We start from the raw sequence: 457,929 nt of genomic DNA, 5'->3' as shown, positions 1-457,929 counted from the left end.
CTCGGCAGACAGCGGACTCGTGCGGAAGAATGGTGCAAGCAGGACGGCCGCCGTATCGGCCAGCGAACCGTGCGGATCGAAAGCGGAAGCATCAACCTGAGGCAGCACTTCGGGTACATACAGGCCACCATCGGGAGCGAGCCCGGCAGCGATGACTTCGTGGATCAGTGCGGCATGGCGTGCGCCGCGCGTGCTGCGGTAATGCAACGGCTCGCTCATGCCGCATCCTCTTCCATCAGCTCGGCGGCTGGCCCGTTGACAGGGGAAACCAGCGGGTCGCTGGCGATGCCGGCTTCGGCAAATGCAGCGACCATGGCGGCAGCGGCATGTTCGGCATCCTCGCGCCGTTCGTACCAGCCGAATACGCTGGGGCCACCGCCTGAAATGCTCGCGCCCAGCGCGTTGTAATCCAGCGCGGCCTGCTTCACGCGCGCAAAGCCCGGCACCAACGGCGCGCGACGCGGTTCCACCAGTACGTCTTTCAGGCCCTCACGTACCAAGGTGGCATCGCCGCGATGGCAGCCGGTGAGCATCAACGCAAGATTGCCGTGCTGGGCCACCACGTCGTGCAGCGAAAAGCCGCCCGCGAGCGCCGCGCGCGACTGGCGCGTTTCCAGCACCACATGCGGGTGCACCAGCGCGCAATGCCAGCTTTCAGGCACCGGCAGGCGCAGCAGGCGATCTTTTGTGGATAACACCAATCCACCCAACAGCATCGGCCCGACGTTGTCGCCGTGGCGGCTGCCGCTGGCGATGGTCTCGCCGTCGAGTGCGAAACCGTACAGCGCTTCGCGCGGCAACGGGCGCTCCAGCAACGCGTTGGCGGCGACGAGGGCCGCCACGCAGGAGGCGGCCGAACCGCCCATGCCGGAGCCGAGCGGGATGCCTTTGTAGAGTTCCACCTCGAAGCCGTGACGCAAGCCAAGCGCGCGGCGTAGCGAGAGCAACGCCGCGCCGGCGGTATTTTGGCCCGCTTCCAGCGGAAGGTCGGTGACGCAGCCGTGGATGGCGGCGATGCGCACAGTGGGCTCGTCGATACGCCGCACCAGAGCGCGATCGCCGGCACCGGCTACGGTGTGGCCCAGGATATCGAAGCCAACGGCGACGTTGCCGACGCTGGCGTAGGCGGTGGCCTGTGCGCTCAACGCGCGTTGTGGGGCAGTCATGGGATCAACCAGTTGCGCATTCATCAGCGCACCTCAAGCGATTCGGCGATGCGTAGAAGATCTCCGAAAATGCCTGCCGCTGTCACCTCCGGCCCCGCACCCGGCCCCTGCACCAGCATCGGGTTCTCGCGATAGCGGCGGGTGGTGAACTGCACGATGTTGTCGGTCAGCCGGGTGTGCGCGAATGGATGCGCGGCGGGCAGCATGGCCAGGCGCACGCTGGCGCGGCCATGGGCGTCGAGGCTGGCGACATGGCGCAGCACGCTGCCTTGCGTCTGGGCACGAGCCAGCTGCGCGCCCATGGGCGTATCGAGACATTCGAGGTGAGCCATAGCTTCTTCAGCAGGCAGCTTTGCCAATTCACGAGGTACCAGACTTTGCACCTCCACGTCTTCCAGCGACAGTGACCAGCCCGCCTCGCGCGCCAGGATCACCAGCTTGCGTGCGACGTCCATGCCCGAGAGATCGTCCCGCGGATCGGGCTCGGTGTAGCCAAGTGCGTGTGCCTCGCGCACCAGCGCCGAGAACGGGCGGCTGCCATCGTGGCGATGGCACAGCCACGCCAGCGTGCCGGAGAACATGCCTTCAACCGCGAGCAATTCGTCGCCGGTATCGAGCAGGTCGCGCAGCGTTTGCACCACGGGAAGCCCGGCGCACACCGTCGCCTCGTAGCGGAAGCGTGATCCGCTGACACAGGCGGCGCGAATGGCCTGCAGGCGCCACAACGGCCCACTGCCGGCGAGCTTGTTGGGCGTCACCACGTGCAAGCCGAGAGTCAGCCATTCGGCGTAGCGCGACGCCACCGCATCGCTGGCGCTGCAGTCGATCAGCAGCGCGTGGCGACCATCGTCGCCAAGCACATGCGCGGCGAACTCGTCGAGGTTGCTGGGGCGCCAGGTCTGCGCGCTGCCATGGCGATCGTTGAGTTCGGGATCGTCCGCGTCCAGCCACATGCGTCGGCTGGCGGCGACGCCGCAGAGTTTGAGTTCGAGGCCTGCACGCGCCAGTCGTGGCTGCGCGGCGCGCAGCTGGTCGAGCAGGGCGCTGCCGACACGGCCGGGACCGATAAGGCCCACGGCGAGCACGCGCTGGCGTGCGGTGACCGTCGGCAGCGCTACAACATGCGGTGGCGGCGACGGCTGTTCGAGCGAGGGAGATGCAGCAAGGTTCACGGTGGCCTCCAGTGGGGGCCCGTGCTCGCTGGCGGAAGTCGGAGTGTGCACCGGCCCGCCTCTTCGAGGGCGGGGCCGTTTGCGTTGGAAAACTTATTCGCGCACGGAAACCCACCCCGACCTGGTAATAGTGGTCGTGGTGGTGGTCATGGCAGCGATGGTGGTGACGCCTGCGTACAGCGACATGCGCCCGGTGGTTACCGGGTTGGAAGGCATGCGTGCTGGCGCGATTCGCGGCGACATGCACCAACCTTAGGCCGATTGCTGCAGTGCGGTCAACAGATACGTTTGAAACCTTTCCCGGATGGACGTCCAAACCCGACGCATGCCGAACATGTAGGAGCGCACCCTGTGCGCGGCTGCAGAGGTCGGGCGTGCTGCGATTTACGGTCCCCGGGGAAATCGGAGTTGCGGCGTCATCGCTGTGCTGGGGCCCCTTGGGGATAGGCCTGTCGCGCACAGGGTGCGCTCCTACATGGTGTTGTTAGTCGCGGCCGCCCGAGCGCCAGCGAGGCGGCTCGCCCTTCAACCAGCAGATGCCGATGAACAGCGCGAAGAGGATGGCGCCATAGGGAAGAGCAAAGCCATTCTGTTTCAGAATGGGAACACCCACGCCCATCATTGCCACAAAGGCGATCAACACCACCCAGCCTTGCCAGGTGACCGGTAAACCCCAACCCCAGCCATAGCGCTTGGCGGGAAACCAGTACTTGCGCTCGTCCTGCATGAGTGACCCTCGTGAATCGGCGCGGCGGAGTCTACGCCGCCGCGCCAGTTACACCAATGTCCTCAGTGCGAAAGATCGATGGCGTAGGTCGCTGTGCCGTCGCCGTGATCCTTGGTCTGTCGAAGGTTCTTGAGGCCAGCTTCGCGAGCGATGTCCTGTTTGCCAGACGCACCCTTGAACACCACCGCGCCACGTGTCTTCAGCGGGGCAAAGTGCCACGAGGTCGCCGGAAGATCTTTCGCCTCGATGGTCTTTCGACGCTGCAGCCACTTGGCCAGAATCTCGCGGGCGCCGTCCGGCGCGGCCAGCACGATGTTGTTGCCGTCCAGGCCGGGGAAATTGCCGCCGCCGCTCGCGCGGTAGTTGTTGGTGGCCACGATGAACTGCTGTTGCGATGTCACCGGCTTGCCCTTGTAGCGCAGCCCGACAATGCGTTGGCCTTCCGGCTTGGATACATCGATCGCATAACTCAGGTCACCCTGGATCTGGTCGAAGTTGAAGCCGGGGTAGCGGTCGTTGATCAGCGGCTGTTCGCCGTCCTTCGCCGGATCGATGCGGTTGAAGCGCTCCGCCGATTTCTCCAGCCATGCCTTGAGGCCGGCGCCGTCCACCTTCACCGCGGCGAGCGTGTTCGGATAGAAGTAAAGGTCCGCGGCACTGCGCAGGGTGAGCGGACCGGCCGCGACGTCGGTGTAGTCATCCGGGCCGCCAAAGCCGGTGCGAAATGCCGCCGCTGCGGAGAGCACCGGCAGCTTCGCCAGTTCCGGGTGCAGCCTGGGCAGCTCGCTTTGCACGTAGTCGCGCATCGCCGCATTGATGGGCGCGAGCGCCGTCATGTTGCCTTCGTCGGCGAAGTAGCTGCTCATGTGCACGCGGGTTTCGCCGATCGGCGTGTTCACGTAGGTAATGGCGGCTTCGTGGGCCTGCTTCACCAGCGGCGAGATCGTGGGGTCGGCGGGCACGCATTCGTTCTTCTTCGGACAGATCGGGCGCACCTCGCTGTGCGTCTGGCTGTTGTCGATCACCCAGCGGCCGTCCTTGCGCTGCAGGGCAAGGTCGATCACGCCCAGGTCCTTGCCGAAGAAACCACCCATGACCGCCGGCTTGCCGCGTACGAAGCCGCGTTCGGCGTCGACGTCCTGCATGCCCTTGTAGTGCGGGCCGGGGAATTCCGTGTGCGAATGGCCGAGCAGCAGCACGTCGATGCCAGGTATGCCGGCCAGGTACCAGCCGCCGTTCTCCATGTCGGGCGTGTATGGCGCGGTGTTCAGGCCACCGTGCAGCACGGCAACGATCAGGTCGGGATGCTGCGCCTGCAGCTCCGGCAGGTACTTTTGCGCCGCCTCGACTACGCCGGTAACGGTGACCTTGCCGGCCAGGTTCTGCTTGTCCCATTCCAGGATCGGCGGCGGGGCAAAGCCGATGATGCCCACCTTCAACGGCACGCTGCGCTTGCTGCCGTCTGGTTCGGTGACCGTGATGTCCTTCTGCACCACCCTCCACGGCTTGAAGATCGGTGCGCCGTCGCGCGCGCTGAACACGTTGGATAGCACCAGCGGGAAATGCGGCCCGGCGCAGCGGTCGCTGTGGCCGCCTTCCACGTTCATCGGCGTGCCGGTGACCTGCGAGAGGAAGCCCAGCCCGTAGTTGAACTCGTGATTGCCGGCGGTGCCGCCGTCGTAGCCCAGCGCGTCCATGGCGCGGTAGATACCCAGCTCTTCGCCGCAGCCGACCGGCTTCACCTGAGCCTGGTAGTCGGCCAGCACGCTGCCCTGGATGGTGTCGCCGCTATCGAACAGGAAGCTGTCGGGAAACTGCTCGCGGACGCGGCGGATCAGCGTGGCGGTGCGCTCATAGCCTACCGAGGCATCCTCACGCTGCTTGTAATAGTCGTAACTGAGCACGTTGGAATGGACGTCGGTGGTTTCCAGGACGGCTACCTGGGCGCGGCTGCCGTCCGGCAGGGCAACGGGCCTGTGTGCCTGGCTGGCGCAGCCGGCCAACAGGGCGGCGGCAACAAGGGAGGAGAGCGGGCGCAAACAAAGGGGCATGGGGGAAAAGTCCGTTCCTGGCGGGCGAGGGCGCAACCTATCAGATCGACATGTCCCCGGCGCGGCGAAACAGTGGCTGAACCGCTTGGCGGCGCCATTTGTCCGTTGCCGGCCGTTGTGCATGTGACGCCAACAAGTCCGTAGAATTGCCACACGATGACAACGAGGCCGACAGGGGGCCTTTTCCGACCATGACGCGACAACCGTTTCGGTTTCTGCGGAAAAGTGGGCCATGGCTATGCGCGGCCGGGTTCTTCCTGTTCTGCGTGAGCATGACCGCCTTGCGTGAGCCAGACCTGCTGCAGCAGGCCTTCGTGATTGCGCTGATGGTGTGCGCGTTCGGCATGCTGCTGTTCGCCTTCGCGCGTCCGGCGACCGCGCTGGTGGTGAGCGGCGGCCTGTTCCTCGGACTCAACTTCCTGTCCGTGCTCAAGCTGCGCTATCTCGATTCGCCGCTGATGCCCGCGGATTTCATCTACTACGCTCGCAGCAGCCTGCTGGAAACGCTGGGGCATTACCCGCACCTGTGGGGCCTGTGCCTGCTGGTGGGCGTGGTGACGCCGCTGTTGCTATGGGCTGTGTGGCGCTGGGATCGTCGCGTGCTCGCGCACCTGAGCCGTAGCCGCGCGCTGATGACGCGCGTGGGCGGCGTGGCGTTGTGGGCGCTGGCGTTCTGGGTTTGCCTGCTGCCGAACGGGCCATTCGCCGAAGTGCATGCGAGAAATGTGTGGGAGAAACTCTCCGACGACGCACAGATCACCAACTTCTTCGTCAACTTCAGCGACTCGGACGTCCGTATGCCCGACATGGGCGACGAGAGCGTGGCCGAGCAGGAGTGGGGCGCCACCGCGGCGGGCGAGCCAGCAGCTACGCCGCGTGCGCCGGAAAGTTATCCGGACATCGTGCAGGTGCTGGAAGAGAGCACCTTCAACCCGTCCAACTTCACCCAGTGCAACATTCCTGAGTGCCGCGTAGGCATGTTCAAGGTCGACGCGCGTACCCGCGCCACCGGCCCGATGCGCGTACACACCTTTGGCGGTGGCACGTGGGTGAGCGAATTTGCCACGCTTACCGGCATGCCGCAGGACATCTTCGGCCCTGGCGGCATGTATGCGCCCTACGTGCTGGCGCCGCATGTACAGGACAGCCTGCCGCGTCAGCTGCAACGGTTGGGCTATCTCACGGTGGCGATCTATCCGACCAACGGCAGCTTCCTCAATGGCCGCAATGCATATACGGCCTACGGCTTCGACCAGTTCTACGACGCCGGCCAGCTGGGCCTGGAAGAATGGGAAGAGACCGACGCGCAGATGTTTGCAGCGGCCAAGCGCGTCTACGACAAGGTGAGGAAGCCGGGCCAGCCGGTGTTCGTGATGATCCTGACGCTGGCCCAGCATGGGCCGCACGACACCGATCCTCTATCCGTGCTGCCGCCGCCATTCAACAAGGGTGTGCTCAAGGGCTTGCCGTCACGCGAGTCGATCAACTTCAACACTTACCTGTCGAACCTGCACAACTCCGACGTGGCGATGCGCGGGCTGGAGCACGACTTCCTCGATCGCACGCAGCCGACCGTGATCGTGCACTTCGGCGATCACCAGCCGTCCTTCAGCGGACTGATCCGCGACATGCCGCGCACCTGGTCGCCCGAGCTGGCGCAGTACAAGGATTACCTCACGTATTACATGATCAAGAGCAACTTCAAGGGTGCGCCGCTGCCGCGCTATCCGTTGCTCGACATCGCACTGCTACCCAGCATGGTGCTGCAGGCGGCGGACCTGCCGACCGATCCGTACTTCTCGGCGGCGATTGCGCTGCGTACGCGCTGCAATGGCCTGTACACCGATTGCGCGCAGCCGGAGCTGGTGAAGTCGTATCACGCGTGGATCTTCGATCGGCTGCACGTGTATCAGTGACTCTGTACGAGGCGACGTCGCCATCTGGTGGCGTTGCTTTGACCTCCTCTCCCCGTGGTAGAGAGGATTGAGGTGAGGGGTGTGTGCTTGCGGTGAAGTTGCTACGAAGCAGGCTCTGACGAATCGTCGTCGCAAGATTGACCCCTCACCCCAGCCCTCTCCCCAAAGGGGAGAGGGAGAAGTGTCACGCCTGGTAGCGCACACCGCTGACCCACGTCTCCTGCGTGACCAGCGCATCGTCCAGCACGGCGAAATCTGCATGCTGGCCCGCCACAAGCCGGCCATGCGTGCGATCCAGCCCAAGCCACGCGGCGGGATACGCACTGGCCATGCGTGAGGCTTCGGCCAGCGGCAGGCCGACCATGTTCACGAGATTGCGCACACCGGTGGCCATGTCCAGCGCCGAGCCGGCGAGTACTCCGGCATCGCTCTGGCAGATGCCGTCGCGGACGACAATGGTCTGGCCGTTGAGCACGTATTCGGGGTTGTCCGCGCCCACGGGCGGCATCGCGTCGGTCACCAGCACGCTTTTGCCGCGCGCCTTGGCGGCAATCGCCACGCGCAGCGCTACCGGATGCACATGGTGGCCGTCGACGATCAGGCCGCACCAGCTGTGTGGATCATCCAGCGCGGCGCCGACCACGCCGGGCTCGCGACTGCCCAGTGGCGTCATCGCGTTGTAGAGATGGGTGAAGCCGCACACGCCGGCATCGAGTGCGGCGCGCGTGGTGGCGTAGTTGGCGGCGGTGTGGCCGGCCACCACCAGCACGCCTGCTTCACTGAGCTGGCGAATGGTGTCCAGCTGCACTTCTTCCACTGCCAGCGTGAGCATCACCACGCCGCGACGGTTGCGCGTGATGGCGGTGATGTCGTCTGCATTTGGCAGGCGGAACAGGCTGGCATCGTGGATGCCCTTGCGCGCGGCGGCGAGGAAAGGGCCTTCCAGATGAATGCCGAGCACGCCCGGCACGCCATGTTCGATGGCGGCATCGACGGCATCGAGTGCCTTGCGCATCACTTCGGCGGTGTCGGTGATCAGCGTGGGCAGGAAGCCGGTGGTGCCGAACTTGCGATGCGCGGCGCTGATCGTGGCTAGCGCTTCCACCGTCGGTTCCGCATTGAACAGCACGCCACCACCGCCGTTGACCTGCACATCGATGAAGCCCGGCAGCAGCAGGCGACCCTTGAGATCGTGCGTTTGTGCGCCGGCCACACGCGGATCGCCGGCGTGCGTGATTGCCTCGATGCGTTCACCGCGCACCAGCACCACCAGCCCTTGCTGCGGGCCGTGGTCGGTAAGCACGCGACCGTTGATGAGCGCGGTGAGTGGTGCGGTCATCACATCGTCTCCGTCACTTTGCGCAGATGCGGCGGCACGTCCGGGTCGTAACCCCGCGCCAGCGCCAGCGCGCTGGCCGCACGATAGAAACTCTGTACCGTCAGTAGCGGCGTCACGATGGGCGCGATATCGGCCGGCAGCGGCAGCATGTCGGGCTCGCCGTTACCGGGCGCGGCCACGAATACGCGCGCGCCACGGGCGCGGAACTCGTGCGCCACGGCCAGCGTGTTGTCCAGCGTGCCGTCGTCCTGCGCGAAGAACAGCACCGGGAAGCCGTCTCCCACCAGGGCCATCGGGCCGTGCTTCACTTCCGCCGCGCTGAACGCCTCGGCGTGCAGTCCGCAGGTTTCCTTGAGCTTGAGCGCCGCTTCCAGCGCCGCGCCGAAGCCGAAGCCGCGTCCCACCACGAACAGGTTGCGCGCATCGCGCAGGCCGTCGACAAGTGCGCTCCAGTCGCTGTCCCAGCCACGACGAAGGTCGTCGGGCAGACGCGCTATCGCTGCGTGCAGCGCGTCGTCGTTACTCCAGTGTGCGGTGAGCTGAAGGATCGCCGCCAGCGTAGCGAGGTAACTCTTGGTGGCGGCCACGCTTAGTTCGGGGCCAGCGCGCAGCGGCACGAAGGTGTCGGCCATCTTCGCCAGCGGCGAGTCTTCCACGTTCACCAGCGCGAGCACGTGGGCGCCAGCATCCTTCGCGGCCTGCGCGCTGCGCAGCAGGTCCGGGCTCTTGCCAGACTGCGAGATGGCCACGAACAAGGCGCCGTCCAGATGCAGGTCGGCGTCGTAGATGGAGGAGATTGACGGCGAGGCCGACGCGGTGATCAGGCCCAGCCGGGTTTCGAACACATACTTGGCATAGGCCGCGGCATGATCGGAACTGCCGCGCGCGCAGGTGACGATGAAGCGGGGTGGCGTGGCCCGCAGCCGCTCGCCGAGCGTCTTCAGGATCTGCGCGTTCTCGCGCAGCTGGCGCTCGACCACGGCGGCCGTTTCATGGGCCTCGCGGTACATCAGGGTGGAGCTGGCTTCTTTCATCGTCATCTCAGTGGCGTACAGAGGCGCACGCCGCGGAGCCAAGGTGCGCGACCTCAGCCCTTGCGGGGCGCCGGGGTTTGCGGTGGTGCGGTGGAGCCGCGCACGACCAGTTCAGGGACAAAACATTCGCTATGCGGCATATCGACCGACACACCGGCCTTGCGCTGCAATTCGGCCATCAGCTGCAGCGCGGCATGGCGGGCAATGTCGCTGGTGGACTGGCGCGCGGTGGTGAGCGCCGGCCACGCCTGCTTGGAGAACGGGCTGTCCTCGAAGCCGGCAATGGAAAGATTCCACGGCACATCCAGACCACTGGAACGGGCGGCGGCCAGCACGCCGGCGGCGATCTCGTCGTTGCTGCCGAAGATGGCGGTCGGTGGATCCTTCAGCGCGAGCAGCTTGCGCGCGCCACGGAAACCGTCGTCGAACGCATAGCGGCCAGGCAATACCAGTTTCTTGTCGAGCGGCAGGCCGTAGTCCTTCAGCGCATCGGCATAACCCTGGTAACGCTCCGGGCTGGAGCGGTGATGCGGTTCGCCCCACAGGAAGCCGATGCGCTTGTGGCCCATCTGAATCAGGTGTTCGGTGATCGCATACGCCGCACTACGGTCGTCGATGTAGACGCAAGGCGCGCCATCGTGCGGATCTTCGCGCGAGGAGATGATGCGCACGAAGCAGACGTTGTTTTCCGTCAGCGTGGCGATGAGGTCTGTCTGCTCGGACATCGGCGGCGCCAGCACCAGGCCGGCGAGGCGGTTGCGCTCGACCAGCGAACACAGTTCCGTTGCCAGGTCGGGAGAGGACGAATCGCAGGGATGGATCAGCAGGCCGAAGCCACGCTCGCGGCAGGCCGACAACACGCCGTCCTGCAAGCTGATGACGTAGTGAGCGTTGGGGTTGTCGTAGACCAGGCCGATCGCATACGCGTGCGCGCTGCGCAGGCCGCGTGCCGATGGGTTGGGCTGGTAGCCCAGTGCCTCGATCGCACGTTCGACCTTTTCACGCGTGTCGGCGCGCACCGAGGCTTCGTGGTTGATCACGCGCGACACGGTCTTGAGCGAAACGCCCGAACGCTTGGCGACGTCCTTGATGGTGGGGTTGCGCAACGTGGGAACTCCAGCAGAACTGAAAGGGGCATCGTAGCCCAGCGGCGTGCGACTCGGCGGTCAGCGCGGTATACGCGCCGTGTGGCTCAAGGCGCGTGCTGGCCTACGCGATGGCCCCTCACGCCGTAATAAAGGATGTACAGATAGCAGGGAATCATCAGCGCCATGAATACCAGCTGGAAGTTGAAGTGCTGTTTCAGCTCGGCAAACAGTTGTGGTACCAGGCCGCCGCCGACAATAGCCATGATCAACAGTGCCGAGCCGCGCTCAGTGAGGCGACCCAGGCCGTGAATGGCCAGCGGGAAGATGGCTGGCCACATCATCGCGTTGGCAAAGCCCAGCGCGGCTACGAAAGCCACCGAGGCATAGCCGTGCGTGAAGTAGGCGCCAAGGGTGAACAGCACGCCTAGCACAGCCGAGACAGCCAGATAGCTCTGCTGCGAGATGAAACGCGGAATCAGCACTAGCCCGGCCAGATAGCCAACGAGCATGGCGACAAGAGTGAATGACGTGAAGTGCGTGGTTTCAGCAAGCGGCAGGCCAAAACCCCGGCCATATGTGCCGATGGCATCGCCCGCCATCACTTCCACGCCCACATAGAGGAACAGGCACAGCACGCCCAACCACAGGTGAGGGAAGCTGAAGATGCCGCCCTTGTCGTGGCCGATCTCCGCCTCGCTGTTGGCACCCGACGCCTTGATCTCCGGCAGCGGCGAACGCACCACCCAGATCGCTAGTAGCACCAGCAGTCCGGCCATGATCATGTATGGCATATGGATCTTGGCGGCGAACGCATTGAGCAGCGCCTCGCTCGCTTCCGGCGTGGGCGCGGCCTTAACTTGCTGATCGAAGGTATCGATGCCCGACAGGACCAGTGCGCCAAACACCAAGGGCGCCAGCGCGCCCGCTACCTTGTTGCAGATGCCCATGAACGCGATGCGAGTTGCCGCGCTCTCGATGGGGCCCAGAATACTGATATACGGGTTGGAGGCCGTCTGCAGCAGGGCCAAGCCCGCGCCGATCACGAAGAGTCCGGCCAACGCTGGATAGAACACGCGCATGCTGACGAACTGGCCGAACAACGCCGCGCCGATGGCCATCACGAAAAGGCCGAGGCCCATGCCCTTTTTCATCCCGGTGCGACGAAGCACGAACGATGACGGAATGGCCAACACGAAGTAGGAAAAGTAGAACACACGAGGCACCAGGAAGGCGTCTACGTCATCTAGGTTGAAAGCCAGCTTCACGAACGTGATCAGCGGACCGTTGAGCCAGGTCACGAAGCCGAAGATGAAGAACAGTACGCCGATGATGAGCATCGGTACGACGCTGGAATGGCGCGTTTCGCCGGCGGCAAGCGTTGTGGACGACATGGTGTTGAGGACTCCCCGCGGATTGCCTTTGACTGGTGGGCCGCAACGGCCCGATTCCCCCGAATAAGTCTTTATCGAGCTAACTAGCAACGTTGTCAATTGTTGGCTTGTACGAGCCACGGATGGACTCCCATGGCAACCGCACGATGAAGTGGACAACGGCGGTGGCGCGGCCTCTTTTCCATCCCGAGGGGAGCGTGCAGGTAACGCTCAAAAAGCCAACCATAACAATGTGTTGCACTGCATCAACCGGCGCCATCACAAGGGTGCTTGAACGGGCCGGCAAGCTGTTGTTTCACATCACGAAAATGACGATGACAACGTTATCATAAAAGTCCACATCCGGACCGAGAACGGGTCAGCGTCAGCCCTCGGGTGAGTCATTCAGAGGCTGGCTGGCGAGCAGCATGCGCGCCAATGGGTGCCGAGGGAAGCGCGCCGCCCGGCGCCAGGCACCGTATGGCTGGTCAGTCCAGGGTGCCCGCGCCCAGCCTGTCATCGACCAGCTGCGTGGCGGCAACGGTCAAGGCCAGGGTCAGGCCGCGCACCACGTCCTCTCCGGCCATGCTTGGCATGTTGGGAAAGCGCGCCGCCTGTGATGGCAGATACGGGATATGGATGAAGCCCGCGCGTGCGCCGGATTGCTTCGCGGCCAGATGCAGCATGAGGTAGGCGATGTGATTGCAGACATAGGTGCCCGCGGTGTTGGAGATTTCGGCGGGGATGCCTTTGGCCTGCAGGGCGGCGAGCATGGCCTTGATCGGCAGCGTGCTGAAGTACGCCGCCGGGCCGCCCGCAAGCACCGCTTCGTCGATGGGCTGCGCGCCAGCGTTGTCTGGAAGGCGCGCATCCTGCACGTTGACCGCCACCCGCTCGATCGACAGCCGGCTGCGCCCGCCGGCCTGGCCGACACCGAGCAGGATGGACGGCTGGATCTCGCGAACCACCCGTTCCAACTCGCGGCGCGATTCGTCGAATGCGGTCGGCAGCAGGTGCGCCACCACGCGATGGCCGCCAATGCACTGGTCGTGCAGTACGCGCACGGCTTCCCACGAGGGATTGATGTCCTCGTCGCCGAAAGGGGTGAAGCCGGTCAGCAGGATGCGCGGGGTCTTGCTCATAGCAGTTCTCTAGGGATGCTCAGCGAAACACCAGCAGCCACATCATCACGAAGGTGGAGACGAAAATGGCGACCGCGCTCCAGAATTGCGCGCGGATGACTGCGTACGGATTGCGCAGTTCCAGTAGTGCCGCCGGGACCAGGTTGTAGTCGGCCGCCATCGGTGTGAGCAAGGTGCCGCAGTAGCCGCACAGCATGCCCATGGAGCCGAGGATCGCCGGGTTGGCGCCGTACTGGTGCACCAGCAGCGGCAGACCGATGCCGGCCATCATTACCGGGAACGCCGCGAATGCGTTGCCCATGATCACGGTGAACAGCACCATCCCAAGCGCGAATACCAGCAGGCAGGCGAACGCGCTGCCCTCGGGCAGGATGGCGCTGGCCAGCGCGGAGATGGCGGCGCCCACGCCGCTCTGCGTGAACACCTCGCCAAGCGCGGCCAACAGCAGTGGCAGCAAGGCCGCCCAGCCGATCGCGTCGAGCAGTCGCCGGCCTTCGGCCAGCCCCTGGTGCAGCGGCGCGCGTGCCACCGATGCTGCAGCGATCAACGCCACGACGCAGGCCAGCGCCAGCCCGGTCAGGGTCATCTGCGGTGCGGCGAACACGGCATGGCCGGCGATGTAGAGATGAGCGCCGAACAGCGCGACCAGCAAGGTCACCAGCGGGATAAGCAGGGCAGGCACGAACAGCTTGTGGCCGAGCCGGACCGCCGACGCGAACCGCTGCTCGGCGCTCGCGCTTTCGCGATGCGCGTGCCGCCGCAGTGTTGGCGCGAGCAAGGCCAGCGCAATCACCATGGCGCCCGCGATCTGCGCCGGCAAGCGCTGGCCGGCCGCCTGTTGCGCCAACACATAGTCGCCGCCGGCAAACAGCAGGCCCAGCAGCAGCCAGAACGCGGCACGCCAGCCCTGTCCTTCGCGCAGGTTGCGCCACGATGTGTAAATCAGAAAGGCGGCGATCAGCCAGTAGGCGTACTCGATGCGCAGCATGCTTAGCCGGTCCTTCCATCAAGCAGGCGCTGCGCGCGACGTTGCAGTCGCCGCTGATACAGCCAGATTCGCACCGACTGGATAACGAACGCGGCGATGGCCGTGGGTAGCGCCCACAGCGCGATCGACAGTGGCGTCAGTTCGATGCCGTGTTGCGCATAGAAACCCTGGATAAGCAGCACGGCGCCCAGCGCAATAAATACGTCTTCGCCGAAGAAGCGCCCGACGTTGTCGGTGGCGGCGGCGACGGCGCGCAGTTCATCGCGATCAGCGTCGTCCAGCGGGAGGATCTTCTCCGCGGCCGCTTCACTCATCGGCGCCAGCAACGGGCGTACGGTCTGCGCGTGTCCGGCGACACCCATGAGACCGACCATCGCCAGCAGCTCGCGTACAAACAGGTAGCCGATCAGCAGCCGCGCGAGCGTCATGCCACGCAGTCGCGCCATCCAACGTTGCGCGTGTTCGCGCAGGCCGGCATGTTCGAGCAAGCCGATGGCCGGCAGGGTAAGTACGAACATCAACAGCATGCGCGAGGAGACAAAACTCTTGCCAAGCAGGGCCAATAGTTCCGGAACGTGCAGCCCAGCCAGCAAGCCGCTGACCATCGCGGCGCACACCACCACCGGTACCGCGTTGAAGCGCAGAGCGAAGCCGATCACGATCACTGCCACGCCAAGCAACGGCCAATAGTTCATGCGTGCCCACCGCGTGCGTGCGGGGCGCAGACGCTGATATTGGCCGCTTCGAGCGCCGCGCGGAGCTGGCGGGCGAAGGCGACGGCATGTGCGCCATCGCCATGCACGCACAGCGTATCGGCCTTCAGTTCGACGATATCTCCGTCCACGGCGCGCACTCTTCCCTCGCGCACCATCGCCATGGCTTGCGCGATGGCTTCGTCGCTTTCGCTGATCACCGCGTCCGCTTCGCGGCGTGGTTGCAGCGAGCCATCGGAACGATAACGGCGGTCGGCGAACGCCTCGGCGACAACGGCCAGTCCGGCGGCGCGACCTGCGTCGATGAGTGCGGAGCCCGCAAGGCCGAACAGCCGCAAGCCTGGATCGAAATCACGTGCAGCCCGAGCGATGGCATCGGCCAGCCGGATATCACGAGCAGCCATGTTGTAGAGCGCGCCGTGTGCCTTCACGTGGCGCAGGCGAGTGCCCGCGGCCTGCGCGAAACCGTGCAAGGCGCCCATCTGATACAGCGTCATGGCGTAGACCTCGTTGGGCGTCACTGCCATCTCGCGGCGGCCAAAGCCCTGCAGGTCGGGCAGCGAGACGTGCGCGCCGATCGCCACTTCGTGCTGCACGGCCAAGGCTACGGTGCCCCGCATGATGTCCGGGTCCCCGCCATGAAAGCCGCAGGCGATGTTCGCCGAGCTGACCAGGGCAAGCAGCGCGGCGTCGTCGCCCATGCGCCATGCGCCGAAGGATTCGCCCAGATCGCTGTTGATGTCTATGGTCTTGATGGTGGCTTCAGTCATGCGGAATCCAGACGTTGTTCGATGCGTTGAAGCAAGCGCTGCAGTCGTTGCTGGCGGTTGGTCAGTCGTTGCATGGCCTCGTCCAGCGAGGTTTCCCGGAAGCATACGGTATCGCCCGGGCGGCGCTGGGCGAGCCTGGGCAGATCCACCGCCGCAAGCTGGCCAATGCGGGGATATCCGCCGGTGACCGGCGCTTCCGCCTGCAACACGATGGGTTGCCCCGAAGGCGGCAACTGCACCGTGCCCGGCAGGGTCGCCTCCGAGATCAGTTCCATCGGCTGCTGCAACGCAAGGCGATGGCCATCCAGACGGCTGGCGGTGCGGTTGCTGTCCTTGCTCACAAGGAACCGCGCGGCGAACAGGTCGCGCTGCGACGCTTGGTCAAGCTGCTCAAAGTGATGACCACGCAGCATGGCCAGCGGCGGGGCCGCATCGTCCGACCAAGGCTGCGGATCGAGACCCCAGCGCAACGCCAGCGGCTCTTGCACGGGTCGCTGCCATGGCCATGGGTCACGATGGCCGATGATGAGCTCATCATTGGCCTGCAATGAGCGGCCCTCAAATGGACCGATGCGTGCATGCAGATCGCTGCTGCGGCTGCCAAGTACCGGCGATACCGCAAACCCGCCGCGCACGGCCAGGTAGCCGCGACAACCTCGTTGCATGCCGCCCAGCTGCAGCACGCTGCCCGCGGGCAGGACGCAACAGGTCCAGCCGGGCAGGGACCGCTGGCCAACGCGGGCGTCAACATTCGCGCCGGTCAGGGCGACCACCGCCGCCTGCTCGAAACGCAGGGTGGGACCGAGCAGGGTGAATTCGAGCGCGGCCTCGTCGTGGGTGTTGCCCACCAGCGCGTTGCCCAGGCGCCATGCGGGCCAGTCCATGGCGCCGGCGCGCCCCACACCCAGCGCGGCATGACCGGGACGCCCGTTGTCTTGCAGGCTGGTCAGCAGTCCGGGCTTCAGCACGATCACACGCATCGTCAGTTCGCCGTCGCCATGAGTCGGTCGTATTCGCGCTGGTCGATGGCGCGAAAGCGTACGCGGTCACCCGGTCGCAGCAGCGACGGTTCGGCGGCGCGCAGATCGAACAACGCCAGCGGTGTGCGGCCGATCAACTGCCAGCCCCCTGGCAGCGCCTGCGGATAGATGCCGGTCTGGTTGCCACCGATGGCCACGCTGCCGGCAGGTACGCTCATGCGTGGATCGGCCCGGCGCGGCATCGCCAGCGTTGGATCCAGTCCAAGCAGATAAGGAAAGCCGGGCGCGAATCCGAGCATGGCAACGCGATATAACGCGGCGCTGTGACGGTCGATGACCTCATCCGCTGACAGGCCGACATGCGCGGCGACGGTTGCCAGGTCCGGCCCTGAAGCGTCGCCATAGCGCACAGGTATCACTACTTCGCGCGTGTCGTCCGTGGTCTCTGGCGGGTCCCGGAGGATGCGCATCGCCGCGTCGCGCAAGCGCTCATGCGGCGATGAATCATTCTGGCCGCGCCATTGCGTTGGATCGAAACGCAGCAGCAGGCTGGCATACGCGGGTACGCATTCGATGCCAGGGAGATGCGCCTGCAATTGCAGCGCTGCCGCATGCACACGAGCGTTGAGCGAGGGTTCGATCGTTTCGCCAAAGCGCAGCAGCAGCGCGTCTTCGGACAGCGCTTCCGTTTGCAGGTTATGGCTCAGGGGCATGAGGTGCTGCACGGCGTTGCGGCGCGATCGGATGTTTCCATGGGAAATGGCGAGGGCTCTGGTGGGGCGTGCGTCCAAAGGGAGGACCACTGTAGGAGTGTGCCCCGCGCGCGAACAGCCCACCCCGGTGAAAGCGTGGCCGAGAGGTGACGTCGCCATGGCGCGTCCGCGCGTGGGGCGCGCTCACGCAATAACAGGTCATTCGCACGCCTTTGACCGCGGGACAGAACGGCCTAGCAACGTTGTCAATTAGTCTCGGCCTGAGACCGGCAACAGGCCGCCAGAAGGCCCGCTGGCCACCCGGTGTGAACCGCTAATTGGCCATTCCGACAGGCCGTGGGTCACCGGCGTGTGGCGCGATGCGGTAGGTTTGCGGTCGCTTGAATTTGAAATTCAATTCATTGAATTATAAGAATATATTGACCACCGTCGACTGCTCTCATAACCCAGCGGTTATAGCGACTGCTGCCCTGCAGCAGCGGATGTCCTACGGACATTGAGGCAAGTTATTGACAACGTTGTCAGTCATTACCAGACTCCGGCCAAAATGGGGTCGCGTTTCACAAGAACGTGACGAAGGGATGACGAGGGGATCGCAGTGGGCGAAGGGGTTAGCCGCAGCATGCGTGGGCTTTCGGCGCAAGAAGCCGTGTTCCTGGCGGCTGACGTCGGCGGGACGCATGCGCGCATTGGTCTGGTGAGCCAGCAGCCTGACGGCATTCGGCCGGTGACAGTGCTGCAGTACCACCGCTATGCCTGCGCCGATTGGCCCAGCCTCACCGCGGTGTTGAAGGACTTTGTCAGCCAGCTCGACCGCACGGTTCACGTGAATGGTTGCGCGGTGGCCAGCGCGGGCTACGTGTTGGGCGACGCCATCGTCAACGACAACTTGCCCTGGCCGGTGTCCATCCGTGACATCCGCGACAGCCTGGGAATCGACCAGCTCGCCGTCATCAACGATTTCGAAGCCGTGGCTTATGCCACGCAGTTCCTGAGCCAGGCAGACACCACGCCGGTGATCGAAACCGAGGTGCCGCTGGCGAAAGGCCCGGTGCTGGTGATGGGCCCGGGCACCGGCCTGGGTTCGGCCGTGCTGTTGCCGGGCAAGCCACACGCGACGGTGCTGCCGACCGAGGCTGGTCAGATCGCACTGGCGCCGGGCAACGAGCTCGAGATCGAGATCCTCCGCTATCTGGCGCGCGACCGCGCCTACGTTTCGTTCGAGCACGCGCTGTCGGGCCCTGGCCTGCTCAATCTCTATCGGGCGCTGTGCGCACTGCGCGACCAGGCGCCGCTGTTGAACCTGCCCAGTCAGGTGACGCAGGCGGCGCTGGACCGCAGCGATGCTGCGGCAGTGGAGGCGCTGGAAGTGTTTTGCAGTCTGCTGGGCAGCTTCGTGGGTGACCTGGCGCTGTTGTACGGCGCGCGCGGCGGCGTGTTTCTGGCTGGCGGCATCCTGCCGCAGATCCGCGACGTGTTGCTGGCAAGCAATTTCCGCCAGCGCTTCTTCAACAAGGGCGTGATGCGCGCCTTCCTGCAGCAAGTTCCCGTACGACTGATGGAACACGGCCAACTAGGTGTGATCGGCGCGGCCGGCATGTACCTGGATGGTCAGCAAGCAAGGCCGGGGGAGAACGCAACACCGCAGTAGCACACGTAGCACCGTTCATTGAACCGGGCGCAAGCCCAGACAGCCACGTCGCAGCCGGACGACCCACATACATCCGCTGCAGAAACGCCTTCGAGGGGAGGAAACCATGTCACATCGCAAAACTCTGCTATCAGCAAGCATCATCGCCGGCCTGTGTCTGTCCGGCTCCGTCTACGCCGCCGACGACGCCCAGGCCCCGCAGTCGGGTCCTGCCGCCACCGGCCAGAACACTGCCCAGACCGCGTCCGAAAAGAACGCCAAAGAGCTCGGCACCGTCACCGTCGTCGGCATCCGCGATTCGGAAGCCGAGTCGCTGAACCTCAAGAAGGCTGCCGATTCGCACGTTGAAATCATCACCGCAGAAGACATCGGCAAGCTGCCGGCCAAGAACGTGGCCGACACGCTGCAGCGTCTGCCGGGCGTCAACATCAGCTCGTCGAGCGCCAGCGAAGGCGGCTTCGACGAGAACGATCGCGTCAGCCTGCGTGGCACCAACCCGAGCATGACCCAGACCCTGGTCAACGGTCACACCGTTGGTACCGGCGACTGGTTCGTGCTGAGCCAGGTGCAGACGGTCGGTCGTAGCGTGAGCTACAGCCTGCTGCCGGCAGAAGTGGTCAGCGAAGTGGTCGTGCACAAGTCTTCCGAGGCCAAGCTGCAGGAAGGCGGCAGTGCCGGTACGGTCGACATCATCACCCGCAAGCCGCTGGAGTTCTCCCAGCAGCTCACCGCGCAGGGCTCCATCGGTGGCGTCTATGCCGACCTGCCGGGCGACACCAAGCCGCAGTTCAACGGCCTGGTCAACTGGAAGACCGACGACAATACCTTCGGCGTGATGGCGCAGGGCTTCTACGAGAAGCGCAGCCTGCAGCGCGATGGCCAGGAAATCGTGGGTGGTTACAACAAGATCGGCGCCGCCGATCCCATCGCAGTAGCTCATCCCGATCTGGCGGGCGTTTATTACCCGAACCTGATCGGCCAGACCCTGTTCACCCAGACGCGCACGCGCAAGGGCGGTACGGTCGACATCGAGTGGAAGCCGCTCGACAACCTGACGCTGAACCTCAACAGCTTCTATTCCAAGCTCGAAGCCGACAACTACAACCGCAACTACATGCTGTGGACCAGTCAGTTCGTGCCGGGCGGCGCTGGCCTGCAGCCGGGCTACGTCGTGAAGGGCAACGTGCTCTCCAATGCGTCCTTTGCGCCGCAGCCGGGCAGCACCACCCCGTATGGCGTCTACGACCAGATCTCCCGTCCGGGTGCTTCGTCGTCCTCTGCGTACACCACCCTTGATGCCGAGTGGCGCGCCACCGACCACCTGACCTTCACCGGCCAGGTTGGCACCACGCAGGGCAAGGGCAACAGCGATCGTCAGGACGTGAGCGAAGTGGGCTTTGGTGCGGGCGCCGGTGCAAGCTGGGGCATGCGTGGCACGGGTCAGCCGACCAACTGGACCGTCGGCGGCGACAACACCACGCCGTCGGGCATCATTCCCTCGGCCGGCTGGATCTTTGGCGACCAGAACATCCACGTCAAGGACAAGGAAGACTTCTACCAGGCCGACGGCGAGTGGGCTCTGGACAATTCGCCGTTCTTCCTCAACACGCTCGATTTCGGTGTGCGTTATTCCGACCACACGCGTGAGAACAAGACCGACATCGGTCAGGGCCCGACGGGCGACTGGACCAATCCGGCCAATTACCCGACCACCTGGTCCAACTACCCGAGCGGCTTCAACGGCGACCTCGGCGTGAATGGCCCGGGCCCGGCCTGGTATTACAGCCCGGGTTCGCTGGCTGCGTTCGATGCCCAGTTCGCCAACCGCGATCCGGTGGCGCGCTTCAACTGGCAGAACATCTACAAGGTCAACGAAAAGGACACGGCGGCGTACCTGCAGGCTAACTTCGGCGGCGACCGCTGGAGCGCCAACGCAGGCTTCCGCTACGTCTATACCAAGGAAGACATCAACTACAACTCCAGCGCGGTGTCGCAGTACACCTCGGCCGGCCCGATCACCGGTTCGGCATTCGGTGACTACTACGTCAACACGTACAACCACAGCTACGACAAAATCCTGCCGAGCGTGAACTTCAAGTTCAACATCACGGACGATGTGCTGGCTCGCTTCGCCGCCTCAGAGACGATGACCCGCCCGGACTACTCGGCGCTGGCCGGTTCGTATTCGCTGGACGACCTGACCCACACCGGTAGCGGCGGCAACCCGCAGCTGAAGCCGCTCATCTCGACCAACTTCGATGCCGGCCTGGAGTGGTACTTCGCTCCACGCGGTCTCGTGTCGGCCGGCGTGTACAACATGCAGCTGAGCGACTACATCAACTTCGGTAACGAGAACATCCAGTTCAAGGACCAGCAGGCCAGCAACACGGCCGGTCACGACGTCTTCTCGACGTACCAGGTCAGCGTACCGACCAACGTCGACGGTCACGTGAAGGGCGTCGAGCTGAACTACATCCAGCCGATCGGCGAGTACTTCGGTGTGCAGACCAACTACACCTACGCCAGCGGTTCGGCGGAGGACGGCAAGCCGCTGCAGGGCACCTCGAAGAACACGTACAACCTCTCCGGTTACTTCGAAAACGAGATGTTCAACGCCCGCATCAGCTACACCTACCGCTCGTCGTTCTACGCGGGTGTAAGCCGTACCGACACCTTCTATCAGGCTGGCATCGCCAACCTGGCGGCGTCGTTCGGTTACAACATCACCTCGTGGATGTCGCTCACGCTGGATGCGATGAACCTCAACAACCCGACGCTCAAGTACTACACGGTCAATCCGGGCTACGGCAAGCAGCCGTATGCGTTCTACGTGAACGGCCGCCAGTACTACCTGAGCCTTCGTTTCAAGTTCTAACTTAAGGCTACCTCCCCGCCAACGGGCCCGGCACCTTTGCCGGGCCCGATTTTTCATCGGCGGTTTGCAACAGATCCGCGCATGAGGTCGATGGCATGAAGCGATGTCGCCATCTTGCGGTCGCACTGCTCGTGTTCATGGCGAACACGGACAGCGCATCCGAATCGAAGGTGTTGATCGATCAAGTGGGTTACGACACGCAGGCTCCCAAGCAGGCGGTCGTCAAGAGTCAGCCGGGGGCGTCACCGCGCGAATTTCGCGTGGTGAATGCCGATACCGGCAAGCTTGTGTGGCAAGGCGAGCTCTCGCCAGCCACCAAAATCGCGCGATGGGGTGATGACAGCTATGCCGTCGCCGATTTCAGCGGCCTGAAGACATCGGGCCGCTACTACGTCGAACTGGGCGAAGGCGACCGCGACACGCGGTCAACGACCTTCGACGTGCAGGACAACGTGCTGGAGCGCCACACGCTCTCCAACGTCATCTACTACTTCAAGGGACAGCGCTCCAGCGGACTGCTGGACAAGGCGGACCGCCGTCTCGCGCGGCCCGATGGCCAGCCCGGCAGGCTCGATATCCACGGTGGCTGGTACGACGCCACTGGCGACTACGGCATCCATTTGTCGCACCAGAACCTCACCCGTTATTTCAACACGCAGCAGTTGCCGCTGGCGGCGTGGAGTCTGCTGCGCAGCTGGCAGCAGCTGGACGCGCGGCACGATCCCAACTTTGGCGAATACCAACGCCGCCTGCTCGACGAGGGGCTGTTCGGCGCCGATTTCCTGGTGCGCGACAAGCGTCCGGATGGTTCGTTCTATCAATCCATCGATGCATCCGGCGCGGGCAAGCTGCCGCAGGATCGCCATATCGGTGATCCCAACTGGCGCACCCAGATCAAGCTCAAGCCAGGTGACCACACCGAGCGGGTCGACCAGCCGGCTCGTGGGCCACATGCCTACGAGGCGAGTTTCCGTGCGGGTGGCGGCATGGCGATCGCCGCGCTGGCGCTGGCGGGCAGCACGGGTGTCGAAGGTGACTACACCTCGCAGGATTATTTGCGCGTCGCTGAAGAGGCGTACCGCTTCCTCGATGCACACAACCGTGAGCTGACCAACGACGGCAAGGAAAACATCGTCGATGACTACTGCGCGCTGCTCGCGGCAGTCGAGCTGTATCGCGCCACGAAAGACGAAGCATGGCGCAAGGCAGCGGATGTTCGTGCTGCACACCTGATGGCACGACTCATCAGCCACGACGGTCATCGTGATTACTGGCGCGCCGACGATGGCGTGCGTCCATTCTTCCATCCATCCGATGCTGGCCTGCCGGTGATTGCGCTGGTCGAATACGCCTCGATCGCCGACGCCAGCCGTCAGGCAGACGTACGCCAAGTGCTGCGACGCTCGCTGGAAGCCGAACTGGCGATGACCGGCGAAGTAGCCAACCCTTTCGGTTACGCGCGACAGCTGGTGCGCGGTGGCGATGGCCGCGTGCGCGTGGCGTTCTTCTTCCCGCATGACACCGAGGCCGCGCCCTGGTGGCAGGGCGAGAATGCGCGGATCGCTTCGCTGGCCGCTGCCGCGAGGCTGGCCACGCCGCTGTACGCCGATGACGCTGCATTTCGTAACAGACTGCAAGCCTATGCGTGGAACCAGCTGCACTGGATCCTTGGCCGCAATCCGTATGACAGCAGCATGCTGATGGGGAGCGGACACGGCAATGCGCCGTACATGTTCTTCGACTCCTATGCGTACACCAACGCGCCCGGAGCGATCATCAACGGCATCACCGCCGGCCTGTCCGATGAAGAGGGCATCGCCTTCGACCTCGGTTACGCTCAGACCGGCAAGGACGACGACTGGCGCTGGACAGAACAGTGGTTGCCGCACGACGCGTGGTACCTGTTCGCCATCAGCCTTCCCCACGATTGACGCTGGAGTCGCGAGACAACCGATGAGAAAGACACGCCACGTTTTAAGCCTCGCCTTGTGCGGCCTTGCCACGCTCGCCCATGGCGCCGGTGCCAGCCAGGTGGACATCATTCCGTTGCCAGCGCAGGTCACCTACGCAGGCGAAGGCTTTGCCGTAACGGCGCAGACCCCCATCGTGGTGGACGCGGACGACGTGCAGGCGCAGCACACCGCCGACTATCTGGCGGCACTCTTGGGACGTACCCGCCAGCTGAAGCTGCAGGTAAAGCATGCGCCGGTGCAGGGTGCGGCCATTGTGCTCAAGCGTGACGCGCAGGCATCGGTGGCAAATGCCGAGGGCTATACGCTTGATGTCACGCCGCAGGGCATCCGCGTCGTGGCGCGTGAAGAGGCTGGTTTGTTCTATGGCGCCATCACGGCGTGGCAGTTGATGACGCCTGCGCGCGGCAGCGGCGATGTCCGCGTGGAAGCGGTGCATATACGCGACGAGCCTCGTTTTGCATGGCGCGGCCTGATGCTCGATTCGGCACGGCATTTCCAGACACCGGACGAAGTACGCACCATCATCGACCAGATGGCGCAGCACAAACTCAACGTACTGCACTGGCATCTCACGGACGACCAGGGCTGGCGCATCGAGATCAAGCGCTATCCCGAGCTGACCCGCATCGGCGCGTGGCGCACGCCGCCCGATGCCGGGCGCGACGGCGAGTCCGCACGCTACGGCGGCTTCTATACGCAAGACCAGGTTCGCGCCCTCGTGGCCTATGCCAGCGAGCGCCAGATCATCGTGGTGCCCGAGATCGACATGCCGGGCCACGCACAGGCCGCAGTGGCGTCGTATCCGGCGCTGGGCGTTACCGGCAAGCGCCCACCGGTGTCGCCGGACTGGGGCGTAAATCCGTACCTCTACAACGTCGACGATGACACCGTGCACTTCCTGCAGAATGTGCTGGACGAAGTGATGGCGCTATTTCCGTCCGCCTATATCCATCTGGGCGGCGACGAAGCGGTGAAGGATCAGTGGCAGGCCTCGCCCGCTGTGCAGGCGCGCATGCGCGCGCTGAAGATCAAGGACGAAAACGCATTGCAGAGCTGGTTCATCGGACAGATGGGCCAGTACCTCGCCGCGCACGGTCGACGCCTGATTGGTTGGGACGAGATCCTCGAAGGAGGCCTTCCGGCCAGCGCCACCGTGATGTCGTGGCGCGGCACGCAAGGCGCCGTCGATGCAGCGAAGCAGGGGCACGACGTGGTGCTGGCGCCCGCGCCGCAGTTGTATCTGGACCAGATGCAGAGCGATCGCGCCGACGAAACCACCGGCCGCCTGCCGTCGATGTCGCTGGAAAGCGTCTACGCGTTCGAGGCGGTGCCGAAGGAACTGGATGCCACGCAGGCGAAGCACGTGCTGGGCATGCAGGCCAACATGTGGACCGAGCATATGCCGACCCTTCGCCACATCGAGCATGCGGTGTTCCCGCGCATGGATGCACTAGCCGAGGCAGCTTGGACGCCGGTGGCGTCGCGCGACTGGCACGGCTTCCTCGACCGCCTGCCCACGCAACTGGCCCGTTACCGCGCGCAGGACATCGCCTATGCGGACAGTGCTTTCGCCACGTCCATCGAGGTTGACCGCAACGCGGCGATCAGCAGCGGACAGGCCACCGTATCGCTCTCCAATCAGGCTCGTTACGGCAACCTGCACTACACCACCGACGGCAGCACGCCGACGGCCAGTTCGCCGCTGTACGTCGATCCCTTGATGGTGAAACTGCCGGTGACGGTGAAGGCCGTGACATTGGCTGCCGACGGCACACCACTGGCGGCGCCACGCAAACGTGTGCTCGATATAGCTTCATTGCGCAGTCGCAGCAGCGGCGAGCTGGAGAATTGCCCGGGCAGCGATTTCCGCCTGCGCGTGCAGCCCACGCCGGACGCCACCAGCATGACGCCGAGCTATCTCATCAACGTGTTCGACAATTGCCGCATGTATCGGGCGGCGAAGCTGGACGGCATCAATGCCATCCGCGTGGAGACCGCACGCCTGCCGCGCAACTACCAGCTTGCGCACGACGCAAAACTGGTTGTCGCGCACAAGGCGACCACGCCGCAAGGCGAACTGGTGGTTCGCATGGATAGCTGCAAAGGCAAGACGATCGCCACGTTGCCGCTGCCCACCGGTGGGCAGGACACGTTCGCGCTGCAGGGCGCACTCGCGAAGCAGGCCGGCGTACATGACCTCTGCCTGGTGTTCACCTCGCCCATCACGGGTCCGCTGTACGGTGTCGGCGAAGCGTCGCTGTTACCCGCCGCCGGAGCCGCTCGGTGAACGCCACGTTGCGCCGACTGGCCTCTGTCGATGCATTGCGCGGTTGTACCGTGGCGTTGATGCTGCTGGTGAATGATCCGGGCGACTGGGATCACGTCTACTGGCCGCTGGAACATGCGCAGTGGAACGGCTGCACGCCCACCGATCTGGTGTTTCCGTTCTTTCTGTTCGTGGTGGGCGTATCGATTGCGCTGGCCATTGGCCCGCGCGTGGAGCAGGGCGCCGACAAGGGCGCGCTCACCCGCGCTGCGTTGAAGCGCGCACTACGTATCCTTCTGCTCGGCGTGGCCATCAACGTGCTGGCATGGCTGATCATGCCGGGCGCGCATCTGCGCTTCCCCGGTGTCTTGCAGCGCATCGGCGTGTGCTTCGCCGGTGCAGCGCTGTTTGCCATCCATACGAAGCCGCGCACCCAGTGGGCAGCCATCGTGGCGATCCTGCTTGGCTACTGGGGATTGCTGCTGCTTGGCGGCACGCTGGAGCCGTTCGCCAATATCGTCAGTCGCGCCGACTTCGCGGTGTTCGGGCGCTTCGTCTATCTGATCGACCCCGCCACCGGCCGCGGCCATGACCCGGAAGGTCTGCTGGGTTGCCTCCCCTCGCTGGCTACCAGCTTGCTTGGATTGCGCGCCGGTCAATGGTTGCGCGAAGAGAAGATGAAGCCGCTGCTGATAGCTGGCGTGCTGTCGCTGGCGCTTGGCTATGCGTGGTCGCTGGCGTTGCCGCTCAACAAGAACCTGTGGACGTCCTCGTTCGTGCTATGGACCGCGGGCTGGGCCATGTTGGCGCTGGTGCTGTTCCATGTGCTGATCGACCAGCGCGGCTGGCCTGCGATCGGCCGACGCTTCGGCGTCAATGCCGTGGCCGCGTATGCAGGTTCCGAGCTGATGCAGATCCTGTTGCCTGGCCTGGGCATCCAGGATCCGCTTTACCAGCACGCCTTCGCCAGCTGGATCACGCCGCTCGCAGGGGCCTATATGGCCTCTGTCGCCTTCGCCGTTGCGTTCGTCGCCGTGTGGTGGCTGATTGTGTACGCGATGGATCGACGAAAGCTGTACATCAAGCTTTAGTTACATCTTTCGCCCACGTCGAGCGCACGCGATGTCGGTGGGCATCGTGTGCGCGGGTTGTTCTGGCTACTCCGAAATCACCAGATGCCATGGCCCGCAACGGCGAAAGCTGGCGCCGGCCTGATGAAGGCTGCAGACGTTAGCTTGTGCTGCCCTGGCCAGGATGGGTGACATCCTGCGCTTCGACATCCGATTGCCTGGACATGCGTACGCGGTTTCCATCCTGTTTCTTGACTTCATACATGGCGTAGTCGGCGGCGCGCGTCAGTTGTTTTGGATCTTCGCCATGACGCGGATAGGTCGCCACGCCAACGCTGGTGGCAATGCATACCTCATGGCCCGCCAGCTGGAATGGCGAATGCAGCGCCACGCGGATCTTCTCGGCCACCTGAAGGCTGTCACCCGGCGACTGCAAGTCGTTCAGCAGCACCACGAACTCGTCGCCTCCCACGCGACCAACCACGTCCGCCTCTCGCAGGCTCTCGCTGATGCGTTGCGCGACCTCGCACAGCAAAAGGTCGCCAACGTGATGACCGAAGCGATCATTCACTTGCTTGAATTCGTCGAGGTCGATGTAGAGCAGCGCGAGGTAGCCGCGAATACTTCGGGCGTGTTCGATAGCAGCATCGAAGCGCTGATAGAACAGTTCGCGGTTGGCCAGGTCGGTCAACGGATCGTGGCGCGCGATGTGATGCAACCTTGCTTCGGCTTGCTTGCGCTCGATCGCTGAGGCCACCTGGGTGGACACGAATTGCAGGAGTTCCTTGTCCGCGTCGGTATAGCGCGTGGCATCGGAATAACTCTGCACCACCAGTGCGCCGATGGTGACGCCGCGCGAGCTTAGCGGCACACCGAGCCAATGCAGCGCGTCCGTGCCGTGGATGGAAAGCGCAGAATCCGGCCGCGCACCCGGTGTCACCAGCAGTGCCCGCCCGGTGCGGATCAGTTCGGCCGTGAGCGTGCCCGAATCCAACCTTTGTGGCGCGGGTGCCTCGTCGCGCTCGTCGACGAAATAGGGAAAGCTCAGTTCTTCACGTTGCGGGTCGTGCAGCGCCACAAAGAAATTGGTGGCTGGCAGCAGGCCGCCGATGATTCGGTGGATTTGCTCACACAGCGACGGCAGGTTGTCGCTGGCATGCGCGGCCTCGGAGATGCCGTGCAGCGCCGCGGTCATCGACTCGGCGCGTTTGAGCGCGGTGATGTCACGGGCCACGGCGATGCGCACGCGGTCGGCCTCGGACCAGCGTGCCGACCACATGATGTGGACGACCGAGCCATCCTTGCGGATGTAGCGGTTCTGGAAATGCGATTGCGGCTGCCCGGCCATGATCGCCGCGGCTGTCTGCAGCGTTACCTCGCGATCCTCTGGATGCACCAGGTCGATCATTCGCTGGCCAATCACTTCCTCCGGCGCGTAGCCGAAGATGCGCTCATAGGCCGCGCTGACAAAGATATATCGACCTTCCACATCGACCACGCAAATGGCGTCCCAAAGAAGGTCAAAAATCTTGTTGAGCGGGGTGGTCGCCTGGAATTCCATCGTGCGTCATCTATCCGGGGCGCCCTGCAGAGCGCGGGCACGGTCTTACAACCGCAGGCAAGATGCGTGCCGCCTCGCCGCACCCACTCGTCGGGGATACGGATCGATACCTCGCGCACAAGCAGTGGGCAGTCATGGGCTGATTTAACAACAGCTGGGGCAGGCGACGGCCGTTCCAATATAGGCGCTCTGCTGCCACGTAGCATCAGGTGTTGCCCCCTGACGTCAGGCGCGGCCCCTGAGCATGGAGGCTACGTACCCTCGGCCGGTTCGCCAGGGGCAGCCGCCATGGCAACCGCGGCATGTCCATGCGGTGGGTACGCCACGAATCGTCCGGTGACGGGTGAAACCAGCAGTTACGTGCCGAGGTCCTTGGCCAGCGACATGATCCGTGGTCCTGCCAGTCCGCCGTACTGGGCATCCACCGATTCCAAAAGCCGACGGGCCTCATCCTTCTTGCCGCTGTCGATAAGCGCCTTGACCTTGTCGAGCTGCTCATTGATCTCATGGTCGATGCGTGCACGGCACGCGGCCAGTTCGCCCATGTCGCCGGGCGAATGCGTGTCGAGCGACATGAGGGCACGTCCCAGCGAGGCGGCGTCGGCCAGTTCGTGACCTGTCCACGGCATGGTCCGGGTATCGACGTCAGTGATGCACCAGGAATTCAGGGAATGGCGACTCTGCCGGTCAGCGTCCTGTCGAGAGGCATCACGCCCGCCGGTGAGATAGACCACGCGGCTGGATGTCTGGAATTCGTACAGCAGTTCGCGTGGCGGCGGCGGAATCTCCTTGCCGACGATATCGCTGCCGGCCTCGAGCAGCGCGCCGTGAAAAAGATCCGGATAGCCGAGCGCCAGACGAAGCGCCACACGCGAGCCGCCGGAGAATCCGCCTATATAAACCTTACGTGCATCGACGCGATAACGCGCCATCGCGTTGGTTGCCGCCAACAGTGCCAGCGGTTCGCGTCGGTCGAGCACGTTGGTGTCGTTGCCCGATTTGCCGGCGGTGACGAGCAACACGCCATGTCGTTCGAGCACGGGAATCCAAGCCGGCGGCACCGTGGCTTCATTCCATGGCGGCACGAATACCAGCAGCGCGTAACCATCCGGCGGTGCGTGGTCTGGCACATAGAGGGCGAATCGCTCCTGCGCCAGATCGACGGGCTGCTCGCGTATCGCCGCGCCTGTGGCTGAGGCGCGTTGCTGCACGCGACGTGCGTTGAGCGGACTCACCAGTCGGCGCATCAGTTCCGCGCTGCTCGAGATATCGGCGTACTGGGTGAAGGCAACGTCGTTCTGCAGACCGGTCTGTGCGCCCGCCGCGCTATCGGCCGCTGCCACGCTGGGCAACAGGCCGATGCATGCGAGGAACAGGGCGCGCCATGTCATGGAGGAAGGCTAGCATCGAAAATTCCGTCGTGAAGGTGTCACGGCAATTTCTTGCGACGCGGCTATCATGCGGGGTCCGTCCACCCATTTTCATCGCAAGGGGCTGCTGATGTTTCGCTCTTCGCCGCTGGCACACCGTGCGTGGCTGCTGGCTACGTTTTCGTTGCTTGGCGCTTGCGCCGGGCAGACGGTGTCGCCTTCCGCCACGTCTGCTTCCTCCATCGACGTTGCGAAGATCCAGCGACCGGACGGCGAGACGCCGCAGTGGTGGTTCCGCAGCGGTGCGGCTGCGGCGGCGCAGCTTGCCTCGCAGGCGCGCACCGGCGGCCAGCACGCGAAGAACGTGATCGTGTTTCTCGGCGATGGCATGAGCATTCCCACCATCGCGGCGGCGCATGTGCGTGCCGGGCAACTCAAGGGTGTGGATGGCGAAAGCTACCGGCTGAGTTTCGAGCAGTTTCCCTTCAGCGCCTTGAGTCGCACCTACGAGACCGATCAGCAGACGCCGGATTCGGCCGGCACCATGACCGCCATCATGAGCGGCGTGAAGACGCGCGCCGGCTTCATCGGCGTATCGCAAGTACCGCGTCGGCAAGACTGCGATGCCGCGCGCGGGCAGGAGCTGGTCAGCACGCTGGAACTTGCGGCAACAGCCGGCATGAGCACCGGTGCGATCACCACCACGCGCATCACGCACGCGACGCCCGCTGCTACGTACGGCCATCTGCCGGAACGCAATTGGGAAGTCGATGCCGACTTGCCTGCGAACGCGAAGGCACAGGGATGCAAGGATTTCGCGGCTCAGCTGGTGGACTTCCCGGCAGCCGGCGGGCTTACCGTGGCCATGGGTGGTGGCCGCACCGAGTTCATGCGCGCGGGCGAGGATGATCCGGTCGAACGCGGCAAGATCGGCCAGCGCCTGGATGGCCAGGACCTGATCGCCGAATGGAAGAAGAAGCACTCGGATGGCACCTACGTCTGGAACGCAACGCAACTGAAATCACTGGATCTAGCCCATACGCCGCGCCTGCTTGGCTTGTTCAACGCCTCACATCTCAGCTACGAGCACGAGCGCACGACCGACAGGCTGGACGAGCCGAGTCTCGCCGAGATGACCACCAGCGCCATCGACGTACTCAAACAGAATCCCAACGGCTTCTTCCTGATGGTGGAAGGCGGTCGCATCGACCATGTGCTGCACGCTGGCAATGCCTATCGCGCGCTGGATGAAACCATCGCCTTTGCCGATGCGGTGCAGGCTGCGCTGCAACACACCGATCCGAACGACACGCTCATCGTGGTGACGGCCGACCATAGCCACACCATGACCTTCGCTGGCTATCCGAAGCGCGGCAACGACATTCTCGGACTGGTGCAGGGTCATACCGATAGCTATGACGAGGAAGGCGGCGCCGGGCTTGCACGCGATGCGGCGGGCAAGCCGTACACCACGCTAGGCTTTGCCAACGGTCCGGGTTACACCGGCGCCAGCGATGGTCAGCCCGAAGGCAGCAAGCAGTTTCCCCACAATCCACACGACTACGTGCACATCAAAAAAGGTCGCCCCGACCTTAGTGGTGCGAAGACCAACGATCCGGACTACATGCAGGAATCCATCGTTCCGATGAAATCCGAAACGCATGGCGGCGAGGACGTGGCCATCTTTGCCAATGGTCCCGGCGCGGCGGCGTTTCACGGCGAGATGGAACAGAACACCATCTTCCACGTGATCGTGCAGCACGCACCGCGCATTCGTGACGAGCTATGCAAGCTGGGTAGCTGCAATGCGGACGGCGTGCCGGTAGACCGGCCGACCTACCAGGCATGGCTGCAGCAGGCGAGTCGCCAGGACGCCCGCTAGGGGCGTCAATGAACCGTTTCGCAAGGCAGGTCGCGCACCGGGTGCGCGACCGCAGGCTCACGGTGTTACCGCGACCTTTGTATCTCTGGGGAACGCCATGCGGCTCGCCCCGTACGGCGCATGCAGCGTGCCTCGTGCATAGTCGATGGTGAGGCGCATGTAACCCTCCGAATAGTGCGTGGAGACACGCGATCCGTCGGGCGCCAGCTCGAACTGGGTCATGCCGTGCTCGGCATGCGGAAACAGTGCGGTGGTGATCGGCATGCCGCTGGCCTGGAGCGAGGAAAGGCGGCGCAACGTTTCCGCGCTCGGTGCATCGATGTCGTCTTCGCCAAGCATCCACAGCTGGGGCGTGTGCAGGTTTTTCAGCACCGCCATCGAGTCGTAATGCCAGGGCGTGCCAAACATATAGGCCTTGCCCTTCTCGCGGATCTCGTCGCTGCTGTAGGGCAGCACGAGGTAGCTGAAGTCGCCGCGCACGTCCTTGTACCAGGGTTCCTTGCTGTATTTCGCGCGGGCGGCGTCGAGCTGGTCGTAGCCCTGCGTGAGATGGCTCGACAGGATCAGCCCGATCGCATCGGTGATCTCCCAGGCCTTGTCGATCACCGACTGGTCGTAGCCTTTCAGCTGCAGCTGGAAGGCCACCGCCTCGCGGTCTTCCTCCAGCGGTGAAATGGCCAGGCCATAGCCGACCATCACGAAATCCACCTTGGTGCGCGATGCGGCCAGCGGTGCTACCCAGCCGCCCTGGCTGCCGCCGCGATAGCCGACACGACCGGCGCGCGCGCCTGCGAGCTTGCGCGCCTCATTCACCGCCGCGACGGCGTCGTTGGCAAGCACGCTGTAATCCTGCGTGTACTTGCCGTCCGATTCACCGGTGCCGCGCTTGTCGTACACGAACGCACCCACGCCTTCGGCGGGCAGCTGTCGTTGCATGGCGTCCCATACGCGCGCCGAGTCGGTTTCCGAGCCGTGCACCAGCACCACGATGGGTACTTTTGCCTTGCCCTCGGGAAGAATCAGCCGACCCACCAGGCGAGTGCCGCCTTCGCCTGTGAATGACGCATCATGGACTTCCAGAGGAATGCGCTTGCCGGCCATGCCTCCGAAGGCGATCTCGCCTTTGGCGCAGTCGGCGAAGGTCACGTCTTTGCCGTCGGGGCGATCGGTCCAGCCCAGCGTGCTCTTCCACACGTTGTCTTTACCGTGCTGGAGCTTGCCGGTGCTGCCATCGATCTTTCGCCAGCGCAGCGCGTCATCCTGGCTTGGGGCGATGTCCAGAGAGCTGCCATCGGCAAGCCGATAAGCGCCGACGCGACAGTCGACGACAGGTTGGCTGCTGGCGAGAAGCGTGGCGAGGAGGATGGAGAACATGGCTTCCCTGCGTGTTGGGTGACATCCCTACACTATCACCCGTGCCCTGCACCGCCATTGGCCGCAAGTCATGCCGTGCCGCCAGTCATGGCAGGCCTTGCAGGCGGCTTGCGTATCCCCGCGAAAAAGACTTCGCTATGTTGCTGTCAGGGAACGGACACGCGCCCCATTCACCATGGTGGAATGGCTTGCGTCGGCCCGGCGCATCGGAAAGCAGCAGGGGAATGTGCGATGGGTCGTTTAAGCTGGGCTCTCTTCACGGCGGGCGTGCTGGTTATGAGCGGTGGTGTGCAGGCGAAAGAGGCGCCGCTGGCGTCGCGGGTACTGGTGATCGGTCACCGTGGCGCGAGCGCGTTGCGTCCGGAACACACGCTGGCGTCCTACGGCAAAGCTATCGCCGATGGCGCGGATTTCATTGAGCCCGACCTCGTCATGACGCGCGATGGCGTGCTGGTGGCGCGGCACGAAAACGAGATAAGCGGTACGACGGATGTCGCCGAGCATCCGGAGTTCGCCTCGCGCAAAACCATCAAGACCATCGACGGTCACGAAGTCACCGGCTGGTTCACCGAGGATTTCACGCTCAATGAACTGAAAACGTTGCGTGCGCGCGAGCGCCTGCCGCTAATTCGCGGCACGGCGTATGACGGGCGCTTCCAGATTCCCACGCTGGACGAAATCATCGACTTCGTGGCGGCCGAATCGGCGACGAACAACCGCGTGATCGGCATCATTCCCGAGATCAAGCACGGCACCTATTTCCAGAAGATCGGCCTGCCGATGGAAGATCGCGTGCTGGAGACGCTTGCCGCGCACGTCTACACGCGCACGGCGCCGATCGAGATCCAGTCGTTCGAGGTCGCCAACCTGCGTTATCTGCGAAGCAAGATCGGCCGCAACCAGCGGCACATCCGCCTGTTGCAGTTGATTGATGATGCCGACGAGCAGCCCTACGACGTGGTCGCTGCCGGAGGCCAGCTGCGCTATGGCGAGATGCTGACGCCTGCAGGCCTGCACGAGATTGCCACCTACGCCGATGCGATCGGTCCCAACATCCGCGCCATCATTCCGCTCGCCGCAGACGGCACACTGGGCAAGCCCACGTCGCTGGTGCACGACGCACATGCCGTGAAGCTTGAGCTGCATCCCTATACATTCCGCCCGGAAAACCAGTTCCAGGCGAAGAATTTCTGGAAGGGTAATGATCCGGCGACGTTGAATGTCGCTGGATCCCTGGCAGAGATTCGCGCCTATCTCGATGCGGGCATCGATGCGTTCTTTACCGACGATCCCGCGGTGGGTCGCCGGGCTGTCGACAATCGCTGAGTTCCGTCAGGAAGGTCTGAACCAAACGTCGCGCCTTCGCCGGGCATTTCCGCAAGCACCCACGCGGCGGTCAACTGCCGCCCACTTCCGAGACGCACCGCGTGTTTTAAATACGCGTGTCATCGCGCATACACACGCCGGCTGCACGATCTCGGGCTGCCGTGCGAGTGATTCGGACGGCTAGTCCCCATGGTTTCCCCATCACTTGATCGTGCGGATTCATGGCGAATCCGCGCGTGAGGATTCGTCATGCCCAAGCATTCCCTTCGCAGGACCGCGATCGCGCTGGCAACACTGGCTTCCCTCTACAGCGGCGTCCTGCTCGCCGACGATGTGACTGCAGCCGCGCCTGTGCCTGCTGCCGATGCGTCGGCCAATCGCGAGAAGGCCAAGAACATGGAGGCCGTTTCGGTGGTGGCCACTGGCGAAACGCGCCAGATTCAAAAGGTAACCAGCGAAGACATCCAGGCGCTGGCGCCCGGTACCAGTCCGCTCAAGGCCATCAACAAATTGCCCGGCGTGAACTTCCAGTCGTCCGATCCGTGGGGCGCGTATGAGTGGTCCACGCAGATCACCTTGCACGGCTTCGACCAGAGCCGCCTTGGTTTCACGCTCGATGGCATTCCGCTGGGCAACATGAGCTATGGCACCACCAACGGCCTGCAGGTGACGCGCGCGATCAGCAGCGACAACATCAGCACAGTGGAACTGGCGCAGGGCGCTGGCGCGCTGGGCACGGCGGCGAACACCAATCTCGGCGGCACCATCCAGTTCTTCTCGGCCGATCCGGATGCGGTGGCCGGCGCGCGCATCAACCAGGTGCTTGGTTCGGATTCCACCACACGCACATTTGTGCGCCTGGACTCGGGCAACTACCACGGATTTTCGATGTACGTGTCGTACGACCACGCGTCCACCGACAAGTGGAAAGGCTACGGCGACCAGCGCTCGGACCAGATCAACCTGAAGTCGGTTTATCAGTGGAGCAGCGGCAGCATCAGCCTGTTCTACGACGAGTCGCGCCGCAAGGAATACGACTACATGGACCTGTCCCTGGCCAGCCAGCGCGCGCTGGGCTGGAACTGGGATTATCTGCAGCCGGACTGGAATACGGCCGTGCAGATCGCCAATGCCTATAACGGCAAGGGCAATTATCCAGCGGTGCTTTCCCCGTTGCCTGCCGGCTATGACCTGGTCGACTCCACCTATTACGCGGGTGGCGGCATCCGCCACGATAGCCTCACCGGCTTGAGCGGTACGTTCAATCTCAGTGAGCACACGGTGCTTAATCTCGGCACCTACTATCACGACAACCGCGGCGAAGGGCAGTGGGCCACGCCGTACCTCGCGTCGTCGCCCGCGGTGCCGCTGTCGATGCGCACCACCGACTATGGCCTGGACCGCTACGGTGGCACGGGTTCGCTGCAGTTCAACGTGGGCAACAACGACATCGAAGTGGGCTTCTGGGCCGAAAACGCCAAGACCAACCAGGAGCGCAACTACTTCTACCTGACCGGCGCATATAACTACCTCAGCAATTTCTACGAGAACGAGGAGCCGTTCCTGCGCGGCTTCTTCCAGCACTACAACACGCAGACGCGCATGGCCTATGCGTCCGACACGATTCACCTGATGGATGACCGCCTCACGTTGAACTTCGGTGCGAAGGCACTGGGCGTGACCAACACGGCCGACTCGCTGGTGGCCAGCAGCGCGCTGGCGGCTGGTCGTATCCGTGCGAGTGATGGTTTCCTGCCGCAGGTGGGTGCAAATTACAAAATCGACGCCAATCAGGAGGTGTATGCCTCCTACAGCAAGAACCTTTCAGCTTACGGTTTCCTGCCTTTCAGCCAGTCGCAAACGGCATTCGACGCCAGCAAGGGGTCGCTGAAGCCGGAACAGTCGCAGACACTCCAGCTGGGCTATCGCGTGCACGGCGATACGTTCGAAGCCTCGGCCGATGCGTACTACACGCGCTTCACCAACCGTCTGCTTGCAGTGTCGCCGTGCAGCGCGGTGCAGACATGTTCGGCCATCCTCAACAACGTGGGCTCGGTGAAAAGCACTGGCGTGGACCTGGCGGTGATCTGGCGCCCGATGGAACACATGCGCTGGCTCAACTCGCTGTCGTACAACAACTCCAAGTACCAGAACGACTATCTCAACAACGGCGTGGTGGCGACCAAGGGCAAATACGTGGTGGGCATTCCCACATGGATGTTCGCCAGCGACCTCAGCTACAGCTACGGCAGCTGGACGGCGAGCGTCGACGGCAAGTACACCGGCCGCCGCTACATCACCTACATCAACGACTCGCAGGTGCCGTCGTATTGGCTGTTCGAGGCAGGCGTGAACTATGACATCGGCACCGTATCCGTCCTGAAGGACCTGAGCCTGGGCCTCAATGTCACCAACCTGTTCGACAAGCACTACTACTCGACCACCGGCACCAACGGCTACGTTGCCTCCGATCCGATGGGCTGGAACCAGACGCTGATGGCGGGTGCGCCGCGCCAGGTGTTCTTCAACATCAACGCGAAGTTCTAAGCACGGCGCGCAAGGCTAACGGCCTTGCACTTCGCCCCTCTCCGATGGGAGAGGGGCGAGCGTCCAGGATTTGTGCGATTCATCTTTCGCCGCGCATCTGCGATCATCCACCTACCGGCAGCATCTCCCTCGGGATGAGAATTCCGATGTTCCACGCCTTGGCAACAGGCGGCCTCCGTCGCTGGCCGGAAAGCTCGGATTAGGCTCTAAGATGGGAGCCGCCTCATGGGGCAGGGGAGTCAACGAATGTCCGTTTCAAACGCCATCGCCGGGCGAGGGTTGCTACACCTTGGGGATTTCGCGATCGCGCTGGCCGCGGTCGCGGCGATCATCGGTGCCACGTTTGGCGCGCCCGGAGTGACGGATGGCTGGCATTGGTTGCACTGGACCTTCAAGCCGCTGACCACGGTATTGATCCTGTGTATGGCCTGGCGTACGGAGCCGCCGGTGTCTTCGCGCTATCGCCTATGGATCGGCGGCGGCATGCTGTTCTCGCTGATCGGCGATATCTTCCTGATGTTGCCGCAGGACGCCTTCGTACCGGGCTTGGTGGCCTTTCTCCTCGCCCACGCCTGCTTCATCCGCGCACTGCTGGACGATACGCGCTTTGCGGCGCATCCCTTGGCCCTGCTGGGTTGCCTGGCCTACGCCGCGCTCAACCTGTGGGCGTTGTGGCCCACGCTTCCGGCGGCACTTCATTTGCCGGTGATGGTCTATGTGGTGGTGCTGGCGACCATGGGCGGGCAGGCGGTGGCGCGAGCCTTGTCGCACGCCAGCGATGCACTGGCTGGGCCGGCGCAGTGGGCGGCGGCAGGCGCGCTGCTGTTCATGCTCAGCGATACACTGCTGGCCTGGAACCGGTTTCGCCTCGCCATCCCGCTGTCGGCGCTGTGGATCCTGGCTACCTACTATGCGGCGCTGTGGTGTCTGGCGCGTTCTGTCCGGCGGATGAGTAACTACTCGTGAATTTGCAGGCAACCATCATTACCTGGGCAACGCCGGTGTTCTTCGCGCTGATTGCGCTGGAACTGCTGGTAGCGAAGCTGCGCGGCCGCACCGTGTATCACAGCACCGATGCCATCAACAGCCTCGGGCTGGGCGTGATCTCGCAGATCGTGGCGGTATTCAGCAAGCTGCTCACGCTGGGTATCTACGCATGGTGCTTGCAGCGCGTCGCGGTCTTCGCATTGCCGGCTGACAGCATATGGGTCTGGGTCAGCGCGTTGCTGTTCTACGACTTCTGCTACTACTGGCTGCATCGTGCTGGCCACGAGGTGAACATCCTGTGGGCTGCCCATGTGGTGCATCACCAGAGTGAGGATTACAACCTTTCCACGGCGCTGCGGCAGACCGGCAGCGGCGTGGTGCTGGGCTGGCTGTTCTACCTGCCCATGGCCATCGTCGGCTATCCGCTGGAAGTGTTTGCGGTGGTGGCACTGATCGATCTGCTCTACCAGTTCTGGGTGCATACCGAGCTGGTGGATCGGCTGGGCTGGTTCGACCGCGTGTTCTGTTCGCCGTCCAATCATCGCGCGCACCATGCGGTGAATGACAAATACCTGGACAGGAATTACGGCGGCATGCTGATCGTGTGGGATCGCATGTTCGGCAGCTTTGTCGAAGAAGACGACAACGATCCACCGATCTATGGCACACGTTCGCCACTGCGCAGCTGGAATCCGTTGTGGGCGAACGTCGAGGTGTATTGGGTCACGTTCAAGGATGCGTGGCACGCGCGGCGCTGGCGCGACAAGTTGCTGGTGTGGATCAAGCCGCCGGGCTGGCGGCCGGCCGATGTGGCTGAGAGATTCCCGAAGCCTGCGTTCGAGATCGATCGCGAGCGTTACCAGCCGGCGTTGTCACGAGGACTCACGCTCTACAGCCTGGTGCAGTTCGCGCTGCTGCTGGGCATGGCCGTTCAGTTCCTTGACCTGGCCAAACAATTGCCGGCGTCTTCATTGGTCGCTTACGCGGCATTTTTGGTGCTGAGCCTCACCGCGCTGGGTGCACTTACCGAAGGGCGGCGCGCCGGCATCGGACTGGAACTGGCACGCCTGCTGGTCACCGCGGCCATTCCGTTGCTCACCGGCAGCTGGTTCGGCATCCCGCAATTGCCCGCTGGCGTGGTCGGCGCAATGGTCGCCATTCCCGCCGCGAGTGTCCTGGCGCTGGGCTGGCTGGCGCTGGCAGCGCCGGGTAGGGCAGGTACGGGGAAGCCGATCCCGGGCTAGTTTGGTTGCTGCGCCGTCGTCCGATTGGCGGCGACGTCCCCCTCTTGCCCGTCATCCCTGCGAAAGCAGGGATCCAGCGACTTTGCTCTGACCTCCAATCCGGGCGTTGCCGCCAGGCTGACGCCAGCGCCACGGGAGCGCCCAAGCAAGTGGCAAGAAGCACTGGATGACCAGCCCTTCGGCTGTTGTATAGCGCTTCCTGCCTTCTCAGGGATGACAAGCCGGTGTCAGATCCCTACGGCGCCCCCAACGCACCCGCAGCGTGGCACTGGCGGGGGCATTCGCTATGATCGCGGCTCATTTCTCGGGGATGGGCCGATGGGCTTCTTGAACAAGTTGGTGCGCCACAAGTCTGTGGAGCTGCTGCAGGCCGAGGCCGGCAAGCGAGGGGATTTCCGGCGCGTGCTGGGGCTGTGGCAGCTCACGGCGATCGGCATCGGCGGCATCATCGGCGTGGGTGTGTTCGTGCTGGCGGGTCAGCAGGCCGCCATGAACGCCGGCCCCGCGGTGGCTCTCTCGTTTCTCATCGCCGGTATCGCCAGTGCGGCAGCGGCGCTGTGCTACGCCGAGTTCGCGGGACTGATTCCCGTCACCGGCAGCGCCTACACCTACGGTTATGCGGTGCTTGGCGAGCTGCCCGCGTGGTTGATCGGCTGGGATCTACTGCTCGAATACGCGTTGATCGTGGCGGTGGTGGCCATCGGCTGGTCCGGTTATGTGCAATCGGCACTGGCCAGTATGGGATTCATGTTGCCGCTATGGGCGCGAGGTGCCATGGGCACCGGCGACGGCCATGTGTTCAACCTGGTTGCCGCGTTGGTGACGCTGGGTGTGTCGGCGCTACTGATCTTTCGCACCGAATGGGGTGCGCGTTTCAACACGCTGGTAGTGGCGATCAAAGTGGCAGCGGTCGCGCTGGTGATCGGCGTGGGTGCGTTCTACATCAACCCGGCCAACTGGGTGCCGTTTATTCCCGCGCGCGTGATCGGCCCCGACGGCGTGGGCCATTTCGGCTTCCAGGGCGTGGCATCTGCTGCTGCGGTGGTGTTCTTCGCGGTATTTGGTTACGACACGCTTACCACCGCCGCTGAGGAATCGAAGAATCCCCAGCGTGATCTGCCGCGCGCGGTGCTCCTGTCGCTGGGCATCTCCATGACGATGTACCTGGCGGTGTCGATGGTGCTTACGGGTATCGCCCACTACACCACGCTCAAGACCGATGCGCCGGTGGCCGATGCCTTCAAGGGCCTGGGTCTGCACTGGGTGGCGTTGACCGTGTCGGTGTCGGCGGTGTTTGGCCTGATCAGCGTGCTGTTCGCCTTCATGCTCGGCGCGACGCGCATCTGGTTTGCGCTTGCGCGCGATGGCCTGCTGCCGGGTTGGTTTGCCAAGGTGCATCCCCGCTATGGCACGCCGCATCGTCCGACCGTTGCGTTGGGTGTGTTCACCGCGTTCGTGGCTGGGCTTCTGCCGATCGAAGAAGTGGCGAAGCTGGTGAATATCGGTGTGTTGTCGGCCTTCATCGTGATCTGCAGCTCGGTGATCCTGCTGCGCAAGCGCAAGCCTGATCTGCCGCGCACGTTCCGCACGCCACTGGTGCCGTTGATTCCGTTGATCGGTATCGGTTTCTCGATCTGGCTGTTGTCGGAGCTGCCGGCCATCACCTGGGCGGTGTTCCTGATCTGGGTGATCTTGGGGCTGGTGATCTACTTCAGCTATGGCATGTGGCACAGCAAGCTGGCGCAGCAGAAGTAACAGTTCCTTGCGAAGGGATAAAAAACGGCCGCTTTTGCGGCCGTTTTTTGTTGCGACTACCGCAATACCTAGAAGCGGTATTCCACCGAAGCGGAGTAGGCAGCCACGTTGGTGTTGACCTGCGACTCGCTGGCGCCAGCGCGACCGTACTTCACATGGTAGTTGTCGTAGTTCAGCGCCAGGCTGACGTTCCTGGTGACGTCGTAGCCCACGCCTGCACCGGCGTACCAGCCGTTGTTCCAGCTCTTCTGCGAGGCGGACACGTCGCCCACGGTGACACCGGCGGTGGTGCGCGAACGCAGGTAGCCGCCGTGACCGGTGACGTACCAGTTGTTGTAGAAGTTGTACTTGGCGGTCACGCCAATCTGGGCGACGCGCGGCTTGGCCCAGGTGCTGACGAAGTCGGCGTTGTCCTTGGCCTTGCCGAGGTCGGCGTAGCCGACTTCTGCGCCGACGATACCGTTCCAGCGCCAGCCGAAGCGCACGTTGTAGAACGCATCGGTCTTGTCGGAAATGCCGCCGACACGGTAGTTGCTCTGGCCGAGGTTACCGGCCACGAAGAAGTTGTCGAGCTGGTTGTTTTCGTCGGCCTTGGCCGCAAACGGGGCAACAGCAACGACGGCCAAAGCGGCCGCAATCAGAGTCTTGTTCATGGAATGCTCCAACTTTTTTTGTGATTCCATCGCGACGACTAGGGGGATGTCGCGACGGCCCGCGTGGGGATCGCGGTGAAAAAAGGATACGGGTTTTTAACGCACTGAAAACCCGTGCAACGCTTCGCGGGACGGGCGAGGTTCAGACACGCCATGACCTATGGCAGGGGGTGAGACGCGCACTCGCACACTAGCATCAGAGGTTCATTTTCCATGCAGCTCCAGGTTGTGCTGCGTGGATTTTCCACAGGAGAGCCTCTTGAAAGTCACGCGTCTCGCATCCGCCATCCTCGCTTCTGCCTTTGGCTTGAGCAGTTTCACCGTACTGGCCGATGTGCCTGCACCGCAGGACACGCCGTTCGATGGCACGTTGAAAATCAACGTCGATGCCACCGATATCGCGCATCGCGTGTTTCGCGTGCACGAGGTGGTGCCGGCGCAGCCCGGTCCGCTGACGCTGCTGTATCCGCAGTGGCTGCCGGGCAACCATTCGCCGACGGGTTCGATCGACAAGCTCGCGGGCCTGGTGGTAAAGGCGAACGGTCAGACGCTGGCGTGGAAGCGTGATCCGCTCAATGTGTTCGCGTTCCATGTGGATGTGCCGCAGGGAGCCAGCCATGTGGAAGTGGAGTTCCAGTTCCTCTCCGCGCAGGACACGCGCCAAGGCCGCGTGGTAATGACGCCGGAGATGCTCAACCTGCAGTGGAACTCGGTGTCGCTGTATCCGGCCGGTTACTTCGCCAGCCGCATCAAGGCCGAAACCAGCGTGACCTTCCCGGCCGGCTGGCAGTACGGCAGCGCGCTGGAACTGGCCTCGCGCGACGGCGATACCGTGCACTTCAAGCCGATCGACTATGACGACCTCGTCGATTCGCCGATCTATGCCGGCAAGTACTTCAAGCGCGTGGACCTGGACCCGGGTGCGAAGACGCCGGTGTTTATCAACATCGTTGCTGATGACGCGAAGTACCTGGAGATCAAGCCCGAGCAGCTGAAGGTGCACCTGAATCTGGTGCAGCAGATGTACAAGCTGTATGGCGCGCATCACTACGACCACTACGACTTCCTGTTTTCGCTCAGCGACAAGATGTCGGGCAATGGCCTGGAGCATCATCGTTCCAGCGAGAACGGCGTGGGCAGCGGTTATTTCACCGAGTGGGACAAGAACGTGATCATGCGCGACCTGCTGCCGCATGAGTTCAATCACTCCTGGGACGGCAAGTACCGTCGCGGCGCAGACCTGTCCACGCCCAACTTCAACGTGCCCATGCAGAACAGCCTGCTGTGGGTCTATGAAGGCCAGACCCAGTTCTGGGGCTACGTGATGGCCGCGCGCTCGGGCCTGTGGAAGCAGGACGAGGCGCTGGACATGCTGGCCAATGTCGCCGCCACCTACGACAAGGGCCGCCCGGGCCTGCAGCAGTGGCGCAACATCCAGGACACCACCAACGATCCGATCATCGCGATGCGCCGCCCGCTGGCGTATCGCAACTTCCAGATGAGCGAGGATTACTACTCCGGCGGGCAGATGATCTGGCTGGACGTCGACGGCAAGTTGCGTGACCTCACCGGCAACAAGCATTCCATCGACGATTTCGCCAAGGCGTTCTTCGGCATGAAGAACGGCGAATGGGACGTCAACACCTACACTTTCGATGAGGTGGTGAAGACGCTCAACACCATCGCGCCGTTCGATTGGGCTCCGTATCTGCGCGAGCGTTTGGACGGCCATGGTCCGTTGCTCGGCGGCTTCGAGGCGAATGGCTGGAAGCTGGTCTACAACGACAAGCCCTCGGCCGTGACCAAGGCCGTGGAGGCGCGCCTGGGCGGCGCCAATCTCACGTACTCGCTCGGCGTGTCGCTGGGCAAGGGTGGTGACGTCACCGATGTGCTGTGGGACGGCCCCGCCTTCAAGTCTGGTTTGTCACCAGGCATGAAGATCATCGCGGTGAACGGCAAGGAATATTCCAGCGATGCCGTCAAGGACGCCGTCACCGCAGCTGCGAAGGACAAGGGCCAGTCGGTCGAACTGCTGGTGAAGAACTTCGACGAGTACAAGACGCTGCGCATCGACTATCACGATGGCCTGAAGTACCCGCACCTGGAGCGCGTTGCTGGCAAGCCGGATCGTTTGTCGGATCTGCTTAAGGCACGTTGATACGCGTCTACTCTTTACCCTCTCCCCTCCGGGGAGAGGGTAGGGTGAGGGGTCAATCTTGCGATAGCGCCAGATTGAAACCGGCTCTGTAGAAGCCCTCCCGCAAGCCCCCACCCTTTACCACCTTTAGGTGGCTCATCCCGCCCTTCTCTCCCACAGGGACTACCTTCGGGTCGCCCGGAGGGGAGAAGGAGAAGTGCTGGGGCCCGCGTGGGCTCGTGCCCCCAACTCCGCTATACTGCGCGTCCGCCGTGCGTCGCTGGTTTTGCCTCGACACACGTGCCGACGCTCATGCGCCCGTAGCTCAGCCGGATAGAGTAGTGGCTTCCGAAGCCATTGGTCGGGGGTTCGAATCCCTCCGGGCGCGCCAGTTGTGACCGAACCCTTCCCGGCATCGCCGGGAAGGGTTCTTCATTTGCAGCGTCAGAACTTCACGCGAAACTCCGCGCCGTACATGCGCGGCGGAGTGATGTACGCATACGGCGTACCCAGCACCGACTGCGAGATGGTGCCCAGGCCCGACACGTACTGCTTGTCGAACAGATTGTTGACGTACAACGCCACGCCCCAGCGATCGCCCGGCGCAGACCAGTCGAGGCGAAGGTCGGTGCGCTCTTGTGCCTTGTTGAGGCTGAAGTTGGTCGGCAGCGAGCACTTGCCCTGGTACACCGAAGCGTCGTTGCAGCGCAAGGGACCACGGAAGCCGTAGTTCGCGTTGAAGGTCAGGTTGCCGTTGGCCACGTCGTGCCAGGTGTAGCCGCCGCTTACCGAGTAGGACACCTTCGGTTCGCTCACTGGCTGGCCGGAGACGTCGGTGTAGACGATCTGGTTGGTGTTGCTCAGGCCGGTCGGCACCTTCGCCGAGGTGTACGTCGAATCGATGTAGCCGCCGTTGAAAGCCAGGCGCAGGTCGTCGATCGGCACCCACTCCACCTGCAGGTCCAGACCCTTCGCTTCCTGGTTGGTGTTGCTGACCTGGTACTCCGGCACGTTGAAGCCAGCCGTCGTTGGAATCACCGTCAGCGTCTGCACGTTGTCGTAGCGGTAGTAATAGATCGAACCGTTCACCATCAGGTTCCGCTCGGGGAACGTGGCCTTGAAGCCGGTCTCCAGGTTCCACACGCGCTCGGGCGCGAATTCCGCACCGGGTTCGGTGCCGTCGTAGCCGCCGGCCTTGTAGCCCTTGGCCAGCGAGGCGTAGCCCATCACGTCCGGCGAGAACTTGTACGACAGCACCAGGCGCGGGCTGGTGTCGTTCCAGCTGGCGTTTTTCTGCACGCGCTCATTCACCGAGGTCGCAAAGATCTGGTTCTGCTGCAGCAAGGTCACCAGCTGCGCACCGGTGACCTTGCCGCCGGTGAGGACCGACACGAGATCGAGCAGGCCCGCCTGCTGCATCTGCGCCAGCGTGTTGTCGAGCTCGGGCGCCGAGCGTGTCGGCGTGTACCAGCTGAACTCCTTCTTGTCGCGCGTAAAGCGCAGGCCAGTGGTGAGGTCCCACTTGTCGTTGAGATGCCAGATCACGTCGCCGTATGCAGCGCCGGCGCTGAAGCGACCGTTGTTGGTGACTGTCTCGGTCCACGGATCGCCCAGCAGACGGTAAGGCAGGCCGAACGACTGCAACACCGAGTCGAAGTAACCGAAGATGGTGCCGGTGGGTGTGTACTGCATGCCCACGCCGGTGTTGAGCGCGAGCGTGTCGTAGGTGTCGGTGTTCACACGGGCCAGGTTGGTCTGGTTGGCGTGTTCCTGGTAGTAGCTTGCGCCGGCCACCCAGTCCATCAGGTCGGTGTTGCCGGTGAACTTGAACTCCTGGTACCAGGTGTGGCCGTCGCCGATCACGCCGGTGTTGAGGTACTCGGGAATTTGCTGCAGGCCGGTGCCGTTCTCGACATGGGACATGTCGTAGCCGGTCCAGTTGGTGGTCGAGGTGAAGCTGCCCCAGCGGAAGTTGTGGTCGACGGTGAGCGTCCAGTCGTTGTAGTTGCGCTCCTCGCGGCCATCCGTGGCGCTGTTGTAGAACGGCGCGTGGATCGGGTCGTAGAAGGTCGACGGGTTGGCCGGGAACGGCGCTCGCGCATACAGGTCGCTGGCGGGCAGCGGCACCAGGCCCACGTCCATGCGCGAGGGCTGCTTCACGCGGTCGTGGTCATAGGCCAGCTTCACCTGCGTGTCGTCGGTGATGTTCCAGCGGTACACCACGCGCGCGCCCCACTCGTCGTCCTTGCCGTAGTGCTGGCCGGTGGCCGCGTCCTGCTTCCAGCCGTCGCTCTGGTTGTCCACCACGCTCACGCGAAGGGCCATGTCCTTGTTGAGGGGTATGTTCACCAGGGCGTCGCCGTAGCGCTTGCCGTAGTTGCCCACGCGCACGCGCGCGTTGCCCTCGAAGCGGTCGACGGGATCGTTGGTGATGATGGAGATCGCGCCCGCCGCGGTGTTGCGGCCAAACAACGTGCCCTGCGGCCCCTTCAGCACTTCCACGCGCGCGATGTCGTTGAACGCCATCAGCGAGCCGCCGCTGCGTGTCTGATAGATGCCGTTGATGTACACGCCCACGGCGGAGTCGGTGCCAATGCCGAAGTCGTTGGTCTCGATGCCGCGCAGCCGGTAGGTAGGCTGCGTCGCATCGGTGTTGTCCACCACCAGGCCGGGCACGAACAGGTTCATGTGGCTGAGGTCAGTGGCGGCAACCGCATCGAGCTGCTTGGCCGTGACGATGTTCATCGCGATCGGCACATCCTGCATTTCCTGCGTGCGGCTTTGCGCCGTCACCGTGATCTGTTCGAGCTTGGTGGCGGTGGCCGAAGAGGGTTTCTGCCCCGATGACTTCGTGTCGGGGTTGGCCGGCTTCGTACTGGAAGCGGGCGCATCCTGTGCGGTTGCCGTGCTGGCGGTGGCGCCCAGCGCGCCGACAAAAAGCGCGCAGGCAATGCCCGAGGCAAGCCCTCTCTTGCGGATAAGCATAGGTTTGAAGTTCCCCAATGGTTGATGCGAGCAGGACGCGTCGCCATCGCAATGCCGGGTTCCCCTCCGCCGGCGATGTCGATACGCTCCCGCATGTTCACTTGCTTGCCTCTCGCATGTATAGATGCGGCGCAGCATGGCGCTTTCCACTCGCAAGGCGTTGCTTGCGGCTCCGGCACGAACGCGTTGAATTCGGCGTGGTCCGGGCATATATTAGAAATATCGAATATATGCATATAGGGCAGCGAAACGATGCATCCCTGGATTCTTTCAACCATCGGCGGCGTCTTGATCGGTCTCTCGGCAGTGCTGCTGATGGGTGCGCTGGGCCGTATCGCCGGGATCAGCGGCATCGCCAGCGGTCTGCTCACTGGTGCGAGCGATCGCCTTTGGCGCGTGGTGTTTGTGGCTGGGTTGATAGCGGCGCCGTTGTTGCTGCTGGTATGGCGCGGTGACAGCGGCATCGGCGTGCCGCAGGTGTCGTGGCCGTGGATGGCGGCGGCCGGTCTGTTGGTGGGGTTTGGCACACGCTTGGGCGGTGGTTGCACCAGCGGGCATGGTGTTTGCGGCGTCGCTCGCCTGTCGCCGCGCTCGCTGCTGGCGACGATGGTGTTCGTGGTCGTGGGCATGGCCACTGTGTTCGTGATTCGTCATCTGTTGGGAGGACCCGCCGCATGAAGCTCTTGACGGCGTTGCTGGCTGGCCTGCTGTTCGGGCTTGGCCTGAGTCTCGGCGGCACGACGCAGCCTGCGGTCGTGCTCGGATTCCTCGACCTGTTTGGCGCCTGGAATCCGCGCCTGATATTTGTGATGGCCGCTGCCGTGCTGACCACGGCCATCGGCTATCGCCTGGTATGGCGTGACAGCCGGCCATGGTTCGAATCGGGCTTCAGCCTGCCGGCCAGGCAGCGCATCGACGTTCGACTGATCGTCGGCGCGACCTTGTTCGGCGCGGGTTGGGGCATGGCTGGTTACTGCCCAGGGCCGGCGCTGGCGTCGCTGGGTGGTGGCCTGGCGTCGGTGTGGCTGCTGGTGGCGACGATGGCGCTAGGCTGGTGGCTTGCAGCGAAGCTGCCGGTGCGTTCCAACGACTCGAAGTGAGATGGCACACATGAGTCGACCTGATGTGAAGGCATTCTTCGACGAGTCGACCAACACCTTCAGCTATGTCGTGTGGGATCCGGCCACGCAAAAGGCCGCGGTGATCGATAGCGTGCTCGACTACGATGCCGCTTCAGGCAGGACGCGTCACGACTCGGCGGATGCGATCGTCGATTTCGTGAAGGCGCAGGCGCTGACGGTGGATTGGATCATCGACACCCACGTGCACGCCGACCATCTCTCCGCCGCGCCGTATGTGAAGTCACGCCTGGGCGGCAAGCTCGCCATTGGCGAGCACATCTGCGAGGTGCAGGAAACCTTTGGAAAGCTGTTCAATGCCGACACCGGTTTCCAGCGCGATGGCAGCCAGTTTGATCACCTGTTCAAGGATGGCGAGCGCTATCGTCTTGGCGAGATCGAGGCCGTGGCGATGCACACGCCCGGCCACACGCCAGCTTGCATGACGCACGTGATCGGCGATGCCGCATTCGTGGGCGACACGCTTTTCATGCCCGACTACGGCACGGCACGTTGCGATTTTCCCGGTGGCGATGCACGTGTGCTCTATCGTTCGATCCAGCGCATCTTCGCGCTGCCCGAAACGACGCGCGTGTTCCTCTGTCATGACTACAAGGCGCCGGGTCGCGATACGTACGCATATGAAACCACGGTGGGCGCCGAGCGTGGCGCCAATATCCACGTGCACGACGGCGTCGATGAGCAGGCTTTCGTGGACATGCGCACCACGCGTGACGCGACCCTGGCCGTGCCGCGCCTGTTGTTGCCTGCGGTGCAGGTGAATATCCGCGCCGGCCAGCTACCACTGGTTGAGGACAACGGGATCAGCTACCTGAAGATTCCGCTCAACGCGCTATGACTTTCACCTTGTCATGAACCGCCCCATGAAATCTCTCGCACCGCGCAGTCGCAAGCCCGTCTTTTCCGCCGACGCGATGCTCCGCCATGCGGACGAAGCGGTGGCCGTGCTCAAGGCCATGGGCAGTCAGAATCGGCTGATGCTCTTGTGCCAGCTGCTGGATGGCGAGCGCTCGGTCAGCGATCTGGCCGACGCGCTGGGGCTCGCGCAAAGCGTCGTGTCACAGCACTTGTCGCTGCTGCGACGCGACGGACTGGTGGCGGGCCGCCGCGAAGGGCAGTCGATCTACTACGCCATCAGCGACGAGCGCGTGCACGCGTTGATGGCCAGATTATTCGAGTTGTTCTGCGTCGACGACTGACAGGGCACACATCACCACGACCCTCTCCCCCGAAGGGGAGAGGGAAGGCGAAACGTGTTGTTGCGTCTAGTGAAGGCGCATTTCTTTCTCGAAGGCCTTGACTTGTTTGTCGGCCTCATCGCGTGCCATGCCATAGCGCTCTTGCAGCTTGCCGGAAAGGTATTCCGAGTTGCCTTCGGCTACTTTCAGGTCGTCATCGGTGAGCTTGCCCCAATGCTGTTTGATCTGGCCGCTGAGTTGTTTCCACTGACCCTGGATGGTGTCTTGATTCATCTCGATTCCTCGCTGGGAGTGTGGGGATGCAATGCGCATTGCGGGGAAGATTCGAACAGCGACGCAGTTAAGTGCACGTGCCCTGCATGTTGCGAGTGGTCGTCGCGGTTCATCGGCGTATGAGGTTTCCCCGATACGACGTTCGCGTCGCGTCGACATCAATGATGCGTCGATGCGTCTCGGCTCGGCGGGCGATGCCTGGAACCGCGTAGCGCGCCGCTCAAGCCGAAGGGTTCACTGGCAGCGGGCCAGTTCGGTCCGCCTCTCAACGGCATGGAGGGTCACGTTATGGGTACAGTTCTGCGGCACGGGGTTGCTCGCACGGGTTGGCTGCTGGTGATCTACGGCATCATCTCGGTGCTGTTTGGCATCAGCGCACTGCTATGGCCTGGCAGCACGGTCGTGGCATTGGCGTGGGCGTTCGGCATCATGGCGCTGGCCGAAGGCATCGCGAGCGCGTTTGCATTGTTCAACCGCGACGTAGCGATTTCGCGCGGCTGGCTGGGTCTGTATGCGTTGGCATCGATCATCTTTGGCCTGCTGGCCATCTGGCATCCGTTGGCGGTAGCCAATGTGCTGTTGCTGTTCCTTGCCGCGTGGCTGATCGTGGCAGGCGTCTATCGCATCGTGTTTGCTGTTCGTGTGCGCAAGGAGATCGAGGGTGAATGGATGATCGCGTTGAGCGGCGTTTTGGCCATCGTGCTTGGCGTACTGTTCATGGCGTATCCAGTAGCCGGCCTGCTGACAGTGGCGATCTGGATCGGCGCGGCCGCATTGATCTATGGCGTGCTTCAGCTCATTGCCGGCGTGCGGCTGCATCGCCGGAGGTCGTCGTTCTGACACACGGGTTCATCGATGTCATGCAAGGAAAAGGCGCCCTAGGGCGCCTTTTCCATTGATGCTGTAGCTGTGAACGTACGCGTCAGCTGCGTACCTCGAAGTTCTCGCTGGCGACGGCTTGGCCATTCAACGAGATCACCACTTTGTATTTGCCTTGCGGCCATGCGTTCGGATTTTGCACCTGGAACGTGGTGGTGGCGGGACCTTCAGTGGAGATGGATTCGGTCGTGCTGCTGAAGGGCTGCTCCTTGCCGTCCACATAACTCCACTTCGCGTTGAGCTCGGCACTGTCGCTGTTGCCCACAGTGGCGACGCTGGCGTAGATGGCCTTCTCCTGTGGCCCAAAGCTGCGCTGTTCCTTGCTGATGGCATGAGAGGCGTCGACCGCGCTGCCGATGGTCACCGTGGCGACCTTGATGTCATTGGCTGGCTTGAGGCTGGCCGACTTGCCGGAGGTGCTTGCCGGCGCCGGCGCGGTGCTGGCAGGGGCTGGCGTGCTCGCAGGCGGCGCCATCTTCGTGCCGGATGGCGCCGGCGCGACAGGGGCTGGCGCGCTGGTGGCCGGCGTGGCCGCCGGTGTGTTGGATTCCTGCTCGTTCTTGCCGCACGCGCTGAGCATCAGCAGGCCGGCAAGGGTCGCGCAGTACAGAGCGGTGTTGCGTGCCTGAATCTTCATGACTGACCCCGTGGCTGGTGGCGGAACACACACCCGGCCGGCCATGCCGTTATGCCGGGCGCCTGGACGGAAACAGGCTAGTCCCACGGGACTGAAGCGCCGATTACCAAGCGTCTCAATCTCGACATAACTTTAACGGCCAGTACGCGATTCAACGCTTTACTGCCGGGCTCCACGCGGATTTTCCGGCATTTCCGTGCCCGTGCTGCGGTACGGGTTGATATCCAGGCCGCCGCGCCGCGTATAGCGCGCGTACACGCTCAGGCGCTCGGGCCGGCAGCGCTGCATCACGTCCACGAAGATGCGCTCCACGCACTGCTCGTGAAATTCGTTGTGATTACGGAACGACACCAGGTAGCGCAGCAGGCCGGCGCGGTCGATCCGCTCACCGCGATAGCGGATCTGCACGGTGCCCCAGTCCGGCTGCCCGGTGACGGGGCAGTTGGAGCGCAGCAGGTTCGACACCAGCGCTTCCTCGACCACAGGCTGGGCGGCATCGGCGTGCAGATAGTCCGCGCGCGGCGGGCCATAGTCGTCGATGTCCAGCAGCTGGTTGTCGATCAGTTCGCCTTCCAGATCAGTGAAGGCGTGCCCGCGGGCGCTCGCGTTGCTCAGCACTACGTCGACCGGCGCACCGGCGGCGGCGGAAAGATCGCGCACCAGTATCGCCATCAGCGCGTCGGCATCGGCCATGCGCTCCTGCGAGAAGCCGTTGAGATAGAGCTTGAACGACTTCGACTCGATGATGTTGGGCGAATCAACGGGCACGCGGAACTCGGCCAGTGCCACCACGGGCTTGCCGCGAATGTCGAGCCACGACAGCTCATAGGCGTTCCAGACATCCACGCCGTGGAACGGTAGCGGCTGGGACACGCCAATTTCTTCGCGCTTGCCGCTGCGCGGAATGGGAAACAGCAGGCTGGGGTCGTAACGATCGGCGTAGACCGTGGTCTTGCCGAGCGGGGAATGTTCGGGGGTACTCATCTTCGTATTGTACCGCCCGTCGCCCAGAGGCTTCGCATGAAGCTGCGATGGCAGTCCTGCCGACCATGACGATTGACCCGGTTCAGGCGCCCCGGCCCCTCCCTATAGTGTCCGGTGGTGGCCCTGGGGACCTAAAGGAAAATACCTGCATGAAGAATCTCGTCCTGGCCCGCTGCGTCGCGGTGGGCCTGCTCGTGACCGGTGCGCTGAGCGCGCCCGCTTTCGCCGACGGCACGGACGCCGGATTCGACCCACAGGCACTGTTCGCGCCGCTCTCGCTGCCCGATGCACCCAACGCCTTCCGCGACGGCGCCGGCAAGCCCGGTCCGCAGTTCTGGCAGAACCGCGTGGATTACGCCATCCAGGCTGAGATCGACCCGGCCACGCATTCGCTGCGTGGCGACGAGACCATCACCTATACCAACCGCAGCCCCGACGCGCTCGACGTGCTGTGGGTGCAGCTGGACCAGAATGCCTACCGGCGCGATTCGCGCGGCTCGCTCACTTCACCACGCATCCGTAAGGACTTCACCGACGGCTATCGGCTCGACGGAGTGGAGGTCGACGGCAAGCCGGTGCATTTCCTGGTGGATGACACGCGCTTGCGCGTGGACCTGCCGCAGGCGCTGGCTGGCGGCGGCAAGCAGCTGAAGCTGCGCATTCGCTATCACTACACCGTGCCCGGCCCGTGGGGCGGCCGCACCGCGGTGACGCCGACGAAGAACGGCGACATCTACGAGATCGCCCAGTGGTTCCCGCGCATGGCGGTGTATGACGACCTGCGCGGGTGGGACACGTTGCCCTATCTTGGCTCGGAGTTCTATCTCGAATACGGCGACATCGATTATGCGGTGACGGTGCCGTGGAACTACCTGGTGGCAGGCTCGGGCGAGTTGACCAACCCCAATGACGTGCTCACCGCCACGCAGCGCCAGCGACTGGCACAGGCCGCGCAGAGTGACAGCACCGTGCTGATCCGCACGCCGCAGGAGGTCAACGATCCGTCCAGCCGTCCAAAACAAAGCGGCACACAGACCTGGCGTTTCCACATGGATCACACGCGCGACGTGGCCTTCGCCGCGTCACCCGCGTTCGTGTGGGACGCCGCGCGCATCAACCTGCCCGACGGCAAGCATTCGCTGGCGATGTCGGTGTATCCGGTGGAAGCGGTAGGCAAAAACAAGTGGGATCGCTCCACCGAATACCTGAAGGGCGCCGTCGAGCACTTCTCGTCCAAGTGGTATCCGTACCCCTGGCCTGTGGCAGTGAACCTCGCGGGCCACGGCGCCGGCATGGAGTATCCGGGCATTGTGTTCGACGGCATCGAGGACAGCGGCCCGATGCTGTTCTGGATCAGCGCGCACGAGATCGGCCACACCTGGTTCCCGATGATCGTGGGCTCCAACGAACGCCGAAACGCATTCATGGACGAAGGCTTCAACACCTTCATCGACGTGTACGCCTCCGACGCCTTCAACAAGGGCGAATACGCGCCCAAGCGCGACAGCGAGTACGCGCCCAAGGGCGGCAACCCGGTGGACGAGATTCTGCCGGTATTGGCGGATGCGAACGCGCCGACGCTGATGGCGCCGTCCGATTCGGTCTCCGAGACGTACCGCCATTCGGTGAGCTACTTCAAAGGCGCGCTGGGACTGGTGCTGCTGCGCGAGCAGATTCTCGGTCCCGACCGGTTTGATCCTGCCTTCCGCAAGTACATCGCTACCTGGGCCTATCACCATCCGACGCCCTCGGATTTCTTCCGCTTCATGAGCAGTGAAGCGGGCGAGGATCTGTCGTGGTGGTGGCGCGGCTGGTACCTCAACAACTGGCAGCTGGACATGGCCATCACCGGCGCCACGTATGTGGACAACGACCCGGCCAAGGGTGTGCTGGTGACGCTCGCCAGCAAGCAGAAGCTGGTGATGCCCGCGACGCTGCGCATCGACTTCGCCGATGGCAGCCACCAGGACGTGCGCGTGCCGGTGGAAGCATGGCGCCAGAGTGCGACGCCAAAGCTTGCGGTGCATACAACGCAGCGCATTGCAAAGATCACGCTCGATCCGGAACACAAGCTGCCGGATGCGGATCGCGGCAACGACAGTCTGAAGATGCCGTGATGTTGTCAGGACCGCATCGAACTCCATGTCCGTCATCCCAGCGAAAGCTGGGATCCAGTGTCTTCAGCACTCCGCAAAGGCACTGGATCCCGGCTTTCGCCGGGATGACGCCTTCTTTGGCGGGGTAAGACGGACCTCGCCGCCAAACTTAATGCCAAACCAAGACAGAACGACGTGATGATCAAGACCTTCCATGCTCGTCCACGCACCCGCGCGCTGTCGCTGGCCATGCTGCTCGCCTTGGGGCTGGTGTCCACGGCGCAGGCCAGCACGTCCGACGAAACTCGCTGGCAGCAAGAAGCCAGGGCCGTGACCATCACACGGGACGACTGGGGCATTGCCCATGTGCACGGCAAGACCGATGCCGATGCGGTGTTTGGCATGGCCTACACGCAGGCCGAGGACGACTTCAATCGCGTCGAAACCAACTACCTCAATTCACTGGGGCGCCTGGCCGAAGCCGAAGGCGAGTCGGCGATCTGGTCTGACTTGAGGCAGAAGTTGATCGTCGATCCGGTGGAGCTGAAGCGGCTCTACGCGAAAAGCCCCAGCTGGCTGCAGGCGCTGATGAACGCCTGGGCCGACGGCCTCAACTACTACCTCGCCACGCATCCGGGCGTGCATCCTCGTGTCATCACGCATTTCGAGCCATGGATGGCGCTGAGCTTCAGCGAAGGCAGCATTGGTGGCGACATCGAGCGTATCTCGCTGAAGGACCTGCAAGCGTTCTACGGCAAGGTTGGCGAGACGGTCGCCTTTGTCGACACACCGTCGAGCTGGGTGGAGCCCACCGGTTCCAATGGCATTGCCATCGCGCCGAAGCTGAGCGCGGACGGCCATGCGTTGCTGCTGATCAATCCGCACACCTCGTTCTTCTTCCGCTCCGAGCTGCAGATGAGCAGTGATGCGGGTCTCGATGCCTACGGTGCGGTGACCTGGGGCCAGTTCTTCATCTATCAGGGTTTCAACCACCACATCGGCTGGATGCACACCTCGACCACCGCCGATGTCGTCGACGAATTCGCCGAGACCATCGAGCACAAGGACGGCAAGCCGTTCTATCGCTACGGCAAGGAGCTGCGCCCGGTGACGACGCGACAGCTCAGCGTGCCGTATCGCGGCAAGGACGGCGCCATGGTCGAGCGTACGTTCACTGTCTACGACACGCATCACGGCCCGGTCGTGCGCGAAAAGGCCGGCAAGTGGATCACCACTGCGCTGATGAACAAGCCAATGGAAGCGCTGGAGCAGAGTTGGCTGCGTACCAAGGCAAGTGACTTCGCCAGCTTCATGAAGGTCGCCGAGCTCAAGGCCAACTCATCGAACAACACCATTTTTGCGGATGACAAGGGCGAGATCGCGTATCTGCACCCGCAGTTCATTCCCAAGCGCGACAACCGCTTCGACTACACCAAACCCGTTGATGGTAGTGACCCGTCCACCGATTGGCAGGGGCTGCTGCCACTCACCGATGCGCCGCACCTGCTCAATCCGGCCAATGGCTGGATCATGAACACCAACAACTGGCCGTACTCCGCCGCGGGCGCGTACAGCCCAAAGCGTGAGGACTATCCACGCTACATGGATAGCGTGGGCGAGAATCCACGTGGCATTCACGCAACCATGGTGTTGAGCGACAAGAACGACTTCACCATGGCGTCGTTGATCACCGCCGCATTCGACTCGTATCTGCCGGCCTTCGCGCGACAGATTCCCATCCTCGTCGCCGACTACGACGCGCTGCCTGCCAACGATCCGCTCAGGAAGAAACTGGCGGGCCAGATCGCCTTGCTGCGCCACTGGGATTACCGCTGGGGTATCGCCTCGATGCCGACCTCACTTGCGGTGTTCTGGGGCGACATCCTGTGGGACAAGGTCGATAAGTCCGATGCAGCCGAAGGTCTTTCGGTCTACGACATCATGGCCGAAAAGGCCGGACCCAAAGCGCGTCTCGGTGCCCTGGTCGAAGCCTCCGATCGACTGCAGAAAGACTTCGGTAGCTGGGGTGTGCCGTGGGGTGAGGTGAACCGGTATCAGCGCATCAACGGCGATATCGAGCAGCCGTTCAACGACAGCAAACCCAGCATCCCGGTGCCGTTTACCTCGTCACGCTGGGGTTCGCTCGCCTCATTCGGCGCGCATCGTTGGCCGGGCACCAGCCGCTACTACGGCACGGGCGGCAACAGCTTCGTTGCGGTGGTGGAGTTCGGCGACAAGGTGCGCGCACGCGCCATCACCGCGGGCGGCGAAAGCGGCCACCCGGATTCACCGCACTTCAACGACGAAGCCGAGCGCTACACCACGGGCAATCTGCGCAAGGTGTATTTCTGGCCGGAAGATCTGAAGGGGCATACGGAGCGCGTTTACCATCCGGGAACCTGATTCGCTGCGGATGGCCGTCTCGCCTCCCCACACCAGGAGAGCGGGACGACCTGCACCGACGGGCGCCCTGGCGGCTGTGCCTCGAATCGTCTTCGTATGAAACGCCTCAGTAGTCGGACAGGCGTTCGGCGTCGACTTCCAGGAGTTGATCCAGGCGCAAGGTTTCGCCGGTGCCCATCGCGAGGTAGTCGGCACCGCGTCGGGCATACACATCCGTAATGACCGTAGCGCGGTGCTGTACGAGTCCCTCGGTGTCACGGAAGCTGATCTGCGCCCGCTTGTGCGTTGTTGCGAGCGTCTCGAGCAGGTCGTGAAATTCGCAGCTGATCGGAACGTAAGGGGATGGAGGGGTAGCCATGGTGTTACCTGTTGCCGTGGGGGCGTGGCTTATTGCAGTGGCCAGGGAGTTACCACGGACGTGGACCGAACCACGTCATGCGCCTCGCCTGGGCAGCTTCCAGTCCGGTCGGATGAAGTGGCACGTATATCCATGGGGATAGCGTTCCAGATAATCCTGATGTTCCGACTCGGCCTCCCAGAACGGACCCGCGGGGGCGATTTCGGTAACGACTTTCCCGGGCCAGAGGCCTGACGCGTCGGCGTCGGCTACGGCGTCCTCGGCGGCATGTTTCTGCTGATCGTCGAGATGAAAGATGGCCGAGCGGTAGCTCATGCCTACATCGTTCCCCTGACGGTTTTTAGTCGTCGGGTCGTGGATCTGGAAGAAAAACTCGAGGATCTGGCGATAGCTGAGCTGACTCGGATCGAACACGATCTCGATCGCTTCCGCATGGGTGCCGTGGTTGTGATAAGTGGCCTTGGCCACATCACCACCCGTGTAACCCACGCGCGTGGACAGCACACCCGGATAACGCCGCAGCAGATCCTGCATACCCCAGAAGCAGCCGCCAGCCAGGATGGCTGTTTCGGTTTTTGTCGTCATGTGTTTGTCCTTCGCATAGATGAAAGTAGAGCCCAGTCAGGCAGGCCAACGATCGGTGGCGTCGCGATGAAGAAGCCCAGACCGATTCGACGCATATTGCTATGGTCGAAACGGCCTGGTGGTGCTTCACGCCGTGATGACGTTCATGGCAACTTCGATGTTGCCATGCGTCGCCTTCGAGTATGGGCAGATCTGATGGCCCGAGTGCGCGATCGCCTCGGCAACATCCTGTGGCAGGCCCGGCAGCCGGACGGTGAACTGGGCGCCGAGGAACCAGCCAGGACCGGTCTGGCCGACATCTACCTGGATATCCACGGAAAAGTCGACCGGCAGCGTAACCTTCTTCAGGGAGGCGGCGATCCCCAGCGCGGTGATGTAACAGGCCGACCAGGCGCCCGCAAACAACTGCTCAGCGGTCGGATGCGGCTCGGCAGCAATAAAATCATGATTTTCACCGCCAGGCGCCGACGTCTTGATGTCCACGACGCCGTGGTCGCCACGCTGGGCCTTGGGGTCGTGGTTGACCATGGTGTGGGCCTTGCCCGTGAAGATGACTTTTTCAATCTTGGTCATAACAAATTCCTCATCGTCTGATGGGTTTCATGTACATCGCTATCGATTAAATCGTATGCGCTGTATTTAAGCCGAATTGACGTGAAGAAGGCGTCAAGGGGATCGGTATTTTTGGTTCTTGCTTCATTGCCGCGTGCGCTTAAATCGCATGCGATCTATTAATCATCCGCCGGATCGGGATCGATGTCAAGCGGCGTACTTCAGGGTGCTTCGATACTGTGCCGGCAGACGCAAGCTGGACGCCTATCGCTCCAGGACGCCATGGCGCCACGACGCCGCGCGCGCTTGAATCGGCAAGCCGGGTAGCAGAGCCACCATGCCACGCACCTGCAAGACTTTGCGTCAAGATGTTGTGGCGCTACCGATTAGCTCGCATGCGATGTATAATCGCGAGGTCAACGGACACGGGTCCGACTCCATTTGAGAGAAACACATGAAAACGAACCTGAAGCTGACCGAATTCCTGTGTTTTGCGGTCTACTCGACGAATCTGGCGTTCGGCAAGGTGTACCGGCCCATTCTCGAGGAGCTCGGGCTCACCTATACCCAGTACGTCACCATCGTCGCGCTGTGGGAAGAAGACGATCAGACGGTGAGTGGCCTCGGCGAGAAACTCTTTCTCGAATCGAACACGCTCACGCCCATCCTCAAAAAGCTTGAAGCGATGGGCTACGTTGAGCGCACGCGCGACCCGGCTGATGAGCGCCAGGTGAGGGTTCGCCTGACAAAGAGCGGCAAGCGCCTGCGCGAGAAGGCTATGAGCATTAATCTCGATGGGGCCTGTGCGCTCACACCCAAAGACTTCTCAAGGTTGCAAAAAGAAGTCGTCACACTGCGCAACAATCTCCTCAAGGCTCTCGATAGCGGGGAATGACTGCATGTGTGCTCGATCGATGATCCAGAGAAACTTATGATCGCGCAGATCCCTTAAAGAGATCGCAGTCACGCCCGCTTTCGACACGGCACGGTTATTTCGTTTCAACGGATTCGAGAGGCGACACCCTAAGGCGTAATCTCAGCCCCGATCGCCCAGAAAGCTTCATACGTACATTCCAGGAGACTATCCACCGTGTCGCATTATTCAGGCGCCCTGCTCACGCGCCCCATTGCCAATGCGCTGCTGGCTGCACGCGATGCCGGTGAGAGCGAATGGATCGGTTCGCTGGATCTGGGCCATTCAAGCGGCAACGTGCTGTTGCAGCCGGATGCTTGGGAATGGAAGGGGCAGCGTTACCCGTATCCGCACAAGCTCAAAGACCGCACGATCTATTACTGGGATGGCGACGAGTTCGCGCCGGTGTCACGCTTTTCCGGCTCGTTGATCAAGCTGGTGCCCACCGAGTGGGGCGCACCCACCTTCGAGATCGACGGCATCAAGATGCTGCCCACCGCGAAAGAATCGCCGTTCGAGGATGCGCGCCGCAAAGTGGCGCTGGTTGAGCCACGCGGCAAGGTACTGCTCGATACCTGCGGTGGTTTGGGTTACTTCGCTGCCTGCTGTCTGGAGGCTGGCGTGGCCCGCATCCACTCGTTCGAAAAGAACGCCGATGTGTTGTGGTTGCGCACGCTCAACCCATGGTCTCCGGACCCGGACGAGCCCGCCAATGGTGGTCGCCTGCAACTCACCCATGCCGATGTGTCACAGGCAATGGCGCAAATTGCCGACGCCTCGATGGACGCGCTGCTGCACGATCCGCCACGCTTCGGCATTGCTGGCGAGCTCTATTCACAGGCGTTCTACGATCAACTCGCGCGCGTGCTCCGCCGTGGCGGGCGGTTGTTCCACTACACCGGCAGTCCCAACAAGCTCACCAGCGATCGCGATGTTCCGCGTGAAGTGGCAAAGCGTCTGGAAAAGGCGGGCTTCAAGGCGCAGCTGGCGCTGGACGGAGTGTTGGCGACACGGCGCTAATCGCCACTATGAAAACGACGCATCGTGTTGTGCACCATGCGTCGGCCTTCCGGAATGTCTGCCTTTGACCGAGGTCGGGCATATGGCTCTCTCTGCCATCCCAGCATGGAAGTGAGCGCCGATGGCGGAGCACGGAATCAAGGCAACTGAAAATCGCGACGGGTCGGCAGGCGGTGTAAGGTAACGAAGCAGGGTGACGAAAACCTTGGCATCTTCTCTCGGGGCGCCGCCGGCGGTATATGTCGAAGAGGCGCTATCCGGGCGACTGAGCTGCCATCCTCGTTGTGGATCCTTGCAACGAATCGGGTCGTAGAGGAAATTGCAGCATCCGTGGCGAGCAGGAACGCCATCGGGGAAATGATCTGGTTCACCCGCACGGTCGCCTTCGGCGAAAGTTTCATCGGCATTTGCACGCGCACGATTACCCGCGCCACTCGGTCCGGCACGGGCATGGGAGATGTTCGGCTTTTCTACCCAAAGAAGGAGCAGGTCATGAGTAACGGTCTCGCAGTGCTCACCGCGTTCCACACCATCCTGAGTTTCCTGGCGCTTCTGTCGGGTGCCGTCGTGATCTACGGTTCGATCACCGCCAGATCGAGCGAAAAATGGATTTTGTTCTTTCTCATCACCGCTGTCGCAACCAGCGCCACGGGGTTCCTCTTTCCCTTCAATGGCGTGACGCCGGCCATCATCGTTGGGGTCGTCGCCCTATTGGTACTCATCGCGGCGTTTCTGACCCTGTCCTCGCGACACCGCTCCGGCATGGGCTCTGCCATCTTCTTCGTTAGCGTGGTCGTCAGCGAATACCTTCTGGCGTTCGTGGCGGTGGCTCAGGCGTTTGGAAAAATTCCGGTCTTGCATGAGGCGGCGCCCACCTTGAAGGAACCCCCCTTTGGGGTCGCGCAGGCCGTCGTATTCGTCGCGTTCGTGTTGCTGGCCGTTGCTGTCCTGCGGCGGCGAAATCAGACCTGAGTACCCTGGGTATGGCTTCGCCCATCCAGGTACGCTGATGTCGGTGGTTAGTTCGAAAGAAGCCGGGCCATGAATTTCGGAGTGTCCGCTTTTCACCGCGAAAGCGGACTTTCCACAAGACGATAAGGGGATCTGGTGCCGTCAGGGTCTTGTCGAAAACGCGGACCGGGCTTCGCTGATAGACAATGCCGCCCAGACTGTCTCTAGGGGCACAGTAACGGTATCGACACTCGCACCCGCAGGCCTCGACCAAAGGGCGAGTCGAGCAGTTCGATGGACGCGCGATGCAGGCCTGCGGCACGCGCCACGATGGAGAGGCCCAGGCCGTAGCCTTCGCCACGGCTCGCAGCCTCACGATGAAAGCGTTCGAACACAGCGTTCCGCCGCTCCGGTGGAATGCCCGGACCATTATCGATCACTTCCAGCGTTGCTTCCTGGGCATTCTGCACAATGGCAAGTTGAATCTGGCCGCCGGCAGGTACGTAGCGCAGCGAGTTCTCCAGCAGGTTGCGCAGGAGCGCCGCAAGCGCCGGCTGGTAGCCCTGCACGAGCACGGGTTCACGCCGCTGGCTGAAACCCAGGTCCACGCCACGACCACTGATGATCGGTGCCAGCTCCTCCACCACGCCGCCGGCCAGTTCGACCAGATCGACCGTCACGGGCCGGCTCGACGCTGCACCGGCCTCCAGCTTGGCCAATGAAAGCAGCTGTTCGATACGTCGCGCGAGCGTGGCAACGCTGTGCTGTGCGCCGGAGAGACTGTCATGGATCTCGTCCGGTTCCAGGGTCGCCATGGCGCTTTCAAGATTGAGCATGATCGACGCCAATGGCGTGCGCAGCTCATGCGCGACATCTGCGCTGAATCGTCGCTCGCGTTCCAGTGCGTCTTCCTGGCGGGCCAGCTGCTCGTTGAGCGCGGCCAGCACAGGGCGCAGTTCGCGTGGCGCATCAGGCAGCGCAATGCGCTCGCGGCTGCCCGGCTCGCGTGAGGACAAGGCAGTTGTCAGTGCCGCCAGCGGACGCAAGCCGCGCGCCACCGCCCAACCGACCAGCAACGCCAACACCGGCAGTCCAAGCAGGAAGGGCAGGCCGTGATCCAGCCATAGCGCATGCACGATTTCCTCGCGGCTGTCGTAACGGTCAGCCACGCGGATGATGAAGTTGCTGGCCGGGTCGACGTAGTTGAAGGTACGCCACACGTGATGCTGCTTCTTCAGGTCGTGATACGCGGATCGATCATCTGGTGTGGCCGGCAGCGTCATCAGGTTCACCGTGCCAAGCACCAGCTTGCCTTGCCGATCGAATACCTGGAAACCCACCTCCGATTCGTTGGTGGCGATCTCGCCGGCCAGGCGTAGCTCGCTCTTCTTGCGCACCGGCACCAGCATGCCTTCGCGGCCGACGAACGTGTCGATACCGGCCTGTCGAATGATGGTCGCGATGGTGTGGGCGGCCTCTGCGAGACGCGCATCCGACAGCTGGCCCATCTCCTCGGTAGTTCGCCGGAAACTGAAGAGCGCCAACGGCAGAAGGAACAGCACCAGCATGGCTATGATCATCCAGCGCAGCCGGCCACGCAGGCTGTTGGGCTTCACCGCGGCTCCCGCGGAACCATGTAGCCGAATGCGCGCACGTTCTGGATCGTCTCAAAGCTCAGCTTGCGGCGCAGCGAATGCACCAGCACGTCCAGCGCGCCGTCGGTAACTACCTTCTCGCTGCCATAAAGCGAACTTTCCAACGTGTCGCGCCTCACCAGCCGGCCAGCGCGTTCCATCAGGGTTTGCAGCAGTGTAAGTTCGCGCCGGGTGAGGTCCACCTTGTTGCCGCGAAACGTGACCTCCAGCGTCGCCAGGTCAAGGCATAGCGCGCCTGCTTCGATGCGATTGCCAGCCAGGCCCTGCATGCGTCGCGTGAGCGAACGGATGCGTGCGCCGAGTTCATCGAGATGAAACGGCTTGGTGAGATAGTCGTCCGCACCGGCGTCCAGCCCGTGCACGCGAGCCTGCACCGCATCGCGCGCGGTGAGGATCAGCACTGGCGTGCGGATGTTGTTGCGGCGCGCCTCAAGCAGCACGTCGAGGCCATCCTTGCCGGGCAGGCCCAGGTCCAGCAGCACCAGGTCGGCGTTTTGCTCCTGCATCGCCGCCACTGCCTCGGCGCCGTCGGTAAGCCAGGTCACCGTGTACGACAGGCGGTCAAGCGCTCGCTGGATCGCCGCGCCCAACTGCAGATCGTCTTCCACCAGGATGATGTGCACCGTGCCTCTCCTCGAAAACGATGGCGGGCAGCACCATCGCAGTCCGCCGCATCGATTGTCTTGCCGTTTTGTTACGGTCCGGGGTGCGAGGGGGCGCTTCCAGTTGATGTGTTTCCGTGCCGGCGGGGAGTTGAGCTTTGTGTGGGCATGCAGGTTGATCGCGGTGCTCGGGGTAGGGTCGCCAGCTTGTTGCCAGCGCGACGGGCGTTTCGACCGCCTGCCGGCGGCCGAGTCACTTTTCTTTGCTGGCCCAAAGCAATGGCCTTCAAGAGCTGGCAGTGGAGCGATGAATAAAGGCTCTGGGGTCGGAGGCAAGCCGAGAGCGACGGCACGCCGCCTACAGCCAGTGGCTACGCCGCGGAGCGTTGAAACGCCGAGGAGTTAAAGCGTTGGCGTGGCGTGCATGCTTTAAGCCCTCGCGGCTACGACGCCCCGCGGTGTGGCCGCGGTGTATCGCCATGGGCAGCTAGCAACTCGTTTGCAAGCGGCCAGTTGGTTTGCGAACCGGGGACATTCGGTCTGCGTAGTGCGGATTCCGGTCAGCTTGAACGCCATTTCCGGAAAGGGCTGACCAAGGCGCTGGTGTTGACCAGTTTCCCGTGAGGGATTCTGGCTTGCGATCAAACGGCCATCACCGGCATTCTAGAAATGTCCGCTTAGGTCCGCTTTCGACTGCGGATTCAACCGGTCATCGCAACAGTTTGCTGAAATCGCTCGGCCGGTGTTTCGAAGTTTAAGGTCTTTCTTGGACGTCCGTTCAACTCCCGCGCCACGGCGTTGAGCTTGGCCTGCGAGTGCGCGGACAAGTCGGTGCCCTTAGGGAAATACTGCCTCAGTAGGCCGTTGGTATTCTCGTTCGAACCGCGCTGCCATGGATGCTGAGGGTCGCAGAAGTACACCTGAATATCGGTCGCCAGGGTAAAGCGTCGATGGTCGGCCATTTCGCTGCCGCGGTCCCACGTCAGCGATCGATAGAGTTCCTTGGGCAACCTGCGCGCGTGCTTGATCAACGCATCGGTGACTGTTTCGGTGTCCTTGCGGGCAACTTGGATCAGCATGACGAAGCGTGTTTGGCGCTCAACGAGGGTCACCATCTGGCTGTTTCCGCTGCCGCAGAGCAGATCGCCCTCCCAATGGCCGGGCACTGCGCGGTCCTCGACGCTGGCCGGGCGCTCGCTGATGGACACCATGTCGCGGAGCTGGCCGTGGCTGTCAGTCTTCTGCGTGTGGTGGCCCGAACGGCGCATCGTTCGGGTGCGCCGCAAGTGGGCCAAGAGCTCTTTCTTTAGGGCACCACGGGCCTGGACATAGAGGCTGCGATAGATGGTTTCGTGTGACACCTGGTGCTGCTCGCTGTCCGGGTAGGTGTACTTGAGCCAGCCGGCAATCTGCTCCGGCGCCCATCGCCCTTGCAGCTTCTGCGCCACCCGGGTCGCAAGCTTCCGGTACCTGGCCAGCTTGCAGACCTTGGGACGACGCGCGCGATCCCAGGCTTGCTGGTCGGCCTGATTGGCGCGGTAACCGTCCCGACCACCGCTACGCTGGATCTCGCGGCTGATGGTCGACGGTGCGCGCTGCAGTTGCAAGGCGACGGCCCGGATCGACCGGCCCGCCACCATGGCTCGCGAGATCTCTTCGCGCTCAGCGAGTGTCAACGTGCGCTCGGCACGACGGCGGGCCAACGGTCGTATGCCGCCGGTCTCGGCCAATATCCGACGCACTGCTGAGTGGTGCCGATCAAACAGCTTGGCGATCTCGTGCAACGACTCGCCACGCTGCCAGCGGTCCCACATCAGGGCCTTCTGGGTCTCTGTGTAATGGACCGGGGTCGTTGGGCCATTGGCAACACACCTCCTGCTGTCGCAGTCTATGGGTGTTGCAACGACCGGTTGAATCCGCAACCCAAAGCGGACCCTTTCAAATACGACTAAATCGAGATGAAGACCATGGATGAAGCCGAGAAGAAGTGTCTGGACGACATCGAAAAACACGGCTGCCATGTCATCCATGTGTTCGCTGAGGATGACCTACCTCCCTTCAGCTACTCAGTCGGTATTGAACGCTCAATTGGGTGCCCGGAGATCATCATCATTGGCCTTCGGCAGGAGTTGGCGCATTTCATGATCAATGAGTACTGCGCCAGGACGCGCGCTGGAGAGGGATTTCATGCGGGGCAGCGTGCTCAGGGCTTCCTGGACGACTTCGACTGCGAGTTTCGTTCCGTTAGCCCTACCCACTATGAGGAATACGTGGGTTGGGATATCTGGCTATACATGGGTGCCAAGTTCCGACTCCTCCAACTCGTATACCCGTCCACCAAGGGTATTTGGCCGTGGGATGAGGGAAGCGATGCGGCGTTTCAGGCTTGGCAACCGGTGCTCGAAAGCTAGCGCGATCTCAAAGTCCGCTCCCGACCCGGAGCGGACGTAACAGCCAAGCTCAACACAGGCCTGGTCCGGGCCGAATCCATGGGGGAGATATGGTCAGGATTTGTCTTCTGCTTTTGCTAATCGCAGCGCCCGCTGCCCTTGCTGCCGGTGTGACATTTAGGGCATTAGAAAAATGGCACTAGTAGAAGTTAAAAGCATCCGCGATCTAGCCGGTCGTATCGTCTGGGTAGGCACGAACACCAGCACGTATTCCTACCCGCGTTTTGGCAAAACGTTGGAAGAGGCATGGGAGGAATTGCGATTCAATATTGAGTGCATGCGTACAAAAATGGGGGATGCACGCACAGATCAAGTTTTGGACATGTGTGATCAGGCTCAGCAGCATTTTAAAGATGCCTATGAGAAGAGTCCGGCGTATAGCGCGAACCCCGGAGAGCCAGGGTTTGAAGACCTCAAACTCGGGTCACGTTTGATGCAAGACGTCGAATCGGTTGCTCGCGGGCGCGAGCCTTTTGCCTATCCGAAGGAGATGTACCGCTGGCCCCCGATCCTTGGTTCTCGTGCGGCGGGCGATCCTGATCTGGAACAGGACTGTTGAGTTCCAAGCACGCTAGGTACTGGGTTGACTCGGCTGATGGTGCGGCGTTTCAAGACGCCGTAGAAACCATTACGTAGCGTCACCCGAAACAAGTTTTGTACATTGAGCGAAGCTAACTCTTAGGTCCGCTTCCGACCCGATATAGGTATTCCGTTCCGTTCTCGGTGACCATGTCACGGCTGCCAGGTAGCTGGCAGCGAGGGCGGGACTTGCACCGGCCGGCTACGAATATTCCGACCCAAACATCCGATGTTCGCCGCTTTGGTTTCGAGCCGGCCGGTGCGCTTGAGTTCCCTAACGAATACTCAGGGCTCGCCGAGTGATCGGCTCTCTATATTGGCTTCGCCGAGCTTAAGCACGCAGGTCTCGTATCGTGATCACGCCACGAGGTGACGTATGCGCACACATCGGGATGACGATTTTACGGCGTTCATCGGTTTGGATTGGGCGGATGCGAAGCACGACGTCTGCCTGCAACCGGCTGGCAGCGACGCGTATGAGTTCGGCACATTCGCCCATCAGCCCGATGCCATCGATGCGTGGGCGCGTGGATTGCATCAGCGCTTCGGTGGGCGCATTGCCATCGCGTTGGAGCTGGCCAAAGGGCCCGTGGTGTATGCACTGCAGAAGTACGATTTCATCGTTCTGTTTTCGATCGATGCCAGCCTGCTGGCCATGTATCGCAGGGCGTTCAAACCCAGCCGGGCGAAGGACGATCCGACCGATGCACAGCTGGCATTGGAGCTGATGCAACGCTATCCCGACCGAGTTACGCCGCTCAAACCCCAAAGTGTGGAGATGCGCACCTTGAGTTTCCTCGTCGAGCAGCGACGATTGCTGGTCGACGACAAGAAGCGCTTGGTCAATCGCTTGGGCAACACACTCAAGCAGTATTACCCCCAGCTACTGGACTGGTTTAAGCAGCACGATACCGTGGTGTTCTTCGATTTCTTGCGACGTTGGCCCACGCTCAAGCAGGCCAAGCGGGCGCGCAAGGCCACGCTTGAAGCGTTCTTCCGTGCCCACAACGTACGCTTTGCCACGGTCATTGCCGACCGCGTGGAGGCGATCCGCACAGCCATGCCGTTGACCGAGGATCCGGCCGTGATCACCACGCATCAGCTGCTGGCTGAGGCCCTGGTCGAGCAGTTGCAGGTGGCACTGCGTGCGATCGAACGATTCGACGAAGAGATTGCCGTGCTCGCTCCCACGCTTCCGGACTACGCGCTCTTCGAAGCCTTGCCGGGTAGTGGGCCGATCCTGACGCCACGGCTGTTGGCTGCCTTCGGCGAGCAACGCGAACGCTTCGCCAGCGCCGAGCAACTGCAGCGCTATTCCGGTGTGGCGCCGGTGACGGAGCGAAGCGGCAAGAAAAGCTGGGTGCACTGGCGTTGGCAATGCCCTACGTTCGTCCGCCAGACCTTCATCGAGTGGGCTGCCCAAACGATCAACAAGTCCTTCTGGGCCGGAGCCTTCTATCGCCAACAGCGCGCCAAGGGCAGCCCGCACCAAGTGGCCGTGCGTGCGCTAGCCTTCAAGTGGATCCGCATCCTGCATCGCTGTTGGCAGTCCCACACACCCTACGACGAGTCGCGCTACCTTATGGCCCTGCAGCGCCGTGGCTCGCCCTTGCTCGCTGGCCTGGCTTCGTCAGATAGTTGACGGAACGGCTCAGGGCATGAAGCGGACATTTTCCGTAAGCAGCTGACAAGTCACTACAACGCAAAGGACAACCGTGATTAAGCGTCTGCGTCACCTGGTCATCGGATTGATACTTCTTCTGGCGTCTACCGCTGCTTCCGCAGGAGACGAGCTTTCTGCGGCAGGCAAGTCAGCGCACGAGGTGTTCCAGGATTCGGGTGTGGTCGCGCTCTTACACGCAGTTCGAGACGGTGATGGCACTAAGGCTCGACATCTGATCGCCGAAGGGGCAAACGTAAATGCCTCTGGATTCGAAGGCGCGACGCCACTGATCTGGATGATGTATCAGCATGATGACAGGGCGATTAGGCTGCTGCTCGACCTTGGCGCCGACCCGAATCAGCGGATGGGGGAGGATGGAGAAAGTCCAGTGTGGCTGGCGGCAGGAGCGGGCAACGCAAAGCTTCTTGGGCTCCTTCTTGATCATGGTGGCGACCCGAACTCTCCTGTTCGTAGTCAGAGCGCCATGATGATTGCGATTACAGGGCGGCATCTTGATTGCGCCGAGCTGCTATTGAATCGGCGGGCCGATATCAATTTTCACGAAGGCTTTGACTCCACGATCAATGCGCCGCTCGTCGTCGGTCGTTTTGACTGGGTGATCTGGTTATTGGAGCACGGCTACTCCTATGATCTCCCCAGAGCGCGTCGTGGCGTTGCCAATAGAGTTGCTGTTCCTGATCAAGAGCCGTGGAAAGCGAAGGCATTGGAAATGATAGATCAGCGCATCGCCGCTCAGCATGCAGCAGCAAACCAAGGCACCAACTAGCAAGCGCCGGCGGCGTCCTTGATTCGGTATAGGAAGTGTCCGCTTCCGACCCGGAGCGGACCTTTTTCTCAAACACTATCTGAGTGGCCATGCGTACTAATCCAACGATTCTCGGCGCTGTCTTCCTCAGCTTAGTCTCGGTGGGCGTCGCTGCTCAAAACCTGACGTGCAATGTCGATGGCAACGAGAACCAGGCCCTTCAGATGGCTCCAGAAGGGGCCAAACGCATCGCGGGCGATCATGTCCTTGCAGTCAATTACAGGTCTGGCACCAGGCGGTTCATCGATATGCCACCTTACGATGAGCCGCTAAGCGGGCTCCATTGGCGTTACTGCGGCTATATCCCTTCTATCAATGCCCACCTCGTTGGAATGAGCCAAGACGGCCTCTTCTCTGGGAAGTTGCTCATCAACGCTGGCGGGCAGCTATTGGATGCAGGCCATACGGTGTATCCATCGCCAGATGGAAAGCTCTTCCTCGCTATCAGGCAGGAAGATGGCATGGATGGGGAGCTATGGCTGGTCTCAGACTTGTCAGGCAAGAAGGTCTGGTCGGGTTACGCGGGCACAACGAAGATGGTGGCTCCGGTCGGGAAAGAGGCCAAGCCCTATGAGGCCGTGAAGTCCACCTTTGAAGACCCGCAATGGATGGCCGGTGGCTTGCTTCAGGCGCGTGTCGTCTGTAGTGACTCGTCTGGAACCACGGGGAAGGCAACCTTGATGCATGCCGCCAACTCTTGGCGCTGGCAAAGCGACGTTGAGTGCAAGAACTGATGAATAGTAATGTCCGCTCTCGACCCGGAGCAGACGTCACCGAGTATTGCTTTTGACGTGAGCGCGGGGAAGGATCGCGCGGGAACTTAAGATCGGATGACACCTATGGTCGACGCGATGGACTCGACGCTACTGAAAACTGCAGGAATACACTGGCGCGCCTTCGCGCTGGCGTGGGCCTTTCCAGTCGTATTTTTGTTTGGCGGCCTTGCGTCTGATCGCTTGGCCTATCCGAACCTCTTTTTCCTTGCCGTGCTTCCGCTGTTTTTTTGGAGCTTCGGGCGGGCCAGCGGTCCTTGGAGGAAGGGTGAAATCAGCTACTGGCACGGCATTTTTTGGTGCATCGCCGTTCCATTTATCGTTTGGGTTCTCGCGGTGTTTTTGCACTTGGCCGTGGCAAGCCATTGAGACCATGGCTGTCGAAATCGGCTCGCAAATAGGTCCGCTTCCGACCCCAGGCGGGCGGTTCTTGGACGCGAAAATTACAGAGCAGGGACTGGCATGAAGCTGTTTGGATATGAAGAAGGTAGCTATGGCAGCGGCGCGCCGCTGACACTGTCCGAGGCGAGCATCTTGGCCAGCCCTGCGGAGCTGAGAGCCATTGCGAAAGTTCTTGGAGATCTCGCGGTCGAGATGGAGGCCGATGGTTTTGACCATGTACACCTGACCGATAGGCTCCCCGGCTTGTGCGAGGGTCCAGAGCTGATCGTGGCTAAGGCAAGATAGTTATGTCTGCTTCCGACCCGTAGCGGACTCTTTAGGGGAGGGTAATGACGACCTATAGGAAGAACGTGTTGACATGGACTTGGACGATGAGCGTTGGCTTCGTCCTGGGAGCGGCAGGGCTCTACATTTCCAGTTGGTTCTTTATTCTCTTCTTCGCTTGGCTGTTTTGCGCTTCGCTGCTCCTCAAAAGGGTCACATGTTCGGCCTGTGGGGAAGCGATCAATATGCAGAGAACGAGCCTGTTAGGCCTACCGTTTAACGCTGGACCATGGCGGCGGAACTGCGTGCATTGCGGGTCAAGTCTTAGGGAGCAGGTTGGCCAGTGATCGGTCATCACCTGGCTCGCGCGAAGATGGTGCGGGCATCATGTGGAAGTGTCCGCTTCCGACCCAATATAGGTATTCCGTTCCGTTCTCGGTGACCATGTCACGGCTGCCAGGTAGCTGGCAGCGAGGGCGGGACTTGCACCGGCCGGCTACGAATATTCCGACCCAAACATCCGATGTTCGCCGCTTTGGTTTCGAGCCGGCCGGTGCGCTTGAGTTCCCTAACGAATACTCAGGGCTCGCCGAGTGATCGGCTCTCTATATTGGCTTCGCCGAGCTTAAGCACGCAGGTCTCGTATCGTGATCACGCCACGAGGTGACGTATGCGCACACATCGGGATGACGATTTTACGGCGTTCATCGGTTTGGATTGGGCGGATGCGAAGCACGACGTCTGCCTGCAACCGGCTGGCAGCGACGCGTATGAGTTCGGCACATTCGCCCATCAGCCCGATGCCATCGATGCGTGGGCGCGTGGATTGCATCAGCGCTTCGGTGGGCGCATTGCCATCGCGTTGGAGCTGGCCAAAGGGCCCGTGGTGTATGCACTGCAGAAGTACGATTTCATCGTTCTGTTTTCGATCGATGCCAGCCTGCTGGCCATGTATCGCAGGGCGTTCAAACCCAGCCGGGCGAAGGACGATCCGACCGATGCACAGCTGGCATTGGAGCTGATGCAACGCTATCCCGACCGAGTTACGCCGCTCAAACCCCAAAGTGTGGAGATGCGCACCTTGAGTTTCCTCGTCGAGCAGCGACGATTGCTGGTCGACGACAAGAAGCGCTTGGTCAATCGCTTGGGCAACACACTCAAGCAGTATTACCCCCAGCTACTGGACTGGTTTAAGCAGCACGATACCGTGGTGTTCTTCGATTTCTTGCGACGTTGGCCCACGCTCAAGCAGGCCAAGCGGGCGCGCAAGGCCACGCTTGAAGCGTTCTTCCGTGCCCACAACGTACGCTTTGCCACGGTCATTGCCGACCGCGTGGAGGCGATCCGCACAGCCATGCCGTTGACCGAGGATCCGGCCGTGATCACCACGCATCAGCTGCTGGCTGAGGCCCTGGTCGAGCAGTTGCAGGTGGCACTGCGTGCGATCGAACGATTCGACGAAGAGATTGCCGTGCTCGCTCCCACGCTTCCGGACTACGCGCTCTTCGAAGCCTTGCCGGGTAGTGGGCCGATCCTGACGCCACGGCTGTTGGCTGCCTTCGGCGAGCAACGCGAACGCTTCGCCAGCGCCGAGCAACTGCAGCGCTATTCCGGTGTGGCGCCGGTGACGGAGCGAAGCGGCAAGAAAAGCTGGGTGCACTGGCGTTGGCAATGCCCTACGTTCGTCCGCCAGACCTTCATCGAGTGGGCTGCCCAAACGATCAACAAGTCCTTCTGGGCCGGAGCCTTCTATCGCCAACAGCGCGCCAAGGGCAGCCCGCACCAAGTGGCCGTGCGTGCGCTAGCCTTCAAGTGGATCCGCATCCTGCATCGCTGTTGGCAGTCCCACACACCCTACGACGAGTCGCGCTACCTTATGGCCCTGCAGCGCCGTGGCTCGCCCTTGCTCGCTGGCCTGGCTTCGTCAGATAGTTGACGGAACGGCTCAGGGCATGAAGCGGACATGGTTGATACTGGGCCGCGGGCGGCGTTTATGACCGGGGGATTCATGCACGAAGTCCTGTTTATCAAAGACGCTGACAGGTCAAGGGCGTTGGCAGAAGTCGCGAAAGACGTCTTCCTTCGTCTCGGTCTCGTATCGGCTGAAGAGCGCGAAAGCAGTAACTACCTCGAAGGGCACTACTTCGTGGGCTATGCCGCGAACGCTGCCATCAAAGTCTGCCTCTCGGATGGCGATCTGCCCGAGTTTCCGTACTGGGTTGTTCTGGCTAGCCCGACGCCTGGGCTCGGCACAGGCGTTTCGCTCGATACCAAGCCCTCACAGGTTGCGAAGGCTCTGGCGGAGAGTGGATTCGGTGTTCTCGTGCCTTCGAAGGGCTGGGCACGAAAAGGCTGGAACGGCGAAGGTGTGCGATACGGGTAATTGCGTTGGGTAGGGTCCGCTTTCGACCCGGAGCGGACCTGGGCATGATTGGCGGGACGATTGGTTTGGGGGGGCAGATGGTTAGATCATGGATGTTAGTGGGCTGTCTTTCCTTGCTGCTCGCATGCCCGCATTCCGTTGCGTGTGCGGCGCAGTCGGAGACGAATGCTGCTGTTTTGGAAGCAACACTGTCGAAGCTCAATCTTCACGACCCCGCCGCGGACGCAAAGTCTCATTTGGCATCCGGGGACGCTCGCCCCATCGGACTCAATGGTTATACCTGTAGCGTCCCCGGGCCTGAGGGGAATAAGCCGCCGCCACGTTCAGGCATAAGGTGCCTGGAGGGGACCAGTGACGTCATCGATAGTGCCGATTACGGGCGGCTATTAGAGGTCGCAAGAGCCTATGCGGTGGCCTACAACCTCGCGCTAAAGACAGAGCTACAGCGACAGTGAAGCCGTCCGCTACCGACCCGATATAGGTATTCCGTTCCGTTCTCGGTGACCATGTCACGGCTGCCAGGTAGCTGGCAGCGAGGGCGGGACTTGCACCGGCCGGCTACGAATATTCCGACCCAAACATCCGATGTTCGCCGCTTTGGTTTCGAGCCGGCCGGTGCGCTTGAGTTCCCTAACGAATACTCAGGGCTCGCCGAGTGATCGGCTCTCTATATTGGCTTCGCCGAGCTTAAGCACGCAGGTCTCGTATCGTGATCACGCCACGAGGTGACGTATGCGCACACATCGGGATGACGATTTTACGGCGTTCATCGGTTTGGATTGGGCGGATGCGAAGCACGACGTCTGCCTGCAACCGGCTGGCAGCGACGCGTATGAGTTCGGCACATTCGCCCATCAGCCCGATGCCATCGATGCGTGGGCGCGTGGATTGCATCAGCGCTTCGGTGGGCGCATTGCCATCGCGTTGGAGCTGGCCAAAGGGCCCGTGGTGTATGCACTGCAGAAGTACGATTTCATCGTTCTGTTTTCGATCGATGCCAGCCTGCTGGCCATGTATCGCAGGGCGTTCAAACCCAGCCGGGCGAAGGACGATCCGACCGATGCACAGCTGGCATTGGAGCTGATGCAACGCTATCCCGACCGAGTTACGCCGCTCAAACCCCAAAGTGTGGAGATGCGCACCTTGAGTTTCCTCGTCGAGCAGCGACGATTGCTGGTCGACGACAAGAAGCGCTTGGTCAATCGCTTGGGCAACACACTCAAGCAGTATTACCCCCAGCTACTGGACTGGTTTAAGCAGCACGATACCGTGGTGTTCTTCGATTTCTTGCGACGTTGGCCCACGCTCAAGCAGGCCAAGCGGGCGCGCAAGGCCACGCTTGAAGCGTTCTTCCGTGCCCACAACGTACGCTTTGCCACGGTCATTGCCGACCGCGTGGAGGCGATCCGCACAGCCATGCCGTTGACCGAGGATCCGGCCGTGATCACCACGCATCAGCTGCTGGCTGAGGCCCTGGTCGAGCAGTTGCAGGTGGCACTGCGTGCGATCGAACGATTCGACGAAGAGATTGCCGTGCTCGCTCCCACGCTTCCGGACTACGCGCTCTTCGAAGCCTTGCCGGGTAGTGGGCCGATCCTGACGCCACGGCTGTTGGCTGCCTTCGGCGAGCAACGCGAACGCTTCGCCAGCGCCGAGCAACTGCAGCGCTATTCCGGTGTGGCGCCGGTGACGGAGCGAAGCGGCAAGAAAAGCTGGGTGCACTGGCGTTGGCAATGCCCTACGTTCGTCCGCCAGACCTTCATCGAGTGGGCTGCCCAAACGATCAACAAGTCCTTCTGGGCCGGAGCCTTCTATCGCCAACAGCGCGCCAAGGGCAGCCCGCACCAAGTGGCCGTGCGTGCGCTAGCCTTCAAGTGGATCCGCATCCTGCATCGCTGTTGGCAGTCCCACACACCCTACGACGAGTCGCGCTACCTTATGGCCCTGCAGCGCCGTGGCTCGCCCTTGCTCGCTGGCCTGGCTTCGTCAGATAGTTGACGGAACGGCTCAGGGCATGAAGCGGACCTAACCAAGGAGGGAGCATGCGTCGAACGATTCTTCTTGCCGGCCTGATGTGCTGGTGCGGCGCTGTGATGGCCGCAACGCCGCCACATGGTGCACCGTGGACGGAGATGAGCTGGAAGGCAGTGTCTCGCGAGGCGCCGAGCGAAGGATTCGCTCTCGGGTCTTCGACAGCCAGATTCGAGAAGACCACCTTGGGAGAAATCGCAGCCGCCGTCGGCGAAGGAGTGGTGGATCATCGAGGCGATGCGGGCGAAAGCGAGTACTGGCTTTGCTACAGCCGGCCCCACGAAGGTGAGCGGATTTGGATTGTTTCAAGCGGGGAGATGGGTGGCACAGATCATCTCATCACTGGACTTGTCGCCGAACGACTGCCGGCTGTAACTGGAACCACGGATTGCCCAGCGCTACCGGCAATGACGACCGTTGCACTGTCAGGCAATAAGGGATGGCTCGGCATGTCGACGACGGATGTCCGCAAGCGCTTCGGAATGCCCTCTCACAAATCGGGTGCGTGGCAGGCCTTCAACTTCGAGCAGAAGCTCAGGGGCGTTTGCGGTGGTGCTGGTGACAGGATGAACTGGCTTTGGATCAAGCAAGCAGACGACCGCGTGCAGGCCATTGTTGCCGGTCAGGTCACGTCGTGCTGAAGTGTTGGGCGATGTGTGAAAGGTCCGTATATGGACTCCTCCCCGTTGCAAAGCCCCCGTCTCTAGCGTCCGTGTCGACTGCACACGTATATCCGGCCTCTAACTGCGGCACCGCTTTGCGGTGCTGGGCCATGATGGGCTAGTCGCGCGCCGGCTCCCAATCGCTTTCTCGTGCTTTCTAAGCACCAGGACCTTTCAGGGTTTTGCCGGCGCCGGTTCGACCGGTTCGCCATCGTGCGGTGGGCTTAGCAATCGTGGTTGGATGATATATGGACGTCTCTTTCAGGCAGCCGCGAGGGCTGGTTGGTAATCGCATTGGTGATGTAGCAGCGCCCACGCCAACCGGGCGGTTTTATTGGCCAACGCCACCGAAGCGACATTGGGATGAGCTCGTCGGGCAAGCCGCACGACCCATTGGCTAAGTCGATCTTCCTTGGCGGGTGCTGTTCGCAAGGCGGAGCGTGCACCGTGCACGAGCAAGCTGCGGACATAAGCATCGCTGCGTTTGCTTATACCGAGAAGCCGCTCCTTGCTGCCCGAGCTGTGCTGTCGTGGCGTCAGCCCGAGCGATGCCGCCATCTGGCGGCCGTTGGAAAATTGCTTGGCATCTCCCACGGCGGCGATCAACGCCGTGGCAACCATGGGGCCGACGCCGCGCAGCTCCTGGAGACGACGCGCATCGGGATCGGCTTGCGCCAGGTCGGCGATCGCGTGATCGAGTTCGGTGATGCGCTCATCCACGGCGCGAAGGTCACGCCATAGGCCCTCGAGCACTTGCCGGAAGCACGCGCTCAAGCCGTTGTCGGCGTCTCCCAACCAACAGGGCATCGCACGGCGCAGCGATGACAGCTCCTTGGGCGCTACCAATCCATACTCAGCAACCAGACCACGGATCTGATTGCCTTTAGCCGTCCGTTGCTCCATCAGGCCGGCACGTACGCGGTGCACGGCTTGGATATCTTGTTGCCGTGTGGTCTTCACCGTGACAAAGCGCATGCTGGGGCGACTCATCGCTTCGCAGATCGCCTCGGCATCGTTGGCGTCGTTCTTGTTGCTCTTCACATAGGGCTTCACGAACTGCGGCGCGATCAACTTCACGCGATAGCCTAGCGCCTGCAGTTGGCGCGCCCAATGATGGGCGCCACCGCAGGCTTCCATGCCGATCTCGCAGCCCGGCTCGGCGACATCGCCAATGGCCTGCACCCAGCGATCCCGAGGTAGGCGGCGACGCCATACCATTCGCTCGCATCGATCCGTGCCATGCAGCTGGAACACCTGTTTGGCGATGTCGATCCCAATGCGCGTAAGCTTCATGGCGGACTCCTCCTCGCTGTGACTGGTTGTGTCGCAACTCCAGTCTGGCACTCTTAGATGCCGTGGGTGGGGAGGAGTCCATCCCATTGCTTCCGACCCAAAACAGACGTTTCCCAGAGGGGCAGTAGATGAAAGGACGCAGCCGAAAATTCATGCTTTGTGGGCTTTGGCTCCTTTGCGCGATCCCACCCTTGGCCATCGCGAATGAAAAGCTCGAAGTTATGAAATCCGCGCTGATCCTCAGCTATACGGAACGGCCACCTTCTGGCAGCGGCTATATACATTTCCTGCGAGCTGTCACCGTCACCTCGCCCAACGGTGGGAAAGTCACTTTGTACGCCACGTATTTCGGCGGAGAACAGTTCTTCCCTGCCGTGGGAACACATTGCTCAATCGTCTATGAGGACCGGAAGGTTCATGGTGTCGTTGGAGGCGCTGTTGGTCATGAAGCGACGGTATCGCCATATGTCAGAAGCTTTGACTGCCCTAGTAGCCCGGGCGACCCTCTAACGCCACTCTCCAACTGATACTGCCTCGGGCGATGTCCGTCGGTAGACTGGTAAGGTCGGCTTGCGACCCAGAGCGGACTTGGTGGCGCAGATATGAGAGGCATGCATTGTCAGGATTTCTACAAATTCGGATGGATTGTGAGGAGCTCGGTCAATGAGGTTTCTGGCGTTTCTACTGTTCGCGCTCATATCCTGTGCTGCCGTGAGCAGCCCCTCCAGGTTCTTTCCAGTCGATCTCAAACCCGCAGCGAATGAATACGCGCGTGCCGGCGGCCTTGCACCGTTGATGTCGACAGCAGACTTTGAGCTCCGCGTCTGGACCCGCGACTACATGTCCGGGGCGGTCACTGGGTTTGTCGTGTCTGACGGCACGCAGCGTCCATTTGCAAGCGGATCAACTTATGATCAAGGAAAGTTGCTCGTTAAAGCAGCGAACCTAGGACCCAGGAAACCGGCGCCCGATCTGGTTCGCCTGAAAGAGCTTGTTGAGGCCTTGAAGGCTTACAACGGAAAAGCTGTGTCGTGCGGTGTTTTGGATGGCGCATCGGTTCTAGTGGACGCGGTTGTGCAAGGCCAGGTAGTTACCGTCAAAGTCGACAATCCAAGATCTTGTTCTGACAAGGCATCTAAGACCGTGGTAGCTCTTCTCGATACACTTCGGCACTGAAACAGGTAAACGTCAGCCTGCTTTGGCAGTCCCTGAGGTATCCGCCGCACGGGCTGCCTATCGGCTCCCTTTTGAGGTTCAAGTTGCATCGACCGGTTGAGGCCGCCACCCGGAGCGGACCTAAAGACATGGGGGGTGGTATGCAATTGGCCGATGACCAAACCGACAAGAGGGCTCTGTCCACGCTCGGCGCAGAGGCGGTTGGGCCCCCGGCGGGACCCGTCGTCTCCGCGGTCAGCAAATTGCCAGAACTGTGCAAGCCGCACGCCCCGGCGGCCGCGCACGCTGCATCGTCCGCGGCGGCGTATGACGCCTCGCGTCCCATCCACGACACACGGACCGAAACGTGGAGGCGATATGTTCAAGCATTCGTGGATAGGCCTGATGGTCGCGCTGTGGCTCTGCGCGGGCACGGCGTTGGCGACCACCGGCACCACAAACCTGTTTGACCGGCAGATGTGGCCCTGGCAACCGGCGCCGCCGGCCGAACAGATGCCGCTCTGGCCCGACGGTCTGAAGATCGCGCCACCTTCCATGCCGGGCGAAGAGGACTTCGGCACCAGCACGCAACCACTCGCCGGTCTGCCGGTCACCATGGTCGAGCACGTGTCGCGCCCGACCATGACCATCTATCCGGCCAAAGGGGAGAACACCGGCGCGGCCGTGGTGGTGTTTCCGGGCGGCGGCTATCGCGTTCTCGCGATCAATCTGGAAGGCACCGAGATCTGCGACTGGCTCACCTCGCGCGGCATCACCTGCGTGCTGCTGAAATACCGCGTGCCTGGCTCCGGCCCGTATTACAACGACGAGTGCAATTGCGCGAAGCGGCCCGCCGTGCCCATGGCTCTACAGGATGCGCAGCGCGCCATCGCCTTGCTGCGCCAGCGCGCGGCAAGCCTTGGTGTCGACCCGCACAAGGTCGGCGTCATCGGCTTCTCCGCAGGCGGACGCATGGTTGCCGACGTAAGCAATCACGCGGCGCTCAGCTACAAACCGGTGGATGACGCGGACAAGCAGAGCGTCCGCCCCGATTTCGCCATGGCGCTCTATCCGGGCCATCTGTGGAACGGCAAGAGCATCACGCTGAGGTCAGACGTGAAGATCGACGCTCGTTGTCCCCCGACGTTCATCGTGCAGGCCGGCAATGATCCCGTCGACGATGTGCGTGAATCGGTGACCTATTACGTCGCGCTACAGCAGGCGGGTATTCCCGCGGAGATCCACTTGTACGCCGAAGGCGGTCATGCCTTTGGCGTGCGGCCCACACCGAAACCGATCACCCGCTGGATCACGCTGGCGGAGGCATGGATGGCCAACCTCGGTGTCATTCCGGCCAGGCCGTAGTACTCCGGCCAACGCTGTCACCGCACTAAGGGCAGGAATAGCTTCGCTTTCAACCTGAGCATTGGTGGTCGGGCTCGGGGTGTTGGCGGGGCAATCACGCTATAAGCGGAATGTCTGCTTCCGGCCCGCAGCGGACCTCATGGACTGATCTTGTCACTTCGGAGCCATTATGGATGTTCGAACACTCGGTACAAATGACCTCGACCTGATTTGTCGGCACCGCGAAGAGATGTTTCGGGATGCGGGTAGAAGCGATGACGTGTTGAGGCTTATGACCGAGCATTTCCGCGAATGGGCTAGACCACGTTTGTTGGATGGATCCTATTTTGGCTATCTCATGCTGGACGATGGTGCGCCTGTCGCTGGAATCGGCCTGATGCTCATCGACTGGCCGCCTCATCCCGAGCATCCGACGCATGAAAAACGCGGATACGTCCTTAACGTCTTTGTTGAGCCAGACCACAGGAGGCGTGGATTGGCCGGTGAGCTGATGAAGCTGGCCGAAGCGGAGTTCGTCAGGCGCGAGGTTCGCTATGCCGTCCTGCATGCAACGGAGAAGGGCAAGCCGCTATATGAGAGGTTGGGTTGGAACGGCACTACGGAAATGGCAAAAGCGTTGCCTTTATAACGTCCGCCACCCAAAGCGGACATGCCGGGAAGCATCACATAGGACAGGCAATGCCGGACTAAAAGTCGATGGACGAAACTCGGAAATGGAATGCAGAGGTTGATGTTGCGCTCCCATCCGGAGGCGTTGTCGATCAATCGCTCTATCTGCGGCTCTTGGAGGCCTACCGGTATGACGCTGCCTCGACTGTTGGCTGGGTCGAAGCCAAGATGAGAGTGTTACTGAACCGAGTGAAACAAGGAAAAGGGCTTAGCTTGTTTGCTCCATCACTACAGGAGCAAAAGCCAGTTCGGAGCGAGCTAGAGCTCCGATCCTGGATTGGCGAGAATTTCCCCGGGCTGAGCGTGTAGCAAGATCCGCTTCCGGCCCGAACCAGACGGTCGAGATTTTCCGATCGATTGACCGGTGTACCTTGCAAGCTGACGCACCATAGCGAGGGTGAAGGCGGGCTCGCTAGCGCTCAACGCTGTCAGCCAAACGCTGTGCAAAGCCCTTGATCGCTTCGATGATCGGTGCCGTCTCGCCTAGCCACCACCAATGCGCGGTACCGGGCAATTCAAGCCACTGGGCGCCGGAAATGGCGGTCGCGACGTGGCGGCCGGCGTCGACGCGCACGGCGCGGTCGCCCGTTCGATGCATGACAAGCGTCGGCACGCGCACCTGCGGCAGCAGGGCGCGTACATCGCTCAGCGCAAGCGTGCGTAGGACAGCGTGCATGCAGCGCGGGCTGGAGCCGAGGCGGAGCATGCGCGCCCACCAGCGCTGCACCAGCGGATCGTTCGCGTGGTCTGGCGCGAAGGTGCCGATTGCTGCGGGCCGCCCCCATTGCGCGACGAGCGCATCGAGCCAACGCTCATAGCGCTCGGCGGTCAGTGCCCACGGATAGTCGTGCGTCGCAGTACCACGCGCAAGCGTGGCCCAGAGGGCCAGCCCCGCGACGCGCTCTGGATGCTCGACCGCGAGCCGAATCGCGATCGACCCGCCTTCGGACACCGCGAACACGAGCGCGCGTCGGCTGCCCGCCGCATCGAGTACCGCCAGCGCGTCCGCGCTGCTCACCGACGTATCGGCGGGATCGACGGTGCGATCGGAGAGCCCGACACCGCGCCGGTCGTAGAGGATGAGCCGAAAGTCGCGTGCAAGTTCGCGGAAGAAGGCCGCGGGCCCGCCAGGCTCCCAAGCCTGCTCCAGGTTCGAGACGAAGCCGCTGATAAGGAGCACATCGAGCGGACCGGCGCCATGCACTTGATAAGCGAGATGAACGTCACCGCTGCGCGTGAACCGCACCGTCGCCGGCGCGGGCGGGTTGTCGGCAAGCGTCATTGTGGCCGCGTCGCGCACGCCTATCTCATCGGCGACCTGGAGCGTTTCGGCTTCCGGTTCGACACCGAGCTCGTCGTGCAGGACCTGCCGGCATCGCTGGAACTGCTGCAACGCTGCGCGGGGTTGGCCGACGGCGGCATACAGCCGGATGAGTCGGCGCTGCGCAGCTTCATTGAGCGAATCGATCGCTACAAGGTCTTGCGCATGGTGGAGCGCACGCTCGTGCTGCTGTGCGCCTTCGAGCCGCGTGATGAGTTGCGCCAGCGCTTGCTCGCGCGCCTGGCGAAGAGATTCGCGCTGTCGTTGCAGCCACGCGGACAGCTCGTCGCATTCGTCGAGCTCCAACCCCTCCGCGAACTCGGCGGCGGCCAAACGCGCCGCGTGCTCAAGAGCGGCGAGGCTCTCCTCGGTCGCGTCCTCGGTCGAGCGATACAATCCTTGCGCCAAGGAGCTGCGCAGTGAAGCCAGATCGGTGGTGGCACACACATCGTTCGCGAGCGCGACGGTTTGACGATCAGTGACAAGCGCGCTGTGCCCCACGTGGCTCGACAACTCGTGCAACAACCGGCGCATGCGCCCGCGCGCATCAACGTCGCCGGCATCTGGCCAGAGCATTGCAGCGAGGCGGGCGCGACTCATCGGGCGCGCCTCGGCGGCGAGCAAAGCGAGAAGCGCCTGCTCGCGCCGTGCGCCCGGTTCGAACGCTCCCGATTCGCGCTCGAGCCGCACCGGCCCGAGGACGCGAAGCGCGAGATTTGCCGCCACCTCAAAGCTCATACAACGACCTACTCGAGACATTCGACTTTGGCTCGGTGCAATTGCGCGCGCACCCAAGCGGTGATTTCAGCGACCACCTCGTCCGGACTCCGCGCCCAGGAAAAGTGACGCCGCCACGGCGCATCGGCCACAACGCCGTCGATCTGCCGACGCTCGATCGCGCAGGATGCGAGCTTCGCAAGCAGCTCGGTCGCCGCGCCCGTCGGCGCCACGGGATCGGCACGAATTTCGACCGACAGCACGGGCAACGCGATGCCATTCAGCGCCTCCTCGTAGTCAATTCTACTGCCTGCACAGCGATACCGGCCGGTGCAGGCGTTGTAACTCCAATCGGCCATCAATCGACGCGGCTGATCGCCGCCGAAGCCCAGCAGCCTGCCCGGGTACCAGGGCAGCAACGCAGCCAGGACGCGGACGGTCTGCACCACGATGCCCGCGCGCCATCGCGATGCCTTTGGCCACACGCGATAGTGGGCGGTGCCGCTCGCCACCAGGATCAAACCCGCCAGGCAGGGCGCCGAGTGCGCTGCCGCGAGGCTGCCGAGCTGACCGCCCAGACTATGGCCGACGAGATAAATGGGTTGACCGGGAAACTGCCCGGCGATTGCGGCGATCAACGACGGAATGTCTTGGGTGACGATTTCCTGATAGCCGAATCGAGCGCCACGTCGTGCGAGCGCCGCGCTTTCGCCCTGTCCGCGCAGATCGGTCAGCACCGCCGCGCCCGCGGCAGCTTGCGCAAGCGCTTCCGCGAACGGCGTATAGAAGCTCGCGGCGACACCCATCGCCGGTAGGCAGACGAACACCGGCGCGTGCGCGCGCGGCCGAGAATGATTGAAGATGACTACAAGCGTCGTCTCATCGTCATCAGCGAACAATGTTCCGCTGGGATCGAAGATCGTCATGACCGGCTCCAGGTTCTACAAGGAGCCGTGAGCGTAGCGAGGGAGCGTCCGCTGAACGTCCGCTAGCAGCTCTGGGGGGCGTGGAGCCGGTCGAATCGGCCCAGGGGATCGGGCTGCTTGGTGCAGCGTGTCGTGGAAGTGGCCTTTGGTGATTCGGCACTACGACGCAAACCTATATCGGGCGGCGCTTCGGACCAGTCATTCTCGACGTGGCTTTCTGAGCCGTCGATGGCAACTCGTGGCCGATAGCGGTCATAGGTGCGCGCGCGGGACGGCAGAGCTGGTGCTGGTGTCAGCTTCCGACCCATAGCGACCCATAGTGGACCTTACCGATGTTCGCAGGTAGGCAAAGCCAGCGCCGAGTTCAGACGTCGCCGGAATAGTGGTCATCCGTGGCCGGAATCCGCAGCGTAGCGCCCCAGCTAGGGCTTAAGGGCATCCCAACCCCCCCGTTAAAGGCCCCTCGAACTGCCCTCAATCAGGCGGCCAGACGGTGCTCGTAGTAGGGCCGGTCCGGTCGTCCAGAATGGCGTGCAGGGCGGCCAGATTGTTCGGGTCATCGTCTCGGCGCCTCGCGGTATAGCCGCGGTGCCTAACCTTGGGCCGCCAGCCAATAGACCGGCAATGCCTTCCAAGCTTGTATCCAACACACTGCTGCGAGCTCGTCAGGCGCTTTCTTTGGGCCACGTTTCTTTGAGCTAGCAAAGAAAGGTGGCTCGGCTGCCGGCAGGCGGTCGAAACGCCCGCGGCGTCCCACGGGGACTTCCTTCGGTCGTAAGCGGCAAGCTAGCCGCAACACCGCCATCCTGGCGATCACCCCGAAGCCCAATGCCGCAATCAACACGCATACGGACCAGAACTCCAAAAGGACTCCAAACAAGCTCTAAGGAGATCGCGGAGAAGCCATTGCACCATCGACAAGGCCAGCTACCTTCAGCTCTTCTCGGGCAGACGCCAGGTCGTGCTGCATCGTCGGCGAGGCCAGCATGTCGGCGGCCAGGGCCTGTCCGAATTCACGCCCCGCGTAAATGTCCTGCAACGTATGCACGCCCTTCACAACACGCCGCCAGCCAATATCGCGTGCGTGTTGCATCAGTGCATCGGCATTCTGCGGAAACAGCTGGGCCAGCAACAGCGCATCCACCGTGGCGCGGCTGGAGTGCCCGCTGGGATAACCGAAGCTCTTCTTGCTGGCTTCGGCCGGGTTCATGGCACAGGCCGAGGCGGGCGGACAAGGGCGCAGGCGTTTCCAGTGCTTCTTAGACAGGTCGACCGCTTCCTTCGTTTCATGCTCGGCCTCCTTGAACAGCGCGACGACGTGCGGAAGTTTGTCCGCGCGGAACGCTGGGCCGATCACGGTGGAGAACGCAAAAGCGTCGAACTTCTCTTCCTGTTCAGCCTGGGAGAAATCCTGCGGCGAGCGGTCGGCAAAGGCGCGGTCGGCGGTGGCGCGGTCGGCAAGGTCTTCCGCGCTGCCGGGCAGGCTCGGAGGCGGAAGCGCGGCCATGGCGCTATTGACCTGCGCGGGGCTCAGATAGATGTCGGCATTGTGTGCGCTGGCGGCGCACGCGACGGCCGGTGCGAGCAGCAGGGCGGCCACGCGTGCGGCAATGAGATTGGGCTTCATGATCATGCGTTCCTTCACTCGATCACAGGCCCAGCGACACGGAGGCAAACCAGCTGCGGCCCGGCAGCACGTAGTACGAACCCACGTTGCCGCTCACCGAGTTGATGACGAGGTTGTGGGCGTCGAACAGGTTGTCCAGCTGCAGGCGCACCTTGTAACTCTTGATCACCGAGCCAGTGAGGTTCTGGCCGTAGCCCACGCTCATCGCCGCCTGCCAGTAGCCGCCAGTGCCCATGGTCGAAGTCACCGACGAGGCCACATCAGGATTGAAGCTGGAGTTGTAGGCTTTTTGGCTGCCCACGTACTTGTCGTACAGCGAGGAGAAGAAGCCGTTCTGCTCATACAGCACGCCGACCGCCGCCGTGCGATTGGGCACGTTGGGCAGGTCGAGCTGCGAACCCTTGAAGGTCGCGTCCTGCAGGGAGCCGTTGGCGAACACGCTGGTACCGCCGCCCACGTAGTAGGTCAGCTCACCTTCGATGCCCTTGATGTACGCGCCCCTGGCGAGGTAGTACACCGGATCGGTAGTGCCAGGCACGGTGGTGGAGAAAGCGTAGTTCTTGAAGTTGATGAAATAGACGTCCGCGTCGGCATTGAAGCGATCGGTCTTGTAGACCGTGCCGAACTGGTAGTTCATGGTCTGCTCGGGCTGCGCCTTGTTGAGCGTCGGATCCGGCACGTAGAACTCGTTGAGGTTCGGCGTGAGGAAACCCTGTGCGGCCGTGGCGTAAATGCTCCAGTCGTCGCGCAGCAGATAGTTGGCGGAAAGATAGCCGAGCGTCTTGTTCCAGCTCTGGCTGTAGTACAGCGGCGTCTTGGTGGTCTGGTTGATTGGCGCCTCGATGTCACGGGTGACGTCGAAGTACTTCACGCCAGGCGTGATGCTCAGACCGTCGGTGGGATACCACTCGTATTCGGCGTAGAGCTGGCTGGTGTGCAGCTGATCCTTCATGGTGTACTTGTACGGACCGCTGTAGACACCCTTGCTGTTGAAGCTGCCATACAGGGGCTGGCCGGCCTTGACGTCAATGGCACCGTCGCGGGCGTAGTCGATGGCGATGCTGCTGCGCTGGTTGTTGATGTACTCATACCAGCCGCCGGTGCGGAACTGGCCGTTGTCATCGGCGTGCACGAGCTGGAACGTGTCGCCCCACGCACGATAGTTGTTGATCTTGACGTAGCCACCCATGCTGGTCTTCGACGTCTTGGTGCCGACGTACGGACTCTCGTGGCTGGTGTTGTCATAGGCGTAGGTGTAGACCTTGTTGTCCAGCGACCACGTTTCCGACAGCGCGCTGTGCACGCCGAGGTATTCCAGGTCGGTCTGCTTGGTCTGGAAGTTGTAGCAGGCGCAGTTGGTGCTGGTGCGGTCTTGGTTGAGGCCAAAGTTGCTTCCCAGCTGCGCGATCTGCTGCAGGGTCAGCGAGCTCAGGTTCGGATTGTTGAACCGAATGTAGTTGTAGTTGCTGAGGAAGGTGATCTCGGTGCTGGTGCCGATGGGCTGCACATATTTGATGTAGCCCGTCTTGCGCGAGCTGTCGCCATCGGTCTTGGCGGTGTTCGTGCTGATGTATTGCGCGCTGGCGATGAACTTGCCGCCGCCGAGATCATCGAGCTTGCCGGAGTTCACCTCCAGATGGGTAAGCGAGGTGTCGTAGCTGCCAAAGCTCTGCGTCGGGATGAACGCGAACGTATCCGTCGGGTCCTTCGAACTCAAGGCCACGGTGCCGCCGAAGGTGGCCTGGCCGATGGTGCTGGCGTTGCCGGGGCCGCGATCGACCAACACCTGGCCGATCATCTTGGCCGGGAAGTAGCTGCTGGTGTGATGGCTGAAATCGTTGGTGTCGCCAAACGGGATGCCGTCATAGGTGACGTTGTATTGGTTGTCGTTGAAACCGCGCAGCGTCATCTGCTTGGACTCGCCAAGGCCGGGGCCTGCGGGGCTCACGTTGGTCACGTTCGGCGCGATGGCGGCGATGGTCGCGTAGTCGGCCGTGGGAGCGACGTGGTTGCTGATCCAGTCCAGGCCGATCACCGACTGTGGCTGGGTGATGTTTAGATCGGCCTGGGTCGGTGCCTGCGTCAGCGCCGAGTTGGCGACCGTGCCTTGAACTTCCACTTCCTCAAGCTGCTTGGGCGGCTTGAGCGCATTGGGATTGGGCTTGCCGGGCGACGCTTCCGCGGGTGTCGCGCTGGTATCGGCATCGGTGGCGTGCAGCGGAACGCTCAGGCACAGGCCGGCAAGCATCACCAGGCCAAGCGGCGCACGCCACTGACGGATACCGAGGGAAATCGGGCGCAAGGCGAGGAACGGCGCGGGCGCGCGCCGGCTGGATGAGGTAGACATGGCGGCCTGTGTAGTGGCTGGAATCAGCGCACTAGCGTGGGATCGCCGTTTGACAGTTCTGTTGCACGAGGGTGATGCACGCAGGCCGTTTGCTTAGGCCTGTCTTAGCGCGAGCTTGGCGTTGTCGAGGTGGGAGCGACCAGGCGCGCGGCCGGGGGCGCTATTTCACCGGCTCGGCCAGCGGCTTGCCCTTGTCGACAATCCAGGTGGAAAGCGCTGTGCCGCCGTCGCTGCCAGGCGCGGCGGCGAGGCTGTGCACGGCGCCGCGGACGTTGAAGAAATGATCGCCGGCCTTGAGCACCTGATCCGGCTGCCCGCGGGTCTTCAGCACGAGGTTGCCCTTGAGGACATAGCCCGATTCGTCGCCATCGTGCGTATGCCAGCCGATGACGGTACCGGCCGGCAGCTCGGCCGTGCCGATGACGATCTCTTTGCCGGGCACGCCGCTCTGGTCATGCTTGTCGAGGATGGTGCGCTTGGGTTGCGCATCCTGGGCGTAAGTACCCGCACACAGCGCCATGGCAGCGAACATGGCAGTAATCACGACCCATCGATTGCGCATGACGGCTTCCTCGATGCAGACCAACGATTGCGGCGCATCTTGCACGCGGCTTCGTTACAGCGACGCGAAACCGCAAATGTTGCCGGGCGCTTCGAAAATCATGACTTACCATGTCCGTCTTCATTGCCAGTCGCATGGAGCCTCATGAAAGACACTTCCTCGCCGATACGCGTGGCATTGATCGGCTACGGTTACGCCGGCAAGACCTTCCACGCACCGTTGATCCGGAGCGTGCCCGGACTCGAACTTGCCGTGGTGGTATCGCGCGATGCAAGCAAGGTGCATGCGGATCTACCTGACGTCGACGTGGTGGCCAACGCGGACGCGGTCATGGCCGACCCGCGCGTGGAACTGGTAGTGATCGCATCACCCAACGACACCCACGCGCCGCTGGCGCGCGCTGCGCTTGAGGCCAGCAAGCATGTGGTGGTGGACAAACCCTTTGCGCTCGACGTGGCTCAGGCGCGCGAACTGGCGGCCGTTGCTACGCGGCAAGGGCGCGCGCTTTCGGTGTTCCAGAACCGTCGCTGGGACAGTGATTTTCTCGGCGTGCGACACGCACTCGCACAGGGCCTGCTGGGCGAGGTGATGCACTTCGAATCGCATATCGACCGCTTCCGTCCGCAGGTGCGTGCGCGCTGGCGGGAGCAGCAAGGTCCGGGCAGCGGGCTGTGGTACGACCTGGGGCCGCATCTGGTGGATCAGGCCTTGCTGCTGTTCGGTTTGCCCGGGCACGTGATGGCCAGCATGGCGATCCAGCGCGAGGGCGGCGAGTCGACGGACTGGGCGCACGTGGTGCTGGAATACGGTGCGCGCCGCGTGATTCTGCACGCCAGCATGTTGGTGGCGGGCGGCAGCCCGCGCTTCACCCTGCACGGTACGCGCGGAAGCCTGATCAAGCCGCAGGCCGACCGTCAGGAGGCGCAGTTGTTGGCCGGCATGCGACCGGGCGAGGTGGGCTGGGGCGAAGACCTCGATGCCATGTTGTTCCACGATGGCAGCGGAACGGTGTTGCACGTGCCGGTGCCCGCAGGCGACCAGCGCCAGTACTACATGGCATTGCGAGACGCGGTGTGGGGGCGTGGCATCAATCCCGTATCGCAGTGGCAGGCGGTGACGGTCATGGCGGTGCTGGAGGCGGCCATGGAGTCGGCATCGAGTGGGCGCGCTGTCACCCTTGCGCTGTCCGATGACGAACGCGGCGCCTGGCAGGCCGGCGCATAAGAAGAAAAGGCCCCCTTTCGGGGGCCTGCGGGCCGGAGCTAGGGGGGCGATCGGCCCAGAATGTCGGACATCCGTGGGAATGCCCGACGGACATAGGCTGCCGGAGCGTAGATGTGTTCGCTGTAAGCCTAGACCTACCCGCCAGGTAGGTTCGCGGAGCGTTCCATGTCGGCCCGGCGAGGATCGTCTGCGATTTCACCTATTGACCACGCAAACTGCCGTCGCCGATGCCCAGACAAAGGCGGACAGGCCACGGAAGGAAGCTCCTGCGCGGCGAAGGTTCGCGCGAGCGGGTTTCGCGTTCGGGCCGGGGCGGCAAGTTCTTCAGCCGCTGCACCAGTTTCAGGTCGGCGATGTGGCCGTGCAGGAACAGCAGGTCAGTCCATAGCGAGCTCATGGAACCTCCAGTACGCAAGGGAAGAATCAGTCGACGGTGTCGCCGGTCAGTGGCGTGTCCCGCATCGAGCGCCGCTGAATGAACGTGCGGTACCAGGCGGACAATTGCGGACGGCCGTGCTCAAAGTCAGGCAGCTCGCGGAAGGCTAGCCAGTCAAGCGCCGTGGCCAATGCGATCTGGCCGATGTCGAGGCGTTCCATGTCGACCGAATCAGCCCATTCGCGCTCGAGGAAGTCATAGGAAGCCACCAGCTTGTCGATCTGTCCGTCGCGCATGGTGGCATAGCGATAGGGCTCCGGTCGCCTCACGGTTTCGTGGCGCACGGCAATGCCGGCCTCGCACAAACCTTGCGCCAGCGCTTGCAGGCGCAGGGCAAGCCACCGCGCACGCGGTTCGTCCGGGATGAAGCGGGGGCCGTTGTGCAGGCCGTCGAGGTATTCGCAGATCACGTTGGAATCGAACAAGGCAGCGCCGTCGTCGAGCAGCAGCACCGGCACCTTGCCCAGCGGATTGACGCGGAATACGTCCTCGTTGCGCCAGGTCGGGCTGGTTTCGTGGTGCACCACCTCCAGCCGATCGGCGATGCCGGCCTCGTGGGCCATCACCAGTACCTTGCGGGCGTAGGGCGAGTGGGTCTGGTAGAGGAGTTTCATGCGTGATCGCTGCGGGAGGATGCACGCATTCTGACGGCAACATGTGCGGCTGAGCTGCGTAATGGCAGCTCTTTTCGTTGCCATGCCGCATATTTTGGCCTATCAATGCGGCATGGCTACCGACTATGAACTGGACGATTTCGACCGTGAGATTTTGCGTCGCGTACAGCGCGATGCGCGCACCACCGGTGAAGATATCGGCGCGCAGATCGGCCTTTCCGCGGCAGCCGTGCAACGTCGGCTAAAGCAGTTGCGCAAGTTGGGCGTGATCACCGCTGAAGTGGCCGTGGTGAATCCGGCGTCGGTGGGACAGATGATGGCCTTTATCGTGGGCGTGGAGATGGAGCGCGAGCGGGCGGACATGCTCGACACCTTCCGTCATGCCGCCCGCAACGATCCCAATGTGCAGCAGTGCTACTACGTGACGGGCGAGTCCGACTTCGTACTGATCGTCACCGCCAAGGACATGGACGACTTCGAGGCATTCACGCGGCGGCTGTTGTTCGACAACGCCAACATCCGCCGCTTCACCACCAACGTGGTGATGGCGCGCGACAAGGTGGGAAGCGTGGTGCCTATCTAAAAAAGCCGCGCGGCTTCACGAGAAACCGCGCGGCCAGGGACCGGACAAAACCGGTCAGACGTTGACCATGTGCATCATGGCTTCGGCGTATCGGGGGCCGGCCGCAGCATCAGGCGGGAACACCGCGTCGATCGCCCTCAGCTCGTCCGCGCTGAGCGCCACATCAAGACCGCCAAGGTTTTCGTCCAGACGATCGCGACGTTTGGTGCCCGGAATGGCCACCGCGTTCTTGTCCTGTGCCAGCACCCAGGCGAGCGCAAGTTGAGCCGGCGTGCAGCCCTTGTCGGCGGCGAGCGCCCTCACCTTGTCGACCAGTTCCAGGTTGCGGAAGAAGTTCTCGCCCTGGAAGCGCGGGTTGTTGCGGCGATAGTCGTCGGCATCGAAATCCTCCGGACTGGCGAATGCGCCGGTGAGGAAGCCGCGACCCAGCGGCGAATAGGCCACCACGCTGGTACCCAGCTTGCGGCAGGCCTCGAGCATGCCGTTCTCCTGCGGGTCGCGTGTCCACAGCGAGAACTCCACCTGCAGCGCGGCGATGGGGTGCACCTTGAAAGCACGTTCGAGCGTGGCGCCGGAGGCTTCGGAAAGACCCAGGTAGCGCACCTTGCCGGCTTTCACCAAATCGGCCATGGCGCCCACGGTTTCCTCGATCGGCACGTTGGTGTCCACGCGGTGCTGGTAGTACAGGTCGATGTGGTCGAGCCCCAGGCGCTTGAGGCTGGCGTCGCAGGAGGCGCGCACGTACTCGGGGCTGCCGTTTACGCCACGTTTGGACGGATTGTTGGGGTCGCGCACGATGCCGAACTTGGTCGCCACGAAGGCCTGATCGCGACGGTTATGGATGGCCTTGCCCACCAGTTCCTCGTTGATGTACGGGCCGTACATGTCAGCGGTGTCGAGCAGGTTGATGCCGCGTTCCAGCGCGTGGTGGATGGTGGCGATGGACTCGGCATCGTTGCGCGTGCCGTAGAAGTCGCTCATGCCCATGCAGCCGAGGCCGAGGGCGGAGACGGAGGGACCATTCTTGCCGAGCTGACGCATTTGCATGGGGGTGTCCTGGGCGGAGTGGGAAAGGCAGAACCGCATTCTTCGCGCTTACGGCCTGGCGATAAATACTCAATAATGACCATGTCTGTTGTCGAAATGGCCAACAATCATGGATCGTCTGCAAGCCATGCGAGTGTTTACGCGCATTGTCGAGCTGGGTAGTTTCACCCGCGCCGCCGACGACCTGAGCCTGCCGCGCGCCACGCTCACCCACACCATCAAGCGACTGGAGGAACGAGTCGGCGCGCACCTGTTGCAGCGGACCACGCGCCGCGTGCGACCGACCCGCGACGGCGAGGTTTATTACAACCACTGCGTGCGCCTGCTAGCCGACCTCGACGCGGTGGAGGCGGATTTTCGTGAAGCCGCCGTGGTGCCCAAGGGCAAGCTGCGTATCGACCTGGCCTCCTCGCTCGCGCGCAAGGTGTTGATACCGGCGCTGCCGAAATTTTTTGCCCGCTATCCGCAGATCGAACTGGATATCGGCACCAGCGACCGTTTCGTCGACCTGGTGCAGGAAGGCGTCGATTGCGTGCTGCGTGCTGGCGAACTGGCGGATTCGACGATGGTTGGCCGTCGCGTCGCCACGCTGTCCCAGGTCACCGTGGCCAGCAAGGACTATGTACGCCGACATGGCCACCCGCAGACACTGGCCGATCTGCAAAACGGCCACATCGCGGTGAATTGGGCGTCGCCAACCACGCGACGACTGACACCGCTCGAATTCATGGCGGGCAGGAAGATGCACGAGGTCAGCTTGCCGTCTCACGTGACCGTCAGTGGTGTCGAGGCTTACCTCAGTTGTTGCGAAGCGGGGTTGGGCATCGCGCAGTTTCCGCGTTATGGCATCGCCGAAGAGCTTGCGCGCGGAAGGCTGGTGGAGCTCCTGCCATCGTTGCCAGCGCCAGCGCTGCCCGTCACCGTGCTCTATCAGTCGCAGCGACAGTTGCCGCTGCGATTGCGCGTATTCATCGACTGGGTCGCGGAAGTGGTCGGTACGATTCCTTGAGGGTCACCCGGCCGTGCTAGCGGTTGAGCTGGGATAGCGCTTCGCGCAAGGGTGCCACGGAGACCCTGACTATGCCGCTCAGCGGCGTGTCCAGTTCCAGGATCACGAAGATGGCACCGGCTGCCGACAACGCGCAGAGCAAGAAGAACACCACCACGGTGCCGTTGTGCGGCGCGAACAGCCCGAACGCACAGAAGATGACGCATAGCCACGCCACCAGCGCGATCAACAATGGCCCGGGAATCGTGCCCTGGTTCTGCATCAGTGCCAGCCAGTGCGCGGCGAAGGCCTCATCGACAATGTCCAGCGCACGGTCGCGCAGCTGTCGATGTTCCGCATCGATGGGTGTGAGCTGCGCGAGTTGCTGCTGGAACCCTTTGACGACGTGGCCAAGTAACTGCGTGTTGTCCCGCGTCGCCAGCTTGGAGGAGTCGCCCGACGCGACAATATCGACCCACTGGCCGTAGCTGCGTTTGAGCAGTGCACGCAGCGGCTGTGCCTCCGGCCCGTACTGCGCCAAAGTGCGGTCGAGCCGGAGGATGTTGATTGCATTGCGTGCCAGGTCGCCGTTCGCCGCATCGAACGAGGCTTTGGCCGTCGAGATCAGGAGACCCAGCACCAGCGCCGTGATGGTGGCGATGAGGCCGGTGGCCAGCTTGATCGAACTGGCCGATTCCTCGACGAGATGATGCGAGGGCAGGCGCGTGCTCGCGAACATCCCGAGCAACGCGCAGCCGGACAAGCTGCCAAAGGCCACCAGGAAGATCAGCAGATGCGTCATGGCTTGCCTCCCGCCGACACATGGCCGGCGCGATGATCACTCGAACCACGCCGGCCGCTTGCTGATGCCACCCTCGGTGCGCAGCGCACTCGCATCCATCAGCTTGCCGTCCATCATCACCACTTCGGTATGGCGAAGGTCGCCGATGTTCACCGCCGGGTTGCCTTCGACCAGCACCAGGTCGGCCGCCTTGCCCACCTGGATGCTACCGGTGCGCTGGTCCGCGCCCACCAGATGAGCCGTGGCGATGGTGGCGCTGGCCAGTGCTTCGGCATTGGTGAAGCCGGCCTGCACGTACAGTTCCAGTTCGCGCACCAGTTCCAGTCCACTGCCATCGGTACCGGCCACGATCGGCACGCCCGCTTTGTGCATGGCGCCGACCAGCGCCTGCAGCTTGGCGAAGCTGGCGCGGTAGTCAGCGCGGGTGAGGTCCTTGGGCACGGTGAAGCCGCCTTGGCGGAAACCGCGTTCCACGGCCGGCGGCAAAGTACCCACGAACGGCGCATAGGCCGGCGAGAGGTCGCCGTTCTCCGGCACGTACAGGCTCTCGGCTATGACCAGTGTCGGGTCGGAAGTGATCTTGCGCTGGGCCATGGTGGCGATCAGCGATTTCATCGGGTCCTTGTCGAGATCCACATCCTTGGCGTAACGGCCCGGTCCCTCGAAGCGCCCCATGCCGTTGGACGCGTTCACCACGGCATCGGGCATGGCCTGCATCATCACGAAATAGATATGCGTGATTTCGTCGTAGCCATCGGCAATGGCCTCGCTGGCTCGCATGCCGGCGGGCAGGTGGCCGTGCACGTGCAGGCCCAGCTTGTGCGCCTCTGCGGCAGTCGCTTTCACCCAGGCCGGGTTGAACGTGCCGTAGAGCTTGATGGCGCCGAAGCCTTCGGCCTTGGCCTTGTGCACCAGCGCGATGGCTTCTTCCTGCGACGTGGCCACGCTGGCCACCTGCGCCGTGTTGGGGCCCTTACCGTCGATCAGCATCGAGGGATAGACCTTCGGCCCCAACAGCTCGCCCTTGGCACGGCGCGCGGCGCGCGACATGGTCTGCTCATCGATGTTGCCCGGATCGCGCACCGAAGTGATGCCCAGCGACAGCAGCATCGGGCCGCTGGCGTCGTCGGACACGTGCTGGTGCGAATCCCACAGGCCTGGCACCAGTGTCTTGCCATTGCCGTCGATCACTTGTGCCTGCTTCGGTACCTTCACGGATGCGACGGGACCAACCTGGGTGATCACGCCCTTGTCGACCAACACGGTTTGGCCGTCCACAAAGCGTGTGCCATCCACGAAGGCACGCACGTTGGTAAAGGCCACCGGACCGGCCGGTGTCTTTAGCAGCTTGGGCACGATGGCCTTCGCATGCTGTGCCAGCGCTTCGGCTTGTGTCTTCTCCAAAAGCGGCTGGGCCGACTCGTAGCCCACGGGCAGCCAGGACAGGCCGTTGACGAAGGCGAAGAACTTGCCCGCGGCGTCGGCCCAGATGGGCACCGGCGTATTGCTGAGGCCAGTGATCGCATAAGCCGTCACCTGCTTCTTCGCTGCGCCCTCGCCGACTGTGGCGGTGGTCAGCGGCTCGGCATGGGCCTGGCCGCCAGGTAGCAGTGCAAGCGAATGGTCGGGCGAGGCCAGCAGCTTTTCGACCAGGTCGGCATTGAGATCCATCGGGCCGCCGAAGGCCACGTACTCGGCTGGCGCGCGATACGGCGCCGAGCCCGCATCCACCGGGCTCTTCCAGTTGGCTGTGCCACTTTTCACCGCGAAGGTTTCCGCCGCATCGCCGTTGGGCGTGTGGCCGCGAATCACCACGTGTTCGAGCATGCCGTCACGGCCGAGCGTGGCGCTGCTGTCCACTTCGGTGACCATGCCGCGCAGCAGCAGGCTGTCGCGTCCCATGCGCATACCATCGGCGGTGATCCAGCGCGCCGAGGTGCCGTGCTTGCCGGCAGTCGACATGATGGTGAAACGTTGCGCGTTGGCGGGCACCGTGGCCAGCTGTTCGGTGGGCTTGGGGGCGGGAGTGTCGGCGAGACAGGGCAGCGCGAGGCACAGGACGAACGCGGCGAGCGGGGCACGCATGGGAAAGCCTCCGTTGGGTTGTCTGCGCGCAGTATCGCTGGCCTGGGGCTCCCCGCCATAGTGCTTGGACGGGGTGCCAAATGGGCTAGATCAGGCCTCCGTTGCCGCCACCATGCATCGCGTTGACGCAGGCGCGACGCCCGCAAGAGGCAGACTGTCGGCATTCGGACTCCGGAGCGATGGCCATGACGTTGGCTCATCCCGCCGTGCTGATCGTCGGCGCCGGTCCCACGGGATTGGCAGCGGCGCTGTTTCTCACGCGACGTGGCGTACCCGTGCGTATCGTCGACTCGGCGCCGCAACCATCCGTGTACTCGAAGGCACTCGCGGTCAACAGCCGAACGCTGGCGTTGTTGCATGACACCGGCGTCGCCGAACGCATCGTGGCCGAAGGCTGGGTGGCGAAGGGCGCCAGCCTGCACGAGCATGATCGCGAGGTGCTGACGCTCGACCTTCAAGCCACACTTGGCGTGCCCAACGCCATGACCGTGCTGCCGCAGGCCCGTACCGAAGCACTGTTGGCGGAGGCGTTGCAGGCGCAGGGCATCATGGTGGAGCGTGGCGTCATCTTCAGGATGCTGTCGCAAGACGCGAACCAGGTGACGTCGATCCTTTCCCACGGCGATGGTCGTCACGAGCAAGTGCATAGCGCGCTGCTGTTTGGCGCGGACGGTGCGCGTAGCGCCACGCGTGCGGCGCTTGGCCTGGAGTTCCGCGGTAGCAGCCTGGACGAGCCATGGTTGCTGTGGGATATCGGGATGCAAACGCTGCTCGATCCCTGGCGCGCCCACGTATGGTTCGAACCGGATGGATTCGTCTTTGCTTTGCGGCTAGCCGGTAATGTGTGGCGCGTGATCGGCAGCGGTACCGACCCACTGGCTGCGTTACGCCGATACAGCACGCTGGGAAGCACGAACTGGCAGTCACAGTTCCACATCAGCCATCGAGTTACCGCGCACGCCGGTGTGGGGCGCGTTGCGTTGGGTGGCGACGCGGCGCATATCCATTCGCCGATCGGTGCGCGCGGCATGAACCTGGGCATCGAGGACGCTTACGTCTATGCCGAATGCGCCACCGATGCGCTGGCGGGAAACATGGCGCGCCTGGATGACTACGACGCACTGCGTCATGCCGTGCACCAGGCGGTGGTGCGGCGCATCGGCGCCATCACGCGCATGGTCCACGGGCGTTCACCGTGGTTGCGCTGGTTGCGCGACCACGCCGTGCCAGCGGTCGGGCATCTGGCATTCGCGCGGCAGTTGATGATGCGTACCGTCGGCGGGCTCGACTATCCGGTGAAAACACGTCGGTAGGTGCGTGTTTCCCTCTCCATTTCCCCCTCAAGTCCCTCTGTCGCCTGCCGATAACAGGGAAAGCACGCCATCCGGTTCGGCAGATCCGTGCCGGTTTTGGGTGAGCGCGCTGGCATGGTTTGTTTCCATGCCACCGAAGTAACCGCCCGATGGGATGTCTTACCTGCATGACCGCTCAAAAGCCTCAATCCAAGGGACAGCGCGTGGACTGGAGCGATCCGCGCCTGCAAGCACTCCTGCGCAAATCCGAGCAATGGAAGCTCGACAACCGCGGCGCCTACGCTCCCAAGGATGTGCAGATCCACCTGGGCTGGGGCGCAACCACCGGGCAGCCGGCGGTACTGGTGTGGGAACGCGACCAGGTGATGATGCTGGAGACGCACTTCGCCATTCCGCTGGGCGAGCATGTGCGCGTGGACGAGGCACAGGGCCAAAGCATTCGAAGCATCTGGGGCATCGTGGCCGAGGGGCGCGAAGGCTTCCGCGCCGAAGACCGAGATAACGGTGTGCATCTGCACTGGCTGCATTTGCGCTGATGCTCTACCCCTCTCCCTTTCGGGGAGATGGCAGGGTGAGGGGTCGGGGCTTACGAAAGACCTCTACCTTCCGCTGCAGTGCTTTTCTGTAGGAACGCACCCTGTGCGCGACCGGTGTTACCCCAGCCTTCTCTATCCGTCATCCCTGCGAGAGCGGGGATCCAATAACTCTCGCTCTTGCTTGGCGCTACTGCCAGCTTGCCGCCTACGCGGCGGGCGTTTCGATCGCCTGCCGGCGACGCGGAGCTAGTCCCCGTGGGACGCTCGAGTCACTTTTCTTTTGCTGGCCCAAAAAGAAAAGTAACCCAAAGAAAATGGCCTAAAGGGCGCGTAGCGATGCGCAGGATACAAGCCTGACGGCTGGTGCAAGCCAGATGAGGGACGTGCTACCTCACAGACAGCGGCTACACCGCAATGCGTCAATGCACTGAGGACTTAAAGCAGCGCAGCTTCGCTTCTAGCTCCCTCTCCCCTTAGGGGAGAGGGTTGGGGTGAGGGGTCAATCTTGCGAAAGCACTTCATCGGAGCGGGCTTTGTGGAGGCTCATCCGCAAGCACCCGGAGGCGAAAACGCCGGTCCCGGCGCTAGGATGTAGCGCACAAGCCAAGGAGAACCCCATGCGCCACTGGCTGTTCATGGTCGTGGCCATCGTGACCGAAGTGCTCGGCACGCTGGTGATGAAGTACGGCTTGCATCACGGATCAAAAATCATGGGCCTGACCGTGATGTACGTGATGCTGGTGTTTTCATATACGGCCCTCGCGCTGGCGGTGAAACGCATACCGTTGGCGGTGGCCTATGGCGCCTGGGAGAGCCTCGGCATGGTGCTGATCACGCTATGCAGCGCGTGGCTGTTCGCCGAGAACCTCAATCCGGTCAAGCTGGTCGCCATTGCCTTGATCATCGCGGGCATCGTGTTGCTCGAACGCGGTACCGACGAAGCACCCTCGGGAGATCACCATGCTTCCTGAGTTCCAGCCGATCCATCTGCTTTATCTCGCCATCGCCATCGTGCTGGAAATTGCCGCCAACGTGCTGATGAAGCACTCCCACGGCTTCACCTACAAGCGCCACGCCGTGGCGGCTATCGCCTGCGCCCTGGCGGCATTCACCGCGCTGGCCTACGCCATCGAAGGCATCCAGCTCTCCATCGCCTATGGCGTGTGGGGTGGCGTGGGCCTGATCGCCACCACGGTGCTGGGCATCACCATGTTCGGCGAGCACCTGCGCCGCGATGGCTGGCTGGGGCTGGTGCTGATTACGCTGGGCGTGTGCCTGATGAAGTTTGCTTAGCGTGAGGTCTTATTTTGTTCGTCATCCCAGCGAGGAGCTTTTCAACAGCCGAAGGGCTGGTCAAGCTGGGATCCAGCGTCTTCATCGCCTTGCGGGGACAGTGGATCCCAGCTTTCCGCGGGATGACGACTCTTCAGGCCGTTCTTGGGCCGCCATCGGGACCTCTGGCAGGGGTGCATGCCCCCGCCCGCAACATTAGGATGAACGGTTGAACGGGGCGCCCAACGTGGCGTTTGCAATCGGCTGTTGATCTGGGGAGAACGCATGGTATCGACGACACGCATGTCGCGCCTGATGGGCGCGCTGGTGGTGAGTGCACTTTCGACGGGCGTGGCCGCGCAGGGCAAAACCCTGACCGCCGACGACTATGCCAAGGCCGAACGCTTCGTGGGCTACAACACGACGCCGCTGGTCGATCACGCCGTACAGAGCGTGACCTGGCTGGACAACGACCACTTCTGGTATCTCGACCACGACGCCACGGGCGACCACTACCTGCGCTTCGACACTGCCACCGGCAAGGCAACGTCGGCGTTCGACCACGCGCGCCTCGCTAGCGCGCTAAGCAAGGTGCTGGGCAAGCCGGTGAACGCCAGCAAGCTTGGTCTCGCCAGCTACAGCGTCGCGACCGATGGCCGCCTCGACATCAACCTCAAGGGCAAGCATTACCTCTGCGAGCAGAGGGCTGGCGGGGTTTGCGCTGCCGGCAAGGACGATAACGCCGAAAGCGCAGGCAGCGAGCCCGGCGTGCTCTCGCCGGACAAGCGCAGCGAAGCCTTCGTGCGCGGCTGGAACCTGTGGGTGCGTGACGTTGCCACCAGCAAGGAAACCCAGCTCACCATCGACGGCGTGGAAAACTACGGTTACGCCACCGACAACGCAGGCTGGAAACACTCCAACCACGCCATTGTGGTGTGGTCGCCCGATTCGAAGCAGATCGCCACCTTCCAGCAGGACCAGCGCAAGACCGGTGACATGGTGATCGTCGGCACCAACGTCGGTCATCCCAAAGTGGAGAAGTGGAAGTATCCGCTGGTGGGCGACAAGGACGTGACGATGATCGAGCGTGTCATCGTCGACTTGGGTGGCCGCAAGGTGCTTCGCCTGAAAATGGAGCCTGACCAGCATCGCTCCACCCTGTGCGACGACATCAGCTGCGGTCGCGATGGTGGCTGGGATGACGTGCAGTGGGCGCCGGACGCCAGCTCGCTGGCCTTTGTGTCCTCATCGCGCGATCACAAGCAGGCGTGGTTCCGCGTCGCCGACATTCACACCGGTGAAGTACGCACGGTATTCGACGAGCGCGTGCCCACCTATTACGAGAGCGGCAGCGGCAAGGTCAACTGGCAATATCTGCCGGCTAGCCACGAAGTCGTGTGGTTCAGCGAGCGAAACAACTGGGGCAACCTGTACCTGTACGACCTCGATAGCGGCAAGCTCAAGCACGCCATCACGACCGGCGAGGGCAATGTCACCGAGGTGCTGAAGCTCGATGCGAAGTCGCGCACGCTGTGGTTCCGCGGCGTGGGTCGCGAGCAGGGCGTGGATCCGTACTACCAGCAGTTCTACAAGGTGAGCCTGGATGGTGGCACACCGACGTTGTTGGCCCCCGAGCCAGCCAATCACACCGTCACGCTGTCACCGGATGGACGTCTGTTTGCCGACGCGTACTCCACGCCGACCATGCCCACGGTGACCGTGCTGCGCAGCGCTGATGACGGTCACGTTGTTGGCAGCATCGCGAAGACAGATATCTCGCGCCTGCTTGCGAGCGGCTGGCAAGCGCCGGAGCCGTTCACGGTGAAGGCACGCGACGGCAAGACCGATCTGTACGGCCTGATGTTCAAGCCCACGCATTTCGATCCGAACAAGAAGTATCCGATCATCGACTACGTCTATCCGGGCCCGCAGACTGGCTCGGTGGGTTTGCGCAGCTTCAACGTCGCGCGCGTCGATCACCAGGCGCTGGCTGAGCTGGGCTTCATCGTGGTGGCCATCGACGGCATGGGCACGCCCTGGCGTTCCAAGGCCTTCCACGATGCCTACTTCGGCAACATCGGCGACAACACGCTGCCCGACCAGGTGGCTGGCCTGAAGGAACTTGGCAAGCGCTACACCTGGATCGACATGGATCACGTGGGTATCTGGGGCCACTCGGGCGGCGGCAACGCCACGGCCACGGCGATGTTCCGTTATGCGGACCTGTTCAAGGTGGGCATCGCCGAAAGCGGCAACCACGACAACCGAAACTACGAAGACGACTGGGCAGAGAAGTGGCAGGGCTTGTTGACCACTGACAAGGACGGCAAGGGCAACTACGACGACCAGGCCAACCAGAGCCATGCCGCAGGCCTCAAGGGGCATCTGCTGCTGGCGCACGGCACCATGGACGACAACGTGCCGCCCTACGAAACGCTGCTGGTGGTCGATGCGCTGATCAAGGCCAACAAGGACTTCGACCTGCTGATGATCCCCAATGTGCATCACGGCTATGGTGCTGCCAGCAACTACATGATGCGCAAGCGCTGGGACTACTTCGTGCGTAACCTCGCCGACGACACGCCGCCGAAGGAGTACACCATGAAGCCGCCCAAGGATTGAGCGTGGGGCGTCCTCTCCCTTGATGGTGGGAAGAGGACGTGACGTTTCCGTCCGCTGCCGGGACGCACCCGGTGTGTGAACGCAGCATCACGCCATCGCCGCGCTGCCGATGTATCGCGCACTGGGTGCGCTTCCAAAAAAGAAAGCCGGGGCATGGCTGCTCCGGCTTTCCTTTTTTCATCAGTGCAGGCTGGTTGGCTTGGCGACACCTTTGGCGATGGCTTCGTCGAGCAACTTGTCCATCTGGCCGTCGGCCTGTGTGTTTGCGGAGCGCTGGCGCAGCTCCACGGCGCGCTGCTGGCGTTCAAGCTCGGCTTGCTGGCGTTCGATATCCGCCTGCTGGCGCTCGAAGTCACGATCCTCGTCGGCGTCCCGCTGACGCTCGGCCATGGATTTGATCTGGTTGTCCAGGATGCGCATCTGGTCGTCCAGCTGCCGCACGTCGGCGGCCGATACTCCCGGCTTCGTCTCCAGCACCGCGCGCTGGGATTCGAGCGCGGTACGTTGCGACTCCAGCTGCCCTTGGCGCGCAGCCAGCTCACCCATGCGCGCGGCCACGACACCCTGCCGGCTGGCGAGCCGGCTCTGCGAGCCGGCCAGCCGGGACTGCGCACCGGCGATGCGGGTTTCCATCGCGGCGAGCTCGTGCATGGGTGCATAGGCGGCGCGGGCACGTTCGATGGTGGCGCCATCGCGAATCACATAGGCCTGCTGGCCGCGGCGGAACCACAACAGCGATTCGTTGTTCTTACGCTCCCGCTTGGCTGCGTCGATATCGCGATCGGTGCCGTTCACCAGGATGGTCCCGGCGCCGTTGTCGAACAGCGCAAAGCCATTCTTCGCTTCGCTGTCGATATCGATGTCGACGTGGCGCGCATGCAGGTCGCTGGCGCTCGGCGGGAGCGGCGGCGGCGCCGATGGCAGCGGAGCCCGGGGAGCGGGCGGTGCGGGTGGCGGTGGCGGCGCTGGCGGCGAAGGAGGAAGCGTCATCTCGTTCGGTATGGGCTGAGCTGCCGGCATCGGGCGCGGCGTGGCCACCACCTTGGTCGCCGGCGTGGGCTTGGCCGCTGGAACGGCGGCGGCTGGCTGCACCGGCGTCGCGGGCAGAGCCGCTGACGTCGCCGCGGCAGGTGCGGCAGTGTCGGTGGGGCTGGCGTGATCGGCAGCGGCTTCGGTCACGCGATAGGGCATCAAGCCCGCGGCGGCGACAAGTATCACCAACAGCCAGCCCCTCACGCGCGACATGGGAGCTACATCGTGTTGCAGCATGGTCAGTCGCCTTTTGAGATTGTTGAAGGTGGGCGATGCACCGGCCAGGCCGGCAACGAGCGGATGCGCCACGCCCAGGCGCAGCAGCAGCCGGCCATATGCCTGCGGCGCGGCGTGGTGTTCCCGCACCACCTGTGCATCGCATGCCGCTTCGCGGTTCAGCGCGTACTCGCGCATGGCCCAGCCCACCAGCGGATGAAAGAAGAACAAGCGCTGCGCAATGGCAGGCACCCAGCCCATCCACAGGTCGCCGCGACACAGATGCGTCAACTCGTGCGCCAACGCCAGCGCGGATTCTTCTGCAGACAAGCTCTGTCGTGCGGGAAGCAGCACGATGGAGCGCCACAGGCCGCTCACCTGGGGAGAGCTGATGTCGTGCGATACGCGCAGCGCCGGGCAGCGACGCAAGCCCATGGCGCGTGCCTGTGCGGCGCAGGCCGCCTGCAACGCGTCATCGTCGAGCGGTTGCGAGTGACGCACCACCGCACGGGCCTCACGCCACTGTCGCGCGGCCCGCACAACCTGCACGAGCACGCCGGCCAGCCACAGCGCAAGCAGCACGGACGGCCAGCGCAGTGAACCGGTGGCGTCACCGGTTACTTTCGCTTCGCGGGATGTATCGGCGAGCGCGGTGGGAGCGGCCACGCCGGGCTGTCCAAAGCCGCTGATGCGGTGCTCGCTCGGCGCGGCGAAGGTGGCGGTGGTCGGCGTGTTCGCGAGCGCGATCACAGCCGGAGCGGGAGCGGGCGACAGCAACGGCAACGACACTGGCGTCGACACGACAAGACCCAGCAGCAGCTGCACACTGAGCAACCACCAAAGCATTGAACGTGTTGCTGCGCCAAGCTGCGGTAGCTTTCTGCAGACCAACCACACGAGGCCGATCAGCAGTGTGGCTTGTACGGACGTCCATGCCAGCCGGCTGATGACTTCTTCGGCAAAGGTAGCGAGGGAACTCATCTCAGGTCTCCTTGCGTCGCGACTGTAGTTGCGCCACCAGCGCTTCCAGTTCGGCCAGCTCCGAGTCGCTTACTTGCGCGCTCTCGGACATCCACGCGACGAACGGGGACACCGAGCCGCTCAGCGTCTTCTCCACAAACTGGCCCACCGCGCTGCGCATGACTTCGCCTGGCCCCGTCGCTGGGCTATAGCGATACATGCCAGCCACCTGCCGGCGACGCAGATATGACTTGCTGCGCAGCCGCCCCATCATGGTCAGCACCGTGGAACGGGCCAGCCCGCGAGGTTCGCCGAAACCGGCGGCAACCTCGCCGACCGATGCATTGTTGTGTTCGGCGACATACTGCAGGAGCGCCAGCTCCTGGTCGCCAATGGATGGCTTGCCCATGTCCACGTTCCCTTGTGACTACATCTGTAGTCAAGCTACGCCGTGACTACAGATGTAGTCAATAGGTCGCAGGAATATTTCTGAAGTGCCTTCAACACATGTTGCGTCGCACAAAAAGCGGAGTAGACTGCGCCCCGTCCTCATCCAGCAGCGCGCATTGGAGTGCGCTTATATGAAGGCCGACTCCGCTCGAATCGCGAACCCGCCCAGCCGTTACCGGCAATCGCTTCCCTTGGCGGGCTAGCGCTCCACACGCCCCATTCATGCGACGCCATGGCCCGACGCGCGCTGCGCGTCGGCTAGCGGGGCTCGCGTGATGGACGTCCAAACCGGCATTCGCCACTGACTTAGAGAACTACGGGGAAAACCATGAAGACGCTTGTCGACTGGCTGGCGCATCGGCTGTGGCCGTTCGTTATCTGCCTGCTGTTCTACGTCGGTTTTATCGGACCGGAATTGATCTCGGCCGCCAGCACGCTCGCCGTGCTCGCCGGCCTGGCACTTCTGGTTTTGCTCGCAGCGTGGGGCATCGTGCTCTTGCGCCGCGGTTTCTCTCACAAGGAATGATCGAGCCATGAAACGCGTACTGACCATGTCGCTGTCGCTTTCCGTCTTGCTGCTGGCCGCCTGTTCCAAGGTGCCGGCGGGCAACGTCGGCGTGAAGTTCCAGATGTATGGCGATGGCAAGGGTTCGCTGCAGGAACTGCCGCCGGGCCGCTACTGGGTGGGTTGGGGCTACGAGATGTATACGTTCCCCACGTTCACCCAGACCTACACGTTCACCCATTCCACGAACGAAGGGCGTCCGGTGGACGAGTCCATCAGCTTTCAGACGGCGCAGGGTCTTACCGTGAATGCTGACGTGGGCATCACCTATCACATCAACCCCAACAAGGTGACGCTGATCTTCCAGAAATACCGCAAGGGCATCGACGAAATCACCGACGTCTATCTGCGCAACATGATCCGCGATGCGCTGGTAAAGGAAGCTTCAAGCGTCGACATTGAATCTGTCTATGGCAAGGGCAAGGCCAACCTGATCGAGGCCGTACAACGCGACGTGGCCGACGAAGTCGCGGCCGTTGGTATCGAGGTCGAGAAGATTTATTGGGTCGGCGAACTGCGCCTGCCCGAGAACGTCGTGCAGTCGATCAATGCCAAGATCCAGGCCACGCAAATGGCGGAGCAGCGCCAGAACGAAGTGGCTCAGGCGCAGGCCGAGGCGCAAAAGGTGGAGGCCGAAGCGCAAGGCCAGGCGCAAGCGCGCCTCACCATCGCCGAAGCGGAAGCCAAGGCCATTTCGCTCAAGGGTGAGGCGTTGCGCCAGAATCCCAACGTGGTGCAGATGTCGGCCATCGAGAAATGGGACGGCCACTTGCCCACCTACAACGGCGGCGGCGCGCTACCGTTCGTGAATCTGGCAGCGCAAACGACGAACAAATAAGCATCATCGACATCGCGGGCGGGTGATATCCGCCCGCGATGGACATGGTTGCGGTGTAGTGTCGCGATACGGATTCCGCGCGCCTGTTCTTGACCCACATCATCCTGATGAAGGCCCGCATACCCGCCAATAGCCAGACCAACGCACAAGGGAGGGTGCGATATGCCCTATATGGTCTGGCAGGACGACCTGAACACCGGTATCAAGGTCATCGACAATCAGCACAAGCGCATCGTCGAGATGATCAATCATCTGCACGACGCCATGGATCATCGCGATCGCCAGGAACTCAGCGACATCCTCGACGAGCTGGTGGACTACACGCTGTCCCACTTCACTTTCGAAGAGTCGCTGATGGAAGACGCCGGCTACGAATTCACCCGTGCCCACAAGCGTGTACATGAGGTGTTTGTCAAACGGGTTTCCGAATACCGCCAGCGCTTTCGCTCTGGCGAGGACATTGGCGCCGAGCTGCTGCACACGCTATCGCATTGGCTTTTCAACCATATTCGCAACGACGATAAGGCCATTGTCGATTCGGTGCGTCGCCACATGCGCATGGTCAACGATGACCCGCATCAGGGCGGCTGGCTTTCCCGTTCGCTGAAACGTTTCTTCGGCAGCGCGCAGTACTGATACTGCGCGCTGCACGCATCAGAACGCCATGTCGAACGCAACCTCGCCCTGCACGCCGACCTGATAGGCCGAGACGCGGCGTTCGAAGAAGTTGGTCACTTCCTGCACGTCCTGCAGATCCATGAAGTCGAACGGATTCTTCGCGCCGTACCTCTTCGGCAGGTCCAGCTGAGCCAGGCGCTGGTCCGCGCAGTACTCCAGATACTGACGCATGTCCTTCACCGAAAGGCCGGCCACGCCACCGGAGAGCACGTCTTCGGCGAACTGCGTCTCGCAGGCGATGGCTTCTTCAAGCATCTGCTCGATCTGCGCGCGCATTTCCTCGTCGAACAGATCCGGCTCCTCGGAACGGACCGTGCGCACCACGTCGAAGGCAAAGGCCATATGGCCCGACTCGTCCCGGAACACCCAGTTGGTTCCCGAGGCCAGGCCATGCAGCAGGCCGCGTGAACGCAGAAAGTAGACATAGGCGAAGGCCGCGTAGAAGAACAGGCCCTCGATGCACGCCGCAAAGCAGATCATATTGAGCAGAAATTGGCGGCGATGCTCACGCGTTTCCAACCGCTGCAGGCCCTGGATGGAATCGATCCACTTGAAGCAGAACTCACCCTTCTGGCGGATCGACGGAATGGTCTCGATGGCGTCGAAGGCCTTGTTGCGCTCGTTGGAATCGGGAATATAGGTGTCGAGCAATGTCAGGTAGAACTGCACGTGCAGCGCTTCCTCGTAAAGCTGGCGCGAGAGATACATGCGCGCTTCGGGCGCATTGATGTGCTGGTATAGATTCAGCACCAAGTTGTTCGACACGATGGTGTCGCCGGTGGCGAAGAATGCCACCAGGCGATGAATCAGGTGACGATCCGCATCCGACATCTTCGACTTGAGATCGGTGACGTCCAGCGAGAAGTCCACTTCCTCCACCGTCCAGGTGTTCTTGATCGCGTTGCGATACATCTCGTAGAACTCGGGGTAGCGCATGGGGCGCAAGGTGAGTTCGAAGCCGGGGTCGAGAATGCGTTGGGTGGACATGGGTGCCTCTTTTGAATACAAACGCTCGTCTGTCTAGACGAGCTGCAAAGATGTCGTCATTCCAGCGAAAGCCGGAATCCAGTGACTTTCCTTACTCCGCCGAAACGTGTCAGGAAAAGGCGCTGGATCCCCGCGTTCGCGGGGATGACGATCGATTCTTGTTGTTGACGGCGGCAAGCGCGGGCCGTGGCCACATGGATGCTTCCTAATGCGAGAGCTTCAGCCGTGCGTATATCTTCTCTCCAGTCGTCGAAATGGCACCCTGTACACAGGCGTCACCTCCAACCTCCCAGCCCGTATCTGGCAGCACCGAAACAATATTGTGGAAGGCTTCACTGATTGCCATCACGTCCATCGATTGGTCTGGTATGAACTGCACGAATCCATGGAATCGGCTATCTGTCGGGAAAAGGCCATCAAGAAATGGAAGCGTTCCTGGAAACTCGAGCTGATCGAGAAGGCAAATCCGTATTGGCGCGACCTCTATTTCGACATCTCATAACCGTCATTCCTGCGAAAGCAGGAATCCAGCGCCTTTTCACTCTTGCGAAGAAGCCACTGGATCACCGCTTGATCAACCCTTCGGCTGTTGAAGATCACGTCGCCGGAATGTCGATTACTGACAAGCCTCGCAATACTCCGGATTCTCCAGCGAGCAGAACACCGCCGCCGTTGCCTGCTCCTGCTCGACCACCGGCGCCACCTTGGCTGCCGGAGCCGCCGACACCGTCGTTTTGGCAATCTTCGTCGCCGGACGCGAGCGCAGGTAGTAGGTGGTCTTGATGCCGGACTTCCATGCGTACATGTACATGGAGCTCAGCTGGCCGATGTTCGGATTCTCCATGAACAGGTTCAGCGACTGGCTCTGGTCGATGTACGCACCGCGCGCGGCACCCAGGTCGATCAATGCTTTCTGCGGTAGCTCCCACACGGTGCGGTAGATGCTGCGCAGCCGTTCCGGAATGGCCGTGATGGCCTGGATCGAACCATCGGCCAACTTGATGGCGTCACGCACTTCGGACGTCCAAAGTCCAAGCGTCTTGAGTTCCTCGACCAGATAGCGGTTCACCACAAGGAAGTCGCCGGACAGCGTCTCGCGTTTGAACAGGTTGCTCACCTGCGGCTCGATGCACTCGTAGCAGCCGGCAATGGAGGCAATGGTGGCGGTCGGCGCGATGGCGATCAGCAGCGAGTTGCGCAGGCCCTTGGCCTTGATGGCTTCGCGCAGCCCGTCCCAGCGTGCAGTGTCATGCGGCTGGGCGTTCGTCCAATAGTCGAACTGCAGTTCACCGTTCGCGGCGCGACTCTCGGCAAAACCGGGATGAGCGCCGAACTGCGCGGCCAATTCGTTCGACTGCGACAGCGCGTTGAAGTAGATCTCCTCGGCGATGCGCGTGGACAACGCCAATGCCTCAGCCGAATCGAACGGCAAGCGCAGCTTGAACAGCACATCCTGCAGGCCCATCACCCCCAGACCCACCGGCCGCCACTTGCTGTTGGCGGTCTTGGCGGTGTCGATCGGATAGAAGTTAAGGTCGATCACACGGTCGAGCTGCCGCACGGCGGTGCGCACCGTCGACGCGAGCTTGTCGAAATCGAACACGCCGTCCACCACGTGGCGCGACAGGTTCACCGAGCCGAGGTTGCACACTGCCGTCTCGTCCGCATTGGTCACCTCGAGAATCTCGGTGCACAGGTTGGACAGGTGGATGACGTTCGCAGGCAAAGCCGTCTGATTGCTGGTGGCGTTGCTGCGGTCCTTGAAGGTCATCCAGCCGTTGCCGGTCTGCGCCAGCGTGCGCAGCATGCGCGCATAAAGCTCGCGCGCCTTCACCTTCTTCACCGCCAGACCGTTCGCTTCGGCTTCGCGATAGGCGCGCTCGAACGTCTCGCCCCAGCTGTCCACGAAGTGCGGCACTACCTTTGGATCGAATAGCGACCAGTCAGCGTCGCTCTCCACGCGGCGCATGAATTCGTCGGGAATCCAGTTGGCGAGGTTGAGATTGTGCGTACGGCGCGCCTCGTCGCCGGTGTTGTCGCGCAGCTCGAGGAATTCCTCGATGTCGGCGTGCCACGGCTCCAGGTATACGCAGGCGGCACCCTTGCGCTTGCCGCCCTGATTCACAGCGGCGACGGACGCGTCCAGCGTTTTCAGCCACGGCACCAGACCGTTGGAATGGCCGTTGGTGCCCTTGATCAGCGAGCCGCGCGAACGCACGCGCGAGTACGCCAGGCCGATGCCGCCAGCGAACTTGCTGAGCTTGGCAACGTCGCCGTACTTCTCGTAGATCGACTCCAGTGAATCCAATGGCGAGTCGAGCAAAAAGCACGAGCTCAATTGTTCGTGCGCTGTGCCGGCGTTGAACAGGGTGGGCGAGCTGGCGATGTATTCCAGCGAAGAGAGCAGGCGATACAGTTCCAGCGTCTCGCCGATCTCGTTGCCGCCCAGCGCGCACGCAATGCGCATGAAGAAGTGCTGCGGCGTTTCGATCACCTTGCGCAGCTGCGGATGACGCAGCAGGTAACGGTCATACACCGTGCGCAAGCCGAAGTACTCGAAGCGTCGTGGGGCAAGCGGATCGATCGCGTCGTTGAGCTTGCGCGCATTGGTGGCCACGAAGTCGCGCAGGCGATCGTTGAGGATGCCCAGTTCCGCGCCGCGTGCGACGGATTGCGAGAAGCTCTGGATTTCCTGGCCGCTCACTTCCTTATCGATGTACGCACTCAGCAGGCGCGCGGCGAGCTGGCCGTATTCGGGTTCTTCAGCGGTGAGCGCGGCGGAGGTGCGGATGGACAGTTCGTCCAGCTCCTGCGTGGTGGCGCCGTCGTACAGGCCGCCGATGGTCTTCAGCGCCACGCGCAGCGGGTCCACGCCGTGCAGACCTTCGCTGCTGCGCGTTACGGCGCGAACGATCTTGTTGACGTCCACCACTTCCTGGCGGCCGTTGCGCTTGGTCACGCGCATCTGGCCCGGGTTGTGCGGCGGGGTGAGCGCGAACGGCGTGTCCGTGCGGGGCGCCTCGGCAACGGCGGCGTCGGCAGGATAGGCGGCGGCGTCCGCGCGGTCGTTTTCGCGTTCGCGCGAGGTGGTATCAATAGGTTGCATGCGGCATCGCTCCAAGCGTGGTCATCAACCGCCTGCTCCCGCGCGCAGGGCTGAAATGGTGCGATGTCCACGGACGGTCGAGCGGCAGGGCTGGCTGCCCCGCGCCTCGACGCGCCTCCCCGCGGAAGCCGTCACCACTCATCGCAGCGTTCACGCTGCAATGTGTCGGCAGGTCTTCGGACTCGCGGACAAAAGGGTCTTGCGACCCGGCCTACTCGCTCCCGCTTCCCAGCCGCTGAGGGCCAGTGCGTTGATGGCTTTCGTTTCCGCTTACCGCTGCGGGGCAGCTCCGGATTTTCACCGGATTCCCTATTAAGCCAGTCCGACCGTTGGTCTGAGATTGGCACCGACGGGGCACAACATATCGGGCCGGTTCGGGCCGGTCAACCCAATACCTTGTGGATAGAGCGTGGATAAGCGGGAAAAAGCCAAGCCCTTGCGAGGCTTAGCTGGGCCCAGGAATTTTTCCCAGGCAGACCAGCCCGAGGTCGCTCAAGGGCCGGCGAGCAGGCCGGCAAATTCGCGGGCGAAGCGGTGCACGTCGCCGGGCCAGCGTGCCGAGAGATAGTTGCCGTCTCGCACCACGAAGGCAGGGGAGTCGTCGGTGTCGCTGTCGCGCGCAAGTCCGGAGGTCTTGCGCCAGTGATGCTCGATGTCTCGCGGCACCTCGACGAAGTCATCGGGCGTGGCGAGCGTTCGGGTGACTTCCTGCTGCACCGACATATAGCCCACCGGTTGCCCGGGGCCATCGGGATAGGTCCGGTAGTAATCCGGATCCCAGAAGCGGGTGATGCGCGTGAGCGACCACGCCGACCGCTCCAGCGCCCAGGTCAGCGCGGTAGTGCGGCGGCCATGCAACACCGACCGGCCATCCATGCCACGGCTGCGTGCGGCCAGCAGCACGCCGTGACAGATCGCCGCCACAGGTTTGTCCGCGGCAAAGAACGCTGCGACAGCGGCCTGCAGTAGTGGGCTTTCGAGATACTCATGCATGCCTCGTGCGCAGTGACCACCGGGCAGAAGCAATCCATCAAAGTTTGACGAGTTGATGGCGCTCCAGCGCAGCGGTGCGTTAAAGGCAGCGTCCTTCACCATCGAGGCGTAATCGCGGCGCGCATCGGCGTTCGCGCGCAATAGACGGCCAAACAGCGTCAGCTTGCGAAGGCCGGGAACGAACCCCCAAAGGTCGAGCCCTTCGCCATTGAGCATGATCGGATCGGCGCTCGCGGGCAGGCCATCGGGTGTGGCGAATACCACGCGATGACCCGCCGACTTCAGCACCCGCCATGGCACGGCGGCTTCGCTTGGGTCGAAGTCTTGGTGGGGCAGGGGGATCAGTACGTTGGCCATGGCGCTGGAGATCAAGAGCCGTTTAATGATGTGGCGAGCCGCGGGCTGATGCCAAGTTGGTGGAGCGCCCCATCTGGGACGGCATCAGGTGCTTCGGAAAGCAGTGACGGGTTCTCGACCCAAGGCACCTGTTGTCGGGGGCTCGGAATATAGACGTCCCATTTGCCGTATGCCTCCTTTGTGGGTGGCGCTCCAGCCTCTGCCGCGTAGAAGGTCACGGGGACACGTGCCAGCCAATAGGGTGCATTGATGGATGGCCCCGTTGTGGGTGGGTCGAACGTCCACTTGCGGGCTGCGCTGAGAGCCGCATCCGCAAGGTTCTTTTGATATAGCCGCATGTCGGTCTGGCTTATATAGCTGCGAAGGTTGACCTGTTCGGCGACTGCATCTTGTACCAGGCCATCCCTGCCGATCCGCAACAATAAGTACACCGTACCGGCGACGCCGGCATCAAACGACATCCGCGGATAGCGAGGTGGATTTCTGGTTTTGTAGCGAACGTTCTGAGAGCTGTTGTCTTCATCAGCGCCAAAGGTGGCGGCGACGATGCTGATGGAGTCATGAGTTTCGTCCGCGGCTTTCGCTACCAGGCGCAAGCTCATCTTTTCAACCACCGGCGCGATTGGCATGGTGTCCAGCGTGAACATCCAGTGGGGGACATTCTTATCGATGACTTCGATCACGACGGGGGCAAGCTTCTCTGGATGATCCAAGGTGTATCGCATGAGTTTGCCGTCGGGATTTATCTGTACGGTGCCCGTTACCAGCATGCTTGCTTCCGCGAACTTGCGAACATCTTCTGCTCGAGCACATAGCGATAGAAGTGAGAGACTCGCAACGAGCACATGCATGGCTAACGAACGCATACGGAATCTCCCCTTGGTCTGGCAGTCAGTCTAGCGGCCGTTCCGGCACTTCGGTACGGGTAGAGGCTAAGGGCGCGCCGCATCTGGGGGTCGAGATCGAAGGCGGCTGTTGCGACGAAAGGCAATGGTGGGCAAGCTCATTGGGTCTCTTCGTGATCGATCATTTACCCAGGATCTTCGCCCATGGGCCACCCACTGCTGCTCGTCCAATTGCTGGTCATCCTCCTGGCCTCGCGCCTGCTTGCATGGGCGCTACGCTGGCTGGGACAACCCGCCGTGGTGGGTGAGATGTTGGCGGGTCTGGCGCTTGGGCCGTTGCTGTTCGGCGCCCTTGCTCCTGCGTGGCAGGCGCGACTGTTTCCCGCGGATAGCCTCGGTGCGCTGCAGAGCCTGAGCACGCTGGGGCTGGTGCTGTTCATGATGGTGGTGGGCGCAGAGCTGCGTGTGCCGCATGGTGCGGGAAAACTGCTGCGTTCGGCAGGCTGGATCGGTGGGCTGGCGTTCGCGCTGCCCGTGTTGCTGGCGCTCGGTATCGCGCCGCTGTTGTTTGCGGGCTATGCGCCGCAGGGTGTCGGGTATTGGCCGTTTGCCATGTTCATGGCCACGGCTTGCGCGATCACGGCGCTGCCGGTGATGGCACGTATCGTCAAGGAACGCGGGTTGACCGACAGCCTGCCCGGTCGTCTGGGCATCGCCGCTGCCGCAGTTGCCGACGTGCTTGCATGGGTGGCACTCGCATTCGTGGTGGCACTGATTGGTGCGCACGGCGACTGGACGTCGTTCTGGCGCACCATGCTCGGTCTGCTTGCCATGGTGGTGGTGACCTTCCTGCTGTTGCGCCCACTGTGCGCGTGGCTGTTGGCACGCCATGCGCCTCAAGGAAATACCAGTGGCGCCGTGCTGGGTTTCCTGCTCATGGGCGCATTGGGCTGCGCCGCGATCACAGAATGGCTCAATCTGCATGCCGTGTTCGGCGCCTTCCTGTTCGGGCTGTGCCTGCCGCGGGATGACCGATTGCTGCATGGGCTGATCGAGCGCGTCGAACACGTCACCATCGTCGCGCTGTTACCGGTGTTCTTCGTGCTCGCCGGACTCAGCACCACCGCCGAACTGCTGACTGCCGATGCGGGCATGGCGCTGGCGCTCGTGTTGCTGGTGGCAGTTGCTGGCAAGGTGCTCGGCGGCATGGCCGGTGCACGCGTATCTGGTCAAAGCTGGCGCGACAGTCTCGCCATCGGCTCGCTGATGAATGCGCGGGGCATGATGGAGCTCATCGTGATCAAGGTCGGCCTGGATGCCGGGGTGATCACACCGGCGATGTTCACCATCCTGCTGGTCATGGCGATCGTCACGACGATGATGACGACGCCGATGGTCACCTGGTTCAGGACACCCGCACCGAACACGTCGCCGCCGCCTGAAGGGCGTCACGACGTGCACCACTAGCTGACCTGCCGCTTCCCTCCCATGAGCGGGAAGGAAGCGGCAGGCGGCTTACCAGATCCGCACCCGATCCTTCGGATCGAGATACAGCTTCTCGCCAGACTGCACGCCAAACGCCTGATACCACGCATCGATATTGCGCACCGGTCCATTCACGCGGAACGCGCGCGGCGAGTGCGGGTCGCTGGTGACCTGGCGGCGGATGGCGTCGTCGGTGAGCTTGCCTCGCCATGCCTGAGCCCAGCCGAGTAACACGCGCTGGTCGCCGGTCAGTCCGTCGATCACCGGTGCCGGCTTGCCATGCAGCGACGTGTGGTAGGCATCGAGCGCCAGCGTGAGGCCGCCGAGGTCCGCAATGTTCTCGCCCATCGTCAAATCGCCATTGATGTGCACGCCGGGCAGCGGTTCGAATGCCGAGTACTGTGCGCCAAGCTGCTTCGCGCGTTGCTCGAAGGCCTTTGCATCGGCTTCGGTCCACCAGTCGCGCAGCGCGCCGTCGGCGTCGATCTTGCGTCCTTCATCATCGAAACCGTGCGTGAGCTCGTGGCCGATGACGCCACCAATCGCACCGTAGTTGATGGCGGCGTCCGCGTTGGGATCGAAGATCGGCGGCTGCAGGATCGCGGCAGGAAACACGATGTCGCGCAGCGAGCCGTTGTAGGCATCGTTGGTCTGCGGAGTCATCGACCAGTCGCTGCGATCTACGGCTCCGCTCAGTCGATTCACGTAAAACGACCAGTCCGCTGTCGCAGCGCGCAATACGTTGCCGACAAGATCGTCTTGGCGGATCACTGCGTCCGAGTAATCGCGAGGATGATCGGGATAACCCACTTTGATCGTGTACGTTTCGAGCTTGCGCAGCGCTTCCTGCCGGGTCTGCGGCCCCATCCAGTCGAGCTTCTCGATGCGCACGCGGTACGCGGCCTTCAGGTTGGTTACCAGCTCTTCGATCTTGGTCTTGGAACTCGGCGGGAAGTACTTCGCCGTGTATAGCTCGCCCACGCCCCAGCCCAGGTTGCCGAAACAGTCGAGTCGCTCGCCCACGCCGCAGTCACCACCGGAAACGGCATGCACGCCACGCTTCCAACGCACCGACTGCTGCTGCTGGCCGGACAGCGTCTTGTTGTGCATCTCGAAGTACGCGTCCTGAAACGGCTTGGACAGATAGAACGCGGCGTTATCGGCAATGCGCGCCGCCTGCCAGGCCTGGATGGTGGCCACGGGAGTGTGCGCATACAGCGCCGTGAGCTTCGGGAATGCGGTCTTCTCCGCTACCGCGATGCGCTTGAGGTCGCCCAGCTGTGCCGACTGCAGGTATTCCTGCCATGCAAACCCTGGCGTCAGCTTCTGCAACTCGGCCACGCTCATCGGGTTGTACATGGCCACGGGGTCACGCTGCTCTACCTTGCTCCAGCTGGCTTGCGCAATCGCTGTTTCGAATGCCACCACGTCCTTTGCGGACGCCTCAGGTTGAGGCCAGCCGGCGAGGGTCAGCAACTGCGTGACATAAGCCTGATACGCCGCTTTCTGCTTCGCGAATTCAGGCTTGAGATAATAGTCACGGTCGGGCAGCCCCAGCCCAGCCTGGGTGACATAGACCGCGTAGTGCTTCGTATCCTTCAAGTCCACATCAAGCGCGAGATTGAACAGCGCGCCCTCGAAATCGACGTTGGTGCGGCCCATGAGTGCAGCCTGTGCGTCGCGCGTCGTGGCCTTTCGCACCGCGTCGAGTTGCGATGCGATGGGTCTGGCGCCGAGCGCATCGATGTGTGCCTCATCCATGAACGACTGGTAGAACGCACCCACCTTGCCGTCCAGCGTTGTCGCTTGCCCGCTGTGCGCCGACGCCTCCATCAGATCGTGCAGTCGTTGCTCGGTGAGGTCGCTCATGGCCAGCCGCAGGCTCACGGCGGGTTTGTCGGCGGGGATCGGCGTGTGGTCCAGCCACGTGCCGTTGGCGTAGCGGAAGAAGTTGTCGCCAGGCTTCGTCGCCATGTCAGCGCCAGCCCGGTCAAAACCCCATTGGCCATACTGCGGCTTGGTCGCCGCTGGGTCGGCGGCATGCGCCGCACCCGTTATCAATGCAACCAGGCAAGCACACGCAAGTATCCGATACCGCATAACCCCTCCGCCGTGACGTGATGTCGGCGGATAGTCGCATTTCGCGGTTGGAACACCAGTGCTGGAAGTTGCAGAGCTGGACGCCCATACGCGAACGGCCCGGACGAGGTCCGAGCCGCCGCGCGAAAGTGCCGATCAGCCATACGGTGACGCTGCCACGTCACCGCTGCTGGCGGCGAGCTTTCAAGTCGTGCGCTGCTTATGGATGCGCTTGCTATCGTGGTTGAGCGACTTGTTCAGGTTCTTCTGCTCAGCCTTGGTGAGATGACCGCCATGCTCCGCCTCGTCGCGGCTTTCGCGCTGCGCGATGTTGGCGTCCTGCTTCTCGTCGCGGGCAGCCTGTTTGGCATTGATCTGACCGTCGGCGACGCCGGCCTGGGTACGGTCCTGCTGGTTATCCAGCCGCTGGTTCACTTCGTTCACGCGGGGGTGACCGGGCACATCGTTTTGCGGCGCTGCCTGGGCCATGACGCCGGCGCTTGCGAGCGCAGTGGCCATGGTGAAACCGATCAGGCTGAAACGCGACGTCAACTTGGTCTGCATGGCATGGAATCCTTCTCTTCGGGTTGGCTGAGGTGAAGCGAGTGTTCCCTGGGGTGCACCACCCCGCGCGTCGGAACATGTAGCCCCTTTGGCCATCAGAGATGAAATGGCACAGGCCCGAAAACGGCGCTGCCCGCGCCCGGTTTACTTCGTTGACGCGTAAATTCGATTTCATTCAGCGAAAAGCAGGGTTGCCGGAAAACAGCGGGTTCGCTGTCAGCACGGTGACAGGTTCGCCTGAAGATGAAGCGATTTTGCCCGGTGCATGTGACCCGGGCACTGCCGTGCGCTGGCCGTTGCGAAAACCGGTAAGGTCTGCTGCCGAAACTCATGAAAACCATCTGGAGGCGTGACCCATGTCTTCCCGAACGGCCTCTTGCTCCTGTGGACAGCTGCGCATTGAAGTCGACGGTGAACCTCTAGGGGTGGGCCTTTGCCACTGCCTAGCCTGCCAGCAGCGAACCGGCAGTGTCTTCGCTGCACTGGCCAGCTTCTCCGCTCCGTTCAAAGTCTTTGGCACCGCTACCGAGTACGTCCGCGTCGGCGATCAGGGCGCCAAGTTTCTATTCCAGTTCTGCCCCGTTTGCGGAACGACCGTCTTCCATACCGAAGTAGGTGACGACGATTCGGTGAGTGTTGCCGTTGGTGCGTTTGCCGACTCCAGCTTTCAGGCACCCAATGTTTCCGTCTACGACTGCCGCAGACACCCTTGGGTGCAATTGCCGCCTGGCATCACAACTTTCGGCAAAGATCCGCATTGATGGGATCGGGTTGCGCTATGAACACCAGCGGTCTTTTTCCGTAACGGCCACGGAGGCGATAAGTGCATTCCTGAGTCGCATACGCAGCGACCCGAGCGCAGCCTTCGCTCCGCTCAAGCGCGCGCTCTTCGCGGCGTAGCTGCGGAGCAATAAAGGGCGATGTGCGCCCTACATGCCTTCGATAATGCGGACATCGCGCTCGGCAGCGCCGACAAGGTGTTGCACCGCAGCCTGATAGTCAGGGCTGCGGTACGCAGCGTCGGCTGCGTCAAGGCTGCTGAACTCGACGATGGCGGCGCGCTGTGGCCGGCCGGCTTCGTAGGTGAAGGTTGGTGGGCCCGCCGCCAATACACGGCCGCCGTGGGCTTTGATCACCGGTCCCGCAACGGCGGCGTACCTGTCGACGCCGGCCTGATCGGAGATTGATAGGAATGTCATGATCCAGTATCCGTTCGCCATGGCTCGCTCCGATGCGTCTATCCAGATTGTGGGCAGGGCAGGTCTGCTGCCAGGCAGCAGATCCCGTGCATCTATGCTGCCACGTTGGAGACCCGGAATTGCGCCCTGATTTACACAAGCGAACCGCGCATTTTATCGTCATGTGCCTCGTGGCGTGGTCGCTCTGGATCCCCATGGCACGGGCCATGTCGCCACTTGAACGTCGGGCCGTCGCGATCACGGACGTGACAGTCGTCGACGTCGAGCGCGGACGCTCGATCGGGCCGCGCACGGTTCTGGTCGAGGATGGTCGCATTACTTCCATAACGTCGCCGCGCGACTCTCATCTTCCAGGATCAGCTCAGCGCATCGATGGACGCGGACGGTTTCTGATTCCCGGCCTGGTGGATATGCATGTCCACTTGTTCAATCTCTCCTCGCATCGCCCGCCAAATGATTGGTCGTTTCCGTTGTATGTCGCCAATGGCGTCACCTCGGTGCGCGAGATGCGCGCAGATGCTGCGTCCATCATGGTCGTCAATCAATGGCGAAAGGGTCTTGACGATGGTGAGCTCCTCGCGCCACGCTTCCTCGCAGCCGGTATCGCCGTCAATGGGGCCACACCAGACGATGCCGCACGCCAGGTAGACGCCGCCGCCCATGCCGGCGCTGATTTCATCAAGGTTTTCTCGGAGGTTCCGGTTTCGCACTGGCGCGCGATCATGGCAGCTGCAAAGGCGCAACCGCTTCCGGTGGTCGGCCATGTGCCCGCGGGCGTGCCGCTGCTGGTCGCCGCTGCAGCAGGCCAGCGCAGCGACGAACATTTGATGCAGGCATACGAGGCATGCTCGTCCATCGAAGCGCCTTTGCTCGAAGCACGCCGTGACCTCGCTGGTGATGCGCTGACTGCGCGACGCGACGCGCAGGAGATCGACGCCCTCAACGCTTTCGATCCCGGTATCTGCAGAAGCGTCGCAAAGACACTTGCCGCCACCGGGCAGGTACAAGTCCCGACGCTCGTACTTGCCGACGAAGATTCGCTGTGGAAAAACGGGGCGCCAAGCGTCGATCCACGCTGGTCGTACTTGCGCCCGGACGAACGCACACGTTGGCAACGGTTTCTTGAGGGTTACACGCCGCATGACGCCGTGCTGGCGCAACAGCGCTGGCCGATCGCCCGCCGGATCGTTTCCCTGATGCACCAGGCCGGCGTGACGATCATGGGAGGTACCGACTCCCCCATGCCCGGGGTCTATCCTGGCTCCGCCCTGCATGAAGAGCTGGCGCTGCTGGTCCAGTCCGGACTCACGCCACGCGAGGCGCTGCGCTCGGCCACCCTGGAGCCCGCCACATTTCTCAAGATCGCGGACCAAAGCGGCTCGGTGTCCGTCGGCAAACGTGCGGACTTGGTGTTGCTCGATGCGGATCCCACCAAGGATATTCGCAACACGCGTCGTATCCGTGCAGTACTACTCGATGGCCGACTGCTGCAGCGCGCCGACCTCGACGCGCTGCTCAAGGACGCCGCCAGCGCACAAGCACCATGACGCCAGGGCGATCGTCGAGGACGTGAATCAAGCAGCACGCGATTACAAGAACGAGAGCACGACGCTTCATGACGCTCTCCTTGGATGAGTCCAGTCAGAGGGCCAGAAGAACACTCCGGCGAACGCCGTGTCCAGCGACAAACTACGGTGCCAGGTGAGGTAAAGACACGGTAATTGTTCGCGTCGGCTGGTGACCGCTTTGGGTCGGAAGCGACATTTCGATCGCTTCCTTTTACCAGGCCTCGTAGAGTAAAAATCCCGCAAGTGGGACGTAACAGGCCAACATCACACGTGCGGCATAGAGGCCGATGCGCACAAATCGTCCGAAGTCGCTACCCGGAAGATCGCCGTCAAACAACATCTCCCAGATCGCCATGGACGTGTCCATGCCTACTGGCAGATTACCGTTCTCATCGCCAACGTCGAAATATCGGGGTATTTGCTGACTAATATTGGCCAGCACAGCTCTGGCAAGAAGGTAATAAGTGAACACGTAGAGCACCATGATCGCAATGGCACCTGTCATGCTAAATGGCCAAGAGAAATCGGACATCAATCACCTACCGATCGGTGGCACAGCAAAGGTTTGCTTCGGGTTGTAAGCGGACATTTCTTGTGCTGATTGACACGGTCGCCTGGGTACGTGTTGCCTGGAACGAGTGGGCAATCGACGTCGTGGATTAGTGAGAGGTTGCTGGAGTCGTGACGTAGCCGATGCACTCCACTTCCAGTGCGGCCCCTAGAGCCAAGCCCGTCACGCCAAATGCGCTTCGCGCAGGGAACTGACCGGCCTGGAAATGGGCGCGATAGATCTTGTTAAAGGCGTCCCAGTTCTTCATGTCGGCCAGCATGACGGTGCATTTGGCAATGTTCTCAGGCCCCATCCCCGCGAGCTTGGCGGCAGACATGATGTTGTCCATTGCGAGGCGCGCCTGGGCTTCGAAGTCTTTGCCAAGGCCCGAGGCATCGGCACCGATTTGCCCAGAGAGATAGACGGTGTTGCCGGCACGTACGGCCGGCGAGAAGGGATATTTGCTCTCGCCGGTAACGTAGTGCGTGACGCCCTCTTGCGCAGGAGCGGCCTGCGCACCAAACGCACTCGCCACGGCTACGGTTGCAACAGCCAGCATTCGAACTACGGTACGGGTCATGGGAACAGTCTCCTGGTGAAGGGGTGCCGCATCGAACATTGTGTCAACGGAAGACCCACTTTGGGTCGTGGCTTCAACCTGTCGTGGGCGGTAATTGCCGCGTGCCTTCGCATAAAGCTTTGCTTGTTCCGCCAGGAGCGGACGAGTAACCAGTGGCGAGCGCAGATCCGCGCAGAGTCCACATAAAGATTCCTGTGAACAAACCTCCGAGGGCAGGGAAGACCCAGGTTAGAACAACCTGGCCAGACCTTCTGGCGCCACGTAAGCCCTCTGTTTAGACAAATGGCGAGGGAAACGGCCACATTCAAAGTTACTGTGGCGATCACAGCCACCTCGAAGACTTCAAGCCAGCTGTCTGACACTCCTCAGAACTTCTGGACGGCGCGATCACACGTGCCCACCATGAGTTCGGGTTGGGCGCTTGGTCCGAACGTAAATTTGCCGGTGTAGCGGTTGATAGCAAAGATCATATTCCCGGCTGTCCACGCATATAGCGAGTCATCGATTTTTACGGATGACGGCGGCGTGGTATCGACTGTCTTGCGGACAGCATTAATGGACAGAGTGAGCTCTTTTGGCCCCTCGGGCGAATCAAAGTGACACGTCATCCTTACTACGGTTGCGTCCTGAGCCTGCGCGCCAAAGGCGAGCAGTGTAAGCAAACCACACCACGGTTTCAGAATCATCGCTATCCCCGTTTACTCAATGACCACCGTCGAAAGCGGACATACCTAGCTTAGCTATGGACGAGATGGCGCCGAACCGAGCGCTGGTTAGGTGACGCCCCGCCCGATCCTTTTAAACAGCAGCCCGCCCACGACTGCAAAGAGGAATCCAGCGTAGAACAACCCATCTTCGATGGCCTCTTCCTGTCTGGAGTAGTAGACGATCGCACCGTGGTTATTTCGGGGATAGACATGGCCACTCTCTGCGGTCACAGCCCGTGGCAATGCTTGTTGGTAGTAACGGGCCATCGAGAAGAAGCCACACTCACAGCAAATTGCTAGGAAGCCAAACATGACCGCGATGCATACAGTAGTGGCGGATCTCATGTCCAAGGGCCGTAGAACGCAAAAAAACAACTGATGGCCCCTATCAAGAACGCTGCAAGAAGTCTTTTGGCATAGGGTCGGGCTGGATCATCGCGGTTGCCGAGAATCTCCGGGAGCGAAGGCAATGATTGCCCAAATGGGCGTTTGATGCGGACCGCGAGAGCGATGTTCCACAGTGCGACGATCCAACATAGAGCGAAGACACCCATGGAAATTGCCGCTATGGCGTCAGCTGGTCGATACATTCTCTTCTCATAGGAGTTTCGCCAAATCCGCTCAGCCTCGAAGGCCCGCTTCGGGTCGCAAGCGGAAACTACAGGGCCTGCGCACCATTACCCGATACCGGGAGATCCAAGCAAAACTTGGCCCCATCTTATGACCTACCTCCCCTAGCGAGTCGTTCTCGACGCTCTGCGGATACTCGCCCTGTCATGTCGCTCCATCAGCATGGCAGAGGCACGTGTGCACGCGGGGGAATTCCGCGCCCTTCGCTGCTCAGGCGGCTTTGTCTTCCCGCAGGAAATCCAGCACCGTGCGCACGTACATGTCTGGGAGCTCGACGTTGGGCAAGTGGACGGCGGAAAGCATCACCAGGCGCGCATCTGGCACGGTCGATGCGATGAACTCCCCGTGGCTGGCAAGCGTGACAGTGTCATCTTTGCCTGCGATCACCAGCGTGGGACGGTTAATCAGCGCGATCGCGCGCCGCATGTCGGTGTCGCGCACCGCTGCGTAGGACCCCGCCAGCCCTTGTGGATCCATGGAAAGCAGCATGCCCCGGAACGGTTCAACCGCAGCGTGCTCTGCTTCGAGCATATGAGCCGGGAACCAGTTGGCCAGGAAAGCCTCGGCCACAGCGGCCATGTCCGGTGACGTCTTCAACGCAGCGATGCGTCTATCGAACTCGTTAGCTGGCCCCAGATAGGCGGATGTATTGCTCAGGATAAGTTGCCCGATACGTTCGGGCGCATGGATACCCAGCCACTGCCCCACCAGGCCGCCGAGCGACAAGCCAAGGAAGTGCACACGCTCGATGCCGAGAGCATCGAGCAACTCGACCACATCGCGTCCCAGCCGATCCATCGAATAAGCTCCCGCAGGGGCATCCGATGCGCCGTGACCACGGGCGTCGTAGCGCAGCACGTGAAAGTGCTCGGTCAGGGCGGGCATCTGGCCATCCCACATGTGCAAGGTCGTTCCGATGGAGTTGGACAGGACGAGCACGGGCTTATCGTCAGGGCCGTCCAGGCGATAGGCCAGGCGGTATCCGTCGCCGGTGGTGATGAAAGTGGTGGTGTTCATGGCGCAACGCTCCGCGAGGATCGGGGGCCGAGCCGAGAGCTCGGGTCGAGCGTGGATGCTAGAAGTCGCTTCTTCCTGTAGAAATTACAAAGTTCGGAATAACTTTGTAGGAATCTCAAACATGAGCGCTTTCACCCTGCACGACCTCCAATGCTTCGATGCGGTGGTGCGAGAGGGCGGCTTTCAAGCCGCGGCCCAGGCCATGAGCCGATCACACCCGGCGGTGTTCGCCGCCGTCACCAAGCTCGAGCGACAGCTGGGGATCTTGCTGCTGGAGCGCGGCGGCTACCGTGTGCAGCTTACGGCGGAGGGCCGGTCCTTCTATCGCCGTGCGCAGGCGCTGCTACGCGAACTGGAAGGCCTGCACGCGCACGCAGCGCAGCTGGCCATGGGTGCGGAAAGCGAACTGCGCGTGGTGATCGGCGACATGTGCCCGATGTCCCAGACGCTGAGTCTGCTCAGCAAGTTTTTTGCACAACACCCCAGCACTCGACTACATCTCCATTTCGAAGCGGTCACGGGGCCCTGGGAGCGACTCTTCAATGGCGATGCTGACCTGATCTTCCATCACGTGGACAAGCACGATGCCCGCATTGAATGGGTGGACCTGTGCGCGGTGCCCTTCGTTCCAGTTGCGGCCCCGGGATTCCTGCCGTTTCGCGCCAATCGCTCCATCCGGCCCGAGCAACTGCGCGAGCTCACGCAATGCATCATGCGCGACACTGCGCAACGCCCTGAACCACGCGACTACTTCGTCGTGGAAGGTGCGCCGCAATGCACCGTCGCCGATCAACTCATGAAGAAAGAAGTGATTCTGCAAGGCATGGCTTGGGGACACCTGCCGCGTTTCCTGATCGAGCAGGAGCTGCGCGACGGCAACCTAATATCCCTTGCTGGTCGATATCTGCCTGGCAGTGCGGAAGAGCTAGTAGCTGCGCGTCGCCATGACCGGCCACACGGGCCGGTGGCGAACCAGCTGTGGCATCACATTCACGAGCATGCGAAGCAGTGGCGAACAACTTCGGCGCGCTAGCAGCTAAGTCTGCGATCTGAACTAAGCCGTACCTTTGTGGCGCGAGCAGGACGGATATAGGAGGCGTGTACTCTTGAATTCCTCGGGGAATTTGATGACCGCTTGGGGCGAAAGCGGACATACCGAAAAGGTTACCAACTCTTGCGAGACGACCCCGCAGATCAGAGGTGCCCCGCTTCGGAGCCAGGAGACCAGCCCTAAGGGAATTGCCATCCGGCAAATTTTACTAAGGTGCTTCTGCAGTGCCACATCAACGCTTAACTGCTTCATTTCCTTCAGCAGGATGCGACCCAACTCAAACTGCGCAGGAGTGAGTAACGCCTCGATCCTATGCTGCCTCGTAACCCTATTCCCGAAACATGGCTGCGACCCCGCCCCGCGTTTTGACGCGGGATTTATATCCGCTTTCCGCAACGTTCGAAGTGCCGCCGGGACCTTAACTTAGGTAGTTTTTGCCAACGTATGCTCGATATCGTCCTTTACAGCGGTATCGACCTCGAGAACGGGAACTCCCTGAAGTTCGTTGATGCGCCCGTGCCGCATACCAAACAAGACGCCGCTTCGCCTGTACGTTGCAGTCCACGTGACGCGACCCGAGTTTGCATGCTGGTAGTCGCCTTCGTACGTAAAGCCATTGGCGGTCTTGCCGGAAACGGTTGTCATGATCGATACCTTCTGGTTGGTTCTCGACTCAGCATAGCCCTTCGCAGGCACCGCGACGGCGTCGCCCTCACTTCACCGCGTTACCCTTAGCTAACAATTGCAAGCGCATGCTGCGGTGGCGCCGGGAAAGAAAGTCTTCTCCTTGGCAGGCGTCTCAGCCACGCGGTCCTCTCCCTAACGCCATCTGAGTACTTCTTCGATTCACATCGGAGTTGCGGTTTCGGCCGCCCAAAATCCGCCATGCGGATCATCACTCAAGGCAACCCATGTCCAATCATGCTTCCAACACTACTCACGGTTCCTCCAAGAACCTCGTCGACACTGCAGCGGCTAACGGCTCTTTCAACACTCTCGGCAAAGCTCTCGAAGCGGCCGAACTAACCAATGTCCTGAAAGGAACAGGTCCGTACACCGTATTCGCGCCGACTGACGCAGCCTTCGCCAAACTTCCCGCGGGCACGCTGGACAACTGGCTGAAGCCAGAGAACAAGGCGGAATTGATCTCCGTGTTGAAGTACCACGTGCTACCAGGCCGGACTTCGGCCGTGGACGTCGAGAAACTGTCCGCACCGAAAATGATGCAGGGTCAATCTGCTGCTGTCAGGAAGGACGGTGACAAGCTGAGCATCGGTGGTGCGAACATAACGCAGCGGGATATCGCATCGAGCAATGGCATCATCCATGCGATCGATACGGTTATTGTGCCTACCAAGCAGTAGTCGGCCATAGTCTTGTGGTGAGGGCGACCTCACCACAACACCTCGATCCAACCATCGCGGTCCCAGCCCAGTCGCTAATGCCGAGATTACGCCCCCGAGGCTCACTACCCCGAGTGGCGCGGATGACTCGCGCTACATCCACCTAAGATGTTGGTGTCGTGGTTCGCCCGTATGAGGAACTTCTCTGGGGGCGCCTTCATATTCCGAAGTGAGAAAAACCATCAGCGTTGCGGGCAATCCGAATCACTAACGGACGGAGCCGTATGACGGGGCTCCAACAGGGGTCGTCAAATGATAATGATGTCAAATCCCAGCCCTACCGCCGAAGGTCACCTTCGCTACCCTGCGACGAGCGGCTATTTCGATATCGCTGACTTCTTCGTGATGCGTAAAGGAAAATCACGGCTCGAGCCGTGCCGGTGCGGGGCCGGTTGCGCTAGGCCCTGCTTGGGCGGATGCGGTTGCCAGGCCTGTGCTTGGCGCTCCGCAGCTGAAGGCCCGGCGATGTTCAGAGACTGGGAGCAGCGTTGACGGACTCCGAGGCCTCTCGGCCGTTGATTCCCAGGTGCGGGAATGTCCGCTATGTGTTGCGGATTCAACCGGTCATCTATGCAACTACGAACCGGTCGCCAAGAAATTGCATGGCTTGCCGACCTGTGCTCCGCTTACGCGTCACACCTAGATTGCCACTTTGATTGACTGACTTGATCGTTCTGGCTATTCGGATGTGACGGCGTCCAAGAATTTGCCGCCTGAAAAGTAAAAGACCGCAACAGCGGCTTCCAACGTCTCATAGGCTACGGCATCGTACTTAGCCACCGCCTTCTGCCCATCCACTGATTTAAGGGTTCCAGGAGGCAGTCGCCGAATAATCGCCAATCGAACCACAGGCGTAGGATCATCGAGCACGCGTAGTTGCGGCGCCCTTTTCGAGCTCTCTGGTCCTATAACTACGAGCATCTGTCTCAGCTCTGGACTCTTGGAGAACAGAGTTACGGCGTAGGACAGTCCTGTACCATCGAAATTGCCATGAGCAACGCCTGGGCATTCCGCTAGGTGCGCGTCCTTCATTATCTGTTGATCGTCCGCTAGCAGATCCTGAAGCTCGACGATCTTCATATCCGTATAACTTTCATGCAACCTCGCGCCGAGCTGCGGCGGAAGGCATCCTGCATATGCAGGAGCGCTGCACAGGCTGACTAGCGTCAGGAAGCACAAGAAGCTATTCCGCCTCATTCGCATGACTTCGTTCCTCAGTGGTGTTCGTCCGGCAATCTTCTGTTCCCGTGCGACGTCCGCTCAGGGTCGAAAGCAGACACTTTGTAACTCTCACTTTATATCGATTGGCGGCGCTGGCCGTCGGAGCCACTCCACTTCACATGATGCGGCACGGCATCAGTGGCACCACTGCCATGCCTGACACGGCCCTCGATCAGCACTTCGAGAATCATGAGGTCGTTCACTCTGTTGCCGATAAACATCAAAGGATAGTGAGCCGATCGGCCAGGTAAGCCAGCAGCGCATCTACCTTGGGCAGCAGTTGCCTGCTGCGCAGCCAGATCAGGTGCAATGGCAGACCTTCTGTCGCCATGTGAGGTAACAGTTCGATCAATTCACCTCGCTGCAGATGCTCAGCCACCAGCCAGGTGGCCAATTGCGCGATGCCGAAGCCCGCGACAACGGCGGCAACCTGAGCCTCGCCGCTGCCAACGACGATGCGTCCCTCCACGCTGTATGGCTGAGGCGGCTCCGAACTTTGCTTGATCAGCCAAGGTGAAGCGCTGCCGTCGGCCCTGCCATAAAGCACTGCTGCATGGCTGGTGAGTTCGTCGAATGACACCGGTGTTCCGTGTTGCGCGAGATACGTTGGCGCTGCGCAGAAGATCAGCCGCTCGCATCCCAGTTGACGATGCCCCAGCGAGGCCGGCCACTGGTTGGAGCCGCCGATGCGCACAGCGACGTCGATGCTTTCCTCGGCGAGATCGACGAAACGATCGGTAAACGAAACCTTCGGACGCAATCCGGGATGACGCTCGGCAAACGCCAGCAGCAGTGGCATCACTTTCTGTCGACCGAAACTGTCCGGCAGATCTACACGCAGGCGTCCGGTGGGTTCCATGCGCCCGGCGGCCAGAACTTGTTCGGCTTCTTCCAGTTCTCCGAGTACCTGCGTGCAGGTGCGATAAAACGCAGCCCCTTCGTCAGTGAGCGCCAACCGTCGCGTGCTGCGCTCAAACAGCCTCGTTCCCAGGCGGGCCTCCAAACGTGCCACGGCCTTGCCGACCGCAGAGCTCGTTAGGTGAAGCCGTTCGGCCGCGGCCGTGAAACTGCCGGCATCCGCCGTGCTGACGAAGGCTTCAATACCTTTGAGGCGTTCCGAAGGGAGCATAAAAGGTCGGGAATAGAGAATGTATTTCCATAATAGGATGAAAAAACTTCCGAGATAAGAAATGAGTTCCCCAATAAGCTGAAGAGCGTCCTTCTCAGCACGGGAACTCGCTATCTCATGTCTACCTCTGCGCCCACTCGGGTTGCCCAGTCACCCGCAACGGGGAAGGGACTGCCGATCGCCATCCTCGCCGTCGCCGCGTTCATCATTGTCACTACCGAATTCCTGATCGTGGGACTGTTGCCCGCGCTGGCACGGGATCTGGATATTTCGATCTCGGTCGCAGGGCAACTGATAACGCTGTTCGCTTTCACCGTGATGCTGTTCGGACCGGTACTGACCGCATGGCTCTCGCACGTCGAACGAAAGCGGCTCTTCGTTGCCATTCTGTTGATCTTCGCTGCCGCCAATGCGCTGGCAGCCATGGCATCGAACCTCTGGATTCTCGCCTTGGCCCGGTTCATTCCCGCCTTGGTGCTGCCGGTGTTCTGGGGTACGGCCAGCGAAACGGCCGGCCGACTGGCGGGCCCGATGCATGCGGGACGGGCCGTGTCCCAAGTCTATCTGGGCATTTCCGCAGCGTTACTGTTCGGCATCCCGCTCGGCACGCTTGCTTCTCACGCCATCGGTTGGCGTGGCGCCTTCTGGGTCCTGGCTACCATTTCGCTAGCGATCGCCGTGCTGATGATGGTGTTCATGCCCGCGCTGGAGCGTCCGCAGCGTGTGCACATGGCCGAGCAGGCGAAAATTCTCCGCTCGCCGTATTTCATCGCCAACGTGGCTTTGTCCGTCACGGTCTTCACTGCCATGTTTGCTGCCTATACCTATCTGGCCGACACGCTGGAACGCCTTACCGGTATCGCCTCTGCACAGGTGGGATGGTGGCTGATGGGTTTTGGCGCGGTGGGTCTGGTTGGCAATTGGCTGGGCGGTAAATTTGTCGATCGCAATCCCCTGGCCGTTACGGCGCTCTTCTCGCTTCTATTGGCGGTGGGCATGGCCACTGTGGTTCCAGCATCAGGGGAATCCCGGCTGTGGCTCTGCGTGGCACTGTCTGTATGGGGCATTGCCTATACGGCACTGTTCCCGATCTGCCAGGTGCGCGTAATGAAATCGGCTTCGCACGCCCAGGCTCTAGCCGGCACGCTCAACGTCTCCGCCGCCAATGCGGGCATCGGCTTGGGCGCCATCGCCGGGGGCTTGGCGATTCCTGCGTGGGGCCTGGCCAGCATCGACTACCTGGCCACGGCCATCGCCCTACTGGCAGTTGTGATGGTGCCTTTTGTTGGCAGGCTGAAAAGCCTGCGCGAAACCGGAAGTCGTTATCCGACCTGATCCCCGGACATTTGGAAAAAGGCCGAAGCCCGTTTCGTCGCAGCCAGCTGCATAGCGCCATATAGCCAATGGCTTCGGAGTCCGCGGGAAGTCATCGAAGGTGTTTGCATCAAAAAATCACTGAGAAACACATGAGCATTCCTGGCATCAAAAGAATTGACCACATCGGGTTTACCGTACCCAACCTCGACGAAGCGGTGTCTTTTTTCCGAGATCATTTCGGATTTGAGGTCGCCTATGAGTTCGGCCCTTTCTCATCGAACGATGACTGGATGGCCGTGCACCTCAACGTTGCTACAGACGCTGTCATTGAAAAGATTGTGCTGATGACAGCCGGCAATACGAATCTGGAGCTCTTCGGTTATGCACCAACCGAAACCCAGAAAAAGACTCCGCCCAGCAACTCGGATATGGGTGGCCACCATTTAGCGTTCTATGTGGAGGACATGGATGCCGCGGTGGCCTATCTGCGCCAAATTGGCCTTACTGTCCTTGGCGAGCCTACTGTGATGACCGAAGGGCCGTCCGCAGGCGAAACCTGGGTGTATTTCCTTAGCCCTTGGGGCATGCAACTTGAGCTGGTCTCCTACCCGAATGGCAAGGCCTACCTGCGGGCGACGGCCGCATCATCTTAGCAATGTGTTGCATTGACCGGCTGAAGTCGCAGTCGGAAGCGGACATCGTGGACGAACAATCACGGCCCTTATCGCGCCTGCCGCCTGGCTCGTGTTGCGGCCAAGCGCAAGCAACAGCCAGCAGCAGCGCACCATCGGCAATCGACAAGTAGCAAGCCCGGTCACCATTCGCGTGTAAAATGGTCGTTTTTTAGCCAGCAAAATGGTGCAATCTCCTCAACGGACGATGGTCCGCGGCCCAACGTTCATTCGCTTACTTGCGCGTCTCACAGACGTTGACGCCCCACAATCCAACCAATCGCTGTCGGACCGGCTGAGCCACTGGCTCGACTGGACGCACGCCATTGCGCTGTCCACCGCGCTTGACGGCAAGCCGTCTGCGGTGGCCTATGACGTGCCGACCTCTGTGGATGTTGAGGAGAGCGAGTGCACCCGCGTGCGCACTGCCTTGGCCAGTGCCATCACCGGCGATCGCGAGTTGGCGATCTCAAGGCTCTCTGGGACTGAGCAGGCGTCCGCCGAGGGGGATGGCGTGAACGCGGCGGCCGAGTACACGGTCCTTCGTCAGCGCTATCTCGCCCACCAAAGGGCGATGCAGGCGGCCACCGGCAACCTGCGGGGACGTTTGCGGGACACGCTCGCGCAGACATCGGCTGACATGACTCGGCTCGCGGAAGTGGATGCCGTCATGGAGCTCGCGCTGAGTCCACGCGAGCAAACGCTATTGGCCGCCGTGCCCGTTTTGCTCGGGGAACACTTCGAGCGCTCGCGTCAGGCCGCGCACGCGACGCCGACCGACGCGCGAGCATCGGAAGACACCGCAGCAGCAGCGCCTGGCGCATGGCTGGACGTGTTTCGAAGGGATATGCAGAGCGTGTTGCTCGCCGAACTGGATGTTCGTTTTCAACCGGTCGAAGGCTTGCTTGCAGCCCTTCGCACCCGCTAACTGGGTAGTCATGTTCAGAAATCTTCTTAATCTCGCGGTGTTCTTCGTAGGCCTTGTTGCCGTGTGCTGGATCGGCATGGGCTACGTCGGTTCCAATCCGCTCGGCGCGGCCGTCGCGATGTTGATCGGCGCTTGCTACCTCGCGGGCGCGCTTGAGTTGCATCGCTATCGTCAAGCCACGTCCACGCTGCAACACGCCGTGTCGGATTTGTCCGCAGCACCAACCAGCCTGGGTCACTGGCTCGACCGCTTGCATCCAGGCCTGCGCAACGCGGTGCGTCTGCGCATCGAAGGTGAGCGCGTGGCGTTGCCGGCGCCGTCGCTGACGCCGTATCTGGTCGGCATGCTGGTGTTGCTCGGCATGCTGGGCACGCTCCTGGGCATGATGGCAACCCTCAGGGGCACCGGTCTGGCGCTGGAAAGCGCGACGGATCTGCAGGCGATCCGCGGTTCGCTCGCCGCACCGGTCAAGGGACTGGGGTTTGCGTTCGGCACGTCGATCGCCGGCGTGGCCAGCTCGGCCATGCTCGGGCTGCTCTCAGCCTTATGCCGGCGCGAAAGGCTGCAGGCGGTGCAGCTGCTGGACGTGAAAATCGCGACGACGCTACGCATCTACTCGCAGCACCATCAGCGCGAGGAAGCATTCAAGCTCCTGCAGCAGCAGACCGAGTTGATGCCCACCCTGGTCGATCGGCTGCAGACGATGATGGCGACCATCGAGCAACACAACCTCACCGCGAGCGAGCGGCAGCTCGCCAGCCATGAGGCTTTCCACGCCAGGACCGAGACCGTCTACACGCGCCTCGCTTCTTCCGTGGAGCAATCGCTGAAGGACAGTGTTACCGAAAGCGCTCGCGCTGCCGGCGCGGCCATCCAGCCTGTCGTGGAGTCCACCATGGCCGGCCTCGCACGCGAAACGGCCTCGCTGCACGACACCATTGCGCACGCCGTGCAGCGGCAACTGGAAGGACTGTCGACCGGTTTCGAGACGACCACCACGACGGTGGCGGATATCTGGAATCAGGCATTGGCAGAGCACCGCCGATCGAACGAGACGCTTACGCAGGATCTGCGCATTTCGCTGGATCGCCTCACCGAAACCTTCGAGCAACGCTCGGCCGGTCTGGTGGAAAGCGTTTCTGCGCGTCTCGACACCACCGCGGAAAACGCGGCGAGCGCGTGGAACAACACGCTGTCGCGACAGGAAGCCGTCAACGACAACCTGGCAGCCCGCAACCAGCAGGCATTGACCGCGGCAGCAGCGACCTTCGAGGAACATGCGACGTCACTGGTCCGCGTGGTGCACCAGTCGCATACGGACTTGCAGACAGCGCTGGCATCGCATGACCAGGAACGACTGACGACCTGGACAGAGACATTCGGCTCCATGACGGCGGCATTGAGCAAAAACTGGGAGCAGGCAGGCGAGCACGCCGCGAGCCGGCAGCAGGAGATCTGCGACACGCTGGCGCTGACCTCGCGCGACATCTCGGCACAGACGCAAGCACACGCCAGCGAGACGATCGCGGAGATTTCCCGCCTCGTGCAGGCCGCATCGGAAGCGCCCAAGGTCGCGGCCGAAGTCGTCGCCGAGCTGCGCCAGAAACTCTCCGACAGCATGGTCCGCGACACCGCCATGCTGGAAGAGCGCAGCCGTCTGCTGGCCACGCTGGAAACCCTGCTCAATGCCGTGAACCATGCATCCACCGAGCAGCGGACTGCCGTGGACGCGCTGGTCACCACGTCGGCCGATCTGCTGGATCGCGTCAGCACCCGATTCACAGACCATATCGAGGCCGAAACCGGCAAGCTTGGTGCGGTCGCCGCCCAAGTCACCAGCAGCGCGGTCGAGGTGGCGAGCCTGGGTGAGGCACTCGGCGTGGCGGTGAAGTTGTTCGGCGATTCGAACGAAGCGCTGATGGACCGTCTGCAGCACGTCGCCACCGCGTTGGATAAATCGCTAGTTCGCAGCGACGAACAGCTGGCGTATTACGTGGCGCAAGCCAGGGAAGTGGTCGACCTCAGCATGCTGTCGCAGAGGCAGATCATCGAGGACCTGCAACAGATCGCCAACCAGCGCTCGTCCGTCGAAGTCGAATCGGCATGAACGACGAAGTGGAGCTCGAAGCGGAGTCGACGGCACCCATCTGGGCTGCCTTCGGCGACCTGATGTCGGTATTGCTGGGCGCATTCGTGCTGATTCTGGTCGGCGTGATCGGCGTGCAACTGCAACTGTCGAGCCGGCTGGATGAAGAGGTCAAACAGCGACAGGCCGAAGCGCAACGTCGCATGAGTTTGGAGCAAGCGCTGGCGGCTCCGCTGGCAGCGGGCCGTGTGACGCTCGTCAATGGGCGCATCGGCATTCGCGGCAGCGTGTTGTTCGCCCTGAACTCCGATCAGCTTCAGCCGGAAGGGCGTGAGGTATTGAAGAGTCTGGCGGGCCCACTTTCCAATTACCTCAAGTCCCGCGACGAAATCCTGATGGTGAGCGGCTTCACTGACGACCAGCAAGTGCGCGACGGCAACCGCCATTTTGCTGATAACTGGGAGTTGTCGGCCGACCGCGCGCTGACCGTGACCCGTGCATTGATCACGGAAGGTGTACCCGCTTCCTCGGTATTTGCTGCGGCGTTCGGTTCAGAGCAGCCCGTCAGTTCGAACGCCAATGACGAGGGACGGGCCCGGAACCGCCGGGTGGAGATCGCCCCCATCCCGAAGCCGTCGAACGCGACGGCGGCCCATGAGTAACAGCGCAACACGCGCTCGGTCGATACTCGATGCGTGGCGTGAGCAGCACGCCGATCGCATGGATCCCATTCGCTTTCACTTCCTCGATGCATTGGAACGTCGGGCAGCGCGCCATGACGGCGAAGTGCGACGCTTGCTGGACGACCGACTGTCCACGTTGCTTGACGCCTATGCAGGCGATCTCGCCGAGGCAGCCACCAGCGCCCGGGATGCCGACAGCGCGACAACGCCGGGTACCTTCGCGCGCGGAACACTTGGGGGATTGGTCGATCACATAGCCAGCTACGTTGCGATGCGAGGTGATGACCTCACCACTCGAGACAAGTCGCGCCGATCCACCTCGTTCCCTGAATTGGTGGCACTCGATGAATTCCAAAAAATCTGGTCCAAGGTGCGCGCCGAGAGCCAGTTGCGACAGTCGATGGAGCAGGTGCCCACGAATGCCGGCCCGCTCAATTCGGGTGCCCTGGTGCATCGATCGATCGCACTCATGCGCGAGCTGTCGCCAGGGTATCTCCAGCAGTTCTTGTCATATGTCGATGACTTGACGTGGATGGAGCAGATCAACAACGCCACCTCGGCGACCAAAGATGCACCTAAAGTCGCGAGCACCAGGAAGCGCGTCCGCAACAAGCCGCGAGTGCATCGCGAGTAACGTTGATCTTGCAGCGTTTCACTCGAATCGGGAACACGATGCCGTTGTGCATTGCCACCGGCGGCAATGCGCGGCAAGAGATCAAGCAGTCACTCCATTCTTGATCTTCGCGAATTACAACGGTGCGATCCGCGGGCTTCGCACCGATTTATTTTCTGGACCAACTTGAAGCCGATCCCGTCCGCTTCTCACTCTGCGTTGGAAACTTCTCGCCACTCATGCGCCGGTCGCAGCAGCTTGAATAAACCCATCCGCAATGCGGTTGGCCTAGCTGTCCAACATGCCTGCATGCCGGCGCCCATGACCGGCGCTACCAGAACCCACGATTCACACGTGAAAAACGGGGGCGACCGCAACCAATCGATGTCTCCCTCACAGTTAAAGCTGCGCCAGGTTCGCTATGCTGTAAGAATGGCGCCGGGTTCATCCCCGTGTTTGAAGGAAATGAACCTGACCCTGTTGCGAAAGTCGACCTCGCCCCATGTTTTGATGCGCAAGCCCGGGAGCTTCGTGATCCAAGTGAACTGCAACGTGAGCGATGGGCTTTGTGCGCGCCATGGATGAGCGCGGATCGGGTTCCAGTCGGGCTGCCGCCGCCTTCATCGCTTTGATCACTTTGATCACCCTGGCTGCCCTTTATGCACCACGCTTCAAGCATCCCACGGTAGGGGTCAAAGTTACCCCTCCCTCGCGGCCGATCATGCCTACTGTTGAGCTGTGGCTGAGCACGGCAGATCGTCGACTGAAGCTAATGCAGCAGCCCGAAATTGCGATGAGCGCCCGCGGCTCGTTGCCCGCCGATGTGGTCATCGACGTCCATAGGAAATATCAATCCATGGTCGGCTTCGGGGCAGCGATGACGGACTCGTCGGCGTGGCTGCTCCAGAACAAACTCAATGAGCGGCAGCGCAGTGCCTTGTTGCACGAGCTGTATGGCCCGCCACCCAACCTCAACTTCAACATGATGCGTCTGACCATCGGCGCCTCGGATTTCTCGTTGAAGCCTTACACCCTGGACGATGTTCCCTTTGGCCAGGTCGACCCGCAGTTGCAGCATTTCAACGTCACGTCCAATGTGGATGACGTGATACCGGCAGTGCGCGAGGTCCTTTCCATCGATCCGGGGCTGCGCATCATTGCGTCGCCATGGAGCGCGCCGGCGTGGATGAAGACCAGCGAAAACCTGATTGGCGGGGAGTTGCTTGAGCAATACGAAAGTACGTACGCGGACTATCTCGTCAAGTACCTCGACGTTTACCGCGGCTATGGCATCCCCATCTTCGCATTGACCTTGCAGAACGAACCCGGCTTCGTACCGATCACCTACCCGGGCATGGAAATGAGTGCGACCACGCGGGCACGCATCGTCGCGCAACACCTCGGCCCGAAGCTGGCAAGCCGCAAGCCAAAAACACGCATTCTGGAATGGGACCACAACTGGAACCAGCCCGAGCAGCCGTTGGGTGTGTTGGCCGATCCCGATGCTGCGCCCTATATCGATGGCGTTGCCTGGCATTGCTACCAAGGTAGTCCCTATGCGCAGGGCCGCGTACATCGTGCGTATCCCCAAAAGGACGCCTACATCACCGAGTGTTCCGGGGGCGATTGGGCGTCGAGCATCAACGGCGAGCTGCTCTGGTTTTCAAGAGACCTGCTGATTGCCGGGATCAGGCAGTGGGCTCGCGGCGTCGTGTACTGGAACCTCGCGCTTGACGAGAACCACGGTCCGCATTTTGGCGGCTGCGACGCCTGCAAGGGCGTGATCACGATCGACTCGCAGACGGGGGAGGTGAGTCGCAACGACGAATACTACGCGTTGGCGCACTTCAGTCGATTCGTCTTGCCCGACGCTGTCCGGGTGGAGTCCACCGCCACCGACAAGGGCATCGACAATGTGGCATTCCAAAACGCTTCCGACGGATCGATTGCACTGGTGATAGTGAACAGCAATACGGATGCGCAGCTCGTCTCGGTGGCCCAGGGCCAGACCCGTTTCGAATACACGATGCCGCCGCAAAGCGTGGCGACCTTCGTATGGAACCCGGACCAGGCAGGCGCCTGGATGCGACGTGTCCTTTCGTGGCTAAAAAAGCCTCGGTAGCGGGACCCGTCTGTAGACGCATAACCATGACGCCCGCGAGCGCTTCGGATTTCCAGTAAGTCACTGGATCCTTACCTCTATCCGTGAACACTCAGCGCTGGCTGAACTACCTGATCGCTTGGTTCGATAGATTGATCGACTGGTGATCGCGCAGTGACCCGGATAATCGGTGGTTTGCTGGCGAGCTGGAGAGACTTCGCGAAGCATCTCGCCAAGGATTGGCGCTCATCAGGAAAGAGCTTGGTGGCCGGGACTTTGTCATCATTGAGTGGCAGCGCGAGAGTGTCCGCTCTGGTTCGGAAGCGGGCCGCCGAAATCATAGGCTATCGTTGGAGGTGAGCGATATTGATCACGACCTCGGCCAGCAGCGGCACTGCGAGCGCTGCACAGATTGCTACCCAAAGTCGTGTTCGCCTGGGAATCAGCGCCAAAGTCATGAGCGCCGCCGAGCATGTATAGACGCCTAGGGAACTTGAGGCAGCGACTTGACTCCATGGCCTCGCAAAAATCAGGTAGCCAATAGCGCAGCAGGCGATTGCCAGTCGCAACCGCAGGTTGAGGTTCCATTCTCTCGCGATGGCCATACGGTCTCCCCTCAGACGTCCCAAGCAAATACCACATTAGTCCGCCTTGGGTCGCGGCGGGCATGCGCAATACGGCTGTTCCTAGGTTGAACCTCGAGCCCAACCAGCCGCCAGTTTCACCAGGAACAAATTGGATCAATCTCTGGATCGTACGGATCGACTTCTGCCCTGGCCTCAGCGTTGTCTTGCAACCGCGATCCAGGCGGACAGGCAGGCGAGCTTTTGTTCTTTCCGCCAGGGTTTCCCTATGGGGGCGCCCAAGGCCTTCAGTCGGGCGGTGATCTCCGTTGACGGCATGTCTAGCGTCCTGGTCGCGAGATCGGAAAGCGATTTCTCGTCCAGCTCGGCAACTTCGACGCCGCATTGAGAGGATGCAAACCGGAGGGCGTCGCGAACGGCCAAGGCCTCGGCGACGGGCACATGTTCTGCCCAGGCAAGGCTGTACTCGAGGAGGTTGGTGATCCAGCCGGCACGATTGACGAGCAAAGCCGCGACGACCGGCTTGCACCTCGCTGCTTCCAGTTGACGGACAATCCCTCGCAGGCCGTTTGTTGCCAGCTGATCCTGACGCCTGCGCCCCTCCGCCACGACCGCCGCCGTTTCGGCTGTGATCTCGCCTTGCGGGCCGCGCGCCATTTCGGCCGCGACGCGATACGGCTCAAAGGAAAGTCGATCGTCATCGGAGCTGGTTTCGAGAAACGTAGAGAGGATGACGCGAGGCTCTCCCTCCGCAAGGGTGACGCCGACCACGACGGCGCCTCCTTTGCGCGCACGCAGTCCAAGGCCGGCGATGAGCTGTGAGCGATTTTCCGGTCGTGACATCAGCGCCTCCCGGGGCCAAGTCGGATAGGAGATCCGCAACTCCGCAGAGTTGCAGATATCCAAGGTCCGCTTCGGTTCGAACGCGGACATTCCAAGCTTGCACGGCAACTGCTCCTATCGCAACGCGTGCCCTTCGCCAAAAGAGGGCGTTCTCCCCGAGTCTGGATGAATCCGGATCAAAGATTGCGCTTTATCGGACGACGCCATCTCAAATCGAGTTGGCCGCATGGCCTTCCTCGGGCGACGTTTGCAACGGACCTTCAACCTGCTGGCGCAGATTGTCGAGGCCTTCTTCGAAGTCCTTGCCGACCATCTTGTCCATATTGAACACCAGGCCCATCACCTTGCTCATGAAATTGGAGCGGCCGTACATGGCCCAGGTGACGTGCGTGCCATTGCCGCGCGGCTGCAGCAGGAAGTCGGCGGTGTGGCTGGCCTTGAAGGGTGCGAAGAAGTCGAGCTTGATGACGATGTGTGACGAGGGCGTGGACTCGCTAATTTCCATGCGACCACGACCGATGTTCTTGTTGCCGTCCCAGCCGTAACTTCCGCCCTGGCCGCTGGCAGGGCCTTCGAAGCTGCGTTGCATGTTTGGATCTTTCTTCTCGTACGGTGACCACGTCTGCCAGCGACGCAGGTCATTGATAAGCGGAAACACGCGTTCCGGCGACGCCTGGATAGTGGCAGTGCGTTCGATGCGGAACTGGTCGGGACGGCTGGCCGCAAAAACCAGTACGGCGGCGATTACCAGCAAGACAATGACGAGGATGGCGAACATGGACTTCTCCAGAAGTGATGTAACGAGGGCCGTGCAGCGTCAGGCGTCGATGGCTTCCCTGGGTACGAGATGCATATACGGCTGCGCGTCTTGCAGCACGCGTGCGAACGACGGTCGTTGCATCAGGCGCAGCAGGTACGCGGCGGTATGAGGATGTGCCCGCTCCAGCGGAATCACCAGGTTGGCGTAAAACAGTGCCGGCGACGCCGCGCAATCGGCCATGCTGTATGTGTCGCCGACGGCCCAGGTGCGGGTTTTCATGTCGCGCTCCAGCAGGTCGTAGGCCGTGCGTAACCGATCGCGCGCCTCGGCCACGCCGTAGTGGTCGTGCTGGCCCGAAGGCCGCAGACGATCGGTGATGACCTTCTGCATCGGCTCATTCACGTATAGATCGAAGAAGCGGTCGCGCAGGCGAACTTCGCGGGCCAGATCAGCATCGGCGGGTATCAGCGGCGCGGGGCCGGGATAGTGCTGATCGAGGTACTCGATGATGATGGTGGATTCGGGCACCAGACAATCGCGCACGTCGTCGTGCAGCACAGGGAAGCGACCGATGGGCCACAGCTTGTAGAACGCAGCGCGTGCTTCCGCATCAGCCAGGTCGACAAGATGGGAATGAAATGGCGTGCCGTTTTCATAGAGCGCCACCAACGCCTTGTGGCAGAAGGAAGCGAGCGGATGCATATAGAGGGTGAGTGACATGGAAGATCCCGTCGAGTCGTGAAATCAGCGCTGTGGTGTAGCCAAGGCGACCTTGCCCGTGCCGTTGGCCTCGTCGATCAATGCCTCGACCTGGATGCGCAGCACCACGTCCATGCCGAAACCATACGACTTGCCGCTATCCATGCCGAAGTTGTCGCGCTTGAAACTGGCCGAGGCGTCGGCGCCGCACAGTTCTCGCTTATACATAGGGTGCTGCATGCACTTGAACGAACGGATGGTCAGGTCGACCGGCCGCGTCACACCGTGCAACGTCAGCTCGCCGGTCACCTTGGTCGGTGAGCCGTTGACGAAATCGGTGAGCTTGCCCTTGTAGGTGGCCTTCGGATATTTCGCCGCGTCGAACAGCTCCGGTCCGCGTGCGGCCTCGTTCATCTTGTCCAGGCCGAAATCCACACTGCTGGCATCGACGGTGATATCCACGCTGCCCGTGCTTGCAGCCTTGTCCAGTGCGACCTTGCCGCTGGTGTGATCGAACTTGCCGCGCCACGTGGAGAGACCGCCGAAATGGTCCGCTTCGAAACTTGGATACGTATGGTTGGGATCGATGGTGTACGTGGCGGCCCCCGCATGCGTCGTGCTGCTGGTGGCCAGCGCCATCGTGAAAGCCAGTCCGGTGGACCAGGCACTATGCTTGACTGCGAACATCGTCGACTCCTTGATGATGGGTATGGGTCTTGGGAAGTGGAATGGAAGCAAGTGTCAGGGCGTGAGATTGGTCAGCGCCTGTGTGCCTTGCGGATCGAACGGATCGGACGGGGTTCACGCGTGAAGCCACATCCCGCTTCCGAGGCTGGCGACGTGCCTGCAGCCGAACCATTGGGGAAATGTCATTGTCTGTCTCCATGTTGCGCTGCGGTTTCAGGTCAGGCTTATCCCTATGACGAACGGCCGGCCCCAATTTCGACACGGTGCACGATGCCTTGGTCTGGGCCGGGCGCGCCGTGTGCCACCGACCGGCGGCGGCCTGGGTTAATCTGCGGGAAGTGACTGCCAGCTTTCGGAGGCACCCGACATGCGCGCGCCAGCAGGTTCCGTCGTTGGATTGTGTTCCGCCTCCGCCACGCTATGCGCGATGGGCATGGCGTTCCTCGGCTATTGGGGCGTGCACGAGCCCACGCCATGGCATGCCGCCGATGTGGTGGTGACCACGCTTGCCCTCACGGGGTTTGCCGTGCTGGCTTCGGTACCGTGGATCGTCACCACACCGGTAACCGAGGAGAGCGCCGAGCGCATCGTGCCGGCGAGGCGTGCGTTTGCGCTCGGTGTCATGTTGATCTGGCTGGCGACCATGGTGGCCGTGGTCGCATGAGCGGCGCGACGCCGGCGTTGTCAGTCGACGATGAACAGCCTTGCGCCCGTCGGGGTGGATGAGCGGTGCGCGGCATCGCCGAAATCGGCAACCTGGTAACTCATGCCCTCGGTAAGGACGAAGTGGCGGCCATCTGCCAGTTCGGTATGCAGCTCGCCTTCGAGCACGTAGAGCACATGCCCGCGATCGCACCAGTGATCGGCCAGATACCCTGCGCTGTATTCGACCACGCGTACACGTAGATCGCCGATCGTGAAGGAGTGCCACAGGGCTTCACCGGTTTCGCCGGGATGCCGGGTGGGAGGAATCTCGCTCCAGTCGGTGACAGTAAACGGCAACGCAGGGATCTTCATCGGCAAATTTCCTATGGCGAATGGACGGCTATTCGACGGGATACGGTCCGTCGGCAAACGTTTCGGCGTGATAGCCCTTGGAGCCGACCAGCTGTGCCAGTGGACTGCGAATGTCGCCGCCCGCCTGCAGCTTCCCCATGAGAGACGCGAAGTCGTAGCGTGGCAGCCAGCCGAGGTCATGCCGCGCGCGTTCGTTGACGTAAACACGATCGATGCTGGGCGCCATCGTCCAGCCGCGCTGAGCAAATACGGCTTCGTACGCGGGGACGCGGCGAAGCACGGCCAGCGGCGCACGAGCACGCAGGTCGGCCATGTCCTCGGGACGGAACGGCGTGGTCGCGCTGATGATGTAGCGGCGAAAGCCAAGTGCCGACGCACGCCTTGCGGCCAGTAGATGGGCGCTCACCACGTCCTCGATGTCGACGCGGCGGTGCAGGTACTCGTTAACCTTCAGGTTGTCGTCGCTGTAGCTGGTGCGAGCCGAGTGGTTGTCGTCCTCTTCGGGAAAGAAGCGCGACGTTCGCAGCACCATGCAGGGCAAACCATGATTGCGATGAAACAGCTGGCACAGATCCTCGGCGGCGGACTTGGTGACGCCGTAGATGTTCTTGGGGATGGGCGTGACGTCCTCGGTGATCCACGCTGCCGGTTCACTGGCGGGCGGCACCAGCGCATCGCCAAACACGCTGGTGGTGCTGGTGTAGACAAACGACTCCACGCCGGTGGCCAGCGCCTCTTCCAGCAGGTTCAGCGTGCCTGTGAGGTTGACGTCGATGAACTCCTGCCGGCTGTGCGTGGCCACATGCGGTTTGTGCAGCGTGGCCGGATGAAACACGGTGTGCACGCCGCTCATGCAGCGACGCACGCAGGCGCGGTCGACGATCGAACCGACCTGTGTCGTATACGGACCCTCGACGATATCCAGCCCGATCACCTCGTGGCCGAGATCGCATAGAGTGCGCGCCAGCGCCTCGCCAAGATGTCCGGAACTTCCCGTGACCAGGATGCGCATGCGTGCAAGGGTCCGCACCAAATGGGAAGGCCGATGCTAGCACTCGGCCGCCAGGGCATGACAATGGGAGGTTCGACCTACACCTCGGCCTTGAACGTCTTGCCCAAGGCCCGGTGTGGGCATCGGCGGCGAGCGAAGTTTCGCCGCATGGCGAAGTATCCGTTGGTAGCGCAGCGCTAGACTGTTGCCATGAACGATAACGTCTCCGCCAGCCGTTACCAGTTGGCCGAAATCGGCGCATTGCTTGCCGAACCGGCACGCGCGGCCATGCTGCTGGCGCTGATCGACGGCACGGCGCGTCCCGCGGGTGAGCTGGCGCATGCAGCGGGCGTTGGAGCGGCCACAGCGAGTGCGCATCTGAAGCGTCTGCTGGAAGGGGGCTTGCTGGCGGTGCATGCGCAGGGCCGCCATCGCTACTACCGTCTGGCTGGCGATGAGGTATCGGCACTGCTGGAAGCGCTGGCGATGCCACGCAAGCCACTTGTATTGCCATCGCCCACCGGAACCGATCGTGCCTTGCGCCACGCGCGCACGTGTTATCGCCATCTGGCGGGGCAGCTCGGCGTCGGCTTCTGCGATGCGCTGCTGGCGCGAGACTACCTGCACGCCACCGGCGATGGTTTGCGCCTGTTGCCGGAAGGCGTGGAGGCATTGGTCGCCGCAGGCCTCGAGGCTCCACCGACACCAGCGTGGTTGACGCTTTCCGGGCGTAGCTGCCTCGACTGGACGGAGCGACGCATGCATGTCGGCGGTCCGCTGGGCGTGGCGCTTACCGGCGCCATGCTCGATGCCGGTTGGTTGCGACGAAGCAACAGTGGGCGTGCGTTGTTGCCGAGTCCGGATGGACTGAGGCGACTCGCCGGTTTGGGCGTACAACTGCCGTGCGACGGTTGACGTCCCTCAGGGACTGAACAGGAACGCCTCGCGTCCCTCCCTGTCGGCGGTACCCAGGAACATGAAACGCAACGCCATCGCATCGCCACTGGTGTGCTTTTCCGTGAGGCGCTCGAGCAGAGTCGTCTCGCGTTCGCACGCCGTATCGTAGGGATTGGCGCCCCTCTGTCGCGGCACCACGGTGGCCACTTCCTTGCGCACCTGCTCAAGCCGCGCCGCGCCTGCAACCGGATCAAAGGGTGCCGGATGCCCTGGATTGCTCTCGCCAATCAAGGCGGTCATCCGGTTAACGCCTCTGAGGAATATGCCGAACTGCGATGCACCAAAGTCGACAGGCTCACCACCCAGATACTTTCCACAGTCACCAGGCGAGGCCACCTGACCGATCAGGATCAGATCCTCGTGGTGCGCCACTGCCATGTGCTCGATCCCGGCATCCGACGCATTGATCAGGGATTCGTGACCGGCCGCACTCAGCGCGTGAAGAAAGGCGCGCTCGAATTTTTGCTCTCGCACATCGAGATTTGATTCGTAACGGGCGGCCAGGTTGCTCTTCAGCCAGTCGTCGAAAATTTTCGGATAGCGCACGCGAATCAGTTCGATCGCCTTCGCCGCGCTGCGCATCTTGGGATTCTCACGCAGCGGATAGAGGAACTGCTCGATGCGCCACGCGTCGGCATTCATGACGCCGCTTTCCAGATCGATGCCGGTAATGACGCCATTGCTGAACAACGTCGTGGCATCGGGTTGATAGGGCACGCCCGGCGTCGCAAACGCATCATGCATGAAGAAGGTCGATGCACCCAGTTGCATCAACCGTTGAGAAAGCCTTTGCTGTGCTCTCTCGATGGCGTGGTTGGCAACGCCAAGATCGGCGATGCGCTGCAGTGGCGCGAAGATCAGCTCGGCCTTGGCTCCGATAATGCGCTGACTGGCGGCAGTGAACGCGACGAGGCAGGCACCCGCACAATGCTTGTCGATTTCTACCGCGATATCCGGGCGCCTCGCGAGAAAATCCCCCAGCTTCACCGCGGCAGGTACGTCACCACTACGGCTGTCCATCTCAAGGCGGGTGATCTGCGGATGTTCCGCAAAGGCGCTCTCGACAGCGCCTGCATAGCCAAGGCCAAGCGGGCCTTTGGCGACGATGGCCTGGCCATCGTCCGACACTGACACCGTGTAGCCATAGGTCAGCAGCTGGCTGAGCGCGTCATCGGATAACGCCTCGATTTCCCAGCCAAAGGCCACCGTCTGACCCAGAACGGCCAGGATGATAATCACCATCACCACGTTGACCAGCCCGGACCAGCGATTCTCCAGCAACGCCGCCGCGCGTAGCGTGCCAACGATCTGCCAGGTCGCCACGAGCAGTCGGAATGCTCCGTACATCAGCAGGAACAAAATAACGAAAGCCCATGCCGGCGGGCGCCAGATCATCAAGGCCAGCACGCCCGCCTCGAACAACAACAGCATCACGCTAAGCGCGATCGTGTTGACCCAGAACGACTGGCCCAGCGGCAGTTCTCCTCGCCAGTGAGCGCGAATGTAGCCCTGCAGATGCCGGCGTCGCTCCGGTGTGCCGACATGCGCCGCAGGCCGCGCATCAGTAACCAGGTCTGCACTACGCAAGTCCAGTTCGCTCATCGGCCACGCTCCTGGTACAGGAAATTTCGCCGCGCCCGAATGGAACGCGGCATATGGTGATTGTCAGTTCACGCCTGTTTACGCTTGAACAGCTTGACGAAGATGCCACCCACGGCGGCAATGCCCAGCACGACGAACTTCTTGAGCGCGAGCAGCATGAGCCCCAGCTTCGCGAACAGGCCGGCCTTGGCGGCAATACCGCCGGCTACCAGTGCGGCGATGCCATAGGCGGCGACCTTGTCGGTGCCTGCTTTGTAGTCGGCATAGCCTTGGCCGGGATCGAACTCTGTCATATCGACCACTTGCGGCATATCCGCGCGTACCTGGGCGAGCTGGTCGATCGGCGCCACCGCATTGAGCGAGAGATAACCCTTCCTGCCAAGCACGCGGATGGCGTAGTTCAGCGTACGGCCGTCGTCGGAGCCGTCGGCCTTCTTGAACTGAAGGTCGCGCGCCCAGTACAGCTTGTGGGCAGCGGCGTCGTAGTGCGGCGGTTCGGCCCAACCCATCAATTCGATGGCCGGATAGCCTTCCTTGATCCGATCGGCGTTCTCGTCCTTTGCAGCCTTTTGCATGTCCTTGAGCATGTCGTTGTAGTCGATCTTGGCGGCGTCCTCGTCGGACACATAACCCTCGTCGACGAAGGTCACCACCACCGCCCAGCTGTTTTCGTCGAGCACCGTGTGTGCGTCAGTGCCGGGGAGGATGATGCCCAGCACTTCGTTGTCGGGCGGATTGCCCCACAGCTGGGTGAGTACGCGTTGCGCGTCGTGCGCCGGCAGGAAGCTGTAGCCGTCCGCCAGTTTCAGCGTGGCCTCTGCGCCGGGGATGGCCACGTTGCCGGTCACCGGATGCAGCGAGGCGATGAACTCCTCCGCCTTGGTGGAGTGGCCAGCGGTTTCGGCCGAAGCGGGTGTGGTCAATGCAAAGGCGGCCAGCAGTCCGAGCGCCGGCAGGAGCGAGTTGCGTAACATGAATTGTCCCCTGGATATCGTCCGTTGATACGCATCCCCCCGGATGCGGCCGCTACTCCCCCTTTGGCGCAGCGGCGGGTCGATCTTATCGCTTACGGACGGCCAAAAGCACAACGCCCTCCGGGTGAGCGGAGGGCGTCGTGGCTAAGAGCGGGTAGGGCGGGTGATCAGGGAGACTTAGTTGCGGGCGAGCGCTCGAAGCTGCCGGCATCGCCGGGGAATACAACTGGGCTTTCGTAGCCGTCGGCCGACACCGCCGACACGCCGAAGAACCAGTCGTCGATCACCACGTCCTTGATCACGGCCTGGTCGACGTCACCCACGGTGCGGCTGTACTGCCACTGCGGCGCAGTGGTGTCGCGCCAATGCACGACGTAGCCAGCGGCGCCGGGCACTTTCTTCCAGTGCACGGTGGTGTCGGTGGCGAGCGCGCCTTCGATGCTTACGCCGCTGGGTGGCGCGGGTGCGCGGCTGAGCGCGGCCATGGTCACGGTGTTGAGCGCGGTCACGCGGGCGAGATAGCGGAAGTCCACGCCATCGATGGTGTCGCCGTAGTGGATGCCTTTCTCCGTGCGCAGATCCTGGTGCTGGCGGGTGTAATCCTCGTGGCCTTCGCTCACGCGCACCGCCGGATAGCCGGCTTCGAGGAACGGCACCTGATCGCCGCCGCGGCTGTAGCGGTCGGTGCGATAGACCATGTGCACGCGGAAATCGGGCAGGTAGGTCGTGGCGACCTGTTCCATATAGCGCGCGATGTTGCGCGAGGGCGAATCCACTTCGCCGCCGTGATAGGCGCGGTACTTGCTTTGTTCGGCCGTCTCGTTGGATTTGGTGCCTTCGGAGAACACGCGCACCGTGGTGTTGTCGAGCACGCCGTTCTGGCCGTGGCTGTTGCCCACGATGTCGTTGTTTAGATCGGCCTGCACCTGCCAGCCTTGTGCGGTGGCGTAGTCGGCCAGCACCTTGCCGCCGTACAGGCCCTGCTCTTCACCCGAGAGCGCAGCGAAGACGAGGGTGGCGTCGTTGTCCTGTTTGGAAAGGACGCGTGCCGCTTCCATCAGCGCAGCGACACCGGAGGCGTCGTCGTTGGCACCGGGTGCGTCACTGGTCGCGTTCATCACGTCGGTGACGCGTGAATCGAGGTGGCCGGTCATCACGATCACGCGGTTGGGATCGCCCTTGCCGCGCTTGATCGCCACCACGTCCATCACTTCCGTCGGCTGCGGTACGCGCTTGCCGGTGAACATCTGCGAAGGCGTCACTACTTCCAGGCAGCCGCCGCAATCCTTCGACATCTGTTCGAAACGCGACTTCACCCATCGACGTGCGGCGCCGATGCCGCGCTTGTCCGACTTGGTATCGGACAGCGTGTGACGGGTGCCGAAACTCACCAGCTTCTGGATGGTGGCATGCAGCTCCGCTTCGCTGGGCGCGGTGGACAGTGCCTGCAGTGAGGGTTGCTCACGTGGCACCACGGGCGCGTCGGCCGCGAAGGCGTTGGAGACGACCAGGCTGAGTGCCAGCGGAAGCAGCAGGGGAACGGGGCGCATCGGGATCTCCGGTAAGGCAACGCCCCACTTTAGCGCCGCCCGACCGAGGCGCCCCCTGCCGGATGGCAGGGGCGCAGGGCCTAGTGGTTGCGCGGAGGTACGAGCGTGATCTCGAACAGTTTCGGCCAGCGCTTGCCGGTGACGAACAGGCGGTCGTGCTGGGCATCGTAGGCAATGCCGTTGAGCACGTCGTTGGAGGGATCAGGCAAGGTGCTGGTGTCAAACAGGCCGGCGAGGTTGATCCAACCGGTGACGTGGCCAGTGGCCGGGTCGATGCGGGCGATGCGATTGGTCATCCACACGTTGGCATAGATCTCGCCCTTCACCCATTCCAGCTCGTTGAGGTTGACCACCGGCCGGTCACCGTCAGTGACCATGATGCTGCCCACCGTGGCCAATGTATTGGGGTCGAGGATGCGCAGCACCGGCGATCCGTCGCTCATGTAGATGTGCTTGTCGTCGCGCGTCATCGCCCAGCCCTCGCCGGGATAGTTGAAGGTGCGCAGGGTCTTGAAGCTGGCCATGTCGTAGACGAAGCCCAGCTGATCTTTCCAGGTGAGCTGCACGATGTGCGGACCCCAGTCGACGATGCCCTCGCCGAAATACTGCGCCGGCACGTCGTGGCGCTGTATCACTTTGCCGCTCTCGAGCTCCACCTTGCGCACGGTCGATTCGCCGGCTTCGCCGGTGCTCTCGTAGAGATAGCCGTCCTTGTAGAACAGGCCCTCGGTATAGGCCGAGGTGTCGTGCGGATAGACGTGGACCACGTGGTAGCCATAGACCGGCACGGCAGCCTGGGCGGAGGCGATAGCAGTGAGCGCGCCGAGTGCTGTCGCGCAGGTGAGCCAGCGGATCATGCGGTTTCCCTGTGGGGCGCGTGGATGTTTGGAGAGCTTAATGCAGGGAACGCACCCGGAAATTGCGCCCCTTGATCTTCCCTGCCCGCAGCCGCTCCAGCGCCTTGTTCGCAAGATCTCGCCGGATGGCCACATACGCGCGCGTGGCAAACACGTCGATCTTGCCGATGTCCTTGGCATCAAGCCCGGCATCGCCGGTGAGCGCACCCAGGATGTCACCGGGGCGCAGCTTGTCCTGGCGGCCGGCGTCGATCACCACGGTTTTCATCGGCGCAAGGTTGAGTTGCTTGCCGCGCGGTGCGGCCAGCTTGAGCGGCTGCCACGGCAGCGGCTTGCCGATCTGTTCCTCGATGTTGAGCGCCTTGGGGCGCTCGCGTGGCGTCACAAGTGTGACGGCATGACCGGCTTCGCCCGCGCGACCCGTGCGGCCGATGCGATGCGTATGGGTGTCGGGGTCGTGTGCAATGTCGTAGCTCACCACCAACGGCAGCGCGGCGATATCGAGGCCGCGCGCGGCCACGTCGGTCGCTACCAGAATGGAGCAGCTACGGTTGGCGAACTGCACCAATACTTCGTCGCGGTCGCGCTGCTCCATGTCACCGTGCAGCGCAAGGGCAGAGAAACCACGCTTGTCCAGTTCGTCGGCAACGCTGTCCACGTCCTTGCGCATGTTGCAGAACACCAGCGCATGCTGCGCATGTTCCTTGCCGAGCAATTGCGCGAGCGCGTCCATCTTCTGCGCCGGCTCCACTTCGTGGAAGCGCTGCTCGATGGTGACTTCATCGTGTGGCGTCTCCACCGTCACTTCGACCGGATTGCGCTGCAGGCGCTTGCTCACCTGGCGGATTTCATCGGCGTACGTGGCGGAAAACAGCAATGTCTGATGGTGCTTGGCGATGCGGCCGACGATGTCGTCAATGGCATCGCTGAAACCCATGTCGAGCATGCGGTCCGCCTCGTCCAGCACCAGCACCTTGATGCCGCCGCCGTGCAGGCTTTCACGCTTGAGATGCTCCTGCACGCGGCCCGGCGTACCGACCACGATGTGCGGATCATGCGTGAGCGAGGCCAACTGAGGACCCAGTGGCATGCCACCACAAAGCGTCAGCAGTTTCACGTTGGGAATATTGGCAGCCAGCTTGCGGATGGCCTTGCTCACCTGGTCGGCCAGTTCGCGCGTCGGACACAGCACCAGCGCCTGCAGGCGGATGGTGTCCACGTCGATGCTCTGCAACAGGCTCAGGCCGAACGCTGCGGTCTTGCCGCTACCGGTGCGCGCCTGCGCGATGACGTCGCGCCCTTCCAGCATGGGCGGCAGGCTCTGGGCCTGCACGGGCGTCATCTCGGTGTAGCCGAGGGTCTCCACGCTGGCGAGCAGCGCGGGCTTGAGGGAGAGCGTGCGGAAATCGGTCATGCGCCATGATCGCATCTATGCGACCACGGCGCAGAATCGATCACCCGTGCATGTCTTCCAGCTCCATGCCCTTGGTCTCGCGCACCGACATCACCACGAAGATCAGCGACAGCAGCGCGAATGCGGCATACAGGCCATAGGCGAAGCTCAGACCTACTTCGGCCAGCGCCGGAAAGCTGCTGGTGATGGCGAAATTGGCCAGCCACTGCGCGGAGGCCGCCACGGCCAATGCGATGGCGCGGATGCGATTGGGGAACATCTCGCCCAGCAGCACCCATACCATCGGGCCCCAGCTCATGCCGAAAAACACCACATAGGCATTGGCGGCAACCAGGGCCACCATATTCCACGGTGCAGGCAGGCTCAGGCTTGCGCCGCTGCCGGTGGCCTGCGAAAAACACCAGGCCATCGCGCCCAGCGTGATGGTCATGCCGGCCGAGCCGATCACCAGCAGCGGCTTGCGGCCGATGCGGTCCACCAGCGCGATGGCGATGAGTGTCACCAGCACGTTCACCACTGAAGTGACCACGGTGATGGAGAACGAGTCGGCTTCGCTGAAGCCCACCGAATGCCACAGCGTGGACGAGTAATAGAAGATGACGTTGATGCCGACGAACTGCTGGAACACCGACAGCATGATGCCGACCCACACCACCGGCAGCAGGCCAAAATGAGATCCGCGCAGGTCGCGCAGCCGAGGGCGGTATTCGGACTGCAGGCTTTCCTGGATGTCCTTGACCTTGGCGTTCAGCGCTGCCTCGTTATGCATGTCCAGCACCTGGCGCAGCACATCGTGTGCTTCGGACAGCCGGCCCTTGGCCACCAGATGACGCGGTGATTCGGGCACGCCCAGCACCAGCGAGCCGTAAATCAGCGCTGGCACCACCGCGACCAGAAACATCCAGCGCCATGCGGCGAGGCCGAACCACAGCGGGTGCGAGGCACCACCGGCCGTACCGGCCAGCCATGCATCGCTCAACAGCGCTGCGAAGATGCCCAGCACGATGGCCAACTGCTGCAGTGAACCCAGTCGGCCACGCACCTGTGCAGGCGAAATTTCCGCGATATAGGTGGGTGCGATTACCGAGGCTATGCCGACGCCGATGCCACCGATGACGCGCCAGAAGACCAGGCTTCCCACGCCGGTGACGAGGCCCGCGCCCAATGCGCTGAGCGCAAGAAACAGCGCTGCGACCTGCATGCTGCGCACGCGGCCGAAGCGATCGGCCAGCGGGCCTGCGTACCACGCACCCACAGCCGAACCGAGCAGCGCGCATGACACGGCAATGCCGATTTGCCCTGCGCCTAGTCCGAAGTTGCCGCGTACTGCATCGACGGCGCCGTTGATCACCGCCGTGTCGAAACCAAACAGAAAACCACCGAGCGCGGCCGCGGCCGCGATCAGCACGACGCGCGCTGTGGCTCGCTGGCCCAGGTCGTCGACTGCAGTATTAGAAGTGGTGCTCATTGCCTCTCCCCGTTTCGAAGTCCGGCGATTCTGCGCTGGCAGCCCCGGTTCATTGAAGTGAATACGTATGCATGAGAGGGGACGCAATGTCGAGCTTTGGATGGCTGACACGCGAATGGTGCAGGTGCGTTGTGGTTGGGATACTTGCCGTCCCCTCGCGGGCATCATTTGCTAGCCGGGACATGGATCAAAGTGCTGCGTCGCAGCATGTTTACGCATGCTTGGCGTATAGATCTTTACTCAGTCGCTGGTAGCGGACTGCTGGCGCGTCCTCGGCCGCAAGCCGAGGTACAGCGGCATCGGTCCTCCGGTTGTAGCGCGATCGCCAGGGTGCCGCCTACGCGGCGGGCGTTTCAATCGCCTGCCGGCGCTCGAGTCACTTTTCTTTTGCTGGCCCAAAAGAAAAGTAACCCAAAGAAAATGGCCTCAAGGGCTCACTGCGATATTCGGAATACAAGCGTTGGCTGCGGAGGGATTCGGCCGCGCAGCGTGCTACCTCAGGGACTGCGGCTACACCGCAACGCGTCGAGGTACTGAGGACTTAAAACGAAGCCTGCTCTCTGCTCCCTCTTCTCTCCGGGGAGAGGGTTGGGGTGAGGGGCGGGTGCTTGCGAAAGCGTCATTGCGAAGCACGCTTATGAAGACAACCTGCCGAGCACACTCACCACTGCGTGCGAGCAGGCAGCAAACCCTTAAGTTCCGCCTCGGTGAGATTGCGCCACTGGCCCACCTTCAGGTGGCCGAGCTTCACATTGATGATGCGCACGCGCCGCAGCTGGGTCACGCGATAACCGAACTCCGCTGCCATCAGGCGGATCTGCCGGTTCAGGCCCTGGGTGAGGATGATGGCGAAGCCGAACTTGGCGATCTTGCGCACTTTGCACGGCTTGGTCATCTGACCGTGAATGCGCACGCCGCGTGCCATGCTCTTCAAAAATTCATCGGTGACCTGCTTGTTCACGCCCACAAGATATTCCTTCTCATGGTCGTTTTCCGAGCGCAGGATTTCGTTGACGATGTCGCCATTGCTGGTGAGAAGGATCAGCCCTTCCGAATCCTTGTCCAGACGGCCAATCGGAAAGACGCGTTCCTTGTGGTCGACGAAATCGACGATGTTGTCCTTCACCGTCTGGTCCGTGGTGCAGGTGACGCCCACCGGCTTGTTCAATGCGATGTAGACACCGCGCTTGGCCGATGGCGTGGCGGCAAGCACGCGCGCCCTGACGATTTCGCCGTCCACGCGCACTTCATCGCCATCCAGCGCCTTGGCGCCGGTGGTGACAACTTCTCCATTGATGGTGACGCGGCCGGCAAGCAGCAACTCGTCCGCCTCGCGGCGGGAGCAGATGCCGGCTTCGCTGATGTATTTGTTGACGCGCATGATGGTTGAACCGGAATTTCCTAGGGCGTCATTCCGGCGAACGCCGGAATCCAGTGCCTTTCGTGAGAGAAAGTCGCTGGATCCCAGCATTCGCTGGGATGACGAGCAAAATCAGGAACGCAGGCCCACGCCGCGCTTGAGTAGCTGCAGCGCCACGATGGTCAGGCCAATCACGAAGGCCAGCATCACTGCGAACGCCACGCCGATCTGCACGTCGCTCACGCCCAGCACGCCGAAGCGGAACGCGTTCACCATGTACAGGATCGGATTGACCATCGAGATGCTGCGCCACGGCTCACCCAGCAGATCCACCGAATAGAACACGCCGCCAAGATAGGTGAGCGGCGTGAGCACGAAGGTGGGCACCAGCGCGATGTCGTCGAATTTCTTGGCGAACACCGCATTGACGAAGCCGGCCAGCGAAAACACGATGGCACCCAGCAGCACTGACAGGAACGTAAGCACCGGATGCACCACGTGCAGATCGGTGAAGAACAGCGCAATCAGTAGCACCAATGCGCCCACGACCAGGCCGCGCGTCACGGCGCCAGTGACATAGCCGAGAAGGATCACCCAATTGGGCATCGGCGACACCAGCATTTCTTCCACGGCGCGGCTGAACTTGGCGCCGAAGAACGAGCTGGAGATGTTGCCGTAGCAGTTGGTGATGATGCTCATCATCACCAGGCCAGGCACGATGTACTGCATATAGGTGAAGCCGTGCATCTGGCCGATACGGCTGCCGATCAGCTTGCCGAAAATCACGAAGTACAACGTCATCGTGATGGCGGGCGGAATCAGCGTCTGCGTCCAGATGCGCATGATGCGCGCGATCTCGCGCCGGACAATGGTGTTGAGTGCGATGAGATTGGCGGTACTGTTCATGCCACCTTCTCCGCGTTGTCCTTGGTTCGGCCCTGCTCCAATCGACCATTTTCTACCAGGCGCACGAACAGTTCTTCCAGGCGGTTGGTCTTGTTGCGCATCGATGTCACGGTCATACCTTGCGCGGACAGCGCGCCAAACAGCGAGTTGAGGTCATGCGAGCGTGCCATCTCCGCTTCCAGCGTGTGCTCGTCGACACGACGCAACGTAATGCCGGGAATGGTCGGCAGGTCGGTCGGCACGTGGGTGATGTCGAGCACGAAGGTTTCCACGTCCAGCGTGGCCAGCAGGCGCTTCATCGAGGTGTTTTCCACGATGGTGCCGTGGTCGATGATGGCGATGTTGCGGCAAAGCTGTTCGGCTTCTTCCAGGTAATGCGTAGTGAGGATCACCGTGGTACCCGCCGCGTTGATGCCGCTGACGAACTGCCACATCGAACGACGGATCTCGATATCCACACCGGCGGTGGGTTCGTCGAGGATCAGCAGCTTGGGCTCGTTCATCATCGCGCGGGCGATCATCAGGCGGCGCTTCATGCCGCCGGAGAGCATGCGCGCCTGATGCTGCGCCTTGTCCCACAGGCGCAGCTCCTTCAGGTACTTTTCCGCGCGTTCGGCGGCAATCTTGCGTGGAATACCGTAGAAACCGGCCTCATTCACGCAGATGTCGAACGGCTTCTCGAACTGGTTGAAGTTGATTTCCTGCGGTACCAGGCCGATCAGCTGCATGGCCTTGCCGCGCTGCTTGTTCACCGACACGCCGAAGATCTGCGCATCGCCGCTGGTGGCATTCACCAGCGAGGAAAGAATGCCGATCAGGGTGGATTTGCCGGCGCCATTGGGGCCGAGCAGGGCGAAGAAATCGCCTGGTTGTACTGTGAGACTGATGCCCTTGAGGGCTTCGACACCGTTACCGTAGGTCTTGCGCAGGTTGTCAACGACCAGCGCGGGAGGATTTGTGGGGGACATGGGCTGCACCGGGGGGGCTAGCCTTCTATTATACGTGGCTTGCCCGGGCCGTCCGGCACGGCTCGCGACCACACAGTTTCCCGGAAAAACCGCAATGGCAGACCATTTCCAGCTCCGTCTCGTCGACAGCACCATGCTGGCGCCCACCGTGCGTCACATGGCGTTTGAGCGCGCAGACGGTCAGCCGTTGGCCTTTGTGCCCGGGCAGTTCCTGCAGATCCACTTCCACTATGAGGATGGCACCGCCACCAAGCGCAGCTATTCCGTGGGTACGGTGGGCGATGGTTCCTCGCCCGTGCAGCGCATCGAAATTGCGGTGAGCTATGTGGACGGCGGCGCGGCCACCAAATTGCTCGGAGAGCTGCCGCACGGTGGCGTCATCGACGCCAGTGGCCCTTATGGCCGCTTCTGCCTGCAGGCCGGCGACGCCAATGCGCGTTATCTGCTGCTGGCGACCGGCACCGGTGTCACGCCGTATCGCGCCATGCTTCCGCAGATCGGCGAACTGGTGAAGCAGGGCCGCGAAGTGGTGCTGCTGTACGGCGCCCGCAACGAGACCGAGCTCCTGTACGGCGAGGAATTCGAAGCGTTCGCGCAGGCCAACCCGGGCTTCACCTTCCATGGCTGCCTGAGCCGCCAGCCGCGCGACGTGCCGCGCCCGAGCGACCGGTCCGGCCACGTGCAGAACGCGCTGGCCGAGCTGACGCCCAGCGTCGATCGCGACATCGCTTATCTGTGCGGCAACCCCAACATGGTCGACGCCGCCTTTGCGGGTCTGAAGGAGTTCGGCCTCCCGGTGGCCCATATCCGGCGAGAGAAGTACATCTCCTCGCGCTGATCGCGTCAGCGTCACGCTTCTTAAACGCCACGGTAATGAACCGCTCAAGAAGCGTCAGGGTTGGCCGCTAAACGGTCAGCCCAGCACGGTCCTTCACACTCCAATTTGATCCGCTCCCCGCCCATGGCGGTCGAAAATGTGACTTGGTTCACATTGCGGAGACGCGCCCAGGTTTTGGATATCAAGTCCCGGCAGGCCACGCCGATAGATCCCGAAGGTATCCCTCTTTCCGTGCGGGGTACGGGAAGGGGCCGTTATGAAGGGCTGGATTCGCAGGACCTGGGTAGGTTGCGTAGTCGCCTTTGCGCTGGGCGCGCCGTTGGCGCATGCGGATGGGGGAACGATCACGTTTGCCGGAGCGATCGTCGCTCCCACGTGCGGCGGCGCATCGGAACGACTGCCTGATGTCACGCGTGGCGGATGTGGCGCTGCGATGGCCAATGTTGCATCACGCTCTTCGATGTATCGGCAGTCCACGGTTTCGCTTGAGGACGCCATGCAAGAGCGTGATCGCCTACTGACGTATTTCGCGACGTACGCCGACGCGAGCGACGCGCACCTGGTGATGCGTACCTACGAATGAAGCGCGTGGCGCGAGCGCCACGCCACACGTCACTTGTAGGTCATCGTAAACGTCGCGGTCGCGCAGACAGGGCCCGGGGTCACCGTCGTGCCCGTCTGGTAGTACCGCGCGAAGTAGGGAATTGTCAGCGTGCCATCGGGCGAGTTGCCTAGCGACTGCCCCGCGTTGGTGAGTGGCATCGGCGTCGTAAGCGACTGCAGTACCTGCACGCCGACGTTGCCGGCCGATGTCGTACCGCTGCAGGAGCTGCTGGACGAAATCACGCCCAGGTTGCTGCTCCATGTCGTGGAAGAGGTCATGGTCATGGTCAGCTTGGCGCCTGAGGAGCACTGGTAGCTGATGTTGAAAGGCGTCATCCCCGCCGTCGTGCCGGCACCGCGCAAGGCGCTCGCCGAAATGGTCGGCAGGATCACCGTAAGAGCGTTGTCGTCGCCGCCATTGAGTGCGCAACTGGCGTTCGAGAGCGTCGCCGAGTTGGTGGACAGCGTTGAAATGGCCGATGAGCTCGAGGTGAGGCCGAAGATGTAATAGTAAAACTGCATCACCTGGCTGATGGCGGGCACGTTGCCCGAGGTGACGGTGCCAGTCTTGATGAGCTGTCCCGTTATCGTAAAAGTGGTGCTGGTAGCCGGATAGGTGATGGTCGCCGGCTCCCAGCCCGGCGTCTGGCCGGGGCCGCAGCGCAGGCACGAATTGTCCGAAGCCTGGATCGGGCTGGCGGTGACCTTCAGCGAAACGCCGGTCTTGGTCGTCTTGAACATGATGCCGCCGCCAGCGGGAGGATCGTTGGCGGTATCGCGCGCACTGAGGTTGCCGGCCTGGACGGTGACCGTCTGCCCAAACGTGCTGTTGTCGTACGGCAGCCCAGTGCACGTCACCGTGACGGTGGCCTGCACCGGCGGCCCCAGCGGCGCGCCCACCGGTGTGTTGGTGGAGATGGTGGCGTCGGGCAGGTCCAGTACCGCGTTCGACGAAGTACATTTCACCGCGGCCAGTGCGCCCGGCGCCCAACCCACGCACAGCACCAGCAGCGCTAGGAGGGCCAGTCGCTGCGCGACGCGTTTCATTCCGAAACTGAGCTTCACGGGTGGTTCCTCGTGGTCTGCGCCATCGTGCTCGGCATGGCGCACACGGCTTCGATGGTTTCGTATTTCGTGACCTTGCCCTTGACGTTAGTGCCAAGCTGGTACGTGAACGAACATGTCTGGCTCGCGCCGCTGTCGTTCTGCCAGCGCGCGGTCAGCTCGCCCGTATCGGCGACACCGCGGGCCAGCGCCTGGCCGCCCTGGCCGACGATGCCAAGTGCCGTGCCCTTTTCATCGACCAGCTCGGTACCGAACGGCAACACATCGCCATTTGGCTGGCGGATGCGCAGCACCACCGTACGGCCGCTCTGCGTCTTGAACTTCAGCATCACCACGGAGCCCGCATGCGGTGCGACCTGTGTGCTGGTCGCGTCCATCTGCACGTCGAGCGGCAGGCCTTTGGGATCGATAGCGACCGAGTTGAGCTGGTACGGCGTGAGGTAAGGCACGATGGCATAGCCCGACGAATTGATGTGTGCGCCCACGGCATTGATCAGGCGCGCGCCGCCAGCGCCCGGTGCGTATACGATGCCCACCGTATCGCCCAGCGGCTGGCCGAACGTCACACCACCCGAATGGATGACGACACCGCCGCTCATGCCCGCCGACTGCTGCGAATAGCCGTTGCCGCCACCGGCGCTGGCGTTGAAGATCGCGAACGGACTGCGGTAGCTACCGCTCACGCTACCCGCCGTGCCGCCGGTTTCCGCGTGCGACGCTGTGGCGCTGTAGTTGAACTGGTTATCGCTGCCGGCCGAACCATTGAGCATGGCCTGCTCCTGGCTACCACCGGTTGCATCGTGGTTGAACATCAGGTTCAACGAAGGCGAGTGCCTGCCCGATCCCAGGGGGATATTGAGCGAGAGGTTGTATTCGTTGTCGTAGCGGCCCAGCGGGTCGCGAGTGCGCGTGGCCGACACACTGAAGCCGACAATTTTGATCGTGTTGCTGTAGCCGATCTGGAATTGCGTATCCGAGCCACCGCGGTTCCAGTAGTCGCTGATCGAGCCGTTTGCGTACAGCTGGCCACCGCGGTCGCCGAGCTGCTGGTTCAGCGTGAGGCTAAAGCGGTTGCGCTGGCGATCCAGGCCGGTGACGTGGAGCAACGGGTTGTATTTGGTGCCGGCCAATGCCGCCTGTTGGGCGGGCGTCAGCAGCGTCTGCAACGGAACGCCGTTGACCAGCGTGGCGTTGGACGGCGTGTAGTCCTTGAAGGCATCAAGCCCGCGCAGCGCGTAGTCGCGCACGATGGCAGCGTCGCTCAGGCTCAGAAAGCCGCTCGTGGAGTAGCGATAGGCCGCCACGGACAGTGACGTGCCCGTCTGCGGCAGGATCTTGCTGTAGCTCAGGCGCACGCTCTGGCCCGACTGCGCGTCGTAGCCCGGAATTTCGGTGCGCGCATGCGTCACGTCGGCAGCGAACGCGCCGTACTTGGTGTTGATCGCGGCACCAACGAGCACGGACGCGTAATCCTGCGCGCCCTGGACGCCGGCATAACTGGTGACGACGTTGTTGAAGCCGTACTGCAAGGTGCCCTGTACAACATTCGGATTGTGCTCGAGAACCAGGTTGCGCATCTGGCCCGCAGCCACGTCAAAGCGCAGCGTGCCCGGACGCAGCAACTGCGGCACCGAGGCGTACGGCACGCTGAAGGTGCGGATGCGGCCATCGGCTTCGGTAACCGTCACGTCCAGGTTGCCGCCGTAGCCGGTCGGGTAGAGATCGTTGATGGTGAACGGACCAGGCGACACCGTGGCTTGGTAGATCTGCAGGCCGTTCTGGCGAATGGTCACCAATGCATTGGTGTCGGCCACACCGCGGATCACCGGCGCATAGCCGCGTACCGAGTCGGGCAGCATGCGATCGTCTGTGGCCATCTGCACGCCGCGCAGGCCATAACTGTCGTACACCGAGCCGTCGGTGAAGCTGTCGCCGATCGTCAACTGCGCATGCAGCGAGGGGATATCGCGCTGGACGTACGTGTCGATGTTCTGCCAGCGGCGGCGCGCGGACGTGTTCGCCGTGCCCGACTGCCAGTTGAGCGTGGAGTCGTGGCGGAAATGCCAGGCGCCGATGTTCACGCCCGCATTGAGGCCAAGGTAAGAAGAGGTCTGGCTCTGGCCCTGCGCGCTGCTGTGGTAGCTGTTGAAGTTGTAGTTCAGGATGCCGGCCGGCACGCCCTCATCCCAGTATTCCGGGCTCACATAACCGCGTGGCGCGCGGCCGAGATAGGCCTGTGGCACGCTGACGTCCAGGCGCAGTTCCGTCATGTCGAACGTGGCGGTGGAGCCCGGGATCAGGTCGCCGATGCTCACGCAAGCCGACGGATCCTTCAGGTTGGCTGAAGCGTTGGCCGACTGATCAGATGCGCGAAGCCCCATCTGGCGGAATAGATCCTCCGTGATGCAGGGCACTGCATTGGCGTCCGGCGACGGAGCCACGAAGCGGAGGTCGGCGCGGGCCGCCCACGTGCCATTGAGGAATACGTCGGCGTTGTAGTTGCCCGGCATGACCGGATTGCCGTGCTCGAAGCGCGACAGATCGTTGGTCGTGTTCTGGCCTGCGCCCGAGAGCAGGTTGCGATCGAAGTCGGCATAGCTGCTGGCCGACGCGTCCGCGCCACCGGACGGCGATGCGCCGCTGGCCGCTGCGGCTGCGTTGGCGGCCGGCGCCCACTGGGCGAGCGTAGCGGCGATGACCGCGCACAAAATGACACGACGGTGCGCCACCTGCCACATAGGGCAATTCGCGGTGGCGCGCGCCGTCCTCACGGCGTGAGCGTGCTCTTGAACGGTGCTGCTGCGCCGTAGTCATTGATGCATTCAAACTGCACGGCGCTGCCCGCTGCGGGTGCGCGAGTAAGGCCGGGCACCGCAAGGCGCAGGTCGGACATCGGCGCCACCATGTCGCCGTCGGTCTTGAGCGACTGTCCTTCGCTGCTCAGGATGAGCTGGCCGATGGTGACGTAGTACGGCGTCGGGTTATGCACGATGAGCGCATAACCCTTGTCGGCAGCTGTGGCCTTGAATGTCAGCTCGCCGCCCGCCTTGTTCGCGTCGCCAGCCAGGCCGGCTGGGCGATAGAACAGCTTGAGGCGAGAGCGGACAGCCAGTTGCAGATAATTCTTGCCGGCAAATTCCTGGCCGTTGGGCTTGGGCGGAATTTCCAGCACGTTGAGCCAGAACAGCGACTCGTGATCCGTCGGGAGCGGCTGCTTGCCGGCGGAAAAAATGATGCGCAGGCTCTGATCCTTGTGCGGCTCCATGCGGAACAGCGGAGGAGTGATCAGGAACGGCGTATTCACCTTGTCAGGTGTGGAATGCTCGTCGCCGGCGTCGACCCATGCTTCGATCAGCGCGGGCGCCGTGTTCTCGTTCGTGAGGCGCAACGTCACCTCGCCTTCATTGGCTGGGAAGACCACACGGGTGCCAGCAATGATCACGTTGGCGTGGGCGTTGGCGAACGCCAGGCAATAGGGCAACAGCCCCATGCCTACGGCTCGTAGGAAGCGATTCATCGTGGGGGTCCGGGTCGAACGAAGGTTGGATGTCCCGTGGCCGGAGACCGGCCACGGGCGGGTGACGCTTACTGGTACTGGATCGTGTAGTTGACCGTGCTGGCGACGTTACCGCCGGTCACCGCAGCAGCGGTGTTGTTGTAGTACTGCACGTAGTAGTTCAGCGTGGCGGTGCCGGTCGCAATCGTGGCCGTGGTGGTACCGGCCTGGGTGTTCAGGTTGATCGCGGTACGGCTGTCGTTGAGCACCTGCAGGTCGACGCCGGACGCCGGGGTGGTGGCGGCGTTGTTGCTCAGACGGCCATTCGCGTTGATGGTCGAGCCGGGCTCGAAGTAGGCCTTCACGGCGCCGGTGGCCGAGCAAGCGGTGAGAGCGATGCTGAACGGGGTGGCGCCAGCCACGGTGCCAGCGGTGGTGCCCAGTGCGGCGGCGCCCACGGTCGGCAGCGTCACGGTGAAGTTGGCGCCGTTGGCGGCATTGACCGTGCACGTGCTGGAAGCAACCTTGCCGGAGAAGGTGATAGTGCCGTCCACGGCCTTGGCCGACTGCGGAGCCAGCGCGGCGGTACCGAAGACGGCAACCAGAGCAGCAGAGAGGAGAATCTTCTTCATACCGATGTCCTTTAACGTTTTTGTTGGATGTTGTGGATGTGTTTTCTTGCGCTTCCGGACAGATGGGCTGGTGCCCCCCGATTGCGCTGTACGGCCCCTGGTTCCGCGCCCCCTTCGGCCGGTTTCCAGATCGCTCACTGGGCCATCAGCAATCCCCGTGCCAACGTGCACGATCTCTCTCCCGTGGCCATGAGACGGGCTTTTTAACGAGGGGATTGCCGGGCGGTGTGACGATTTTTTTGAGTCGAACCGGGTCACATCGGGCCCGAAGAACGGCTCAATGTGCAAATTGTGTCACATTTTCGGATATTTCTTATTGCGGAATCGCTTAAGTTCCATGGCAGTCGGCCGATAAATTATTATTAGTGTCAAGCATACTTGACATGTCTTCTGGCGGACCTTAGCCTCTGTCAAGTCGACTTGACATGCGCTTGGGGAGAAGGCCATGCGAGATGGAAGGATGGGGAGTCGGGGACCATGAACTCTTCTGAGCAGGCGCCCCCGTCGCGTCGCGCGGCGCCCATGCACGACTGGCCCCGCTGGGCGCGCTGGCTGGCGTTGATCGCGATCTATGCGCTGCTGATTGGCAGCATCTGGTTGATGGTGAAAGGCAATCTGGTGCTACGCCTCGTTGGCGTGCTCGCCTTCGCGGTGTCGATGCCACTGACGCTCCATGTTGGCCGTGCCATGCGGAAAGAGCGTAGCCGCATCATCGATCGGCGTTATTTGCGCGAGTTCATGCTGGCCATGGTCGCGTACACGCTGATCATGCTGTACGTGTGGCCGCTGCAGAAATCCATGGACGCGGGTTGGCTGAAATTGGCTACGGCCCTGCTGCCGGTGTTGCCGATCGTATGGAGCATCGTCGCCTCGACCCGCTACGTGCTGGGCAGCGACGAGTTGGAGCGCCGCCAGCACCTGGAGGCGCTGGCCATTGGCGTGGCGATCGTCAGCGTGATCAGCATGGCGCTGGGTTTTCTGGCGGCGGCGAACGTTTTCGCGGTGGATGGCGCGCTCGCGCTGCTGCTGGTGTATCCGGCGTTGTGCGTCACCTATGGTGTGGCGCACTGCTGGGTGATCTGGTGCAGCCGCGCCGAATGAACAACCACGTTCGCGAGCTGCGCAACGATCACGGCTGGTCGCAGGCTGATCTGGCCGAACGGCTGGATGTCTCGCGCCAGACCATCAATGCCATCGAGACGGGCAAGTACGATCCGAGTTTGCCGCTGGCCTTCAAGATCGCGCGGCTGTTCGGCCTTTCCATCGAATCGATCTTCGAACCCGAACCGTAGGCGACATTGCGGCCGGGCGAACGCAACCCGAATGGAGTGAGGGGTAAAGAACACATGGCAATCAATGGACGTACCGTCCTGCGCATCGGCATCGTGGCCATTGGCCTTGCCGCGCTGGGCTGGAATCATTTCCACCAGCGCGCAGCATCGACGCCGGACAGCGACGAGGCAATCGTCGCCACGGCGGCGCAGCCAAGCAAGCCAGCGCCACCGGCCAAGCCACAGACATGGCATCTGGGTTCGCTCACGCTCACGCCATGCGAGCTGGGCCAGCCCAACAGCGGGCTTTCCACTGCCGCGTGGTGCGCGCCTTTTGACGTACCGGAGAACCGCGAGGATCCACACAGCCGCAAGATCGGCCTGAAGCTCGCGGTAATCCGCAGCAGCGCGCAGATCGCCAGCAAGGACATGCTGGTGATGCTGGCGGGCGGCCCCGGCCAGGCGGCCACCGAATCGTGGCCTGGCGTGTCGGCCGCACTGCAACCGCTGACGGCGCATCGTCATGTGCTGCTGCTCGACCAGCGCGGCACCGGTGGCTCCAACCCGCTCACCTGCAAGCAAGAAAGTGAGGGCACCGAGGGTGGCACCGACGACCTCGATGCGCATCCGGACAAGCTGCGCGAGGAAACCGAGCGCTGCCTGAAACAGCTCGAAGGCAAGGCCGACCCGCGCTACTACACGACCACCATCGCCGCGCAGGATCTGGAAGACGTGCGCAAGGCACTCGGCTCGCCGACCTTCGATCTGGTCGGTGTTTCCTATGGCACGCGCATGGCACAGCAGTACGCCATGCGCTATCCCGACGCCGTGCGCAGTCTGGTGCTCGACGGTGTGGTGCCAAACGAACTGGTGCTGGGCGAAGATTTCGCACTGAACCTGGACGAGGCGTTGAAGGCGCAGTTCGCGCGTTGCGTCGGCGACGAAGCTTGTCACCGACGCTTCAATGACCCGTACCAGACGCTGTATCAGTTACGTGATGCGCTCCGCGCCAATCCGCACAAGGTGAGCTTCCGCGATCCGCAGAACTATCAGAGCGTGCAGCGCGTGCTCAGCGAGTCCTCGCTGGCCAGCGTGGTGCGCATGTTCGCCTATTCGCCGCTCACGGCGGCGTTGCTGCCGCTGTCGATAGACGCTGCCGCGCACGGTGACGTGGGCCCGCTGCTGGGTCAGGCCAAGCTGTTGTCAGGCGATCTGTCGGACACCATGAATGGCGGCATGCAGCTATCGGTGATCTGCAGCGAGGACGCCGACCTGCTCACGCCGCGACCGCAGGACGTGCACACCATTCTCGGCACGAAGATGATCGACAGCCTGCAGGCTACCTGTGCGGTCTGGCCCAAGGGCACGCGTCCCGCCGACTTCCACCAGCCGCTGAAGACCGACCGGCCCGTGCTGTTGTTGTCGGGTCAATACGACCCGGTGACGCCACCGCGCTACGGCGACCAGGTGGCGAAAAATCTGCCGCAGTCTCGCCACCTCGTATTCACCGGCCAGGGCCACAACGTCATCAACGCCGGCTGCGCGCCGCAGATCGTCAAGCACTTCATCGAAGATCTAAAACCTGCTGCGCTGGACGTGAAATGTCTGGATCGCCTGCGTGCCACGCCGATGTTCATCGACTTCAACGGAGCCGCGCCATGATCGAAGTAAGGGACCTGCACAAGGCCTTCGGCACGGTAAAGGCCGTGGATGGCGTCAGCTTCACCGCGCGCGACGGCGAGATCACCGGCCTGCTCGGCCCCAACGGCGCCGGCAAGACCACCACGCTGCGCATGCTCTACACCTTGATGAAGCCCGACCACGGCCAGGTGCTGGTAGATGGCATCGATGCCGCTGCGGACGCGCTTGCCGTGCGTCGCCAGCTCGGCGTGCTGCCGGACGCGCGCGGCCTGTACAAGCGCCTCACCGCGCGCGAGAACATCGACTATTTCGCGCGCCTGCACGGCTTGCCGGAAGATCTTCTCGCCAGCCGCCGCGAAGCGTTGGTGCAGGCGCTGGAAATGGAAGACATCGGCGACCGTCGCACCGAAGGTTTTTCGCAGGGCCAGCGTGTGAAGACGGCGATTGCGCGTGCGCTCATTCACGATCCGCGCAACGTCATCCTCGACGAACCGACCAACGGCCTCGATGTGATGGCAACGCGCGCACTGCGCCAGTTCATGCAGAAACTAAAGGCTGAAGGGCGCTGTGTGCTGTTTTCCAGCCACATCATGCAGGAGGTGGCCGCGCTGTGTGACCGCATCGTGGTCATCGCCAATGGCCGCGTGGTGGCCGATGAATCGCCCGCGGCGCTGCGCGCGCAAACCGGTGAAGCCAATCTGGAGGATGCTTTCGTGAAGATCATCGGCAGCGAAGAGGGCCTTGCCGCATGAACATGAAAACCATGGCGCCGATCGGACGCACGCGCGCGTTCCTCACCGTGTTCCTCAAGGAAGTGAAGGAAAACCTGCGCGACCGCCGCACGCTCATCAGTGCTTTTCTCACCGGCCCGTTGCTGGGGCCGATCATTCTGGTGATGTTGCTCAACATCACTCTCAACCGCGAACTCAGCAAGGCAGAGAAGCCACTGCCAGTGCCGGTGATCGGTGTGCAGTACGCGCCAAACCTCATCAGCGCATTGAAGGCCAATGGCATCGTGCCGACGACTGCCATTGCCAACCCTGAACTGGCCGTGCGCAAACAGGACGCCGATGTGGTGCTGCGCATTTCTCCCGACTACGCCTCCGCGTGGCGCAAGGGCGAGCCGGTGCAGGTGGAGGTGATCTACGACTCCTCGCAACGCGACGCCAATGTGGCAGTGGAGCGCGTGTCGCAACTGGTGGAAGGCTACGCGCGCCAGCAGGGTGCGATGCGGCTGGTGTCGCGCGGCCTGTCGCCGGGCACGGCATGGCCCGTGATCGCTGCGCGTCGCGACCAGGCGACGGCGCAGGCGCGCGCCGCTTTGATGTTCTCCATCCTGCCGTACTTCTTTGTGCTCTCCATTTTCATGGGTGGCATGTATCTGGCCATCGACCTCACGGCCGGCGAGCGCGAGCGCCAGTCGCTGGAGCCGTTGTTCGCCAACCCGGTGCCGCGCTGGAAAATTCTTGCCGGCAAGCTGGCGGCGATTTGCACATTCTCGGCGGCCAGCCTGCTGATCAGTCTCTTGGCGTTCGGCGTGGTGGGACGCTTCATTCCCACTGAGAAACTCGGCATGGAACTCGACCTCGGCCTGCACTTCGGCGCCCGCGTGCTGCTGTTGATGGTGCCGCTGATCGTGTTGCTGTCGGCGCTGCAGTCGATGGTGGCGGCATTCGCCAAGAGCTATCGCGAGGCGCAGACCTATGTGTCGCTGCTGATGTTCGTACCGGTGATCCCGAGCATTCTGCTGTCGACCATGCCGATCAAATCGCAGGACTGGATGTTCGCGGTGCCACTGCTCGGCCAGCACCTGGGGATCATGCAGCTGTTGCGCGGTGACGGTATCGGCTCGCAGCAGCTTGGTTTATGCCTGGCCGGCAGCCTCGTGGCGGCAGCGCTCGGCGTGCTGGTGACGGCGCGGTTGTACCAGTCGGAAAGGCTGGCGATTTCGAGCTGACGTTCTTCTTCCTCTCCCCTCCGGGGAGAGGACCGAGGTGAGGGGCGGGTGCTCGCGGGAGGCTTGCAAAGAAGCCCGCTTCTATCAGCCTCATCGCAAGATTGCTCCCTCTCCCCGCAGGGGAGAGGGAGCCATGCGCTCGCGCTACCATGACGCTTTCCCTCTGCCGAGAAAGCCCATGCGCCGCCATCTCCTCGCCCTGAGTCTCGTTGCCGCCCTCGCCGGCTGCAGCTCGTCCCATGACAACGCGCCGGCGGCGCAGTCCGGCGCGTCCGCTCCGGCCAGCACGGCGCCAGCAACACCGCCCCCGCCGTCGACCGACGCGGACAACGCCCAGCAGCGCATGGCCAGCTACGCCACGGTCAAGCTCACCGCCGACCTCTCCACCTTCGACGACAAGCAGAAGCAGATGATCGCGCTGCTGATCCAGGCCGCCGACGTCACCAACGACATCTACTGGCAGCAATCCTGGGGCGACAAGGCCGCGCTGATGGCACGCATTCCTGATGACGTCACCCGCCGTTTCGCCGAGATCAACTACGGCCCGTGGGATCGCATGGACAACGACCAGCCGTTCGTCGCCGGCATTGGTCCGCGTCCACTGGGAGCTCAGTTCTATCCCGCCGACATGACCAAGGACGAGTTCGACAAGGCTGACCTCAAGGACAAGGCTGGTCTCTACACACTGCTGCGCCGCGACGCGCAGGGCAAACTGGCCACCGTGCCCTTTCACGAGGCATACAAGGTCGACCTGGAGCGCGCTGCTGGCCTGTTGCGCCAGGCGGCGGCGCTTTCCGCCGACAAGGATTTTGCTGGCTACCTCAAGCAGCGTGCCGATGCACTGATGAGCGACGACTACCGCACCAGTGACTTCGCCTGGATGTCGATGAAGAACAACCCGATCGACATCGTGATCGGTCCGATCGAAACGTATGAAGATCAGCTCTACGGCTACAAGGCTAGCTACGAAAGCTACGTGCTGGTGAAGGACCAGGCATGGAGCGCCAAGCTCGCGCGCTTCGCCAAGTACCTGCCGGAGCTTCAGCGCGAGTTGCCGGTGCAGGACAAATACAAGGCGGAGAAGCCCGGCTCCGATGCCGACCTCAACGCCTACTTCGCCGTGTACTACGCGGGCGATGCCAACGTCGGCGCCAAGACCATCGCCATCAACCTGCCCAACGACGAGGAAGTGCAGCTGAAGAAAGGCACGCGCCGCCTGCAGCTTGAGAACGTGATGCAGGCGAAGTTCGACAAGATCATGCTGCCGATTGCCAAGGCGCTGATTGCCGACGACCAGCAGTCGCACCTCACGTTCGATGCGTTCTTCGAGAACACCATGTTCCATGAAGTGGCGCATGGCCTCGGCATCAAGCAGACCCTTACCGATAAGGGCATGGTGCGCACCGCGCTGAAGGATCAGGCATCGAGCTTCGAGGAAGGCAAGGCCGACATCCTTGGCCTGTACATGGTCACCAAGCTGGCCGACAAGGGCGAGCTGGACAAGACGAAGCTGATGGACAACTACGTCACCTTCCTCGCCGGCATTCTGCGCTCGGTGCGTTTTGGCGCGAGCGACGCGCACGCCAAGGCCAACATGGTGCGCTTCAACTTCTTCCAGCAGCACGGTGCGTTCACCCGCGACGCGACCACCGGACGCTATCGCGTCGACTTCGACAAGATGACCGCGGCGATGAATGCGCTCTCGGCCAAGCTGCTCACCATCCAGGGCGACGGCGACTACGACGCGGCGAAGAAGCTCACCGACAGCATGGGCAATGTCGATGCCACACTCGCCGGTGACCTCAAGCGCCTGGACCAGGCCAGGATTCCGGTGGACATCACCTTCGAACAGGGCCTGGACGTGCTCGGTCTCGCCAAGCCGTAACCTCATCTTACCTGTAGGAGCGCGCCCAGTGCGCGACAAGCCGACCACCCAAGGTGGCCTCGCGGAGCGGTGAAACCGTATCTCCGTGATCGCGCACTGGGTGCACTCCTACAGTGGGTTGCTGGCAACCCTGATGCCTCAGTTTGCCGAACGATGCGACGTTCGGCAGATGAACCTACGCTCTGGACATCGCGCTCTTCGTAAAGGCCGGGTTTCATTGCCCGGCCACGTCTATCTGCTCACCGCCACGACGGCCTTCCGGCGCCCGCTATTCAAAAACGTGGAGGCCGCAAGGACGTTCTCCCGGAGCGTGACTGACGCACGATGCTGGGGCGATGCAAAATTATTGTGCTGGGTGTTGATGCCGGATCATTGGCACGGACTGGTTCAACTGGGTTCGCAGGACAGTCTTTCCACGGTGATGAATCGCTTCAAGGCATTCACGGCCAGACATCTGCATTGCACGCAGCCCGGGCTGGTGTGGGATCGCGGTTTTCATGACAGGGCGCTGCGTCAGGATGACGATGCCAAAGTTTCTGCCAGATACATCGTCGCCAATCCCGTGCGCGCTGGGCTGGTGAGCAACGTGCTGGACTACCCCTACTGGAACTGCGTCTGGCTGTAGGAGCGCACCCAGTGCGCGACAAGCTTACGGAGCGGTGACGCTGCACTCCGTGGTCGCGCACTGGGTGCGCTCCTACAGAGGTGAGCCTACTTCGGGGCGAGATCGCGCATCGTCACTTCCAGCACACGCCCATCGGCCAGCTTGAGCGTCAACGATGTGCCTTCGGGCATATGGCTGCTGATGTCGCGCAGTTGCCCGAAACTCAGTGCCGAGGCCGACTTGCCGTTCGCCGCGACGATCGCGTCGCCCTGCTTCAATCCAGCCTGTTCGGCCGGGCTGCCGGGCATGACGTTGATCACCTGGAACTGGTCCGGCTTTTCCTGCTTCTTCTCGGCGCGGAAGCCGGCCATGGCGTAGTGCCAGTCAGGTGATTTCGCACGCGGCATCAGCACCATCTGCTGGCGGCGGTAGTCGAAATGCACGTTGGAGCGCGACAGCAAGTCCTGTCCGATGTTGCCCGCTTCAGTGGGATTGCCGGTGGCGCCGGCGTCAGCACGCGTGAGCATGGCCACCACGTTGTCCATGTGCTGTTGACCCAGCGCGAACTCGCGCGCGTGCGCGATATGCGCCATGAACAGACCGCCCACGCCGCCAGTGGGAATCGGAACGCCAGCCGCGTAGCGCGCCGCCACACCGTTGCGCTCGGCCCATTGTGGGAAGGTCAGCACGTAGCCGGCGTTGCCGGTATCGATGCCGAACATCCCGCTGTGACCATCCTGCTGCGCCTGCACCAGCGGCATATCGTCGGTGAAACGCAGTGCAACCACGTTGCCCTTCTCGGCCGCGGGTGCCTCGCCATGGTCATAGGGAGCAAGGCGCAGCTGGTCGTGGTCGTAATCGAAGGTGATCGCGAAGCGCTCGAACATCTCCAGGCCAAGGATGCCTGCGATGGGTTCGCCATTGCCGCGCTCGTAGAAGGAAAAGGGATAGGGCAGCACGGAATAGGTGAGATCGCGCACGTGGGCCTCGCCCAGTGCGGTGTCGTGTACTTTCGTGTACGACGTGCTCATCGTGCCGGACCCGGAGCCGCCGCTGACACCCTTGCCCTGCGTCTGAAAGCCCAGGCGCTTCGCCGCATCGCTGGTGAGAATCGCGTGCCCTCCGGTATCGAGGATGAAAGGCATCGGCGCACGGCCATCGATACTGACGTCGACCAGCAAGATGCCACCTTCCAGATGCATGGCGGTGGTAGCCAGTCGCGCGCCGTTTGCCATCGTCACGTCGTGGACCTTGCCGTCGGGACGACGCAATTCAGACGTAGGCGCCGAGTCGAGCACGCGATAGTGATCGACCATATCCAGGCTCTCGCCATCGGCGTTGCCAGCCAGGTTGGCACGCGACGTGTTGATGCGGAACGGAAGCTGCAGGCCGTTTACGTCGCGATAGTCGCCGTAACGCTGGGTGATGATGAGGAACGAGTTGGGCCAGGTCGCGCGATCCAGGCGATGCGTGGCCGGATCGATCCAGAGGGTTACCGCGCGACCGCCGGTTGGCGTGGCCTCAAGGCGCAGATAGCTATGGCCGTTGTCCTGCGCGTCAGGCAGCGCGCGATAGGCCACGGACGAATGCGGGTCGAGAAAGCCGAAGCGGCGCAGCCAGCTCTCGCTGATGGCGACGGTGCTCGCCTCATCGGAATCGAGCGGATGCAGCATGCCGGACATGTCCTCGCGCCAATGCCCTTGCGCGTCGGAACCTTCCGCGCCGGAGAGCACGTCGTTGCGCATGCGCGTCACGTATTGGCCGCTGCGCAGGTCCACCGACATTTGCCACGGCCCGGTAAGGTCATCGCTGGTTTCCTTGCCATCGGCCTGCAGTGCGGCCACGCCGCTCCAGTGCGGGCCGCCATAGGCCTGGCGCATGTCGCGCAGCAATGCATCGGGACCGACGGCGGGCGCCGCCAGCGCCTGGGACAACGCACCGGCCAGCAGCAGGCCAAGCACCGGACGAACGTAACGCGACATGGGTAAAGCTCCTTGCACGGGGTGGTCTCATCGTCCGCGCGGACGCGCCCTAGGTCTAGGACGCGAATGACGTATCAGGACGCACGTTGCAGTTTGTGCCGATAGTCACGCGGCGTTTCGCCCGTCATGCGCTTGAACACACGCGAAAAGTGGCTCTGGTCGCTGAAGCCGGCCGCAGCGGCCACCTCAGCGATGGAGCGGTGGTCGTCCACCAGGGCCTTGCGCGCCAGCTCGATGCGCAGCCCGCGCTGGTACTCGCCCACCGAAGTGCCCTGGGCCCGCTGGAAGCTGCGCGCCAGATGCGAGGGATGCACACCGGCGAGCATTGCCAGCTCATGCAGCGAAGGCGTGGCCAGTGGGTCGTCGTGCAGGCGTTGCAGCACATGCTGCAGCCACGTCGGACGTCGTTCGCCGTCCGCGCGACAGGCCACCGCTACCAGCTCAAGCACCGCTGACTGCAACGCCAGCGCTGCCGCGTCGTCGGTGGCGCGCAATTCGCGTTCGATGCGAGCGCGCAGTCGGGCGCCATCCGGCAGGCGCAGCTGGCGATGCTCGCCAAGCAAACGCGCCGCGCTGTCGCCCGTTTCATCGGTGAGAAAGATGCTGATGCAGCGGGCACCGTCGGGACCAAAGCGATTCGCATGCCGATGGCCCTGCGGGTGCGTCAGCAGCAGACCTGGCTGACATTCGAGATCGCCCCTGCTGGACTGCTGCAGGTAGTTGCCCGTGGCAACCAGGCAGAAATAGGCCTCGTCATGCTCGTGCCAGGGCAGGGCACTGCCGCCGCCATAGGGCGTAGCCGATACCTGCATGTCACCCAGGCGGTGCACATGCTCGGGACATCCGTAATTGGCGCGCTGAAGATGCTGCATGCCGCCAGTCTAGGCGGCTGCGGCGCAATGGCATGTGCCGTCGGTCAGGCTGCGTCTCACGGGTTGGTGGGCCAGGGCGGCCTGCGGGGGACAAGCCTGGTTGCGCCGGCGTAGTGGCTGCCGCACATTAAAGGAACAAGCGCCGGACCGCGGTCCGGCCCTTCCGCTGATCGATGGCTATTCCTTCTGGCTGCTCAACCCAGGGAGAGTGCTGTGCACGATAGCAGGGGAGTCGTGAAGTGGTTTCGGAGTGGCCTCACGTGGGCCGGTGCGCTGCTGGTACTGAGTCTGGTTGGGGTCGCCTCGGCCGAATCGCCGGACAAGGTGTCGCCGTATCTGTCGGCTTTTGAATCGGCGGCGGGCGGCAAGACCACCAGCATGAGTATCAGCGGCAAGTTGGGCGGTTTCGTGCTTGGCCCGAACAAGTTGGTCTTCGTCGACGAAGGCAATCAGAAGCTCTGGTTGATCACCACCAAGGGCGGTTGCAGCCAGCCGGCGATCAACGACCAGGGCAGCGTGGTGTCGCAGGACGAGCAGGGCAACACCGTCTCCTGCCATTTCGACACCATCCAGCCGATCAATCGCGAAAAGCTGTCGCGCATTCTCACCGCACGCAAGGGCGATGCCGACATCTTCGGCAGCCTGCCCATGCTGGGTCGGCCGCAGGTCGACAACAGCATCAATCACATGAGCAACAGCTCGGCCAAATCGAGTTAGACGTCCACCAGCGGTCGCGCCTGGCGCGACCGCTCACGGGTTCGGTATGTCATCCAGGTGATGACTCGCCCATGCCGCCACTTCACCGGGATGTTCGAGATGCAAGTGGTGCCCGCCATCCAGGTGGCTCACTTCGATGCGATGCACGCAGGCCGCGCGCGCCTGCATCATCGCGCCGGGCAGATAGGACGTGTCCGGCCGCGCCAACAGCAACGCGGTGGGCGCTTCGATGCCACGCAGCAAGGCGTGGATCTGTTCTTCGGGCAAGCGCAACGGTGATGGCCGGTTGAGACGCGGGTCGCTGCGCCAACGCCAGCCGTCGTCGGTCTTGCGCAGGCCGCGCTCCACGATGGGTCGAGCCTGCTCGGCTGGCAGGCCGCTGGCCATGGTGCGTGCGCTGATGGCGAGTTCGATGGATGGGAACGAACGCAGCGAACGTCCCGTGGCCGAACTGGTCATGGCATCGCGGAACCGGCGCAGCGTGTGATGGCCATCGTCGCCGATCGGTCCAAGGCCCTCGATCAGCACCAGCCGTTCGATGCGTTGGGGTGCGGCGGCGGCCACCAGTGCGGCGATGCCGGCGCCCAGCGAGTGGCCGAGCAGCGAGCAGCGCTGCAGGCCCAACGCATCGGCGGTCGCCAACACGGCGCGCACGTAGTCGATGAAGTGGTAATGCATGCCCGGCGGCAGATGGTCCGAGTGGCCGTGCCCGGGTAGTTCCAGCGCGATCACCTGCCAGCGCTGGGCGAGCAGCGGCGCCAGGCGGGCAAAGCTGCCGGCGTTGTCGAGCCAGCCATGCAGTGCAAGCAAAGGTGGCGCATCGGCGTCGCCCCAAACCTGCGCACGCAGATGCATGTGCGGCAGAACGACGTCGCGTTCGATGGGTGCGCTCAGGCTCACGCGTCGTTGCCGGTGACGACGAACTCCTGCCAGCCGCCGGCATGCCGCAGCACCAGTTGGGCGAGGCTTTCGACCTGTGCGGGCGTGTCGTTGAGCGCGGGGATATAGCGCAGCTCGCCGCCGCCGGCCTCGCGGAAGAAGTCGTGGTTCTGCATGGCGATCTCTTCCAGCGTTTCCAGGCAGTCCACCGCAAAACCCGGGCAGGCGACATCGAGTGTCTTCACGCCACTGGCGGCCAGCTCACGCACGGTTGCGTCGGTGTACGGCTGCAGCCACTGCTCGCGGCCCACGCGCGACTGGAAGCTCACCAGCAGCTGCGAGTCGTCCAGCTTCAGACGATCGCGCAGCGCGCGAGCGGTGGCCTGGCACTGCGCAAGGTACGGATCGCCCAAACGCACGTAGCGCTCAGGAATGCCGTGGAACGACAGCAGCAACTTGTCGCCACGACCGTGGGTGGCCCTCCACTGTTCGATGCTGCTGGCCAGCGCGTCGATATGTGCGACGTCATCGTGATAGTCGTTGACGATGCGTAACTCTGGTGGCCAGCGCAGCGACTTCAGCGTATCGGCGACGGCATCGATGACCGAGCCGGTGGAGGTGGCCGAGTATTGCGGATACAGCGGCAGTACCAGCAACCGTCGCACACCTTCGCGTTGCAGCTGTTCGATCTGCTGCGATACCGAGGGTTGCCCATAACGCATGGCCAGCGCCACGCGGACCGGTTTCGCGCACAGCCGGGAGAGTTCGTCCTGCAGCCGCGCCGCCAGTGCTTCGCTGCCCACGCGCAGCGGCGAACCCTGCGGCGTCCATATGCGTTGATAGGCGTGAGCCGATCGCGCGGGTCGCACGCGCAGGATCACTCCGTGGAGAATCAGCCACCAGAGCCATCGCGGGTAGTCGATGACGCGCGAGTCGCCAAGAAATTCAGCCAGGTACGGACGCACGGCCTTGGCGGTCGGTGCTTCTGGTGTGCCGAGGTTCACCAATAGCACTGCAGCCTGAACAGGCTGGTCATGGGAATCGCCGGCAGGGCCGGTATAGTCGTGGCTGCGTGGCATTGTGGCGCTGGCGGGAAAACCGTCGCTGAGTCTGCCACAAGCCGTTGGTCGCGCCGCGGTAATCCTCGCCGCAGGCCGCCTTTCCGAATCACCGTTCCAGGAGTCGCCCATGTTCAAGGCATCGTTGCATCGTGTGTTGCTCGCGCTGTTGGTCCTGCTGCTGCCAGCGATGGCTGTGCATGCAGAAGATCCGCCGCTGGTGCGCGCCCAGAATTCGGTGCGGGTGCTGAAGGAGATCATGGAGGCGCCGGACAAGTCGATTCCGACGGACCTGCTGAAGGACGCCAAGGCCATCGCCGTGATTCCCGACCTGCTCAAGGTGGGCTTCGTGTTCGGCGGGCGTCGTGGCGAGGGCCTGATCTCGGTGAAGAGTCCGGACGGCACCTGGTCCAACCCCAGCTTCATCACCATGACCGGTGGCAGCGTGGGCTTCCAGGCGGGTGCTTCCTCCACCGACGTGATCCTGGTGTTCCGCACCCAGCGTGGCGTGGACAGCATCGTCAACGGCAAATTCACCCTCGGCGCCGATGCCGCCGCCGCGGCCGGTCCGGTGGGTCGCACTGCAGCGGCGTCGACCGACAGCGACTTCAAGGCCGAGATCTATTCCTACTCACGCTCGCGCGGCCTGTTTGCCGGCGTGGCTTTGGACGGCTCGGCCCTGCGTATCGACTACGACGCCAACGAGGCCATCTACGGCAAGGGCATCACCCCGCGTCGTATCTTCGAGGGCGGTGTCACCAACGTGCCGGGGCCGGTGGTGGACTTCAGGGATCGCCTGGAGGAGTACACTCAGCGCTGATGTGGAGCGGCGGCGCGGCAGCGTGACGGCTTCGTTCCCCCGCTTTGACGCCTCTGAGACCTCATAAATGAGCATCACCCATCTACTCATCCTGCTCGTTGTCGTCGTGCTGATCTTCGGCACCAAGAAACTGCGCAACATCGGTTCCGATCTCGGTGGTGCCATGCGCGACTTCAAGAAGGGCCTGGACGGCGGCGAAGACACCAAGCCGACCGACTCGGACGAGCGCCTGCGCGCCGATCCGCCGCCGGCTGGTCCCACGCAGAACCAGGGCCAGCACGACAACACCGAGCAGAAGTAACTCGGACGCAGGTCATGATCGAGATCAGCTTCGGTAAGCTGATATTGCTCGCGCTGGTCGCGCTGATTGTGCTCGGCCCTGAAAAGCTGCCACACGCTGCGCGCACCGCCGGCGCGCTGCTGCGTCGCGTGCGCACCGGCTGGGACAGCGTGCGCGCCGAAGTGGAGCGCGAGCTGCAGGTGGAAGAAATCCGTCGCCAGGCTCGCGAGGCCGCCGCACGTGCCGAGGCTGCCCAGGCCGAGCTGGACGAAACCTTGCGCAAAATGCGCCCCACCGGCGGCGCGCCGGCGGACGCACCAGCGCCGCCCGCCGCCGAGCCGGCCATGACTGCCACCACCGCCGACAGCGCGTCGGCCAAGGAAGCTCCGCATGGCGGCGCCTGAGCTGGAAGGTCCCGAGGCCGACGGCCTGGAACAGGGCCTGTTCTCGCATCTGATCGAGCTGCGCTCGCGGCTGATGCGGGCCATCATCGCGGTGGTGGTTGTGCTGCTGGCGTTGATTCCGTTCGCCAACCGTCTGTACACCGAGCTGGCCGCGCCACTGGTGTCACGCTTGCCCGAGGGCGCGCACCTGATCGCCACCGAAGTGGCCAGCCCGTTCGTGACGCCGCTGAAGCTGGCGTTCTATGCGGCGCTGTTCATCAGCATGCCGGTGATCGTCTATCAGCTGTGGGCCTTCGTCCGCCCCGGCCTGTATCGCAACGAGAAGCGACTCGCCCGCCCGCTGCTGGTGGCGGCGCTGCTGCTGTTCTACATGGGCTGCGCGTTCGCTTATTTCCTGGTGCTTCCGGCTGCGTTCCGCTTCCTTACGGCGGTGACGCCGCAGGGCGTGGAGATGATGACCGACATCACGCACTATCTCGATTTCGTGATGCTGATGTTCTTTGCTTTCGGCCTGTGCTTTGAAGTGCCGGTGGCGGTGGTGATCCTGGCGGCGATCGGTGTGGTCAGCCTCGATCAGCTGCGCAATGGGCGCCGTTATGCCATTGTCGGCGCGTTTGCCATTGCCGCATTCATTACGCCGCCGGATATCACCTCGATGATCATGCTGGCCATCCCGATGTGCCTGCTCTACGAACTGGGGGTGCTGGCCGTGCGCTGGCTAGTGAAGCCCGCTCACGCGGAGGCGGCATGAGCGACGCCGCTGCCCGCGTCGAGGAACTGAAGGGCTTGCTGCAGTTGCAGCCGCACGTCGAGGGCGGCCATTACCGCCGCTTTCATCCGCACAAGGGCGATGGTGCCGGGGCGCGCCACCCGATGAGTGCCATTCATTACCTGCTAGAAGCTGGCCAGTTCAGCAGCTGGCATCGCGTCGACGCGGAAGAAGCCTGGCATTTCGCCGAGGGCGAGCCGCTGGAGCTGCTCATCTATAACTCGGTGTCCAACAGCCTTGAGCGTTGCTTCCTCGGCCCGCTGGCACCCGGCGTGAAGTCGATGGCGGTGGTGCCGGCCGGCGCCTGGCAAGCGGCACGGCCGCTGGGTCGCTATGCGTTGATGACCTGCATGGTCGCGCCGGCCTTCGAATACGACGGCTTCGAGCTGTTGCCGGAAGGTGATCCGCTGGCTGGGCACCTGGCCGGGCTTGCACCGGAGATTGGCTTTTAGCTTCCTCTCCCCTCTGGGGAGAGGATTGAGGTGAGGGGCGGGTGCTCGCGGAAGCGCATCAATAGAGCCAGCTTCAACCTACCCTCATCGCAAGGTTGACCCCTCACCCCAGCCCTCTCTCCCACGGGGACTATCTATGGGTCGCTCTGCGGGAAGAGGGAGCAAAGGCATCAATGCTTCGTCGTGGGTCTCGGCGCCACGCGGTTCAAAGCCAACCCCTTCAGCACATTCAGCGCCTGCGACAACGCATAGTCCTGCGTGGCGAGCTTGGCGTTTTCAGCGCTGCCGTCGTTGTCGATGTCGCGACCGGCCTTGCTGTTCTCATTGGCTAGATGGTTGGGCAGGTCGGCTTCCGAGCTGATGAGTACCGCCGCGCTATCGGACTTATTTACCGCCAGGTCGGCCAGGGCGATGTCGGGCTTGATGCCTTCGGCCTGGATCGAGGTGCCGCTGGGCGTGTAGTAGCGGGCGGTGGTGATCTTCACCGCGTGGTCGGTATCGAGCGGCAGCACGGTCTGCACCACGCCCTTGCCGAAGGTGCGGCGGCCGATGATCAAAGCGCGGTGGTTGTCTTTGAGCGCGCCGGAGACGATCTCGGCGGCGGAGGCGGTGCCGTTGTCCACCAGCACCACCATCGGTGCGCCCTTGAGCAGGTCGCCACCATGTGCCTCGAAGCTGAGGTTGGCGTCCTGCAGGCGGCCGCGCGTGGTGACGATGGTGCCCGAGTCGAGGAAATCGTCGCTGACGCCGACGGCTGCCGTGAGCAAGCCGCCGGGGTTGGAGCGCAGGTCGAGGATGGCACCCTTCTGCGGACCGTTTTTGCGGATCAATTCGGCCAGCTTCTTTTCCAGGTCCGCCGTGGTGTCGTCCTGAAACTGGCTGATGCGCACATAGGCGTAGCCGGGTTCGATCTCGCGCATCCTGACGCTGGTAACCGAGATGCGCTCGCGCACCAGCGGCATGTCGATCGGCTTGTCGCTCTTTTCATGAAGAATGGTGAGCGTGATCTTGCTGCCCGGTTCGCCGCGCAGTTCCTTGAACATCTCATCGATGTCCTCGGCATCCACCGGCTTGCCGTTCACCTTCACGATGGTGTCGCCCGGCTTGATACCAGCGCGTGCAGCGGGGGTGTCGTCGATGGGGGCGATGATGCGCAGCGTGCCGTCCACCTGCAGCACTTCGATGCCGAGACCGCCGTACTGGCCGGTGGTGTCCTCGCTCAGTTCGGCCAGGCCGTCCTTGTCGAGGTATTCGCTGTGCGGGTCCAGCCCGCTGAGCATGCCGCTGATGGCGGCCTTCATCAGAGTCTTGTTGTCCACCGGCTCCACGTAGGCCTGGCGCACGATCTCGTACACGCGGCTGAAGTTGCGGATGTCGTCCAGATCCACGCGATCGGGCGCGGACGAGGCTTTGGCCGGTGCGGCAGTGGTGGTTGCCGGATGCTTGGTGCCGCCGGTTGGCGCCGGCGCGGTCTGCGCCTGCGCCAGTGGCGTCGCCAGCAGCAGGACGGCCAGGCTCAAGGTGGAAAACCGCATGGTGTGGGGGACTCCGGGAAAACAGTGGGGGCGCGGTTGGCGGCGGGCAGCGGATGGCTGCTTGGACCGCCCGATCCTGCTGAAATTCAATGTCATGGCGTGAAGACTAGCCTGCGACGCTGCGTGTCCGGCGTCAACGCCGCTGGCTGAGCCATGTGCGCGGATCGACGGGTTTGTTGTCCTGGCGCAGCTCGAAGTAGACGCCCGTATTGACCCCCGTGGGGGCGCTGGCGGTGCCGACCACCTCGCCGGCCGCCACCTGGTCGCCTACGCCGTGAAGCAGCGTCTCGTTGTTGCCGTACATGCTCATCCAGCCGTTGCCATGGCTGACGATCACCAGCATGCCGTACCCGCGCAAGAAGGCGGCATACACCACCTTGCCGCTGGACACCGCCCGCACTTCGCTGCCCCCGTTGGCCTTGATCAGAACGCCATTGCCGTAGGTATTGACCACACCAGTGGCCGGCCATGGCAGGTTGCCCCGGATATTGGCCAGGCCTTTGCCTACCGGCACCGACGGGGCGCTGGGGTTGGCACGCGCGGCCCGTTCTGCCTCGCGGACCGCCTCGTCGATGGCTTTCTGCAGCTTGTCCACCAGCTGGTTGAGGGACTGCTCGTTCTGCTTGAGCGCGGCCAGCCTGGCGCCTTGGTCCTTATATTGGGCGTCCGTGTCAGCCACCAGTTTGGCCTGGCTGGCGCGTTGCCCTTCCAGCGCCTTGGCCTGGGTCTCGCGCTCGGCGCGACTGGCCTGCAGGGCCTGCTGCTCGGCGGTGATCTGGGTTTCGAGGTCCTGCAGTTTCGCCAGGTCGCCCATCAGTTTCTGCACCCGCTGGACACGGTCTTCCTGGAAATACTTGGAATAGGCCAGCGCCTGGGCGATGCGGGTCACATCGTCGTCGCCCATCAGCAGGCGAAGGTCCGAGCCGCGACCCAGCGCATAGGTGGCGCGCAGCAGGTCGGCGATGGCGGCACGCTGCCCGTCGAGATTCTTCTGCAACTCGGCGCGCTGCTTCTGCAGCTGCTCCAGATCCTTCTGCTTGGCAGCCAGTTGCGCGTCGGTTTCGCGAACGGCGCTGGCGGCGCTGGCCACGGCATTGGCCTGCTTGGCCAGCTGGGCGGTGGCGCTGTCGCGTTTGGCGGCGGTCTCGGCCTGCTCCTTGGCGAGTGCTTCCATCTTGCTGCGTATATCCGACAGCTTCTTCTGCGCCTCGGCCTGCTCGGCCTTGGTCTTGCTGTCCTGCAGCGCCCACGCGGGCATGGCGAAAAGGGCAAGTGCGAGGGCGCCGGTCACGGCGCGAACGAGGGGGCTGGCACGACGGACTGGTATTGGCATTGGCCGATTATCACAGAGCGCGATGACAGCGTGCGAGCCGGTGCGGGTGGCGCGCTGCCCCGGGTCACGTCGTCTTCAGCGCGACATCTGTGGCCTGACTGGTATGGCTGCGTGTGATGGGTCGTCATCGTCAGCGATGTTTCACCTCGATGCGTTCGCATCGATGAGTCGATGCAAACGTGGCCAGCACATCGCAGCGAATGCGATACGTGTCCTGTCCTGCGGACAAAAAATGCTTCCACCTGAAACTTTCATTTAGCCGTATAGATTGCTTTGACGCGACGCACCAATTGTGCTTTAGTCGAGTCCACACGTGGACATGTGGCGGCGGTGCCTTCGGCACCGTTGGGACTATGTGTCTCCATTCCATCGGCCGGGGAGGCAAGATGGCGCGAGCAGTTCCAGCGACGCTTTACGACGCTGCGTTTGAGCACGACAGCTGCGGTTTCGGTCTCGTCGCACAGATCGATGGACGCTCAAGCGCGTGGGTAGTGGACACTGCCTTTACGGCATTGGCCAAACTTTCCCACCGCGGTGGCGTGAATGCCGACGGCGTCAGCGGCGATGGCTGTGGCGTGCTGTTCCATCGTCCGCTGGAGTGGTTGAAATCGCTCGCTGCCGAGTCGGGCATCGCGCTGGGCGAGCGGTTCGCTGCGGGCGTGGTGTTTCTCGATCCCGCTGGCGGCGATGCCGCGGCCACTGCGCTGGAAGAGCACCTGCGCGCGGAAGGTTTGCGCGTGGCGGGTTGGCGTGATGTGGCGGTCAATGCAGATGCCTGCGGCCCACTCGCGGCAGCTGCGAAGCCGCGCGTGCGTCAGGTATTTGTCGAACCGGGCGCGGCGATGGACGATGGCGCGTTCGAGCGCGCATTGTTCCGTGCACGCCGCCGTGCGGAAACTGCGCTGACGCACGACGAGCACTTCTACGTGGTGACGCTGTCGGCGCAGGTGGTCGGCTACAAGGCGATGGCGGCGCCCGGCCGCCTGCGCGAAGTATTTGCCGATCTCACGCATCCGGCGCTCAGCGCTGACGCCGTGGTGTTCCACCAGCGTTATTCCACCAACACCACGCCGCAGTGGCGCTTGGCGCAGCCGTTCCGCCTGCTGGCGCACAACGGCGAGATCAACACCATTCGCGCCAACCGCCGCTGGATGCAGTCGCGCGAATCAATCCTGCATTCGCCGTTGGTCGATTTCTCCGATATCGGTCCGCTGGTACGCCAGACCGGCTCCGACTCCGAAAGCCTCGACAACGCACTGGAAGTCCTTCTCGCCGGTGGGCTCGACCTGCTTGCGGCGATGCGCGTGCTGGTGCCGCCGGCATTCGCGGCGCGCGAAGGCATCGACGAGGATCTTGCCGCGTTCTACGAGTACTACGCGCTGCACAGCGAACCGTGGGACGGCCCGGCGGGTTTGGTGATGTGCGATGGCCACTACGCCGCGTGCACGCTGGACCGCAACGGCTTGCGCCCCGCGCGCTGGGCGTTGTCGGCGGACAATCACCTCATCGTCGCCTCCGAAGCGGGCCTGTGGGGCGTGCCCTCGTCGCAGGTCGTGGCCAAGGGCCGCCTCGCGCCGGGCGAGATGATCGCGGTGGATCTGCAGCAGCATCGCTTGCTGCGCGACGCCGACATCGACGACATCAACCGCAAGCGCGCGCCATTCCGCGACTGGTTGCGCGCGGGCGTGAGCTATCTGGAATCGGATCTGATCGATCCATCGCTGGCCGCCGAGCCGTTGCCACAAGACGAGCTGCGTCGCTATCAGAAGCTCTACGGCCTTTCACGCGAAGAGCGCGAAACAGTGCTCAAGGCGATGGTCGAGCTGGAGCAGGAGGCCACCGGTTCGATGGGCGACGACACGCCTATCGCTGCGATGTCGCGCCAGGTGCGTCCGCTGTTCGATCGTTTCCGCCAGGGCTTTGCGCAGGTTACCAATCCGCCGATCGATCCGCTGCGCGAGAAGCTGGTGATGTCGCTGGTGACGCAGATCGGGCCCGAGAGCAACGTATTCGATCTCACGCCGGAGAATGCGAAGCAGATCCTGATCAATTCGCCCGTGCTCTCGCAGCGCAAGCTGCGCCAATTGCTGGCGCTGCCGCAGTTCGCCAGCACGCCACGCTTCGACCTGATGTATGCGCCCGAAGAAGGGCTGGAAGCCGCGCTGCGTCGGTTGTGTAGCGACGTGGAGAAAGCGGTGCGCGAGGGTTGTTCGCTGGTATTCCTCAGCGACCGTTACCCGCATCAGGATCTGTTGCCGATCCATTCGCTGCTGGCGGTGGGTGCCGTGCATGCGCACCTGATTGATCAGGCATTGCGCTGTCAATGCAACATCGTCGTGGAGACGGCGACGCCGCGTGACCCGCACCAGTTCGCCTGCCTGCTGGGTTTTGGCGCCACGGCGATCTATCCGTGGCTTGCCTATCAGAGCTTGTTCGAGCTGGGTCGCGAAGGGCATATCGCCAGCGATCGTTTCGAAGTGGGTCGCAGCTACCGCCGCGGCATCCGCAAGGGCCTGCTGAAAATTCTCTCCAAGATGGGCATCTCCACCGTGGCGGGTTATCGCGGTGCGCAGTTGTTCGAGATCGTGGGGCTCGCGCCTGAAGTGGTGGAGCTGTGTTTCCCGGGGACGCCTTCGCGTGTCGGCGGGGCCGGTTTTGTGGAACTGGAACAAGACCAGCGCTTGCTGGCAGCCGAGGCGTGGACCGAAGCGCTGCCGCTGCGCGCCGGTGGCCTGTACAAGTTCGTGTACGGCGGCGAATACCACATGTACAACCCGGACGTGATCGGCAGCCTGCAGAAGGCGGTTCGCACCGGCAGTGCTGCCGACTATCGCGCCTACGCCAACTTTGTCGACCATCGGCCGCCGTCCGCACTGCGCGACCTGTTGTCGCCACGTCCGCTGGGCGAGCCGATTCCCATCGAAGAAGTGGAGTCGGTGCAGAGCATCCTGCGTCGCTTCGACTCGGCAGGCATGTCGCTGGGCGCGCTGTCGCCGGAAGCGCACGAGGCGCTCGCGATAGCGATGAATCGTCTCGGTGCGCGCAGCAATTCCGGTGAGGGTGGTGAGGACCCGGCGCGTTACGGCACCGAGAAGACGTCGAAGATCAAGCAGGTCGCATCGGGGCGCTTCGGTGTCACGCCGGCTTACCTGGTCAATGCCGAGGTATTACAGATCAAGATCGCGCAGGGCGCCAAGCCCGGCGAGGGCGGCCAGCTGCCCGGCCACAAGGTGGACGCCACCATCGCACGTTTGCGTTACGCCAAGCCCGGCATCGGCCTGATCTCGCCACCGCCACATCACGACATCTATTCCATTGAGGATCTCGCCGAGCTGATCCACGACCTCAAAGAGGTCAATCCGGAAGCGCTGGTCTCGGTGAAGCTGGTGAGCCATGCCGGCGTGGGCACGGTGGCGGCCGGTGTGGTGAAGGCCGGTGCAGATCTCATCACCGTGAGTGGCCATGACGGCGGCACAGGTGCCAGCCCGCTCACATCAATCAAGTACGCCGGTACACCGTGGGAGCTTGGTCTGGCCGAGACGCAGCAGACGCTGCGCCGCAACGACCTCCGCGGCCGCGTACGCCTGCAGACCGACGGCGGCCTCAAGACCGGCCTCGACGTGATCAAGGCCGCGCTGCTCGGTGCGGAAAGCTTTGGTTTCGGCACCGGGCCGATGGTGGCGCTGGGTTGCAAATACCTGCGCATTTGCCACCTCAACAACTGCGCCACCGGCGTGGCGACGCAACACCCCGTGCTGCGCAAGGAACACTTCGTCGGCCTGCCCGAGATGGTGATGAACTACTTCGGCTTCGTCGCCGAGGACGTGCGCGCGCATCTGGCGAAACTCGGTGCACGCAGCATGGACGAGATCATTGGCCGCGCCGACCTGCTGGAACAGGTGGACGGCACCACGCCGGTACAGCACAAGCTCAACTTGCAGCCGTTACTTGGCAGCGGTGCACTGGGTGCGAACGTCGACTTCGCCTGCACGCTGCCGCGTAACCCTATGCGCGACGAGGCCGCACTGGCCGGGCGCATCGACGAAGCCACACGCGACGCGGTAGCGCACAAGCGCGGTGGCGAATTTTTGTTCGAGATCGCCAACACCGATCGTGCGATCGGCGCGCGTCTATCCGGTGATGTGGCACGTCGCTACGGCGATCACGGCATGGACGATCACCCGCTGGTGCTCAAGCTTACCGGCGCAGCTGGCCAGAGCCTGGGTGCGTGGAACGCGGGAGGCGTGCACATTGACCTTACAGGCGAGGCGAACGATGGCGTCGGCAAGGGCATGGCGGGCGGCCGCATCGTGGTGCGCCCGCCAGCGGATTCGCCGTTCGCCAGTCAGGACGCCGCGATCATCGGCAACACCTGCCTGTATGGCGCCACCGATGGTGAGCTGTATGCGGCCGGACGCGCGGGCGAACGCTTCGCTGTACGCAATTCCGGTGCACTGGCCGTGGTGGAAGGTGCGGGCGATCACTGCTGTGAATACATGACAGGCGGCGTGGTTGCGGTGCTGGGCAAGGTGGGTCTCAACTTCGGCGCTGGCATGACGGGCGGCTTCGCCTACGTGCTCGATGTCGAGCGTACGTTCGTCGATTGCTACAACCACGAACTGGTGGACATTCTGCGCATTTCCCCCGAGGGCATGGAGCATTACATGCAGCATTTGCGTGGCCTGATTTCGCGCCACGTCGAACTCACCGGAAGCGATTGGGGACGCCGCGTCCTGCGCGACTTCCGTGGCCTTCAGTACAAGTTCTGGCTGGTGAAACCGAAGGCGGCAAGCCTTGCGGCATTGGCCGAGGAACTGAGGAGCGCGGCATGAGCGGCAAGGATTTTCAGTTCCTCAATGTTTCGCGCCAGACGCCACGCACCGTGCCCGTATCGATCCGCGTGCTCGGCTACGGCGAGATCTCCGGCGACTTCGGCGGGCCGCAGGCTGCCACGCAGGCGGAGCGCTGCATCGACTGCGGCAATCCGTATTGCGAGCACGCCTGCCCAGTGCACAACTACATTCCCAACTGGCTCAAACTGGTGGAAGAAGGCCGCCTGATGGAAGCGGCCACGCTGATGCACGAGACCAACCCGCTGCCGGAAATCTGCGGCCGTGTGTGTCCTCAGGATCGCTTATGTGAAGGTGCATGCACGCTGGAACAGACCGCGTTCGGCGCGGTGACCATCGGCAGCATCGAACGATGGGTTACGGATGAAGCCTTACGCCAGGGATGGCGACCTGATCTTTCCGCCGTGTGTGAGACGGGCAAGCGGGTTGCCATCATCGGCGCCGGCCCCGCGGGCCTTGCCTGCGCCGATCGTTTGCGCCGCGCCGGCATCGCCGCGGATGTGTATGACCGCCTGAACGAGATCGGCGGCCTGCTCACCTTCGGCATTCCGCCGTTCAAGCTGGACAAGAGCATAGTGCGCACGCGCCGCGAACTGCTCGAAGGCATGGGCGTGCGTTTCCTGCTGGGCCGTGATGTGGGTCGCGACATCGAGTTCGGCCAGTTGCTGGACGATTACGACGCCGTCTTCGTGGGCACCGGCGCTTACACGTACGTCGATGCGCAGCTGCCTGGTCGCGAGCTGCGTGGCGTGCACGATGCACTGCCATTTCTGATCGACAATACCGAGCGTCTGTTGCGCGATGAAGCGCCACCGCCGGCATTCGATTTCCGCGGCAAGCACGTGGTCGTGCTGGGCGGTGGCGACACCGGCATGGACTGCAACCGCACGGCCATTCGTCTTGGCGCGGCCAGCGTCACCTGCGTGTATCGCCGCGACGAAGCCAATATGCCGGGCTCCGCGCGCGAGGTGAACTACAGTCGAGAGGAAGGCGTCACCTTCCTGTTCCAGCGACAGCCGTTGGAGATACTGGGCGGTGCACGAGGCAACGTGCGTGGCGTGCGCGTCGTGGAAACGGCGTTGGTCGATGACGGCACTGGCCGGTTGAGCCCACAGAACGTGCCGGGCACGGAGTACGTCATCGACGCCGACGTGGTGATCCAGTCATTCGGCTTCCTGCCCAGTCCGCCCGACTGGTTGCATACGCACGGCGTGGCGCTGGATCGCACAGGACGCATCGTCACTGGCGCCAACGGTACGCTGCCGCACCAGACCAGCCATTCGCGCATCTTCGCTGGCGGCGACAACGTGCGCGGCGCGGATCTGGTGGTACGTGCGGTGTATGACGGTCGCGAGGCGGCGGCGTCGATCGTGCAGGTGCTGCAGGAAGTCGATGCGCTCGCGTTGGCGCATGCGTGAGCCTTTTCCCTCTCCCCTCCGGGGAGAGGGTAGGGTGAGGGGCCAATCTTGCGATAAGACTGGAACGAAGCGCGCTTCGAAATAACGTTCCCGCAAGCACCCACCCCTCACCTCAATCCTCTCTCCCACGGGGACTACCTACGGGTCGCCCGAAGGGGAGAGGAGGTAGAAGCCTTCTTCGGGTACGCTGACGCGCCTTGAGCACAGGGAAAGCAAAACACCATGCGTCTAGGCCTCGCCGCCAACCAACTTCACCACGCCCATGCCGATGCGGCCCTGTTCCGCTGGTTGCGTGCGTGCGAAGCCGGCATCCGCGAACTGGGCCTGGGGCTGCATGCGGTGGGGCGCACCTATGACGCGATCGAGCGGACCGGTCACCTGGAAGGTTATGCACCGCTGCGCCGCTATCCCTATGGACGCGAAGGCGGCCTTATGAAACTGGTGGCCGAAGTCGTCGGGTTGGGTGGTGAGCGCGTGCTGGACGGTGCGATCTACCTGATCGATCCCGTTGACCCGTCCTCGATCTTTCCCGAGGCCATCGCGCTCAAGCGGCAGTGTGTCATCCACGGCAAGCCTTTCATCTCCACCGTGGCGTCAGCGCGTGACTGGATCGAAATGGAGCGCATCCATGCGGGTCTTGCACCTGACCCCGGCGCCGACGTGTTCCATGCCCTGGAAGCGCAGACCGTGGCACTGATCGCACACGATGCGATGAAGCCGCAAATGCTCGCCTACGCTGCCGATCATTTCGATGTGCTGTCGCGCTTTGGGCAACGCGTGGGCACTGGCACCACTGGTCAGCGCCTCAACGAACTGGCTTGGAGTCGTGGCTGGCCCAAGGACGTGCCGTGGGTGGAGCGCTACCAGAGCGGCCCGATGGGTGGTGACGCGCAGATTGCCGACCTGGTGCTGGAGCGTCGTTGCCAGCGCGCGATCTTCTTCGAGGATCCGCATGTCGCGCGTCAGCACGAGGCCGATATCCAGTTGCTGGAGCGCGCCGTCACCACGCGCACAGACGAGGCGGTGTGCGTCACCTCACCCAAGGTCGCCGCACGCTGGGCCGAGGCCGTGCGAGTTCGTGCGGTGGCCTGACGGGCGCAAGTTCAAGCCGGCCGCGCCGCGAGAACCGCGCGCAGTTTGTTGCGTGTGGTGTTCGTAAATAGCGTTCGTTGCGCTGCAGCAGCAAAAAATAATTGCCGCGAAATACTCGCCGCTTGTTCGCCGACAACCGGTTTGGACGTCCATAGCGCACCTTTCCTTGTGTCGATCGTGGGCGAATGGCGACGATTTACGTCGTACTGAAGGCAACTTCGCAGATGCCGTATGGGTACGCCCGGTCATCGCAAAAAATTGCGTAAAGCTATCGTGTCGTGCCTATTACGTTATGTACTTGTGAGGCGATCACGCTGGTGGAATAGTTCCCTTGCGCCCCACCGGCAAACTGCTGGTTCTGCTCGTCATTTCTGTCCCGATGCACTGCCGGGACGGGCGTCCAAGGGTCAATCCCCAGACCCCACAAAGAAGGAGATCGCCATGAAGCGCAACGCGCTTGCCGTGTCATTGGCTGGACTCTTTTTGACATCGACGTCCAGCATAGCTTTCGCCCAGGACAATACACCGGCCCCCCAGGAGCAACAGGCCAAGCAACTGCAAACCATCACCGTTACCGGTTCGGCAGTGCCACGCATTGACGTGGAGACGCCGTCACCTGTCACCGTGATCACTGCCGCACAGATTGAGCGCAGCGGCCTCAAGACCGTCAGCGATGTTATCCGCGCCATTTCCGCCGACAACAGCGGTTCCATTCCCTCGGCATTCACCGCAGGCTTTGCGGCAGGATCAGCTGGCGTGGCGTTGCGCGGTCTCACCGTCAACTCCACGCTGGTGCTTATCGACGGCAGACGTAGCGCGAACTATGGACTGGCAGACGACGGCCAGCGCACGTTCGTTGATCTCAACACCATTCCCGTCAATGCGATCGACCGCATCGATGTGCTGAAGGACGGCGCATCGTCGCTCTACGGTGCCGATGCGATCGCCGGCGTGGTGAACATCATCCTCAAGCCGAGCTACAAAGGTGGCGAGGCCACCGCCGAAATCGGCACCTCACAGCACGGCGGAGGCACCACCAAGCGCTTCACCGGACTGCTGGGCGGAGGTGATCTGCAGAAGGACGGTCACAACGCATACATCAGCGTTGAATATCAGAAGGACGATCCGATCAAGACGAAGGATCGTGATTTTCCGTTCAATACGCCCGACCTATCTTCGATCGGCGGCAATAACCTGATCCAGGGTCAGCCCAGCCTTAATCTGGGTTCCACCTACGGCACCGTGACGCCTGCGATGCTGAGCCGGCCTGGTGATATCAAGTCGGGTGTTCCGCTTCCGGGCGCAGTCGCGCAACCGCTGCGTCCATGCGGCTCCGATTCCACGCTGGTGACGGACGACCCCAACAACCCGGGGAGTTACTGCGCGCAAAACCAGTCCGGGGAATTCACCCAGATCGCACCTGAGCAGGAGCGGCTTGGTTTGTATGGGCGCTTCACCATCAAGTTGAGTGACGAGGTCACCACCTATCTGGCTGCGAGTTACTTTCAGAACGAAGTGCAGACCACGGCGTTTCCGCCGCAGATCCAGACAAGCACGCCCAACAACACCAACAGCATCACCCTGCCGCCCACGCTGACTGACGGATCGCTCAATCCGAACAACCCATTTGCGGCACAGGGGCAATACGCGCTGATCAACTATGCCTTTCCCGGGCTGCAGTTTGGCGCGATCGACAACACCAACCACAACTTGCGTGTTGCCGCGGGCGTGCACGGCCGTGCATGGGATTGGGACTACGACTCGGCCCTGGTGATCAACCACACATGGTTGGACATCAACAACTTCGGCTTCCTCAACTACAACCAGCTGCTCAGCGACATCAACAACGGTACGTACAACTTCGTCAATCCATCGGCGAATTCCAAGGCCACGCTCAGCGCGCTGGCACCCCCGTTGAGCAAGACCTCGACCACGGACATGGATTCGATCGACTTCCGTGCGTCTCACGAGCTGTGGGAACTTCCGGGCGGTCCGATGGGGCTTGGCGTGGGTGCGGATTTTCGCCATGAGAAGCAGCACGATCCCGATCTGAATCCGGATCTGGCCGCGCAGGGTCTGGGCATTGCGCACACCATCGGCAAGCGCAACGTCTACGGCGCGTACATGGAAGTGGACATGCCGCTGCTGCAGTCGCTGGAGCTGGACCTCTCAGCGCGTTTTGACCACTACTCCGACTTCGGCAACAACACCTCGCCTAAGGCAGGCTTCAAGTGGAAACCGTTCGATATGCTGGCGATTCGCGGCACGTATTCGAAAGGTTTCCGCGCGCCGAGTTTTGCGGAGAACGGTTCGAGCGCATCCGAGGGCTTTGCCACTTTGACGTTGCCTGAAGACTTCCAGGCCGCGCACGGCAACAACGGCTATGTTCAGCCCTACCCGGTGGGTTTCCTCACTTCCGCCAACCCGAACATCAAGCCGGAAAAATCGGAGAGCTACACCTTCGGCATCGTGCTGCAACCGTGGCAGTCCATCAGCCTTTCGCTGGATTACTACGACATCAAAAAGCGGGGCGTGATCGCAGCAGCCGATTCCAGCGCCGTGCTGGACGCGTATTTCGCGGGCCAACCGTTGCCGCCGAATACGAACATCATCGTGGACAACCCCGATCCGCAGTTCCCCAACGCATTGCCGAGGCCGGCCGTGGTTGAGGCGTTCTATGTCAACGAGAACAGCCTCGAAACTTCCGGTTTGGATGCTGACTTGCGGGCCGACTTCAAGTTCAACGACAACTGGCACTGGATCAGCGACCTTAACGCCACGCAGATCTTCGAGTGGAACCTGTTCCTGCAGGACGGATCGGAGCAGCGCTTCGTGGGCACGCATGGACCGTATGCGTTGTCATCGGGTGCGGGCACGCCGCGTACGCGCGCCTCCTGGGCCAATTCGGTGATCTGGGGCCCGCTGACAGTAACCGGCACGGCGTACTACACCAGCGGCATGTCGTTCGAGGTGCCTGACATCGCGCCCGGTTGCTTCTCCACCAACACGATTACCGGGGTGGATTTCCCGGCGAACTGCCACATGTCGTCGATCACCACGTTCGACTTGACCGGAAGCTACGACATTACCGAGCACATCTCGATCTTCGGCTCGATATTGAATGCGTTTGATCGCAAGCCGCCGCTTGATCCCATCAACTACGCGGCACTCAACTACAACCCGACCTATGGCTATTCCGGCATCGTCGGGCGGTTCTTCAATATTGGCGTGAAGGTGAAGATGTAATCGTTCCGGTCATGGCGATGTAACGCGAAATGGGAGGCGGCGCGCCGTTCGTTCGACGCGCCGCCATGAAGGCAACCGATCTCACGCTGGCGCCAGCGGGCGCAGTTGCCCACAATGCGGCCATGTGCCTGATCGCATTCGCCTGGAATCACCACCCACGCTGGCGCCTGTTGCTGGCCGGCAATCGCGACGAGTTCCATGCACGGCCCAGTGCACCGCTGGCGCGCTGGGAGTCACCACGCATCATCGCGGGCAAGGATCTTGAGGCCGGCGGAACCTGGCTGGGTGTCACCGATGACGGACGCTGCAGCGTGGTCACCAATGTGCGCGACCCGCGCGATCCGCAACAGGGACGGTCACGAGGGCTGCTGGCGCTCGACTATCTCGGCGGCCGCGTCGACGCTGCCGCGCACGCCGGTGCATTGCTGGCAACGGCGGCCGAATACCGACCGTTCAACCTGCTGACCTTCGATACGCACGCTGCGTTCTATCTCGGCAACCGTCCCGAGGCACGTGCGCAGGCCATCACGCCGGGCGTGCATGGCCTGTCCAATGCCGACTTCAACACGCCCTGGCCCAAGACGCGTGCATTGATGCAACGCCTGCAGGCGTGGCTGGATGCCGGCAACGACGACGAGTTCGCGCCGCTGTTCGCCGCGCTGGCCGATCCGCATGGCTATCCGGACGATGAGCTGCCAGACACCGGTGTTGGCCTCGAGCGCGAGCGTTGGCTGTCATCGGCGTTTATCCGTGGCGAGCATTACGGCACGCGAGCAAGCACGGTGGTGGCCATCGGCCACGACGGACGCGGTGTGGTGGTCGAGCGACGCTTCGGCCCGTTCGGTCGCGAAGAGGGTGAGACGGCCATGCCGTTCGCCGCTGTCTCGCCCTTGTAGGAGCGCACCCTGTGCGCGACCGCAGAGTCGCGTCGGCACCGCTACGCTGGGTCCCCTTGGGGGATGGGTTTGTTCACTCGGGCCATCCTTGGCCCTCGCCCTGCGGGCACCTGCGCTGCGCAAACCAGTATTCCTGCCGGCTTGTCGCGCACAGGGGGCGCTCCTACAGGGGATGCGTTACTCGCCGGATTTGGCCGGAAACTCGCCGTCGACGTAGAACCAGCGGCCGCCTTCGCGCACGAAGCGGCTGATCTCGTGCATGCGCTGGGCCCTGCCGCCGCCGTAGCGCAACCGTGCCACGAACTCCACGATGGCCTGGTCGCCCTCGCTCTCATGGCGTTTGACGATCAGCCCAAGCCAGGTTGGCGCCGGTTGCTGCGTGCCCAGTTTCAGATGGGCCGGGCGCGTACTGTCATGCCAGGTGGCGAGCAGGTAATCCTCGCGCTTGAGCACGTAGGCGCTGTAACGCGAACGCATCAGTTGCTCGGCGGTGGTGGCCACGCCGCCCTCGTGCAGCAGGCCGCAGCAGTGCGCGTAACCCGCGTTGTTGCCGCAGGGGCAGGGAGTAAGCGTGTCGATGGCTTGCACGTAGGGTCGCATGGCCTGGGTCGGACGCAACGTTGGGCGCCCCTGGCGTGCATCGTGCCGCCTTCGTGCCCAAATGCCAATGGGAAACCGTTCAGCGGCTCCGCTGCCACACCCGGGTGCGGTTGTTGGCCGGCATGGCGATGTCGTCAATAAGATCGAAACCGGCCAGTTCCGCGAGCGTATCCACGGCTTCGGCGTCGCGGATGCGCATATGCGCGCCGCGAGCCTGCAGCCACTGGTCGAACGACGCGTTGCTTTCGCTGGTGTAGCGGCCGCCGTAGTTGAAGGGGCCGTAGATGACGAGCCTGGCGTCGTCGGTGGTCGCGCTGGCGAGATGGTCGAACAACTGTTCCACCTCTTCCCACGCCATGATGTGCAGCGTGTTGGCGCTGAACACTGCGTCATAGTGATGGGCGTGCCACAGGCCGCCCACGTCCAGCTCGATCGGTGGCGGTGTGTTGGGCAATCCGGCTTCGTCCAGCCACAGACGGATGCCCGGGAGGTTCTCGGCGCGATCGGAGCATTGCCAGCGCAGTTGCGGCATCGCCTCTGCGAAATACACCGCGTGCTGGCCGGTGCCGCTGCCTATCTCCAGCACCTGTCGGCGATCAGCGAATTGCACGCGCAACACATCGAGGATCGGGTCGCGGTTGCGCTCACAAGACGGTGCGCTGGGTTTTTCCACTCAGGCCGGTCGTCCGCGCAACACCCGCGCCGGCAGCATCAGCAGCGCACCAAGGAAAGCGAACACCGCGCCGACCGTGATACCCACCAGCCGCAGCGGCAGGGTCAGCAGCCACACGATGGGATAGAGCACGAGAGCCAGCAGCGCGAGCGGCCAGCAAAACACCAGCAGCAACAGCCAAAGCAGGAAGGCAACCATGGCCCGATCCTCATGCGGAAAACGAAGCCACTCTAGCCCAGAGCGGCTCCGTCGCGTAGATGACTACTTTCACCCCATGGGTTTCACGCCAATCAGCCATCCATGCAGCCAGAAGGCGAACACGGCCCAGCCGATGACGCCGGCCACGACCGCGATGATGTCGCCCTTCAGCGTACCGGCGGGGTACGTGACGCCCGCCGCGCGGTCGCGTCGCCGGGCGCTGATGAAATCAATCACCGCCCACAGCAGGAAAGCGCCGAACAGCAGTACGTCATGCAACATGCCGGTGGCCAGCAGATGGCCAAACGCCCAGGCCTTCACACCAGCGAGCATGGGATGACCGAGCTTTGCCTTGAGATGGTTGCCCGGCACGTAGGCTGCTGCGACCAGGATGAAGGCGAGCAGCGTGAACAAGGCGTTGAGATGGCGCAGCCACATCGGTGGCACGTACAGCAGTACCGGTTGCTGCCGGGCTAGGCCGAATCCCCAAACGACCAGCACGAAGCCGACGATGGAAAGCAGCGCGTAGAGGCCCTTCCAGCCTTTTTCGCCCAGCCGTGCGAGCTGTTGGCTACGCCAGTCGTTGGCGAAGATGCGCACGGAGTGCACGCCGAGGAAGATCACCAGACCGAGGATCAGCAATGCCATGGACTCACCTTGGGGTTGGCCGAACACAGTGGTGATAAGTGACACAGGTTCTCGGTGCGTGACAGTGCCTACGGGCGTGGAGTGCAGGGCCGCGTCCCCTCCGTAGGAGCGCACCCAGTGCGCGAAAAGCCTACGGAGTGACAACGTCGAAGCTCCGCGGTCGCGCACAGGGTGCGCTCCTACAGGGAGTTACAGTGCTTTCAAAGAGGCTGAGCCATTGCCTGCAGTACCACGCTGCCCTCGCCAAGTTCGAACGGGCTGCGGTCCGGCCGCCAGGCATCGCCGGCCTCTAGCTCGCCATCCCATGTAGTCACCATGCCGCGCGCTACATAAACGAGGACGCAGGAGGGATCCGGCACATGGCTGCCCGGCTGCGTGACAGCGCGAACATCACCGCGCCCCCAGGTACGCCGCACCATCAGGTTGAAGTCCCGGGTGGCGCCACCGGCCATGGCGACATCGACACGCGCTTCGCCAGGAAACCCGAATGGCTCGAAAGGTGTGGTCAGCGCGTGCGCGCGTTCACTGTCCAGCGTCATGGTGAAGCCATCGCCATCAAGCAGCACGATCTGGCGGTCGATGCCCGGAAACAGGGAAAACGGCGCAGCGCTGTTCACTTCGGCCACGCTCACTCGCCACAGAAAATCGTCATTGCCCGCATCGGTGGGGAAGCGTGCGATCTCGCGCGTCGTACCCATGCCGTTCTTCCACGGCTGTGGTCGTATGTCGGCAGCGCGGATGATGTGGAAGCTCATGCCACTTTCTCGATGACCCGGGTGAACGGAGGCAATGCCTTCAACATGCGCTCGCCGTAGCGCTTGAGCACCACGCGGCGATCCAGCAGCACGATGCGGCCATGGTCGGTTTCGGTGCGGATCAGGCGTCCGCAATACTGCGTGAGCAATCGCGTCGCTTCAGGCACGGTCACTTCGATGAAGGGATTGCGGCCGCGCGACTCAAGCCATTCGGCGTACGTGGCGCCCACGGGGTCGGTAGGCACGGCAAATGGCAGCTGCGTGATGACAACGGTCTCGCAGAGTTTGCCGGGCAGATCCAGGCCCTCGCCAAACGACGCCAGACCGAACAACGTGCTGCCCTTGCCGGCCTCGATATCGGCGATATGCTCCGCCACCAACTGCGCCTTGCCGAGTGAACCCTGTGCTCGCACCTTGCGCACATACTGGATCGGCAGCTTCTGCAACACGCGATCGAGCTTGACGCGCGACGTAAACAACACCAGGTTGCCGGCATCCCAGTCGAGGTGATCAGCCAGCCAGTCGCAGATTTCCTGCACATGTTCTTCCCGGGCATCGGGCAGGGCACGCATGGCGGGTACTTCCAGTCGTGCCTGCGCGGCGAGATCGAACGGCGAGGGCAGGCTGAGCGTGACCGAGTCATCGGGCAGGCCGACTGCATCGGCGAAACCACGGAAATTGCCGCCCGCGCTCAGCGTGGCCGAGGTCATTACCACGGCGCTCGCATTACCCCACAGCACGCTGCGCAGCAACCCGCCTGCAGACACCGCCGAAGCGTGGCAGATGAGCTGCTGATCGACGCCAAGTGTCACCCAGCGCGCCAGTGGCGGCGTATTTTCACCATCCGTGGCCGACCAGGCTCGCCACGTGCGCACCTGTCGGTCGATGCGTTCCAGCGCCATGCCCAGCTCACGCGACAGTGCTTCATGCGTCGGCCCGCTCTCGGTCATCTCGAGCACGACGCGTCGCACGGCACCCACCCAGCGCTCGATCTCGCCAGTGAATACATACAGCGCGCGTGCATGCTCCACCCACGCATCGGGCAGCTGACCGAGCGAGCCGCGGTACATCGGCTCCTCGTCGTCGGGCGATGGCAGCCAGCCGAGGCGGATCTCCTTCTCCAGTTCCTCCAGCGCATCGCTGAGGTCCTGCAGCTTCTGATCGCCTGCATCGAGCGCGAGCTTGCCGATCACTTCCTTGTCGGTCAGCGAATACGCAGCGTGGATCTGCCGGCCAAGGCGACTCAGCTGTCGCACGGCCACGTTCATATAGACCTCGGCGGCGCCGCGGTCGATGGCCTTCGCCGGCACGTGGTGGCCTTCGTCGAAGATGTAGAGCGTTTCGTCAGGCTTGGGCAGGATGACGCCACCAAAGCCGTCTTCCTCGCGCGGCATGGTGAGATCAGCCAGCACCAGGTCCTGGTTGGCCACGATGATGTCCGCATCGCCCACGGCGCGGCGCGCGGCAAAGAACGGGCAGTTCATGAACAACGCACACTTGCGACTGGTGCAGCCGCCCGCGCTGGTGGTGATCATCGGGCGCAGCACGTCGCTGATCGGTTCGGGCGCGGCGTCGATGTCGCCATCCCACTCGCGTCGATCGAACAGGCCCGCGAGCTTCGACAGCGTCTTCTTGTCGCGTTCTTGTGGCGGCTTGGTCCACAGGGCGAGATCGGCGTCGAAGCCAAGGCCTATCTGCGCCGTCTCGTTGAGGCTGTTGCTCGCCATGGCGAGATTGCGCGGACACAGGTAGCGACCGCGCCCCTTGGCCAATGCAACCTTGGCCTCGGTGCCAGTGAGCTTGAGATACAGCGGGATATCGCGCTGCACCAGCTGCTCCTGCAACGCGACGGTGGCGGTGGCGATCAGCAGCTTCTTTTTCTGTGCGCGCGCCACTTCGACACCCGCGATGAGGTATGCCATCGACTTGCCGGTGCCGGTGGGAGCCTCAATGAAGGCAGCGCCGCCTTCCTGCGCCAGCGCCTTGGCCACCTCGGCGATCATCTTTCCTTGCGACGCACGGACTCGAAAGCCGGGCAGGCCGTCTTTGAGGCGCGTATACGCGGCGCGAATCGCGTCTTTGGTGGTGTCGGTGAGCATGGGGTGGTTCAGGCGAGCGTTGTCGCGGCAGACCGCATTCTCGCATGGCCGGCTTCGTCCCGCCGGCGGGACGAAGCTGGGCAAAAAAGAAAGGGCCGGCTAGACCAGCCCTTTCACCCCAAGTTCCTGGGTCGCCCGCCCAATTACATCTACTACAGGTCGTAGGTCATCGTCTGCATGTAACAGAGATACGAGTTCTGTCTCAGGGAAGTTCTGCTTACAGAAAAAAGCCCGCCGAGGCGGGCCTTTTTTAGGCGGCTTGCTTCATTGATCTTGGTACCCGCAACTCTTCAGAAAAGAACATAACTTCGGTGCCTTCGTACCTCTGCTGGGCCGTGTAATGCAGTCCGTAGGCCCTAACTTTCGAGCCTCGATACATCGAACGGATGGCAGGAACGTCATCGTAAGACACCATCCATTTTCGCGGAAAGGAGCGCTTCATTAAGAGCTCAGAGATGGCAATGTGGTCATCGTGGTTGTAGAAATTGCGATACAGCCCCTGACCCTTAACGTAGTACGGTGGATCCAAGTAAATGAGTGATTGAGACGGCAAAAACTCCTTGCAGCGCTTCAGAAGTGTTAACGCGTCTTCTCCGTACACGTGAATCCGATTGGCATACTGTCCGATCCGGCGCAATCGATCACCTAGCTGGCCGCGCAGAAATCTGGCATCGAGCTTGTAGTCACCCGACTGATTCTTCCCACCGATCACTCCACCTTTCAGGATTCCGGAACGGTTTGTGCGATTAAGAAATAGGGTCGCGAATCCACGCTCCGGAAGCGAGGCGGCGACTTGACCATTCATAATGGCGCGCCACTTGTGCCACGCTTCAATGTCGACCGGTTCCGTGGCCACGCGGTCAAGCATCTCGTCAGTATGGCGAGTTGCTGCCTTCCAAAAGTCATAAACCGCCGGATCCGCATCATTGATGTGAACTTCGTTCACGGTGCCATCGAACAGAAGCTCCAACGCGACACCGGCGCCGCCCGCATAAGGCTCGAAGTAGTGCCCGCCGTTTAGATCGTTGCTGCACATGAGCTTAGCAATGAACGGAGCGAACCGAGCCTTGCCGCCCGGGTAGCGCAGTGGCGTATAGAGTTTGTTTGAATACATGGTGTCAGTCTACGCAGCTGCTCGGCGCTTGGCCAGCGTCCTGAGCCGCTTTGCAACAAGGCGAACCGCGGTGCCCAAATCTTCTTGAAACTTGGCCACCTCGACAGGGTGTTCTTTTGCCCACAGCTCAAAAAGCTTCCACTGACGTATGTACTTTTCGCGCTCAGTCCACCATTTTTTGGCCGCATTCCGGTCCGATACGTCCCCTTGCCAATTCATCATTTGCGCATTTAGCCGATCGCCGTTGGCACCGTTCGACCGAATCGCTTCCAGGCGCTCGTCAAACTTATCAGGATCGTTGATCGCCTCGGCTAGGAAGCCAAAAAGCGTTTGCTCGGGATTTTTGTTGCCATCGCTCGGTAGATAGACGATGTTTTCCTCGTGCTTTTTCCGCTTTCCAGACGCATCTGCATCTAGAACAATAACGGTGTGGTTGAAGTCGGCGTCTCTTTTGCTCAGCCCAGCTAGGCTGTCGCAGCCAACACCAAGAGCGATCTGTTTGATCGACACGCCGCAGTCATTTGAAAGCTTGCGTCTCAGGCCTGCAGGCGCAGCAACATTAAACACAAACAATGCCTCTTCGTCCTCAAGATAGACTTTTAGAACGGGTTTCTTGGACTTACTGGAGCTCTGTGGCTTGAGATCCATGTCTTCCAAAATGTTGTCGAGCGTTGGATCCCCTAAGAGCGCGGGTCGAAGGGTATCAGTGAGATATATCACGCCGTCGAGTGGGTTCCTTTTCCCTTGCGGGTGTACGGCCTCAATGAGCTTCGTGGAGTGAGTCGTGGCGACGACTTGTAAATCGAGCCGATCGCAAATCTCCTGCAGCTTCGCAACCATTCTTTGAATCGCATTCGGATGGAAGCCAGAGTCCAGCTCATCAATGATGAGAAGCCCTCCAGGGTAATCGGGCCAGTCCCTCTTCAGGTTTTGGAAGGAGGCTAGAGCCATTGCGATGCTGCCAAGGCTGTCTTGCCCCAGGGAGACGCACCGCGGGTCGTATTGGTATTTCGGATGGCTAGAAGCCTTACTAGTACCCTTGACACGATTTGTAGTGATTGATGAAGGATCGCTGTGATTGCCGAGAATAACCGCGTTCATGAAGTCGGCAATTAGTTGGCGATCCGCCTCATCCATAGTCCGCGTTGCGCTCGATACGGTCCCTTCCTCTGCCTCTCCCAAGGGGAGAACCCGGGTCATGCCAAGGTAGATGGTGGGGAGCGGGACTTTCATCGCAACACCAACTTGGATGGCGCCGTCGAGACTCTCAAACGCTGTGCTTGGCGATGAATTTCGGGAGACGATACGTGCTGCTGACTTATCGCTTCTATCGGCTAGCGCGCAACGCTTCGTGAGCGTCTCGACCCCGTTAATTTCATAATCAATATATGGGGTCGGTAGCCGCCCGCTCTCCTTCGCCTCTTTGAACTCGTTGTCGTAGTCGATAACGATGATTTCGTTAAGATTTGCTTGGAAAGTGCGGTCAAAATATGAGCGGTGCGTGGCCTTTGTGAGGCCGGACGTGTTGGCGATGAGGCCAAGAATGGTCGATTTGCCAATGCCGTTGTGTCCGGAGATCAGCGTGATTCGCGGGGCAAGGTCTAAAGTGAGCCGCTTGAGTTTGCGGAAAGGCGTTTTGCCGACTCGCAACTGCTTAAGAATGATTCGCTGCTTAATCTTCGGTTGAGACTTCCTTGGCACCACGCCCATCCCCTTATTTTGGGTCGTTCCATAGATTGTGTCGGTGCACGGCGGTTCTCCAGCCATGTCACCTAATCCGTCAAGCAGTCAAAGACCTGCCCGAGTTAATAGTAGCGATCCTCCCGATTGAAAGGGAAAGGGTGTGGACCCTGGGCGGGGTGCTGGGTTGGCTCAAAAGGCGCCAGAGCGGTGCCCATGACTGGGAGGCGAAGGCCTCCTGGCGCTTGGCCAGGTCACCCCCGCGCAGGCTCAGGGTGCTGGCATGTTGGTTCACGCATCCATTAGGAGAATGAGAGGCTCCTGAAAACCTTGGGGGGTGTAACAGGATCGAGTCGCAGCGGCCTGGATCGAAATGCTGTTTTCGATCCAATAGACGTTACCGGTACCAGCAGGTGAGCAACAGCAGTGCCGAGTTCAGGAGCCGAAATAGTGGCCGGCCATGACCGAAATCCGCAGCCGAGCAGCGAGCAGGGCTGCGACGACGGGGATGGCCATTGTTAACACGAAGCGCTGATGGATAACGCCACCGCTTCCGCGACGCGTACGCCATCAACGGCTGCGGAGAGAATGCCGCCTGCGTAGCCTGCGCCTTCGCCGGCCGGATACAGGCCGCGGGTGTTGAGGCTCTGATAATCATCGCCACGGCGGATGCGCACGGGCGAGGAGGTACGCGTTTCGACACCGGTGAGCACCGCGTCATGCATGGCAAAGCCCTTGATCTGGCGATCGAACGCCGGCAGCGCTTCGCGAATGGCTTCGATCGCGTAGTCGGGCAAGACGGAGGCGAGATCGGTGAGATGCACGCCGGGTTTGTATGAAGGCTGCACGCTGCCGAATTCGCTCGACGGCTTGCCGGCGATGAAGTCGCCCACCAGCTGACCGGGTGCGCTGTAGTCGCGGCCACCTAGTTCATAGGCACGCGATTCCAGTGCGCGCTGCAACGCGATGCCGGCCAGCGGGCTGCCACTGTCGTCGAACGGGGCAAAGTCCTTGGGGTCGATGCCGACCACGATGGCCGCGTTTGCGTTGCGCTCGTTGCGCGAGTACTGGCTCATGCCATTGGTGACCACGCGTTCCGGCTCGGACGCCGCGGCTACCACGGTGCCGCCCGGGCACATGCAGAAGCTGTAGACCGAGCGTCCATTCTTGCAGTGGTGCACCAGCTTGTAGTCGGCCGCGCCAAGGATCGGATGACCCGCCTGCGGACCGAAACGCGCGTGGTCGATGATCGACTGCGGGTGTTCCACGCGGAAACCGATGGAGAACGGCTTGGCTTCGAGATACACGCCACGTTCGTGCAGCATGGCGAACGTGTCGCGTGCACTGTGGCCCACCGCGAGCACCACGTGGTCGCTGCGAATCTGCTCGCCGCTGGCCAACGTCACGCCCCGCACCTGGCGCGTACCGTCGGCATCGATCTCGACCAGCAGGTCATCCACGCGCTGCGAGAAGCGGATCTCGCCGCCCAGCGACTCGATGGTCGTGCGCATGTTCTCCACCATCGTCACCAGACGAAAGGTGCCGATGTGCGGCTTGCTGACGTAGAGGATCTCCTCCGGCGCGCCCGCCTTCACGAACTCGGTGAGTACCTTGCGACCGTGGTGGTGCGGGTCAGAAATCTGGCTGTGCAGCTTGCCGTCGGAGAAGGTGCCGGCGCCGCCCTCGCCGTACTGCACGTTCGATTCCGGTTCGAGCTTGCGCTTGCGCCACAGGCCCCAGGTATCCACGGTGCGCTCGCGCACGGCCTTGCCGCGGTCAAGAACGATGGGCCGATAACCCATCTGCGCCAGCAACAGGCCGGCGAACAGACCGCACGGACCCGTGCCGATGACGATGGGTCGATGCTCGAGCTGTGCAGGCGCCTGTGCCACGTAGCGGTAGCTGGTGTCGGGCGAGGGCTGCACGTGCTTGTCGGTGACATGGCGATTGAGCACGCCGGCCTCGTCAGCCACATCGACATCCAGCGTGTAGATCAGCTGGATGGCACCACGCTTGCGCGCGTCGTAGCCGCGGCGAAACACCGTGACGCTTCGCAGCGCGTCCTTGCCCAGGCCCAGCTTGGCGCGCGCAGCGGCTTCGATGGCGCTCTCGGGATGGTCCAACGGGAGCTTGATGTCGGTGAGTCGGAGCATGCGGGACGGGACTTCGGACGGTGAGTCCCGTATTTTCGCACGTCCGGGTTCTCGGGGCCCGGGAGGGGCCGATCGCGCACCGGCGCGCGGATCAGCCCTCGGCTGCGATGCGGCGCAGGGTGTCCTCGAAAACCTCCACCGGTTGGCCGCCCTGGATCAGATAACGATCGTTGACGATGACCGACGGCACCGCGCGAATGCCCTGCGACTGATAGAACTGCTCCTGCGCCCGCACATCCTGAGCGTAGCGGTCTTCGTCCAGCACGCGGCGCGCTTCGGTCGGGTCCAGCCCGGCCTGGGCTGCGATATCCACCAGCACGTCACGTGAGCTCACGTCGCGACCGTCGGTGAAATAGCCCGCGAGCAGCGCCTGCTTCAATTCGGGCTGACGACCTTCCAGCGAGGCCCAATGCAGCAAGCGGTGAGCATCGAAAGTGTTCACGATGCGGTCGCGCTTGTCCATGTTGAAGGTGAAGCCCAGGTCGGCACCGCGCTGGCGGATCGCTTCGCGGTTTTGCGCCATCTGCTCGGGCGTGCTGCCATATTTGCGAGCCACGTGTTCGATCACGTCCTCACCTTCAGGCGCCATCTGCGGATTTAGCTCGAACGGCTGGAAATGCAGTTGCACGGCCACGTCGTCGCCGAGATTCGCCAGCGCTTTCTCCAGCGATTTCAGGCCGACCGCGCACCATGGGCATACCACGTCGGAGACGAAGTCGATCTTGAGGGGAGTGGGAGCAGTCATGGGGAATCCTTGGCGAGGCGTTGATCCAGCCAAGATGGGGGCAGTGTGGTTTCGATCAACATTTGGGCGAGCACCCGCCCCTCACCCCGACCCTCTCCCCAAGGGGAGAGGGGTTTCAAGCATCAGGGCTTGCCGATGAAATCCGACTTGCCCAGCTCCGCACCTGCCTGGCGCAGGATCGCGTAGGCAGTGGTGCAGTGGAAGAACAGGTTGGGGATCACGAAGTGCAGCAGGTAGCCCGGGCCTTCGAACTGCTGCTCACCGGTGCGCGTCTTGATGGTGACCGTGCGCGTTTCGCTGCCATCGATCTGGTCGACCTTGAAGCCCTTGATGTACTCAATGGCGCGCTCGACACGTGCGTGCAATTCGGCAAAGGTGGTCTCGGTGTCCTCGAACTTCAGCGGATCCACGCCGGCCAGGCGTGCGCAGCCGTTCTTGGCCATGTCGGTGGCGATCTGCACCTGGCGCGTGAGCGGCAGCATGTCAGCGGTCAGGCGTGCCTGCAGCAGCAGGGACGGTTCGTACTTGCGAGCCTCGGCATGCGCCTCGCCCTTGCGCAGCACATGTTGCAGGTTTTGCAGCGCGCGCAGGAAAACAGGGACGGAGGCCTGGTACATCGACAATGTCATGGGGAATGCTCCGGTGGTTCAGTGGGTGTGACGGTGTTCGGAAGGGTGACGACCGATGAAAGCTCGACGGGCATGGCCGCGTCGGCCGGCTGGTCAGCCGATGCGAGGTCGCGCGTGTGCCGCGTCACCTGCAGCGCGATCAGCGCGCCGATCGCCAGCAGCACGGCCGACAACACAAAGGCCAGACCGGGCACGTGGATCGGCGAGCTCGGCGAAATGGAGAACGAGAAGACCTGGGCGAACAAGAACGGGCCAAAAATGCCGGCGAAGCTCGCCAGGCTGCTGATGGCGCCTTGCAGGCGGCCCTGCTCGGTGGGATCGACCTGATGCGTCATCAGCGACTGGATCGGCGGCTGCGAGAGTCCCCACAACGCCATCAGCGGAATGCCCATCAGGAACGCAGCACCACTGCCGGCCAGGCCCATCACCAGGAAGGCGCCGATGCCGCACAACATGCCGCCCAGCATCAGTCGTCGCTCGCCGAATTTCGGCGCCAGTCGGCGAGTGAGCACGGCTTGTACGAAGCCATCGCACGCACCCACCAGCATCAGCACGTAGCCCACGGCCTGCGGCCCCCAGCCATAGCGGTAATCCGCGTACAGCACGAAGGTGGTCTGCAGCACGTAGTGCGCCAGGTACACCAGGAACATCACCACCGCCAGCTCAAGCACCAGTGGATAGCGCCGCAGCAGCTTCAGCGAGCCTAGCGGGTGCGCACTGTGCATTTCGAAGCGCGGCGTGCGGCGCTCCTTCGGCAGCGATTCGGGCAGCACAAACAAGCCGTACAGGAAATTGCAGGCGGCCAGCACCGCTGCTACCCAGAACGGCAGACGCAGGTCGTAGTGGCCCAGGAGGCCGCCGACGCCAGGGCCGATGATGAAGCCCAGCCCGAAAGCGCTGCCGAGGATGCCGTAGGCAGCGGAGCGCTTCTCCTTGGGAGTGATGTCGGCGATGTAGGCATTGGCCGTGGTGAAACTGGCCGCCGTCATGCCCAACAGCACGCGCGCCACGAACAGCATCCACAGTGTCGGCGCCAGTGCCAGCAGCACGAAATTGAGCGACAGCCCCGCATTGGAAATCAGGATGACGGGCCGACGACCGAAACGGTCCGACAGCGCTCCCTGCACGGGCGAGAAAGCGAACTGCACGGCCGCAAACACCGTGCTGAACACGCCTACCCACCACGCAGCGTTGGAGATGCCGCCGCCGGCCAGCTGTTCGATCAGATGCGGCAACACCGGGATGACGATGCCGAAGGCCAGCATGTCCAGCACGACGGTGATGTAGATCAGCGCCAGCGCAGCACGGCGGCGGGGATGAATCTCGGTGGGGGCTGGCTGGTCCATGGACGTGGCTGGCGGTGAAGCGTGCACGATAGCCGATTGTGTGTGACCGGGTATGTGCAGTGCAGTAGAGCGTGGGGCTGCGAGCCCTTCTTCCTCTCCCCTTTGAGGAGAGGACCGAGGTGAGCCACCTAAAGGTGGTAAAGGGCGGGTGCTTGCGAAAACGTGACAAAAGAGAGCCGCATCAACGACACATGAGGCTAGATTGACCCTCACCCCAACCCACTCTCCCACAGGGACTACCTACGGGTCGCCCGCAGGGGAGAGGGAGTCATTCAGCCCTGCGGCGGTTGCGTCAACTCACGCGCATCAAGATAACCATCGTGATTGCGGTCCAGCTTGTTGAACTGCCGTCGCAGGTTGTCCTGGAACGTCTTGAGCGTGATGGGCTTGCCATGTCCGCCGGGCAATTCGTCCACTTCCAGCACGCCGTCGCCGTTCTGGTCCAGGCGGTAGAAGCCTGCGCTCAGGTGCGCAACATATTCCGATTCGCTCACACGGCCATCGTGGTCGGTGTCGAACTCACGCAGGTACTCGGCGGGCGTGCTCTGCGCGTGCACAGCAAGCGGCCACAGGAGCAGGTTGGCCAGCATCGCCCCGCGCAGCGCGGATCGCGACGATGGCCGGCGCCCCATCATGCGGCCTCGGTACGCCGGCGAAGCACTGCGAGCGGCTGCGCCCAAGTGGCGCCGGGGCGGCGCTTGCTGGTCACCAGGGTGAGGTCGCTGGGTTGGAACACGTTGATGTTGTGCGTGGCTGGGGTGGTAAGAATGTACTGGGCGCGGGTCGACTTGAGGAAGGCGCCGACCTTGTCGATGTTGAAGATATCCAGGTGCGCGAACGGCTCGTCGATGAATACGAAGCCGCCGGGGCGATCCTCGTCGCGCATCAGCGCCACCAGCAACAGCAGCGACTTCATCACCTGCTGGCCGCCGGAAGCTTCGCCGTCGTCCATGCCGATCCAGCCCTTCTTGTCGAATTCGAAGCGCACCTGCAGGCCGGCCTGCGCGAGCGCCAGGTCTTCGTTCGACAGTTCGGGCAGATCCACTTCCACGCCAATGCCGGCCAGCTCGGCCAGGAGCTTCAAGTTGCGCGCGTAACGCTTGACGGTGTTGCGCAAGACATTGAGGTAGGCCGCACGCGCCTCGGAGGTGATGCGCCCGGCGCGCTCCAGATGCACGCGGCGACGCTGCAGGTCGCCCCTCAGGCCGTCGTGGTCGTTGGCGTATTTGTCGCGCAGCGGCAGGCAGCCGTCGTCGGTTTCCCAGTGGCCTTCGTTGAGGCGGCGTTCGATGCGATCGATCTCACGACGAACCGCTGCGGGCGATTCGTAGCGCTCGCGCAGCTCGGACATGGCGCGGCGACTGCGATGCGCGGGACGCACATGACCGCGCTTGTGACGGAATGCCTTGAGACGATCGACCTGCTCGTTGCGGAACTGGCTGAACTGGCGCGCGCTGTCGGCCAACTGCTGCTGCACCTGCTTGTGATCACGCGCCTCGTTGTCGCGCAGGCGCGAGTTTTGCTGGCGTTTTTCGCGCACGGATTCGTAATGCGACTCGGCGGCGGCGTAGCTATCCGCGCAGCGCTGCACGTCGTCCTGCAACGCTGACTGCGCTTCATGCGCGGCAGCAAACTCATCGGCACGGTCCGCCAGCTGGCCGCTGGCATTGGCGCCGCGCAAAAGGCTCTCTGCATCGGCGGCCTGCTGTTGCCATTGCTTGCGCTGCTCGGTGAACGTGCGCAGCTGTTGCTCGATCGACTGCAGCCGCGCCTCGCCCTCGCGCAGCTGGCGCTCGCGGGCGGCGCTGCCGAAATAGACGTCGTCCACGCCCAGGTGACGACCGCCGCGACGTTCGCGGAAGTAACCCTGCGGCGTGATCCAGTCCTGCTCCTTGCCAAGCTTGGCACCGTCGGCCACATCCTCTACGCGACGGATACGGTCGAGCTGACGCAGCAGCCACTCCGGCGCGGGCGCGGTGAAATCCACCACTTCCAGCAACGAACCCCGCGTCGGTGACGTGGTGGGCGCACGCTCGGCGACTACGAAATGCTTGTAACGATGTTGCTCACCCAGGCGCCATGCGGCTTCGCGGTCGCGCGGATGATCGAGCAGCACCACGTGACGATAGCCGGCCAGCACGGCTTCGACGGCGGCCTGCCAGCGCGGCTCGGCAATCTCCACGATCTCGCTGAGCATGCTGTGACCGATGCCCGCGTCGTCCAGTGCGCGTCGGAATGACTGCTCGAACTCAGGCGTATAACGCTGCCCACGACGCCACGCACCAAGCTGCGCGGTAAGCGTGGTCAACTGGTCACGCAGGCGTGCTTCCTCGTTCTGCAAACGGCCAAGCTGGCTGCGCGCATCGACAAGCAGCTTGCCTTGCTTCTCGTGATCGGCGCCGTCCTGCTCGGCTACCAGTTTGCGCAGGTGTTGTTCCTGCTTGAGCAGCGTGGCGTTCTCGGTCTCGGCGCGGCGCGCATCATCCAATTGTTGTTTGGCTTGTTGACGCGACTGGTCCGCCGCTTGCTGTTCGCCACGCAGCTGCTCTTCGTTGACGTCGAGCGATTGCAGGCGAAGCTGCAGTTCCACGTCGCGCTGCGAAAGATCACGACACTTGCGCTTCAACCCCAGCAGCTGCGGGCGTGCGCCGCGGATGGCCGCATGCAGTTCCGCCAGCTCGGTGCGTGGCAGCGTCTCGGCAACCAGGTCGGTGTGCTCGTGCTTGAGCGCGTCCCACTCCTGCCATGAGCGCACACGCCCTTCGGCTTCCTGCAAGCTCACGCCGATCAGCGAGAGCTGGTGTTCCAGCCCGTGCAGCTCGCGGTCGGCCTCGCCCTGTTCGTTGCGAGCGCGCTGGTAGTCTTCCAGCACGGTCTTGTCGCCGAACACGTCGAACACCAGGTCCAACAGTGCCTTGGGCGGCAGCTGGCACAGTTTGTCGGTGGCACCCTGTTCCAGCGTGAGCACGCGGCGAATTGCCTGGGACAGGCCTGCGCCTTCAAGGCGAACACGGTATTCGCGCAGGCCCAGCCAGTCGCCGCGCGCCTCGATCTCGTCCACGCTGACGTCGCCGCCAAGTACGGCGTACTGGCGCTGCCATTCGCCGCCCTTCTTCTGGATGCGCAAGGCCAGCGTCACTTCGCTGTCCATGATCGGGAAGAACGGACGCTCGCCGCGCGGCCCCGGGATATTGCCGACGCGTGCGCGCAGCCAGGCGAACGGCTTGCCGTTGTGGCGCAGATAACTCTTGTAGTCGCGGTTGCCGGCGCAGTCGATGGTGAGCAACGTGCGCAGCGCATCGAGCAGGGTGGTCTTGCCCGATCCATTGGGGCCCACCACGGTGACGATGTTGGTATCCAACGGCAGGCTGAAGCGCTGCCAGTAGTCCCAATGGATGACTTCGAGGCTGCGGAAATCAAACATCGTGGGTCACTTCGCTTTCTTCGAGTTCGTCGGTGTCGTCGTAGAGCGGCTCGTCGTCACGCTCGTTGTCTTCGTCGCGTGGCGTGAGGCCGGCGAGCAGGTCGCCCAGCGCGCCATCGAGAATGCGCCGCGCCGTGCGCTCGTAATCGAACACCAGGTCCAGCAGCGGACCCTCCGCCAACTCGCCCTTGCGGCGCGCGATGAAGCCGTGGCGGCTGAGCACACCGAGGTTGAAGTTCACGCGCGTCTTGCCGCCCAGCTTGTCGCCGAAGTCAGCTAGCAGCGTACGTTCGGCGACCACGGGCGACATCGCCGGATCGCGCGAGATCGGCTTGGCTTCGGCAAACATCTGCTTCTGCGAGGCATCCGCCTCGGCCTGCTGACGGTCCAGTTGGCGCTGGCGCTTGGGCAGCACGATCAGCGCCCACAGCACCACCAGCAGGGCGACCGCATCGCGGTCGAGCTGCAGCGTGTTGGAGATCCAGCTATCGCTGCCGCCGAACACGTGGCGCTCGTTGCTGCGCGCCACCGCCACGCCGATATAGGCGGAGTACGGATGTTCCCTCAGCTCCAGCCCGACAGCGGCGAGCCGACGGTCGAGTTCCTCGCGAAAGACTTCGTCGAGCAATGCCTTGCGCGCCTGTGTGTCGTCGCGCGGCAGCCATCGCTGCGAGAGCAGGCGAGCGACCAGCGCTGCAGTTTCGTCATGCATGGGGTATTTCCTTGGGATGCAGGCGGCCCACGCTGACCAGCGCGATCGCCGCCAGGCCCGGATCGACCAGGCGCGGTTCGATTTCCAGCTTCAGCGGCAGTCGCGCCAGGTCGGCGGTCGGGCCCTGCAGTGCGGAGGATTCGGGATCGCCAAGCAGACCCAGCAGCGACAGGCGATAGGCGCTCAGCGCGTAGTCGTCGCCGCGCAGCGCATCGCTCAGTTCCAGCGGCCCGCTGAGCGATGCCAGCTCGCTTTGCCAGTCCAGCAGTGGCGACAGGTCTTCTTCGTCCATCGGCAGGTCGTGTGTGGTCGGCGTGCTTTCCGTCGCCGGCAGCTCAGTGCTTTCCGCCGCCGCGCGTTCGCGTTCGAGCAGTTCGTATTCGGCCACGTCCAGCGCGATCTGGTCCTGCAGGAAGGGCGGCTGCAGCGGCAACAAGTGTGCTTCGTCGGCGTGCTTCGCGAGCGCGTCGGGCGTCAGCGAGCGCAACCACGCGACGAGGTCGGACGAAGACAGGCCCGTGCGTCCCAGATGCACACGATGCTGGTCGATCTTGTTGAGCTCGCGCTGGAACACGCCGGCCTGCCGCAGCAGCGCACTCTGCGCGCGGCCCACGGCTTGCGCGAGGCGATGCGTTGCCGAGTCCAGCTCTTCGCTGTCGGCGATGGTGCGCACTACCTCGGTGCCTTTCTCCACCCACGTCCACACCGATTCCAGTCTGGTGGCGGCGCGGCGGATGCGGTGTTCCGAGCCGGACAGCACCGCGCGGTCGAAGTCTTCCTTCAGTTCCGACAGGCGCGACAGCAGATGGCCAAGCTCGTCGGCGGAGATGCGGCCCACGGCCTGGCCCGCCGCTAGCTGCGCGGTGATGTAACCCAGACCGTCTTCGTCGTCACGTTCAAATTCCAGCAGCGTGGCGACGGCAGCGAGCGCCTTGCGGCCCAACGGGCTGACCCGGTAGCGCAGCGTTTCGCTGTCCCAGGTGAGCAGCTCGTGTTCTTTCAGACGCTGCACCACGGTTTCCAGCTTTACCGGCTCGACGAAAGCGAGCTGCTCGCGAATCTCGGCGGGCGTCCATTCGGGTGCGTGGGCGCGTGCCCCCAGCGTGCGCAACACCAACAGGCGCAGCAACACCTGTGCTTCGCTGCCATGGAACAGGGCGTTGAACGCGCGCAGCAGAGTGCGGCCGCGCAGCAACGGGAACACCGCCGGGAGATCTTCGGCGGTGATGCCTTCGCGCAGTACATCTTGCAGACGTTCGTCGGCGCCCGCGCTATCGACCGGCAACATCAAACCCGTGCGCTCAGCGACCGGCGCCGTGGATGCCGATGAACTGCAGGAACTCCGAGCGGGTGCGTGCGTCGTCGCGGAACGCGCCCAGCATCTGGCTGGTGATCATCGATACACCGCGCTTGTGTACGCCGCGCGTGGTCATGCATTCGTGGCTGGCATCGATCACCACCGCCACACCGGCCGGCTGCAGGTTTTCCTGGATGCACTGGGCGATCTGCGCAGTGAGCTTTTCCTGCACCTGGAAGCGGCGCGCATAGGCGTCCACCACCCGGGCCAGCTTGCTGATGCCCACCACGCGGTTGGTCGGCAGGTAGCCCACGTGGGCGCGGCCGATGATCGGCGCCATGTGGTGTTCGCAATGGCTTTCGAACTCGATATCGCGTAGCACCACCATCTCGTCGTAGCCGGCCACTTCCTCGAAGGTGCGGCGCAGGTACTCGCCCGGGTCCACCTGGTAACCGGAGAACCAGTCACGGTAGGCCTTGACCACGCGCTTGGGGGTGTCCAGCAGGCCTTCGCGGCCCGGATCCTCGCCCGACCAGCGCAACAGCACACGTACGGCTTCTTCGGCCTGTTCGCGGGTGACTTCGGTCGGATCGTGACGCTCGCTCATGCGGGTTCCTTCGGGTACTACGGCACAGACTCGCCAGTGTAACGCCCTCGTCAAGCCCTGGGCCGCTTGACGGGCCTGTCCGGGCTGCAGGCCCGGCAGCTGTCCCCGCTTACCCGTGACATCGGGTCTCGGTAGACTCTGCCCCAGGTCAACGGGGGGCGACTATGAAGCTTGGGATCGCAGTCTGGCTTTGCGTGCTGTTGGGTGGTGCCATCGGATCGGCGAACGCCGAGGATGTACGAAAGACTGCCGAGGCCAGCATGCTGGTAACCGGTGTCGTGGACATAAACCCCGATGGCAGCCTGCATGGCTTTAGCCTTGACCAGCCGGAGAAGCTTCCCGCGCCGGTAGTCGATGTGATCAACAAGAACATGTCGCGCTGGACCTTCAAGCTCTCGTCGCCATCGAATGACGTGGTCAAGAGCAAGATGAGTCTGCGCATCCTGGCCAAGCCGGCTGGGGATGGTAAGTACAGCGTCAATGTCGCCGGTGCATCCTTCGGCGAAGACGACAGTCAGACCGGTGAAGCCGTGACCTTCAAATCGCGTACACCGCAGCCGCGCTATCCGGAGCTGGCGGTGAAATCTCGCGTGAGCGGCACCGTTTACCTGCTGATGCGGATTGGTCGTGACGGCACGGTGCAAGAAGCGATCGCCGAGCAGGTCAACCTGGAGCAGTACGCCACAAAATCCGACATGAACCGGTTCCGCAAGGTATTGGCTGATGCTTCACTCGCCGCTGCCAAGCAGTGGATCTATAACTTGCCCACCCACGGGCGAGCGATCAATGACCCGTACTGGGTGGTTCGTGTGCCGGTGAATTTCAACCTCCTTGAGGCAGGTAAGCCGATCAAGGACCGCCACTATGGAGCGTGGGACGGCTACATACCCGGCCCGCGTCAGAACGCGCCGTGGGTGAGCCCGATCCTGCTGAGCGAGGCTCCCGATGCCGTGCCTGATGGCGCCCTGCACACCGGGAATTCGGCGGTACAACTCACCACCGCGCTCGGCGGCAGCTGAGTGCGTCAGGCACTCGCCTTCATGCCGGCATCGACTGGAACAAGGTAATTCGATCGGTCTCTTGTGGGCCGATCAGCGTCAGCCAAGGCTCCTTGGCAACGAGAGCCGTGCATGGACCGAGCGTGGCGATCCGGATAGGTCGCCGGTTAGCTTCGTGTCTCAGCATTTGCAGCACAGTGTGCAGGATGCCGCCGCTGAATGGCGTATAGAGATAGAACAGCGTGCCGCGGGAGAAATCGGCATCGCGAACGTCCTGTGCGATGAACTCCACGTTGTCCAGCCGCAATGCCTGGGCGCATTGGCATGCACTTTCGGCGTAGACGGTCTCGCGCTCGATGCCGATGCAGCGGGCGCCGCTGAGAATTGATACCAGTAGCGGCACATGGCCCATGCCTGAGCCGAGATCGACGAGTACGTCCGTACTGTCGATGGCGGCTCGCTCGATCATGTCGAACACATGGCGTGCCGGCGTGGGTTGGTAGAACACCATTTCCGCATCCAGTTCGGCGATGGCTGTGGTGGGTTCTTCGAACGACAGCACGTCGCCGACCAGGGCATCGAGATGGTCGTAACCGTGCGGGTGAGCGAGATCGCTTCGACGCGCCCATCCGCGCAGCGCGTGTGTACCCGCACCCTGCATGATCGCCTGGCGGATGGCCTGGCACAGCTGACGCTGGATATCGGCGAGCGTCGCGTGACGTGAGTGCGCACGCTGACGCAGCAGTGCATCGCCAGCGGTTTCATCGGTTGGTGGCGGACACGGCAGCTCCAACAACAGATCCTCGAGTCGATCCATCGCGTGGACGCGCTCGCGCAGCCTTTCGGGCTGTTCCAGCGAGTCGTCCTGTTCGATATCGCAGATCAGGGCCTGCAAGGCATCCAACATGGCGGGGCGATTCCGTTGAGGTATACGACGCATGCTGCCATGCGCCGTCCTGCCGGGTCTTGAACGTACTGCGCACAAGTCAGCGGGGATCGGGAACAAAATGGCTGGGGAACGGGTCGGGTCGGGTCGTTGGCAAGCGCTCGGCTTCGGGAATCACTCCCTGTGCGATCAGCCGTTCGCGGGTGTCGTAATACAGCGTGATCACTTCGTCCGGCGCGGATGAGGCGCGTTCGAAGTCGGTGTAACTCACCACGGAGGTTTCCCGCGGACCATGCCCGGTACCCAGCGGGCCGCTCTCCTGCGCACTTGCCTTGGCTGCCGGCGCCGCTGCGGCCAGCGACGAGGGCGCAGGAACCATGCGATCGACCGCGCCTTCGGCGGTGGGTGCGGGAGCGATCGGCATCACCGGCCGGGGCCGTGGACGCGGCCGGAATATGGCCATGCCGATGACGCCGACATTGTCCGGCCGCCCCGTGCGCGCCGCATAACTGCGCGATGCGTCGGCGAACACGAAGTCCGCAACCTCGGAGAGGCTCTTGCGCCAGCCGCGTATATCGCTTGAGGTATACGCGGAAAGTACGTAGCCGGTTTGCGACCAGTCGGCCGTATCGCCCGAGAGCACATTCACGCCATCGACCGACAGCACGCTGAGTACGCGGCCACCCTCCTGGCTGCGCAGCCCGATCTGGTAACGATGACCCGGTTGCCCGGCGACGTAGTAACGGCCTTCGTAGCGATAGACCGGCAGTTCCTGCCGCGTCGTGCGGTCATAGACGCTCAGATCCACCAGGCGGCCAACAGCACCAGCCTGCATGCTGGCTGCCAGTCCGGCCAGGCCCAGGAGTACGGTGAGAGAGAGTTTCATGCGACGGCTCCGACACGCATCGCCAACCGATGCATGAGATGGAACGTCGCTCGTCACCGAATGGGGTTACTCGCGCCCGGTGCTACGTGGCCGCCAGAGCTCAAGCTTTTTGCCGGTCGGCCGAGTTGGAAGAGAGAGCCAGGAGCCATTGGCGTGAATGTGGGAAGCGCAACCCTCAGTTCTGCCGTACCGGTGCCTACCGCCGGATCGGCTACGTCGTCGCAGGCCAGCGACAGCAACAGCACTACCGGGACCACTCACGTGTCGGTGGCGGTGGCGGGCGCCGGAAAAAATCAGGGCAGCGGCGGCAGCTCCGATACAAGTGCGAGCGGCGCAGATGTCGCCGTGCAGGCGCTCGTTCGCCTTATCGCCCAGTTGCAGAAGCAGCTCGCACAGCAACAGCAGGTCCTGCACGCCGCAATGGCCCAGAGCAAGAGCAACGACACGGGGAGCATGGCGGTGGTTCAAGGCTTGCAGTCGGCGGTTGCCACGACTTCGGGGCAGTTGGAAGCGGCGGTTACCGAACTCGCCGTGGCGATGACAGCAAACGGCGGCACCGGCAGCGGGGCTCTGGTTAGCGCCTCAGCGTAAGGCGGTGTTTGTGGCGCAAGCCTGCGCTATCAGACTTCGAGGTCTTCCTCGCCACTATCCTCATTCGCCGGCAGCGTATCGCCCAACAGGCGAGTGGCATCGTCGGTGGACAGGGACTCCACGCCGCGCAGTCGGCGCTCGATGGTGCGCGTTTTCTTGCCGGCATCGCCAATGCTCTTGCTCACGGTGTTGAGCTGGCGCTCGGCCTTCTCCAGGATGCTGGCGAATTTGCCGAACTCGCTCTTCACCGCGCCCAGCAACTGCCATACCTCGCTGGAGCGCTGCTGGATCGCCAGCGTGCGGAAACCCATCTGCAGGCTGTTGAGCAGCGCGCTGAGCGTGGTTGGGCCCGCCACCGTTACGCGGAAATCGTGCTGCAGCGCTTCGAACAGGCCCGGGCGACGCAGCACTTCGGCGTACAGGCCCTCGGTGGGCAGGAACAGGATGGCGAAGTCGGTGGTGTGCGGCGGTGCCACGTATTTGCTGCGGATGGTTTTTGCTTCTTCGCGCACGCGGCGCTCCAGCGCGACCGCGGCAAGGTTGGCGGCATCGGCATCGGCGCGCTCCTGCGCATCGAGCAGGCGTTCGTAATCCTCGCGCGGAAACTTCGCATCCACCGGCAGCCACACCGGATGGTCACGATCGGCACCCGGCAGGCGGATGGCGAACTCCACGCGGTCACCGGAACCGGGCACGGTTGCCACGTTGGATTCGTACTGGTCCGGCGTGAGCATCTGCTCCAGCAACGCACCCAGCTGCACCTCGCCAAGGATGCCGCGCGTCTTCACATTGGAGAGCACGCGCTTGAGGTCGCCTACGCCAGCGGCAAGGCTCTGCATTTCGCCCAGGCCGCGCTGCACCGCTTCAAGGCGCTCTGAGACCAGCTTGAACGATTGGCCCAGGCGCGTTTCCAGTGTGGTTTGCAGCTTTTCCTCGACCGTGGCGCGCATCTGTTCCAGCTTGGCCGCGTTGTCCTGCTGGATCGCGCCGAGCTTGGTTTCCAGCGTGGCTCGCACTTCGTTGAGGCGCTTCTCGTTGTCTGCAGTAAGCGCGGCCAGGCCCTGTTGCTGCTGTTCGCCGAAGCGGTTGAGCGTGAGCGTGAGTTCCTCGCGGCTGCGGCGTGCGTCTTCTGTAAGACGCTGGGCGAGCGATTGCAGGCCGGTATCGGTGCGCTCGGTGAGCACATCCAGGCGTTGTCCGAACTGGCCGATACGTTCTTGTTGCTGCGCACTCATGCCGCCGAGCTGTTCCTGCACCAGCGAGCGGAACTGTCCAAGCGTCTGCACCATCTCGCCGCGACCGGCGCGCTGCTCTTGCGCCAGCTCCTCGCGCAGATGACGGTTGTCGTCCTTCAGTGAGTCCAGTCGCGCCGTGAGGCCGCCGTCGTCGCGCTGACGTAGCAGGTTCATCACTTGCAGTGCGATCACCACCAGTACGGCGACGACGAGCACGATCAACAGGATTTCAGTCACGGACATGGCGGTTCCCGGCGGCACTGGCCGGCAAGTGTACGCGCCCTCGTCTCAGAAGCCGGGATTCCCACGTAATGCCGCGAGCGTGCATCACTCCCGGAACGCGCCCTGGTCGTAGCCCTTGCAGTAGGTCTTCCAGTCGCGTCGCACCTGCTTGGTACAGTCCTTGGCCAGCTCCTGCAGTTGTGCCGGCCAACGGCGTTTTTCGCCGAATTCGATCAACTGGTCCGTGGTGGCGGAACCTTGTCGGCCACTGCTGCGCAGCTGGGCCCAGGCCACCAGTTTGCCCATGGTTTCCAGCACGCCTTCCAGGCGCTCCAGCTTGCCGTCCCAGTCGGTCAGTGCGAGACGATCCTCGGTGGGCTGCAGGCCGCGCAGTACATAGGACTTGCGCCCCATGGTCACGGCACGGAAGAAGGCCGGGCAGATCGCCTGCATGTGCTGTTGCACCGTCACCACGCGCTCGGCCTCGTTTTGCCAATCGGGCTGACGGATGCCTGCGTGGGCTACCAGCGAAGAGGGCAGTGCCTGCTTGAGGTCGAGCAGGTAATTGCCATCGGGCGAACCCTTGCCCTCGACCAGTACGGCGTAACGGTCGACACCGAGGCTGCCGGTGCCGGCAATGCGCCGCGCCACGTCGATAACTTGGTAGAAGTCCTGTTTGAACTCTTCCTTCGCACCAATCTCCTTGACCAGCGTGGTGACCCTGTCGCGCTGCCTGTCGGTGACCGGCAGCGCGCGCCGTCCATCTATACGCAAGGTGCGATGCTTGCCCTTCCGCTCGGTGCGGCTGTCCAGAAAATGCGGGCGCAAGCGGCCGCGCAGACCCCCCAGCAGGTCGCCAACCATACCGGTGGCCATGTCGCGCTCGATCCAGCGCGCCTTGCCGGCTCGCAGCGCGGTTGCATAGATGTCCAGGAAGTGCTGACAGAGGTGGTCCGCCTGTGCGGCGCTCAGCTGCAGGCTGGCCGCGGCCATGTGCACGCTGGTGAGCAGGCGCACCAGTTCCCAGGTGCACGGCGCGAGCGCCCCTTCGTCGAAGTCGTTGAGATCGAAATAGACGAGGCGGTTGTCGCCCTTGTAGCTCCCCATGTTCTCCAGGTGCAGGTCGCCGCACACCCAGACCGACGGTGCCTTGGCCAGTGCCTTGGTGGCCGGCAATTGCGCGTAGAACAAGTGGCACGTGCCGCGCAGGAACGTGAACGGGTCGTGGCGCATGGCCGTGAACTTGCGTTGCAGGCGCTCGGGATCGCGCTTGGTGTTGTAGCTGCGGATGGAATCGACGACATCGATCATGTCACGCCCTCCACAAGGCAAAAGAAGCGGTTACATCACGCGGCAGAACACCGCCTTCAGATAACGACCTTCCGGCACATCGCTGCGGAACGGATGGTCGGCGCCGGCGCCGGCCGTGTGCAGCACCTGAATTTCGCGCCCGGCATTGAGCGCCACGCGACGCAGCATTTCCAGAAAATCTTCTTCGCTGACCAGACCGGTGCATGAGCAGGTCAACAACAGGCCACCCGGCGGAATCACGTCGAGCGCGAGGCGGTTCATGGCGAAGTACTTCTTCAGCGCGTCCATCACCTTGTTGCGGTCGCGAGTGAGCTTGGCCGGGTCCAGGATCACCGCATCGTACTGCTCGCCGCGCGCAACAGCGTTACGCAGCCAGTCGAAGATGTCGCCCTGCTCGAACACTGCCGGCACGTCGTTGGCGGCAGCGTTGGCGCGGGCGATCTCCAGGATGCCCGGGTCCATGTCCACGCCCACGGCCTCGCGCGCGCCGGCGGCCAGCGCGTGCACGGCGAAACCACCGGCGTTGCAGCACAGGTCCAGCACGCGGCGGCCCTTGGCCAGCCTCGCGAAGTGGTGGCGGTTCTCGCGCTGGTCGGCGAAAAAGCCGGTCTTGTGGCCGTAGCCCGGCGCGGCGTGGAAGCGCAGGCCATGCTCGTGCACTTCCACCGGCGCTGGTGCGTCGGCGGCGCGGCAATCGAACGATTCCTGCTTCTGCACATGGGTCTCGGCGAACCAGTACAGCCGTGAGCCGGGAAAATGGCGCAGCAATGCCGCATGGATGGCTTCACGGAAACGCCACATGCCGGCGGCGAAGTATTCGATCACCAGGATGTCCGCGTAGCGGTCCACCACCAGACCGGAGAGTCCGTCACCCTCGCTGTTCACCACACGCCAGGCGTCGCTCACGCGATCGAGCTGCAGCAGCTCCTGGCGCAGCGCAATGGCGCGGTCGATGCGGGCGGCGATCCAGTCTGCGTCGATGGCTTCGGTCGGGTCCGCGGTGAGCAGGCGCAGCGCGATGCGCGCATGGCCGTTCCAGAACCCGCGACCGACGAAGCGGCCCTTGGCGTCCTCCACATCCACCACGCTGCCGGGTGGCAGGCGGTTTTCCGGCTTCTGCACCTGCGCGGACCACACCCAGGGGTGGCCAGGGGCGCGGTCGGACTTGAGGCGGATGACGGGGAGGGAGGATTCGAGGGTATTCATCCGCCCAATGATAGCTGCTGCGCGGCATGGGCCGGTTTTTTTGCAGGGGCGCACCCTGTCCGCGACAAACCGGCAGGAATGCCTGTTTGCGCAGCGCAGCTGCCCGCAGGGCGAGGTCCAAGAATGGCCCGAGTGACAAACCCATCGCCCAAGGGGACCCAGCGGAGCGGTGCCGACGCGACTCCGCGGTCGCGCGCAGGGTGCGCTCCTACAGGGGGTCTGGTGCGTTAGCGCAAGCGCAATGCCAGCCAGGACAGCAACGCCAGAAGATTGATGCCCACCCGCGAAAGCCCCGGCCCGGCCACCGCCAGCAGGAAGCCTTCACTGCCAAAGTGCCAGTCCAGGCCCAGCCGCACTGGCAGGTTCAAGGTCGCATAGACGTTCACGAAGCCACCGCAATGCAGCGCATAGCTGAAAATGGGCGTGGCGATCAGCGGCAGCTGCATCAGCTGGGCCCAGCCCGAAAGCGAGACGCCGCGTTCGCTGCCTTCAAGCAGCAGCACGCCCGCCACCAGCACGAAGATGTAAATCACCAGGCCGATCACGGCCACCAGCGAGTCGTGCGAGCCGAACGGAAGTAGCCGGTGCAGCATGTTGACCATGCCGAAGAAGCCGCCCGCCACTTCGAGGATGCCGATCAGTCGAAAAAGGAAATTGCGCACGTGCCAAGCCCCGGGTCGAAAGTCGCGAGCTTAGCGGATCACTGGGGCGGTTTAGCCATGAGTGGTTGGCACTTCGTTGGGCCCGATACAGCGATGCCCGTGTGCTTCTACAGATCGTCGGCCAGCTCGTGCAGGTCGGTGATGTGCTGTTCCCACCAGCGGGCATCGGCCACGAAAGGAAAAGCCGCGGGGAATGCGGGATCGCCCCACCGCGCAGCGATCCAGCCGGCGTAGTGCAGCTGGCGCATCGCGCGCAGGGCGGGTACCAGGGCCAGTTCGGAGAAGTCGAAGTCGCGCATCTGCTGGTAACCATCGAGCAGCGCGTTCATGGCCGTCTCGTCGTTGGCCAGCATCCACAGATCCTGCACGGCCGGACCCGTGCGTGCATCGTCGAGATCGACGAAGTGCGGGCCGTGATCTGTCCACAGCACATTGCCCGGATGACAGTCGCCATGCAGGCGTAGCTGGCGTACGACGCCAACTGCTTCCATGCGCATCGCGACGGCGTCGTTCACACGTTCGGCGGCAACGCGGTAAGCATCATGCAGTGACGACGGCAACAGCGAGGAGTCCAGCACTGCGCGCATCGGTTGCTCGATCAGCGTGGCGCGATCGAGGCGACCGCGATGCTGGAACGGTTGGCGCGCACCCACGTTGTGGATGCGTGCGATCAGACGTCCAAGCCACTCAAGCTGCTCGGTCGATTCCAGCGATGGCGCACGCCCACCTCGGCGCGGCGTGAGCGCGTAGCGAAATCCCTCGTGATGAAGCAACGTGCGTCCGCCGAATGTCAGCGGCGCCACCATCGGAATTTCATCATCGGCCAACTCGCGCGCAAACGCGTGTTCTTCCAGGATCGCTGCGTCACTCCAGCGATACGGGCGATAGAACTTGGCGATCATGGGCGCGGCATCCTCGATGCCTACCTGCCACACGCGGTTTTCGTAGCTGTTGAGCGCGAGCAGCCGCCCGTCAGGCCACAGGCCGCAGGCCGTCACCGCATCGAGCACGCAGTCAGGGTTGAGTGAAGCGTAAGGCTCCGAGTTCAACGCGGCGCCACCACACGTGCAGGAATCACCGCCATGGTGATGCGCGAGATGCACACGAGTTCACTCGTTTCGGTCTCGATGCGGATTTCCCACACCTGCGTGGTCCGGCCGATATGCACCGCGCGCGCCGTGCCGATGACGATGCCACTACGTACACCGCGCAGGTGGTTGGCGTTGATATCCAGGCCCACAGCCAGTTCCTGCGAAGGGTCCAGCGTAAGCATGGCGGCCGAGCTGCCCAGCGTCTCGGCCAGCACCACCGATGCGCCGCCGTGCAGCAGGCCGTAGGGCTGGTGGGTGCGATGGTCCACCGGCATGGTGCCGCGCAGCCAGTCGTCGCCGATCTCCGTGATGCGGATGCCCAGCGTCTCCATCATGGTGTTGACGCTCCATCCGTTGAGGCGCTCGAGTGAGGTGTCCTGCTTCCAGATGGCCATGGGTTGATTCTCCGGGGGAAGAGACACATTGTCGTTCGACTGCCGTCGCCGCGACAATGCGCCCTGTGTATACAGTCACCATCCAATCCACAGGCAGGCATTTTCCGGTGGCGCCCGGCGAAACCGTGCTGGAGGCCGCACAGCGGGCCGGCATCGCGTTGCCATACTCCTGCCGCGCTGGCGTCTGCGGCAGTTGCAAGGCCACGCTGATCGAAGGGCACTGCGACTATCCACGCAATCCGCCGCTGGCGCTGAGTGGCACGGCACCTTCGCAGCACGCGATCCTGCTGTGCCAGGCGGTGCCGCGCGGCAACCTGCTGATCGAGGCGCGCGAAGTGACTTCGGTGGAAGACATCGCGCGCCGACAGGTCGACGTGGTGGTATCGCGCAAATGGACACTGGCACCCGACGTGATCGGCGTGCACCTGCAGCCGGCGGCAGGACAGGCGCGCCTCAACTGGCTGCCAGGGCAATATCTGGATGTGCTGCTGGACGAAGGGCGGCGACGTCCGTTTTCCATCGCCAATCATCCACAGGCTGACGGCACCATCGAACTGCACGTACGTCATGTGGCTGGTGGCGGCTTCACCTCATGGGTGGCCGATACGCTCAAGGTGGGCGATGTGCTGCGCATCGAGGGTCCGCTGGGCACCTTCGTGCCGCGCGAGGATTCCGAGCGGCCGATGATCTTCATGGCCGGCGGCACGGGTTTCGCGCCGGTGAAGGCGATCGTCGAACACTTCATCGCGCTGGGGACGCGTCGTCCGATGCGCGTGTACTGGGGCGCGCGCAGCACGGCCGATCTGTACTTGCGCGAGCTGGCCGAAAGCTGGGCGCAACAGGCGCACGATCTCGTGTTCCAGGCGGTGGTATCCGACCCCGAGCAAGCGATGGCCAGCGGTTTGCGCCTGGGCCTGGTGCACGAGGCAGTGCTTGAAGACCAGCCGGATCTCGCCGGCCATGACGTCTACATGAGCGGTCCGCCAGCGATGGTCGATGCGGGACGCAAGCTGTTCATCGATGCGAACCTTCCGGAAGACCGGCTCCATTACGACTCGTTCGACTATGCGCCGGATGTACTGGCGCAGATCCTTGGCGGTCGCGCGGGTATCGTCGGGTTGTAAGCCGCCGAGGCTCGCCTTATGTGGTGATGGTCCATTTCAGGAATATCGCCATGGCCCGTCATCATCGCTACCGAGTCACTGTCGAGCACATCGCGCCGGCCAAAGAGGGCGATGTGCTGCATCCACCGCTGCAGTTCGAAGCGATCAACCATGATGAAATTCTGGGCATCGCCGATCGCCTGCGTTCGCGTCTGGATTACGGCGATGACGAAGTGGCGCAACTGGCGGTGGGTCTTAAGCTGTTCAGCGAGATCATGCTGCAGCATCGCAACGATGCCCTGTTTGCGCCGTTGCGCGAGGGCATGCGCGAATTCATCGGCGGGCTGAAGAGCCTGCCGGCACGCGAGGGCTGAGCGCCCCCGCATTCGCCTGAATCTTTAGGGATTCTTGCCCTTGGCCATCGGCAACTGTGCCTGCTGCCAGGCCAGTACGCCGCCGCCGAGGGTGTAGACCTTGGCGAAGCCGGCCTTGACCAGGCGTTGTGCCGCCTTGGCGCTGGCGCCGCGGCCATCCTTGTCGATCAGCACCACCGGCACGTCCTTGGCCTTGGCCAGGTCCTTGTGCTCGGGATCAAACTGGCTCATCGCCACGTGGCGGGAGCCCGGCACGTGCGACTTCTCATAGTCCGCATAAGCGGACAGATCCACCATCAGCGGCCCCTCGCGGTTGATCAGCAGGGTGAGGCCGGCCGGGGTCAGTTCCTTGTACTTGCGGAACAGCGTGAGGATTTCCATCACGATGATCGCGACAAGCAAGACTAGGAACAGCGCCGCGAGCGCGAGATGGTTGCCGATGAACTCGGGCAACTTGTGCAGGACATCGTTCATTCGAAAGCTTCCGCAGGCGCGGATTGACCGCGCGGATTGAACAGAACTGGCGAGTATACGGCCAGTAGGGGCCACTCCGCCGCCTGGGTGTCGCCGGAGCTTATTGCCGGCTGATATCCGGCAGGCCGCTGACCAGCCACCAATGCTTGCCCTTCTCGTCGTAGTGCCAGGTCTGGTGGTCGGTCACGGTGCGCTCGGCCTGCGTGTTCACGTTCACCAGGTTGATCTGCACCACCTGGGTCACCTCGAGCTCGCCATGGGGCATGGGGCCCTTGCCCTCGTCGTAGCCGCTGACCTTGTACTGCTCGTAGCGGGACATCTCCAGCGGGGAAGGCGCATGCGCCTCGAGATCCTTCGGGTCGACGAACTGGAGCGCGGTATGGAAGTCACCCCACCGAACCGTGCTGGCATAGGCGTTGAGCGTAGTGGTGAGTGCGTCATTGCGCTGGTCGGTGGCACAGCCGCCGAGCACCAGCATGGAAAGCGAGACGAGCAGGATCAGGACGCGGCGCATGAGGCTCCCCCTTGGGCTAAGGCCCCCATTGTGCACAAGCGGCGACGCGTTTTCATACGGCGTCGGGCGAACGCCGCTTGGCCACGAAGCGGGCTTCCAGGGTGGCCGCCGGCTTCTCGCCGGTGCCGGGCACACGGCAGACCACCTCGACACGGGCACGGCCGCGCGCGGCCAGCGTGTCGAAGAAGGTGGTCCAGTCAGCGCCATGGGCCAGGCGCGCCTCGCTCTGGAAATCGGTCCATACCGGTTCGAGGTAGCGCACGCTGGACTCGCCCACGAACACGTCGCAATCGATTCCCCGCACGCGCAGTTCCAGCTCCACCAGACCCCAGCCGGTCAGCGTCATCACGCTCACCAGACTGCCGCCGAACGCGCAGCCCTTGTCGTTGACGTTGGGCGCGAGCGGCGCGTCGATCGTCAGGTGTTGTTCGTCGCAATCGCGCAGATGGAGGTCCATGGTCTGCGCCAGCGGTATTTCATCGCGCATGAAAGTAACCAGCTTGCGCGCCAGGGTATGTCGTTCGGTCGTGCTCATCGGGGTCTTGGGGCCAGGGGGAACGCGTAGTGTACGCACCTGCGCGGGACTCGGCCGCTACACTGCCGGTGACTTCCAGGAGGGCGGCCATCGCGTGGGACAGGACTCGACATCGACGCAGCCGCAGCTGCACGGACGTACCGTGGTCATCACGCGGCCGGCCGGCACTGGTTCGCCCCTGGCCCGCCAGGTACGCCAGCGTGGCGGCGTACCGCTGCTGCTGCCGGGGCTGTCGCTGCGTGGGGTGGACGAATCCGCCGCTGCGCTGCGCACTGCCCTCGATGACGATCTGCTGGTATTCACCAGCCCCGCAGCCGTGCGCTTTGCTGCGCACCTGACTCCATTGATGACGCGCGCCACGGTGCTGGCGGTCGGGCAGGCCACGGCTCGCGCATTGCGCCGCCAGGGCGTGACGTCGCCATGGGCGCCCGCACAGCGACAGGACAGCGAAGGTTTGCTCGATCACCCCCTGCTGGCGGATTTGCGAGGCCAGCGCGTCGCCCTGATCGGGGCGCCAGGCGGACGCGGCGTGTTGCGCGCCGAGCTTGCAGCGCGTGGCGCGCAATTGCGCGAAGTGCATGTTTACCGGCGTGTGGCACCGCGTTGGCAGAAACGTCAGCTTGATACGGTGGCAGCGTTACCTGCGGAAGCACGGGTACTACTGTCGAGTGCCGAAGCATTGGGACATCTGCGCGAGGGCTTGCCCGCAGCGGCTTTCAACGCGCTGTGTGCCGCGGTCGCTATCGTGAGCAGCGAGCGATTGGCCGAAGTGGCCCGTGAGGCGGGTTTCGGGCGGGTGGTGATGGCGGCGTCGGCGGTGGGGGCGGATCTGCTGGTGGCTGCGGCGCGGTAAATCGTGCGTTGTCGTGTCGCCTTCGCTGATGGGCTGGAACGCGCCCGAAAACCGCCACGATGGCCGTTCCTTCACGAACACTTGATGCGAGACGCGCGTCACAGGCTGTTAGCATGACGCGCATGAGCCAAGACGACTCCATTCCCCCCGCTGGCGCGACGGCGAGTTCTCGCGCTGACTCCTCTCCCATACGTGTTACCGCACCCGCCCGTCGCGGCAGCGGCACGCTTGCGGTGGCCCTGCTGCTGTCCCTCGTGGCAATTGGCGGCGCCGGCTATGTCGGCTGGCGCCAATGGCAGCAGGAACAGGGCAACGCAGCTGGCAACCAGGTGCTCAACACGTTGAAGCAACGTGTCGACAGCCTTGAAAGCGCGTCCACCGCCAGCAACAGCGAACGCAACCTGTTGCGTCAGCGCCTGGGCGATGCGGACCAGGTCAATCGATCGCTGCGTGAAGAGCTGCTGGGCCAGGCCGAACGCACACGCAATCTCGAAGATGCCGTGGCCAAGCTGTCGGAAAAGACGCTCTCCGGCCACGATTCCATGCTGCTCGACGAGACCGAATCGCTGCTGCGCATGGCCAAGGAGCGCTACGACCTGTTCCACGATGCGCAGGGTGCGCTCGCCGCGTATGCGCTGGCCGACAAGACGCTGGCGGCGGTGAACGACGGCGCGTTCTCCAGTTTGCGCCAAAGCATGAGCGCGGAACGCGAAGCGCTGACCAAGAGCCAGCCGGCCGGGCTGGACGCCACGCTGCTTGCCCTCACCAGCCTGCGTGCAGGCATGCTTGAGCTTCCACTCAAGCCGCTGGATGTGGCCGGTTCCGGTGCTTCGTCGGGCAGTTGGTCGCGCATCATGGGTGCACTCAACGATGTGGTGAAGGTGCAGCGCACCAACGGCGCACCGCTCTCCGTGGCCGATGCACGCTTTGCGCGCGAGCTGGCGACGATCGACGTGGCGCAGGCGCAGGCTGCGCTGCTGGCTGCAGATCGCGATTCCTATGTCGCCGCGCTCAAGCGTGCGGATGCGGGCATAGCCGCACAATTCGATATGACTGCGCTGCCCGTGCAGCAGGCGCGCGCGCAACTGTCAACGCTGATCGCCCAACAGCCGGCCACGCCGGTGCAGCTGGGCGCGGCATTGAACGAACTGCGCAACCTGCGCGCGGTGCATGCGCTCAAGCCTGCCAATGGGGCCAAGCCATGAAGCTGTGGCGCTGGATCCTGCTGCTGGTGATCCTGGCGGCGCTCGCTGCATTCGGCTGGCACTGGGTGGCCGAAGATCCGGGCTACGTGCTGGTGCGGCTGCGCGGCTGGCAGGCGGAGTCGACGGTGTTGGCCGCGGTCGTCATCCTGCTGCTGGCGTGGGCTGTGCTCAGTGCCGTGTGGTTCGCGGTGCGCTGGCCGTTTGGCGCGCTCACGCGCCGGCATCGTCGCCTTAGTCGGCAGAAGATGGGCGCTGGCCTGATCGCATTGATGGAAGGCCGCCACGGCGACGCCGAGCGTGATCTTCATCGGGCGTCACGCCTGGATACCCTTCGAGGTCCGGCCTTGTTGGCGGCAGCTGAGGCCGCCTCGCGACGCGGCGAGAGCGCACGCGCGCTCACGACGCTCGATGAGGCAGGCCAGGTCGCTCCGCGTGCCGCACGTGTACTTCGTGCACGCGTGTTGCGTCGCGAGGGCAAACCCACCGAAGCGGTGAACCTGCTCGCAACCGACGCCAACGAAGGCACGCTGACGCCGGGCGGTTGGCGCGAGTTGGCCCTGGCGGCGCTGGCTGCCGGCGATACGCGCCGTGCGCGCCTGGCGCTCGATCCGCTGCAGAAAAGCGGTGCCCTCGGCGCACGTGGCTACGCCACGCTGGAAGCTCAGGTACTGGCCTCCTCGATGCGCAACGCGGCGGATGCAGCCGAACTCAACGCGCTGTGGTCGCAGTTGCCCAAAGCGCAACGTCGCGTGCCGGCAGCCATCGATGCGTATGCGCGACAGGCTGCGGCCTTTGGCATGGTGCTGCCCGCGATGGATGAAGTGGAGTCGGCGCTGCGTCGCGAATGGTCGCCGTTGCTGATCGAAACCTATGGCGCGCTGGGTGCAGAGGATATCGAGGCACGCCTGCGTCGCGCCGAATCCTGGCTGGATGCGCACCCGAATGATGCTGCCTTGCTGCTCACCTTGGGTCGCATGTGCGTGCGCCTGCAACTGTGGGGCAAGGCCACGCAATACCTGGAGCGCTCATTGGCGCTCACGCCATCCAGTGGGGCGTGGGAAGCGCTGGGCGATGTGCATGCGGGCCAGAACGAGGCCGCACTGGCGCAACGCTGCTATCGCAACGCGCTAGCGCTTGCGCGTGGTGAACCGACTGAGGCGCTACCACAGGGTGCGCGCGCCACAAAACTGGATACACGCCCCATCGCGATGGAAGAGCGCAGCGAACACGGCGTACCGCGGCTACCCGAGTAGGCGCCGCTCAGCTGGCCGATATCGCCCAGGTAATGAAGCCCGCGTTGATCGCCGTGAACACCATCGCGATGAGAAAGATGGTATCGGCGGTGCGCTCCAGCCGGTGATTGCGACGGGTATTGCGTGTGCGCAGGGCCCAGTACGACAGCAGGCACGACGAAAGGTAAAGCAGCGAGTTGACTGCGAGAAGGTCGTCGCCCAGAAGGTCTTCCTTGCGTAGCGAAATCACCACCCGCAGGATGCCGATGACGGTGAGGCACACGCCCACCATCGCGGCCGAGGCGGTGAAGATGTGCACGCAGATGTCGTCGTCGAGCCGGCGGCGGCGTGACTCGGAGGCATCGTCATCGATCTTGGCTGTCATGGCCTGGCCTGGGTCGCGAAGGGTCCGGGAACATGGAACCCGGCAACGGCCAAGGGTTCCGCTCGACACGTCACACGTTAAGCCGCCAGATGATAAGCGCTGGCGACCAGCCTCCGTGCCGGTGGTGAATCACCTTCCGGGCAGGCCGACCTAGACCGGCGTCAGGTTGGCATAGGCATAGACCAGCCACTTGCTGCCGCTACTGGCGAAGTTGACCTGGATGCGCATATGCGCGCCGCTGCCTTCTGCGCTCACTACCACGCCTTCGCCGAAGCTCGGGTGGCTCACACGCTGGCCAAGCTTCAGCGGCATGCTTTCCTCCAGCGAGAGCGAACCGGAGTTCGGACGCGCGCCGTACAACGGGCGGCTGACCTGCACGCGCGGGCGTACTTCGTCGATCAGCTCGGGTGGAATCTCACCGAGGAAGCGCGACGGGCGTGCCAGCATTTCCACGCCGTGCATGCGGCGCGACTCGGCATGGGTGATGAAGAGGCGCTCGCGGGCGCGGGTGATGCCCACGTAGGCGAGGCGGCGCTCCTCCTCCAGGCGACCTTCGTCCTCGACCGAACGCTGGCTGGGAAACAGGCCTTCCTCCATGCCGACCAGAAACACCACCGGGAATTCCAGGCCCTTGGCCGAGTGCAATGTCATCAGCTGCACGCAATCGTCCCACGCCTCGCCCTGGCCTTCGCCCGCTTCCAGCGCGGCGTGCGAGAGGAAGGCGGAAAGTTCGCTCAGGCCGGCATCGATGTCGTCCTGGGTCAGCTCGAAGCGGCTGGCCACGTTCACCAGTTCGTCCAGGTTTTCCACGCGCGATTCGGCATTGCCGCGGCTGTCCTTCTCGTAGAAGTCACGCAGGCCGGTGTGGGTGATGGCGTGGTCGATCTGTTCGGCAAGCGTCATCGCGCTGCCGTTAGCCCTCTCCCCTGCGGGGAGAGGGTTGGGTGAGGGGCCATTCGAAGCGAGAGACTGCGACAAGTCCGTCTCCTCACCCCAACCCTCTCCCCTGAGGAGAGAGGGAGCAAAGGCGCGCGCCATATCCTCGATGAGCACAAAGAAAGCCTTCACCGCATTCTTCGCACGCCCGGCCAGTTCCTTGCCGCCGCTCAACTCACTGAGCGCGGCCTCCCACATCGAACTATTTTCGACACGGGCGCGCCGGCGCAACACATCGAGCGTGCGATCGCCGATGCCGCGTGGCGGCGTGTTGACTGCGCGCTCGAAGGCCGCATCGTCGTGACGGTTGGAGGAGAGGCGCAGATAGGAGAGGGCATCCTTGATTTCCGCGCGATCGAAGAACCGCTGCCCGCCGTACACGCGGAAGCGGACGTCGCGCTGCATGAGCTGCTCTTCGAAGTTGCGCGACTGCGCATTCGAGCGATACAGGATGGCGCAATCGCGCGCCCGGCCATGTTCGGCGATGTATTCGCGAATGCGCTCGATGACGAAGCGCGCCTCGTCCTGTTCGTTGTACGCGGCATACAGCGCGATGCGTTCACCTTCGCCGCCATCGGTCCACAACTGCTTGCCCAGGCGGCCGCCGTTGCGCGCAATCACGCTGTTGGCAGCCTTGAGGATGGTGGAGGTGGAGCGGTAGTTCTGCTCCAGCTTGATGGTCTTGGCGCCGGGGAAATCGCGCAGGAACTGTTGCACGTTCTCCACCTTGGCACCACGCCAGCCGTAGATGGCCTGGTCGTCGTCGCCCACCACAAACACTTGGCCCGTCTGGCCGGCCAGCACGCGAATCCAAGCGTACTGCAGCGTGTTGGTGTCCTGGAATTCGTCGATCAGCAGGAAGCGCCAGCGATCGCGGTAGTGCTCAAGCACATGCGGATTCTTGAGCCACAGCTCGTGCGCACGCAGCAGCAGTTCGGCGAAATCGACGAGGCCGGCGCGACGACAGGCTTCCTCATAGGCCTGGTAGATCTGCACCAGCGTGCGCGTCATCGGATGATCGCGGTGCTCGATGCTGTCCGGGCGCTTGCCTTCGTCCTTCCACTGGTTGATCTGCCACGTGGCCTGACGCGGCGGAAAGCGTGCCTCGTCCAGCCCGAGGCCAGTGACCACGCGCTTGACGATGCGCAGTTGGTCATCCGCGTCGAGGATCTGGAAACCTTCCGGCAGGCCCGCCTCGCGCCAGTGCCGGCGCAGCAATCGATGGGCAATGCCATGGAAGGTGCCCACGGTCAGCCCCTGCGTGCCGCCAGGGATCAGCTGCTCCAGGCGCGCACGCATCTCGCCCGCGGCTTTGTTGGTGAAGGTGACGGCGAGGATCGCCCACGGCGGCACGCCCTCCACCTGGGTGAGCCAGCCGATGCGGTGGGTGAGCACGCGCGTCTTGCCGGAACCAGCGCCCGCGAGCACGAGATAGTTGCCGGGCGGGGCGCACACGGCTTCGCGCTGCGCGTCGTTGAGCTTGTCGATCAGGTGGGAGACATCCATCCGACCATTGTACCGGCCCCGCCCTTTCTACGAACCGAACCTGCAGGAGCGCACCCTGCGCGCGGCAAACCTGCAACGCGGTGACGCCGCAACACCGCGGTTGCGCACAGGGTATGTGGCGTCAGTAGTTGAGACTCGGGCTCAGGAGATGAAAGTTTGCGATGAAGGCCATCGCGGCGATGCATGCGAGCAGCAGCACCACACCGCTGACGCGCCGCCACCACGCCCCCGGCGTGCGCCATGCGCGCCAGGTCTCAATGACGACGGGAATCGTGCCAAGCACCGCGAGAAGGCCAATCAGCATCAGCAGTAGCGTGTGCAACTCGAGGTGCGGTGCGCCAAGCCGTGGCAGCATCAGGCGCCAGCCTGCGGCGAACAGCAGATAGAGGATGGCCGTGAGGCGGCTGAGGCGATACCAGCGCTCGTCCTGCTCCGTCAGCGCCGATACGGTACCGCGACGGCGTAGCACGGCCACCACGGGCCATGACAACGCGATCAGCGCAAAGGCCGCAAGCAACACAAGCAGAGTGCTGCACACGCGCGCCGGCGACCAGCCCGTCGCGGGCAGGAAAGCCTGCGCAGGCGACATCGTATCGATCGACCACATGCGCACCTTGCCATCACGCACGACAGCAGCCAGATGCCTGCCACTGGCATCGTCCAGCCACACATACGGCTTGACCTCGCGCCATTGCGCCGGCCCGAGCAGGGGAACGCGCAGCGTGCCGTCTGCTGCCGCGCTGACCCATACCGGATGGAACAGGTCGCGCAACGCGAGCACGTTGCCTTGCGAGGTGATGCTGGACATATACCGGCCCGCAAGCTGTGCGGCGTGCTGCTTCGCCGTCGCCAGCGTCGGCAACTTCAGTTGCGGCAGCGGCGGGAAATAGCGTTCGCTGAATCCATCGACCAGTTGCTGCAGCGAACGATCGTCCGGACTCCCGTTCGTGGCAATGAAAATGCCCGCATGTCGCTCGGGAAACAGCGCCACGAGGCTGTGGAAACCGGGAATGCCTCCTTCCTGTCCAAGGATGGTCTCGCCGTTGCGATCCAAATGTGCAAAGCCAAGCGCCATGCCCGGCAGGCCCGGAATAGTGGCCCGCTGGTAGTCGTGCATCAGCTTCACGGTGGGCTGTTCGAGCAGTTGTGCCTCGCCGGCGCGACCGAACTGCAGGTGGGCGATCATGAAGCGCGCCATGTCTTCGCCACTGATCGAAAGGGCCAGGGCCGGTACGGGCAGGAAAAGAGGGCGCGGGAGTGGAGCAGCAGGCATTGAATAACCGAGGGCCTCATCCGCGTGCAATCCAGGCGGCTGATCGAACGAGGCGTGCTGCATTCCCATAGGCTGGAAAACACGTTTCGCCATGTACTCGTTGAAGGGTTGCCCGGACACGCGCTGCACGATGTATCCCGCCAGTGCCCCGCCATAGTTCGAATAGGCAGGCACCTCGCCAGCGGGATGGATGCGAGCAGGAACCCAGCGCTTGAGCCACGCTTCACTGGTCTCGAGTCGCTTCGGATCGGTGATGGAGAGGTCCTTCAGGGCATTCTCGAATCCCGCCGTATGGGTCATGAGATCACGCAGCGTGATGGGCTTCCCGTCGCGTGGCGGGATGGTGAAATCGAGATAGCGATTGACGTCGGCGTCGAGATCCAGCTTGTGCTGTTCCACCAGCTGCATCACCGCCGTCCACGTGAGCAGCGTCGAGACCTGGCCGACGTGGAACAGTGTGGTCGCTGGATCAATGGGCTTCTTTGCGGCCACATCGGCATAGCCGTATCCCTTCGACACGAGCATATTGCCGTCCTTCACCACCGCGACGACAGCACCCGGTGCCATGGCCTTGGCCATTTGCTCGTCGATCCACGGCTGTGCGTCGCTCGCCGTAAGCTCATGCGCGCCGAGCGGGATGACGGAAGCCGCCTTCTGTTCGGGTAGCGGTGTGATTTGTATCTGCGCTTGCGCCTGTGCCGAAAGCGGAAGCGCAACGCATGCTGCAACGGCCAGAAGGCGCCAGGGCCACTTTGATATGGCAAGTGCGACGGCGTTCATCGTATAGCTCCCTGGCACTGGGCTCGGCCAAACAGACGTCGAGTATGCCGTGCGGGATGTCGGTTTCGCGTTGGCGTGGTGCCAACCCGTCAGCGGTTTTTCAGGTGCGTCGCATGTTGGCCATCAATTCGGCCAACTCGCGCACGGCGGCTTCCGAATCCTCGCGACGCGGCGTGATGTCGGCGTTGTTGAAATTGCCGATGTCGCCGATCACCTGAACCATGATGCCGTCGCTGCGCGGCACCACGCTGATATCGCGAGTGCGAAGGCCGTAGGTGACTTCCGATTGCGGGATCAATCGCGCCGTCTGGCCTCGAATGGGAATCACCGACTCGTCGTTGAATAGCGCCCGCGCGCCGTATCCGGTGGCGTTGACGAGCGTGCGTTCGGGCAGCTTGAGCAAATCGTCCGGATGGCTGAACTCGCGGATCTCGATCTTGCCGCCCGCCGCAAGAAATTCGGACATCAGCAGATTGGCGTAACTGCTGATGTTGAACATCAGCGTGGTGTAGCGGCGCACATGGGGTTCGGGAAACGGATGGGTTCCCGGCGCCAGCTCCGCCGAATGCGGTGTCAGGTCGCGCACGCGGTCGGCAAACTCGCCGTATTCGGGTTCATCGGCCACGTCGCCGTGAAATTTTCCGAACGGTGCATCGGACAGCGAGTACCCGTCGATCCACTCGATGGGTTTTCCAGGCAGGCCAAGCATGCTCTGGTAACGCGCGTAGGAGATGCGCGTCATCATCTCCCATCGATCGGCCAGCGCCGGCGCATGCGCCGCGTCGCAGATACGCGAATCAGGCGTCCACAAGCCGGATGCGCGCATGGAAAACACATTTGGCGGCAGTTCCTTGGCATAGATTCGCGCTGGCAGACCGGCGCGCTGCGCCAACAGCGCGGTGGTGAGCCCGATCGCGCCGCAGCCGATCACGCCCAGCTCGCGCGCGCCCGTGCTTTGCGCCATCTGCAACGCCAGGGTGCCCGCGCCCCACGACAACGACCATCCGCTGCCGCCATGCCCGTAGTTGTGCACGATGGTCTTGTGGCCGAGCTTTTCCATCTCGATGCGCGGGCCGGCGGCACGAAACGGACGAGTGCACACATACACGCCCGTGATGCGGTCGACGCTCGCCCTGATGGGCGCAAGCTCGATGACGTCCGGTTGCAGGCGCGTGCCTGGTGATGTGGCGGCACCTGCCGCGGCGGTGGGCGCCAGCGTCTGCTTCGCGCAGGCAGCAAGTCCGGCGGTTGATGCCACCGCCAGCGTCGCGCCGGCCTGGCGCAGGAATTGGCGTCGCTCCATGGATGTTCTCTCCCAAGGTATCCGGGTGCCGTGCCCGTCCGTCACATCAGCCTGCGCTGGCATGACGGGCGAAAGCATGGCGGTGCTCAGCCTTTCTTGAGGAATCCGCCCAGCGCCAGCAACGCGCCGATCACTATGCCGGAGATACCGACCCATTGCGGAACCGCCTTGTCGTGCGTGGCGGTGATCTTGGCCGAGCCGATCTGCACCAGCGTATCGGTGGTCTGGTAGCTGCCGTTGCCGAAAGTGACCCACACACCGGCGGCCAGCAGGGCGATGCCGAGGATGATCAACGCTGCACGCATGGAGAACTCCTAGTGATCAGTGGTCCGATCATATAGGAGCGACGGGTGTGCGAAAAAAAACCGACGGCGGCGCGTGCGGGTGCGTCGGCCGTCGGGGGAGTAAAGATGGATCAGTCGATGCGGGCGAACAGCACGCCGTGAGCGGGCAGGGTGAGCTCGCCATCGGTGAGCTGGCCCTGGGCCAGCCCGTGGCCGTCGATCGGCGTGACTCTGCCGAGGCCGTTCAGTGGCAGCCGCACCGGCGCTTTCGAAAGGTTGAACGCCGCCAACACCGTATCGTTGCCATGGCGTCGCGTGAATGCGAGCACCGGCTCGGGCGCGTCGAGGAACTGGATGTTGCCCCAGCGAAGCGCCGGCTGGGTCTTGCGCCACGCCATGAAGGCGCGGAAGCCGTTGAGCGCCGAATCGGGTGCGGCTTCCTGTGTGGTGACCGCGAGCGCGCGATGTTCGGCAGGCACCGGCAGCCACGGGTCGCCCACGCTGAAGCCGGCGTTGATGCCGCCGTCCCACGGCATCGGCGTGCGGCATCCGTCGCGGCCCTTGAAGGTGGGCCAGAAGGTGATGCCGTAAGGGTCCTGCAGCGCATCGAACGGCAAGTCGGCCTCGGTGAGGCCCAACTCTTCGCCCTGGTACACGCACACCGAGCCGCGCAGCGAGCACACCATCGCGCTCAGCAGGTTCGCAAGTTTCGGCGACGCATCACCATTGCCCCAGCGCGTGAGCACGCGGGATACGTCGTGGTTGGAAATGGCCCAGCACGGCCAGCCTTCGAGCATCTGCGCTTCGAGGTTCTGCACGGTGCTACGGATGTACGCCGCGCTGAAATCATCGGTCAGCAGCTCGAAGCTGTAGCCCATGTGCAGGCGGCGGCCACTGGTGTATTCGGCAGTGGTGGCGAGCGAGTCTTCGGAAGAAATCTCGCCGATCGCCGCCACGTCCTTGTATTGGTCCATCAACGCGCGCAGATCCTCGAGGAACGCGACGTTCTCCGGGCGTGTGTTGTTGTAGTAGTGGTACTGGAACGCGTACGGGTTGTCCGGGCTGAAGCCGCGACCCACGCGCTTGTCTTCCGGCTTGGGCGGGTTGTCGCGCAGCTCAAGATCGTGGAAGCAGAAGTTGATGGCGTCCAGGCGCAGGCCATCCACGCCCTTGTCCAGCCAAAACTTCACCTCGGCCAGCACCGCAAGACGCACGTCCGGGTTGTGGTAGTTGAGGTCGGGCTGCGACGTCAGGAAGTTGTGCAGGTAGTACTGGCCGCGGCGCGGTTCCCATTGCCAGGCGCAACCGCCGAACAGCGACAGCCAGTTGTTGGGCGGCGTGCCGTCGCCCTTCGCGTCGGCCCACACGTACCAGTCGGCCTTGGGGTTGTCGCGGCTCTCGCGGCTTTCCTTGAACCAGGCGTGTTCCGCGGAAGTGTGGCTGAGTACCTGATCGATCATCACCTTCAGGCCAAGCGTGTGTGCCTTGGCCAGCAGGCGATCGAAATCGTCGTTGGTGCCAAACAGCGGATCGACGGCGCGGTAGTCGGCGATGTCGTAACCGAAATCGGCCATGGGCGAGCGGAAGAACGGCGCGATCCAGATCGCGTCCACGCCCAGGCTGGCGACGTAGTCGAGCCTGTCGATGATGCCCGGCAGGTCACCCACGCCATCGCCGTTGGTGTCCATGAAGCTGCGTGGATAGATCTGGTAGGTGACTGCTCCTAGCCACCAGGGTGCATCACTCATGTCGCGTTCCCGAGGTTCCCGCCCAATGCAAACGCTGCGAAGACCCATGGCCTAGACGAAGCGCGGGGGCAGCTTAAAGGCAGAGTGCGAAGGCGACGCTTCGACTGCATACGTATTCAGAAAACCGCGATATTGCGATGCAGCAGCGCTTCGCCGCGCATTCTGCCTTGCGGAAAAGTAGCGCCCGGCCATGTGTTCAAACGCACGGAAAACCGCATGGCTCATGACTATCGCGTGGAAGGAGCACGATCCCGACACGCTTGCGTCGCTGATCCTCCGGAGACGCGCTGCCATTAGAATTTTGTCAAAGGTGCACAAAAAAACGCGGTCATGAATACGTATGCATAGACCTGTTCGCCCTTGGGCGCAGCCCTACCATGGCCGCCACGCGACGGGGCCCTCCGAATCTTCGGCATGCACTGGCGCGTAGCCCGCGGCAGTCTGTGGGGACTGCCGCGGCAACTACAAAACCAATAGATGTGCATACCCGTGGGAGGGGAAGACGGTGATTCTTAAACGTAATGTGCTGGCCCTGGCGCTGGCGTCCGGCCTTTGTTTTACCGCCGGCATTCAAGCGACGCCGATTGATACGGATGCCAAGGCTGACGGCAGTGTTGCCGCCAATGGCCAGACGACGCCGGCTGCCTCGACGCCGTCGACCGACGACAAGACCAAGCAGACGCAGGATGAGCAGCTGGCCAAAAGCCTGTCCACCATCACGGTGACTGGCTACAACCAGAGCATGGAAAAGTCGATCGACTATCAGCGCTACGCCGATACGATCCAGAACGTCATCACCTCCGCCGATATCGGCGGCCTCCCCGACCAGTCGATTGCCGACGCACTGACGCGCCTGCCGGGCGTGTCCGCGGAGCGCATCGCGGGCCAGGCATCGCAGATCAACATCCGCGGTCTCTCGGGCAACTTCATCCAGACGACACTGAACGGTCGCGAGCAGCCGTCCACCAGCGGCAGCAACTACATCCAGTTCGACCAGTACCCGTCCGAGCTGATCAACATGGCCACGGTGTACAAGTCCTCGCAGGCTTCGCTGATTACCGGCGGCGTGGGCGGCACCATCGGCATGCAGACGGCGAACCCGCTGGAAGCACCGAAGGAGCAGAACCTCAACATCGACGCGCGCGGCAGCTACAACGACCGTGCGGGCGACGTGGCTGGCGCCACCTCCACCGGCTATCGCCTCAGCGCCGCCTACCAGGGCAAGTTCCTCGACAACACGCTGGGCGTCGGCCTGGGCGTGGCGCAGATGTACCAGCCGCACGCGGCCGAGCAATTCGTGGGTGAGGCCTCCGATGGCAATCTCTACACGCTGCCGAGCGGCCAGAAGGCCTACCTGACTCAGGGCCTGCAGCTGCAGCAGAACGGTGGCACCGAGCGTCGTACCGGTGAAGTGGCCACTGTGGTGTGGAAGCCCACGGACGAGCTGCAGATCTCCGGTGACGCGTTCTACTCCAAGTTCAAGAACAACTCGTTCGGCTACGGCTTCCGCACCCAGAACATCTATGGCAGCAATGCCGACATTACCAATGCGGTGCTCGGTCCGATGGGCACGATGACCGGCGGTACGGTCAGCGGCAACGGCACCACGCAGTTCTCCAACGAGACCACGGCGGACAACTACAGCACCGAGACCAGCGTGTTCTCTGGTGGCCTCAACATGAAGTGGAACCACGACCGCTGGCACGTCGATGCGGACGTGTCGCTGTCGCGTGCTTCCAGCAACGAGATCAACGTGGACACCACGGCCGATCCGTACAGCGGTCTGGGCACGGCCACGCCGCAACTGATGGCGCAGTCGACGACCTACCAGCTGGCTGGTCGCAGCCTCGGCACGGTGTCGTTCGCCAACCCGGGCCTGTACACCAACCTCGCCGACATGGGCCTGTCGCGTTACGGCGTCTACCCCTACATCTATCACGACAAGATGAAGGCGTTCCGCACCAGCGTGAAGTACGACATGCCCAACAGCTCGTGGCTGTCGGCGCTGGAAGCCGGTGTCTACATGAACAACCATACCTACAACGCGGACCGCGAGGTCTACGTGTATGGTTCGGAGTGGAACACGGACAAGACGCAGGGCGCGCCGCTGTCGATTCCGGCGAGTGCCGCGAAGGTCACCTGCTGGAAGGGCAATTTCTCGCGCTATCCGTGCTTCCTGCAGCTCAATGGCACGGCCATCCTGGCGGCCCATGGCATCACCGCGAACCCGGTGAAGAACATCACCGACCAGAGCTGGTCGGAGATCCAGAGCGGCCAGGTCGACGAGAAGACCCGCGACCTGTACTTCATGGCCGACATCGATGCGCAGGTGTTCGATCACGCGCTGACCGGCAACGTCGGCGTGCGCTACTCGCACCAGTCGCAGTACAGCAATGGCCTGCAGCAGGTGGGCAACGGTGCCGGCATTCCGATCACCGATGGCAACGGCAACACCAGCTCCGACTACGCACCGCTCACCGTCGGCAAGACTTATTCCGACTGGCTGCCGTCGTTGAACCTGGTCTACCACCTCACCGACGACGACCAGATGCGCTTCTCGGCCGCCAAGGTGCTGTCGCGTCCGCCGATCAACCAGATGCTGGCTGGCTCGGGCTCGTGGGTGTCCAACGGCCAGTACAACGTGTGGGGCGGTACCAGCCCGCTGCTCGATCCGCTGCGTGCCACGCAGTACGACATGACCTATGAGCACTACTTCGACGACTCCACCGGTGTCGCCAGCGCGGGCGTGTACTACAAGCACATCAAGTCGTTCATCCAGGCCGTTACGTACAACAACTACGACTTCGCCTCGGCCGGCATCCCCGTGCCGACCGATCCGACCACGGGCCAGCCGTATCTGAACGGTGAGTATCAGACGGCCTTCAACGCCAAGGGCGGTAATGTGCGCGGTCTGGAGCTGTCTTTCTCCAAGACGGCCTTCCTGCCGGGCATCTGGAAGGGCCTGGGCGTGCAGGGCAACTTCGCGCTGACTTCCAGCACGGTGGAGAACCCGACCACGCTGGGCGGTCCGACCTCGTACATCGGTCTGCCGGGCCTGTCCAAGCGCGTGGCAAGCGCGGCGGTGTTCTACGACTACGGTCCGTTCTCGGCCCGACTGTCCGGCAACTACCGTTCGAAGTTTGCCTCCGACACGCAGATGTCGGTGACCAACCAGATGGTCACGTTCGCCTCGGAAACCGTGTACGACTTCCAGGCGTCGTATGACATCGGCAAGCAGTGGCGTGTGGTCTATCAGATGCTGAACCTCAGCGATCAGCCCACCCGCACCTACTTCGGTTCCGACCCGTCGCAAACCGGCACGATCCAGTACTTCGGACGTACCAGCTACCTCGGCGTCGAATTCAAGCTGTAAGCCACTATCGCGCCGGCGCCCCGCAAGGAGCGCCGGCGCGATGCATTTGGGGCTACGCGCATCACGCGATGTAGCACCGACACACCGCGAGGCCCGGCGTGGCGGCTACCGGTCCGAAGCGATGACTGCGTTCCGGTGTACCGTTCCGTCGAAGGCCAGCGACCTTTGAATGGAGAACGGCATGTCGCGGAACCGCTTGTTCAACCCTCTGGCTTTCCTGTTCGCCCTGGCACTTGGCACGGGCTCTCTTTCCGACGCACACGCGACCGAGGCAACACCGTCGCCTGCGACGACCGCGCCATCCTCCGGCGTCTACTACGAAATCTTCGTGCGCGCCTGGTATGACACCAACGGCGACGGCATCGGCGATCTCAATGGCGTCACCGCCAAGCTCGATTACCTCAAATCGCTGGGGATAAGCGGCATCTGGCTGATGCCGATCAACACGTCGCCCAGCTACCACGGCTACGACATCACCGACTACTACGGAATCAACCCGCAGTACGGCACGATGGCCGATTTCCAGCATCTGCTCGATGAAGCGCACAAGCGCGGCATCGCGGTGACCATGGACATGGTGATCAACCACACCGCGCAGGACCATCCGTGGTTCATCGCCGCGCAGAAGAGCAACGACCCGCACCACGACTGGTACACCTGGACCACGAAGCGGCCAGACCTCGACGCCATGAGCGCGGTTGACAGCAAGATCTGGCATGCGGCAGACGACGGCTGGTACATCGGCGTGTTCGGTGGCCATATGCCCGACCTCAACTACGACAACCCGGTCGTACGCGCGGAGATGATCAAGGTGGGCCAGTTCTGGCTGGCCAAGGGCGTGGACGGCTTCCGCCTGGATGCCGCCAAGCACATCTACGTCGACTTCAAGTCAGACGAGCACAGCCGCAAGGCGATGGAGAAAAATGCCGCGTGGTGGACCGAGTACCACGCCGCACTCGCCAAGGTGAATCCAAAAATGACCCTCGTGGGCGAGGTGAGCGCGCTGGGCGAGGTGAGCACTGAATCGCCCAAGCAGCTGGCGCCGTTCCTCAAGCCGTTGGGTTCTGTATTCGACTTCCCGTTGGCCGAGCAGCTCATCGTCAGCGCCAAGGGCGAGAACGTGGGCCTGCTCGACAAGCTGCTCAAGGCGACCTACATCGCCTACAGCGCGGCGGACGATGCGCCGTTCATCGATTCCACCTTCCTGTCCAATCACGACCAGGAACGCGTGATGAGCCGCCTCGGCGGCAACCTCGATCACATGCGAGTGGCGGCGGCGATGCTGCTGACGCTGCCCGGACGTCCATACATCTATTACGGCGAAGAGCTGGGCATGGAGGGCCGCAAGCCCGACCCGAACCTGCGCGAGCCGATGCGCTGGCAGCGCGAGGCTGCGACGTCCAGGGATGGACTAGCATCCCGGGCGCAGGATGCGCAGGAGGGATATGGCGAGTCGCGCTGGAAGCCTTCCAGCGTGAATCAGGGGCAGGCCGTGTCGGTGCAGGCGGAGAAGGACGACCCGGCCTCGTTGTTCAACACGTATCGCATGCTGATCGACTGGCGCGCACACAACAGCGCGTTGCGTGACGGCAAGCTGGAATTGCTGGCCACCGGCAATCCGCGCCTGCTGGCCTACTGGCGCGACGACGGCAAGCAGCGCGTGCTGGTCGTGCACAACCTTTCCGGAAAGGCCGCCATGTGGAAACCTAAGGGCAATCCGTTGCCCAAGGACGCCACCGTGCTGCTGACCACCCAACCGCAAGCCACCCTCGTGAGCGGACAACTGAAACTGCCGGCCTACAGCACGGTGGTGTTGCACTGATGCGTGCGCGCCTTCTCGTACTGGCCTTGCTGTCCGCGATGGTGGGTACTCCCGCCGCCATCGCCGCAAGGGCCGATGCCAGCACCGATCGGATGGAGCTCACCTTGCCGCAGGGCAAGGTGGAACTACGCCTGCTGGCACCGGGCATCGTGCAGCTGCGTGCCGACGGCACCCGCGAACCCGCGACGCCGGTGATCGACCCGCAGGCCAGCTTTGATCCCGTGGACGTCAGGCGGGAGCAGCGGGGCGACGAGCAAGTGATGCGTTCGGATCGGCTCACGCTGCGCTGGAACCCGCGTCGTGCCGAGTTGCGCCTGGAAGCCTCCGATGGCCATCTGCTGCTCAGCGCCGATCTGGCGCATGTCATGGACGGGCGCTGGTCGCTGCATCATGCCAAGGGCGACCCGCAGTACGGCATCGGCGGCCTCAACGCCTTCGATGCGGCCACCGGCAACTTGCTGCGCGAGGGCAAGCAGATTGCCACCGCAGGCAAGCAGGGGCACACCGGTGCGCCTTTCGTGTGGAGCACGGCGGGCTACGCTGTGCTGGCCGACGCGGAACCCGCGCACTTCGATCTGTCGGCAACCGACATCGCTGTTCGCGCGGACCAACCGATCCGCACGATCTACCTGCTTGCAGGTGATCCGGCGGCACTGTTCGCGCAGTTGCGCCAACTCAGCGGTGCTGCGCCGATGTTCCCCAAATGGGCCATGGGCTTCACCAACAGCCAGTGGGGCATCGACCAGAACGAGGCGCTGTCGCTGGTCGACACCTATCGCGCCAAGCACATTCCCATCGACAACGTCACCTTCGACTTCGACTGGAAGGCGTGGAGTGAGGACATGGGCGAATTCCGCTGGAATACCGACAAGTTCCCCGATGGCCCCAGCGGCAAGCTCAAGCAGGAGATGGACCGCCGCGGCATGCACATGACCGGCATCATGAAGCCGCGCGTGCACCTGGACACGGTGGAAGGTCGCGAGGCCACCGAACGCGGCTACTGGCTCGCGCAGTCCAAGGCCGCACCGGACTACTTCTCGCACAAGCCCGTGCGCGATGTGGATTTTGACAAGCCGGAAGTGCGCGAGTGGTTCTTCAACGATGCGCTGAAGCATTCGTTCGACACCGGCATTGTCGGCTGGTGGAACGACGAGGCCGACGACAGTGGCGTTGATACCCAGTTCCTCAACATGCAGCGCTCGCTGTATGACGGCCAGCGCGCGCATAGCGACCAGCGGGTGTGGTCGATCAACCGCAACTTCTATCTGGGCTCGCAGCGCTACGCCTACGGCGTGTGGTCGGGCGATATCCAGAGCGGCTTCGCCAGCATGGCGGCGCAGCGCCAGCGCATGCTGGCCGCGTTCGACGTGGGCGCGATGCACTGGGGTATGGATGGGGGCGGCTTCAAGGCGCCGCGCCCGACCGACGAGAACTACGCGCGCTGGATCGAGTTTGGTGCGTTCACGCCGGTGTTCCGCGTGCATGCCGACTTCGGCCAGAAGCGTCAGCCGTGGGTTTACGGCCCCATTGCAGAAAAGGCGGCCACCGACGCCATCCGTCTGCGCTATTCACTGATCCCGTATATCTACGGCTACGAGTACCAGAACCACCTCAACGGCGTGGGTCTGGTGCGCCCGCTGCAGTTCGCCTATCCCGACGATCCTGCGCAGCGCGACCGTGTCGACGCGTGGATGTTCGGCGAGTACCTGCTGGTGTCGCCGGTGGTCGAGCAGGGGCAGACGGTCAAGCATCTGCAGTTGCCGAAGGGGCGCTGGATCGGCTGGTTCGACGGTCGAACATACGACGGCGGACAGGAAATCACCTTGCCGGTGGACGCGAAAGGCTGGGGCGATATCCCGGTGTTCGTCCGTGAGGGCGCCATCATTCCGCAGCAACCGGTGATGGACCATGTTGGGCAGCAGCCGGTGACGACGCTCGACGTGCAGGTGTTTCCCGCCGGGCAGGAGAGCCGGTTCGAACTCTATGACGACGATGGCGAAACTTACGCCTATGAGAAGGGTGTGTACTTCGTCCAGTCGCTCGCCGTTCGCCGTGAAGGCAGCAAGGTGAATTTCCGCGCTGCCGCCGCAAAGGGAAGCTTCAATCCGGCGCTGCGCGACTATGTGCTGGCTGTGCATGGCCCCGTGGCCAGGACGGTTAGCAGTGGCGGCAAGGGGCTGCCGATGCTAGACAGTGTCGACGCGCTGCGCGCCGCCACCACCGAAGGCTGGGCGCGCGGCAAGGACCGTTTTGGCGAGGTGACCTACGTGAAGCTTGAAGCCGGTATCGCACGCGACGTGCAGCTCGATAGTACGGCGGTGCAGCAGTGAGTGTGCCGCCGAGCCGACACTTGCCGGTGGCGCTCGCCTGCGCTGCGCTGCTTTTCACGGGACTGGCAAGCGCGGATGTGATTGGCGCGGACGGCAACGTGAGCTGGCAGGGCAAGGCGACGAGCATGAGCGCCAATGCCGACGGCAGCTTCGCCTTGCATTCGCCGCAGGGCGAGCGCCGCATCGACGCGCAGAGGTTCACCGTGCACACGGCCAGCCCGTTGTTCGACGGTCTCTTCGCGATGGCGCAGGACGATCTGCGGCACGATTCGGTGGACGCGATCCAGGACGGCGCCTTCGATCATGGCCAGCCGATTCCCTGCCATTGCTTCAAGACCGGCGACCGGTGGCCCTATGTCTGGACGCGCGACCTGTCCTATTCGGTGGACCTGGCGCTGTGGCGGTTCGATCCCGCGCGCGCGCGCCAGTCGCTGCGCTTCAAGACGTCCGAAGTGCGCGAGCCCTCCGCGCCGCAGGGCCTTTACGTGCTGCAGGACACGGGTTCGGGCGGCAGCTGGCCGATCAGCACCGACCGCATTGTGTGGTTCCTTGGCGCGCGTCACCTGCTCGACGACAAGGCCTTTGCCGATGACACCTGGCGCGCGCTGAAGGACACGCTGGCGCAGGATCGACTGTACGTGTTCGACGGCACGCTTGGCCTTTACCGCGGTGAGACGTCCTTCCTCGACTGGCGCGAACAGACCTATCCGGACTGGACCGCGAAGGACGTGCGTTTCATCGGCGAATCGTTCGCACTGTCCACCAACGTGCTGCACTACCAGGCGTTGCAGTTGGCCGCGTCCCAGGCCGCGTTGCGCCACGACGCATCGGCGGCCGACTATCGCGCGCAAGCCGAGGCGCTCAAGCGTGCGATCAATACGCATTTCTGGCGTGACGACCGTGGCATGTACATGAGCTACGTCGGTCCCCACGCCATGCCCATCGACACCTATGACCTGCTCGGCATCGCGCTGGCGGTGACCAGCGGTGTCGCGGATGAGGCAAGGGCGAAGCGCACGCTCGCGAACTATCCCGCATGGCCCGCCGGCAGTCCGGTGATCTGGCCCGAGCGCAAGAACCAGCCGATCTATCACAATCGTGCGATCTGGCCGTTCGTCAGCGCCTACTCGCTGCGCGCCGCGCGCATGGTGAACGACGCACCGCGCATCGCGCACGAGATGGATTCGCTCCTCCGTGGCGCCGCACTGTCCGCCTCCAACATGGAGAACTTCGAGCTGGCCTCGCAGGCCGTGCACGTCGACGAGGGCGCGCTCAGCGGCCCGGTGGTCGATTCGCCGAGCCAGTTGTGGTCGGTGGCGGGTTATCTCGACATGGTGATCGGCGGTGTGTTCGGCCTGGATGACGCGGGGCGCATCGAACCGAAGTTGCCGGTGTCGTGGATGGCTCCGCTGTTTGGTGACAAGCAGCGCATCACGCTCGACTTGGCCGGCCAGCGCATCATCCTGGTGCGTCCGGAACACGCCGATGGCGATCTGCTGGTTGCCAAGTCGCAGCATCGCCAGGGTGATGAAACCGTAGTCGAGCTGAAGGCAATCCGCTCGGGCGCTGCGCCGCTGCGCACCGATGCACCGCTTTACGCGCCCGCGATTCCAGATGCGCCAGTGGTGTCCACGACAGCGAAGGGCCTCCAGGTGACGTTCGACGGCAAGGGCGTGTTGTATGCCAATGGCCGCCGTATCGGCGCCATCGAAGGAAGTCTCGATGTGCCTGCAACGGATGCCAGGCAGTGCTTCCAGCTCACACGTCTGGGCGAGGGTGGCCTGGAGTCGCTGCCGAGTTTGGCGACCTGCCAGGGCGAGGAGATGCGACTCGCAGGGGCGGGCCCGTGGCAATGGCGCGCAGCGAAGGATGGTAATTTCAGCGTGACGCTGGCTTACTCCAACAACCACGGCCCCATCAACACCGGCATCACGGCGGCGGTCAAGCAGTTGGACATCCGTTGCGATGGTTCGGCACCGCAGCGCGCGCAGGTAGTGATGCCGCACAGTGTGGGCACGCAGCGCGCGACCAGCGCCGCGTTCGCTGCACACGGTGGCGCGTCGTGTCGCATCAGTCTCGAGCAGGGATTCAACATGAGCTTTCTGCGTCACAACGCGCACTACACCGGCGGGCAGGGCGGCGCGAGCGGCCCCTTGAACGAGGCGGACGTCGATGCGTTGCTGGTGGCGCCGCTGCCGGCTGGAAAGGTCACGCCATGAGTCGCAAACCCGAACTGTCGTTCTGGCAAATCTGGAACATGTGCTTCGGATTCCTGGGCATCCAGTTCGGTTTCGCACTGCAGAACGCCAACGTAAGCCGCATTTTCCAGACGCTGGGCGCGGACGTGGGCGACATCCCGATACTGTGGATTGCCGCACCGTTCTCCGGCCTGATCGTGCAGCCTATCGTCGGCTACCTTTCGGACCGCACCTGGACACGCCTGGGGCGCCGCCGGCCCTACTTTCTCATTGGCGCCGTGCTTACCACCCTGGCACTGCTATGGATGCCCAATTCGCCGACGCTGTGGATCGCCGCTGGGCTGCTGTGGATCATGGATGCGTCCATCAACATTTCGATGGAGCCGTTCCGCGCGTTCGTCGGCGATCAGTTGCCACCGCGCCAGCGTCCACATGGCTATGCCATGCAGAGTTTTTTCATCGGCGTGGGTTCGGTGGTCGCTTCGCTGCTGCCGTGGCTGCTCGCCAAGATCGGCGTCAGCAACGTGGCGGGCGAGGGTGGCATTCCGGACACGGTGAAGTACGCGTTCTACCTCGGCGGCGCGGTGCTGCTGTCATCGGTGCTGTGGACGGTGTTGTCCACGCGCGAGTACGCGCCCGAACAACTGATCTCGTTTGCCGATAGCCCTGTCGAGTCGAACGCGATGGACTCGTCGGGTGCCTGGCGTGTCGGTCTGGTGCTGCTCGGCATGGGGGCTCTATTGCTGGTAGCCATCCGCCATTACGCGCTGGAGAAAGAGCTATACCTGCTCGCCGGCGGGTTGCTGCTGTTCGGCGCACTGTTCGCGTGGCTCTCCGGCACGCGCAGCCACGGCATGTTGCAGCAGGTGATGGGCGATCTCTACGGCATGCCCACGTCGATGCGCCAACTGGCCTGGGTGCAGCTGTTCTCGTGGTTCGCACTGTTCGCGCTATGGATCTACACGACTGCTGCCGTTACCTCGGTGCAATACGGCACGACGGATACGCATTCGGCCGTCTATAACGAGGGCGCCAACTGGGTCGGCGTGCTGTTCGCCGCCTATAACGGCTTTGCTGCGGTGGCCGCGGTGGCCATTCCCTGGATGGTGCGTCGCTGGGGATTGCGCATGAGCCATCTGGTGAATCTGTGGCTGGGTGGCGCGGGCCTGTTGTCGTTCCTGCTGATCCGCGACCCGCTTTGGCTGCTGTTGTCGATGGTAGGCGTGGGCTTCGCATGGGCGTCCATTCTCTCGTTGCCGTACGCGCTGCTGTCGGACAACCTGCCCGCCGCGAAGATGGGCGTGTACATGGGTATCTTCAATTTCTTCATCGTGATTCCGCAGCTGCTCGCCGCCAGCGTGTTGGGCCTGCTGCTGCGCCTGTTCTTTCATGGGCAGCCGATCTGGGCGCTGGCCATGGGTGGCGCGAGCCTGGTGATTGCAGGCCTGTGCACGCTGCGGGTAGCTGAGCCCGGCGTACAGCTTTCTCCTGCGCCGGCCAGGTGATCTATCGCATGCAGGAGGGCACGGTGTGCCCTCCTGCATGAAGGCCGATCGCTTTCAGCGTGAGCGCAGGCTCGACTTCCGCACCACCAGCTTTGCAGGCAGCATCGCGCTCTCCGCCGGCTCGCCGTGGATCAGTTGCAGCAGGTTGTCGACCAGTATTTCGCCTGCCAGCTTCGTGTCCTGCAACACCGTCGTGAGCGGCGGATTGACGAAGCTGGCTACCGGGATGTCGTCAAAGCCAGCCAGTGCCACATCCTCCGGCACCTTCATGCCGTGGTCGGCCAGCGCGCGCATGGCACCGATTGCAATAAGGTCGCTGGCGGCGAACACCGCATCGAATTTCACGCCTCGGGCGAGCAACGTTTCCAGCGCGTCGTAGCCCGAGCGCTCGGTGCTCTCGGCGTTCACCTGCAGCAAACCCTCGGCATGCAGGCCAACTTGATCCAGCGCGCGCACATGGCCGCGATAGCGGTCGAAGAATTCGGGGTAGTGGCTGGAGGCATCGCCCAGGAAGGCGATGTGCCGGCAACCCTGCTCGACCAGATGCGCAGTCACCGCATATCCACCGCTAACGTTGTCGCAGCCCACGGACACATCCGGCTGGTCTGGCAGCACGGCACCCCAGCGCACGCAGCAGGTGCCCTGGTCCACCAGTTTCTGCAACTTGTCGCGAGTGGCCAGATAGTCGCCATAGCCAAGCAGGATGATGCCGTCGGCCTTCTTGCTGTCGGCGTAGTCGGCATGCCAGTCGCGTGAGAACTGCTGGAACGAAATCAGCAGGTCGTAGCCGCGTTGCGCGCTGGCACGCGTGATCGAGCCCAGCATGGAAAGGAAGAACGGGTTGATGTGCGAGTCGTCCGCGGTCGGATCCTCGAACAGCAGCAGCGCCAGCGTGCCGGTGTGCTTTGCGCGCAGACCGGAGGCGTTCTTGTCGACTTTGTAGTTGAGTTCGTCGACCGCCGCCTGGATGCGTCGACGCGTCTCCTCGTTTACCAGCGGGCTGCCGCGCAATGCACGCGACACCGTGGACTGGGAGACCCCTGCCAGGTGAGCAATATCGAACGAGGTAACTTTTCCTTTGATCTGCACGCAGCCACGACCTTTGAGTCAATGCCGGCCGCGCTCCCTGTGGCCAGACGGTAGGCGCAGATCCTAGCGGCTTGCGCGTCCGCTGTCCTTTCAGTTGGCTGCGTGCGGGCAGAAAAAAGCCCCGAGGATTAGGGGGGAATCCTCGGGGCCGGGGTGGAAGCGAAGCCCAGGGGAGAGGTTCGCTTACCGGTTGGCTCATCCAGGGAGGTGGTGAGCCGTTTGGATGCCGTTGCGTGCATCCAGTAACTAAGAACGCGCGGCGCGGCAAAAGTTGCACGCGCCAGTGCAGTTTTGGTTAGCGGCTGTTCATTTGACGAAATTCGAACATTTGGATCGAGGAGCACCCGCGTTTAATGCGTAGTCCCAGCCTTCGCTGGGACGACGATCGTCAATGCGCCTCATCCCAATTGGCGCCCACTCCAGCTTCTACCAGCAGCGGCACCGACAGCGTCGCGGCGCCGGACATGCGCTCAATGACGCCGGCGCGTACCGCCTCCACCGCGTCCTTGCGCACCTCGAATACCAGTTCGTCGTGCACCTGCATCAGCATGTGGGCGTCGTCGCGCTCCTTGAGCCAGCTGTGCACGGCGATCATGGCGCGCTTGATGATGTCGGCGGCGGTGCCCTGCATGGGGGCGTTCACCGCGGCGCGTTCGGCACCGGCGCGCAGGGCCTGGTTGCGGGAGCTGAGATTTTCCAGGTACAGGCGGCGGCCGAACAGGGTTTCCACGTAACCATCACGGTGGGCCTGCTCGCGGGTGGCTTCCATGAAGGCGCGCACGCCCGGGTAGCGCGAGAAGTAGCGGGCCATGTAATCGTTGGCCTCGCCGCGGTCCACGCCCAGCTGGCGGGCCAGGCCGAACGCGCTCATGCCGTACATCAGGCCGAAGTTGATCGCCTTGGCAGCGCGACGCTGGTTGGCGCTGACTTCTTCGGGCTTGAGGCCGAACACCTCGGCGGCGGTAGCGCGGTGAACGTCTCCGCCTTCGTGAAACGCCTTGAGCAGACCTTCGTCGCCGGACAGGTGGGCCATGATGCGCAACTCGATCTGCGAATAGTCCGCCGCCAGCACCGCCCAGCCTTCCGGCGCCACGAAGGCCTGTCGGATGCGCCGGCCTTCCTCGGTGCGCACCGGGATGTTCTGCAGGTTGGGATCGGACGATGACACGCGGCCGGTCGCTACCGCGCCCTGGTGGTAGCTGGTGTGCACGCGGCCGGTGCGCGGGTTGACCGTGTGGGCCAGCTTGTCGGTATAGGTGGAACGCAGCTTGGCCAGGCCGCGGTAGTCCAGGATCAGGCGTGGCAGCGGATGGTCGTCGGCAATGGCCTCCAGCGCTTCCTCGTTGGTGGAAGGCTGGCCCGTGGGCGTCTTCAGCTTCGCGCGCAGACCCAGTTCGTCGAACAGGATGGCCTGCAGTTGCTTGGGCGAATCGAGGTTGAATTCGCGGCCCACATTTTTCCAGGCTTCCTGCTGCAGTTCGAGCATACGCTTGCCGAGCTGCTGGCTCTGCTTGCGCAGTTCGCTGACGTCGATCAGCACGCCGCGTTGCTCCATCGCTGCCAGCACCGGCACCAGCGGAATCTCGATGTTCTCGTAGACCGACTTCAGAGCAGGGATGCTTTCCAGCTTCGGCCACAACGCATGATGCAGACGCAGCGTGATATCGGCGTCCTCGGCGGCGTAGCGGCAGGCGGTATCCAGGTCCACCTGCGAGAACGAAATCTGCTTGGCACCCTTGCCGGCCACTTCTTCGTACTTGATGGTGTCGTAGCCGAGATATTTCTTCGACAGCGAATCCATGTCGTGGCGCGTGGCAGTCGCGTTCCACACGTAGGACTCCAGCATGGAGTCGTGTTGCAGTCCCTGCAGCGCGATGCCGTAGTGCGACAGGATGTTGATGTCGTACTTGGCGTGCTGGCCGATCTTGGGCCGGCTCGCGTCCTCGAAAAAAGGTTTGAGCGATGCCAACACGTGATCGCGCGGCAGCTGCGCCGGCGCGCCCGGATAGTCGTGGGTCAGCGGCACGTAGCAGCCATGGCCCGGTTCCACCGACAGGCTCAGGCCGACGATATCGGCCTGCATGGAGTCGATGGACGTGGTTTCCGTATCGAAGGCGACCAGTGGCGCCGTGGCGATCCTGGCCAGCCAGGCGTCCAGCTGAGCCTGCGTGGTGACCAGCTCATATTGGCCCTGCATGTCCAGCGCGGGCGTAGCGGGCTCCTGCAGGAGCGCACCCTGTGCGCGACCGGCCAGTGTCGCAGCGTCGGAAGATATCGCTTCGCCCGGGTCGCGCACAGGGTGCGCTCCTGGAACAGCGGTGGCGACTTCGTTGTCGAGCTCCTTCAGCCCGGCCTTGAATTCGTAGCGCGTGAACAACTCGCGCAATTGTTCCAGGTGTCTCTCGCGCAAGGTGAGCGAAGTGACTCCCTGATCCAGCGGTACATCCGTCTTGATCGTCACTAGCTCACGCGACAGCGGCAGCCGCGGCAACGCCTCGCGCAGGCTCTCGCCGATCTTGCCGCCGATCTTGTCGGCGTTGGCGATGAGGTTGTCCAGCGTGCCGTACTCGGCAAGCCATTTTGCGGCGGTCTTGGGGCCGCACTTGGGCACGCCTGGCACGTTGTCGACGGTGTCGCCGGTGAGCGACAGGAAGTCGACGATCTGGGTCGGCTGCACGCCGAATTTCTCCATCACCCCATCGCTGTCGGTGGTGGTGTTGGTCATGGTGTTGACCAGGGTGACGCCCGGCCGCACCAGTTGGGCAAGATCCTTGTCGCCGGTGGAAATCTCCACCTCGATGCCCAGCGCATGCGCCGCTTCGGTCAGCGTGCCGATCACGTCGTCCGCTTCCACGCCACCTACGCGAAGGATCGGGAAGCCCAGCGCGCCGACAATGGCAAGCATGGGATCCACCTGTGCGCGCAGGTCGTCGGGCATCGGCGGGCGATTGGCCTTGTACTGGTCGTACAGCTCGTTGCGGAAGGTGGGCCCGGGTGCGTCGCTGACAAAAGCCACGTAGTCGGGCTTCGCCTTGAGCGTGGCGCGCAACATGTTGACCACACCGAACAGCGCACCGGTGGGCTCGCCGTGTGAGTTGCTCAGCGGCGGCAGGGCGTGGAAGGCGCGGTAGAGGTAGGACGAACCATCGATGAGAGTGAGCTTGGCCATAAAGTATTCTCGCATGCGTGCGCAGACCGCGCCGGCGACGGTCGTTCAGGCTCGTCGTAAGCGCTTGGCCCGGCTGTTGCGTTGTTGCAAGTGGCGAGGCACACAGTCGCTTCACAAGCAGTGCGGTTTCGCGCTGCTATGCTTTGATTTCATCAGGAGGCCGTCATCATGAAACCCGTCGCATTGCTTGTTGTTCTTGGTGTAGCGGTCGCATCGAATGCGTTGGCCCAGTCGGCCAGCCAGTTCCCGCCAGCACCGCCGCCGCCGGGCATGAACGATCCAGGCGTGAAGGCCGTGGCGCCACCGCCCGCTCCTGCTCCGGCACCATCGACGAAGTCGCCGCAGCCCTCCGCCGATACCGCTGCCACGATGAGCCAACCAGCCACGGCGCAGCAGCCCCGCGACGCGCGAGGCAGCGCGCCGCCGCAGGTCACCGTACGCACGCAGGGTGATGAAACCGTCCAGGAATACCGCCGCAGTGGCCAGCTGTACATGGTGGTGGTGACGCCCAAGGGCGGCATTCAGCAGACTTATATGGTCGACCAGAAGGGTGCGTGGACCAACCAGGCCGGCGAGCCGGTGAAACCGGTGATGTACAAGGTCATGGAGTGGGGCAAGAGCAAGTCCGCTGAAGATCAGGACAATGGCGGCCAGTAAGCCGCGACGCTCAAGCCCAGCTTCCATGGAACGGGCATGAACCTGCGCGAGAGCTGGCTGCTCTTCGCGCTGGGTTCGGCATTCTTCGCTGCGCTCACGGCATTGTTCGGCAAGCTGGGCGTGGCGGGTATCAACTCCAATCTCGCCACTTTCATCCGCACGGTCGTGATCCTTCTGGTCACCGCCGGCATTCTCAGCCTGCGCCAGGAGTGGGCAAAGCCGACCGGGCTGCCCATCAGCAGCTGGGTGTTCCTGGTGCTTTCCGGCATCGCCACCGGCCTGTCGTGGCTGTGTTACTACCGCGCGTTGCAGCTGGGCCCGGTGAGCAAGGTGGCACCCATCGACAAGCTCAGCGTGGCCATTGCCATCGTGTTCGGCGTGCTGCTGTTGGGCGAATCGCTTAGCTGGCCGCTGGTGATCGGCGGCGGCCTGATTGTGGCTGGCGCCATCGTGATCGCGATCTTCTGAAGCGCTACGGTTAGGCGTCTTCCAGTTCGGGATAGTGGCGAAAAATGCCGTCTTCGTTGAAGGGAATGCGCCGTTCCGACCCAAGATAGATCGCGATGCGCGGCCGCTCCGATACACGCTCGCTGAGCGCGCGAAGGTGTGTGGTGTCTCGGCGCAATCCATTCATGGTGCGCGGAAAGGCATAGTCCAACCCCGCCACCAGCTGGAACAGCGAGAGATCCACATACGAATGACGTTTGCCAATGGCGTAGCGTCCGTCGCCGCGCGCAAGTATCTGCTCGAAGTAGCCCAGGTACTTGGGAATACGATGCCTGCGGAACGAGGCGGCGCGCTTGCGGGCCTCCTGGCGCTGGTCCTCGTAGTAATCCTCGATCGCGATCGGGTGATGCGTGTCGTGCGCTTCCAGCACGATGTCGCAGATGGTGAGTTGCAGTTGCAGTGCGTAACACTGGCTGGCACTCGACGCCGGCACCAAACCATGGTGTGGCGCGAGAAAGGCGAGGATGTTCGCGGTCTGCGCGATCACCTGCCGTCCCGCGCGCAGGAATGGTGGCGCAAACGGTTGCGCGCCCGCCTGTTCACCGCGCAGGAACGGCATCATGACGTGGTCGCCCTGTTCACGCGCAACATCGACATAGTCTGCGCCAGCGTCTTCCAATGCCAGTCGCACAAACTCTCCGCGGCCCTGGATGCCAGTCCAGTAGTACAGCTCATAGCGCATCGTCGAAAATCTCAATGAGAACGTGCCAAGGCTAGGTCGCGTTCGTTCAAGAGAGTGTGATCACCAGCCGCGACGACGTCATCGCTCCGCCGTCTGTGCACGCAGGCGTTCCCACACCAATGACGCCAGTGGCGACAACGAACGCTGGCGGCGCTTCAGCAGCACCACGTCACGATGTTCCACCGGCGTCAGTGGGCGCGACACCAGCGTCGATGGTGGGGGCGACAACGCGGGGCTCACGCTGATGCCGAGCCCTGCTTCCACCATGCGGAAAGCGGTGTGCGTGTGGCCAGTCTGCTGCACGACGTTCGCCTCAATGTTGCGGCTAGCCAGCGCCTGATCGATCAACCGGCGACTGCCTGAGGAATAGTCGAGCAGGATCAGCGGATGCCCACGCAGTTTGCGCCACGGCACGCGGTCCAGTGCGGCAAGCGGATGATCGGGCCGGCACACCAGCACGAAGGGATCGCGCAGGATCAGCGCGCTGTCGAACTCGCCTGTGTCAGGTGGTTCGATCGCTAGCCCGAAATCCACTTCGCCACCGCGCACGCTGTCGAGTACCAGTGTCTGCGCCTGGTCGTGCAACTGGATAGTGAGCTCGGGATAGCGCCCGGCGCAGTCGGCGATGCACAGCGGCATCAGCCCCGCCGACAGGGTGGGCACCGACGCCACGTGTACCTTGCCGCGCCGACGTTCGCTTTCGGAATGAACGTGGGTGAGCACGCCCTCCAGTTCGTCCAGCACGCGGCCCATGGCGTTTTCGAGATAGCGGCCCGCCTCGGTGGGCACCACTTCGCGGGTATTTCGATCGAACAGCTTCAGGCCAAGCTCCGCTTCCAGCTCAGCGATGTGCCGGCTTACCGCGGGCTGGCTCAGATGCAGGCTCTCTGCGGCCCGACGGAAATGCTGCTGACGCGCTACTGCGAGAAATGCCCGGAGCTGGCGTAGGCTGATATTCATAACAAGATCATATCAATGAATCAGATAATACGAATGGACTCATTAATCCAGCCGGGTTCCAATAACACCCTCCCCAAAAATGGCTGCCGCCGGTCATGTTCCTGCGCCGATTCCTTCCCGACCGCTTCACCTGCGCCCTGGTGGTCACCGTGGCCCTGGCCAGCCTATTGCCCTGTCGTGGCGCGGTGGCGGGTGCGTTCAACGTGCTGACCGATCTGGCGATCGCATTGCTGTTCTTCCTGCACGGCGCCAAGCTTTCGCGTGAGGCGGTGGTCGCGGGCATGACGCACTGGCGCCTGCACCTGATTGTGCTGGCGAGCACCTTCGTGCTGTTCCCGTTGCTTGGCGTATTACTGCGTCCCTTGCTGTCGTCGTTGGTGACGCCGGCGCTGTACATGGGCGTGTTATTCCTGTGCACGTTGCCCTCGACCGTGCAGTCGTCGATTGCATTCACCTCGATGGCGAGGGGCAATATCCCGGCGGCGATCTGCGCAGCCTCCGCCTCCAGCATGCTCGGCATCTTCATCACGCCGTTGCTGGTTGGTGTGATGCTGGAATCGCACGGTCAGGGCGGCATGAGCTGGGACGCACTGGGTGCCATCGTGTTGCAGCTGTTGGTGCCCTTCGTGGCGGGCCAGGTGGCGCAACGCTGGATCGGTCGCTGGGTGGAGCGCAACCGCGCCATGCTGTCCTACGTGGATCAGGGTTCGATCTTGCTGGTGGTCTACACCGCCTTCAGCGCAGCGGTGCTGCAGGGGCTGTGGAAGCAGATACCGTTACCCGTCGTGGGTGGCCTGCTGGTGGTGAACGCGGTACTGCTTGCGGTGGCGCTGCTGGTAACGCGTTACGGCGCGCGCGCGCTGGGCTTCAATCGCGCCGACGAAATCACCATTGTCTTCTGCGGCTCCAAGAAGAGCCTGGCCAGCGGCGTGCCGATGGCGAAGGTCTTGTTTGCGGGTCACCCGCTTGGTGCGATCGTGCTGCCGATCATGCTGTTCCATCAGATACAGCTGATGACCTGCGCGGTGCTGGCGCGGCGGTACGCGGCCAGGCCGGTGGAAGTCACGCGCAAAACGCCCGCGTATGCAGACGTCGTGGCAGGCACACGCCCCTCACCCCAGCCCTCTCCTCAAGGTGGAGAGGGCGCTTAGAGCATCAGTGGCGGAAGTGGCGAATACCGGTGAACACCATGGCCATGTCGTGTTCGTCCGCCGCGGCGATCACTTCCGCATCGCGCATCGAGCCGCCCGGCTGAATCACCGCACGGATGCCCGCAGCCGCTGCGGCATCGATGCCGTCACGGAACGGGAAGAAGGCATCGGATGCCATCACCGAACCGCGCACCTCCAGGTTCTCGTCCGCGGCCTTGATGCCCGCGACCCTGGCGCTGTACACGCGGCTCATCTGGCCGGCGCCGACGCCGATGGTCTGACGGTTACGCGCGTAGACGATAGCGTTGCTCTTGACGTACTTGGCCACTTTCCAGGCGAAGATCAGGTCGTCGATCTCGGTCGGCGTCGGCGCGCGCTTGGTGACGACCTTGAGATCATCCGCAGTAACCATCGCGCGATCGGCAGTCTGGATCAGCAGCCCCGAACCCACGCGGCGCGAGTCGTTGCCCGGATGCGCCTTGATGAGATCGCCATCGGCCGGGGGCGGAATTTCCAGCACGCGCACGTTGGTCTTCTTGGCGAAGGCTTTCAGTGCGTCGCCCTCATAGCCCGGCGCCAGCACCACTTCCACAAACTGACGCTCGACGATGGCACGCGCGGTGGCAGCGTCGACCACGCGATTGAAGGCGATGATGCCGCCGAACGCGGAAGTGGGATCAGTCTGGTACGCCAGGTCATACGCGCGGCCGATACCTTCCAGGCTCACTGCCACACCGCAGGGGTTGGCGTGCTTGACGATCACGCATGCCGGCTTGGTGAAGCTGCGCACGCATTCCCACGCCGCGTCAGAGTCGGCGATATTGTTGAATGAAAGTTCCTTGCCCTGCAGCTGGCGGAACGTCGCCAGCGTGCCCGGCGCCGGATAAAGATCGCGGTAGAACGCCGCCTGCTGGTGCGGGTTTTCGCCGTAACGCAGATCCATCAGTTTCACGAAGCGACCATTGGTCTGCGCCGGGAAGGTGTCGTGGCCAGCGATCGCGTCGGAATTGTCATTGAGCTGCAGCGAGGAAAGGTAGTCGCTGATCGCACCGTCATAGTTGGACACGCGGTTGAACGCGGCGACAGACAGCTTGAAGCGCGTGGCGCGCGTGAGGCCGCCCTTGCTCTCGATTTCCGCCTGCGCCTCCTCGTACTGGTCGGGGGAGGTGAGTACGCCCACGTCGTTCCAGTTCTTCGCGGCCGAGCGCAACATTGCCGGGCCGCCGATATCGATGTTCTCGATGGCTTCTTCCAGTGTGCAGCCAGGGTTGGCCACGGTCTGCTCGAACGGATAGAGGTTGAGCACGAGCAGGTCGATCGGCGCGATGCCAAGTTCGGCCATCACTGCATCATCGGTGCCGCGGCGGCCCAGCAGGCCACCATGCACCTTCGGATGCAGCGTCTTGACGCGGCCATCCATGATCTCGGGAAAGCTGGTGAGTTCGCTGACGTCCTTCACCGCAATGCCCGCCTCGCGCAGCGCCTTGGCGCTACCGCCGGTGGAAAGCAGCTCCACGCCGGCCTTGCTCAAGCGCTGGCCCAGTGCGATCAGGCCGGTCTTGTCCGAGACGCTCAGCAGAGCGCGGCGAATGGGGGTAACAGCAGAGGCGGACATGGCGGCTTCCAGGACGGGGAAGCCGCATATTATAGCGGGCTGGAGCCAAGCCGTCGGTGAGGAAGGCTGCCGTCTGGATGGACGGCCAAACGTCGAGCGGCACAGCCGTTGCGTGGCCGGAACCCAAGGCACTCTGGAAGCAAGGCGATGTGAGGGTTTTGCGAAGTATTACAGCAGGCCGTGCGCGGCCAGCTTCTTGCGCAGCGTGGCGCGGTTGATGCCCAGTACGGCGGCGGCGCGGCTCTGATTGCCGTCATGCCAGGCCAGCACTTCGCGCAGGAGAGGGCCTTCGACTTCGCGAATCACGAGCGCATGCAGGCCCTCGTCGCACTTGGTATCGCCAATGTCGGCGAGATAGCGACGAACGGTGCGACTGACGCATTCGCTCAATACGCTCTGCGACGAAGTCTCCTTGGGAGATTCGTTGGCAGGCAGTCTTACGGCGTTCACTGACATTTCCCCTCACGTTCTAACGCGACGGCTACGTGGGCCGCTGCAAGTGCTTATGGCAATACCGCGGGCGGCGGCTCGCATGGAACGCCGGGTGCAGCACAAGGACGAAGGACCGAGTGTACCCTCGCGGGCCGATAATTTTAAGTCCCCGAAAGCACGTTACACCTTATTTGACGGGCCTACGGGAAATGTCCTATGGACAAAGTTGCGGCGAAGTGGCACGCCCTGTGCGTCACCCGGTGGTGACGAGCTGAAGGGGCTTTTTGTCTCCGCCGTCGAGGCACGTTCGAAGAAAATGGACGGCTATTCGAAACCGAATTCGAAGGCTACCGCCTTGCCTTCAGGATCCTCGACTTCAAGCATCAACGCGGCGCTGCCACCGGGTGCCAATCCACGTAGCTGCACGTTCGTATCGCCAAGATATTCGCCGGGACGCAGTCGGCGCATGGCCAGCCGTTGGCCGTTGGCATCGGACAGCACGATCGAAACCACCGGGTAAGGTTGAGCAAACGGCGCATCGTTGCGCAGGTTCGCGGTAATCAGCAGGGCGCCAGGCACGGAAGGGTGAGCCTGCACGTCGCGCGCAAGCAGGCTCAGTCGAGAGATGTCCTGTACCAGTGGCAACTGGCATCCAAGGCTGTCGCACGCTTCGCGCAGCATCGGGCCGACGGTGGAGTCGCTGACCAGCACCTCGCGCTTGGCCCACGCCAGCTGCGCACTCAGGGCGAGCAGCAGCGACAGGCACGCGGTGACCCAGGGCCAGCGCCGCCCACGACGCTCCTTCTGACGTGCGAAGCGGGGCGCTATCACCAGCTGACTGAAGTCTTCGACGCCGCCATGCTGGACGGTGGCCGGCTCGGCGACGGCTGGAACCTCGGCCGGCGGCCGGTAAATGGCCAGGTCCAGTTGCGGCGGCAGCTCCGGCATGCGCGGCGGCAGGAACTGGAAGGGCTCTGGCGGCAGCTGATCGCTCAGGCTGGCCAGCGCATCGAACTGGGCATGGCAATGGCCGCACACGACCTCGCCGCGCGCTTGCGCAAGCGTTTCCGTGTTCAGCGAGAACACGGTGAGGCAGTCGGGACATTGGGTGTACATGCGGTCCGCTGAGTTCGAACTGTGGCAAGCCTAGTGCAGTACTCGCCACAAAGCATCCGCGCTTATGCGCAGACCGTGAAGAAGTGCTCAGCCGCGGCGACGGCCACTGATGCGCACCCAATCCTCCAGCGTGTCCACCCGCAGTTCGTCGAACCACTCGGCGTAGCGCTGCAGCAGTTCGTCTTCCTGGCCCTTGAGGATGCCGGAGATGGCGAACGGTGCGCCTGGTTTCGCTGCGGCGGCGAACGTCGGTGCTAACTCGCCCAGCGGGCCCGCGAGAATGTTGGCAATGAAGACGTCTGCAGGCGACGCGCATGGATGCGCTAGTGCCGCGGGCGCAGGATGCGCAGGAGCGGCTTCCAGCATGAGATCTTCCGGCAGGAACAGGGCCAGGCGCTCGGCTACTTCGTTGCGTTCAGCGTTGTCGGCCGACGCGGTGAGCGCCTGCGGGTCGTTGTCCACGCCGATGGCGCTCGCCGCGCCGAGTTTGAGCGCGGCGATGGCGAGGATGCCTGAGCCACAGCCGAAATCGACGATGCTCTTGCCCTTGAGATCGAGACTGTCGAGCCACGCAAGGCAAAGTGCCGTGGTCGGGTGCGTGCCGCTGCCGAAAGCGAGGCCGGGATCGAGTCGCACGACCACGGTGTCGTCATCCGCGGGCGGCTCGATGTTCCACGGATAGATCCACAGTCGGCGTCCGAATGGCATCGGCTTGAACTGGTCCATCCATGCGCGCTCCCAGTCTTCGTCGGCCACGTCGTGGAACTGCATGTGGTCCGGCTCAAGCCAGGGCAGCAGATCGCCCAGTGCTTCGCTCAGGCCACGGCGGTCGGTGTCGGCCTCGAACAGCGCATTGAGCGTGATGGTCGGCCACAGCGGCAGTTCGCCCACGCCCGGTTCGAAGATGGCTTGCTCGTCGGGTGTTTCCGCATCGGCATCCTGCAGCGTGATCGAAAGCGCGCCGAGATCGTCCAGCGCTTCCTCCACACGAGGCTGCTGTTCGGAACGGACGGTGAGCGAAAGTTCAAGCCAGGGCATGGCAGGTTCCTGCGGAGGAGGCGGGTATTGTCGCCGATGTGGGCACGTCGATGGCATGGCATCTGCAGGAGCGCACGCTGTGCGCGACCGCGGCATCACAGACTGCCTCGCCCGGCGGTTTTTGCGAGGTGTCGTCGGGTGACGTCATGACATGAACTGAAGTGCGCCGCCAATCAGCGGTCGCGCACAGGGTGCGTTTCTACAGGAAAGTGTCGTGGCGGCGGTAATGGTCGAGGGCGCGAGCGAAATCATCCGTGCCGGAATCGGGCTTGTGCTTGCGCTGCACGAACAGCACTTCGGCGAAATCGCCCGCTTCGAGAAAATGGCGCAACCGATGTTTCGCGGCAAACGATGGCAAGGCTTCGCCGTTGTCGTCGATCAGCGAGTCGTCTTCATCCGCCACATGCGAGAGATAAAGGCGGCACGAAGGCTCGGTAATCTCGCCGCGGATGTACACCCACGCATAGCGATCCCAGCCATCGCCTTCGTCGAAGGCATCGGTGATGGCCTCGATCGCTTTGCGCAGGGTCAGTAGTTCGGACATATCGAAAGCAACCGGCGAGCCGCAGCAACGGCTCGCCGGTCAACATCAGCCGCCGTGGGCGGCCTTTTCCTTCTGTTCGGCCATGCGCTTTTCCAGGTAGTGGATGTTCTGTCCACCATGCTGGAAGCCGGCGTCGGCCATGATGCGCTGCTGCAGCGGGATGTTGCACTTCACGCCTTCGATCACCGTTTCGGCGAGAGCCAGGCGCATGCGCGCAATGGCGGTTTCGCGATCCGGCCCGTGCACGATGATCTTGCCGATCATCGAGTCGTAGTTCGGCGGAATGCGATAGCCGTCGTACAGGTGCGTATCTACGCGCACGCCCGGGCCACCCGGTGCCTCGAAGCGCTTCACCGTGCCCGGCGAAGGCAGGAACGAATCGGGATCTTCCGCGTTGATGCGGCACTCGATCGCATGACCGTGGATCTGGATATCGGACTGGCGAATCGACAGCTTCTCCCCACCGGCAATCAGCAATTGCTCACGTACCAGGTCGATGCCAGTGATCAGCTCGGTCACCGGATGCTCCACCTGAATACGGGTGTTCATCTCGATGAAGTAGAAGTGGCCGTCCTCGAACAGGAACTCGAACGTGCCGGCGCCGCGATAACCGATCCGGATGCACGCATCCACGCACACCTTGCCGATCTGCTCGCGCAGTTCCGGCGTGATGCCCGGCGCGGGGGCTTCTTCCACCACTTTCTGGTGACGGCGCTGCATGGAGCAGTCGCGCTCGCCCAGATGGATGGCGTTGCCCTGGCCGTCGGCCAGCACCTGGATTTCCACGTGGCGCGGATTCTCCAGGAACTTCTCCATGTACACCTGATCGTTGCCGAAAGCCGCCTTGGCTTCCTGCTTGGTCATGGTGACGGCGTTGCCCAGGTGCGCCTCGGTGCGCACCACGCGCATGCCGCGGCCACCGCCGCCGCCAGAGGCCTTGATGATCACCGGGTAACCGATGTCGCGCGCGATGCGCACGTTTTCCTCGACGTTGTCGCCGAGCGGGCCGCCTGAGCCGGGCACGCACGGCACGCCGGCGGCCTTCATGGCACGGATGGCTTCCACCTTGTCGCCCATCAGGCGGATCACTTCAGCGGTTGGGCCGATGAAGATGAAGCCCGACTGCTCCACCTGTTCGGCGAAGTCGGCGCGCTCGGAGAGGAAGCCGTAGCCCGGGTGGATGGCCTGGGCGTCGGTGATCTCGGCCGCCGCGATGATGCGCGGGATGTTGAGGTAGCTGTCGACCGACGGCGCAGGGCCGATGCAGATCGACTCGTCGGCCAGGCCGACGTGCTTGAGGTTGCGGTCTGCCGTGGAGTGCACCGCCACGGTCTTGATCCCAAGACTGTGGCAGGCGCGCAGCACGCGCAGGGCGATTTCGCCGCGATTGGCGATAACGACTTTTTCGAGCATGGGCATCGTCGTCAGCCTGCTTAGGCGATCACGTACATCGGCTGGTCGAATTCCACCGGCTGGCCGTTGTCGACCAGGATGGCCTGCACGGTGCCGGCCACGTCCGCTTCGATCTGGTTGAACATCTTCATTGCTTCGATGATGCCCAGCGTCTCACCGGCCTTGACCTGCTGGCCGACCTTGACGAACGCCGGGGCGCCCGGGCTGGCCGAGGCGTAGAAGGTGCCGACCATCGGTGCCTTCACCACGTGGCCGGCCGGCAGTGCGGGCGTGGCCGGCGCGGCGTCGGCCACCGGGGCGGCAGCCACCGGCGCGGGGGCCGGCATGGCGACCGGCGCGGCGACCGTCACGGTGCCCTTGGGCACACGCGACAGGCGGACGACTTCTTCGCCTTCCTTGATCTCAAGTTCCGCGAGGTTGGACTCCTCGAGCAGGTCAATGAGCTTCTTGATCTTGCGCAGGTCCATGGTTCAAACCTTTTTCGTTGGAGCTGCCGTGGCAGCCGGATGGGAATGGGGCGGCGGTGGCCGTGGGTCAGGAGGCGGACGCTGCGGACCGGCCGAGCCGGTGCAGGGCGGCGTCCAATGCCAGCCGGTAACTGTCTGCGCCGAAGCCACAGATCACGCCGACGGCGATGTCCGAGAGGTACGAGTGGCGACGGAACGGCTCGCGCGCATGCACGTTGGACAGGTGAAGCTCGACGAACGGGATCGCCACGCCCGCCAGCGCGTCGCGCAGGGCGATGCTGGTGTGGGTGAAGGCGCCCGGGTTGATCAGGATGATCGCGGTGCCGTCCAGGCGGGCCTGGTGGATACGGTCGATCAGCGTGTGCTCGGCGTTGGACTGGAACGTCTCCAGTGCATGACCGGCAACCTGAGCCCGCTCGGTGAGCAGCGCGTCGATATCGGCCAGCGTCTCTCGGCCGTAGACATCCGGTTCGCGCACGCCCAACAAATTGAGATTGGGTCCGTGCAGGACCAGGATCTTCGCCACGCCGCTACCTTGGGTTGAGCCGGCTGGGCCAGCGTCCGGCGCGGAGTGTGCGCGTCCACGCGGATGTTGTCCAGTTCGGCGCAGTTCGGCGATGTTTGAAGGAGAAGTTAACGTTAAACCGTGCGCCAACGTATGGCGTCGCAAACCGCGTCAGCGCGCCGCCGGCGCCAGCCACTGCCGCAACTGGTCGGCATCCAGCACGCCACGACGGGTCGCCAGCACGCGGCCGTTTTCATCCAGAAGCACGCTGTAGGGCAGCAATTCGCCGACGTTGCCCAGTCGAAGCGAGGTGCTGGGGTTGTCGAGGCTGCCCAACAGCACCGGATAATTGACGGGATGGCTGGCCAGAAAGCCGCGCACGCGCTCCGCCTCGTCCATGGCGATGCCGACGACGATAGGCCCGTTTTCGCCGACGTTCGTCTGCGCTTTCACCAGCGCCGGCATTTCCTGCAGGCACGGCCCGCACCAGGTCGCCCAGAAGTTGAGCAGGACGCGACGCCCGCGGTATTCGGACAGGCGATGTTCCTTGCCGTCCAGCCCGGCCAGGGCAAGATCGGGGGCCATCTCGCCGATTTCGGCGACATGCACGCCAGCTGGCAAGCGGGCGCGCTGGCTGGCGCGCTGCAACCAGCCGCCGCCCGCGGCGACCAGCACGGCGAGGCCGAGGATGGTCCAGTTGCTGCGGCTCAACATCATGGCGTGCTGGCTACCGGCGTGCCGGCGGCCTTGGTCAGCGCCTCCTCGACCAGCGAGGATGTCAACACGGTCGGCAGCATGCGGCCTTCGCCACCATCCTTCGGGAACACGACGTACAGCGGCACACCCGGCGAATGGTATTGCTGAAGGAAGGCGGCGATGGTCGGGTTCACGTCGGTCCAGTCGCCCTTCATGTAGACCGCGCCGGTCTTCTTGAGCAGGTCGTGGAAGCCATCGGTGTCGAGCACCGCATGCTCGTTGGCCTTGCAGGTGACGCACCAGTCGGCGGTCATGTCCACAAACACTGGCGTACCGGCCTTGCGCAGTTCGGCCAGCTTCTCCGGCGAGTAGGCAACCACGCCTTCGGCGACCGTGGCGGCCTGTGTCTGGGCGGGTACGTGGGCAAGGTAGTAAAGCGGCACCAGGGTGAGCAGCGCGAGCACGGCCACGAAAACGCGACTGAGCGCGCCACGCGAACGGCTGCGCTCGAACCACCAGAGCGTCATCGCCATGAGCACGGCAGCTACCAGCACCAGGCCCACCGCATCGGCGCCGCGCTGATGCGCCAACACCCACACCAGCCAAACGGCGGTGAGGTACATCGGGAAGGCCAGCACCTGCTTGAGCGTTTCCATCCAGGCGCCCGGCCGGGGCAGCAGACGGGCCAGCGCCGGCACGAAGCCGACCGCCAGGAATGGCAGTGACAGGCCCAAGCCCAGCGTCAGGAATACCAGCAGCGCATTGATCATCGGTGCAGCGAACGCATAAGCCAGCGCACTGCCCATGAACGGCGCGGTGCACGGGCTGGCCACCGCCACGGCGAGCACGCCGGTGAAGAAATCGCCCGCGTGGCCCGAGCGCGAAGCCAGCGACTGGCCGACGTTGCCCAGCGAGGTGCCGAACTGCACCACGCCCGACATGGACAAGCCCACCGCCACCATCACGCAGGCCAGCCCGCCTACCACCAGCGGCTGCTGCAGCTGGGCACCCCAGCCGAGCGCGTGGCCGGCCGAACGCAGCGCGACGATGGCGATGCCGATCAGCGCGAAGCTGCACAGCACGCCAGCGGTATAGAACAGTGCGTGCGAGCGCGCCTTGGCAGGGCTCTCGCCGCTTTCCAGCATGCCTACCGCCTTGATCGACAGCACCGGCAGCACGCAGGGCATCAGGTTCAGCACCAGCCCGCCGACCAAAGCCAGCAGCAGGGCAGAAAGCAGGCTCACTTGCAGCGGACCGCCGGCCAGGTCAGCCGGTGGCATTTCCGGCGAGGGTTCGGCGACCTTGCCTTCGGTCGGCACGCCGCCGCCCAGTTCGACGCTGAGCGCGCGCGTCATCAGCGGATAGCAGAGGCCGCCCTCCTGGCAACCCTGGAAGCTGGCTTCCAGGTCGAGCTTCGCACGGCCGGCCGTGTCGCCCTGGATGGTCACCGGCAACTCGACCTGATCGAAGTACACGGTGGTCTGGCCGAAATTCGCGTCGTTGTGTTGCACACCCGCTGGCCACGCGGGTTTGGCCAGCGTGAGGTCGCCGACATTCTTCAGGTGCAGCGCCGTCTGGTCGCGGTACAGGTAGTAGCCCTTGGGCATGGTCCAGCGCAGCAGCAGGTGCTGATGGTCGGTGGCCATGGCCTCGAAGTGGAAAGCCTGCTCGGCCGGCAGCGGCGCACCGTCGGCACCGGAAGCCTTGCTGCCGGCACCCAGCTTGCCCAGGGCTGCGCCGAGCGTACCGCCGGTGCCCGCCGCCGCTCCGCTCGCCGGCAGCTCCAGATCCAGATGCTCCGTATTCGGCGGGTAGCAAATCTTCGGATCGACCTCGTGACAGCCCTGGTACTGCACACTGAGCTTGAGCCGGGTAGCGCCGGCCGCCAGCGTGTAGGGCACGGTGGCATCGACGCCGTGGTGATACGTCTCCACGTCGCCCAGGTATTCGTCGTGATGCTTCTCGCCGTCGGGCAGCTGTGCCTCGCCCAGTGTTACGCCGTCGGCGCCCTTGAACTTCATGCGGCCGCGGTAGAGGTAGTAGTCAGGCGCTATGGTCCAGTGCAGCTTCACCACACCGGGCGTGGAGGTGTCGGCGCTCAGCTTGTACGCCTCGGTTACCGGCAGCAGGCCGTCGAGGTCATCCTGGGCAAGGGCAGGCAGCGCAATCGACAGCAGGCACAACAGGGCAGTGAAGCAGGCGGCCAGGCGGCCAGGGCGGATCAGGCGCATTGCGGCTCCAGCATGAAAGGCCCGCGCCGTAGCGCAGGCGAATGGGAATTATGGCTCAGCTTGGGGGTCCCGGCGGGCCTGGGGATGGGCCACCGGGATTCAAGCGTGTTCTGTCAGTACTTCGCTCAAGGCGGTCTTCCGGTTACGAGGACGCAGCAGACCGGTGGTCAGCGCCACGCCCAGCAGGATCACCGTGCAGCCGCCCGCCATGGCGAGGGTCACCGGCTCGTGCAGGAACAGAAGACCCCACACCACGCCGAATACCGGTATCAGGAACAGCACCACCATGCTGCGGGACGCACCGACGCGGGCCATCAGCCGGTAGAACAGCACGTAAGCCAGCGACGTGCAGACCGCGGCCAGGCCGAGCATGGCGACCCATGCCGACACGCCGGGCATGCGAGCCGGCCACATCCATACGGTGAGAGGCAGCAGCACGACGGCTGCGACCAACTGGCTGCCGGTGGCCACGCTGAGCGGGGTGACCCCGCGCAGAGTGCGATGGCTGACATGGGCGCCGACCGTGTAGCAGACATTCGCACCCACGCAGGCAGCCATCGCCCAACCCGATGAACCGGCGCCATGACCGAATCCGACCGTGCCGGCCACCAACCACACCACGCCCGTGAAACCAATGACCAGGCCGCTGGCCTGCGTGGCATTGAGCCTCTCGCTGAACAGCATCCAGCCCGATAGCGCCACCAGCAGCGGTGCGATGGCATCGGAAATGGCGGACACGCCGGCCGGCAGGCTCATCGCCGCATACGAGAACAGCACGAACGGCAGCGCCGAGTTGGCCAGACCCACGATGACGATGGGACGCCAGTGCGTGGCCATTTCCTGCAGGCGCCGGCGCGAGAACAACAGTGGCGCCGAACAGATCGCCGCACCGATGGCGCGCATGCCGGCCAAGGCCATGCCGCCGAACTCGTCCGCGCCCATGCGCATGAACAGGAAGGAGGCGCCCCAGATGGCTCCCAGCAACAGCAGCGCGGCGATGTCGGATTTCTTCATGGCGAGGCTCGATGTTTGGACTCGTCATTCCTGCGAGGCGCCTTTCAACGGCCGAAGGCTGGTCAAGCAGGAATCCGGCGCCTTTCGGGGTGGCGGGAAGGCACTGGATGCCAGCTTTCGCTGGCATGACGGTGTTGAACAAGGGGTTTCCGGATAGACAGGGTAAGGCGGCGTAGTGCCAAAACCTGTCAGCAGTCTTCAGCGCTTGCCTTGCCCGAACAGCACCTGCCGCTCTTCGTCCGACAGCGCGTGCTTCGGCGCATAGGCGTTCTCCACGCCCTCGTAGGTGCGCTGCGTGGCCGGGCGTGCCGATATCGCCATGAACCAGCGCTCCAGATGGGGAAAGTCCGATAGCGTCTGCCCGTGCGCTTCGTGCGGCACGATCCACGGATAGCAGGCGATATCCGCAATGGAGAATTCGCCCACGATGAACTCGCGGCCGGCCAGGCGGCGGTCGAGTACGCCATAGAGGCGGGCGACTTCCCGCGTGTAGCGATCGATGGCGTAGGGGACCTTTTCCGGCGCGTAGACGTTGAAGTGCCCGATCTGCCCGGCCATGGGCCCCAAACCGCCCACCTGCCAGAACAGCCACTGCAGCACTTCCAGTCGGCCCGCGGCCAGCTTCGGCATCAACTGGCCAGCCTTCTCGGCGAGATAGAGCAAGATTGCGCCCGACTCGAACACCGTCACCGCCGCGCCGCCCCCGGCGGGCGCATGGTCGACGATGGCCGGGATCTTGTTGTTCGGCGAGATGGCCAGGAAGGCCAGCTGAAATTGCTCGCCCTTGCTCAGGCTCACTGGCGTGATGAAGTGAGGCAGCCCGGTTTCCTCAAGGAACAGCTTCACTTTCAGGCCGTTTGGCGTGGCGGCGAAATACAGCTCGATCATGGCGGACTCCCGAGGGTGGCGATGGCTTAGTGTCGGTGGTCGGCTGGTCTTGAAAAAGATCCAGATAAGAGGAAATCTTTAGGTCCAGTCAAAGCGTGCCCCGCCCTATGGACCCATTGCTGGCTTTTCCGCTCGACATCCCCGCGCGAGGCCGCCTGCAGGCACTGCACGGACAACTGCGCGAGGCCATCCTGGATGGGCGGCTCGCGGGCGGGCACGCGCTGCCTTCCACGCGCACGCTGGCCGCGACGCTGGGTATTTCGCGCAATACGGTGGTCGCGGCTTACGACCGGCTACTCAGCGAGGGCTATGTGTCAGCCCGCCAGGGCGCTGGATACCTCGTGGCCAAGGGGCTGGCCAAGCGTGTGATGGCTGCCCGCGCGGACGCCGAGGGCGACCGCCGGCTGGCGTCGCGCTGGCGCCACGCCACCATGCCGGTGCCGATGGGCGCGACGCCGCCCATGCGCCACGACCTGCGCGCGGGTCTGCCGGACGCATCGCGCTTTCCCTTCGACACCTGGCGTCGCCTGTCGGCCCGGGCGCTGCGGACGTTGTCGCGCACGCCCGCCATCTATGACGCCCCGACCGGACGGCTGGCGCTGCGCGAGGCCATTGCCGGGCATATCTCCTTCGCCCGCGCCGTGACCTGCGGCGCCGAGGACATCGCGGTAACCAGTGGCGCGCAGCAGGCGTTCGATCTGCTGGCGCGCATCCTGGTGACGCCTGGACGCACGGTGGTGGCGGTGGAAGACCCCGGATATCCGCCACTGCGCGCGGCCTTCGAGGCCGCCGGGGCCAGCGTGGTGCCGGTGCCGGTGGATGCGGAGGGGTTGGTCGTCGAGGCGATTCCTGTGGCTGCCCGGGTGATCTACGTGACGCCCTCGCACCAGTACCCGCTGGGCATGGTGATGTCGCCGGCGCGGCGCATGGCCTTGCTGGACTTCGCGCGGCGGCATGGCGCGGTAGTGATCGAAGACGACTACGACGGCGAGTTCCGCTACGGAGGCCGTCCGCTCGATGCGCTGCAGACGCTGGATCGTGACGGCTCGGTGTTCTACGTGGGCACCTTTTCCAAGAGTCTCTTTCCCGCGCTGCGCCTGGGCTACGTAGTGGCACCGCCCTGGGCGATGGCTGCGCTGGCGCGTTTGCGCCAGCTCAGCGACTGGCACAGCGACGTGCTGGCGCAGGACACGCTGGCGCTCTTCATCGCCGAGGGTCATCTCGCCCGCCACGTGCGCAAGATGCGACGCATCTATGCCGAGCGCCGCGAGGCCTTGCTCGACGGACTCAGCCGGCACGCAGGCGACGTGTTGAAGCCGCTGACTTCCGACTCGGGACTCCATCTGGCTGCCTTGCTGCCGCCGCAGGTGAACGCCGACGACGTGGTGCGGCAGGCGGCGGGGCAGGGGCTGCGCATCGAGGCGCTTGGCGACTACACCATCGGCGCCGAGGTGCCGAATGGCTTGGTGTTTGGCCTTGGTGTACTGCCCGCCGCACGCATGGACGAGGCGGCGCGCGTGCTGGGGCAGCTGCTGAAGTCGTTGGCCTGAGCCTGCTGGTTCCGTCATTTCTGCGCGAACTGGCTCTGTCCGGCATCCCGCGCCGGGCGGAGCATTCGCATGCTGACTTTCCCGTCGAGGATGCCCACCGTGCGTTACATCGTCCTGTTCTGCCTGCTGCTGTCATGTGCGCTGGCGCATGCCGCCGATTCCGGTCAGGCCCGCGCCGAATCCGCCGGCAAAAGCCTGATCGGCCAGCCCGCGCCGCGCATGGTGGTGAAAACCATCGACGGCCAGACCATCGACCTCGGTGCGCTATACGGACATAAAGTCGTCTATCTGAAGTTCTGGGCCACCTGGTGCGTGCCCTGCCGCGAGCAGATGCCGCATTTTGAGCGCACCTACGAACAGGCCGGCCCCGACATGGCGGTGATTGCCATCGACGTGGGTTTCGACGACAGCGTGGAAGAAGTGCGCAAGTACCGGCAGGCCGTGGGGCTGGGCATGCCCATTGTGTTTGACGATGGCTCGCTGGGTGCAGCGTTTCACCTGCGCGTGACGCCGCAGCATGTGGTGATTGGTCGTGACGGGCGCATCCAGTACGTGGGCCATATGGCTGACGACAAGCTCGATGCGGCGCTGGCCCGGGCGCGCAGCACAACACCGGAGTCGGTGGCGGTGGCTTCCGCGCCAAAGGACGAGGCGCATTACGAGGTGGGCGATCGCGTGCCCGCGTTCGACGTGCGCACGCTGGATGGGCGCACGTTGCCTGCATTCGATGCGGCGGCAAAGAAGCCCACGGTGCTGCTGTTCCTGTCCCCGTGGTGCGAGTCGTATCTGGCAAAGAGCCGGCCCGCGCTGGCCGACAGCTGCCGCACGGCGCGCGAACGTGCCGAGATACTCGCGCACGACGCCAACGTTCGTTGGCTGGGCATCGCTTCGGGCCTGTGGGCCAGCCGCGACGAGCTGGCCCAGTACCAGCGCGAGCATCACATCGCCATGCCGCTGGCGCTGGACGATTCGGGCGCTCTGTTCCGCCGCTTCCGCGTCATGCACGTGCCCACCGTGATCGTGCTGGATACGCGAGGCCGCATCGTGAAGCGGGTCGAGCAGCTGGACGCGAATTTCCCCGGGCAACTCAAAACGCTGACAGTGCGATGAGCATGCGCGCCTCCGTTGCCGCACAGGCTTGGCTGTTCGCGATGGCCATCGTGGCCCCCGCCCACGCCACCGAAGACCAGACGCTCCTGTCCGCGCCCCTGTCGCGGGCGCCCGGAAACGGGCTCGAGGCGCTGCGCGTGACCTACGCGCCCGGCGAATCGTCGCGTCCTCACAGTCACGACCGCGACGCCTACGTCTATGTGCTCAGCGGCCATATCCGCAGCCAGGTGGAGGGGCAGCCGCTGCGCGTCTATGCGTCGGGCCAGTGCTGGTTCGAGCCCGCTGGCGCCCGCCATCTGGTCAGCGGCAACGCCAGCGATCGCGAGCCCGCGATCATGCTGGTGGTCTTTGTCGGCCCGGCGCCGGCTCAGCCCTCGCCGCGGACCCAGTCCAGATAGGCCTCGTGGCCCTGGGTCACCGGCACCGCGATCAACTCGGGCAATTCGTAGGGGTGCAGGGCCAGCAGGCGCTCCTTTAATGCAGCAAAGCGCTGTGCCGAGGTCTTGATCATCAGGAGTTCTTCGCTGTCGGTGACTACCTTGCCCTTCCAGCGATAGGTGGAGCGGACGCCCGGCAGGCGGTTGACGCACGCCGCCAGGCCCTCTCCCACCAAGGCGTCAGCCAGGGCCTGGGCGGTGGCGACGTCGGGGCAGGTGCAATAACAAAGTAGGACCGGGTCGGACATAGGGCCAGCCTAGCGCGGCCTCCCGCCGCGCGAAATGCCCGGCAAGCGGTGAGAAACGGGCCTGCCGGGCCTTGAAAGCCCCCGCGATTCCCCCATTAGTCCTTTCAGCCACCGGACCGGCACCTCTTGCAGGGGGGCTCTGCGTCGTTAGAATTAGCACTCACCTCCGGGGAGTGCTAGCAAGCGCCAACCCAGGCGCCGCTCCGGGGTCCACATTTCTGTTCAATACCCAACCAAGCTGGAGCCCACCCATGAGCAAACTGCGTCCGCTGCACGATCGCGTCATCGTCAAGCGTCTCGAAGAAGAGCGCGTCTCCGCTGGCGGCATCGTCATCCCCGACAGCGCCACCGAAAAGCCGACTCGCGGCAAGGTCATCGCTGCCGGTGCCGGCCGCATCCTGGAAGACGGCAAGGTCCGTCCGATGTCGGTCAAGGAAGGTGACACCGTGCTGTTCGGCAAGTACGCCGGCCAGGAAATCAAGATCGACGGCGAAGAGCTGGTCTTCCTCAAGGAAGACGACATCGTTGCGATTATCGAAGGTTGATCTGTTCGACGGGGTGTAGCGCGATAGACGCGCTTTGTAGCAACCCTGTCGCCAGTGTTCCCATTCTTATTCAGAATTTTTGAGGCATAAATTTTATGGCAGCTAAAGAAGTCCGCTTCGGCGAAGACGTACGTGCACGCATGCTCAAGGGTGTGAACACCCTGGCCAATGCGGTCAAGGTCACCCTGGGTCCGAAGGGCCGCAACGTGGTGATCGAGAAGAGCTACGGCGCCCCGACCGTGACCAAGGACGGCGTGTCCGTGGCCAAGGAAATCGAACTGGCCGACAAGTACGAGAACATCGGCGCCCAGATCGTCAAGGAAGCCGCTTCCAAGACCTCCGACGTCGCCGGTGACGGCACCACCACGGCTACCGTGCTGGCCCAGGCGTTCATCCAGGAAGGCCTCAAGGCTGTGGCCGCCGGCATGAACCCGATGGATCTCAAGCGCGGTATCGACCAGGCCGTCGCCGCCTCGGTGGCCGAGCTCAAGAAGCTCTCCAACCCGACCGCTGACGACAAGGCCATTGCCCAGGTCGGCACCATCTCGGCCAACTCCGATACCAACATCGGCGACATCATCGCCACCGCGATGAAGAAGGTCGGCAAGGAAGGCGTGATCACAGTTGAAGAAGGTTCGGGCCTCGAGAACGAACTCGACGTCGTCGAAGGCATGCAGTTCGATCGCGGCTACCTGTCGCCGTACTTCATCAACAACCAGCAGTCGCAGCAGGTTGAACTGGACGACCCGTTCATCCTCATCCACGACAAGAAGGTCTCCAACGTCCGTGAGCTGCTCCCGGTGCTGGAAGCCGTCGCCAAGGCCGGCAAGCCGCTGCTGATCGTTGCCGAGGAAGTCGAGGGCGAAGCCCTGGCCACGCTCGTCGTCAACACCATCCGTGGCATTGTCAAGGTTGCCGCCGTGAAGGCGCCGGGCTTCGGCGACCGTCGCAAGGCCATCCTGGAAGACATCGCCATCCTGACCAACGGCCAGGTGATCTCCGAGGAAGTGGGTTTGGCTCTTGAGAAGGCCACGATCACCGATCTGGGCCGCGCCAAGCGCGTCGTGATCACCAAGGAAAACACCACGATCATCGACGGCGCCGGCGAAGCTGAGCGCATCCAGTCGCGCATCGGCCAGATCAAGGCGCAGATCGAAGAGACCTCTTCGGACTACGACCGCGAGAAGCTGCAGGAGCGCGTGGCCAAGCTGGCTGGCGGCGTCGCCGTCATCAAGGTTGGCGCTGCGACCGAAGTGGAAATGAAGGAAAAGAAGGCTCGCGTCGAAGACGCCCTGCACGCCACCCGCGCTGCAGTGGAAGAAGGCGTGGTTCCCGGCGGTGGCGTGGCGCTGATCCGCTCGCTGAAGGCGCTGGACGGCCTGAAGGGTCAGAACACCGACCAGGACCTGGGCATCGCCATCACTCGTCGTGCTCTGGAAGCCCCGCTGCGCGCCATCGTGGCCAACGCTGGCGACGAGCCGTCCGTCATCCTCAACAAGGTGAAGGAAGGCAACGGTAACTTCGGTTACAACGCTGCCACCGGCGAGTTCGGCGACATGATCGCCTTCGGCATCCTGGACCCGACCAAGGTCACCCGTTCGGCGCTGCAGTTCGCCGCCTCGGTGGCTGGCTCGATCATCACGACCGAAGCGGCCGTGACCGAAGTGCCGAAGAAGGACGAAGGTCATTCGCACGGCGGCGGCGGTGGCGGCATGGGCGGCATGGGCGGCATGGACTTCTAAGTCCGGCCCTCAAGCCTGCTGTATGAGAAAACCCCGCCTTGTGCGGGGTTTTCTTTTGGGCGTCCCAAAGGCTGCTGAAGTGATGCGCCGCTAAGCGAGCACCGAAGCGGCGTCCACCACGAAGTGGGCGATGATGTTCACCCACAGATTCCGCCGCCACAGGTAGAGCAGGGAAAGCATCAACCCGGAGAAGCCGACAATCACCGTGTGACTCCAGCCCCAGGAGCTGACATGGTCGACGGTAAACACGGCACAGGACAGCAGCACCGCCAGTACACGGCTTCCGCTCCATTCCTCGATGCGCTCCATGCCATAGCCGCGGAACAGGATTTCCTCCGACACCGCCGCGCGCACCGTTGAAAGCAGTCGCCACCAGAAAGGCGTAGCCATCAACGCATGGGCATTGGCCGAGGTGGCCAGCGTGTCATCCAGATGCAGCGCCGGTAGCACGATGAAGTACAGCATGCCGAGCATTGTCGTCAGCGCCACTCCCGCACCGATGCCGATAGCGGTATTGACGACCCCTGGCTTACGCAGGCCGATGGACGACAGCGGTCGCCGTTCCACCTTGCGCACGTAGGCCAGGATGGCGGCGACACCGATCCACCAGATGACTTCGTTGGCGATCAGGTGGCGGACGTCGGCAAACTCGTCAATCCACTGGCTGAAGGGCAGGCTCGCCACGCCGAAGGCGAGCGTCAATCCCACCAGCGTCTGTATCCTCCGACGTTGCGCTGAGCTGTCGGTTTCGAGGGCCAATGCATGCATGGAGATGTCCAGATAGACGGCTGGCCTGTTTGACAGGCCTAGCCTTCGGATCGGCGCGCGCGCGCGTCGCCAACCAAGTGGATGAAGTGATCGAGCGCCTGGGTGGTCCGTTTCTGATCGCCGGTGCTCATGAACTCCATGAACAGGCCATCAAACACCGCCGTGCAAAGCGTTGCGAACGCCGGGTTACGGTCCTGCAGTGACAGTGCGGTCAGTGCAAGTTCCAGCCATCGATCGGTGTTGTGCTCAAGGTATTGCGCGTAGGTGCCCGGGTTCTGGACGGCAAGTACCTGCAACTCATAAAGCAGTTTCAGATAGGGGAAGTTTTCCTTCGAGATCGCCCAGTTCCAGAACAGTCTCAGTGGTGGCGTGGTGCCTTTGGTTGCCTTCTGAACCAAGAGGGCGAACGACTCCCTCACCTTGGCCTGCATCGCCTCGAGCACCTCGGCGAGCAGGCCTTCCTTTGAGCCGTAGTGATAAATCAGCAGGCGCGCACTGGTGCCTGCGCCAGCGGCTAGCGGACGCAGCGACAGATCGGTCAGGCCATTGGCGAGCAGGTAGCTGATCAGCGACTCGGTCAGCTCTTCTTTTCGACTTTGCATGTAACGGACGATAAATGTAACGATCGTTACATGTCAAGCCAGGCAGTTCGAAATCGGCAACCTGCGAGGCATGCGGCATCGCATTTCCGTTTTCGCGTCCTGAAACGTCTTAGCTCATGTCACAGCCACCACGCGGGTCGCGCACCTTGAACGAACCGAACCTCCTGCCGACGGGGGAACCCCTGGACTCCGACCTCGTGTTCGCGGAAAGCAGATGCGTTTTTGCGTTGCAAAACCCCCTGGAACGCGAACTCCATCTGGTGAGGCCCGAGCGCCCGCGGGTGACTGGACAACGGGAGAGAGCCGCCACGGATGGCACCTTTCGTCCCAGCCTGTGGTGGCGCTCGCTGCGCGATCGCAGCGATTGGGTGGGCCATCCCGGACGGCGTGCGGTGATGGCGGCGAAATACCTGGTGCGCGCCGCCAGCCTGCCGGTTAACCACCAGCGCTATCTCGCCTTTCTTGCCTCGCATCCGTTGTTGCGTGCCTGCGTGGCGTGCGACCCGCGCTTGCAGGAGCGCCACCTGCACCGCTTCATCAATCGCCATTGGCATCGCGGCGCGCGCCTTGGCAGCGTGCAAAGCCACTATCGCCTGCTGCTGGAGCGATGGCCCGAAGAGTTGTTCGAGGCTGTCTACGTGCACGGTCGGGCTACGCTGGGCGAGCTGGCATTGAAGGACGGCAGTCGGTTGCAGCTATATCTTCGCCCGCCCATTCACATGGAATGCGAAGGTGAGCTGTGCATCGAGCTGGGCGACGTTGATGGCCGTTCGCTGTACCGCATGGTGCTGACGATTATCGACGATCAGACCCTCGTCATCGGCTGTATCCAGGGGCCCGCGGGCGAGCACGGCCGAGAGCGCGTGCGCGTGCTGACCCGCCAAATGCACGGCATGCGCCCCAAACAGTTGCTGCTGGTGCTGGCGTATACGCTTGCCGGGCTGTCTGGCCTGCAGCGCATCATGGCCGTGGGCAACGACGCGCATCCTCTTCGCGGACGAAACCGTTTCCTCGCCGATTACGACGCATTCTGGCGTGAGCAGGGTGGCGTGGAGCGCGCCGACGGCTGGTTCCAGTTGCCCGCCTCGCTGCACCATCGCACCGAGTCCGAGATTGAAAGCAAGCATCGCTCCGTGTTTCGTCGTCGCGCCGAGCTTCGTTGGCAGGCCGTGCAACTGCTGAGCAGCGCACTGCGCCCGGTGCCGTGGTGGCGCGACACGTTCGACAGGGAGGCGGCGCTAGAATCATCGACCCCGCTTCCGGACATGCCATGGGAAGCCTAGTGGACAAAGCCGTCAAAGTTACCGGTCATGCAGGCGTGAACCTGGATCCGGCCCACGCGATGCGTATCGCGGAATTGTTTCGCGAGCACAACCGTGTATTGGTCGCGTTCCTGCAGTGCCGGCTCAATTCGCTCTCCGATGCGCAGGAAGTGGCGCAGGAAGCCTACGTGCGCCTGGTGACATTGGATCGCCCCGAACAGGTGGCGTCGCTGCGCGCGTATCTGTTCCGCATCGCGTCGAACCTGGCGGTCGACCGGCTGCGCATGCGGCAGGTGCGGGCAGATCATCCGATCGAGCCGCCCGATGAAGACTTGCACTTGGCACCGATCCCCGAGCGACACGCTGACGCCACAGGGCAGTTGCGCGAGTTGCACAAGGCATTGCACGAGCTGCCGGCGAAGACAGGCCGCGCGTTCGTCATGCACGTCATCGATGGCTGCGAGATCGGCGTGATCGCGCGGGCCATGAAAATCAGCGAGCGCATGGTGCGCTATCACGTGGCCAACGGCCTGGCGCATTGCCGGGCGCGGGTCGACGAACCGGAGATGCCATGATGGCCAACACCCCGAACGAACAGACCTTGCGCATCGCCGCCGACTGGTGGGTGCGACTGCACGATGCCGCGGCAAGCGAGAGGACGATGGCGCAGTGGCTTGTCTGGATCGATGAGGACGCCAGCCATCTGACCGCTTTCGAACGCGTGACGGAACTGGCAGCGCGGCTTGGTGCCCTGGGCGAGGTGACGCGTGCGGAGCTGCAGGCCGAGTTCGCGCCGGCGGTTGCGTTGCGTCACTGGCTACCGCTGAGCGCCGCGGCCGCGGCCGTGTTGCTGCTGGCGGCCGGCTATGCGGGTTGGATGCTGTTTGGCAGCCAGCCCGCACCACAGGTTTATGCCAGCGCCGTGGCTGCCCAGCGCGATGTCACGCTGGATGATGGCTCCCGTGTGGCGCTGGGCGGTGCGACGCGGCTCACCACGCGCTTCAGCCGCGAGCAGCGCGAGGTGGAACTGACGGAAGGCGAGGCTTATTTCAACGTGGTGCACAACGCCGGGCGACCTTTCGTAGTGCATGCCGGCAAGCTCACCATCGAGGACATCGGCACGGCCTTCGACGTGCGCCGCACGGGCGATCATGTGACGATCACCATGGCCGAAGGGCGCGTGCGCATCGTCGATGACTCTGCCGGCAAGGGCCGCGGCCTCGAGGCCGTGGCGGGCCAGGCGGTGTCGTACGATCCGAAACGTGCCGCCATGAGCGTGTCAAGTGCGGACCCCGCTCATGCCGCTGCGTGGCGCGATGCGCGGCTGGAGTTCGACAACGAGCCGCTGTCGGTGGTGGTGGCCAACATCAACCGCTACCGGGTCCAGCCGGTGCACATCGCCGATGCAGACCTCAAATCACTGACCTTCACCGGCACAGTCAAGACCGATGCCATCGACGATTGGCTGCATGCCTTGCCGCAGGTATTGCCACTCAAGGTGAGCGAAGTAAGCGGGCAGACTGTGCTATCCGACTCGCGCGGCAGATCTGGCTCTGGCTGATGTTGCTGCGCTGATTGCGATTCGCCGGGCGCATCGCGGCAAGGCCCGCGTCAGATATTGTTCACGACGTCGTTGTTGCGACAAAAGCTTGCAAGCGCATGTCACACTCGCGGTTTTCGCTCGCAGGATGCGAATGCCATGAGGGTGTGCGCAAATCTGCTGCTGTCGGGCAGCCTGGTGATATCTGCGAGCCTGGCTATACCAGGCACCACATTCGCCGTTGCACACGCGGTGGACGAAGACACACACACGGAATTTGCGATACCTGCACAGCCGTTGGCGACAGCGTTGATCGCGTTCGGCAAGCAGGCCAATGTGCAGGTGCTGACGTCGGGTTGCACGATCGCACGTTTCCGCTCGTTGGGCGTCAGCGGCGCGCTTACGCGCGCGGCCGCGCTCGAGCGGCTGCTTCAAGGTACCGGCCTCGAGTTCGCATTCACGCAGGCCGGCACAGTGGCGGTGAAGCCGCGCGAGTCGACAGATGCGCGCACGGCAACAGGCAAGGTGAAGGCGCTTGCGGATACCAAAGACCTGATGCCCGTCGAAGCCATCGCGCTGATCGACCGCGACCTGGGTTTCCTCGGATCGTCCAACAGCATGGCCGCGCGCAACGATGCTGACCTGATCGACGTGCCGCAGTCGGTCAGCGTGGTGACTCGTGACCTGATGGATTCGCAACAGGTGCTCACCGTGGCCGATGCCGTGCGCAACGTGGCCGGCGTGCAGTACATCGACGGCTCCGATGGCCTACCGCTGTTTCAGATTCGCGGTTTCTACACCGGCAACGGCCTGACCGACGGCATGCCTAACAGCATTGCTGGCTCGGGGGACTTCCCACCGCTGATCGGCGTGCAACGGGTCGAAGTGCTCAAGGGGCCGCAGTCGATCCTGGGCGATACCTCCGGCAACAGTTTCGGCGGCGTGGTCAACGTCACCATCAAGCAGCCACAGGTCGAACCTGTGCGGGAGTTCAGCTATGCGGTGGGTGAGCAAGGACAGACGCAGGCGGCGCTCGACCTTGCCGGACCATTGGGGCGCTACCAAGGGCTGACCTATCGTCTGGTGGTATCGGGTGAGTATGCCGAGCGCTCGCCACAGGGCTATGGCCAGCGCCGCAGCGCCTATCTCGCACCGGCCATCGGCTGGAATGGTCCGACCACGCAGCTGGTGGTGGGTGCGCAGCGCATCCTCAACCGTGTGCCGGTGCCCGATCACGTGATGCTGCTGGGGGATACGCTTTCGTCGGCCTCGCCGTTCGGCATCTTGTTGGGCAATGCCCGTGACTATGCCGACTATCAGACAGATCGCTTGTACTACCTGCTCGACCAGCAATTGGGCGATGCCTGGAGCTGGCGCAGCCGCGGGCAATATGTGCATCAGCGCAACGACCAGAAGAGCTGGACGCTTTACGACCCCTCGCCCAATGGCGACGTGGGTGCTTATGCGGAAGCCTATCGCTACGACGACACGTATTACTCGCTGCAGAACGACCTGATCCGCGTGTTCGATACGGGGCCGGTGACGCATACGGCAACGCTCGGCTTCGATTATTCGCGTTCGCGCGTCGGCCACAGCGACGATTTCCTGCACGCGTACGACGGCAGCATCTACAACCTGTTCACCGACAACTTGCTGCCCACGGTACCGTCGGTGATTCAGGCCGGGGACAATCAGCCACTGGCCGGTACGCCGTGGTCGGTCAACAGCGGCCTGTTCATGCAGGACCAGCTTGCGCTGGGCGAGCGCTGGAACATGCTGCTGTCGTTGCGTCGCGCGTCGTATGAAGTATCGACCGAGGACGTCCAGGGCAATCCGTGGACGCCCCATCGCACCAAGTGGGTACCCAATGCCGGGCTGGTCTACAAGCTCACGCCCGATATCGCGTTCTATAGCGGCGTCGCAAGCGGTTTCCAGCCGGTGTCGTATCTGGGTGAGAACGGCCGACCGCTGGTACCCGCGCTGTCGCGCCAGCTGGAGGCCGGCGCCAAGTTCAACCTGTTCGACGAGAAGGCCCGGCTCACCGTGTCGCTCTACCGCATCATGCTCGACCACAGCTATCTGTTGGTCGACCCGCAGCCGCCCAACTTCGCTGCGCTCGGCCCCGGCCAGACCAATCGCGGGATGGAGGTGGAGCTCGTTGGCCGAGTGGCGCCGGAGCTGCACATCAGCAGCAGCTACACCAACGCGCTGATCAGCAACCACGACGGCTCGCGACCGACAGGCGCGCCACGGCAGCGCTTCAGTTTGTGGGCCAGCTACTGGTTTCAGAGCGATGCCCTGCGTGGCTGGGGCATCGCCAGTGGTGTGCTGGCGCGCAGCCACTCGATGGGCCAGAGTTTGGATTACACCCTCTATTACCCAATTCCTGGCCAAGCAGAAGTTGGCGCCAACATTTCCTATCGTTCGGGTCGCTGGCGCGTAACGCTGGGCGTGAAGAACCTGTTCGCACGACGCCTGGTGGCGGACGATTTCAATGAAACCTTTGTGTCACTGCACACGCGCCGCAGCTATCTGCTAACGGGCAGCTACGATCTCTGAACCTTGCATGCAAAAGCCCCGGGAGTTGCCTCCCGGGGCTTTCATTGCATCAAGCGATGAAGCTTATTAGCCGCCGGTCTGCGCGCCCGCCTCGACCTTGGCGTCGGTAGCGGCCTTGGCCTTGTGCGTGGTGTGCTTGGTAGCCTTGTGGGCGGTGTGTTCCGTGGTGCTGGTCGCCTTGTCGGCGGTCTTGTCGGTCATGGCAGCAGCCTTGTCCGTCATCTTGTCGGCCGACATGGCAGTCTGGTCGACGGTGCTGGCAGCAGTCTTGGTGGCAGAGTCCTGCGCTGCCGTGCTGGCGTTCGCGCTGGCTCCAACCTTCGCCGAGGCGGCGGCGTTCTGAGCGAACGCGGGAACGGTCAGTACGGAAGCGGCGGTAACGATGAGAGCGGCAAGCATGGTCTTACGCATGAGGCAAACCTCCAGTGTGAGAATGCCGACGAAGGCGTTGCTTCGTGGCTGGGATCCAAGCTAGACGTCGCCGACTCTACCTAACCTGAACAGAATTGGCCGTCTTAAGCGAGCAGACAGATCGCTGAATCGCAGCCTCGGTCGCGCGAGAAAATGCGTTCACACCTACTTGCTTTCCGTGGAAAGCGAGCGCTGCACTCATTTTCGTTTGGACGTCCATATGTCACTACTGCTGCGCGCCGGCGGGCTCCATCTGGTTGTCGCCGGCGCCGCTGCCCTCCGGCGTAGCAGTCGCGGTCTGTACTTCGGCCCTGGGAAGCAGCGGATCGAGCTTGCCCTTCATGCGCAGCAGGGCGACGTTGGCCATGTCCCGGTCGGCCACTTTCTCGGCCCGGTCCTCGTTCGCCGGTGGTGCACCGGGCGCGTGCGTCAGCTCGGCCAGTTGCGGGGCGATGACCTGGGTCAGCGCAAAGTAAGCGTCGTCGCGGATGCCAGCCTGTTCCAGCAACCGTCCCGGCAACATCCATGAGGCCAGCGACTCGCGCGTGGACGACATCGGGTTGCGCGGATCCACCAGTAGCCAGGTGCCAGCTTGGCTCAGCATGTCCTTGCCATCGACGAAGCCGGTGAGGTTGAAGGTGTCAGTGAGCGCGGGGAGATGGTCGCCGTAGAACAACAGAAGGGTGGGGCGCTCGCGGTGGGCGAGCAGATCGGCCAGCCGGCCAAGTTCCTGGTCCGCATGCTGCATGTGATACAGGTAGTTCTGCAGCTCCAGCTTGTTCTTGGCGGTGACGCCTTCAGGGACAGGAATACCGTCGCGCATCGCCGCATCAACGGGCGGTATGTCGTAGGGGCCATGCGCTTCGATGCTGATGGCGAACAGGAACTGTGGCGGGCCGGCGTCCTTCAACTGCGCCATGATCTCGTCGGTCATGGCGCTATCGGCCATGTACTGACCATCCGTCGGTGCGTTGGCCGGGAAGGATGCGCGGGAAACAAACCGGTCGAAACCCATCGCGCGGAACGCGGTGTTGCGATTCCAGAAGCCGGGATCATTGCCGTGCAGCGCAATGGTTTCGTACCCATGCGTACGCAACGTGCGCACCAGGCTGGGGACCACCTTGTGGTTCATCTGCAGATACGGGAACTGCAAGTCGTCGAAGTAGCGCAGCGACAAACCGGTGAGGAATTCGAACTCGGTGCGGATGGTGCCGCCGCCATAGGTAGGCACATGCAGAGGCCCGCTCTCGCCCTGTGCCGCGAGGCGATACAGGTTGGGCGTGAGGTCGACGTTCTCATAGCCTTTCATGATGGAAGGATCGAAGAACGACTCGCTTTGCACCACGACGATATCGGGCATTTCTCCCTGATCACCAACGGAAAGATGCAGGCGCGCGCGCAGGGCGACATCGGATTGCTCAATCAACTGCTGCGCGGCAGTCGCGTCGGGCTTCTTGCGCGCATGACCCTGATGCAGGTGGAACATCATCAGCGAGCTGACCAGTCCGGAGTGCTCGGCCGTCGCGGAAGCCGACCAGGGCTCAAGCCATAGATGCCGGCCGCCATAGATCTTCATCCAGCCCGGCATGCCGGCCAGCAGTGTTCCCAGCAAGAGCAGCAAGGCCATGCCCGATACCAGCCGTTTGCCGCGCGTGCGTCGCGCGAACAGTGGTGGCTCCACGCGCCAGGCGATCACGATGATGACCGCCGCGCCGACCAACGCCAGATATGGCCACGGACTGGCCGGCAGGTAACTGCCCAGCAGCTTGAGTCCACCTCGGCGCAGCTGACCCAGCATGCGGAAATCCGCCGGCATCAAAGGTGTGTTGAGGTTGCTCACCTTCAGCGTGTTGACGGCATACACCAGGGCCTGCAGCAGGAAGGCCAGCCCGAAAGAAAACAGCACTCGCCGGCTCAGTACCAGCAGCAGCGTCGCCAGCATCAGGCCCGGCAGGGCATTGGCGAACAGAAAGATCGGTTGGCTGAGAGCCTGTGCCGGGTCAACCCCGGGCCCACCATCGATCAGTCCGGTCGACAGCGTGAACACGACCGCCACCAAGGCGATGAGCGCCAGGCGGAAGGCAATGGAACGCGCGCGCAGCGCGGAGGGAGTCGCTGACATCGTCACGGCATCCTGCTGATGGGCTGTCATGGCTCGAACACGGAAATGTAATGACCCAGGTATGAACCAATCGTTGTGCGGCGGGTAGTCGAATATCCCGACAACATGGATATATGCAACGCGCCATGCCTGCCGCGGTGCACGTGGAAACACCGGTCAGGGATGGTTTCCGGCGACGTGACGGTCAATCGGGCTTAGGCCGCAACGGAGAGTAGTCGGCAGCTCGCCTGCCACTGCGGCACAATGGGACGATGACTGTCCTTCATCGGCCCCTGGAATCCCCGGCGCTGCGCGCGCTGATCGACGATCGCTACAGCGAACTGGCTGCGCGCTGCCGCCTGATGGGCGTGCCGCTGCACGATGACGCCGGCGTGGCCGAGCGCATCCGGCGCACGCTGCTGGCGAGCGACTTCGCCTTCGACACCTGGTTCCGCCAGCCGCAGCTGCTTTCGCCGCAGGGCCTGGAGCGGCTGCGTTCGGGCAGCGACGCCAGCGCGCGCATCGAGGCGCTGAAGCTGTTGGAGGACGAGCCGGCGTGTCTCACCGAGCTGCGCCGCTTTCGTCATGCCGAAGCCTTGCGACTGGTATTTCGCGACATCAACGGGCTCGATGAATTGCCTGAGACCCTGTCGGCGACCAGCGTGCTGTATGAGGTGCTGCTTGGCGCCACGCTTGGTTGGTCCGAACGCGCGTTGGCCGCGCGATACGGGCACAGCCGCAGCCACGACGGCGCGCTGCAGCGCATGGTGGTGGTCGGCTTCGGCAAGCTCGGTGGCAGCGAGCTGAATTTTTCTTCCGATATCGATCTGGTGCTGGCTTATCCGCACAGCGGGCAGAGCGATGGCGCGCGTTCGCTCGACAACAGCGAGTACTTCGTGCGGCTGGCGCGCCAGCTGGTGCGGCTGCTCAACGAGCCCACCGTTGACGGTATCTGCGCTCGCGTGGATCTTCGCCTGCGACCGTTCGGCAACGCCGGCCGGCTGGCGCTGCCTTTCTCGGCCATGGAGCAGTACTACCAGAGCGAAGGACGCGATTGGGAACGTTACGCGTGGATCAAGGCGCGTCCGGTGGCGGGCGACCGCAACGCGGGCAAGCAGCTGCAGGAGCTGCTGCGACCGTTCGTCTACCGCAAGTATCTCGATTACACCGCATTCGCCGGCCTGCGCGAGATGAAATCGCTGATCGACGCCGAGGTGGCGCGCAAGGATCTCGCCGACAATCTCAAGCTTGGTCCCGGCGGCATCCGTGAGATCGAGTTTGTCGTGCAATTGGTGCAGCTGATTCGAGGCGGACGCGAGCCCAGCCTGCGCGTGCGCGGTCTGTTGCCCGCACTCACTGCCTGCGAGGCGCGTGGACACATCAGTGCGGCGCGCGCACGGGCATTGCGCGAGGCGTATGTGTTTCTGCGACGTGTGGAGAATCGCGTGCAGATGTTGCGCGACGCGCAGACGCACGACATCCCGGAAGACGCGTTGAGCCGCGAGCGCATCGCGCTCGGTTTGGGCCATGCCTCGTGGGACGAGCTGGCGGACGAGCTGGCCCGGCACCGCGCCCATGTCAGCGAAGAGTTCGCCGAGGTGCTGATGCCGCAAGGCGGTCGCACGGCAAGTGCGCCAGTGGAGGATGTCGCACTGTGGCGGCACGCATGCATGGAGACGCTCGACGCCGGAGTGATGGAAGCATCGGGGTTTACCCCTGGTGCCGAAGTCGCCGAGACCTTGCATAAGCTGGCGCAGGCCGCCTCGGTGCGCGCGATGTCGCAGCGCTCGCGCGAACAGCTCGACCGCCTGATGCCGCAACTGCTGGCGGTAGCGCGCGACAGCGCGGCGCCGGTGCCGTGCCTGCTGCGGTTGTGCCGCCTGGTGCAGGCGGTGGCGCGTCGCTCTTCCTATCTTGCGCTGCTGGAGGAGCAGCCGGCGGCACGCCTGCGTCTGGCGCGTCTGTTCGCGGAAAGCGCCTTCCTCGCCGAGCGAGTTATCGCACAGCCGTTACTGCTGGATGACGTGCTCGATCCTCGCATCGACCAGATTCCGTTGAAGCGCGCCGACATCAGCGCCGAGATCACTCGAGTGCTGGCGACGCTGGACGAACGCGAGGCCGAGGCAGAGCTGGAACGTCTCAACGAGTTCAAGGCCAGCGTGGCATTTCGCCTTGGCCTCGCTTTCAACGATGGCCGTGCCGATGCCGTCGCCACCGCACGACGCCTGGCCGTGCTAGCCGAATCGATCGTGGTTGCCGTTACTGCATTGGCGCAGCGCGAACTGGTGGCGCAGCACGGCCGCCTGCCCGGTGAGGGCACCGGTTTCGCCGTGCTCGGCTACGGCAGCCTGGGCGGCGAAGAGCTCGGTTTTGCGTCCGACCTAGACCTCGTTTTCGTCTACGACACCAAGCGCGCACATGCGATGAGCGACGGCGCGCGTCCGCTCGAAGGTTCGCGCTGGTACCAGCGCCTTGCGCAGCGCGTGATGAACTGGCTCACCGTGCTTACCCGCGCGGGACGTCTCTATGAAGTGGATGCGCGGTTACGCCCGGATGGTTCCAAGGGTCTGCTGGTCAGCAGCCTCGAATCGTTCACGGCCTACCAGAAGAGCCGCGCCTGGACCTGGGAGCACCAGGCCTTGCTGCGAGCACGTCCTATTGCCGGCGACGCAGCGCTGCACGTCGAACTTGCCGCGGTACGTCGTGATGTACTGGCCGTGCCACGCGATCATGCGGCAGTGCTGCAGGAAGTGGGCAGCATGCGCCAGCGCTGGCGCGCCGAACGCGACCGTTCCGATGCCAATCTGTTCGACCTGAAGCAGGGCATGGGTGGCCTGCTCGATATCGAGTTCGCCCTGCAAGGACTGGTGCTGGCGCATGCGACGGAATCGCCCGCGCTGCTCAACGTCACCGCCAATGCGGCGCTGATCGAGGCTTGCCGCAACGCTGGTCTGCTCAATGGCCATCAGGCGGGTCTTTTCGCCGAAGCCCATGCCGAACTGTTGCATCGCGCGCTCGCATGTACGCTGGACCTGCGCTCACGCATCGCGCCGCGCGATGATGAGCTGGATCGACTGTCCGGCAATGTGCAGGAAGTGACGACGGGGCTTGGCCTCCAATTCTGAGTCGCGCTGGCCCGGCTAGAGATAGGCCAACTGCGTCAGCCAGACACGCTCCAACTTTGGCGGAATTTCTATGCTTGTCGTGCGGCGATGTGTTTGCGCAGCGTTGCTGCGATGTCTGCGGTTTCGCGCAAGGGCTGCGCGGGTGGCGCGGCGATCACATCGAGCGCATGCAGTCGACTGGCGTCGCGTAGCTCACGATGGAAATATTCGATCTTGGGCGGCAGCGGTGCGCTGACGAAGGTGTGCACCGGACAGCCGACTGCACACGCTTCGGAGAGCATGTTGACCGAATCGGGCGTGACCACCAGCCGGTCAGCCCAGCCCAGCACGCCCGGATACGGATTGCCGCCGTCGTCCTGTCCGGACCAGACCAGACCGGGTATGCCAACCAGACGCTGACGCATGAGTTCGACCAGTGGTTGCGGCGTGCGTCGCGAGGCGAGTACCAGCAGACTTCCGCCTTCCTCGCGTTGGCGTGCCAGCAGCTGGCTCGCCAGTTGTTCGATATAGATTGGGTCGAAAGCGATGCCTTTGCGCGGGCCGCCCAGCAGCACGCCCACGCGCGGGCGTGGCAGTGTGGCGAACGCCGGATTGGCCTCGCGCCCGTCTCGTAGCCAGTCGTCATTGATCGGGTTCAAGGAACCCAGCGGCTGCAACACGTTGGGGCCGGTCAGGCGATCGTGTTTGGGAGCGATGACCGTGTCCCAATGCACAGGATCAATACGCGGGTCGAGGATCTGCACCGTATAGCAGCGGCCACCACTCAGCGGGCGCAGCCGCCGGGTGTAGAGCGCCGATAGCCGCCCGCAACCGATGGCCACCGCAGGCCAGGGCGGCATGAACTGCTGTCGCTGGGTGATGGAAAGGGCGAGCTGCGCACCGAGGGTGAGACGGGGTGCCAGCCACGACCACGGCGCGCGCGGTTCCAGCTGCAAATGACGGACCGGCATGCCCAGCATTTCAGCCAGCGCAAGGGCTTGCCGCTGGTTGCCAGCCGCCGCGTCGGTAATGACCCAGCAGTCCCCGCGCAGCTTTACCACGGGTGCGGGGCCGACGGCATTGTTTCCCTGAGCAACACAGTTCGTTTCATTCGCATGGGTCCAGTTTGACCGCGCCCGCCCTTACACTGGTGAACTGTTGCGCTAACCATGGCGCGCCATGCCCAAAGGATACCTATGAGCGAGATGCTTTCCGAGGCCGCCCTCGACCAGTTGTTCCGCAGCGCACGCACTTTCAACGCGTGGTTGCCGAAAGAGGTGAGTGACGCTCAGTTGCACCAGCTCTACGAGCTGGCCAAGTTCGGCCCGACCAGCGCCAACTCCTCGCCGATGCGGCTGGTGTTCGTGAAGTCGAAGGAGGCGAAGGAAAAGCTGTCGCCCTTCCTTTCCGAAGCCAACCGCGCCAAGACCATGGCTGCACCGGTCACCGCGATCGTGGCCACCGACCATGAGTTCTACGAGAAGCTGCCGCAGCTGTTCCCGCATGCCGACGCACGCAGCTGGTTCGCCGGTAACCGGCCGCTGATCGATATCACCGCGTTCCGCAACGGCTCGTTGCAGGGCGCTTACGTGATCCTCGCGGCGCGCGCGCTGGGTCTGGATTGCGGCCCGATGTCCGGGTTCGACAATGCGGGTGTGGACGCGGCGTTCTTCGCCGGTACCACCGTCAAGTCCAATTTCCTGATCAACATCGGCTATGGCGACGCCAGCCGTGATCTCTTCCCGCGCAGCCCGCGTCTTTCGTTCGACGAGGTCAGCCGGATCGTCTGAGTACTCAAGTACTCGTCGTCGACTCGTGCAGTCCCCAACCCCACTGGAGATCTAATTCATGCGTGCACTTCGTTACCTCGTTCTCGCCGGCCTGCTTGGCGCCGCTGTCACCGCCCAGGCCGCCCCGGTCACCTACACGATGGACTCGCACCACACCAACGTGCTGTTCAGCTGGAACCACTTCGGTTTTTCCAACCCCACCGCCAACCTCGGCCTGGGCGAAGGCACCATCGTGTTCGACGACAAGGACCCGGCGAAGTCATCGGTGAACGTGACGCTGCCGCTGGCCGACCTGGACACGCACGTCAGCGCGCTCGACGAGCACCTGAAGAAGCCGGACTTCCTCGACGCCGACAAGTACCCGGCCATCACCTTCAAGAGCACCAAGGTGCAGGCCGTGGGCGGCAACAAGTACAAGGTCACCGGCGACCTCACCGTGCACGGCATGACCAAGCCGGTGGTGCTCGACGCCACGCTCAACAAGAGCGGCGAGCATCCGATGATGAAGGTGCCGACGGTGGGCTTCGACGCCACCGCCACACTCAAGCGCTCTGACTTTGGCGTGGGCGCTTACGTGCCCAACGTGAGCGACGAGATCAAGGTGCGCATCACCACTGAAGCCTCGGTGCCGAAGACCGAAGCGACCAAGTAAGCCGGCGTCAGTAAGACAAAAAGAAGCCCGCACCAAGCCGGTGCGGGCTTTTTGCTGCATTGCAGAGCCGATTCCCTGTTTCCGTGTGGCTTGTACCGGAAGCCAGGGCGTCAGCGCTGCGCGGGGATCAGTGGCTGCTCACGCCTTCGTTCTTGAGCGAGTCGAGCTTGTCCAGGTCAACATCGCCAACCACTTTCTTGAGCTGGTCGATGCTGTCGGTATTGCCGGAAGCTTTGACGCTGAACCGTTGTGCGACCACCACGCCGTATTCGCCGTTCTTGGTGGTGGTGTCCCATGCCTCGTGCACCAGACGGCCGTTGCTGGTGTAGGTCTTCTCGTAGCCGTGATCGGTCTGCTGCTCGGAATCGGGCGCGATCGCGCTGGCCATGGCCATCATGCCCCGCATGTTGCCGGTGTCTGCCACTTCCAGTTGCACGCTGTGGCCCTGGTCGTCGCTGTAGTCGGCGCGGGCCGTGGTCACCTGGACGCCCATCGCGCCGCTGCGTTCGGCCGAGAAATGCTGGCGTTTCATGCCGGCCAGCGTCTCGGGCAGGAAGTTCTGGATGACGTTCGCCGGCAACGATTGCACCTGCTTGTCGGCCCCCATCAACTTACCCATGGCTGCCTTCTGTGCTGCGGTGTCACCCGATTTCTGGGCGGCCTCCAGTTCCTTGCTGGCCTGCTGAGCCTTTTCGCCCATGGCTGCCAATTTGCCCAGCGCACTGTTGGGGTCCATCGTGACTTGGCCGCCATGGCCGTCGCTGACCTGCATGCTGCCCAGCGAGGCGCCGGAGAGCGCAGCCATGCCGATCACACCTCCCACGATCAGGCCGACGATCCAGCTCAGCACGATGGCGATGAGTACGGTGACGGCCGTATAGCCGGCAGCCTTCTCGGTCGGGCAACGCATGGTGTGCGGCAGGCCCAGGTAAAGCAGGTAGATCCCGTAGATCGCGCCGGCAATGGCCACGAGCCAGCCCAGCCACGGGATGATCACGGCAATGCCGGCCACCCAGCTGGCAGTCCATGAGTAGGCGACGACCTTGAGCGCCTGCACGGGGTCCTTCTGGCCGCCGAAGGTCGGCGCGAGAGCGTTGACGATCAGGGCCATCACATAAGTGACCGCCAGCAAGAGCAGGTAATGCAGCACCATGCCCGTCAGGCCCATGCCGAAGGGTGTGTGCATGTGCACGCCTAGCGCGCCGTAGCCGATCAGGCTGCCCTTGATGAAATGGGCAATCACCGGCAGTGCCGCCACGATCGCGATGTAGCCGCGGAAGAGCCCGGCCGTGGTGGCCGGCTCGGCCGCAATCACCGGCCATTCGGTTTGCGGCGAGCCCAGAATGGCCTTGATGCGGCTGAAGATTTTTCCAAAGTCCATGACAGTCCTTGTATGCCGAGCCGAAGAGAAACCGACCGGGGAACGACCGGGCCTGCCTCTTCGTGGAAGGGTCTTTGCCATCCGCGACGCGTGGGCATTCTCAGCCCGTGCCGGGACGCGCTTACACCTGCCGCATGGACTATGTCCTACGGCAAGGGGCGGCCGTCGCGTTGCGGGGCCGGCCTGCTAACATTTGCGGCCCGGTGTCCTGATGGAGTTTCCCCCATGTCGCGTTCCCCTGCGGCTGCCCCGCTGATCCCTGCGAATGCCGAAAATCGTTACGAAGTGACGCGCGCGGACCTTCCGCTGTCCTGCCCGATGCCCGGTATGGCGCTGTGGAACTCCCATCCGAAGGTCTATCTGCCGGTCGTCGAAGACGGTGGCGAGTCCACTTGTCCTTATTGCGGCGCGCGTTACGTGCTTCGCGACTGATACGGCCCCTCGACGGTTGACACTGAAACATTCGCGATGGCGGTTTTAGGCACGATTGCTGCTTGCCTCTAGGGATGAAGGCTCCTTTCGAACAAATCATGTCAGCAGTCGGCACTCCAGCGCGGTCTCTGACCGTCGTTCAGCTGATCCCCGCCTTGCATTCGGGCGGGGCTGAACGGTCTGCGCTGGAAATTGGCCGGGCGCTCGTCATGGCGGGCCATCAGTCCATCGTGATCTCGGCCGGTGGCCGCCTGGTTTCGCAGCTCGAAGCCGAAGGTAGCCGGCACATCACCCTGGACATCGGCCGCAAGTCGTTGGGCACATTCCTGAAAGTGGGTGCGCTGCGGCGGCTGTTGCGCGAACTCAAGCCCGATATTGTCCATGCCCGTTCACGCCTGCCCGCCTGGCTGGGCTGGTGGGCAATCAAGGGCCTGAAGCCGGCCCCGCATTTCGTCACCACCGTGCACGGGCTCAATTCACCCGGCCGCTACAGCGCGATCCTATTGCGTGGCGAGCGCGTGATCGCGGTGTCGCAGACCCTGCGTGACTACATGCTCAGCCACTACGCGTGGCTGGAGCCAGCACGCGTGCGAGTGATTCCGCGTGGCATCGATCCGGACGCTTTTCCGTATGGACATCGCCCCGACGATGCCTGGAGCAAGGCCTTCTTCGCTGAGTTTCCCTCGCTGGCGGGTGGTCCACTGCTGACATTGCCGGGTCGCGGCACGCGGCTGAAGGGACATCACGACGCGGTTGAGCTGGTGGCCGAACTCAAGCGCCGCGGCATCGACGTGCGCCTGCTGCTGCTCGGCGTGATCGAGCCGGGCCGCGAAGCCTATGTAGAGGAGCTGCGGGAGCTGATCCATGCCCGCGGACTGGAGTCGCAGGTCGTGCTTACGCCGCCACGTGCGGACATACGCGACGTCTACGCCGTCTCTTCGCTGGTACTGCAGCTTTCCAACAAGCCCGAGTCCTTTGGTCGCACGGTGATCGAGGCACTGTCGCTGTGCCGCCCGGTGCTGGGCTACGCCCACGGCGGCGTGGGTGAACTGCTGGCGGAACTGTATCCCGCCGGCCGTGTGCCGCCAGCGGATCAGGAACGTCTGGTAGAGCGCGCTGCCGAATTGCTGCGCGTGGCGCCGCCGATCCCCATGCTGCAGAGCTATCGCCTTAGCGACATGCAGCAGGCCACGCTGGCCCTTTACGACGAGTTGACCGCGGCCTGAGTCCGCGCCACGCGGAACGGCGTACGGCTCACCTACAATGCGTGGGCCGCTACCACCCGATGCCTGCATGAGTTCATTTGCCGTTTCCCTGAAGGCCGCCCTGCGCTCGCCCTTGCTGCCGTTCTGGCTGGTGATTGCTTTGCTGCCGTTCGGGCGGAGTTCGGAGCTGGGCACGTTCCTGTGTTTGATCGGCGCGTTGTTGTTGTTTGTCCGCCATCCGTCGGCTTTGCGCGAGCACGCCGGTGCACGATGGCTTCTTTGGCTGTTGGCCGCCTATGTGGGCGCCGCACTGCTGTCGGCCGTGGATTCGGTGGCGCCTGGCAAGAGCTGGACGACCGTGGCGGCCCTGTTGCGTTACGCGCCGTTGGGGCTATATGCCTGCTTCGCGATCCGACGCGAGGAAAAACTCGAGGCGCTATACGTAGCGGTTGCTGCCGTGGTGGCGTTCTGGGCGCTGGATGCGTGGGTACAGGCGCTGACGGGCTGGAGCCTGGGCGGGCATGCCGCGCCCGAGCGCATTTCAGGCATCTTCGGGGCCACCAATCTCAAGCTCGGCCCCACGCTCGCGGTGCTGTCGCCTTTCGTGCTGTGGGCAGCGCGGCGACGCTGGGGCTTCAAGGGTTTGCTGCTAACCTTTGCGCTACTGCTGGGGCCGGTGCTGCTGTCGGGTTCGCGGGCCTCGTGGCTGTGCTTCGCGCTGGTGGTGGTGGGATTTGCCTGGCATGTCTCTCGATCACCGCGCCGTTTCCTTGCTATGGCAGCTGCCGGCGTGGTGTTGCTGCTGGCAGCCGGTGGGCTGGCATGGAAAACCTCCGAGCGCTTCCAGTTGCGCGTGGAACGCACGCTCCAGATCGCGCACGGCACAGACCAGTCACTCGATGCGGCGCTGACCGGACGTCTGGACATCTGGCGCACCAGCGTGAGGATGTTCGAAGCACATCCGATCAATGGCGTGGGTGTGCGTGCATACCGCTACGCCTATCCCACCTATGCGTCACCCAACGACCATTTCGTGGTTTCCGACGAGGCTTGCGGTGCGGGCGAGGGCGCCTGTCACGCGCATCAATGGGTGCTGGAGGTGCTCACCGAAACCGGCACACTGGGCCTGTTGTGCTGGCTCGCTGCCATTGTGATGGCGCTGGCAATGTGGCGGCGTGTGGGTCCAGCGGCACGTGACAGGGCCTTTCCCGTGACACTGGCGCTGGCCGTGATGTTGTTCCCGCTCAACACTCATTTGGCCTTCTATTCGGCATGGTGGGGCTTACTGTTTGCCTGGCTGCTCGGCCTGTGGTGCGCGGCACTGATGGTGATGCCCGCCAATGACGGAGGCGCAGCATGACGCGCGAACCGTTGTCGGTCGTGGTCATTACCTACAACAACGCCGGCACGCTGGATGCCTGCCTGCGCCAGGTCGACTGGGTCGACGAGATCGTCGTGCTCGATTCCGGATCCACCGACGACACGGTAGCCATCGCACGAAAGCATGGCGCGCGTGTGGACGTCCATCCGTTCGACGACTATGGCCCGCAGAAACAGCGCGCCTGCGACATGGCAAGCCACGACTGGATCCTCAACCTGGATGCGGACGAGATCCTGTCACCCGGCACCCGCGCGGAAATCGAGCGTGCCCTGACCGCGCCGCGCCATGCGGGGTTCCGCCTGCCGCGCCGCGAACGCATGTTCTGGACTGTGCAGCACCGCTGGAGCTGGCGTAACGGCCACCTGCGCCTGTTCGATCGTCGCCGTGGTGGCATGAACGACGTCGAAGTGCATGCCGCCGTGGAAGTGCGCGGGCCGGTGAAGACACTGTGGCGTGCGGACTTCGTCAACGATGGCGACGGCGATATCGCCACGCGTGTAGAGAAGATCAACCGCTATACCACCGGCATGGTGGCCTACAAACTGCGCAAGCAGCAGCGCTTCACCGGTTTGCGCATGGTGTTCTACCCGCCGGTTTTTTTCCTGCGTCAGTACATCGGCAAGCGCTATTTCCTCAACGGCTGGGCAGGCTTCATCGCCAGCGTGACCGGTGCGTTCTACGCCTTCCTGAAGTACGCCAAATTGCATGAGGCGCGCGAACAGGCCAGGCGCAAATCGCGCTGAGGATCGCCAGCGAGCGCCTCAGGCAACCTGCGGCCACGCAACCGGCTGAGCGCGTAGCGCAGCCAGCAGGTACGCGCAGGCTTCGCGACGCAACAGTTCACGACGTCGAAATGCCGAACGGTGCTTGCTCTCCACCTGCAACTCGTCGCGTTCTGGTTCGACTACCGGGAGCGCGAAAAAGCCGTCGGGCTGGAGCAGGCCCTGGCACTCTTCCCAGAAGCTGTCGTAGTCAGCCTTGATCTTGTCGGCCTCGCCGGCGAACGGATGCGCAAGATTGCTGACACCTCGGATCTGCCGTGCGCCGGTGAATGAGCCAAAGGCCAGCAGCAGAGAGAACAGCAGGTTCTTGGGACGCAGGCCATGGCATTGCTTGGTGAGCTCGCGCACAGCTTCGCGGCCGAACTCGGCGGCAGCGCCTTGCAGGCAGCCGATGAGCAGCGTGCGTCCGTCGTCGGCGATGCTGAAAGTGGCTGAGGACAAAAGTTGTCCTTGCGAATTGGCCAGGCATAGCGCGAGCTCGCCCTCGCGGCTGCGACCCGTGGGCCGGCGCAATTCGAGCAGCAGCTCACTGCCACCCTTCAGCGTCAGCGCGCCGATGGCGTGGCGACCGTGCAGGTAGACGGCATCGACCAGACCGGCAGGCAGGTGGCTGAAGGCGAATCGGTAATGGCTACCGACGATGGCCATGCGCGTTGCGCGGCCGATGCGACGATTGATGTAGTGGTGGTGCCAGCGCTCGTGCAGGCGCGGGTCATGCGCAAGGATGGTCGACATGCGCGGTGAGCCGTACAGCTCGCTGAGCCACGCGGACTGGCGGCGTGCCATGCGGGTGCTGCGGGCGATGTATTTCAGGCCGGCGGCGAGACGCTTGGGGAGCGGGCCTCGCCAATCGCGGCGGTGGCGCACGGAGCGCAGAAACAGCCGGAAAGACATGATGGGGAGGATGCACGGGGAAACGTCATGCAGTTTTACCCAGACAAGCTTTGGACCACTTGTCACATGTCAATCAGTAGACCGGCGGACTGCCTTCGGGTCGTGTCTTGAAGCGCTTGTGCACCCACAGATATTGCTCTGGCGCGGCACGCACCATGTCTTCAATGCAGACGTTGACGCGTGCGGTGTCTTCCAGCGTATCGGTGCTGGGCAAATGTTCCAGAGGAGCACCGAGCCGCAGTGCATAGCCCGCATTGCCGGGCAGGCGACGATGGTAGAACGGGATCACCAGCGCACCCGACATTCGTGCCAGATGATGCGTGGCGGTGATGGTCGCCGCCGGTATGCCGAAGAACGGCACGAACACGCTGTCCTTGCTGCGCATGTCCTGGTCGGGCGCGTACCAAAGCGTGCCACCGTTGCGCAGGTACTTCACCGTGCCGCGGATGTCGTCCTTGTCAAACATCGCCTCCGCGTAATCCAGGCGTGCACGCAGCACTACCCATTCGAACACGGCCGAATCCATCTTGCGGTACATGCCCGAGATGCGGATGCGCTGCGATACCAGGCGTGCACACAGTTCCAGATGGGAAAAGTGACCGCCCACCAGCAACACACCCTTGCCCTGGGCTCGCGCCGCTTCCAGATGTTCCAGCCCTTCCACGGTGACCGGTACGTCGGCGATGGCGCGTTCGCTGCCCATCCAGCCAAGCGCGAACTCCGCCATCATCAGGCCGATGTCGCGCAGATGCGCGTTGACCAATGCGGCCTGCTCGGCCTTCGAAAGTTCGGGGAAGCACAACGCAATGTTCGCCTCGGCCACATGCCGGCGCGGTGAGGGCACGCGCTGCACCAGCTGGCCCAGCAGCCGCCCAAAGCCCATCAGCCACGACCGCGGCAGCCGCGCAATCAGCCAGATCACGCCGGCTCCGAGCCAGGCTGGCCAGTGCTGCGGTGCGAGCAGGGAGCGCGTGAAAGGGGGGCGGGGCATGCCAGGCATTGCGCGCATTGTAGGGAACAAGCCAAAACGTGGCGAGCCGGGCTGGTCGAGGCGTGCGACCGGCCAACGCCTTCGAAACGGGGTGACATGCCGAGCCGATATACTGGCGCACCGCATCCAAGAGCCTGCCATTGCGCTATCTCTACACCCTCGCCATGTACCTGGTGACGCCGATCATCGTGCTGCGTCTGCTGGCGCGTGGCGTGCGCTATCGCGACTATCACAAGCGCTGGCGCGAGCGCTTCGGCTTCTTCGATGCCCCTGGCGTGAGCGGCAGCTTGTGGGTGCACGCCGTGTCGGTAGGCGAGGTCAACGCCGCCGAGCCGCTCATCAAGGCCTTGCGCAGCGACTATCCGAACGCACCGCTGGTAGTCACCACGGTGACACCGACCGGATCGGAACGCGTACGCCAGTTGTTTGGCGACAGCGTGTTCCATGTCTATCTGCCCTACGACCTGCCCTTTGCGGTATCGCGCTTCCTGCGCCGCGTGCGGCCGCGGCTGGCGACCATTGTCGAGACGGAGATCTGGCCGAATCTCTACTTTGCCTGCCGCAAGCGCGGCATTCCGCTGATGATCGTCAATGCGCGGTTGTCCGAGCGCTCGCTGCGCGGCTACAAGCCGATGGGCAGCCTGGTCACCCGGGCGATGGGTTGTGTGCGCCAGATCGCCGCACAGTCGCGCACCGACGCCGCGCGCTACCGCGAACTGGGCGCGGATCCCGAGAAGATCGTCGTCACCGGCAATCTCAAGTTCGACATGCCGGTGCCCTACGACGCCGAGTTGAAGGGTGATGAATTTCGTCAGCAATGGGGCAAGTTGCGACCGGCGTGGATCGCCGGCAGCACGCACGAGGGCGAGGAGTTGCCTGTGCTCGAGGCGCACCTGGAAGTGCTTACGCGCTGGCCTGATGCCTTGCTGCTCATCGCACCGCGACACCCCGAACGCTTCAAGTTGGTGGAGAACTCGGCGCGCAGCCTGGGCTTCACGGTAGGCACGCGCAGCGCCGACGGGGTGCCCTCTTCGGCGCACCAGGTATTCGTGATCGACGCCATGGGTGAGCTGATGCCGTTCTACGCTGCATCGGACCTGGCTTTCGTGGGTGGCAGCCTGGTGCCCATCGGCGGTCACAACGTGCTGGAACCTGCGGCGCTGTCCACACCCGTGCTGGTGGGGCCGCACACCTTCAACTTCGAGGAAATCACCCTGACCTTGATTCAGGAGGGTGGCGCCATGCGGGTAAACAGCGCCGAGGAATTGGGGCAGATGGTCCAGCAACTTTTGAAGGATCAGCCGCGGCGCGATCGCATGGGCATGGTGGCGCGCATCGTGTTCGACAGCGAGCGTGGTGCGGTGAAGCGCGTGATGGGAATGATCGACAACCTGCTGCAGGAATAGACGTCGATCCATCCAGATACGACAAGGCCGGGACATGCCCGGCCTTGTCGTATCTGCGGAGAGTCGCGGCTGCCTTACTGCAGCATCGCGTTGACCATCTCCATGTCCTTCAGGTCGATGGAACCGGCCGACTGTTTGAGTTCCAGCTGGTCGAGCACCAGCTGGTGGCGCGACTGCGAGTAGCTGTTCTCCGCCTCGGTCAGGGTCTGGATCGCGTTCAGCACGTTCAACATGGTCTGCGTGCCAACGTCGAAGCCGGCGCGGGTGGCTTCCAGCGCTTTCTGGCCAGACTCCACCGATGCCTTGTTCGCTTCTACCTGACTGATGCCGGCGAGTACCGAGCGATAGAAGTTGAGGGTGTCGCGAACCACCTGGCGACGGGTGGACTCCAGGGAATCCTGTGCCTCGTCACGCTGGTAGATCGATTGGCGCACGCGCGACTGGGTGGCACCGCCGGAAAAGATCGGGATGTTCACCGAGAGGCCGACGGTAGTGCCATAGGCGCCATTGCCGGGAACGTTGTAGTTACCGTGTTGCAGCCAGGTCGTGTCTTTGCCGCGTGACACCGAGGCGTTAAGCGTGGGCAGATGGCCAGCGCGAGCGGCGTCGATGCTGTGCTCGGCGGCCTGGACGCTGTACTGGCTGGCCTCGATGTTGGAGTTGGACTTCAGTGCCGACTGCACCCAGGCATCCGGATCGGCCGGCGTGGGCGGGGTAAGCGGCAAATCTTCGCGCAGCTTCTTGAGATCGGTTACCGGCTTGCCGGTGATCTGCGTAAGCGCTTCCTTGGCGTCATTGAGCGTGTTCTGCGCTGCGATCGTCTGCGCCTTGGCCAACTCGTAGTTGGACTTGGCCTGGTAGACGTCGGTCACCGCCGACAGGCCCACCTTGAAGCGCTGGTCGGCCTGCTCGTATGCCTCCTTGAAGGCGTCCTCGTTCGCCTTGGCGAACACCAGCGCGTCCTGGCTGGTGAGTACGCCAAAGTAGGCAGTGGTGACGCGCACGTAGAGATTCTGCAGCGCGGCGTCGTACGTGGAATTCTGAGAAGAGGCCTGCGAGCGGGCCGCCGACAGGTTGGCCCACTGGCTCAGGTCCACGATCGACTGGTCGAGCGTGGCCGAGAGCGAACGCGTACGCGAATGGTCGGAACCCTGGATGCTGCCCGTGGCGATATTGCTGCCCACCTGCTGCTGCTGCAGGCCGAAAGCGCCATTGATCTGCGGCAACATCAGCGCACGCGCCTGGGTAACGCCCTCACCGGTGGCGAGACGCGTGGCCTCAGCCTGCGACAGCACCGGATCGTTGGCGCGGGCTTCTCGGTATGCATCCAGCAAGTCCTCGCTGTGGCCGGCCAGCGGGAGCGCCGACAGGGCCAGGGCAAGGGTCAGAAGCTTCAAGCGCATGGGTTGCCTCATGTTTGGGGAATGGGGTCAAAAAACAAAACGGCGCGGCGGTTCGGCGTGCTTCAGGTACGGCAGGTCGGTTTCGAACAGCGACTCTTCGCGATAGCGGCCGTTGCCTTCATGGGTAAGCAACAGCACATGCTGCACCGGCGATTCGCCACGCACCACCAGCAGGCGGCCACCGGGCTTGAGCCAGGACAGGAAACGCTGCGGTATCTGATACACCGCGCCGGTGACGACGAGTGCATCGAACAGGGCGGTCGGCTGCCAGGCAGCGACTGCCTCACCCACTTCCAGCTTCACGTTGGCGATGCCGGAATGAGCCAGTCGCTCGCCGGCTGCCGCGATGAAATCGGCGTGGATGTCCAGACTGGTGACGCCGGCCGAGAGCTTGGCCAGGCAGGCGGTAAGAAAGCCCGAACCCGTGCCGATCTCCAGCACCTGGTCGGTCGGGGTGAGTTCCAGCGCCTGCAGCACGCGACCCTCAACCACCGGCTTCATCATCACTTCGTCATGGCCCAGCGGCAGGCACAGGTCAGCGAACGCCAGTTTGCGGTGCTCGGGAGCAACGAAGTCCTCGCGGCGCACGGTGCCCAGCACGTCGAGCACGCGGGCATCCAGCACCTCCCAGGGGCGCACCTGGTTTTCCACCATGTTCAGACGCGCCTGTTCGAAGTTCATTGCCATCTTGCTCACGTCCTGTTCGGATCGGAAAAAAGGCTAAAAAGCATAAGCGCTTAGCCATCTTCCGACAATGTGCAAAGCCTGCGACCTCACCCACATGGTACGAAGTGCCGGAAGTCATCGCGCTTGGTTGACGGAAGTCATGCGTGGCGCGGTGTCCGCGGACACTATGCGCTGCGGCGATGGATTTCCGCGCGCCTGAAAGGCAGATTCCCAGGCAACCGGGTAAGGGCATCTTCCATGGCCTGATGCAAGGACGCGTCAAGGTGACGGACCAGCACGGCGGGCGAGGCCTTGCCGCGACTGTGCGCCGCCACCGCCAGCCATGCCAGCCAGCGCGCCAGGCGGCTGCGCTCGGTCGCATCAAGGCTCGCCAGTGCTGCTCGAGTGGCAAAGGCCGCCTGGCGTGCGCCAGCCTGCCCGTGCTCGAGCCATGCTGCCAGGGCGCGCTGGGCGAGGCGATACGCCGGACTAAGGGAAAGTTCTGCGATAGTGGTGGACATAGGGCAAGCCGTGTATTGTGGCCATGGAAAATAACTAAACCGTCGCGTATACTAAACGTGCGTTATCCATTTGTGAAGCCATTTGTGAAGGTAAAACCATGAGCACGATCCCGCAGACCAAACCTCAGGGGCCCGGCCGTCCCAAGGACATGGAAAAGCGCGCGGCGATCCTTGAGGCCGCCAAGGCCTTGTTCATCCGCAATGCCTTTGCTGGCACCAGCATGGACGCCGTGGCGGCCGAAGCGGGTGTGTCCAAGCTCACCGTCTACAGCCACTTCGGCGACAAGGACAACCTTTTCCGCGAGGTTATCCGCGCGCGCATCCAGGACCTGATGCCCGAGGACACTTACCAGTACGCCACTACCGAGGATGTCCGCCAGACGCTAGAGCGCATTGCCCTGCACCATGTGCGGCTGGACTGCGATGTGCAGAACGTCGGCACGTTCCGCGCCATCCTCAGCGATTGCCGCCAAGGCAACCCGCGCTACGGCAAGCTGTTGTGGGAGGAAGGCCCGAACCGCACTCTTGGTTTGATGAAACGCCTGCTGCAACAAGCGGTTGACGAGGGCAAGCTGGATATTCCCAATGTCTCGCGAGCTGCCGGGCAGTTCATTTCGCTGATCAAGGGTGAAATGCTCTTGCGCCGGATGTTCGGCTGCGAAGAATGCGCCCAGTCCTATGCTACGGAGCTGGAACAGACCGCCCGCGATGGCGTGGACATGTTCCTGCGCGCCTACCTTCCGCGCTAACCCCTGCTTACCGTAGGCGACGTGGCGGGCCGCTTGTGGCGGTCGCACTCGCGACAGACCCCGCTTCGTGATCAAATACACCCCTTGAAGCGGGGGTGCCGGCAACAGTCGGCTGAGAGAGTCCCTTCGAACCTGATGCGGCTAGTACCGCTGTAGGGAGCTTCGCCGCACCGCTGCCAGTGCTGTGCGTCCGGCGCCGTCGCTTCGTTCCCCCGCCTCTCGAAGGACGAATGCCGATGAATGCCCTGCCCACCGACCTCGCGCGCGCCGCGCAGGAACTCTCCGAAGCCGTGACGCGCCCGATTCCGGGTTCGCGCAAGATCCACGTGCAGGGCAGCCGCCCGGATCTGCAGGTTCCGCTGCGCGAGATTTGCCAGGCGCAGACACCGACCCTGTTCGGTGGCGAGGAGAACCCGCCAATCACCGTGTACGACACCTCCGGCCCGTACACCGACCCCGACTATCAAGTGGATCTGGCTGCCGGCCTGCCGCCGCTGCGCGCGGGCTGGATCGCCGAGCGCGGCGACACCGAACAGCTCGATGGCCTCAGCTCCGCCTTCGGCCGCCAGCGCGCCACCGACGCCAGGCTCGATGCGTTCCGCTTCACCGCCACGCATGCGCCGCGTCGCGCCAAAGCCGGCGCCAACGTCAGCCAGATGCACTACGCGCGCCGGGGCATCATCACGCCCGAGATGGAATACATTGCCATCCGCGAAAACCAGCGCATCGAGGCGCTGCGTGACAGCGCGCTGCTCAAACAGCATCCGGGCGAGTCGTTCGGTGCGGCGTTGCCGAGGCTGATCACGCCGGAATTCGTGCGCGACGAAGTGGCGCGCGGCCGCGCCATCATCCCGGCCAACATCAACCATCCGGAAGCGGAGCCGATGATCATCGGCCGCAACTTCCTCACCAAGATCAACGCGAACATCGGCAACTCTGCCGTGTCCTCCGGCATCGCCGAGGAAGTGGAGAAGCTGGTGTGGTCCATTCGCTGGGGCGGCGACACGGTGATGGATCTGTCCACCGGCAAGCACATCCACGAGACGCGTGAGTGGATCATCCGCAACTCGCCGGTGCCGATCGGCACGGTGCCGATCTATCAGGCGCTGGAGAAGGTCGATGGTGTGGCTGAAAACCTCACCTGGGAAATTTTCCGCGACACGCTGATCGAGCAGGCCGAGCAGGGCGTGGACTACTTCACCATTCACGCTGGCGTGCTGCTGCGCTTCGTGCCGCTGACCGCCAAGCGCGTCACCGGCATCGTCTCGCGCGGCGGCTCGATCATGGCCAAGTGGTGCCTTGCGCATCACAAGGAAAACTTCCTCTACACGCACTTCGAAGACATCTGCCAGATCATGAAGGCGTACGACGTGTCCTTCAGTCTCGGCGACGGCCTGCGCCCGGGTTGCATTGCCGATGCCAACGATGCCGCGCAGTTCGGTGAGCTCGACACGCTGGGCGAACTGACCCAGATCGCCTGGAAGCACGACGTGCAGGTGATGATCGAAGGCCCCGGCCACGTGCCCATGCATCTCATCAAGGAGAACATGGAGCGTCAGCTGGAGAAGTGCCACGAGGCGCCGTTCTACACGCTGGGGCCGCTGACCACCGACATCGCGCCGGGCTACGACCACATCACCAGCGCCATCGGCGCGGCGATGATCGGCTGGTTCGGCACCGCCATGCTCTGCTACGTGACGCCGAAGGAACACCTGGGCCTGCCCAACAAGCAGGACGTGCGTGACGGCATCATCGCGTACAAGATTGCCGCCCACGCTGCAGATCTCGCCAAGGGCCATCCGGGTGCGCAGGTGCGTGACAACGCCCTCAGCAAGGCCCGCTTCGAATTCCGTTGGGACGACCAGTTCAACCTCGGCCTGGATCCGGAGAAGGCCAAGGAATTCCACGATGAAACGCTGCCGAAGGATGCGCACAAGTCCGCGCATTTCTGCTCGATGTGCGGTCCGAAGTTCTGCTCGATGAAGATCACGCAGGACGTTCGCGATTACGCGGCCGAGCACGGCACCGATGCGTTCGTGGCGCTGGAAGATGGCATGGCGGAAAAGGCTGCCGAGTTCCGCGAGCAGGGCGCCGAGGTCTATCACAAGGCCTGATCAAACCACTGTAGGAGCGCACCCTGTGTGCGACCGCGGCGATGCGGGTCACCGCTTCGCCAGGTCCCCTTGGGGGATCGGTTTGTCGCGCACAGGGTGCGCTCCTACAAGTGATGCGTCGTACGTAGTTCGTACCGCATGATCGGCCGATCGATCTGCCGTCGTGCGACGACCTTGAACCCCGCGCGCGCAAACGTCGACGCAATCCCGGTGAATGCACCGGGCTTGTGGTCGTTTGTGTCCCACGGGTAAGCCTCGACCGCTGGCGCATGCGCACATCGCGCAGCGACAACGGCTGCGTCGATAAGCGCTTTGGTCACGCCCTTGCTGCGATAGCCGCGGCGCACGTAGAAGCATGAGATGGACCACACCGGTAGTTCATCGACGCGGGCGCGCACTTTTTCGCGGTCCAGCCACGGCAGATCCGCACGCGGCGTGAGCTGGCACCAGGCGACTGCTCGCTCTCCATCGAACGCAAGCAGCCCCGGTGGTGGCCCACGTTCCACGATCTCCCGCAAGGCCGTTTTGTTTTCCACGCGCGGCCGTTGGTGATAGAGGCTGCCGATGCGCCAATACATGCACCAGCAACCGTTGCAGGCGCCGTGCTGGCCGAAGAGGTCCTCCAGCGCGGGCCAAAGGTCGGGTGTCACCGGGCGAATGGTGAATTTCATGTCGGCAGTCTAGCGCTGGCTGCCACAGGCACGGCAAAGCGCCGCCGAGCGCGCGATCTAAATGAATGCCGCTGTTTTCACCTGCGTTTCGCGCGTCGCCACCTACGGTCCCGGCATTGCCCAGCCAGCCAACGGAGGCACGCCATGGCAGCCAAGCCATTCGTTACCGACATCGAAACCATTCGCAAGCGTGCTCGCGAGCACATCGAGCAAGGCGCGATCACCGCCGGTTACACCGCCGACCGCAAGACCGTCATCAAGCTGTTGAACGAGGCGCTCGCCACCGAAATCGTGTGCGTGCTGCGTTACAAATATCACTACTTCATGGCCAGGGGCATTCACGCCAAGAGCGTGGCGGCCGAGTTCCTCGAGCACGCCAACGAGGAACAGGGCCATGCCGACCTCATCGCGCAACGCATCACCCAGCTCGATGGCGCACCCAATTTCTCCCCCGAAGGGCTGCTATCGCGCAGCCATGCCGACTATGTCGAGGGAGAGGATCTGGTGGACATGATCAAGGAAGACCTGGTCGCCGAGCGCATCGCCATCGACAGCTATCGCGAGATCATCCAGTACCTCGGCACCAGCGATCCGACCAGCCGGCGCCTGATGGAAGGGATCCTTGCCATGGAAGAGGAGCATGCAGAGGATCTTGCGACATTGCTCGATGAACTGGGCAAGAAGGGCGAGCCCGCCAAACCGCGATCGGAAAAAAAGAAGTCGGGCAAGAACTGAAAGTGCCGGTCAGCCGGATCCGGTCTGCGGCGTTATCAGGACAACGTATCGTCATCAGGAGAGGCATCATGCCGATGTCCAACCATGTCGCCCGTCAGGGCCATGTCATCCTGCGGACCGTGCTCATTGCACTGTCCATCATCGTGCTGGCCGTGTGTGTGCTGCTGTGGTGCGTCACCATGTTCGGTGCGACCCAGCCGATGGCTGCTGCAACCGATTCATCCCCACCTGCGAGCCAGGCGGTGGCCGCTGATTCGGCCGCCGCGACTGAATGAGCAGGCATAAAAAAAGCGCGCCGCCTGATAGGCGACGCGCCGTGATCGCAGACGATCAGTTCTTCTTGTCGGCCTTGTAGCGCTCGATACCGGACAGGATCTCGGCCTTCGCCTCGTCAGCGCCGACCCAGCCTTCAAGCTTCACCCACTTGCCCTTCTCGAGATCCTTGTAGTGCTCGAAGAAGTGACCGATGCGCTCCAGCCAGTGGCCCGAGACCGACTTGATGTCCTTGATGTGCGCGTAGCCGGCGAAGATCTTCTCGACTGGCACCACCACCAGCTTCTCGTCGCTGCCGGCTTCGTCCGTCATCTTCAGCATGCCGACCGGATGGCAGCGGATCACCGCGCCCGGCACCAGCGGCAGCGGCAGGATCACCAGCGCGTCGAGCGGATCGCCATCGCCGCCCAGCGTGCCCGGCACATAGCCGTAGTTGCACGGATAGCGCATCGGCGTGGACAGGATGCGGTCGACGAAGATCGCGCCACTTTCCTTTTCCACCTCGTACTTGACGGGCTCGGCATCCTTGGGGATTTCGATGATGACGTTGATTTCGTCCGGAACCTTGCGGCCGGCGGAGACGAGGTGCAGACCCATGGGCATGTCCTTGGCGTAGTCAAAAGCAAAGACCCGAAAGGATACGGCAAAAGGTGGTGCATCGCAGCAGTCTGCGCGTTCGCCAGTCATGGACGGTTAGCTGCCCGAAGGGCAAATCGGGCCTGTTTTTGCCGTCGTGCCAGTAAAAACTGGAACCGGCACCTTCGCGGAAAGCCTGGCCACTGGGCATCCGATATCGACTTGCCGAGCTGCTTTCAGACCCCGTAAGGCCGCTCCCGCAGCCACTTGGTGGCGATCCACTTGTCGCCGCGCGTTACCGGCAGGCCGGCGTGCAGTGAGGACTGATCGCCCGTCTCATAGGCAAAATAGACGGCCGAACCGCGCAGGGCCGTCACCGTGAGGCCGAGTGCGGGAAACCCGGTGCCACCGCCTTCGTCGGGCGTGTTGAGGTACATGACCACACTGGCAATGCGTTGCCCGCCCTTCGCCGTGACGGCGGCAAAACCTGGCTGCGAAGGGTCGAACCAGTCGTAATGCGGCTCGTACTCCTGCCCGGGCAAGTAGTGCAGCACTTGCAGCCCTTCGCCATGGTTCACTGGCAGATCCAGCAGTTTGGCGATGCGTTGCTCGATGCGTTCGATCAGCGGCGTTTCGCCGGTGCGAAAGAACATACCCTGGCTGGTGCGACGTTGGTCGGTCTGGTGGCGGCCTTCGACATCCACGGTGAGCGAACGCTGCAGGCGCGGCTGAGCCTCGGCAATCAACTCTTCGCATTCCTGCGCAGTCAGCAGGCCTTCCAGGACGCGAACTATCGGCATATCGACGCTGAGGGATACACGTACGGTGTGACCATCCACCTGCTGCCGAGGTGCCACGGGGTGTCGAGTGCGCAGGCCGTCGGCGCGCCTGGCGATTTCCGCGTCGAGTGCGGCCAGCGGCATGTCGAGCACTTCCGACAGGATGCGGCGGCTCAGCGGCAGCGCGTAGCCGGCGTTCTTCATGAGCCGGAGCACTTCATCCGGGCCGTGCCCGGCGCGGGTGGTGGCGAGAATCCACTCGCGCAGTTCAGGACGAATCTTTGGGGTAGTCATGGGCTATGTATGGAACGCCAGCTCGGGCTGGCGCTCCATGCTACGCGAGAGGCGGGGCCTACTTCACGTGTTCCCATAGATAGGTGTAGCCAAGTGCGTTCATAAAGGCCGACTGTTTATTGTCCGCCGCCGCGCCGTGGCCGCCCTCGATGTTTTCGTAGAAGCTGGCGTCGTAGCCAAGTCCTTCGAGCTTTGCATACATCTTGCGTGCGTGTACCGGGCCCACTCGATCATCACGAGTGGAGGTGGTGAACAGCACCGGTGGATACTTCTGGCCAGCCTTGGCGTTGTTGTATGGCGAGAAGGTCTTGATCCACGCCCACTCGGCCGGCTTGTCCGGGTCGCCGTATTCGGCGATCCATGACGCACCCGCCGACAAGTACGTGTAGCGCTTCATGTCCAGCAGCGCCACCTGGCTGACGATGGCGCCGTACAGCTGCGGGTACAGCGTGAGCATGTTGCCCATCAGCAGGCCGCCGTTGCTGCCGCCCATCGCACCCAGATGCTGTGGCGAGGTGATCTTGCGCGCGAACAGATCCTGCGTCACCGCGGCGAAATCCTCGTAGGCGCGCAGGCGGTTTGCCTTCAGCGCGGCCTTGTGCCAACGCGGGCCGTATTCACCGCCGCCACGGATGTTGGCAATGACGTAGACGCCACCCTTGTCTAGCCAGGCGCGGCCCATGCCACCGCTGTAGTTCGGTTGCAGCGAAATCTCGAAGCCGCCATAGCCGTATTGCAGAGTGGGATTCTTGCCATCCGCCTTGAGGTTTTTCGGGGCGATCTCGAAGTAGGGCACGCGCGTGCCGTCCCTGGAGGTGGCGAAGTGCTGGCTCACATCGTATTTCGACGCATCGAAGAAACGCGGGCTGTGCTTGATCGCTTGCGCCTCACCCTGGCCAAGGGTGCCGTAGTAAAGCGTGGTCGGCTGCAGGAAACCGGTGACGGTGAGGAAGTAGTCGTCGCTGGTATCGTCGTCCACGCCGCCTGCCGCGATGGTGGACAGCGCGGGCGCGCCGCCGAGGCTACCTCGCTTCCATTCGCCCGTCTGCGGCGTCAGCACTTCCAGTTTGTTCACCACGTTGTCCATCACGTTGAGGATCAGCTGATGACGAGTCCACGAATAGCCGTCCAACGCAGTGGTTTCCGTCGGGGCGAAAAGTACGGCGATCTCACGCTTGCCCGCCATGTAGTCGTCGAACCTGGCTGCAAGCAGCGAGCCGGACTTGTAAGTCTTGCCGCCCACCGTCCAGTCGCTGCGAGGTTCGATCATCAGCCACTCGCGATGTACGTCGGTGTTGGCATCGCTGGGTACGTCGATCTTGGTGAGCTTGTTGTCCTTGCCGCGTACAAAGGTTTCGCTGTCGTAGAAGGCGATCTGCCGCGTGACGAAATCGCGCTCGAAACCGGGCGTGTTGTCGCGCATCGCCGACGCGCTCATGTCTTCTTTCTTCGCCTCGTACACCGTGGTGGCGCTGGACAGCGGCGTACCGCGCTTCCACTCCTTGACGATGCGCGGATAGCTCGATGTTGTCATCGAGCCTGGGCCAAAGTCGGTGGCGACGTAGAGGTGGTCCTTGTCCTTCCACGCGACATTGCTCTTCGCTTCGGGCAGTTCAAAGCCGCCTTTCACGAACTGCATGCCTGGCAGGTCGTACTCGCGCACCACATCGGCATCAGCGCCACCCCGCGAGAGTGCTACCAGGCAACGCTGGTAGTCGGGCTTGAGACATTGCGCGCCGTGCCAAACCCAGTTTTCGTTCTCGGTTTTGGCCAGTGCATCGAGGTCGATGACTGTTTCCCAGCCGGGCTTGTCCTTGCGGTATTCGTCGAGCGTCGTGCGGCGCCACAGGCCCTTCGGGTGATCCTTGTCGCGCCAGAAGTTGTAGAAGTGATCACCGATCTTGCTGACCATCGGAATGCGCTCATTGGAATCGAGCACTTCGAGGAGTTGTGCGTCGAGCTGCTTGAACTCGGCACTGTCGGCATACTTCTTCACCGTATCGGCGTTCTGTTGCTTTACCCAGTCGAGTTGCCTGGCGCCATCGATATCTTCCAGCCAGAGATTGGCATCGGTGGTGGTGTCATGGGCGATCTTGGGTTCGGGAGTTGCTGCGTGCGTCATGCTGGCCATCGTTAGTGCGAGGAAGAGTGCGAGCGGATGCTTATTCACGAGCGAGCTCTCTCGGTGCCGGGAAGGTGGGGTGATTCAATCAGGCCGGGCCGCTGGCGTCACCTGCAGGAAGGCAGGGCGGCTGCAAAAGCTCCGTTGCAAAGCGGTGACCATCGGAGTGGAGCCGGCAGGCTAATGCACCTGTCGCCCATGCGCGAGTGCGCGCGACATGCGGCGCACGGCCTCATCCAGCTCCGCTTCGTCGTGGTAACTGAAACCCAGGCGCAGGAAGGGCTGGGGTTGCTGGTGGAATGCGTAGCGCTGCGCATCGAAGAACCTCACCCCTTCGCGTTCGCCGGCACGAGACCAGCGGGCCACGTCGATGCCATCGTCCGCCCGCGCCCACAGGCCCATGCCGCCTTCGGGCAGATGAAAGCTCACAGCGCTGCCCAGGTGGTGCGTGAGCGCGCTGGCAAGGGCATCGCGTCGCCTGGCATAGGCCTTTCGCATGCGGCGCGCATGGCGAAGCAGCTCGCCGTCTTCGAACAGTTCTGCGATGGCGCATTCCATCGCTGCGTCTCCGCGTGCGTCGCTGGCCGCGCGCATGCTTCGCAGCCGCTCGAACACCGCCGGCGGCGCCACCACGAAACCCGTGCTTACGCCCGGGGCAAGCAGGTTGGCGAGCGAGCCGACGTACACCACATTGGCACGTCCGGAACCGGCAGCGATGGGCAGTATCGGCTTGCCCTCGTAGTGGAACTCATGATCGTAATCGTCTTCGATGATGGCGAACCCGTGAAGCAGCGCGAGATCGGCCAGCCGCGCACGGCGAGCCGGCGACATCACCGTGGTCGTGGGGAACTGGTGATGCGGCGTGACAAACACCGCGCGAATGCTTTGTCTCGCGACCAGGGCCTCCAGCGCGTCGACGTCCAGCCCATCGCCATCCAGCGAAATCGGGATCAGGTGCGCGCCCGCCAGTTTCAGCACGCTCCAGGCCGGCGGATAGCCGAAGGCTTCGACGACGACGGCATCGCCCGCACCGATCAAGGTGCGGGCCACCAGGTCGATGCCCTGCTCGATGCTGCGGGTCACCATCAGGTTGTCGGGTGTCGCGAGCAGGCCGCGGTTACGGGCGAGCATGTTGGCCAGCTCGGTGCGCAGGCGAACATGGCCGCAGGCGTCATTGTCGGCCAGCAGGGAGCGACCGCGGCGCTCAAGGGCACGACGGAATGCCCGCGCCAGCGCACGCGCCGGGAACAGGCGCACGTCCGGCGCGCCGTTGGACATCACCAGCATGCCGGGTGTTGGTGCGCCGGCCAACGCAGGCAGCGGCAGCGCAGGCAGCAGGGAATAGGTGGGCACCTGCGTCGCTGCGGTGGGATGTGCCGGTGGCGCCGGCGCCGGCGCGGCGACGAACGTGCCGCCGCCCATCCGGGTGTTCACCAAGCCTTCGGCCGCCAGTTCGCCGTAGCCGGCGACGACAGTGTTGCGATTCAGGCCAAGGCGGGCAGCCAGTTCGCGTGAGCCGGGCAGCGGTTCGCCGGGTTTCAGGCGCCCTGAGCGTATGTCATCGGCGATGGCGCCCGCGAGCTGCAGGAACAGCGGCAGCTCGCGTCCGGGGTCGAGTGCAATGGCAAGATCCCATCGGCGCATGACCGGATTGTAAGCACAACCGGACTAGTGGAAATGTGAGAAGTGGAACTCCCGACCCGGAGCGGCGGGACGCACGCTGTGAGCCCCGCATCACCGTCATGGAGGTTCGTATGCGCTCGCTTTCCTACATCGTCATGGCCGCTCTTTGCACCGTTGCATTACCCATGGCGGCCTGGGGCCAGGCCCACTACAGCGTTTCGCAACTTCCCGCGCTCGGCGGCACGTTCAGCTCAGGCAACAGCATTGATGATCTTGGCCTGGTGAGTGGCGTGTCCAACCTCGCCGGCGACACGCAGGGGCATGCCGCGCTCTGGTTGAACGGTGGCGTTCATGACCTGGGCACGCTCGGCGGGCTCAACAGCGATATCCAGTGGCCCGTGAAGAACAACATCGGCGTGCTTGCGGGCATTGCGCAAACAGGCAAACCCGATCCGCTCGGCGAAAGCTGGAGTTGCTCGGCATTCTTTCCCGCGGCCACCGCCACCAGCAGCACCTGTCTGGGTTTCGTGTGGACGTGGGGCCATATGCGCGCACTGCCTACACTGGGCGGCAACAACGGTTTCGCCGCGGGCGCCAACGATCTCGGGCAGATCACCGGCTGGGCGGAAAACGCCGTGCACGATCCCACCTGCGATACCGTCGACAGTGGCCAGGTGCTGCAGTTTCGCCCCGTGATTTGGGGGCCGGGCGTGAACCAGATCCGTGAACTTCCGCTGGTGAGCGGAGATACCTCGGGTGCTGCCACAGCCATCAACGACCGGGGACAGGCGGTGGGTATTTCCGGCATCTGCGATCAGGCGGTCGGGCGCTTCAGCGCGCGCCACGCGGTGCTGTGGCAGAACGGCAAGGTGACTGATCTGGGTAATCTCGGCGGCGTTGCGTGGCACACGCCGATGGCCATCAACCTGCAAGGCCATGTGGTGGGCTTCTCCAATGTGTCGGCGAGCGATGGCGGCGCTTTGCATGAGCACGCCTTCCTCTGGACGCGCGCCAGCGGCATGCAGGATCTGGGCACGCTTTATCCCGGCGACGCGCATAGCCAGGCAACGGGCATCAATGTGCGTGATCAGGTCGTCGGACTTTCCTGCACGGCGCATTTCGCCAGTTGCCACGCCTTTCTGTGGCAGAACGGCAGGATGACGGATCTCAATACGCTGGCATCGGGATATGACGGCCTGCTCGCGCAAGCGCTGGACATCAACGACCAGGGCGAGATCACCGGTCTTGCGATTGATGCCGCCAGCGGGAATCAGGTGACGTTCGTGGCGAAGCCGACCTACGGCAGAACGAGTTACCGCACGTCCACACAGGTGATTCACAGCATCGCCATGCCTGATGCGATGCGGACGCCACTGCTGCGGCGGCTGAAGCTCGATCAGGTGTCCTCGGTCCCGTAATCGGTCGCGGTTGTCGTAAGGAGACGACACTCCCCAGCGGCCGAAGCGGCGTGGACCCACCAGGGCAGGGGCGATCCCTGCCCTGGCTTCTTGCGCAACGTGGCTTACAGCAGAGGAATCAGCAACAGGGCCACGATATTGATGATCTTGATCAGCGGATTCACCGCCGGACCCGCCGTGTCCTTGTACGGGTCACCCACGGTATCGCCGGTCACTGCAGCCTTGTGCGCATCGGAACCCTTGCCACCGAAATGGTTGTCCTCGATGTACTTCTTGGCGTTGTCCCACGCGCCACCGCCGGTGGTCATGGAGATGGCCACGAACAAGCCAGTGACAATAGTGCCGATCAGCACGCCGCCCAGCGCCTGCGCGCCGGCTTCGACACCGCCGAGCCACTTGAAGCCGAACATCACTACCACTGGCACCAACACTGGCAGCAACGAGGGCACCAGCATTTCCTTGATCGCCGACTTGGTCAGCATGTCCACCGCGCGGGAATAATCCGGCTTGGCGGTGCCCTGCATGATGCCCGGGATATCGCGGAACTGACGGCGTACTTCTTCCACCACCGCACCTGCCGCCCGGCCCACTGCTTCCATCGCCATCGCGCCGAACAGATACGGAATCAGGCCGCCGATGAGCAGGCCGATGATCACGTAATGGTTGGAGAGATCGAAGCGGAAATCGCTGACGTTCAGATGCTGGTTGAGGTTGTGCGTGTAGTCGGCAAACAGCACCAGTGCAGCCAGGCCGGCCGAACCAATCGCATAACCCTTGGTCACCGCCTTGGTGGTATTGCCCACCGCGTCGAGCGGATCGGTGACGTTGCGTACTTCGGGCGGAAGGTCAGCCATTTCGGCAATGCCGCCAGCGTTGTCGGTGATCGGGCCATACGCATCCAATGCCACGATCATGCCGGTCATGCTGAGCATGGCCGTCGCCGCGATGGCGATGCCGTACAGGCCGGCCAATGCGAAGGAGCCCCAGATCGCCGCACACACCGCCAGCACCGGCAACGCCGTGGACTTCATCGACACGCCGATGCCAGCGATGATGTTGGTGGCGTGACCGGTGGTCGAGGACTTCGCCACGTGCTGCACCGGCGCGTACTCGGTGGCGGTGTAGTACTCGGTAATCACCACGATGGCGCCGGTAAGCACCAGACCGATCAGCGCACACCCGTAGACGTGACCTACGCCGTAGGCCGAGTCGGCCATCAACTGGCTGGTGATCGGCCAGAAGGCGATGGCCGCGAGCACCGCTGACACGGCCACACCGGCATACAACGCATTCATGATCTTCGGGCCGCGCGCCTTCACGAAGAAGGTGCCGATGATCGAGGCGATGATCGACGCGCCGCCCAATATCAGCGGAAACAACACGCCGTTGCTGCCGGTCTGCTCGGCCATCACGCCGCCGAGCAGCATGGTGGCAATCAGTGTCACCGCATAGGTTTCAAAAAGGTCGGCCGCCATGCCGGCGCAATCGCCCACGTTGTCGCCCACGTTGTCGGCAATCACCGCCGGGTTACGCGGATCGTCCTCGGGAATGCCCGCTTCCACCTTGCCCACCAGGTCGGCGCCCACGTCGGCACCCTTGGTGAAGATGCCGCCGCCCAGGCGCGCGAAGATCGAGATCAGCGACGAGCCGAACGCCAGGCCCACCAGCGCATGCAGGGCATGCATGGTCTCGTAGCCCATGCGGGTGAGGATCACGTAGTAGCCGGTGACGCCAAACAGCGCCAGGCCGACCACCAGCATGCCGGTGATGGCACCGCCGCGAAACGCCACGTTCAATGCCGCCGCCAGTCCGCTGCGTGCCGCTTCGGCGGTGCGCACGTTGGCGCGTACCGAGACGTTCATGCCGATATAGCCGGTGGCACCGGAAAGGATCGCGCCGATGGCAAAGCCAATCGCCGTGGGCCAGTCCAGTGCAAAGCCGATGATCAGAAAGAGCACGACACCGACGCCGCTGATGGTGGCGTACTGGCGATTGAGATACGCCTTTGCACCCTCCTGGATCGCCGCGGCGATCTCCTGCATGCGTTCGTTGCCCGGTGATTTCGCCAAGATCCAGCGCACCGAGAGCGCGCCATACAGAACCGCCAAGACCGCACACGCCAGCACGATCCACAAGCCAAACTGCTGCAGCATCGGAACCTCCCCATGGGTGGTAACCACATCGTCGGGATCGCCACCGGCACCCCGACACGGCGGCCGCCCTTTGCGGGCGGTCTCGGCGAGTATAGACAGAGGTTGACGACAGTCGTGTTGTGCGACGCAGCGCATGGCTGCGCGAGATCACAAAAAAAGGCGATGCCTGGCGGCATCGCCTCATGGGGCATCCGAACGACCGGTTAGCGGATAACCATGTCCAGAATCATGCTGTCGCCGATCGACACCAGCAGGTAGTTGCCGTCATCGCGCACCCAGCGATAGCCGTACGGCGGCGGCGCCAGGCGGTAGTAGCTGTAGTCGTTCACGATGTACATCGGGCCGTCATAGCGATAGCCACGCTCCCAATGACGAGGGCCACCGTAGTAGTGGCGGTCGCTGTAGTAACGGCGCTCGACCGGTCGGCGACCCCAATAGCCGTCGCCGCGGTGGTCGCGATCGTGCCAGTCGCCACGGTCGTGCCTGTCGCCACGGTCATGCCGATCGCCACGGTCATGCCCGTCGCCGCGGTCATGCCGATCATCGCGATCGTGCCCGCGGTTGTGGTCTCGGCCGTGGTCATTCCACGGATCGGCCAAGGCGGCGCCACTAGCGGCAAGCAGGGACAAGGCCACGAGCACGCTGGACAGGGTTTTCATCGCATCACTCCTCGGTGAGCCGGCCATGTCACCTGGCCGGTAGTCGACTTCATCGTAAAAAGCTGCGTCTGAACGATGAGGATGATTTCCCGGGGTGGACATGAGAGCTTTCAGCTGTCGCTCATTGAGCAAATAACCGGCATTCAGGCAATTGACGGGAGGGGGCATGTTCCTGCGAGTGATGGTGGTGTTCGCCGCATTGGCCGTGCTGTTGTACGGTGGGTTTTGCGCCTATCTGTTCCTGGGGCAACGGCAGCTGGTGTATCACCCGGAGGCGACCTGGCTGGTCAAGCAGTCGCCGGATTTCGAGCTGGCCAGGGACGCCGTCCGGCTGCGCGGCTGGGTGGTGAATCCCGGACAGGCGAAGGCCTTGCTCTATTTCGGCGGCAACGGCGAGCGGGTCGAGGACACGCGCATCGAACTGGCGCAATGGCTGCCCGATCGGACCATCTATCTATTGCCCTATCGCGGCTACGGTTCCAGCGAGGGCGAGCCGACGGAAGCGGCGCTGGTGGCGGATGCGACCGCGCTGTTCGATCAGGTGGCGCCACGGCACACCGCGGTCGCCGTGCTCGGGCGCAGCCTGGGCAGCGGCGTGGCGACCCAGCTGGCAGCGCACCGACCCGTCGAGCGGCTGGTGCTGGTCACCCCGTTCGACAGTCTGGTGCGCGTGGCGGCCGGCTATTACCCGTGGATGCCAGTGAATGCGCTGATGCGCGAGCGCTTTGAATCATGGCGCTACGTGGCTTCCATCCATTGCCCGGTGCTGGTAATTCGCGCCGAGCAGGACGAGATCATTCCCGCTGCGCGCACCGCCGCGCTGGTGCGCGCGTTTTCTCAAGCGCCCGTGCAACAGGTGGTGGCTGATGCCGGGCACAACACGATTCAGGACTACGCGGACTACCGCGTAAGCCTGAGCCGCTTCCTGAAGTGACGCTCAGCGCGCGAACGGCTCAAGCTTGCGTGCCACTGCGGTGTTCTTCAGCGCCACGTACTGCGGCAGGCCATTCCTGCCATAAGGCAGCGGCGCCTCACCCTGGATCAGTGGCGCGAGATAGCGCCGCGCCGCCGCGGTAATGCCGAAGCCATCGCGAGTGAGGAAGCTCGCTGGCATTTTCTTCTCGCGATTGGCGATCTTCGACAGCGGCGCCGGCTCGATCTTCCAGCGATAGGGCGCATCGCTGCCGCGCACGATCACCGGCATCACCGCGTTCATGCCTGCCAGCGCGTACTCGACCGCGGCCTTGCCCACCGCATACGCCTGTTCGGCGTCGGTTTTGGAGGCGAGATGGCGGGCGGAACGCTGCAGGTAGTCGGGCAGGGCCCAGTGATATTTGTAGCCAAGTTTTTCCTTCACCAGTGAAGCGAGCACCGGCGCGACGCCACCAAGCTGGCTGTGGCCGAACGCGTCGCGCGTGCCGGCTTCGGCGAGGAACTGGCCTTCTGCATTTCGAATGCCTTCGGAAGCGACCACGGTGCACCAGCCCACGCGCTCTACCGTGGCTTTCACCCTGGCGAGAAACGCGGCTTCATCGAATACGCGCTCGGGGAACAGGATGATATGCGGCGGCGCATCGGCACCTTCGCCGGCAAGGCCGGATGCCGCGGCGATCCAGCCGGCATGGCGGCCCATCACTTCCAGGATGAACACCTTGGTCGATGTGTCGGCCATCGAGGCAACATCGAGGCTTGCCTCAAGCGTGGACACGGCAATGTATTTCGCCACCGAACCGAAACCGGGGCAGCAGTCGGTGACGGCCAGGTCGTTATCCACCGTCTTGGGTACGCCGATGCAGCGGATGTCGTAACCCATCGCCTTGCCGAGCTGGGAAATCTTGAGCGCCGTGTCCGCCGAATCGTTACCGCCGTTGTAGAGAAACCAGCGGATGTCGTGCGCGCGGAACACGTCGATCAAGCGCTCGTATTCGGCGCGGTTCGCTTCCAGCGACTTGAGCTTGTAGCGGCACGAGCCAAACGCGCCGCCAGGCGTGTGGCGCAGCGCCGTGATGGCAGCCTTCGATTCCTTCGAGGTATCGATCAATTCCTCACGCAGGGCACCGAGGATGCCGTTGTGCGCCGCATACACGGATACACCTTTGGCACGCGCCGCCTCGATCACTCCGGCGGCGGTGGCATTGATGACGGCGGTGACGCCGCCGGATTGGGCGTAGAGCAAACGACCGGCGGGCTTGGATATCGACTTCATGAGGATCAATCCGGTAGGGCGAGGTTGCCGTTCTCATCAAACACGAAGTACGGGTTGAAAGCGAACTCCCACAGATGGCCATCGGGGTCGGCGATGTAGCCGGAGTATCCGCCCCAGAACACCTCCTGCGGCGGCTTGACCGCGCGTGCGCCGGCCGCAACGGACGCGGCGAACCATGCGTCCACTTCTTCCCTGGCGCGGGCATTGCGCGCCAGCGTCACGGCGGCGAAACCGGCAGGGTGGTCCTCGGCCAGCGCTTCTTCTGCCAGCGCAGCGCGGCCGTAGAGCGCCAGTACGCCCGCGCCGCCCTTCAGGAAAACGATGTTCTCGTTGCTGACCGAGGACGCCTTCCAGCCCTGTGCCTCGTAGAAGCGCCGGGAGCGCGACAGGTCGCTTACGCCGAGCGTGACAATGTGAATTCGTGGTGCCGTCATGGCCGTTTTCCTCCGCTGGGTGGTGCGCTGGAGCTTAATCTGGACCATTGCCGATGTTTCTGTGGCAATGAAGTGTCACGGGTAACTCGTTTCATAACAGGCACTTGGCGAATCGCGGCCGCCAGTCTCGTTTGACGGCACCGGCCGCAGAAGCTAATTTGAACGCTAATTTTCTTGCATCCATGGGCCCGCAGCGTGCGGTGACCCAGGGATACCTTGGAGCACTATGCGACTCGTCCTACTCGGTCCGCCCGGTTCGGGCAAAGGCACCCAGGCTGCGCGTCTGAAGGTGGATCTCGGCATCCCGCACATCTCCACCGGCGACATGTTGCGCGCGGCGGTGGCGGCTGGCACGCCGACGGGCCTGAAGGCGAAGGCCGTGATGGACGCCGGCAAGCTGGTGTCCGACGACATCCTGCTGGCCATGCTCGAAGAGCGCCTGTCTCAGGACGACGTGAAGAACGGCTTCATTTTGGACGGCTACCCGCGCAACCTGGCCCAGGCCGATGCGCTGGACCACCTGCTGGTCAAGATTGGCCAGCCGCTGGACGCCGTGATCAAGCTTGACGTGCAGAACGAAGTGATCATCGGCCGCTGCGAGATCCGCTTCGCCGCCGAGCATCGCAAGGACGACGACCCGGTGGTGGTTCGCGACCGCCTGAAGGTCTACGCCGAGCAGACCGCGCCGGTGGCTGATTTCTTCGCCCGTCGCGGCAAGCTGCAGGTCGTGGACGGCGTGGGTGAGCTCGACGAGGTCACCGCGCGCGTCAAGCGTGCGTTGCAGGTCGAATCGGCCGCCGCCAACGGCTGACACTCCGGGCCGCCGCAAGGCGGCCCGATGTTTTCCAGGGTCGCGACCCGAGTGGTCGCACCCTCAAGACTCCAGCAAACAGGTCAAGCATGCGTCTGCACATTCTCGGCATCTGCGGCACCTTCATGGGCGGCGTCGCTGCACTCGCGCGTGAGCTCGGGCTCACCGTCGAAGGTTCGGACGCCAACGTCTACCCGCCGATGAGCACCCAGCTGGAGTCACTCGGCATCCGGCTGATGGACGGCTACAAGGCTCAGTACCTGAAGCCTGCGCCGGACCTCGTGGTGGTCGGCAACGCGATGACGCGCGGCAACCCCGCCGTGGAATACATGCTCGACGAGCAGCTGCGTTACATCTCCGGCCCACAGTGGCTGGGCGAAACGCTGCTGCCGGAACGCGAGGTGCTGGCGGTGGCCGGCACACACGGCAAGACCACCACCACCAGCCTGCTGGCACATCTGCTTGAAAGCGCCGGGCTCGCACCAGGTTTCCTGATCGGCGGCGTACCAGGCAACTTCGACGTGTCCGCTCGCGTGGGCAGCGGCAAGCCGTTCGTGATCGAAGCGGACGAGTACGACAGCGCCTTCTTCGACAAGCGCTCGAAGTTCGTGCACTACCGCCCGCGCATCGCCATCCTCAACAACCTCGAATACGACCACGCGGACATCTTCCCCGACGTGGTGGCGATCCAGCGCCAGTTCCATCACCTGGTGCGTACCGTGCCGGGCAACGGACGGCTGGTCGTCAACGCGCACGATCACCATCTGGCCGAAGTGCTGGCCATGGGTTGCTGGACACCGGTGGATACCTTTGGCATCGGCCAGGGCGACTGGCAGGCTGAACTGCTCACTGCCGACGGCTCCGGTTTTGCCGTGCGTTGCCGGGGTGAACTGGTGGGTGAGGTGCACTGGCCGTTGCTTGGCAATCACAGCGTGATGAACGCACTGGCGGCACTGGCCGCCGCGACAGCGGCGGGTGCGGACCCGCGTGCGCTGCTGCCGGCCTTCTCCACCTTCCAGAGCGTGAAGCGCCGCATGGAAGTGGTGGGCGACGTCCATGGCGTGCGCGTATACGACGACTTCGCCCATCACCCCACCGCTATCGCCACGACGCTGGCGGGTCTGCGCGCGAAGGTGGGCTCATCGCGCATCGTGGTCGCTCTCGAGCCGCGCTCCAATTCAATGCGACTGGGCGCGCATGCCGAAGCGCTGGCGCCTTCGTTGGCCGATGCCGATGCGGTGGTGTTCCTGCATCGTCCCGAATTGTCGTGGGATGCGAGCCGCGTCACCGGTGCGTTGAATGGACGCGGCAGCACAGTGCCCACGGTCGATGCGCTGATCGCGACGTTGCGTCAGCAAGCACGAGAGGGCGACCATGTGGTGTTCATGTCCAATGGTGGCTTCGAAGGTGCGCCTAAGCGCTTCGTAGAAGCGCTCCATCAATAACTCGCACTTCGCATTCGCATCTTCTCCCTTTTGGGGAGAGGATTGAGGTGAGCCACCTTCAGGTGGCTTATCCGGACCTTCTCCCCGAGGGGAGAAGGAGAAAAGCGGCATCGCTCATTCGCTAGACTTTCCCACCATGGCGGCCAAGACGCATCACATCGAGCTTCCGCTGTTTCCGCTGGGCACGGTGCTGTACCCCGGCGGCCAGCTGCCGTTGCGCATCTTCGAGCCACGCTATCTGGACATGGTGCGCGATTGCGCGCGCACTGGCAGCCCGTTCGGCGTGTGCCTGATCCTGGAGGGTGCCGAAGTCGGTGCGCCCGCCTTGCCGGCAGCCGTGGGCACACTGGCGCGCATCGTCGATTTCCATAACCGCGAGGACGGCCTGCTGGGCATCCTCATCGAGGGTGGCGAGCGCTTTCGCGTGGCGCGTACGCGTGTGCGTTCCGATGGCCTGGTACGTGGTGATGTCGAGCTGTGGCCCGTGGAATCCGCGCAGGAAGTGCCCGTGGAGCTGGCCTTGCTGCCATCGATTCTGGAGCGTCTGATCGAGACCATGGCGCCGCAGTGGCGGCACGCACCGCGACAACTCTATGACGATGCGGGTTGGGTAGGTTTCCGGCTTGCCGAACTGCTGCCGCTGCAGCCGGATGAACGGCAACGCATGCTCGAACTTACCGATCCCGTGCGTCGTCTGGAGGAGTTGCGCGATATCCTGCCGCGCTTTCAGCGTGCCTAGCGGCGCGCCGCTCTCGCATCCTGTCGATGCTGCTCCTGGGACGTAGGCTTTTCGCGCACTGGGTGCGCTCCTACACTGGACCCTCTTCAATCGAGGCAGACATCCATGAGCAGCCTGGTGGGCAAGACCCTCTTCATCACCGGTGCCTCGCGTGGCATCGGCCTGGCCATTGCACTGCGCGCTGCGCGTGATGGCGCCAATATCGCGATCGCTGCCAAGAGCAGCGTGCCCAATCCCAAATTGCCGGGCACCATCCACAGTGCGGCGGCGGAGATCGAAGCGGCCGGTGGCAAGGCGCTGCCGATCAAGTGCGATATCCGCGAAGAAGAGGAGGTGCAGGCGGCTGTAGCCGCCACGGTGGAAGCGTTCGGCGGCATCGACATTCTGGTCAACAATGCCAGCGCGATCTGGTTGGCCGGCGCGCTCGATACGCCGATGAAGCGTTTCGACCTGATGCAGGAGGTCAACGCGCGTGGCAGTTTTCTATGTGCCCAGGTCTGCATGCCGCATCTGTTGAAGTCGACCAACCCGCACATCCTCACGCTGGCGCCGCCACCCTCGCTCGATCCCAAATGGTGGGCGCCGCACACCGGCTACACGCTGGCCAAGATGGGCATGAGTCTGGTGACGCTGGGTCTGGCGGGTGAATTCGGGCCGAAGGGCGTGGCTGTGAATGCCTTGTGGCCGCGCACGATCATCGCCACCGATGCGCTCAACATGATTCCGGGCATACCGCTTGAGCGCTGCCGCAAGCCGTCCATCGTGGCCGACGCCGCACACGCGGTGCTCACGAGGCCGGCCACGGGTTTCGCGGGTCACTTCCTGATCGATGAGGACGTGCTGCGCGAAGCGGGCATCACCGACCTGTCGCCCTACGCGATGGATCCGACCAAGCCGCTGTTGCCCGACCTGTTCCTGGATTGACGGTTATGAACTGCCCGTTCTGCGCCATCGTGGCAGGTCAGCGAAGTGCGAGCGTGATTGCGCAGACCCGGAACGCGCTGGCGTTCCTCGACCAGCGCCAGGCTGTGCCCGGTCATGTGCTGGTGGTGCCGCGTACGCATGTCGAGGACATCTACGCGATAGACGCCGTCGTGGCGGGCGAGGTGATGCAGCTGGCTGTGCGCGTGGCGCAGGCGTTGCGCGCGGTGTTCCATCCGCCTGGCCTCAATCTTTGGCAATCCAACGGCGCGGCGGGCGGGCAGGAGGTAGCGCACTTTCACCTGCACGTGCAGCCGCGCGAGGTTGGCGACGGCTTGTTGCGCGTGTATCCGCACGGCGCGCCGGCACCCGTGTCGCGCGACACGCTGGAGAGCACGGCCGAGCGCATCCGGCTGGCCATTTCCCCTGAAGGCGCATCCCCGACGCCACGGAGCACACCATGAAATACCTCCACACCATGATCCGCATCCGCGATCTCGATGCGAGCCTGCGCTTCTTCTGTGAAGGTCTGGGTTTGAAGGAAAGCCGCCGCATGGAGAACGCGGCCGGCAAGTTCACCTTGATCTTCCTGTCGGCGCCCAAGACGCCGGATGCCGAAATCGAGCTGACCTACAACTGGGGCTCCACCGAGGATTACGGCGGCGCGCGCAACTTCGGCCACCTGGCTTTCCAGGTCGACGACATCTACGCCACCTGCGCACACCTGCAGTCGATGGGCTACACCATCAACCGGCCGCCCCGCGACGGCCACATGGCGTTCGTGCGTTCTCCGGACCTGATATCGGTCGAGCTGCTGCAGAACGGCCACCTGCCGCCGCAGGAACCGTGGGCATCGATGCCCAATACCGGGGTCTGGTAAGCCGGCGATGCCTGGCATTCCCACTGTCGCGAGGCTTGCGCTGCGTGGGCGCCACAAGCTGTCAAGGGAATAGCCCTAGGCCATTGGTGTTAGCTCGCCACCCGGCCTCCGGCTTCCGTTCGACGGTTCTGCACCATTTGTGGGGTGACTGTTGCTACCAGAGTTGTATATTGTGTGACGCATATCACATTTCTGCAGCAGTCGCGGGTTAGCTTGGCGCGACGGGCGTGGTAACCGGGGGGTAGCCAGCAAGTTGGGCTGCGACCTGCCGAAACCTGTGACCCTTATAGGGGAAGGGGAGGGAGCCATGGCTGTTATGAGGGAGGAAGCCAGACGATGCGTTGTCTGGTTTGGGCAGCCTGCCGGTGAGGAACGGGCTGGCTTGGCTAGGGCAGGGTGGATCATCCGCGTGGCGGACGCCGGCACTCAGGGCGGCGTCGGCATGCGCAACAACGATACGGTGGTGGCGCTGGCCGACCTGCGGCACGGCGACCCTGCCTCCATGCAGGCCATGGCGCTGCTCATGGCCGATCATCCGTGGTTACCTTGGGTGGCGTTGGTCCCGCCCGAGATGCCGGTGCATGAGCCGCTGATCGACCGCGTTCTCGAAGCGAGCATCGAATATTTCTCCACGCCGGTGGACGTCGACCGGCTGGTGGAAGCCTTGGGGCGCATCGGCGGTGACCAGCCGCCCGTGGCCGAGCCAAGCGACATCGGCGTGACCGGGCGCAGTGCGGCCATCGGCTCCGTGGTGGCCAGCATTCGCAAGTACGCACCGGTGGAATTGCCGGTGCTGATTACCGGCGAAACCGGTACCGGCAAGGAAGTGGCCGCGCGTGCGCTGCATGGGCTGTCCGCCCGCACCGAGCGCCCGTTCGCGGCGATCAACTGCGGTGCGTTGCCGCCCAACCTGGTGCAGTCCGAGTTGTTCGGTCACGAGCGCGGCGCCTTTACGGGAGCCAATGCACGTCGCATCGGCCATTTCGAAACCGCTGCGGGTGGCACCGTGTTTCTGGACGAAGTGGGCGACCTGCCGCTGGACGCACAAACCAGCGTGCTGCGTTTCCTGCAGGAGGGCACGCTCGAGCGCGTGGGCAGCAGCCAGTTGATCAAGCTGGACGTGCGCGTGCTCGCCGCCACGCACGTGGATCTGGAGAAAGCCGTCGAACAGGGACGTTTCCGCGAGGACCTGTACTACCGGCTCAATGTGCTGCGCTTGCGCATGCCTGCGTTGCGTGAGCGTGAGGATGACGTGGTGTTGCTGGCGCAGAAATTCCTGGACGCTTTTCGCGAACAGCATCCCAGCCAGGCCCGCGCTTTCAGCGCCAGCGCGCGTCGCGCCATGCTCGACTTCGCGTGGCCCGGCAATGTCCGCGAGCTGCTCAATCGCGTACAGCGTGCCGCCGTGGTGGCCGAGGATGCATTGATCAGCGTGAGAGACCTGGACTTGGCTGACATGCTCACCAAGCAGGCGTCGCGCTCCAGTCTCGGCAGCACCCGCGTCGCAGCAGAACGCGACGCGGTGATGGCCTGCCTGCGTGAAAGCCGTTTCAACGTCAGCGAGTGTGCGCGTCGGCTCAAGGTGTCGCGCGTGACGATCTACAGGCTATGCAAGAAGCACCAGCTCGCGCTCGATGAGTTGCGCTGATTAGACGTCCAAACGCGCGCCCGATCGAGCGCATACATCAGGAAACGTTTGGCGAGCCGTTCGTCATTCCCGCGAGAGCCGGGTTTTCAACAGCTTTTCAACAGCCGAAGGGCTGATCATCCTGCGCTTTCCGTGACCAGCAACAGCGAAGCGCCCGGGCTTGCGCCGGGCGGCCTTTGGTCTGGATGTGAACGCCAATCACGCGAAAGCAGGATGAGCGGCGGATGCTCGCTCTTGCATGGCTGGCTGAGCGCCCACCCAGCCACTTGACTGCAAGCACCCGCCGCTCACCCCGCACGTCGCAAGGCACAGCTTCTTTGCCGATGAAGAGGAAGGCCCCCGGCCCGCAGGGGTCGGGCCGGGGGCTTCCATTGGTGCCCCGGCCACAGGGGTTGCCGGGTTACCGCCCTCGCTACCGCCTTGCGGCGGAATTCTGTTCGGACCATTTGTCCATGTGTCCGTCTACGTAAGTAGCTGGAAGAGGAGGTTTCCGTTGCCAGCTGCGATGTTCGCCCCGACTTTGCCCTGGACCACCCAGTGGCGTCGCCTATCCGCCGCCGTGGTTATCCCTGCCACGGTGTTCGGTGCGTTGTCGCAGCTGGCCCCTCCCCCTTCCCGCCTGTACGTCAATAACGGAGCAAGCGCCGTGCCAACATCTCTTAGTGGCCCAATGGTGCGGTTTGCCGGGCCAACGCGGGCGGCACGCAGTCGCCACGGCGTGTTGCTGCCGTTACATCAAGGCCGTCTCGGGGATGCCCGAATGCCCGCCAAGGCGCGCTGCTATGCGGTTTCTTCGATGTTGTAACGCCTCGGTCACAGCGCACAGCCGAAGTTGACACCTGAAGGCCCTGTACGTGGACTCGCGCCCGCTGCCGTGCAAACCCGAGGCTCAGGGCTTACGATGCGTGGCGCGCCGCACCAGGCTTGCGACGCCTCCCCACACCCGTCACCAACCCCTGAGATGGCGCCGTCCCTCCGGACGATGCCCGGAGTACGACATGCACGCGCAAGACCCGTCCGCCCAGTCCCTGATCGAACTCGGCAAGCGTTACTGGCTGCCGGTATATCGACCGCGCGATGTGGTGCTGGACCACGGCAAAGGTGCACGCGTGTGGGATACGCAGGGTCGCGAGTACATCGATCTGGGCGCCGGCATCGCGGTGAATGCGCTTGGCCATCAGGACCCGGACCTGCTCGAGGCGCTCACCACCCAGGCGCACAAGCTGTGGCACACCAGCAACGTGTTCTACAGCGAGCCGCCGCTACGTCTGGCCGAGGAATTGGTGGAAGCCGCGGGCTTTGCCGAGCGCGTGTTCCTTTGCAACTCCGGCACCGAGGCCAATGAGGCCGCGATCAAGCTGGTGCGCAAGTGGGCGGCTTCGCAGGGGCGCGAGGCGGCCAAGCGCGTCATCGTCACCTTCCGTGGTTCGTTCCATGGCCGCACGCTGGCCGCCATCACGGCCACAGCGCAGCCGAAGTACCAGGAAGGCTACGAGCCGCTGCCCGGTGGCTTCCGCTATCTCGACTTCAACGACGTCGCCGCGCTTGAAGAGGCCTTCTCACACGGTGATGTTGCCGCGGTGATGCTCGAACCGGTGCAGGGCGAGGGCGGCGTGCTGCCGGCCGCGCCGGGTTTCATCAAGCGTGTGCGCGAACTGTGTGACCGGTACGGTGCGCTGCTGGTGCTCGATGAAATCCAGTGCGGCATGGGCCGCACGGGTACCTTGTTCGCTCACGTGCAGGATGAGGCGACACCCGACATCGTGACCCTCGCCAAGGCGCTGGGCTGCGGTTTTCCCATCGGCGCCATGCTGGTTGGCCCCAAGGTGGCCGAGACGATGCAGTTCGGCGCGCACGGCACCACCTTCGGCGGCAACCCGCTGGCGGCGGCGGTCGCGCGCGTGGCGCTGCGCAAGCTGTCGTCGCCCGAACTGCTGGCCAACGTGCAACGCCAGTCGCAGGCACTGCGCGATGGCCTCGCTCGCATCAACGCATCGCTCGACTTGTTCGATGAAGTGCGTGGTCGCGGCCTGATGCTGGGCGCGGTGCTGAAGGAAGCCCATAAGGGCAAGGCTGGAGCCATTCTCGACCAGGCTGCGGCCCATGGCCTGCTGGTGCTGCAGGCAGGCCCGGACGTGCTGCGCTTCGTGCCGCCGCTCAACCTTTCCGACGCCGATCTTGCCGAAGGCCTTGCGCGCCTGGAGGCAGCACTGCGCGCCTATCTGGCGACGTAAGCCTGCCGTCTCTTCAACCGGAAGCTTCGGGGGCTGACAGCGGCGCGCCACAGCCACGGCAGTAGCGCGCATCGGGCTGATGGCCCTGTAAATGGCAGCCGGGGCAGGCGGCATGCTCGCGTGCATCGCGCATGCCCGCTGCCAGTTCTGCCGCAAAGATGCCGGTGGGCACGGCAATGATGCTGTAGCCCACCAGCATGATCAGCGTGGTGAGTATCTGTCCCAGCGTGGTGTGCGGCGTGATATCGCCAAAGCCCACCGTGGTCATCGTCACCACTGCCCAGTACATCGCGCGGGGAATGCTGCTGAAGCCGTTCTCGGGCCCTTCGACCAGGTACATCAGCGCACCGAAGATCAGCACCAGGGTCAGGATGGTGCTCATGAAAATGAAAATTTTCCTGCGAGAACGCACGAGGGTGGACCACAGCATGTCCGCCTCACCCACGTAGCGTGTCATCTTCAGTACGCGGAAGATGCGCAGGATGCGCATCGCGCGAATCACCAGCAGGTACTGGCTGCCTGTGATGAACACGCTAAGGTAGGTTGGCAGCACCGCCAGTATGTCGATCACGCCGAAGAAGCTCAGCGCGTAGTGTCGCGGCCGCGCGACCACCAGCAGGCGCATCACGTATTCCAGCGTGAAGATCACCGTGAAGACCCACTCAAGCACATAGAACGCGCGGGCGAACCGCGTGTGCAGATCTTCCACCGTATCGAGCATCGTAACGACGATGCTCGAAAGGATCACGATGATCAGGACAAGATCAAACAGGCGCCCCGGTGCATCGTCATGGCCGAAGATGATGTGGAACCAGCGCGCTCGCCAGCCGGTGCTGGTGGCCGGAGCGACGGCGGCATCGAAGGGGAACGGCTGCTGCTTGCTCATGCGAGTGATTCCGTTCGCGCGGTGCGTGCAGCATAGCGCCGCCCTGTCCTTCAGCGCCGGGTGCTCGCATGATCGGGCACCCGGCTTTCACATGGCGGCTCAACCAGCGCGAGCAACACGCATGGCGGTACGAGCCGCCTCCAGCGTATCGGCGATGTCCTGTTCGGTATGCGCGCTGGAAACGAAGCCTGCTTCGAAGGCGGACGGTGCGAGATAGACGCCGCGCTCCAGCATGCCGTGGAAGAAACGGTTGAACATCGCGGTATCCGCGGCCGTGGCCTGCGCATAGCTCTCCACCTTCTCGCCGGTGAAGAACAGGCCAAACATGCCGCCCACACGATTCGTGCTGAACGGCAAGCCTTCACCGTCGGCAATGGCCTGCAGGCCATCACTGAGCAGCCGCGTGCGTGCCGCGAGTTGATCGTAGAAGCCAGGTGCCTGGATCAGCTCCAGCATGGCCAGGCCAGCGGCCATCGCCACCGGATTTCCCGACAACGTGCCGGCCTGGTAGATCGGGCCGGACGGTGCGATCTGTTGCATGAGGTCGCGACGACCGCCGTACGCGCCTACCGGCATGCCGCCGCCAATGATCTTGCCGAAGGTGGAGAGGTCCGGCGTGACGCCGTAGTAGGCCTGTGCGCCGCCCAGCGCGACACGAAAGCCAGTCATCACCTCGTCGAAGATCAGCAACGCGCCGTGCTTCGTGCACAGCTCACGCAGATGATGCAGATAGCCTTCCTTCGGCGGAATGCAATTCATGTTGCCGGCCACCGGCTCGATGATCAGACCGGCGATATCGTGACCGCGCTCATCGAACAGGCGCTCAGCGGCCTCCAGGTCGTTATAGGTCAGCGTCAGCGTGAGGTCGGCATTGGCCTTGGGCACGCCCGGTGATGTCGGCACGCCAAAGGTGAGCGCGCCAGATCCGGCCTTCACCAGGAAGCTGTCGCCGTGGCCGTGATAGCAACCCTCGAACTTCACGATCAAATTGCGGCCGGTGGCGCCACGCGCGAGGCGGATCGCCGACATGGTGGCCTCGGTGCCCGAGTTGACCATGCGCACCATGTCCATCGAAGGGATCAGTCGCGTGATCGTTTCGGCCATGGTGACTTCGGCCGGGCAGGGCGTGCCATAGGAAAGGCCATTCTTCACCGCGCGCTCCACCGCCTCACGCACGTGCGGGTGGTTGTGGCCCACGATCATTGGCCCCCACGAGCCCACGTAATCGATATAGCGCTTGCCTTCCACGTCCCACAGATAGGCGCCATCCGCCCGCTCCGTGAAGAACGGCTCGCCTCCCACTGACTTGAAAGCGCGCACCGGCGAGTTCACGCCGCCGGGCATCAGCTGCTGTGCGCGTTGGAAAAGTTCGTGGTTGGTGGTCATCGTGAAGGTCTCAGTGCGAAGTGAAGAGTTGGACGAAGCGTGCCGCGGCGCCGCGCACATCCGGATCGCCGAATACGGCTGAAATCACTGCCAGGTAGTCCGCGCCGGCATCGATCAAGGGTTGTGCATTGTCCGGCGTGATGCCGCCGATCGCCACCCGCGGCAATCCCAGCTTGGCGGTCTGCTGTAGAAGGTCGAAGGAGGCGCGTCGAGCATGCGGCTTGGTGGGCGACGGGAAAAACGCACCAAAGGCGAGATAGTCGGCGCCGGCGGCGGCCAATTGCCGCGCCCGTTCGGCCGAGTCATAGCAAGACACGCCGATGACCGCATCTGGCCCCAGTACGGCGCGCGCTGCGGCGATATCGCCGTCGTCCTCGCCCAGATGGACGCCAGCCGCTCCCGCGGCCTGGGCAAGCATCACGTCGTCATTGACGATCATCGGCACACCGCGCGCGGCGCACAGTGCCCGGATGGCTCGCGCTTCAGTAAGGCGGCGGGTGTGATCGGTGGTCTTGTCCCGGTATTGCAGCAACCTGGCGCCGCCGGCAAGCGACAACGCCACCACCTCAAGCAGGTTGGGGCGCGGGCCATCGGTAATCACATAGAGGCCACGCCCCCGGAGTCTTGCGTGCATCGGTTCAATCCTGAAAAGAAGCCGCCATACGCTTTCGCATCGGCGGGGGAGTTGCGAGAATGCGCCTCTTATTCTCCATATCAAGCAGTTCAGCGATGAATCAAAGCACTAACGAAACCGGCACCCTGCGCAAATGGATGTGTGTCGTTTGCGGCTTCATCTATGACGAAGCGCTGGGCGTGCCCGAAGAGGGCATCGAGCCCGGCACACGCTGGGCTGACGTGCCCGATACCTGGACCTGCCCGGACTGTGGCGCAACCAAGGACGATTTCGAGATGATCGAAATCGACTGATTTCGCTCTCCGCGTTGCCCTCAAACGGCCCGATTCCGTCATCGTACGGACCGGACCGTTTGCTTAGATGCTCCCGCACGCCGGAAAAAGGCGCGCATTAAAGCAGGAGCAACACCATGCAGCAGTTCATTCCGTTCGAAGACGACTGGGACGCCCTGGAAAATCTGCGTCCCGAATCGCTCATTCCCTATCATGTGGGCGTCCCGTGCCGGCACGACCTCGCCCCGGCTCACTGTACTGGCCCGAGCGTCCCTTCAATAGCCAGCTCATCGCCCACCGTCACTCCGATCCGCGCGGCGGCGCCCTCCGGGAGCTCCAGTACGTAGCGCGCAGGCCGGCTGCTCGGATGGCTAGGGCAGGTATCCGCCTTGCACGGAGGCACATTGGGCTGCACCGAGACCAGCTTGCGACTGCCATCGAAGTACAGGATATCCAGCGGAATAAGCGTGTTCTTCATCCAGAACCAGCGCTGATCATCGTTGGGAAGCACAAACAGCATGCTGTGATCCGCGGCCAGTTCGGTACGCATCATCAGGCCACGTTCCCGACTCGCGTCATTGGTTGCAAATTCCGTGGTGAAACGTTGGCCATGTAGCCGCACGGCCGGCGCGTCGTGCATAGCGGCACCGGAAGCAGTACTAGCGAAGGCAAACAGCAAGGGCACAAGCAATCGTTTCATCGTTGTGTAGGCGCGGTTTGGACCAGTGCGCGCGAGTGTTGCGGTGCGCACGATTGTCATCGCGATGAAAAAAAGTCGTATGCACCCCTTCCCAGACCTGCGGAGGGGCGCTATTATTTTCCTCCCCCGTCGAGACGCTCTCCGATGAGGGGTTCCACGAAAACCCGGCAGCAAAAGATGTTTCGCTGAAGGTGTTGACGGACAGGGAAAACGATGTAAGATGAGCGGCTCACTCGGAACGAAATGTTCCGGCGCGAAATCCGAAAGGAGTCGCAAGTGATTGAGATCTTTGACAGTGTGCGCAGGTGACTTGTGTGGGCGTCTTGCGGTGGATGAGAAATTGTCCATATATGCAAGCGTCTAACCTAAGAGTCAATTCAAAAGCTTGACGTTTTATGGTTAGGACTAACGCTTCAGAAAGATAGACGGTCTTCGGACTGTCGAAAACTTAAGTGAAGAGTTTGATCCTGGCTCAGATTGAACGCTGGCGGCATGCCTAACACATGCAAGTCGAACGGCAGCACAGCAGTAGCAATACTGTGGGTGGCGAGTGGCGGACGGGTGAGTAATGCATCGGGATCTACCTAAACGTGGGGGATAACGTAGGGAAACTTACGCTAATACCGCATACGTCCTAAGGGAGAAAGCGGGGGATCGAAAGACCTCGCGCGGTTAGACGAACCGATGTTCGATTAGCTAGTTGGTAGGGTAAAGGCCTACCAAGGCGACGATCGATAGCTGGTCTGAGAGGATGATCAGCCACACTGGAACTGAGACACGGTCCAGACTCCTACGGGAGGCAGCAGTGGGGAATATTGGACAATGGGCGCAAGCCTGATCCAGCAATGCCGCGTGTGTGAAGAAGGCCTTCGGGTTGTAAAGCACTTTTATCAGGAGCGAAATGCCATTGGCTAATACCCGGTGGAGCTGACGGTACCTGAGGAATAAGCACCGGCTAACTTCGTGCCAGCAGCCGCGGTAATACGAAGGGTGCAAGCGTTAATCGGAATTACTGGGCGTAAAGCGTGCGTAGGCGGTGAGTTAAGTCTGTTGTGAAATCCCCGGGCTCAACCTGGGAATGGCAATGGATACTGGCTCGCTAGAGTGTGATAGAGGATGGTGGAATTCCCGGTGTAGCGGTGAAATGCGTAGAGATCGGGAGGAACATCAGTGGCGAAGGCGGCCATCTGGATCAACACTGACGCTGAGGCACGAAAGCGTGGGGAGCAAACAGGATTAGATACCCTGGTAGTCCACGCCCTAAACGATGCGAACTGGATGTTGGTCTCAACTCGGAGATCAGTGTCGAAGCTAACGCGTTAAGTTCGCCGCCTGGGGAGTACGGTCGCAAGACTGAAACTCAAAGGAATTGACGGGGGCCCGCACAAGCGGTGGAGTATGTGGTTTAATTCGATGCAACGCGAAGAACCTTACCTGGCCTTGACATGTCTGGAATCCTGCAGAGATGCGGGAGTGCCTTCGGGAACCAGAACACAGGTGCTGCATGGCTGTCGTCAGCTCGTGTCGTGAGATGTTGGGTTAAGTCCCGCAACGAGCGCAACCCTTGTCCTTAGTTGCCAGCACGTAATGGTGGGAACTCTAAGGAGACTGCCGGTGACAAACCGGAGGAAGGTGGGGATGACGTCAAGTCATCATGGCCCTTACGGCCAGGGCTACACACGTACTACAATGGTCGGTACAGAGGGTTGCAATACCGCGAGGTGGAGCCAATCCCAGAAAGCCGATCCCAGTCCGGATCGAAGTCTGCAACTCGACTTCGTGAAGTCGGAATCGCTAGTAATCGCAGATCAGCTATGCTGCGGTGAATACGTTCCCGGGCCTTGTACACACCGCCCGTCACACCATGGGAGTGAGTTGCTCCAGAAGCCGTTAGTCTAACCGCAAGGGGGACGACGACCACGGAGTGGTTCATGACTGGGGTGAAGTCGTAACAAGGTAGCCGTATCGGAAGGTGCGGCTGGATCACCTCCTTTCGAGAACGACAACTCCATTCCCGCAAGACGTCCACACAAGACACCTGCACTTTATTTCACGCGAAGTGATTGCTTCACGCGACATCCGTGTCGCGAAGAGCAAAACCGGCCATCCCTGGCTGGACTCCTCACGAAAACACTCGCTCTGATGATCATCGTCAGCGGCGTGTTGTTTTTTTTGAGAGAGGCACAAAGGTTCCCGGGTCTGTAGCTCAGGTGGTTAGAGCGCACCCCTGATAAGGGTGAGGCCGGTGGTTCGAGTCCTCCCAGACCCACCACCAAATCACTTGGGGCCATAGCTCAGCTGGGAGAGCACCTGCTTTGCAAGCAGGGGGTCGTCAGTTCGATCCTGACTGGCTCCACCATTTGGTGACACGACGTGAAATGAAGGCAGCGCACACAAAAGATTTAGAAACGAGACGGCACTGTGGCCGTTCTTGTGTTCTTTGAAAATGTAAACGAGTGACAAGTGTCTTGGTTCGAAACCGAATCGAGATGTGTCGTTGAGGCAAATAAGCGAATGCGTTGTTTGGCATGATCCTGAAAGGGATCGGCCCCGAGGCGACTTGGGGTTATATGGTCAAGCGACTAAGCGTATACGGTGGATGCCTTGGCAGTCAGAGGCGATGAAGGACGTGGCAGCCTGCGAAAAGTGTCGGGGAGCTGGCAACAAGCTTTGATCCGGCAATGTCCGAATGGGGAAACCCACTCCGCAAGGAGTACTGCATGGTGAATACATAGCCATGCAGAGCGAACCCGGGGAACTGAAATATCTAAGTACCCGGAGGAAAAGAAATCAACCGAGATTCCGTCAGTAGCGACGAGCGAACGCGGACTAGCCCAAAAGCATCATGTGTTTTAGCCGAACGGTTTGGAAAGGCCGGCCATAGCGGGTGATAGCCCCGTAGGCGAAAGGGCATGTGGTGTGAAATTGAGTAAGGCGGGGCACGAGAAACCCTGTCTGAACATGGGGGGACCATCCTCCAAGGCTAAATACTCCTGACTGACCGATAGCGAACAAGTACCGTGAGGGAAAGGCGAAAAGAACCCCGGAGAGGGGAGTGAAATAGATCCTGAAACCGTATACGTACAAGCAGTGGAAGCCCGCAAGGGTGACTGCGTACCTTTTGTATAATGGGTCAGCGACTTACTGTCAGTGGCAAGCTTAACCGTATAGGGGAGGCGAAGGGAAACCGAGTCTGAATAGGGCGCATAGTCTCTGGCAGTAGACCCGAAACCGAGTGATCTATCCATGGCCAGGTTGAAGGTGCGGTAACACGCACTGGAGGACCGAACCCACATCTGTTGCAATAGATGGGGATGAGCTGTGGATAGGAGTGAAAGGCTAAACAAACTCGGAGATAGCTGGTTCTCCTCGAAAGCTATTTAGGTAGCGCCTCGTATGAATCTTCCTGGGGGTAGAGCACTGTTATGGCTAGCGGCCCATCGCGGGTTAGTAAACCATGGCAAACTCCGAATACCAGGACAGAATGTACGGGAGACACACGGCGGGTGCTAACGTCCGTCGTGAAAAGGGAAACAACCCAGACCCGCAGCTAAGGTCCCCAAGTTATAGCTAAGTGGAAAACGATGTGGAAAGGCATAGACAGCCAGGAGGTTGGCTTAGAAGCAGCCACCCTTTAAAGAAAGCGTAATAGCTCACTGGTCGAGTCGGTCTGCGCGGAAGATTTAACGGGGCTAAGCTATACACCGAAGCTCGGGGTGCACACTTTGTGTGCGCGGTAGAGGAGCGTTCCGTAAGCCTGTGAAGGTGAGTTGAGAAGCTTGCTGGAGGTATCGGAAGTGCGAATGCTGACATGAGTAACGATAATGGGGGTGAAAAGCCCCCACGCCGAAAGCCCAAGGTTTCCTCGCGCAACGTTCATCGGCGCAGGGTGAGTCGGCCCCTAAGGCGAGGCAGAAATGCGTAGTCGATGGGAAGCTGGTTAATATTCCAGCACTTCTCTTAAGTGCGATGTGGGGACGGAGAAAGTTAGGTCTACCGGGCGTTGGTTGTCCCGGGGAAAGGCGGTAGGCATGAGGGTTAGGCAAATCCGGCCCTCTTTATGCCGAGCACCGAGACGAGTCCTATTGGACGAAGTGACTGATACTACGCTTCCAGGAAAAGCCACTAAGCTTCAGCTTAAGAGAAACCGTACCGTAAACCGACACTGGTAGGCAGGGTGAGAATCCCAAGGCGCTTGAGAGAACTCGGGTGAAGGAACTAGGCAAAATGGCACCGTAACTTCGGGAGAAGGTGCGCCCTTTTTGGTGGCTACATGCGTAGCTGAGCTGAGAAGGGTCGCAGTAACCTGGCCGCTGCGACTGTTTATCAAAAACACAGCACTCTGCAAACACGAAAGTGGACGTATAGGGTGTGACGCCTGCCCGGTGCTGGAAGGTTAATTGATGGGGTCAGCCGCAAGGCGAAGCTCTTGATCGAAGCCCCAGTAAACGGCGGCCGTAACTATAACGGTCCTAAGGTAGCGAAATTCCTTGTCGGGTAAGTTCCGACCTGCACGAATGGCGTAACGACAGCGGCGCTGTCTCCACCCGAGACTCAGTGAAATTGAAATCGCTGTGAAGATGCAGCGTTCCCGCGGCAAGACGGAAAGACCCCGTGAACCTTTACTATAGCTTTACACTGAACGTTGAGTTCTTCTGTGTAGGATAGGTGGGAGGCTATGAAACCGAGACGCTAGTTTCGGTGGAGCCATCCTTGAAATACCACCCTGAAGTGCTTGACGTTCTAACCTAGGTCCGTAATCCGGATCAGGGACCGTGTATGGTGGGTAGTTTGACTGGGGCGGTCTCCTCCCAAAGAGTAACGGAGGAGCACGAAGGTACGCTCAGCGCGGTCGGACATCGCGCACTGTGTGCAAAGGCATAAGCGTGCTTGACTGCGAGATCGACGGATCAAGCAGGTACGAAAGTAGGTCTTAGTGATCCGGTGGTTCTGTATGGAAGGGCCATCGCTCAACGGATAAAAGGTACTCCGGGGATAACAGGCTGATACCGCCCAAGAGTTCATATCGACGGCGGTGTTTGGCACCTCGATGTCGGCTCATCACATCCTGGGGCTGTAGCCGGTCCCAAGGGTATGGCTGTTCGCCATTTAAAGTGGTACGCGAGCTGGGTTCAGAACGTCGTGAGACAGTTCGGTCCCTATCTGTCGTGGGCGTTGGAGATTTGAGGGGGGCTGCTCCTAGTACGAGAGGACCGGAGTGGACGTTCCGCTGGTGTTCGGGTTGTCATGCCCATGGCATTGCCCGGTAGCTACGAACGGAAGTGATAACCGCTGAAAGCATCTAAGCGGGAAGCACGCCCCAAGATGAGATCTCCCGAGACTTCGAGTCTCCTTAAGGCACCATCAAGACTAGGTGGTTGATAGGCGCGGTGTGGAAGTGCAGCAATGCATTGAGCTTACGCGTACTAATGAGCCGTGCGGCTTGACCATATAACCCCAAGACGCTTCGCTAGAGTTAATTCCTCGCGATACATCTCAATCGATTTCACCTCGACACTTGTCACTCGTTTACCCCTTTGCCGGACCGGCGCTCTCCAAGCGCTGTCCGCACCTTTTCCCTGGCGGCTATAGCGCTGTGGCACCACCCGATCCCATCCCGAACTCGGAAGTGAAACGCAGCTGCGCCGATGGTAGTGTGAGCTTTCATGCAAGAGTAGGTCACCGCCAGGGGCTTTATCCCTCAAACGCCTTCCCATCCGGGAAGGCGTTTGTCTTTGCGTCACCGCAAAATGAAAGACTCGCGGCGAGTGCGACTCGGCGGAAAAATCACAGGCTGGCCAACACCTGCGAGCACGCGTGTGTGCGAGCCCGAGCCCGCGTAGGGCCAAACGGGACGCAGCCCTTCTTGGTTCGTGCATGGATGGCTATGCGGCACAGGCAAACTTTGCGCGTGTAAACGGAGCCGTTCGTGACCTCTGAGCTCGGCGCCACGCAGGTCTTGCTTTGGCCTGAACGGCCGCAAGTCGATTTGCCCCTTTTTGCGCAAGAAATTGCGATTATCGATGGCCCTGTCTGCTGCTGAGATGTGCATGACGACTCCCTCCAAGAGCCGCCTTGGTCTGCTCCCCTTCCTGATCTTTTCTTCTCGCTGGTTGCAGCTGCCGCTGTATCTCGGTCTCATCGTCGCTCAGGCGATCTATGTGGTGCAGTTCGTCCGCGAGCTGTGGCATTTGGTCGACGCCACGTTGTTTGGCCACCTTGGTGAAGGGGTCAACGCTGAAAGCGCCGAGACCACAATCATGCTCACCGTTCTGGGTCTCATCGACGTGGTGATGATTTCCAACTTGTTGGTGATGGTGATCGTGGGTGGCTACGAGACGTTCGTGTCGCGCCTAAAACTGGATGGGCATCCCGATCAGCCCGAATGGCTATCGCACGTGAACGCCACGGTGCTGAAAGTGAAGTTGGCGATGGCAATCATCGGCATATCGTCGATCCACTTGCTGGCGACGTTCATCAAGGCGGACACGCTCAGCCCGCAAACCATCATGTGGCAGGTGCTGTTGCATCTGGCGTTTGTGGTGTCGGCGCTGGCCCTGGCCTACATCGATCGCCTCATGCAGCCGAGCGCGAAGGCCGCACCCCACTAAGGTCTGGCGGGCGTCGTGTCGTTGGCGTGCGCCCTTGCAGTCACGCTTGTTGTTACGCTTGCAGGCATCTTTGGCGGTGGAGCAGCCCAGCGTGGAGAGGCGTTACATCCTTGCCCTGGATCAGGGTACAACCAGTTCCCGTGCGATCCTGTTCGATCGCGCGGGTTCGGTGGTCGGTTCGGCACAACGTGAATTTACGCAGATATTTCCGCAGCCGGGCTGGGTCGAGCACAATCCGCGCGAAATTCTGACCAGCGTACTGGTCACGGTGACAGAGCTGCTGGCCAACACTCAGGTCGAGCTGGCAGAGATTGCCGCGATCGGCATCACCAACCAGCGAGAGACGACGGTGGTGTGGGATCGCACCACCGGACAGCCGGTGCATAACGCCATCGTGTGGCAGTCGCGGCAGAGCGCGGAAATCTGTGAACGCTTGCAGCGGGAGGGCTATGAGCCACTCGTACGAGAGCGTACCGGGTTGCTGATCGACGCGTACTTCTCGGCGACCAAGCTGCGCTGGATTCTCGACCATGTGGATGGCGCACAGGCGCGTGCCGAGCGTGGCGAATTGCTGTTCGGAACCATCGACAGCTGGCTGATCTGGAACCTCAGCGGTGGCACTGCTCACGTAACCGATGTGAGCAACGCGGCGCGTACGTTGCTTTACGACATTCATCGCCGTAGCTGGGACGACGATTTGCTAAACATGCTGCGCATTCCGCGGGCCATGTTGCCGGAGGTCCGGTCCAGCAGCGAGATATACGCAAACACGTCGCCAGCGCAGTTTTTTGGGGCCCGTGTACCGATAGCCGGCGTGGCGGGCGACCAGCAGGCCGCCTTGTTCGGGCAGGCCTGCTTCACACCCGGCATGGCCAAGAATACCTATGGCACGGGTTGTTTCATGCTGATGCACACTGGTGAACAAGCGGTGCCGTCGAGGCATGGCCTACTCACCACCATCGCCTGGCAGCTGGGCGATCGTGTCGACTATGCGCTGGAAGGCAGCATCTTCGTCGCCGGTTCGGTTATCCAGTGGCTGCGCGATGGCTTGCGCATGTTGGGCAAGGCCAGTGACTCGCAGGCCTATGCGGAGCGCGTGGCGTCGAGCGATGGTGTTTACGTAGTGCCGGCCTTCGTCGGGCTCGGTGCGCCGTACTGGCGGAGTGATGTGCGTGGTGCGGTATTCGGGCTGAGTCGAGGCACGAGCAAGGAACACTTCGTGCGCGCCGCGTTGGAATCGATGGCCTACCAGGCACGCGACGTATTGACCGCGATGGAGGCAGACGCAGGCATTGCACTGAAGGAGCTACGTGCCGATGGTGGTGCCATCTCCAATGATTTCATGGCCCAGTTTCAGAGCGATATGCTCGGTGTGCCGGTGCTGCGTCCTAGGGTGCAGGAGACCACGGCACTGGGCGCGGCCTATCTGGCCGGGCTGGCCGTGGGGTTCTGGCGAGATTGCGAGGAGATCGCCAACCTATGGCAGGTCGATCGGCGCTTCATGCCAGTCATGCCTGAGGCGGAGCGCGATCGCCTATATCGCGGTTGGCAGGACGCAGTGAATGCCACGATGGGCTTTCGCGTGGGCTGAAACGAACAAGGCCTCCGTCGGGAGGCCTCGTTACGAAACGAACGTGGCAGCGCTCAGTCGAGCGCGTAGCCGAACTGTTCCTTGAACTCGGTGGCGAACTGCACGTAATCGAAGTGCTGGTTCTGCGTACCGGGGTGTTCCACCTTCAGTGCGCCCATCAGCGAAGCCATGCGGCCCACCGTCGGCCAGTCCTTGCCCCTCATGATGCCGAAGATAAGGCCGGCGCGATAAGCATCGCCGCAACCGGTCGGATCGACCACCTGGCGCTCGCGGGCGGCCGGGATCTCGTGCGTGATGCCGTCGGTGTGGATCTGCGATCCGCGCGGCCCCTGGGTCACGATATAGGCCTTCACGCGGGAAGCGATGTCCTGTGCGTTCCAGCCCGTGCGTTGCTGCAGCAGCTGCGACTCATAGTCGTTGACGATGACGTAGGTGGATTTCTCGATCATCGAACGGAATTCGGCGCCGTCGAACAGCGGCATGGCCTGGCCCGGATCGAAGATGAAGGGCACGCCACGTGCGGCGAACTCATCCACGTGCTGCAGCATGGCGTCGCGGCTGTCGGGGGCCACGATGGCGAAGCTGATTTCCGGGATGTCACGCACATGGTTCGTGTGCGCGCTGAGCATCGCGCCCGGGTGGAAGGCCGTGATCTGGTTGTTGTCCAGGTCAGTGGTGATAAAGCACTGCGGCGTGAACTGGTCTTCAAATTCACGCACGTAGTCCAGCCGGATACCGTACTTCTCCATGTGGGCGCGGTAGGGGCCGAAATCCTGGCCCACCGTGGCCACCGGCAGCGGATCGGCGCCAAGCAGCTTGAGGTTGTAGGCGATGTTGCCGGCGCAGCCGCCGAACTCCCGGCGCATCCTGGGCACCAGGAACGACACGTTCAGGATGTGCACCTGGTCGGGCAGGATGTGATTCTTGAACTGGTCCTGGAACACCATGATGGTGTCGTAGGCAAGCGATCCGCAGATGACGGCAGACATGATGCGAGGATGTTCCCGGGCAGATGAAAGGCAAGCAGGACGACGATAGCGACGGCCTGGCTCAAAGTTCCAAATCATACCGGCATCTGGCCCTGGTCGCGACTTTCTTGCGGAAGGCCACCTGCGGTCCCTGACCCCAAAACGTGCATATCATCGCGTAACCAAAGGCTTTCTTAACGAGATGTTCCTTGCGGAACGGGGGTTTGCTGTCTAGACTGGCCCGCTCACTTTTTAGCCATGCGCGATGCGCGGCGGACCCATGTTCAAGAAGTTTCGGGGATTTTTCTCCAACGACATTTCCATCGACCTTGGCACGGCCAATACGCTCATTTATGTGCGCGGTCAGGGCATTGTCCTGAATGAACCGTCGGTGGTGGCGATCCGCCAGGACCGTGGACCCGGTGGTCCGCGTGCCGTGGCAGCGGTCGGCAGCGACGCGAAGAAGATGCTGGGCCGCACACCGGGCAACATCGCCACCGTGCGCCCGATGAAGGACGGAGTGATCGCCAACTTCTCGATGACCGAGGCGATGCTGCAGCACTTCATCAAGCAAGTGCACAAGTCGCGCCTGCTGCGCCCCAGTCCGCGCGTGCTGGTGTGCGTGCCGTGCGGTTCCACCCAGGTGGAGCGCCGCGCCATCAAGGAATCGGCCGAAGGCGCCGGTGCTCGTGACGTGTTCCTGATCGAGGAGCCGATGGCCGCCGCGATTGGCGCCGGCATCCCGGTGCATGAGGCGCGCGGCTCGATGGTGCTGGACATCGGTGGCGGTACCTCCGAAGTGGCGGTGATCTCGTTGAACGGCATCGTCTACTCGCAGTCCGTGCGCGTGGGCGGCGACCGTTTCGACGAAGCCATCATCAACTACGTGCGCCGCAACCACGGCACGCTGATCGGCGAAGCGACCGCCGAGCGCATCAAGATGGAAATCGGCTGTGCCTTCCCGCAGAGCGAGGTCAAGGAGATCCAGATCTCCGGTCGCAACCTCGCCGAGGGCGTGCCGCGCATGTTCACCATCAACTCCAACGAAGTGCTGGAAGCGCTGCACGAGCCGCTGTCGGGCATCGTGGCCGCGGTGAAGTCAGCGCTGGAGCAGACCCCGCCGGAGCTGTGCTCCGACGTGGCCGAGCGCGGCATCGTGCTCACCGGTGGCGGCGCGCTGCTGCGTGACCTGGACCGTCTCATTTCCGAGGAAACCGGTCTGCACGTGCAGGTGGCCGACGAGCCGCTCACCTGCGTGGCCCGTGGTGGCGGCAAGGCGCTGGAGCTGATCGATCAGCACGGCGGCGACTTCTTCGCTACCGAATAATCCACGCGACAGGGGGGTAGGGCATGGCGCTCGCGCGCGAGGAATCCTCGCCCCTGTTCGCCGGCACAGCTGCCGGCACGCTCAGGCTCATCGTCTATCTCGCACTGGCCTTGGTGCTGATGGTGCTCGACCATCGCAATGGCTGGATCTGGCGTTTGCGCTACACCACCTCGGTGCTGGTCGAGCCGGGCTACCGGCTGGCCAGCCTCCCGGCCTCGGGCATGCGTGCCGCCAGCGTGGCGTTCTCCGATCGCAAGATGCTCACCGAGCAGAACCAGCGACTGCGCGAGGATCTGCTGCTGGCCAACGCCAAGCTCAACCGCATGGCCGCCGTGGCCGAGCAAAATCAGCGCCTCAAGGGGCTACTTGATACCCAGCACAGCCTGGAGCTAAACGTGCAGCTAGCGCGCGTGATTGACGTGGATTTGGGTGCGTATCGTCATCGCATGCTGATCAACGTGGGTGCGCGCGATGGCGTAAAGAAGGGCCAGGTGGTGATCGATGCGCACGGCGTCATCGGGCAGGTTGTGGAGGTGCTGCCACGCACTTCACTGGTGATGCTGGTGACCGACCCTGATCACGCCATCCCGGTGGTGATCGAGCGCACCGGCCTGCGTACCGTGGCCTACGGCTCGCGCGATGGCGGGCAGCTGAGCTTGCCCAATATCTCGATGGCAGCGGACGTTCATGCGGGTGACAAGCTGCTGACTTCGGGCCTGGGCGGACGTTTCCCGCCGGGCTTCCCAGTGGGTGAGATCCGTAGCGTGGAGCAGTCGGCGTCGGGCTTGTTCCTGGAAGGTCGCGCACGCCCCACGGCGGATCTCGATCGCAGCGAGGACGTGCTGCTGCTGCATGATCTGGCCGAACCCGTGGGGCCACCGGAACCGGTGACGCCAGCAGGGCCGCCGACGGATCTTGCACCTGCACCTTCCGCCAGCTCGCCGCCACCGCGGGCCGCGGTGGTCCCTGCTACTGCCTCGAGCGCGGCGCAGCCATGAACAAGCAACGTATCGGCCTGATCTGGTTCGTGGGTTCGCTGGTGTTCGCGCTGCTGTCCATGCTGGTGCCGCTGCCGGCGCCACTGCAGCCGTTCCGGCCCTACTGGCCGGCGCTGTTCCTGCTGTACTGGGCGTTGGAATCGGGCGATCAGCGAGTCAACCTGGGGCTGGCGTTCTGTATTGGCCTTGGGGCGGACCTGCTGGACGGCGTGTTGCTAGGCGAACAGGCCATGCGTCTGTGCGCGCTGGTGTTCATAGCGCTGCGTTTCCGCTCGCGGCTCCGGTTCTTTCCGATGTGGCAGCAGACGCTGGCCGTGCTTGCCCTGTTGCTCAACGACCGCTTCCTACTGTTGATGGTGCGCGCCTTTGCGGGCGAGTCGTTGCCGCCAGCCAACTGGTGGATCTCGCCGTTCGTCGGCGCCGCGTTGTGGCCGTTCCTGTTCCTGCTCATGGACGACCTGCGCATGCGCTTGCGCCTTCAGTAGCGCCATGGCACCGCGTCGGCGCTCGATGAAGGATTCCCGCGGCGAAAGCGCACTGTTCCGCGCGCGCGCGCTAGTGGGTTTCGTGCTGATCCTGCTGGGTCTGAGCACCCTGGTCGGGCGATATGTGTACCTGCAGGTGCAGCGCCACGACGAGTTCGCCCTGCGTTCGGAGAACAATCGCGTGAAGCCGCGTGCGATTCCGCCGGCGCGTGGCCTGATCTTCGATCGCAATGGCGTGCTGGTGGCCGACAACGTGCCCGCATTCCGGTTGGAAGTGGTGCCTGAGCAAGTGCCCGACATGAAGGAGCTGCTGTCGCAAATTCGCGACGTCGTGCCGCTGGGCGACGACGACATCGACACCTTCAGGAAGCAGCTCAAGCAGAATCGCCGGTTCGACAGCGTACCGCTGAAGCTGCACCTCACTGAGGACGAGATCGCCCGTTTCGCCATCAACCGCTGGCGTTTCCCCGGCGTGGACGTAGTGCCTTATCTCACCCGCCGTTATCCGTATGGCCCATTGTTCGCACACGTCGTGGGCTACGTGGGCCGCATCGATGTGGACGACCTCAACCGACTCGATCCGGACCGCTACAAGGGCACCAGCCACGTGGGCCGCAGCGGGCTGGAACGTTCCTACGAGGACACGCTGCATGGCGAGCCGGGCTACGAGCTGGTCGAGGTGAATGCAGATGGGCGCACGCAGCGCGTGCTGGAAACGCATCCGCCCACGCCTGGCAAGAATCTGTACCTGAGCATTGACGTGCGCGTGCAGAAGGCCGCCACAGATGCGTTCGACGGCAGGCCGGGCGCGGCGGTGGCGATCGATCCGCGCAATGGCCAGGTGCTGGCGATGGTGAGCGTGCCGAGCTTTGATCCCAACCTGTTCGTCAACGGCATCAGCCGTACCGACTACACCACCTACATGGCGGCGGAAGATAAGCCGCTGCTCAATCGTGCGTTGAAGAGCGCCTATCCGCCGGGTTCGACGGTGAAGCCGTTCCTGGCGCTGGGTGGCCTGGAATACGGTATTCGGCGGCCGGAAGACACCGTGCTGTCGACAGGTGAGTTCTGCATCCCGGGCCAGCAGCGTTGCTATCGCGACGACACGCGCGGAGGCGATGGCACGGTGAACATGGTGCGCGCGATCGAGAAGTCCACTAACACCTACTTCTACCGGCTCGCGCTGGACATGGGCATCGATAGGCTCAGCAGCTGGATGGGCAGCCTAGGTTTCGGCCACAAGACCGGCGTCGACCTGCTGGGCGAGGCAGAAGGCATCCTGCCATCGCGCGAGTGGAAAGCCACGCGCAGCAAATTTGGCTGGTTCCCCGGCGAAACCATCATCGCGGGCATCGGCCAGGGCTACTGGAATGTGACACCGCTGCAGCTGGCGCACGCCACGGCAACTCTCGCCGGCCACGGTATGCCGTATGCGCCGCGACTGGTGATGGCGACGGCCAACGTGAAAGAGCGACCGGTCCCGCTGGCCAACCCGCCGAGCGGGGCCTCACTCATCCGCAAGCCCAATGATTGGAGCGTAGTGAACCAGGGCATGGAGGCCGTGGTTTATGGCGCCGGGGGCACCGCCAGGGCGGCAGGTGTGTTCAACGGATTCCCGTACGTGGTGGCGGGCAAGAGTGGTACTGCCGAGCGCTTCTCGCGTCGCAGCAACGAGTACGACACCAACAAGAACACGGCCTATCTCGCCACGCGCCATCGAGCCTGGTTCATTGCCTACACGCCAACGGACGCGCCGCGCATCGCGGTAGCGGCCTTGCTGGAGGCCGGCGCGTGGGGCGCATCGGATGCGGGCCCCATCGTGCGCAAGATGATGGATGCATGGCTGGCGGCACAGGGCGGTGCGGTGCCCGCAAAGAACACGTCGGAAACAGGCGTGGTGGCAGCGCCCGACGCGCCGGAATCACCGGAAGACACGCCTGTGGCCACGCCCGCTGACATGCCGGCCGGCGTGCCGTCCGATAGCTCAAGCACCGCGGCGCCCGAAGACGGAGGCAACCCATGATCGATGCCCTCCAGGCACGTCTGATGCGTTTCGTGCGCCGCGTGATGACGCGGCCGCGTATCGACCTGCCACTAGCCTTTGGCTTGTTCCTGCTCGCAATCGTGGGTTTGATGACGCTGTACAGCGCTAGCGGCGGCAGCATGGCCATGATCACGAGTCAGGCCGCTCGCTTCGTGATGGGCGGCATCCTGCTGTTGTTGATCTCGCGCATCCCGCCGTCTGTCCTGCGTGGATGGACGCCGTGGCTCTATGCGGGCAGCGTCGCGTTGCTGGTGGTGGTGGCCGCTTTGGGCGAAGTGCGTAGCGGCTCCAAGCGTTGGCTGGATCTGGGCGTGCTGTCCTTCCAGCCGTCCGAATTGCTCAAGCTCACCATGCCGATGATGGTGGCCTGGTACCTGCATCCGCGCCAGCTGCCACCCAGCTGGAAGGACATTGTCTCGGTGGGCATCCTGATCGCGATTCCTGCCGGCCTGATTGCCGAGCAGCCGGACCTGGGCACGGCTTTGCTGGTGACCGCCGCCGGTGCGTTCGCTCTGTTCCTGTCTGGCATGGCGTGGTGGAAGATCGGCAGTCTGCTGGCGGCCGTGGGCGGCATGATCCCGGTGGCGTGGCACTTCCTGCATGAGTACCAGCGCAATCGCGTGCGTACCTTGCTCGATCCGGAATCGGACCCGCTGGGTAACGGCTGGCACATCATCCAGTCGCAGATCGCGGTGGGTTCCGGAGGCACGTTCGGCAGGGGCTGGCAGCACGGTACGCAGTCGCGCCTGGATTTCCTGCCGGAGCACACCACCGACTTCATCTTCGCGGTGTTTTCCGAAGAGTTTGGCCTGGTCGGTGTGATCGGCCTCATGCTGTTGTATGCCTTCATCATCGGCCGCTGCCTATGGATCGCCATGGAGGCGCGCGACACCTACTCGCGCCTGCTCGCCGGCGCGATCGGCATGAGCTTCTTCGTGTATGTGTTCGTCAATGGCGGCATGGTGGCCGGCATGCTTCCGGTGGTGGGCGTGCCGATGCCGCTGGTGAGCTACGGCGGCACTTCCGCAGTGTCGCTGCTCACCGGCTTCGGTGTGCTGATGTCGATCTACGCCAACCGCAAGGTGCACGACTGATACGACGGCAAAAAATCGCCCGATCTGCCTGGTTTGCTACTGCTTGCGTGCTAGGCTTTGCGTGAAGCCGTTCACGACAGCGAAGTCCTTCATGCCCTTGATTCCCGCGTCGCTCCCGACTCATCGCCTCGTTGCCACGCTGGGCCTGCTCATCGCCGTGGCATGCACACCGGCCTTCGCGGAAACCCATCCCGGACAAGAGCAACTGGTCAGCGAAGTCGCCAAGGATACCGGCAAGGATCCGCAGGCGCTCAACGCCATGCTGGATGGTGCGACGAAGCAGCAAAGCATTCTCGATGCGATCAGCCGTCCGGCCGAGGCCAAGCCCTGGAAGGACTACCGTCCGATCTTCATTACCCCTCAGCGCATCAACGACGGCATTGCGTTCTATCGCGAGCATCGTGCGTTGCTGGAAAGCACCGGTCGGCAATACGGCGTGGCGCCCGAGTACATCGTGGCGATCATCGGCGTGGAAACTTCGTATGGCCGCAACACCGGCAAGTACAAGGTGCTCGATGCGCTGGTGACGCTGGGCCTGTACTACCCGCCGCGCGCCAGTTTCTTCCGCAGCGAGCTGAAGACGCTGCTCGAACTGCCGGATAGCCACCTCGCCGGTGTCGTGGACACGCTCACCGGCTCCTACGCCGGTGCGCAGGGCTGGGGACAGTTCATGCCGTCCAGCATTCGCGACTTCGCGGTAGACGCCGATGGTGACGGTCGCATCGACCTGAAGAACTCGCTGCCCGACATCTTCGCCAGCGTGGCCAACTATTTTGCGAAACACGGCTGGCAGACCGGCGGCCCGGTGGCCGCGCGCGCGCAGGCTGATGCAGCCGCCAAGCCCATCACGGTGAAGGATTCCTCGCCGCAGTGGCCACTCGAGCAGCTCGAGGCGTGGGGTTATGCGCCGGTGCAGTCGCTCAACCCGGGCCAGCCCACCAGCCTGCAGTCGCTGGAAGGCGCCAACGGCATGGAGCACTGGTTCACCTTCCAGAATTTCTATGTGATCACCAAGTACAACCGCAGCCCGCTGTATGCACTGGCCGTGCATCAGCTGGCCCAGTCGATTGCCGAGGGGGCGGGCGTGACGGAAGCCATGCGATGAAATGGCGGCTCGCGCTGCCGCTTCTGTTGGTTGCACTGCTGGCCGGTTGCAGTGGCGGCAAGACCCGCCCTTCATCGGAGCACGCCGGATCGGCACCGCGAGGCTCTTCTTCGTCAGGAGGCGGCGCATCACGCGGCGGTATCTACGACGACACCAGCCGTCCGCAAAGCAGCCGCTATCGCGATAGCGCCGATAGCGTGCCGGACATGCTTTCACCTGAAGCCATCAACAAGATTCCCGAGCCGGTGCCCAAGGTGGAACCGCGGGCGCTATACGGCAACAAATCGCCGTATACCGTGCTGGGGCAGAGCTATAACGTTCTGTCCAGTCCCAGCGGTTATGTGGAGCGCGGCATCGCCTCGTTCTATGGCAATAAGTTCCACGGGTACAAGACGTCGAGTCTCGAGGACTACGACATGTACCAGTTCACTGCCGCGCACAAGACGCTGCCGCTGCCCAGCTACGCGCGCGTGACGAATCTCGAGAACGGCAAGAGCGTGATCGTGCGCATCAACGATCGCGGTCCGTTCCATGAGAACCGCGTGATCGACCTGTCCTATGCCGCCGCCGTGAAGATCGGCGTGTGGCCCAAGGGCACCGGCCTGGTGGAAGTGCGTGCCATCGACCCGTCGCAGCCGCTCACGGCGCAAGCCCTGCCGCCGCCACCGCCGCCGCCCAAACCGGCCAGTCCGGGGCCAGGCATTTTCCTGCAGGTGGGTGCATTCTCCGACGCGGGCAATGCGGAGCGAGTGGCCCAACAGTTGCGTGCCGCCAATTTTGCGCCGGTACAGGTGGTGGATGCACAAATCAACGGTCGTGCCATCCGTCGCGTGCGGGTCGGGCCGATTGCCAGCGTCGACCAGGCCGACGATGTCACCTCGCGGATAGAAAACATGGGGCTGCCACGGCCACAGGTCGCGGTAGACTGACGCATTGGATTTCATGCTGCGTCTCAGACGCCGCCATACAGCACTGGATTGAACCGAAAGATGAACCTGATTCGCCGCACCCTTCCGTCGCTCGCCGTCGCCGCCCTGGTTATCGGCACCGCCTTCGCCCAGCAGACTCCGCCGAAGCCCTCACCGGTGCCGCGCCCGGTCACGCCGGAGGCGCCGGTGCCGCCGCCGCCGGATGTAGACGGCAAGAGCTGGGTGCTGATGGATTACGCCACGGGCCAGGTGCTGGCATCGAAGGATCCGGACGTGCGCGTGGAGCCGGCCTCGATCACCAAGGTGATGACGGACTACGTGGTCTCGGCCGAGGTCGCCAACGGCAAGATCCACATGGCCGACCCGGTCACCATCAGCGAGAACGCCTGGCGCAGCGGCGGCGCAGGCACGGACGGTTCCACCAGCTTCCTCAAGCTCAACAGCCAGGTGCCGCTGAAAGATCTGCTGTTCGGCATGATCATCCAGTCCGGCAACGACGCTGCCATTGCACTGGCCGAGCACACCGCAGGCTCCGAGAGCGCGTTCGCCAACCTGATGAATGCCTATGCCAAACAACTGGGCATGACCAACACCAACTTCCAGAACGCCTCGGGTTACCCGATTGCCAACCACTACTCCACGGCGCGCGACATCGCGATTCTTTCGCGTGCGCTGATTCATGATTTCCCCGAGGACTATGCGATCTCGGCGGTCAAGGATTTCGAGTGGAACGGCATCAAGCAGCACAACCGCAACCTGCTGTTGTGGCGCGACCAGACGGTCGATGGCATCAAGACTGGCCATACCGCCGCCGCTGGCTACTGCCTGGCCGCCTCGGCGAAGCAGGGCGACGCCCGCATGATTGCCATCGTGATGGGCGCCAGCAACGAGAAGGCTCGCGCCGACGCCGCACTGGCGCTGATGAACTATGGCTTCCGTTTCTACGAGACGCACAAGCTGTACGACTCGAGCAAGCCGCTGGCCACGCCGCGCCTGTGGAAGGGTCAGTCCAACGCGCTGGCGCTGGGCGTGACCGACAACGTGCTGGTGACCGTCAAGCGCGGCGACTACGACAAGCTCAAGGCCACCATGGATATCCCGGCCACGCTGATCGCTCCGTTCACCAAGGGCCAGCAGGTGGGCACGCTGCGCATCACGCTGGACGGCCAGCCGGTGCAGAACGTGCCGCTGGTCGCGCTGGCCGATGCACCGCAGGGTGGCTTCTTCGCCCGCCTATGGGACAGCATCATGTTGTGGTTCCACAGCGACAAGAAGGTCGACGAGAAGTGATGGAGGTGGCGTGATGCGCGATATCGATTCCGTCGAAGCTCAGCAAGAAGGCCAGGGCTTCCAGTTCCCGGGCGAGTTCGAGATCACCGCGATGGGCAATGCCAGCGTGGACCTGAAGCTGCGCGTACCGCAGATTCTGGAAGGCGTTGGTCTTCACGTGCTCCATGAGACGGTGAAGCACCGCCACTCGCGCGAGGGCAACTTCCTCTCGGTGACCGTCAGCTTCCGTTGTGAGAGCCGCGAGCAATACGACCTGGCGCATTCGACGCTGCGGGCCGATCCGGATATCCGCTACACGCTGTAAGAGCCGGCATCGGGATGGGTAGTGGAGGCGCACCCAGGCGTCTTCGCAGCCCGCAACCGGGGAGGGCAGGGCAGCAAGCCGGGTTCCATTCCTCTGCTACCAAAGTCTCCCCCTCTTGGCTTCCCGCCATCCGGCCGCACCTTCCTCGAATACCCGGCTTCCTCAGGTTTCCCCATGTCCCTGCCGCTCAAAGTCCGTCGTCTCGGTCGCCAGCCCTACGCGGCGACCTGGGAGGCGATGAGCAACTTCACCAACAACCGGGACAGCGACACGCCCGATGAGTTGTGGTTGCTCGAGCATGACCCCGTGTTCACGCAGGGCCAGGCCGGCAAGGCCGAGCATGTGCTGGCACCCGGGGATATCCCGGTGGTGCAGGTGGATCGCGGCGGCCAGGTGACCTATCACGGCCCAGGCCAGATCGTGGGTTACCCGCTGATCGACCTGCGCCGTGCTGGTGTCAGCGTGCGCGAGCTGGTCAACAAGATCGAGCAGTCCATCATCGATACGCTGGCGCATTGGAATATCGGTGCCGCGCGGCTGGATGGCGCACCGGGCGTCTACGTGGCCGGGGCCAAGGTAGCTGCGCTGGGCCTGCGCGTGCGACGCGGATGCAGTTTTCACGGCCTGGCCTTCAACGTGAACATGGACCTGGAGCCCTATCACCGCATCAACCCTTGCGGTTACAAGGGTTTGGCGGTCACGCAGGTGCTAGACTTGGGCGGTCCGTCGCGCCTGTCGGACGTCGAGGACGCTCTGGTGGAGGAGTTCTGCCGCCAGTTCGGGTTCGATGCTGAGCCGGCCACCCCCATACTCCCTGAACTACCCGCTCGCGTAGCGGTCTGAGCTTGCCTACATGAGCGAAATGTCTTCTTCCAAAGTCATCCCGATCAGCGTTGTCGGCGGCGCGCCCGTCGAAAAGCAGCTCGGTAACGACAAGATCGCACTGAACCGTGCGGGCTTCGAGACGGCGGTACCCACGCTGCGCAAGCCCAGCTGGATCCGTGTGCGCCTGCCGCAAGGCAATGCCGTGGCGCAGCTCAAGGCGCGCCTGCGTGAAAACGCGTTGGTGACCGTGTGCGAGGAAGCCTCGTGCCCGAACATCCACGAGTGCTTCAGCAAGGGCACCGCCACGTTCATGATCCTCGGCGAGGTGTGCACTCGCCGCTGCTCGTTCTGCGATGTGGCGCATGGCCGCCCGGCCGCGCCCGATCCGCTGGAACCAGCGCGCCTGGCCGAGACCATCCACGACATGCGCCTGAAATACGTGGTGATCACTTCGGTGGATCGCGACGACCTGCGCGATGGCGGCGCCGAGCATTTCGCCGCGTGCATCCGCGCGACGCGCCATGCCAGCCCAAACATCAAGATCGAGATTCTCACGCCCGATTTCCGCGGCAAGGGCCGCATGGAACGTGCGCTGGAAGTGCTCAAGGACTTCCCGCCGGACGTGTTCAACCACAATCTGGAAACCGTGCCGCACCTGTATCGCGAAGTGCGTCCGGGCGCGGACTACCAGTGGTCGCTGGACCTGCTCAAGCGTTTCAAGGCGCAGCATCCGGAGGTGCCGACCAAGTCCGGCATCATGCTGGGTCTGGGCGAGACGATGGAGCAGGTGCTCGAAACCATGCGCGATTTACGTGCGCATGACGTGGAAATGATCACCATCGGCCAGTACTTGCAGCCCACGCCGCACCACCACCCGGTCATGCGCTACTGGACCCCTGAAGAATTCGAAGCGCTGCGCGAAGCCGGCGAAGCGATGGGTTTCCATCACGTCGCCTCCGGCCCGCTGGTGCGTTCGTCCTACCACGCCGACCTGCAGGCTCACGCCGCGGGCGTCACCGAGCACGCCTGAAGAGAATCTATGAAACTGCGCCCTTCGCTTGCCCTGCTGCTAGCCCTTGCCGTCGCCGGTGTCGGCGTCCATGCGCAGTCTGCCGCTGATCTGACCGATAGCAGCGCGCCGCGCAAGTTCTCCACGTTGCCGCTGAAGCCGTCCACCACACAGGCGCAGGCCGCGCAGCTGTCCGCGCGTTTCCTCACCCGATTCCACTACGAGGCGCAGCCGCTCGACGATGCGATGTCGCAGAAGATCTACAAGGCTTACCTTGAAAGCCTTGACGGCGAGAAGGTGTTCTTCACCCAGGCCGATCTGGCGAAGTTCGCACCGCTGAAGACGCAGATGGATGACGCCATCTGGAACCAGGACCTTGCCGGTCCGTTCTCGATGTTCAACCTGTACGTGGCGCGCGCCGTCGACCGCATGAATTACGCGCGCGGGCTGCTCAAGCAGGGTTTCGATTTCTCGACCAGCGAAAGCTACAACTACGATCGCAAGAAGGCCGACTGGCCGAAAGATCAGGCTGAGCTCGACACGCTGTGGCGCGAGCGCACCATGAACGACTGGCTGCGCCTGAAGCTTGCCGGCAAGACGGACGACGATATCCGCAAGACGCTGGACAAGCGCTACGCCGGCTACATTGATCGCGTGAAGCAGCTGGACGGGGAAGACGCGTTCCAGTCGTTCATGAATGCCTATGCCGAATCCACCGATCCGCACACCGATTACCTCGGTCCGCGCGCCGCGGAGAACTTCGACATCTCCATGAAGCTGTCGCTGGAAGGCATTGGTGCGGTGCTGCAGGCACGTGACGAATACACCGCCATCCGCGAGATCGTGCCGGCCGGCCCGGCTGCGAAGTCCGGCAAGGTGCACGTCGGTGATCGCATTGTGGCGATCGGCGAAGGCGACAACGGCGCGATGGTCGACGTGATCGGCTGGCGCCTGGACGACGTGGTCAAGCACATTCGCGGCAAGAAGAACACGACAGTGCGGCTGGAAATCCTGCCGTCAGACGCCGGTGTGGACGGCAAGCACGAGCTGATCACCCTGGTGCGCCAGAAGGTGAGCATTGAAGAGCAGGCCGCCAAGAAAAAGATCATCGAGATCAAGGACGCCAGCGTCACTCGCAAGATCGGCGTGATCGACCTGCCCAGCTTCTACTCCGACTTCGGCGCGCGTCGCGAAGGCGACAAGGACTTCAAGAGCGCTACCCGCGACGTGGCCAAACTGCTTGGCGAGCTGAAGGCTGCCGGTGTCGAAGGCGTGGTGATGGATCTGCGCAACAACGGCGGTGGTTCGCTGGCTGAAGCCAATGAGCTCACCGGCCTGTTCATCGACCAGGGTCCGGTGGTGCAGGTGCGCGATGCACGCGGTGAAGTGCAGGTGCAGGGCGACGACGAGCCGGGCATGTCCTGGAGCGGTCCGCTGGCTGTGCTGGTGAACCGTGGTTCGGCGTCGGCGTCGGAGATTTTCGCCGCCGCGATCCAGGACTATGGCCGTGGTCTGATCATCGGCCAGCCGACCTTCGGCAAAGGCACGGTGCAAAACCTGGTCGACCTCGACCGCTTCACCCGCAGCACCAGTGAGAAGCCGCAGTTCGGCGAGCTGAAGATGACCATCCAGGAATTCTTCCGCATCAACGGCGGCTCCACCCAGCTCAAGGGCGTGACGCCGGATATCCAGTACCCGAAGAATGGCGACGAGAAAGACTTCGGCGAATCCACCTACGACAACGCACTGCCGTGGACGCAGATTCCGCCGGCCGACTACAAGCCGGTGGCGGATCTGAAGGCCTACCTGGGCCAGCTGCAGGGCAAGCACGATGCGCGCACGGTCACGTCGCCAGCGTGGAAGCTGATGCTCGATGAGCTGGCGCAGTACCGAAAGATGCGCGACAAGACCAGCATCTCGCTCAACTTCGCCCAGCGTCAGACCGAGCGCAAGGAACAGGACGCCCTCCAGGCCGAGTTCCGTGCGCGTCACAAAGCCATCGACGGCGACACGATCAATGACGATGACGCGGCGCTCGACGATGGCCTCAATGCCAACGAGCGCAGCCTCAAGAGCGAGTTGAAGCAGGAGAAGGATGCCAAGAAGGCGCCCGATCCGCAGCTGGATGAAACCGCGCACATCCTGTTTGACGCGGTGGGCCTCATCAAGGGTGATTCCAAGCTGGCGGCGGAAGTGCTGCCGTATGGCGGGCGTTTCTCCAGTGCTGCCACGGCAGCCGCTGTAGCGGAGAAGCCGCAGCCGTCGGCCGTGCATTGACGCTTCTCGTCCCTCTCCCCTTTTGGGAGAGGGTAGGGTGAAGGTGGCTTTTGCGATGAGAGTCGTTCGAAGCGGTTCTCGTTGGGATGCTCCCGCGAGCACCCGCCCCTCTCCTCAGTCCTCTCCCCAAAAGGGAGAGGAAGAAAAAAACCCGCCTTTCGGCGGGTTTTTTTGTGCGAATGCGCTGGCCTCAATCCTCGTCCCTGCTGCGCAACAAGTGTCGCAGCAGGAAGAATGCGCCCACCGTGCCGGCAATGATGGCGGTGGTCGCCACCGGGTGTCGTGACACCTGGCGACGCAGGCGGCGGTACTGGTAGTTCGCTTCGTCGGCGAAGTCTTCTGCGGCGTGGCCGAGTCGGCGCGCGTAGGCGTTGCGATGACGCCCGAAACGACGGCGTGCGTCGCGGCCGCGTTCGAGCAGTTCGTCGGCCCGGTCCGCAGCTTCGCCCGCGTAGTGGCGCACACGGTCGCTCACCCGTTCGCGGACACCGTTGACGCTGTTCTCAATGTCATAGGGTCGGCCCATGGCGTCCTCCTCGCAGTCAGGCTAGCCAAGTTGCCAGCGAGAGCGTGATTGATGCGTAAATACTGCGCTGATTCGTTCAGTGCAGCGACCAGCGTGTGGTGCAACGTCGACGCCCGCCGGCGGCCAGCATTTGGGCCAGCGTGAGACGGAATGGCGGCAGGGCCTGGCTGGCGCGCAGCAGGCTGGAACGCGCCAGGCGCGCGGGCGTGCGATCGTCCGTGTACAGCTTAACGATGGCCAGGGTGGCGAGATAAAGCGGGCGCGTGGCCAGGCGGTGAACACGCTGGTAGCGGCGCAAAACGCGGAACGAGCCCGGGTCCTGTCCGGTGCTGATCGCCTGCCGTATTTCACCGGAAAGCGTCTCCACACTCTGCAGGCCCAGATTGAAACCGTGTGCGGTCACCGGATGCATGCCGACGGCGGCATCTCCGATCAGCGCGAAACGCGGTGCAATGAAGTGGCGTGCATAGACGGCTACCAACGGGTAGGCGTGCCGGGTGCTGGTCAGTTGCATGTAACCGAAGCGTCCATCGAAGCGGTGGCGCATCTCTTCGTTGAACGAGTCGCTGTCCAGCGCCATCACGGCCTTCATGGCCTGCCCCGGCAAGGTCAACACAACGGAAGCTTCGCCGTTGCGTAGCGGCAGCAGGGCGAGGGTCTGGCCGTGATCGAACCATTCCAGTGCTTCGTCCCGATGGGGTGTTTCCAGCTTCATGCGGCACACCAGCATGGTCTTGCCGAAATCATGCATGTCGGCAGCGATGCCCGCATCGCGTCGCAACTGTGAGAAACGGCTGTCGGCAGCGACGATCAGGTGCGCCGTCACACTTGCGCCGCTGGAGAGTTGCAGTCGTGGTGAGCCATGGGCGAGGGAAATGGCGCTTACCGATGTGTCGCTCACCATTGTGATGCGCGGATCGTGCTCGATGCACGCATAGGCGGCACGGCGAATGCGGTCGTTGGGCACCAGGTAACCCAGCTCGTTGCCACCTGTGCCGGTGGGCGACACGTTCAGACCGTGCAGCGAACGGCCATTAAGCACACGCGCGCTACGCAATGGCGAAACGTCGACAGGGTCGATCCGATCCCATACGCCAAGTTCACGCAGGATGCGAACCGATCGCTGGGTCAGCGCGATCTCGCGTCCATCGAACGCCGGCTCGCGGAGCATGTCCATTGACTGCTGCTCAACGACGACGATGCTGAGCCCTGTATCGGCGAGCGATCTGGCGAAGCACAGCCCGGCCGGGCCCGCCCCGACAATGACGATATCGACATTCATTTCCTTGGCTCCAAGCTGCCCGTGGACCACGAACGCTCCGCGCATGCTAGCGGCCGGCATCAAGCTCACCTTGATACCCGTCAAACGCGTGCGGCTAAACTCTGGGCATGGTCCGAACAAGTCGTCATTCGAACGAAAGCTGGAATGACGGAAACCTAATCAGACCTTTCTTGGCTGTTGTTGCGGTTTGGGGAACGCGCCGATCAGTAAATCTCGGCCACGCAGCAGCGCAGGCTGCCGCCGGCCTTCTCAATCTCGTCCAGCGGCACGGTGCCAAGCTCGAAGCCCCACGACGCCAGCGCTTCGCGTTGCGGCGTCGTCAGCGCTGCGGCGGCCACCTCGCTCATCCATACACGATGATCGGATAGCGTGATCGCGTTGCCGGCAAATGCCTGCTTCTGCGCGGTGGTGAGCCAGATGGCACGGTCTTCATAGGCGCGCGCGATGATCTTGGGGACAGCTGGATCAACAAAGCCGTCCGCAGCCAGCAATGCTGCGCGCCCGGCTAAAAGGCCGAACACCACGTTGGTGTGGTACTCAGTGGGCGAAAGCTCGAAGCAGAACGTGAGGCGAAGTCCGAACGCATCATGCATGGCGCGCGCGCCCGCTTCATTGCAGCGCTCGCCAAGGCCGCAGAACCCGACGCCACGCGAACGATCGATGACCATCGAGCCGGTAAGTTCAGCGACGAGATCGTCGTGTGCTGACAGGTCAATCTCGCGGTAGCCCAGCAGATTGCGGAAGAAGTCGCGGATATCGTCGCGCTCCGCTTCCCGCTGGCGCACAGCGTGGCGCATCCGGCCGATGATCAGCATGCCTGGCGCGGTGGCGAACACGTTGTTGGGGAACACCGCGTCTGGCGTGTGCGGATCGCCAGGGAAAGTGATGATCGGACAGTCTGCACGCAGTGCTTGTGCCAGCGCGGTGTGCTGCGCCAGTGCGCGCAGCGGATCCACGGTACGCGACATATCCATGTAACGGTTATCTCGCGCCGACTCTGCGGCCAGCATGAAATCCGCAGGCGAAAGCAGGAATGCCGCGTGAGCGGTGGCGGCGACGTTTGCTTGCGGGGCGAGGTCCGCAAAGGCGTCGAGAAAGGCCTCGGGTGAGCGGGTGATCAAGGCGGAATCCTCCATCAGGCACACGCATGCTTGTGCGATGAATCAGAGCGTATCAGCAGCCGGTTCGCACAGTTCATTCGGCTCGGCATGCAGTCGCTGGCGTCGTCGCAGCGTGGGGAACATCGTCATCCACAGCGCCACCACCACCAGTGTGCCGATGCCGCCGATCAGCGTCGCGTTCACCGCACCCACCCAGGCGGCGACCAGGCCAGACTCGAATTCGCCGAGCTGGTTGGACGTATTGATGAAGATGGCGTTCACCGCACTGACGCGGCCGCGCATGTCGTCGGGCGTATCCAGCTGCACGAGCGCGCCGCGAATCACCATGCTCACCATGTCGAACGCACCCAGCGTGAACAACGCAACCAGTGACAGCCACAGCGTAGTGGAAATGGCAAACACGAGCGTCGCCACGCCGAAGCCGGCGACCGAGGCGAACATGATCGTGCCGACCCGTCGTTCCATGTTGTGTCGCGTCAGCCACAGCGACATCAGCAGCGCACCTACGGCCGGCGCCGCGCGCAACAGGCCTAGCCCCCAAGGCCCGGTATGCAGGATGTCCTTCGCAAAGATCGGCAGCAACGCGGTGGCACCGCCCAACAGCACGGCGAACAGGTCCAGCGAGATCACGCCGAGTACATCGGGGCGGTGGCGGATGAAGTGCACGCCGGCGAACACGGTCTTCAGCGTGGCCGGTTCGCGGCGCGGTGGTGCCTGCTCGTAACGCAGGCGTCCCATCAGCAACGCCGAGATCAGGTAGAGCAGTGCGCAGACCACATACACGATACCCGGGCCGGCAACATAAAGAAGACCGCCTACCGCCGGCCCCATGATCATCGCTGCTTGCCCTGCCGTGGCGCTGGAAGCCATCGCGCGCGGCAGCATGGCGGTTGGCACGAGTGCAGGCAGCATCGACTGCATGGCGGGAAATTCGAACGCCTTCGCTACGCCGATCACGAACACCAGTGCGAGGATGGTCGCCTCGTGGGCCAGATGCATGAGGCTGATCACGGCAAGCACCGCGATCGCAAGCATGTCCACGACCTGCCCAAGCAAGACGATGCGCCGTCGCTCGAACTGGTCGGCGACGTGGCCGGCGGGCAATGCCAGCATGACCGAGGGAAAGAATTGCACCAGGCCGATCAGGCCAAGATCGAGTGCGCGGCCGGTGATCGCATAGATTTGCCAGCCCACCGCCACCGACAGCATCTGGAAACCAAAGCCGGAAGCGATACGGGCGAACCAGAATTGCACGAAGGCAGGATGCGAGCGCAGCAAATCTGCCGGCGCCGGAGCAGGGGAACGGGACATCGGGAGATCCTTGCGAGGTCGCCAGCATTATCAGTGGCTGAGGCGCGCAGGCAAGGCATGGGCGCTTCACTTGCGCATCTCACGACGTTCACCCGGTGGTGTCGATGTGGGGCCTGGCGTGAAATCGGAAGGCTGAGCGTTCGGGGTGGACCAACGGTAGATGCGCCGAACATGGTTACACCGATCCAATTCAGATCTGTCATCCGACAACGCTGGTCGGCGAACTGCCGACGAATGGTCGCGTGATGCTGCTGCTCAATGACGGCGGCAGTTGCGACGGCATCGTCTGCGGAACATCCAAACGTGCGGATGTTGCGCGACAGCGACGAGAACGAGGGCATCAACGGCGTCGTGAGGCTGGAGCGCCCCGACGCGCCGGACTGAAGCTGCTGTGTGTGGCTGGACGATATCCGTCGCCTGGAGCATCCGTATTCCCAGCTTGGCAGCGAGACGTGATGGTCTCGCTGCCCATGAATGTCACGCGCCCTGCGTCTGCGCGGCGAGCGTCGTTGTCTGCTCGGTACGGGTTTGGCGTGGCTTGGCGTCGAGCCCAAACAGCGGGCGCAACCAGCGCGAGCGGCGTATGACGAACTCGTGCATCACCGCGCAGCCGCCCACCGTGCAGGCCAGCAGTAGCGCGGGCTCCACAACCGCCCCGAGTTTCAGCGGCATCAGCCAATAGGCTGCGGCCAGCATCACGCTCTGGTGCAGCACGTACCACGGGAACACAGCTTCGCGCGCATAAGGCAGCCAGCGGAAGGGGCGATTCAGCAGATGATGGCCCCAGCCCAGCACGGCGGCGATGGCCGTCCAGACGTAGAGATAATTCAGCGCACGTATTAGCCACCGTGCTCCCATCAGCGTGGTCGCAGACAGTGACGGGACGTCGATGATGAGGCCGACGAACCGGTCGAGAAACAGAAAGCCCGCAAAACATGCCAGGGCTGTCACCAGTGCACTGCGGCGCAGACGGGAGAGCTCATCCCACAGGCTGCCGCGCGTGCCCAGCAGATAGCCGTAGAAGAACATCGTTCCGTACTGGGCATGGGCATGCCAGTCGTTGAGCAGAGCGTGGTTCTGCGGGAACCGCGCGGCCAGCAAGGCCGAGTAGGCCAGCAGGGGAAGCGCCGGCACCAACAGGAGAGCCGGGCCGTGCAGCCGTCGGCACGCACTGACCAGTCGCTGCCCGGGTGCCGATTCCAGCGCGGGAATCAGCGCCAGCAACACCATGGTGTACAGCCACACATAGGGCAGGTACCACAGGTGATTCCATGTCACGCCGAATTGCCAGCCATCGAACGCGCCGGCCGGCCACGGGCCGCCGGTCCAATAGCGCAGCAGGAACGTGCCGAAACCGGGCGCGACCAGGCCGTTGGTCACGCCTTGCACATACGGCTGAATGGGCACCACTACCGCCATGCCGAACAGCAGGGGCAGCAGTAATCGCACGCTGCGCTTCCACGCGAGCAGGGGCAGCCAGTTGCGCCCCCGCAGGAAATGAACGGCGAGGCCCGAGATCAGGAACAGCAGATCCATCCGCCAGCGGTTCAGGAACAGCATCGGGTACTGCAACCACTCGGCGAGGTAGTGGCTCTTCAGGTGAAATCCCCAGTCGCTGGCCGGGGCCACGTACAGCATGCCGAGGTGGTACAGGATCAGCAGGCCGAAGGCGAGGACGCGCAGGGCGTCGATGTCGTGGCGGCGGTTCATGGTCGGCGCTCCAGGGTTGGGATGCCGCATGCTCCACCGCCATTCGCTCCCGGTCTGCCGCCAAGTGATTGATCGCGTGGAAGTAGGGACGAGTGGTGGGCGGGTGGTGACGAAACCGGGTGGTCACTCCACGTAGAATCCGGCCCATGACGACACAGCCCGGTTTCGACTACCAGAACTTCCAGCGCTGGCGCAGGCCTTTCGAGGTGGGCTTCTGGGTAGTCATGCTCACGGCCAACACCGTCTTCAACGGCCTGGTTTCCTGGTTCGACCATGTCTATCACCGCGGGAGCACCACCGACCTGGAGCCATGGATCTGGGAGTCGAGCAGCAGCCTGGTGATCCTGGCACTGGTTCCTTTGGTGGTGATGGCGGCGCGTCGCTGGCCCTTCCGATTTGATACCTGGCGGCAAAGCCTGAAGGTTCACCTGCTCCTGACCATTCCCTACTGCCTGGTGCATGTCGCAGCCATGGTGGGGTTGCGCAAGCTGGCCTATGCAGCGACGGGCAGCCATTACGACTTCGGCAACTGGCCGGTCGAGCTGTTCTACGAGTACCTCAAGGATTTCCGCACATATTTCCTCTTCGTCGGGCTGATCTCGTTCTACGGCTTCTTCGTGCGCCGCCTGCAAGGTGAAGCGAGTCTTCTCGCCGAGCCTGACGAGGGCCCTCCGGTGGAACCGGTGGATCGGCCAGAGCGCTTCCTGGTGCGCAAGCTGGGCAAAGAGTTCCTGGTCGCCGCGCGTGACATCGAGTGGCTGCAGGCCTCGGGTAACTACGTGAACCTGCGGGTGCGTGGGCGCGACTATCCGTTGCGCGCCACCATGGCGGGCATCGAGGACAGGCTGGATCCCGGACGTTTCGTACGCGTGCAGCGCAGCTATTTCATCAATCTCGACTTCCTCGCCGAAATCGAGCCACTGGAAACCGGCGACGCACGATTGACCATGCGCGACGGCGCCAGTATCCCGTGCAGTCGTCGCTATCGCACGCAGCTGCGCGAGCGCTTCGGCGACGCAACAGCGAATGCCTAGCCATGTTCCCTCACCCCGCTGGTTAGGGTGAGGGGTCAATCTTGCGATAAGGCCAAGTCACCGCCGGTTTTGGTTTTGGCAAACGCTTCCGCGAACACCCCCCTTCGCCTCATTCCTCCCTCATAAGAGAGAGGATGCGCGCGATACCAGACTCAGCGGTTGCACCGTGCCCGTCCTCGTTTCACTCTAAACACCTCCTAGCCATCGGATGTCACCCATGAACTTGCCGCGTCTTCGCCTTGCAGCTACCGCCGTTGGCCTCGCGCTCGCTCTCGCGGGTTGTTCGCAGTCGGGTGACCAGGCCCAGGAGCCACAGCAGGCACAGGCGCCCACCGACGACTCTGCCAAGAAGCTCGACACTTATCGTCAGCTGGTGCGCATCGGCAACGACGAGATGGCTGTGACCATGGGCAAGGAGATCGTCAACCGTTTCCCGAACAGCGACGCCGCCAAGGAAGTGCAGCAAAGCCTGCCGGAGATCGAGAAGCGCTACACCGAAAACAGCGAGAAGAATCGCCTGCTGGGTTTGTGGCTGTACCAGGTGTCGCCGATGGCTGGCGGCACGCAGTCCACCGCCACCATCTACACCAGCCAGCCATCCGGCGACGACCGTGTGCGGCTGGTGCTGCGTCGTCACACCGAGTGGGGTCAGAGCGTATTCCTGTTCAGTAGTGGCCACGGCTTCGTGTGCAAATCTAATTGCACCATCAAGGCCACCTTCGATGGCAAACCCGGCGGCATCAAGGCTTTCGCGCCAAGCACTGGCGAACCGGCGCTGCTGTTCAATGACGACAAGGGCTTCATTGCGCAACTGGAGAAGGCCAAGAAGATCACCATGGACGTGACACTGCAGGACGGCGAGAAGAAAGAGACGCTGGTCTACGAAGTGGGCGGATTCGATGCATCCAAGTGGCAGCCCGTGGCGAAGCAGGCAAAGAAAAAGTGATCCGTCCACGCGCGCAGCCCTCGCGCGTTGTCATACGCAATCCCCCCAAGGAGATCGCCGTCATGGCCGTCAAACATGTTTTGGTTGTCTGCGCCGCGGCCGTGCTGCTGGCGGCCTGCGCCAGGGTCGGCAAGGAGTACACCGATCGACTCAATGCCCGCCAGCAGGCCTACGCCGCTGCGGCCGGTACACCGGTCAACAGCTTCCACTATTTCAGCCTGTGGTCGTGGGAGCCGCTCAGCGACGACCAATTGGCCGTCTATACGCGATCCAACGAGGCCTGGTTGCTTGATCTCGATGGCAAGTGCCGGAACCTGCGGTACACCAACCATATCGGCCTGACCTCAAGCGTCAGCGAGGTATCAGTGAAATTCGACCGCGTGCTTACCGGCCCGCCGGATCCCCCGTGCTTCATCAAGCAGATCCGTCCGGTGGACATTGCCAAACTGGACTCTCCGCAGCAGGGCAAGCCGCGCGAGGTGGAAGAGGCGCCGCGGCCGGCGAAATGATCGGCTGCACTGGTCAGGTATGCAGTGCATTAAGTGGTGTGATCGCGAGATTGGCCCCTCACCCCAACCCTCTCCCCGAAGGGGAGAGGGAGCAGAAAGCAGGCTTCGCTTTAGGCCCTCAGTACCTCGACGCCCCGCCGTGTAGCCGCAGTCCGTGAGGTAGCACGCCGCACGGCCGAGCTCCTATGTAGCCAACGCTTGTATTTCGCATATCGCTGTGAGCCCCTCAGGCCATTTTCTTTGGGTTACTTTTCTTTTGGGCCAACAAAAGAAAAGTGACTCGAGCGCTGGCAGGCAGTCGAAACGCCCGCCGCGGAGGCGGCAAGCTGGCGATAGCGTCACAACCTGAGGCAAGAACCGGTCGCGCACAGAGTGCGCTCCCACAAAGACCAAGCGGGCTTGTCGCAACAAGGCTCCCACTAGTGGCAGGTGGCACGCTGGCCGAACAACAACATCCATCGCTAATGAAGAAACAACTTCTCCGCAATCTTTGCGAGAGGCTTCTCCATCGCGCTCTGCAACCGCGCCGGCAGATCCAGCGGCTTGAGCAGCATCTTCACCGTCATCTCCGCAGGGATATTGCGGCGTAGCAACCCCTGTGCACGCCCTGTCACGCGACGGAACTCGGCTTCGTTGTCCTTGTGCTGCGGATAGCACTGGTTGAACACATGGCGCAGCGCGACGTCACCGTCCTCGCTCTTGATCTCGTTGACACGGCGCAGCATGGTGCGAAATACCTTGTAGCGGCTGAAACCCTCACGCTCGCGATACAGCCGAAAGTGATGGTAGAAGTGCTTGAAATGGCGCACTTCGTCACTCTTGATCTGATTGGTGAGTTGCTTGAGCACCGGTTCATCGGTGATGTCGTTGAGCGCGCGATAGAGGCACGCGGTGCCGGTTTCCACCACGCAGCGTGCGGCAAGTTCCAGGCCGCGGCTGGGCTCCAGTTGTTCGTTGGTGCACATCGCGCCGTATTCTTCCCAGAACGAGGCGAAGCCGCGGTCCCAGTCGAACTCCGGCCATACCGCCTTCACATAGGCGGCCAACGCGCGACCGTGTTGCAACTCTTCATGCTCCCAATGTTGGCTGAGCCAGGTCTGCAGTTCCTCGTCCCCCGCGAAGTGGTCGACGAGGTTGTGTGTGTACAGGTCCGAGCCACTCTCCACGAAGGAGGCGCTGCACAGCAGGAAGAACAGGTCTTCGTTCTGGCGGACGCGTTGGATCTCGATACGGCTGAAGTCCAGGCTTTCCAGGGTCCAGGGCAACGAAGTGGCGTAGTTCACGCGGGCATTCCTGTGCGGGCCGGCTGGCTCGTCGGGGCACGGCGCCAACCTGGCATGACGATATTGTGACAACAGGATACGACGGTACGGCGCCGCCGGATTAACGCGCGCCGACCTGAAGAATCGTTTAGAACCGCGGCGTGGCGACGGCAGGTATTTAGCGCACTACGGTGACCGGTACGTGGGAGCGTTGGAGCACATCGCCGGATACCGAGCCCAGCAGCCAGCGCGCCAGGGCGCCGCGTTCGGTATGACCAATCACGATGTGATCGATGTCGTGGCGGCGCACCTGTTCCAGCAACACATCGCCGGGACTGCCGCGCGCCACTTCGGCGTCGATCAGCGCGGCCGAGTCGGGCACCAGCTGTCTGACTTCTTCCAACAGCTCCGAACAGCGCTTCGCACCGGGGTCGGTGATCATCAGCGAACAGGTGTCGGCGCTGCCCTCGGTGACCTGCAGTACCGACACCACGCGCACCCTTCCTCCGCAGGCGCGCGCCAGATCCACCGCAAGGCGGACAGCACGCTGCGAAGAGGTGGAGCCGTCATAACCGACCAGCGAATACTTGGGCATGCAGTTCCTCTCGACGTAGTGCGGGCGCGCTTCAATCAGTGACCTGACGGCAGCGACGCTCGACGTGAGTGTTCTTGGCCTGCTGGTTTTCCTGGACCTTCTTGCCAGCGTACGCGCCACCGGCCACACCCGCCACCGTGGCCAGCGTGCGGCCCTTGCCGCCGCCGATCTGGTTGCCGATCACGCCACCCGCCACGCCGCCAATCGCCATGCCGGCGATCTGGTGGGAGTCGTTCGGGGAATCCTGCACCGTGACGTCCTCGCATACGGTGCGTGTCTTCTGGGGTGTCGTCGAGGTCGACGACTGGGCCAGCAGCGGACCGCTGCCGACCATCGCCCATGCTGCAATGCAAAGTATGAAGGCCCTGGTTTTCATGGTCGTGCCCTCGCTTGTCGTACGCGACAAGTGTGCGCGCGGTGCTGTTACTGAAGCATCAAGCGGGACATTTCCACACCGTATTCACGCAGGCAGCGGAGGATGAACGGATGCCTGCGCCTGTGCGGTTGCGTTCAGCAAGGTTGTCCACAATGGCAAGTGCCATCTCGTTCAACGGAAAGCCAAGGAGAACATGATGATCAAGCGTACATTCGGAATGGCGGCCCTGGTGTTGGCCTGTGCGGGTGCGACGGCGGTGTTTCCGGTCGCCAGCGCTCAGGCTGCCGAGGCCGAAGTGAAGTGTGACCTGAGCTTCAGCCTGTCCGGTTGGTCGGTGATCTACAAGCACGCGGAAGGTAGCGGCACGGTTGTCTGCAGCAATGGCCAGAAGGCCGACGTGAAGATTGCTTTGCACGGCGGCGGCCTGACCGCCGGCAAATACCGTATCGACAATGGCAAGGGTGACATCACCCACGTGCGCAACATCGACGATGTATTCGGCGATTACGCGCAGGCTGGCGCCGAGGCGGGTGTCATCAAGAGTGGTGAGGCACAAGTGCTGACCAAGGGCACCACCTCGCTGGCGCTGCATGGCAGCGGCGAGGGCTTCAATCTGGGTGTGTCCGTCGGCCAGTTCAGCATTACCCGTCGCTGATGTTTTTTTGCACTGCAACGCGGGGCGCCTCAGGGCGCCCTTCGTTTTGTCCGGGTAGCGCGTACACTGCTGCGGTTTCCCAAATCCGGAGTGCCGCCATGCGCCGTTTTTCGTTCCTGTTTCTGTTGGTTCTGCTGCTGGGTGTGATCGTGCCCGTGCAGGCTGATGAAACCCCGGTGCTGCCGCAGGTGGGCCAGCCGGCGCCTGATTTCCGCCTGCAGGATCAGAACGGCAAGTGGCAGACGCCCGCCGATCACAAGGGTCGCTGGGTAGTGCTGTATTTCTACCCAAAGGATTTCACCCCCGGTTGCACCACCGAGGTATGCACCTTCCGTGACGACGTGGCCAAGCTGCGCCAAGCTGGCGCCGATGTGCTGGGTGTGAGCCTGGACGACGTGAAGTCGCACGCGGATTTTGCCGCCAAGTACCACGTGCCGTTCCCGCTGCTGTCCGATGCAGACGGCAAGACGGCACAGGCCTATGGCGTACTCGCCTCCAAGGTCGGGTTCAAGTACGCACGCCGCACGACGTTCCTGATCGACCCCCAGGGCAAGGTGGCCAAGGTCTACCAGGATGTGGACCCGGAGAAGAACTCCGCCCAGGTGCTGGCTGATCTCGCTACGCTGAAGGCATCGTCCTGATGCTGTTGAAAGTGCGTGACGATAGCCGCTCCGGCGGCTTTGCCCTCTGGCGCATCGTGGTCTGGTTGATGCTGCTGCTGGCGGCCTATGGTTGCCTGCAATACTCGGTGCACGCCGACCAGCTGTGGCGCACGCTCCAGCAACTGCCGCCGGCAAACACCGGGGACATCGCCCAACTGCACAAGATGTTGGCTTGGGATGTGGGCTATTTCGCGGTTGCGTTCGGCGTGGTGGTGGTCTGCGCCGGCGCGATTCTTCGCCAGGTCTGGGCACGACCGGCGCTGCAGGTAGTGGCGGTGTTGCTGGCGCTGGCCTGGGGGCTGGTGGGCGGCTTGTTGCTGCTGTCGCAATGGCGCGAGTTCAGCCAGGGCGTCGAGCTGACCAATGCCCAGGCACCGCTGGACGAAGCCTCCCAAATGGCCCTGGCCCACGAGCGCCGCATCTTCCAGATGGCCCTGGCGGCCAAGGCGTTGGCCGTGCCGCTGTTGCTCTGGCTGGCCTGGTGGCTGGGGCGGCCGAAAGTCCGGGCCGGTTTTCGCAAACTGCGTTGAACAAACGCCAGGCCGGCGCTGCGATTCAGCGCCGGTTGCCGCGTCGCGGGTTATCGCTGCAGCTCCGCATGATTGCCCTTATCCCATGACCCTGCGCCGATTAACGCTAGCCCTGACTATTTCGCTCGCCAGCCTCGCGGCGCACGCGCAGGATCTGGCCACCACCTGTCACGCCACCAGCAGCTACGACCTGACCGTGGCGCCGGACCGCCTGCTGTTCGACCGGCCACAGCCGGTGCCGCATCAGGTGGAACTGCGAGACGGCACGCTGCGCACCGACGGCACGGCCGTAAACCTGCGGCCCGACGAGCAGGACCGCCTGGCCCTGTTTGAACGGGAGCTGCGCGCGCTCATGCCGCGAGTGAAGGCCGTGGCATCGAAGGGCGTAGACATGCTGGCCGCTGCCATGCATGACGAGGGCACGCGTCTTTCGCTGGGTGCCGACACACGCGCCGAACTCGATCGTCGGGTGGCCGCGCGGGCAGCGGAGCTCAAGCAGCGCATCGCCGCCAGCACCAGCACGCACGACTGGCAGGGCAACCTGGCCGACCAGTACGCCAATCAGCTCGCCTCGGACCTGATGCCGCTGCTGGCCAACGATCTGGGTCAGCAGGCCATGAATGCCGCGATGACCGGCGACCTGCAGGCCGCAGCCAGCCTGCGCGACACCGCTGCCGACCTGGCCACCCAATTGCGACCAAGGCTGGAACAGCGCATGCAGGCGCTGACGCCGCAGGTGCAGGCACTGTGTCCTTCGGTGCAGCATCTGGCCGAATTGCAGCAGGGCGTCCATAGTGCCGGCGGACAGCCTTTGGACCTGATGCAGGTGGGGCAATAGGACACCGGCTGAGCCAATGACCGACAGCCTTTCGAGATTAATCTTCGGCTAAGTGGCGAAGAGCGAGGATGGTTGGCGTAGACCTTAAGGTGTTAGGAGGCGACTTGGTGTCGCACGCTCGCGTACCGCACTACAACACGCTTATCCGGTGGGGCATCGATGACCGTGATTTCTACCGCCGGGCCCTGACGCAGGTGCGTGAACCCGGTTTACGGGCCCTGTTGGCAGAGAACCTGCAAACGCTCGATACCCTGATCAGCGACTTGCAGGCGCAAGTCCACGCCAGCGGACATTCGCCGGCCCGTCACGGCACGTTGGCAGGCGCCATACGCATGGCATTGACCGAATGGTCAGCCAGCATGTCGACCAACCCGGATTCTGCCTGGGTGAATCGTATGGCCCGCAACGAGTGCGTCTTGCTGCATCGTTTCGAACAGCAGATGGCGCATGCGTCCGACGAATCGGCCCGCGTGCTCAGCGTGCAGCTGTCGCGCCTGCATGGCATCCACAAGGACATGCATTGCCTCGCCGGCACCACGCACGGCTGAGTGACGTAACCAGTCAGGGAAACAGGCATGCCAACGACGCCCAGGGATGTGCTGGATTTCTGGTTCGATCCCTCAACCGAACCGAACTGGTTTGCCCGTAACGATGCCTTCGATGCCCATATCCGCGAGCGCTTTGGCGACACGCTGAAGGCAGCCGGGCGCGGCGAGCTGGATGGCTGGGCCGCCGCCCCCGAGGGCTGGCTGGCGCTGCTGATCGTGCTGGATCAGTTCAGCCGCAACATCCATCGGGACGACGCCCGCGCCTGGGCAGACGATGCCAAGGCACAGTCGCTCGCGCTGGCCGGGTTGGCGCGCAGAGACGATCAACGGCTGGCACCCATGAAACGTTTATTTGCGTACTTGCCGCTGGAACACGCCGAGGACCTGCAGCTGCAGCAGCAATGCGTCCATCTTTTCGAGCAACTGGTGGCGCAGCTGCCAGAGGCAAAGCGCGCACCTTTCGAAGGCTTCCTTGATTATGCCCGTCGCCACCACGATGTGATCGAGCGCTTCGGGCGATTTCCGCACCGCAATGTTGTGCTTGGTCGAAGTAATACGCCCGCCGAGCAGACCTATCTGGCCAGCCCGGGATCAGGCTTCTGAATATCGCCGTCCATCGACAAGGAGTTCGCCATGCGTCGCCGTTATCTCGTCATCCTGTTATTGACATTGAGCCTGGCCGCGCACGCCAGTAATACCTATCGCGTAGGCAGCGAGGTTCTCACCGTGGGTGACAGTGCGGTGCGTGCGATGGAGTTGCTGGGCAAGCCCGATTTCAAGGAGCCGGTGGAAAGCGACTTCGGCGGCTACCAGGGCGAGCGCTGGCAGTTTCAGCGCGACGGCGGGCACATCCTCACTGTCACCATCATCAACGGCAAGATTGCCGAGATTCAGGACCGCACACGCTAAGCCTCCGGCTGAGGGCGCGCTTCCTACGCTGGCGCACGGCACGCGACGGCTGACGACCACCATGGACCTGCCACTAACGTGACCAGGCCGCGCGAGGGCGCGGTCTTGGACAAGGAAGTGACATGCGTCGACACATGGGTTTGGTTTGCCTGATGGCGGCCTTCGCCGCCCAGGCGGGCAGCGGCACGTTGAGGGTCGGTAGCCAGGTGCTGGTGGTGGGCGACAGCGCCGCGCGAGTGGTGGAACTGCTCGGCAAGCCCGCTTATCGCTCGCACGCCAAGGCGGCGTCCAGCCACCGTTCGTCGAGCAGCAAGAAAGTCCACCGCAACAGTGCTGACGATGTGGCTGGCGAGCAGTGGCAGTACCGCGAGGGCAATCGCACCACAACCATCGTCCTGGTGGGCGGCAAAGTCAGCGCCATCCGCGACGGTGGACGCTGAGCGAAAGGAGATGGCGGCATTGCGGCCGCCCATGCGATAACGGGCGCGACTCCAGGGAGGTCGCGTCATGTCAGAAATGCCAAATGCAGCGGGAGCAGGGACCCCCAGCCTGTTGCGTCCACGTCAGGCTGGCTTGCATGGCAAGGTGACCAATATCGAGTTGTTCTTCGATCTGGTGTTCGTCTATGCAGTGACCCAGCTCTCCCACACGTTGCTGGGCAATCTCAATACGCAAGGTGCGCTGAACGTGCTGCTGTTGTTCCTGGCGGTGTGGTGGGTGTGGATCTTCACCGGCTGGATCACCAACTGGCTGGATCCGGACCGGCTGGCGGTGCGCCTGCTGCTGCTCACGCTCACCTTTGCGGGCCTGCTGTTGTCCACGGCATTGCCGGATGCATTCGACGGGCACGGGCACATCTTCGCCGGCGCCTATGTTTTCATGCAGGTAGGTCGTTCGTTTTTCATGATCTGGGCGTTGCGCCATTCTCCGCTGGCAGCGCGCCGCAACTTCTATCGCATCACCACCTGGCTGGTGGTTTCAGGCACGCTGTGGGTGGCGGGTGGCTGCATGGCAGGCCAGGCTCGCTTTGCTTGCTGGGCGATCGCGCTCACCATTGAATATCTCGGCCCCGCCTCGTTCTTCTATGTGCCAGGTCTCGGTCGATCGAGCACGGCGGAATGGAACGTCGAAGGCGGGCATATGGCCGAGCGCTGCAGTTTGTTCGTGATCATTGCCCTGGGTGAGTCGGTGGTGGTGACCGGCAGCAGCTTTGCGGAAAGCGCACGCACGCTGGATGCGTGGGCCGCGTTTGTGACGGCCTTCATTGGGTGCGTGGCGATGTGGTGGATCTACTTCGATATCGGCGCGGAACGGGCCAGTCGTTCGATCCGCGAATCCGCCGACCCGGGGCGTGCCGCACGATTGGGTTACACGTATCTGCACCTGTTGATCGTGGCAGGCATCGTGGTGAATGCGGTGAGCGACAAGCTGAGCCTCGGTCATCCGCACTCGCTCGCAGATGGCGCGCAGGTGGCGGTGTTGCTGGGCGGGCCGGCGGCTTATCTGCTGGGCAATGCGTTATTCAAGAAGACGATGAACCACACCAACTTACCGCTATCGCATCTGGTGGGGCTGGGCTTCTTGCTGATGCTGCTGTGGCCAGCCACGAACCTGTCCGTACTGTCGCTCAGCGTGCTGACCACGTTGGTGCTGGTGATCGTGGCCGTGTGGGAGACCGTTTCGCTGCACAAGCTGCGTCGTGATCTGTACGAGCAGGCGCATCAATGAGCTGCGCGCAGCTCATCCAGCAACTGCCCGGCATGCCACGCGCGTCGTTGTTGTTCCGCTTCGCGCATCAGGGCCACAAGGCGTGCATTGGCTGGGGCGCGTAAGCCGTTTGCCATCGCGAGCTGCACGATCTCGCCGTTGATCGCATCAACCTCGGTGGGACGTTTCTGTTGCAGGTCCTCCCACATCGAGGAGCGCGCGAGTGGATCGATGGCCAGCAGACGCGATGCCAGACGACGAAACCACGCATCCGGCAGTTCGAGCACACGCGGCAGCCAGTGCGGGGGCAGCGGCGTGAGGCGTGCGGGCTGGATGCCGGCTGCGGCGAATATGGCCAGCGCCTCGCGTTGCGCCAGCGCAAGACAGCGACGCCATGCACGTTGCGAGAGTTCCTCTTTCAGTGGGACATCGGATAGTGCGTTGATCGCGTTGTTGAGGTTGAGCAGCAATTTGGCGGCCTGCACGGCGGGCATGTCGTCGCGTTGCACAAGCGGCAGGCCCGCGTTGGCGAAAATCGGAACAAAGGGCGCGAGCGACGCATGACCTTCCACCATCAACTCGCCGCCCGATCCCTGGTGGAAAACACCCGGTTCCCGCTGCAGCACATTGAACGGCACCATGCCGGCAAGCACCGGGTGGCCCGGCAACGCGGCACGCAACGTCTCGGTGTTGTGCAGCCCGTTCTGGAAGCTGATCACGGGAATGCCGGGAGCGATCACCCCGGCCAGTTCGCGTGCGACGGTCGCCGTGGCAGACGACTTCACCGTCACCAGCACCAGGTGCGCCTTCGCGGCAGCGAAGGGGTCGGCTTGCAGATCCAGGTCCTTCGCAGCGACGTGGCCATGGACACCGTGCAGGTCGCTCCAGGTGAGGCCATGCAGGCGCAGGGCGCTCATCACGCGGCGGCGGCCGATATAGGTAACGCGGGCATGCTCGTTGAGCCGCGCACCCAGATAGCCGCCGACACTGCCCGCGCCATAGATGGCGATACGTGGCTGGGCATGCACGCTCATGTAATAGCTGCTGCCGCTGCGCGACCGGCGACACGGCCGGAGAACAGGCAGCCTCCGAGAAAGCTGCCTTCCAGCGCGCGGTAGCCGTGCAGGCCGCCGCCGCCGAAACCGGCCACTTCACCCGCTGCGTAGAGGCCGGGCAACGGCTGGCCGTCGTGACCGAGCACGCGCGCATCGAGGTCGGTTTCCAGTCCGCCAAGCGATTTGCGCGTGAGGATATTCAGTCGCACCGCGATGAGCGGCCCGTTCGACGGATCAAGAATGCGATGCGGTTTCGCCACGCGCACCAGCTTGTCGCCGCGATAACGTCGCGCGTTATGGATGGCCATCACTTGCCCATCCTTCGCATACGGGTTATCGAACTGCAGGTCGCGTGCCTCGATCTCGCGACGCAACTGTGCGATGTCGAGCAGATCGTTGCCGGCCAGCGCGTTCATGCCGGCCACCAGTTCCTCCAGCGTGTCGCGCACGATGAAGTCACGGCCATGCTGCTTGAACGCTTCCACTGGCGCGGGCGCGCCCTTACCGACGGCTCGCTTGGCCACTTGCCGCCAACTCTTGCCGGTGAGGTCGGGATTTTGCTCCGAGCCCGAGAGCGCAAATTCGCGGCGGATGATCTGCTGATCGAGTACGAACCAGCTGTAGTCATGGCCGGTACGGCGCAGATGTTCAAGCGTACCCAGCGTATCGAAGCCCGGCCATAGCGGCCCGGGCAGACGCTTGCCGGTGGCGTCGAACCACAGCGACGAAGGACCGGGCAGGATGCGGATAGCGTGCATCGGCCAGATCGGATTCCAGTTCTCGATGCCTTCCACGTAGTGCCACATGCGATCGCGATTGATCTGGCGCGCGCCGGCGTTTTCGCTGATGGCCAGCATGCGGCCATCCACATGCGCGGGCACGCCGCACAGCATGTGTGCCGGTGGCGGTCCAAGGCGCTGGGGCCAGTTGCGGCGCACCAGTTCGTGATTGCCACCGATGCCGCCCGACGAAACGATCACCGCCTGCGCACGCTGTTCGAACGGTTGCACTACGTCGCGAGAACTGGGTTTGCCGCGCTCCATGCCGTCGGGCACCAGCACGTCGCCGCGCACGCCGACCACGGCGCCGCCTTCCACGATCAATTCGTCCACGCGATGACGGAAACCAAATTGCAGCAGGCCCTTTGCCTGTGCCTCGCGCGCACGACGCACGAACGGTTCGATCACTCCCGGGCCGGTGCCCCAGGTGACGTGGAAGCGAGGCACCGAATTGCCGTGACCGATGGCGCCATGGCCGCCACGTTCGGCCCAGCCCACCACGGGAAACCAGCGCATACCCATGGCGTGCAGCCAGCTGCGCTTTTCTCCCGCGGCAAAATTCACATAGGCCTCGGCCCAGCGGCGTGGCCAGTGATCCTCGGCGCGGTCGAATGCGGCCGTGCCCATCCAGTCGGTCAGCGCGAGCGCCTGCGAATCGCGCACGCCCATGCGCCGTTGTTCCGGCGAATCCACGAAAAACAGGCCGCCGAACGACCAGAACGCCTGTCCCCCCAGGCTCTGTTCGGGCTCCTGGTCCAGCACCAACACCCGCTTGCCGGCATCGGCCAACTCGGTGGCGGCCACCAGGCCGGCGAGGCCGGCGCCCACCACGATCACATCGCACCCTTCCCGCATTCCCCGCCCCCTCTTGGCGATCAGCGCAGTTGAACTTAGCGTGCCTGACCGGGCCTGCCTATGCGCACTGCGTCATGGACCCTGGCGCCCGGCATGACCGATGGCACGGCATGACACCTGGCCCATGTCCGGCCTCGCGGCGAGGCGCATCGTGCAAGGCAGCCATGCGGCATTCGCACGGCATGCGGCACAGGGAGGCGACAAGCATGCGAACCACTTTCATGGCCTTCGCGCTGGCGGCGGGCGTTGCCTTTGGCGGCGCGGTGCAGGCGCGAGATATCCAGTATCACGACGGCCATTGCGGCTACTCGACCCAATACGATGTGGCCGTGACGGCCGACGGCATTGCCTACAGCCGAGACGACGGCCACCCCGGCAAGGTTTTCATGCATGACGGCCACCTGCGCGTGGATGGCCGCGATATGGCGGTTTCCGCCGATGACGCAGTGCGCCTGCGGCAGTACGAAGAGGGCGTGCGTGCCTTGCTGCCCGAAGTGGCTGGCATCGCCCGCGAGGGCGTGAATATCGGTTTTGCAGCCATGCGCACGGTGATGATGACGTTCGCCGAGAACGAAACCGAGCGCCGCGACATGGTCGGTCGCCTCGACCAGAATCATCGGCACGCACTTTCAAGTATCGACGACAGCCTTGGCAAGGGCGTTTGGAAGCAGCATGCCGTGGACGATGTGATCGAAAGCAGCATCGAGACATCGGTGTCCGACCTGGTCGGCAAGGTCACGGGCGCGGCAGTCACAGCGGCGCTGAGCGGTGACCAGAGCAAGGTGGCGGCGCTGGAGGCGCGGGCCAATTCGCTCGACAAGACCATCGACAAGGAAGTGAACGCGCGCGCCGACGAACTCGACAAGCGCGCCGAGGCGCTGTGTCCGCGACTCGGTACGCTGGAAAAGCTGCAGCAGCAATTTCAGTTCCGCCTGCAGGATGGTTCGCGCCTGCAGTTGCTCACGCATGAGAACAAGGACAACAAGAAGCTGGTAACAGCCGCGGATCGTGCACGCGCCGAGTGAGGCGACCTCGTGCACGAACCTTGAGGTCGCCGCTCCCCAGCACGACCAACCTGTGCCGCGCTCCACTCTCTGCGCGGCTTTTTTATGCATGTACCAGCGCGTGAACTCAACGGAACCTTGATAGTGGGGCTGCTAGGCTTTTGCGCTTTGTCATGCACGAGTTCTTGCCCATGCACGATTTCCTGGCGCGTCTGCATTTCTCCGAAGGTGCCATCAATACCCTCATCAACCTGAGCATCGCCGTGGTGATGTTGCTGGTGGGCCTGTGGCTGGCTGCACGCGTGGCCAACGTCGCGCGACGCGCCATGCGGCGCGCCAATGTGGACGAGACGCTCAGCGGCTTTCTGCGCAACCTGATCAACGGCGTGCTGATCGCCTTGCTGATCGTGATGACGCTGCAGCAGGCGGGCGTGCCTTCGGCACCGCTGGTGGCTGCGCTGGGCGCTGGCGGCCTGGCCATTGGTCTGGCGCTGCAGGGGTCGCTCAGCAACCTTGCGTGGGGCGTGTTGCTCATCATCTTCCGGCCGTTCCGCGTGGGCGACTTCGTCAATGCCGGCGGCATTGATGGCACGGTGGAGAGCGTGAGCCTGATGCATACCGTGCTGGTGATGCCGGACAACCGCGAAGCCGTGGTGCCCAACGCGAAGATCGGTTCCGACGCCATCATCAATTTCAACCGTCGCGGCACGCGCCGCTTCGAGCTGAGGGTGGGCGTCGGCTACAAGGACAACATCGGCAAGGCCATGGATCTGGTGCGCCAGCTGTATGCCGCCGACGCGCGCATCCTGCGCGACCCCGAGCCCGGCATATGGGTCGAGAGTCTGGGCGAGAACGCGGTGAGGCTGGTGTTGCGTGCCTATACGCGCATCGACGACTTCTGGCCTGCGCAAACCGATCTGCTGAGCGCGTTGAAGGAGCGTTTTGAGGCCGAGGGCATCAGCATTCCGATCCCGCAGCGTGAGTTGACGGTGGTGCAGGGGCGCTTACCGGAACAGGCCAGCTGACCCGTGATTGCCCGGCGCTCCGACGGATTCGCCTGATCGCCGCCAAAATGGCCTGCATACGTATGCGAATGGTGGATTCAAACGATCCAAAAGCGTCCGGAAGCGGGTCTCGTTCGCTATGATTAAAGCCTTACGCGGCCGTCATCCCCGCACGGCACGCCATTGCCATCCGTAGGAGAAACCATGGCCGACCTCAAAGAAGCACGCGTTCCCGATATCGGCAGCGAGAACGTGCCGGTGATCGAAGTGCTGGTGAAGCCGGGCGACAAGGTCGCCAAGGAACAGGGCCTGGTCACGCTGGAGTCCGACAAGGCGACCATGGAAGTGCCGGCCCCGTTCGCGGGCACGGTGAAGGAAGTGAAGCTCAAGGTGGGCGACGAGGTGTCCGAGGGCGCCCTGATCGCCATCATCGAGGCAGAAGGCGAGGCAGCCGCGCCCGCCCCGGCGCCGCAGTCCGCGCCCGCCAAGGCCGAGGCGCCCGCCAAGGCGGCACCTGCACCCGCTCCAGCCCCTGCTCCTGCGGCTGCCCCGGCAGCCAGCGGCGGTGTGCGCGAAGTGCTGGTGCCGGACATCGGCAGCAGCGGCGTGCCGGTGATCGAGATCCTGGTGAAGGTGGGCGACACCATCACCAAGGACCAAAGCCTGATCACGCTCGAATCGGACAAGGCGACGATGGAAGTGCCGGCGCCGTTCGCAGGCGTGGTGAAGGAGATCAAGGTCAAGGTGGGCGACGAGCTGTCCGAAGGCAGCCTGATCGCCCTGGTCGAAGCCGCCGTTGGCGCACCCGCCGCCGCGCCGGCACCGCAGGCCGCAGCGCCCACCAAGGTGGAAGCGCCCAAGGTCGAGGAGAAACCCGAGCCGATCGGTGGCCGCAGCGTGCTGCCGGGCAACGCACCGGAAGGTGACGTGGCGCCGACGGCCCGTCCGCCGTTCGATTCGGGCATCGTCATGCCGGGCGACGCCCCGTACGCCAGCCCCGCCATCCGCGCTTTCGCGCGCGAGCTGGGCGTGGACGTTCGGCAGGTGAAGGGCACCGGCCGCGGTGGCCGTATTCAGCGCGAAGACGTCGGTGCGTACGTGAAGCACGCGCTGGCTTCCGGCGCGCGTCCCACCGGTGCGCCAGTGGCGACAGGCGGCGGCCTCAACCTGCTGCCGTGGCCCAAGGTCGACTTCGCCAAGTTCGGCGAGATCGAAGAGAAGCCGCTGACGCGCATCCAGAAGATCTCCGGCGCCAACCTGGCGCGCAACTGGGCAATGATCCCGCACGTCACCCAGCACGAAGACGCCGACATCACCGAGCTGGAAGCGTTCCGCAAGAAGCTCGGCGAAGAGAACAAGGATCTGAAGGTCACCCCGCTGGTATTCCAGATCAAGGCAGTGGTCGCGGCGCTCAAGAAGTTCCCGCAGTTCAATGCCTCGCTCGACGTGAGCGGCGAGAAGCTGATCCTCAAGAAGTACTTCCACATCGGCATCGCGGTGGATACGCCCGATGGCCTGGTGGTGCCTGTGATCCGCGATTGCGACAAGAAGGGTCTGATCGACCTGGCCGTCGAGCTGGGCGAGATCTCCAAGAAGGCACGCGACAAGAAGCTCGGCCCGGCCGAGATGTCTGGCGGCTGCTTCTCGATCTCCTCGCTCGGCGGTATTGGCGGTACGTCGTTCACGCCGATCGTCAATGCGCCGGAAGTGGCCATTCTGGGCGTGTCCAAGGCGTCCATGAAGCCGGTGTGGAACGGCAAGGAATTCGCGCCGCGCCTGATGTTGCCGCTGTCGCTCAGCTACGACCACCGTGTGATCGACGGCGCGCTCGCCGCGCGCTTCGCCACCTTCCTCGCGCAGCAGCTGGGCGACATCCGCCGCCTGCTCCTGTAATTGCTCCCTCTCCCCCCCGGGGAGAGGGTTGGGGTGAGGGGTGGCTCTTGCGTCGCCCCTCATGCGTAGCGAAAAGAATTCAAGGATTCCCCATGGCAAGCACCATCGAAATCAAAGTCCCCGACATCGGCGGTCACGACAACGTGCCGGTGATCGAGGTGCTGGTGAAGGTCGGCGACACGGTCGCCAAGGAACAGAGCCTGATCACGCTCGAATCGGACAAGGCGACGATGGAGATTCCCTCCAGCACCGCCGGCGTGATCAAGGAGTTGAAAGTGAAGGTGGGCGACGAAGTGTCCGAAGGCGCGGTTATTGCCGTGCTCGAGACTTCGGACGTCACCACTTCTCCCTCTCCCCCCCGGGGAGAGGGCCGGGGTGAGGGGACAACCTCGCCTCAGTCCAGCACTAGCAGCGCTCCCGCGAGCGCCCGCCCTTCACCACCTTCAGGTGGCTCACCTCAATCCTCTCCCCAGAGAGGAGAGGAAGCGAAGGCGCCGCAAGCGGCAGGTTCGTCGGGTCGCAAGGCTGACATCGAGTGCAAGCTCGTCGTGCTCGGCTCTGGCCCCGGTGGCTACACCGCTGCATTCCGCGCTGCGGACCTCGACGTCGACACCGTGCTCATCGAGCGCTACGCCACGCTCGGCGGCGTCTGCCTCAACGTGGGCTGCATCCCGTCCAAGGCGCTGCTGCATGCGGCGGCCGTGATCGACGAAGCCGAGGCGATGGCCGCACACGGCGTGACCTTCGGCGCACCGAAGATCGACCTCGACAAGCTGCGTGATTTCAAGATCAAGGTGGTCGGCAAACTCACCGGCGGCCTTTCCTCCATGGCCAAGCAGCGCAAGGTGCGCACGGTGCAGGGCGTGGGCACGTTCATTTCGCCGAACGAAATGGAAGTCCAGACGGCCGAAGGCACCAAGGTGCTCCGCTTCGAGTACGCCATCATCGCGGCTGGTTCGCAGGCGGTGAAGTTGCCTGCGTTCCCGTGGGACGACGACCGCATCATGGAATCCACCGGCGCGCTGGAACTGAAGGACGTGCCGAAGAAGCTGCTGGTAGTTGGCGGCGGCATCATCGGCCTGGAAATGGCCACGGTGTATTCCGCGCTCGGCAGCGAAGTGACCGTGGTTGAGTTCATGGACCAGATCATCCCGGGCACCGATGCCGACCTGGTCAAGCCGCTGGCGCAGCGCCTGGCCAAGAAGCTCAAGGGCGTGCACCTCAAGACCAAGGTGGTCGAGGCCAAGGCCACCAAGAAGGGCATCGAGGTCAGCTACGAAGGCGTGAGCATTCCCGAGAACAAGCTGTTCGATCGCGTGCTGGTCGCGGTGGGCCGCTCGCCCAACGGCGGCAAGATCGGCGCCGACAAGGCCGGCGTGGCCGTGACCGAGCGCGGCTTCATCAACGTTGACACGCAGATGCGCACCAACGTGAAGCACATCTTCGCCATCGGCGATCTGGTGGGTCAGCCCATGCTGGCGCACAAGGCCACGCATGAAGCGCGCGTCGCCGCCGAAGTGGTGTCGGGCATGAAGAGCCATTTCGATGCGCGTGTGATTCCGTCGGTGGCCTTCACCGACCCGGAAGTGGCATGGGTCGGCGTTTCCGAGCGCGAGGCGAAGGAGAAGGGTCTCAAGATCGGCGTGGGCAAGTTCCCGTGGGCAGCCAGCGGCCGGGCCATTGGCATCGACCGCACAGAAGGCTTTACCAAGCTGATCTTCGACGAAGAGACACACCGCGTCGTGGGCGGCGCCATCGTCGGTCCGCATGCGGGCGACCTCATCAGCGAGATCGCGCTGGCAATCGAGATGGGCGCGGAAGCGGCGGACATCGGCCTGACCATCCACCCGCATCCGACGCTGAGCGAATCGGTGGGTATGGCGGCTGAGGCCTACGAAGGCACCATCACCGACCTGTACATTCCGAAAAAGAAGTAAGCGCTCTCGAGCGAAGAAAAAAAGCCCGGGGAAACCCGGGCTTTTTTTGTGGTTCGCCACGGCAGATATCAGCCGTGGCGCCGATCCTCAGTTCGATTCGGTGAACTGAATCGACGGCGTCGTGCCACCCGCCGTGGAGCAACTGCCGAGGTTGAGGTTGTTGCTCTCGCCAGTCGTGCCGGAGTTGGCCACGCACGACGGTGCAGTGGTGGATCCGTCGTTCACCGCCACATTCACTGTGATCGACGAGCCGCTGTTGAATACGGCTTCCGATCCACCGGCATTGCCGACTACATTAAACTCCGACTCTTTCCAGACCTGGGCGAGTAAAAGGACGCTGTCCTTGCCGCTGGAACTGTAGGCCTGGGTGCCATTGGTGAAGACCACAGTGTCGTTGCCGCCCGACGTGACGGTGCCAGTGAGCTTTACGTTGGCGAGCTGCGTGGCGGGCACGTCAGGCGCCGTGGCGGCCGCGCTGTTCTTGTAGCAGTCGCCCGCGCCGTCACTGCCCCAGCCACTCGGGCAGCGATGGCCGCCGTAGCCGATCAGCCAGTACTGCATGAATACTGCCGCCTGGCCGTTGACTTCGTAATCGGGCGCATACACGAACTGCTGCCACACGGTGCAGCCGGAGTGGCCGGCACAGGCCGACGTGGTCGAACTGAAGCTCGAGTTGATCTGCAGCGAATACTCGTTTGGCCCCAGGATGCCGCCATTGCCGTACGCTGGCACGCCCACACCGCTTTCCGACGTCACACCCGTCACCGACGGAAAGCTGCCTACCGCCTGCGTGATAAGGCTCGATGTCTGCAGCGTGTAGTCGTTGCCGTTGCCGGCAGTCTCCGACGCACCGAACATCGACCAACGCGGCACGGGATGAACGCGCGGCACTACTTCCCTGCACACCACCTGATGCCAGACGATGCTGGGATAGGTGGCCTGGAAGCATCCTTCCGACGGTGTGGCGATCTGCGCGATGTCTTCGCGCCAATTTGCGCGCGCCTGCGCTTCCAGCGGACCGACAATCTCGGCAGGAGGCTGGAGGGAAACATGGTTGGACGGCGCGGCATGAGCGACGGGAAGCCAGGCGACACTGACGAGGCCGGCGAGTAGTGCGAACTTCAAATTGGCCTGCATGGAAATTCTCCCTGGTACGCGAATAGCTATCGGTTTCGACCCTGGACAATCCATGGCCGATGATTTCCAACAACAACTCACCTACTCGCCAGCAACTGGGACAGTTGCAGCGAATTTCAGGCGGTAGATTTTTTCCCCTCCGCGACACTGAGGTTGACGCGGTGGTTCTCCCCACGTGCGAGCGCTCAACGTTGGACGACACGAGCACTGCGGCGGCCTTGGTAACGCATTCGCAACGTGCTTGCAAATCGAAAAAACATGCGTGACATCGCGACAGAAGAGCGCAAGGATCGGCGCGCCCAAGTCGCATCGAGCGAAACCTTGCATACCAAGCGATGAGAGATCATCGCGAACGCGTTTGAGCGATGTCGTTCCTATCGTGTGCTCGCAAAAAAGCGCGAACACATTTCGTTGACATCTTGCACGTGGCGCAGCGTGCGCACGCAGAGGCGCTTTGTGCATGTCGATGCGCGTATGGCGTTTTTTGCGGGAAAAAGCTCGATATATGCTGCTTTCTCTGCACTACGTCACAAATAACGAGGCCCGGAGTTTTCCGGGCTTCCTTGTCACTCGGTGGGTTGGGTCAACGCCGCCTTGATCGGTTCGGACGTCTGTTTCAGGTTCGCGATGGATTCCCTGGAGCTGAAGATCATCTGCTGAAGCACGCCGAGAAATTCCACCGGATCGACATCTCTGCCAAGTCTGATTTTTGTCTGCAGGTCGACCATGTGTGGACCATCAAGCGCCAGGGTAGCGTTGTGCGTGGTCCAGCTGGCGGCGTCGCGCTGGGCGGCGTAGGCCGTCGCGTATCGGTGCAGTCTGTCCACGTCGATCCAGGTGGCCGACTGGTTCGCCACGGCCACGTCCCATGCCTGGGTCGAAAAGACAGGCCAGTTGATGCTGATCGCAAACTGGTCATTGACCTCGCGGATGTGCTTGTTGATCTCGGTATCCGTCAGGCCGTTGCGCACATCGGCGGTGATGGTCTTGCCCATGGCTTCGAGCGGAGCCAGTCGCTCCTCGTCCTTCGCGATGGAGGACTGCATATCGTGCAGCGTGTTGCGCAGTTCGGCTTCGATCTGCGTGCCCGCGTGCTCGGCGGCATGGCGGTGGTGTACATGCTCGATCCACTGCTCCAGGCCCAGCGCGGTGAGGATGGACAGCACGATCATCAGGTAGTGCTTCGCAAACTCGCGAAACGAATGCATCCTGACTTTGGGTAATTCGAAATGCATGCGGATTCCTCCAGCGCCGGCATCAGGCGCGCAGGGTAGCCTATCCAGCCAGGCTTGGCTTCAGGCGTCGTAGCCCAATCGCTCCAGCATGGGCCTCAGGATGGGTAGCACGGGCTCGAAATGCTCGCGATAGGCATGCCAGCGATTCACCGCTTTGCGGTGGATGCCTTGCGTGACCTGTGCATAGCTCGGTGTGCTGATATAACCCTTGGCGCGCGCGTGCTCGGCGAAGCGTGCCATGGGCGAGGCGTCCGCCACGTCGAGGAACTGGCCAAGGCGCACGATGTGTTCATCGAAGCGGCTGACGACCGACTCGTAACGCCATTCGAGCACGCGCGGCGCGAACACTTCGAGGTGCTTGTACCACTGCTCGAACGCCTGCACGTAACCCTCGGCCAGCCGTTTCAGCGAGGAGCACAAAACCATGAACGGCGGTGCGCGGAACGGCAGCATGTAGCAGCTCAGCAGCACATCGCAGGGATGGCGAAGGCACAGGATGATGCGGGCCTCCGGAAACAGGCGCGCGATCATCGGCAGGCACAGCATGTTGAGCGGATTCTTGTCGATGAGGCGCCGCTCCCCGAGGTCGGGCACTACCTTGCGCGACATGGCGACATAGATGTTCCGCAGCTGATCCGCTTCGTGTTGGGACAGTCGGCCGAGGTCGTGTGGATACGACTGTCCTGCCAGTTGCATGCGATGGATCAGTTCGTAGACGAAGTCGCGTTCGTCCATGGAACGAAAATCAGGATGCGCATCGAGCATCTGCTCGAGCAACGTGGTGCCCGAGCGAGGGAAGCCCAAAACGAAGACGGGACTGTCGAGGCTACGCGGCGCGGACAGCGTGCTCCATTGGTCGTACTCGGCGTGGCTCACGCGATGGTTCGTCATGGACAGCGGCTGGCTGCCTTCGACGATCAGCTCGGGCACGATCGCGCTGGCGATCTCCCACTGGGCGGCGTGGGCGAGCTCTGCGGAACGCCAGGCGTCCTCGTGACGGCCTTGCTTGCTCATGACGCCCGCCAACCCGAACGCGGCGGTCGCTCGCGCGTCCGGGCCATCGCTCAGGCCAAGCATGCGCTCGTAGAGGACGGCCGAGCGATCCAGGTCGCCTCGTTGCGCGGCGACGGCGGCGTGCGCCTGCCAGGCCGCCGTGGCGAGCGCAGGAGAGTCCGGCAATGCCGCTTCCACCTGATGAAGCGGTAGCCGCTGAAGTTCGGCTTCGGCAAGATCGACCTGGTTGCCGCGCTCATACATCGAGGCACGCAGCGCGGCGATGCGCCACTGCATGATCCGTGCGTCTTCATTCTCGGGCAGGACAGCCCGTTCCAGGACTTGAAACGCCGTCGCCTGTTCGCCTTGGGCAGAAAGCATCGTGGCCAACAGGATGGCCTGTTCCACCGGCTGCGGCGGCCAGTCGGCGGCATCCGCCAGCATCTCCTGTTCGCCTCGATGATCGCCGCAGGCGTGGCACGCATGCGCGGCCTGCAGGCGCGCATCGATGAAGGCGGGCACCAGTGCCACGGCATCAAGCAAAGCTTCTCGCGCCTGCAGCCAGCGTTGTTTCTGGGCATGGAGCAGGCCGAGGTTGTAATGGATCTGCGCCTCCTGCGGCGCCAACGCCACGGCTTGCCGCAAGGCATCTTCGGCAACCGTCAGGTCGCCCAATTGGCGCGCGACCACAGCGAGGTTGTTCCAGTATTCGGCGATGGTCGGGTTGCGCTGCACGAGACGGCGGAAAGTCGTCATCGCTTCATCGAGACGCTGGCTGGATTGCAGTGCGGCGCCGAGCAGCAGCAGGGCTGTGCTGTCGATGTCACCCATGGCGGCAACAGGTTCGCCGAGTGCCAACACGGTGGCGATGTCACCGCGCTGATACGCCGCGAGCATACGGGCGGTGAGGTCGGCGGAGGATGGCGAGAGGTGGTCCGTCATCCTTGAATCCTAGCAGTGGGATGGTCGCGGCGAGGCGCCGCGACCATCCCGCTGTGCTTGCGGTCAGATCAGAACCTCACCGTGGCGCGAGCCCAGTAGTAGCGGCCCATCACGTCGTAAGTGGCCGTATCGACGTTGTAGTTCGAGCCATTCTGGTAGGCCAGCGGCGGGATCTTGTCGCTGAGGTTGTCGATACCCACGTCGAAACGGGTATGGATCTTCGCCCACTCGTAGCCACCCGAGATCGAGTGATACAGCACGGACGCCATCGGTGCGCTGGCACCGGTGTCGAGGTTCGCGTTCAGGTTGGTCACATTGTGGATGTAGCGCGACTGCCACTGCGCGCTCCAGTCACCCATTGCCCAATTGATCGTGAGCGTGCCGCGCCAACGCGGGATATTGCCGAACTGCAGGCCATACGTGCCGGCATAGTTGATCGACCCCGCACCCGGCTGGCCGGGCGTGGCGTCGTTCTTGTACGTCGAGACGTAGGTGGTGTTGAGGCCAGCCTTGAAGTTACCCGGATCCACGCCGCCCACGTCGAAGTGGGGAATGGCGTAGTTGAAGGTGAAGTCGACGCCGGTCGTGCTCAGGTTGCCCAGGTTGACCACGGGCGTGTTGATGTAATTGACGGCACCGGCCAGCTTGTTGGTGTTGTCGTAGCGATTGATGTACGAGCAATACGGGCTGTTGTCGTTGGCGAAGCAGGCATTGACCACCGTCTGCGCCTGGATGGGCGTCAGCGTGTCGCTGAGGTAGATGTGCCAGAAGTCCAGCGTGCTCGACACGCCTTGCCACCAGCTCGGCGAATAGACGAAGCCGAAGTCGATGGACTTGCCCTGTTCCGGCTTCAGCGTGCTGCCGATGGCGGCGGCGCCCGAGTAGTAGGAGGTGACCTGGCCGAGCGGGTTGCCGGTCCAGGCCGGCGGCACGAACTGGCAGGCGGTCGGGTGCTGGGCCAACTGCGCGGCAGTCAAATGCACGCACGGATCGGTGAGGTTGGGGCCGCCGACGGTGCGACCGTCATACAGCTCGTCCATGTTGGGCGCGCGGAATACCTGGGAGACCGTACCGCGCACCAGCAGGTCGGCAACGGGGCGGTACTCGATGGCGATCTTGCCGTTGGTGGTGCTGCCCGAGCTGTCGTAGTCCGAGTAGCGCAGGCCCACGTCGAGGTTGAGCGAATAGGCCCACGGCCGTTCGGTGAGCAGCGGGATCAGCGTTTCGGCGTACAGCTCCTTCACCGTATCGTTGCCGCCACCCGGCGAACCGCAGGCTTCCGATAGCACCACACAGGTGTTGGTCACCGGGTCGAGGATCGCGTCGGCGGTCACGTTGTAGTTCATCGACGTCTTGCGGTACAGCGCACCGGCCGACAGCTGCATGGCGCCAGCCGGCAGATCCCAGATTTCTCCCGACGCGTTGACCTGACCCTGCTTCATGGTATTGGTCAGGGTGTACTGCGGCGCATCCACGCCGTTCTTCAACAGCGCGGTGACTGCCGGGTCGGCCTGGTTGAAGATGTTGGCGCCGGCATCGATGGCCGCCTGGAAGGCCGGCACGTTCACTTCGTTGAAGTTGGTCTGCACACGGCGCGTATGGCCGTAGTCGAAGCTGGCATCCCAGCCCCAGGTGCTCTGGCCGAAGTTGCCGCGCAGGCCTGCGTTGATCTCTTCGTTGTTGGTCGTGAACGTGTGCAGGCGGGTGCCCAGGCCGGTCAGGCGGGTGTTGAAGGCGTAGCCGCTGTCGGCGTTGGGTGCGGCCGGATCGACCAGCGTGCCCTGGCTGAAGGTGACGCCGAACGGATTGTTCGGATTGCTCGCCAGCACGTGCCAGCCGTCGCCCACGCCGGTCGGCGCTGGGGCATCCTGGCCGGACGAGTTGGTGTGGTTGTAGAACGCGTCGGCGTAGAACGTCACGTAATCGTTGATCTTGTAATTGCCGATCACGAAGACGTTGGTGCGTTCCTGCTGCTGCTGGATGTAGTTGTAGGCGTTGTAGTTGTACGTGTCGTTCGCGTTGCTGAAGCAGCGATAGTTGCCGAGGCTGCCGCCATTGCCGTTGGAGAGCGTGACGTAGGTGTTGCCCTGCGAGTTAACTTCGCAACCGCCCGGGGAGAGGTTTTGCGGCACCAGCAGGCGACCGGTCGGAATGGTGTGCGAACCCGACGCCTGCGGACCACCGGCATACAGATACAGCTGCCGGGCCGAGAAGCTGCGACGCGGCGCCAGCACCGGGTCGTACTTGTTGTAGTCGACGCCGGCGACGATGTTGCCCTGCTCGCCGCTCGCGCCCACGGTGAACTGCGCACCCTTGCGCTGGCCGTCACCATGGCTGGAGATGCCGTCGTTGACGCTCAGTTCCGCGCCCTTGTAGTCCTTGCGCAGGATGAAGTTCACGACACCGCCCACGGCATCGGAGCCGTAGACCGTTGAGGAGCCGTTAGCCAGCACGTCCACACGCTCCACCATGTTCTGCGGAATCATGTTGAGGTCGGCGTTGGCGAGGCGCTGGCCATCCACCAGTACCAGCGTGCGGTTCACGCCCAGGCCGCGCAGCGACACGCGGGCCGCACCGTCGCCGCCTTCGAGCGTGGGGCTCGCACCACCACCGCCGTTGCTGTTGTTCTGGGTGTTGGTCGCGTTGCCCGCGATGCTCGGCAGCGCCTGCAGCACGTTGCCCAGGGTCGGGCTGCCGTTGTTGGTGATGGCAGAACGATCCAGCGTCACCACCGGGTTGGCCGTCTCGGAATCCACGCGACGAATCAGCGAACCGGTCACCGACACGGCAGTCAGCGTCTTGGCGCTGGACTGCTTGGGTTGTTCCGTATTGCTCTGGGCCGTCTGGCTCTGTGGCGCAGGTCCGGTCGAAGTGTCCTTACTGCTTGCATCCTGGGCCTGCACCACGGCGGCAGTCGAAATCATGCCGATGGATAGTGCCAGGCGTACCGCTACTGATAGGCGATTCAAGTTGGACTGCATGATGTCTCCCCGATTTGAAGGCAAAAGGGACCCGCTATAGGCGCATAGACGTCTATAGGTGTCGTGTTGCCATTGGTTCCCCCGAACCAACTGTTTCAGGAAATGAAGGTTGAGTAAAGGCCTTTTTAACGTGCATTCCGGCATAGGTGCCGGCGCGTCCTTAAGCTTCATGCAAGATTCGAGAAGAGATCGCTCTGTGCTGCAAAGCTGTCGGCGTCGACAAAGCCGGCCAATCCGACGCCCACCAACCGGTACCGGCTCTGGGCGGGCCGCTCCACCCGATCGCGCAGGGCACAGGCAATATCGGCCAGTTCGGCGGCAGAACCGGGGCGGGATGCGGGGGTCAGGCTGCGGGTCAGCGTATGGAAGTCGGACGTTTTCAGCTTCAGCACCACCGTGCGCGCCAGCCGTCCATGTTCACCCTGTGCCTCACGTTGGTGCGCTGCCCATGTCTTCTCGGCGAGCCGTTGGATATGCGGGGTCAGTTCCTGCAGCGTCAGGTCATGCTCGAAGGTGTCTTCGGCCGATACCTGCAGGGTCGGTCGGTCTGGCTGCACGGCATGCTCATCAATGCCTAACGACAGTTCGTGCAGGCGTTTGCCCCAGCGCCCGAAGCACTGCTCCAGTTCCTGCGGCGGTCGTGTGCGCAAATCGCCGACGGTGACGATGCCCAGTTCGGTGAGGCGTGCCTCCATCACCTTGCCGACACCGGGCAGGCGACCCACTGGCAGCGGTGCGAGGAACGCCTCGACCTGATGCGGACGTATCACGAACAGGCCGTCGGGCTTGCGCCAGTCCGAGGCGATCTTGGCTAGGAACTTGTTGGGCGCTACCCCGGCCGACGCGATGAGCTGTGTTTCCTCGCGGATGGCGGCGCGGATCGCCTCGGCCGTGGCCGTCGCCGTAGGCAGGCCGGTGAGTGTCGCGGTGACGTCGAGATAGGCTTCGTCCAGCGACAGCGGTTCTATCAGGTCGGTGTGCCGCGCAAAGATCTCGCGCACCTGCCGCGAAACCGCCTTGTAGCGGCTGAAGTCCGGTGGCACGAAGATCGCCTGCGGACACAACCGCTCGGCACGCACCGCCGGCATGGCCGAGCGCACGCCGAACTTGCGCGCCTCGTAACTGGCCGCGCATACCACCGAGCGCGCACCACGCCATGCCACCACCACCGGCTTGCCGCGTAGTGAGGGATCGTCACGCTGTTCCACTGATGCGTAGAACGCATCCATGTCGACGTGGATGATTTTTCGGGGTGGCGTGGGCACGGCGTAACGCGAAGGGGCGGCTGCGCACAGTCAACCACGAACCCCCGCGCTTTTGTAGGAGCGCATCCTGTGCGCGGCATGCCGGGCGCTCGAAGTGACCGACGCAAGGCGAGCTCCAGCGCCGCGATCGCACACAGGGTGCGCTCCCACGTTAAGAGACGCCGCTCTTTCTAGCGCCACTGCGTCTGCAGCGTCTCATCCACCAGGGCGTTCTCGAAGGCCACGAAGCTGTTCAGATCGAGCGTATCCAGGCGGAAACGCTGGGCCGCGGTGAAGAACGCCAGCAACGACAGCACGCGCTGCGGGTTGCGCGCCCACGGCGGCACGTACACCGCGCGCGTGATCAGGCCGGTCTCCAGGTAGGGCGACAGCGTAATCACGTCGGTCGTCGTCACGCGGCCGGCGAACAGCAGCGGCAGCATTTCCGCCTGTCCCGCCTGCAGCACCTTGCGGATGAAGATGTACACGATCATGACACCCTGCAGGTAGGCGCCATCCTTGGTGAAGCAGACGCGGCCGCGCACGTCGCCGCCACGGAAGATGCGCGAGGCGCTGCGATAGCTTTCCACCGGGGTCTGGCCAGCCTCAAGGAAGCCGCGGAACACTTCGATGAAGTCCGCGCCGTCGAGGGCGCGTTTGACCATGATCACGCGCAGCGCGACCCGGCGAAGCCGCGCGAGGTCGATGGAGCCGGTAATGATCTCCGAGAACGTGGCCAGCCCTTCCTGCGCGCGCGTGGTGCGCGGCGAGCCCAGGCCCAGCGATTTGAGGTAGGGCTGGTGCTTGCCGTTGAGCAGGGTGGCGGTGTGCACGAACGCTTCGTGCTCGGTGAGCTGCTCCAGGTCCAGCTCGGAGAACATCGCGGTGGAGCGCAGGTTGATGCTCTTGCTGCCCGCGGTGGCCTTCGACGACAGCTCGGGGTTGAGTATCACGTCCACCCTGTCATGTTCGAAGAACGATCCAAGGCGCTCGCGCAGCCGCTCGGCGAATACGTCGGCGGGGATATCGGCCGGCACGGGCGGGATGGCCTCGCGGCTGATCAGATCATCGGTAATAGAGATCACGTCCTGCGCGGCGTCGTACGCGTTGGCCGTCTGGCTGCTGTGCACCGCGTCGGGGCGTCCGTACAGCGCGGTGGAGCAGCGCGTGAACGTTTCGTTGCCCACGTTCATCAACATGTGGGCCGCAGTGAGGTAGCTCCACGCGGTCTTGAACAGCCAGTCGCCGATAGGATGGCCACGGTCAAGCCTGCCCATGATGGATCGCAGCGCGTCCATTTCACTGCTGAGATCGGGATGGCGGCGCGGCGGGTCGGGCAGCTGCGGGTTGCCGCGCTCGTATCCCTCCAGGAACTTCGCCTCCAGTTCCACCGGCCAGTCGATGGCCTTCAACACGCGGATCTTCTTGCCCACCGAAACCAATTCGCGGTCGAGCTCGAGCAGCGGCCCCAGGGTCTTGTCGTCCTCGGGCCGGACGACACTTTCGACGGTACTCATGACGCCTCCTTACAAGGCGCCGGCCAGGTGCCCGGCCGGCATGCAGCGACGGGAAGAGCGCAACTTTGCACCTGCGGGTCGTGATGGGCTAGCGAAGAACTACTGAGTCCGTCCAAAAATGCAGCACGGACCGATTGTTGCAGTCGCATGTCGAAGTGAACCGCGTTCTCGCGCTATCGTCCGTCCTTCGTACCCGTCGGAAGGATGCTGTTGCGCACCATGACTGCCGAGACTTCTCCTGCATATTTGCGTCGCCTGGGTACCTGGGACGCCGCCGCCATCGTGATCGGTGGCGTAATCGGCGCCGGCATTTTCCGCAGCGCCTCCACCGTGGCCGAGCGCACCACCTCCGGCGCGCAGCTGCTGACACTGTGGGCGGTGGGCGGCCTGCTCACGCTGGCGGGCGTGCTCTGCTACGCCGAGCTGGGCGCGCGGAGGCCGCAGGCGGGCGGCGTGTACATCTATTTGCGCGAGGCGTTCGGGCAGCTGCCGGCGTTCCTGTTCGGCTGGACCATGGCGCTGATTAATTACCCCGGCAGCGTGGCGGCGGTGGCCACCACCTTCGCCGATTATTTCTGCGCGGCCATCGGCTTGCCGCTGTTGTGGGTGAAACCGATAGCGGCTGGAGCCATCGCTTTCATCGTGGGTGTGAATTTCTTCGGCATCAAGGCCGGCGCGCGCATGCAGAACCTGTTCACCCTGCTCAAGCTCACGGCCATTGTGCTGTTGGTGGTGGTGGGTCTGGTGCTGGCGCATGGGCACCTGGGCACGGTGCTGGCGCCGGACACGACACATGCCGTGCCGCCGGGCGCATTCCTGGGCGCCTTGCTGCCGGTGTTGTTCACCTATGGCGGCTTCCATTACCTCAATGATCTGGCAGGCGAAGTGCGCGAGCCGCAGAAGACCTTGCCGCGCGCGCTGGGCCTGGGCCTGGGCGGCGTGGTGGTGTGCTACGTGCTGGTGAACCTCGCTTACCTCGCGGGCCTGGGTCATGCGGGCCTGGCGGCCAGTCAGGCGCCGGCGGCCGACCTGATGCGCAAGCTGTTCGGCGAGAGCGGCGCCACCATTATCGCGGTGGGCATTGCCTGTTCCACCTTCGGCTATTGCAGCATCGCCATCGCTGGCGGCGCGCGCGTGCTGCAGACCATGGGCGCGGACGGCATGTTCTTCCGCGCAGTCGGCCGCATCGACGGCCGTTCGCGCGCGCCGCAGGTAGCGCTCGCGGTGCTCGGTGCATGGGCGATTGTGCTGGTGCTGTCCGGCAGCTTCGGTCAGTTGCTCGACTACACCACGGTCGGCGAATGGTTGTCGCATGCGTTCGGCATCGCCACGCTGTTCTGGTATCGCCACCGTTTCCGCAACGAGCCGTCGCCGTATCGCGTGCCGTTCTATCCACTGCTGCCGCTGCTGTTCGTGTGCACGGTGTTTGGCGTGATCGTGGTCACCACCATCCACTCCCCTGGTCGTGCGGGCATAAGCCTGCTGCTGATCGCCATGGGTGTGCCGGTGTACTACATGTGGCGGGCGCGGCAACGGAGGGCAGCATGATTTTGCGGTGCACAGCGGTCTTGCGGTATCAAGGCAGGCTTCAGACGAGGCAGGCATACTGCCGCCACTTCCCCGTGTCGAGCCGCCGATGAACCGGATCGCTCCCCTAGCGATGTCCTGCCTGCTTGCCCTCGCGGGTTGCCACAAGGCCAGCGACACCGATCAGGCAGATCTCAGTCGTACCGCGGCTGCACCGCCTCCGGCTGCCCAGTCCTCGGCCAAGCCCACTACGCAAACCGCGCTCGAACATGTGCTGCTGGATGGCAGTCCCGTCAGCGTGGCCGGCATGTCACTGCAGCGTTATGTGTTCCAGCCGTCGCCGCAGCCGCAGGTAGTGGTGACGCTGAGCCAGGGCGAGTGGAACTGGTCGAAGGAAGGCGCGCTGCATGTGGACATGCAGAACGCAATGTCGTGGGCGGTGACACTCACAGTGGACATCGACGGCGCCACCGAAGGGCAACACCTTCATGCCACAGTGGGCGTGCCGGCTGGTCCGCCGCAGACGCTGGTGATTCCACTGCATGCGACCTCGCCACGGGCGATGGGCATGCAGGCGGGTCCGCCGATGCCTTATGTCACCGGCGGCAAGCGTGTCTTCGTGGCGACCACGGTGGAAGGTTCGCTCGACCTGGCTCACGTGAAGGCCGTGCGACTGGGTACGCCCGCGCCAACCGCCGCGCAGACACTATTGTTCGGCAAGCTCGATACGTCCCGCGGCGATCATGACCTGCGCGACGCCTACACCGGCATCGTTGATGCCTGGGGCCAGTACACCCGCGGCCAATGGCCGGGCAAGGTTGAATCCGACGATGCACTGCGTGGGGTGCGGCACAAGTCGAAGCCGGCGGTCGTGGCAGCACCTGTCGCCCACAAGCGTTTCGACCGTTATGGCGGACGCACCGACATGGCGGCGTTCAAGGCTACTGGTTGGTTCCACACTGAGCGCCGCGATGACCGCTGGCAGTTGGTGACGCCTGAAGGTCATGCCTTCTTCTCGCTGGGCGTGAACGTGGTCGATGATGATGGCGGTCGTACCTACATCGATGGCCGCGAGTTCATGTTCAAGGAACTGCCGCGCGACAGTGGCCGCTGGGCGCCGTTCTTCGGCATCGACGGCAAGCCGGTAGGCGAGCAGGCCGCGTCGGCTGGCATTGGTTATCACCATGGCCACTGGTTCGACTACTACTCGGCCAACCTGTTTCTCGCCGATGGCCGTCATTGGCGCCAGGCCTGGCGCGCGCGCACGCTGGAACGTCTGGACGACTGGGGTTTCAACACGCTGGGCAACTGGAGCGACGAAGCGCTGACGCAGACGCAGACGCATCATCTGGCGTACACGCGCTCGATCAACATCGCCGGCGTGTTCGGCAACGTTTCCAGTGGATACGACTACTGGGGTCGCATGCCCGATCCGTTCGATGCGCGCTTTGTGCAGGCGGCCGATGCCGCTGCCGCACAGGCGGCGAAGGAAGTTCGCGACGATCCGTGGCTGCTTGGTTATTTTGCCGACAACGAACTGGCCTGGGCTGGGCAAGGGCCGCAGGGTCGCTGGGGTCTGGCGCAGGGCACTTTGCACGGTGAAGCACGCAGCCCTGCCAAGCAGGCCTTCATCGCGGCATTGAAGAAGAAGTATGGCGCCCCGGCGAAGCTGGCCACGGCGTGGGGTATCGCGCTCGACTCGTGGGACGCGCTGGACGCCACCCATTTCGCTGCGCCCGATCCGAACGACGCACACCCGGCCATCGCCGACGATTACAGCGCGTGGTTGCGGCAGTACGCCGACCAGTACTTCCGCACCGTGGCGCAGGCCATTCACAAGCACGACCCGCATCATTTGTTCCTCGGTGGCCGCTTTGCGGTGCACACGCCGGAAGCCGTTGCCTCGTGCGCGCAGTACTGCGACGTGGTGAGCTTCAACGGCTATGCGGATGTGCCCGAGCATGCCTTTGACGCCGCCGCCTTCGCCAAGCTCGACAAGCCTGCCTTGATCACCGAGTTCCATTTTGGCTCGGACGATCGCGGCCCGTTCGGCAAGGGCGTGGTGCCGGCATGGAACGAGCAGCAGCGCGGCGAGGCGTATGCGCGCTACGTGGCGGCGGCCGTAGCCAACCCGTCCATCGTCGGCGTGCACTGGTTCCAGTATGTAGACCAGCCGATCACCGGTCGTCTGCTCGATGGCGAGAACGCGCATATCGGCTTGGTGGCCATCACTGATCGGCCGTTCAAGAGCTTCGTGGACGCGGTGCGCGAAGCCAATCGCAAGACGGGATATTGATCGAGTTTATTTTCCCGTCTGCGGAGCGAAAAAAGGCGTCACATGGTGACGCCTTTTCTTTGTACCTTGCGTTGATGGTGGGCTACTTCGCTGCCTTCGCCTTCTTCTCCGCCTGCTCCTTCTTCCACTGCTGATACTCGGCGAAGTGCGGCAAGTCACGCAGCACCTTGCTGCGTGGATCGAGGATCACCAGCGCGCCGGCGGGTGCATCCACGCTGCCTTCGCCGTTGTTCATGGGCACGGTGACCAGTTTGTCGCCGATCTGCACATCCACCGGCATCGGAAACGGCTTGTCGTGCGGCACCTGCCAATGCAGATGCAGTGTGTTGCCGTCCTGGCGCGTCTGCAGCTTGGGTAGCGTCGACTCGTACAGATAGACGTCGAAGAACCAGTGAAGGTCGCGCCCACTCACCTGGTTCACGATGTCGATGTAATCGCGCGTCGTGGCGTAGTGCGGCGTGAAGTTGCCGGGCTTGGGGTCCGGACGTCCATACACCAGACGACGCACGGTCTCGAAGAAAGCCTGGTCGCCAATGAACTGACGCAGCGTATGCAGCATCAGCGAGCCTTTGTAGTAGATATCGTTGGCCGGCCCGTGCTGCGCGTCGTACACCTCGTGCTCCAACTGGCTGTGCCCGGCCACGATGGGGTACGCGTTCTTCACCATGCTTCGCTCGTTCTGCAGCATGGCAAAGTACGGCATGTCGCCGTAGAGATACTGGCCATACAGCGGTTGCATGTAGGTACCGAAGCTTTCATGGATCCACATGTCGTCCCAGTCGGCATTGGTCACCTGATTGCCGAACCACTCGTGCGAAAACTCGTGCTGCAGCAGCCAGTCGAAGCCGTATTCGCTGCGCGGGTAGCCGTTGCCGTAGGCGTTGATGGTCTGGTGTTCTATGCCCAGGTGCGGCGTTTCCACCACGCCCATCTTCTCGTCGCCGAACGGGTAGGGGCCGATCTCCTGTTCGAAGAAATCAAGCATGCGTGGGAACTCGCCGAACAGCTGCCTGGCTTGTGCCTCGTGGCCGCGCAGGTACCACATCTGCATGGGGATCGTGTTGCCGTAACGGCTGTGATAGTCGCCCTTGAGTACATCGAACGGGCCGATGTTGAGCGAGATCGCATACGTGGTGGGATGCTTCGCACGCCAGTGATAGGTATGCGTCGCGCCGTGTTCCTTGATGCCTATCAGCTCGCCGTTGCCGGGTGCGGACAGCGACTTGGGCACGGTGATATAGGTGTCGACCAGGTCGGGCTTGCCCTGCGGATGATCGATGCACGGCCAGAACAGGTCGCAGCCTTCGCCTTCCACAGCGGTGGCGATCCACGGCTGGCCGTCGTCGGTGTGGCTCCATACGAAGCCTCCGTCCCACGGCGCCTTCTGCGCGACGTGTGGCTTGCCGCCGTAGTGGATCTCGACCGTGACGTTGTCGTTCTTAGCCAGCGTTTTGGAAAGTTGGATGCGTAGACGTCCATCCGGATTGTTCCATTGGCCGGCAGACAGTGCCTTGCCGTTCACGGCCAGGCTGCTGATGACAAGGTTGTGATCCAGATCGAGCAACAGCACATCGGTAGCTTCGCGTGCACTGAAGGTGAGCCGCGCGGTGGCGTCCAGACTCTGCTGGGCCGGGTTCACGCTGAAGTGCAGTTCGGCATGATCGAAATGCACGCGCTGCTGCTCCGCCGGCATGGTGCCGCCCGAGCGCAAGGTCTGCTCGCTGAGCGGCGGCTGCGCGGGTGGCTTGACGTCCTCGGCGTGTGCGAAGGAGCCGAGCGCGGCGCACAGGGCGAGAAGGAGCAGGCGGCGGCGCGGTGTCGTCATGAGCGGGTCCGTGTCTGGTGAAACCCGCAGGATGACAGTCAACGCTTGCCGTGTGCATCGCCGGAAGTCATGGTCCGGCACGCGGTGCTTGTGACCTGTTGCGCACGGCGCGCATGCTTGGGCCTATCTGGATCACCTCGCGGCCGAGGGGATGCTTATGGACACGCTGCAAAACATCGCATTGGCGGGTGGCCTTTCCTGGGCCAGCGGCTTTCGACTCTATGCCACCGTGTTCATCGCCGGCCTGCTGGGGCGGTTGGGTTACGTGCATCTACCCGACGGGCTGCAACTGCTCACCGACAACTGGGTGCTCGGGATTGCCGGCGTGATGGCCATGGGCGAATTCCTGGCCGACAAGATTCCCGCATTCGACAGCGTGTGGGACGCGATCCACACCTTCATTCGCGTACCCGCCGGTGCCTTGCTGGCCTGGGGCGTGTTCCGTGATGCCGGGCCTGGCGTGCAATTGGCAGCGGGACTACTGGGCGGCGCACTGACCTCCGGCACTCATCTGGCCAAGACCGGCGGAAGGGCGCTGATCAATACCTCGCCCGAGCCTTTCAGCAACTGGGGCGCCAGCGCGGGTGAGGACATCTCGTGGCTGGGCGGCATGTATCTGATGTGGCAGCACCCGGCGGTGTTCCTCGTGCTGCTGCTGATCTTTGTGCTGTTTCTGATTTGGCTGGTGCCGAAGATTTTGCGAGGGTTGCGGGTGTTGGCGCGTCGTTTGCGTGGGGTTGGTGTGCCGGCATCGCGTGCCTAGTGCGTGGGATTTGCGGTGCTGTGATTACGGGTCATGGCTTTGGTTGCTTAGTCAGGTGATTTCGCCAGAGTGCCGCCTACGCGGCGGGCGTTTCGATCACCTGCCGGCGCTCGAGTCACTTTTCTTTTGCTGGCCCAAAAGAAAAGTAACCCAAAGAAAATGGCCTTAAGGGCTTTCAGCGAGATGGTGGATAGAAGCCCTGTCTATCTTGGCTAGCCGACTACGTTGCGTGCTACCTCAGTGATTGCCGCTACACCGCGAGGCGCCGTGGCGGCGAGGGGGTGCAGCAAACTGCGACATACCCGCTTTGTGGCGCGAGGCAGGCGAATAGCGAACAGCTCTGCCTAGACAGTGCGGCTACACCGCGGGGCGGCGATGTATTGAGGACTTAAAGCAGCGCGACGCTTCGTGCTTGGCTCCCTCTCCCCGTCGGGGAGAGGGTTGGGGTGAGGGGTCAATCTTGCGACGCGGTGGTTTGATGCGAACGCCCGCCGCCCACCCCATAGACGTTTCAGTCAACAGACATCCCCCACGCCTTAAGCCCTCAATACCCCGCCGCCCCGGGGTGTAGCCGCTCGCCGTAGGCAGCGCACAACCAAGCCGTCTGCAGGAACCCCCAAGGCTTGTAGGTCAGGCACCGCTGCGCCTCCTCAACGCTACGGCGCCTCGCGGTGTAGCGGCCATCCCTGAGGTAACACGCACCGCAGCCGGCTAGCGGAGTCCTCCAGCGCTTGTATCCACCATCTCGCTAAGAGCCCGTCAGGCCATTTTCTTTGGGTTACTTTTCTTTTGGGCCAACAAAAGAAAAGTGACTCGGCTGCCGGCAGGCAGTCGAAACGCCCGCTGCGTAAGCGGCAAGCTGGCGACATCGCTCAGCTAAACAACGAAAGGCATCAACCCCAACTTTCGCAGATGAGCGCGCGCGGCAAAGCTGGCACACCGCCAACACCAGCCGCCGCAGCACCACCTAGTCAGCGCGCGTAACGCTGCCCAAGAAACTCAAAGAACGCACGCAACCCCATGGCCTCACCACCACGCGGACGACCCGGTCGATCAGCATCGTTCCACGCATAGGTGTCCAAATGCAGCCACGGCGTAGTCTCAGGCACAAAACGCTCGAGATACAGCGCCGCGGTGATCGCGCCAGCGTGACGCGATGCACCCGAGTTGGCTATGTCGGCCAGATACGATTCGAGCATCTTGCGATACGGACGCCACAGCGGCAGGCGCCACAGCGGGTCGTTTACTGTGCGGCCGGCGGCGAGCAGGTTGTCGGCCATGTCGTCGCGGTTGGCAAACAGCGCAGGAATATCCGGACCCAGCGCGACGCGTGCCGCGCCCGTGAGCGTGGCGAGGTCGATGATCAGGTCAGGCTGCTGTTCGCTCGCGTAGGCGAGCGCATCGCACAGCACCAGGCGGCCTTCGGCGTCGGTGTTGTCCACTTCCACCGTGATGCCAGCGCGGGTGGTGATGACTTCGCCCGGACGCATCGATGCGCCCGAGACGGCGTTCTCCACCGCGGGAATCAGTAGCGTAAGCCGCACCGGCAACTTCGCCTGCATGATCAGCCCGGCCAACGCAATCGCGTGTGCGGCGCCGCCCATGTCCTTCTTCATCCAGCGCATGCCATCGGCGGGCTTGAGATCGAGGCCGCCGGTGTCGAAGCACACGCCCTTGCCGATCACGGCGAGCTTCGGATCGCTGGCCTTGCCCCAGGTGAGTTCGATCAGGCGTGGCGCGCGGTGGCTGCCGCGGCCGACGGAGTGGATGGTGGGGAAGTTGGCTTCGAGCAACTCGTCGCCCACCCATTCGCGCACCTTGGCCTTGTGCGCCTTGCCGAGCTGCTTGACGGCCTCACCCAGATGCTTGGGACCCATGTCCTCGGTGGGCGTGTTGACCAGGTCGCGCACCTGCGTGGTGGCTTCCACCAGCGGCGCGAGTACCTGAAGGTCGGCGGCGTTGATGGCCAGCTTCGCCGGCGCGCGGCGCGCCTTGCGGTAGCGGGTGAATTCATAGGCGCCCAGTGCCCAACCCAGCGCGACTTGAGTGGTGTCTTTCAGCACACCCTCGTCGGTCAGATGGTAGGTGGCTTCGGGCAAGGCTCGGGGCAGCGCGCCCAGCGCGCCCAGTGCATCGTTGGCATCCACACCGACCAGTACGCGAACCAGCTTGCCACCTGTGTCGGCAACCAGCGCGAAGGTGCCCGGCGAGGCATCGAAGCCGCTATCGGCCAACCAGCGACGTTGCGCGGCGGTCAGGCGGCGCTTGGTAGCAGCGAAACGGGAAAGGTCGGTGGTCTCGACGGCGATGCTCTGGTGCTCGCCGGCTTTGCGTTCGATCAGGACAGACATGGATTTCCTTGCGCGGCGTGTCCATGGGCCGCGTTGGCAACAGGGGTAATGCCTCAATGATGCGCGTTTTTGCGGCGTGGGGCGAGAGATGGGCGCTCTTGTGCTCCTCGTCCCAGCGATGGCTGGACAAGCGCAAAGTCCGCAGAACACCCCTCAGGCGGCCCCGAAGGGGCAAGCGCGGCGAGCCATCCAGTGCCTTGGGTACGTGGGGAAAAGGCGCTGAGTCCCGGCTTTTTCGGGACGACGATTACTGAGTCACTTCCAGCCAATCCGCCAATGCACTCATGTCACGCAAATCCAGATCGGGAGCACGGCCCAGCAAGCCCGGCCACGGATGTCCGGCGCGATTGATCCATGCAGTACGAAGCCCGGCGTCGCGAGCACCGACGACATCCAGTTCGGGGTCATCACCCACATGCAGGATTTCGGATGGTGCCAGGCCCAGTCGTTCCGCCGCAGTGGCGAAGATGCGCGCGTCAGGCTTGGCGACGCCGGTATCGCGCGCGCACACATGATGTGCGAAGTGCGCGCGAATCCCGATGAGGTCGAGATCGGCATTGCCGTTGGTAAGGCTCACGACCGGCCAGCGTCCGGCGATGCGCTCCAGCGCGGGCAGGCTGTCGGGATAGAGATCGACGCTGTTGCGCGCGGAGAAATAGATGTCCCACAGCTTTTCCAGCGGCGCTTCGGCGATTCCGCAGGTGGCGAATGCGCGCTGCATGGTGATATGGCGCTGCGCGGTGAAATCGTGGGCGAGGTCGGTGCGCTCGGCGGCGACCTCGGCACGCAGCGCGCGCATGGCCGGGATGGGCCATGCGCGCGCGACGTCGGGATAGTGCTTGCGCAGATACGCATCAAGATCGCGATCTGCGCGCTCCAGGGCCGGCAGCACCGGCCACAGAGTGTCGTCAAGGTCGAGCGTAAGGGCGCGAATGCGCACGCTGCGACCTGCGATCAGTTGCCGCTGACCTGCAGCACCTGGTTGAGCTTCACCGAATCACTGGTGAGGTGGTTCCAGCTCTTGAGTTGGGCCACGGTCACCGAGTACTTCTCCGCAATGATGGACAGCGTCTCGCCCTTGGCCACCTTGTGCGTCTCGCCAGCGGTGGATGCATTGCGCGCTTCCATGGCCTGCTTGGCTTCCTGCGTGCGCTCCGAGGTCGGGGACATAGCGGCGGCCGCGGCGTAGCTCGCGCCCGGGGCAGCTACCGGTGCCGGCGGCGTCGGCTCAAGCTGCATCTTGATGCCGATCTCGGCGAGGATCTTCTGGCGGCGGGCCATGTCCTGCTCGACCAGCTGCGGTGCATCGGAATACGGCACCAGCTGATGCTGGCGGGCCAGCGCCCTCACCTGGTCGGTGTGCAGGAACGCCATGAAGGACTCGATCTGCGCGGCCTTCGGATTGTTCTTGTTGGTGACCAGGTAGAGCGGGGTGTACAGCATGTAGCTGCCATCGGTGACGGTGGCGAGGCTCGGACGGGTTCCGTCGACGCTAACCATCTTCACCTTGCCGTTGGCGGCAACGGCCGAGAGCGTGGTCACGCCCAGCGCGTTCGGGTCGAGCGTCACGGCCTCTTCCAGCTTGGCGGTGTTGACGTACAGGCGCGGTGCGGCCACCGGCTGGTTGCCGCGGCCGAAAAGCAGGCGACGCAGGCTGTACTCGACGCCGTCACCGGGGCTGGCCACGGCGTACAGGTTGATCGGCGCGTCCTTGCCGCCGACATCGCGCCAGTTGGTGATTTTGCCGAAGTAGATGTCATGCAGCTGCTTCACGGAGAGGTTGCCCACGCCGTTGGACGGATGCGTGATCATCACCAGCGCGTCGTACGCGACAGGCATGAACACCAGGTCGCTCTCGGCACCGCCGGCGCTACCGCGCGCGCTGCCTGCGATGTCGGCCAGGCCGTGCGCAACCGCATCGAGGCCCGATGCAGTGTTGAACGGCTGCATTTCGATGCGGCCCTTGCCACTCTTTTCCCAGGCCTTGCTCACGTCTTCCACGACGCCGCGAGCCGTGGCGTAGTCACCACGCCACACCAGCGCAGGTGCGGTGCTGGCAGCCGGCTTCGTTGTTTTGGCCTTGGTGGTCTTGGCGGCAGCGAGTGCGCCGGTGGCTGCGCATGCTGTAAGCAGCGCAACGATGATGAGACGAGAAATGCGAAGAGACATGGCGGTGTGGAACCCCGAGTGATGAAGGTGGTGTCCGCGAGCCGCCTTAAAGGGCGCGCGTGCAGGAAATGTGTGGAGCCCAGGTATTTCATCCAGCTCAGGGCTAAACATCAAGCTTATTCGCGTGCTTGTGTAGGGTAAAAACGCGATGGCGCGCACGTTGTACCTAAGCCGTTCATCAGCGGTTGTTCGTCTCAGCCAGGCCAATACCGTCGCACGTGTGATGCGACAGTTTTTTGGTACTCGCGAGACGACTTGCAGTCGTCATCCCAGCAGAAAACCGGGATGACGTGATAGGTAGATCGCCAATCGCTCAGCGAATGTCGATGTATCGCACACCGTCATCACCCGACACCACCAGCACCAACTGGTGCGGATTGACCCCAGCGAGTTGCTGCATGGTGCGCAGGTCCGGCACGCGCAGATTGCCTATGCCTATGACGATGTCGTTGTTCTGCAGGCCGGCCTGCGCAGCGCGGCTGCCGGTGCGCACCGCGCTGACGCCCACGCCCGAGATGCCTTGACCGCGCAAGCTTTGCGACAGCTCGGTGAACGTGACGCCGATCAGTCGCGGATCGAGCTTGCTGCCGTCGAGCGTGGCGAGCTTCTCCGGCACCAGCTTGGCGGTGACCTCACGTGCATTGCCGTTGCGCTGCACGGCCAGCTTCACCGTGCTGCCAATCGGCAGCAGCCCCTCGGCATTGCGCAGCTCTTGTGCGTTGCGCAGCGGCTTGCCATCGATGGCGGTGATCACATCGCCGATCTGGATATCCGCCGTCTCGGCCGCCGAGCCCGCGGTTACGCGCGTCACCACGATGCCATGGGTGTCCTTGAGGCCGAGCACTTTGGCAATGCGCGGCGTGATGTCCTGCGTTTGCAGCCCCAGGTTGCCGCGATTGACCTTGCCGTGTGCGATCAGTTGCTGCATCACCTCGCCGCTTAGGTTGGCGGGAATGGCGAAGCCGATGCCCACGTTGCCGCCCGACGGCGAGATGATCATGGTGTTGATGCCCACCAGTTCGCCGCGCAGGTTCACCAGCGCACCGCCGGAGTTGCCTGGATTGATCGAGGCATCGGTCTGGATGAAGTTCTGGTAGCCGCTGCCGCCGAGGCCCGAGCGGCTCAGTGCGGAGACGATGCCCGACGTCACGGTCTGGCCCAGCCCGAACGGGTCGCCCACCGCCACCACGAAGTCGCCCACGCGCAACTTGGAGGAATCGGCCATCGGCAGCGCCTGCAGGCCGGTAGCCGGAATCTGCACCACCGCCACATCGGTTTCCGGATCGGTGCCCACCAGCTTGCCCTTGAAGTCGCGCCCGTCCTGCAGCGTCACCGTGATGTCGTCGGCGCCGCCCACCACATGGTTGTTGGTGAGCACGTAACCCTTGGCTGCATCCACGATCACGCCCGAGCCCAGGCTTTGCTCCACGCGCTCGCGCGGCGAGCCGGAAAGGCCGAAGAACTGGCGGAACACCGGGTCGTCGAAGAACGGGTCACGCACCTGCACACGGGTCTTGGTGGAAATGTTGACCACCGTCGGCGTCACCTTCTCGAGCATCGGCGCCAGCGAGGGCAGGGGCTGACCATCCACGACAGGCGGCAGCGTGGCCTGGCTGGTCAACGGCGTCGCGGCAAACAGGGCAAGGGAAAGCGCGGCCAGCCGGCGAACGAGAGGGGCAAACATGGAAGCTCCTTTCTCACGTTGAATCGTTCGTCGTTCGACTCAGCGCGTCCGCGACGGTTCCACAAGTCGAAGGCTCACGAACCACTTTACATCCAACTATCCGAGGGGTAACTTTCTATTCCGTTCGCAACCACAACATCTTGTGTGACGAAGCCGGGATTCAACCCAAGAGCTGGTGTCACGAGGCATCTCTCAGGGGGGAGTTGTCGAAGGTCAGGCAGGGAACGTCGGGTTGGGCATGGCGCTGGTGAGATTTTCTCCAGTGCATGGCCTGATGCGGGCGGCTTAGCCGAGTACAACAAAAACCAAGGGGCCGAGAGGCCATACCTGGAGGTCAGGAAGCCGATGAGCACCGCGCGTGCACCAGCCGTAAATCGAGATGCCAGCGCCATTCCGCTGCAGCCAGCATCTTTCGACATCTGGGACAAGAAATACCGCCTGAAGAACAAGTCAGGCGCTCCGGTTGACGGCAGCGTCGACGAAACCTACCAGCGCGTGGCGCGGGCGCTTTCCGACGTGGAAGCCACCCCGGAGCTACGCGAGCACTGGTTCGAGCGTTTCCTTTGGGCGCTGCGCCGCGGTGCGATTCCCGCCGGCCGCATCACCTCCAACGCGGGCGCGCTGGAACACAAGCCGGCCACGTCCACCATCAACTGCACGGTGTCGGGCACGATCCGTGACTCCATGGACGACATCCTGGAGAAGGTGCACGAGGCCGGTCTCACGCTGAAGGCCGGTTGCGGCATTGGCTATGAGTTCTCCACGCTGCGTCCGCGTGGCGCGTACGTGTCAGGCGCCGGTGCGTATACCTCCGGCCCGCTGTCCTTCATGGATATCTACGACAAGATGTGCTTCACCGTCTCGTCTGCCGGCGGTCGCCGCGGCGCGCAGATGGGCACGTTCGACGTCGCGCATCCCGACGTGAAGGAATTCATCCGCGCCAAGCGCGAAGACGGTCGCCTGCGCCAGTTCAACCTGTCGCTGCTGGTCACCGACGGCTTCATGCAGGCGGTGGAGCACGACCAGGACTGGCCGCTGGTGTTCCCGATCCACGTCAAGGAACAGGGCGAGATCGACCTCACCGACGCCACCAAGGTCGTGTGGCACGAATGGCCCACCCACGAGAACTACGTGGAGCGCGAAGACGGCCTGGTCGCCTGCAAGATCTACGGCCACATCCGCGCGCGACACCTGTGGGACATGATCATGGTGTCCACGTATGACTATGCCGAGCCGGGTTTCATCCTGATCGACAAGGTCAACGAGATGAACAACAACTGGTGGTGCGAGCACATCCGCGCCACCAACCCGTGTGGCGAGCAGCCGTTGCCGCCGTACGGCTCGTGCCTGCTGGGCTCGGTGAACCTCACCACCTTCGTGCGCGACCCGTTCGGCCCCAAGGCCCGCTTCGACTGGGACGAATACCGCGAAGTGGTGAAGATCTTCACCCGCATGCTCGACAACGTGGTGGAGATCAACGGCCTGCCACTGCCGCAGCAGCGCGACGAGATCCTCTCCAAGCGTCGCCATGGCATGGGCTTCCTCGGCCTGGGCACCACGCTCACCATGCTCAAGATGCGCTACGGCACCACCGAGTCCGTCGCCTTCACCGAAGAGGTCTCCCGCGAAATGGCGGTGGCCGGTTGGGAAGTCGCGCTTGATCTGGCCAAGGAAAAGGGCCCGGCGCCGGTGCTGCTGCGTGACTACACCGTCACCGGCGACATGCTGCGCAAGCGTCCGGAAATGGTGGCCGACGGCTACAAAGTGGGCGACACCATTCAAGGCCGCCTGCTGCACGCCAAGTACAGCCGCTACATGCAGCGCATCGCCAGCGTCGCGCCAAACCTGGTGGCTGAGCTGGCCGAGACGGGTGCACGCTTCACCCATCACAGCTCGATCGCGCCCACCGGCACCATCTCGCTGTCGCTCGCCAACAACGCCAGCAACGGCATCGAGCCGAGCTTTGCGCACCACTACTCGCGCAACGTGATCCGCGAAGGCCGCAAGACCAAGGAAAAGGTCGAGGTCTACAGCTACGAGCTGCTGGCCTATCGCGCGTTCATCAATGCCGACGCGCTGCCGTTCTCCGACGACCCGAAGTCCAAGCTGCCCGAATACTTCGTGTCTGCCGACGACATCTCGCCGAAAGAGCATGTCGACATTCAGGCCGCCGCGCAGTTGTGGGTCGATTCGTCCATCTCAAAGACGGCGAACGTGCCCACCGACTATCCTTACGAAGACTTCAAAGACATCTACTTCTACGCATACAAGCAGGGTCTGAAGGGTTGCACCACCTTCCGTTTCAACCCTGCCGCCTTCCAGGGCGTGCTGGTAAAAGAAGCTGATCTTGAGAACACCCTCTACCGCTTCGAATTGGAGGACGGTAGTGTTGTGGAACTGAAAGGCAACGAAGAAGTGGAATACGACGGCGAAATGCACTCGGCCGCCAATTTGTTCGATGCCTTGAAGGAAGGGTATTACGGAAAGTTCTAGTATCGTCGCCGGGACCTGGTCATACAGATGCCCGGCACGTTCGCGAAAGCCGTACCGAGTACCTTGAGGCAAGGCTCACTACAAGTTCCAAATCCACGTCGGAGGGGATTACACGCATGTCCATCGATACAGAGTTCGATATGAAAGAAGAAGCCATGCAGGTTGTTGACGCGCCGGTAGAGGTTCCCGTGGTCGAAATGATCTCGGTTGCCGCTCCCAAGAAGGCCCGTGCCAAGAAGAAGTCGGCTCCGGCCAAAAAGGCTGCTCCGGCCAAGAAGGCGGCTAAGAAGGCAGTGAAGAAGGCTGCTGCCAAGAAGGTCGCCAAGAAGGCGGTGAAGAAGACCGTCAAGAAGGCTGCTGCCAAGAAGGTTGCCAAGAAGGCGGTGAAGAAGACCGTCAAGAAGGCCGCTGCCAAGAAGGCCGTGAAGAAGACCGTCAAGAAGGCTGCCGCCAAGAAGGTCGCCAAGAAGGCGGTCCGGAAGGCTGTCGCCAAGAAGGTCGCCAAGAAGGCGGTGCGCAAGGCCGCTGCCAAGAAGGTCGCCCGCAAGGTCGCCAAGAAGGCAGTGCGCAAGGCCGTCGCCAAGAAGGTCGCACGTAAGGTCGGCAAGAAGACGGTCAAGAAGGCCGCAGTAAAGAAGGTGGCCAAGAAGGTCGCCGGTAAGAAGGCCGCCAAGGCGGTCAAGAGGTCCACTGCCAGCAAGAAGGCAGGCGTGAAGAAGGCCGTGCGCAAGCCGGCCAAGAAAGCCGCCCGCCGCAAGTAAGTCGTAAACCGGTCCGGCCCGGCGTCTATACGCCGGGCCGGGTCGTTCCAGCATTGCCGACAGGACCGGAAGCCTCCGCCCCGTCATTCCGGCGAAAGCCGGAAACCAGTAAGCCTCAGCCACGTCATTCCGGCGGAAGCCGGAATCCAGGTCTCCGCCAAGTCATTCCGGCGAAGGCCGGAATCCAGGTCTCCGCCACGTCATTCCGGCGAAGGCCGGAATCCAGTGCCTTTAAAGCTCTGGATCCCAAGCCTCCATCGAAACGACGACGGTCCTGCTAGTCATCCAAGCCGTCGCGCGCCGCCAACTACTCGAAAAGAAGCACACACCATGGCGATCAAGATCGAAAAGAAGATCAAGGGCTACAACGTCGTCAAGCCCGAGGACAAGGCCGCGTCCGCCGCAGCTACCGCCCCTGCCGCGCCCAAAGAAGCGCCCAAGGCGGAAGTGATCCAGATGCACGAGAGCCTGGAGCGTCCCGAGACGCTGGTTGGCTCCACCTACAAGGTCAAGTCGCCGCTGTTCGAGCATGCGTTGTACGTCACCGTCAACGACATCGTGCTCAACGCCGGCACCCAGTACGAACAGCGCCGCCCCTTCGAGATCTTCATCAACTCGAAGAACATGGACCACTTCCAGTGGATCGTGGCGCTCACCCGCATCACCTCCGCCGTATTCCGCAAGGGCGGCGATGTCACCTTCCTGGTGGAAGAGATGAAGGCCGTGTTCGACCCCCGCGGCGGCTACTTCAAGGCCGGCGGCGTCTACATGCCCTCCATCGTCGCCGAGATCGGCACGGTCATCGAGCAGCACATGAAGATGATCGGCCTGATCCACGACCCGGAAATGGACGAATCCACCCGCAAGCTGGTCGCCGAAAAGCGCGCCGCTTACGAAGCCCTTGCCGCCGGCAAGAAAGCTGCCCCCGCCACCACCGATGCCCCCGCCGAAGCCTCCAATGGCTTCCCGCCCGGCGCCACGCTATGCGCCAAGTGCAACACGCAGGCGCTGGTGCTGATGGATGGGTGTCAGACATGCTTGAATTGTGGGTATAGCAAGTGCGGTTAAGTTTGGCGCTTAGGTGCCGATCTGTATAAAAAAGGGCGGCAGCGATGCCGCCCTTTTTCATTTAGAGCAATAAGGTGGCTAATCCGGCGCGACGCTTTGCGCCATTGAGCTAACGCAACATGGATGGGGGGAGTAATGGCACTGCGTACCAATCTTGTGAACCTCGACGCAATGATCGCCCGAGAGGACTTCGCCGTTTCAGACGGTGACGCGTCTTCATTTGAGAACGTGTCGACAATTTCCATACGCGAATTTACTAAGGGTGGTCTGATCGGCCCTAGTTTGCGTAAGCCTGATTTCCAACGTGAAACCAATCATTGGTCGCCTGAGCAGGTCGTTTCACTACTTGAGTGTTTTGTTAACGGTGATTTGATTCCATCCGTCATTCTTTGGCAGTCGCCGACTCATTTATTTGTAATTGATGGAGGGCATCGCCTTAGCGTGCTGAGGGCTTGGATCGAAGACGACTATGGGGATAGTCACATCTCCCAGCCATTCTTTGGATATTCGATTTCCGACGAACAAAAAAGGAATGCCGAGAGGACTCGCCGCCTTGTTGCCCAACGAGTGGGGGGCTGGGCCCAAATGGAACGAAAGATCGGTGATCAGGCCATCGCCGCCGTGGAAAGGAAGAAGTTCACCGCAATCGTCACCAGAGGTTTGCCGATTCAGTGGGTAAAGGGGGACGCAGATAAGGCGGAATCATCATTCTTTAAGATCAATACGAAAGGTACGCCACTCGACGGTGTAGAAGAGCTTCTACTAAGAAACAGACATAAGCCTATCGCTATCGCTGCACGCGCCATTATCCGCGCAGGCAAGGGCCACCGCTATTGGTCTTCCTTTGAGGAAAAAACGGTCAACGAGATCGAAGCCAGTGCGCAAAAACTTCACAAGTTACTTTTTGATCCCGAGGTTGAAAGTCCTGTCAAAACGCTAGACCTCCCCCTGGGAGGCCCAAAGGGGGTGAGGACAGCAATTGAAGCGCTCATAGATGTAGCTTTGATTGCCAACCGCAATCAGCTGGGGATCCCGAAGAAACTCGCTGATACCGAGGATGATCTGCATGGCACCGCGACGGTACTCGCCTTAAATCGAGCGTTGCATCTGTCAGAGCGGGTGACAGGAACGAGCCCCGGTAGCCTCGGGCTGCATCCTGCAGTTTACTTCTATGGCCCAACTGGGCGGCACTCAAACCCGATGTTCATGGGCACCATGGATCTAATCGGACGCAAGCTGTCAAACAACGATAAGCAGTTCTTTAAGACTTTTACCGAGGTCCGAAGAGCCCTGGAGAATATTCTTGTTTCGAGTAAGGATCTCATTGCTACAATTTTGCAGCGCAATGTGAGCGCTCGACGTGTCAGGCGATATTCTGAGCTTTTAGATGAGTTAATTGGAAGACTCGCAAAGGGTGAGGCTATTAAAGACGCGAACATAGTGAGCATTGCGGGGCTCGACGGAAAAATTGTCGTCGGTACCTCTACGGGTGACGGCGACAAGTTCAACGATGACGTAAAAAGCCAAGCATTTATTGGTGCGGCACTCGCATCAGCAATGCGTTGCCCGATATGTGGTGGATTCTTAGACCCACAGAAGTCTGCATCGTATGATCATGTCCTAGCCGTCGCGAACGGTGGTAAGGGAGATTTCAATAATTGCCAGATTACGCATCCTTATTGCAACACAGCCATTAAGGGTGCCTCATAATAAACAAAACGGGGTCAGGTTCGCTTTCCGCTTAGAAGCGGAGTGAGTGCGCCTCCGATTCGCTATGCCGGATGTGAGAGGGAGAATCGCCTGAGCAACATCATTAGACTTTTGCGCATGCGCGAAATAGCGATTGGCTTGGTACTAGTGGTCATGTTGTTTTCCGGACAAACCAGCGCGTCGGATGCTGCTACCTCGGCATATCTAGCGGCCAGGGATAAGGCAGTTGCAGAGATTCGGGTAGCGTCGAAGCGAGAGCCGGCAACGGTGGACCAGCGCAATAGTGCGGCGCTAACTCAACTGCAGGGAATGGTTCAGCAGATCGTTGGTCCCATTCGCCTGGAGGGATTTCCCACCAGCGGGACTTCCAATGTGGACGACTTGGTCGAGGACCTAGGCTATGGCAAGCTGGATGGCATTGCCGTCCAGTCTTTCGATGGCAAAGCGCAGGCGGTGGTTTCAACCATGCCGTTTCTTCGGAGCTGGCTCCACGACACCAAAGACATCTCCAAGGACCACCCGATTGCCACTACAGCCGATGTCGTGGCGACGTTCACCACGGAAATCTTCTATACCCGTGCATTCGAGGATGACGCGTACTACTACAAGTACGCCGAACTGCCGGTGACCTCTAGCAACGCAACAGGGCCTGCTCGCGCCATCCTGTTCGCGGCAGCACAAGACTACCCGGCTCCAAGCCCTCCTAACGCCGTCGTGGTTACCGTTGTGAGTGGCGATAAGGTGATCGTCATCAAGACGCACATTACGGCGCCCGTCATTGCCAGCTGCGCATCCGCTTTCAAGCGAGATTCCCAGCTTGCGCAAGATGCGGTCGCGGCTTACCGGGCGTCCAAGGTTCGCGACACGACAGCGTTCGACAGATCTACCGACCTGGATGAACGCGCCAATAGCCAGTATCTCCAGTGCTACGGGCAGCACCTTCCGCAACAGCCGGCATATGCCGAGCTAGTGAGCGAGGCCCAGGCACTGGTAGACAAAGTGAACCAATAACGAAGTCAAAAATAAGGGGTCAGAGTGAGGTGGCCCGGATTTGACGGACACGTGAATTTGGCACTCATAGCCTCTTGATCGACAACTGCCGGCGTGCGGTAGCCAAGTGTTTGGTGGAGCCACCTGGCGATGTATGACGACCAGCAGGGTTACTTCGATGGGCTGATTCGGTTCTTGCAGGGTGTCGAAGCAGATTGCCCCCGCAACGTTTGCAACGCTGTCGAATCTGAAAAAGGGGACGGAGTGAGCTGGCCCCGGATTCCGCCTAGGTCTCCGCCGCCTTTTGCGCGAGTTCATTGATCTTGAGCACACGCAACTGTTCAGACTTTCTGAGTCCTTCGCGAGCCTCTTTGATCACTTCGTGGGCCAGATTTTGGTTGGTGTGATGCCGCTTCATATCGATAGCGGCATCCAGCCGTTGCTGGGCTGCCTTGATCGCATTATCGACGCGGTAAAGGGGGCCATGCGGGTTCGTAGTCAGGGGTGGGTCGTAGCTTTTCGTCATGGTGTTTCTTCGTGATCAGGACGGCACGATAGCCCTGTTGACCTCGCTCCGCACGCGCATCGTCGTTACCTGCTTGGAAGCAAAAGGGTGAAAACAGGGCTCAGAGTGCATTTTTTCTAAAAGTCGACTCTCACCCCTGCTTTCATCCGGGGACACCCACGTCGAGCGCATCCCAGCCCGCGCGCCCCAGCTTTCGCAACGTCTCGGTAAGTCAACCTGGTACCGTTTTTTCAGCGCGCTGAGGTTCCGACCGGCATGGGGCCGCCGGCTGGAATCGGCCAGGACAGACATTTGCCATCAGAGGCTCCCTCTCGCGTCACGTCTTTGAAGCGAGCCGTTCGAGTTGCTCGGCAACCCTGTCGAATGGTGCGATGTTTCGTTGAGCTCGGGACAATACGATCGCGCCTTCCAGAGACGCGATGATCAGGGTCGCAAGTCCGGATGCCGATTTGTGATCATGCCCTTGCGCTTGCAGAGAGGCCACGAGTCTTTCTTCCCAATCGCCGAAAACCTGCGCCGCTGCGTGCAGGGCGTCATCCGAAACGTGATCAAGGGGATCTTCGACCGCCACAGCCATCACCGGGCAGCCGAGGCGGAAGTCCGATCTGACCAAAATTTCCCGCCACATCGTCAGGAAACCACGCAGACCGGTACTGACCCCAGCTTGGAGGTAATGCTCCAGGCTGTTGCTGACTCGAGCTCCGGCGAACCTCACTGCTTCGACAACGACCTGGTGTTTGCCCCCCGGAAAGTGGTGGTACGTCGAGCCCAGGGGCGCGGCGGCGCGCTTGGCCATTTCGCGGATGCTGGTGGCGTTGAGACCATGCCGCGCGAGCATCTCGGCTGCAGCCGCGACGACACGCTGGCGAGCATCGGATTGACGTGGGCTCATGACGAGAGATCCTTGCTAAGACAGTCGTCATAGTTTAGCCTCATTTAATTATTACAGTCGTTATAGATAGCTTCCATGAGCCTTGCCGCCGTCACTTTGAACCTCCGCGCTGCCGATGGATATGCGCTCGGCGCCAGCCGTTACCCAGCCAACGGACCGCAGAAGGGACGTTTGGTCGTCGCCGGAGCCACGGGGGTTCCACAGGGTTTCTACAAACGCTTTGCCGAGTTCGCCAGCGCCCGCGGCTATGAAACCCTGACCTTTGACTACCGCGGAATTGGCCGGTCGCGGCCTCACTCGCTGGTGGGGTTCCGCTTGGATCTGCTTGATTGGGCGCGATTGGATCTGGCGGCTGCGGTCGATGCCATGGCGGATGGATCCGAACCGTTGTACGTCGTCGGCCATTCTTTCGCGGGGCATGCATTTGGCCTTCTACCCAACCATCAAAAGGTGGCCGGGTTCTATGTCTTCGGCACCGGTGCAGGATGGCATGGCTATATGCCGTTCGGCGAAAGACTGAAGGTGCTGGCGATGTGGAATCTGGTACTGCCGGTCCTGACGCGGTGGAAGGGCTACTCGCCATGGAAGATGTTGGGCATGGGCGAAGACTTGCCCATCGATGCCTATCGACAATGGCGGCATTGGTGCAAGTTTCGGCATTATTTTTTCGATGATCCGCAAATGACTGGGCTTGCGCAGACGTTTGCAGCAGTCCGAACTCCCATCGTCGCGGCCAATGCGCTGGATGATCTCTGGGCATCGGCCGAATCCCGCGATGCTTTCATGCAGGGCTATCGCAATGCTCCACTGACGCGCAAGGATCTGGATCCGGGCGAGGTGGCGGGGGGGAAGGTTGGGCACATGGGCTACTTCCGCCAGGTCGCCGAGCCGTATTGGGAGAGTGCTCTGACCTGGTTCGCGAACCTTTCGCCGGTCGAGGCATCCCCACAATGAGTGCTCCAGCGAATGCGTCGTCGAACTGGCTGCACGGATTGAAATGGTTGCTGCTGGCGACCGTCGCGGGAAGCGTCCTGCACTACGTGCATAACCTTCTTTTCTTCTCGCAGTATCCCGAGCCACGTTGGATCAACCGAACCATGATCGACGCGTTCTGGTTCGTGATGACGCCACTGGCCTGGATCGGCTATCGCCTGATCCATCGCGGATCGCGACATGCCGGCACTGGGGTTTTGCTGGCTTACGCCGCGTGCAACCTGCTTACGCTGGGGCACTATCGCTACGCAGCTTTTTGCAGCATCGCGCCGGGGATTCACATGTTGATTCTGCTGGAAGCTGTGCTGGCGTGCGTGCTGGGCGCCTATCTGATCTTCCCGTACTTGCCGCAAGGCACCGGACGGATCTTCCGGTCATTGTTTGGCGCCGGGCGCGATCGCTGAATGCGTCACGCCGACCTTCTCGTAAAGGACACCCTCCCGTCAGTAACGGTACCAGGTTGCCTTGCAGACGAAGTCATTGGGTCGCCGATGACGAAGGGCCCGGCGCGTCAACCTGGTGCCGTTTTTTGCAGCGAATGCCTTGAGGGCCATTCAGTCGGGTCGACCGCCGCACTATTCGGATACGCCCACGTCGAGCGCATTCCAGCCCGCGCGCCCCAGCTTTCGCAACGTTTCAATATTCCGGCGGTAGATCTCGCCCGGGTCGCTCATCGCATCGGCGGCGCGTTCGATGCTTGCCTCGCGCAGCAGATGCAGGGTTGGCCAGGGCGATCGGTTAGTGAAGTTCTCGACATCATCCGGCGCGGTGTCGGCGAACTGGTAGCGCGGGTGAAAGCTGGCGATCTGTAGCACGCCGTCGAACTTGAGCGTCTCGACGGCGGCATCGGCGACATCGAGAAAGTCGTTGTAGTCGAGGAAGTCGCCCAGCACGTGCGGATGGATCAGCAAGGTCGTTTCACACTCGTCCGCATCGACTGCAGCGAGGCTTTGCAGCTCGCCGCAGAGATCGTCCAGCAGCGCATCGGCATCACGGGCATGGCTGACCGCGTAGCGGATTTTTCCATGAATGAACGGCGCTCGCGCGAACGGACATAAATTGAGGCCGACGACGGCGCGCTCCACCCAACGGCGGGTGGCGTCGATGTATGGCATGTCCGCGGCGCTTACACCGGCGGTGATGGCGGAAGGTGTGTCGGTCATGTGCAAGGTCACAGGCTTGTCAGCGGGCACTATAGCCGGGACGCCGAACACGCTCAGGCCCCGCTGGGCATGGCTTGGGCACGGCCCTGACACCTGGCCTCATACGGCGTCGCCAATGACCAGGAGGGCGGATAGCCGAGGGTTTCCTACGGCCGCCCCACACCTCACTCGTTCAGCTTTCACGGCGTAATCCCCGCAACACGGCCATAACGGGCAAAATAGGCGGTTGGCTAGGTGCGATTCCCTCTTCCGGCGTCTCACATCGTGCTGCCTTACTCGATACGGAAAATGCTCTTGAACACCACGACACCACCGTCTGACGACGCCGATACCGAACTGCTGCAGCGCTTGCGCGCAGCGGTTGAGCTGCTTGAATCGGTTGCGGCCGATCGACTATTGCTGGACAAGCTGCCGGCGGATGACCGTCAGCGCCTGTATCAGGCGGTGGCGCAGGTCTATCACCCCGACCCGGGTGAGCGTCGGATCAAGTTGAAGGCTGCGCAGAAGGCGCGGCATGCGTCGAAGATCCAGACCGAGGACGCCGTGCTCAACCAAACCGGCATCCGCGCATTACGCCGCAAACCGGTATTCACCACACCGAACGTGTTTGCTCCGCAGGGTTTCGAGGCGCACGACATCGCGCCCGATGCCGACGCCGCGCAACCGCGCGAATCGATCGAGCCCAAGCACTGCTATGTGTGCAAGAAGAAATACTCGGCGATCCATTTCTTCTATGACCAGCTGTGTCCTGCCTGTGCTGCGTTCAACTACGCCAAGCGCACCGAACTGGTTGATCTGCGCGGTCGCGTCGCGCTGCTGACCGGCGGTCGCGTGAAAATCGGTTATCAAGCCGGTCTGAAATTGCTGCGCGCCGGTGCGGAACTGATCGTCACCACGCGTTTCCCGCGCGACTCGGCGGCACGCTATGCCGAGGAACCGGACTTCGGCGAATGGGGCCATCGCCTGCAAGTCTACGGACTGGACCTGCGCCACACGCCCAGTGTCGAAGCGTTCTGCCAGGAACTGGTCGCCACGCGGCCGCAACTGGACTTCATCATCAACAACGCCTGCCAAACCGTGCGTCGCCCACCCGACTTCTACGCGCACATGATGGACGGCGAGACGGCTGCGCTGCACGACATGCCTGAACACGTGCGCAAGCTGGTCGGTCACTACGAGGGCCTGCGCGGCTCCAACATCCTGCCCGATGCGGGTGTTTCGGCGAACCCGCTGGCCAGCCGCGCCGCGGACCTGCCCGGCCTGACCCGCGCTGCCGAACTATCCCAGATGCCGCTGCTGCCCGAAGAGCTGCTGGCGCAGAGCCATCTGTTTCCCGAGGGCCGGCTCGACCAGGACCTGCAGCAGATCGACCTGCGCGAACGCAATTCGTGGCGATTGCTGATGGCCGAAGTACCCTCGGTGGAATTGCTGGAAGTGCAGCTGGTCAATGCGATCGCGCCGTTCATCATCAACGCGCGACTGAAGCCGCTGATGCTGCGCACACCCGAACGCGACAAGCACATCGTCAACGTGTCTGCGATGGAAGGCCAGTTCTACCGCAACTTCAAGACCACACGCCATCCACACACCAACATGGCGAAGGCCGCGCTCAACATGATGACGCGCACCTCGGCCACCGATTACCACAACGACGGCATCCACATGAACAGCGTCGACACCGGCTGGGTGACCGATGAGGATCCGGCCGAGCTGGCAGCGAAAAAAGTGCTGGAAGAGCGCTTCCACCCACCGCTGGACATCGTTGACGGCGCCGCGCGCATCGTCGATCCGATCATCAGTGGCATCAACACCGGCGAACACGTGTGGGGGCAGTTCCTGAAGGATTATCGACCGACCGACTGGTAAGTTGGTCAGACCAAACCATTGGGTCGCCTAATAACGGGGTCAGGTTGCGTTATTGCTCATCGCCGACCAAGGTGCGGTTGCATGGAGGTCGGCCTGACGCCATCCTTCGACGCTGTTCTCCCGGCAAAGCGAGCGACCTGATGACGACCGATGCAACCTATCCGATCGGTACTCCCGGACAACCCTGGGGACCGGCGGAAGTCGCCCTTTGGCTGTCGCAGCAAACCCGCAAGCGCAGCTATGAAGCGGAAGTGCAAAGCGCGATCGAGAAGCTGCGCGAGCGCTTCGACGTGGAGCAGTACGGTCGCCTGGATTACGCCCCCGACAGCTACCCGCTGCTGGCAATCAAGAGCCGCGACTGGCGGGACGATCTGCCCATCGCATTGGTGACGGGTGGTGTGCATGGCTATGAAACCAGCGGCGTGCATGGCGCATTGCAGTTTGTAGAGCGGCATGCGGCGAGTTATGCGGGCCGAATCAACCTACTGATCGCACCTTGCATCAGCCCCTGGGCCTATGAGCGGATTCATCGCTGGAACGCCAACGCGATTGATCCGAACCGGTCGTTTCGCGACGACAGCCCGGCACAGGAGTCTGCCGCGCTGATGCACCTGATCGCGCCGTTTCGCGATCGCGTGTTGGTGCATATCGATCTGCATGAAACCACCGATAGCGACGAGTCCGAGTTTCGTCCGGCGCTGGCCGCCCGCGATGGTGTGGCCTACGAGCCGGGCGAGGTTCCCGACGGCTTCTACCTGGTCGACGACAGCGCGCATCCGCAACCGGAGTTTCAGCAGGCGGTGATCGCGGCGGTGGCGAAGGTCACCCACATTGCCCCACCCGATAGCCGTGGCGAGATCATCGGCTCGCCCATGGTCGCACCGGGCGTCATCGAGTACCCGCTCAAGAAGCTCGGTCTCTGCGCCGGCATCACCAGCGCACCCTACAAGACCACCACCGAGGTCTATCCCGATAGCCCGCGCGCCAGCGCCGAGCAATGCAATGCCGCGCAGGCGGCGGCGGTGTGCGCGGCCATCGATTTTGCGTTGGCGAAAGCAGGGAGCAAATAGGAGGTCAGCGACCTTTACCCTGGTAATGTCTCCGCCCTTTTTGCTTCCTATGGTGCTACAGCACCCTCGAGGCGACTGGAGAAGTCGACAATCCGCTTTGTGTATGCCTCTTTTATGCACGCCGTATCCGTACACGTGTCTCTGTAAGCGCGTCTCCATTCGGCCTGTTCATTCTTGGCCTTGTTTGCATCTCCGGACGCTGCGCGCCACTTCATGTACAGGTCCTTCGTCTGTACGTCTAGTTGAGCGAGCTCGGAGGTGGCGCATATAGCGCGCTCGACCCACGTGTTGGCCTCTTCGCATTTGAAACTCGGTGCTGTTGAGGTTGGAGGCGTGGCTACCGCGGGCATTTGGTGAAAGGCGGTTAGGAGGCGAAGGCCCTCCGAGGTGATAGAGATTCGACCATCCGCATCGGTTATCCACCCACCATCAGTGAGGATCTGCTTCACGGCGTAGTCGCTGGAAACGTTGGTTCCTGCAAAAGAACTCTGCCAACGCTGCGAGAACTCTGCGGGTGTTGGGTGGAAAAGGGGATAGGCAGCCAATTCGCGAAGCATGTCGATTGATAGGGGCGCTGCCCGAGTGAAGTAGAGGTATCGCCATTCGTTGGAGGTTCTGCGAGCAGTCTCAACATCCATTTGCGATTGCGTTAGCTTCTGTTCCGTTTGTCCGTACTGCCGCGCCGCGTTGAACAGCGCATCAACCTGTTTGGGGTCGATGCCCGTTGATGCAGTCGAATCAGTTACGGGGATCGCAGGCACTTGTACTGTGCCGTTGACCGTTCCTATGACAACGCCGTTCTGGTTTGTGGCCGAGACCATTGTTGGCGTCGGATCTGGGTGCTTGAGCAAATTGGCATAGCCGATCCATCCACCTCCGGCGACCAGAGCTACCAGGGAAGGCCAAAGGAAGTACTTCGCTAACGGTGACGATGACACTCTGGAGCGCCTCCATAGTTTGAGTGGCGATGCATGCTGAGCGTCATTTATCGGCAAGATTTGGATTTCCTTGAAATCATCTCAGGTATGACGGAGCCGATTCATTTCCACCGGTCTGTGGATGTGAACCTGCCGCGCCATTTCCCCCAATACACGTTGCACTTTCCAATCCGCCATGCGGGAGCGATCATGTCTTCCCAATTTGGGCCGCTTGCCATGAACCCATCCGACGACGATTTCGACACCGAGCGCGACCACTTCAACCACGACGATGACGACAACTCGGTGGATGCCTACGTCTGGCAACTACTGCTGTTGATCAATCCGGGTGACGATGAATCGGCGTTTCAGCAATTCACGGCTTACCGCGAGGTGGTGGGTGACGCCGAAGAAGGTGAGATCGAGCCCATGCAGGTGATTGCGCAGGTGGCCGACTGGCGGTCGGCGTTCCGGGTGGATGCCGACGATACGCGGGCGCTGGTGCAGGCGATTGATGAGCTGGCGTCGCGCTGGAACCTGTCGATCGAGTGGGAAGGCGATCCGGAAGACGACGAATTCCATGTCGACATCGACGCGGCGTCGCTGTTCGCCACGGCTTATGACAGCCTTGCCCCGCATGGGTACACCTTGTGGGCGCGCGACACCGACGATGGCAGCTATGCCGGCTGGATAACGCTGACGCGCGATGCCGAACCGATGCGCGAGCTGGCGACGGAGTTGAGTATCCAGTTGCGCCTGGGCAGCGAAGTGACCTGAGTTCGCCACGTTTCCATGGACTAGGGATCAGAACATGACTGCCTTTGTTGCGCTGTTGCGTGCGGTGAACGTGGGTGGCACCGGCAAGCTTGCCATGAGCGAGCTCAAGGCCATGTGCGAGGACGCCGGGTTCGAGCATGTGCGTACCTACATCGCCAGCGGCAATGTCATGTTCACCAGCAAGAAGACAGAGGCGCAAGTGAGGGCCGCCCTCGAGAGCTGCCTGCAGACCTATGCAGGCAAGCCCGTTGGCGTGCATGTGCGCACCGCCGCCGAGATGGCGGCCGTCGCTGCGGGCAATCCGTTTCCGAAGGCAGCGCCCAACCGGGTGGTGGCGATCTTTCTCGACGCCGCACCACCCGCGAACACGCTGGAGACCACCACCGGGCTTACGGGCGAAGTGATCAAGCTGGGCAAACGCGAGATCTACGTGCATTACGGCGACGGCATGGCCGATTCCAAGCTGAAGATCCCCGTCGCCAAGACCGGCACGGCGCGCAATATGAATACGGTGGCGAAGCTCGCGGAGATGGCTGCCAAGCCACTGTAAAAGCGTATCGTGCGTGGTCCCCAGTATCAGGTTTCCTCCATGACAACGCCCATGCGGTTTCCACACGCGGCTTTCCTCGATGCGCTGGAGCAACTCGACGGTTCAGCTCTCGTGGATGCGAGCGCAGCGATGTCTCCGCTTCTTGCGCGCATGCTGCTGACGACGGAACAGCCTGCAAAGCCGACGCCAGCGGCGGGTTCTTTGATCCAACTGCTGAAGGCTCGAAAGGCAACGCTGCAAGCCGCATTCGACACGACACTGGCCGCTGACGAATTGCGTCGCTACCAGAAGTTCGCCAAGCCCGGAAAACCATCACCCCATATCGTCCAGCTTCGACAGAAGCAGGCCGCGGCTCGCCAGGCCACGAATCAGTCGAGGCAGTCGCTTATCAAGGCGGCCGCTGCGTTTGTTCGGGATGCCGATATTGACGTTCCCGAGCGTGTGGCGCTCGATGCGTTCATCACCGCCTGGATCGACGCCAACGTGCCCAAGGACAGCGCCTAGGCATTCGGGTGCTTCCGGGCACTCAAAATATGTTCTTTAACCTATTTTGCCGCTGCGTATGCTTGGGCGCTGGTAGCGTGCCCCGACGATGAATTGGCATCTGGATCAGTCTGCCGGGGCATGGCATCGAAAATCCTCATGTGGGAGTCGATCGTGAAGAACTTTCTGGCGGTCTATATCGGTACCGATGCAGCGCGCAAGGCGTCCGGATGGGATGCTCTGAGCGAGGCCGATCGGAAGAGTCGCGAACAGGCGGGCATTCAAGCCTGGGGGCAATGGGTCGAAGCCCACAAGGACGCCATCGTCGATATCGGCACACCCTTGGGCAAGACGCTGCGCGTATCCCAGGCTGGCATTGAAGCCATCAAGAACGAATTGACGGCCTACACCGTGGTGCAAGCCGAATCGCACCAGGCGGCGGCAAGGATGTTCGAAGGCCATCCGCATTTCACACTCTTCCCGGGTGCTTCAGTCGAAGTCATGGAGTGCTTGTCTCTTCCGGGATAGCTCAGGGCGAGGTGCCGGCGCGTGACGAAGGGCTGGCGTACGTGGGGCCGCTGATTCTTGGTGCCCCGGGACGGATGGCGGCGGGTCCGGGCATCGGGCGTATCTTCCGGCCCCTACAGGCGCACGCCCAGCAATGGTCATCTACACTCCGTCCACACGGCTCTTTCATTGCGGGAGCGGGCGCAAGTTATGGCCGGCTGAAGTCCCGTAAGGTCTCGGCCCATAGGGGCACCTCGAGTAACCCGTTATCTAGCTCGTCATCCCAGCGGAGGCTGGGATCCAGTGACTTCCAGCCCTTGAAGGGCAGCGGCACTGGATTCCGGCTTGAACAGCCCGTCGGCTGTTGAAAAGCGCCTCGCCGGAATGACGAACGAAGAGAGGTTTTTCGAGGCGCCGTAGGGGGGGGGGCTCTCAAGTGGGGGAGAGGGGATCGATGGACGGTGCTATCGACTTCCATGCGACCTTTGGGGTTGCTGCCGGCCGCGCGCGCGGCGGGCGGGAGACGCAACAGGACGACCTGATCTGCCTGCATGACCCGGCCGAGGGCACGCACCTGCTGGTGCTGGCTGACGGCATGGGCGGCGATGGCGCAGGTGAGCTGGCCTCCGAAGGCGTGATCGCGGTGGCCCGTCGCCTGTGGGAGCAGCGCGTTTGGCACGAACTACCCAGTGCGCTGTTTCTGGAATCGCTTTGCCAGGAAGCGCATGCCGAGTTGCATCGGCGACGCCAGGGTCTGTCCAGCGGCGAACCACATTCAACGGTGGTCGCACTTTTCATCCAGGGTGCGCGGGTGTCGTGGGCGCATGTGGGCGATAGCCGTCTATACCGTTTTCAGGGAGCGCGATTCATCGGGCGCACCGAAGATCACAGCGTGGCCCAGCTCAAGCTGCGTCGGGGTGAGCTGACCGAAAGCGAACTGGCCATCGACGCGGATCAGCACATGCTGTTGCGCGGCCTGGGTGGGCCGGCCGCGCCGGAGGTTGAGCACGGTTGCGCCGCGCTGCGTGCAGGGCAGACCTTCGCGCTATGCAGCGACGGGATCTGGGAGCAATTGACCACTGACGAGCTGGGACAACTGGCGCGCCGCCGCGATCAGCATGCGGCCTTGCGCGAGGCCTTGGCACTGGCGGTCGAACGCGGCGGCAGCGACGGAGATAATGTCGCGCTCATTTTCGTGCGCCCTCGCCTCGGCGGCTGGGTGCGGCGATGCAGTAACAAGCTTTGGTCGGCGTTGCGCCGGGCTGCCGCATTCAAGCGGTGGTCGGGCAAACCGGCTGCAACGATGTCTAGCGAGGTGTGATCTTGGCTCGTTCATTCGACTTTACACGCCGCGTATGCCGGCTGGCGCCACTACTCCTGCTATCGCTGGCCATCGTGAGCATGGCTGGCTGCGCGCAGATGAGTTCGCTCAAGTCCAAGGGCAGCGAAAAAGTGGGTGCGGAAACTCCCGCGCCCGCGGTCGCTGATGTGGATGCGCAGGATGCCGTCCAGTCGCTGCCGTTGAGCACGATCACCAGCACTGACCTCCTGCACGGCCGCTATGCCGAGGGCGAGCAGCGCCTGCGGCAATACCTTGCGAAGTATCCGAATGACCGCTCGGCGCAAGGGTTGCTGCGTCAGCTCACGACAGACCCGAAGACGGCGTTGGGTGCACAGTCGCGCAGCTATCTGGTGCAGTCCGGCGATTCGTACAGCACGCTGGCCGCGCGTCATCTGGGCGACTCGAGCCTGTTCCTGATACTGGCGCGCTACAACGGTTCGACCAATCCGTCCTCGCTGCGAACAGGTGACGCCGTGCGCTTGCCGCTGGCAGGGGCGCGCGTCTCGCTGTCTTCGGGCGGGTCATCCAAGACAAGCGGCGCCAGTCGCAGTGCGATGGCCGGTGCGCCCGTCGGCGTTGCGCCGTCCGTTACACCGTCCATTGCATCGTCCGTCGCACCGACCATTGCACCGGGTCCGGCGCCTGCTGGCGAATCACCATCGGCCAAGGCGCAGCGCCTGCAGACAGAGAGCAATGCGTTGCTCAATCAAGGGCAGAAGGTTCAGGCGCTGGCGCGGCTCGATCAAGCGCTGACGCTCGATCCGCACCTAAAGCCCGCGGGCAACGAGCCTTTGCGCGGGCAGTTGCTCTCCTCGTATCACGAGCGTGCGGTGGTGCTGTATCGCGACCAGAAGCTGGATCAGGCGATCTCGCTATGGGATCGCGTGCTGTCCATCGATCCGGGCTACGAGCGCGCGGTGGTCTATCGTGCGCGCGCGGTGGAGCTGAAGCAGCGACTCAAGCAGATCTGAGCCGCTGCATCAGCGTGGCGCCTGGTTGCGCGTGGTTGGCAGCATCGCCCGCGTGGGTTGGGTGGCATTGTCTGCCGCGTGGGCGAGTGGAGAGGCGTCGCTGGCGGGCTGTCGCGTCTGCAGCGCGCTGTTCATCAGGTTGAAGGCCGTAAACAGCTGGCCCAGTTCGTCGCGTCGCGCCAGGCGAATGCGGTACTGGTAGTCGCCGCGCGCCACGCGCATCAGCGCGTCGCCCAGCATGCCCAGCAAGGCGAGCGGGCGGCGGAACAGCCAATAGGCGGCGCCCACCAGCGCCGTCAGCGTGATGACGAGCACGGCCACGATGACCCATAGCGTGGTGCGCTGTGCCGCGAGCAATGGCGCATTGCTCACGCCCAGGCGCAGTTCGCCGACCAGCTTGGTCTGATAGCGGATGGGCATGTCGAACAGCAGCATTTCGCCGCCCTGCGGGCCTTCTGTGACCTGGCCAAGGTAAGTTTCCACACCATCGGTCGACGCCTGCGCTTTCTCGTGGCCCGAACCGAGCAACGGCTGGCCGACTTCCGTCCTGCGGGTGCTGGCCACTACCAGGCCCTGGCCGTTGGTGATGGCGAGATAGTGGATCTGCTGGTTGCGAGCGATGTCCTGCACGAGGGCACGCGTGGCGGCATCGTCGCCCAGCAGCAGGTTTTCCGCCGACTCGGTGGCGACCATGTGCCCCAGCGAGCTGCCGAAATCCTGTGCCAGGCCGGTCACCGCATTGCCTTGTTTGGTGTAGATCGTGGCCAGGCCCAGCAGCAGCACCAGGCAGAGGATGGTGGCGAGGCCTCCGATCCAGCGCAGCCGCAGCGAAATGATGCGGGTGGCGAGCGGCGTTTCGTGCGAGCGCTCATGCTCGCGTCGCGCCAGTCGCAGGTCATCGATCACTTCCGCGCCGCTCTGGTAGCGCGCGTCGGCAGTGGGTGCCAGCAAGGTGCGCACGATGCCGATCAGCATCGACGGCGTGGCCGGATCGATGGGCGTGATGGCGGGGCGGGGGCGTCGCTGGCGCTCGCGGATCAGGCGATTGAGATCCTGCGTTTCCGGCCAGGGCAGCTTGCCCGTGATCAGCCAGCAGAGCACCACACCCAGCGAGAATAGGTCGCTGCGTGGATCTGCGGGCCCGCCGCGCAGGCGCTCGAGTGCCATGTAGGCAGGCGTGCCGCCGACTTCCAGCTTGGGGTCGCGCAAGGCGCGGCGCTCGGCGGTGCCGAAATCGCTGAGCTTGGCGTAGTGCCAGTCCTCGGCGAGCATGATGTTCTCGGGTTTGACGTCGTGATGGATGACGCCTTGCGCATGCGCGTAGTCGAGCGCCGAGGCCACCTGCGTGGCCAGCTCGATGATGACCGCAATCGATGGCAGCCCTTCGCGTGCGACGCGGCTGGCCAGGGTCTCGCCGGAGAGCCGCTCCATCGCGATGTACTTGCGGCCGTCCTCGGTTTCGCCGGTGTCGAATACCGTGACGATGTTGGGGTGCACCAGATGCCCCGAGGCGCGGGCTTCCAGCAGGAAGCGATCGCGCGAGCCCGGATCGGCGGCCTTGTTGCGATGAAGGCATTTGATCGCCACCGGCCGGTCGATGCCCGGATCGAAACCGGCATATACGATGGCCATGGCGCCTTCGCCAAGTACGCCATCGATGCGATAGCGGCCGATGGCACGTGGAGCTATGCGTTCGCTCATGGGGAGTCCTTTACAGCAGCCACCAGGCCAGCGCAGCCAGCCCCACGAGGGCGAGCAGCCCGGTGGTCAGCCACATCACGCCCGTGCGTGTGCGCTTGCCAGGCTCGCGCGTCAGGAACACAAATGCCACCTGCCCAAAGCGAATATGGTCGCCGTGCTTGATGGTGGCTTCGTGGACGCGCTTGTCGTTGACGAAGGTGCCGTTGGTGGAAAGGGTGTTCATGACTACGTAGTGGCCTTGCTGATTCATGATCCACGCATGCGCCGAGGAGACGCTCAGGTTGCCGATCACGATGTCGTTGTCGTCACGACGGCCGATGGTCTGCCGGCCCGGGCGGAGCGAAAAGCGGCGCCCTTCCAGCCCTTCGTTGATGCCTTCCAGTACAGGTTTGTTGACGCTGGCCCGCCCATCGAGCGCCGGCCCAGTCTCACGGGCGAGCAGCCGCAACTCCTCGGCGGAAAACAGCCGCGTCCCCTGTGGACCCGAGGGCCGCCTTCTGGATGAGGCTGGAGGCATGTTGCGGTGGTTTTCCATCGGGCGCCTTGGCGTGAAATCACAGGAGCCATATAGACAATAAGTCGGCAGTCCCGACTGGGACGTGATGCACGTAAGCGCATGAAGAATATGTCTTGCGGAAGGCTGACGTGGGCTGGGGTTGAGGGGTGCTGCGAGTGTCTGTGCCGCTACAGGCGGCCGGCATGCCGGCCCTGGCCTTGGTGGCCGTTGCCCACGGGGCGCCTTCCCGGAGCTGGCTGGTGCCCGCACCGCACGGCTTCTTGTAAGGGCCTTGCACGGGAGGCATAGTCACCCGGCAGCCTCGTTTTGTCGGGAGAAATCATGCGGGTACGCCTGGAAGATGTAGCGCGCGCGACGGGCGTCTCGCCTAAGACGGTTTCCCGTGTCCTCAATGAGGAGCCGTCGGTCAAGGAGTCCACGCGGCAGAAAGTATTGGCCGCGATGGAGTCGATGAACTATCGACCCAGTCCGGCCGCGCGAGGGTTGGCGGGTAGCCGCTCGTTCCTCGTTGCCATGCTGTATGACAACAACGACAACCCGGCATCGACCTACCTGGCCGAGATCCAGGATGGCGTGGTCGATGCCTGCGATGCGCATCGCTACAGCATGATGGCCTGCCCGCTACGTACGCGCGGGCAGGACTTCATTCGTCGCGTGGATGCGCTGGTGTCCGATCACCACATTGATGGCGTTATCGTGACGCCGCCGCTCACCGACTACCAGCCGCTCTTGACGCGCCTGCAAGAGCACGGCGTGCCTTACGCCAGCATCTCGCCGGTGCATCGCGAAGGCGCCATCGGTGTCTGCATGGATGAGCAGCAGGCGGCGAAGGCGTTGGTTGAGCATCTGATCGAACTTGGACACCAGCGCATCGCTTACATCGCAGGCTTCGCCAATCACGGTGCCAGTCGCTGGCGCCAGAACGGATACAAGGAGGCGCTGGCCGCCGCCGGTATCGCTTACAACCCGCAGTATGTGGCGCAGGGCGAGTTCACCTTTGGCTCCGGCGTGATGGCGGCGCGACAGCTGTTTGAATTGAAGGAGCCGCCCACGGCGATATTCGCGGCCAACGACGACATGGCCGCCGGCGTCATGTGGGCCGCGAACGAGCGTGGCTTGAAGGTGCCGCGTGATATGTCCGTGGCTGGCTTCGACGACACGCCACTGGCGACACAGTTGTGGCCCCAGCTGACGACGGTGAGGCAACCCAGCCGCGAGATGGGCAAGCTTGCGGCGTTGCAGTTGATGGAGTTGCTACGCGGGCGCGGCACCGGGCTGCTCGTGCAGGTGCCTTACTCGCTGCAATTGCGAGAGTCGACCGCCGCCGTGTCAGGGGCAGTGCGCACCAAGGGGCGTGCCAAAGGCAGCAAGTGAGAAGTCGGTCAGCGGGCACGCTGATGTCGATGGCACACGCATCACGCCCGAGCGACGCGATTCGTCATACGTGCGACAACCCGGTGCATGCATGCGCAGGTTGCACATCGGCGACGGCATTCGGCTGAATCAGGCGGATTACAGACGACTGGCGGAAGCTCTCTTCGACGAGATCTTGCGCAAGTACGGGCAATCGGTCGCGCTGCGCCAGGCCTTTCGTACGTAACGACTAACGGAAAATCAGCACTTGCATGCCATCAAATGCATGGCTACTCTGCGCGTCCCGTCATCCAACCAAGAGGAGGAATAGAACAATGAATGTTGTAGCAGTAGCCTCCGCCGGGTCGACGCGCTTCTGATTGCCTTGCCAGCATGTCGCTGGCGCGCTTCATCTCTCTGCTTCGCACCCTGGCGTTTCGTTCGGCCCCGTTTCGGGTGGCCGTCGTTTTCCTTGTTTCCAGAGTGTCCCCATGTCTTTACAGACGTTTTCGCTGCACCAGCTTGGCTGGCGGTCTGAGTACGCACAAAACCTGACGTTGGGTGATTTCGAGACGGGCTATCCTGCGCGCGTGATCGCCGTACATCGCAGTGGGCTTGCCGTCCTTTCTTCGCGTGGGCAGGGCACGGTGGTGCTGCCCCATCACCTTGCAGACGTCGATGCGGCAGTGACCGTGGGCGACTGGGTGCTGATCGAGCACGAAGCCGATCGCGTGATACGTGTGCTGGATCGTCAGTCGCTGGTCGCACGCATGGCCGCCGGTGGCGATCATCGACGGCAGCTTATCGCCGCCAATCTCGACGCATTGTTTATCGTTTCTTCCTGCAACGACGACTTCAATCCATCGCGATTGGAGCGTTACCTGATGCTTGCCCTCGATGCCGAGGTGGTGCCGGTGGTGGTTTTGACGAAGGCCGACCTGAGCGGCGACGTCGCCAACTATGTCGCTACCGCGCAAGGCTTGCTGCCCACCGTCGCTGTCATCGCCGTCAATGCGATTGATCCGGCTTCCGTATCGCAGCTGGCTCCGTGGCTTTCGCAGGGGAAAACCGTGGCCTTCGTCGGCTCCTCTGGCGTGGGCAAATCCACGCTCACGAATGCGGTGATGGGTGATGCGTCGCAGCGAACAGGCGGCATCCGCGAGGGCGACGCCAGAGGGCGGCACACCACGACCGCGCGGGAGATGTTTCCGACAGCTTCGGGTGCGTGGGTTATCGACACACCAGGCATGCGCGAGTTGCGGCTTGGCCTGGCCGCACCGGAGCTGGCGTCGTTATTCGAGGATATCGAGACGCTGGCGGCGCATTGCCACCACCGCGATTGTCAGCACGAGGACGATGCGGGTTGTGCGGTGATGTGTGCGGTGGCCGAAGGCGCGCTGGATGCGCGTCGTCTGGACAATTACCGAAAGTTGCAGCGCGAAGCAGCGCATGCGCAACGCAGCCTGCAGGAACAACGCGAGCGAGGTCGGCAGTTTGGTGCGATGGCAAAGCAGGCCATGCGGGCCAAGCGCGAGCGCCTGGGTCGCTGACAGCGCCGGGTGCAAGACGCATCGAAGGAAACGGGAATGGGCGTGGTCCGCAAGAATGACAAAGGCCGTCGAGCGACGGCCTTTGTCCCGCACCAACACCGATGGATACCGTACCTATTTGCTGGCGCCCTTATAGGTCAGGTCGGCGTTGTAGCTGTCGACATGGGACGTTTGTGACTGCATGGCATCGTTGAGTGATTTGCGCATGGCTTGCGCATCCGGTTTGCCATAGACGTTTTCGACCATGGTCCAGAGCGGCGTATCCGGATCCTTGCCCAGCTCGGCCCATGACTTGGCGGGCAACAGAATGATGAAGTCGGGAGCGTCGTCGCCTGCCTCCTGCACTTCGCCCAGCGCGTAGTAGTTTGGCCATTTGGACTTCTCTGCCGCCGCGGCAATCTTCTTGGCGACGTCGAGGAACGTTTCGTGCGCCTCATGCCCGGGCTTGAGCTTGAAGTAGATGACGTCGATGTAGGGCGCGTTGATATTCGACCCTTTGGCCATGTGGCTCAATTCAGGGTGTTCCCTGATGAAGGCGCTGATCTCGCTCTTGAGGTGCGGGTTGACGCTGCTGCGGAAAGTCTGGTCGCAAGCCTTGCTCGCCGTTCGCATGGCGTCGAAGTCCGACCACGGCACCGGATCGCTGGTGTACGAATAGGCATAGGTGTCACCCGTCTCATGCGACCACGCCGTCCATGTGTACTTGAAGCCGTGCTGGCTCAGGCACTGGTTGTAGCTCTTCATGCCCGTCTCGTAGGCCTCCTGGTCCGCGGGCGCCACGACGTCGGTGTAATCGCGGATCATGTTGACCTTGGTGTTATCGGCGGCGATGACGCCAGCAGTGCACGAGAGCATGGCCGCGCATGCCAGCCAGAGTGTCGATTTCTTCATGGTGGTCTCCCTCGGGGCAGCTGCCCCGCCTGTGTTGGAGTGGTGGTCTACGAACGGGAAGAAGTGCCGAAATGGCTGATCACAAACGCGACAACGTGGACTGACTTGTCCGGCATGAATGGCTGGTGCTGCCGGCGAGCTTTGGCCATGCAGCATCGAGCCGCCTTGTCGGCGGGCCGGATATCGATAGGTTTGATGGCGGCGAAAAAAAGCCGGTTTTCCGCTGCGGTGATGGTCGAAAGCGAAGTGCGAGGCGCGCGGGCTGGCCAGGCAACGCGAGCGAAAAGACATCTGTCATGACGCGATCCGTTCCGGTCGGTGACCAAACAGATTCAGACGTCCGTCGCGACCGGTTCGTTGGTTCTGCGGCGTGGCGCATCTGCTTGGAGCGAAGCCGGGCGGCGGCGTGAATGTGGCGCTGCCGGAGCAGGGCGGAAATACACCAAAAAGCATAGGCCGCTAGCGGCCTTCATGAGGCGGGGATGTCGACGCCTTTGGATTTGCTCCGAAAGCAGAAAGGGTGGTTCGAAGACTGCCTTTGCCAGAGCGAATGGATCTGTGCGCCGGTCATTCCCAGGCTAGATCCGCCACCACCGGAAAATGATCGGACGGATAGCGCCCGTTCTCATGCGTAGTGACGGTAACGAACCGCGAGGGCTTGAGTCCCCGCGTGAGAATGAAATCGATGCGTTGGTCAGGGTTGCCGGTGAAGTTGTGGAAAGTTTTCTCCGGGCCTTCGACCGTTGGCGCTGCGGCGCGGGTGTCCTGCAGTGTCTTCGTTAGCAGCGCATAGGTAGGGCTGCTGGCGTCCGTGTTGAGGTCGCCGGTGAGGACGAAGGGCACGCTTCGCGGCAGCTTCGCGATGCGGGCGAGTATTTCCGTGGCGCCTTTCACGCGGGCCGGCTCGTCCTGCGGTTGATAGGGCAGGTGGGTGTTGTAGACGTAAAACATGCGACCGCTGCCCTTCACCTCGAATAGCGCCCAGGTGACCATGCGCGGGTAAGGATGTCCCCAGCTGATGCTGCCAGGCTGGTCGGGTGTATCGGACAGCCAGAAGTTGCCGGAATCCTTCAGACGCAGCACGTCTTTGCGGTAGAACACACCCATATGCTCGTCGCCATGACCGCCACGGCGGTCGATACCGAACCAGGCGTACTCGGGCAGCTTGCCCACGATGTAGTCGCCCTGTTCCTGGTGCAGTTCCTGCGTGCCGAGTACATCAGGATGTTGTTCGCGGATGGTGCGAACCATCAGGTCGCGTCGTGCCTCCCAGCGGTTGGGACCGTCGGCCGCTACAGGCACCCGAACGTTGAAGCTCATCACCCGCAACGTCTGGGCGGCGGGGGATGCATGGGCGAAGCCGAGCATGGCGAACAGCAGGGCGACCAGCAAAGGACGGAACGTGCGCACGGATGAGCCCCTTGGTGCAACGGAGAGCCGGACCGTACCATGTCACGTACGCATGGCGACATGCGAATGCGTAACCGTGCCGGGTTTCAATGCGGGGACGCCGGGGCCATCCACGAGCGATGCATCGACAGAAAGGAAATCCCCTAACGTGCCGCTGACCATTCGGGACATCCATCGCGATGAGTTCGACATCCTTGGCCAGCTGATGGTCGACGTCTACTCGCGCCTTCAGGGTTTTCCAGCGCCGCAGGAGCAGCCGCTCTGTTACGAGATGCTCATCCGCATCGCGGGTGTTCGGCTTCAGCCTCCTGCTGCGTGACGCATGAGTCGTACCACTTCTACTGAAGATTCCCGGAGCGATCGGCCATGACCCAGCGCGTTGCGACCTGCAGTTGCCGACAACTCATGCTTCGCACGACGGAGGAGCCGCTGCGCGTGTCGATCTGCCATTGCCACGCCTGCCAGCGCCGCACCGGCAGCGCATTCGGCGTGCAGGCACGTTTTCGTGAAGGCAGCGTGGTCATTCGTGGCAATGCGACCGCCTATGTGAGGGCTGGTGACTCTGGCGGCACGGGTACCTTCTACTTCTGCCCGGTGTGCGGTGCCACGCTCTACTACCGGCTGGAATCCGTGGAAGGGCTGATCGGTGTGCCGGTGGGGGCCTTTGCCAATCCGGACTTCCCACCACCGACAATTTCGGTATTCGAGGAATGCATGCACCGGTGGGTCGCCGTGCCGGCGGGTATGGAACACGTCACCTGAAAAGCCGTGGAGAGGTTCCAGGCCTCTCTACCAAACAGGTTCAACGTACGGAGATCACGTGCGTTTCATGAATGTCGCGTCATTCCGGGCGCTGGATGGTTAGGAGCACGAATGCAGGGCGGGGAATTAGATCGTTGGGCGAAGGTGCGTGAGCGGGGCATGTTGCGCTATGTGGTGCGCAGTGGCGTCGTGTACTACGGGCTGCCGATGTTCTTCATCATGACTTATCTGATCCCGCATCCTCGACTGACCACGGCGCAGTCGGCCGTGCTGTGGCTGATCGCCGGAGCGGGCTATGGCCTGGCCATGTGGCTGGTGCAGGAGCGTCGATTCAGCAAGGTGACTCGACGCCCCTCCTGAATCGCCCTTCACGAAAAGGCGAATCGATCTTCATCTCGTCTTTCGGTCTGCCGGCGCAGGCTGCCATGAGACCGCGCTCAGGCAGTTACTGATCGCGGCGGGTCGGTGCGTGCGTGTATCTGTATGGTTGCGGCATGCGTGACAAGCGGGAGGCTGCAGTAGCTTCCGCCTGACGTAGGGGGCGGGGTCTCTCGGCATGCAGTTGCTCGTGCTGTGCACGGTGTGCGTACGCATGAAGCCAACAATGAGGAGACCAAGCCATGGCACGCCATACCTCCTACGTCGTTCGTGCACTCGCTGGTGCAATGGTTGTCGCGCTCTGCGGTTGCTCTGACTTCGTCAAGAAGACCGATTACGACGCCGCCATCACCGAGCTGCGCGGCAACGATCAGAAACAGCAACAGGATATCGACGCGATCAAGCAGGAGATGCAACAGAAGTTCTCGCAGTATGACTCGCAGATCACCGCCATGCAGGGACGCATCAGCGTGAATACGATCGCGCATTTCGATACCAATCAATCCACGATCCGCGATGACGACAAGAAGCAGCTGGATGATTTTGCGAAGATCATTCGTGACCATCACAGCAATGCCGTCATCACCGCCGAAGGATTCGCCGACCCGTCAGGCGGCCCATCCCTCAACCGACGCCTGGCGCTCAAACGGGCCGAGGCCGTGCGCGACTACCTCGTCCAGACTGGCGGCCTCAACGCCAATCAGGTGCGTGCCGTCGGCTATGGCGAGGTAAAGAACCGGCAGGTCGTGAAAGGCGCGCACGGCGACGAAGGCCAACCCAATCGCCGCGTGACCCTGGTGACGGATTTCACCGGCAGCAGTTGAGTATGTGAGAAGTCAGAAACAACAAAGGCCGCCCGAGGGCGGCCTTTGCATTTGGTGAGGCGCGGGAAGATCAGCGCTTCATCGAGTTGAAGAACTCGTCGTTGGACTTGGTGTTCTTCATCTTGTCGAGCATGAACTCCATCGCGGTCAGCTCGTCCATCGGATGCAGCAGCTTGCGCAGGATCCAGATCTTCGAAAGCATGTCCGGCTCGATCAGCAGGTCTTCGCGGCGGGTGCCGGAGCGGTTGATGTCGATGGCCGGGTACACGCGCTTCTCGGAGATGCGGCGGGACAGGTGCACTTCCATGTTGCCGGTGCCCTTGAACTCCTCGTAGATCACCTCGTCCATCTTGCTGCCGGTGTCGGTCAGCGCGGTGGCGATGATGGTCAGGCTGCCGCCTTCTTCCACGTTACGTGCGGCACCGAAGAAGCGCTTCGGGCGCTGCAGGGCGTTGGCGTCCACACCACCGGTGAGCACCTTGCCGGAGCTGGGCACCACGGTGTTGTAGGCACGGGCCAGGCGGGTGATCGAGTCGAGCAGGATCACCACGTCCTTCTTGTGCTCGACCAGGCGCTTGGCGCGCTCGATCACCATTTCGGCTACCTGCACGTGGCGCACGGCCGGCTCGTCGAAGGTGGAGCTGATCACTTCAGCGCGCACCGTGCGGGCGATTTCCGTCACTTCTTCCGGGCGCTCATCGATCAACAACATGATCAGGTGAGCATCGGGATGGTTGTACGTGATGGCCTGCGCGATGTTCTGCAGCATCATCGTCTTACCGGACTTCGGCTGGGAGACGATCAGGCCACGCTGGCCGCGGCCGATAGGTGCGACCAGGTCGAGGATGCGGCCGGTGATGTCCTCACTGGAACCGTTGCCGCGCTCAAGCTTGAAAGCCTTGCGCGGGAACAGAGGGGTGAGGTTCTCGAACAACATCTTGTTCTTCGACGCCTCCGGCGGATCGCCGTTGATGTCGTCGACCTTGAGCATGGCGAAGTAACGCTCGCCTTCCTTCGGATGGCGCACGCGTCCGGTGATGTAGTCGCCGGTACGCAGGTTGAAGCGGCGGATCTGGCTGGGCGAGACGTAGATGTCGTCTGGGCCGGCCAGGTAGGACTCGTCCGCCGAGCGCAGGAAGCCGAAGCCGTCCTGCAGGATTTCCAGCACGCCCTCGGCCCAGATGCCACCGCCGGAGCGGGCATGTGCCTTGAGGATGTTGAAGACCACGTCCTGCTTGCGGGCACGCGCCACACCTTCCTGCACGCCCAGCGATTCGGCGAATTCCAGCAACTGGATCGCGTTCTTGCGCTTGAGTTCGGTCAGGTTGATCAGGCGGTCGTTGCTGCCGGCATCGGCGTATTCGTCGTCCACCGGCAGGCCATTGGGGTTGCGCGGGGCGCCACCTTGGCCGCCGCCCGGGCCGCCCGGGCCGCGCGGCTGGTTGCGCTCATGGCGACGGCGACGCCCTCGACCATCGCGGTCGTTGCGGTTGTTGAAACCCTGGTTGCCACCACCACCCTGCTGTTGGCCGCCTTCGCGAGCCTCCTGCTGGGGTTGGCGCTGGCCGCCATCGCCTTGCTGCGGAGCGGACTCGGCAGCCGGAGCGGGGCTGGATGCCGGCGCTTCGGAGGGCGGTGCCGCGCGCTCAACACGCTCGACACGCTCAACCGGCGGAAGCGGTGGCATGTCCAGCTGGGCCTGCTTTTCGGCCCTGGCTTCTGCCCTGGCTTCGGCCGCAGCTGCAGCGGCGGCCGCGGACTTGCGCGGTGCGCGCGTTCGGGGCTCGGCCACAGGTTTGGCGTCGGCGCTCTTGGCGTCGGTGGATTCTTTGCTTTCTATATCGGACACGGGCAAACCTCTGCGGGGCGCCGTTAATAACAGGAGGGAGGGTTGCGTTGCGCGGACGGCGCGGGGGACAGGACTGTCCCGACTGACGCTTGAAATCTAGCACCCCGCCTGCGGCGCCGTAAAGCGCCGCAGTGGGCAAAATTCAGAAAAGTTTAAATCGCCTTGTCGATCATCTGGGCCAACTGGCCCTTGCTGACCGCACCGATCTGGGTGGCTTCGACCTTGCCGTTCTTGAACACCATCAGGGTCGGAATGCCGCGAACGCCGTAGTTGCGGGGCGTCTTCTGGTTGTGGTCGATGTTGATCTTGGCGATACGCAGCTTGCCTTCGTACTGCTTGGCCAGCTCGTCCAGAATGGGGGCAATGGCCTTGCAGGGGCCGCACCACTCAGCCCAGAAGTCCAGCAGCACGGGGGTATCGGACTTGAGCACTTCCTGCTCGAAGGCATCGTCGCTTGTATGGGTAATCAGGTCGCTCACCGGGGTCTCCGAAGGTAGGCGGGAAAAGGGTTTCACGACCTCGCGCCCAGCATCGGCTACACTGGGGTGCCCATGAAGCGCGGGGTCGTACCGGAAAGGAAGGCTGGTGCCATTGCGGCAGGTCTCCATTCCAGCCTAACTCGGGGCACGATTCAAGCGATTCAAGGGCAGTCACGGACGGTTCCGTTGACATAGGTGAAAGGGTTTCCCTTTGGGGCCAAGGCCTTAGGCCTAATAGTCCTTTCACCTATGCCAGCGGAGCTGTCGAAATACTGCCGCTCCCTCCGGCGCCAACCATGGCAATGTGTTGCCGGCACGCGCGATCTAGACGATTCCGCCTGCCGCCATGCCCTCTGGCCGCGCTGATCATCCACCCGTTCCTTGTAGCGTCTCATCGGCAAGGAGCCAGGCGGCCGCTTCGGCGCTGCCTGCACCAGAGTTCCCATTAGCAATGTCTCAAACCGTACTCACTGATACTTTTTTCACCAATTTCGATCTCCAACCGCTGCTGCAGAAGGGCCTCGACGAGGCAGGCTTCACGCGCTGCACGCCGATCCAGGCGCTGACCCTGCCGGTCGCGCTCGCCGGCCGCGACGTAGCGGGCCAGGCCCAGACCGGCACAGGCAAAACCTGCGCGTTCCTGGTGGCGATGATGAATCGCCTGCTGACCACGCCGGCCGTGGCCGAGCGCAAGGACAGCGATCCGCGAGCCCTGGTGATCGCCCCGACCCGCGAGCTGGCCATTCAGATCGAGAAGGACGCCAAGGCCATCGGTCGCTATACCGGCCTGCGCACCGCGCTCATCTATGGCGGCGTCGATTACGACAAGCAGCGCCAGCAGCTCAAGGACGGCTGCGACATTATCATCGCCACGCCGGGCCGCATGCTCGACTACTACAAGCAGCACGTGTTCAGCCTCGACGCCGTCGAGGTGATGGTGATCGACGAAGCCGACCGCATGTTCGACCTCGGCTTCATCAAGGACGTGCGCTTCATCTTCCGCCGCCTGCCTGCCCGCGAGCAGCGCCAGGTGCTGCTGTTCTCCGCCACGCTCAGCCATCGCGTGCTGGAGCTGGCTTACGAGCACATGCACAACGCCGAGAAGCTGGAAGTGGAGACGGAAAACGTCACCGCCGATCGCGTGCGCCAGCTGGTCTACTTCCCCGCCAAGGAAGAGAAGATGCCGCTGCTGCTCAACCTGCTCGACCGCACCAAGGCCGAGCGCAGCATCATCTTCGTCAACACCAAGGCGGCCGCCGAGCGCATTACCGATCGCGTGAAGCGCCAGGGCTATCGTGTTGGCGCGCTTTCGGGCGATGTACCGCAGCTCAAGCGCCAAAAGCTGCTGCAGCGTTTCCAGGAAGGTCAGCTCGACATGCTGGTGTGCACCGACGTGGCCGCGCGCGGCCTGCACATTCCGGCAGTGAGCCACGTGTTCAACTACGACCTGCCGCAGGATGCCGAGGACTACGTGCATCGCATCGGCCGCACCGCTCGCCTGGGTGCCGACGGCGACGCCATCAGCTTCGCCTGCGACCTGTACGCGATGAGCCTGCCGGACATCGAGACTTACATCGGCCAGCGCATTCCGGTGGCAAACATCGAGTCGGACATGCTGGTGATGCCGAAGCCGCGCGAGCAGGACGCGCAGTTCATCGCGGACGTCGCCGCCGACAGCGCCGCATTTGGCGACAAAGTGGAAGCGCGCGAGAAGGACGGTGCGCCGCGCAAGGGTCCGCGCAGCCGCAGCGGCGATCGTCCGCACGGCGACAAGCCGCGTGAGCCGCGCAAGCCGCGTGTCGAAGTCGCTGCCGAAGCCAGCGTTGAAGTGGCCGCTACGCCCGTCGGACATGCCGGTACACCGGGTGATGATGCCACTGCCGACAGTGCAGAGCGCAAGCGCCGTCGTCGTCGTGGTGGTCGCAATCGTCGCCGCGACGGCGAGGTGGCGACCACCGAAGTGGCTGCCAGCACCGTAGCCGAAGATGGCCGCACGCCACGTGGCGAACGCCGCCCGTCGCGTGAGCGCGGTGGTGCGGATACGGGCCATTCGCGTCCGTCGCGCCAGGTGGCGATCACCTCCGGCGTGGCAGCGGAAGGCACGCATAAGAAGGTCGGCTTCTTCCGCCGCCTGAGCCGTTTCTTCACCGGCCGCTGAGGCACCGGCTCAGCAGTGCGCTTGCATCGGACTGTCGCGGGCTGAACCCGCGGCAGCCGATCCGCATAAAGCGCCTGACCTTCTCGCTTGCTTCCCTTATCCTTGTCGCCAATGCGACATCCGGGATCGGGGACACGCGGTGATCCGCTTCGACCAAGTCAGCAAGCGCTATGAAGGTGGCCACGAGGCCTTGTCGCAACTTTCTTTTGAAGTGGCGACGGGCGAGATGGCTTTTGTCACTGGTCACTCCGGGGCCGGCAAGAGCACCTTGCTCAAGCTGCTGGGCCTGATCGAGCGCCCTTCGCATGGCGTGATCACGCTCGATGGCCAAAACCTGGCCAAAGTTGGCCGCACCGGTATTCCCAAGTGGCGCCGCCGCCTCGGCATGGTGTTCCAGGACCATCGCCTGCTGATGGATCGCACCGTATTCGCCAATGTAGAGCTGCCGCTGATGATCGGCGGCATGGCGCCGAGCGAACGCAGCAAGCGCGTGCGCGCCGCGCTGGAAAAGGTGGGCCTGCTTGCCTACGAACGCCAGCTGCCTGCGACGCTTTCCGCGGGTGAGCAGCAGCGGGTGGGCATTGCCCGCGCCATCGTGGCCAAGCCCATGCTGCTGATCGCCGATGAACCCACCGGCAATCTCGACCCCACGCTGGCAGTGGAGATCATGGGTCTGTTCGCCGAATTCCAGCAGGTGGGCACCACCGTGCTGATCGCCAGCCACGACCTGCCGCTGATCAAGCGTATGAAGAAACGCGTGGTGGTACTGGATCACGGTCGGCTGGTAGCCGACGTGGCCGCTCAGGAGGTGCTGTGAGCACCCAGCCCGAAATCCCGCTCAACGAAAGTCCGCTGCTGTCCGATACCGCGACGCGCAGCGGTCGCAGTCGTTCGCGTCCGGTGGCGAGCTGGCGTGAACATCACGGCTGGAGCGCATCGGCCAGCCTGCGCCGACTCATGTCGCGCCCGGTTGGCACCTTGCTCACGGTCGCGGTGATGGCGATTGCGCTGGCGTTGCCGCTTACCTTCTACCTGCTGCTGGGCAACGTGCAGAAGATGGGCGACGCGCTGGGTCAGAACCAGACCATCAGCCTGTTCCTGCAGCCCGGCCAGAGCGCATCGTCAGCTGACCTGATGGCCAAAAAACTGCGTGACCATGCAGATGTCGCAACGGTCGCGGTGAAATCGCCGCAACAGGGCATGGACGAGCTGGCCAAGATGCAGGGCTTTTCCGGTGCACTGCACACTCTGGACAACAACCCGCTGCCCTACGTGCTTGAAGTGCTGCCCCAGCCGGGTGTGAGCGCCGATAGCGTCGACCGCCTGGTGGCCGACATGCGCGGCATGCACGGCGTAGACCAGGTGCAGGACGGCGGCACCTGGCGGCAACGGCTGGAAGCGCTGCTCGGCGTAGGCCAGCGCGCGGTGATGATTCTTGCCGTGCTGCTTGCCTTGGCGGTGCTGCTGGTGGTGGGCAATACAGTACGCGTGGATATCGCCAGCCGCAGCGAGGAGATTGGTGTGCTGATGCTGGTCGGTGCCAGCCGCGCCTTTGTGCGCCGGCCATATCTCTACGCGGGCATCTGGTACGGGCTGTTCAGTGGTGTGCTGGCGGCGGGTTTCGCGGTGCTGGTGGAGTTGGCGCTGGCCGACCCGGTGGCCCGCCTGGGCCATGTCTACGCCGGCAAGCTGCAGATCGATGTGCTTCCGATATGGTTGCTGGCTGCTGTGCCGGTGGCCGCTGCGGTGCTCGGTTGGCTGGGCGCGCGGCTGGTAAGTGCCTGGCAATTGCGCAAGGCAGCTTGAACCGTGCGCGTGCTCACGGCCGCGCGGGGGTTGTAATGAGAGGGTTGAATTGCCGGTGCAACATGCCGGCCCATGGGAACGCGGTGCGGGGAGGTTGCACTGGTACGCCGCTGGCAAGGAGTGTTGGCAAGCACGTGGGTGACAGGGAATGAGTGCAAGTTTCAGCAGTCGACTGGTGGGAACGGCGCCCAGGGTACTGGTGGTGGACGGCTCCAAGGTGGTGCGCCAGCTGATCGCCCGAGTGCTGAAGGCGGAATTGCCCGAGGCCGAGGTGGTGGGTGCCGGTACTGGCGCAGAGGCAAAGGAACTACTCGAGGGCGGTGCCTTCGACTTCATCACCATCGCGTTGCGCCTGCCCGACGTGGACGGGCTCGAGCTGGCGCGCCATGTGCGTGAGTCTGCCGCGCAGGCGTACGTGCCCATCGTGGTGGTGTCGGGCGATGTTGACGATCGTTTGCACAATCGCACGCTGGGCGGGCACGTCACCGATTATTTCGACAAGTCGCTGGGCTTCCAGGCGCTGGCGGAATTCATCCGCGGTTATGTGCGGCCTTCGGATTCGGCACAGGGCGAAGTGCTGTACGTGGAAGACAGTCGCGTGGTGGCGCTGGCCACGCGCCGCATCCTCGAGAAGCATGGCCTGACCGTGCATCACGTCATCAGTGCGGAAGACGCACTGACCCTGCTGGATACCGCGCGGGCGCAGCAGACAGTGGGTGCCGACATCGTGCTTACCGACGTGAGCCTCAAAGGAGAGCTCACTGGCGGCGACCTGCTGGAACGCATCCGTCGTGACTACGGCTATGGCAAGGGTCGCTTGCCGGTGCTGGTGATGACTGGCGACGAGAACCCGGCCAACCAGGCTGCACTGCTGCGCGCTGGCGCCAACGACCTCGTCGAGAAGCCCATCGAGGAGAGGCTGCTGATCACCAAGGTGCTGTTCCAGTTGCGTGTGTCGCAGCATCAGCGCGCCACCGACGAGGCGGCATGACCGAGGATCGCATCAAGCTTGATCCGTCCTGGAAAGCACGCATCGGGGACTATTTCGCCCGATCCGACATGCAAGCGCTCGCCGATTTCCTTCGTGCCGAAAAACAGGCTGGCAAAGTGATCTACCCGCCAGGGCCGGAAATCTTCGCCGCCTTCGATCACACGCCATTCGATGCGGTGCGCGTGGTGATCCTGGGCCAGGATCCGTACCACGGGCCGAATCAGGCGCATGGCCTGTGTTTCTCCGTGCGGCCGGGCGTGCCGTCGCCGCCCTCGCTGCAGAACATCTTCAAGGAGATTCGGCGCGACCTGGGTGCCGTCTCGCCGGATCACGGTTGCCTCACTCCCTGGGCCGACCGCGGCGTGCTGTTGCTCAACGCCGTTTTGACGGTGGAGCAGGGGCTGGCCGCCTCGCATCAGGGCAAGGGGTGGGAGGGTTTCACCGATGCCGCCATCGACGCGCTCAACCGGGAGCGCGAAGGGCTGGTCTTCATGCTTTGGGGGTCCTACGCCCAGCGCAAAGGCCAGTTGATCGACGGCAATCGTCATTGCGTTCTGCGGTCGGTGCACCCATCTCCTTTATCGGCGCACCGGGGTTTTATCGGTTGCGGGCACTTCTCGGCGGCAAACCAGTATCTGGAAAGCCGCGGCGTGGCGCCCATCGACTGGTCCCTGCCGCCCCGCGCCGAGCTGCGCTGAACGGGCTTTTCACTCCTCCTGAACCGCCCGGCCGCCATAGTGCTACCTCCCCTGGGGTGCCCGCTGGACGAGTGCCCTAAATTCCTGTACTATGTAGTTCATCAAAGGGCCCTGGAACTCTCTGGGCCCTTTAGCACTCCCAACACCCGAGTGCTAAGCTGATTCCCTCACAGGAGGTTCCACACATGTCTCAAGCTTTGGTGACCGCCAACCTGCCGGTGCCGAGTGTCGTTGGCAGTCTGGATGCGTATATTTCGGCGGTCCATCGGATCCCGGTGCTGAGCCAGGATGAAGAGCAGTCGCTGTCGCGGCGCTTCAACGAGGCCAACGACCTGGGGTCGGCCCGCCAGCTGGTGATGTCGCACCTGCGCTTCGTGGTCCATGTGGCCCGTGGCTACAGCGGCTACGGCCTGCAGCTGTCCGACCTCATTCAGGAAGGCAACATCGGCCTGATGAAGGCTGTAAAGCGTTTCGACCCCGACCAGGGCGTGCGTCTGGTCAGTTTCGCCGTGCACTGGATTCGCGCTGAAATGCACGAGTTCATCCTGCGCAACTGGCGCATCGTGAAGGTCGCCACCACCAAGGCGCAGCGCAAGCTGTTCTTCAACCTGCGCAAGAGCAAGAAGCGCCTGGGCTGGATGAACGCCGAGGAAGTGCGCACCGTGGCCAAGGACCTGGGTGTACCGGAAGCGACCGTGCGCGAGATGGAATCGCGCCTGTCGGGCCGTGACATCGGTTTCGAGGCTCCGGCCGACGCCGACGAGGACGCCAAGCCGGCGCCGGAAGCTTTCCTGATTGACGATGGCGCGGACCCGTACGACAACGTGTCCGATGCCGACCAGGCCGACAACCAACTCGACACGCTGTCGAATGCGTTGCGGAAACTGGACGAGCGTTCGCGCGACATTATCCAGCGCCGCTGGTTGAACGAAGACAAGGCCACGCTGCAGGATCTTGCTAATGAGTACGGCGTCTCGGCCGAACGCATCCGTCAGGTCGAGGCCAACGCCATGAAGAAGATGCGCGGCCTGTTCGCCGCCTGATTCTCCCGTTAGGCGTAACATGCCAACGGCCCCTCTCGGGGCCGTTTGGCTTTGCGGAGACATGGCTGGCTCCGTGCCCTTGGATCGGATTTTCATAGCCCTCACGCCATGCCCCGAGTGTTGGTCATCGAAGACGACGAAACCACGGCGCGCGAGATCGTTGCGGAATTGAGCGTGCACGGGATGGTGGCCGACTGGGTCGCCGACGGCCGCGAAGGTCTCGCCCACGCCACACAAGGCGACTACGACCTGGTGACGCTGGACCGCATGCTGCCGGGCATGGACGGCATCGACGTGGTGGCCGAGTTGCGCCGCGCCAAGGTGGACACACCGGTGCTGATGATCAGCGCACTCAGCGACGTCGATGAGCGGGTGCGGGGCCTGCGCGCGGGTGGCGATGATTACCTGACAAAGCCCTTCGCGCCCGACGAAATGGCCGCACGCGCCGAAGTACTGTTGCGCCGACGTCAGCCGCAGGTCGCGCAACGGTTACGCGTGGCGGATCTCGAACTCGACCTGGTCAGCCACGTTGCGTATCGCCATGGCCAACCGTTGACGTTGCTACCCACCGAATATCGCCTGCTGGAATTCCTCATGCGCAACTCAGGCCAGGTGCTGACGCGCACCATGATCTTCGAGACTGTGTGGGGTTTCCATTTCGATCCGGGTACCAACGTGATCGACGTACACATCGCGCGGTTGCGCCGCAAGATCGACGGCACTGGCCAGCCGTCATTGATCCACACGGTGCGCGGCACCGGCTACATGCTGGCCACCACGTTCGAAACCACTCCGGTGACGTCATGAACGCACGGCCTAACGCCTGGCATTCGGCTACTTCACGCCTGATCCTGATTTACGGCGCGCTGTTCGTGCTGTGGGGTTTCGTGCTGGTCAGCGTGATCCAGTGGGAAACCACGCGCTATCTCAACAACGTGATCGATCAGATGCTGGCGCAGCGCATGCACTACATCGCATCGACCGACGCCGATCGAATGGCTGCCACGGTGGATGCGGCCAGCAAGATCGATCCGCACGGCATCATGTCGGTGGGCCTGTTCGATCGCGAGCATCGCCCTATGGCCGGCAACATCGATACGCTGCCAAGGTCGCTGCCGCGCGATGGTCAGGTGCATCAGCTCAAGCGCGGCTTGCCGCGCCCAGATCGCGATGCCGAGCGGGTACGTGCACGCGGGCTCGCGGCGACACTGCCCAACGGCGAGATCCTGGTCATCGCCAAGGACACCAGCACTATTGATGGCATCGGCGCGATCATTCGCCGTGCGTTGCTGTGGGGCATCTCGCTGACCATCATCCCCGGCCTGCTTGGCGGCTTCCTGCTGCGGCGCGGGCCGGAGAAGCGCATCCGGGCGTTGCAGGAGGCGACCGATCCGATCCGCCAGGGCGATCTTTCCAAGCGTTTGCCGGTGAGCCGGCGTGGCGACGAGGTCGATCAGCTGGCCGGTATCGTCAACACCATGCTCGGTGAGATCGAGCGACTGATGAATGAAGTGAAGGGCGTGTGTGACAACATCGCGCACGACCTGCGCACGCCACTCACACGCTTGCGAGCGCGCCTGTATCGCGCGCAGCAGCAATTGGATGGGCAACCCGAGGCGGCGCTGGTGGAAGCCTGCATGCTCGACATCGATGCCGTGCTGACGCGCTTCCGCGCACTGTTGCGCGTTTCCGAGCTGGAAGACCGCAACCGCGCTGCGTGTTTCGATGAAGTGGATGTCGGTCAGGTGCTGCGCCAGGTGCACGAGTTCTATGCGCCGGTGGCGGAGGATCGCGGTCAGCCATTCGATTTGGACATCCAAACGGTGGCGCCCATCCGCGCCGACGCGCACCTGTTGTTCGAGGCGCTGGCCAATCTCGTGGGCAACGCAATCAAGTTCACACCGCCTGGCGGCCGGGTGAGCCTGCGCGCCAGCATGGACAAGCGTGGGCCGCGAGTGGACGTCATCGACAGCGGTCCGGGCATTCCCGCCGACGAACGTGACGCCGTGACCCGGCGCTTCTATCGTGGCGATAACAGCCGAGTCACCACGGGCTCGGGCCTGGGTTTGAGTATCGTCAGCGCCATTGTGCGACTGCACGGTTATGCGCTGGATATTGGCGAGGCCACTGGTGGCGCGCGTCTCACGCTGTATTGCTATCCGCTCACGCCGGGTGAGAAACCGGGTACCTGCCTGTCGCGATCCGTGCCGGAGGTTGCTCCGCTGTCGGCGTGAGCGTTTGTGCCTGGCCGGCTTGGGTTGGTATGCCGGTTGTACAGCGCTTCTCGATGGCGTCTTTGGTCGCGACGGTTATACACAGCGGGTGTTTTGACTACCTGCGCGCGGCCTAATTGCGCGCTCCTGCTCCTTCTCCCCTCCGGGGAGAAGGTTGGGATGAGGGGCGGGTGCTTGCGATAACGCGGCAACCGAGTGATATCGCCAGCGTGCCGCTTACGACCGAAGGAAGTCCCCGTGGGACGCAGCGGGCGTTTCGACTGCCTGCCGGCAGCCGAGTCACTTTTCTTTGCTGGCCCAAAGAAAAGTAACCCAAAGAAATGGCCTTCAAGAGCTGGCAGTGGAGTGATGAATAAAAGCTTAGGGGTCAGAGGCAAGCTGAGAGAGACGTCGCGCTGCCTACAGACCGTGGCTACCCCGCGGCGCGTCGAAACGCAGAAGACTTAAAGCGTTAGCGTGACTGCACGCTTTAAGCCCTCACCGCGCTGGCGCCCCGCGGTGTAGCCACTGTGTATCGCCATGGGCGGTCAGCGCAGGTTGCGCGGAACTTTTCAGGCTTGTATCCCTCGGTATGCTGCCGGTACCTCACCGTCTCGACGCCCCGCGGTATAGCCGCAGTGTCTAACCTTGGGCTGCGAACCATTCGACCGACGAAGCCTTCCAAGCTTGTATCCCACACACTGCTGCGAGCTCGTCGGGCGCTTTCTTTGGGCTACGTTTCTTTGAGCCAGCAAAGAAAGGTGGCTCGGCCGACGGCAGGCGGTCGAAACGCCCGCTGCGTAAGCGGCAAGCTGGCGAAAGCGCTCGATTGTCGCCTACCGCAAGCACCCGCCCCTCATCCCAACCTTCTCCCCAAAGGGGAGAAGGAGCAGTAGCGAGCTAGTAGGCCACGCCAGGTGATCGAAACGTCCGCCGCGCAGGTCGCAGCCTGGCGGCAGCGCCATAGATAAACCGCACCAACCACCAACATGAAGATATCTTCATGCGCCGAGGTGATCCACGCACATCAAGCGCGTGCGAAAATTTGCCGCGACGCATCATTCGCGCACGGAAGTCCCCCGCATGCTTGGCATCGTCCGGATCGCGCTCACGCGGCCCTACACCTTTATTGTCCTTGCTCTATCCATCCTGATCTTCGGTGCCATGGCGGCGATACGCACGCCCACTGACATCTTCCCCGAGATCAACATCCCGGTGATCGCGGTGGCGTGGCAGTTCACTGGCATGACGCCCGACCAGATGGCCGGACGCATGAACACGCCCTTCGAACGCGTGCTCACTACCACGGTGAACGACATCGAGCACATCGAGTCGGAATCGCTCAATGGCATGGGCATCACCAAGATCTTCTTCCAGCCAGGCGCGAACATCGCGGTAGCGAATGCGCAGGTAACGTCCATTGCGCAGACGCTGCTCAAGCAGATGCCACCGGGTGCGACGCCGCCGCTGATCGTCAACTACAACGCGTCCACCGTGCCGATTTTGCAGCTGGCGCTGTCGGGCAAGGGCCTGAGCGAGCAGCAGCTGGGTGACCTTGGCCTCAACCTGCTGCGTCCGCAGTTGGTGACGGTGCCGGGTGCGGCGATTCCTTATCCGTTCGGCGGCAAGACGCGACAGATCCAGCTCGACGTCGACCCCGCCGCGCTGCAGGCGCGTGGGCTCTCCGCGCAGGACGTGGCCAATGCGCTGGCGGCCCAGCAGCAGATCAGCCCCATCGGCACGCAGAAGATCGGCAAGTACGAGTACGTGATGCTGCTCAACAATGCAGCAGAGCGCGTGGCGGAGCTGGAAAACCTGCCGATCAAGAACGTCAACGGCGCGACCATCTACATCCGCGACGTGGCGCATGTGCGTGATGGCAATCCACCGCAGACCAACATCGTGCACGTCGATGGCGTGCGCTCGACGCTGTTGTCGGTGCTGAAGAACGGTTCTACCTCCACGCTCGCCATCGTGGCTGGTGTGCGTGACAGGCTGGCCGGCATGAAGGACGCGTTGCCGGACAATTTGACCGTGACGCCCATTGGCGACCAGTCAGTGTTCGTGCGCGCTTCCATCAATGGCGTGATCCGCGAAGGCGTGATTGCCGCTGCGCTGACCAGCCTGATGATTCTGTTGTTCCTGGGTAGCTGGCGCTCGACACTGATCATTGCGACATCGATTCCGCTCGCGGTGCTCGGCTCGGTGTTCACACTGTCGGCCATGGGCCAGACGCTCAACATCATGACGCTGGGCGGCCTTGCGCTTGCTGTTGGCATCCTGGTGGATGAGGCCACAGTGACCATCGAGAACATCAATTGGCACCTGGAGCAGGGCAAGGATGTGATCACGGCGATCGTCGATGGTTCGGCGCAGATCATCGTGCCGGCATTCGTGTCGCTGCTGTGCATCTGCATCGTGTTCGTGCCGATGTTCTTCCTGCCTGGCGTGGCGCGTTACCTGTTCGTGCCGATGGCCGAGGCAGTGATCTTCGCGATGATCTTCTCGTTCATCCTGTCGCGCACGCTGGTGCTGACGATGGCCAAGTACCTGCTGCACGCACATCCGCCGACCGTGGACGAGCATGGCCAGCATCTTCCGCTGCCGTCGCCGAAATCGGCGCTGGGCCGTTTCCAGCGCGGCTTCGTGGACCGGTTCGAGGTCTTCCGTGCGGGCTACAGCGGCATGCTCAACCTCGCACTGAACCACCGCAAGATTTTCGTGACGGGCTTCCTTGGCTTTGTATTGCTGTCGTTCCTGCTGCTGCCGGGACTAGGCAGCAACTTCTTCCCCGACGTTGACGGCGGCCAGATCCTCGTTCATGCACGCGCGCCGATAGGTTCGCGCGTGGAAGTGACGTCCGCCGAATTCGCGAACATCCAGAAGGCCATCCGACAGGTCATTCCACCGGATGAGCTGGAGGCCGTGGTCGACAACGTTGGCCAGTACGTCAGCTCGATCAACACGATCTACAACAATACCGGACAGATCGGTGAGCAGGATGGCGACATCCAGATCTCGCTGAAGGAAGGGCATCGTCCGAGTGCGGAGTACGTGCAGATCCTGCGCGAGAAGTTGCCGCGACTGTTCCCGGGCACAGTGTTCTCGTTCCCGCCGGCGGATATCGTGGGCCAGATCCTCAATTTCGGATCGCCCGCACCGATCGACCTGCAGGTCCGCGGGTTCCATCTCGATCAGAATTTCGAGTACGCCAACCTGCTGCTCAACCACATCCGGAAAATCCCCGGCGTGGTGGACGCACGCATCCAGCAGTCGCAAGCGTCGCCGGCGTTCCGCGTCGATGTGGACCGCACGCGTGCCGGCCTGCTTGGCCTCACCGAGAACGATGTCACCAGCAGCCTGGTTGCCGATCTTTCCGGTACGTCGCAGGTGGCTCCCACGTTCTGGCTCAACCCCGACAACAACGTGACCTATCCGATCTCCGCGCAGGTGCCGCAGTACCGGTTGGATTCGCTGGCCTCGCTCGCGAACCTGCCCATCACGGCCAAGAGCGGTGGCAATTCGCAAGTGCTCGGTGCACTGGCCAATGTCACGCGCACGCACAGCAACACCGTGGTGAGCCAGTACAACATCCAGTCGATGGTGGAGATCTTCGCCACCACGCAGGGGCGTGACCTCGGTGCGGTAGCAGGCGACATCCAGCAGTTGCTGAAGGACAAGGCGAACTCCAAGCCCAAGGGCGCCAACATCGCGTTGCTTGGCCAGGTGCAGACCATGAACGATGCCTACTCGGGCCTGCTGCTGGGCCTGTTGGGTTCGGGCGTGCTGGTGTACCTGCTGATCGTGGTGAACTTCCAGTCGTGGACCGACCCGTTCGTGATCATCACCGCGCTGCCGGCTGCGCTGGCAGGCATTGTGTGGATGCTATTCGTCACGCGCACAACACTGTCGGTGCCGGCGCTTACCGGGGCCATCATGTGCATGGGTGTAGCCACCGCCAACTCGGTGCTGGTGGTGAGCTTCTGCCGCGAGCGTTTGGACGCGCACGGCGACGCCACGCTGGCGGCACGAGAAGCGGGTTTCGTGCGCTTCCGTCCGGTGTTGATGACAGCGCTGGCCATGATCATCGGCATGGTGCCGATGGCGCTGGGTCTTGGCGATGGTGGCGAACAGAACGCACCGCTTGGCCGTGCCGTGATCGGCGGTCTGATGTTCGCCACCACAGCCACCCTGATCTTCGTTCCCGTTGTCTTTTCCATTGTGCATGCGCGGCGTGGTCGCGCTTCCGATTCGGCCCCCGTTGCCGGAGAACCTGTCCATGTCTGAGCACCTTACTTCGCTACCCGAGTCGACACCGTCGCCGCGTCGACTGCGTCTCGCCGCACTGATCGGCGCCGTTCTCTTCGGCTCGATGGTGGTGATTGGCGTGGCGGTACGCATTTCCGACGCGCGCAGCCTGCGCCAGTGGACCGACGAGCAGGCCGTTCCCACGGTGGTGGTCACCACGCCCGAGGCCGGCAATGGCAAGTCGCCGCTGGAGCTTCCCGCGCAAATGGACGCCTATACCAATGCGCCCATCTACGCGCGCACCAGCGGTTACCTGAAGTCCTGGAACAAGGACATCGGTGCTACGGTGAAAGCGGGCGATCTGCTCGGCGAGATCGATACGCCTGATCTCGATCAGCAGCTCTTGCAGGCTCAGGCCGATCTCGCCAGCGCCAAGGCGAATGCCGTGCTGGCAGGGACCACAGCCAAGCGCTGGCAAGTGCTGCGTGCGACCGATCCTGATTCGGTATCGCAGCAGTCGGTGGATCAGTTCAATGGCGACTACGCGGCCAAGCAGGCGCAGACCAATGCGGCGCAGGCGAACCTCGATCGCCTGAAGGCGCTGAAGTCGTATGCACGCCTCGTGGCGCCGTTCGATGGCCGCGTGACGGCACGCAACACCGACGTGGGCGCGCTGGTTACCGCCGACAGCGGAGGCGGCGTGCCGCTGTTCCAGGTGTCTGACACGAGCAAGCTGCGTGCATACGTGCGCGTGCCGCAGGTGTATGCGCCCAGCATCCATCGTGGCGACGAGGCCACGCTCACGGTGCCCGAGTATCCGGGCAAGACCTTCACCGCGAAGGTCGAAGCCGATGCGCGCGCCATTTCGCCGACCTCGGGCACGACGCTGGTGCAGCTGCTGGTCGATAACCCCGATGGCAAGCTGCTGCCCAGCAGCTACGCGAGCATCAGCTTCAATATCGCTTCCGCCGCACTCGGCGTGCGCGTACCGGCAGAAGCGTTGATCTTCGACGACAAAGGGTTGCGCGTGGCCACGCTGGACGCGAATGACCAGGTGAAGTTCAAGACGGTGACGATCCGTCGGGATTACGGCAAGACCGTCGAGCTTGGCTCGGGCCTGGAGCCGGGCGACCGCGTGATCAGCAACCCGCCGGATGGCCTGATCGACGGCGACCCGGTGCGCATCGCCAAGAACCCGCAGTCGGCGGCAAAGCCCCATGAAAAAGCCTAAGCAACTCGCCGCGACGCTCGCCGTCACGCTCGCGCTCGGCGCGTGCTCGATGGCGCCCACCTACAAGCCGCCGGAAGCACCGGTGGCAGGGCAGTACCAGCCGACGGGTCCGTGGACCACCGCCGAGCCGGCCGACCAGTTGCCGCGCGAAGGATGGTGGAAGCTGTACGGCGATGCGCGTCTTGATGATCTGGAAGACCAGCTGCTGGTGCATAACGCCGATCTTGCCGCGGCATTTGCGAGCTATCAGCAGTCGCGCGATTTCCTGGCGCAGGTGCGTGCGGACCTGTTCCCGCAGGTGTCACTTGGCGCCGGTGCCATTCGCAATCGGCAGTCCAGCAATTCCGCGCTGCGCGGCGTCACTTCGCCCACCTGGTACGACAACTACTCAGTGACCGGCCAAGCCAGCTACGAAGTCGATTTGTGGGGCCGAGTGCGCGACAACGTGGCGTCGGGTCGTGCCTCGATGCAGGCGTCGGCAGCCGATCTTGCGTCGGTGCGTCTGAGCCTGGAAACCCAGCTGGCCGACAGCTATCTCGTGCTGGTGGGGCTGGATCGGCAGATCGACCTGTTGCAGAAGAGCGTGGACGCCTACCAGCGCGCGCTGCAGCTGACCAAGGCGCTGCAGAGCGGCGGCGCGGTGTCTGGTCTCGACGTGGATCGCGCGCAGACCCAGCTGTCCTCCACGCGCTCGCAGCTGTCGCAGACCAAAGCGCAGCGTGACTTGTTGCAGCATGCGATCGCTGTGCTGGTGGGGCAGTCTGCCTCGACCTTCGCGATGGATGCCAAGACTGACCTGCCAGCGCTACCGGTAATTCCCATCGGGATACCGTCAACCTTGCTGCAGCGTCGTCCCGATATCGCCGCTGCGGAGCGCCGTACCGCGGAAGCGAATGCGCAGATTGGCGTAGCGCGTTCGGCCTTCTTTCCGTCTTTGACGCTGGGCGCCGCCGGCGGCTTCGCCAGCGGTGCGTGGGGCAATCTGCTGACCGCGCCCAGCCAGGTGTGGGCGTTGGGCCCGAGCCTGCTGATGGACGTGTTCGATGGCGGCCGCCGTCGTGCGCAGGTGGCCTCAGCGCATGCTGCCTTTGACGAAGAGAGTGCGCACTATCGCGGCACCGTGCTGACGGCCTTCCAGCAGGTGGAGGACAACCAGTCGCTGCTGACCAACTTTGGTAGCGCCATCGTCGATCAGCAGGATGCCACGGGCGCGGCAGACCGCACGCTCAAGATTTCGCTGAGCCTGTACAAGCAGGGCGCCAACAGTTACCTGGACGTGGTCACTGCGCAGGTGGCGGACCTTCAGGCGCACACGGACCTGCTTAGTCTGCAGACCAACCAGCTGCGTGCGAGTGTGCAGTTGGTGCGTGCGCTGGGTGGTGGCTGGTCGAATGATGAGATTGCGCCGGATCGACTTGCGCAGGATGAGAAGGCGCAGGCGAAGAATTGATGCCCGTTCTTCTGCAGGAGCGCACCCTGTGCGCGACCAATCTGACTCCAGTCTTTCCGATGTTGTCATCCCGGCGAAAGCTGGGATCCAGCGACTTTCGTTCTTAGTTCGACGCTACCGCCAGCTTGCCGCCTACGCGGCGGGCGTGTCGATCGCCTGCCGGCGACCGAGTCACTTTTCTTTTGCTGGCCCAAAAGAAAAGTAACCCAAAGAAAATGGCCTGAAGAGCTGGCAGCATTTCGAAGGATACCAGCCCGGTAACTGGCGCCAGCTAGATGAGTGACGTGTTACCTCATGGAGCGCGGCTACACAGCAACGCGGCGGTGCACTGAGGACTTAAGGCGAAGGGCCTTGCTCTGCTCCCTCTCCCCTCCGGGGAGAGGGAGGGGTGAGCCACCTGAAGGTGGTGAAGGGCGGGTGCTCGCGGTAAGGCCATCTATCCCAGTAGAAGCGAACCCTATGCGCGACCGCGGAGTTACAGTGTTACGTTGCGTAGGCTTGTCGCGTGTACGATGCGCCCCTACAAAAAACGCCCCGGGACGGGGCGTTTTGCTTTTGCCATGAATAAAGCCTTAGAGCTTCTTAGCCAACAACGCCTCGAGCTTGCGCTGATCCGCAGCAAACTTGCGGATGCCGTCGGCGAGTTTGTCGGTGGCCATGGCGTCTTCGTTGTGGCCCCAGCGGAAGGCGGCTTCGCTGAGCGGCGCCGGCTTGGCCTTGGTGGCGCCCTTGTCGCTCAGTGCGCGCTGAAGCGGTGACGATTCCAGCTCGAGCTTCTCCAGCAGGTCCGGGCTGATGGTGAGGCGATCGCAGCCTGCCAGCGCCTGGATCTGACCGATGTTGCGGAAGCTCGCGCCCATCACCACGGTGTGGAAGCCGTGTTCCTTGTACCAGTCGTAGATGCGGCGCACCGACTGCACGCCCGGATCTTCGTCCGGCGCATAGCTCTTGGTCGCGGTGTTGGCCACGTACCAGTCCATGATGCGGCCGACGAACGGCGAGATCAGGAACACGCCCGCTTCGGCGCAGGCCACCGCCTGCTCGAACGAGAACAGCAGGGTGAGGTTGCACTGGATGCCGCGCTTTTCCAGCTTTTCGGCGGCGCGAATGCCTTCCCACGTCGATGCGACCTTGATCAGGATGCGATCGCGCTTCACACCGGTCTGCTCGTACAGAGCGATCAAACGTTCGGCCTTGTCGATGGTGGCGTGGGTGTCAAATGACAGGCGCGCATCGACTTCGGTGGACACGCGGCCCGGCACCAGCTCGACGATCTTTCGGCCCACCGCCACGGCGAGGTGGTCGCAGGCATCGATCAGCTGCTGCTCGCGCGAGTTGCTTTCCGACTTCGCGCGCTGCACGGCTTCGTCAATGAGCGGCGCGTACGCCGGCAGCTCAGTGGCCTTCAGCAGCAGCGAAGGATTGGTGGTGGCGTCCACCGGGCGATAGCGGGCAATCGCCTCGATGTCGCCGGTGTCGGCGACTACGGTGGTGTACTGGCGTAGTTGTTCGAGTTGGGAGGACACGTCGATATCCGTTGGGCTGAATGGGTGATTTTACGCGTCGTCAGACTCGGGCGCATGCATCGGGCGGGTCTCATCGCTGCCGGTGACGATCCGGGCGTGGCGCTGGTAGGTCCAGTACGCCCAGGCCCAGTCCAGCAGCACCACCAGGCGGTTGCGAAAGCCGATCAGGAAATACACGTGGGCCACCAGCCATACCCACCAGGCGACCAGCCCGGAGAACTTCACGCGCCCAAACTGCGCCACCGCCGCCATGCGGCCTATGGTGGCCAGCGCGCCGTCGTCGCGGTAGCGGAAGGGCTTGGTCGTGCCGTCGCCACGCAAGCGGGCGCGAATGGCGGCCGCCACATATCGACCCATTTGCTTGGCCGCGGGCGCCACGCCAGGCACCGCCTTGCCATCGGGTTGCGTCACGGTGGCGAGATCGCCGATCACGAAGACATCGGGATGGCCGGGCAGGCTGAGATCGTCGGTCACCTCCACGCGTCCGGCCTTGTCGACCGGCGCGCCGAGCAGGCGTCCCAGCGGTGAGGCGGCGACGCCGGCGGCCCACAGCACGGTGCGTGCTTGCAGTGCCGTGTCGCCGAGCATCACGCCGTGCGCGTCGATGTCGGTGACGGACGTGCCCGTGCGAACCTCCACGCCGAGCTTTTCCAGCTGGCGGCGCGCCTTCTCCGAGAGATCCTCATCGAAGGCAGGTAACAGGCGCGGCCCGGCTTCCACCAGCAGCACATTCGCCTGGCTTAGATCGGCGCGGCGAAATTCGCGCGGCAAAGTGTGGCGAGCAATTTCGGCGAGTGTGCCAGCCAACTCCACGCCAGTGGCGCCACCGCCGACCACGACGAAGTTGAGCCATGCCTGTCGCCATGACGGATCGTCTTCGCGCTCGGCATGCTCGAACGCGAGCAGTACCCGGCGACGGATGGTGAAGGCGTCATCCAGCGTCTTCAGTCCGGGTGCGTGGGGCATCCACGCATCGTGGCCGAAATAGGCATGCGTGGCACCAGTGGCGACAATGAGGAAGTCGTAGTCCAGGTCGCCCTGCGCGAGGCGCACGCGATGCTGTGCCACGTCGACATCCAGCGCCTCGTCCATCAGTACGGTGACATTGGATTGCTTGCGAAGAATCTGTCGCAGCGGCGCGGCGATGGACGGTGCGGAAAGGCCGGCGGTCGCGACCTGATAGAGCAACGGCTGGAACAGATGATGGTTGCGACGGTCGATCACGGTGATGCGGACATCCGAGTTGGCCAATCCGCGTGCCGCCGCCAGCCCACCGAAGCCTCCGCCGAGAATGACGACATGGGGACGTGTATCGGGAGATCGTGCGTTGCCTTCCATGTGATGCCTCATGCGAGATAGGGAATCGTTGAAGGTGTCGCAGCCGGTCCCGATGGCTCAGTAGAGATCGACCGGATCGACGTCGAGCGACCAGCGCACGCGACGCGCCGAAGGCAGCGTGGACAGCGTGCGATACCAGGGACGCAGTGCTCCATGCAGCACGCCGCGGCTGTCGGCTTCGATCAGCAGTTGCCCGCGATGACGACCCGCACGCAGCGGCATGGGCGCGGGCATCGGGCCGGCGATTTGGAGCGGCGCACCCGCCAGCGCGGCACACGCCTCAGCGAGGAATACATCCACGTGCTCGCGTTGGTGCGCCTCGGCGCGCAGCAGCACCTGGTGACCATAGGGCGGCAGCTGCACGCTGCGCCGTTCGTCCAGCAATGAGTTAGCCGCCGCTGCATAACCTTGCGCGAGCAGCTGGCGCAGCAAGGGATGCTCGGGATGATGCGTCTGCAACAGCACGCGCCCCGGCTTGCTGGCGCGGCCCGCGCGACCGGCCACTTGCACTACCAGCTGGGAGAGCCGTTCGCTGGCGCGGAAGTCCACACTGAGCAGGCCTTCATCCACGCCGACGATGGCCACAAGGGTGAGGTTGGGCAGGTCGTGGCCTTTGGCCAGCATTTGTGTGCCGACGAGGATCGCCGGACGGTCTTCATGCAGCCCTTCCAGCAGTTGTTCGAAGGCATCGCGGCGACGTGTGGTTTCACGATCGATGCGCAGTACCGGCACGTCGGGGAATTGCGCAGCGAGCGCTTCTTCCAGCCGTTCCGTGCCCTGGCCTTGCGGCTTGAGATCGGGCGCCGCGCAGGCGGGGCATTGTTGCGGCACACGCGAGGTGTAGTCGCAGTGGTGACAGATGAGCTGGCGGCGCCCGGCATGCAGTGTCATGGGGTGTTCGCAACGCGGGCACTCGGCGTGCCAGCCGCAGGCGTAGCAAAGCAATACCGGCGCATAACCGCGGCGATTGCGGAACACCAGCGCCTGCTCGCCACGCGCTACGGTGTCGGCCACTGCCGCCAGCAGTGCGGGCGAAAGGCCGTGGTCCAGTCGCTGCGCGCGCATGTCCACGATCTGCACCTGCGGCGCACGAATCGCACCGGGACGCGCACGCAGATGCAGCGTGCGGTAGCGACCGGACGTTGCGTTGGCCAGCGATTCCAGCGAAGGCGTGGCCGAACCCAGCACCACTGGCACGTTCAGTGCGCGGGCGCGTAGCAGCGCGAGGTCGCGCGCGTGGTAGCGGAAACCTTCCTGCTGCTTGTAGGCGCTGTCGTGTTCCTCATCCACCACGATCAGCCCCGCGTGCGGCAGCGGCGTGAACACCGCCGAGCGCGTACCCAGGATGACCTTGGCCTCGCCCGAGCGTGCGCGCAGCCAGGCGCGTGCGCGATCACCCTCGGCGAGGTTGGAATGCAGCACCTGCACGGCCACGCCCAGACGCTCGCGCAGCCGACGCACCGTCTGCGGCGCCAGTCCGATCTCCGGCACCAGCAGCAAGGCCTGCTTGCCTTGGGCGATGACCTGCTCGATCAGCGCGAGATAAACCTCGGTCTTGCCGCTGCCGGTAACGCCGTCCAGCAGAAAGGGCTGGAACTGTCCCAGCGTTTCACTGATCGCGCTTACCGCCTGTTGCTGCTCGGCGGTGAGGTTGGGCGGCGAGGTGATCGGCGCGGGCACGGCGGACGCGATTTCGGCGCGGGCAATCAACCCGGCGTCATCGAGCCGGCGGGCGGCATCGCGCCAGCCCGGCAACACTTCGTGCAGCAGCTCGGCGGTCTGCGGCCCGCGGGCAAGGGCTTCGAGCAGCGCGCGGCTGCTTCCTCGCCGGCTTCCGGCATCCAGCGCACTGCGACCGGCCGCGGTCAGCGACCAGGCTTCCTCGCGAAGGTCCGGGAGCGGGCGATCCTCGCGCAGGGCCAGGGGCAGGGCATTGGCATAGGCCTCACCCGGTGCGCCCAGCCAGTAGTCGGCGGCGCGGGCGAGAGTGGCCATCAGTTCGGCATCGAGCAGAGGGGCGTCGTCCAGTACGCGCAGCACGCGCTTGAGGCGCGCATTGCCCACCGCGGTCTCGACGTTCGTCTCAACCACGATGCCTACCGACTTGCCCTTGCCGAACGGAACCAGCACGCGACTACCCGCGACAGCCTGGCCGGAGGAGGGCGGCAAGTAGTCGAACAGGGTCGGTAGGGGAACCGGGAGGGCGACGCGAAGGACGGCAGGCATGGAATCGATCAGAGCATCCCTGTGGCAGGGCAGTGTAACCGGCCCGTGGTGTGCTGAAACGGGCCCCTGGTTGGCAACGTGCGGCGGCGAATGGTCTACCAGCGCCAGTTTGCGGCCGCTTGCTGCCCCGTCATCTAGGAATGGGGTCTAAGTGACTATTGGCAGGGGCCTTTTGGCTTTATCCACAACCTCTGTGGATAAGTCTGTGGATCGTGCGTTGAGGGAGGGCCGCCAAGCGCATGAAAACGGCCTTCAGGACGCTCTGCGTAAGTTTTAACCAAGCAGAAATATATTTTAAATTCAGTGACTTATATTTTCCACTTGGCTGGGGTTCACATAACTGCCACAGGCATGAGACTTGCCTTGACAGCCATGTGACGCTGTGCAAAACCCCGATTCCGATGTGGCTTCAGGCGCCGCGAACCTGCACCACTGCGCAGGTTTGGTGTGATCTGGTTCTCAATGTGCGAGTCCGAGCACGACCGCAAAGCTCAGTGCAATGACGAGCAGCCAGAGGTAGCACCAGCCCACCACGAAGTACTTCAGGACGGTCATCGTCCAGCCCTGGCGATAGACCCGCTTTTGCATGACCAGAAGATAGACCGGCGCCCAAATCAGGAAGGCCACCTCGATATAGCCCACGATGGTGCCCGCCCATGACGCATGGGACGACAGCCAGCTCCTGAACATGGACAGCAGGGCGACCAGGAACAGGGTGAGGAACAGGAAGGCGTGGCTGTGCAGCGCCACGATCAAATGCTCCATGTATAGCCGTCGCTTGAAGAGATAGATCATCTTCAGGAACAGGGCGAAGGCCGGCATCAGCACGAACATGGTCTGGGGCAACACGGCGAAGATGCCCGCCACGATGCGGTCCTGTGCCTCGGCGCCCGCTTCGCCGCCATCCATGAAACCCTTGGCGTTCATGGCCGCATGTTTCGCGGCCCGGTTGAGGCTGGCATTCATGCCGTCCGTAAGCCAGCTGATCTGCACTGGCTTGGATTTGAAGCTCATGGATTGCTCAGGCTCGATCTCGATCAGCGGCGCGCCAAGTTGGGTCAGGCGGTGGTTGGCGCGATCGCGCTCTATCGTGAGCGTGCGCTTCAGGGTCTTGCGGGTGGCTTTACCGAGGTCACCCTCGCCCTGGACTCCCTTCAAGCCGTCTTCGAGGCCTTTGGCCATGCGGTCATAGCGCGCGTGCACCGCTGTGCTGGTCAGATCCTGTGCGAACTCGCCCGTGCCCTGGCTCTCTACAAGGTCCTCGCCGCCCAGGTGCACATTGTTGAGCGCGAGGTGGCAAACGAAGAACGCCAGCAGGCACAGCACGAACATCAGGCGAAATGGCGCCACGTAGCGTTGGCGGCGGCCGGAGAAATATTCCATGGTGAGGAAGCCGGGCCGGTACAGCAGCGGCGGCACGGTGTGCACCACGCGGCCGTCCACGTGAAACACCATGTCCAGCGTGTCCTCGACCATGTGATGCATCGGCCGCAACACGGTGTGGATGGACTGTCCACATTCATGGCAGTACTCACCCTGCATCGGCGCCCTGCAGTTGGCGCAGTGCACCCCTTCGAACGACACCAATTCCTTTTTCATGTGTCTCCCCCGAACGGACAAGCCCGGAATCTTGGCACAAGCGGCCGATGCCGACAGCCCCTGTGGGCGTCTGTTTGAAGTGCATGACCGGAGGTCGCTGGCACGGCTGCGCTAGAATGCCCGGCCCAGGAGTCTCTCTATGCAGTCTTTCCGCCCCGATCGCGCCAGGGTGGCGCACGAGGTCGGCGCCACGGTGCGTCTTGCCCTTCCCCTGATCGCCGCGCAGCTTGCCGCGGTGGGTCCGAACTTCGTTGATGCCGTGCTGGCCGGTCACTTGAACGCGCATGTGCAGGCGGCAGTCACGACCGCGGTGAGCATCTGGGCGTTGGCGCTGGTCAGCGGCCTGGGCATGATGATGGCGGTGCCGCCTTCGGTGGCGCAGTTGGATGGTGCGGGTCGCCGCCACGAAGTGGGCGCCGTGTTCGTGCAGGCGCTGTGGCTGGCCTGGGGCATGGGCATCGTCATGTGGTTCCTGGTGCGCAACGCCACGCCGATGCTGGACTGGATCGGCGTGGTGCCGACGCTGCGCGCTGATGTCATGCACTTTCTGCATGCCATCAGCTGGGCCGGCCCGGCGCTCACCAGCTACTTCGCGTTGCGCGGTCTTTCTGAAGGGCTGTCGATGACGCGCCCCTCTATGTATTTCAGCTTCGGCGGCCTGCTGGTACTGGCGCCGCTGGGCTACGTGCTGATGTACGGCAAGTTCGGCTTGCCCGCACTGGGTTCGCTGGGCAGCGGCATCGCCACCGCCATCGTGCTGTGGCTGGAGATGCTGGGCTTTGCGCTGTACGTCGCCAAGCATCCCGCCTATCGCGACCTGGGCCTGCGCGAAGGCCTGGCCTGGCCCAAGCCGAAAGTGCTGCTGGAGCTGTTGAAGATCGGCGGCCCCATGGCGGTGACCCTGCTCGCCGAAGGCGGCCTGTTCGTGGCTGTCGCGCTAGTCATTGCGACCTTGGGTGAGACGGTGGTGGCCAGCCATCAGGTGGCGCTGAGCGTGGCGACGGTGGCCTTCATGATTCCGCTGGGCCTGTCGATGGCAATCACCGTGCGCGTGGGCAACGCGGTGGGTCGCGGCGATGCACGCGGCGTGCGTTATGCGGGCTTTTGCGGCATCGCGCTGGCGCTGGGCCTGCAGGCGGTTTCATCGTCGGTGATGCTCGGCATTCCGAATCTGCTGGCCCGCCTGTATACGCATGACGCGGCAGTGATCGCGCTGGCCGCGCAGCTGATGCTGTTGGCCGGGTTCTTCCAGTTCTCCGATGGCATCCAGGTCACCTCCAATGGCGCGCTGCGCGGCCTGAAGGACACCCGCGTACCGATGGTCATCACTCTGTTTGCCTACTGGTGCGTTGGTATGCCGGTGGGTTGGTGGCTGGCGTTTCCCCATGGCATGGGCGCGCGTGGCATGTGGATGGGGCTGATCGCCGGGCTGAGCATGGCCGCCGTGTTGCTGTTCGCGCGGTTCTGGCGGAACGCGTTTCATGAGACGTGGCGGCGACGGGGGTGAGGGTGCGCTTTGCTCGGTTGTTGCTTGGAGGCTAGGTTGTCGGCTATGCGGCGGACGTTTCGAGCGCTTCTGCTCCTTCTCCCCTTTGGGCGACCCGAAGGTAGTCCCTGTGGGAGAGAAGGTTGGGATGAGGGGCGGGTGCTTGCCATGACGCTACAGCTGAGCGGTGTCGCCAGCTTGCCGCTTACGCAGCGGGCGTTTCGACTGCCTGCCGGCAGCCGAGTCACTTTTCTTTGCTGGCTCAAAGAAAAGTAACCCAAAGAAATGGCCTTAAAGGCTCATAGCGGCAGGTGGGATAGGAGCCTGAAGGACGTCGCCAGACGGCTAGGTTGCGGCCCCTGGTTATGCACAGCCGCTACACCGCAACGCGCCGGAGCGCAGAGGGCTTAAAGCATGCGCTTTGTGGCTATCTTTCGGTTGCGGCAAAAGTTTCGACCTTCGGCCGACCCCGCTTTAAGTCCTCACCACCTTGACGCCTCGCGGTGTAGCGGCTGCATATAACCTTGGGGAGTCAACTCTCTGATTACAGAGACATCCCAACGCTTCTATCCCACGGCGCGCTGCCAGCTCTAGAGGCTCTTTCTTTGGGTTACTTTTCTTTGAGCCAGCAAAGAAAAGTGACTCGGCTGCCGGCAGGTGGTCGAAACGCCCGCTGCGTAAGCGGCAAGCTTGCTACATCGCCTGACTGTCGCGTTATCGCAAGCACCCGCCCCTCATCCCAACCTTCTCCCCGAGGGGGAGAAGGGGCAAAGAGCCGAGCCTCGTAGCTGTGCTGTCGCAAGATTGGCCTCTCATCCCAACCTTCTCTCCCACAGGGACTACCTTCGGGTCGCCAAAAAGGGAGAAGGGGCCAAGTGCCAACGCCAGCCTTATGTGTCATCAGCACCACATGACCTTCATCGCGCGAACGGCTACGCTGTCACGGACATCTTGAGGAAACTTCGCATGACGGAGCGCCGCCCCAACGGTTTCTGGGCTTTTCTCTGCGTCCTCGGGCGTGGCATCAACACGGTCAGGCTGGTGATCCTCAACCTGATCTTCTTCTTTTTACTGTTCTTGCTGATGCTGGTGCTGCTGGCCGGGTATCTCGGCAGCCGCGGTGAACACGCCGTTCAGAACGACAGCGTGCTGGTGATCAAGCCCAAGGGCGAGCTGGTCGAGCAGTACAGCATCGATCCGATGCAGCGCGCGCTGGCCCAGCTTTCCGACAATCCTCCCAAGCAGATTCAGCTGCGTGACCTGATCGGTGCCATTGATGCGGCCGCGAAGGATTCGCGCATCACGCGCATCCTGCTCGAACCCGGCGAGTTGCAGGGCGGCGGTTTCGCGGCGCTGCGCGAAGTGGGTGCCGCGCTGGATCGATTCCGTGCCGCCGGCAAGCCCGTGATCGTGTGGGCGCCGAATCTGGACCAGGGGCAGTACTACCTCGCCGCGCATGCCGACCGCATTCTGGTCGACCCGCAGGGCGGCGTGATGATTACGGGCCTCGCGAACTACCGCCTGTTCTACAAGGATCTGCTCGACAAGCTAGGCGTGGACGTGCACCTGTTCCGCGTGGGCCAGTTCAAGAGTGCGGCCGAACCGTACATCCTCGACCATGCGTCGCCCGAGGCGAAGGAAGCGGACAGCTTCTGGATGGGCGGCCTGTGGGACAGCTACATCAATGAAGTGGCGAAGCTGCGCAAGCTCGATACCGCCACCTTGCGCGCGGACATCGACACCCTGCCTGAAAAGATCGTCAGCACGCGCGGCGACCTGGGTCGGCTTTCGCTGGACCAGCACCTGGTCGATGGCCTGGCCACGCCGGCCGAGCTGGAGGCGATGATGCGCAAGGAAGGTGTGCCCGCCGGCAAGAAGGGTGAAGGGTTCCGCCAGATCTCCTTGCAGCGCTACGGCGCCAACCTGCCCGACGACGATGGCGGGCTCGACCCGGGCGTGTCGGTGGTGGTGGCTGAAGGGGAAATTTCCGGTGGCAAGCAGCCGCAGGGTACGGTGGGCGGCGATTCCACGGCGGCGCTGATCCGCGCCGCGCGCGGGGACAAGCGCACCAAGGCGTTGGTGTTGCGCGTCAACTCGCCGGGCGGCGAAGTGTATGCCGCCGAGCAGATTCGTCGCGAAGTCGCCTTGACCCGCGAGGCCGGCATTCCCGTGATCGTGTCGATGGGCAACGTGGCCGCCAGCGGCGGTTACTGGATCGCGATGAACGCCGATCGCATCTACGCCGAGCCCAACACCATCACCGGCTCTATCGGCATCTTCGGCATGGTGCTCACGGTGCCGGGCACGCTGGACAAGCTCGGGGTGAAGAACGACGGCGTGGGCACGGGTCCGCTCGCCGGTGCGTTCGACATCACGCGCCCGCTCGATCCCAAAGTGGGCACGGTGATCCAGGCGACCATCGAAAAGGGCTACCGCGATTTTGTCGGTCAGGTCGCCAAGGCGCGCGGCAAGCCGTATGACGCTATCGACACCATTGCGCAGGGTCGCGTGTGGACCGGCCAGCAGGCGATCGAGCGTGGCCTGGTCGATCAGCTCGGCGGCCTGGGCGACGCGGTGGCCGATGCCGCCACGCGCGCCAAGCTGGGTAAGCAGTATCCAGTGCGCTATGTGGAGGAATCGCTCGGCAGCTTCGAGCAGTTCTTGGTCAACCTCAACGAGAGTGCGATGGTGCAGGTCGCCCAGTCGTATGGCGTGCATCTGCCGACGTGGGTGGCGCATATCGATACTCTGGCGCCGGAGTTGAAGTTGCTGCGTACTGCGCAGGCGGGTCGTCCGAACATTTACGCCTATTGCTTCTGCACACCACGCTAAGCGTTCACCCGTTCAAGTGATGCAAAACAAAGGCCCCGGTGCGAACCGGGACCTTTGTGCTTTCCAGGTTGGCACCGCAGCTATGCGATAGCCGCGCTGTAGTAGTCGCCGTGTCGTTGAACGCGCACTGGCATGCCGAACGTTTCGGTCAAGGTGGCGTCAGTGAGTACGCTGGCCTTGTCGCCCTGACGCAGCAAACGCCCATCACGCAACAGCACAACCTGCGCGATCTCCGGCAGGATCTCCTCGATGTGATGCGTTACCAGTAGCAGCGTCGTGCCGCTGCGTGCGAGGCCGCGCAGGCTTTCCATGAAGCGGCGACGGCTGGCCATATCCAGGCCTGCGCAGGGTTCATCCAGCAGCAGTGCACGCGGACGATGCACCAGCGCGCGTGCGATCAGCACGCGTCTCGCCTCGCCCGTGGAGAGGCTGGCCATCTTGCGGCCCAGCAGGTGCGTGGCGCCGGCATGCGTAAGTGCTTCATCGGCACGCTCGCGCATCGCCGCGGTGATGCGATGGTCGAGCCCAAGCCGGCGCGCGGAGAAGAAACTCGTCAGCACGGCTTCGGACACTTCCAACGTGGCATCGCCGGTGCAGTCGTCCTGCAGCGATGGCGACACGATGCCGAGCAGGCTGCGCAACTCCGATACATGCCAGCGCTCGCGGCCGAATACGCGCAATGACGCGCGGCCATCCTCGCGCGCCAGCGGATACAGCTCGCGCGTCATCAAACGTACCAGCGTGGACTTGCCCGCGCCGTTGGCGCCGAGGATCGCGGTATGTTCGCCCGTGTCGATGCGCAGGCTGAGGTGATCCAGGATCAAGCGCTCGCCGCGCATCACACTGGCGTTGTCGATCTCCAGCAGCGGTGTGGAGACCAGTTCTGTGGAGTGAGGGAAATTCATACCACCACGATGCCTCTACCAGTCACGCATGCCAATCCCCGTAGGAGCGCACTTTGTGCGCGATCGTAGAAGTATGGCGTCATCGCTCCGTTGATTTGTCGCGCACAGGGTGCGTTCCTTCAAGGAGGCATGGATTACTGTTCGGCTGCCTCGATCTGCTGCTTCTGCTTCTCTGCCTGCTGGTCGACAGTCTTCTGCACATCGCGAGCGCGCTGTTCGTCTTTCTTGAGGTCATCCCAGGGCGTGGCGACGCGCGCCGTGCTGGCAGCGGCTGGCTGGGACACCGGTGCGGGCGGTTTGCCCGAGCAGGCGGCAAGAGCGCACACGCAGAACATCGGGGCAAGCCATTTCATGGGCAGTCCTCGCAGGAGTGGTCATCAGTGTCCCGCGTGCTGCCGTGGGCAGCAAGCTTGGCGCGGGGGCAAGACAGGTTCTAAGCTCAGCGTATGAACACGCGCATCGATGCCTGGCAATTGCAGGGCCACACTGCTTTGATTACCGGTGCCAGCAAGGGCATCGGTTACGCCGCCGCACGCGAGCTGGCAGGCCTGGGCGCCAACCTGTTGTTGGTGTCACGTGACGTCGATTACCTCGAACAGGTGATGGTGGAGTTGCTGGATGACTTCCCGGGCATCGAGGTGTTGGGCTTCGGCGCCGACCTCAGTGAGCAAGAGGAGCGGCTGGCGGTGTTCGACTGGGTCGCCGATCTGGGCGCGCCGCTGTCGCTGCTGATCAACAACGCAGGCGGCAACCAACCCGCGCCCACACTGTCCTATCGCGAGGACGAGTACCGCGCGATCTTCGAGCAGAACCTGTTCTCCGCCTTCGAGATGTGTCGGCTGGCGCATCCGCAGTTGGTGCAGCACGCGAACGCCGCCATCGTCAACGTGGGTTCGGTTTCCGGCTCAACGCATGTGCGTACCGGGTCGCCTTACGGCATGAGCAAGGCAGCGCTGCACCAGCTCACGCGCAACCTCGCGGTGGAGTGGGCCGCCGATGGCATCCGCGTCAATGCCGTGGCGCCCTGGTACATCCGCACGCAGCGCTCGGAGCCGGCGTTGGCCGACGACGAGTACCTGGACGAAGTACTGGACCGCACGCCGCTACGTCGTATCGGCGAGCCGGAAGAAGTGGCTGCGGCCATCGCCTTCCTCTGCCTGCCCGCGGCCAGCTACATCACTGGCCAGGTGCTGGCGGTGGATGGCGGTTTCCTCAACTACGGATTCTGAGCACGCGGTTGTCCACAGGGGATGTGGATTGTCCTTGGGCAAGCCTGTGGATAGATGCGCCAAGTGCGCGCCGGCGCAGTGGTTTCATCATCGTGCTCAATTTTACATCATGCTCCGCGCTGAGTTTTCCACAGCATCTGGGGAAAGCCTGGTGGCAAGCCTGTGGAAAAGTGCGCGCGAGCCTTATGTGGCAGACACTTGCATGACTTTGCGCAAGAAATGCGCAGCGAGCATTTCTCAGCAGTTGCGCAGTTGGCCGAGCAAGGTCGCCTCGCGCTTTTCCAGTGGTGGCCGGTCGCTCTTGAAGGCGCGTTTCAGCTTGGTCTCGTTGTCGTCGTAGGCATCGCGCAACGCGTGGCAGGTCTCGCTGTGGGTCAGTTCGCGGCACTGGTCCTGCACCCAGACGTAATACCTGGCGATCAGTCCCGGTGTGATGTGGCCGCGGTTGAGTTCGGGCGCGGAAGCGCCGGCGCCGTTGGGTGGTCCGTAGGCCTGCGACAGCGATAGCTGCGAGCCGAGAATGCCGTACGGCACCCGATAGGGTTGCGGGTCGCCGTTTTCGCTCAGATAGGTTTTGCCGTCCGTCGCGCTCATGCAGGCATACATCACCGGCAACGGAGCAAATGGTTCGGAAGGCGGTGGCGGTGGCGCCTGCACGGGAGCGGCGACGTCAGGCTCGTGCGCTCTCACAGGCGGCGGCGAGACAGGCACCGAATCATCCAGTTGCAGTACCTGCTGGCGCAGACCCGACGCGCAGGGTTTGTCCTGATAGGTCACCCGGCCATTGGCCGCTGTGCACTGGTAGGCGGTGCCGGCGTGGACCGGTACACCGATGCAAGCGATCAGGGCGAGGGCAGACAGTCGTCGGATCATGCGCAGGCCTGCTCCGGAATTGGCTCGACCCGTCGCCGTCGCGGGTCATCAGAACTCGGCGACGTGTTCTTCGGCGGCGAAACCCAGCGTTACCGCGCCTTCGCCCACATTGACCATGCCGGTGATGCTCATGGGCGCTTCCATCAGTTCCACACCACATTCTTCGCAGGCCGTGCGCAAATCGGCGTAGCCCGGCAGCTTGGCCAGTTCGGCAAGGTCGCCGCCGTAGCTTACGCACACCGCGGGCACGAGTAATCCGGCGTGCACGCGCTCGGCCACATAGTTGAACAGTGTTGCGGCGCCCTGCTCGAAACCACGCACCTTGCCCACCGGGCCGGTTTCGCCGCGATAGCCGCGCAGCAGCGGCTTGATGTCCAGCGCCGAACCGATCACGGCGCTGAACAGGCCCACGCTGCGGTCGCCCTTTTTCTTGGCGCGCGCGCGCAGGTAGTAGAGGTCGCGCGGCAGCATGTAGCCGTACGAGTTGTTGGCGATATAGGTGAGTCGTTCGCGGATAGCCGCCGGTGCCTCGCCCGCCTCGATCAGGCGCGCTGCCTCGACGATCGCCGGAGCAGAGCCGGCGAACAGGCTGCGCGTATCGATCACGCGCATCAGGAACGGCCCGGTGATGCCGTTCTTCTCGCGCACCTCGCGGTAGTTTTTCAGCACCGCGAAGCTTGCCTTGATCACATGCTCGTTGATGGAGCTGCGCGTGGCGGTGATGGTGAGGCAGAACACGCAGTCCTGTTCCAGCACCAGCTTGTCCAGGAACAGCTTCTGCACGTCTTCGATGGAGCACGGCTCGGTTTCTGCCGAATGGCTGCGGCTGCCGAGGTTGCGGTCGAGGAAGCGGTGGAGTTCGACCTGGTTGCGATTGTCCAGGAAGATCTCGTCGTCGACGCGGATAGTGATCGGCATCACCGCAATATGGTGCTTCTGCAGAAACGCCTGCGGTAGATCGCAGGACGCATCAATGGCCAGGCCCATCCGCATCGTGTCACTCCCCTACCTAACGGCGCGGCCAACATAGCACGCGCCCCCGCCACTTCAGACCCTGACTGTCGGGGCATACCTCTAGGACTTTTTCACCTCGGCGGCATCCCTAGCGCAGCTGCCGATACGTATCGGCGTCGAAGGCATCCACTTGAACCACGGCATTGCGCGCCTCATTGGCCTCGCCCAGCGCCGAATACTCTGCCGGCGTGATGATGCCCGCGGCCAACGCACGTTGGTCCAACTCGTCCTTGGGCGCGCGGTCGAGTTGGCCGGCGCGCACGGCGTCGCGCAGTTTGGTTTCCACCGGAATGGCACGCACCGCTTTGTCGAGCGCAGCTTCCAGTTCGCCCAGTCCTGGCTCGTGAGGGCCGGGCACGTGGATGTCTTCGGTCAAGTGAATGCGCGCCTCGCGATCCTCAAGAATGGCGCGTGCGGCGCGTTGACCAAGACGGTCCGAGGGCGGACGAAAGCGGGCGCCCAGCGGGAATACCAACAGTCGCGCAAAGCCCGCTGCGAGGCCCGATGGCAGGTTGTCCAACACGCCGCGCAACGCCTCCTGCGTGCGATACAGCGCCAATGCCACGCCCCAGCGCGCGAGGTCGTAGTTGGAGGCGAGCTTGGGTTCGTCGTGATAGCGCTTGAGGGTGGCCGCAGCCAGGTATTGCCAGGCCAACGCATCGGCCAACCGGCCCGAGATCTTTTCCCGGCGCTTGAGTGAACCGCCCAGCGTGATCATGCACAGGTCCGAAACGAAGGCGAACGCCGAGGCGAACCGCGTGAGGTGCTGGTACTGGCGCCGCAACTCGCTGTCGGCCGGTGCGCTTGCCAGTCGTGCGCCGCTCAGGCCAAGCAGCAGGGCGCGTACGCCACGCGTGAATACGAAGTTGATGTAGCCGAACGTGCAGCGATCGAAGGCGACCAGGTTCTTGGCGGCGATGGCTTCGATCAGTTTCTGCACCCACGGATGGCAGCGGATCGCTCCCTGGCCGTAGATGATCATCGAGCGGGTAAGGATGTTGGCGCCTTCCACCGTGATGCCGATCGGCACCGACATCCACATGCGTGAGAGCGCATTGCGCGGCCCGCGCTGGATCGCCGCGCCGGCGCGAATGTCCATCGCATCGCTGACCACTTCGCGCATGGCGTCCGTGAGGTAGGCTTTGGCGATGGAGCCGAGCACGGCTGGTTTTTCGCCGGCATCGAGCGCACCGCAGGTAAGTGTGCGTGTGGCGGTCATGAGGTAGGTGAGGCCGGCAATGCGCGCCAGCGGTTCCTCGATGCCTTCGAAGCGGCCGATGGGCGTGTCGAACTGTTCGCGCACCGTCGCATAGGCACCGCAGATGCGCGTGGCCATC

401 protein-coding genes, 3 tRNA genes, 3 rRNA genes and 2 riboswitches (2 of these 409 cut by a window edge) are annotated in these 457,929 nt (G+C 63.1%); of the genes, 208 read left to right on the top strand and 199 right to left on the bottom strand.

Annotation, left to right across the window (positions count from 1 at the left end; genetic code table 11):
- The 6 genes from thrC to AC3CBN_RS03775 all read right to left on the bottom strand — a co-directional run.
- Window positions 1-219, bottom strand: partial view of a threonine synthase gene (gene thrC / locus AC3CBN_RS03800; protein ID WP_488635491.1) — the beginning only. The gene continues 1,113 nt to the left of window position 1, outside the view; only the first 219 of its 1,332 coding nucleotides appear in the window; its start codon is at window positions 217-219; its stop codon lies beyond the left edge, outside the window.
- Window positions 216-1,166: a homoserine kinase gene (locus AC3CBN_RS03795; protein ID WP_488635490.1), complete on the bottom strand. Its 951-nt coding sequence runs from the start codon at window positions 1,164-1,166 to the stop codon at window positions 216-218. Before AC3CBN_RS03795 ends, thrC begins: the two co-directional genes overlap by 4 nt.
- A 23-nt stretch (window positions 1,167-1,189) precedes the next feature.
- Window positions 1,190-2,338, bottom strand: coding sequence for a homoserine dehydrogenase family protein (locus AC3CBN_RS03790; RefSeq protein ID WP_488635489.1), 1,149 nt, complete (start codon window positions 2,336-2,338; stop codon window positions 1,190-1,192).
- Between the two features lie 93 nt (window positions 2,339-2,431).
- Window positions 2,432-2,581 (bottom strand): hypothetical protein, encoded by a 150-nt coding sequence (locus AC3CBN_RS03785; protein WP_488635488.1) that lies wholly within the window; start codon window positions 2,579-2,581, stop codon window positions 2,432-2,434.
- Window positions 2,582-2,822: 241 nt separating this feature from the next.
- Window positions 2,823-3,065: a hypothetical protein gene (locus tag AC3CBN_RS03780; RefSeq protein ID WP_488635487.1), complete on the bottom strand. Its 243-nt coding sequence runs from the start codon at window positions 3,063-3,065 to the stop codon at window positions 2,823-2,825.
- Window positions 3,066-3,127: 62 nt separating this feature from the next.
- Window positions 3,128-5,116 (bottom strand): bifunctional 2',3'-cyclic-nucleotide 2'-phosphodiesterase/3'-nucleotidase, encoded by a 1,989-nt coding sequence (locus tag AC3CBN_RS03775; RefSeq protein ID WP_488635486.1) that lies wholly within the window; start codon window positions 5,114-5,116, stop codon window positions 3,128-3,130.
- Window positions 5,117-5,388: 272 nt separating this feature from the next.
- Between AC3CBN_RS03775 and AC3CBN_RS03770 the strand changes: the two genes are divergently transcribed.
- Window positions 5,389-7,032, top strand: a complete 1,644-nt coding sequence (locus tag AC3CBN_RS03770; protein ID WP_488635485.1) for an LTA synthase family protein — start codon at window positions 5,389-5,391, stop codon at window positions 7,030-7,032.
- A gap of 184 nt (window positions 7,033-7,216) precedes the next feature.
- On the opposite strand, the gene nagA is transcribed toward AC3CBN_RS03770, so the two are convergent.
- The 10 genes from nagA to pxpB all read right to left on the bottom strand — a co-directional run bounded on the left by nagA (window position 7,217) and on the right by pxpB (window position 17,169).
- Window positions 7,217-8,371 (bottom strand): N-acetylglucosamine-6-phosphate deacetylase, encoded by a 1,155-nt coding sequence (nagA, locus tag AC3CBN_RS03765; RefSeq protein WP_488635484.1) that lies wholly within the window; start codon window positions 8,369-8,371, stop codon window positions 7,217-7,219.
- The gene (locus AC3CBN_RS03760) at window positions 8,371-9,411 is read right to left on the bottom strand and encodes an SIS domain-containing protein (RefSeq protein ID WP_488635483.1); all 1,041 of its coding nucleotides are present in this window, start codon (window positions 9,409-9,411) and stop codon (window positions 8,371-8,373) included. The genes nagA and AC3CBN_RS03760 overlap by 1 nt, the downstream gene beginning before the upstream one ends.
- 47 nt (window positions 9,412-9,458) lie before the next feature.
- Window positions 9,459-10,511, bottom strand: a complete 1,053-nt coding sequence (locus AC3CBN_RS03755; RefSeq protein ID WP_488635482.1) for a LacI family DNA-binding transcriptional regulator — start codon at window positions 10,509-10,511, stop codon at window positions 9,459-9,461.
- A gap of 86 nt (window positions 10,512-10,597) precedes the next feature.
- A complete protein-coding gene (locus tag AC3CBN_RS03750; RefSeq protein WP_488635481.1) occupies window positions 10,598-11,884 on the bottom strand; it encodes a sugar MFS transporter in 1,287 nt (428 codons plus the stop codon).
- Between the two features lie 467 nt (window positions 11,885-12,351).
- Window positions 12,352-13,005 carry a pyroglutamyl-peptidase I gene (gene pcp / locus AC3CBN_RS03745; RefSeq protein WP_488635480.1) on the bottom strand — a complete coding sequence of 218 codons (654 nt, stop codon included), beginning with the start codon at window positions 13,003-13,005 and terminating at the stop codon, window positions 12,352-12,354.
- A 19-nt stretch (window positions 13,006-13,024) separates the two neighbouring features.
- Window positions 13,025-13,993 carry a 5-oxoproline transporter, DUF979 family subunit gene (locus AC3CBN_RS03740; RefSeq protein WP_488635479.1) on the bottom strand — a complete coding sequence of 323 codons (969 nt, stop codon included), beginning with the start codon at window positions 13,991-13,993 and terminating at the stop codon, window positions 13,025-13,027.
- Between the two features lie 2 nt (window positions 13,994-13,995).
- The gene (locus AC3CBN_RS03735; protein WP_488635478.1) at window positions 13,996-14,688 is read right to left on the bottom strand and encodes a DUF969 domain-containing protein; all 693 of its coding nucleotides are present in this window, start codon (window positions 14,686-14,688) and stop codon (window positions 13,996-13,998) included.
- Window positions 14,685-15,476, bottom strand: coding sequence for a LamB/YcsF family protein (locus AC3CBN_RS03730; protein WP_488635477.1), 792 nt, complete (start codon window positions 15,474-15,476; stop codon window positions 14,685-14,687). The genes AC3CBN_RS03735 and AC3CBN_RS03730 overlap by 4 nt, the downstream gene beginning before the upstream one ends.
- Complete coding sequence (locus AC3CBN_RS03725) at window positions 15,473-16,456, bottom strand: 5-oxoprolinase subunit C family protein (RefSeq protein ID WP_488635476.1); 984 nt, start codon at window positions 16,454-16,456, stop codon at window positions 15,473-15,475. Before AC3CBN_RS03725 ends, AC3CBN_RS03730 begins: the two co-directional genes overlap by 4 nt.
- A gap of 2 nt (window positions 16,457-16,458) precedes the next feature.
- Window positions 16,459-17,169 (bottom strand): 5-oxoprolinase subunit PxpB, encoded by a 711-nt coding sequence (gene pxpB / locus AC3CBN_RS03720; protein ID WP_488635475.1) that lies wholly within the window; start codon window positions 17,167-17,169, stop codon window positions 16,459-16,461.
- A 622-nt stretch (window positions 17,170-17,791) separates the two neighbouring features.
- Between pxpB and glk the strand changes: the two genes are divergently transcribed.
- The 5 genes from glk to AC3CBN_RS03695 all read left to right on the top strand — a co-directional run bounded on the left by glk (window position 17,792) and on the right by AC3CBN_RS03695 (window position 27,025).
- Entirely contained in the window at window positions 17,792-18,820 is a 1,029-nt protein-coding gene (glk, locus tag AC3CBN_RS03715) for a glucokinase (protein WP_488635474.1), read from the top strand.
- Window positions 18,821-18,926: 106 nt separating this feature from the next.
- Window positions 18,927-21,695 carry a TonB-dependent receptor gene (locus AC3CBN_RS03710; RefSeq protein WP_488635473.1) on the top strand — a complete coding sequence of 923 codons (2,769 nt, stop codon included), beginning with the start codon at window positions 18,927-18,929 and terminating at the stop codon, window positions 21,693-21,695.
- Between the two features lie 95 nt (window positions 21,696-21,790).
- Window positions 21,791-23,626, top strand: a complete 1,836-nt coding sequence (locus AC3CBN_RS03705; protein ID WP_488635472.1) for a glycoside hydrolase family 9 protein — start codon at window positions 21,791-21,793, stop codon at window positions 23,624-23,626.
- 22 nt (window positions 23,627-23,648) lie between these two features.
- Window positions 23,649-25,955: a family 20 glycosylhydrolase gene (locus AC3CBN_RS03700; protein WP_488635471.1), complete on the top strand. Its 2,307-nt coding sequence runs from the start codon at window positions 23,649-23,651 to the stop codon at window positions 25,953-25,955.
- A gap of 8 nt (window positions 25,956-25,963) precedes the next feature.
- Complete coding sequence (locus tag AC3CBN_RS03695; protein WP_488636662.1) at window positions 25,964-27,025, top strand: acyltransferase family protein; 1,062 nt, start codon at window positions 25,964-25,966, stop codon at window positions 27,023-27,025.
- Window positions 27,026-27,164: 139 nt separating this feature from the next.
- Here the strand turns inward: AC3CBN_RS03695 and AC3CBN_RS03690 are convergent, their stop codons facing one another.
- Window positions 27,165-28,565, bottom strand: coding sequence for a diguanylate cyclase domain-containing protein (locus AC3CBN_RS03690; protein WP_488635470.1), 1,401 nt, complete (start codon window positions 28,563-28,565; stop codon window positions 27,165-27,167).
- Window positions 28,566-28,921: 356 nt separating this feature from the next.
- Window positions 28,922-29,956, bottom strand: coding sequence for a hypothetical protein (locus tag AC3CBN_RS03685; RefSeq protein WP_488635469.1), 1,035 nt, complete (start codon window positions 29,954-29,956; stop codon window positions 28,922-28,924).
- Window positions 29,957-30,065: 109 nt separating this feature from the next.
- Between AC3CBN_RS03685 and AC3CBN_RS03680 the strand changes: the two genes are divergently transcribed.
- Complete coding sequence (locus AC3CBN_RS03680) at window positions 30,066-31,817, top strand: alkaline phosphatase (protein ID WP_488635468.1); 1,752 nt, start codon at window positions 30,066-30,068, stop codon at window positions 31,815-31,817.
- 57 nt (window positions 31,818-31,874) lie between these two features.
- Here AC3CBN_RS03680 and AC3CBN_RS03675 read toward each other — a convergent pair whose 3' ends face one another.
- Window positions 31,875-33,191, bottom strand: coding sequence for an alpha/beta hydrolase family protein (locus AC3CBN_RS03675; protein WP_488635467.1), 1,317 nt, complete (start codon window positions 33,189-33,191; stop codon window positions 31,875-31,877).
- Window positions 33,192-33,467: 276 nt separating this feature from the next.
- Here AC3CBN_RS03675 and AC3CBN_RS03670 point away from each other — a divergent pair, with 276 nt between their 5' ends.
- The 5 genes from AC3CBN_RS03670 (at window position 33,468) to AC3CBN_RS03650 (ending at window position 41,050) form a co-directional block, all read left to right on the top strand.
- A complete protein-coding gene (locus AC3CBN_RS03670; protein ID WP_488636661.1) occupies window positions 33,468-34,517 on the top strand; it encodes a glycerophosphodiester phosphodiesterase in 1,050 nt (349 codons plus the stop codon).
- A 249-nt stretch (window positions 34,518-34,766) separates the two neighbouring features.
- Entirely contained in the window at window positions 34,767-37,064 is a 2,298-nt protein-coding gene (locus AC3CBN_RS03665) for a TonB-dependent receptor (RefSeq protein WP_488635466.1), read from the top strand.
- A gap of 246 nt (window positions 37,065-37,310) precedes the next feature.
- Window positions 37,311-38,030: a lysoplasmalogenase gene (locus tag AC3CBN_RS03660; RefSeq protein ID WP_488635465.1), complete on the top strand. Its 720-nt coding sequence runs from the start codon at window positions 37,311-37,313 to the stop codon at window positions 38,028-38,030.
- Window positions 38,027-39,295, top strand: coding sequence for a sterol desaturase family protein (locus AC3CBN_RS03655; RefSeq protein WP_488635464.1), 1,269 nt, complete (start codon window positions 38,027-38,029; stop codon window positions 39,293-39,295). The genes AC3CBN_RS03660 and AC3CBN_RS03655 overlap by 4 nt, the downstream gene beginning before the upstream one ends.
- Window positions 39,296-39,613: 318 nt before the next feature.
- Window positions 39,614-41,050 carry an amino acid permease gene (locus tag AC3CBN_RS03650; protein WP_488635463.1) on the top strand — a complete coding sequence of 479 codons (1,437 nt, stop codon included), beginning with the start codon at window positions 39,614-39,616 and terminating at the stop codon, window positions 41,048-41,050.
- Window positions 41,051-41,118: 68 nt separating this feature from the next.
- Here the strand turns inward: AC3CBN_RS03650 and AC3CBN_RS03645 are convergent, their stop codons facing one another.
- The gene (locus AC3CBN_RS03645; protein ID WP_488635462.1) at window positions 41,119-41,703 is read right to left on the bottom strand and encodes an outer membrane beta-barrel protein; all 585 of its coding nucleotides are present in this window, start codon (window positions 41,701-41,703) and stop codon (window positions 41,119-41,121) included.
- A 259-nt stretch (window positions 41,704-41,962) separates the two neighbouring features.
- Between AC3CBN_RS03645 and AC3CBN_RS03640 the strand changes: the two genes are divergently transcribed.
- Both AC3CBN_RS03640 and AC3CBN_RS03635 read left to right on the top strand, forming a co-directional pair.
- The gene (locus AC3CBN_RS03640) at window positions 41,963-43,861 is read left to right on the top strand and encodes a M61 family metallopeptidase (RefSeq protein WP_488635461.1); all 1,899 of its coding nucleotides are present in this window, start codon (window positions 41,963-41,965) and stop codon (window positions 43,859-43,861) included.
- A 293-nt stretch (window positions 43,862-44,154) separates the two neighbouring features.
- Window positions 44,155-44,231 (top strand) — tRNA-Arg (locus AC3CBN_RS03635).
- Between the two features lie 53 nt (window positions 44,232-44,284).
- On the opposite strand, the gene AC3CBN_RS03630 is transcribed toward AC3CBN_RS03635, so the two are convergent.
- Window positions 44,285-46,825, bottom strand: a complete 2,541-nt coding sequence (locus tag AC3CBN_RS03630; protein WP_488635460.1) for a TonB-dependent receptor — start codon at window positions 46,823-46,825, stop codon at window positions 44,285-44,287.
- A gap of 252 nt (window positions 46,826-47,077) precedes the next feature.
- Here AC3CBN_RS03630 and AC3CBN_RS03625 point away from each other — a divergent pair, with 252 nt between their 5' ends.
- Genes AC3CBN_RS03625 through AC3CBN_RS03610 form a run of 4 tightly spaced genes read left to right on the top strand, consistent with a single transcriptional unit; the run spans window position 47,078 to window position 49,163 of the window.
- The gene (locus AC3CBN_RS03625) at window positions 47,078-47,503 is read left to right on the top strand and encodes a YeeE/YedE family protein (protein ID WP_488635459.1); all 426 of its coding nucleotides are present in this window, start codon (window positions 47,078-47,080) and stop codon (window positions 47,501-47,503) included.
- The gene (locus AC3CBN_RS03620; protein WP_488635458.1) at window positions 47,500-47,925 is read left to right on the top strand and encodes a DUF6691 family protein; all 426 of its coding nucleotides are present in this window, start codon (window positions 47,500-47,502) and stop codon (window positions 47,923-47,925) included. The genes AC3CBN_RS03625 and AC3CBN_RS03620 overlap by 4 nt, the downstream gene beginning before the upstream one ends.
- A gap of 10 nt (window positions 47,926-47,935) precedes the next feature.
- A complete protein-coding gene (locus AC3CBN_RS03615; RefSeq protein WP_488635457.1) occupies window positions 47,936-48,802 on the top strand; it encodes an MBL fold metallo-hydrolase in 867 nt (288 codons plus the stop codon).
- Between the two features lie 25 nt (window positions 48,803-48,827).
- Complete coding sequence (locus AC3CBN_RS03610) at window positions 48,828-49,163, top strand: ArsR/SmtB family transcription factor (RefSeq protein ID WP_488635456.1); 336 nt, start codon at window positions 48,828-48,830, stop codon at window positions 49,161-49,163.
- Between the two features lie 66 nt (window positions 49,164-49,229).
- On the opposite strand, the gene AC3CBN_RS03605 is transcribed toward AC3CBN_RS03610, so the two are convergent.
- A complete protein-coding gene (locus tag AC3CBN_RS03605; protein ID WP_488635455.1) occupies window positions 49,230-49,436 on the bottom strand; it encodes a CsbD family protein in 207 nt (68 codons plus the stop codon).
- A gap of 288 nt (window positions 49,437-49,724) precedes the next feature.
- On the opposite strand from AC3CBN_RS03605, the gene AC3CBN_RS03600 reads away from it, so the two are divergent.
- Window positions 49,725-50,276, top strand: coding sequence for an HdeD family acid-resistance protein (locus tag AC3CBN_RS03600; protein ID WP_488635454.1), 552 nt, complete (start codon window positions 49,725-49,727; stop codon window positions 50,274-50,276).
- A gap of 82 nt (window positions 50,277-50,358) precedes the next feature.
- Here the strand turns inward: AC3CBN_RS03600 and AC3CBN_RS03595 are convergent, their stop codons facing one another.
- Window positions 50,359-50,952: a hypothetical protein gene (locus AC3CBN_RS03595; protein ID WP_488635453.1), complete on the bottom strand. Its 594-nt coding sequence runs from the start codon at window positions 50,950-50,952 to the stop codon at window positions 50,359-50,361.
- Between the two features lie 159 nt (window positions 50,953-51,111).
- The gene (gene queF / locus AC3CBN_RS03590; protein WP_488635452.1) at window positions 51,112-51,936 is read right to left on the bottom strand and encodes an NADPH-dependent 7-cyano-7-deazaguanine reductase QueF; all 825 of its coding nucleotides are present in this window, start codon (window positions 51,934-51,936) and stop codon (window positions 51,112-51,114) included.
- A gap of 149 nt (window positions 51,937-52,085) precedes the next feature.
- Here queF and AC3CBN_RS03585 point away from each other — a divergent pair, with 149 nt between their 5' ends.
- Both AC3CBN_RS03585 and AC3CBN_RS03580 read left to right on the top strand, forming a co-directional pair.
- Window positions 52,086-54,053 (top strand): M1 family metallopeptidase, encoded by a 1,968-nt coding sequence (locus tag AC3CBN_RS03585; protein WP_488635451.1) that lies wholly within the window; start codon window positions 52,086-52,088, stop codon window positions 54,051-54,053.
- Window positions 54,054-54,230: 177 nt separating this feature from the next.
- Window positions 54,231-56,435, top strand: coding sequence for a penicillin acylase family protein (locus AC3CBN_RS03580; RefSeq protein WP_488635450.1), 2,205 nt, complete (start codon window positions 54,231-54,233; stop codon window positions 56,433-56,435).
- Between the two features lie 106 nt (window positions 56,436-56,541).
- Here the strand turns inward: AC3CBN_RS03580 and AC3CBN_RS03575 are convergent, their stop codons facing one another.
- The 3 genes from AC3CBN_RS03575 to AC3CBN_RS03565 all read right to left on the bottom strand — a co-directional run bounded on the left by AC3CBN_RS03575 (window position 56,542) and on the right by AC3CBN_RS03565 (window position 57,951).
- The gene (locus tag AC3CBN_RS03575; protein ID WP_488635449.1) at window positions 56,542-56,793 is read right to left on the bottom strand and encodes a hypothetical protein; all 252 of its coding nucleotides are present in this window, start codon (window positions 56,791-56,793) and stop codon (window positions 56,542-56,544) included.
- A gap of 75 nt (window positions 56,794-56,868) precedes the next feature.
- A complete protein-coding gene (gene msrA, locus AC3CBN_RS03570) occupies window positions 56,869-57,378 on the bottom strand; it encodes a peptide-methionine (S)-S-oxide reductase MsrA (protein WP_488635448.1) in 510 nt (169 codons plus the stop codon).
- Window positions 57,379-57,504: 126 nt separating this feature from the next.
- Window positions 57,505-57,951: an Ohr family peroxiredoxin gene (locus tag AC3CBN_RS03565; protein WP_488635447.1), complete on the bottom strand. Its 447-nt coding sequence runs from the start codon at window positions 57,949-57,951 to the stop codon at window positions 57,505-57,507.
- A 433-nt stretch (window positions 57,952-58,384) separates the two neighbouring features.
- Here AC3CBN_RS03565 and AC3CBN_RS03560 point away from each other — a divergent pair, with 433 nt between their 5' ends.
- From AC3CBN_RS03560 to AC3CBN_RS03550, 3 genes are all read left to right on the top strand, one after another.
- Window positions 58,385-58,825 carry a MarR family winged helix-turn-helix transcriptional regulator gene (locus AC3CBN_RS03560; RefSeq protein ID WP_488635446.1) on the top strand — a complete coding sequence of 147 codons (441 nt, stop codon included), beginning with the start codon at window positions 58,385-58,387 and terminating at the stop codon, window positions 58,823-58,825.
- A 195-nt stretch (window positions 58,826-59,020) separates the two neighbouring features.
- Window positions 59,021-59,863, top strand: a complete 843-nt coding sequence (locus tag AC3CBN_RS03555) for a class I SAM-dependent methyltransferase (RefSeq protein ID WP_488635445.1) — start codon at window positions 59,021-59,023, stop codon at window positions 59,861-59,863.
- A gap of 357 nt (window positions 59,864-60,220) precedes the next feature.
- Window positions 60,221-60,835 (top strand): hypothetical protein, encoded by a 615-nt coding sequence (locus AC3CBN_RS03550; RefSeq protein ID WP_488635444.1) that lies wholly within the window; start codon window positions 60,221-60,223, stop codon window positions 60,833-60,835.
- A 203-nt stretch (window positions 60,836-61,038) separates the two neighbouring features.
- On the opposite strand, the gene AC3CBN_RS03545 is transcribed toward AC3CBN_RS03550, so the two are convergent.
- The 3 genes from AC3CBN_RS03545 to AC3CBN_RS03535 form a co-directional block, all read right to left on the bottom strand.
- Window positions 61,039-62,430: a sensor histidine kinase gene (locus tag AC3CBN_RS03545; RefSeq protein ID WP_488635443.1), complete on the bottom strand. Its 1,392-nt coding sequence runs from the start codon at window positions 62,428-62,430 to the stop codon at window positions 61,039-61,041.
- Window positions 62,427-63,092 (bottom strand): response regulator, encoded by a 666-nt coding sequence (locus tag AC3CBN_RS03540; protein ID WP_488635442.1) that lies wholly within the window; start codon window positions 63,090-63,092, stop codon window positions 62,427-62,429. Before AC3CBN_RS03540 ends, AC3CBN_RS03545 begins: the two co-directional genes overlap by 4 nt.
- Window positions 63,093-63,772: 680 nt before the next feature.
- Window positions 63,773-64,885, bottom strand: a complete 1,113-nt coding sequence (locus tag AC3CBN_RS03535) for an IS30 family transposase (RefSeq protein ID WP_488636660.1) — start codon at window positions 64,883-64,885, stop codon at window positions 63,773-63,775.
- 144 nt (window positions 64,886-65,029) lie between these two features.
- Here AC3CBN_RS03535 and AC3CBN_RS03530 point away from each other — a divergent pair, with 144 nt between their 5' ends.
- The 11 genes from AC3CBN_RS03530 to AC3CBN_RS03480 all read left to right on the top strand — a co-directional run bounded on the left by AC3CBN_RS03530 (window position 65,030) and on the right by AC3CBN_RS03480 (window position 75,083).
- Window positions 65,030-65,482, top strand: coding sequence for a DUF4262 domain-containing protein (locus AC3CBN_RS03530; RefSeq protein ID WP_488635441.1), 453 nt, complete (start codon window positions 65,030-65,032; stop codon window positions 65,480-65,482).
- A gap of 172 nt (window positions 65,483-65,654) precedes the next feature.
- Entirely contained in the window at window positions 65,655-66,080 is a 426-nt protein-coding gene (locus tag AC3CBN_RS03525) for a hypothetical protein (protein WP_488635440.1), read from the top strand.
- Window positions 66,081-66,476: 396 nt separating this feature from the next.
- Window positions 66,477-67,742 (top strand): IS110 family RNA-guided transposase, encoded by a 1,266-nt coding sequence (locus tag AC3CBN_RS03520; protein ID WP_488635434.1) that lies wholly within the window; start codon window positions 66,477-66,479, stop codon window positions 67,740-67,742.
- A gap of 73 nt (window positions 67,743-67,815) precedes the next feature.
- On the top strand, window positions 67,816-68,550 hold the full coding sequence (locus AC3CBN_RS03515) for an ankyrin repeat domain-containing protein (RefSeq protein ID WP_488635439.1): 735 nt from the start codon (window positions 67,816-67,818) through the stop codon (window positions 68,548-68,550).
- An 89-nt stretch (window positions 68,551-68,639) separates the two neighbouring features.
- The gene (locus tag AC3CBN_RS03510) at window positions 68,640-69,323 is read left to right on the top strand and encodes a hypothetical protein (RefSeq protein WP_488635438.1); all 684 of its coding nucleotides are present in this window, start codon (window positions 68,640-68,642) and stop codon (window positions 69,321-69,323) included.
- A 105-nt stretch (window positions 69,324-69,428) separates the two neighbouring features.
- Complete coding sequence (locus AC3CBN_RS03505) at window positions 69,429-69,731, top strand: hypothetical protein (RefSeq protein ID WP_488635437.1); 303 nt, start codon at window positions 69,429-69,431, stop codon at window positions 69,729-69,731.
- A 93-nt stretch (window positions 69,732-69,824) separates the two neighbouring features.
- Entirely contained in the window at window positions 69,825-70,049 is a 225-nt protein-coding gene (locus AC3CBN_RS03500) for an Imm32 family immunity protein (protein ID WP_488635436.1), read from the top strand.
- 649 nt (window positions 70,050-70,698) lie between these two features.
- Complete coding sequence (locus AC3CBN_RS03495) at window positions 70,699-71,964, top strand: IS110 family RNA-guided transposase (RefSeq protein WP_488635434.1); 1,266 nt, start codon at window positions 70,699-70,701, stop codon at window positions 71,962-71,964.
- Window positions 71,965-72,036: 72 nt separating this feature from the next.
- Window positions 72,037-72,411 (top strand): hypothetical protein, encoded by a 375-nt coding sequence (locus AC3CBN_RS03490; RefSeq protein WP_488635435.1) that lies wholly within the window; start codon window positions 72,037-72,039, stop codon window positions 72,409-72,411.
- Window positions 72,412-73,143: 732 nt separating this feature from the next.
- On the top strand, window positions 73,144-74,409 hold the full coding sequence (locus AC3CBN_RS03485; protein ID WP_488635434.1) for an IS110 family RNA-guided transposase: 1,266 nt from the start codon (window positions 73,144-73,146) through the stop codon (window positions 74,407-74,409).
- A 44-nt stretch (window positions 74,410-74,453) separates the two neighbouring features.
- Window positions 74,454-75,083, top strand: coding sequence for a hypothetical protein (locus tag AC3CBN_RS03480; RefSeq protein ID WP_488635433.1), 630 nt, complete (start codon window positions 74,454-74,456; stop codon window positions 75,081-75,083).
- A gap of 282 nt (window positions 75,084-75,365) precedes the next feature.
- Here AC3CBN_RS03480 and AC3CBN_RS03475 read toward each other — a convergent pair whose 3' ends face one another.
- Entirely contained in the window at window positions 75,366-76,397 is a 1,032-nt protein-coding gene (locus AC3CBN_RS03475; RefSeq protein ID WP_488635432.1) for an IS110 family RNA-guided transposase, read from the bottom strand.
- Window positions 76,398-76,525: 128 nt separating this feature from the next.
- On the opposite strand from AC3CBN_RS03475, the gene AC3CBN_RS03470 reads away from it, so the two are divergent.
- The 4 genes from AC3CBN_RS03470 (at window position 76,526) to AC3CBN_RS03455 (ending at window position 79,545) form a co-directional block, all read left to right on the top strand.
- Window positions 76,526-76,924, top strand: a complete 399-nt coding sequence (locus tag AC3CBN_RS03470) for a hypothetical protein (RefSeq protein WP_488635431.1) — start codon at window positions 76,526-76,528, stop codon at window positions 76,922-76,924.
- 136 nt (window positions 76,925-77,060) lie between these two features.
- Window positions 77,061-77,573, top strand: coding sequence for a hypothetical protein (locus tag AC3CBN_RS03465; protein WP_488635430.1), 513 nt, complete (start codon window positions 77,061-77,063; stop codon window positions 77,571-77,573).
- A 381-nt stretch (window positions 77,574-77,954) separates the two neighbouring features.
- Entirely contained in the window at window positions 77,955-78,917 is a 963-nt protein-coding gene (locus tag AC3CBN_RS03460; protein ID WP_488636659.1) for an alpha/beta hydrolase, read from the top strand.
- A gap of 169 nt (window positions 78,918-79,086) precedes the next feature.
- Entirely contained in the window at window positions 79,087-79,545 is a 459-nt protein-coding gene (locus AC3CBN_RS03455; protein WP_488635429.1) for a GNAT family N-acetyltransferase, read from the top strand.
- A gap of 453 nt (window positions 79,546-79,998) precedes the next feature.
- Here the strand turns inward: AC3CBN_RS03455 and AC3CBN_RS03450 are convergent, their stop codons facing one another.
- The 5 genes from AC3CBN_RS03450 to AC3CBN_RS03430 form a co-directional block, all read right to left on the bottom strand.
- The gene (locus AC3CBN_RS03450) at window positions 79,999-81,645 is read right to left on the bottom strand and encodes a bifunctional AfsR/SARP family transcriptional regulator/alpha/beta hydrolase (protein WP_488635428.1); all 1,647 of its coding nucleotides are present in this window, start codon (window positions 81,643-81,645) and stop codon (window positions 79,999-80,001) included.
- A gap of 8 nt (window positions 81,646-81,653) precedes the next feature.
- Window positions 81,654-82,550, bottom strand: a complete 897-nt coding sequence (locus AC3CBN_RS03445; protein ID WP_488635427.1) for an alpha/beta hydrolase family protein — start codon at window positions 82,548-82,550, stop codon at window positions 81,654-81,656.
- 883 nt (window positions 82,551-83,433) lie between these two features.
- The gene (locus AC3CBN_RS03440; RefSeq protein ID WP_488635426.1) at window positions 83,434-84,177 is read right to left on the bottom strand and encodes a phosphatase PAP2 family protein; all 744 of its coding nucleotides are present in this window, start codon (window positions 84,175-84,177) and stop codon (window positions 83,434-83,436) included.
- Between the two features lie 22 nt (window positions 84,178-84,199).
- Window positions 84,200-86,524, bottom strand: a complete 2,325-nt coding sequence (locus AC3CBN_RS03435) for a TonB-dependent receptor (RefSeq protein ID WP_488635425.1) — start codon at window positions 86,522-86,524, stop codon at window positions 84,200-84,202.
- Window positions 86,525-86,684: 160 nt separating this feature from the next.
- On the bottom strand, window positions 86,685-87,086 hold the full coding sequence (locus AC3CBN_RS03430; protein WP_488635424.1) for a cupin domain-containing protein: 402 nt from the start codon (window positions 87,084-87,086) through the stop codon (window positions 86,685-86,687).
- Window positions 87,087-87,230: 144 nt separating this feature from the next.
- Here AC3CBN_RS03430 and AC3CBN_RS03425 point away from each other — a divergent pair, with 144 nt between their 5' ends.
- The gene (locus AC3CBN_RS03425; RefSeq protein WP_488635423.1) at window positions 87,231-88,310 is read left to right on the top strand and encodes an oxidoreductase; all 1,080 of its coding nucleotides are present in this window, start codon (window positions 87,231-87,233) and stop codon (window positions 88,308-88,310) included.
- A 199-nt stretch (window positions 88,311-88,509) separates the two neighbouring features.
- On the opposite strand, the gene AC3CBN_RS03420 is transcribed toward AC3CBN_RS03425, so the two are convergent.
- Both AC3CBN_RS03420 and AC3CBN_RS03415 read right to left on the bottom strand, forming a co-directional pair.
- Window positions 88,510-88,707 carry a hypothetical protein gene (locus AC3CBN_RS03420; RefSeq protein ID WP_488635422.1) on the bottom strand — a complete coding sequence of 66 codons (198 nt, stop codon included), beginning with the start codon at window positions 88,705-88,707 and terminating at the stop codon, window positions 88,510-88,512.
- Window positions 88,708-88,733: 26 nt separating this feature from the next.
- Window positions 88,734-89,360, bottom strand: a complete 627-nt coding sequence (locus tag AC3CBN_RS03415; protein WP_488635421.1) for a glutathione S-transferase family protein — start codon at window positions 89,358-89,360, stop codon at window positions 88,734-88,736.
- A 112-nt stretch (window positions 89,361-89,472) separates the two neighbouring features.
- On the opposite strand from AC3CBN_RS03415, the gene AC3CBN_RS03410 reads away from it, so the two are divergent.
- Window positions 89,473-89,943: an Lrp/AsnC family transcriptional regulator gene (locus AC3CBN_RS03410; protein ID WP_488635420.1), complete on the top strand. Its 471-nt coding sequence runs from the start codon at window positions 89,473-89,475 to the stop codon at window positions 89,941-89,943.
- A gap of 54 nt (window positions 89,944-89,997) precedes the next feature.
- Here AC3CBN_RS03410 and AC3CBN_RS03405 read toward each other — a convergent pair whose 3' ends face one another.
- Window positions 89,998-90,990, bottom strand: coding sequence for an aldo/keto reductase (locus AC3CBN_RS03405; RefSeq protein ID WP_488635419.1), 993 nt, complete (start codon window positions 90,988-90,990; stop codon window positions 89,998-90,000).
- A 109-nt stretch (window positions 90,991-91,099) separates the two neighbouring features.
- On the opposite strand from AC3CBN_RS03405, the gene AC3CBN_RS03400 reads away from it, so the two are divergent.
- Window positions 91,100-91,999 carry a LysR family transcriptional regulator gene (locus tag AC3CBN_RS03400; RefSeq protein ID WP_488635418.1) on the top strand — a complete coding sequence of 300 codons (900 nt, stop codon included), beginning with the start codon at window positions 91,100-91,102 and terminating at the stop codon, window positions 91,997-91,999.
- Between the two features lie 16 nt (window positions 92,000-92,015).
- Here the strand turns inward: AC3CBN_RS03400 and AC3CBN_RS03395 are convergent, their stop codons facing one another.
- Both AC3CBN_RS03395 and AC3CBN_RS03390 read right to left on the bottom strand, forming a co-directional pair.
- Window positions 92,016-92,780 carry a bestrophin-like domain gene (locus AC3CBN_RS03395; protein ID WP_488635417.1) on the bottom strand — a complete coding sequence of 255 codons (765 nt, stop codon included), beginning with the start codon at window positions 92,778-92,780 and terminating at the stop codon, window positions 92,016-92,018.
- Window positions 92,781-92,816: 36 nt separating this feature from the next.
- Window positions 92,817-94,865, bottom strand: a complete 2,049-nt coding sequence (locus AC3CBN_RS03390) for an amidohydrolase family protein (RefSeq protein ID WP_488635416.1) — start codon at window positions 94,863-94,865, stop codon at window positions 92,817-92,819.
- 185 nt (window positions 94,866-95,050) lie between these two features.
- Between AC3CBN_RS03390 and AC3CBN_RS03385 the strand changes: the two genes are divergently transcribed.
- The 5 genes from AC3CBN_RS03385 to AC3CBN_RS03365 all read left to right on the top strand — a co-directional run bounded on the left by AC3CBN_RS03385 (window position 95,051) and on the right by AC3CBN_RS03365 (window position 100,608).
- The gene (locus AC3CBN_RS03385; protein ID WP_488635415.1) at window positions 95,051-96,178 is read left to right on the top strand and encodes an FAD-dependent oxidoreductase; all 1,128 of its coding nucleotides are present in this window, start codon (window positions 95,051-95,053) and stop codon (window positions 96,176-96,178) included.
- Between the two features lie 167 nt (window positions 96,179-96,345).
- A complete protein-coding gene (locus tag AC3CBN_RS03380; protein WP_488635414.1) occupies window positions 96,346-96,714 on the top strand; it encodes a hypothetical protein in 369 nt (122 codons plus the stop codon).
- 617 nt (window positions 96,715-97,331) lie between these two features.
- Window positions 97,332-97,685, top strand: a complete 354-nt coding sequence (locus AC3CBN_RS03375) for an SMR family transporter (RefSeq protein ID WP_488635413.1) — start codon at window positions 97,332-97,334, stop codon at window positions 97,683-97,685.
- Window positions 97,675-98,007: a multidrug/spermidine efflux SMR transporter subunit MdtI gene (gene mdtI, locus AC3CBN_RS03370; RefSeq protein WP_488635412.1), complete on the top strand. Its 333-nt coding sequence runs from the start codon at window positions 97,675-97,677 to the stop codon at window positions 98,005-98,007. The genes AC3CBN_RS03375 and mdtI overlap by 11 nt, the downstream gene beginning before the upstream one ends.
- 264 nt (window positions 98,008-98,271) lie before the next feature.
- A complete protein-coding gene (locus AC3CBN_RS03365) occupies window positions 98,272-100,608 on the top strand; it encodes a S9 family peptidase (RefSeq protein WP_488635411.1) in 2,337 nt (778 codons plus the stop codon).
- A gap of 180 nt (window positions 100,609-100,788) precedes the next feature.
- On the opposite strand, the gene AC3CBN_RS03360 is transcribed toward AC3CBN_RS03365, so the two are convergent.
- Both AC3CBN_RS03360 and AC3CBN_RS03355 read right to left on the bottom strand, forming a co-directional pair.
- Window positions 100,789-102,837 carry a M56 family metallopeptidase gene (locus AC3CBN_RS03360; RefSeq protein WP_488635410.1) on the bottom strand — a complete coding sequence of 683 codons (2,049 nt, stop codon included), beginning with the start codon at window positions 102,835-102,837 and terminating at the stop codon, window positions 100,789-100,791.
- Between the two features lies 1 nt (window position 102,838).
- Window positions 102,839-103,225, bottom strand: coding sequence for a BlaI/MecI/CopY family transcriptional regulator (locus AC3CBN_RS03355; protein ID WP_488635409.1), 387 nt, complete (start codon window positions 103,223-103,225; stop codon window positions 102,839-102,841).
- Window positions 103,226-103,594: 369 nt separating this feature from the next.
- Here AC3CBN_RS03355 and AC3CBN_RS03350 point away from each other — a divergent pair, with 369 nt between their 5' ends.
- The 3 genes from AC3CBN_RS03350 to AC3CBN_RS03340 all read left to right on the top strand — a co-directional run bounded on the left by AC3CBN_RS03350 (window position 103,595) and on the right by AC3CBN_RS03340 (window position 105,305).
- Entirely contained in the window at window positions 103,595-103,792 is a 198-nt protein-coding gene (locus AC3CBN_RS03350) for a hypothetical protein (RefSeq protein ID WP_488635408.1), read from the top strand.
- 7 nt (window positions 103,793-103,799) lie between these two features.
- The gene (locus AC3CBN_RS03345; RefSeq protein ID WP_488635407.1) at window positions 103,800-104,669 is read left to right on the top strand and encodes a prohibitin family protein; all 870 of its coding nucleotides are present in this window, start codon (window positions 103,800-103,802) and stop codon (window positions 104,667-104,669) included.
- Window positions 104,670-104,831: 162 nt separating this feature from the next.
- Window positions 104,832-105,305, top strand: coding sequence for a bacteriohemerythrin (locus tag AC3CBN_RS03340; protein WP_488635406.1), 474 nt, complete (start codon window positions 104,832-104,834; stop codon window positions 105,303-105,305).
- Between the two features lie 18 nt (window positions 105,306-105,323).
- On the opposite strand, the gene AC3CBN_RS03335 is transcribed toward AC3CBN_RS03340, so the two are convergent.
- On the bottom strand, window positions 105,324-106,334 hold the full coding sequence (locus tag AC3CBN_RS03335) for a ribonucleotide-diphosphate reductase subunit beta (protein WP_488635405.1): 1,011 nt from the start codon (window positions 106,332-106,334) through the stop codon (window positions 105,324-105,326).
- Window positions 106,335-106,542: 208 nt separating this feature from the next.
- Here AC3CBN_RS03335 and AC3CBN_RS03330 point away from each other — a divergent pair, with 208 nt between their 5' ends.
- The gene (locus tag AC3CBN_RS03330; protein WP_488635404.1) at window positions 106,543-106,836 is read left to right on the top strand and encodes a GIY-YIG nuclease family protein; all 294 of its coding nucleotides are present in this window, start codon (window positions 106,543-106,545) and stop codon (window positions 106,834-106,836) included.
- 114 nt (window positions 106,837-106,950) lie between these two features.
- On the opposite strand, the gene AC3CBN_RS03325 is transcribed toward AC3CBN_RS03330, so the two are convergent.
- The 3 genes from AC3CBN_RS03325 to AC3CBN_RS03315 all read right to left on the bottom strand — a co-directional run bounded on the left by AC3CBN_RS03325 (window position 106,951) and on the right by AC3CBN_RS03315 (window position 111,656).
- Window positions 106,951-109,299 carry a ribonucleoside-diphosphate reductase subunit alpha gene (locus AC3CBN_RS03325; protein WP_488636658.1) on the bottom strand — a complete coding sequence of 783 codons (2,349 nt, stop codon included), beginning with the start codon at window positions 109,297-109,299 and terminating at the stop codon, window positions 106,951-106,953.
- A gap of 291 nt (window positions 109,300-109,590) precedes the next feature.
- A riboswitch (cobalamin riboswitch) is annotated at window positions 109,591-109,806 on the bottom strand.
- A 126-nt stretch (window positions 109,807-109,932) separates the two neighbouring features.
- Window positions 109,933-110,790 (bottom strand): type 1 glutamine amidotransferase domain-containing protein, encoded by an 858-nt coding sequence (locus AC3CBN_RS03320; RefSeq protein WP_488635403.1) that lies wholly within the window; start codon window positions 110,788-110,790, stop codon window positions 109,933-109,935.
- Between the two features lie 11 nt (window positions 110,791-110,801).
- Window positions 110,802-111,656, bottom strand: a complete 855-nt coding sequence (locus tag AC3CBN_RS03315) for an energy transducer TonB (protein ID WP_488635402.1) — start codon at window positions 111,654-111,656, stop codon at window positions 110,802-110,804.
- 183 nt (window positions 111,657-111,839) lie between these two features.
- On the opposite strand from AC3CBN_RS03315, the gene AC3CBN_RS03310 reads away from it, so the two are divergent.
- On the top strand, window positions 111,840-113,102 hold the full coding sequence (locus AC3CBN_RS03310) for a cation:proton antiporter (protein WP_488635401.1): 1,263 nt from the start codon (window positions 111,840-111,842) through the stop codon (window positions 113,100-113,102).
- Between the two features lie 48 nt (window positions 113,103-113,150).
- On the opposite strand, the gene AC3CBN_RS03305 is transcribed toward AC3CBN_RS03310, so the two are convergent.
- Both AC3CBN_RS03305 and AC3CBN_RS03300 read right to left on the bottom strand, forming a co-directional pair.
- A complete protein-coding gene (locus AC3CBN_RS03305) occupies window positions 113,151-115,094 on the bottom strand; it encodes a M13 family metallopeptidase (protein WP_488635400.1) in 1,944 nt (647 codons plus the stop codon).
- Window positions 115,095-115,403: 309 nt separating this feature from the next.
- A complete protein-coding gene (locus tag AC3CBN_RS03300) occupies window positions 115,404-115,763 on the bottom strand; it encodes a hypothetical protein (protein ID WP_488635399.1) in 360 nt (119 codons plus the stop codon).
- Window positions 115,764-115,864: 101 nt separating this feature from the next.
- On the opposite strand from AC3CBN_RS03300, the gene AC3CBN_RS03295 reads away from it, so the two are divergent.
- Both AC3CBN_RS03295 and AC3CBN_RS03290 read left to right on the top strand, forming a co-directional pair.
- Entirely contained in the window at window positions 115,865-116,116 is a 252-nt protein-coding gene (locus AC3CBN_RS03295) for a hypothetical protein (RefSeq protein WP_488635398.1), read from the top strand.
- Between the two features lie 3 nt (window positions 116,117-116,119).
- On the top strand, window positions 116,120-116,524 hold the full coding sequence (locus tag AC3CBN_RS03290) for a GFA family protein (protein ID WP_488635397.1): 405 nt from the start codon (window positions 116,120-116,122) through the stop codon (window positions 116,522-116,524).
- A gap of 168 nt (window positions 116,525-116,692) precedes the next feature.
- On the opposite strand, the gene AC3CBN_RS03285 is transcribed toward AC3CBN_RS03290, so the two are convergent.
- Entirely contained in the window at window positions 116,693-116,962 is a 270-nt protein-coding gene (locus tag AC3CBN_RS03285; RefSeq protein ID WP_488635396.1) for a DUF1330 domain-containing protein, read from the bottom strand.
- Between the two features lie 47 nt (window positions 116,963-117,009).
- Between AC3CBN_RS03285 and AC3CBN_RS03280 the strand changes: the two genes are divergently transcribed.
- Window positions 117,010-118,509, top strand: a complete 1,500-nt coding sequence (locus AC3CBN_RS03280; RefSeq protein ID WP_488635395.1) for an amidohydrolase family protein — start codon at window positions 117,010-117,012, stop codon at window positions 118,507-118,509.
- Window positions 118,510-118,741: 232 nt separating this feature from the next.
- Here the strand turns inward: AC3CBN_RS03280 and AC3CBN_RS03275 are convergent, their stop codons facing one another.
- The 5 genes from AC3CBN_RS03275 to pcaD form a co-directional block, all read right to left on the bottom strand.
- Window positions 118,742-119,062: a hypothetical protein gene (locus AC3CBN_RS03275; protein ID WP_488635394.1), complete on the bottom strand. Its 321-nt coding sequence runs from the start codon at window positions 119,060-119,062 to the stop codon at window positions 118,742-118,744.
- Between the two features lie 127 nt (window positions 119,063-119,189).
- The gene (locus tag AC3CBN_RS03270; RefSeq protein ID WP_488635393.1) at window positions 119,190-119,660 is read right to left on the bottom strand and encodes a RidA family protein; all 471 of its coding nucleotides are present in this window, start codon (window positions 119,658-119,660) and stop codon (window positions 119,190-119,192) included.
- A 365-nt stretch (window positions 119,661-120,025) separates the two neighbouring features.
- Window positions 120,026-120,346 (bottom strand): hypothetical protein, encoded by a 321-nt coding sequence (locus AC3CBN_RS03265; protein WP_488635392.1) that lies wholly within the window; start codon window positions 120,344-120,346, stop codon window positions 120,026-120,028.
- Between the two features lie 87 nt (window positions 120,347-120,433).
- Window positions 120,434-120,679: a hypothetical protein gene (locus AC3CBN_RS03260; protein WP_488635391.1), complete on the bottom strand. Its 246-nt coding sequence runs from the start codon at window positions 120,677-120,679 to the stop codon at window positions 120,434-120,436.
- A 528-nt stretch (window positions 120,680-121,207) separates the two neighbouring features.
- Window positions 121,208-122,014, bottom strand: coding sequence for a 3-oxoadipate enol-lactonase (gene pcaD / locus AC3CBN_RS03255; protein ID WP_488635390.1), 807 nt, complete (start codon window positions 122,012-122,014; stop codon window positions 121,208-121,210).
- A 121-nt stretch (window positions 122,015-122,135) separates the two neighbouring features.
- Between pcaD and AC3CBN_RS03250 the strand changes: the two genes are divergently transcribed.
- Complete coding sequence (locus AC3CBN_RS03250) at window positions 122,136-123,047, top strand: LysR family transcriptional regulator (protein WP_488635389.1); 912 nt, start codon at window positions 122,136-122,138, stop codon at window positions 123,045-123,047.
- Between the two features lie 441 nt (window positions 123,048-123,488).
- Here AC3CBN_RS03250 and AC3CBN_RS03245 read toward each other — a convergent pair whose 3' ends face one another.
- Window positions 123,489-123,710 carry a TonB-dependent receptor gene (locus AC3CBN_RS03245; RefSeq protein WP_488635388.1) on the bottom strand — a complete coding sequence of 74 codons (222 nt, stop codon included), beginning with the start codon at window positions 123,708-123,710 and terminating at the stop codon, window positions 123,489-123,491.
- 266 nt (window positions 123,711-123,976) lie between these two features.
- On the opposite strand from AC3CBN_RS03245, the gene AC3CBN_RS03240 reads away from it, so the two are divergent.
- The gene (locus AC3CBN_RS03240) at window positions 123,977-124,429 is read left to right on the top strand and encodes a fasciclin domain-containing protein (protein ID WP_488635387.1); all 453 of its coding nucleotides are present in this window, start codon (window positions 123,977-123,979) and stop codon (window positions 124,427-124,429) included.
- Window positions 124,430-125,146: 717 nt separating this feature from the next.
- Here the strand turns inward: AC3CBN_RS03240 and AC3CBN_RS03235 are convergent.
- Window positions 125,147-125,548: a hypothetical protein gene (locus tag AC3CBN_RS03235; RefSeq protein ID WP_488635386.1), complete on the bottom strand. Its 402-nt coding sequence runs from the start codon at window positions 125,546-125,548 to the stop codon at window positions 125,147-125,149.
- A gap of 361 nt (window positions 125,549-125,909) precedes the next feature.
- Entirely contained in the window at window positions 125,910-126,818 is a 909-nt protein-coding gene (locus AC3CBN_RS03230) for a LysR family transcriptional regulator (RefSeq protein WP_488635385.1), read from the bottom strand.
- Window positions 126,819-126,935: 117 nt separating this feature from the next.
- Here AC3CBN_RS03230 and AC3CBN_RS03225 point away from each other — a divergent pair, with 117 nt between their 5' ends.
- The 7 genes from AC3CBN_RS03225 to AC3CBN_RS03195 all read left to right on the top strand — a co-directional run bounded on the left by AC3CBN_RS03225 (window position 126,936) and on the right by AC3CBN_RS03195 (window position 135,238).
- Window positions 126,936-128,153, top strand: coding sequence for an MFS transporter (locus tag AC3CBN_RS03225; RefSeq protein WP_488635384.1), 1,218 nt, complete (start codon window positions 126,936-126,938; stop codon window positions 128,151-128,153).
- 131 nt (window positions 128,154-128,284) lie between these two features.
- Entirely contained in the window at window positions 128,285-128,788 is a 504-nt protein-coding gene (locus AC3CBN_RS03220; RefSeq protein WP_488635383.1) for a VOC family protein, read from the top strand.
- Between the two features lie 202 nt (window positions 128,789-128,990).
- Window positions 128,991-129,734 (top strand): DUF3348 domain-containing protein, encoded by a 744-nt coding sequence (locus AC3CBN_RS03215; RefSeq protein ID WP_488635382.1) that lies wholly within the window; start codon window positions 128,991-128,993, stop codon window positions 129,732-129,734.
- 10 nt (window positions 129,735-129,744) lie between these two features.
- Complete coding sequence (locus AC3CBN_RS03210) at window positions 129,745-131,841, top strand: DUF802 domain-containing protein (RefSeq protein WP_488635381.1); 2,097 nt, start codon at window positions 129,745-129,747, stop codon at window positions 131,839-131,841.
- The gene (locus AC3CBN_RS03205; protein WP_488635380.1) at window positions 131,838-132,482 is read left to right on the top strand and encodes an OmpA family protein; all 645 of its coding nucleotides are present in this window, start codon (window positions 131,838-131,840) and stop codon (window positions 132,480-132,482) included. Before AC3CBN_RS03210 ends, AC3CBN_RS03205 begins: the two co-directional genes overlap by 4 nt.
- The gene (locus tag AC3CBN_RS03200; protein ID WP_488635379.1) at window positions 132,475-133,137 is read left to right on the top strand and encodes a DUF2894 domain-containing protein; all 663 of its coding nucleotides are present in this window, start codon (window positions 132,475-132,477) and stop codon (window positions 133,135-133,137) included. The genes AC3CBN_RS03205 and AC3CBN_RS03200 overlap by 8 nt, the downstream gene beginning before the upstream one ends.
- Window positions 133,138-133,837: 700 nt before the next feature.
- Window positions 133,838-135,238 (top strand): glycoside hydrolase family 30 protein, encoded by a 1,401-nt coding sequence (locus tag AC3CBN_RS03195; RefSeq protein WP_488635378.1) that lies wholly within the window; start codon window positions 133,838-133,840, stop codon window positions 135,236-135,238.
- 758 nt (window positions 135,239-135,996) lie between these two features.
- On the opposite strand, the gene AC3CBN_RS03190 is transcribed toward AC3CBN_RS03195, so the two are convergent.
- The 4 genes from AC3CBN_RS03190 to AC3CBN_RS03175 all read right to left on the bottom strand — a co-directional run bounded on the left by AC3CBN_RS03190 (window position 135,997) and on the right by AC3CBN_RS03175 (window position 138,790).
- Window positions 135,997-136,734: a hypothetical protein gene (locus AC3CBN_RS03190; RefSeq protein WP_488635377.1), complete on the bottom strand. Its 738-nt coding sequence runs from the start codon at window positions 136,732-136,734 to the stop codon at window positions 135,997-135,999.
- Window positions 136,735-136,852: 118 nt separating this feature from the next.
- The gene (locus AC3CBN_RS03185) at window positions 136,853-137,422 is read right to left on the bottom strand and encodes an SRPBCC family protein (RefSeq protein WP_488635376.1); all 570 of its coding nucleotides are present in this window, start codon (window positions 137,420-137,422) and stop codon (window positions 136,853-136,855) included.
- A 39-nt stretch (window positions 137,423-137,461) separates the two neighbouring features.
- Window positions 137,462-138,124: a glutathione S-transferase family protein gene (locus AC3CBN_RS03180; RefSeq protein WP_488635375.1), complete on the bottom strand. Its 663-nt coding sequence runs from the start codon at window positions 138,122-138,124 to the stop codon at window positions 137,462-137,464.
- 24 nt (window positions 138,125-138,148) lie between these two features.
- The gene (locus AC3CBN_RS03175; protein WP_488635374.1) at window positions 138,149-138,790 is read right to left on the bottom strand and encodes a YceI family protein; all 642 of its coding nucleotides are present in this window, start codon (window positions 138,788-138,790) and stop codon (window positions 138,149-138,151) included.
- A 367-nt stretch (window positions 138,791-139,157) separates the two neighbouring features.
- Between AC3CBN_RS03175 and AC3CBN_RS03170 the strand changes: the two genes are divergently transcribed.
- Window positions 139,158-139,454: a hypothetical protein gene (locus tag AC3CBN_RS03170; RefSeq protein WP_488635373.1), complete on the top strand. Its 297-nt coding sequence runs from the start codon at window positions 139,158-139,160 to the stop codon at window positions 139,452-139,454.
- A 20-nt stretch (window positions 139,455-139,474) separates the two neighbouring features.
- On the opposite strand, the gene AC3CBN_RS03165 is transcribed toward AC3CBN_RS03170, so the two are convergent.
- Both AC3CBN_RS03165 and AC3CBN_RS03160 read right to left on the bottom strand, forming a co-directional pair.
- Window positions 139,475-139,807: a DHCW motif cupin fold protein gene (locus tag AC3CBN_RS03165; RefSeq protein ID WP_488635372.1), complete on the bottom strand. Its 333-nt coding sequence runs from the start codon at window positions 139,805-139,807 to the stop codon at window positions 139,475-139,477.
- A 28-nt stretch (window positions 139,808-139,835) separates the two neighbouring features.
- Complete coding sequence (locus tag AC3CBN_RS03160) at window positions 139,836-140,819, bottom strand: NAD-dependent epimerase/dehydratase family protein (protein ID WP_488635371.1); 984 nt, start codon at window positions 140,817-140,819, stop codon at window positions 139,836-139,838.
- A 189-nt stretch (window positions 140,820-141,008) separates the two neighbouring features.
- Here AC3CBN_RS03160 and AC3CBN_RS03155 point away from each other — a divergent pair, with 189 nt between their 5' ends.
- On the top strand, window positions 141,009-141,713 hold the full coding sequence (locus AC3CBN_RS03155) for an ArsR/SmtB family transcription factor (RefSeq protein WP_488635370.1): 705 nt from the start codon (window positions 141,009-141,011) through the stop codon (window positions 141,711-141,713).
- A 6-nt stretch (window positions 141,714-141,719) separates the two neighbouring features.
- On the opposite strand, the gene AC3CBN_RS03150 is transcribed toward AC3CBN_RS03155, so the two are convergent.
- The 9 genes from AC3CBN_RS03150 to AC3CBN_RS03110 all read right to left on the bottom strand — a co-directional run bounded on the left by AC3CBN_RS03150 (window position 141,720) and on the right by AC3CBN_RS03110 (window position 152,854).
- Window positions 141,720-143,357: a hypothetical protein gene (locus tag AC3CBN_RS03150; protein WP_488635369.1), complete on the bottom strand. Its 1,638-nt coding sequence runs from the start codon at window positions 143,355-143,357 to the stop codon at window positions 141,720-141,722.
- 68 nt (window positions 143,358-143,425) lie between these two features.
- On the bottom strand, window positions 143,426-144,331 hold the full coding sequence (locus tag AC3CBN_RS03145; RefSeq protein WP_488635368.1) for a DUF2167 domain-containing protein: 906 nt from the start codon (window positions 144,329-144,331) through the stop codon (window positions 143,426-143,428).
- 167 nt (window positions 144,332-144,498) lie between these two features.
- A complete protein-coding gene (locus AC3CBN_RS03140) occupies window positions 144,499-145,881 on the bottom strand; it encodes a M28 family metallopeptidase (protein WP_488635367.1) in 1,383 nt (460 codons plus the stop codon).
- Between the two features lie 80 nt (window positions 145,882-145,961).
- Complete coding sequence (locus AC3CBN_RS03135) at window positions 145,962-146,738, bottom strand: glutaminyl-peptide cyclotransferase (RefSeq protein WP_488635366.1); 777 nt, start codon at window positions 146,736-146,738, stop codon at window positions 145,962-145,964.
- A gap of 37 nt (window positions 146,739-146,775) precedes the next feature.
- Window positions 146,776-148,152 carry an ATP-dependent RNA helicase DbpA gene (dbpA, locus tag AC3CBN_RS03130; RefSeq protein WP_488635365.1) on the bottom strand — a complete coding sequence of 459 codons (1,377 nt, stop codon included), beginning with the start codon at window positions 148,150-148,152 and terminating at the stop codon, window positions 146,776-146,778.
- A 40-nt stretch (window positions 148,153-148,192) separates the two neighbouring features.
- Complete coding sequence (locus AC3CBN_RS03125) at window positions 148,193-149,620, bottom strand: sugar porter family MFS transporter (protein WP_488635364.1); 1,428 nt, start codon at window positions 149,618-149,620, stop codon at window positions 148,193-148,195.
- A 661-nt stretch (window positions 149,621-150,281) separates the two neighbouring features.
- On the bottom strand, window positions 150,282-151,001 hold the full coding sequence (locus AC3CBN_RS03120; protein ID WP_488635363.1) for a pseudouridine synthase: 720 nt from the start codon (window positions 150,999-151,001) through the stop codon (window positions 150,282-150,284).
- A gap of 111 nt (window positions 151,002-151,112) precedes the next feature.
- The gene (locus tag AC3CBN_RS03115; RefSeq protein ID WP_488635362.1) at window positions 151,113-151,886 is read right to left on the bottom strand and encodes an ABC transporter permease; all 774 of its coding nucleotides are present in this window, start codon (window positions 151,884-151,886) and stop codon (window positions 151,113-151,115) included.
- A complete protein-coding gene (locus AC3CBN_RS03110) occupies window positions 151,883-152,854 on the bottom strand; it encodes an ABC transporter ATP-binding protein (RefSeq protein ID WP_488635361.1) in 972 nt (323 codons plus the stop codon). Before AC3CBN_RS03110 ends, AC3CBN_RS03115 begins: the two co-directional genes overlap by 4 nt.
- Window positions 152,855-152,948: 94 nt before the next feature.
- On the opposite strand from AC3CBN_RS03110, the gene AC3CBN_RS03105 reads away from it, so the two are divergent.
- Window positions 152,949-153,692, top strand: a complete 744-nt coding sequence (locus AC3CBN_RS03105) for an FAD-binding oxidoreductase (protein WP_488635360.1) — start codon at window positions 152,949-152,951, stop codon at window positions 153,690-153,692.
- Between the two features lie 256 nt (window positions 153,693-153,948).
- A complete protein-coding gene (locus AC3CBN_RS03100; protein WP_488635359.1) occupies window positions 153,949-154,275 on the top strand; it encodes a hypothetical protein in 327 nt (108 codons plus the stop codon).
- Window positions 154,276-154,304: 29 nt separating this feature from the next.
- Here the strand turns inward: AC3CBN_RS03100 and AC3CBN_RS03095 are convergent, their stop codons facing one another.
- The 4 genes from AC3CBN_RS03095 to AC3CBN_RS03080 form a co-directional block, all read right to left on the bottom strand.
- A complete protein-coding gene (locus AC3CBN_RS03095) occupies window positions 154,305-155,360 on the bottom strand; it encodes a fimbrial protein (protein ID WP_488635358.1) in 1,056 nt (351 codons plus the stop codon).
- A complete protein-coding gene (locus tag AC3CBN_RS03090; protein ID WP_488635357.1) occupies window positions 155,357-158,098 on the bottom strand; it encodes a fimbria/pilus outer membrane usher protein in 2,742 nt (913 codons plus the stop codon). Before AC3CBN_RS03090 ends, AC3CBN_RS03095 begins: the two co-directional genes overlap by 4 nt.
- A gap of 29 nt (window positions 158,099-158,127) precedes the next feature.
- Window positions 158,128-158,877, bottom strand: coding sequence for a fimbrial biogenesis chaperone (locus AC3CBN_RS03085; RefSeq protein ID WP_488635356.1), 750 nt, complete (start codon window positions 158,875-158,877; stop codon window positions 158,128-158,130).
- A gap of 68 nt (window positions 158,878-158,945) precedes the next feature.
- Window positions 158,946-159,488, bottom strand: coding sequence for a fimbrial protein (locus AC3CBN_RS03080; protein WP_488635355.1), 543 nt, complete (start codon window positions 159,486-159,488; stop codon window positions 158,946-158,948).
- A 477-nt stretch (window positions 159,489-159,965) separates the two neighbouring features.
- Between AC3CBN_RS03080 and AC3CBN_RS03075 the strand changes: the two genes are divergently transcribed.
- The 7 genes from AC3CBN_RS03075 to AC3CBN_RS03045 all read left to right on the top strand — a co-directional run bounded on the left by AC3CBN_RS03075 (window position 159,966) and on the right by AC3CBN_RS03045 (window position 166,867).
- Entirely contained in the window at window positions 159,966-160,589 is a 624-nt protein-coding gene (locus tag AC3CBN_RS03075) for a hypothetical protein (protein ID WP_488635354.1), read from the top strand.
- Window positions 160,586-160,780, top strand: coding sequence for a helix-turn-helix transcriptional regulator (locus AC3CBN_RS03070; RefSeq protein WP_488635353.1), 195 nt, complete (start codon window positions 160,586-160,588; stop codon window positions 160,778-160,780). Before AC3CBN_RS03075 ends, AC3CBN_RS03070 begins: the two co-directional genes overlap by 4 nt.
- Window positions 160,781-160,834: 54 nt before the next feature.
- On the top strand, window positions 160,835-162,421 hold the full coding sequence (locus tag AC3CBN_RS03065; protein ID WP_488635352.1) for an alpha/beta hydrolase: 1,587 nt from the start codon (window positions 160,835-160,837) through the stop codon (window positions 162,419-162,421).
- Window positions 162,418-163,152, top strand: a complete 735-nt coding sequence (locus AC3CBN_RS03060; protein ID WP_488635351.1) for an ABC transporter ATP-binding protein — start codon at window positions 162,418-162,420, stop codon at window positions 163,150-163,152. The genes AC3CBN_RS03065 and AC3CBN_RS03060 overlap by 4 nt, the downstream gene beginning before the upstream one ends.
- Before the next feature lie 2 nt (window positions 163,153-163,154).
- A complete protein-coding gene (locus tag AC3CBN_RS03055) occupies window positions 163,155-164,357 on the top strand; it encodes an ABC transporter permease (protein WP_488636657.1) in 1,203 nt (400 codons plus the stop codon).
- 178 nt (window positions 164,358-164,535) lie between these two features.
- Window positions 164,536-166,242: a dipeptidyl-peptidase 3 family protein gene (locus AC3CBN_RS03050; protein WP_488635350.1), complete on the top strand. Its 1,707-nt coding sequence runs from the start codon at window positions 164,536-164,538 to the stop codon at window positions 166,240-166,242.
- A gap of 85 nt (window positions 166,243-166,327) precedes the next feature.
- The gene (locus tag AC3CBN_RS03045; RefSeq protein ID WP_488635349.1) at window positions 166,328-166,867 is read left to right on the top strand and encodes an REP-associated tyrosine transposase; all 540 of its coding nucleotides are present in this window, start codon (window positions 166,328-166,330) and stop codon (window positions 166,865-166,867) included.
- Between the two features lie 86 nt (window positions 166,868-166,953).
- Here AC3CBN_RS03045 and AC3CBN_RS03040 read toward each other — a convergent pair whose 3' ends face one another.
- Window positions 166,954-168,828, bottom strand: coding sequence for an aspartyl protease family protein (locus AC3CBN_RS03040; RefSeq protein ID WP_488635348.1), 1,875 nt, complete (start codon window positions 168,826-168,828; stop codon window positions 166,954-166,956).
- A 74-nt stretch (window positions 168,829-168,902) separates the two neighbouring features.
- Window positions 168,903-169,700 (bottom strand): helix-turn-helix transcriptional regulator, encoded by a 798-nt coding sequence (locus tag AC3CBN_RS03035; protein WP_488635347.1) that lies wholly within the window; start codon window positions 169,698-169,700, stop codon window positions 168,903-168,905.
- A gap of 234 nt (window positions 169,701-169,934) precedes the next feature.
- Here AC3CBN_RS03035 and AC3CBN_RS03030 point away from each other — a divergent pair, with 234 nt between their 5' ends.
- Window positions 169,935-170,417, top strand: a complete 483-nt coding sequence (locus AC3CBN_RS03030; protein WP_488635346.1) for a DUF6491 family protein — start codon at window positions 169,935-169,937, stop codon at window positions 170,415-170,417.
- Between the two features lie 33 nt (window positions 170,418-170,450).
- Here the strand turns inward: AC3CBN_RS03030 and AC3CBN_RS03025 are convergent, their stop codons facing one another.
- The gene (locus AC3CBN_RS03025) at window positions 170,451-171,311 is read right to left on the bottom strand and encodes an alpha/beta fold hydrolase (RefSeq protein ID WP_488636656.1); all 861 of its coding nucleotides are present in this window, start codon (window positions 171,309-171,311) and stop codon (window positions 170,451-170,453) included.
- Between the two features lie 2 nt (window positions 171,312-171,313).
- Complete coding sequence (gene hemH, locus AC3CBN_RS03020) at window positions 171,314-172,375, bottom strand: ferrochelatase (protein ID WP_488635345.1); 1,062 nt, start codon at window positions 172,373-172,375, stop codon at window positions 171,314-171,316.
- 109 nt (window positions 172,376-172,484) lie between these two features.
- Here hemH and AC3CBN_RS03015 point away from each other — a divergent pair, with 109 nt between their 5' ends.
- The 5 genes from AC3CBN_RS03015 (at window position 172,485) to AC3CBN_RS02995 (ending at window position 175,079) form a co-directional block, all read left to right on the top strand.
- Entirely contained in the window at window positions 172,485-173,174 is a 690-nt protein-coding gene (locus tag AC3CBN_RS03015) for a lipid-binding SYLF domain-containing protein (protein WP_488635344.1), read from the top strand.
- A 67-nt stretch (window positions 173,175-173,241) separates the two neighbouring features.
- Window positions 173,242-173,475: a Sec-independent protein translocase subunit TatA gene (tatA, locus tag AC3CBN_RS03010; protein WP_488635343.1), complete on the top strand. Its 234-nt coding sequence runs from the start codon at window positions 173,242-173,244 to the stop codon at window positions 173,473-173,475.
- 14 nt (window positions 173,476-173,489) lie between these two features.
- On the top strand, window positions 173,490-173,858 hold the full coding sequence (tatB, locus tag AC3CBN_RS03005; RefSeq protein ID WP_488635342.1) for a Sec-independent protein translocase protein TatB: 369 nt from the start codon (window positions 173,490-173,492) through the stop codon (window positions 173,856-173,858).
- A complete protein-coding gene (tatC, locus tag AC3CBN_RS03000; RefSeq protein WP_488635341.1) occupies window positions 173,845-174,609 on the top strand; it encodes a twin-arginine translocase subunit TatC in 765 nt (254 codons plus the stop codon). The genes tatB and tatC overlap by 14 nt, the downstream gene beginning before the upstream one ends.
- Window positions 174,606-175,079 (top strand): cupin domain-containing protein, encoded by a 474-nt coding sequence (locus AC3CBN_RS02995; RefSeq protein ID WP_488635340.1) that lies wholly within the window; start codon window positions 174,606-174,608, stop codon window positions 175,077-175,079. The genes tatC and AC3CBN_RS02995 overlap by 4 nt, the downstream gene beginning before the upstream one ends.
- A gap of 170 nt (window positions 175,080-175,249) precedes the next feature.
- Here AC3CBN_RS02995 and AC3CBN_RS02990 read toward each other — a convergent pair whose 3' ends face one another.
- Window positions 175,250-176,614, bottom strand: a complete 1,365-nt coding sequence (locus AC3CBN_RS02990; RefSeq protein ID WP_488635339.1) for a S41 family peptidase — start codon at window positions 176,612-176,614, stop codon at window positions 175,250-175,252.
- Window positions 176,615-176,747: 133 nt separating this feature from the next.
- The gene (locus AC3CBN_RS02985) at window positions 176,748-177,947 is read right to left on the bottom strand and encodes a murein hydrolase activator EnvC family protein (protein WP_488635338.1); all 1,200 of its coding nucleotides are present in this window, start codon (window positions 177,945-177,947) and stop codon (window positions 176,748-176,750) included.
- Between the two features lie 386 nt (window positions 177,948-178,333).
- Here AC3CBN_RS02985 and gltB point away from each other — a divergent pair, with 386 nt between their 5' ends.
- From gltB to AC3CBN_RS02960, 5 genes are all read left to right on the top strand, one after another.
- Window positions 178,334-182,779, top strand: coding sequence for a glutamate synthase large subunit (gene gltB / locus AC3CBN_RS02980; protein WP_488635337.1), 4,446 nt, complete (start codon window positions 178,334-178,336; stop codon window positions 182,777-182,779).
- The gene (locus AC3CBN_RS02975) at window positions 182,776-184,215 is read left to right on the top strand and encodes an FAD-dependent oxidoreductase (RefSeq protein WP_488635336.1); all 1,440 of its coding nucleotides are present in this window, start codon (window positions 182,776-182,778) and stop codon (window positions 184,213-184,215) included. Before gltB ends, AC3CBN_RS02975 begins: the two co-directional genes overlap by 4 nt.
- Before the next feature lie 222 nt (window positions 184,216-184,437).
- Window positions 184,438-185,307: a methylglyoxal synthase gene (locus AC3CBN_RS02970; protein ID WP_488635335.1), complete on the top strand. Its 870-nt coding sequence runs from the start codon at window positions 184,438-184,440 to the stop codon at window positions 185,305-185,307.
- Between the two features lie 441 nt (window positions 185,308-185,748).
- Window positions 185,749-188,553: a TonB-dependent receptor plug domain-containing protein gene (locus tag AC3CBN_RS02965; RefSeq protein WP_488635334.1), complete on the top strand. Its 2,805-nt coding sequence runs from the start codon at window positions 185,749-185,751 to the stop codon at window positions 188,551-188,553.
- A gap of 122 nt (window positions 188,554-188,675) precedes the next feature.
- Entirely contained in the window at window positions 188,676-189,449 is a 774-nt protein-coding gene (locus AC3CBN_RS02960; RefSeq protein WP_488636655.1) for an NRDE family protein, read from the top strand.
- A gap of 177 nt (window positions 189,450-189,626) precedes the next feature.
- On the opposite strand, the gene AC3CBN_RS02955 is transcribed toward AC3CBN_RS02960, so the two are convergent.
- The 17 genes from AC3CBN_RS02955 to folE form a co-directional block, all read right to left on the bottom strand.
- Window positions 189,627-190,049, bottom strand: a complete 423-nt coding sequence (locus AC3CBN_RS02955) for a YchJ family protein (RefSeq protein ID WP_488636654.1) — start codon at window positions 190,047-190,049, stop codon at window positions 189,627-189,629.
- A gap of 79 nt (window positions 190,050-190,128) precedes the next feature.
- Window positions 190,129-190,722, bottom strand: coding sequence for a DUF938 domain-containing protein (locus AC3CBN_RS02950; RefSeq protein WP_488635333.1), 594 nt, complete (start codon window positions 190,720-190,722; stop codon window positions 190,129-190,131).
- Window positions 190,723-190,920: a hypothetical protein gene (locus AC3CBN_RS02945; protein WP_488635332.1), complete on the bottom strand. Its 198-nt coding sequence runs from the start codon at window positions 190,918-190,920 to the stop codon at window positions 190,723-190,725.
- A gap of 69 nt (window positions 190,921-190,989) precedes the next feature.
- On the bottom strand, window positions 190,990-191,568 hold the full coding sequence (locus AC3CBN_RS02940) for an NnrU family protein (protein WP_488635331.1): 579 nt from the start codon (window positions 191,566-191,568) through the stop codon (window positions 190,990-190,992).
- A gap of 200 nt (window positions 191,569-191,768) precedes the next feature.
- Window positions 191,769-192,323, bottom strand: a complete 555-nt coding sequence (locus AC3CBN_RS02935; RefSeq protein WP_488635330.1) for a HutD/Ves family protein — start codon at window positions 192,321-192,323, stop codon at window positions 191,769-191,771.
- Entirely contained in the window at window positions 192,320-194,422 is a 2,103-nt protein-coding gene (dinG, locus tag AC3CBN_RS02930) for an ATP-dependent DNA helicase DinG (RefSeq protein WP_488635329.1), read from the bottom strand. Before dinG ends, AC3CBN_RS02935 begins: the two co-directional genes overlap by 4 nt.
- A gap of 250 nt (window positions 194,423-194,672) precedes the next feature.
- On the bottom strand, window positions 194,673-195,536 hold the full coding sequence (locus AC3CBN_RS02925) for a DNA adenine methylase (RefSeq protein ID WP_488635328.1): 864 nt from the start codon (window positions 195,534-195,536) through the stop codon (window positions 194,673-194,675).
- 9 nt (window positions 195,537-195,545) lie between these two features.
- The gene (locus AC3CBN_RS02920) at window positions 195,546-197,303 is read right to left on the bottom strand and encodes an AAA family ATPase (RefSeq protein ID WP_488635327.1); all 1,758 of its coding nucleotides are present in this window, start codon (window positions 197,301-197,303) and stop codon (window positions 195,546-195,548) included.
- A gap of 431 nt (window positions 197,304-197,734) precedes the next feature.
- Window positions 197,735-199,369, bottom strand: a complete 1,635-nt coding sequence (locus AC3CBN_RS02915; protein WP_488635326.1) for an NAD(P)/FAD-dependent oxidoreductase — start codon at window positions 199,367-199,369, stop codon at window positions 197,735-197,737.
- A 91-nt stretch (window positions 199,370-199,460) separates the two neighbouring features.
- Entirely contained in the window at window positions 199,461-200,114 is a 654-nt protein-coding gene (locus tag AC3CBN_RS02910) for a DsbA family oxidoreductase (RefSeq protein ID WP_488635325.1), read from the bottom strand.
- A 122-nt stretch (window positions 200,115-200,236) separates the two neighbouring features.
- Entirely contained in the window at window positions 200,237-200,743 is a 507-nt protein-coding gene (locus AC3CBN_RS02905; RefSeq protein ID WP_488635324.1) for a DUF1993 domain-containing protein, read from the bottom strand.
- A complete protein-coding gene (locus tag AC3CBN_RS02900; RefSeq protein ID WP_488635323.1) occupies window positions 200,740-202,089 on the bottom strand; it encodes a TCR/Tet family MFS transporter in 1,350 nt (449 codons plus the stop codon). The genes AC3CBN_RS02905 and AC3CBN_RS02900 overlap by 4 nt, the downstream gene beginning before the upstream one ends.
- Window positions 202,090-202,361: 272 nt before the next feature.
- The gene (locus AC3CBN_RS02895) at window positions 202,362-202,724 is read right to left on the bottom strand and encodes an EF-hand domain-containing protein (RefSeq protein ID WP_488635322.1); all 363 of its coding nucleotides are present in this window, start codon (window positions 202,722-202,724) and stop codon (window positions 202,362-202,364) included.
- Window positions 202,721-205,513, bottom strand: coding sequence for an AAA family ATPase (locus tag AC3CBN_RS02890; protein ID WP_488635321.1), 2,793 nt, complete (start codon window positions 205,511-205,513; stop codon window positions 202,721-202,723). The genes AC3CBN_RS02895 and AC3CBN_RS02890 overlap by 4 nt, the downstream gene beginning before the upstream one ends.
- Window positions 205,506-206,225 carry a hypothetical protein gene (locus tag AC3CBN_RS02885; RefSeq protein ID WP_488635320.1) on the bottom strand — a complete coding sequence of 240 codons (720 nt, stop codon included), beginning with the start codon at window positions 206,223-206,225 and terminating at the stop codon, window positions 205,506-205,508. The genes AC3CBN_RS02890 and AC3CBN_RS02885 overlap by 8 nt, the downstream gene beginning before the upstream one ends.
- Window positions 206,218-207,513, bottom strand: a complete 1,296-nt coding sequence (locus AC3CBN_RS02880) for a hypothetical protein (protein WP_488635319.1) — start codon at window positions 207,511-207,513, stop codon at window positions 206,218-206,220. The genes AC3CBN_RS02885 and AC3CBN_RS02880 overlap by 8 nt, the downstream gene beginning before the upstream one ends.
- 13 nt (window positions 207,514-207,526) lie before the next feature.
- A complete protein-coding gene (folE, locus tag AC3CBN_RS02875; protein ID WP_488635318.1) occupies window positions 207,527-208,129 on the bottom strand; it encodes a GTP cyclohydrolase I FolE in 603 nt (200 codons plus the stop codon).
- 164 nt (window positions 208,130-208,293) lie between these two features.
- Between folE and AC3CBN_RS02870 the strand changes: the two genes are divergently transcribed.
- The gene (locus AC3CBN_RS02870; protein ID WP_488635317.1) at window positions 208,294-209,148 is read left to right on the top strand and encodes an energy transducer TonB; all 855 of its coding nucleotides are present in this window, start codon (window positions 208,294-208,296) and stop codon (window positions 209,146-209,148) included.
- Between the two features lie 19 nt (window positions 209,149-209,167).
- Here AC3CBN_RS02870 and AC3CBN_RS02865 read toward each other — a convergent pair whose 3' ends face one another.
- Together AC3CBN_RS02865 and AC3CBN_RS02860 are read right to left on the bottom strand one after the other, a co-directional pair.
- Window positions 209,168-210,034, bottom strand: a complete 867-nt coding sequence (locus AC3CBN_RS02865; protein ID WP_488635316.1) for a class I SAM-dependent methyltransferase — start codon at window positions 210,032-210,034, stop codon at window positions 209,168-209,170.
- Between the two features lie 79 nt (window positions 210,035-210,113).
- Complete coding sequence (locus AC3CBN_RS02860; protein ID WP_488635315.1) at window positions 210,114-210,899, bottom strand: hypothetical protein; 786 nt, start codon at window positions 210,897-210,899, stop codon at window positions 210,114-210,116.
- A gap of 153 nt (window positions 210,900-211,052) precedes the next feature.
- On the opposite strand from AC3CBN_RS02860, the gene AC3CBN_RS02855 reads away from it, so the two are divergent.
- A complete protein-coding gene (locus tag AC3CBN_RS02855) occupies window positions 211,053-211,490 on the top strand; it encodes a hypothetical protein (protein ID WP_488635314.1) in 438 nt (145 codons plus the stop codon).
- 29 nt (window positions 211,491-211,519) lie between these two features.
- Here the strand turns inward: AC3CBN_RS02855 and AC3CBN_RS02850 are convergent, their stop codons facing one another.
- The 6 genes from AC3CBN_RS02850 to AC3CBN_RS02825 form a co-directional block, all read right to left on the bottom strand.
- Complete coding sequence (locus tag AC3CBN_RS02850; RefSeq protein WP_488635313.1) at window positions 211,520-212,968, bottom strand: DNA recombination protein RmuC; 1,449 nt, start codon at window positions 212,966-212,968, stop codon at window positions 211,520-211,522.
- Window positions 212,969-213,052: 84 nt separating this feature from the next.
- Window positions 213,053-214,258, bottom strand: coding sequence for a DUF2252 domain-containing protein (locus AC3CBN_RS02845; RefSeq protein WP_488635312.1), 1,206 nt, complete (start codon window positions 214,256-214,258; stop codon window positions 213,053-213,055).
- 30 nt (window positions 214,259-214,288) lie between these two features.
- Window positions 214,289-215,464: a class I SAM-dependent rRNA methyltransferase gene (locus tag AC3CBN_RS02840; RefSeq protein WP_488635311.1), complete on the bottom strand. Its 1,176-nt coding sequence runs from the start codon at window positions 215,462-215,464 to the stop codon at window positions 214,289-214,291.
- Window positions 215,465-215,691: 227 nt separating this feature from the next.
- Window positions 215,692-216,126 (bottom strand): hypothetical protein, encoded by a 435-nt coding sequence (locus AC3CBN_RS02835; RefSeq protein WP_488635310.1) that lies wholly within the window; start codon window positions 216,124-216,126, stop codon window positions 215,692-215,694.
- 107 nt (window positions 216,127-216,233) lie between these two features.
- Entirely contained in the window at window positions 216,234-217,175 is a 942-nt protein-coding gene (locus AC3CBN_RS02830; RefSeq protein WP_488635309.1) for a serine/threonine protein kinase, read from the bottom strand.
- The gene (locus AC3CBN_RS02825) at window positions 217,172-217,612 is read right to left on the bottom strand and encodes a hotdog fold thioesterase (RefSeq protein ID WP_488635308.1); all 441 of its coding nucleotides are present in this window, start codon (window positions 217,610-217,612) and stop codon (window positions 217,172-217,174) included. Before AC3CBN_RS02825 ends, AC3CBN_RS02830 begins: the two co-directional genes overlap by 4 nt.
- Before the next feature lie 107 nt (window positions 217,613-217,719).
- Here AC3CBN_RS02825 and AC3CBN_RS02820 point away from each other — a divergent pair, with 107 nt between their 5' ends.
- A complete protein-coding gene (locus AC3CBN_RS02820) occupies window positions 217,720-218,736 on the top strand; it encodes a 2Fe-2S iron-sulfur cluster-binding protein (RefSeq protein WP_488635307.1) in 1,017 nt (338 codons plus the stop codon).
- Window positions 218,737-218,786: 50 nt separating this feature from the next.
- Entirely contained in the window at window positions 218,787-219,089 is a 303-nt protein-coding gene (locus AC3CBN_RS02815) for a DUF3861 domain-containing protein (protein WP_488635306.1), read from the top strand.
- A 24-nt stretch (window positions 219,090-219,113) separates the two neighbouring features.
- Here AC3CBN_RS02815 and AC3CBN_RS02810 read toward each other — a convergent pair whose 3' ends face one another.
- From AC3CBN_RS02810 to AC3CBN_RS02800, 3 genes are all read right to left on the bottom strand, one after another.
- Complete coding sequence (locus tag AC3CBN_RS02810) at window positions 219,114-219,563, bottom strand: rhodanese-like domain-containing protein (protein WP_488635305.1); 450 nt, start codon at window positions 219,561-219,563, stop codon at window positions 219,114-219,116.
- 100 nt (window positions 219,564-219,663) lie between these two features.
- Complete coding sequence (locus tag AC3CBN_RS02805; RefSeq protein WP_488635304.1) at window positions 219,664-220,077, bottom strand: hypothetical protein; 414 nt, start codon at window positions 220,075-220,077, stop codon at window positions 219,664-219,666.
- 52 nt (window positions 220,078-220,129) lie between these two features.
- Window positions 220,130-220,612 (bottom strand): YiiD C-terminal domain-containing protein, encoded by a 483-nt coding sequence (locus tag AC3CBN_RS02800; protein ID WP_488635303.1) that lies wholly within the window; start codon window positions 220,610-220,612, stop codon window positions 220,130-220,132.
- 94 nt (window positions 220,613-220,706) lie between these two features.
- On the opposite strand from AC3CBN_RS02800, the gene AC3CBN_RS02795 reads away from it, so the two are divergent.
- The 3 genes from AC3CBN_RS02795 to AC3CBN_RS02785 all read left to right on the top strand — a co-directional run bounded on the left by AC3CBN_RS02795 (window position 220,707) and on the right by AC3CBN_RS02785 (window position 223,923).
- The gene (locus tag AC3CBN_RS02795; RefSeq protein ID WP_488635302.1) at window positions 220,707-221,465 is read left to right on the top strand and encodes a uroporphyrinogen-III synthase; all 759 of its coding nucleotides are present in this window, start codon (window positions 220,707-220,709) and stop codon (window positions 221,463-221,465) included.
- 122 nt (window positions 221,466-221,587) lie between these two features.
- Window positions 221,588-222,670, top strand: a complete 1,083-nt coding sequence (locus tag AC3CBN_RS02790) for a uroporphyrinogen-III C-methyltransferase (RefSeq protein WP_488635301.1) — start codon at window positions 221,588-221,590, stop codon at window positions 222,668-222,670.
- Entirely contained in the window at window positions 222,667-223,923 is a 1,257-nt protein-coding gene (locus AC3CBN_RS02785; protein ID WP_488635300.1) for a heme biosynthesis HemY N-terminal domain-containing protein, read from the top strand. The genes AC3CBN_RS02790 and AC3CBN_RS02785 overlap by 4 nt, the downstream gene beginning before the upstream one ends.
- A gap of 7 nt (window positions 223,924-223,930) precedes the next feature.
- Here the strand turns inward: AC3CBN_RS02785 and AC3CBN_RS02780 are convergent, their stop codons facing one another.
- The 6 genes from AC3CBN_RS02780 to AC3CBN_RS02755 all read right to left on the bottom strand — a co-directional run bounded on the left by AC3CBN_RS02780 (window position 223,931) and on the right by AC3CBN_RS02755 (window position 232,117).
- Window positions 223,931-224,287: a hypothetical protein gene (locus AC3CBN_RS02780; RefSeq protein ID WP_488635299.1), complete on the bottom strand. Its 357-nt coding sequence runs from the start codon at window positions 224,285-224,287 to the stop codon at window positions 223,931-223,933.
- 150 nt (window positions 224,288-224,437) lie between these two features.
- The gene (locus tag AC3CBN_RS02775) at window positions 224,438-226,729 is read right to left on the bottom strand and encodes a UvrD-helicase domain-containing protein (protein ID WP_488635298.1); all 2,292 of its coding nucleotides are present in this window, start codon (window positions 226,727-226,729) and stop codon (window positions 224,438-224,440) included.
- A gap of 121 nt (window positions 226,730-226,850) precedes the next feature.
- Window positions 226,851-228,782, bottom strand: coding sequence for a serine hydrolase domain-containing protein (locus AC3CBN_RS02770; protein WP_488635297.1), 1,932 nt, complete (start codon window positions 228,780-228,782; stop codon window positions 226,851-226,853).
- Window positions 228,783-228,882: 100 nt separating this feature from the next.
- Entirely contained in the window at window positions 228,883-230,085 is a 1,203-nt protein-coding gene (locus AC3CBN_RS02765) for an FAD-dependent oxidoreductase (protein WP_488635296.1), read from the bottom strand.
- Between the two features lie 86 nt (window positions 230,086-230,171).
- Window positions 230,172-230,390: a hypothetical protein gene (locus AC3CBN_RS02760; RefSeq protein ID WP_488635295.1), complete on the bottom strand. Its 219-nt coding sequence runs from the start codon at window positions 230,388-230,390 to the stop codon at window positions 230,172-230,174.
- Between the two features lie 110 nt (window positions 230,391-230,500).
- Complete coding sequence (locus tag AC3CBN_RS02755) at window positions 230,501-232,117, bottom strand: alpha-glucosidase family protein (RefSeq protein ID WP_488635294.1); 1,617 nt, start codon at window positions 232,115-232,117, stop codon at window positions 230,501-230,503.
- Between the two features lie 505 nt (window positions 232,118-232,622).
- On the opposite strand from AC3CBN_RS02755, the gene AC3CBN_RS02750 reads away from it, so the two are divergent.
- The 5 genes from AC3CBN_RS02750 to AC3CBN_RS02730 all read left to right on the top strand — a co-directional run bounded on the left by AC3CBN_RS02750 (window position 232,623) and on the right by AC3CBN_RS02730 (window position 243,345).
- Window positions 232,623-235,490 (top strand): TonB-dependent receptor, encoded by a 2,868-nt coding sequence (locus AC3CBN_RS02750; RefSeq protein WP_488635293.1) that lies wholly within the window; start codon window positions 232,623-232,625, stop codon window positions 235,488-235,490.
- A 181-nt stretch (window positions 235,491-235,671) separates the two neighbouring features.
- On the top strand, window positions 235,672-237,312 hold the full coding sequence (locus AC3CBN_RS02745; RefSeq protein ID WP_488635292.1) for an alpha-amylase family glycosyl hydrolase: 1,641 nt from the start codon (window positions 235,672-235,674) through the stop codon (window positions 237,310-237,312).
- Complete coding sequence (locus tag AC3CBN_RS02740; RefSeq protein ID WP_488635291.1) at window positions 237,312-239,642, top strand: glycoside hydrolase family 31 protein; 2,331 nt, start codon at window positions 237,312-237,314, stop codon at window positions 239,640-239,642. The genes AC3CBN_RS02745 and AC3CBN_RS02740 overlap by 1 nt, the downstream gene beginning before the upstream one ends.
- A gap of 47 nt (window positions 239,643-239,689) precedes the next feature.
- Window positions 239,690-241,861: an alpha-L-rhamnosidase-related protein gene (locus AC3CBN_RS02735; protein ID WP_488636653.1), complete on the top strand. Its 2,172-nt coding sequence runs from the start codon at window positions 239,690-239,692 to the stop codon at window positions 241,859-241,861.
- Entirely contained in the window at window positions 241,858-243,345 is a 1,488-nt protein-coding gene (locus AC3CBN_RS02730) for an MFS transporter (RefSeq protein WP_488635290.1), read from the top strand. Before AC3CBN_RS02735 ends, AC3CBN_RS02730 begins: the two co-directional genes overlap by 4 nt.
- A gap of 54 nt (window positions 243,346-243,399) precedes the next feature.
- Here the strand turns inward: AC3CBN_RS02730 and AC3CBN_RS02725 are convergent, their stop codons facing one another.
- Both AC3CBN_RS02725 and polA read right to left on the bottom strand, forming a co-directional pair.
- A complete protein-coding gene (locus tag AC3CBN_RS02725) occupies window positions 243,400-244,428 on the bottom strand; it encodes a LacI family DNA-binding transcriptional regulator (protein ID WP_488636652.1) in 1,029 nt (342 codons plus the stop codon).
- A gap of 394 nt (window positions 244,429-244,822) precedes the next feature.
- Window positions 244,823-247,603, bottom strand: a complete 2,781-nt coding sequence (polA, locus tag AC3CBN_RS02720) for a DNA polymerase I (protein ID WP_488635289.1) — start codon at window positions 247,601-247,603, stop codon at window positions 244,823-244,825.
- 168 nt (window positions 247,604-247,771) lie between these two features.
- On the opposite strand from polA, the gene AC3CBN_RS02715 reads away from it, so the two are divergent.
- The gene (locus tag AC3CBN_RS02715) at window positions 247,772-248,260 is read left to right on the top strand and encodes a DUF2782 domain-containing protein (protein WP_488635288.1); all 489 of its coding nucleotides are present in this window, start codon (window positions 247,772-247,774) and stop codon (window positions 248,258-248,260) included.
- A 36-nt stretch (window positions 248,261-248,296) separates the two neighbouring features.
- Complete coding sequence (locus tag AC3CBN_RS02710) at window positions 248,297-248,728, top strand: EamA family transporter (protein WP_488635287.1); 432 nt, start codon at window positions 248,297-248,299, stop codon at window positions 248,726-248,728.
- Between the two features lie 10 nt (window positions 248,729-248,738).
- On the opposite strand, the gene AC3CBN_RS02705 is transcribed toward AC3CBN_RS02710, so the two are convergent.
- Entirely contained in the window at window positions 248,739-249,449 is a 711-nt protein-coding gene (locus AC3CBN_RS02705) for a glutathione S-transferase (RefSeq protein WP_488635286.1), read from the bottom strand.
- 78 nt (window positions 249,450-249,527) lie between these two features.
- Window positions 249,528-250,409, bottom strand: coding sequence for a LysR family transcriptional regulator (locus AC3CBN_RS02700; protein ID WP_488635285.1), 882 nt, complete (start codon window positions 250,407-250,409; stop codon window positions 249,528-249,530).
- 95 nt (window positions 250,410-250,504) lie between these two features.
- On the opposite strand from AC3CBN_RS02700, the gene AC3CBN_RS02695 reads away from it, so the two are divergent.
- Window positions 250,505-251,560 carry a bile acid:sodium symporter family protein gene (locus AC3CBN_RS02695; RefSeq protein ID WP_488635284.1) on the top strand — a complete coding sequence of 352 codons (1,056 nt, stop codon included), beginning with the start codon at window positions 250,505-250,507 and terminating at the stop codon, window positions 251,558-251,560.
- A gap of 4 nt (window positions 251,561-251,564) precedes the next feature.
- Here AC3CBN_RS02695 and purH read toward each other — a convergent pair whose 3' ends face one another.
- From purH to AC3CBN_RS02635, 12 genes are all read right to left on the bottom strand, one after another.
- Window positions 251,565-253,175 carry a bifunctional phosphoribosylaminoimidazolecarboxamide formyltransferase/IMP cyclohydrolase gene (gene purH / locus AC3CBN_RS02690; protein ID WP_488635283.1) on the bottom strand — a complete coding sequence of 537 codons (1,611 nt, stop codon included), beginning with the start codon at window positions 253,173-253,175 and terminating at the stop codon, window positions 251,565-251,567.
- A gap of 168 nt (window positions 253,176-253,343) precedes the next feature.
- On the bottom strand, window positions 253,344-253,631 hold the full coding sequence (locus AC3CBN_RS02685; RefSeq protein WP_488635282.1) for a helix-turn-helix domain-containing protein: 288 nt from the start codon (window positions 253,629-253,631) through the stop codon (window positions 253,344-253,346).
- Window positions 253,632-253,931: 300 nt separating this feature from the next.
- On the bottom strand, window positions 253,932-254,723 hold the full coding sequence (locus AC3CBN_RS02680; protein ID WP_488635281.1) for a zinc-ribbon and DUF3426 domain-containing protein: 792 nt from the start codon (window positions 254,721-254,723) through the stop codon (window positions 253,932-253,934).
- 87 nt (window positions 254,724-254,810) lie between these two features.
- Window positions 254,811-255,761 carry a 50S ribosomal protein L11 methyltransferase gene (gene prmA, locus AC3CBN_RS02675; RefSeq protein WP_488635280.1) on the bottom strand — a complete coding sequence of 317 codons (951 nt, stop codon included), beginning with the start codon at window positions 255,759-255,761 and terminating at the stop codon, window positions 254,811-254,813.
- Window positions 255,762-255,960: 199 nt separating this feature from the next.
- A complete protein-coding gene (locus AC3CBN_RS02670) occupies window positions 255,961-256,305 on the bottom strand; it encodes a hypothetical protein (protein ID WP_488635279.1) in 345 nt (114 codons plus the stop codon).
- 45 nt (window positions 256,306-256,350) lie between these two features.
- Entirely contained in the window at window positions 256,351-257,718 is a 1,368-nt protein-coding gene (gene accC, locus AC3CBN_RS02665) for an acetyl-CoA carboxylase biotin carboxylase subunit (protein ID WP_488636651.1), read from the bottom strand.
- Between the two features lie 20 nt (window positions 257,719-257,738).
- Window positions 257,739-258,185, bottom strand: coding sequence for an acetyl-CoA carboxylase biotin carboxyl carrier protein (gene accB, locus AC3CBN_RS02660; RefSeq protein ID WP_488635278.1), 447 nt, complete (start codon window positions 258,183-258,185; stop codon window positions 257,739-257,741).
- Window positions 258,186-258,252: 67 nt separating this feature from the next.
- On the bottom strand, window positions 258,253-258,711 hold the full coding sequence (aroQ, locus tag AC3CBN_RS02655) for a type II 3-dehydroquinate dehydratase (protein ID WP_488635277.1): 459 nt from the start codon (window positions 258,709-258,711) through the stop codon (window positions 258,253-258,255).
- 150 nt (window positions 258,712-258,861) lie between these two features.
- A complete protein-coding gene (locus AC3CBN_RS02650) occupies window positions 258,862-259,404 on the bottom strand; it encodes a TlpA family protein disulfide reductase (RefSeq protein ID WP_488636650.1) in 543 nt (180 codons plus the stop codon).
- The gene (locus tag AC3CBN_RS02645) at window positions 259,404-261,617 is read right to left on the bottom strand and encodes a protein-disulfide reductase DsbD family protein (RefSeq protein WP_488635276.1); all 2,214 of its coding nucleotides are present in this window, start codon (window positions 261,615-261,617) and stop codon (window positions 259,404-259,406) included. Before AC3CBN_RS02645 ends, AC3CBN_RS02650 begins: the two co-directional genes overlap by 1 nt.
- Before the next feature lie 99 nt (window positions 261,618-261,716).
- Entirely contained in the window at window positions 261,717-262,631 is a 915-nt protein-coding gene (locus AC3CBN_RS02640; protein WP_488635275.1) for a DMT family transporter, read from the bottom strand.
- A 198-nt stretch (window positions 262,632-262,829) separates the two neighbouring features.
- Window positions 262,830-263,519 (bottom strand): glutathione binding-like protein, encoded by a 690-nt coding sequence (locus tag AC3CBN_RS02635; protein WP_488635274.1) that lies wholly within the window; start codon window positions 263,517-263,519, stop codon window positions 262,830-262,832.
- Window positions 263,520-263,614: 95 nt separating this feature from the next.
- Here AC3CBN_RS02635 and pdxR (AC3CBN_RS02630) point away from each other — a divergent pair, with 95 nt between their 5' ends.
- From pdxR (AC3CBN_RS02630) to AC3CBN_RS02620, 3 genes are all read left to right on the top strand, one after another.
- Window positions 263,615-265,069: a MocR-like pyridoxine biosynthesis transcription factor PdxR gene (gene pdxR / locus AC3CBN_RS02630; protein WP_488635273.1), complete on the top strand. Its 1,455-nt coding sequence runs from the start codon at window positions 263,615-263,617 to the stop codon at window positions 265,067-265,069.
- 99 nt (window positions 265,070-265,168) lie between these two features.
- Complete coding sequence (locus AC3CBN_RS02625; protein ID WP_488635272.1) at window positions 265,169-266,179, top strand: TlpA family protein disulfide reductase; 1,011 nt, start codon at window positions 265,169-265,171, stop codon at window positions 266,177-266,179.
- On the top strand, window positions 266,176-266,577 hold the full coding sequence (locus tag AC3CBN_RS02620; protein WP_488635271.1) for a cupin domain-containing protein: 402 nt from the start codon (window positions 266,176-266,178) through the stop codon (window positions 266,575-266,577). The genes AC3CBN_RS02625 and AC3CBN_RS02620 overlap by 4 nt, the downstream gene beginning before the upstream one ends.
- On the opposite strand, the gene cutA is transcribed toward AC3CBN_RS02620, so the two are convergent.
- On the bottom strand, window positions 266,547-266,864 hold the full coding sequence (gene cutA, locus AC3CBN_RS02615) for a divalent-cation tolerance protein CutA (protein ID WP_488635270.1): 318 nt from the start codon (window positions 266,862-266,864) through the stop codon (window positions 266,547-266,549). The genes AC3CBN_RS02620 and cutA overlap by 31 nt on opposite strands.
- Window positions 266,865-267,115: 251 nt before the next feature.
- Here cutA and groES point away from each other — a divergent pair, with 251 nt between their 5' ends.
- Both groES and groL read left to right on the top strand, forming a co-directional pair.
- A complete protein-coding gene (gene groES, locus AC3CBN_RS02610; protein WP_354014803.1) occupies window positions 267,116-267,409 on the top strand; it encodes a co-chaperone GroES in 294 nt (97 codons plus the stop codon).
- A 95-nt stretch (window positions 267,410-267,504) separates the two neighbouring features.
- A complete protein-coding gene (groL, locus tag AC3CBN_RS02605; protein WP_488635269.1) occupies window positions 267,505-269,151 on the top strand; it encodes a chaperonin GroEL in 1,647 nt (548 codons plus the stop codon).
- 90 nt (window positions 269,152-269,241) lie between these two features.
- Here groL and AC3CBN_RS02600 read toward each other — a convergent pair whose 3' ends face one another.
- Together AC3CBN_RS02600 and AC3CBN_RS02595 are read right to left on the bottom strand one after the other, a co-directional pair.
- Window positions 269,242-269,919, bottom strand: a complete 678-nt coding sequence (locus AC3CBN_RS02600) for a CPBP family intramembrane glutamic endopeptidase (RefSeq protein WP_488635268.1) — start codon at window positions 269,917-269,919, stop codon at window positions 269,242-269,244.
- 38 nt (window positions 269,920-269,957) lie between these two features.
- Window positions 269,958-270,521 carry a TetR/AcrR family transcriptional regulator gene (locus AC3CBN_RS02595; RefSeq protein WP_488635267.1) on the bottom strand — a complete coding sequence of 188 codons (564 nt, stop codon included), beginning with the start codon at window positions 270,519-270,521 and terminating at the stop codon, window positions 269,958-269,960.
- Window positions 270,522-270,802: 281 nt separating this feature from the next.
- On the opposite strand from AC3CBN_RS02595, the gene AC3CBN_RS02590 reads away from it, so the two are divergent.
- From AC3CBN_RS02590 to AC3CBN_RS02575, 4 genes are all read left to right on the top strand, one after another.
- Window positions 270,803-271,804 carry a VirK/YbjX family protein gene (locus AC3CBN_RS02590; RefSeq protein ID WP_488635266.1) on the top strand — a complete coding sequence of 334 codons (1,002 nt, stop codon included), beginning with the start codon at window positions 270,803-270,805 and terminating at the stop codon, window positions 271,802-271,804.
- A complete protein-coding gene (locus AC3CBN_RS02585) occupies window positions 271,792-272,358 on the top strand; it encodes an RNA polymerase sigma factor (protein ID WP_488635265.1) in 567 nt (188 codons plus the stop codon). The genes AC3CBN_RS02590 and AC3CBN_RS02585 overlap by 13 nt, the downstream gene beginning before the upstream one ends.
- Window positions 272,355-273,344, top strand: a complete 990-nt coding sequence (locus AC3CBN_RS02580; RefSeq protein WP_488635264.1) for a FecR family protein — start codon at window positions 272,355-272,357, stop codon at window positions 273,342-273,344. Before AC3CBN_RS02585 ends, AC3CBN_RS02580 begins: the two co-directional genes overlap by 4 nt.
- Before the next feature lie 138 nt (window positions 273,345-273,482).
- On the top strand, window positions 273,483-275,882 hold the full coding sequence (locus AC3CBN_RS02575) for a TonB-dependent siderophore receptor (protein ID WP_488635263.1): 2,400 nt from the start codon (window positions 273,483-273,485) through the stop codon (window positions 275,880-275,882).
- 66 nt (window positions 275,883-275,948) lie between these two features.
- On the opposite strand, the gene AC3CBN_RS02570 is transcribed toward AC3CBN_RS02575, so the two are convergent.
- Window positions 275,949-276,293 carry a hypothetical protein gene (locus AC3CBN_RS02570; protein ID WP_488635262.1) on the bottom strand — a complete coding sequence of 115 codons (345 nt, stop codon included), beginning with the start codon at window positions 276,291-276,293 and terminating at the stop codon, window positions 275,949-275,951.
- Window positions 276,294-276,519: 226 nt separating this feature from the next.
- Window positions 276,520-278,415 (bottom strand): LTA synthase family protein, encoded by a 1,896-nt coding sequence (locus tag AC3CBN_RS02565; protein ID WP_488635261.1) that lies wholly within the window; start codon window positions 278,413-278,415, stop codon window positions 276,520-276,522.
- Between the two features lie 251 nt (window positions 278,416-278,666).
- Here AC3CBN_RS02565 and glnE point away from each other — a divergent pair, with 251 nt between their 5' ends.
- The gene (gene glnE, locus AC3CBN_RS02560; RefSeq protein ID WP_488635260.1) at window positions 278,667-281,519 is read left to right on the top strand and encodes a bifunctional [glutamate--ammonia ligase]-adenylyl-L-tyrosine phosphorylase/[glutamate--ammonia-ligase] adenylyltransferase; all 2,853 of its coding nucleotides are present in this window, start codon (window positions 278,667-278,669) and stop codon (window positions 281,517-281,519) included.
- Window positions 281,520-281,587: 68 nt separating this feature from the next.
- On the opposite strand, the gene AC3CBN_RS02555 is transcribed toward glnE, so the two are convergent.
- Complete coding sequence (locus AC3CBN_RS02555) at window positions 281,588-282,559, bottom strand: mitochondrial fission ELM1 family protein (protein WP_488635259.1); 972 nt, start codon at window positions 282,557-282,559, stop codon at window positions 281,588-281,590.
- A 135-nt stretch (window positions 282,560-282,694) separates the two neighbouring features.
- Here AC3CBN_RS02555 and AC3CBN_RS02550 point away from each other — a divergent pair, with 135 nt between their 5' ends.
- Together AC3CBN_RS02550 and AC3CBN_RS02545 are read left to right on the top strand one after the other, a co-directional pair.
- Window positions 282,695-283,288, top strand: coding sequence for a malonic semialdehyde reductase (locus AC3CBN_RS02550; RefSeq protein ID WP_488635258.1), 594 nt, complete (start codon window positions 282,695-282,697; stop codon window positions 283,286-283,288).
- A gap of 58 nt (window positions 283,289-283,346) precedes the next feature.
- Window positions 283,347-283,940 (top strand): YceI family protein, encoded by a 594-nt coding sequence (locus AC3CBN_RS02545; protein WP_488635257.1) that lies wholly within the window; start codon window positions 283,347-283,349, stop codon window positions 283,938-283,940.
- Between the two features lie 127 nt (window positions 283,941-284,067).
- Here the strand turns inward: AC3CBN_RS02545 and AC3CBN_RS02540 are convergent, their stop codons facing one another.
- Window positions 284,068-285,321, bottom strand: a complete 1,254-nt coding sequence (locus AC3CBN_RS02540) for a Yip1 family protein (RefSeq protein ID WP_488635256.1) — start codon at window positions 285,319-285,321, stop codon at window positions 284,068-284,070.
- A gap of 225 nt (window positions 285,322-285,546) precedes the next feature.
- Between AC3CBN_RS02540 and AC3CBN_RS02535 the strand changes: the two genes are divergently transcribed.
- The 4 genes from AC3CBN_RS02535 to AC3CBN_RS02520 all read left to right on the top strand — a co-directional run bounded on the left by AC3CBN_RS02535 (window position 285,547) and on the right by AC3CBN_RS02520 (window position 289,082).
- Window positions 285,547-285,753 (top strand): zinc-finger domain-containing protein, encoded by a 207-nt coding sequence (locus tag AC3CBN_RS02535; protein WP_488635255.1) that lies wholly within the window; start codon window positions 285,547-285,549, stop codon window positions 285,751-285,753.
- Window positions 285,754-285,827: 74 nt separating this feature from the next.
- Window positions 285,828-286,979: a glycosyltransferase gene (locus tag AC3CBN_RS02530; protein ID WP_488635254.1), complete on the top strand. Its 1,152-nt coding sequence runs from the start codon at window positions 285,828-285,830 to the stop codon at window positions 286,977-286,979.
- A 67-nt stretch (window positions 286,980-287,046) separates the two neighbouring features.
- Complete coding sequence (locus AC3CBN_RS02525) at window positions 287,047-288,318, top strand: O-antigen ligase family protein (protein WP_488635253.1); 1,272 nt, start codon at window positions 287,047-287,049, stop codon at window positions 288,316-288,318.
- Window positions 288,315-289,082, top strand: coding sequence for a glycosyltransferase family 2 protein (locus tag AC3CBN_RS02520; RefSeq protein ID WP_488635252.1), 768 nt, complete (start codon window positions 288,315-288,317; stop codon window positions 289,080-289,082). Before AC3CBN_RS02525 ends, AC3CBN_RS02520 begins: the two co-directional genes overlap by 4 nt.
- Window positions 289,083-289,100: 18 nt before the next feature.
- Here AC3CBN_RS02520 and AC3CBN_RS02515 read toward each other — a convergent pair whose 3' ends face one another.
- Both AC3CBN_RS02515 and lpxL read right to left on the bottom strand, forming a co-directional pair.
- The gene (locus AC3CBN_RS02515) at window positions 289,101-290,015 is read right to left on the bottom strand and encodes a VirK/YbjX family protein (protein WP_488635251.1); all 915 of its coding nucleotides are present in this window, start codon (window positions 290,013-290,015) and stop codon (window positions 289,101-289,103) included.
- A 73-nt stretch (window positions 290,016-290,088) separates the two neighbouring features.
- Complete coding sequence (gene lpxL / locus AC3CBN_RS02510) at window positions 290,089-291,006, bottom strand: LpxL/LpxP family Kdo(2)-lipid IV(A) lauroyl/palmitoleoyl acyltransferase (protein ID WP_488635250.1); 918 nt, start codon at window positions 291,004-291,006, stop codon at window positions 290,089-290,091.
- A gap of 140 nt (window positions 291,007-291,146) precedes the next feature.
- Here lpxL and waaA point away from each other — a divergent pair, with 140 nt between their 5' ends.
- Window positions 291,147-292,412 carry a lipid IV(A) 3-deoxy-D-manno-octulosonic acid transferase gene (gene waaA, locus AC3CBN_RS02505; RefSeq protein ID WP_488635249.1) on the top strand — a complete coding sequence of 422 codons (1,266 nt, stop codon included), beginning with the start codon at window positions 291,147-291,149 and terminating at the stop codon, window positions 292,410-292,412.
- 74 nt (window positions 292,413-292,486) lie between these two features.
- On the opposite strand, the gene AC3CBN_RS02500 is transcribed toward waaA, so the two are convergent.
- The 3 genes from AC3CBN_RS02500 to AC3CBN_RS02490 all read right to left on the bottom strand — a co-directional run bounded on the left by AC3CBN_RS02500 (window position 292,487) and on the right by AC3CBN_RS02490 (window position 295,002).
- Complete coding sequence (locus AC3CBN_RS02500) at window positions 292,487-293,815, bottom strand: TolC family outer membrane protein (protein ID WP_488635248.1); 1,329 nt, start codon at window positions 293,813-293,815, stop codon at window positions 292,487-292,489.
- A 27-nt stretch (window positions 293,816-293,842) separates the two neighbouring features.
- Window positions 293,843-294,502 carry a protein-L-isoaspartate O-methyltransferase family protein gene (locus tag AC3CBN_RS02495; protein WP_488636649.1) on the bottom strand — a complete coding sequence of 220 codons (660 nt, stop codon included), beginning with the start codon at window positions 294,500-294,502 and terminating at the stop codon, window positions 293,843-293,845.
- Between the two features lie 164 nt (window positions 294,503-294,666).
- Window positions 294,667-295,002 (bottom strand): hypothetical protein, encoded by a 336-nt coding sequence (locus AC3CBN_RS02490; protein ID WP_488635247.1) that lies wholly within the window; start codon window positions 295,000-295,002, stop codon window positions 294,667-294,669.
- A 98-nt stretch (window positions 295,003-295,100) separates the two neighbouring features.
- Between AC3CBN_RS02490 and AC3CBN_RS02485 the strand changes: the two genes are divergently transcribed.
- Window positions 295,101-295,751 (top strand): TetR/AcrR family transcriptional regulator, encoded by a 651-nt coding sequence (locus AC3CBN_RS02485; RefSeq protein WP_488635246.1) that lies wholly within the window; start codon window positions 295,101-295,103, stop codon window positions 295,749-295,751.
- A gap of 81 nt (window positions 295,752-295,832) precedes the next feature.
- Window positions 295,833-295,927, top strand: a riboswitch (TPP riboswitch).
- A 60-nt stretch (window positions 295,928-295,987) separates the two neighbouring features.
- On the top strand, window positions 295,988-297,865 hold the full coding sequence (gene thiC / locus AC3CBN_RS02480; protein WP_488635245.1) for a phosphomethylpyrimidine synthase ThiC: 1,878 nt from the start codon (window positions 295,988-295,990) through the stop codon (window positions 297,863-297,865).
- Between the two features lie 104 nt (window positions 297,866-297,969).
- On the opposite strand, the gene AC3CBN_RS02475 is transcribed toward thiC, so the two are convergent.
- Window positions 297,970-298,536: a GNAT family N-acetyltransferase gene (locus tag AC3CBN_RS02475; RefSeq protein ID WP_488635244.1), complete on the bottom strand. Its 567-nt coding sequence runs from the start codon at window positions 298,534-298,536 to the stop codon at window positions 297,970-297,972.
- A 144-nt stretch (window positions 298,537-298,680) separates the two neighbouring features.
- Here AC3CBN_RS02475 and AC3CBN_RS02470 point away from each other — a divergent pair, with 144 nt between their 5' ends.
- Together AC3CBN_RS02470 and AC3CBN_RS02465 are read left to right on the top strand one after the other, a co-directional pair.
- Complete coding sequence (locus tag AC3CBN_RS02470) at window positions 298,681-299,271, top strand: ferritin-like domain-containing protein (protein ID WP_488635243.1); 591 nt, start codon at window positions 298,681-298,683, stop codon at window positions 299,269-299,271.
- A 68-nt stretch (window positions 299,272-299,339) separates the two neighbouring features.
- Window positions 299,340-299,546, top strand: coding sequence for a hypothetical protein (locus AC3CBN_RS02465; RefSeq protein ID WP_488635242.1), 207 nt, complete (start codon window positions 299,340-299,342; stop codon window positions 299,544-299,546).
- Between the two features lie 55 nt (window positions 299,547-299,601).
- Here the strand turns inward: AC3CBN_RS02465 and ppa are convergent, their stop codons facing one another.
- From ppa to pdxR (AC3CBN_RS02445), 4 genes are all read right to left on the bottom strand, one after another.
- Entirely contained in the window at window positions 299,602-300,141 is a 540-nt protein-coding gene (gene ppa / locus AC3CBN_RS02460) for an inorganic diphosphatase (RefSeq protein WP_488635241.1), read from the bottom strand.
- 215 nt (window positions 300,142-300,356) lie between these two features.
- Window positions 300,357-301,193 (bottom strand): 2OG-Fe(II) oxygenase, encoded by an 837-nt coding sequence (locus AC3CBN_RS02455; protein ID WP_488635240.1) that lies wholly within the window; start codon window positions 301,191-301,193, stop codon window positions 300,357-300,359.
- Between the two features lie 58 nt (window positions 301,194-301,251).
- Window positions 301,252-303,324 (bottom strand): prolyl oligopeptidase family serine peptidase, encoded by a 2,073-nt coding sequence (locus AC3CBN_RS02450; protein WP_488636648.1) that lies wholly within the window; start codon window positions 303,322-303,324, stop codon window positions 301,252-301,254.
- 171 nt (window positions 303,325-303,495) lie between these two features.
- The gene (gene pdxR / locus AC3CBN_RS02445; protein WP_488635239.1) at window positions 303,496-304,959 is read right to left on the bottom strand and encodes a MocR-like pyridoxine biosynthesis transcription factor PdxR; all 1,464 of its coding nucleotides are present in this window, start codon (window positions 304,957-304,959) and stop codon (window positions 303,496-303,498) included.
- A 110-nt stretch (window positions 304,960-305,069) separates the two neighbouring features.
- Between pdxR (AC3CBN_RS02445) and AC3CBN_RS02440 the strand changes: the two genes are divergently transcribed.
- Window positions 305,070-306,356 (top strand): hypothetical protein, encoded by a 1,287-nt coding sequence (locus AC3CBN_RS02440; protein ID WP_488635238.1) that lies wholly within the window; start codon window positions 305,070-305,072, stop codon window positions 306,354-306,356.
- 104 nt (window positions 306,357-306,460) lie between these two features.
- Here AC3CBN_RS02440 and AC3CBN_RS02435 read toward each other — a convergent pair whose 3' ends face one another.
- Window positions 306,461-308,509, bottom strand: coding sequence for a sodium-translocating pyrophosphatase (locus AC3CBN_RS02435; protein WP_488635237.1), 2,049 nt, complete (start codon window positions 308,507-308,509; stop codon window positions 306,461-306,463).
- A 203-nt stretch (window positions 308,510-308,712) separates the two neighbouring features.
- Window positions 308,713-309,168, bottom strand: a complete 456-nt coding sequence (locus AC3CBN_RS02430; RefSeq protein ID WP_488635236.1) for an RcnB family protein — start codon at window positions 309,166-309,168, stop codon at window positions 308,713-308,715.
- A gap of 166 nt (window positions 309,169-309,334) precedes the next feature.
- Between AC3CBN_RS02430 and AC3CBN_RS02425 the strand changes: the two genes are divergently transcribed.
- Entirely contained in the window at window positions 309,335-310,102 is a 768-nt protein-coding gene (locus tag AC3CBN_RS02425) for an alpha/beta hydrolase (protein ID WP_488635235.1), read from the top strand.
- Window positions 310,103-310,105: 3 nt separating this feature from the next.
- On the opposite strand, the gene AC3CBN_RS02420 is transcribed toward AC3CBN_RS02425, so the two are convergent.
- Both AC3CBN_RS02420 and AC3CBN_RS02415 read right to left on the bottom strand, forming a co-directional pair.
- Window positions 310,106-311,374 carry a 6-phosphofructokinase gene (locus AC3CBN_RS02420; RefSeq protein ID WP_488635234.1) on the bottom strand — a complete coding sequence of 423 codons (1,269 nt, stop codon included), beginning with the start codon at window positions 311,372-311,374 and terminating at the stop codon, window positions 310,106-310,108.
- A gap of 5 nt (window positions 311,375-311,379) precedes the next feature.
- A complete protein-coding gene (locus AC3CBN_RS02415; RefSeq protein ID WP_488635233.1) occupies window positions 311,380-311,808 on the bottom strand; it encodes a VOC family protein in 429 nt (142 codons plus the stop codon).
- A gap of 226 nt (window positions 311,809-312,034) precedes the next feature.
- On the opposite strand from AC3CBN_RS02415, the gene AC3CBN_RS02410 reads away from it, so the two are divergent.
- From AC3CBN_RS02410 to AC3CBN_RS02375, 8 genes are all read left to right on the top strand, one after another.
- Entirely contained in the window at window positions 312,035-312,619 is a 585-nt protein-coding gene (locus AC3CBN_RS02410) for an adenylate kinase (protein ID WP_488635232.1), read from the top strand.
- Window positions 312,620-312,708: 89 nt separating this feature from the next.
- Entirely contained in the window at window positions 312,709-314,064 is a 1,356-nt protein-coding gene (gene mpl, locus AC3CBN_RS02405) for a UDP-N-acetylmuramate:L-alanyl-gamma-D-glutamyl-meso-diaminopimelate ligase (protein ID WP_488635231.1), read from the top strand.
- A gap of 136 nt (window positions 314,065-314,200) precedes the next feature.
- A complete protein-coding gene (locus tag AC3CBN_RS02400) occupies window positions 314,201-314,803 on the top strand; it encodes an LON peptidase substrate-binding domain-containing protein (RefSeq protein ID WP_488635230.1) in 603 nt (200 codons plus the stop codon).
- A 105-nt stretch (window positions 314,804-314,908) separates the two neighbouring features.
- A complete protein-coding gene (locus AC3CBN_RS02395; RefSeq protein ID WP_488635229.1) occupies window positions 314,909-315,727 on the top strand; it encodes an SDR family oxidoreductase in 819 nt (272 codons plus the stop codon).
- 5 nt (window positions 315,728-315,732) lie between these two features.
- Window positions 315,733-316,188, top strand: coding sequence for an HIT family protein (locus AC3CBN_RS02390; protein WP_488635228.1), 456 nt, complete (start codon window positions 315,733-315,735; stop codon window positions 316,186-316,188).
- Entirely contained in the window at window positions 316,185-316,604 is a 420-nt protein-coding gene (locus AC3CBN_RS02385) for a VOC family protein (protein ID WP_488635227.1), read from the top strand. The genes AC3CBN_RS02390 and AC3CBN_RS02385 overlap by 4 nt, the downstream gene beginning before the upstream one ends.
- 307 nt (window positions 316,605-316,911) lie before the next feature.
- Complete coding sequence (locus AC3CBN_RS02380) at window positions 316,912-318,252, top strand: sigma-54 dependent transcriptional regulator (RefSeq protein ID WP_488635226.1); 1,341 nt, start codon at window positions 316,912-316,914, stop codon at window positions 318,250-318,252.
- 998 nt (window positions 318,253-319,250) lie between these two features.
- Window positions 319,251-320,486, top strand: a complete 1,236-nt coding sequence (locus AC3CBN_RS02375) for an acetylornithine transaminase (RefSeq protein ID WP_488635225.1) — start codon at window positions 319,251-319,253, stop codon at window positions 320,484-320,486.
- Window positions 320,487-320,499: 13 nt separating this feature from the next.
- Here AC3CBN_RS02375 and AC3CBN_RS02370 read toward each other — a convergent pair whose 3' ends face one another.
- The 3 genes from AC3CBN_RS02370 to thiE form a co-directional block, all read right to left on the bottom strand.
- Window positions 320,500-321,372 (bottom strand): ion transporter, encoded by an 873-nt coding sequence (locus tag AC3CBN_RS02370; protein ID WP_488635224.1) that lies wholly within the window; start codon window positions 321,370-321,372, stop codon window positions 320,500-320,502.
- A 99-nt stretch (window positions 321,373-321,471) separates the two neighbouring features.
- Window positions 321,472-322,758, bottom strand: coding sequence for a glutamate-1-semialdehyde 2,1-aminomutase (hemL, locus tag AC3CBN_RS02365; protein WP_488635223.1), 1,287 nt, complete (start codon window positions 322,756-322,758; stop codon window positions 321,472-321,474).
- Window positions 322,759-322,768: 10 nt separating this feature from the next.
- Window positions 322,769-323,392: a thiamine phosphate synthase gene (gene thiE, locus AC3CBN_RS02360; protein WP_488635222.1), complete on the bottom strand. Its 624-nt coding sequence runs from the start codon at window positions 323,390-323,392 to the stop codon at window positions 322,769-322,771.
- A gap of 95 nt (window positions 323,393-323,487) precedes the next feature.
- Here thiE and AC3CBN_RS02355 point away from each other — a divergent pair, with 95 nt between their 5' ends.
- Complete coding sequence (locus AC3CBN_RS02355; protein ID WP_131413487.1) at window positions 323,488-323,685, top strand: rubredoxin; 198 nt, start codon at window positions 323,488-323,490, stop codon at window positions 323,683-323,685.
- A 229-nt stretch (window positions 323,686-323,914) separates the two neighbouring features.
- On the opposite strand, the gene AC3CBN_RS02350 is transcribed toward AC3CBN_RS02355, so the two are convergent.
- Window positions 323,915-324,364 carry a DUF192 domain-containing protein gene (locus AC3CBN_RS02350; RefSeq protein ID WP_488635221.1) on the bottom strand — a complete coding sequence of 150 codons (450 nt, stop codon included), beginning with the start codon at window positions 324,362-324,364 and terminating at the stop codon, window positions 323,915-323,917.
- Between the two features lie 449 nt (window positions 324,365-324,813).
- Between AC3CBN_RS02350 and AC3CBN_RS02345 the strand changes: the two genes are divergently transcribed.
- The 7 genes from AC3CBN_RS02345 to glpK all read left to right on the top strand — a co-directional run bounded on the left by AC3CBN_RS02345 (window position 324,814) and on the right by glpK (window position 332,566).
- A 16S ribosomal RNA gene (locus AC3CBN_RS02345) occupies window positions 324,814-326,358 on the top strand.
- Window positions 326,359-326,559: 201 nt separating this feature from the next.
- Window positions 326,560-326,636: transfer RNA gene (locus tag AC3CBN_RS02340), tRNA-Ile, on the top strand.
- Window positions 326,637-326,647: 11 nt separating this feature from the next.
- Window positions 326,648-326,723: transfer RNA gene (locus AC3CBN_RS02335), tRNA-Ala, on the top strand.
- A gap of 213 nt (window positions 326,724-326,936) precedes the next feature.
- A 23S ribosomal RNA gene (locus AC3CBN_RS02330) occupies window positions 326,937-329,815 on the top strand.
- A 127-nt stretch (window positions 329,816-329,942) separates the two neighbouring features.
- Window positions 329,943-330,055, top strand: a 5S ribosomal RNA gene (rrf, locus tag AC3CBN_RS02325).
- The 16S, 23S and 5S rRNA genes sit together here with 2 tRNA genes alongside, the layout of an rRNA operon.
- 359 nt (window positions 330,056-330,414) lie before the next feature.
- Window positions 330,415-330,975 carry a TIGR00645 family protein gene (locus AC3CBN_RS02320; protein WP_488636647.1) on the top strand — a complete coding sequence of 187 codons (561 nt, stop codon included), beginning with the start codon at window positions 330,415-330,417 and terminating at the stop codon, window positions 330,973-330,975.
- Between the two features lie 91 nt (window positions 330,976-331,066).
- Entirely contained in the window at window positions 331,067-332,566 is a 1,500-nt protein-coding gene (gene glpK, locus AC3CBN_RS02315; protein ID WP_488636646.1) for a glycerol kinase GlpK, read from the top strand.
- Between the two features lie 53 nt (window positions 332,567-332,619).
- Here the strand turns inward: glpK and AC3CBN_RS02310 are convergent, their stop codons facing one another.
- A complete protein-coding gene (locus AC3CBN_RS02310) occupies window positions 332,620-333,555 on the bottom strand; it encodes a carbohydrate kinase family protein (protein WP_488635220.1) in 936 nt (311 codons plus the stop codon).
- A 259-nt stretch (window positions 333,556-333,814) separates the two neighbouring features.
- Between AC3CBN_RS02310 and AC3CBN_RS02305 the strand changes: the two genes are divergently transcribed.
- From AC3CBN_RS02305 to AC3CBN_RS02250, 12 genes are all read left to right on the top strand, one after another.
- Window positions 333,815-334,861: a rod shape-determining protein gene (locus AC3CBN_RS02305; protein ID WP_488635219.1), complete on the top strand. Its 1,047-nt coding sequence runs from the start codon at window positions 333,815-333,817 to the stop codon at window positions 334,859-334,861.
- Window positions 334,862-334,884: 23 nt separating this feature from the next.
- Complete coding sequence (mreC, locus tag AC3CBN_RS02300; protein WP_488635218.1) at window positions 334,885-335,859, top strand: rod shape-determining protein MreC; 975 nt, start codon at window positions 334,885-334,887, stop codon at window positions 335,857-335,859.
- Window positions 335,856-336,344 (top strand): rod shape-determining protein MreD, encoded by a 489-nt coding sequence (gene mreD, locus AC3CBN_RS02295; protein WP_488635217.1) that lies wholly within the window; start codon window positions 335,856-335,858, stop codon window positions 336,342-336,344. The genes mreC and mreD overlap by 4 nt, the downstream gene beginning before the upstream one ends.
- Before the next feature lie 4 nt (window positions 336,345-336,348).
- On the top strand, window positions 336,349-338,367 hold the full coding sequence (gene mrdA, locus AC3CBN_RS02290) for a penicillin-binding protein 2 (protein ID WP_488635216.1): 2,019 nt from the start codon (window positions 336,349-336,351) through the stop codon (window positions 338,365-338,367).
- Window positions 338,364-339,482, top strand: coding sequence for a rod shape-determining protein RodA (rodA, locus tag AC3CBN_RS02285; RefSeq protein ID WP_488635215.1), 1,119 nt, complete (start codon window positions 338,364-338,366; stop codon window positions 339,480-339,482). The genes mrdA and rodA overlap by 4 nt, the downstream gene beginning before the upstream one ends.
- 91 nt (window positions 339,483-339,573) lie before the next feature.
- Window positions 339,574-340,587 carry a lytic murein transglycosylase B gene (mltB, locus tag AC3CBN_RS02280; RefSeq protein WP_488635214.1) on the top strand — a complete coding sequence of 338 codons (1,014 nt, stop codon included), beginning with the start codon at window positions 339,574-339,576 and terminating at the stop codon, window positions 340,585-340,587.
- A complete protein-coding gene (locus AC3CBN_RS02275; RefSeq protein WP_488635213.1) occupies window positions 340,584-341,516 on the top strand; it encodes a septal ring lytic transglycosylase RlpA family protein in 933 nt (310 codons plus the stop codon). Before mltB ends, AC3CBN_RS02275 begins: the two co-directional genes overlap by 4 nt.
- Window positions 341,517-341,576: 60 nt before the next feature.
- Window positions 341,577-342,806 (top strand): D-alanyl-D-alanine carboxypeptidase family protein, encoded by a 1,230-nt coding sequence (locus tag AC3CBN_RS02270; protein WP_488635212.1) that lies wholly within the window; start codon window positions 341,577-341,579, stop codon window positions 342,804-342,806.
- Between the two features lie 13 nt (window positions 342,807-342,819).
- On the top strand, window positions 342,820-343,110 hold the full coding sequence (locus tag AC3CBN_RS02265; RefSeq protein ID WP_488635211.1) for a YbeD family protein: 291 nt from the start codon (window positions 342,820-342,822) through the stop codon (window positions 343,108-343,110).
- Window positions 343,111-343,284: 174 nt separating this feature from the next.
- Entirely contained in the window at window positions 343,285-343,953 is a 669-nt protein-coding gene (gene lipB / locus AC3CBN_RS02260; RefSeq protein ID WP_488635210.1) for a lipoyl(octanoyl) transferase LipB, read from the top strand.
- 10 nt (window positions 343,954-343,963) lie between these two features.
- On the top strand, window positions 343,964-344,965 hold the full coding sequence (gene lipA / locus AC3CBN_RS02255; RefSeq protein WP_488635209.1) for a lipoyl synthase: 1,002 nt from the start codon (window positions 343,964-343,966) through the stop codon (window positions 344,963-344,965).
- 9 nt (window positions 344,966-344,974) lie between these two features.
- The gene (locus AC3CBN_RS02250) at window positions 344,975-347,221 is read left to right on the top strand and encodes a carboxy terminal-processing peptidase (protein ID WP_488635208.1); all 2,247 of its coding nucleotides are present in this window, start codon (window positions 344,975-344,977) and stop codon (window positions 347,219-347,221) included.
- A gap of 190 nt (window positions 347,222-347,411) precedes the next feature.
- Here AC3CBN_RS02250 and AC3CBN_RS02245 read toward each other — a convergent pair whose 3' ends face one another.
- The 4 genes from AC3CBN_RS02245 to AC3CBN_RS02230 form a co-directional block, all read right to left on the bottom strand.
- Complete coding sequence (locus tag AC3CBN_RS02245; protein ID WP_488635207.1) at window positions 347,412-347,747, bottom strand: hypothetical protein; 336 nt, start codon at window positions 347,745-347,747, stop codon at window positions 347,412-347,414.
- A gap of 76 nt (window positions 347,748-347,823) precedes the next feature.
- Window positions 347,824-349,089, bottom strand: coding sequence for a 5-demethoxyubiquinol-8 5-hydroxylase UbiM (gene ubiM / locus AC3CBN_RS02240; RefSeq protein WP_488635206.1), 1,266 nt, complete (start codon window positions 349,087-349,089; stop codon window positions 347,824-347,826).
- Window positions 349,090-349,232: 143 nt separating this feature from the next.
- Entirely contained in the window at window positions 349,233-350,150 is a 918-nt protein-coding gene (locus AC3CBN_RS02235; RefSeq protein WP_488635205.1) for an arginine deiminase-related protein, read from the bottom strand.
- 42 nt (window positions 350,151-350,192) lie between these two features.
- A complete protein-coding gene (locus tag AC3CBN_RS02230) occupies window positions 350,193-351,461 on the bottom strand; it encodes an MFS transporter (RefSeq protein WP_488635204.1) in 1,269 nt (422 codons plus the stop codon).
- 258 nt (window positions 351,462-351,719) lie between these two features.
- Here AC3CBN_RS02230 and AC3CBN_RS02225 point away from each other — a divergent pair, with 258 nt between their 5' ends.
- A complete protein-coding gene (locus tag AC3CBN_RS02225) occupies window positions 351,720-351,845 on the top strand; it encodes a DUF3247 family protein (RefSeq protein ID WP_488635203.1) in 126 nt (41 codons plus the stop codon).
- A 93-nt stretch (window positions 351,846-351,938) separates the two neighbouring features.
- On the opposite strand, the gene AC3CBN_RS02220 is transcribed toward AC3CBN_RS02225, so the two are convergent.
- Window positions 351,939-353,171, bottom strand: a complete 1,233-nt coding sequence (locus AC3CBN_RS02220; protein ID WP_488635202.1) for an acyltransferase family protein — start codon at window positions 353,169-353,171, stop codon at window positions 351,939-351,941.
- Between the two features lie 146 nt (window positions 353,172-353,317).
- Here AC3CBN_RS02220 and AC3CBN_RS02215 point away from each other — a divergent pair, with 146 nt between their 5' ends.
- The 3 genes from AC3CBN_RS02215 to AC3CBN_RS02205 all read left to right on the top strand — a co-directional run bounded on the left by AC3CBN_RS02215 (window position 353,318) and on the right by AC3CBN_RS02205 (window position 355,660).
- Entirely contained in the window at window positions 353,318-354,205 is an 888-nt protein-coding gene (locus tag AC3CBN_RS02215) for a LytTR family DNA-binding domain-containing protein (protein WP_488635201.1), read from the top strand.
- Between the two features lie 217 nt (window positions 354,206-354,422).
- Window positions 354,423-355,151: a hypothetical protein gene (locus tag AC3CBN_RS02210; RefSeq protein ID WP_488635200.1), complete on the top strand. Its 729-nt coding sequence runs from the start codon at window positions 354,423-354,425 to the stop codon at window positions 355,149-355,151.
- Between the two features lie 62 nt (window positions 355,152-355,213).
- Window positions 355,214-355,660, top strand: a complete 447-nt coding sequence (locus AC3CBN_RS02205; protein ID WP_488635199.1) for a DUF6491 family protein — start codon at window positions 355,214-355,216, stop codon at window positions 355,658-355,660.
- 461 nt (window positions 355,661-356,121) lie between these two features.
- On the opposite strand, the gene AC3CBN_RS02200 is transcribed toward AC3CBN_RS02205, so the two are convergent.
- The 3 genes from AC3CBN_RS02200 to AC3CBN_RS02190 all read right to left on the bottom strand — a co-directional run bounded on the left by AC3CBN_RS02200 (window position 356,122) and on the right by AC3CBN_RS02190 (window position 357,893).
- Entirely contained in the window at window positions 356,122-356,943 is an 822-nt protein-coding gene (locus AC3CBN_RS02200; protein WP_488635198.1) for a ferritin-like domain-containing protein, read from the bottom strand.
- A 157-nt stretch (window positions 356,944-357,100) separates the two neighbouring features.
- On the bottom strand, window positions 357,101-357,517 hold the full coding sequence (locus AC3CBN_RS02195) for a universal stress protein (RefSeq protein ID WP_488635197.1): 417 nt from the start codon (window positions 357,515-357,517) through the stop codon (window positions 357,101-357,103).
- A 31-nt stretch (window positions 357,518-357,548) separates the two neighbouring features.
- Complete coding sequence (locus AC3CBN_RS02190; protein ID WP_488635196.1) at window positions 357,549-357,893, bottom strand: glycine zipper 2TM domain-containing protein; 345 nt, start codon at window positions 357,891-357,893, stop codon at window positions 357,549-357,551.
- Window positions 357,894-358,089: 196 nt separating this feature from the next.
- Here AC3CBN_RS02190 and AC3CBN_RS02185 point away from each other — a divergent pair, with 196 nt between their 5' ends.
- From AC3CBN_RS02185 to AC3CBN_RS02145, 9 genes are all read left to right on the top strand, one after another.
- The gene (locus AC3CBN_RS02185; protein WP_488635195.1) at window positions 358,090-358,548 is read left to right on the top strand and encodes a hypothetical protein; all 459 of its coding nucleotides are present in this window, start codon (window positions 358,090-358,092) and stop codon (window positions 358,546-358,548) included.
- Between the two features lie 98 nt (window positions 358,549-358,646).
- Window positions 358,647-359,189 (top strand): peroxiredoxin, encoded by a 543-nt coding sequence (locus tag AC3CBN_RS02180; protein ID WP_488635194.1) that lies wholly within the window; start codon window positions 358,647-358,649, stop codon window positions 359,187-359,189.
- Window positions 359,189-359,740 (top strand): hypothetical protein, encoded by a 552-nt coding sequence (locus tag AC3CBN_RS02175; RefSeq protein WP_488635193.1) that lies wholly within the window; start codon window positions 359,189-359,191, stop codon window positions 359,738-359,740. The genes AC3CBN_RS02180 and AC3CBN_RS02175 overlap by 1 nt, the downstream gene beginning before the upstream one ends.
- 85 nt (window positions 359,741-359,825) lie before the next feature.
- Window positions 359,826-360,578: a DUF2884 family protein gene (locus tag AC3CBN_RS02170; RefSeq protein ID WP_488635192.1), complete on the top strand. Its 753-nt coding sequence runs from the start codon at window positions 359,826-359,828 to the stop codon at window positions 360,576-360,578.
- A 107-nt stretch (window positions 360,579-360,685) separates the two neighbouring features.
- A complete protein-coding gene (locus AC3CBN_RS02165) occupies window positions 360,686-361,126 on the top strand; it encodes a PA2169 family four-helix-bundle protein (RefSeq protein WP_488635191.1) in 441 nt (146 codons plus the stop codon).
- A 27-nt stretch (window positions 361,127-361,153) separates the two neighbouring features.
- Window positions 361,154-361,729, top strand: coding sequence for a DUF924 family protein (locus AC3CBN_RS02160; RefSeq protein ID WP_488635190.1), 576 nt, complete (start codon window positions 361,154-361,156; stop codon window positions 361,727-361,729).
- A gap of 30 nt (window positions 361,730-361,759) precedes the next feature.
- The gene (locus tag AC3CBN_RS02155) at window positions 361,760-362,035 is read left to right on the top strand and encodes a DUF2845 domain-containing protein (protein ID WP_488635189.1); all 276 of its coding nucleotides are present in this window, start codon (window positions 361,760-361,762) and stop codon (window positions 362,033-362,035) included.
- A gap of 122 nt (window positions 362,036-362,157) precedes the next feature.
- Window positions 362,158-362,475, top strand: coding sequence for a DUF2845 domain-containing protein (locus AC3CBN_RS02150; protein ID WP_488635188.1), 318 nt, complete (start codon window positions 362,158-362,160; stop codon window positions 362,473-362,475).
- Between the two features lie 67 nt (window positions 362,476-362,542).
- Window positions 362,543-363,763 (top strand): low temperature requirement protein A, encoded by a 1,221-nt coding sequence (locus AC3CBN_RS02145; protein ID WP_488635187.1) that lies wholly within the window; start codon window positions 362,543-362,545, stop codon window positions 363,761-363,763.
- On the opposite strand, the gene AC3CBN_RS02140 is transcribed toward AC3CBN_RS02145, so the two are convergent.
- Window positions 363,757-364,776 (bottom strand): 2-dehydropantoate 2-reductase, encoded by a 1,020-nt coding sequence (locus AC3CBN_RS02140; RefSeq protein WP_488635186.1) that lies wholly within the window; start codon window positions 364,774-364,776, stop codon window positions 363,757-363,759. The genes AC3CBN_RS02145 and AC3CBN_RS02140 overlap by 7 nt on opposite strands.
- Window positions 364,773-366,431 (bottom strand): FAD-binding dehydrogenase, encoded by a 1,659-nt coding sequence (locus tag AC3CBN_RS02135; protein ID WP_488635185.1) that lies wholly within the window; start codon window positions 366,429-366,431, stop codon window positions 364,773-364,775. The genes AC3CBN_RS02140 and AC3CBN_RS02135 overlap by 4 nt, the downstream gene beginning before the upstream one ends.
- A 206-nt stretch (window positions 366,432-366,637) precedes the next feature.
- On the opposite strand from AC3CBN_RS02135, the gene AC3CBN_RS02130 reads away from it, so the two are divergent.
- The 4 genes from AC3CBN_RS02130 to lpdA all read left to right on the top strand — a co-directional run bounded on the left by AC3CBN_RS02130 (window position 366,638) and on the right by lpdA (window position 372,269).
- A complete protein-coding gene (locus AC3CBN_RS02130; protein WP_488635184.1) occupies window positions 366,638-367,456 on the top strand; it encodes a DUF2884 family protein in 819 nt (272 codons plus the stop codon).
- A 170-nt stretch (window positions 367,457-367,626) separates the two neighbouring features.
- Complete coding sequence (locus AC3CBN_RS02125; RefSeq protein WP_488635183.1) at window positions 367,627-368,460, top strand: mechanosensitive ion channel family protein; 834 nt, start codon at window positions 367,627-367,629, stop codon at window positions 368,458-368,460.
- A gap of 183 nt (window positions 368,461-368,643) precedes the next feature.
- Window positions 368,644-370,332 (top strand): dihydrolipoyllysine-residue acetyltransferase, encoded by a 1,689-nt coding sequence (gene aceF / locus AC3CBN_RS02120; RefSeq protein ID WP_488635182.1) that lies wholly within the window; start codon window positions 368,644-368,646, stop codon window positions 370,330-370,332.
- A 92-nt stretch (window positions 370,333-370,424) separates the two neighbouring features.
- Window positions 370,425-372,269 carry a dihydrolipoyl dehydrogenase gene (gene lpdA / locus AC3CBN_RS02115; protein ID WP_488635181.1) on the top strand — a complete coding sequence of 615 codons (1,845 nt, stop codon included), beginning with the start codon at window positions 370,425-370,427 and terminating at the stop codon, window positions 372,267-372,269.
- Between the two features lie 87 nt (window positions 372,270-372,356).
- On the opposite strand, the gene AC3CBN_RS02110 is transcribed toward lpdA, so the two are convergent.
- The 6 genes from AC3CBN_RS02110 to AC3CBN_RS02085 all read right to left on the bottom strand — a co-directional run bounded on the left by AC3CBN_RS02110 (window position 372,357) and on the right by AC3CBN_RS02085 (window position 382,318).
- Window positions 372,357-373,406: a hypothetical protein gene (locus AC3CBN_RS02110; protein ID WP_488635180.1), complete on the bottom strand. Its 1,050-nt coding sequence runs from the start codon at window positions 373,404-373,406 to the stop codon at window positions 372,357-372,359.
- Window positions 373,407-373,972: 566 nt separating this feature from the next.
- Window positions 373,973-374,641 (bottom strand): hypothetical protein, encoded by a 669-nt coding sequence (locus tag AC3CBN_RS02105; protein ID WP_488635179.1) that lies wholly within the window; start codon window positions 374,639-374,641, stop codon window positions 373,973-373,975.
- A gap of 60 nt (window positions 374,642-374,701) precedes the next feature.
- Window positions 374,702-376,576 carry a tetratricopeptide repeat-containing sulfotransferase family protein gene (locus AC3CBN_RS02100; protein ID WP_488635178.1) on the bottom strand — a complete coding sequence of 625 codons (1,875 nt, stop codon included), beginning with the start codon at window positions 376,574-376,576 and terminating at the stop codon, window positions 374,702-374,704.
- A 68-nt stretch (window positions 376,577-376,644) separates the two neighbouring features.
- Window positions 376,645-379,557: a TonB-dependent receptor domain-containing protein gene (locus AC3CBN_RS02095; protein ID WP_488635177.1), complete on the bottom strand. Its 2,913-nt coding sequence runs from the start codon at window positions 379,555-379,557 to the stop codon at window positions 376,645-376,647.
- A 167-nt stretch (window positions 379,558-379,724) separates the two neighbouring features.
- The gene (gene dinB, locus AC3CBN_RS02090) at window positions 379,725-380,786 is read right to left on the bottom strand and encodes a DNA polymerase IV (RefSeq protein ID WP_488636645.1); all 1,062 of its coding nucleotides are present in this window, start codon (window positions 380,784-380,786) and stop codon (window positions 379,725-379,727) included.
- Window positions 380,787-380,992: 206 nt separating this feature from the next.
- Window positions 380,993-382,318 (bottom strand): tyrosine/phenylalanine carboxypeptidase domain-containing protein, encoded by a 1,326-nt coding sequence (locus tag AC3CBN_RS02085; RefSeq protein WP_488635176.1) that lies wholly within the window; start codon window positions 382,316-382,318, stop codon window positions 380,993-380,995.
- Between the two features lie 219 nt (window positions 382,319-382,537).
- On the opposite strand from AC3CBN_RS02085, the gene AC3CBN_RS02080 reads away from it, so the two are divergent.
- Both AC3CBN_RS02080 and AC3CBN_RS02075 read left to right on the top strand, forming a co-directional pair.
- Window positions 382,538-383,866: an APC family permease gene (locus AC3CBN_RS02080; protein WP_488635175.1), complete on the top strand. Its 1,329-nt coding sequence runs from the start codon at window positions 382,538-382,540 to the stop codon at window positions 383,864-383,866.
- An 88-nt stretch (window positions 383,867-383,954) separates the two neighbouring features.
- The gene (locus AC3CBN_RS02075; RefSeq protein ID WP_488635174.1) at window positions 383,955-386,141 is read left to right on the top strand and encodes a beta-agarase; all 2,187 of its coding nucleotides are present in this window, start codon (window positions 383,955-383,957) and stop codon (window positions 386,139-386,141) included.
- A gap of 82 nt (window positions 386,142-386,223) precedes the next feature.
- On the opposite strand, the gene AC3CBN_RS02070 is transcribed toward AC3CBN_RS02075, so the two are convergent.
- A complete protein-coding gene (locus AC3CBN_RS02070; RefSeq protein WP_488635173.1) occupies window positions 386,224-387,966 on the bottom strand; it encodes a M1 family metallopeptidase in 1,743 nt (580 codons plus the stop codon).
- Between the two features lie 157 nt (window positions 387,967-388,123).
- On the opposite strand from AC3CBN_RS02070, the gene AC3CBN_RS02065 reads away from it, so the two are divergent.
- The gene (locus tag AC3CBN_RS02065) at window positions 388,124-388,729 is read left to right on the top strand and encodes a DUF4126 domain-containing protein (RefSeq protein WP_488635172.1); all 606 of its coding nucleotides are present in this window, start codon (window positions 388,124-388,126) and stop codon (window positions 388,727-388,729) included.
- A gap of 971 nt (window positions 388,730-389,700) precedes the next feature.
- Here the strand turns inward: AC3CBN_RS02065 and AC3CBN_RS02060 are convergent.
- From AC3CBN_RS02060 to AC3CBN_RS02045, 4 genes are all read right to left on the bottom strand, one after another.
- Window positions 389,701-391,080 carry a leucyl aminopeptidase family protein gene (locus tag AC3CBN_RS02060; RefSeq protein WP_488635171.1) on the bottom strand — a complete coding sequence of 460 codons (1,380 nt, stop codon included), beginning with the start codon at window positions 391,078-391,080 and terminating at the stop codon, window positions 389,701-389,703.
- A 247-nt stretch (window positions 391,081-391,327) separates the two neighbouring features.
- Entirely contained in the window at window positions 391,328-392,020 is a 693-nt protein-coding gene (locus AC3CBN_RS02055) for an HAD family hydrolase (protein ID WP_488635170.1), read from the bottom strand.
- Window positions 392,021-392,034: 14 nt separating this feature from the next.
- Window positions 392,035-393,249 (bottom strand): LysM peptidoglycan-binding domain-containing protein, encoded by a 1,215-nt coding sequence (locus AC3CBN_RS02050; RefSeq protein ID WP_488635169.1) that lies wholly within the window; start codon window positions 393,247-393,249, stop codon window positions 392,035-392,037.
- A 313-nt stretch (window positions 393,250-393,562) separates the two neighbouring features.
- Window positions 393,563-394,933 (bottom strand): Do family serine endopeptidase, encoded by a 1,371-nt coding sequence (locus tag AC3CBN_RS02045; RefSeq protein WP_488635168.1) that lies wholly within the window; start codon window positions 394,931-394,933, stop codon window positions 393,563-393,565.
- Window positions 394,934-395,278: 345 nt separating this feature from the next.
- Here AC3CBN_RS02045 and AC3CBN_RS02040 point away from each other — a divergent pair, with 345 nt between their 5' ends.
- From AC3CBN_RS02040 to AC3CBN_RS02020, 5 genes are all read left to right on the top strand, one after another.
- Complete coding sequence (locus tag AC3CBN_RS02040) at window positions 395,279-397,426, top strand: adenosylcobalamin-dependent ribonucleoside-diphosphate reductase (protein WP_488635167.1); 2,148 nt, start codon at window positions 395,279-395,281, stop codon at window positions 397,424-397,426.
- 140 nt (window positions 397,427-397,566) lie between these two features.
- Complete coding sequence (locus AC3CBN_RS02035; RefSeq protein WP_488635166.1) at window positions 397,567-398,187, top strand: histidine biosynthesis protein HisIE; 621 nt, start codon at window positions 397,567-397,569, stop codon at window positions 398,185-398,187.
- Window positions 398,188-398,517: 330 nt separating this feature from the next.
- A complete protein-coding gene (locus AC3CBN_RS02030) occupies window positions 398,518-399,255 on the top strand; it encodes a TSCPD domain-containing protein (RefSeq protein WP_488635165.1) in 738 nt (245 codons plus the stop codon).
- A 135-nt stretch (window positions 399,256-399,390) separates the two neighbouring features.
- Complete coding sequence (locus AC3CBN_RS02025; RefSeq protein ID WP_488635164.1) at window positions 399,391-400,965, top strand: GmrSD restriction endonuclease domain-containing protein; 1,575 nt, start codon at window positions 399,391-399,393, stop codon at window positions 400,963-400,965.
- A 117-nt stretch (window positions 400,966-401,082) separates the two neighbouring features.
- A complete protein-coding gene (locus tag AC3CBN_RS02020; RefSeq protein WP_488635163.1) occupies window positions 401,083-401,976 on the top strand; it encodes a hypothetical protein in 894 nt (297 codons plus the stop codon).
- A 265-nt stretch (window positions 401,977-402,241) separates the two neighbouring features.
- On the opposite strand, the gene AC3CBN_RS02015 is transcribed toward AC3CBN_RS02020, so the two are convergent.
- Together AC3CBN_RS02015 and AC3CBN_RS02010 are read right to left on the bottom strand one after the other, a co-directional pair.
- Complete coding sequence (locus tag AC3CBN_RS02015) at window positions 402,242-402,481, bottom strand: hypothetical protein (RefSeq protein WP_488635162.1); 240 nt, start codon at window positions 402,479-402,481, stop codon at window positions 402,242-402,244.
- A 316-nt stretch (window positions 402,482-402,797) separates the two neighbouring features.
- Window positions 402,798-403,373, bottom strand: a complete 576-nt coding sequence (locus tag AC3CBN_RS02010; RefSeq protein ID WP_488635161.1) for a TetR/AcrR family transcriptional regulator — start codon at window positions 403,371-403,373, stop codon at window positions 402,798-402,800.
- A gap of 75 nt (window positions 403,374-403,448) precedes the next feature.
- On the opposite strand from AC3CBN_RS02010, the gene AC3CBN_RS02005 reads away from it, so the two are divergent.
- Window positions 403,449-404,327 (top strand): alpha/beta hydrolase family protein, encoded by an 879-nt coding sequence (locus AC3CBN_RS02005; protein ID WP_488635160.1) that lies wholly within the window; start codon window positions 403,449-403,451, stop codon window positions 404,325-404,327.
- Entirely contained in the window at window positions 404,324-404,770 is a 447-nt protein-coding gene (locus tag AC3CBN_RS02000) for a hypothetical protein (protein WP_488635159.1), read from the top strand. Before AC3CBN_RS02005 ends, AC3CBN_RS02000 begins: the two co-directional genes overlap by 4 nt.
- A 171-nt stretch (window positions 404,771-404,941) precedes the next feature.
- Here the strand turns inward: AC3CBN_RS02000 and AC3CBN_RS01995 are convergent, their stop codons facing one another.
- Window positions 404,942-405,529 carry a DUF1415 domain-containing protein gene (locus AC3CBN_RS01995; protein ID WP_488635158.1) on the bottom strand — a complete coding sequence of 196 codons (588 nt, stop codon included), beginning with the start codon at window positions 405,527-405,529 and terminating at the stop codon, window positions 404,942-404,944.
- A gap of 294 nt (window positions 405,530-405,823) precedes the next feature.
- Between AC3CBN_RS01995 and AC3CBN_RS01990 the strand changes: the two genes are divergently transcribed.
- Together AC3CBN_RS01990 and AC3CBN_RS01985 are read left to right on the top strand one after the other, a co-directional pair.
- Window positions 405,824-407,395: an SDR family NAD(P)-dependent oxidoreductase gene (locus AC3CBN_RS01990; protein WP_488635157.1), complete on the top strand. Its 1,572-nt coding sequence runs from the start codon at window positions 405,824-405,826 to the stop codon at window positions 407,393-407,395.
- Window positions 407,396-407,535: 140 nt separating this feature from the next.
- Window positions 407,536-408,465 carry a M14 family metallopeptidase gene (locus AC3CBN_RS01985; protein WP_488635156.1) on the top strand — a complete coding sequence of 310 codons (930 nt, stop codon included), beginning with the start codon at window positions 407,536-407,538 and terminating at the stop codon, window positions 408,463-408,465.
- Between the two features lie 47 nt (window positions 408,466-408,512).
- Here the strand turns inward: AC3CBN_RS01985 and AC3CBN_RS01980 are convergent, their stop codons facing one another.
- On the bottom strand, window positions 408,513-409,403 hold the full coding sequence (locus tag AC3CBN_RS01980; RefSeq protein ID WP_488635155.1) for a lysozyme inhibitor LprI family protein: 891 nt from the start codon (window positions 409,401-409,403) through the stop codon (window positions 408,513-408,515).
- Between the two features lie 189 nt (window positions 409,404-409,592).
- On the opposite strand from AC3CBN_RS01980, the gene AC3CBN_RS01975 reads away from it, so the two are divergent.
- From AC3CBN_RS01975 to AC3CBN_RS01950, 6 genes are all read left to right on the top strand, one after another.
- Window positions 409,593-410,159 (top strand): DUF6630 family protein, encoded by a 567-nt coding sequence (locus tag AC3CBN_RS01975; protein WP_488635154.1) that lies wholly within the window; start codon window positions 409,593-409,595, stop codon window positions 410,157-410,159.
- Between the two features lie 34 nt (window positions 410,160-410,193).
- On the top strand, window positions 410,194-410,709 hold the full coding sequence (locus AC3CBN_RS01970) for a DUF1697 domain-containing protein (protein WP_488635153.1): 516 nt from the start codon (window positions 410,194-410,196) through the stop codon (window positions 410,707-410,709).
- A 150-nt stretch (window positions 410,710-410,859) separates the two neighbouring features.
- The gene (locus AC3CBN_RS01965; RefSeq protein WP_488635152.1) at window positions 410,860-411,213 is read left to right on the top strand and encodes a hypothetical protein; all 354 of its coding nucleotides are present in this window, start codon (window positions 410,860-410,862) and stop codon (window positions 411,211-411,213) included.
- Between the two features lie 153 nt (window positions 411,214-411,366).
- The gene (locus tag AC3CBN_RS01960) at window positions 411,367-411,720 is read left to right on the top strand and encodes a hypothetical protein (RefSeq protein ID WP_488635151.1); all 354 of its coding nucleotides are present in this window, start codon (window positions 411,367-411,369) and stop codon (window positions 411,718-411,720) included.
- Window positions 411,721-412,153: 433 nt separating this feature from the next.
- Window positions 412,154-413,020, top strand: a complete 867-nt coding sequence (locus AC3CBN_RS01955; RefSeq protein WP_488635150.1) for a PP2C family protein-serine/threonine phosphatase — start codon at window positions 412,154-412,156, stop codon at window positions 413,018-413,020.
- A gap of 2 nt (window positions 413,021-413,022) precedes the next feature.
- Entirely contained in the window at window positions 413,023-414,012 is a 990-nt protein-coding gene (locus AC3CBN_RS01950; protein ID WP_488635149.1) for a LysM peptidoglycan-binding domain-containing protein, read from the top strand.
- Between the two features lie 9 nt (window positions 414,013-414,021).
- On the opposite strand, the gene AC3CBN_RS01945 is transcribed toward AC3CBN_RS01950, so the two are convergent.
- Window positions 414,022-415,713: a protein kinase domain-containing protein gene (locus AC3CBN_RS01945; RefSeq protein ID WP_488635148.1), complete on the bottom strand. Its 1,692-nt coding sequence runs from the start codon at window positions 415,711-415,713 to the stop codon at window positions 414,022-414,024.
- A 10-nt stretch (window positions 415,714-415,723) separates the two neighbouring features.
- Window positions 415,724-416,230, bottom strand: coding sequence for an FHA domain-containing protein (locus AC3CBN_RS01940; protein ID WP_488635147.1), 507 nt, complete (start codon window positions 416,228-416,230; stop codon window positions 415,724-415,726).
- A 321-nt stretch (window positions 416,231-416,551) separates the two neighbouring features.
- Here AC3CBN_RS01940 and AC3CBN_RS01935 point away from each other — a divergent pair, with 321 nt between their 5' ends.
- From AC3CBN_RS01935 to rsgA, 3 genes are all read left to right on the top strand, one after another.
- Window positions 416,552-417,604, top strand: a complete 1,053-nt coding sequence (locus AC3CBN_RS01935) for a LacI family DNA-binding transcriptional regulator (protein WP_488635146.1) — start codon at window positions 416,552-416,554, stop codon at window positions 417,602-417,604.
- 91 nt (window positions 417,605-417,695) lie between these two features.
- Window positions 417,696-417,830, top strand: coding sequence for a hypothetical protein (locus tag AC3CBN_RS01930; RefSeq protein WP_488635145.1), 135 nt, complete (start codon window positions 417,696-417,698; stop codon window positions 417,828-417,830).
- Between the two features lie 244 nt (window positions 417,831-418,074).
- Entirely contained in the window at window positions 418,075-419,133 is a 1,059-nt protein-coding gene (gene rsgA, locus AC3CBN_RS01925; protein WP_488635144.1) for a ribosome small subunit-dependent GTPase A, read from the top strand.
- A 114-nt stretch (window positions 419,134-419,247) separates the two neighbouring features.
- Here rsgA and AC3CBN_RS01920 read toward each other — a convergent pair whose 3' ends face one another.
- Window positions 419,248-420,024 (bottom strand): hypothetical protein, encoded by a 777-nt coding sequence (locus AC3CBN_RS01920; RefSeq protein WP_488635143.1) that lies wholly within the window; start codon window positions 420,022-420,024, stop codon window positions 419,248-419,250.
- 567 nt (window positions 420,025-420,591) lie between these two features.
- On the bottom strand, window positions 420,592-421,392 hold the full coding sequence (locus AC3CBN_RS01915) for an endonuclease/exonuclease/phosphatase family protein (RefSeq protein WP_488636644.1): 801 nt from the start codon (window positions 421,390-421,392) through the stop codon (window positions 420,592-420,594).
- Window positions 421,393-421,582: 190 nt separating this feature from the next.
- Between AC3CBN_RS01915 and AC3CBN_RS01910 the strand changes: the two genes are divergently transcribed.
- From AC3CBN_RS01910 to AC3CBN_RS01895, 4 genes are all read left to right on the top strand, one after another.
- Entirely contained in the window at window positions 421,583-421,753 is a 171-nt protein-coding gene (locus tag AC3CBN_RS01910) for a hypothetical protein (RefSeq protein WP_488635142.1), read from the top strand.
- Between the two features lie 86 nt (window positions 421,754-421,839).
- Complete coding sequence (locus AC3CBN_RS01905; RefSeq protein WP_488635141.1) at window positions 421,840-422,196, top strand: GFA family protein; 357 nt, start codon at window positions 421,840-421,842, stop codon at window positions 422,194-422,196.
- A gap of 159 nt (window positions 422,197-422,355) precedes the next feature.
- On the top strand, window positions 422,356-422,556 hold the full coding sequence (locus AC3CBN_RS01900; RefSeq protein ID WP_488635140.1) for a hypothetical protein: 201 nt from the start codon (window positions 422,356-422,358) through the stop codon (window positions 422,554-422,556).
- A 260-nt stretch (window positions 422,557-422,816) separates the two neighbouring features.
- Window positions 422,817-423,398 carry an OmpA family protein gene (locus AC3CBN_RS01895; protein ID WP_488635139.1) on the top strand — a complete coding sequence of 194 codons (582 nt, stop codon included), beginning with the start codon at window positions 422,817-422,819 and terminating at the stop codon, window positions 423,396-423,398.
- Window positions 423,399-423,468: 70 nt separating this feature from the next.
- On the opposite strand, the gene rho is transcribed toward AC3CBN_RS01895, so the two are convergent.
- Both rho and trxA read right to left on the bottom strand, forming a co-directional pair.
- Complete coding sequence (gene rho / locus AC3CBN_RS01890; protein WP_488635138.1) at window positions 423,469-425,247, bottom strand: transcription termination factor Rho; 1,779 nt, start codon at window positions 425,245-425,247, stop codon at window positions 423,469-423,471.
- A gap of 152 nt (window positions 425,248-425,399) precedes the next feature.
- Entirely contained in the window at window positions 425,400-425,726 is a 327-nt protein-coding gene (gene trxA, locus AC3CBN_RS01885; RefSeq protein WP_488635137.1) for a thioredoxin TrxA, read from the bottom strand.
- 451 nt (window positions 425,727-426,177) lie between these two features.
- On the opposite strand from trxA, the gene rhlB reads away from it, so the two are divergent.
- The 11 genes from rhlB to AC3CBN_RS01830 all read left to right on the top strand — a co-directional run bounded on the left by rhlB (window position 426,178) and on the right by AC3CBN_RS01830 (window position 441,564).
- Window positions 426,178-427,884, top strand: a complete 1,707-nt coding sequence (rhlB, locus tag AC3CBN_RS01880; protein ID WP_488635136.1) for an ATP-dependent RNA helicase RhlB — start codon at window positions 426,178-426,180, stop codon at window positions 427,882-427,884.
- 139 nt (window positions 427,885-428,023) lie between these two features.
- Window positions 428,024-428,701, top strand: a complete 678-nt coding sequence (ftsE, locus tag AC3CBN_RS01875) for a cell division ATP-binding protein FtsE (protein ID WP_488635135.1) — start codon at window positions 428,024-428,026, stop codon at window positions 428,699-428,701.
- Window positions 428,698-429,690 (top strand): permease-like cell division protein FtsX, encoded by a 993-nt coding sequence (gene ftsX / locus AC3CBN_RS01870; protein ID WP_488635134.1) that lies wholly within the window; start codon window positions 428,698-428,700, stop codon window positions 429,688-429,690. Before ftsE ends, ftsX begins: the two co-directional genes overlap by 4 nt.
- 148 nt (window positions 429,691-429,838) lie before the next feature.
- A complete protein-coding gene (locus tag AC3CBN_RS01865) occupies window positions 429,839-430,681 on the top strand; it encodes a response regulator (protein WP_488635133.1) in 843 nt (280 codons plus the stop codon).
- Complete coding sequence (gene ung, locus AC3CBN_RS01860) at window positions 430,678-431,379, top strand: uracil-DNA glycosylase (RefSeq protein WP_488635132.1); 702 nt, start codon at window positions 430,678-430,680, stop codon at window positions 431,377-431,379. Before AC3CBN_RS01865 ends, ung begins: the two co-directional genes overlap by 4 nt.
- A 185-nt stretch (window positions 431,380-431,564) precedes the next feature.
- The gene (rpoH, locus tag AC3CBN_RS01855) at window positions 431,565-432,422 is read left to right on the top strand and encodes an RNA polymerase sigma factor RpoH (protein ID WP_488635131.1); all 858 of its coding nucleotides are present in this window, start codon (window positions 431,565-431,567) and stop codon (window positions 432,420-432,422) included.
- Between the two features lie 108 nt (window positions 432,423-432,530).
- Window positions 432,531-433,229, top strand: coding sequence for a response regulator transcription factor (locus AC3CBN_RS01850; RefSeq protein WP_488635130.1), 699 nt, complete (start codon window positions 432,531-432,533; stop codon window positions 433,227-433,229).
- The gene (locus AC3CBN_RS01845; RefSeq protein ID WP_488635129.1) at window positions 433,226-434,656 is read left to right on the top strand and encodes a sensor histidine kinase; all 1,431 of its coding nucleotides are present in this window, start codon (window positions 433,226-433,228) and stop codon (window positions 434,654-434,656) included. The genes AC3CBN_RS01850 and AC3CBN_RS01845 overlap by 4 nt, the downstream gene beginning before the upstream one ends.
- A 1,062-nt stretch (window positions 434,657-435,718) precedes the next feature.
- Window positions 435,719-438,922: an efflux RND transporter permease subunit gene (locus tag AC3CBN_RS01840; RefSeq protein ID WP_488635128.1), complete on the top strand. Its 3,204-nt coding sequence runs from the start codon at window positions 435,719-435,721 to the stop codon at window positions 438,920-438,922.
- Window positions 438,915-440,114, top strand: coding sequence for an efflux RND transporter periplasmic adaptor subunit (locus tag AC3CBN_RS01835; RefSeq protein WP_488635127.1), 1,200 nt, complete (start codon window positions 438,915-438,917; stop codon window positions 440,112-440,114). The genes AC3CBN_RS01840 and AC3CBN_RS01835 overlap by 8 nt, the downstream gene beginning before the upstream one ends.
- Complete coding sequence (locus AC3CBN_RS01830; RefSeq protein WP_488635126.1) at window positions 440,101-441,564, top strand: efflux transporter outer membrane subunit; 1,464 nt, start codon at window positions 440,101-440,103, stop codon at window positions 441,562-441,564. Before AC3CBN_RS01835 ends, AC3CBN_RS01830 begins: the two co-directional genes overlap by 14 nt.
- Before the next feature lie 572 nt (window positions 441,565-442,136).
- Here the strand turns inward: AC3CBN_RS01830 and tal are convergent.
- The 4 genes from tal to AC3CBN_RS01810 all read right to left on the bottom strand — a co-directional run bounded on the left by tal (window position 442,137) and on the right by AC3CBN_RS01810 (window position 448,253).
- Window positions 442,137-443,090, bottom strand: a complete 954-nt coding sequence (gene tal / locus AC3CBN_RS01825; protein WP_488635125.1) for a transaldolase — start codon at window positions 443,088-443,090, stop codon at window positions 442,137-442,139.
- A 30-nt stretch (window positions 443,091-443,120) separates the two neighbouring features.
- Window positions 443,121-444,428: an NAD(P)/FAD-dependent oxidoreductase gene (locus tag AC3CBN_RS01820; protein ID WP_488635124.1), complete on the bottom strand. Its 1,308-nt coding sequence runs from the start codon at window positions 444,426-444,428 to the stop codon at window positions 443,121-443,123.
- A 57-nt stretch (window positions 444,429-444,485) separates the two neighbouring features.
- Complete coding sequence (locus AC3CBN_RS01815) at window positions 444,486-446,663, bottom strand: primosomal protein N' (protein ID WP_488636643.1); 2,178 nt, start codon at window positions 446,661-446,663, stop codon at window positions 444,486-444,488.
- A gap of 450 nt (window positions 446,664-447,113) precedes the next feature.
- On the bottom strand, window positions 447,114-448,253 hold the full coding sequence (locus AC3CBN_RS01810; protein WP_488635123.1) for a DUF3667 domain-containing protein: 1,140 nt from the start codon (window positions 448,251-448,253) through the stop codon (window positions 447,114-447,116).
- A gap of 139 nt (window positions 448,254-448,392) precedes the next feature.
- Here AC3CBN_RS01810 and AC3CBN_RS01805 point away from each other — a divergent pair, with 139 nt between their 5' ends.
- Window positions 448,393-449,760, top strand: coding sequence for an MATE family efflux transporter (locus tag AC3CBN_RS01805; RefSeq protein ID WP_488635122.1), 1,368 nt, complete (start codon window positions 448,393-448,395; stop codon window positions 449,758-449,760).
- 945 nt (window positions 449,761-450,705) lie between these two features.
- On the top strand, window positions 450,706-452,571 hold the full coding sequence (sppA, locus tag AC3CBN_RS01800; protein ID WP_488635121.1) for a signal peptide peptidase SppA: 1,866 nt from the start codon (window positions 450,706-450,708) through the stop codon (window positions 452,569-452,571).
- An 80-nt stretch (window positions 452,572-452,651) separates the two neighbouring features.
- Here sppA and AC3CBN_RS01795 read toward each other — a convergent pair whose 3' ends face one another.
- Window positions 452,652-453,476, bottom strand: a complete 825-nt coding sequence (locus tag AC3CBN_RS01795) for an ABC transporter ATP-binding protein (RefSeq protein WP_488635120.1) — start codon at window positions 453,474-453,476, stop codon at window positions 452,652-452,654.
- 134 nt (window positions 453,477-453,610) lie between these two features.
- Entirely contained in the window at window positions 453,611-453,829 is a 219-nt protein-coding gene (locus AC3CBN_RS01790; RefSeq protein WP_488635119.1) for a hypothetical protein, read from the bottom strand.
- Between the two features lie 93 nt (window positions 453,830-453,922).
- On the opposite strand from AC3CBN_RS01790, the gene AC3CBN_RS01785 reads away from it, so the two are divergent.
- Window positions 453,923-454,705, top strand: a complete 783-nt coding sequence (locus tag AC3CBN_RS01785; protein WP_488635118.1) for an SDR family oxidoreductase — start codon at window positions 453,923-453,925, stop codon at window positions 454,703-454,705.
- Window positions 454,706-454,942: 237 nt separating this feature from the next.
- Here AC3CBN_RS01785 and AC3CBN_RS01780 read toward each other — a convergent pair whose 3' ends face one another.
- The 3 genes from AC3CBN_RS01780 to AC3CBN_RS01770 all read right to left on the bottom strand — a co-directional run.
- On the bottom strand, window positions 454,943-455,578 hold the full coding sequence (locus AC3CBN_RS01780) for a DUF4124 domain-containing protein (RefSeq protein ID WP_488635117.1): 636 nt from the start codon (window positions 455,576-455,578) through the stop codon (window positions 454,943-454,945).
- Window positions 455,579-455,626: 48 nt separating this feature from the next.
- Entirely contained in the window at window positions 455,627-456,571 is a 945-nt protein-coding gene (locus AC3CBN_RS01775) for a DegV family protein (RefSeq protein ID WP_488635116.1), read from the bottom strand.
- Window positions 456,572-456,680: 109 nt separating this feature from the next.
- Window positions 456,681-457,929 carry the 3' portion of an acyl-CoA dehydrogenase gene (locus tag AC3CBN_RS01770; protein WP_488635115.1) on the bottom strand. 1,169 nt of this gene lie beyond the right edge of the window, so only the last 1,249 of its 2,418 coding nucleotides appear in the window; the start codon falls outside the window, past its right edge; the stop codon is at window positions 456,681-456,683.

Source organism: Dyella sp. OK584 (assembly GCF_057787755.1).
The sequence above is the reverse complement of the archived record's forward strand: the minus strand, read 5'-3'. Positions and strand labels throughout refer to the sequence as shown.

Excerpts from the sequence above, each read along its gene's own strand:
- AC3CBN_RS01920 (WP_488635143.1), bottom strand. The coding sequence starts at position 420,024 with ATGAAGAAATCGACACTCTGGCTGGCATGCGCGGCCATGCTCTCGTGC.
- AC3CBN_RS02770 (WP_488635297.1), bottom strand. The coding sequence starts at position 228,782 with ATGAACGCCGTCGCACTTGCCATATCAAAGTGGCCCTGGCGCCTTCTG.
- AC3CBN_RS02495 (WP_488636649.1), bottom strand. The coding sequence starts at position 294,502 with ATGGCAATGAACTTCGAACAGGCGCGTCTGAACATGGTGGAAAACCAG.
- AC3CBN_RS02880 (WP_488635319.1), bottom strand. The coding sequence starts at position 207,513 with ATGTTGCCGGTCGATAGCGCGGGCGCCGACGAACGTCTGCAAGATGTA.
- AC3CBN_RS03175 (WP_488635374.1), bottom strand. The coding sequence starts at position 138,790 with ATGTTCGCAGTCAAGCATAGTGCCTGGTCCACCGGACTGGCTTTCACG.
- AC3CBN_RS02310 (WP_488635220.1), bottom strand. The coding sequence starts at position 333,555 with ATGTCTGCCGTCATCTGCGGATCGCTTGCCTACGACACCATCATGGTG.
- AC3CBN_RS01965 (WP_488635152.1), top strand. The coding sequence starts at position 410,860 with ATGCTGCTGACGACGGAACAGCCTGCAAAGCCGACGCCAGCGGCGGGT.
- accB (WP_488635278.1), bottom strand. The coding sequence starts at position 258,185 with ATGGACCTGCGCAAGATCAAGAAGCTCATTGACCTGCTCGAGGAGTCC.
- AC3CBN_RS03140 (WP_488635367.1), bottom strand. The coding sequence starts at position 145,881 with ATGCGCCCCGTTCCCCTGCTGCTTCCGCTGGCACTCAGCCTGGTCGTC.
- AC3CBN_RS02080 (WP_488635175.1), top strand. The coding sequence starts at position 382,538 with ATGACTGCCGAGACTTCTCCTGCATATTTGCGTCGCCTGGGTACCTGG.
- AC3CBN_RS03500 (WP_488635436.1), top strand. The coding sequence starts at position 69,825 with ATGAAGCTGTTTGGATATGAAGAAGGTAGCTATGGCAGCGGCGCGCCG.
- AC3CBN_RS03680 (WP_488635468.1), top strand. The coding sequence starts at position 30,066 with ATGTTTCGCTCTTCGCCGCTGGCACACCGTGCGTGGCTGCTGGCTACG.
- AC3CBN_RS02925 (WP_488635328.1), bottom strand. The coding sequence starts at position 195,536 with ATGTATTCAAACAAACTCTATACGCCACTGCGCTACCCGGGCGGCAAG.
- AC3CBN_RS02755 (WP_488635294.1), bottom strand. The coding sequence starts at position 232,117 with ATGAGTGATGCACCCTGGTGGCTAGGAGCAGTCACCTACCAGATCTAT.
- AC3CBN_RS02155 (WP_488635189.1), top strand. The coding sequence starts at position 361,760 with ATGCGTCGCCGTTATCTCGTCATCCTGTTATTGACATTGAGCCTGGCC.
- AC3CBN_RS02785 (WP_488635300.1), top strand. The coding sequence starts at position 222,667 with ATGAAGCTGTGGCGCTGGATCCTGCTGCTGGTGATCCTGGCGGCGCTC.
- AC3CBN_RS02380 (WP_488635226.1), top strand. The coding sequence starts at position 316,912 with ATGGCTGTTATGAGGGAGGAAGCCAGACGATGCGTTGTCTGGTTTGGG.
- AC3CBN_RS01995 (WP_488635158.1), bottom strand. The coding sequence starts at position 405,529 with ATGACCGACACACCTTCCGCCATCACCGCCGGTGTAAGCGCCGCGGAC.
- AC3CBN_RS03285 (WP_488635396.1), bottom strand. The coding sequence starts at position 116,962 with ATGACATTCCTATCAATCTCCGATCAGGCCGGCGTCGACAGGTACGCC.
- AC3CBN_RS03100 (WP_488635359.1), top strand. The coding sequence starts at position 153,949 with ATGAAGGGCTGGATTCGCAGGACCTGGGTAGGTTGCGTAGTCGCCTTT.
- AC3CBN_RS01865 (WP_488635133.1), top strand. The coding sequence starts at position 429,839 with ATGAGTGCAAGTTTCAGCAGTCGACTGGTGGGAACGGCGCCCAGGGTA.
- AC3CBN_RS02245 (WP_488635207.1), bottom strand. The coding sequence starts at position 347,747 with ATGGGCCGACCCTATGACATTGAGAACAGCGTCAACGGTGTCCGCGAA.
- AC3CBN_RS02095 (WP_488635177.1), bottom strand. The coding sequence starts at position 379,557 with ATGCAGTCCAACTTGAATCGCCTATCAGTAGCGGTACGCCTGGCACTA.
- AC3CBN_RS02430 (WP_488635236.1), bottom strand. The coding sequence starts at position 309,168 with ATGAAAACCCTGTCCAGCGTGCTCGTGGCCTTGTCCCTGCTTGCCGCT.
- AC3CBN_RS03180 (WP_488635375.1), bottom strand. The coding sequence starts at position 138,124 with ATGTCACTCACCCTCTATATGCATCCGCTCGCTTCCTTCTGCCACAAG.
- AC3CBN_RS02025 (WP_488635164.1), top strand. The coding sequence starts at position 399,391 with ATGGCACTGCGTACCAATCTTGTGAACCTCGACGCAATGATCGCCCGA.
- AC3CBN_RS02440 (WP_488635238.1), top strand. The coding sequence starts at position 305,070 with ATGCGCTCGCTTTCCTACATCGTCATGGCCGCTCTTTGCACCGTTGCA.
- AC3CBN_RS02910 (WP_488635325.1), bottom strand. The coding sequence starts at position 200,114 with ATGACTGCTCCCACTCCCCTCAAGATCGACTTCGTCTCCGACGTGGTA.
- AC3CBN_RS03035 (WP_488635347.1), bottom strand. The coding sequence starts at position 169,700 with ATGCAGCATCTTCAGCGCGCCAATTACGGATGTCCCGAGCATGTGCAC.
- AC3CBN_RS02905 (WP_488635324.1), bottom strand. The coding sequence starts at position 200,743 with ATGACATTGTCGATGTACCAGGCCTCCGTCCCTGTTTTCCTGCGCGCG.
- AC3CBN_RS03600 (WP_488635454.1), top strand. The coding sequence starts at position 49,725 with ATGGGTACAGTTCTGCGGCACGGGGTTGCTCGCACGGGTTGGCTGCTG.
- hemL (WP_488635223.1), bottom strand. The coding sequence starts at position 322,758 with ATGACCACCAACCACGAACTTTTCCAACGCGCACAGCAGCTGATGCCC.
- AC3CBN_RS02100 (WP_488635178.1), bottom strand. The coding sequence starts at position 376,576 with ATGACGGACCACCTCTCGCCATCCTCCGCCGACCTCACCGCCCGTATG.
- AC3CBN_RS02575 (WP_488635263.1), top strand. The coding sequence starts at position 273,483 with ATGAGGGTGTGCGCAAATCTGCTGCTGTCGGGCAGCCTGGTGATATCT.
- AC3CBN_RS02635 (WP_488635274.1), bottom strand. The coding sequence starts at position 263,519 with ATGATCGAGCTGTATTTCGCCGCCACGCCAAACGGCCTGAAAGTGAAG.
- AC3CBN_RS03795 (WP_488635490.1), bottom strand. The coding sequence starts at position 1,166 with ATGACTGCCCCACAACGCGCGTTGAGCGCACAGGCCACCGCCTACGCC.
- gltB (WP_488635337.1), top strand. The coding sequence starts at position 178,334 with ATGGCGCGAGCAGTTCCAGCGACGCTTTACGACGCTGCGTTTGAGCAC.
- mltB (WP_488635214.1), top strand. The coding sequence starts at position 339,574 with ATGCCCTTGATTCCCGCGTCGCTCCCGACTCATCGCCTCGTTGCCACG.
- AC3CBN_RS03550 (WP_488635444.1), top strand. The coding sequence starts at position 60,221 with ATGATCTGGTTCACCCGCACGGTCGCCTTCGGCGAAAGTTTCATCGGC.
- AC3CBN_RS03625 (WP_488635459.1), top strand. The coding sequence starts at position 47,078 with ATGCATCCCTGGATTCTTTCAACCATCGGCGGCGTCTTGATCGGTCTC.
- AC3CBN_RS02070 (WP_488635173.1), bottom strand. The coding sequence starts at position 387,966 with ATGACGACACCGCGCCGCCGCCTGCTCCTTCTCGCCCTGTGCGCCGCG.
- AC3CBN_RS03785 (WP_488635488.1), bottom strand. The coding sequence starts at position 2,581 with ATGTCGCCGCGAATCGCGCCAGCACGCATGCCTTCCAACCCGGTAACC.
- AC3CBN_RS03585 (WP_488635451.1), top strand. The coding sequence starts at position 52,086 with ATGAAGAATCTCGTCCTGGCCCGCTGCGTCGCGGTGGGCCTGCTCGTG.
- dinB (WP_488636645.1), bottom strand. The coding sequence starts at position 380,786 with ATGGATGCGTTCTACGCATCAGTGGAACAGCGTGACGATCCCTCACTA.
- AC3CBN_RS02020 (WP_488635163.1), top strand. The coding sequence starts at position 401,083 with ATGCGCGAAATAGCGATTGGCTTGGTACTAGTGGTCATGTTGTTTTCC.
- AC3CBN_RS03325 (WP_488636658.1), bottom strand. The coding sequence starts at position 109,299 with ATGCGCGTGACCAAGCGCAACGGCCGCCAGGAAGTGGTGGACGTCAAC.
- aceF (WP_488635182.1), top strand. The coding sequence starts at position 368,644 with ATGGCCGACCTCAAAGAAGCACGCGTTCCCGATATCGGCAGCGAGAAC.
- AC3CBN_RS02420 (WP_488635234.1), bottom strand. The coding sequence starts at position 311,374 with ATGAAGTCGATATCCAAGCCCGCCGGTCGTTTGCTCTACGCCCAATCC.
- AC3CBN_RS02185 (WP_488635195.1), top strand. The coding sequence starts at position 358,090 with ATGATCAAGCGTACATTCGGAATGGCGGCCCTGGTGTTGGCCTGTGCG.
- AC3CBN_RS03075 (WP_488635354.1), top strand. The coding sequence starts at position 159,966 with ATGAACTCTTCTGAGCAGGCGCCCCCGTCGCGTCGCGCGGCGCCCATG.
- ubiM (WP_488635206.1), bottom strand. The coding sequence starts at position 349,089 with ATGCCGGCCGCTAGCATGCGCGGAGCGTTCGTGGTCCACGGGCAGCTT.
- AC3CBN_RS02680 (WP_488635281.1), bottom strand. The coding sequence starts at position 254,723 with ATGTACACCCAATGTCCCGACTGCCTCACCGTGTTCTCGCTGAACACG.
- AC3CBN_RS02705 (WP_488635286.1), bottom strand. The coding sequence starts at position 249,449 with ATGCGCTATGAGCTGTACTACTGGACTGGCATCCAGGGCCGCGGAGAG.
- AC3CBN_RS01820 (WP_488635124.1), bottom strand. The coding sequence starts at position 444,428 with ATGGAAGGCAACGCACGATCTCCCGATACACGTCCCCATGTCGTCATT.
- AC3CBN_RS03390 (WP_488635416.1), bottom strand. The coding sequence starts at position 94,865 with ATGCGTGCCCCGCTCGCCGCGTTCGTCCTGTGCCTCGCGCTGCCCTGT.
- AC3CBN_RS02110 (WP_488635180.1), bottom strand. The coding sequence starts at position 373,406 with ATGCAGGCCAATTTGAAGTTCGCACTACTCGCCGGCCTCGTCAGTGTC.
- mrdA (WP_488635216.1), top strand. The coding sequence starts at position 336,349 with ATGGCACCGCGTCGGCGCTCGATGAAGGATTCCCGCGGCGAAAGCGCA.
- AC3CBN_RS02485 (WP_488635246.1), top strand. The coding sequence starts at position 295,101 with ATGAGCACGATCCCGCAGACCAAACCTCAGGGGCCCGGCCGTCCCAAG.
- AC3CBN_RS02695 (WP_488635284.1), top strand. The coding sequence starts at position 250,505 with ATGTTCCTGCGCCGATTCCTTCCCGACCGCTTCACCTGCGCCCTGGTG.
- msrA (WP_488635448.1), bottom strand. The coding sequence starts at position 57,378 with ATGACGACAAAAACCGAAACAGCCATCCTGGCTGGCGGCTGCTTCTGG.
- AC3CBN_RS03485 (WP_488635434.1), top strand. The coding sequence starts at position 73,144 with ATGCGCACACATCGGGATGACGATTTTACGGCGTTCATCGGTTTGGAT.
- AC3CBN_RS01955 (WP_488635150.1), top strand. The coding sequence starts at position 412,154 with ATGGACGGTGCTATCGACTTCCATGCGACCTTTGGGGTTGCTGCCGGC.
- AC3CBN_RS02985 (WP_488635338.1), bottom strand. The coding sequence starts at position 177,947 with ATGCCAATACCAGTCCGTCGTGCCAGCCCCCTCGTTCGCGCCGTGACC.
- AC3CBN_RS03090 (WP_488635357.1), bottom strand. The coding sequence starts at position 158,098 with ATGTGGCAGGTGGCGCACCGTCGTGTCATTTTGTGCGCGGTCATCGCC.
- AC3CBN_RS02870 (WP_488635317.1), top strand. The coding sequence starts at position 208,294 with ATGAAGCTTGGGATCGCAGTCTGGCTTTGCGTGCTGTTGGGTGGTGCC.
- AC3CBN_RS03775 (WP_488635486.1), bottom strand. The coding sequence starts at position 5,116 with ATGCCCCTTTGTTTGCGCCCGCTCTCCTCCCTTGTTGCCGCCGCCCTG.
- AC3CBN_RS03170 (WP_488635373.1), top strand. The coding sequence starts at position 139,158 with ATGCGCGCGCCAGCAGGTTCCGTCGTTGGATTGTGTTCCGCCTCCGCC.
- AC3CBN_RS02230 (WP_488635204.1), bottom strand. The coding sequence starts at position 351,461 with ATGTCCCGTTCCCCTGCTCCGGCGCCGGCAGATTTGCTGCGCTCGCAT.
- AC3CBN_RS02450 (WP_488636648.1), bottom strand. The coding sequence starts at position 303,324 with ATGGCCAGCATGACGCACGCAGCAACTCCCGAACCCAAGATCGCCCAT.
- AC3CBN_RS02180 (WP_488635194.1), top strand. The coding sequence starts at position 358,647 with ATGCGCCGTTTTTCGTTCCTGTTTCTGTTGGTTCTGCTGCTGGGTGTG.
- AC3CBN_RS03275 (WP_488635394.1), bottom strand. The coding sequence starts at position 119,062 with ATGTCCGATTTCTCTTGGCCATTTAGCATGACAGGTGCCATTGCGATC.
- AC3CBN_RS02390 (WP_488635228.1), top strand. The coding sequence starts at position 315,733 with ATGAACTGCCCGTTCTGCGCCATCGTGGCAGGTCAGCGAAGTGCGAGC.
- AC3CBN_RS03230 (WP_488635385.1), bottom strand. The coding sequence starts at position 126,818 with ATGCTCCCTTCGGAACGCCTCAAAGGTATTGAAGCCTTCGTCAGCACG.
- AC3CBN_RS02190 (WP_488635196.1), bottom strand. The coding sequence starts at position 357,893 with ATGAAAACCAGGGCCTTCATACTTTGCATTGCAGCATGGGCGATGGTC.
- AC3CBN_RS02065 (WP_488635172.1), top strand. The coding sequence starts at position 388,124 with ATGGACACGCTGCAAAACATCGCATTGGCGGGTGGCCTTTCCTGGGCC.
- ung (WP_488635132.1), top strand. The coding sequence starts at position 430,678 with ATGACCGAGGATCGCATCAAGCTTGATCCGTCCTGGAAAGCACGCATC.
- AC3CBN_RS02305 (WP_488635219.1), top strand. The coding sequence starts at position 333,815 with ATGTTCAAGAAGTTTCGGGGATTTTTCTCCAACGACATTTCCATCGAC.
- AC3CBN_RS03250 (WP_488635389.1), top strand. The coding sequence starts at position 122,136 with ATGAGCGCTTTCACCCTGCACGACCTCCAATGCTTCGATGCGGTGGTG.
- AC3CBN_RS03415 (WP_488635421.1), bottom strand. The coding sequence starts at position 89,360 with ATGAAACTCCTCTACCAGACCCACTCGCCCTACGCCCGCAAGGTACTG.
- AC3CBN_RS03630 (WP_488635460.1), bottom strand. The coding sequence starts at position 46,825 with ATGCTTATCCGCAAGAGAGGGCTTGCCTCGGGCATTGCCTGCGCGCTT.
- AC3CBN_RS01900 (WP_488635140.1), top strand. The coding sequence starts at position 422,356 with ATGTTGCGCTATGTGGTGCGCAGTGGCGTCGTGTACTACGGGCTGCCG.
- AC3CBN_RS03315 (WP_488635402.1), bottom strand. The coding sequence starts at position 111,656 with ATGCGTTCGTTAGCCATGCATGTGCTCGTTGCGAGTCTCTCACTTCTA.
- AC3CBN_RS03595 (WP_488635453.1), bottom strand. The coding sequence starts at position 50,952 with ATGAAGATTCAGGCACGCAACACCGCTCTGTACTGCGCGACCCTTGCC.
- AC3CBN_RS03185 (WP_488635376.1), bottom strand. The coding sequence starts at position 137,422 with ATGTTCGCCATCCTCGTCATTGTCTTGCTGGTAATCGCCGCCGTACTG.
- AC3CBN_RS02730 (WP_488635290.1), top strand. The coding sequence starts at position 241,858 with ATGAGTCGCAAACCCGAACTGTCGTTCTGGCAAATCTGGAACATGTGC.
- AC3CBN_RS03530 (WP_488635441.1), top strand. The coding sequence starts at position 65,030 with ATGAAGACCATGGATGAAGCCGAGAAGAAGTGTCTGGACGACATCGAA.
- AC3CBN_RS02160 (WP_488635190.1), top strand. The coding sequence starts at position 361,154 with ATGCCAACGACGCCCAGGGATGTGCTGGATTTCTGGTTCGATCCCTCA.
- AC3CBN_RS01835 (WP_488635127.1), top strand. The coding sequence starts at position 438,915 with ATGTCTGAGCACCTTACTTCGCTACCCGAGTCGACACCGTCGCCGCGT.
- AC3CBN_RS03300 (WP_488635399.1), bottom strand. The coding sequence starts at position 115,763 with ATGCAGACCAAGTTGACGTCGCGTTTCAGCCTGATCGGTTTCACCATG.
- AC3CBN_RS02425 (WP_488635235.1), top strand. The coding sequence starts at position 309,335 with ATGTTCCTGCGAGTGATGGTGGTGTTCGCCGCATTGGCCGTGCTGTTG.
- AC3CBN_RS02375 (WP_488635225.1), top strand. The coding sequence starts at position 319,251 with ATGCACGCGCAAGACCCGTCCGCCCAGTCCCTGATCGAACTCGGCAAG.
- AC3CBN_RS02900 (WP_488635323.1), bottom strand. The coding sequence starts at position 202,089 with ATGGACCAGCCAGCCCCCACCGAGATTCATCCCCGCCGCCGTGCTGCG.
- AC3CBN_RS02850 (WP_488635313.1), bottom strand. The coding sequence starts at position 212,968 with ATGTCCGTGACTGAAATCCTGTTGATCGTGCTCGTCGTCGCCGTACTG.
- sppA (WP_488635121.1), top strand. The coding sequence starts at position 450,706 with ATGACGGAGCGCCGCCCCAACGGTTTCTGGGCTTTTCTCTGCGTCCTC.
- AC3CBN_RS02745 (WP_488635292.1), top strand. The coding sequence starts at position 235,672 with ATGTCGCGGAACCGCTTGTTCAACCCTCTGGCTTTCCTGTTCGCCCTG.
- AC3CBN_RS01775 (WP_488635116.1), bottom strand. The coding sequence starts at position 456,571 with ATGCGGATGGGCCTGGCCATTGATGCGTCCTGCGATCTACCGCAGGCG.
- AC3CBN_RS02060 (WP_488635171.1), bottom strand. The coding sequence starts at position 391,080 with ATGTCTGTCCTGATCGAACGCAAAGCCGGCGAGCACCAGAGCATCGCC.
- AC3CBN_RS03780 (WP_488635487.1), bottom strand. The coding sequence starts at position 3,065 with ATGCAGGACGAGCGCAAGTACTGGTTTCCCGCCAAGCGCTATGGCTGG.
- AC3CBN_RS02840 (WP_488635311.1), bottom strand. The coding sequence starts at position 215,464 with ATGAATACCCTCGAATCCTCCCTCCCCGTCATCCGCCTCAAGTCCGAC.
- AC3CBN_RS03480 (WP_488635433.1), top strand. The coding sequence starts at position 74,454 with ATGCGTCGAACGATTCTTCTTGCCGGCCTGATGTGCTGGTGCGGCGCT.
- AC3CBN_RS03260 (WP_488635391.1), bottom strand. The coding sequence starts at position 120,679 with ATGTTTGGCTTCCTAGCAATTTGCTGTGAGTGTGGCTTCTTCTCGATG.
- AC3CBN_RS02470 (WP_488635243.1), top strand. The coding sequence starts at position 298,681 with ATGGCAGCCAAGCCATTCGTTACCGACATCGAAACCATTCGCAAGCGT.
- AC3CBN_RS01810 (WP_488635123.1), bottom strand. The coding sequence starts at position 448,253 with ATGAAAAAGGAATTGGTGTCGTTCGAAGGGGTGCACTGCGCCAACTGC.
- AC3CBN_RS03725 (WP_488635476.1), bottom strand. The coding sequence starts at position 16,456 with ATGCGTGTGATCGTGCTGAAGCCCGGACTGCTGACCAGCCTGCAAGAC.
- AC3CBN_RS02250 (WP_488635208.1), top strand. The coding sequence starts at position 344,975 with ATGAAACTGCGCCCTTCGCTTGCCCTGCTGCTAGCCCTTGCCGTCGCC.
- AC3CBN_RS03190 (WP_488635377.1), bottom strand. The coding sequence starts at position 136,734 with ATGTCCGCGTTCGAACCGAAGCGGACCTTGGATATCTGCAACTCTGCG.
- AC3CBN_RS02895 (WP_488635322.1), bottom strand. The coding sequence starts at position 202,724 with ATGATGGGGCGCCGGCCATCGTCGCGATCCGCGCTGCGCGGGGCGATG.
- AC3CBN_RS02500 (WP_488635248.1), bottom strand. The coding sequence starts at position 293,815 with ATGCGCTTGAAGCTTCTGACCCTTGCCCTGGCCCTGTCGGCGCTCCCG.
- AC3CBN_RS03425 (WP_488635423.1), top strand. The coding sequence starts at position 87,231 with ATGAAAGACACTTCCTCGCCGATACGCGTGGCATTGATCGGCTACGGT.
- AC3CBN_RS03520 (WP_488635434.1), top strand. The coding sequence starts at position 66,477 with ATGCGCACACATCGGGATGACGATTTTACGGCGTTCATCGGTTTGGAT.
- AC3CBN_RS02220 (WP_488635202.1), bottom strand. The coding sequence starts at position 353,171 with ATGAACCGCCGCCACGACATCGACGCCCTGCGCGTCCTCGCCTTCGGC.
- AC3CBN_RS02385 (WP_488635227.1), top strand. The coding sequence starts at position 316,185 with ATGAAATACCTCCACACCATGATCCGCATCCGCGATCTCGATGCGAGC.
- AC3CBN_RS03265 (WP_488635392.1), bottom strand. The coding sequence starts at position 120,346 with ATGATTCTGAAACCGTGGTGTGGTTTGCTTACACTGCTCGCCTTTGGC.
- AC3CBN_RS02915 (WP_488635326.1), bottom strand. The coding sequence starts at position 199,369 with ATGCTCCGACTCACCGACATCAAGCTCCCGTTGGACCATCCCGAGAGC.
- AC3CBN_RS01895 (WP_488635139.1), top strand. The coding sequence starts at position 422,817 with ATGGCACGCCATACCTCCTACGTCGTTCGTGCACTCGCTGGTGCAATG.
- AC3CBN_RS03380 (WP_488635414.1), top strand. The coding sequence starts at position 96,346 with ATGACCGCTCAAAAGCCTCAATCCAAGGGACAGCGCGTGGACTGGAGC.
- tatA (WP_488635343.1), top strand. The coding sequence starts at position 173,242 with ATGAGCATCACCCATCTACTCATCCTGCTCGTTGTCGTCGTGCTGATC.
- AC3CBN_RS03700 (WP_488635471.1), top strand. The coding sequence starts at position 23,649 with ATGAGAAAGACACGCCACGTTTTAAGCCTCGCCTTGTGCGGCCTTGCC.
- AC3CBN_RS02580 (WP_488635264.1), top strand. The coding sequence starts at position 272,355 with ATGATGGCCAACACCCCGAACGAACAGACCTTGCGCATCGCCGCCGAC.
- lipB (WP_488635210.1), top strand. The coding sequence starts at position 343,285 with ATGTCCCTGCCGCTCAAAGTCCGTCGTCTCGGTCGCCAGCCCTACGCG.
- rhlB (WP_488635136.1), top strand. The coding sequence starts at position 426,178 with ATGTCTCAAACCGTACTCACTGATACTTTTTTCACCAATTTCGATCTC.
- AC3CBN_RS02800 (WP_488635303.1), bottom strand. The coding sequence starts at position 220,612 with ATGAGCACGACCGAACGACATACCCTGGCGCGCAAGCTGGTTACTTTC.
- AC3CBN_RS02205 (WP_488635199.1), top strand. The coding sequence starts at position 355,214 with ATGGCCGTCAAACATGTTTTGGTTGTCTGCGCCGCGGCCGTGCTGCTG.
- AC3CBN_RS02270 (WP_488635212.1), top strand. The coding sequence starts at position 341,577 with ATGAACCTGATTCGCCGCACCCTTCCGTCGCTCGCCGTCGCCGCCCTG.
- AC3CBN_RS03160 (WP_488635371.1), bottom strand. The coding sequence starts at position 140,819 with ATGCGCATCCTGGTCACGGGAAGTTCCGGACATCTTGGCGAGGCGCTG.
- lpxL (WP_488635250.1), bottom strand. The coding sequence starts at position 291,006 with ATGCCCCGCCCCCCTTTCACGCGCTCCCTGCTCGCACCGCAGCACTGG.
- AC3CBN_RS03495 (WP_488635434.1), top strand. The coding sequence starts at position 70,699 with ATGCGCACACATCGGGATGACGATTTTACGGCGTTCATCGGTTTGGAT.
- AC3CBN_RS02015 (WP_488635162.1), bottom strand. The coding sequence starts at position 402,481 with ATGACGAAAAGCTACGACCCACCCCTGACTACGAACCCGCATGGCCCC.
- pdxR (WP_488635239.1), bottom strand. The coding sequence starts at position 304,959 with ATGCGCCGATGGGATCTTGCCATTGCACTCGACCCCGGACGCGAGCTG.
- AC3CBN_RS03465 (WP_488635430.1), top strand. The coding sequence starts at position 77,061 with ATGAGGTTTCTGGCGTTTCTACTGTTCGCGCTCATATCCTGTGCTGCC.
- AC3CBN_RS02740 (WP_488635291.1), top strand. The coding sequence starts at position 237,312 with ATGCGTGCGCGCCTTCTCGTACTGGCCTTGCTGTCCGCGATGGTGGGT.
- AC3CBN_RS02700 (WP_488635285.1), bottom strand. The coding sequence starts at position 250,409 with ATGAATATCAGCCTACGCCAGCTCCGGGCATTTCTCGCAGTAGCGCGT.
- AC3CBN_RS03610 (WP_488635456.1), top strand. The coding sequence starts at position 48,828 with ATGAAATCTCTCGCACCGCGCAGTCGCAAGCCCGTCTTTTCCGCCGAC.
- AC3CBN_RS03120 (WP_488635363.1), bottom strand. The coding sequence starts at position 151,001 with ATGCGCGTCAACAAATACATCAGCGAAGCCGGCATCTGCTCCCGCCGC.
- AC3CBN_RS03235 (WP_488635386.1), bottom strand. The coding sequence starts at position 125,548 with ATGAAGATCGTCGAGCTTCAGGATCTGCTAGCGGACGATCAACAGATA.
- AC3CBN_RS03420 (WP_488635422.1), bottom strand. The coding sequence starts at position 88,707 with ATGAGCTCGCTATGGACTGACCTGCTGTTCCTGCACGGCCACATCGCC.
- AC3CBN_RS03215 (WP_488635382.1), top strand. The coding sequence starts at position 128,991 with ATGGTGCAATCTCCTCAACGGACGATGGTCCGCGGCCCAACGTTCATT.
- AC3CBN_RS02945 (WP_488635332.1), bottom strand. The coding sequence starts at position 190,920 with ATGGTTGCCTTCCTGCTTTGGCTGTTGCTGCTGGTGTTTTGCTGGCCG.
- AC3CBN_RS03410 (WP_488635420.1), top strand. The coding sequence starts at position 89,473 with ATGGCTACCGACTATGAACTGGACGATTTCGACCGTGAGATTTTGCGT.
- AC3CBN_RS02005 (WP_488635160.1), top strand. The coding sequence starts at position 403,449 with ATGAGCCTTGCCGCCGTCACTTTGAACCTCCGCGCTGCCGATGGATAT.
- AC3CBN_RS01785 (WP_488635118.1), top strand. The coding sequence starts at position 453,923 with ATGAACACGCGCATCGATGCCTGGCAATTGCAGGGCCACACTGCTTTG.
- AC3CBN_RS01940 (WP_488635147.1), bottom strand. The coding sequence starts at position 416,230 with ATGCCTCCAGCCTCATCCAGAAGGCGGCCCTCGGGTCCACAGGGGACG.
- AC3CBN_RS01930 (WP_488635145.1), top strand. The coding sequence starts at position 417,696 with ATGCGCAGGTTGCACATCGGCGACGGCATTCGGCTGAATCAGGCGGAT.
- AC3CBN_RS03430 (WP_488635424.1), bottom strand. The coding sequence starts at position 87,086 with ATGCGCAATCGATGGGTCGTGATTACTGCCATGTTCGCTGCCATGGCG.
- AC3CBN_RS02265 (WP_488635211.1), top strand. The coding sequence starts at position 342,820 with ATGCGCGATATCGATTCCGTCGAAGCTCAGCAAGAAGGCCAGGGCTTC.
- AC3CBN_RS03295 (WP_488635398.1), top strand. The coding sequence starts at position 115,865 with ATGAAATGGCACAGGCCCGAAAACGGCGCTGCCCGCGCCCGGTTTACT.
- accC (WP_488636651.1), bottom strand. The coding sequence starts at position 257,718 with ATGCTCGAAAAAGTCGTTATCGCCAATCGCGGCGAAATCGCCCTGCGC.
- AC3CBN_RS02805 (WP_488635304.1), bottom strand. The coding sequence starts at position 220,077 with ATGCGCCGCGTCCTGATCCTGCTCGTCTCGCTTTCCATGCTGGTGCTC.
- AC3CBN_RS02400 (WP_488635230.1), top strand. The coding sequence starts at position 314,201 with ATGGCGGCCAAGACGCATCACATCGAGCTTCCGCTGTTTCCGCTGGGC.
- AC3CBN_RS03355 (WP_488635409.1), bottom strand. The coding sequence starts at position 103,225 with ATGGGCAAGCCATCCATTGGCGACCAGGAGCTGGCGCTCCTGCAGTAT.
- AC3CBN_RS02960 (WP_488636655.1), top strand. The coding sequence starts at position 188,676 with ATGTGCCTGATCGCATTCGCCTGGAATCACCACCCACGCTGGCGCCTG.
- dbpA (WP_488635365.1), bottom strand. The coding sequence starts at position 148,152 with ATGACCGATTTCCGCACGCTCTCCCTCAAGCCCGCGCTGCTCGCCAGC.
- AC3CBN_RS03070 (WP_488635353.1), top strand. The coding sequence starts at position 160,586 with ATGAACAACCACGTTCGCGAGCTGCGCAACGATCACGGCTGGTCGCAG.
- AC3CBN_RS02105 (WP_488635179.1), bottom strand. The coding sequence starts at position 374,641 with ATGCATTTCGAATTACCCAAAGTCAGGATGCATTCGTTTCGCGAGTTT.
- AC3CBN_RS03050 (WP_488635350.1), top strand. The coding sequence starts at position 164,536 with ATGCGCCGCCATCTCCTCGCCCTGAGTCTCGTTGCCGCCCTCGCCGGC.
- AC3CBN_RS02845 (WP_488635312.1), bottom strand. The coding sequence starts at position 214,258 with ATGATCGATGTCGTCGATTCCATCCGCAGCTACAACACCAAGCGCGAT.
- AC3CBN_RS02685 (WP_488635282.1), bottom strand. The coding sequence starts at position 253,631 with ATGTCAGTGAACGCCGTAAGACTGCCTGCCAACGAATCTCCCAAGGAG.
- AC3CBN_RS03350 (WP_488635408.1), top strand. The coding sequence starts at position 103,595 with ATGAAGACGCTTGTCGACTGGCTGGCGCATCGGCTGTGGCCGTTCGTT.
- AC3CBN_RS02550 (WP_488635258.1), top strand. The coding sequence starts at position 282,695 with ATGAGCGAGATGCTTTCCGAGGCCGCCCTCGACCAGTTGTTCCGCAGC.
- folE (WP_488635318.1), bottom strand. The coding sequence starts at position 208,129 with ATGAGCGAGCGTCACGATCCGACCGAAGTCACCCGCGAACAGGCCGAA.
- AC3CBN_RS02715 (WP_488635288.1), top strand. The coding sequence starts at position 247,772 with ATGAAACCCGTCGCATTGCTTGTTGTTCTTGGTGTAGCGGTCGCATCG.
- AC3CBN_RS03770 (WP_488635485.1), top strand. The coding sequence starts at position 5,389 with ATGACCGCCTTGCGTGAGCCAGACCTGCTGCAGCAGGCCTTCGTGATT.
- AC3CBN_RS03145 (WP_488635368.1), bottom strand. The coding sequence starts at position 144,331 with ATGTTACGCAACTCGCTCCTGCCGGCGCTCGGACTGCTGGCCGCCTTT.
- AC3CBN_RS03675 (WP_488635467.1), bottom strand. The coding sequence starts at position 33,191 with ATGTTCTCCATCCTCCTCGCCACGCTTCTCGCCAGCAGCCAACCTGTC.
- AC3CBN_RS03125 (WP_488635364.1), bottom strand. The coding sequence starts at position 149,620 with ATGAGCACCACTTCTAATACTGCAGTCGACGACCTGGGCCAGCGAGCC.
- AC3CBN_RS02175 (WP_488635193.1), top strand. The coding sequence starts at position 359,189 with ATGCTGTTGAAAGTGCGTGACGATAGCCGCTCCGGCGGCTTTGCCCTC.
- AC3CBN_RS03375 (WP_488635413.1), top strand. The coding sequence starts at position 97,332 with ATGCGCCACTGGCTGTTCATGGTCGTGGCCATCGTGACCGAAGTGCTC.
- AC3CBN_RS03060 (WP_488635351.1), top strand. The coding sequence starts at position 162,418 with ATGATCGAAGTAAGGGACCTGCACAAGGCCTTCGGCACGGTAAAGGCC.
- glk (WP_488635474.1), top strand. The coding sequence starts at position 17,792 with ATGCGTGGGCTTTCGGCGCAAGAAGCCGTGTTCCTGGCGGCTGACGTC.
- AC3CBN_RS02810 (WP_488635305.1), bottom strand. The coding sequence starts at position 219,563 with ATGAACGATGTCCTGCACAAGTTGCCCGAGTTCATCGGCAACCATCTC.
- AC3CBN_RS02215 (WP_488635201.1), top strand. The coding sequence starts at position 353,318 with ATGACGACACAGCCCGGTTTCGACTACCAGAACTTCCAGCGCTGGCGC.
- AC3CBN_RS02210 (WP_488635200.1), top strand. The coding sequence starts at position 354,423 with ATGAACTTGCCGCGTCTTCGCCTTGCAGCTACCGCCGTTGGCCTCGCG.
- AC3CBN_RS03490 (WP_488635435.1), top strand. The coding sequence starts at position 72,037 with ATGCACGAAGTCCTGTTTATCAAAGACGCTGACAGGTCAAGGGCGTTG.
- AC3CBN_RS02815 (WP_488635306.1), top strand. The coding sequence starts at position 218,787 with ATGGCCCGTCATCATCGCTACCGAGTCACTGTCGAGCACATCGCGCCG.
- AC3CBN_RS03575 (WP_488635449.1), bottom strand. The coding sequence starts at position 56,793 with ATGGCTACCCCTCCATCCCCTTACGTTCCGATCAGCTGCGAATTTCAC.
- AC3CBN_RS02640 (WP_488635275.1), bottom strand. The coding sequence starts at position 262,631 with ATGAAGAAATCCGACATCGCCGCGCTGCTGTTGCTGGGAGCCATCTGG.
- AC3CBN_RS03560 (WP_488635446.1), top strand. The coding sequence starts at position 58,385 with ATGAAAACGAACCTGAAGCTGACCGAATTCCTGTGTTTTGCGGTCTAC.
- AC3CBN_RS03110 (WP_488635361.1), bottom strand. The coding sequence starts at position 152,854 with ATGTCCCCCACAAATCCTCCCGCGCTGGTCGTTGACAACCTGCGCAAG.
- AC3CBN_RS03200 (WP_488635379.1), top strand. The coding sequence starts at position 132,475 with ATGAGTAACAGCGCAACACGCGCTCGGTCGATACTCGATGCGTGGCGT.
- AC3CBN_RS02525 (WP_488635253.1), top strand. The coding sequence starts at position 287,047 with ATGAGTTCATTTGCCGTTTCCCTGAAGGCCGCCCTGCGCTCGCCCTTG.
- AC3CBN_RS01935 (WP_488635146.1), top strand. The coding sequence starts at position 416,552 with ATGCGGGTACGCCTGGAAGATGTAGCGCGCGCGACGGGCGTCTCGCCT.
- AC3CBN_RS03065 (WP_488635352.1), top strand. The coding sequence starts at position 160,835 with ATGGCAATCAATGGACGTACCGTCCTGCGCATCGGCATCGTGGCCATT.
- glnE (WP_488635260.1), top strand. The coding sequence starts at position 278,667 with ATGACTGTCCTTCATCGGCCCCTGGAATCCCCGGCGCTGCGCGCGCTG.
- AC3CBN_RS03115 (WP_488635362.1), bottom strand. The coding sequence starts at position 151,886 with ATGAACAGTACCGCCAATCTCATCGCACTCAACACCATTGTCCGGCGC.
- AC3CBN_RS01985 (WP_488635156.1), top strand. The coding sequence starts at position 407,536 with ATGACGACCGATGCAACCTATCCGATCGGTACTCCCGGACAACCCTGG.
- AC3CBN_RS03330 (WP_488635404.1), top strand. The coding sequence starts at position 106,543 with ATGCGAGAGCTTCAGCCGTGCGTATATCTTCTCTCCAGTCGTCGAAAT.
- AC3CBN_RS03605 (WP_488635455.1), bottom strand. The coding sequence starts at position 49,436 with ATGAATCAAGACACCATCCAGGGTCAGTGGAAACAACTCAGCGGCCAG.
- AC3CBN_RS02710 (WP_488635287.1), top strand. The coding sequence starts at position 248,297 with ATGAACCTGCGCGAGAGCTGGCTGCTCTTCGCGCTGGGTTCGGCATTC.
- AC3CBN_RS03085 (WP_488635356.1), bottom strand. The coding sequence starts at position 158,877 with ATGAATCGCTTCCTACGAGCCGTAGGCATGGGGCTGTTGCCCTATTGC.
- AC3CBN_RS02595 (WP_488635267.1), bottom strand. The coding sequence starts at position 270,521 with ATGCAAAGTCGAAAAGAAGAGCTGACCGAGTCGCTGATCAGCTACCTG.
- AC3CBN_RS02350 (WP_488635221.1), bottom strand. The coding sequence starts at position 324,364 with ATGAAACGATTGCTTGTGCCCTTGCTGTTTGCCTTCGCTAGTACTGCT.
- AC3CBN_RS03455 (WP_488635429.1), top strand. The coding sequence starts at position 79,087 with ATGGATGTTCGAACACTCGGTACAAATGACCTCGACCTGATTTGTCGG.
- AC3CBN_RS02885 (WP_488635320.1), bottom strand. The coding sequence starts at position 206,225 with ATGCATGACGAAACTGCAGCGCTGGTCGCTCGCCTGCTCTCGCAGCGA.
- AC3CBN_RS03195 (WP_488635378.1), top strand. The coding sequence starts at position 133,838 with ATGCCTACTGTTGAGCTGTGGCTGAGCACGGCAGATCGTCGACTGAAG.
- AC3CBN_RS03435 (WP_488635425.1), bottom strand. The coding sequence starts at position 86,524 with ATGTCTACCTCATCCAGCCGGCGCGCGCCCGCGCCGTTCCTCGCCTTG.
- AC3CBN_RS03615 (WP_488635457.1), top strand. The coding sequence starts at position 47,936 with ATGAGTCGACCTGATGTGAAGGCATTCTTCGACGAGTCGACCAACACC.
- AC3CBN_RS03055 (WP_488636657.1), top strand. The coding sequence starts at position 163,155 with ATGAAAACCATGGCGCCGATCGGACGCACGCGCGCGTTCCTCACCGTG.
- rsgA (WP_488635144.1), top strand. The coding sequence starts at position 418,075 with ATGTCTTTACAGACGTTTTCGCTGCACCAGCTTGGCTGGCGGTCTGAG.
- AC3CBN_RS02455 (WP_488635240.1), bottom strand. The coding sequence starts at position 301,193 with ATGACTACCCCAAAGATTCGTCCTGAACTGCGCGAGTGGATTCTCGCC.
- AC3CBN_RS02760 (WP_488635295.1), bottom strand. The coding sequence starts at position 230,390 with ATGCGTGCAGCGTTGATCATCCTCGGCATCGCCCTGCTGGCCGCCGGT.
- AC3CBN_RS03150 (WP_488635369.1), bottom strand. The coding sequence starts at position 143,357 with ATGAGCGAACTGGACTTGCGTAGTGCAGACCTGGTTACTGATGCGCGG.
- AC3CBN_RS02865 (WP_488635316.1), bottom strand. The coding sequence starts at position 210,034 with ATGTTGGATGCCTTGCAGGCCCTGATCTGCGATATCGAACAGGACGAC.
- mreD (WP_488635217.1), top strand. The coding sequence starts at position 335,856 with ATGAACAAGCAACGTATCGGCCTGATCTGGTTCGTGGGTTCGCTGGTG.
- AC3CBN_RS02650 (WP_488636650.1), bottom strand. The coding sequence starts at position 259,404 with ATGTTGAGCCGCAGCAACTGGACCATCCTCGGCCTCGCCGTGCTGGTC.
- AC3CBN_RS02565 (WP_488635261.1), bottom strand. The coding sequence starts at position 278,415 with ATGTCAGCGACTCCCTCCGCGCTGCGCGCGCGTTCCATTGCCTTCCGC.
- AC3CBN_RS02135 (WP_488635185.1), bottom strand. The coding sequence starts at position 366,431 with ATGCGGGAAGGGTGCGATGTGATCGTGGTGGGCGCCGGCCTCGCCGGC.
- AC3CBN_RS03400 (WP_488635418.1), top strand. The coding sequence starts at position 91,100 with ATGGATCGTCTGCAAGCCATGCGAGTGTTTACGCGCATTGTCGAGCTG.
- AC3CBN_RS02890 (WP_488635321.1), bottom strand. The coding sequence starts at position 205,513 with ATGTTTGATTTCCGCAGCCTCGAAGTCATCCATTGGGACTACTGGCAG.
- AC3CBN_RS02355 (WP_131413487.1), top strand. The coding sequence starts at position 323,488 with ATGAATCAAAGCACTAACGAAACCGGCACCCTGCGCAAATGGATGTGT.
- AC3CBN_RS02035 (WP_488635166.1), top strand. The coding sequence starts at position 397,567 with ATGAAAGAAGAAGCCATGCAGGTTGTTGACGCGCCGGTAGAGGTTCCC.
- AC3CBN_RS03245 (WP_488635388.1), bottom strand. The coding sequence starts at position 123,710 with ATGACAACCGTTTCCGGCAAGACCGCCAATGGCTTTACGTACGAAGGC.
- AC3CBN_RS01850 (WP_488635130.1), top strand. The coding sequence starts at position 432,531 with ATGCCCCGAGTGTTGGTCATCGAAGACGACGAAACCACGGCGCGCGAG.
- rpoH (WP_488635131.1), top strand. The coding sequence starts at position 431,565 with ATGTCTCAAGCTTTGGTGACCGCCAACCTGCCGGTGCCGAGTGTCGTT.
- AC3CBN_RS02415 (WP_488635233.1), bottom strand. The coding sequence starts at position 311,808 with ATGACGGCACCACGAATTCACATTGTCACGCTCGGCGTAAGCGACCTG.
- rodA (WP_488635215.1), top strand. The coding sequence starts at position 338,364 with ATGATCGATGCCCTCCAGGCACGTCTGATGCGTTTCGTGCGCCGCGTG.
- lipA (WP_488635209.1), top strand. The coding sequence starts at position 343,964 with ATGAGCGAAATGTCTTCTTCCAAAGTCATCCCGATCAGCGTTGTCGGC.
- AC3CBN_RS03225 (WP_488635384.1), top strand. The coding sequence starts at position 126,936 with ATGTCTACCTCTGCGCCCACTCGGGTTGCCCAGTCACCCGCAACGGGG.
- AC3CBN_RS03580 (WP_488635450.1), top strand. The coding sequence starts at position 54,231 with ATGATCAAGACCTTCCATGCTCGTCCACGCACCCGCGCGCTGTCGCTG.
- AC3CBN_RS02490 (WP_488635247.1), bottom strand. The coding sequence starts at position 295,002 with ATGTCCACCACTATCGCAGAACTTTCCCTTAGTCCGGCGTATCGCCTC.
- AC3CBN_RS02225 (WP_488635203.1), top strand. The coding sequence starts at position 351,720 with ATGACGGCGGCAGTTGCGACGGCATCGTCTGCGGAACATCCAAACGTG.
- AC3CBN_RS03440 (WP_488635426.1), bottom strand. The coding sequence starts at position 84,177 with ATGAAGCCCAATCTCATTGCCGCACGCGTGGCCGCCCTGCTGCTCGCA.
- groES (WP_354014803.1), top strand. The coding sequence starts at position 267,116 with ATGAGCAAACTGCGTCCGCTGCACGATCGCGTCATCGTCAAGCGTCTC.
- AC3CBN_RS03135 (WP_488635366.1), bottom strand. The coding sequence starts at position 146,738 with ATGATCCGCTGGCTCACCTGCGCGACAGCACTCGGCGCGCTCACTGCT.
- AC3CBN_RS02145 (WP_488635187.1), top strand. The coding sequence starts at position 362,543 with ATGTCAGAAATGCCAAATGCAGCGGGAGCAGGGACCCCCAGCCTGTTG.
- AC3CBN_RS02955 (WP_488636654.1), bottom strand. The coding sequence starts at position 190,049 with ATGCGACCCTACGTGCAAGCCATCGACACGCTTACTCCCTGCCCCTGC.
- AC3CBN_RS02520 (WP_488635252.1), top strand. The coding sequence starts at position 288,315 with ATGACGCGCGAACCGTTGTCGGTCGTGGTCATTACCTACAACAACGCC.
- AC3CBN_RS03505 (WP_488635437.1), top strand. The coding sequence starts at position 69,429 with ATGGTCGACGCGATGGACTCGACGCTACTGAAAACTGCAGGAATACAC.
- thiE (WP_488635222.1), bottom strand. The coding sequence starts at position 323,392 with ATGCACGCAAGACTCCGGGGGCGTGGCCTCTATGTGATTACCGATGGC.
- AC3CBN_RS01780 (WP_488635117.1), bottom strand. The coding sequence starts at position 455,578 with ATGATCCGACGACTGTCTGCCCTCGCCCTGATCGCTTGCATCGGTGTA.
- hemH (WP_488635345.1), bottom strand. The coding sequence starts at position 172,375 with ATGCCACGCAGCCACGACTATACCGGCCCTGCCGGCGATTCCCATGAC.
- AC3CBN_RS03240 (WP_488635387.1), top strand. The coding sequence starts at position 123,977 with ATGTCCAATCATGCTTCCAACACTACTCACGGTTCCTCCAAGAACCTC.
- AC3CBN_RS01790 (WP_488635119.1), bottom strand. The coding sequence starts at position 453,829 with ATGAAATGGCTTGCCCCGATGTTCTGCGTGTGCGCTCTTGCCGCCTGC.
- AC3CBN_RS02125 (WP_488635183.1), top strand. The coding sequence starts at position 367,627 with ATGCACGATTTCCTGGCGCGTCTGCATTTCTCCGAAGGTGCCATCAAT.
- AC3CBN_RS03345 (WP_488635407.1), top strand. The coding sequence starts at position 103,800 with ATGAAACGCGTACTGACCATGTCGCTGTCGCTTTCCGTCTTGCTGCTG.
- queF (WP_488635452.1), bottom strand. The coding sequence starts at position 51,936 with ATGAGTACCCCCGAACATTCCCCGCTCGGCAAGACCACGGTCTACGCC.
- AC3CBN_RS03730 (WP_488635477.1), bottom strand. The coding sequence starts at position 15,476 with ATGACTGAAGCCACCATCAAGACCATAGACATCAACAGCGATCTGGGC.
- purH (WP_488635283.1), bottom strand. The coding sequence starts at position 253,175 with ATGTCCGCCTCTGCTGTTACCCCCATTCGCCGCGCTCTGCTGAGCGTC.
- AC3CBN_RS03665 (WP_488635466.1), top strand. The coding sequence starts at position 34,767 with ATGCCCAAGCATTCCCTTCGCAGGACCGCGATCGCGCTGGCAACACTG.
- AC3CBN_RS03705 (WP_488635472.1), top strand. The coding sequence starts at position 21,791 with ATGAAGCGATGTCGCCATCTTGCGGTCGCACTGCTCGTGTTCATGGCG.
- AC3CBN_RS02195 (WP_488635197.1), bottom strand. The coding sequence starts at position 357,517 with ATGCCCAAGTATTCGCTGGTCGGTTATGACGGCTCCACCTCTTCGCAG.
- AC3CBN_RS03080 (WP_488635355.1), bottom strand. The coding sequence starts at position 159,488 with ATGAAGAAGATTCTCCTCTCTGCTGCTCTGGTTGCCGTCTTCGGTACC.
- AC3CBN_RS02085 (WP_488635176.1), bottom strand. The coding sequence starts at position 382,318 with ATGAGTACCGTCGAAAGTGTCGTCCGGCCCGAGGACGACAAGACCCTG.
- AC3CBN_RS03740 (WP_488635479.1), bottom strand. The coding sequence starts at position 13,993 with ATGCTGCGCATCGAGTACGCCTACTGGCTGATCGCCGCCTTTCTGATT.
- AC3CBN_RS02170 (WP_488635192.1), top strand. The coding sequence starts at position 359,826 with ATGACCCTGCGCCGATTAACGCTAGCCCTGACTATTTCGCTCGCCAGC.
- AC3CBN_RS02045 (WP_488635168.1), bottom strand. The coding sequence starts at position 394,933 with ATGTTTGCCCCTCTCGTTCGCCGGCTGGCCGCGCTTTCCCTTGCCCTG.
- AC3CBN_RS02585 (WP_488635265.1), top strand. The coding sequence starts at position 271,792 with ATGGGAAGCCTAGTGGACAAAGCCGTCAAAGTTACCGGTCATGCAGGC.
- tatC (WP_488635341.1), top strand. The coding sequence starts at position 173,845 with ATGGCGGCGCCTGAGCTGGAAGGTCCCGAGGCCGACGGCCTGGAACAG.
- AC3CBN_RS01840 (WP_488635128.1), top strand. The coding sequence starts at position 435,719 with ATGCTTGGCATCGTCCGGATCGCGCTCACGCGGCCCTACACCTTTATT.
- AC3CBN_RS01975 (WP_488635154.1), top strand. The coding sequence starts at position 409,593 with ATGTCTTCCCAATTTGGGCCGCTTGCCATGAACCCATCCGACGACGAT.
- AC3CBN_RS02825 (WP_488635308.1), bottom strand. The coding sequence starts at position 217,612 with ATGGCCATCTGGAAGCAGGACACCTCACTCGAGCGCCTCAACGGATGG.
- AC3CBN_RS03650 (WP_488635463.1), top strand. The coding sequence starts at position 39,614 with ATGGGCTTCTTGAACAAGTTGGTGCGCCACAAGTCTGTGGAGCTGCTG.
- AC3CBN_RS02920 (WP_488635327.1), bottom strand. The coding sequence starts at position 197,303 with ATGGCTGGAGAACCGCCGTGCACCGACACAATCTATGGAACGACCCAA.
- AC3CBN_RS02515 (WP_488635251.1), bottom strand. The coding sequence starts at position 290,015 with ATGTCTTTCCGGCTGTTTCTGCGCTCCGTGCGCCACCGCCGCGATTGG.
- AC3CBN_RS03735 (WP_488635478.1), bottom strand. The coding sequence starts at position 14,688 with ATGAACTATTGGCCGTTGCTTGGCGTGGCAGTGATCGTGATCGGCTTC.
- AC3CBN_RS02860 (WP_488635315.1), bottom strand. The coding sequence starts at position 210,899 with ATGAAACTCTCTCTCACCGTACTCCTGGGCCTGGCCGGACTGGCAGCC.
- AC3CBN_RS01945 (WP_488635148.1), bottom strand. The coding sequence starts at position 415,713 with ATGAGCGAACGCATAGCTCCACGTGCCATCGGCCGCTATCGCATCGAT.
- AC3CBN_RS03760 (WP_488635483.1), bottom strand. The coding sequence starts at position 9,411 with ATGACGATGAAAGAAGCCAGCTCCACCCTGATGTACCGCGAGGCCCAT.
- ppa (WP_488635241.1), bottom strand. The coding sequence starts at position 300,141 with ATGGGTCTGCACCTCGTCTCCGCCGGCCGCAAGGTTCCGGACGAAATC.
- AC3CBN_RS03290 (WP_488635397.1), top strand. The coding sequence starts at position 116,120 with ATGTCTTCCCGAACGGCCTCTTGCTCCTGTGGACAGCTGCGCATTGAA.
- AC3CBN_RS03165 (WP_488635372.1), bottom strand. The coding sequence starts at position 139,807 with ATGAAGATCCCTGCGTTGCCGTTTACTGTCACCGACTGGAGCGAGATT.
- AC3CBN_RS02150 (WP_488635188.1), top strand. The coding sequence starts at position 362,158 with ATGCGTCGACACATGGGTTTGGTTTGCCTGATGGCGGCCTTCGCCGCC.
- AC3CBN_RS03015 (WP_488635344.1), top strand. The coding sequence starts at position 172,485 with ATGTTCAAGGCATCGTTGCATCGTGTGTTGCTCGCGCTGTTGGTCCTG.
- AC3CBN_RS03210 (WP_488635381.1), top strand. The coding sequence starts at position 129,745 with ATGTTCAGAAATCTTCTTAATCTCGCGGTGTTCTTCGTAGGCCTTGTT.
- AC3CBN_RS02540 (WP_488635256.1), bottom strand. The coding sequence starts at position 285,321 with ATGGACTTTGGAAAAATCTTCAGCCGCATCAAGGCCATTCTGGGCTCG.
- AC3CBN_RS03040 (WP_488635348.1), bottom strand. The coding sequence starts at position 168,828 with ATGTCGCGTTACGTTCGTCCGGTGCTTGGCCTGCTGCTGGCCGGTGCG.
- AC3CBN_RS03670 (WP_488636661.1), top strand. The coding sequence starts at position 33,468 with ATGAGCGGTGGTGTGCAGGCGAAAGAGGCGCCGCTGGCGTCGCGGGTA.
- AC3CBN_RS02975 (WP_488635336.1), top strand. The coding sequence starts at position 182,776 with ATGAGCGGCAAGGATTTTCAGTTCCTCAATGTTTCGCGCCAGACGCCA.
- AC3CBN_RS02435 (WP_488635237.1), bottom strand. The coding sequence starts at position 308,509 with ATGCTGCAGCAGTTTGGCTTGTGGATCGTGCTGGCGTGTGCGGTCTTG.
- AC3CBN_RS02395 (WP_488635229.1), top strand. The coding sequence starts at position 314,909 with ATGAGCAGCCTGGTGGGCAAGACCCTCTTCATCACCGGTGCCTCGCGT.
- AC3CBN_RS03525 (WP_488635440.1), top strand. The coding sequence starts at position 65,655 with ATGGCACTAGTAGAAGTTAAAAGCATCCGCGATCTAGCCGGTCGTATC.
- AC3CBN_RS03220 (WP_488635383.1), top strand. The coding sequence starts at position 128,285 with ATGAGCATTCCTGGCATCAAAAGAATTGACCACATCGGGTTTACCGTA.
- AC3CBN_RS03750 (WP_488635481.1), bottom strand. The coding sequence starts at position 11,884 with ATGTCGTCCACAACGCTTGCCGCCGGCGAAACGCGCCATTCCAGCGTC.
- AC3CBN_RS02570 (WP_488635262.1), bottom strand. The coding sequence starts at position 276,293 with ATGCGTAAGACCATGCTTGCCGCTCTCATCGTTACCGCCGCTTCCGTA.
- AC3CBN_RS02970 (WP_488635335.1), top strand. The coding sequence starts at position 184,438 with ATGCGTCTAGGCCTCGCCGCCAACCAACTTCACCACGCCCATGCCGAT.
- AC3CBN_RS03270 (WP_488635393.1), bottom strand. The coding sequence starts at position 119,660 with ATGACCCGTACCGTAGTTCGAATGCTGGCTGTTGCAACCGTAGCCGTG.
- AC3CBN_RS03645 (WP_488635462.1), bottom strand. The coding sequence starts at position 41,703 with ATGAACAAGACTCTGATTGCGGCCGCTTTGGCCGTCGTTGCTGTTGCC.
- AC3CBN_RS02765 (WP_488635296.1), bottom strand. The coding sequence starts at position 230,085 with ATGGAGCGACGCCAATTCCTGCGCCAGGCCGGCGCGACGCTGGCGGTG.
- AC3CBN_RS02645 (WP_488635276.1), bottom strand. The coding sequence starts at position 261,617 with ATGCGCCTGATCCGCCCTGGCCGCCTGGCCGCCTGCTTCACTGCCCTG.
- AC3CBN_RS02535 (WP_488635255.1), top strand. The coding sequence starts at position 285,547 with ATGTCGCGTTCCCCTGCGGCTGCCCCGCTGATCCCTGCGAATGCCGAA.
- AC3CBN_RS02995 (WP_488635340.1), top strand. The coding sequence starts at position 174,606 with ATGAGCGACGCCGCTGCCCGCGTCGAGGAACTGAAGGGCTTGCTGCAG.
- AC3CBN_RS02775 (WP_488635298.1), bottom strand. The coding sequence starts at position 226,729 with ATGGATGTCTCCCACCTGATCGACAAGCTCAACGACGCGCAGCGCGAA.
- cutA (WP_488635270.1), bottom strand. The coding sequence starts at position 266,864 with ATGTCCGACCCGGTCCTACTTTGTTATTGCACCTGCCCCGACGTCGCC.
- AC3CBN_RS02790 (WP_488635301.1), top strand. The coding sequence starts at position 221,588 with ATGAGCCAAGACGACTCCATTCCCCCCGCTGGCGCGACGGCGAGTTCT.
- AC3CBN_RS02990 (WP_488635339.1), bottom strand. The coding sequence starts at position 176,614 with ATGCGGTTTTCCACCTTGAGCCTGGCCGTCCTGCTGCTGGCGACGCCA.
- tatB (WP_488635342.1), top strand. The coding sequence starts at position 173,490 with ATGATCGAGATCAGCTTCGGTAAGCTGATATTGCTCGCGCTGGTCGCG.
- AC3CBN_RS02320 (WP_488636647.1), top strand. The coding sequence starts at position 330,415 with ATGACGACTCCCTCCAAGAGCCGCCTTGGTCTGCTCCCCTTCCTGATC.
- AC3CBN_RS02140 (WP_488635186.1), bottom strand. The coding sequence starts at position 364,776 with ATGAGCGTGCATGCCCAGCCACGTATCGCCATCTATGGCGCGGGCAGT.
- AC3CBN_RS03450 (WP_488635428.1), bottom strand. The coding sequence starts at position 81,645 with ATGAGCTTTGAGGTGGCGGCAAATCTCGCGCTTCGCGTCCTCGGGCCG.
- AC3CBN_RS03660 (WP_488635465.1), top strand. The coding sequence starts at position 37,311 with ATGTCCGTTTCAAACGCCATCGCCGGGCGAGGGTTGCTACACCTTGGG.
- AC3CBN_RS01915 (WP_488636644.1), bottom strand. The coding sequence starts at position 421,392 with ATGCTCGGCTTCGCCCATGCATCCCCCGCCGCCCAGACGTTGCGGGTG.
- AC3CBN_RS03620 (WP_488635458.1), top strand. The coding sequence starts at position 47,500 with ATGAAGCTCTTGACGGCGTTGCTGGCTGGCCTGCTGTTCGGGCTTGGC.
- AC3CBN_RS03365 (WP_488635411.1), top strand. The coding sequence starts at position 98,272 with ATGGTATCGACGACACGCATGTCGCGCCTGATGGGCGCGCTGGTGGTG.
- AC3CBN_RS02780 (WP_488635299.1), bottom strand. The coding sequence starts at position 224,287 with ATGACAGCCAAGATCGATGACGATGCCTCCGAGTCACGCCGCCGCCGG.
- AC3CBN_RS03685 (WP_488635469.1), bottom strand. The coding sequence starts at position 29,956 with ATGACATGGCGCGCCCTGTTCCTCGCATGCATCGGCCTGTTGCCCAGC.
- AC3CBN_RS03445 (WP_488635427.1), bottom strand. The coding sequence starts at position 82,550 with ATGACGATCTTCGATCCCAGCGGAACATTGTTCGCTGATGACGATGAG.
- AC3CBN_RS02040 (WP_488635167.1), top strand. The coding sequence starts at position 395,279 with ATGAGCACCGCGCGTGCACCAGCCGTAAATCGAGATGCCAGCGCCATT.
- thiC (WP_488635245.1), top strand. The coding sequence starts at position 295,988 with ATGAATGCCCTGCCCACCGACCTCGCGCGCGCCGCGCAGGAACTCTCC.
- AC3CBN_RS01805 (WP_488635122.1), top strand. The coding sequence starts at position 448,393 with ATGCAGTCTTTCCGCCCCGATCGCGCCAGGGTGGCGCACGAGGTCGGC.
- AC3CBN_RS01795 (WP_488635120.1), bottom strand. The coding sequence starts at position 453,476 with ATGAATTTCCCTCACTCCACAGAACTGGTCTCCACACCGCTGCTGGAG.
- AC3CBN_RS02935 (WP_488635330.1), bottom strand. The coding sequence starts at position 192,323 with ATGAGCTTCCACATCATCCGCGCTGCCGACATACGACCACAGCCGTGG.
- AC3CBN_RS02545 (WP_488635257.1), top strand. The coding sequence starts at position 283,347 with ATGCGTGCACTTCGTTACCTCGTTCTCGCCGGCCTGCTTGGCGCCGCT.
- AC3CBN_RS03305 (WP_488635400.1), bottom strand. The coding sequence starts at position 115,094 with ATGGCGACGAAGCCTGGCGACAACTTCTTCCGCTACGCCAACGGCACG.
- AC3CBN_RS03335 (WP_488635405.1), bottom strand. The coding sequence starts at position 106,334 with ATGTCCACCCAACGCATTCTCGACCCCGGCTTCGAACTCACCTTGCGC.
- AC3CBN_RS03340 (WP_488635406.1), top strand. The coding sequence starts at position 104,832 with ATGCCCTATATGGTCTGGCAGGACGACCTGAACACCGGTATCAAGGTC.
- AC3CBN_RS03535 (WP_488636660.1), bottom strand. The coding sequence starts at position 64,885 with ATGTGGGACCGCTGGCAGCGTGGCGAGTCGTTGCACGAGATCGCCAAG.
- pxpB (WP_488635475.1), bottom strand. The coding sequence starts at position 17,169 with ATGCCCCTGAGCCATAACCTGCAAACGGAAGCGCTGTCCGAAGACGCG.
- AC3CBN_RS02600 (WP_488635268.1), bottom strand. The coding sequence starts at position 269,919 with ATGCATGCATTGGCCCTCGAAACCGACAGCTCAGCGCAACGTCGGAGG.
- AC3CBN_RS03690 (WP_488635470.1), bottom strand. The coding sequence starts at position 28,565 with ATGGAATTCCAGGCGACCACCCCGCTCAACAAGATTTTTGACCTTCTT.
- mreC (WP_488635218.1), top strand. The coding sequence starts at position 334,885 with ATGGCGCTCGCGCGCGAGGAATCCTCGCCCCTGTTCGCCGGCACAGCT.
- AC3CBN_RS03105 (WP_488635360.1), top strand. The coding sequence starts at position 152,949 with ATGGCAGACCATTTCCAGCTCCGTCTCGTCGACAGCACCATGCTGGCG.
- AC3CBN_RS02670 (WP_488635279.1), bottom strand. The coding sequence starts at position 256,305 with ATGTCCGAACTACTGACCCTGCGCAAAGCGATCGAGGCCATCACCGAT.
- AC3CBN_RS03565 (WP_488635447.1), bottom strand. The coding sequence starts at position 57,951 with ATGACCAAGATTGAAAAAGTCATCTTCACGGGCAAGGCCCACACCATG.
- AC3CBN_RS02475 (WP_488635244.1), bottom strand. The coding sequence starts at position 298,536 with ATGAAATTCACCATTCGCCCGGTGACACCCGACCTTTGGCCCGCGCTG.
- AC3CBN_RS03405 (WP_488635419.1), bottom strand. The coding sequence starts at position 90,990 with ATGCAAATGCGTCAGCTCGGCAAGAATGGTCCCTCCGTCTCCGCCCTC.
- AC3CBN_RS03710 (WP_488635473.1), top strand. The coding sequence starts at position 18,927 with ATGTCACATCGCAAAACTCTGCTATCAGCAAGCATCATCGCCGGCCTG.
- AC3CBN_RS02030 (WP_488635165.1), top strand. The coding sequence starts at position 398,518 with ATGGCGATCAAGATCGAAAAGAAGATCAAGGGCTACAACGTCGTCAAG.
- AC3CBN_RS02370 (WP_488635224.1), bottom strand. The coding sequence starts at position 321,372 with ATGAGCAAGCAGCAGCCGTTCCCCTTCGATGCCGCCGTCGCTCCGGCC.
- AC3CBN_RS02965 (WP_488635334.1), top strand. The coding sequence starts at position 185,749 with ATGAAGCGCAACGCGCTTGCCGTGTCATTGGCTGGACTCTTTTTGACA.
- AC3CBN_RS03475 (WP_488635432.1), bottom strand. The coding sequence starts at position 76,397 with ATGAAGCTTACGCGCATTGGGATCGACATCGCCAAACAGGTGTTCCAG.
- AC3CBN_RS02465 (WP_488635242.1), top strand. The coding sequence starts at position 299,340 with ATGCCGATGTCCAACCATGTCGCCCGTCAGGGCCATGTCATCCTGCGG.
- AC3CBN_RS03395 (WP_488635417.1), bottom strand. The coding sequence starts at position 92,780 with ATGACGCATCTGCTGATCTTCCTGGTGGCCTTTGGCAGCTTGTCCGGC.
- AC3CBN_RS02620 (WP_488635271.1), top strand. The coding sequence starts at position 266,176 with ATGAGCATGCGCGCCTCCGTTGCCGCACAGGCTTGGCTGTTCGCGATG.
- AC3CBN_RS03385 (WP_488635415.1), top strand. The coding sequence starts at position 95,051 with ATGACGTTGGCTCATCCCGCCGTGCTGATCGTCGGCGCCGGTCCCACG.
- AC3CBN_RS02050 (WP_488635169.1), bottom strand. The coding sequence starts at position 393,249 with ATGTCTCTTCGCATTTCTCGTCTCATCATCGTTGCGCTGCTTACAGCA.
- AC3CBN_RS03310 (WP_488635401.1), top strand. The coding sequence starts at position 111,840 with ATGGGCCACCCACTGCTGCTCGTCCAATTGCTGGTCATCCTCCTGGCC.
- polA (WP_488635289.1), bottom strand. The coding sequence starts at position 247,603 with ATGGCCAAGCTCACTCTCATCGATGGTTCGTCCTACCTCTACCGCGCC.
- AC3CBN_RS03360 (WP_488635410.1), bottom strand. The coding sequence starts at position 102,837 with ATGAGTTCCCTCGCTACCTTTGCCGAAGAAGTCATCAGCCGGCTGGCA.
- AC3CBN_RS03205 (WP_488635380.1), top strand. The coding sequence starts at position 131,838 with ATGAACGACGAAGTGGAGCTCGAAGCGGAGTCGACGGCACCCATCTGG.
- pcp (WP_488635480.1), bottom strand. The coding sequence starts at position 13,005 with ATGAGCAAGACCCCGCGCATCCTGCTGACCGGCTTCACCCCTTTCGGC.
- AC3CBN_RS02130 (WP_488635184.1), top strand. The coding sequence starts at position 366,638 with ATGCGAACCACTTTCATGGCCTTCGCGCTGGCGGCGGGCGTTGCCTTT.
- mdtI (WP_488635412.1), top strand. The coding sequence starts at position 97,675 with ATGCTTCCTGAGTTCCAGCCGATCCATCTGCTTTATCTCGCCATCGCC.
- AC3CBN_RS01970 (WP_488635153.1), top strand. The coding sequence starts at position 410,194 with ATGACTGCCTTTGTTGCGCTGTTGCGTGCGGTGAACGTGGGTGGCACC.
- AC3CBN_RS03510 (WP_488635438.1), top strand. The coding sequence starts at position 68,640 with ATGCGTACTAATCCAACGATTCTCGGCGCTGTCTTCCTCAGCTTAGTC.
- AC3CBN_RS02940 (WP_488635331.1), bottom strand. The coding sequence starts at position 191,568 with ATGGCATTGCTGATCCTCGGTCTGGTGATCTTCCTCGGCGTGCACTCC.
- AC3CBN_RS02530 (WP_488635254.1), top strand. The coding sequence starts at position 285,828 with ATGAAGGCTCCTTTCGAACAAATCATGTCAGCAGTCGGCACTCCAGCG.
- AC3CBN_RS02275 (WP_488635213.1), top strand. The coding sequence starts at position 340,584 with ATGAAATGGCGGCTCGCGCTGCCGCTTCTGTTGGTTGCACTGCTGGCC.
- AC3CBN_RS03470 (WP_488635431.1), top strand. The coding sequence starts at position 76,526 with ATGAAAGGACGCAGCCGAAAATTCATGCTTTGTGGGCTTTGGCTCCTT.
- nagA (WP_488635484.1), bottom strand. The coding sequence starts at position 8,371 with ATGACCGCACCACTCACCGCGCTCATCAACGGTCGCGTGCTTACCGAC.
- AC3CBN_RS02000 (WP_488635159.1), top strand. The coding sequence starts at position 404,324 with ATGAGTGCTCCAGCGAATGCGTCGTCGAACTGGCTGCACGGATTGAAA.
- AC3CBN_RS02410 (WP_488635232.1), top strand. The coding sequence starts at position 312,035 with ATGCGACTCGTCCTACTCGGTCCGCCCGGTTCGGGCAAAGGCACCCAG.
- groL (WP_488635269.1), top strand. The coding sequence starts at position 267,505 with ATGGCAGCTAAAGAAGTCCGCTTCGGCGAAGACGTACGTGCACGCATG.
- AC3CBN_RS02010 (WP_488635161.1), bottom strand. The coding sequence starts at position 403,373 with ATGAGCCCACGTCAATCCGATGCTCGCCAGCGTGTCGTCGCGGCTGCA.
- mpl (WP_488635231.1), top strand. The coding sequence starts at position 312,709 with ATGCGTCTGCACATTCTCGGCATCTGCGGCACCTTCATGGGCGGCGTC.
- AC3CBN_RS03320 (WP_488635403.1), bottom strand. The coding sequence starts at position 110,790 with ATGGCCAACGTACTGATCCCCCTGCCCCACCAAGACTTCGACCCAAGC.
- AC3CBN_RS03155 (WP_488635370.1), top strand. The coding sequence starts at position 141,009 with ATGAACGATAACGTCTCCGCCAGCCGTTACCAGTTGGCCGAAATCGGC.
- lpdA (WP_488635181.1), top strand. The coding sequence starts at position 370,425 with ATGGCAAGCACCATCGAAATCAAAGTCCCCGACATCGGCGGTCACGAC.
- dinG (WP_488635329.1), bottom strand. The coding sequence starts at position 194,422 with ATGCTCACCGACACCACCAAAGACGCGATTCGCGCCGCGTATACGCGC.
- AC3CBN_RS01845 (WP_488635129.1), top strand. The coding sequence starts at position 433,226 with ATGAACGCACGGCCTAACGCCTGGCATTCGGCTACTTCACGCCTGATC.
- prmA (WP_488635280.1), bottom strand. The coding sequence starts at position 255,761 with ATGCCCTGGCTTGAACTTTCGCTCACCGTCCGTTCCGAACAGCAGCCT.
- AC3CBN_RS02075 (WP_488635174.1), top strand. The coding sequence starts at position 383,955 with ATGAACCGGATCGCTCCCCTAGCGATGTCCTGCCTGCTTGCCCTCGCG.
- pcaD (WP_488635390.1), bottom strand. The coding sequence starts at position 122,014 with ATGAACACCACCACTTTCATCACCACCGGCGACGGATACCGCCTGGCC.
- AC3CBN_RS01830 (WP_488635126.1), top strand. The coding sequence starts at position 440,101 with ATGAAAAAGCCTAAGCAACTCGCCGCGACGCTCGCCGTCACGCTCGCG.
- AC3CBN_RS01905 (WP_488635141.1), top strand. The coding sequence starts at position 421,840 with ATGCTTCGCACGACGGAGGAGCCGCTGCGCGTGTCGATCTGCCATTGC.